This window comes from Ruegeria sp. AM1 (genome assembly GCF_056540745.1).
In genome coordinates this window covers 1-452,644 of record NZ_JBQFXH010000002.1, presented here as the reverse complement: position 1 = coordinate 452,644, position 452,644 = coordinate 1, and the positions used below count along the sequence as shown (strand labels likewise).

The following is a 452,644-nucleotide window of genomic DNA, read 5'->3' as shown; positions in this document are numbered from 1 at the left end:
CAGGGCCGACCTTCGGTGCGGCTGACCCAATCCAGAGCGTTTTTCAACACCCCCGAAGGCCCCTTGTTGTATTCCGGTGTCGAGATAATGACCGCATCCGCCTGCGCGATCTGGTCCGACAAAACTTGCACCTTTTTGGGAATACCTTCGCCCTGCTCCAGATCGCCGTCGTAAAGTGGCAGTTCCAGATCCGCCTCGATATGGGTTCCGGGTGCAAACAGCCGCGCCGCCTCACGCAAAAGTTTGCGGTTGGTCGCGTTTTGACGCAGAGAACCAGACAGGGACAGAAGGACAGGGTCAGACATAATCGCAAGCTCCGTTCATTCGGTTGTGATCAGTGTAGCCGCATCGCCGGTCGACAACAGCCCTGTCTGCGCACATTCAGCGTGCATAGAAAAAGGGCCCTTGCAGGCCCTTTTCGCTTTTTGGGGATATCAGGTTCAGGTATTGCCGCTGGGTACGACCACGATCTCGACACGGCGGTTCTGCGCCTTGCCCTGCGGTGTCAGGTTAGATGCGATCGGGTTATTTTCGCCCTGTCCTATGGTCGTGATCCGCCCATAGCTGACGCCATTTGCCTGCAGAATATCAGCCACGGCATTTGCACGGCGTTCAGACAGGCGCTGGTTATAGGCTGCGTCACCGTCGCTGTCGGTGTGACCAATGATCTGGACGTTCGAATTGGGGTAGTTGACCAAGTTCTGCCCGACTTTGACCAGATCAGAGCGCAGTGCGGGGCGCACGGTCGAGCTATCTGTATCAAACGTGATGTCATTTGGCACAGTTACAATCAGGCGGTCCCCCGCGTTAACAATCGTGATCCCGTCATTGGCCAGCTGCTGACGCAGCTCAGCGGCTTGCCGATCCAACTGATTGCCGATCAGACCACCACCGGTCGCACCAATGGCAGCACCGGCCAATGCGCCCAGACCCGGGTTAGAGTCATTTGCGATCGCGCCAACACCCGCGCCGATCAGACCACCCAACAAGGCACCCTGCTTGGCGTTTTGGTTTGGATCATTTTGCACATTCAGCGTGCCCGGATCGGTACATGCACTCAGCGCCAGCACCGAACACAGCCCAACGGACAGTACAAACTTGGAAATCGTCATGGAAAATCACCTTCTGCTCCAGTACCCGTTCACCGGGCTTCCCTCGTTAGACACTGTATAGCATGGCTGTGTTGATGAGGCTCAAGCAACAATGCGGTGAGGTCGGCGAATACCTGCCAATCATTCCGCTTTGGCGGATGGTTCGACCGCATTCTGCTCCTGCCAGATGGCGCGCAACGGCTGACCTTGGCCAAAAAAGTAGCTGTCTGTCATTTCACAGGCCCAGATACGATCCGTGCGGAAATGACGAAATGCGTTTCTCAACTCGCACCATGCCGCGAGTAAGGTACACTCGACGTGATAGATCAGGGCCACGGGCCGCACGACCCGTTCGGTGCGTTCCTCATTGGCATTCACATAGGTGATGCGCACCTTTTGCTCGGCCCGGATGGCTTCGCGGTAGTTTGCAATCGGCACACATCCTTTGGCCGGATCATCGTTCGGTGCGCCCCAAGACGAGACCTGCAGCCAGTCTGCGGGGTCACGTAGCGCCTCGATCTTGCGGCAAACCCGATCCGCCGCGCGTTGCAGAGTACTGTCACCGGTCCGGGCCAGCAAAGACAGGCCAACCCAAAGCGCTTCGACCTCTTCGGCATCGAAATTCAGGGGCGGCAGATCGTACCCGCGCCGCATCAGATAGCCGACGCCGGCCTCTCCTTCGATCGGGGTGCGCTGTGCCTGCAGAGCAGCAATATCCCGGTAGACCGTGCGCACTGACACTTCGAGCTTGTCTGCCAGCGCCTCGGCCGTCACCGGCGCATCAGTGGCGCGCAGAATCTGGATAATTTCGAACAAACGGGTCGAACGGCGCATGTCAGTCTCCTTGCGGTCTGCTGACACTCTAACATACCCCCCTGACAACACGGTGTCAGGATTGATGGGCGAGACTTGGACAAACTCGAAAAAGGAGTATCGACATGCCAAGCCGCGACCATCACGTCATGATGACCTTGAAACTTGATCGCTGGTCACAGGACCACAAACTCCGCGCCTATGAGATCGAACGTGAAATCATGGCCGCCCAGCAGCCCAAACCGATACACCGCAAAAAACGTACCAAACGGTTTTCATTGGGCAATCTGAAAATGCTGTGGAGCAGAACGGCCTGACATGCTTCAGAAATCTGCCAAAGCCCTGAATTTCATCGAAACACCATCTTCCGGATGCTTCAGGCGCAGCTCCTCGGAATGCAACATCAGCCGAGGGAAATCCCGCGCTGGACCATCTGCGTAGAACGGGTCGCCCAAAATCGGATGCCCCAGCGCCTGCATATGCACCCGAAGCTGGTGCGACCGGCCCGTTTTGGGAAACAGGCGCATGCGCGTGGTATCGCTTTCGCGCTTTACCACGCGCCACTCGGTCATGGCGGGTTTTCCTATCTCATGACAAACCTTCTGCAAGGGGCGGTTTGGCCAGTCGACAATCAGAGGCAGGTCAACCGTACCGGCTTTGGCGTCCACCTGCCCCCACACCCGGGCGATATAAGTTTTTCGGGTCTGACGTTTTTCAAACTGCTGCCCCAGATAACGTTGCGCATGTGGAGTTTGCGCAAAAACCATCACACCCGACGTGTCCCGATCTAGACGGTGCACCAGCAACGCCTGCGGAAAGGCTGCCTGCACACGGGTCAGTAGGCAATCAGCTAGATGCGCTCCTCTTCCGGGTACCGACAACAGACCAGTAGGCTTGTTCACCACGATCAACTGCGCATCCTCGTGCAATACGTCCAGCGGAGCTGTTGGGGGATCATAGGTTTCGCTCATGGCCGTCTGACTAGCGCAGCACGTCGCCTCTCGCAACGTCGTGCTTGCGCAGCGGCTACGCTCACGCAAATCTACCCTCGCACAAGCGAGAGGTTTCATGCTGCTAGCCATCGAAAGACAACGAGTCCGGACCATTATCTTAGGTGAACTGAGTTTGGTGCCAGCCAGTGTCTGCAGGTCGCTCGACTGACTATGCCCGGACCGATTGCCCATGACCAAATACTGCGCCTGCCATTGTTGCCCCTTTTGGCGATGCAAGGCCGTTCTGTTCGACGAAACACAGTGCTGCTACCTGAACCCACCGGCGCGCGCGATGGGGTCATGGGGCGCGGTCCAAAGCTACGCTTACTGATCACTGGTGACAGTTCAGCGGCTGGCGTAGGAGCTGAAACTCAACAGCAGGCGCTTTCCGGACTACTGGCTGAACACCTGAGCCACTACTACACCGTTGAGTGGCGTTTAGTGGCTCGTACGGGAAACACTACGCTGCATGTGATCAAACAGCTGCAACAGCTTGATGGCCCATATGACGTTGCCGTCACAGCCTTAGGCGTCAACGATGTTACACGCGCAACAACCCTTCGGCAGTTCGTGCAACATCAGACCCAGCTTTTGCAATTGCTTACTGAGGAACTGGGGGTTCGGCTTGTTGTAATGTCGGGCATTCCCGAAATGGGCCGGTTTCCAGCGCTACCGCAACCTCTGGCCTGGGTCTTAGGCAAGCAAGCAGCGCGGCTGGATTTGGGGCTTAAACAAGTTGCAGCAACCTTTCCCCAAGCTCACCACCAATCTCTGCACCTGCCTGCCGATCCGGCACTCGCCGCATCAGATGGTTATCATCCAAGCCCTAAGGCCTATGCTATTTGGGCTCAGCAGCTTGCGCAGGTCATCCAAATCAGGGCTGCGCCCGCATCTGCCGGACCATTGGGATCGAATAGATCACCAACGCCGCCCAGATCATCGGAAACGCAATCATCCGGCCCCGGTCAATATGCTCTCCGAACAGAAAAACGGCGGTGATGAAGATCATCGTTGGCGCAATGTATTGCAGGATACCCATGGTAGACAGGCGTACCAACTTGGCGCCGTTTGCATAGATCAAGAGGGGAACGGCCGTTACAATACCAGCACCGGCCAGCAGGAGCGTGTCCGTCATCGTCGCTCCAAGATATCCTGTCCCCTGCACCTCCAGCCACGTGACATAGGCCAACGCCGGGATCAGCAGGATAAGCACCTCCAGCAGGAAACCCTGATTTGGCCCAATGGGCAGGGACCGTTTGAAAAAGGCATAAAAACCCCACGAGACCATCAGACCAAGCGCGGGCCACGGCAGGGTTCCGGCCTCGATCACCAGAACCAGCACACCAGCCGCAGCCAGCGCAACCGCCGCCAATTGCGTTCGGTTCAATGGCTCACGCAGCAGGATCGCCCCCAGAGCGATGCTGAACAGGGGGTTGATATAATACCCCAGCGCCGCATCCAGCGCATTGCCGCTGGCAATTGCCCAGACGTAAATCGCCCAGTTCACCGAAATCAGCGCGGCCGTAAGACAGGCCATAGCCAGCATCTTCGGATTGCGCAGCGCAGCCTTCAGGTCACGTGTGCGCCCAAGGGCCACCAGCAACAGACCCGCAATCGGCACCGACCAGATGATCCGATGCGCTACAATCTCGACCGGGGGAACATGGGCCATGGCCTTCATATAAAGCGGTAGAAACCCCCAAAGCACATAGGCTGTGATGGCCAGCATCAGACCTTTGGGTGTATCGGTATTTTCCGGTTTGTTGGTCTCTGACATCTCAGCCCTCGAGAAGATCACCAGAAATCTCTAAGGCAGGATCACACGGCAAGGGAACCACAAAAACTGTGAAGAGGCGCATCAGGAAATGTGATGGCCCGTCAGGCAGGGCGGATATCACCAAACCCAAACAGAAAAACGGGGCGCGTTCATGCGCCCCGTTTTCACAAAGTCAGCTTGCCGTGATCAGGCTTTTACACGTTCCGATTTCGGATCGTACATCGGCTTGAGCGACGCTTCGGCCTTTACTTTCACACCGCACACATCGATCTCATAGGTCGAGGCCAGAACTTCGGCAGCTTTCTCACCCTCACATGGGACATAGCCCAGCCCCATGGCACCACCCAGGTGGTGCCCATAAGCGCCCGAGGCCAGATAACCAACCATCTCACCATCCCGAAGGATCGGTTCGTTGTGGTAAAGCAGCGGTTCCGGATCTGTCAGTTTGAACTGCAGCATACGGTTCTTGGGACCGGTTTCCTTGCGTTTCAAGACAGCGTCACGACCGATGAAGTCCGGCTTGTCAGTTTTCACAGCAAAGCCCAAGCCCGCATCGACCACGTGGTCTTCGCAGGTGATATCGTGACCAAAGTGGCGGAAGCCCTTTTCGATCCGGCAGGTATCCATCATGTGCATGCCGCACAGTTTCAGCCCCATGTCCTGACCCGCCTCATAGAGCGTTTCAAACACGTGACCGGCCATGTCGGACGAGATGTAGACTTCCCAGCCCAGCTCGCCCACATAGGTCACGCGGTGTACACGGGCGAGGCCCATGCCGATCTCAATCTCTTGCGCGGTGCCAAACGGGTTCACGTCGTTCGAGAAGTCGTTGGGCGATACCGCTTCCAACAGCGCGCGCGAGCGTGGCCCCATGATGGCCAGCGTCGCCTCGGCCGCGGTGATGTCGGTGATCGAGACGTTGAAATCGCCCTTGTGACGCTCCATCCAGACCTGATCGTGGTACCGCGTCGCCGCCGGGGTCACAACCAGATAGGTGTTGGTCGAGATTCGGGTGATCGTCACGTCCGCTTCGATCCCGCCATTGCGGTTCAAGAACTGGGAATAGACGATCTTGCCGTGCGGAACGTCATATTCTCCACCCGCAATGTAGTTCAGATAGCGGGTCGCATCCGGGCCCTCAACGCGCAGTTTGCCGAACGACGACATATCATACATGCCCACGTTCTGGCGGATCGCCATATGTTCTTCGCGAACGTTGTCAAAGAAGTTCTGGCGCTTCCAGGAATACTGGTATTCTGCTTCCTGATTTTCGCGCGCAAACCAGTTCGCACGTTCCCAGCCCGAGAACTCACCAAAGACCGCACCACGCTCTTTCAGGTGATAGTGGAAGGGCGACCGGCGAATGCCGCGCGCGGATTCTTTCTGTTTGAACGGGAAGTGATCCTTGTAGAGCAGACCCAGCGTTTCTGTCGCGCGTTCATAGAGGTATTTCTTGTTGCCCTGGAACGGCTGCATCCGGCTGATGTCCACGTCACCCAAGTCGAAGGGTTTGTCACCGGTGTCCATCCACTCAGCCAGCGCCATACCGGCACCACCGGCAGATTGGATGCCAATCGAGTTAAACCCGGCTGCCACCCAGAAGTTGTTCAGCTCGGGCGCCAGCCCCAGATGATAGGCATCGTCGGGCGTAAAGCTCTCAGGGCCGTTGAAGAAGGTGTGGATGCCTGCTTCGGCCAGTAAGGGCACACGTTCGACCGCCATTTCGAGGATCGGCTCGAAGTGGTCGAAGTCTTCCGGCAGCTGGTCGAATTCAAAATCTTTCGGAATGCCGTCATTCGCCCAAGGCTTGGCCACGGGTTCAAACGCGCCCAGCAGGATTTTGCCCGCGTCTTCCTTGTAATAAGCGTATTCGTCCGGGACGCGCAGAACCGGCAGCTGCGTCATACCGTCGATGTTTTCGGTCACGATATAGAAGTGCTCGCACGCCTGCAGCGGAACGCTGACATCGGCCATCTTGCCAACCTCGTGGCCCCACATGCCGCCGCAGTTCACAACCATGTCGCATTCGATATGGCCCGACTCGGCCCCATCATCGGACACCCAGTCAACGCCAGTGACGTCGCGGCCCTGCTTTGCAATACCGGTCACAGCGACACGCTCTTTGATCAGCGCACCACGCTGACGGGCACCTTTGGCCAGCGCCAGTGCGATGTTGGCCGGATCGCCCTGCCCGTCCAGCGGCAGATAGACCGCGCCGGTCACTCCTTCGAGGTTGATATGCGGATACAGTTCTTGCACGCGTTCATTGGAAATCTCTTCGACCTCAACGCCAAAGGCACGGGCCATGGCGGCCTGACGGTAGATCTCTTCCCGGCGCTCCTCGGTAAGGGCAACGGTGATCGAGCCGCAGCGTTTAAAGCCGGTGGCAACACCGGTTTCCTCTTCCAGCGAGCCGTAAAGTTCCTGACTGTATTTTGCCAGCTTGGTCATGTTCGCGGTTGCGCGCAGCTGCGCGATCAGGCCCGCCGCATGCCATGTCGTGCCCGAGGTCAGCTGCTTGCGCTCAAGCAGGACGACATCTTTCCAGCCCTTTTTCGTCAGGTGATAGGCAACAGAACATCCGATCACACCGCCACCGATGATGACCACGCGGGCTTTGGAGGGAAGATCAACCATAGTGAAGACTCCGAATCTTGGTTCAGTTCTCACTGGCATGAAATGACGGCGGGAAACTGTCTAAAAACGTCAGAGCATCCGTAATAATCACCGACGCGAGACCTGTCGCTTTTCGCGACGCAGGACAAAGGGTGTGATGCCGAAAAAACTCTTGTAGACGGACGAGAACCCGTTGGGGAAACCGCAGGCCAAACCGATCTCGCGCACGCTCATCGTGGTGTTCAGCAAAAGGTTGTTTGCCTTGGCCAAACGCATCTCGCGATAGAAGCCGTTGGGCGTTGTGCCGAAGAAGGATTTGAACTTGCGCTCAAGTGAGCGGTTGGACAGGTTCAGGACGTCAACGATCTGGTTGATCGGCAGAGGTTCTTCGATATTTGCCTGCATCAGCTTGATGCATTGATCCAGTTTGGCGTCGCCAGTCGAGGTGTTCATCGCGCCTGAAAAGGGCTGCATGGAAGAGAAATCGCGGATGTTTTCGTGCAACATAATATCGGCGACGGTCATCTTGGCGGGCCCCGAAATGTGCCACCCGATCACCGCCAAAGCGATGTCCGTTGTCGCCTCCATCCCGGCGCAGGTCACGACCGCACCTCGGGCCGTGGCGATGGACAGTTTGGCCTCAAACCTTGCACCGCGTTCGCGCAGAAAAGATGCGTTTTCCCAATGGGTTGCCATATCGGCGGTGCCTTGTTCGTCGATATAGCGGCTGGCCGCTTCGGACAGCAGGAACACCCTGGCATCGCGGTAGGTGTAATCCGATACGATACGCCCAAGCGACAGGTCCGGATTGTCCGGATCAGAATTGCCGATCACAAACAGATAGTCAGCGCGCGGCTGTGTCGATACTGGCTCGGTCGGCACGGTTGCGCCACTGCTGCTTTCGATCGGGCCGCCCTTGATGGACCGATAAGTAAAGCTAAACGGCGGGTTGGGGCAGACGCGGTTCGCAAGGCGTAGCACCTCGACCAGTGAAGCCAGCTCCAGCAGGACGTATCCCGGCGCGACAAGAATATCAAAGTGCATCGGTCGATTGGTATTCGACGATTCACCTGGCTTTTGAATAGCGGCCATCGCTCTCCCCTCGAACGATACGGTGCCCCGCCTCACGCAGGGTCCGAGCTAGAGTTTCGATATGGTCAGGGCCGACCTCGCAACATCCACCCACGATGGTTGCCCCCTGCGCCACCCATCCCATCGCGTGCGCAGCATAGGCATCCGGTCCCAGATCATGTCGCTGTTCTAACACCTCAACCGTTGGTGCATCTTTCAGAAACGCGTCAGAGATACAACTGAAACCATTTGCATATGCACCAAAGGGGCGTCCCATTGATGAAATTATGTTCAATGCGGCTGGAACCGCTTCGGGCCTGCAACAGTTGATCAGTATGGCCGCGACATCAAAACGCTGGATCAACGGTTGGATATCGGAAAGCTCTTCGCCCGAGCGCAGCCGTGTGCCGTCGTCATCCCTGACTGTGAGTGCGATCCAGACCGGCTTGCCGCAATTTTCCGTGCCGCGAAGCGCACCTTCAGCCTCTTTGAGGGATGATACGGTTTCGATCAGAAACATATCTACCCGGCTGACCATAAGCTGCACCAACTCAGAGAACCGGGCTGCTGCCTCTGCAGGATCAGGTTCCAGATCAGGGCGGTATGACGCAAGCACCGGTCCCAATGCACCCGCAATTTGGCCATCCGCACCCCTACGCGCGCGTTCGACCTGAGCAAGCGCGGTTTCCACCAGCGCAGGCAGCTTATCCTCCATCCCAACACGCTGCAGACGCGACCGATGGAGCGCATAGGTATTCGTCGTTGCCACGGTCGCGCCGCGGTCGAAATAATCAGCGTGCACATCCCCAACCGGATCGGGCATGTCCATCATAACCTGCGTCGACCACAACGGCGTTGGCCGGTCACTGCAGCGTTTGACCAGTTCCTGCCCAATCGAACCATCCAGTAGGGTAATATCAGCCACCGCAAACCTCCCCGGGGAATCAGACAGAGTATCCCCGGAAACACAAAATATTGGAATTCTTTCACCGCCTTGACGATGTTAGCACCCAAAGCAGACATAAGCATCAACATCGCAGTCTGATGAGCCGCAAAAAAATCGGGACCCTGCACGGGTCCCGATCATGTCTTAACACTGCCCGGTTTGGGCGTCTTGGGTCAGATCAGGCCCGAAGCCGCTCGTTCTCGGGGTCCCACAGCGGCTGGTCTTCCTGCACCACGGCTTTGCACTTCTCGCCGAAGATTTCCACCTCCAGTTCGGTGCCCGGCTTGGTGAACTCGGTCCGTACAACGCCCAGCGCGATCGACTTGTTCACGCGATAGCCAAAGTTGCCCGAGGTGGTTTCACCTACAACCTCACCGTCTTTCCAGACGGTCGACATGTAAGGCGCATCGGCAAACGGTGCTTCGACGACCAGCGTGACAAAGCCTTTCTTCGACCCTGCCTGCTGTTCAGCCTGCAACGCAGCCTTGCCCGGGAAGTCCTGTTCCTTGTTCAGGCGGACAAAGCGGTCCAGACCACCCTCGAACATCGAGTAATCGGTGCTGAGGTCACCCTTCCACGTGCGATAACCTTTCTCGATCCGCATCGAATCCAGCGCGAACATACCGAACGGTGTTGCTCCTGCATCGCGGATGGCGGTATAGACAGCAGCTGCGTTTTCGGTTTTCACGTGAACTTCCCAGCCCAACTCGCCGACGAAGGAGACACGCGCCATGATCGCCTCTTGGCCAGCCACGGTTGCGGTTTGCAGGCTCAGCCAACCCGCCGACAGATCGGCGTTGTCCGACAGGCCCGCGAACAGATCGCGGGATTTCGGGCCGGTGACCAGCATCGTGGTGTAATCGCGCGATACGTCGGTCAGCTCCAGCCCTTCGGGCAGGTTGCGCCACAGCAGTTCGAAATCGTGCCACTGCGCCACGGCTGCGGTCATCAGGGTAAAGCCATCCTCACCAAAGCGGATACAGGACATTTCAGTCAGGATACGGCCACGGTTATCCGAGAAATAGATCAGGTTCATCCGGCCCACTTTCGGCAGCGCACCAGCAACGCGGGTCCGCAGCCATTCCGCCGCGCCGTCGCCTTTCAGCGTATAGCGCGAGAAGCCGCACATATCGATGACGCCAACGCCATCACGCACTGCTTCGACCTCTTCCTTGACGCGTGCGGTCCACGACCCTTCGCGGGCCCATGTCTCGGTGCCTTCTTCCGAGGTGTCGTCGCCGTCCTTGGCAAACCAGTTCGCACGCTCCCAACCGTTATAGGCGCCCATCTGGCCGCCATCGGCAGCCAGACGCTCGTGGTTCGGCGACAGTTTCTTGTCGCGCGCCGCAGGCCATTCGTGATGCGGGAAGTGCATCGCGTATTCGTGGCCATAGGTTTCCAACGCCTTTTTGAGCGAGAAGTCGGCATCGGCATGGTCGGTGTAACGACGGCTATCGACGGCCCACATGTCCCACTCAGTCTCGCCATGCATGATCCATTCGGACATGCACTTGCCGGCACCACCGCCCTGCGCGATCCCGAAGGTGTAAGAATGCGCCTCGAACGCGTTTTTCACACCGGGCATCGGGCCCATCATCGGCAGGCCATCAGGCGCGTAGGGGATCGGGCCGTTGATAACCCGGCCAACACCTTGCGTACCCAGCAGCGGAACGCGGTTCATCGCGTCTTCGATATACCATTCCAGACGGTCCAGATCGTCCGGGTATAGCTGGAAGCTGAAGTCTTCCGGCATTGGGTCGTCGGCTGTGATCCAGTGCGCCTTACAGTTGCGCTCATACGGGCCGAGGTTCAAACCATAGTTATCCTGACGCAGGTAGTATGAGGTATCCACGTCGCGGATCATCGGCAGGTGGCCGCCGCCATTGGCAATGGTCCATTCCTTGATCTCGGGGATTTCCTCGGTCAGGAAATACTGGTGCGACATGACGGTCAGCGGAACGTCACGGCCGCCGAACGGCTTGAACCATTCGCCAACGCGCGCCGCATAGTAACCGGCACAGTTCACGACATACTGACACTTGATGTCGCCCTTTTCGGTGTGAACGGTCCAATCGCCATTCTCTTCTTCGCGGCTGACACCGGTTGCGGGGGTAAAACGCTGGATCGTCGCGCCCAGATCGCGCGCGCCTTTGGCCATGGCCTGCGTCAGCTGCGCCGGGTCGATGTCGCCGTCCAGCGGATCCCACAGCGCACCCTCAAGGTCATGGGTTTCCATGAACGGGTAGTAGTCTTGAATCTGGTGCGGCTCCAGCATATCCATCTGCAGGCCCTGATAGCGGCCCATTGAGGCGACGCGCTCGAACTCCTGCATCCGCTTCTTGCTGTGCGCCAGACGGATCGCGCCGGTCACGTGATAGTTCATCGGATAGTCGACGTCGTCGGCCAGAGTCCGATACATCTCAAGCGAATAACGCTGCATGTTCATGACAGCCCATGAGCCCGCAAAGTTCGGCGTGTTACCTGCCGCGTGCCATGTCGAACCCGCAGTCAGTTCGTTCTTTTCCAGCAGAACACAATCGGTCCAGCCCGCTTTGGCGAGGTGGTACAGCGTCGAGACGCCGACCACGCCACCGCCGATGATGACCACACGTGCTGTGGTGGGAAATTCAGCCATTTTCATAGGTTCCTATTCATTGGGCCCGTTGCGGCAGGCCGTCGTTGATTTCATAGTAATCCCCCTTGTCATCCACAAAGATGTGGTGCGCGAGGGTCAGTCCGGTGGGCGCATCGAACGCCCCCATGGAGATTGAGATCGTGTCCTCGTCATTGTGCTGCCAGAACAGAAACGATCCGCAATTCTTGCAAAATCCACGCCGGGCGATGCCCGAGGCGCGGAACCAGCTGAGCGTTTCGCTTGACGCAAAACTCAGATTATCCTGATGGGTCGAGGCGGACGCCCAGACATGGCCTGACTGTTTGCGGCACTGACCGCAATGACAGGCCGAGGGTGCCGACAATGCGCCGACGACGGCGAAAGAAACTGAACCACACAGGCAGGAACCGGTATGCATCGCGCTATCCTCTTACCACCGGGGCCGAGCTGCTGCCGAGCAACACGCCATAGATGATGAAACAACCCGCCATGACCCGGCGCACCCAGCTGTTGAACACAGCCCCAAGGGCTGCGCGGCCCATGAATACGCCCAACAGGGTATATCCGGTATAGCTGAGCATCGTGATCACCAGCGCTGTCGGCATGATAACCGACATCTGCTGCCAGATCGGAACGCCGGGCTGCACAAATTGCGAGAAGGCGGCAAGATACCCGGCGACGCTTTTGGGATTGATCGTCGCAACCGCCAGCGCATGCAGATAAACATGATGCGCAGGTCGCGCGGCGGCAGGCGCCGGATTTGCAGCATTCATCCAACCGCGCACGCCCAGCCAGATCAGAAAACCGGCGCCGATCAGCTTAGCGATGAAAAACCCGGTTGGCGAGGCGGCGATCAGGGCCGTTACCCCCAGCGCCGACAGGATCAGAAACACGCTAGCCTGTGTCAGGATCGCCAGCACCCCCAGCATTGCTCTGGGAAATGGCAGGCTCATTCCATTTGAGATGCAATTGACCGCATTCGGTCCGGGCGTGGTGACGAACACAACCCAAAACAAAGCGAATATGGTCCAGGCCTCAAAGCTCATCAATACACCGGCGGAGCAATAACCCAGACGGCCACCGCGGGCTCGTCATAGGGGTTAGACCATCGAAACGGTTCGTGTTTGATCCGAAAACTGTCCCCGGCCCCCAACGTAAATTCGCGTTCGCCAATTTTGAGATCCAGTTTCCCGGACACCATGTAACCAACTTCTTGGGTGGGTCGGTTGGCGATGGTTTTCATCCTGGAGTGAGGCTGGAACGTGGAATGCACCATCTCGAAATCATCGGTCAGGTCTGGCGATAGCAACTCTTCGATCAGCCCCTCTTCGCCGGGCCCCATCGGACGACGTGTACCACTGCGCACGACATAACCGCGCTCTTCGACCGGGGCAGCAGCATGGGCAAAGAGCATCGACATCGGCACGCCCAGACATTCGGCGACCTGCCGCAGGTCCGAGATCGAAAGTTCGGACAGATCACGCTCAACCTGACTGAACCACCCAACGGAACGGTCCATACGCGATGCGATCTCGGCCAGCGTCAATCCACGGGCTTTGCGCAGCGCGCGGATATCCGCGCCAAGCGTCGCGCTATGTGGGGACTGATCGTTCACCCGCCGCTCCGAATCTCATGAAAATTTTTCCTCGTTTTTCACGATGCCGCAATTCCGTGAAGAATCCAAGCAATTTTTCATTGTTGCGGAATGGCGATATCGGTATGTCGGCGCGCATGTGGATCGCAATCACATATCTCTGGGCCATCAACATTATGACGTTGTTTGCTTTTGGCTGGGACAAGCTGCGATCACGACGTCGAAAGCGGCGCATCCCCGAACGAAGACTATTGTGGCTGGCCGCCCTTGGCGGAAGCCCCGGCGCATTGACTGGGCGCTGGATCTTTAGGCACAAGACACGCAAGCGCGGCTTCTCGACCTGGTTGTTTGCAATATTCGGACTGCAATGCGCGGCCTGCGTCGCCGCAATTGTCGCCTGAGCCGATCCCTGCGCGTCAGGCGCGCGCGAAAACCTGTGTCAGGATAGTCGCCAGCTGATCGGCATCGTCCTGACAGAACGCATCGGGCTGGTCGCTATCAAGGTCGAACACAGCGATCACATCGTCCGTCGCGTTTCGCACCGGCAAAACCAGCTCTGACCGCGTTGACGAAGCGCAGGCGATGTGGCCCGGAAACGCATCGACATCGGGGACCAGCTGAACCTCAGCGGTCCGCGCTGCTGCGCCGCAAACGCCGCGTTCGAAAGGAATCATAAGACATCCATGTCCCCCCTGATAGGGGCCGATTTTCAATACGCCGGGTTCGGTGACACGATAAAACCCCGTCCAGTCGAACCGCTCATCCGAATGATGCACCTCGCAAGCGACGGTGGCCATCAATGCCACCTCGTCAGTTTCGCCCTCGGTCAGGGCAGCGATGGTTTTGGAAAGGGTCTCGTAATCGACGGTCATCGGGATGCTCTTGATATCTGAGGAGGGCGCGGTCGCGCCCTGCCCCGGGTTGCTGTCGTCGGAGTATTTGGAAACGCGCCGCCCGTCAAATCCGTTCGATGGCGATGGCCGTTCCCTCTCCACCACCGATGCAGATCGCGGCCACACCCCGTTTCAGGCCCCGTTTTTCAAGCGCATTCAGCAAGGTCACCATGATACGGGCACCAGATGCACCAATCGGATGTCCCAGCGCACAGGCGCCGCCATTGACGTTCACCTTGTCGCGCGGCAATCCCAGCTCATGCATAAACGCCATCGGGACGACGGCAAACGCTTCGTTGACCTCCCAGAGGTCCACGTCGTCCTTGGCCCAGCCAATACGGTCCAGCAGCTTTTGCGCGGCGGGAACCGGTGCCGTTGTGAACAGGCCGGGCGCCTGCGCGTGGCTGGCATGCCCGACGATTCTGGCACGGACGGTCAGACCCTGTGCCTCGGCAGCCTCAGCCGACGCAAGGACAAGCGCTGCGGCACCGTCCGAGATTGAGGATGCGTTTGCCGCCGTAACCGTGCCGTCTTTGCGGAAGGCAGGTTTCAGGGTTGGTATCTTCTCGGGACGCGCAGATTTGGGCTGTTCATCGATATCCTGCACCACCTCGCCCTTGCGCGTTTTTACCGAAACGCTGACAACCTCACCCTCAAACGCGCCACTGTCCTGGGCGGCCAGTGCATTGGACAGCGATTGCAGCGCATAGGCGTCCTGCGCTTCGCGGGTGAACTGATAGGCCTCGGCGCAGTCTTCCGCAAAGGTGCCCATCAGACGACCCTTGTCATACGCATCTTCGAGCCCGTCGAGGAACATATGATCCACCACCTGTCCGTGCCCGATGCGGGCCCCGCTGCGCATTTTGGGCAGCAGATAGGGTGCATTTGTCATACTCTCCATTCCGCCCGCAACCATGGTATCTGCGTGGCCCAGAGCAATCTGGTCGAACGCCATCATCGCGGCTTTCATCCCCGATCCACACATCTTGTTCAGAGTTGTGGCCGGCACCTCTTGGCCAAGACCCGCGGCAAATCCGGCCTGCCGCGCCGGTGCCTGGCCCATCCCGGCTGGCAAAACGCACCCCATAAGAACTTCGTCCACGGTTTGCGCCCCCGCCCCTTCCAGCGCGGCCCGGATTGCCGTTCCACCCAACTCTGCGGCAGGGACACCATCGAACATGCCCTGAAACCCACCCATCGGCGTCCGTGCTGCTCCAGCAATCACCACCTGTTTCATCACAAACCCTCCTCTTTCAGTATCCTGAATACCGAATGGTAAGAATTGGCGTCTAGCGTATTTCTACGACGCAAATTCAATTTGGAGGGCGGGCACATATGGCGCTGACAAGCAGCACCGCCGGCACAACGCAGGTCATTTCCGTTCATTCAGACCGGATTGACGCCGCCATGGCCATTCAATTCAAGGAAGACATGCGCAATCAAACCGACGGAGGCCCCGCGCGGGTGATCCTCGACCTGAGCGCTGTCGAGTTCATCGATTCAAGCGGACTAGGCGCCATCGTGGCGTCGATGAAGCAATTGGGCAGCGGGAGAACGCTTGATCTGGCGGGGCTGCACCCGGTGGTCGAAAAGGTCTTTCGGCTGACCCGAATGGATACCGTTTTTCGGCTGTATCCGACCATGGACAGTGCCTTGTCAGCCGTGACGGACTGACTGTCAGCAGGAGTTGACGGGTTTGAGCTGCAGTTACGAAAAAGACGGATGCCTGGAGTTGACGTTCCCCGCGGTCGAAACGGCGGCCAGTGCCGGGATCGCCACGCTCAGCGCATGCCTGGCGAAACAGGGCCTGTCCGCCAGCCAGGCAGAAGACGTCAAAATCGCCCTGGCAGAGGCCATCAACAATGTTGTCGAGCATGCCTACGCCAAGGTCGCCCCGGCTGATATTCAGGTCAGTTGCTGCCTGTGTGACGAATATCTTGAAATTGCGATTTCGGACACGGGCGAACCGCTTCCCGGCCTTCGGGTGCCCGACGGCATTCCGGCAAAGATTGAGACCAGCGTACAAAACCTGCCCGAAGGTGGGTTTGGCTGGTTTCTGATCCGCCAACTGACCAGCCATGTCCGCTATGAAAGACGCAACGGCGCAAACCTGCTCTGCCTGCAATTTGATCTCAAAAAGGGGCGCTGAATCGTCACAATAACGCCCCGATCACACCATTGTCGCGCCGCAAACCAATGACAGAAAGTTCTTGTAGCTCAGATAGCTTCCCTCGGCGCCATGCGTCACAGCCCCCACCCAGTGAACGGCGCCGAGGACCTTCTCCCCGAAACGACTGGACAACACGCAGCCTCGCGATACTTTCCCGTGGTTGAAGGGAGAGTTCATCCATGCGCGACTTGCACAAACCCGGCCGTTCCGAGGTCTTGGCCACCAACGGAATGTGTGCCACCTCGCATCCGCTGGCGACCAAAGCGGCGTTGGACATTCTTGGACGCGGCGGCAATGCGATGGATGCGGCAATCGCGGGTGCCGTCTTGCTGGGCATCTGCGAACCGCAGATGACCGGCCTGGGTGGCGATTGCTTTGTTCTCTATAATCGCGCGGGGGAAAACAGTGTGCGTGCCCTGAACGGCTCCGGTCGCGCGGCGGCAGCGGCAGATGCGCAGGTTTTGCGGTCAAAAGGGGTGTCCACCGTCCCCTTGAACACCCCGGATGCGGTGACGATACCCGGCGCTGTAGACGCGTTTTGTCATCTGGCGGAAACCGAAGGCCGGCTGGGCCTGGATGCGATCCTGCAACCTGCCATTGACTATGCCGAGGCAGGCGTTCCCATCGCGCCGCGCGTCGCCTTTGACTGGGCCACCAGTGCTGCAACGCTGCAGGGCGCGGCCCGGTGGCACTATCTGATTGATGGCAAGGTCCCCGTTACCGGGCAGGTTTTCCGCGCACCCGGTCAGGCCGACGTTCTGCGCCGTCTCGCAAAACACGGGCGCGACGCCTTTTATACCGGAGAGATTGCCGATGACATGATTGCGGCGCTGTCATCACTCGGCGGCGTTCAGTCGGCGGACGACTTTGCCAACACGCGGTGTGAGATGACCGAACCCGTCGGCGGCACATACAAAGAGACCGAGTTGATCGAGCACCCGCCGAACGGACAGGGCGCAACCGCGATCCTGCTGCTGAACATCCTGAAGCACTTTGATCTTGCCAGCATGGATCCCCTGGGGGCCGAGCGTGTTCATATCGAAGCTGAAGCCACCAAACTGGCTTATGATGCCCGCAATCGCTTTATCGCCGACCCGGATTATGCAACACGCATGACCCATTTTCTGGCCCCGGAAACGGCCGCCGCACTTGCCACGTTGATCGATCCCCGGCAGGCGATGAAATCCGCGGCACCGCTGACCGAAGCGGTACATAAGGACACGGTTTATATCACGGTCGTCGACAAGGACCGGATGGCCGTTTCGCTGATCTATTCGATTTTCCACAGCTTCGGGTCCGGCATTGCATCAGAGAAGTTTGGTATCCTGCTGCAAAACCGGGGGGCCGGTTTCACTCTGGAAGCTGGCCATCCGAATGAACTGGGGGGCAACAAAAGGCCGATGCACACGATCATTCCCGGCATGTTGCGACAGAATGATCAGATCATGATGCCCTTTGGTGTGATGGGGGGCGCCTATCAACCCACCGGACATGCTCGGTTCCTGTCAAACCTCGTCGATTTCAACTTTGAGCTGCAAGAGGCCATCGATGCGCCGCGCGCCTTCGTGGAGAATGGCGCCTTGAAGGTCGAGCGCGCGTTCTCAGAGCGTACCATGCAACAATTGTCAGAGTACGGGCACATTGTGGAGACAAGGGAAACCCCACTTGGCGGCGCTCAAGCCATCCTGATCCGCGAGGACGGTGTTTTGGAAGGGGCAAGCGATCCACGCAAGGACGGGTGTGCCTTGGGGTACTAGCCCGACGGCACGACTGCCCGCATCCTCAGTTCATCTGAAAGTGCAGCGGATATGAGCCGTCTTCAAAAGGCCCAAACATATCAGGGATATCCGGGTGATCTACCGGCTCGCCGGATTGATCCTCGACCAGATTTTGTTCAGAAACATAAGCCACATAGAAGGATTGATCGTTCTCGGCCAGCAGGTGGTAGAACGGCTGATCCTTTACCGGGCGGCTTTCCTCGGGAATGGCCTGATACCACTCTTCGGTGTTTGCGAATTCCGGGTCGACATCAAAAATCACCCCTCGGAAGGGATGTTTTTTATGACGAACCACCTGACCCAGACGGTACTTGGCTTGTGTCTTTAGCATTGTTTCAGCCCCCAAACCATTTACTACATCTTTCGGAAGGCAATTGCCACTCATTGATCTGAAAATATGGGAAACAGTCTGTGAACTCATTGCTGACGGTGAATATGTTCCGGCCCGACGCAGCGCAGTGCTTAAAGCCACGTTTTGATGAAATTCGGCGCGTTTTACCGAACACACCGGCGCTTTTCTGCTAGCGGCCTGTAACGATTGTGATTTCCCAAAGCGCCCAACTGCGGTACAATGCGCGAAAAAAAGGCACGAGGCACATGAGCAGAATTTTTTTCGTACTCTTTGGGGTGCTGCTTTTGGCATCCTGTGGGGGCGGTTCCAAGCAACCACCCAGCAGATTGAATGACGCGTGCAGTATTGCGCACGAACGTCCAGAATACATAAAGGCTTTCAAAAGCACTGAACGCAAATGGGGCGTGCCTGTTCACGTTCAGATGGCGACCATCTATCAGGAAAGCCGCTATCGCCATGATGCGCGCACCCCGCACCGCTATGTGCTGGGCGTGATCCCGATGGGGCGGCAAAGCAGCGCCTATGGCTACAGTCAGGCGCTGGACGGGACCTGGGACGAATACCAACGCGAAACCGGCAAACGCCGCGCCAAGCGGGATCGCATTCGCGACGCGTCGGATTTCATCGGCTGGTACATGAACAAAAGCTACGAGCGGAACGGCATTCATCCCACCGATACGCGCAACCAGTATCTGGCCTATCACGAGGGTCATACAGGGTATGCGCGCGGCAGCTACAACAGCAAGTCATGGCTGTTGCGGGTCGCCAACGATGTCGATGCGCGGGCGGAACTCTATCAGGCGCAACTGGCTGGCTGTCGCCACTAATCCCAGAGACGGGTCAGCGATCAGCTGACCCGCTTCTTTTGCGGTTGGAGAACAGGCTCTGATCCAGCGCGCCCGCCTCATTCAACGGGCCCAGCAGCACCGTCGTCTGACTGCCGGCATTGTCATGAATCACCCACTTTCGCAGCTCAACCGGATCGCTGGTAAACATCAGCTCAATGCGGCCCGTATCCGGGTTCTTGGGGTCCTGCGCCGTAACAACCGTGGCCGTCCCGTCAAAGTCATGACCAACAACCATGTTGGCCTGACCAAGGTTCACATTCCGCGCCAACACCAGTGACAGCGGCGTACGCCTGAGCGGATACTGCTCGGGGGGCTGGTTGGATTTGGGATCAAAGATCATGACGGTCCCGGCACTGGCCAGAACGACGGCACTGTTGGGCGGGTCATATTCGAACCGCATCTTGCCCGGTCTTTGCAGCCACAGCTTACCGGTGCTGAGCGAGCCATCGTCGTTCACCTGCGTAAACGTCGTTTGCACCGTTTTCATATTGTTCAAATAGTTGGAAATCTGCGACAGCGGCAGCTTCTCAGCGGCCCAGGCCGCAGGCGCAGCCAGAGTTATCGCAAGGGCAAAAGCAATCTGTTTCATACCTGACAGATATGCGTTCTGCCCTTGTTATTAAATATCCTATTGCTCGGGGACGAGGATTTCCCGCTTACCGACGTGATTTGCCGCCGAAACAACGCCTTCGTCTTCCATTTGCTCAACAAGCCGCGCAGCTTTGTTATAGCCGATGGCGAGTTTCCGCTGGATGTAAGAGGTCGAGCATTTGCGATCCTTGATCACAATGGCCACCGCCTGATCATACAAGGCGTCCTCACCGTTGGTGTTGCCACCAGTGCTCAGGCCCAGAACGGCGTCGATATTGTCGGCCTTCTCCTCGGCCGGGCCATCAACCACGCCGCTCATATAGTCCGGCGGGCCGAACTGTTTGAGGTGGTTGACGATCTCTTCGACCTCTTCGTCCGACACAAATGGACCATGGCAGCGGGTGATCTTCGCCCCACCGGCCATATAGAGCATGTCGCCCTGCCCCAGCAGCTGCTCGGCGCCCATCTCACCCAAAATCGTCCGGCTGTCGACTTTTGACGTTACCTGAAACGAAATCCGCGTCGGGAAGTTTGCCTTGATCGTACCCGTGATCACGTCGACCGAGGGGCGTTGTGTCGCCATGATCAGGTGAATACCCGAGGCCCGCGCCATCTGCGCCAGACGCTGGATGCAGGCTTCGATCTCTTTACCTGCAACCATCATCAGGTCGGCCATCTCATCGACGATGACGACGATATAGGGCATCGCTTCGGGTGCGAATTCTTCGGTTTCGAACATCGGCTCGCCGGTTTCATCGTCGAACCCGGTCTGGACCGTGCGGCTGAACATCTCACCCTTGGCCAGCGCATCCTTTACGCGGCCATTGTAGCCGGCGATGTTACGCACGCCCATTTTGGACATCTTGCGATAGCGATCTTCCATCTCGCCCACGACCCATTTCAGGGCCACAACCGCCTTTTTCGGGTCGGTCACAACCGGCGACAGTAGATGCGGGATGCCGTCATAGACCGACAGCTCCAACATCTTGGGGTCGATCATGATCAGGCGGCATTCATCCGGCGTCAGCTTATAAAGCAGCGACAGAATCATCGTGTTGATCGCCACGGATTTACCGGACCCGGTCGTCCCCGCGATCAGCAGGTGAGGCATTTTCGCAAGGTTCGCCACAACAGACTCGCCCCCGATATCCTTGCCCAGCGCCAGGGGCAGCGCGTGGTTGCCGTCGCCAAAGTCCCGGCTGGCGAGGATTTCGCGCAGCACCACCATCTCGCGGTTTTCATTCGGCAGTTCGATGCCAATCACGGAACGTCCCGGAAGGGTCGAAACACGTGCCGACAGCGCCGACATGGATCGCGCGATATCATCCGCCAGACCGATCACGCGGCTGGCTTTCAGGCCGGGCGCGGGTTCCAATTCGTACATGGTGACAACGGGTCCGGGGCGAACGCTAACGATCTCACCCTTGACGCCATAGTCATCCAGCACGTTTTCCAGCATCCGCGCATTTTCCTCCAACGCCTCATCGCTGAGGTGATGGCGCTGAATGCTGGCCGGATTGGACAACAGGCCCAACGGGGGCAGTTCGAAATCCGAATGCCGCTCTTCAAAGGACAATGTCGGCTGTGCCTCGGCCTGCGCACGGCGCGATGGCAGCACGTTGCGGCGCACGGGTTGAGCAACAACGGGCTTGCGCGGCTCTGCCACAGGGATTTTCATCGCCGGTGTCGCCTGTGGCACGGGGGCATCTGCCTCTTCGAACACGGCCTCATCTTCATAATCAGGCTCGGCGATATATTCAGAGGTCTGAGGCTCATCCCAATGCGGTTCAGCGGGAACCGTCAGGGGTGGTTCCGGCGGCAGACCCATGGACGTCAGCGGAGGCTCAGCCGGCAACTCATCAGCCCGTGCTGCATTCAGGATCAGCGGATCGGGACCACGGCCACGCCCCTTGGTCAGCGGCAAGTTGGGATCGGGCTCGGGCGCCATCTCACCGGTTGCAACCTTACGGTTGCGCACTGCTGCCGAAATCTTGGAACGAATACGATCCTCGCCCGGCATCTCATCATAGCCCTGCACCGGATCCGGATCGACAAGTTCGGACTCCATCGCGGGTTCCGGGCGGCGGATCAGAGAAGGCATGCGAGCCAGCAACCCTGTTTTTGGCGCAGGTTCGGGGGTCTCGAACTCAGGCTCTTCAAACACCGGCTCGGCATAGGCCAGATCATCCTCGAACGTCGCCAGTGCAGGTTCAGCCCGCGCTGCTTTGCGTTCATCCCACTGCGCACGCCGCGCGCGCGCGGCCTGAGCGGTGGCAACGGCGCCGCGACCCAAAAGGGTCATCAGCAGATCGTAGGACATCACCAACCCCAGCAGGAACGCCCGAAGTCCGCGCCGGACATCCGCCTTGGTAAAGCCCAGAACAAATACGCCCAGCGCCAGCAACCCAGCAGCCATCGCCAGCGACATCAACTTGACCAGAAAATGAGAGGAAATCGGCAGCAGAGTCAGTAACGCACCCATAACGGTGTCGCCAAACAGCCCCCCCAGCCCATAGCTATGCGTGGCGCGCCATAGCTCGCCGGGCACCAGCGTAGAGGCATAGACCGATACCACAGCAATCCAGATCGGAGCAAAGATCAGACGTGCAACAGCGCGATCTTCACCAAAATGACCCGCAAAGCGGATACCCCAACCGATCAGCACAAGGGCGATGCCCCAGCTGCCCCAACCGACAATCATGAACAGAGGCGCCGCGATGGATGCGCCAATCCGGCCCATCCAGTTCTGGACCGGCGCATCCGTCGACACCATCCAGTTCGGATCGTCCGGCGTATAGGACCAGATCATGGCAGAGGCTGCAAAACCCAGCAGGATCAGCGCAATGCCGATCAGCTCTTTGCTGCGCCGCTCAATTGCGGCCTGTGTCGTACTGTCCAGCAGCGGATTGCGGTTGCGCGCGTTCAATGATGCCATTTTGCCCTCGTACCTCACGAATAGATGCAGTCGCGGAGCGTAATAAGCCCGCGCTGCAACTCTGTTTTTGGGGCCACCATGGCGACCCTTATAAATTCTTCACCCGGGTTCTGCCCCGGTTCGCCTTGCGACAGATATGCGCCCGGCAAAACCCGCACACCGGTCTCTCGCCAAAGCCTCAATGCAATTTGTTCGCCGTTTTCCACCGGCAGCCACAGAAAGAACCCCGCCTCGGGCGGCATGTACCCCTGAACGCCCGCGAACACGTCATCTGCGATGGTGTATTTCTCCTGATAGAGCGCCCGGTTTTCCTGCACATGCGCCTCATCGGCCCAGACCTTTGCCGCAGCCGCCTGAAGCGGCGCAGGCAAGGGTGCGCCCGAATATGACCGCAGCTGCTTAACCCGTTTCAGTGTCTCAGGCCCGCTTGCAATCAAGCCCGAGCGCAGACCAGCAAGGTTCGACCGCTTTGACAGCGAATTGAACAACACAACCCGTCCGGGGTCCGCGCCCAGGTCCTGCGCGACGCTCAGCGCACCGGTGGGGGCCGCGTCGCGATAAATCTCGGAATAGCATTCATCGGCAAAGATGCGGAAATCATACTTTTCCGCCAGTTTGATCAGATCGACCCAATATTCTCGCGATGCAACGGCGCCCTGCGGATTGGCGGGCGAGCAGATATAGGCGATGGCCGTGCGGTTCAGAATATCCTCGGGCAGGCTGGCATAGTCCGGCAAATGCCCGGTCGCCGCTGTGGCCGACACAAAATGAGGTTCCGCCCCCACCGACAGCGTGGCAACCATGTAAACCTGATAAAACGGGTTCGGGCAAAGAATGACGGGTGTTTGCCCGTTTTTCTGCTCGGGGCACAGCGCCATCGCGGCGTTATACAGCCCCTCACGCGTGCCGTTCAGCGCCATCACGTTGGCATCCGGGTCCATCGCGACACCATAGCGGCGCGTGATCCAATCCGCGATGGCGGTCCGCAATTCAAGCGATCCTTCGTTCGGCGGATACCCCTGAAAACCCGCCGCATTTTTGACGATGACATCGGTTACCCATGCGGGAAAGTCGTGCTTGGGTTCGCCAATGGTCATATGCACCACATCACCGCCGGGTTGGTGATGATCCAACAGGGCGCGCAGACGCGGGAATGCATATGCCGGTAGGTTCGAAAACCGCTCGGGGAAATTCATAACTACTGCCTCAATACCGGGATCATTTTCGCCCCGTGTTTTTGGCAGAATACCGTCAGTGCGGACTCACGTCCAGACAAAGAGGTTCCGAATCAGGGGATTGTGGCATTCAGGCCAACGCGTTTTCAGCAGCAGACCCAAGGCGCAGCAGCGCCTCTTCGGACCCCGGATATCCCAGCATCATCAGCCCGCAGCCCGGTTTTTGGGTCGGCAACGTCAGTGCCGCAAGACCCATCAGGTTGCCGATACGGGTATTGCGCAACGACAGCAGGTTCTCGGTGACATAGTATTCGTGGTCAGACATCAGCCGTTCAAGATTCGGTGGCAGAATCGGTGCAGTCGGCGCCAGCACCGCATCAAAGCCAGCCGTCGCCGCATCCCACGCGGCCCTGCACGCCTTGAGGCTGGACCACGCGGCAACATAGTCGGGGCCGGAATACGTCTTGCCGATGCGGAACCGTTCCAGAATTTCGGGGTACATCGCCTCGGGATTGGCTTCGATCACATCGCGCCACAGGCCATAAGCTTCGGTGGTGTAAAGCACCCCAGACAACGCCATCGCATCCGTCAGTTCGGGCACCTCAAGCGGTACAATTTCGGCCCCCGCATCCTGCAGTTTCTGCACGGCATCTTCATAAGCCGCGCGCGGCACATCCCGCAGATCATCTTTTGCCACGGTCTGCAAATCCGCAAACCGGCGCCCTTTGAGCGTCGCACCACGCAGATCGGCCACGGTGCCCCCCTCAAGCAAGGCCAAAAGATGCGCTGCATCTTCGACCGATCGCGCCAGAGGGCCAACGGTATCAAACCTCAGGCAAAGCGGCACGGTGCCTTCAAGACTGACGCGACCGGATGTTGTCTTGAGCCCGACCAGATTGTTCCAGGCCGACGGAATACGCACCGACCCGCCGGTATCCGATCCGATACCCGCCGCGGCCAAACCCCACGCGACCGAGGCCGCCGCCCCCGAGGAAGACCCCCCCGGCACCGCATCAACGTCATCAACACAGGGCGGCGTTTCGGTGACAGGGTTCAGCCCAAGCCCGGAGAAGGCCAGCTCGCTCATATGGGTTTTGCCAAGGCACACGGTCCCCATCGCGGATGCGTTGCGCAACACAACTGCATCCGAATCCGGCACCCGGCCCTTCAACAGGGCCGATCCTGCCTCGGTTTCAATGCCCGCGGTATCAAACAGGTCTTTCCAGCTGATCGGCACGCCATCCAACAGCGAGCGGCGCAATCCCATACCCGCGCGTTCCTTAGCAGCCTTCGCCTCGGTCCGTGCCCGGTCATGCGTGACCCGCACGTAAATTCTGTCCCGATGGGGATGTTCGTCAATCGCTGACAGATAGGTTTCCGTCAGTTCAACCGGATCAATCTGGCCCATGCCAATTCCGCGACCCAGATCACACGCCGTCATGGTAAGCCAATCCTGCATCGCATCCCTCCGGTTTTTGCGCTTTTGCGGACGGTAGCGACAGGACCGCACATGGACAATCCCGAAAGGGCGCGCATATTGCACGATATGACAAATGCTTCGGATATACTGGTTGTTGGTGGGGGCTTGAACGGCCCGGCATTGGCTTTGGCCCTGGCGCAAACCGGGCATTCGGTCACCGTGATTGATGCGCTTGCCGAAAAGGTTCGCAAGAACGCAGCCTTTGACGGGCGCGCCTATGCGCTGGCGCTTGCTTCCCAACGCCTGCTGGATGCCATCGGCGTATGGGAGAGGGTCGCCGAGCACGCCCAGCCGATGCTGGAAATCAAAGTCACCGACGGACATGCCGGGATGGGCCCCTCCCCGTTCTTTATGCATTTCGATCACGCCGAGATCGAAGAAGGCCCGATGGGTTATATGGTCGAGGACCGCCATCTGCGGCGCGCCTTTCTGGACACCATGGCCGAGCAGGAGCGTATTACAACGCTCGATGGCAGAACCGTAACCGCGCAGGACACGGGCCCGACGGGCGCAACCGTGACACTGGATGACGAGTCCACGCTGACCGGGCAATTGCTTGTCGGATGCGACGGGCGGCGCAGCGGCACCGCCGTGCGGGCACGCATCAAACGCGCCGGATGGGAATATGGCCAGACCGCGCTGGTCTGCGCGATCAAACACGAGCTGCCACATCACGGCATCGCGCACCAGTTCTTTATGCCGCCGGGGCCGCTGGCCATCCTGCCCCTGACGGGCAACCGCAGCTCTATCGTGTGGAGCGAGCGCACCGAGACCGCCCAGCAAATCAACGCCTTGCCCGACGCTGAATATCTGCAGGTGCTGCGCCCGCGATTTGGCGATTTTCTGGGTGAGATACGCTTGCAAGGTGAACGTTTCACCTATCCCCTGAACCTCACCATCGCGAACGCGTTCATATCTGATCGGCTTGCGCTGGTTGGGGATGCGGCGCATGGGATGCACCCAATTGCCGGGCAAGGGCTGAACGCCGGGCTGCGTGATGTTGGGGCTTTGGCCGAGGTTCTGACCCTGGCCGGGCGCCGGGGTGAGGATATCGGCTCGATGCTGGTGCTGGAGCGCTATCAGGAATGGCGCCGGTTCGATACGGCATCGCTGGCGATGGCGACCGATGTGTTTAACAAGCTGTTTTCCAACGACAACCCGATCCTGCGAATGGGCCGCGACATCGGTATGGGAATCGTCGGATCACTGCCCGGATTGCGCCGTGGCTTTGTACGCGAGGCCGCAGGTTTGACCGGCGACCTGCCCAAACTGCTGCAAGGCCGCGCGATCTAGTCCAGCGCGCGCGCCTCATCCACCAGCATCACCGGGATGCCGTTGCGGATCGGAAAGGCAAGACCGGCGGCTTTGGACACAAGCTCTTGCCGTTCAGCATCATAGCGCAGCGTCGTATGGGTCTGCGGGCAGATCAGTGCCTCAAGCATATGCCGGTCAAATGCAAATTCAGGTTCGGTCATTGCAGTGTTTCCTCGTTTGATCCGCCACGCAGGGCGTATTCGATCAAAGTTACCAATGTTTCGCGCCGCGTCTGCAGGCAGGGTGCCTCAAGTAGGGCTTGTTTGTCTTCTGGGTTGAAATCCAGCAGCATCGACAGAGAGTTGACCAGCAACTCGTCATCCGCGTCCTTCAACGTCTCCCAATCCGTCGAAAGCTGCCGTGATGAGAAAAACCGCTCGAGCAGGTTCAGGAACCGCTGCCGATTGAAACTGTCATCCCGCTCGGCCTTGCCCAGATCACGTTCGAAGCCACCCCATGACACAGTACAACGGCGATACGGTGTAAAACCATCCAGCTCTGATTTGACCCGAAAGCGTGAAATGCCTGTCAGAGTGATCAGGTATCGCCCGTCCTCGGTTTCAGAAAACTGCGTCACGCGACCGGCACACCCGATCTGATGCAGCTTGTCGTCACTCCCCTGACAGCGGTTCGGCTGCACCATCGCAATGAGCCTCTCTTGCGTTTTCAGCGCATCGTCCAGCATTTGCAGGTATCTAGGCTCGAAAATATGCAAGGGCAAACGGGATCGCGGCAACAGCAGCGCACCGGGCAAAGGAAAAACGGACACCGTATCCGGCAGGTCAGCGGGATGCATCATGTACCCGAGTGTAGCCTTGATCAGGAATTAGGCAAATATCATCGAGCTGAGCTTGCGCCGCCCGTTCAGAACAATCGGGTCGTTGGGTTTGAGCGCATCGAAGATTGTAAACAGCTGCGCCTTGGCCGCCCCGTCGTTCCATTCACGGTCACGACGGAACAGGTCCAGCAACTGCGCGACCGCTTCCTCGACATCGCCATTGGCATGCAAGGCCTGCGCCAAATCAAACCGCGCCTGATGATTGTCAGGCTCTGCCTCGACCGCGGCGGTCAGTTCGGCCACCGGACCAGCATCTGCAGCCTGCTTAGCCAGTTCAAGCTGTGCATGCGCCGCCTCAAGCTCGGGGGAGTTTGAAATCTCGGCAGGGGCGCCATTCAGGATCGCCTCGGCCTGCTCCATGTCGCCCAATGCGATATGCGACCGCACCAGACCACCATAGGCACCGGCATGGTTGGGGTCTTCGCCCAGAATCGCGGCAAAGGTTTGCGCGGCATCAACAGCGGCACCTTCGGTCAGCATTTCCTTGGCGGCTTGCACCGCATCGTCCAGCTGGCCGCCCGGGCTTTCGCCGCCCGCGGCTTCGATCACACGGTCCACAAAGGCCTTGATCTCGGACCCGGACTGCGCGCCCTGGAACCCATCAACGGGCTGGCCTTTGTAAAACGCATAGACGGTTGGAATCGACTGAATGCGCATCTGCGAGGCAATCATCTGCGCCTCGTCCACATTGATCTTAACCATCTTGACCGCACCTTTGGCGGCGGTCACCGCCTCTTCCAGCATGGGGCCAAGCGTTTTGCAGGGGCCGCACCAGGGTGCCCAGAAATCCACGACAACCGGAATGTGCTGCGATGCTTCAACCACGTCGGCCATAAATGTGGCCTCGCTCCCATCTTTGATGAGGTCGGTGGCATCGGGGCTGGCTGCGCCGTTCAGAAGGTCCATAACAATCACTCTCCGGTTCGAACTTGCGCCCTATATGCAACCACACCGCGCGGAAACCAAGGGCCGAGTTCTAATTCGCGCTTTGATCAAACGTCGAAGGTTGCGAAAACAGGCGCATGATCGCTGGGCTTTTCCCAGCCGCGCGCCGAACGCAGAATGCGGCTGGAATGCCCCGCATTCGAGATATCAGGCGTTGCCCAGACGTGATCTAAACGCCGTCCTTTGTCTGCAGCATCCCAATCGCGGGCACGGTAAGACCACCAGCTATAAAGCTGCCCTTCGGGGATATCCTGCCGCGTGATGTCAACCCAGCCACCGGCATCTTGCGTTTCGGCCAATTGCTCGACCTCGATGGGCGTGTGCGAGACCACTTTCAACAACTGCTTATGGGACCAGACATCATCTTCGCGCGGGGCGATATTCAGGTCACCCACCAGAATGGCCTTTTCCGGTTTTTCTGCATGGAACCAATCACGCATGTCGGTGAGGTAATCCAGCTTTTGCCCGAATTTCTCGTTCACCTCTCGATCGGGCACATCACCACCGGCAGGGACGTAGAAATTGTGAATCGTCACACCGTTCTCAAGCCGCCCCGCGATATGACGCGCATGACCCAGCCCTGCGAAATCCTTGTCGCCGATTTCTTCCATCGAAAGGCGCGACAGGATGGCGACTCCGTTATATCCCTTTTGCCCGCGTGCAATCATGTGCGTGTACCCCAGCGCGGCAAACCCTTCGGTTGGGATCTTGTCGACCGGGGATTTACACTCTTGCAGGCACAGCACATCAGGTGCTTCTTCCTCGAGCAATTTCAGCACGATAGGTTCGCGCAGACGAACCGAATTGATGTTCCAGGTGGCAAGAGTGAAAGGCATATCTTGGGAATCCTCTATCGCGGTTGGGATAACCTAACGTGGGGCATGATGGTGCGCCATCGGAAATCAAACGGGGGCTTGTCCATGTGGACGCGCACCACCTCTACGCCGGGTACCCTGTGGACTGAGGCGCGTCATCGCAGATGTCGTACCACCCCGGCTTCTCCGAAACGAATTCATGAAACCGAACCGAGAGATTGATGTCGGTATCCAATGCATTTGCAGCAATTGGAAAGCTGTCATCTTCGGACAGAATTTCACCCAGCGATGAACCACAAGTCCCACAAAAGCATCGGTTGTATTTATAGGGCGCACCGGGGCGGTAGATCGAAACGTGCTCTTTGCCCTTCACCCAGACCAGGTCTTGTTTCTTTATAAAGACAATAGTGCTGGCCCCGGCCTTGCGGCATCGCGAACAATGACAAGTTCCCATCGTCGAGGGTTCCGTTTTCAATTGGAATCCGACAGCGCCGCAACAACAGCTTCCTTCAATCATCCCGTAGCTCCAAGTGTCAAAAATACTAAGAACATTACAAGAACACGGCGATTAACACAACAGTAACCTGATCTTAGCGAGGCCCGTCCTCTCCGCCATTTGGCAAAAAAAGGCCGGGCCAAAGGCCCGGCAGTCCAACAGGGAGGTGCATGTCATAACCCGGACATGCACGGGTTGGGAGCAACTTTAATATGAATACAGAGTATCACTTTGATCCAAGTCAATCCAGTTCCAGTTAAGAAACGAGCCTATATCCACCTGACTCTGTGACCAAAAGGCGCGCATTCGAGGGATCGGGTTCGATTTTCTGACGCAAACGATAGATATGTGTCTCAAGCGTGTGAGTGGTGACACCGGCATTATATCCCCACACCTCATGCAGCAGCACATCGCGCGCCACCACGCCGTCGGTCGAACGATACAGGAACTTGAGAATGTTGGTTTCTTTCTCGGTCAGGCGAATCTTGCGATCCTCTTCGGTGATCAGCATCTTCATGGCTGGCTTGAAGGTATAAGGCCCAAGCACAAAAACCGCATCTTCGGACTGTTCATGCTGACGCAGCTGGGCACGGATGCGGGCAAGCAGAACCGGGAATTTGAACGGTTTCGAGACATAGTCATTGGCGCCAGCATCTAGGCCCAGGATCGTATCCGCATCGCTGTCATGGCCTGTCAGCATCAGAATGGGGCTTTTGACACCCTGCTTACGCATCAGGCGGCACAGCTCGCGCCCGTCTGTATCAGGAAGGCCAACATCAAGAATAACCAGATCATAGATAGCTTCACGGGCCCGCTCCATCGCGGATTGACCGTCATGCGCCTCAAACACATCGAAGTCCTCGGTCATCACCAGTTGCTCGCTGAGCGCTTCGCGCAGGTCTTCGTCGTCATCCACCAACAGGATTTTCTTGAGCTGTGCCATATCCACGTCCTCCTAAGCCTTTTGCATCAATTGCGCGCGGACCACGCAATCAGCAAGCTTTGCTGCAATCGTCTCACGGCCTCGTGTCTATCACGGCGGAAATGTTTCACATTTCCTGCAGAACGAGTTACGAGAATGCCTGAACGTTACAGGGTAACACAGAATGAGTCTTATTCCCGATATCACGGAATTGCTGGCGCGCGCCCGCGCCGACCTACGCATGGGCGTACCAGTGGCGCTGACCGACGACAGCGGGCACAGTGTATTAGCGCTGGCGTCAGAAACGCTGACCCCGCAACGCCTGGCAGATATCCGAGGGCTTGATGGTGATCCGGTCGTTGCGATCACCGGACGGCGGGCCGAAACCCTCAAGGCGCGCGCCTATGATGGCGATCTGGCGCGCGTGGTTATCCCCTCTGACGCAGATATCGCCTGGGTGCAGGCCGTTGCTGACCCTTCCGATGATCTAAGCACCCCGATGAAGGGGCCATTGATGACGGAAAGGCAGGGCAATGCCAATTTGCATCGCGTAGCAATTGTGCTAACCAAATCCGCGCGTCTTCTGCCCTCTGCCGTGGTGATCTCGGTTGAAGATGGTCCCGTTTTTGCCGCCGCGCACGGCCTGACCCATGTTGATCATACGCGCGCGGCTCCGCATTTGACTGATCGCAGCACCCTGCACGCGGTGGTCGCCGCCCGCCTGCCGATGGAGGTGTCCGAGGCGGGGCGGCTGCACGTTTTTCGCCCCGAAGACGGTGGTGAAGAACATTATGCCGTCGAAATTGGGCAACCTGATCGCAACAAACCCGTCCTTGCACGGCTGCATTCTGCCTGCTTCACAGGTGATCTGATGGGAAGCCTGAAATGTGACTGCGGGCCACAGTTGCGCGGCGCGCTGACCCAGATGGGCACCGAGGGCGCAGGTGTTCTGCTGTATCTGAACCAGGAAGGTCGCGGCATCGGCCTGGCAAACAAAATGCGCGCTTATTTCCTGCAGGATCAGGGGTTTGACACCGTTGAGGCCAACCACCGGCTCGGGTTTGAGGATGACGAACGCGATTTCCGCGTTGGGTCGGACATTCTGAAATCGCTTGGATTTCGTTCGGTACGGCTGCTCACCAACAATCCTGCCAAAATCGCAATGATGGAACGCACCGGCATCGCAGTGACAGAACGCGTCCCCCTCAAGGTTGGTGAAACGGCTCATAATCGCGGGTATCTGGCGACCAAAGCGGCCAAGTCAGGCCATTTGCTGTGAGGCCACACGATCTGGTCCTCACACCAAATGGGGTGCGATTTCGCGGATATCGGTTCCCCTGTTCAATCGGCAAGGGCGGCCTGAGCCGCAACAAACAGGAAGGTGACGGCGCGACACCAACAGGGGTCCACCGGATCGCCGGAATGCTGTTTCGCCCAGATCGCATCCCACCGCCGGCGCGCTGGGCACGCCCCATCGGCCCCAATGACCTTTGGTCAGACGATGTCGCAGATCGCGATTACAATCATTTGGTCAGAGCGCCGCACACGTTTAGCCACGAAAAGCTGCGCCGCGCTGACCCTCTATATGATCTGGTTCTGATGACGGACTGGAACTGGCCCAATGCTGTGCCGGGGCATGGCTCTGCCATCTTTATCCACCAATGGCGCCGTCCGGGTTATCCCACCGAAGGGTGCCTGGCGTTTCGCCGGGATCATTTGCACTGGATCGCACAGCATATCGAACCCGGCACCCGCGTGATCATTCCGCCGGCTTAACCCGCTCACCAAAGATCGCGGACCCGACGCGTACATGGGTTGCCCCCAACGCGATAGCCACTTCAAAATCACCGCTCATCCCCATGGACAGCCCCTGCAAACCGTTGCGCGTTGCAATCTTGGACAGCAGCGCAAAATGAAGCGAAGCCTCCTCGTCCACCGGCGGAATACACATGAGCCCGCGAACGGGCAGGTCCAGACTGCGACATTCCGCAACAAACCCATCCGCATCAGCAGGCATAACACCAGCCTTTTGCTGTTCTTCGCCGGTGTTGATCTGGATGAACAGATCCGGGCATGCGCCAGTTTCCTGCGCTAGTCGGGCAAGCGTCTTCGCAAGTTTCGGACGGTCGACGGAGTGAATAGCGTCGCAGAGCTCCATCGCCTGTTTGGCTTTGTTAGTCTGCAACGGCCCGATAAGATGCAGATCAATATCTGCGAAGTGCGCCCTGAAATCGGGCCACTTAGCCGACGCCTCCTGCACACGGTTTTCACCAAAACAGCGGTGCCCTTGTTCCAGGACGGCCTCAACACGATCGTTGGGCTGCACTTTGGAAACCGCGACCAGCTTCACTGATCCCGCCGGGCGACCGGCTGCGTTTTCGGCTGCTGCGATACGGGTGGTGATGTCCTGCAGAGACATGACGCTCCTCAATCTGTTCCTCGCGCAGAGAAACACTAAGTTAGCGCAAAAGAAAAGGGCAGGCCCGAAGACCTGCCCTTGAACCTTGTGGTTCAGATCAACTTAGAAGTTGAACTGAGCACCGAAGTCCGCACGCAGCTGACCGTCAGCGCTGCCGACTTTGCTGTTGCCGATACCACCGCGCAGCGATGCACCGCCACCCAGGTCGTAGATGGCACCGATGCCGTACTGCTGGGTGTCGCCATCAGCCGAACCGTCACCGTAAGCGAAGGTCAGAGTAGTCGCGGCGCCCAGGTTGTAGGCTGCCGACAGACCCCAAACGGTGCCGTCGGTTGCTTCACCAGCGCTGTTTGCAGCTGTATCTTCTTCGTCACCAATGAACAGGGTGCCCGAGAAGTCACCAAATTCTGCACCCAGGGTCAGAACCAGCAGGCTCGGGTCAGCGCCAGTGTTGCTGTCGGTCTGACCATAGGCCAGAGCGGCGGTGATGTTGTCGAAGGTGTAGGTTGCGCTGATGTCCCACTGATCGGCACCGCTCAGGGCGGCGTTACCATTGTTCGTGGTGTTTTGGTCATAAGACGCACCAAACGCGAAGTCACCAACGGCGTACTGGAAGAATACAGCGTTAGCACCTGCGCCAGTCGACGAGTAGGCCAGGAAGTCATAGTCAACGCCCGAGTACTGGCCGATGAAGTTTTCCAGACCAGGCTCGTTACCGTAGTAGTTTGCCAGGTTGTCGAAAGCACCCGCAACGTTGCCGGCGTCAACACGCAGACCACCATAGATGACCGAGAAACGCGCGCCGTTCAGACCAGCTGCGTTAGCTTCGCCAGTGCTGGCGTTTTCGTCAGCTTGCAGGCGAACACGACCTTCAAAGCGAACGCCGTTGTCTGTTTCGACGATGCCGTCGATGTTCAGACGGAAGCGCGAGACCAGGATGGTGTCATCGATGTTGTCGTTGGTTGTCGAGCGATCCTCGAGATAACCAATACCAAAGCGGCCGTAACCGCCGAGCTTAACTTCGGCCGCTGCAACACTTGCGGTTGCGATCAGTGCGGTCGATGCGAAGAGAACTTTTTTCATCTTGTTTCCCTCGGTTTCAAAAAATTATCTACTCGACACATGCATGCTGCATATGTCTCAGCACGGACATCGTTTCGCTCTTTTCCCCCCCAAAGCGCAAGCATGGCATAAAAGGCGGGACGTCATTCGGGCCGAATTGGTGCAAGGATGCCACAGTGGCGTCAGGTGAAACTCGGCCCGAAAACTGACTTGATCCGCCAGCCACTGCCTGTCGCGCAGATATGTATGGGAAGATTAGGGTTGTTGCAGGACTTCTCCTTCTCTAGGAGTATCCATCAAACACGGCACAACTAGTGAAACAGGACCTGCAACGATGCGCCTGCTGACGATTTTGGGTTTGATCATAATAACGGGAACTATTGCGTCTTGTGGGCGCAACCGATCGGGACCTCCAGAATATAATCCAAAATCACTCGGTGGTGGCCCTTCGGCCGAAGCAGAGTTGGACGATCCGAATCGTTCAACCATCTGGGATTTGTTTGGCCCCAACAACAGCGAACAGACCACGCAGGTAAACAGGTACCTCTGGAGCGCCTCTCTCGATGTTCTAAATTTCCTGCCCGTGCAGGAAGTCGATCCGTTTACAGGTGTAATCGTAACGGGTTACGGGACCCCGCCCGGTGGCGGCCGGTCCTATCGCGCAACTGTCCACATCAGTGATCCCGCCCTCGCGGCGCGTTCGCTGTCAGTTTCGCTGCAGACCAGCGGTGGTGCCCCGGTCAGTGCGACTACAACCCGCGCAGTTGAAGACGCAATACTTTCGCGCGCGCGGCAGCTACGCATCGCGGACAACAAGCTCTAGAAACCCGCCGAAATTCACACTATCACCACGCCGGGTCCCTACCCGGCGTTTTTATTTACGAAGGACAGCACGATGTCGCGTTACTCGGCCACCGAAATCGAAGCTAAATGGCAAGAGGCCTGGGACAAGGCCGGGATTTTCACTGCCAACCGCACAGCGGACAAGCCGAAATACTATGTGCTTGAAATGTTCCCCTATCCGTCAGGGCGCATTCACATCGGACACACACGCAACTACACGATGGGAGACGTGATAGCCCGCTACAAGATTGCATGCGGGTTCAATGTTCTGCACCCAATGGGTTTCGACGCTTTCGGTATGCCCGCAGAAAACGCCGCTATGGCCATTGGGGGCCATCCCAAAGATTGGACCTATGCAAACATCGAAGAGATGGTCGCTCAGATGAAGCCGATGGGTTTTGCTATCGATTGGTCTCGTATGTTTGCGACCTGCGACCCTGAATACTATGGCCAACAGCAGGCGCTGTTCCTCGATATGCTTGAGGCTGGACTGGTTTACCGCAAAAACGCCGTGGTGAACTGGGATCCGGTCGACATGACCGTTCTGGCCAATGAACAAGTTGAAAACGGGCGCGGCTGGCGCTCGGGCGCTCTGGTGGAGCGGCGCGAACTGACGCAGTGGTTCTTTAAGATCTCGGACTACTCCGAAGAGCTGCTGGAAGCGCTGGATGCGCTTGAGAACTGGCCCGCCAAAGTGCGGCTGATGCAGGAAAACTGGATCGGAAAGTCACGCGGCGCGCAGTTCAGCTTTGATCTAGAGGGCGCACCCCAAGGGTTTGAAAGCGTTGAGATTTACACGACTCGCCCCGATACGATCTTTGGCGCCTCGTTTGTTGGAATTTCCCCCGATCACCCGATCGCGCGCGCGCTTGAGGCAGAGAACCCTGACATTGCGGCATTCTGCGCCGAATGCCGCAAAGGCGGCACCACCGAAGAGGCAATTGAAACGGCCGAAAAGCTGGGCTTTGACACCGGGATCAAAGCACATCTGCCGGGACGGTTTGTGGATGAGTTGCCGGTCTATATCGCCAATTTCATCCTGATGGACTACGGCACCGGCGCAATCTTTGGATGCCCCGGGCATGACCAACGCGACCATGACTTTGCCAGCAAATACGGCCTGCGCATTGTGGATGTCTTCCGCCCCGAAGGGTCTGACCGACGCGATGACATCGATTGGAACCCGATCCAGCAGGAGCCTTTTGTCCCCACCAAGGACGAAACCGTAGAATATATCCGCCCGGTCCGCGGCCCCGACCAGATGACCGGCCAGGAGGCGATCGACCACGCCATTATCTGGTTCGAAGAGCGCGGCATCGGCACCGGTGTCACCAAATACCGCCTACGCGATTGGGGCCTCAGCCGTCAACGATACTGGGGCTGTCCGATCCCGGTTGTCCATTGCGACACCTGCGGTGTGGTACCCGAGAAGAAAGAGAACCTGCCGATCCGCCTGCCCGACGATGTCACCTTTGACAAACCGGGCAACCCGCTGGATCGCCATCCAACATGGCGCGACTGCGCCTGCCCGGCCTGCGGCGCACCCGCCAAGCGCGAGACCGACACGATGGATACATTTGTCGATTCGTCCTGGTACTTCGCCCGTTTCACCGCCCCGCGCGCCGAAACGCCCACCGATCTGGCCGAGGCCGAATACTGGATGAATGTCGATCAGTATATTGGTGGCATCGAGCATGCGATTCTGCACCTGCTCTATTCCCGCTTCTTCGCACGGGCGATGAACATCACCGGGCACCTGCCGAAGAAGGCCATCGAACCCTTCGATGCGCTGTTCACCCAAGGCATGGTAACGCATGAAATCTATCAAACGCGCGACAAAAATGGCCGCCCGGTCTATCACCTGCCCGAGGATGTGACCGACGGCAAACTAGCCGACGGCACCGAGGTTGAGATCATCCCCTCAGCCAAGATGTCGAAGTCCAAGAAAAACGTGGTCGACCCGGTCAGCATCATCTCGGCCTTTGGTGCAGATACTGCGCGCTGGTTCGTGCTGTCCGATTCGCCACCCGAACGGGACGTGGAATGGACAGCAGCCGGGGCCGAGGCCGCCTATAAGCATCTTAACCGCGTCTGGAATCTGTGTGACAAGATCGGAGCCATGGACCCCGACGCAAAGGGCGAAGGGGATGAGGACCTGCTGCGCGAGATGCACAAGGCCATCCGCGATGTGACACTGGGCGTAGAGAGTTTTGGCTTCAACGCCGCCATCGCCAAGCTCTATGCGTTCACCAATACGCTTGCCAAATCCAAAGCAGGCGCAGCGGCTCAGAAACAGGCGATCAAAACTCTGGCACAGCTGATGTCGCCGATGACGCCGCATTTGGCCGAAGACATCTGGGCCCATCAGGGCGGTGAAGGTTTGATCGCCACCGCTCCATGGCCGGTGGCAGACGAGGCGATGCTGGTCGATGACACCGTCACCCTGCCGATCCAGATCAACGGCAAGCGCCGCGCGGAAATCAGTGTTGCCAAGGATATGGACAAGGCAAAGGTTGAAAAAATCGCGCTCAGCACCGAAGCTGTGCAAAAGGCGCTGGATGGCAATGCGCCCAAGAAGGTGATCGTTGTTCCGGGCCGAATCGTAAATGTCGTTGTTTGATCGCAGATCCCTGCTGTTGATGCCGTTGGCGCTGGCCGCCTGCGGCTTTGAACCGGTTTATGCGCCGGGCGGTTCCGGTTCAAACCTGTTTGGCAAAGTGGCGGTATCCGCCCCGAACACCGCCGACAGCTATCTTCTGGTCCAGAACCTCGAACAGGAACTGGGCCGCAGCGCCACGTCCGGCAACGCCTATCGTCTGGACGTCAACGTTTCGACCGTTGTTCGGGCCGCAGCGATCACAACAACAAATGAAACCAACCGCTACACGATTGATGGCCAAGCTAATTTCTCACTGAGATCGAATGAAACGGACCAGATCCTCGCCTCGGGCACGGTCACCGATTTCGTGGGTTATTCTGCCGCCGGTTCGACCGTGTCGACGCTTGCTGACGAGCGCGCCGGAAAAGAGCGGTTGATGAAGATTCTCTCGGATCAGATCGTTACCCACCTCTATGCCACGCCGGGTCTGGCCACATGAAGCTGAGCCCGCGCGAGGCAGAGGGTTATTTTGCCAAGCCGGATGCGAATAAGACCGGGCTGCTGATCTATGGCACAGATGCGATGCGTGTCGCCCTGAAACGGCAGCAGGTGCTGGCGGCGCTGCTGGGGCCCGGTGCCGAAGAAGAGATGCGCCTGACCCGAATGCCGGGATCGGATTTACGCGGCGACCCGGCTTTGCTGCTGGATGCTGTCAAGGCGGTTGGCTTTTTCCCCGGTCCGCGCGCTGTTTTTGTCGAAGATGCAACGGACACCGCAGCCCCGGCCATCCTCTCGGCGCTGGAAGACTGGGCGCCGGGCGATGCGCAGATTATTGTCGCGGCGGGTCAGCTCAAACCCAGTTCAAAGATCCGAAAGGCGTTTGAATCTCACCCGGCATCATTTGCGGTTGGCATCTATGACGATCCCCCCTCGCGGGCCGAGGTCGAACGGCTGCTGACACAGGCCGGATTGCAGAACATATCGCGCGATTCCATGTCGGCGCTCAGCGAGTTGGCCGTGAACCTCAGCCCCGGAGACTTTGCGCAAACTGTTGAAAAACTGGCGCTTTACAAGCGCGGCGACAGCGCAGAGCTGACAATCGAAGATATCGAAGCCTGCGCCCCACAATCGACCGAGGCCGCGCTGGACGATGTACTGAACGTTGTCGCCGAAGGCCGCACGGGTGAGATCGGACCGTTGATCAAGCGCTTGCAGGCACAGGGCACCAACGGCGTGACCTTGTGCATCGGTGCTACCCGGCACTTTCGCACCCTTTATGCCTGCGCCGCCGATCCGGGTGGCGCGGCGCAGGGCATCGGCAAATTACGGCCCCCGGTCTATGGCAAACGGCGCGACCGGATATTGCGGCAGGCACAGGGCTGGGGGGCTGCAAAACTGCAGACGGCGCTGACTGTTCTGACGGATACGGACCTGTCTTTGCGCTCTGCCGGGCAGACAGCACCCGCCATGGCGCTGGTCGAACGTGCGATGATCCGTCTGGCCATGCTGGCGCGGACGCGCTGACATCCCGGCCCTAGTCAGCTGCCTACTGGCTCAGCCAGCTGGCGGCGGACCGCCCTGCCCAGCGCCCCGTGGCCAGACAGGCCGTCAACAGATAGCCCCCTGTCGGTGCTTCCCAATCCAACATCTCGCCAGCGCAGAACACGCCCGGCAGGGCCTGTAACATCAGACCATCATCCAGCGCGGCCCGGGGAACACCACCTGCAGTAGAAATTGCCTCGTCCATCGGACGCAGCCCGGCATGACGAACAGGGACTGCCTTGATAAGCCTGGCCAATTCCAGCGGATCAACAGGAAGCGGACGGACGAACTCCATCAACACCGCGCTGCGCACAGCGCCCAGCCGCAGTGTTTTGCGCAAGTGGTTGGACAGGCTCGCCTTGCCGCGCGGTTTGCGCAGCCGCGCGACGATCTGGTCCTGCGACAGATCGGGCATCAAATCGATAAACAGATCGGCCCCCTCACGCACCGCCTTGCAGATCGCATAGACACCGCCGCCTTCCAGACCACGTGCAGAAACGACTGCTTCACCCCGACTTATCATCGACCCAGCCCGCAGAGCGATGCCTTTGAGCGGCTGCCCGTAGTGGCTACGCATATGTGCTGACCACGTGATCATCAGGCCCGCATTGGCTGGCGCAAAAGGGGTTAGCCCGATACCGCTCTCGGCAAGGATATCCGCCCAGGCACCGTCTGAGCCCAACCGCGCCCAACTAGCCCCGCCCAAAGCCAGCACAGTGGCATCGGCACGCTCCAACCGGGAGCCATCAGGCGTCTCAAAGGCCAAAGCACCGTCCTGCCACCCGGTCCAACGCCAGCGCGTCTCGATCCGGACATTTTTTCGGTCCAACCGGCTCAACCATGCCCGCAGCAATGGCGAGGCCTTCATTGATTTGGGAAAGACGCGCCCGGTGGAGCCCACAAACAACACCTGCCCCAGATCTGCTGCCCAGTCCTGAACGGCTTGCGCGTCGAATTCGGCAATGACGGGCACCAGCCATGCAGCCGCCTCGCCATAAGACGCTATCAGGTTTTCAAATGGCTCATCCTTGGTCAGGTTCAGACCGGATTTTCCCGCCATCAGAAACTTGCGCGCGACCGAAGGTTTTGCCTCGGCCACCGTCACCGAATGCCCGGCATCCGCCAGTTGTTCGGCCGCCATCAGCCCGGCGGGGCCTGCACCGATCACAACAGTTGGCGCCATCGTTGTCCTCTTGCCTTGTTACGCATTCAGCGCAAATTTGCTGTTGCGATGACACATAGCGACCCAATCTGCCCCCTTTGCAATCGCCCGATCCCCAGCGGGAGCGCCAGCCTGCATCATCTGATCCCAAAACTCAAAGGAGGCAAGGGCGGACCAACCGTCTTGCTGCACCAAATCTGCCACAAAGAGATCCACGCTACATTGACCGAGGCGGAATTGGCACGTGATTTCAACACTATCGGGGCTCTGCAGGCGCATCCGAGACTTGAGAAATTCCTCAACTGGGTCCGCAAACGTCCGCCCGGCTTCCGATCGAAGGTGCCGGGCAAGCGACACAGGCGCTGATCAACCGGGCCACACCTGACCTCCAAAAGCATCGCTCAGAGGGGTGGCAAGGTCTTCGATTTCGATCCCCAGATACTCTGGCACGGGTGCGAATTGCGCGCCGGCGACGTGCTGAAACTCTAGCAACGTGTATGAGCGCTTCCACAGCCATTCGCGGTTTTCAACGCTCCATAAATCTGCGTGCGGCGGGGTCTCGTCGGTATACCCATAGAAATGCAGGTCAAAGCCGTAGGGCTCGACTTCCTGGATCGATAGTAAGCTCATCCCCTGCGCGCGCCAAAACGCATCTTCGGCCGTGATATCGCCCGTGCGCAGCGTGATCTGCCCGACGCGCGCCTCGGCGAAGGGGGCTGTGGCATTCCCGGAATGCTCTGGACGGTTATCCTTGAAATCATGCTGCAGCAACTCGATGACAAAACCTTCGGTGTCGGTCAGGTGGCACATATAGCCGATATCGAGGAACTGATCCGGTTCCGTCACCGGGGCGTTTTGCTTGCGCAGATACGCTGCGGCCAGATCAACATCCGGCAAGGTGATCCCAATCTTCCAGTATCGTTGACCGCGATCGTGGCTATAGGTGCTGCCGCCGGGGATCAGCAGAATGTCCGCATCCTGCCCGTCATATCCAACCCGTCGATTGGCCCCCTCCTGCCGCACGGACATGCCCAGCACATCACGATAGAACCCGGCCAGAAGATCGGGGTCCGCGACCCGCAGATGCAAAGCCGCCAGTCTCATGCGCAGAGTTGCGCGATACCCGCGGCAATCTTGGGGTCAGCGCCCAGGCTGTCGGCAACCAGCTCGCGCGCCGTCTGCATCAGCTCGCCCGGTTCGACCACGCGATCCACCAGACCAAAGGCATAGGCCTCGTGCGTCGAAATCTTTTGCCCTGCCATCAGGATCAACCTGGTTCTGGACGGCCCGATCAAGGCCGCCATGCGTTTTGGATCAGACGGTTGCGGCAGAAAGCCCAGCTTCATCACCGGGTAGAAAAACTTTGCCGAAGGCACCGCGATCCGCAGATCACAGGCCAGAACCATCCCGTTTGCACCACCGGCCAGCGTTCCATTTAACGCCGCAACGGTCAGGCACGGCAACGCGGCAATCGCACCAGACAACCGCTCCCACACATCCGAGGTTGCCAGCCCCGCGCGCGCCTCTTCAAGATCGGCACCCGCGCTGAAAACCTTGCCCGCACCGGTCAGGATCAGCGCCCTTGCCTCGGTCGCGGCCTCGGCAATCTCGGCCAGTTCGGTCAACATCGCCCTTGTCAGAGCGTTGGCCTTGTAGGGGTTGTTGATCGTCACGATCCACAACCCGCCATCGCGATTGAGTTCGATCACGTCAAGCCAACCCTTTTCCGGATATCTTCCTGCCGCAGCGAGATTTCGGTGCCCAGAAACTCATCAGCATCCGGTGAACACATCCACAGCAGCGCATGGGCTGGCCAGTCAGCGGGGATATGGTCCTCCCAATCTAGCTGGCTAACCGGGTTGATCCCGCTGGTCTTGATGGCGCGCTGCATATCTGTCGCGACGGTACCGGGCGACAGCCCCATGGCGCGAATACCATGATGCGCTTCTTCCAGGTGCAGACACTCGGTCAGCATCTTCGCGCCGGCTTTGGACGTGCAATAGTGGCTCCATGCCTCAACAGGATTTGATGCAGCACCCGAAGACACCGTCAGAACAGTCCCGCCGCCCGCAGCTTTCATGATCGGCAATGCAGCACGCATCCCATAGAAAACACCCTTGAGGTTGATGTCGATAGCCTGACTCCAGGCATTTATATCAGCATTGGACAGGTGAAAAATCGGCTCGATCACACCTGCGTTGCCTATCAGCACATCCACCCCGCCAAACCGGTCCACACAATCGGCAACGGCTTGTTCTACCTGAACAAAATCGCTTACGTCACAAGCCAGAGCAATTGCATTTTCTCCCAGAGCCGCCGCCAGCGCATCAATCTGATCCCGGCTGCGGGCAGCAAGGGCAACATTGGCACCCGCAGCTGCAAAAATGCGCGCGGCCTCGGCACCGATGCCCCGGCTGGCGCCGGTGATAAGTACTGTTTTCCCCTGCATCTGCATTCCCTAACCCTTAAATATTGAGATTATCTAACGTCGTACCCCGCGAAGGGGGAATTGGTCCAGCCCTTGCCCCCTTGACGATGGCCGCTGCAAACACGACGATGCGCGCAAATTGATCAAGAAGGGTTCCCTTATGTCTGTTTTCCTTAGCCGTAGCTGCGGCGCAGCTTTGGCCTATGCTGTCATTACCCAAGGTGCATTTGCTGATGTCACCGCTCAGGATGTCTGGGCGGATTGGCAAGCTTATATGAGCAACATGGGCTATGTCGTGAGCGGAGACGAAACTGTCTCGGGCGACGTCACCACCATCTCGAATCTGACCATGTCGATCGAGTTTCCCGAAGAAGACGGGCAATTCGACATGATCGTGCCCGAAATGACGCTGACCGAAAACGGCGACGGCACCGTGAGCATCAGTTTCCCCGAAACCATGCCAATGAACATCTCGGGCGGTGCGGATGGCGAAGAGTTTTCGGCCGATATCCTGTACACCCACAGCCAGCTTGAGATGACGGTTTCCGGCTCGCCCGAAGACATGACCTATGACTACACGGCGGATAGCATCGGCATCACGCTGGACAAGGTCGAGGTCGATGGCGAAACCATGCCAGACGATGTCCTGGCCGTAAACGTCTCGATGAATGATCTGGCCGGCACATCCCGGATGCTGATCGGTGAGACCCGTGATATCGAGCAGAGCTTTACTGCCGCCGATCTGACCTACAACCTGATGTTTGACGAGCCCGAGGGCGATGAAACCGGAAGGATCTCAGGCAAGCTTGAGCAACTGACCTTTGAAGGTCAGAACGTTGTTCCCGCCGATTTTAACTTTGCGGATATTCAGGCCACTTATGACGCTGGCTTCTCCTTTGCGGGTGACTTTGCCTATGCGGCGGGTGAAACCAGCATCGAAGGCGTGAGCGAAGGCGAAGAATTCTCGATGAGCAGCAGCTCAGAAGGGGGGCAATTCTCGGCCAGTATCGATGCCGAGCGTCTTGCCTATGATGTGTCGCAGAACAGCACGAAACTGGCGGTAACCACAGCCGATCTGCCGTTCCCGATCGAAATCGCGATGGAGCAAGCTGGCCTGAAATTCGAATTCCCGATTCAGGCGTCTGACGAAGTGCAGCCCTTTGGCTTTGGCCTGAACCTGACCGAATTCACCATGTCCGACGTGTTGTGGAGCATGTTTGACCCGGCAGGCAATCTGCCGCGTGATCCGGCCACCATCGCGCTGGACACTTCGGGCACTGCCAAAGTTCTGGTGAACTTCCTCGATCCGGAGGTAACGGAATCGCTGGATACGTCGGATGAGGCCCCCGGTGAGTTGCATTCTTTGAAAGTGAACGAGTTGCTCGTGTCGCTTGTCGGTGCGGAACTGACCGGTGACGGCGATTTCACCTTCGACAACTCGAACTCGGAGTCGTTCGACGATCTTCCGATCCCCGCAGGCATCGCGAATCTGAAACTTGTTGGCGCAAATGCTCTGATCGATAAGCTGATCGGCATGGGCCTGCTGGCGGAAAGCGATGCCATGGGCGCACGGATGATGATGGGCATGATGGCGGTGCCGGGCGAAGAGCCGGACACGCTGAACTCGACCATCGAATTTACCGAAGACGGCCAAATTCTGGCGAACGGTCAGCGGATCAAATGATCTCACCCAAGAAAAAGACCGCCCCGGCGGTCTTTTTCCACTCTGGTGTCGCTACCCGCGAAGACGGCGGAACAGCACCGCACCACCAGAGCTGACCCGCTGGTCATATACAAAACCCAGGGCAGACAGATCATCAAAGCAGGCCTTGATGCCACGCAGACCGATCTTGCGCGTGTGGATTTCAAGATAGACCTTTTGCACATCCACCAAGTCCATCCCGTCAAACAAAACCTTTTCGCCGCCCTCGATATCGACAATCAACACATTGGCACCGGTTTGCCGCAACATGTCTGACAGGTGGATCTTGGGAACGCTGACCTCAGCGACATACTCGGGTTTCGGGTCCATGGACGAGGACCAAAAGGGATCGCGCACATAGAAACTGGCGTCGCCAAGGGGGTGCGCATCACTCAGCGCGACGGCATTATGAACCTCGACATCGTTGATCCCGTTGGCCTCGTGAACGCGGGTGATGAATTTGCACAATGTGGGGTTTGCCTCGACACATGCCGCTTTGCGCACGCCCAACTGGGTTTTCAGAAAAGAAGAGATGAAACCAATGCCCGCGCCCAATTCGACAACGCTATCCTCGGGGTCGATGAATTTCGGCAATCCGTTCACTTCGTCCTTTTCGTACCGTTCGGCCCGAATTGCCCGGCGGACCTGCGGCGTAATGATGTCAGGGTCATTTGGAATTCGAACCCCGCGCAAGTTTAGATGATCCTGCATTATGTATTTCCCTACTCACCTCTTCTCCCCGCCGGAAACAGCGAGTTGCTTACCGCGTTATACCCCATGTGCTGCGCCAGCGCTGCAGCTTTCGTCCACACCCGGAAGGTTCGATTTTCCTTGAGTTTTCCTGGTCTCACCGCCTTCAATCCGTCCGCAGGCCTTGCGGGATGTGCGGTCCAAGGCTAGGTCCAGTGCAGTCAGACGGAGGCCCCATGTCCAGAACGCCCGAAGAAATCTCTTATCAACTGCTGGATGCCGCGCGCCAGGCGGGGGCGGAATCAGCCGATGCCATCGTCATAGATGGCTCATCTGTTTCGGTAGAAGTCAGGTCCGGGGCGCTGGAACATGCGGAGCGGGCTGAAAGCACAGATCTGGGCTTGCGGGTCCTGATCGGAAAACGGCAAGCTATCGTATCCAGCTCAGACGCGCGGCCCGGGACACTGACCGCAATGGCAGAACGCGCCGTCGCAATGGCGCGCGAAGCGCCCGAGGATCCATTTGCAGGTCTCGCTGAGCCGGACCAGCTGTCTCAGAACTGGGATAGTGAGGCAATTGAGCTGTTTGACCCGTCGCCCGAACCGTCTGCAGATGCATTGATGCAGGATGCCCTTGCGGCCGAGGCCGCCGCGTTAGGCATCGACGGGGTGTCACAAGTGTCGGATGCGGCGGCGGCCTACGGCGCACATGTCGTACACCTTGCCGGAACAAACGGGTTTTCCGGTGGCTACACGCGCACCAGCCGCTCGATCTCCTGTGTTGCAATCTCGGGCGAAGGCACCGGAATGGAGCGTGATTATGACGGAGACAGCCGCAGCTTTCAGTCTGATCTGCGCGACCCTGCCGAAATCGGACGGACCGCAGGTGAGCGCGCGGTGCAACTGGTTGGGGCGCAAAAACCTGCAACCGGCAGCTTTCCGGTGGTGTTCGACGAACGCATTTCATCCTCGCTGATCGGTCATCTGCTGGCAGCCAGCAACGGCGCTGCGATTGCGCGGGGCGCGTCCTGGCTGAAGGAATCTCTGGGTCAGCAAGTTCTGCCTGCACATCTCTCGCTGGTCGAAGACCCGCACCGCCCGCGGATCGCGGGATCGCGCCCGTTTGACGCCGAAGGTCTGCCGACGCAACGCCGTGTCATCGTCGAAGATGGCGTGCTGACCGGTTGGACGCTTGATTTGTCGAGCGCTCGCAAACTGGACATGCGCCCGACAGGCAATGCCGCACGGGGCGTGTCGGGCCCGCCGTCGCCCAGCAACTGGAACCTCAGCCTGACGCAAGGCGACAAAACCCGCGCTGACCTGTTGCGCGACATGGGAACCGGCCTGCTGGTGACATCCATGATCGGTTCGACCATCAACCCCAATACGGGCGACTATTCCCGCGGGGCATCCGGTTTCTGGGTCGAGAACGGAGAGATCACGCATCCGGTGAACGAATGCACGATCGCCGGCAACCTGCGCGACATGTTGATGCGGATCATACCCGCCAATGATGCGCGACCTTATCTGTCACGTGTGGTCCCATCGTTGTTGATCGAAGGAATGACACTTGCCGGCAACTGATCTGCCCTTGCTCATCGATGCGGCGCTGGAGGCTGGAAGGATCGCCACACGCTATTCCGGCCCCGAGGCGCAACGCTGGGACAAACCCGAAGGTGCTGGCCCGGTGACCGAGGCCGATCTGGCCGTCAACGCGATGCTCGAACAGCGGCTGCCCGCGGCGCGGCCCGGCTATGGCTGGCTGAGCGAGGAAACCGAGGACAACCCAGACCGCCTTTCGCGTGATCAGGTGTTCATCATCGACCCGATTGATGGCACCCGCAGCTTTGCCGAAGGATCGCGTACATGGGCGCATTCGCTGGCGGTGGCAGAGCAGGGCAAGATCACGGCTGCGGTAATCTATCTGCCGCTGCGCGATCTGATGTTCACGGCAGCTCTGGGTCAGGGGGCTAAGCTGAACGGGGTCACCATAAACGCCTCGCAAGTCAATGCGTTTGGCGAGGCTGATGTGCTGGCAGCGAAACCGAATCTCGCCCCGCGCCACTGGCGAAACTGCCACCCGCCAGAATTCAAACGCTCTTACCGCCCGTCGCTGGCCTATCGGATGGCGCTGGTTGCGCAGGGCAGGTTCGACGCCATGCTCACGCTGCGCCCCAGCTGGGAATGGGACATTGCGGCGGGCGACCTGATCCTGCGCGAGGCGGGCGGTGTCTGCTCGGACCGGTTGGGGCAACCGCTGCGGTTCAACAATGCCCGGCCGCATCTGAATGGCGTGATCGGGGCCGGTGCGGGTCTGCATGCGTTGCTCTCGGCGCAGCTTGATATCACCGACGGTGGGACCCAAACATGAGCAAGCCCCGATCCCTCAGCCTGGCGGCGTATCGGGTGTTGTCCTGGGGTGTTTCGGGCAACAACGGCGAGCCCCTTCCGCCCCGTCCGGCAGGTGAGCTTTTGTGGATTCACATCGACAAATCGGATCGATTGCGGGTCGTTGACGATTTTTGCCGCCGCTTGCTGCCGGCGCGGCCCGGGCTGTCCCTGCTGATCACGGCGCCGCCCGATACCGATCTGCAGGAGTGGGACGAACAGGACTACCCCATTGTGAACCTCCCGCCGGAACAAACGGGGGCAGCACGCGGGTTTCTGGACCACTGGCAGCCGGATATAGGCATCTGGGTCGGCGGCGGGCTGATGCCCAACATCATTACCCGCGCCGAAGAACGGAACATCCCGCTGATTCTGCTTGAGGCCGATCTTGACGTCAGAGCCGGGCGCGGCGGGAAATGGCTGCCGGATATCAACCGCTATACCTTTGACTGCTTTCAGACCATCCTTGCATCATCGGAAAACACGGTGCGTCAGATCAGGCGGCTGGGGGTTCCCGGCTCAAAAGTGTCCATATCGCCGCCGCTGCATATCAGTCCGACACCAATGCCCTGGCCTGAAGATGAGCTGATCGAAGTCAACGATGCCTTCGCCGGACGCCCTGTGTGGCTGGCCGCATGGGTTCAAGACAAGGAATTCATCTCAGTCCTCAGCGCCCACAGGCAGGCCCTGCGGATGCTACCGCGCCTCGCACTGGTGCTGCATGTTGCCGACACCACAGAAGCCGCGCCTTTGCTGCGCAGGCTTGAGACAATGGATCTGCGTTGCATCGACTCAGCTGACGGCCAGATGATCGAAGATACCACTCAGGTGATCCTGTCATCAGACCCCGAAGATCTGGGGCTGTGGCATCGGGTTTCGCCCGTCACGTTCATGGGCAGCTCGATGGAGCGCGATGCCGGGGGATGTGATCCTCTGGTGGCGACAGCGTTGGGGTCAGCTGTCATCCACGGCCCCTATGTCGGCAAGCATCAGTCGGTTTATGATCAACTGGAACAGGTCAATGCGGCCCGCAGCATACGATCAGCAACCGAACTGGGCGATGCTGTGGTCGAGCTGCTGGCCCCGGATCGCGCTGCTGATATGGCGCTGGCGGGCTGGCAATTGGTGACCGAAGGCGCGCCGCAGGCTGATATGCTGATTGATATGGTTCAGGAAGTTCTGGACGAACGGAGTGTCAACGATGCGGGCGCCTGATTTCTGGAACACGCCAGCCGACCGGCCAGCCCTGCGTGCCCGGCTGCTGGCCCCTCTGGGTCATATCTATGCAAAAGCCACCGCGCGCCGCCTTGCCTCGGATAAAGGCATCAACCCCGGCATCCCGGTGATCTGTATCGGCAACCTGAATGCCGGCGGCACTGGCAAAACCCCCACCGCAATCTGGGTGGTCGAGCAACTGCGCGACGCGGGTCATCGGCCACATATCGTAACCCGAGGGCATGGTGGCTCTTTACCGGGTCCGGTACGGGTCGACCCCGCCAGACACACCGCTGCACAGGTTGGCGACGAGCCGCTATTGCTGGCCGCATTTTCCGAAGTCTGGGTCGCCAAAGACCGGGCGGCTGGTGCGCGTGCCGCGGCCATGGACGGCGCGACGGTCATTGTGCTGGATGATGGGTTCCAGAACCCATCCGTCGCCAAGGATTTCTCGATCGTCGTTGTCGATGCCGCACGCGGCTTTGGCAATGGGTTGTGCCTGCCAGCCGGGCCATTGCGGGAACCGGTCGATATCGGGTTGAAACGGGCCGATCTTGTGATGTCTCTCGGCGACGATGCGGCCCAGACGCTGTTCTCGGACCACTGGAGCAAGGTCGTCACTCCTCCGCGTGCTAGTGGTGAAGTGAAACCCTTGCAGACGGGCATGGACTGGCGCGACAGCACCGTTCTTGCCTTTGCCGGGATCGGCCACCCGGACAAGTTTTTTGCAACCCTTCGGCAACAAGGTGCAAACCTGCTGCGCGCCGAGGCGCTGGATGATCATCAACCGCTGACACCCGCTCTGATGACGCGGCTCGAGAGCGAAGCGGCCGCCTTGGGTGCGCAGATGGTGACAACGGAAAAAGACGCTGTGCGTCTGCCGCCAGCGTTCCGCAGCAAAGTGATCACCCTGCCCGTTCGATTGCAGGTGCATCAGGCGGAAATGGTCAGGGATATGCTGCTCAAGGCCGCACCCGCGCCATGAAGAACCCAGCTGGCTGGCACGGGTCAGACGCTGGCCGGATCAAACCGCCCAGCGCCACTGTCGTCAGTTGCCCAGCTCTTCTTCGATCAGCTTCTTGAACTCTTCGTAAGACTGGTTTTCGACCTTTTTGCCGTTCACCACGAAGGACGGGGTAGCCTGCACGCCGTCGCGCTCGGCGTTTTCCTGATACCACGCGACCAGAGTCTGTGCGCGGGTGCCGTCCTGCAGACAAGCCTCAAGCTGATCGTTCTCGATCCCGGCAAGACGGCCGATCTTGCGCAGCTCTTCCACGATTTCGGCAGGCCCACCGGCGCGGGTCCACTCACCCTGGCCCTGATAGATCAGATCGGTGATGCCAAAGAACTTTTCGGGCCCGGCGCAGCGCGCCACCATCGACGCCCACAGACCGTAGCGATCAAAATAGACCTCGCGATAGGTGAACTTTACCTTTCCGGTATCGATAAAGTCTTTCTTAAGCTGCTTGTAGGGCCCCGCATGGAAATTCGCGCAATGCGGGCAAGTGTAGGACGCATATTCCACAATCTCGACGGGCGCATCTTCGGCCCCCAGAACCATCTCAACAATGGTCGATGTATCCAGATCGGCATCCTGCGCCTCAGCAGCACCAACCAGCACATTTGCAGGTGCGGTATTCGACGTTTGTGTCAGCCAGTAGCCGCCAGCGGCGACGGCAACGGCCGCACATATTACGGTTGCAATACGGCTCATTCTCAGCCCTTTCTCAGCGTTTCTGCTTGGATAAAACGTTGCGACCCAGACGTTCAAGGGCAGCGCGCAAATCACCATCGTGAATATCGCGTGACACTTTGTCCGCCTCGGCGACAATTTCTGGTGCAATAATAGGTTTCGCCTCTTTCGGCTTGTGATCGAAACTGGCCTGCCCCTCGGCAAATCCTGTCGGAGCGGTCTGGGTGATCCGGACGCGGCTGATAGCGTTATAGCCATAGACCGCATTTACCTTATCGCGCAGCTGCTCTTTCTGCATCTCAAGCATTGGGGCCTGCGGGCCAGTGGTCAGCACGGTCAGCGTAGCACCGAACCCGCCCTTACCGTATCCCACCGTCACCGGGCGCGCGATTGCTGCGGTATCCTGCCCAACGATCTCGGCCCAATGCGTCAGCAGCCTTGAAACGGCGAACCCCCGGCTTTCCCCGGCGCGCCGTATCTGGTCATTCAGCAAAGTCGCGGTGCGTTTGAACCCGCGGGTCGAAGAACGTCTGCGCTGCATCTGGTTTCTAACTCCTGCGCCGCTATTGTAATGGGCAGAGGGCCGGACACCAGAGAAACCCGACAGGGAGATAGATAAAACTTGCGTGACACCCATGAATTCGACCTCAGCGCTGCGTTGCTGGAATGGTACGACCGCCACGCCCGCGAGATGCCCTGGCGGGTTAGCCCCGCAGATCGCGCAGCCGGGGCGCGACCCGACCCCTATCGGGTCTGGCTGTCTGAGGTCATGCTGCAGCAAACCACCGTGGCGGCTGTTCACGACTATTTCTTGCGCTTCACCGCCCGCTGGCCGCGGGTTGATCTGCTGGCAGCCGCACCAGATGATCAGGTTATGGCCGAATGGGCTGGGCTGGGCTACTACGCCCGGGCCCGAAATCTGCTGAAATGCGCGCGTGTCGTCACCGAAGAACACAACGGGCAATTTCCCCAAACTTATGACGCGTTGATCAAATTGCCCGGGATCGGCCCCTACACGGCTGCGGCAATCGCGGCCATCGCCTTTGATCAGCCCGAAACCGTTCTGGATGGCAATGTGGAACGCGTCATGGCGCGCCTCTATGACATTCATGATCCCCTGCCCGGATCAAAACCCCTGTTGAAAGAACAGGCCGCATCACTGACGCCTGATCAGCGTCCCGGAGACTATGCGCAGGCGGTCATGGATCTGGGGGCCACCATCTGCACCCCCAAGACTGCCGCCTGCGGGATTTGCCCCTTGCGCGACCCATGTCAGGCGCGCGCGGCAGGAACCTATAAAGAACTGCCGCGCAAGACGCCCAAAAAACCAAAACCCACGCGGCTGGGCCATGTCTATATCGCACAGCGCCGGGATGGCGCGTTGCTATTGGAACGCCGCCCCGACAAAGGCTTGCTGGGCGGAATGCTGGGCTGGCCCGGCTCCGAGTGGTCAGACGCGCCGGCCGAAGCGCCGCCGTTTTCTGCAGACTGGGCCGTGCTCTCTGGCGAAGTTCGACATACCTTTACCCATTTCCACCTGATCCTGCAGGTCTGGACCGCAGAACTGGCCGATGAGGCCCCCCCGCCGGGTCTGGTCATACTCGACAAACACAGCTTCCGCCCCAGCGCCCTGCCAACCGTCATGCGAAAGGCCTACGACCTTTGGCGCGGCCATTAGACCGCTGTGCAAACATTCCAACCCGGTCTAGCTTGCCGATGAAGATTGGAGCACAAGATGAGCAACCCAGACACACTCTCACGATGGCAATCGGCGCTACCCTTCTGGATGTCTTACCTGCTGATCCCCCTGTTGTGGTTCAGCGCTGTACTGGGCAGCTGGTGGATTCTTCTGGTGCCTTTGTCGACCTGGTGGGCCTTTGCCGTTCTGGACCGTCTGACGGGCCCAAATCTGGAGAATGCTGACCCCGAAACGCCCGACAGCCAGCTTCGGTGGTATATTCTGCTCACGAGAGTCTGGGCGCCGGTGCAATTCATCACACTCTTTGGCCTGATCTGGTACACCACCCATGCCGGGCATCTGTCTTCGGTCGAAAAAATCGCCTTGTTCTTTGGCATGGGCGTGATCTCGGGAACCATCGGCATCAATTACAGTCACGAGCTTATGCACCAACAGGGCCGGGTCGAGCGCTGGCTTGGCGACATCCTTCTGGCAATGGTCCTGTACTCACATTTCCGCTCTGAACACCTGCTGGTACACCACCGCTATGTCGGAACCCCCCGTGATCCGGTAACGGCCCGATATAACGAAGGGTTTCACCGCTTCTACCCCCGCGTTTTGCGCGAAAGCCTGATCTCGGCCTTCCGGGCCGAGCGGCAAAAGCTTGCCCGTAAAGACCGACCATGGACCGACGCGTCCAATCCGTTCTGGCGGTATTGGACGCTGCAATCCGCCATGTTGTTACTGGCGCTGCTGCTGGGCGGCTGGGCCGGTCTGTGTCTGTTCCTCGTTCAGGCGGGTACGGCGATCTGGCAGCTGGAGCTGGTCAACTATGTAGAACATTACGGTTTGACGCGAAAACATCTGGGCGATGGCAAATACGAACACGTGCGCCCGTGCCATTCGTGGAATTCGTCGCAAAAGGCATCGAACTGGCTGCTGATCAACCTGCAGCGTCATTCCGACCATCACTACAAACCGAACCGCCGCTTTCCTCTCTTGCAGCACCATACGCAGGATGCCGCGCCGCAACTGCCCTACGGATATCCTGTCATGACGGTGGCCGCGATGATCCCGCCGCTCTGGCGACGGGTTATGAATCCAAGAGTGCGGGCGTGGCGGCAGCAGTACTATCCCGAGATTGCCGACTGGAAACCCTATAATAGGGTCGAAAATCCCATGCCTCTCTGACCGCCCGCAGCGCGCAGAAGCGCGCTGCCACGCCCAACAGGCGACATCGCATCTATGATGCGTTGTTAGTCGGCGGGAGCGGCCCAGCTGACAATGCCCACACATGCATGTTGTCTTCGACCCCGCGCACAACCTGATCCTCGACCGGGTCGAAGCCTATCATCAGATCCTGCCCCTCGTGATCCTCGTCCAGCACCTGAGCGCGCAGTTCATCGCTGACGATCACCCTGGCCGCCAGTTCGCGGGTCAGCGCCTCAAGCTTGGCAGCCACGTTCACGGCATTGCCGATCACCGCAAACTCCAGTCGGTTGGCACCGATATCGCCTAAAACAACCGAACCATAGTGAAGACCGATGCCAACGTGAATCTCAGGGTCTCCGGCGCGGCGACGTTCGAGGTTCCAACGGTCGATCGCTTCGGTCATGGCCCGCGCACAGGCCAAGGCATTGGTTGCATCCTGTGCCGTGGGAACTGGCGTCCCAAACGTGGCCATCAACCCATCGCCCAGATATTTGTCCAGGGTGCCGTGATGGCGAAACACTTCCGTTTCCATCCGGGCATGAAATCCGCGCAACACCTCGATCACATCGTAGGGATCGCGCCCTGAGGCAAATTTGGTAAAGCCCACAATGTCGATAAAAAGAACTGCAACGTTTTCCTTGCGGACGCGCTTTAGCGGTTCGTCATTGTTACTCAGCTCCTCAACAACATTGGGCGAAAAATAGCGCGACAGATTGGCCCTCTCACGCTCAAGCCCGGCATTGGTCATCAACAATCGATTGAGGCGCCGCATCGACACACCCAGTGTTACCGCGACCATCACAAAGATAATCACTTGCTGGATGCGTAAAGCTGGCATGAAGCTGTTCGGGTCAAGCATCTCTGCAACTGCTGGATACTCCCGCAAGGCGTCGGCAACCCCTTCGCTGAGCCCCGAAATAGGGGATGAGAGCCACCATGCAATGATCCACCCCGCCGTCCACATCAGCGCAGTCCAAGATCCAATCGCGATCACGGTACGCCAGGAATAGGCCAGCGTTCCTGCTGCGAGAATGATGAAGAAATACTGGAAGTTATCGAACCGGTACTGCATCGCCAGCGGCCTCACGTCATCGCTGAACGGATTGGGGACAATCATGCCCAGCGTCATGATCAGCAAATCCACAAAGATCAGCAGGAGCTCGGTTCGGGATTGCCCCACACGCCCGGCCCGGCGGATCAGCCAGCCGTTTGCGCAGATCAGCAAAAGGATGAAATGATACCAGAGCACCTCCCATTGAGGGTTCAGGTAGATCAACAACAGGCCAGTCAGACCCATCGCAATCCATCGGGCGCGGACGGCCAGTTCCAAACCCTCGCGCTTATTCCGCTCCAGTGCAGCTTCGGTATATTTGTTATCCAGATCGAAATTGTCCGGCTGCGTGACAAACAGCCTGCTCAGACGGGATTGGCTGGCGGTAGTCTCGGTCATTGCCTTCATCTCCCAAAGGGGCAGTCAGGGACGGCCTATGCAATCATCTTGTGCACAAAAACAAAAGACCCCGCCGGGGTCGGCGGGGCAAGGCTTAGTGCCTTGTGTCAGGCCACAGGCACCGGCGGTATTTGGTAAATCAGTTGTGCATCTCAGACCGGATCTGCTGGCGCAGCACGTCGATCGGCACGGTTTTGCCGTCGCGCTTGAAACACCAGTAGGTCCAGCCGTTGCATGACGGCGCGTTCTCAAGATGCGCACCGACCTGATGGATCGAGCCTTTGACGTTGTCGCCCACCAATGTGCCATCAGCGCGCACCTTAGCCTTGTGGCGCTGGTTCATGGAATACAGCTCTTCGCCCGGGCGCAACATGCCGCGTTCGACCAATTGGCCAAAGGGCACGCGCGGTTCGGCGCGTTTGCTGGCGCTGACCTCAAGCGCCTCGCGGTCGAACTTGCGCACCTTGGCAATGCGTTTCTCAGCCACCTTGCGATAGCTTTCTTCGCGCTCGATCCCGATGAATTCACGGCCCAGCATCTTGGCGACCGCACCCGTCGTACCCGTGCCAAAGAACGGGTCCAGAACCACATCACCCGGATTGGTCGACCCAATCAGAACGCGATGCAACAACGATTCCGGTTTCTGCGTCGGATGTGCCTTGTCACCGTTTTCATCCTTCAGGCGCTCGTGTCCGGTACAGATCGGCAGCACCCAGTCGCTGCGCATCTGCACACCTTCGTTCAGGGCTTTCAGCGCCTCATAGTTGAAAGTGTATTTCGCACCTTCGCGTTTGGACGCCCAGATCATCGTTTCATGCGCGTTGGTGAACCGTTTGCCGCGAAAATTCGGCATAGGGTTCGACTTTCGCCAGACCACATCGTTCAGAATCCAGTATCCCGCGTCCTGCAGGGCCGAACCCACGCGGAAGATGTTGTGATAGGACCCGATTACCCAGATCGCACCATTGGGTTTCAGCAGACGATGCGCTGCCTTCAACCACTCACGCGTGAATTGGTCATAAGCGCCAAAGCTGGAAAACTGATCCCAGTGATCGTCGACCGCATCGACCTGCGAATTATCCGGGCGGTGCAACTGACCCTTCAGCTGCAGATTATACGGCGGATCCGCGAAAATCAGATCAACCGATGCCTCGGGCAGACTGTTCATCGTTTCGATGCAGTCCCCAGATAGAATCGTGTTTAAAGGGAGCGCGGTTGCGCCCTTTGTCTTGGTCGTAGTCATATCACTGCCTCAGTTCCACGGCGCTTTTGCGCTCATTTGGTTGAGACAAGGATGAGTCAAAGATGATTCGCCGTCAATTTCTTTTTTGAATCAGCAACTTACAATTTACTCTTGATACAAGATATTGTGGACCGGTTTGAACGAACGCCTATGATGTGGGGTCACACCAAGATTTTGCAGCGCTTGCCTGTGTTGTTTTGACGGATAGCCTGCGTTTGTCTCCCAGCCATAGCCGGGATGCTGTTGCGCTAAATCCACCATCAGCTGATCGCGCCAGTTTTTTGCAAGGATCGAAGCGGCGGCAATCGAGACGGACCGCCCGTCCCCTTTGACAACGGCCTGCGACGGGATCGTCAGGCCGCGCGGAATCATATTGCCGTCAATCAACAGGAAATCAGGCGCAGAGCTGAGCGCCGCCACGGCGCGTTCCATCGCAAGATGCGAGGCACGCAGGATATTGATTTGATCAATCTCGGCGACCGATGCCTCAGCGATAGCGTATTCAGAGCGGTCGCGAATTGCATCGTCCAATATCGCCCTGCGTTTCGCGGTCAGCTTCTTCGAGTCGTTCAGCCCATCGGGTATTTGCCCCGGGCTCAAAATGACCGCTGCGGCCACAACCGGCCCGGCCAACGGCCCGCGACCAACCTCGTCCACGCCAGCGACCCTGAGATGCCCCTGCGCAATCAGCGCCTGTTCCAATTCAAAATTCGGTGTCGTCATGACGATGCCAAATCGCGTTTCACTCTCAATCGCAAGACAAAAAAGAGAGGGCCGCTTGCGCCGCCCTCCCCTGCGCGGCGCTTCTGCGGCACCGCTCCTGCTCAGACCTGGTTACTTGTAGACGACACGGTATCCCTTCTGGCGCAGGCATGCGGGTTCATATGCCCGCTTAACCTTGTTGCCGTTCCAGAACCCGACCTTGCACTGCTGAGGCAGGCTATCTGCATAGTGATAATGCTTCTTCAGACATCTTGGCGCCAAGAGCGGACGCTGAGAGTACTCGTCAAAATGACGCAAGCACCGCTTAGGCAAATCATACTGCGCAACACGATCAGGCACCGGGCGTACGGGGTAGGTTTCTATAGTCGGCTCCTGATACACTGGTGCCGGCTGACGGGTGACGCGGTCTTTGCGTTTTTCCTTGTTATAGTGATTGACCGCTGCGCCGATGATGGCAATCGCGGCAAGCCCCCCCAGAATATCCTTGGTATCTGCGGCCCGCGCCTGAGAGGCTGAAACGCCGGTAACGGCAACGGCTGTGGCAACGATCAAAGCAATGAATTTACGGTACATGATGCGGGTCCTTTCGATAGATGGGGCGGGTCCGTAACAGACCGCGAAACTGATGACCCAACCTTGGGCACCCACCCTCAGGACAAGCAATAACCGCTGCCTGCTATCTGATATCATCCAGCCCAAACCCCTTAAGTTATTGAATATCGCGCCAAGCCATGCGCAGGATACGGCCTATGAAACAGCTCTTATCTTCTCTGCTAATCGCAGCCCTGATATCGCTTGGTTCTGCGGCTTCAGCCGCAGATTGCTATGCGGACTACAAAGCCAAGCAGGATAATCCCCTGCGTCTGCATTATGGCGTCATGCAGGTTTCGGCCTGCTCGAAAGGTCAGGCCGCAAACGAGGTTGCCCAACGCCTTCAAGCCTCAGGCTGGACCTTGCTGAATGTCATGTCCGTTTTCGGGCCTGAAGGGTTGGATCAGAGGAAGGCCAATGCCGGAAAATTCTATCTCCGTTTCTGAGGCGCGACGGTCCGGCGCAAGGCTGGTTGGCGCGGGTATTGTGGCCATCGTGGTGATCCTGGTGACCGCGGCCGTGTTTCTGCTGTGGACGCTTCCCGACGCCAATGCCTTCAACGCGCGGGTCGAGCGCCTGTTCATCGAAAGCGACCTGACATCGCAGACCGAAATCCGATTGCTTGAAATTCTGGCGCAATCGGGCACCGCCTTTGCTGATACGCTGTCCAGCTACCGAATGGTGATCTTTGTGTTGCTGGTCTTTGCCAGTGCCATGCTGATCAGCGCGCTGGTGTTTTTGGTGATGCTAGTGACGATCAACCGACGCATGGCCCAAATCGAACGGACCGGCATTCAGGTCACATCTTTGCTGATCAGCCGTGAAGAGAACACGGTTTATCTGAACAATATGGATTTCAAACTTACCCCTGCAGCAATGGAAACGCTGTCGGTGCTCGCGGAATCCCGGCTGGACGACGAAGTGCTCTCAGGCGTTGAAATCGAGGCGATGATATCCGGTAAGAACCCCGCTGATTGCGAAGAAGCGGCCGGCGCCACCCGGATCAAGCGCCTGCGGGATGCATTGGGCAATCAGATGGTCAGCGAGCTGCTGGTAAAGAATATCGCAAAGCGCGGATATATGCTGTCGATCGAGAAAGATGTCATTCAAATGATCTGACATGTGCAACGGCGGCCCAAGCCCGCGCGTCGATATGATAAATTCTGCATCGCCCCCCTTGGAAATGAGCGCCTCAACGCCCATCATAGTGACCTGTGCAAGCGGAGGTTGCCGATGAACATCCACGCCACGCCAAATATCAAAGGTTATGGAATCTCTGTCGAACCGTTGACAGGCCGGGTCGCCATCTATCGGGGCGATGTCCTTTTGGCCGAAAGCAACGATGCCAAGGTCATGTATGAAACGCGACTGGCGCCGGTAATCTATGTTCCGCAACAAGACGTCCGCGTCACTCTGAGTGGTGAGACAGACCTGCAGACATTCTGTCCTTTCAAGGGAACGGCCAGCTATCACGACATCATGCTACCCGGCGAAACCCTCACCAATTCGGTCTGGGCCTATGAAGATGCTCTGCCCGAAAGCAAGGCGATCCAGGGCCATATCGGCTTCATGCCAGGCTCATATACAGACATTGATCTTGGCGATAACACGTTGCGCGAGTCGCGGGATGGCAACATCAGCGGCCCATTGATCGACTGGCTGATGCGCGGTGCGTCAACCATCGACACGCCTGACGCTTTCACCAAAGCGCTGGCTGAAAAAATGATGGACCACGGGATCGCAATTCAGCGGCTGAGTATTCTTGTCTGGTCCTTGCATCCCCTTATCGCGGGCAAACACTATGTCTGGGAAAAAGGTGACAAAGAAATCGCCACCTACACACCAAGCTATGAAATTCATGACCATCCGGCCTTCACCAACAGCCCGCTGCGGCATGTCTCCAATGGGCTGGGTGGGGTACGACAACGTCTGAACAGCGAAAACTCGAGCAACAGTTTCCCCATTATGGAGGACTTGCGGGCCAAAGGGGCAACCGACTATGTGGCGATGCCACTACCATTCTCCGACGGTCGCACCAATGTGATCACTTTGACCTGTGACCATCCCGACGGTTTTACTACCGAAAACCTTGGGTTGGTGTTCGAGTGCTCGTCGGTCATCGCGCGATACTATGAGGTTTTCATGCAGCGCGAAAATGCACAGGCGTTGCTGGAGACCTATGTCGGAAAACGAACCGGCGCGCGCGTTTTGGGTGGTGATATTCGGCGCGGCGATGGCGACGATATTGATGCCGCGATTATGTTTTGCGATTTGCGCAACTCAACCAGCCTTGAAGAACAATTGGGACGCAGCGCCTATATCACATTGCTGAACGAGTTTTTTGAAACGGTGTCCGGCATCGTTCATGGCAATGGTGGTGAAGTGCTGAAGTTTATCGGTGACGCTGTTCTTGCCGTATTCCCGGCAGGCGATGACGCCCCCAAAGCGCGGGAAAACGCACAGCGTACGGCCATCGAAATTGTCGAAAGACTGGCTGAACTCCGCACGTCTGAAACCGACCATCATTGCGACTGCTCCATCGGGGTGGCATATGGGCGCGTTACTTATGGCAATGTGGGATCGCGCGAACGGCTGGATTTCACTGTCATCGGACAGGCGGCCAATGTCGCGGCCCGCCTTGGCGAATATGGTAAGTCCACCAACCACAGGATCGTGGTATCAGAAGATATCGAACCTGCGTGCAAGCATGCGGTCCCGCTTGGGGCGGTAAAGCTGCATAACGTGTCCCGACCCGTTACCTCGTATGCCCTGCGCACCGCGGCGGATCTCGTGTTAGACGGCTGACGTCTGAGCGCCTCGTTCCTCTCGTTTTTTGGGGGGTCACGCGCCCAACAGTATCAGGGCGGTTTGTCCGGGGGATATGGTGTTCTGAAGCTGCGCAATCTGACTGCGCGCCAGAAATGTATCTGTCAATGTCTCGATAGCGGTCTGATCCGAATACTGCGAAAGATCGCCGGACCCGTTAAGAGCAGAGAGCTTGTCACGAAACACAACCAGTTGCTTATCAATATCGAGCTGCCCAAAGGCAGGCGGCAGACCCAGCGCCGTCTCCATCATGTTGCGTAAAGGGGGCAATCCCATCAAATCAAACCATTTCCGGGTCTCGCTGCCATCTTGAACGGCCAGATCCTTTAACGCATGCTGCGCATAAAGCGCGATACGCATCGCATCGTCCGACTGCCCGACCGAGACCTCAAAACGCGCAGTCAGATTGTCTTCGGCCACCCTTTCCATGTTGGTGATCAGGCCGGTTTTGCGCACTGCGCCCGGCCCTAGGCCAAAGGCGTCCGAGAACTCGCGATAGCGCCGATCCGCCAACCGGTTTGCCAAGGCATCGTCTGCCTGGGTGCCATCGGACAAGATTTTCTGGATGAAGTATCGATTGTTGATATCCCCTTCCAAACCAAACGCGCCAAGAGCCACCTGCAATAACCTGCGATCCGAGACCAGATCTTCTGCCGATCTCACGTTACGGATATTTTCCAGAAAGTACTTGGTCTCGCGTTCCTGCACGGCAGAGGCAGAAAATGTCTGCAGTTGGGCGTCGTAGGTCCGTTGCAGAAAACGCCAACCAACCAACCCTCCTGTGGGTATGACCGGCTGGAATGTCATTGCTTATACGCCATCAGGCGTTCTTCTCGCGGCAACAAGGTGCGAAGGGACTTGAGGCACTTGTAATATTGCTCGGCAACCAGCGCCTCTGTGGCTTCAGACAGAACGCGGCGGCTATCGGCGTCAGTGAACACCTGGCTCAGCTCTTCTACCCGGCGCAAAAGCTGCTGACGCGAATCCCCACCTTGCATATCACCGGACAGCACCAGCTGTGCCGCATAGCAGACGCGCCGCACCGGAGTAGTGACCTCTTCTGGGTGGATGGCATCGCGCAGACGTAACACATTTGCCTGCGGTGTCATGATCGAAAAGCGACTGCGGCGATCGCCGTTTTCGATGACGACGCCATTGATCAGAACCCGCTCTTTCGGGGCGAGTTTCAGGACAAGACCCCCCATCAGCTTGCCCCCATCTGCCGCAGCCCGCGCAAAACCGCCATGTTGATTTCCAACAGAGGCTCGACCGGCGCCTTGTTGCCCAGAATCTGGCTGCTGTGTTGTTCGGTGAACTCTGCAAGATAAAAGATGCGCGCGCGCAAATCATTGGGCAACGCATTGTCCGCGTCGGACACGCCGGTCGCCAGCACCGTCCAGAGCCGCCGATTTTCATGCAAAGCCTGCACAAACGCTCCGAAATCCGTAGCTTTGCGCGTAGCCGCCATGCGGAGCCGCTGTGTAATCTTCGAAATCGCCTCGTATTCCGTATCCCGAGGCGTACGGGTCGGAGCTGCGGTTTGCGCGTATGCGCGCTGTGCGAGCGTCTGGGGTGTCACTTGAAATCCTTCCAATTGGCCGTCTAGGGGCGGTCAAGGTCGGGGCGCGGTGAACGCGCCCCGACCATTATCTTTGGATCAGCGGAACAGCGACAGGATCGACTGCGGCGCCTGGTTTGCAATCGACAGCGACTGTGTCGCCAGCTGCTGCTGCACCTGAAGCGCCTGCAGACGCGCCGAGGTCTCTTCCATATCGGCATCAACCAGCGAACCGATACCGGATTTGAACGAGTCGGCCAGATTCGAGATAAACTCTTTCTGGGTTTCAATCCGGCTCTGCGAGGACCCAAACGCGGCCGAAGCATCAATCGACGTATCGATCAGGGATTCAACCGCAGCCAAGGCAGCAGTCGCGCCAGCGCCAGTTGAAACATCGATTCCGGTCAGGGCGCCCAGGCCACCCGACCCTGCGTTCACATATTGAGCCGAGAACGAAAGATCGCTGCCAGTGCCGTTTGTGACCGACAGGGTCCCTGCGGTGCCTGAGTCATAGTCAACGGTGAGACCCGTGATACCCAGTTCTTCGATCTTCGCCTTCAGACCCACGGCAACAAGATCGCCCGTGGTGGTTGCTGCCGCATCAGCCGCAGAAACGGTGTAGGATACAACCTGATCGTTGATTGCCACGACCACCTTGTCCCCTGCCGCAAAGGCGCCACTGGATTCATCCGTTACCAGAGCCGTTGCCGAGGTCGCGCCATTGTCGATCGTGGCGCCGACACGGTCGTTGCCGGTGGAGGCACCGGTCGAGCCGTCAAACACCTGCGCCGTAACATAACCACCAGTTGACAGGTTCTGACCAGCAACTGAGATCGATGAAGCGGTCACGTTGCCCAGGTTATCACGATCCAGAGACGCAAGGATCGATGCGGACCCCGCCGAACCATCCACAAGATTCAGGCCATTAAACTGCGCCGCGCTTACGACAGATGCGATCTGATCTTTCAGTGCGGTCACATCGTCATTGATCTTGCCACGATCCACGTTGTCTTCCTGCGCCGCAACGATCTTACCCTTCATCTGGGTCAGAAGATCAGTCACAGTCTCAGCCGCGTTCCGCGCCACCGCAACGGTCGACTCACCCAGCGCCAGACTGTCTTTGATCGCGTTGAAGCCGTTGACGTCAGATTCCATTACTTTGGAAATCGCCCAGACAGCCGAGTTGTCCTTTGCCGTGGCAACATCTTTACCGGTCGAGATCGCGTTCTGGGTCTGCGCAAGGTTCTTGTTAACCGATTTCAGGGTTTGCAACGCAACCATTGCGCCATTGTTTGTCAGAATACTGGACATGCTTTGTCATCCTTTTCCGTTCGGGGCTTTCATCGCCCATATCCACCCACCGAAACCGGCAGGCATATCTGTCGTTCTGACCTGTGCGATGTACCATTCGGTGTTCGCGCCACCTGCCTCTCAGGTGCGAGCCCACCTTGGCCTCCTATCCCCTAACGGAGTGCTAAAACGCCCTGACCTAAAAACTTGCATTTGATTCAATCCGGGGCCTAAGCCCGCTTTTCCAGTTTGGCCTGCCCTCTTACAGCAAAGCCGCTGCGCTGTCCGGCGGCGTCATAAGTGCTGAATTCCTGACGGACACGCCGCAACTCGGACATGCGAAGGGCAACGGCCCGAATCCCGTCGGCGGCACTGGTCAACAACGCCTGATTGCGCGTGACCTTGTCATGCAAGCGACTTAAATCGTCGCTCTCGCGGACCTGCATGTCATTCAGGGCGCCAATCAGTTTTTCCTTTTCGGGCATCATTTGATCCAGACGCTCCAACTCACCGTCGACAAGTGCTGCGCGCTCAAGGTCCAGCAAGTCTTCGAGCGCCCTAATCAGGTCCGTTTCAGGATGTTTCGGCATGTGTTTTCTCCATCATTGCGGCAAACAGAATCTCAGCCAGACCAACACCACCGGATTGCGCCAGTTGCTGCGCCTGATGCTGCACAAGAAACGAGGCGAACTGATCCTCGCCAGCGCCACCGCCAAAGGTTTGCCGTGTTTTGCCCAGCCCTGCGGATTTCAGCATTTCTGCAAGAAACGTGGCCTCCATCTCTGTCGCGGCCTGCCGCAGTCTGGACTGAGGCGGCAAGGTCTGGCCGGGGGCTGTCGTGATCGGGACAGTCATTGTGATCTCCGGAATTTGCTTCGAACTTTCATGATCAAAAGGGAAAGCAGTTAAAATAAACGTAACCTCCTGAGGGCAGAGTGCCGGTGATACAAACGGAGCCGGAGCAAAATGCCCAATCCTCTGACAATAATGACGACTGGCGCGCAACCACATCCCAAGCCTGAGGCGGCCCGGCCTGAGGGTCGGGAAACCAAGGGATCAGCGTTTCAGCAGATACTGGACGAAGAGGCGGCGGCGCAGGGCGACGGGGAGCAGGCGCTTGCCCCGGGCCAGCCCGTCGCCGAAGCGGAGGCTGAAGGAATAGCCGACGCGACTCCTCTGGAGGCCGAGCTTGAAACTGCGGAAAACGCAGAAGAAACTCCGGCACCGGTCGCTGAACTTGTTGATACGAAAACAGGCAGCCAGACTGCGCCTTTGCCGCATACGGCCCCCACGGTTCCGCAAGTTGATCAGGCTCTTACGCGCCAGCCAGGCGACAGACCCTCAGAGCGGCAAACAGTGCTGTCCCCAGAGGCGGCCATGCCCAAGACCAGTCCAGAGGCATCCGTTAAGCCTGATGTGGCACCGGTCACTGCGCTATCGGCGCGCGCATCTCGGACCGCGTCGCAGCCCCAGAACCCGGTCGCCGCACAGGTTATCACCATACGGGCAGCAAGTGGTGTTGAGGCGCAAAGCGCAAAAGAAGAACGTGTCCAGCCACCTGCACCGGACGATGCCCGCGCACCCGATACCGCATCCTATGTCGGGAAACCGGTTCCGGCCGCGCAAACCGCCCGAATCGCCGCTCAGATACCTCAGCCGCCGGCTGTAGACGGGCCGCCATCGGACACGGCCACAACCGGCGAGGATGCAAAGGATATCCAGCCCCTCAGGGACGCGTCCGCGACCTCTTCGACAAGAGAGGCCGCCCCCACACTTCATTCAGGACGTGCAGCAGCGCGGGCCGATACCGCGCGCGCAATCGCGGGCCAGTTGGCGGCGGTTGTTACAACCCGCCCCGGCTCTGGGGCGGTCGAAATCGCCCTCAATCCCGAAGAGCTGGGGCGCGTCTCAATCACGCTGAACGGGCGCGAGGATGGCATGCATCTGCTGATCGCTGCAGATCGTCCGGAAACACTGGAGCTGATGCGCCGACACCTTTCTGTCTTGTCAGCAGAATTTCAAAAGCTGGGCTACGGCGATATCTCGTTTGATCTTGGTATGTCGCATGACCCCCAGCACGATCACCATCAGGACCGCGCCGCACTGATTTCCGGAGCGGATGACGTTGAACCCGAAACCCACGCGACCATCGAACGAACAGCCCCGGATCGGGGCCTGGATATGAGGTTATAAACCATGATCACGGCGACAAGCGCAGCCAATCAGGCATATCAGCAACAATCCGGGGCACAGACGCAAAGCTCTGCCCTGACCTCGGATTTTGAAACCTTCCTGAAGATGCTGACCGCGCAAGCGCAGAATCAGGATCCGCTGGAACCGCTCGATTCATCCGAATATGCCTCGCAGCTCGCGCAGTTTTCGATGGTGGAACAGCAGGTTCAGACGAATGACCTGCTGGCACAATTGACCATTGCCATGGGCAGCGTAAACCTGAATGAGCTATCCAGCTGGGTCGGCATGAATGTCAAAACCGCAGCGGCCTTTCAGTTCGGCAGCGAACCTGTTCAGATTTTTGCTCAGGCGGATCCCGGGGCAGACAAGGCGATGCTGGTCGTGAAAGATGCCGCAGGCGATGTCATCGACCGCATCCCCGTTGATGTCACCGAGAGTGAATTCACCTGGGCTGGTGTGGACGGTTCGGGAGACCCAGTCCCGCCCGGAACGTACTCGGCGTCGCTGGAGAGCTACAAGAACGAAGACCTGCTCTCCTCTAGCCCGGCATCTACCTACAGCCTTGTGGTTGAGGCTCAGGTCGGGGATGAGGGTGTCCTGCTGACGCTGAACAGCGGCGATGTTGTCACGACCGGAGACGTCATGGCGATCCGCACCGACGCTTGATCTGGCTGGGTTAACGGGCCAAACCTTGGTGGACTAAGATTCGCCGCAGACAAAGGTTAGGCCGCTGTCCAAAATGCCCTCCCCACCCGCCGGCCTTGTCAGGCAACTGTGTGATGAGGACCTTCTGGCAATAAGTGCCCGATTTGAAACGCTGTATGGTGGGCGGACCAATCGGGTCTGGAAGGTTCTGGACACTGAGGGTGACAAAGTACTCAAGCTCTACAATTCAGCGCTGTTGAACCCGCTGTTCCGCAATGATGGCGCTCTCGAAGCCAGATGTTTGCGCGCGCTTGAGGCAACGGGTTTTGTGCCGCGGCTGCGGGCTGTAGGGCACTATGAAAGTGACAGTTGGGTTCTCTATGATCACGCGCCCGGTTCGCCCTGGCGCGAGGGCACAGCAACGGTTGGCAAGCTGCTTAAAAGGTTCCACAGGCTGCCGCTTTCCATCGATGCGCCGTCGGGATGCAATGGCAGCGACGATCTTGCCCGACACGGAGCCCGCATATTGGCGGCGTGTAAATCCGAGCGCGCGCACCAACTTGCAGACCTGCACCCGCAATCGCATGTCCCGCCCCTTTCGACCAGAAGGCTGATTCATGGTGATACGGTCGCGGGAAATATTCTTGTTTCAGAAGAGGGGCTTACGCTGATCGACTGGCAATGCCCGGCATGGGGTGACCCCTGTGAGGACCTCGCACTTTTCCTCTCGCCCTCAATGCAACAGCTCTATCGTGGCGCGCCACTTTCAGACGCCGAGCAGATGTCGTTCCTATCCGCCTATGGCGACACCGACATCGTCGACCGCTACAAAGCACTGCGCCCGTGGTACGCATGGCGCATGGCCGCCTATTGCCTGTGGCGCAGCGAAAACGGCGCCCCGGATTATGAGGCAGGGTATCATTTGGAGATAAAGGCGTTTTAGCACCACAACCTGCCCCCAGAAATGCGCGCCAGCGAGATGGCGTTGTCACCGGCATTGATCCTCACTTTCTGTGCGGCCGAAGCGATAGTTCCGAGACCTGAAAAGATCCTGACCCGAAAGCGAGAAGCCATCCATCAACTGAGACCGGACCACCTGCTGGTCCCTCGCCGGGTATGGGTTTCTTAACCAGCACCTTGGCAAACGCCTGAGGTCAGGATTTAAGTTGATCATATGTGATCCACACAGGCTGCTGCCGGAGATTTTCTCATGTCCACAATCACCAATCACATGCCCACCATCGAGTTGCAGGCCCTAGATGCAGCCCATCACATGCATCCGTTCTCAGCCAACGGGGCGTTGGGACAAGAAGGCGCGCGTGTCATCACCCGCGCCAAAGGCGTTTATCTGACAGACAGCGACGGCGCGGACATTCTGGACGCGATGTCCGGACTTTGGTGTGTAAATATTGGCTATGGCCGCAATGAACTGGCCGAAGCGGCTGCGCGCCAGATGCGTGAACTGCCTTACTACAACACGTTCTTCAAAACCACGCACGTCCCTGCCATCGCGTTGTCGGCGAAACTCGCCGAACTTGCGCCAGGCGATCTGAACCACGTGTTCTTCTCCGCCGGGGGGTCCGAGGCGAACGATACCAACATCCGCCTGGTGCGCACCTACTGGGCCGAAAAAGGCCGGCCAGATAAGAACATCATCATAAGCCGCAGGAACGGCTATCATGGCTCTTCTGTCGGATCGGCATCGCTGGGCGGCATGCCCGCGATGCATGCACAGGGCGGTATTCCGATTCCAAACGTCCACCACATCAACCAGCCAAACTGGTGGGCCGAAGGCGGAGATTTATCTCCCGCAGAATTCGGACTGACCCGCGCACGGGAGCTTGAGCAAGCCATCGAGGAACTGGGCGAGGATCGGGTTGTGGCCTTCATCGCCGAACCCGTTCAGGGCGCAGGCGGGGTCATCGTCGCCCCCGAAACCTATTGGCCCGAGATCCAGCGCATATGCGATAAATACGACATCCTGCTGATCGCGGATGAGGTCATCTGCGGCTTTGGGCGTACCGGCAACTGGTTCGGATCGGAGACAGTAGGCATCAGACCGCATATCATGACGATCGCAAAGGGCCTCAGCTCCGGTTATGCCCCAATTGGCGGCTCTATCGTCTGCGACGACGTGGCCACGGTCATCGCGGGCACCGAATTCAACCACGGCTATACATATTCAGGTCATCCGGTCGCGGCCGCCGTGGCACTGGAGAATCTGCGTATCCTCGAAGAAGAAAAGATCATTGATCATGTGCGGGATGTCGCTGCCCCCTATCTGAAAGAGAAATGGGAAGGATTGGTGGCGCATCCGCTGGTTGGTGAGGCAAAAATTGTCGGCATGATGGCCTCGATTGCTTTGACCCCCGACAAGGCAAGCCGCGCCATGTTCGCATCGGCACCCGGCACCATCGGCAATATCTGCCGCGACCGCTGCTTTGCCAATAATCTGATCATGCGCCATGTCGGAGATCGTATGATCATCGCCCCCCCGCTGATTATGACACCCGCAGATATCGATGAAATGTTTGTTCGCATCTTAAAGTCGTTGGACGAAGCGCTGGCCGAAATTCGTAAACAAGGCCTGATGAAAGCGGCAGGATAGGCCTGCCGATTGGCGCAATGCTCCAGTCAGGCCCTGCGGGGGACTCTGGTGTGTATTGGTGTTGCAGCCCTCCGACTGCCCGCAAATTAGTGATAAAAGACTGCCATGAAAGCAACCGGCCAATACACATTCCGAAAGGCGACCGCGTCTGATTTGGGCGTGCTGGCGGTATGGCGGTCGCGGCCGCATGTCTGCAAATGGTGGGGTTCGGATGAGCCCATCACCGAAACCGAACTGGCAGACGGTCGCGTGGCCCGATGGATCGTATCAACCGAAGGGCGCCCGTTTGCCTATATGCAGGACTATACAGTTCATGGTTGGGACAACCACCATTTTTACCAGCTTCCAGAAGGGGCACGCGGCATTGATCAGTTCATAGGTGAGCCGGACATGATCGCGCGCGGCCATGGTCCGGCGTTTATTTCTGCAAGGTTGAGGGCGTTGTTCAGCGACGGGATTCCGGTCGTCGCTACTGATCCGCATCCCGAGAATGCGCATGCTATTTCCGCCTACCGGAAATCTGGCTTCCGAGAGTTTGGCCCGGCTCAGGAAACACCCTGGGGGTGGATTTTGCCGATGAAGATCGACGCACAGGACTTTCTTTGACGGCCCCTTGCAAATTTCGCAAGCCCCGGTTCAACCCGATCCGCGCATACGCTCAAGCAGCTGCAGCGAAGCGTAACCATCGGGCCTCAGCCCCTGAGCCACTTGATATGCTCTCAACGCATTGATCGTGTTCGGCCCGATACGGCCATCTATGCTCTGCGTATCAAAGCCGGCCTCTGTAAGCCTGCGTTGCAACTCCTTCCGTTCGGTAAAGCTTAGGACGCGGTCATTGCGCGGCCAGTCTGCTGCAAAAGCGGCGCGTCCCGCCAGCCGGTCGGACAGATGACCGATACCAATGACATAGGCGTCAGCTCCATTGTAACGCTCGATCACCTTGAAGTTGTCAAAAACCATCAGCGCGACACCCTGTCCACCAGCAGGCAGCAGGATCGCGGCCTCGCCATGATCCGGGACGGGCCTGCCATTGCGTCCGACCACCCCCCGCGCGGCCCAATCCGAGGGCATCAGAGTGTAGTCGCGCTTGGCCGTAGCATAGTCGAACCCCTCGGGCAGACGCACCTCGACACCCCATGGCTGGCCCGCCTTCCATCCATGCCGCGCCAGATAGGCCGCCGCAGAGGCCAGCGCATCCGTCGGGTCATCAGACCAGATATCGCGCCGCCCATCGTGATCAAAATCCACGGCGTGTTCAAGATATGAGGTTGGCATGAACTGGGTATGTCCCATGGCGCCGGCCCAGCTGCCGACCATAGCGTCAGCGCCAACATCGCCCGCCTGAACGATCTGCAGGGCGGCGATCAGCTGAGTCTCAAAAAACCGGGCGCGACGGGCATCAAAGGCCAGAGTGGCCAGTGCCCGGATGGTCTGGTTGCTACCCCGATACGTACCGAATGCGGTCTCAAGCCCCCAGATCGCCGTCACCACCTCTTTTTCCACACCGTATTTGGCCTCGATGCGATCGAGAACCTGTTGATGCCGATTCAGCGCGGCCCGGCCATTCGATATCCGGGGGTCTGATACAGCCGAATCCAGATATGCCCAGATTGGTTTCGAGAACTCTGCCTGGTTGCGGTCTCGGTCTATGACGTCCTTGTCATAGCGCAGCTCACCCAGCGCCTGATCCAGCGTCGCGGCAGAGATCCCCTCGGTCATTGCCCGTTCGCGAAAGGCACCCAGCCAGGCCTGAAATCTGGCATTGCCATTGGCCGAGATACGATGGACCTCGGCCGAAGGCCTTGGCATCGGGCGGATGGAAACGGTCACATCCGCTGATGCCAGTTGAAGATTTTGTGCCAACGGCCGCTCCTGTGGCCGCGGCGCACTGCTTGTGGTGTCCGCCTGTCCGATGGATGCCCACAATGCGACGGTCATAACGCCGCCTACGCATTTACGCATTCCGATTTTCCTGATTACTGCTCGCATTCAGGATAGCTCAAAACCGGCAAATCTCAAAACGTCAGGCGCGGGCGCGCATCAGTTTCCAGAGTGTTCTGCGCGGATACGCGCCAATGCCTCGCGCAACAACGGGACGCGATTGGGCCTAAAGCTTTCATCGGAAACAGACATTTCCTGCATACGATCCAGCCGAAAAACACGAAAATCCTGCCGCAAGTGGCACCAACTCAGCAACACGCTTGAGCGATCCATATAGACGATACTAAGCGGATTGACCTTTCGATGCGTGCTGTCGCCTTTGGCATCGGTATAGGCGAACTCCACCGCGCGTTCGTCCCAAGTGGCCTGACGCAGCGCAGCAACCTCAATTGTAGGCACTGCGGGTCGATCAAAGCGCGTTGCGGCAAGGACGGCATGGCTCAGCCGATGAGACTGACGCTGTGGCAAACGACCCTGCAGTTTCCGCAACGCCTCGCCAGCAGCGCGCGACAGGGCCGGATCACCAATCAATTGAACTTCGCGCAGCCCCAGAACAAGGGCCTCCAACTCGTCATCCGTGAATCCCAACGGCGGCAACGTCGCGTCTTCGATCAGCGTAAAGCCAAACCCTGCCTCGCCATCGATCACCGCGCCAAGACTGCGCAGTGCGTCGATATCCCGATGCACAGTCCGCGCAGAAACACCCAAATCCTGCGCCAACTGGACCGAGGTTTTGGGCGACGGGCCAGAGCGTAAGGCTTGCATGAGTTGAAACAGGCGGGCAGTACGGGACATATTGGACATTATCCTAAGCCTAATGACAGAATATGTCATCAGACGCGGCTATCCATTCGGCATTCCAATCACGAGGCCGACAATGCTGACCCTTCTGACATACCCCTCCGCCTTTGGCCTGTTCAGTGCAAGCCCGTTTTGCGTGAAAACCGCGTATATGCTGCAAAAATCCGGCCATCTCTGGCAGAGGTCGGATATGCTCGATCCGCGCAAGATGCCTCATCGCAAACTACCGGTACTACGCACCCCGGAACGGCTGGTTCCCGACAGCGATATGATCCGCGATTGGCTTGAAGCACAGGGCGCAGATTTTGATGTAGGTCTTAGCGATATGCAAAAAGCGCATTCCCGAGCACTGATCCGCATGGCCGAAGACCATCTTTATTTTCAGATCGTTCATGATCGTTGGGCGAACGACGAGGTATGGCCCATTCTGCAAAAAACGTTTTTTGCCGAGATACCGGCATTGATCCGAGGCCCTGTCTCAAACTCTGTCCGCAAATCTGTCCTGAAAGGGCTTGAGGCGCAGGGAATCTCACGATTCTCACCCGCAGAACGACTGGGCCGGGTCGAACGCGATTTTGAAGCGCTCACGACCTATCTTTGGCAGTCGCCTTTTCTGATGGGGGATCGCCCGACATCAGCCGACATGAGCGTCGGGCCAGTATTGGCAGCGATGCGTGCGACGCCCGCCGATACCCTGCTGACCCGGCGCATCAGAGAAGATAAGCTTCTAAACAGCTATGTCGACAGAATGGAACAGGCGATCCCACTGACATGAGACCTTTTGACGATCCCGCAGTATCGGCAGCGTTCGAGACTTTGCCCGACGATCCACGTCAGGGCACTCTAACGCTGCGTGAGTTGATTTTCGATACAGCACAGGATCTTGCCAAGGCACAGCCGCTGCAAGAGGCACTGCGTTGGGGCCAACCGTCTTATCTGGCACCGAAGGGATCAACTATACGACTGGGCGGGCACAAATCTGCCAGCTTCGCCCTGTTCGTTCATTGTCAGAGCCGGCTGATGGGGGATTTCACCTCGGCCTTCCCGGGTGAGGATCGGATCGACGGGAACCGCGCCGTACTGTTCGATGACCTCGAGCAGATTGATCCAACCCGTCATGGCTGGCTGATCGCCCGCGCGCTGACCTATCACCTTTGACGGCGCTTGCGTTCGACCTTGCGCTTGATCTTGTCTTTCTTGCGCTTGGTGCTGGCAGCTTTGCGCCGGGCACCCCGTTTGGCGGGACCACGCCCGCGCGGCAGGGCTTGGTCATCGATTGACAGCAGTTCCAGCTGCAATCCGCCGGTCACAGGTGTCGCCTCGGTCAGTCGCACGGTAACGCGCTGGCCGATGGCGATGATCAGACCGGTATCCGAGCCCATCAGCGTCCCGGCCTCGCGATCGAAATGAAAGAACTCGCGCCCCAGCGAGCGCACGGGTACCAGCCCATCCGCACCGGTTTCGTCCATCTTCACAAACGCGCCAAAGCGCGCGATGCCACTGATCCGCCCGGTGAACTCGTTGCCCACCCGTTCACTGAGATAGGCCGCGAGATAGCGATCCGTCGTGTCGCGTTCCGCCATCATCGAGCGCCGTTCAGTGTCCGAGATATGGGTCGCGGTTTCCTCAAGCCGGGCGATCTCTTCCTCGGTCAACCCGTCCTTACCCCAGTCATGCGCCGAAATCAGCGAACGATGCACAATCAGATCAGCATAGCGGCGAATGGGAGAGGTGAAATGCGCATAGTTCCGCAAAGCCAGCCCGAAATGGCCAAAGTTCTCGGGGTTGTAATACGCCTGCGCCATGGATCGCAACGTGGACAGATTGATCAGCTCTGCATCCTCGGTCCCCGCAGCCGCGTTCAGAAGCGCGTTCAGATGCCGGGTTTGCAGAACCTGCCCCTTAGCCAGATTGAGGCCCGCCGCCTGTGCGGTTTCCCGCAGGCTTTCCAGCTTTTCAGGCGCGGGTTCTTCGTGAACCCGAAACAACAGCGGGCGGCGTTTGGCGGTCAGCGTCTCGGCGGCGGCCACATTGGCGAGGATCATGAATTCCTCGATCAGCTTGTGCGCATCCAGCCGGTCGCGGAACGCCACGCTGGTCACTTCGCCGGTATCGCTGAGGATGATCTTGCGCTCTGGCAAGTCCAGATCCAAAGGCTGGCGCACAGCGCGCGCCTTTTTGAGTGCTGCATAAGCGGCATAGAGCGGTTTCAGCACCGTCTCAAGCAGTGGCCCGGTGCGGTCATTCGGATTGCCATCCACGGCCTCCTGCACCTCGGCATAGTGCAGCGACGCGGCAGAGCGCATCAGACCACGCACAAACCGATGACCGATCTTGTTGCCCTCGGCGTCGATCTGCATCCGCACGGCCAAACAGGCGCGCGGAACGCCTTCGTGCAATGAACACAGATCGCCCGACAGCCGATCCGGCAACATCGGGACGACACGGTCCGGAAAATAGCTTGAATTGCCGCGTTTGCGCGCCTCACGATCCAGCGCGGTGCCGGGCTGCACATACGCAGCGACATCCGCGATCGCGACCCAGATGACATGGCCGCCGGGATTCGTGGGATCATCATCCGCATGGGCATAGCACGCATCATCATGGTCACGCGCATCTGACGGGTCGATGGTCAGCAGTGGCATGTCCCGCAGGTCTTCGCGCCCTTTCAAGCCGACCGGTTTGGCCTTGTCGGCCTCGTCGATCACCTTGTCGGGAAAGTCATCGGGGATGCCATGCTGATGGATCGCGATAAGCGACACCGCCTTGGGCGCCGTGGGATCCCCCAAGCGTTCGACAATGCGCGCACGCGGCAGGCCCATGCGGGTCTTGGGCCCGGCCTGTTCGGCCTCAACCAGCTCGCCATCTTTCGCGCCATGGACCGCGCCCTCGGGCACCTGCCATTCCGTCGAGCCGGTCTTGTCGATGGGCACAATCCGCCCACCTTCGGCCCCTTTGCGGAAAATGCCCACGATTTTGCGCGGGTTGGTCCCGATACGGCGGATCAGGCGCGCCTCATAATTGTGGTCCTCTTCCTGCACCACGGTCAGACGCGCCAGAATACGATCCCCCTCGCCCAGCGCAGGATCGCTGGCGCGTGGTATCAGCAGAATAGCTGGCTCGACCCCCTCGCCATGCCATTCCAGCGGGCGGGCAAACAGGTCACCATCCTGATTGGGGGCCTTGACCTGCAACACACTGACAGGGGGCAGGCGGTCCGGATCGCGATAGCTGCGCTTGCGTTTTTCCAGATGCCCCTCGGCCTCAAGCTCGCGCAGGATACGTTTCAGGTCGATCCGGTCCGCGCCTTTGATCCCAAAGGCTTTAGCGATATCGCGTTTCGAGGTCAGGGTGGGGTTTGCCGAGATCCAGTCGAGGACCTCCTGCTTGGTCGGAATACGTGTCATCCTTTCGCCCTAGCACGGGTATGCGACTGCGTCATGACCAAAAAACGGCGCGTTGGCTCAGGCGTGCAAATCAGCGGCAGTATCGACGTCGCGCAACTGGTCGAGCAAGGCAATCCGCCGCCCCGGAGCCGAAGCAAGCGTATCGGCCAACGCGTGTTCGGTCGACCAGCGCACATCGCGAAACAGGCTGTGCGGCAGGGCCGCATAGCGTTGCGCTCCAACCAGCCAATAGCCCCCGTCCGGCGCAGGCCCAAAGACCATCTGCGCCCGCCCCAGCGCCTGAAACGCCCGTCCGATATGGGCCGGTGTGACCCCCGGAATATCCGCTCCAATCAGGCACACAGGGCCTTTGGGCATCGCGCGCAGCATCCGGCCCATGCGATCCCCCAGATCCCCGCGTCCCTGACCGGCGCGCGGTAAATCGACGGGCCAGGCACGGCTGCTCAGACCCTCATGATCGGGGGAAACCGCCAGCACGATCTGCCAGCGCGGATCGCGCAAGCGCCGGATCAAGGACCGGGTCTGATGCCGAAACCACCACGCGGCACCCACCATGCCGATATCGCGCCCCAGCCGCGTTTTGACCCGCCCCGGGCGCGGCTCCTTGACCATGATCACCAGAGTACGCTGCATCACTCAGGCAAAATAGTCAGTCAGGATGCGCGCGTAGATCGCCTTGAGCTGCTCGATCTGGGCCACTTCGACGCATTCATCAACCTGATGCATCGTCCTGCCAACCAAACCAAATTCGACCACCGGACAATGGTTTTTGACAAAACGCGCATCAGATGTGCCGCCCGTGGTCGACAATTCGGGGGCAACGCCGGTTTCCGCTTCAACAGCACGTGCAACCAGATCAGAGAGGGCGCCGGGTGGCGTCAGAAAGCTTTCGCCCGAAATCCTGATCTTCACGTCGACCTCGACACCATAGGTTTCGGCAACCGCATCGGCCTCGGACTGGAGCCATGTGCTCAGGTTTGCGCCCGAATGCAGGTCATTGAACCGGATGTTCACAGCCGCACTGCATTGGGCGGGAATCACATTGGTTGCGGCGTTTCCGGTATCGATAGTGACAACAGCCAGGGTTGAGGCATCAAAATGATCATTGCCCTGGTCCAGTTCGTGGCTGGCCAGCCGGTCCATTAGCCGCGCCATGGCAGGCAAAGGGTTCCTGGCCCGGTGCGGATACGCTGAATGGCCCTGAACACCTGTCACCTTGAACCAGGCGGTCATCGATCCGCGACGTCCGATCTTGATCATCTCACCCATCGTGTTGGGGCAGGTCGGCTCACCCACAAGGCACACCGACATACGCTCGCCCGTCTGGTCCATATGATCCAGCAGCGCGGTTGTTCCGTCCTGCGCGTCACCTTCTTCGTCACCGGTAATCGTCAGGATAATTGCACCATCCGGGGGCGTCTCCCGCACAAAGTCGATTGCCGCAGCGGCAAAAGCGGCAACGCCGGATTTCATATCCGTGGTGCCGCGCCCATACATTTCGCCATCGCGGATTTCTGCACCGAAGGGGGGCATTGTCCAGGCGGCCTCATCCCCCACCGGAACAACATCCGTGTGTCCGTTAAAGCCAAAACTGCGCGCGTGGCCCTTATCGCCCCAGCGGGCAAACAGGTTGCTGACACCGCCGCGATCCACCCGCGCACAACTGAACCCGCCATCTGACAGCAGACGCTCCAACAGAACGAGAGCACCGCCCTCGTTCGGTGTGACCGAAGGGCAACGGATCAGGTCCGCCGTCAATTGAACCGGGTCAGTCATATTAAGCCTCTTAACCATCTTGCCACGCATCTTCGCGCACAGATTCAACGAATTGGCCCGCTTGCCAACCCCGGCAAGGGAAAAAATCCGTGACACTCCGATAGTTGCAGGTCGACGGGCGCGCCGAAAACATCGGCACTGACCCCGCGATTATCTTGCCGCACATGGTGCAAATGCGCTAGTGGGCCCGAAACAGGTAACACACCATGATGCGCGCACTCTTTGGATTGATTTGTCTGACTTTCGCCCTTTTGGCGCAGCAAAGCCAGGCCCAGACACTGACTGTCACCACCGTGACCCGACCGCCGTTTTCCTACCTCAAGGATAACGAACAGACTGGGTTTTCGATGGACCTCCTCCAAGCGCTTTCTGAAGCTCTTGGGTGGGAATATACTGTAAAACGCGTTGACGCGTTTAGTGACATGCTCTCCGCTGTTCAGGATGGCTCTGCCGATCTGGCGATTGCAAATATTTCGATCACGGCATCCCGCGAAACCCAGATGGACTTCAGTCAGCCGATCTTTGAGGCTGGCCTGCAGATCATGGTCCCGTCTGACGCTGTTAGAAGACCAAGCCTACTGCAGGCGCTGTTGTCACGCGAATTGTTCATCGCCATCGGTCTGGCTTTTGCCATTCTGCTGGGCGGCGGCATGCTGATGTGGGGGTTCGAACGGCGGGCGCAGCCCTATTTCGATCGCAAGCTGAACGAAGCCTGGTTTCCATCCTTCTGGTGGGCGCTCAATCTGGTGGTCAATGGCGGCTTTGAAGAAAGAATGCCTAGAACGCCCTTTGGGCGCATGCTGGGCGTTGTACTGGTGGTGTCATCGCTGTTTATCGTGTCGGTCTTCACCGCGCGCATCACGTCGGTAATGACGGTCGACGCGATCACCGGCAGCGTCAATTCCGTAAATGATCTCTATGGCAAGCATGTTGGCACCATCTCAGGCTCAACAGCCGCGAGCTTTCTGGATAGGCGCGAAGTTGAATATACCAGCTATGATGGGCTAGACCCGATGCTTACCGCGTTCCAACAGGAAGAGCTGGACGCCGTGGTTTTCGATGCGCCGATCCTGTCGTACTTTGCCGCGCATGAAGGCCGCAAGTTTGCTTCAATGACCGGCGGCGTCTTCTTACGCGAGAACTATGGAATCGCTTTCCCAACCGGCTCACCGTTGGTGGAAGACGTCAACCAGGCGCTTCTGTCGCTGCGCGAAGACGGCACGTATGATGAAATCTATCGCAAGTGGTTCGGTGCGCGAAACTAGGCCTTAGCCTGATCGTCGAAAAACGGGGTCATCTGCGCCACTATTACAGCATTCTCATCCAATGCTCGCTGCATCAGCGCCCGCTCATCCGGATCAATATCGTGCCCCTGCGCTTCGCGTTCGGCCAACGTGCCATAACCCGTCACATCCAGTGGCGCGGTATCGGCCTGTTTCAGAATTGCCACCGTTTCGCGCACGGCCTCAGCCTCATCTACACCGCTTGCAAAGCACATCAATGCTGCCCCGGTCGCCCCGTTCGGCAGACCGTCGCCCTCTTTCCGGCCAATCTGAACCAGCAGGGTATAGACCTGCTGACGCGAAGGTTTCTTTTGCTTTTCCATATAGCGGGCCATAGCCCCGCGCCCGCCCGCGGTCAAGCAACGGGGAATTGCCGGATCGCCGCTGCGCGTCCATAGTAAGCGCGACAACTCGTTTCAGGCCGCAAAGGACCACTTCATGACCTATCCCGATTTCATAGTGAATTTCCCCAGCATGGATGTGCCCTTCCCCGAGGATGTTGTTCAAACCGCAGTGATCCGTTCCGATGCCGGGCTGGTGGCGTTTTTCACCTTCCTCAAGGATTTCGAACTGCCGCCGCATTCTCATAAGGCGCAATGGGGTACGGTGGTCGAGGGCGAAATAGAACTGACCATCGGAACCGAGACCAAAACCTATCGCCCCGGCGACAGCTACTCGATCCCGGCCGGTGTTGAACATGGTGCGAAGATCAAGGCCGGTACGCGGGTGATCGACGTCTTTGAAGAACCGGATCGTTACCCAATCAAGGGCTGACCGGGTCACAAAAACGGGGCTGCAGCGATCCGCGCCACAGCCCCGTTTTCAGGTCGTGCCGACCCTAGTCGCGCAACAACTCGTTGATGCCGGTTTTCGAGCGGGTCTTTTCATCAACCCGTTTCACGATCACCGCGCAATAGAGGCTGATGTTGTTCTTTGACGGCATCGAGCCTGAGACCACCACCGAATATGGCGGCACTTCACCATAGGTGACCTCGCCGGTTTCCCGGTCAACGATCTTGGTCGATTTGCCGATATAGACACCCATCCCCAGGACCGAGCCTTCGCGGACAATGCAGCCCTCAACCACTTCGGACCGGGCCCCGATAAAGCAGTTGTCTTCGATGATGGTCGGGCCTGCCTGCATCGGCTCAAGCACGCCGCCGATGCCAACGCCGCCGGACAGGTGAACGTTCTTGCCGATCTGCGCGCAAGAGCCGACAGTGGCCCAGGTATCAACCATAGTACCCTCATCCACATAAGCGCCGAGGTTCACGAAGGACGGCATCAGCACAACGCCGGGCGCGACATAGGCTGATTTGCGGACCACGCAGTTCGGCACTGCGCGGAAACCCGCTGCACGCCACTGGTTTTCACCCCAACCGGCAAATTTGCTGTCGACCTTGTCCCACCAGCCGCCGTCTTGCGGCCCGCCGGACTGAATTTCCATATCCTTGATGCGGAACCCCAGCAGGACCGCCTTTTTGGCCCATTGGTTCACATGCCAGTCACCGCTCTCCAGCTTTTCCGCAACCCGCAGCGAACCGCTGTCCAGAGCGTTCAGCGTATCTTCGATGGCTTCACGCTGTTCACCTGTGGTTGCGGGCGTGATCGTGTCCCGCGCCTCCCAGGCGGCTTCGATGGCGGTTTCCAGTTGCGCGTTGGACATGGGGTCACTCCCTGCAGAATCTGTTCACGTTGGTTTCGCCTATATGAAAGTCCGGACCAAGGCGCAATGCGACGCAGATGGGCCCCTTTGCGGCGGGGCCGGTCTGCGGGCAGGCGAAATCAGCTTGCCCGACGAATATGGCGGGTCAGGATCGCGGTTGCGGCGGCGGTATCACGCCGCTTCATCGCCTGCACAATGGCGGCGTGATCCGCATCGGCGCGCTGGGCCCAGCGCTGCCGCCAATGCGCAAACAAGTGACGGGCGCTAGCGATGTGCAGATCGTCAATCGTATGCAGCAGACGCGGGCGGGCGCAGGGGGTCAGGATGGCGCGGTGAAACCCCCTGTTTCGAGCCTCCCATGTCGGCATGTCCTGCGCGTCATCACAAGCAACACGGGCATCGTCCGCCGCCTTGAGCGCAGCAGGTGTCAGATTCTGGATTGCATGTTGTAGCGCCAGAGTTTCAAGGGCCACGCGCATCTCGATCACTTCACGCACCTCAGCCGGGTCCAGCGCAGTCACGCGCATTCCGCGCCGTGGCTCGCTGCGGGCCAGCCCGCGTGCCTCGAGCCGTAACAGCGCCTCGCGCACGGGAACATGGCTCGTCTCGAACGCGCGCGCAATATGATCCTGGCGCAGCTTCTCACCTGCGGGCAAATCGCCGGTAACAATACGTTCGCTAAGCGAGTCAAATATGGAATCGGCGATGGTCGCGGTCATGGGATTATAGATAAAATCCCATGACCAGACCCTCAAGGCGATAATTCAGGCGGCAAGCGGATTCGGAGCGATATTGCCGCCGCAAACCAGAACCGCCACCCGCTCTCCTGCTTGCGGTCGATATGCGCCCGAGGTCAAAGCCGCCAGCGCCGCTGCCCCGGCGGGTTCCACCAGAATCCGATGCGCCTGCCATAACGTCGCCTGCGCCTGTGCTATGGCATCGTCAGAAACAAGCACCGATGGGATCGCTCGCGCCAGATCAAAGCAGATATCGCCGATCCGCCGCGCGCCCAGCGCGTTTGCAGCAATCCCAGACACTGATACATCAACAGGTGCACCCGCCTGTTGTGCCGCGTGCAACGCGCATGAGGTTTCAGGCTCGACCGCAACAACCTTGCGCGCGCCCTGCAACCACGCCAATGCGCCCGCAATCAGACCACCCCCGCCAACGGCGATAAGCACCGTGTCTGCCTGCAGGCCCTGCGCCTCCCACTCGGCAAAGCAGGTGCCCTGCCCGGCGACGGTTGCGGGGGCGTCATAGGCGTGGATCTGCATTGCCCCGGTTTCCTCTTCGTGCGTGCGCGCCATCGTCAACGCATTTGCATATTCGCCGGGAACCACGGTTAGATCCGCTCCTATTCGTTCAATCAGCGCAATCTTGGAGGGCCCGGCCAGTTCCGGCACGAATATCTTCGCGGGATGGCCCAGCGCGCGTGCAGCATAAGCCGCTGCTGCACCATGATTGCCGCCCGAAGCGGCAACAATGCCCGCGTGCGGCACCTCGAGGCTCAGCAGCGTGTTGAACGCGCCGCGCGCTTTGAAACTGCCGGTATGCTGCATATGCTCGAGCTTTAGCTCGACCGGATAATCCAACCCCAGCGCCTGACTTTGCATCACCGGCGTCACCTGCGCATGTCCGGCGATGCGGTCCCTGGCTGCCAATATTTCAGTCTTCCAATTCATTCTTGTCTTTCCGTGACTGGCACTCTGCCCGCGAACCCTATAGCTGTTTGGAAAACACGCAAGCAGGGATCGACCACCCCATGAGAGAAGACCGCCTTAGCCCTTTCCGCGACGCGCAGACTGATCGCTCGACCGCAAGCGAGGTGCCGGATACGCCACAAACCCGGTCCTCGGCCTATCGTCTTGCGTTCGCGGATGACGATTTCCTGTGCCGAGACGAACTGCGCCCTGTCCGCCTGCAGCTGGAACTGTTGAAACCCGAGATGATCATGTCCGAACGCCAGATCACCTCAACCATCGTCATGTTCGGCGGCGCGCGCATTCCCGAGCCGTCGCAGAAACATATGGCCCGGACCGAAACCTTGGCCGGGTTGTCGAAATACTATGACGAGGCGCGGGAATTTGCTCGCCTCATGACCGAGAAATCAAATGAAACCGGCTGCCGTGAGAACGTGATTGTGACCGGTGGAGGCCCCGGCGTGATGGAGGCCGGCAACCGTGGCGCACAGGATGCGGGCGGGTGTTCCATCGGGTTGAATATCGTGCTGCCGCATGAGCAGGCCCCGAACCTGTATGTGACGCCGGACCTCAGCTTTAACTTCCACTATTTTGCCATCCGCAAAATGCATTTCCTGATGCGCGCCCGCGCCATTACCATTTTCCCCGGCGGCTTTGGCACCATGGATGAGCTGTTCGAAGCGCTCACCCTAATCCAGACCGGCCGCATGGAACGCGTGCCTTTCCTGCTGTTCGGGCGCGAGTTCTGGGAACGCGTCATCAACTGGGAAGCGCTGGCGGATGCGGGCACGATCTCGGATCAGGACCTCGACCTGTTCCGCTTTGTTGATACCGCGCAAGAAGCAGTCGACATCATCGAAAACTGGGAACCAGCTCCACCCCGCGACGAGATTCCGGGGCGTTAACTGATGGCACCCAAGACCGGAGAGATGTTGCATCTGCGCGGGAACGCTTTGGACAAGGGCGAGCCGGTTGCCTTGCCGCTGACCCAGAGCAGCATGTACCACCTGCCAGGCCTGCCTGACGGCAGCGCCAGCTATGGCCGGGTCGATAATCCGACATGGGTGCATCTTGAACATGTGCTGACCCATCTGGAAAACGCGCCATGCCTGAGCTTTCCGTCCGGCATGGCGGCGATTTCTGCCGCGCTGTTTTCCACAGTCAAGGCCGGGTCGCGGCTGCTGATCCCCTCGGATGGCTACTACGTCACGCGGCTGTTGGCCGACCGTTTCCTGTCGCCTCTGGGCATCACGGTCGAGGAACGCCCCACCACCGCATTTGAGGACGGCGGGTTTGACCAGTTTGACGTGGTCTATGTCGAAAGCCCCTCGAACCCCGGCTTGGACATGATCGACCTGCGATCAGTGGCCGCACAGGTCAGTGCCGCGGGCGGGGTGACCATAGCGGACAACACCACCATGACGCCCTTGGGCCAGCGCCCGCTGGATCTGGGCATCGATATTGTTGTGTCCTCCGATACCAAGGCGATGGGCGGGCATTCTGATCTGCTGATGGGTCACGTGGCCAGCCGTAACAAACAGATCATGGAACGGGTCGAGGACTGGCGGAAGGTTTCGGGATCAATCCCCGGACCTCATGAGGCGTGGCTGCTGCATCGCGGGTTGGAAACGCTGGACGTACGGTTCGACCGCATGTGTGCATCCGCACAGGTTCTGGCAGAGCGGTTGTCGGCGCATCCAGCGGTGAAACACGTGCGCTATCTCGGCCTGCCGGCTGATCCGTCACATAGGCTGGCCAAGGCTCAGACGGCACGGTTCGGTTTTCTGCTGTCGCTGACTTTGGGCAGCGAGGACAAGGCCGAAGCTTTCATCAACACCTGCCCGCTGCTAAGGCCCGCGACCTCCTTTGGAGGGGTCCATAGTTCGGCAGAACGCCGTGCGCGGTGGGGGGACAAGGTCGATCCGGCCTTTGTCCGGCTTTCGGTTGGCTGCGAACCTGTCGAAGAGCTATGGCAGGCGTTTGAGGTCAGCCTGAACGCGCTTTGATTACTTCTTGGGTGCGCGCAGTTCGGGGAACACATAGATCGGCAGCACAATGCTGGCAATCAGCGCGCCCAGCCAGACCAGCAGGGTCGCAGCCAGCAGATTGGATATGCCGCCAATGGTCAGGCCTGCCGTAATCAGATCGGTCACCAGCAGGCCCACGAAAGTCACGATCAAGGCGATCCCGCCCTTCAAAGCGGGCGCTTTTTTCTCGCCCAGCTTCAGGATCAACGGCTCGGCGACCACCTGAACCACGGTGAAGATCAGCACCACAACAATGAACGAGATCGGCTTGATCCCAAAGCCGGAAAGCAACAGCACCGCCAGCAATAACCCAATGGCATTCCCAGCCAGCAAGGCCAAAGCGGACTTGATTCTGCGCGACATGGCGACGCTCTCCGTGAATGAACAATTTGAAACATGCGGATATTAGCAGGCTTTGGAAAATTTTCGAAGCATTTCAATCGCCTCTTCCTTTTGACCGGTTGAAATCGCAGAATACCCGCATTCATTAAGACCCGACCCTGACCCGTGAGAGTGAGATGAGCGACGATCCCTATTCCGTCCTCGGCGTGTCCAAAGACGCCAGCGACGCCGAGATCAAGAAAGCCTATCGGCGCATCGCCAAAGAATGCCACCCGGACCTGAAACCCGGCGATGCCGAGGCCGAGGCCAAGTTCAAAGCCGCCGCCGCAGCCTATGACTTGCTGAAAGATGCCGAGACGCGCGCGAAATACGACAATGGCGAGATTGACGCCTCGGGTCAGGAACGCCCGCAACAGCAGTACTACCGCGACTATGCCGAGGCCGCCGGAAACCCCTATCGCGGACGCGCGGCGGATCAGGACGATATGTCCGATATCTTCGCCGAATTCATGCGCGGGCGCGGTGGCTATGGGCAGCGCAGCCATGAATTCCACGCGCCGGGTCACAACCTGAACTATTCCCTGCAGATCAGCTTTCTGGATGCCGTCTTTGGGGCCAGCCAAAAGCTGACCCTGCCGGATGGCGACCGGATCGAGGTCAAGATCCCCGTGGGCATCACCGACGGCCAGACCATACGCCTGCGCGGCAAGGGTGCTCCGGGATATGGTGAGGGGCCGCCGGGCGATGCGCTGGTTACGGTCTCCGTTGCGAAGCACCCCGTCTTTGACCGTCAGGGCGATGACATCCACATTACGCTGCCGATCACGATTGACGAGGCTATCTTGGGCGGCAAGGTCCCTGCCCCAACCATCGATGGCGGTGTCAATGTCAGCGTCCCGGCAGGCACAAGCAGCGGCAAAACCCTGCGCCTGCGGGGCAAGGGTGTGAAAAAACGCGGCTCGTCTGATCGCGGGGATCAGCTGATCGAGCTGACCGTGACCATGCCCGACAAGATCGACGACGAACTGAAGCAATTCATGGAAACGTGGCGCGCCACCCACAGCTATGATCCGCGCAAAGGAATGCCGTCATGACCCTGACCGAAGAGGAACTGATCAAAACCATCGCGCGGCTGACCTCGGACCGGCTGACCGAATATCTCGCCGCCGAGATCGTGATCCCCGAGCAATCGGATCAGGGTATGGTCTATCACAGCATCGACGTAGCCCGCCTGGAACTAGCCTGCGAGTTGCACGATCAATACGATATGGAGGCCGATGCGCTGTCGATGATGATCTCTCTGATCGACCAGATGCACGGGCTGCGGGCGGAACTGCGCGAGGTTCTGAGCGCGGTTGAAACCCAGCCGGAACCGGTACGTCAGAACCTGATCGAGGTCATCGGCACAGCGCGATTCCGTCGCAGATAACGGGGTTTTGGACTCACGGCATTTGGCGTAGAAGGCGCCCTTGATCCTTTGTCCGGTAGTCCCATGACCCAGTCCAGATCCGAATTGCTGATGCCTGCGGGCAACCTGCGCAAGCTGAAACTCGCCATCCTTTATGGTGCGGACGCGGTGTATCTGGGCACGCCCGATATGTCGCTGCGCACGAAATCCGAGTTCTCTCTGGAAGAGGTGATTGAGGGGGTAGAGTTCTGCCATCTACATGGCCGACGCGCCTATCTGACGCTGAACCTGTTTTCGCACAACAAAGACATCCCCAAGCTGGACGAATACATCGACACGGTCCGCAAAGTGCAGCCAGACGGGTTGATCATCGCCGACCCCGGCGTGTTCCAATACGTTCGTGAGCGGGCGCCGGAATTGCCGCTGCATATCTCGACCCAGGCCAATATCTGCTCGTGGTTGTCGGTGAGGTTCTGGCAGGATCAAGGGGCCGAGTTAGTGGTGCTGGCCCGCGAAGTCTCTTACCCCGAGCTAGTCGAGATTCGCGAGAAATGCAAGGACATCAAGTTGGAAGCTTTCGTCCATGGTGCCATGTGCATGACTTATTCGGGCCGCTGCCTGCTGTCGAACTTCATGGCCGAGCGTGGGGCGAACCAGGGCAATTGCGCCAATTCCTGCCGCTGGAATTACGGCCTGAAACTGCGCCTCAAGGACGGCACGCATCAGGAGTTGCGCATCACCGACGAGAACGCCGACCTGTTCGAGTTCCTGCTGGAAGAGGGCTGCCGCCCCGGCGATCTGATGCCGATTGAAGAGGATGATCGCGGCTCGTATATCCTCAATTCGCGCGATCTGTGCATTATGCCCAAGCTGGATGAGTATCTGAAGATCGGGGTCGACAGCCTCAAGGTCGAAGGGCGCGGCAAATCGGAATATTATGCCGCCATAGTTGCGCGGGCCTATCGGATGGCCATCGACGACTATAACGCTGACCCCGAGAGCTGGGACCCAAAACCTTACATGCGTGAACTCGAAACCGTCGGGAACCGCGGCTACACTCTGGCCTTCCACGAGGGGCGGCTGACCAACTATGCGCATGACTATGAACACACGGCCGCAATCGCGCAGTGGGAATATGCCGGTATCGTCACCGAGGTGACCGAGGATGCGTTTCTGGTCGAAGTGAAGAACAAGCTGGAACCGGGTGACGTGTTGGATTTCGTCTCGCCCATCTCGCGCGAGACGGTGCTGCTGCGGGTCTATGATTTTGGACGCGCCTCAGACGGCGCGCGGCTGGACGTGGTGCATGGCAGCTCAAAAACCGTGATCCGCCTGCCCTTCACCCTGTTCGATCACGAAGACATCGACGACCTGCGCGCCCGCTTCCCCGTCTACTCGGTCCTGCGCAAAGAACGCGCCCTGACCGACGAACACTGGAGCCGCATTCGTTTTGACAAGCTGGTGCAGGGGCTGGAAACCACAGGCCGCGATAATCCCAAGGCCTATGCCCGCCGCCGGGATGAGCTGGTCGAAAAGATCGGCGAAGACGGCAATGAGCGTCGGTTCAAAACCAACCGTATCGGCACCGAAGGCTGCTGCGGCAAGGGGTGCAATGGCTGCTTGATCTTCTGGCAGGACGAGAAATACGCGCTGGCACGCGAGGTTCTGTCGAAACGCAAGCTGGGCGAACAACTCAGCCGTCGCGAAGCAACCGAACTGAAACTGCCCGACCCCGCAGCCTGAACATCACTGCGCCACGCGAAAGTCCTCGGGAACGTAGAACGTATAGTCCCGATCCGCGACCGCTTCGTGGCAGTCATGGCAATAGGTCACGGCCGACGCGCGAAACCCCGTTGTGTCACCAAACAAAGAGCCATCGGGCATCACCATGGCATAACGCCAGTCTGCGGTATCCGGGCTGGTGCCTGCGGGCAGCTTTTCCATCACGAACAACGCGCCCGGATGAACGTTGCCCTCGTCGGTGACGGTCATGCTGTCTTTGGCCAGAACCGAGCCGACAGGCAAAACCTCGCCCTCTTGCAGCGTGCCGTAATTATGCGCCATCCGGTTGGCATAGCTATTCACAAAGCGCTGCCCGTGAGTGGCCGAGATATAGGGCGCGTCGTTAAACAGGGGCCAGTTCTGATAATTGCGCAGCTCCTCAAGCTGGGCCGCGGCATAGCCACGAGCCATGCGCCGGGAGAGTGATTTATAAAACGCCTGCGCCTCTTCTTTGCTCAGCTCAGCCGGGTTTTCGATGGCCAGATGGGCGTCCTGCTCATTCGCAACAGCCACGCCGCCTGACGCAACAAGAAAGAGAGATAATGAAAGCGCGAATTTTCTGGAAAAGTCTGATTTTCGAATAAACATTTGATTGGCCTATCTATTTGTAGAGCCCGCACCCACACCATTCACCGTGCCCCTTCTGAAGATAGAAGCCACGCCGTGATTTGCCATGTTCTCACCCCCAACTTCACCGCCTTGTGCGCAAAGGTGAGAACATCCATCCCCGACAATACGGTTCAAATATATCAAATTCCGAATGCAAAAGACACCGGTCAGGACATTAAGTCTGCACGATGCCCCGGGCAATCTCAGGCAGCTCAGCTGCCCAGTCCGGCCTCAGCTTCGATCTGCTTGCGGGATTTGCGGGCACGCTCGGTCGCTGATTTCAACTGACCGCAGGCTGCCATGATGTCTTCGCCCCGCGTCTTGCGGATGGGCGAGGCATAACCCGCCTGATAGATGATATTCGCAAAGGCCCGGATACGATTATTCGAGCTGCGTTTATACGGCGCGCCCGGCCATTCGTTGAACGGGATCAGGTTGATCTTGGCCGGAATGTTGTGGCGTTTGATATGATCGATCAGACGATGCGCATCCTCATCGCTGTCATTCACACCATCCAGCATCACATATTCAAACGTGATCCGTTCGGAATTCGACGCATTGGGATAGCTGGCAAGCGCTTGCAACAGCTCTTCGATATTCCAGCGCTTGTTGATCGGCACTAGCACATCACGGGTTTCATCCGTGGTCGCGTGGAAAGAAATCGCCAGCAGGCAGCCAATCTCTTGTGCCGTGCGCGCAATCTCGGGAACTACGCCAGAGGTCGAAAGGGTGATCCGGCGGCGCGACAGGGAAATCCCCTCGGGGTCCATGGCAATCTTCATGGCGTCACGGACGTTTTCGAAATTGTACAACGGCTCGCCCATGCCCATCAGAACGATGTTCGACAGCAGGCGGGTTTCGTCCTTGGGCGCGCCGGGGGTTGGCCATTCGTCAAGATCATCTCGGGCCATCATCACCTGACCCACAATCTCGGCCGCTGTCAGGTTGCGCACCAGTTTCTGCGTACCGGTGTGGCAGAAGGAACAGGTCAACGTGCAACCCACCTGAGACGAAATGCACAACGTCCCGCGATCTTCTTCAGGGATGTAGACGACTTCCACTTCATGCCCACCCGCGATACGGCACAGGTACTTGCGGGTCCCGTCCTCAGAGACTTGGCGCGTCACAACCTCGGGGATTTCGATCACAAAGCTCTCGGCCAGTTGGGCGCGATAGGCTTTGGCAAGGTTGGTCATCTCAGAGAAATCGCGCACGCCCCACTGATAGATCCACTGCCAGATCTGGCCTGTCCGCATCTTGGCCTGCTTTTCGGGCGTGCCGTGTTCGATCAGGGTTGCGCGCAGTTGGTCGCGGGTGAGACCAACAAGGTTCACCTTTCCCTCCGGCAGCTTGCGGGGGATGGTCATGACGTCTTGCGTGATCGGCGCTTTGGGCGACATTGGCGTATCTCAACGGATTCTGGCTTGGGATGCGCCTCTATATAGGACTGAGCGCAAAGATCAAAAGAATTCCGACATGCTCATCTCTACAAAACGACCGTCGCTGCCGCCGAACTGATCCGGCCGGGGTTCTGGCCGGATCATCAACTCAGTTCACGGCTGGCGGAACATAACAGTCCGCCGCATCAAGCGACTTGACCGGGTCCTCAGGGCCGCATTGCTCGCCCGTCAGAGGATACTTTTCGCCGGTATTTTCACATGCGGTCAGAAATACAGCGGATGCGATCATCAACGAGGTCAGTAGTTTGCTCAACATAGGTCGCGCCTCCTTCTTCAGCGTCTAAACTAATTAGTTCAGAATGAGGCGCCTCGCGCGTTGATACGGATCAAGTTCTTAGGTGAACGCTGCGTAAACCTGTGGCTTTTAAGTTAGACAAACAAAAAGCCCCGCTCAAACGGCGGGGCTGTCGTTGAAACAGTGGGTTTCTCAGTTCGTGCAGCGCGTCTCCGCGTCTTCGATTGCGGCCGTGAAGCCAAGCAACGAAAACGTGTCTTTGGTTTGTGTGCCACGTTCAGACCGGGCCGTCAGTACAGCCTCGCTGCCGCGTTTCATCGCGGTGACGATCTTGGCATCATCAGACGCAGATGCAGGCCACGCCCACTCGCCTTCGGTGAACAGCTCGAACTCATTGCCATCAACGGTCAGGTTGACGGTCGAGCCGTTGGCGAACGGATAACCACCTGTAAAGGTCACTTGTCCTTTGACCTCGGCATTTGGGCGATAGAACACAAACAGCAGAATATCACTGCGCCGGACCGAAACCACGCGTCCGCCCCGTGTATTCACAGTTTCTTTCGGAGCAGAGACGCTCCAGCATTCCGTTGGGTCATCTTCGACAAAGACGCTCCAATCGGTCTTTGCAGCAACCCTGTTGGTGCTTGTCGCCTGTTGAGCGATTGCGCTTGTGGCCATCCCTGCCACACACAGGCCCGCGATCACGCGGACGAGCTTTGATCCCATTGTCCAGCCTCCTAGCTCGACCATACCTCATAGTCACCGACGATGTCTGCGAACTCTGCCTGGTTCGTCTGTCAATATTGAACATCGCGATGATTGCCGACATACACACACTAACGCAGGTTTCGCCACAGGCGAAAGGGCGATTGGCAGAATTTTGCGCATAAATTCGGAGGTTCACATGACGCAACCCGTACCAATGACCGAACTGTGGCGCGGACCTCTTCTGGAAAGCCTCCATCTTGGGCACGCCGTGATCTGCGATGACGCGGGTCAGATAGTGCGCAGCTGGGGGGATCCTCAAGCGGTGATCTATCCGCGCTCCTCTGCCAAGATGATACAGGCACTGCCTCTGATCACGACGGGTGCGGCAGCAAAATACGGGCTGAGCTCGGAACATCTTGCCCTGGCCTGTGCCTCTCACAGCGGGGCTGCAATTCATACAGAACGCGTTTCGGCATGGCTGGATCATTTGGGGCTTAGCGAACCCGATCTGCGCTGCGGACCGCAGGAACCGGAAGATATGGCGGCGCGGGACGGATTGATCCTCGCCGATGACACACCTTGCCAGATTCACAACAATTGCTCGGGCAAGCATTGTGGTTTTCTGACCGTTGCACAGCATATGGGCGCCGGGCCAGAATATCTGGAGATCGATCACCCAGTGCAGCAGGCCTGCCTGACAGCTCTCGAAGACACAACGGGCGAAACCAGCCCCGGCTACGGGATCGACGGATGCTCGGCCCCAAACTTTGCGACTTCTGTGGTGGGCCTTGCACGATCGATGGCCTGGTTTGCCTCGGCAGCCGACCGGTCAGACCGGTCCAGCGACGCAGCGCAGCAACTGACCGCCGCGATGATCAAACACCCCGAGCTGGTCGCCGGTGAGACGCGGGCCTGCACCGAACTGATGCGCGCCATGAATGGCCGTGCGGCAATCAAAACCGGTGCCGAGGCTGTTTTTGTCGCCATCCTGCCGGAAAAACGGATGGGTGTGGCCCTCAAGATCACCGATGGGACAGTCCGCGCAAGCGAATGCGCCATCGCCGCGATTCTGGTCAGCCTTGGTGTGCTGGAGGCCGATCACCCGGCCACCCGCAAATTCATGAACGCCCCGCTTTACAGCCGGCGTGGTCTGCTTTGCGGAGAAATCAGGCCTGCGCCGAATTTCCCCAGCTAAGGCACCTACATTTCGATCTCATGCACCTCGGCAACCTCGACCGAGCCGGACCCGTTGACCACCATCGGGCATCCTTTGGCCATCTCGGTAGCAGCATCAATGCTATCGGCCTTGATAACCGTAAAGCCCGAGGCCGGGTTTGCGCCGCCATTATCGGCGACGCCTCCCTGGCTGACCGTGTAAGACTGGCCAACCGGATTGCCGGGAATATCCAGCGCGTCGCCCAAGTTCTGGAACCACGCGCCCCAGGCCGCCATGGTTGCTTCGATTTCCGCCGGATCAGTTGGGGTGCTTCCGCCGTGATAGACAAACAAATATTGGGGCATTTCAGTCCTCCGCGTTGAAAATCTATGTCAGATGCGCCGCAAGCTTGCGCAGCGACGATGTCCAGCCTGTCTCGTGATTGGCCGAGGCTTCATCATCCGCCAGATCACGATGATTCAAGATCAGGCGCGCGCCTGCAGGTGCCGCGTCGACGGAAAGTTCCACATGGCTCTCGGGGCCCCGCTGATCCTGATCGTCATGCCAGGCCCAGGTGAAGCCGACCGAATTTGGCGGGTCGACATGGGTTACATGCCCCGAAACCTTAAAACGCTGCCCGTCCTTGTTCTCCATGACCGAATACCACGGCCCAAGGCGTGAAAAATCCAGATCGTGCTCGGATATGTGGACACCCTCGGGCCCCCACCATTGCAGAAGCTTGGCCCCATCGCTGACCCAAGCAAACAGCGTTTCGGGGCTTACAGGAAACTCCCGCTCCAGTCTCAGGTCGGCCATGAATTCTCCTTTTCAAGAATGTCGCCCAACCGGTCGAGGCTCGCCTCCCAGAACTGGCGTTTTGAGATGGTCCATTCGGCAATCGCCCGCAATCCATCCGGTTGAATCGAATAAATCCTCTGCGTGCCCTGTACCTTTTGCCGTATTAGCCCGGCTTCGCGCAGCACCTTGAGATGGCGCGAAACAGCAGCCCCGGACATGCCCTTGCCGTTTATCAAATCACCGGCTGGCAATTCTCCCTGCTCCATCAATTGCTCAACAATCGCAAAACGGGTGGCGTCAGAAAGGGCAGAAAACGCTGCAAGCAGATCAGTCATGGCACAAATTTAACACAAACGTTAAATTAATGAAAGCCTGCTTATGAACACAGCGCAAATCGCGCGGCGAGGATCAGGTTTTTATGAGTGAACTCAGACACAGACAATAATCCAAGACGGTATTATCAAACTTATGTTACTATAATTTTGATTGTGTACTTAACGATTACTTTTGGGAGGTCTGAGATGCGTCGCGTTTCCACTTCAATGATTTTACTTTGTACTGTAGCGGTTGCCGGCTGCGCGTCCCCATGGTCGCAAACCGAAGTTGCAACAACATCTGCGAGCGAGGCCCAACCCGCAGCAGCCAGCACATCCAGCACAACATCTACTGCGACCTCCACATCGGGATCGGCCAGTGCGCGCCAGTCGGGAGAAAGCCGTAGCAGCGATGGCAATGACGGCGGCTCGAGTGGAAGCTCCGGTGGAAGCAGTGGCGGCGGCAGCAGCTCAGGTGGCAGCAGCGGCGGATCTGGCAGTGGCGGGTCCGGAGGCAGCGGCGGATCTGGCGGCAGCGGCGGCTCGGGCGGAGGCAGCGGTGGCTCCGGTGGAGGCAGCGGCGGTCCGAGCTGGGGCTGATAAGGGCGATAAAACCATGTCACTCTTCAAGCCGTTGCAAGATGTACGACACTCTATGGCGGGGCTTGCGTTTGCAGCGCTGATGACAAGTTCTGCGCTTGCTCAGTCCACCGCAATCGGCGCTGAGCAGGCAGTTAATGCCAGTCGCGTGGCAATTGTCATCGGCAATCAGGACTACGAAACCGTTGGAGACCTGACAAATGCACGAAAGGATGCCGAAGACATGGCATCCCTTCTGCGCGAGTTCAATTTTCGTGTCTATGACGGGTATGATCTTGAGAAACAGGAATTCGAAGAACTCATCAGAACGGCTGTTCTGAACATACCTGAATCGGCTGAAGTACTGTTTTACTACGCAGGACATGGCATCCAGATCGGGCGGCGGAACTATCTGCTGCCCGTGGATGCCAAATTCGAAAGCATCTATGACGTCCCTCTGGCCACAATGACGCTGGATCGCATTATTGAAACCTTGTCGGCCCGCAGCTCGGCCCATGTGGCCATTCTGGATTCGTGCCGCGACAACCCGTTTCAGGACATCCGGCTGGCGGCAGATCTGGACGCCAACCTGTTCGAAACCCGCGCCGGGTTCGACGTCCTCAAAACCCCCCTTAACTCATTGGTCGCCTATTCGACCTCTCCCGGAGCGGTCGCGAGCGATGGAGCGATTGGCAAAAACAGTCCCTATACCGCGGCCGTTCTTGAAACAGCCCGGTCATCGCCCTTCGACAATATTCAGCAATTGTTCCCGGTGATCCGCGAACGCGTCCACAGCTCGACTGCAGGCCAGCAAATCCCATGGGAAAGCTCAACGCTGGTGCGCCCGTTCTATCTGGCGCAGCAAAAGGTGGAAGTTGAGCAGGCACCGATTGAAAACACTGTTCCAACGACCATCGAACTGAGCCACCAATTCGACAAATCGATCTCACTTGCCCAAAGCCTTGAACAGGCGCTGGGCGAACAGATCGATACCGTGCGCGTGATTGAAAACCCCGAACGCGGCATCGTCAGCCTAGGCAACCAGACTCAGCCGGGCGCTTTGTCGTATTCCCCGGAGATTACGGATGCGCGCGCTGTTGAACTCGGCAGCCCCGATTTTGCGGATTCTTTCACCGTCGAGGTTCTGACGGCCGATCAGGAAAGGCAAAATGTCGACGTTTCAATCAAGCTTGGCCTGAACGCCTGTGATCTTGAGGCCGGGGATGCATTGGACCTTAATGGCGTTGGCGTGTTCCGCCTGCCCAACGAGCTGGACATCACCCGAGGCCTCGCCGCCTGTACCCAGGCGGTTTCTGACAACCCGAATAACGCGCGGTTCAAATATCAGCTGGGCCGCGTCCAGCAGGCCGCTGGCAACGTGGCCGACGCATACAAAAACATCTCGGCCGCCGCTGACGCCGGGCATATCCGGGCCAAATATGCCCTTGCGATCTTGCTGGAGACCCAGCGGATTGACCGCGCCGTCACCAAGACACCTTTCGAACCTGAACAAGCGCGGGCCTTGCTTGAAGAAGGTAGTGCCGAAAAAGACCCCTATGCTATGCACAGCCTTGGAAAAAAGCTGCTGCGGGACGGCACGACCGAGCAGGACAAAAGACGCGGGTTTGAGTTGCTGGAACGGGCGGTCGAGCTTGGGCACACCTTTTCGATGAATGAGCTGGGATGGTATTTCCTGCGCGACAACTCGGATCACTATATCCCCGAGCGCGGCATGCGTTATCTTCGTGCCTCGGAACTGCGCAAGGACATCTATGGCTATAACAATTTGGCCTATGTCTCGCTTGAGGGGCTGGGCGGCAACCCTGTCGATTTCAACAAGGCCGAAGCCTATTTTCTGGCCGCAGCCGAAGGTGGGCATCCTACCGCCCCGGCCAGTATCGGACGCATGATCTTTCGCGATCAACTGCCCGGCAGAACAACCGACGAGGCATTGACCTGGTACGATGTTGCGCTGGAACGCGGCGATGCCTGGGGCGGCGCAAATGGCGCTTATGTGATCCTGAACAATCAGGTGCCCGGTCGGGGGCCAGCAGATGCGGCGCTGCGCGCGGCCAAGGCCGCATTGCTGCCCAATGAAGAACCCGCCACGCAGGCGCGCGGGCAATTGGACAGAATTTCCGCAGCGGATTTGAATCGCGCTCTGCAGATGGCGCTGAACGAATTGGGTGAAAACATCACGGTCGACGGTCAGGTCGGTCCTGCCACGCTGACGGCGTTGGAAAATGCCAGCGCCAAACATGGTGTGCCGGTTCCTTATGCGGCGGGCACTGATCCAAAAGAGCGGCTGTTGCTGGCCGCACGGGTCTATTGGGCGCAAAACCCAATTCGGTTTGATCTGTTCTGAGGATGCTCAGGTCACAAAGTCAGAACGCGCATAACCTTGCAGGAACAACAGAGCCGTCAGATCACCGTGATTGACGCGCACATCGCATTGCGCGGCAACGGATGGCTTGGCGTGCAGGGCGACACCAGTGCCTGCGCGCCCCAGCATACCCAGATCGTTGGCCCCGTCCCCAACCGCTATAACATCCGCCTCGGCAAGGCCAAGCTGGGCCGAGATTTGCTCTAGCGCTTCGATCTTGGCCTGACGTCCCAGAATCGGGCGTTTGACGTCTCCGGTCAGAACACCATCCGCTGACAGCAGTGTATTTGCCCGGTTTTCGTCAAAGCCCAACTGATCGGCCACACGCGCGGTAAAGGCCGTGAACCCGCCCGACACCAGCGCGGCATAGCCGCCAGCCGCGCGCATTGTGGCCAACAGCTCTTTGCCGCCGGGCATCAGAGTGATCCGCTCGTTCAGAACCTTGTCGATGACGCTTTCGTCCAGGCCCTTCAGCAGACCGACCCGCTCGGTCAGTGCGCCTTCGAAATCCAGCTCGCCATTCATTGCCCGTGCGGTGATGTCTTTGACGCGTTCGCCAACACCGGCCTCATCCGCAAGCTCATCGATGCATTCCTGCTGGATCATTGTGCTGTCCATATCGGCCAGCAGCATCTGTTTGCGTCGCCCGTCGGCAGGCTGGACGATCAAGTCCACACCCAGTTTCTGCACGTCAGCCCAAACCTCCCACAAGTTGTCAGGCTTTTCTGACAGAGGGAACTCTGCAGCCTCATCCGGGCTCAACCAGCGGATATCGCCACCACCCCACGCATTGCGCAGCGACTCGACCAGACTGGCGTCCAGCGATGGTGCATCGGGGTCGGTCAACAGGGTGGCAACGTACATCTTTGGTCTCCGGCAAGCTCACCTGCGCATATCGCAGGGGCCGCAATTTCACCAGAGGCAGTATGCAATCACCACGTTACCCAAGTATGCCCGGCAGCCGCAGGCCATGTTCCCGGGCGCAGTCCCTAGCGATATCATAGCCCGCATCGGCATGACGCCACACGCCCGACGCCGGATCGTTCCACAAAACCCTCTCTAACCGCCGCGCGGCTTCTTCGGTGCCATCGGCGCAGATCACCACCCCCGCATGCTGGCTGAAGCCCATGCCAACCCCACCGCCATGATGCAGCGAGACCCAGGTTGCACCGCTGGCCGTATTGATCAGCGCGTTCAGCAGCGGCCAGTCGGACACCGCATCTGAGCCGTCCAGCATCGCCTCAGTCTCTCGGTTGGGGCTGGCGACCGAGCCCGCATCCAGATGATCGCGCCCGATGACAACCGGTGCTTTCAACTCGCCACTGGCGACCATCTCGTTGAATGCCAATCCGGCGCGATGGCGGTCGCCCAGCCCGATCCAACAGATGCGGGCGGGCAGGCCCTGAAACGCGATGCGTTCCTGCGCCATGTCCAGCCAACGATGCAGATGCTCATTTTCGGGGAAGAGCTCCTTCATCTTGGCGTCGGTCTTGCGGATATCCTCAGGGTCCCCCGACAGCGCGCACCAGCGGAAGGGGCCGATACCTTTGCAGAACAAGGGGCGGATATAGGCGGGGACGAAGCCCGGAAAGGCAAAGGCGTTCTCCAACCCTTCATCCAGCGCGACCTGCCGGATGTTGTTGCCGTAATCCAGCGTCGGAACGCCTGCATTCCAGAAGTCGACCATCGCCGCCACATGTTGCTTCATCGAAGCCCGCGCAGCTTTTTCCACCGATTTAGGGTCTGTTTCCCGTTTCTCACACCAGTCGGCCATCGACCAGCCTAAAGGCAGATACCCGTTTATCGGGTCATGCGCGCTGGTCTGGTCGGTAACGATATCCGGGCGCATGCCACCGGCCTGCATCCGGGCATAAATCTCTGGAAATATCTTTGCCGCGTTGCCCAGCAAGCCGACCGACTTCGCCTCACCCGCTTTGGTCCAGTGGTCGATCATCGCAAGCGCGTCGTCCAGCGTCTCAGCCTTTTCATCAAGATATTTGGTACGCAGGCGAAAATCGATGCTGTCCGGGTTGCATTCAACTGCAAGGCAGCAGGCCCCGGCAAACACCGCCGCAAGCGGCTGCGCGCCGCCCATGCCGCCCAGCCCCCCGGTCAGAATCCACTTACCGGTCAGGTCGCCTTCATAGTGCTGACGGCCAGCCTCGGCGAAGGTCTCATAAGTGCCCTGCACGATCCCTTGCGTGCCGATATAGATCCACGAGCCAGCGGTCATCTGGCCGTACATCATCAGACCTTTCCTATCGAGTTCGTTGAAATGATCCCACGTCGCCCAGTGCGGCACGAGATTGGAATTGGCGATCAGTACACGAGGCGCGTCCTTGTGCGTCTGAATGATCGCAACGGGTTTGCCAGACTGGACGATCAGGGTCTCATCCTCTTCCAAGTCCTTCAAACCGGCCAGGATAGTATCGAAATCCTTCCATGTCCGGGCCGCCCGGCCGATGCCACCATAGACCACCAGTTCATGCGGGTTTTCGGCCACATCCGGATGCAGGTTGTTCATCAACATGCGCAGCGGCGCTTCGGTCAGCCAGCTCTTGGCGTTCAGCTCAGGGCCCGTCGGCGGGAAAACATCGCGGGTATTCTTACGGGGATCAGTCATGGCTCAAGCTCCAATGCGGTGTCCTGAAGGGCGTCCAGAATGTCATGCAGCCAGCGGCGCAAACGGTCCGCCTTGACCGGGTCATATCGCCAGGGAGGCACCTCGGCGGTCAGATATGTGGACTGGGCAAGCTCCATCTGAACAGCATGCACACCATTATCCGGCCGCCCATAGTGGCGTGTCGTCCAGCCACCCCGAAACCGTCCGTTCAGAACCGTGTTGTAAGGTGACGACGCGGCGATTGTACCAACAATAGATTCTATTTTGGTGGCGCATGTCGTCCCGCCATCGGTTCCGATGCTCAGGTCCGGCAGGGTGCCGTCGAACAGAAAAGGAATAACGCTGCGGATCGAATGACAGTCGAACAGGATTGCATATCCATACCTGTCTTTGACGCGCTGCAACTCTGCCTCCAGCGCGTGGTGATAGGGCACATGATACTTTTCGCGGCGGTTTGCGATTTCGTCTTCCGAGGGCGCCTGCCCGTCGGCCCAGATCGCGTTGCCGTCGAAATCGGTCAGCGGCACCAAGGTGGTCGTGTTCTGCCCGGGATACAGAGACACACCCGCAGGATCGCGATTGGCGTCGATGACATAGCGATGGATATGCGATTGCACGATGGTCGCACTGTCAAAAAGCCCTGAATAGAGTCTGTTTATATCCCAATCCGTATCCGCAAGCCTGCGCCCGTTATCGTTCAGTCGGGCGGCAATTTCATCCGGCACATAGGTACCGCCATGGGGCTGGCTCAGAACAATCGGGCCTTCACCGCGCTGAACGCTAAAGACCTTCATCACAGCAACTCTGGCATCTGAACATCAACCGCGCGCAAAATTGCACCGTCGGCCACAAGGTGTTTGGCCGTTTCCAGGTCTGGCGCAAGAAAGCGGTCATCCATCAGCGACGGAACCTCATTGCGCAGATGCGCAATGGCACGCTGCAAAGGGGCGCTGGTTGTCAGCGGTGCGCGAAATTCGATACCCTGTGCCGCACAAAGCATCTCGATCCCGAGGATATAGTTGAGATTCTCGGCCATTTTGCCCAACCGCCGCGCCCCATGGGCCGCCATGGAGACATGGTCTTCCTGATTGGCCGATGTGGGCGTGCTGTCTGTGACGCAGGGGTTGGCCAGATGTTTGTTCTCACTCATCAGCGCGGCGGTCGTCACCTCGGCAATCATCAACCCCGAGTTCAACCCGGGCTCAGGCGTCAGAAACGGCGGCAAGTCAAAGCTGAGGGCCGGGTCCACCATGAGGGCGATCCGACGCTGGGCAATGGCACCGATCTCTGACAGCGCCAGCGCGATCATGTCAGCGGCAAACCCTACCGGTTCGGCATGAAAATTGCCGCCTGAGACGATGGCATCCGGATCGGTCAAAACCAGAGGGTTGTCGGTGGCGGCATTCGCCTCAACTTCAAGCGTGGCAGCCGCCTGCCGGATCACACCCATGGCCGCCCCAGTGACCTGCGGCTGGCAACGAATGCAATACGGGTCCTGCACCCGGGTATCGCCCTCGCGATGGCTTTCGCGGATTTCGGACCCCTCTAGTATCGCCCGCATGGCACTGGCGGCTTCGATCTGTCCACGATGGCCGCGCAAGGTGTGAATTTCTGGCTGCAATGGTGCCGTCGACCCCATGATAGCGTCTGTCGACATCGCAGAAATGGTCAAAGCGTTCTGGGCGGCTTGCCAAGCATCAAACAGGCCCGCCAGCGCATAAGCTGTCGAGAACTGGGTTCCATTGATAAAGGCAAGACCTTCCTTGGGGCCAAGCTGAATCGGCTCTAATTCGGCGATTTTCAACGCCTCGGCACCGGAAAGACGGGCTCCGTTCACTTCAGCCTCCCCCTCTCCGATGATCACCGCTGTCATATGGGCCAGGGGCGCAAGATCACCCGATGCGCCAACAGAACCCTGCGCCGGGACAACCGGGATCACCCCTCGCGCCAGCATGTTCTGCAGCAGCGCGATTACCTCCCAACGAAGACCTGACGCTCCGCGCCCAAAAGACAGCAGCTTGAGCGACATCATCAGACGCACCAGCCGACGCGGCACTGCCTCACCGACACCACAGCAATGGCTAAGAATGAGGTTTCGCTGCAAGGTCGAGGTATCCGCTGCGGCGATCTTGTGGCTGGCAAGCTTGCCGAAACCGGTATTCACACCATACACCGGATCATCCCCCAAGGCGGCCTGCGCAATGCGGTCGGCCGCTGCATCCACCCTGGTCCGGCAGGCATCGTCCAAATGGATCGCTGTTTCATTCCGATAGATGTCAGACAGTTGCGCCAGCGAGACCTGACCGGGAACAAGGGAAATGGACCTCATTCATCGCCTCCAAAAATCCGCTTGTGCAGAGGGTTGAACCCGATGCGGTACGACAGCTCTGCCGGATGGGTCACGTTCCAGACGGCCAGATCGGCGCGCAGACCCGGCCTGACAATGCCAGTATCACGCAGGCCCAGTGCCTTTGCCGCGTTGCATGTGACCCCGGCCAGCGCTTCTTGCGGGGTCAGCCGGAACAGGGTGCAACCCATGTTCATCGTCAACAACAATGAAGACAACGGAGACGACCCGGGGTTGCAATCCGTCGCCAGCGCCATGGGCACATTCTGCGCGCGCAGCAGATCGACCGGCGGGGCCTGCGTCTCGTGCAAGGTGTAGAACGCGCCGGGCAACAGAACCGCAGCCGTTCCAGCCTCGGCCATTGCAGCGACACCTTGTGCATCCAGATATTCAATATGATCTGCGGACAATGCCCCATAGGAGGCCGCCAGTTTCGCGCCGCCCAGATTAGACAATTGCTCTGCATGCAGCTTGACCGGTAGGCCCAGTTGGCGGGCCACATCAAAGACCCGCGCGATCTGAGCGGGGGCAAATGCGATACCTTCGCAGAAACCATCCACGGCATCGATCAGACCGGCCTTATGCGCAGCCCGCAGCGCCGGGATGCAGACCTCGTCGATATAGTCGTCCGCACGCCTCGAAAACGCGGGCGGCACGGCATGCGCGCCCAAAAAGCTGGTTCTGACCCGAACCGAGCGATGTTGTTCGATTCGGCGCGCCGCGCGCAACATGCGCAATTCTGTCTCGATATCAAGGCCATAGCCTGATTTAACCTCGATGCAGCTGACCCCTTCGGCCATCAGAGCGTCCACTCGCAGGAGCGCCGCATCCAACAGCGCGTTTTCGGTGGCCTGCCGTGTTGCGTTGACCGTCGACAGGATGCCGCCTCCGGCGCGGGCAATCTCCTCGTAAGTGGCACCGTTCAAACGCATTTCGAACTCGGTCGCGCGACTGCCGCCGAACACCAAATGGGTATGTGCATCAATCAGCGCGGGGGTCAGCAGACGATTGCCGAAATTCTCGACCTCGTACGCGTGATAGTCCGGCGGCACGTCATCCTGTCGGCCGACCCACGCAATCAAGCCGTCTTTAATCGCAACAGCCGCGTTTTCAATCAGACCGTAGGCGGCACCTTCCGCGTCCATAGTCGCGAGCTGCGCGCAGAATATGACGGTTTTTTTTGACATGACGATTCTTTTTTGGGATGCCGCAGGGTATGCTTTTTCGTATATGTGTAATATTATAAAGTCTACACAAAATGGAAACATCATGATCATTCACGCAAAAACCGCCTTACTAGGCTCTGAGTGGGTTCAGGATGTACGGGTACAAACCAAGCAGGGGCGGATCAGCCAGATTGAAACCCGCGCCTCCGCCGGTCGCGAAGACGTCAGAGTCGATGTGTTGCTTCCAGCGCTTGGAAATCTCCACAGCCACTCATTTCAGCGGGCGATGGCGGGGATGACCGAAAGGCGCACCGCAGGACAAGAAAGCTTTTGGACCTGGCGCAGGCTCATGTACCGCTTTCTGGATCGCTTAACCCCCGCCCATGTCGAGGCCATTGCCGCGCTGGTCTTTATGGAGATGCAAGAGGCGGGCTATGCCTCGGTCGGCGAGTTTCACTACGTCCATCACCAACCCGACGGTCGACCCTACGACCGCCTGTCTGAATTGAGCCAACGTATTTTTGCCGCCGCTGATCAGACCGGTATTGGTCTGACCCATCTGCCGGTGCTCTATACCTATGGCGGCGTGGGGCAAGAGCCGCTGGCTGGCGGTCAGCTGCGCTTTGGCAATGACGTGGACCGGTTTCTGACTTTGATGGATGCGTGTCGCGACGCGCTGCCATACGCCAGTTTCGATACTCATATTGGCATTGCACCACATTCTTTACGGGCAACCTCGCCCGATGATCTGCGGGCTCTGCTGCAACAAATCCCGGAAGGGCCGGTGCATATGCACATTGCCGAACAGGTGAACGAAGTTGCCGACGTCCAGGCCACCTTAGGACAAACCCCTGTTGCATGGTTGCTGGACAACATAGCGGTCGACGCGCGCTGGTGTCTGATCCATGCCACCCACATGACCGATAATGAAACGCACGCGCTGGCGCAAAGCGGCGCGGTTGCAGGGTTATGTCCGATCACCGAAGCCAATCTGGGCGACGGTATTTTCAACGGGTCAGTCTATATCGAATACGATGGCGCGTTTGGGATCGGATCAGATTCTACTATACGCATTTCGCTGCCAGAAGAGCTGCGTATGCTGGAGTATTCGCAACGCCTGCGCGACCACCAACGGACGGTGCTTGTGCGCGGTGAAGGCTCGGTAGGCCAAGCCCTTTATACCGGGGCGGCCCGTGGTGGGGCGCAGGCCCTTGGGCGCGACGCTGGCGAGATTGCAACTGGCAAACTGGCCGATCTGGTGGCGATAGACGGATCTCATCCTACGCTTTGTACCTTGCGCGACGATCAGCTGCTTGACGGGCTGTGTTTTGCGGCGCCGGACGGAACAGTGACAGACCTTTGGTCGGCAGGGCGCCACGTTGTGCAGGACGGACGACACATCAAACGCGACGCCATCCTTGCGGCCTATCGCGCGGCGGCGAACAGCCTGTTGGCTGACATATAGAGAAAACGCCAGTATCAGAGCCACAATGACCCATCCCAGTGACACCACCAGCTACAAAGATATCAAACAAACCGTGCTGAACCGCATCCGCTCGGGCGCATGGCCGCCCGATGCGCTGCTGCCGAACGAGGAAACGCTGGCGGTCGAGTTTTCCTGTACCCGCACCACGGTAAACCGGGCGCTGCGCGAACTGGCCGAAGAGGGCTATCTTGAGCGCCGCCGCAAGGCCGGGACCCGTGTTCTGCGCGCGCCGCAAAGGCAGGCACGCTTTGCGATCCCCTTGGTGCGGGACGAGGTCGAAGCCCTTGGCGGCACCTACCGATATGCCCTGGTGTCTGCCGAAACCGTTGCCGCGCCCGAATGGCTGAGCGCGCGGCTGGCACTGCGCCCGGCGCAACCCGTTATGCATGTCAGGTGCATGCATTATTCCGGGAACACGCCGTTCCAGTACGAGGATCGCTGGATCGTCATCGACAGCGTTCCGCAGGTCGCGCAGGCCGATTTCACAGAAACCGGACCCAATGACTGGCTGGTCGAGACCGTGCCGTTCACAAATGTGGAGCTGACCTTTCTGGCCAGCCGCGCAGACGCATCGGTTGCCGGGTTTCTGGACCTGCCCGAAGGCGAACCCGTTTTCACCGCCGAGCGTATTACCTGGCTGCAGGGTCAACCGGTCACCTTTGCCAAGCTCTATTTTGCGGCGGGCTATCGCATGACGACGCAGATCTGAATTCTGACTGTCGGGGCTTTACCACCAGCAATTTCCGATACAAATTCCCGCTCGGCTTTTGTGATAAGGGGACTGAGAATGGGAAACCCGCTATTTGATCGTCTGTTTGGCATTCACGCGGGCAAAACAACTCCGTTTTTGCATCTGCCGGACGGGCAGGTCCTGACCCATTCGGATTTTTTGGATATGGCGGCCCGTCTCGCAAATGCCCTGACCGGGCTGGCGCTGGAACCCGGCGACCGGGTAGCTGTGCAGGTCGAGAAATCGCCCGAAATGCTGGCGCTATATGCCGCCTGCGCGCAGGCCGGACTGATCTTTCTGCCGCTCAACATCGCCTATACCACCCGCGAACTGACTTATTTCATCGAAAACAGCGGCGCGTCTCTGGTGGTCTGCGACGACAGAAACGCAACCGAGTTGACCCCGGTCGCGCAGGCCCAAGGCGCCAGATTAGAGACGCTGAACAGCGATGGATCAGGCAGCCTGATGCGGCGTGCCCTTGGGATGTTGCCCGCATTCGAGCCGGTCAAACGGGCCGAGGATGATCTGGCCGCTTTCCTCTATACCTCTGGCACCACCGGAAGGTCGAAGGGCGCGATGCTGTCGCAGGCCAACCTGCTGTCCAACGCGGAAACTTTGGTCAGGGAATGGCAATTCACTGACGCGGACGTCTTGCTGCATGCGCTGCCGATCTTTCACACCCACGGGCTGTTTGTTGCGACGAATGTGGTGCTGGCCTCTGGTGGGTCGATGATCTTTCTGCCAAAATTCGACCTAGACGCGGTTTTGCGCCTGATGCCGCAGGCCACATCCATGATGGGTGTGCCGACATTTTACACACGCCTTTTGGGCGATGACCGGTTCACCCACGATCTGGCCCAGCATATGCGCCTGTTCATCTCGGGCTCGGCCCCGTTACTGGCCGAAACCCATGAACGATTCGAGGCCCGCACCGGCCACCGTATTCTGGAACGCTATGGCATGACCGAAACCAATATGAACACCTCGAACCCTTACGAGGGTGAGCGCCGCGCAGGCACGGTGGGCTTCCCGCTGCCCGGTGTCGAGCTGAAGGTGACCGATCCCGAAAACGGTGATCTGCTGCCGCAGGGTGAGATCGGAATGATCGAGGTTCGCGGCCCCAACGTGTTTCAGGGCTATTGGCAGATGCCCGAGAAAACCGCAGCCGAGCTGCGCGAGGACGGGTTTTTTGTCACCGGTGATCTGGGGCGCGTGGACGCGGAAGGCTATGTCCACATCGTTGGGCGCGGCAAGGATCTGATCATCTCGGGCGGGTACAACATCTATCCCAAAGAGGTCGAGCTGGTGCTGGATGACCAGCCCGGCGTTCTGGAAAGCGCGGTGATCGGCGTGCCGCACCCGGATTTCGGGGAAACGGTCGTAGGTATCCTTGTGCCTCAACCGGGGCAGGCTCCTGACCTGACCGCGATCATGTCTAACGTTCAAACTGCGCTGGCCCGGTTCAAACACCCTAGCAAGCTGATCGTTCTGGACCAACTGCCACGCAACACGATGGGCAAGGTTCAAAAGAACGTTCTGCGCAACGACTACAAAGACCTGTTCACAAAGGATTAGGCCCAAGCGGCACCCGCCCGTTTTCAGTCAGCAACCAGCAGTGCCGCCCCTCAAACACCGCCGTGGCAAGAGGGCGGCCATAGCCTGCACCGGCATCCAGGTTGATCCGATTGCCGCAATGTTCCGCCTGATCCGCAGGTGTGTGACCATGCACAACCAGCCAGGGATGCGGACCAGATTCCATCAGGAACTCGTTTCTTATCCAGATCAGATCGTCTTCGGTTTGCTGCTCCAGAGCAATACCGGGGCGGACGCCCGCATGAACGAATAACAGCTCCCCCTCTTGATGATAAAGCGGCAGGGCATTGATGAAGTCCAAATGCGCTTGATGCACTGCCTCGCGCGCGCGTTCATTTACCTGAAAGATGCGATCGTTATCAGTCACGTCGACCCCGTAAGAGGCCAGCGTCTCGCGCCCGCCCAAACGCGGGTGCAACCAGCTCAAGGTAATGGGCAGATGGCGGTCCGCAATCTCGCAATCCTGCACGAACCGCACCATCATCCGGTCGTGATTGCCCTTGACCATGATCCAGTTTCGCCCCGCGCGCTGGCCTTCGATCAGCAGGTCCAGAACACCCCGGCTGTTGGGGCCCCGATCCACATAATCCCCCAGAAAAACGACACGCGCATCCAGGCCGCCATCTGCCTCGAGCCGGGTCAGGGCGGTTTGCAGCATGTCCAGCTGTCCGTGAACGTCACCAATGGCGTAAATTGGCTTGGTCATGAAACATCCTTAGGCGATACAAATACCATGCTTGTGGCGCAGAACATGCGCCGCGAAAAGAAAATACCCGCGCCGATCACAGCGCGGGCATTATCGTGTCTCCGAAAGTCAACAACGTGCTCAGGCGACGTCGAACTCCAGCGGCTTGATCTGCGTGAATAGACCCGTTTCTGCTAGTTTCGCCCGCGCCTCAGCTGGTACCGGCTCATCAACATAGAGCAACGCAATCGCCTCCCCTCCGGCCTCGGATCGACCGAGGGTAAAGTTCGCGATGTTCACCTCATTCTCGCCCATGGTCTGCCCCAACGCGCCAATGATCCCCGGCACATCTTCGTTAGTGGTATAGAGCATATGCGCCCCAATCTCGGCGTCGATGTTGATCCCCTTGATCTGGATAAAGCGCGGCTTGCCATCGCTAAAGACAGTGCCCCCGATCGAGCGTTCACGCTTAGCAGTCACAACAGTAACCTTGATGTAGCCTTCAAAGGCACCGGATTTGTCCTGATTGGTGGTGGAAATCTGGATACCACGCTCTTTGGCGATAACCGGGGCCGAGACCATGTTCACCTCGGGGTTGAACTTTTTCATGATCCCCGCGACGGCCGCACAGTTCAGCGCGGCCAGGTTCATCTCGGCGGCGACACCGTCATAGAGGATGTTGATCGCCTTCACCGGCTCATCCGTCATCTGACCGATAAAGCTGCCCAGATGGCCAGCCAGCTTGATCCACGGGCCCATCACCTTGGCTTCTTCGGCGGTGACGCTGGGCATGTTCAGCGCGTTTTCCACCGCTCCCGTCAGCAGATAGTTCGAGATCTGCTCGGCCACCTGCAGCGCCACGTTTTCCTGCGCCTCGGTTGTGGCCGCACCCAGATGCGGCGTGCAGACCACGTTGGGCAAATTGAACAGCGCGTTATCCTTGGCAGGCTCTTCGCTGAACACGTCAAAAGCCGCGCCCGCGACATGACCCGATTTCAATGCCTCGGCCAGCGCATCTTCGTCGACCAGACCACCACGGGCGCAGTTCACGATGCGCACGCCGGGCTTGGTTTTGGCAAGATTCTCGCGGCTCAGGATGTTGCGGGTCTGATCGGTCAGCGGCACATGCAGCGTGATGAAATCCGCGCGGGTCAGCAATTCATCCAGCTCGACCTTTTCAACACCCATCTTGGCGGCTTTTTCCTCGCTCAGATAGGGATCATAAGCGACCACTTTCATCTTCAGGCCCAGCGCACGTTCACACACGATCCCGCCGATGTTGCCGGCACCGACGACACCCAGTGTCTTGTTGGTCAGCTCGATGCCCATGAACTTGGATTTTTCCCATTTGCCCGCATGGGTCGAGGTGCTGGCCTCGGGAATCTGCCGTGCCACGGCGAACATCATCGCAATCGCATGTTCGGCAGTGGTGATCATGTTGCCAAACGGCGTGTTCATCACGATCACGCCTTTTTTCGAGGCTGCATCTTTGTCGATATTGTCGGTGCCGATCCCGGCGCGGCCAATGACCTTCAACTTGTCGGCCTTCTCCAGAATTGTCGGCGTGACCTTGGTCGCCGAGCGGATGGCTAGGCCATCATACTGACCAATCACCTCGGCCAGCTTTTCTTTATCCTTGCCCAGATCGGGCATGAAATCCACGTCGATACCGCGATCGCGGAAAATCTGCACGGCGGTTTCGCTGAGCTTGTCAGATACGAGTACTTTGGGGGCCATATTCTCTGGTCCTTGAATTGTATGGAAGGTCCGGGCCTTGGACGGCCCAGTTAAAGGTCAGGCAGCCTCAGACTGCGCCGCGATCTCGGCCTCAAAAGCCCATGCCAGCCACGGGAGCATCGCCTCGATATCCGAGGTTTCAACCGTACCGCCGCACCAGATGCGCAGGCCCGCAGGCGCGTCACGATAGGCCCCGATATCCAGTGCGATATTCTCGGCCTCCAGCCGTTTCGCAACAGCTTTGGCGAATGTCGCGCCGTCCTGAATGCGCGCATCGGTGAATTTCAGGCAGACCGAGGTGTTCGACTGCGTCGCTGCATCCTCGGCCAGATTGGCAATCCAGTTGTTCTGATCGCAGAACGCATGCACCGCACCCGCATTGGCATCGGCGCGGGCGATCAGCCCCTGCAAACCACCAACCGAGCGCGCCCAGTCTAGCGCAAATAAATAGTCCTCAACCGCCAGCATCGACGGTGTGTTGATGGTCGCGCCGGTAAAGATACCGTCGATCAACTTGCCACCCTTGGTCAGGCGGAAAATCTTGGGCAGTGGCCATGCGGGCGTATAGCTCTCCAACCGCTCTACCGCGCGAGGGCTGAGGATCAGCATCCCATGCGCCGCTTCACCGCCCAGAACCTTCTGCCAGCTGAAGGTGGTTACATCCAGCTTGTCCCAGGGCAGCTCCATCGCAAAAGCGGCGGAGGTTGCATCACAGATTGTCAAACCCTGACGGTCATCCGCGATCCAGTCGCCATTGGGGACACGTACGCCCGAAGTGGTGCCGTTCCAAGTAAATACCACGTCATTGGCGAAATCGACCGAAGCCAGATCGATAATCTGACCGTACTCCGCTGTCTTTACCTCGGCATCGATTTTCAGCTGTTTGACCACGTCGGTCACCCAGCCCGCGCCGAAGCTTTCCCAGGCCAGCATCTCAACCTTGCGTTCGCCCAATAGCGACCACAGGGCCATCTCAACCGCGCCGGTATCCGACGCAGGAACGATGCCGATTTTGTAATCCGCCGGAATGCCCAGCACCTCACGCGTGCCTTCAATAGCCGCCTTCAGCTTGTCCTTACCAACGGCAGCCCGGTGCGACCGGCCCAGCGCGGCATCGGCCAGCTTGTTCAACTCAAATGTAGGGGGTTTGGCGCAGGGGCCCGAGGAAAAACGCGGATTGGCCGGCCGCGTCGCCGGTTGTTGAGTGCTCATCTGTATTACCCTTCCAGATACACGCCCCTCGTTGGGGAGGGGTGTCCCACGGGCAGGGCTATGGCGCACGCGCACCGGCAGCAAGCGAAAAAGACGCTTCGCCGGACAAAAACGACACCTGAAACGGGGCTAAATCGGAACACAGGTTTCCGATGGGCGAAAAACCCCGCCAAAGCGGGGTTTAGTCAAAGTTACTCTGCTGCTTCGGCGTAGGCGTCCATCGGAGGGCAGGTACAGACGAGGTTTCTGTCCCCATAAGCGTTGTCGACGCGGTTGACCGGCGGCCAGTATTTGTCAACACCCATGGAGCCCGGCGGGAAGCAGGCCTGTTCGCGGGTGTAGGGACGGTCCCAGCTGCCGACCAGATCGCGCACCGTGTGTGGGGCGTTTTTCAGCGGGTTGTTCTCCGCGTCGATCTTGCCGTCTATTATCTCCTGCGCTTCCGCTCGGATCGAGAGCATGGCGTCACAGAAGCGGTCAAGCTCGGCCATAGGTTCCGATTCGGTTGGTTCCACCATAAGGGTGCCCGCCACCGGCCACGACATAGTGGGCGCATGGAAACCTGAATCAACCAAACGCTTGGCCACGTCATCGACGCTCACATCGCCTTCTTCCGCCAGCGGACGCGTGTCGAGGATGCATTCATGCGCCACACGACCTGTCTCGGACGTGTATAGGATCGGATAGGCATCCTTGAGCCGCGCGGCGATGTAGTTGGCGTTCAGGATCGCCACCTTGGTTGCTTGCGTCAGGCCAGCACCGCCCATCAGCAGCACATAGGCCCAACTGACCGGCAAAATGGACGGAGATCCGAAGGGCGCAGCTGAGACCGGGCCCACGGCGGTGCCGTATTCAGGATGGCCGGGCAGATGTTCCTCCAGATGCGCCTTGACGCCAATGGGGCCCATGCCGGGGCCTCCGCCGCCATGCGGGATGCAGAAGGTTTTGTGGAGGTTCAGGTGGCTGACGTCACCGCCGATATCGCCGGGACGCGACAGACCGACCATGGCGTTCATGTTGGCGCCGTCGATATAGACCTGACCGCCGTGATCATGGGTGATCTGGCAGACCTCCTGCACCGTGGTCTCGAACACGCCATGGGTCGAGGGGTAGGTGATCATGCAGCCAGCCAGATGATCGGAATGCTTCTCGGCCTTGGCGCGGAAATCGGCCAGGTCGATATTGCCGTTCTCATCCGATTGCACCGGCACCACCTGCCAGCCCACCATCTGCGCCGAGGCCGGGTTGGTGCCATGTGCCGAGGTCGGGATCAGGCAGACATTGCGCTGCCCTTCGCCGCGGGCGAAGTGATAGTTGCGGATGGTCAAGAGGCCTGCGTATTCCCCCTGCGCGCCCGAGTTGGGCTGCTGGCTGATCGCATCATAGCCGGTGATCTGGCACAGCTTGTCGTTCAGATCGGCAATCATCTCGTGATAGCCCTGCGCCTGATCTTCGGGGCAGAACGGATGCAGATTGCCGAACTCGGGCCAGGTGACCGGGATCATCTCGATCGTGGCATTCAGCTTCATCGTGCAGGACCCCAGCGGGATCATCGCCCGGTCCAGTGCCAGATCGCGGTCGGCCAGACGGCGCATATAGCGGGTCATCTCGGCCTCAGCCCGGTTCTTATGAAAGATCGGATGAGTCAGATAAGGCGTCTCGCGCAGCGCGTAATCCGGCAAGCGGTACTGTTTGTTCGAGCTGTCATCCTTGCGGTCGATGCCAAAGGCACCCCAGACGGCCTCGATGGTCTCGGGACGGGTCTGTTCATCCAGGCTGATGCCAACCTTGGTCTCACCAACCTTGCGCAGGTTGACACCCCGGGCCACGGCGGCCTCCACCACGGTTTTCTGCAGATGGCCGACCTCAACCGTTATGGTGTCAAAGAACACCTCGGGTTCGACCGAGAAGCCTGCCTGTTCCAACCCGGCGGCCATGCGCGAGGTCTTGCGATGCACCGATTGCGCGATGGCCTTGATACCGTCGGGACCATGATAGACCGCATACATCGAGGCAATGACGGCCAACAGCGCTTGCGCGGTGCAAACGTTCGAGTTGGCTTTCTCGCGCCGGATATGTTGTTCGCGGGTCTGCAGCGACAGGCGATAAGCCTTGTTGCCTCGACTGTCGATGCTGACACCGATGATCCGGCCCGGCATCGCCCGCTTCAGCTTGTCGGTGGTCGCCATATAAGCGGCGTGCGGGCCACCATAGCCCATCGGCACACCAAAGCGCTGGGTCGAGCCGATGGCGATATCCGCGCCCATCTCACCAGGCGATTTCAGCAGCGCCAGCGACAGGATATCGGCGGCGACGATGGCAATCGCTTTATGTTCATGCAACGCCGCAATCTCGGCGGTGAAGTCGCGCACATGGCCATGGGTGCCGGGGTACTGGAAGATCGCACCAAAGACGGCGCCCGCATCCAGCGTGTCCGGATCAGCCACCTGCACCTCGATGCCTAGAGGCTCGGCGCGCGTTTTAATCACCGCGATAGTCTGCGGATGGCAGTTGCGGTCGACAAAGAAGGCCGCGTTGTTGGCTTTCGAACGCCCGCCACGCTTGGCCATCGCCATGGCTTCGGCCGCCGCTGTGGCTTCGTCCAGCAGCGAGGCGTTGGCCACGTCCAGCCCGGTCAGATCGCTGACCATAGTCTGGAAGTTCAGAAGCGCCTCAAGACGGCCCTGACTGATCTCGGGCTGATAGGGGGTGTAGGCGGTGTACCAGGCCGGGTTTTCCAGAATGTTGCGCAGGATCGGCGCCGGCGTTGTGGTGCCATAATAGCCCTGACCGATCAGCGAGGTCAGAACCTTGTTCTTGCTTGCCACCTCTTTCATGTAGAACAGCGCATCGCGCTCGGTCATCGCTGGACCCCAGTCCAGCGGCTCTTTCTGGCGGATCGCGGGCGGGACGGTGGCGTCGATCAGCTGGTCCAGCGTCTTGAAGCCGATCACCTTGAGCATATCCCGCATCTCGGTCGGGCTGGGCCCGATATGGCGGCGATTGGCAAAGTCATAGGCTTCGTAGTCGGTCAGTTTGAAGGCCATGTGGTGCGCTCCTCAAGGAATGTCTTATCGTGCCGCCGGGGTGAGAGCCTCCGGCGGGTGTATTCAGAAAAAGATGGGGGCGGACCCGTGGCAGGCCCCGCCTCTATTTGTTTTATCCAATGAAGGCTTTGTAGCCGGTCTCATCCATCAGATCTTCGAGCTGCGAGGCATCCGCGATCTTGATCTTGTAGATCCAGGCGTTGCCTTCGGGGTCTTCGTTCAGGGCACCGGGGTTGTCGGCCAGCACCTCGTTGACCTCAGTGATTTCACCATCAACCGGAGCATAAAGTTCGGACGCAGCCTTGACGGATTCGATCACGCCGATTTCGCCGTCTTTTTCAAAGGTATCGCCGACCTCTTGCTGTTCGACAAACACAACATCGCCCAGCTGTTCTGCGGCGTGCTTTGTAATGCCCAGCGTGGCGGTGTCACCGTCGACATCGATCCATTCATGCTCTTCCGAATAGTAGGTCGCCATCTTGTCTGTCTCCTGACTTCAACGCTTGTAATTCTGGGTAACGAAGGGCAGCGCTACGATCTGCGCCGGTTGCGGCTTGCCTCGGATGATCAGGTTCACCATCTCACCGAGTGCTGCGTACTGTGTTGCGACATAACCCATCGCAACGGGACCACCGACCGTGGGACCAAACCCGCCCGAGGTGATCTGGCCGATGGTGCTGCCATCGGCAATCTGAATCTCGACGCCCTGACGCGCCGGAGCGCGGCCCTCAGGCCGGATGCCGACCAGCTTGCGTGCAGGCCCTTCTGCCAGCTCTTGCTGGATGCGCGCAGCACCGGGAAAACCACCCTCTTCCTTGCGGCGCTTCTGGATCGCCCAGCCAAGGCTGGCCTCAATCGGTGAGGTCGTCTGGTCAATGTCATTGCCATAAAGGCACAGCCCCGCCTCAAGCCGCAGGCTGTCGCGCGCGCCCAGGCCGGCCGGTTCGCAGGCCTCATGCGCCAGAAACGCGCGGGTGATCTCAACCGCCTTGTCCTCGGAGATCGAGATTTCATAGCCATCTTCGCCGGTATATCCCAACCGCGAGATGCGGCATTCGGCCCCCATGATGTCGGCCACTGTTGTTTCCATGAATTTCAGGTCGCGGGCGGCGGGGCAGAGTGCGCCTACCACATCCTCGGCGCTGGGACCCTGGACCGCGACTAAGGCGCGGTCAAAAAGCTCGGTTACCTCGACGCCGTCCAGCGTGTCGCGCATGTGCGGAACATCCTGATGACGCAGCGCTGCATTCACCACGACAAAGTAGTGATCCCCCGCGTTCGAGACGATCAGATCATCCATGATCCCGCCGTCAGCATTGGTAAAGAACCCATAGCGCGCCTTGCCCTCTTTCAGGCTGGCATAGGCTTGCGGGCACAGGGCCTCGAGCTTTTGGCCCACATCATCGCCCTGCAGGATCACCTGACCCATATGGCTGACATCAAACAAGGCGGCCTTTTCCCGGCACTGCTTGTGTTCGCCCATGATCCCCAACGGATATTGAACGGGCATCTCCCAACCCGCGAAATCAACCATTTTGCCGCCAAGTTCGATGTGAAGATCATAGAGCGGTGTGCGCTTCGGTAACGTCATGGGATACCTTCTTCGTATCTAATGGTTGGAACGCATACCCGTCAGTCTGACCCAAGCGGCCCATTTTGCAACGATTGAGCGCCGCAATTTGGGACTGCAACTGAACAGCAAACGGCCCGTATACGAGGGTATGCTTCGATAATGACGCATATAGGAAACTTTTTTCTTTTAGGCAACACGCTTGATCGAAAAATATCGAATAAACGCCAGATCATCAACGCAAAACGGCGTTGCGCGCATCTTATGCGGCAAGTTTCATCCGGGAAATCAGTATTTTATCTGCGCCTTATCGCGCCATATCTCAGATCGCGCGGACGGCGCGATCCAGCACATGAAGACCCGCAATCAGGTCGGCCTCGGCGGTGTCTTCTGCGAAATCGTGGCTGATTCCGTTGATCGAGGGGACAAACAACATCGCCACCGGCATCAGGCGGGATACATTGGTTGCATCATGCAGCGCGCCTGACGGCATTCTGCGCCATCGGCCTTTTGCCACCTCATCTGCCCCCGTCTCCAACGCCCGGCGCAGATGCGCGTCCATTGTCACTGGCTCGAGCCCCAGCAATGCGCCAAAGCTAAGCGTCATGCCCATCTGGTCTGCGATCTCTTGCGCTGCGGTGCGAATGATCTGCTCCATACGCCCCAGCCGGTCAGCATCGCCATCCCGCCATTGCATGGAAAAGCGCACACGCCCCGGAACGATCGAGGATGCGTTTGGGTGCAAATCGACATGCCCGACAGTCCAGACCGTCTGCGGCGTGACGACATTCTTAAACCGCGCGTTGATCATCGCGTTGAACGACGACAGCGCCTGAAACGCATCGCGCCGCAGATGCATCGGCGTGGTGCCCGCGTGGTTCTGCTGGCCTTCAAAGGTGATCTTCATATCGCGGATGCCAACGATATCGGTCACGACACCAATCTGGACGCCGTCCGCATCCAGTGACGGTCCCTGCTCGATATGCATCTCGACAAAACCAGTGAACTGGGCCGGATCAACAAGGCCATGCGCCATGTCCGCCATCCCAGACCGGGCCGCGCCAAACGTCACTCCGGTATGATCCGTCAACAGATCCGCCTGTGCCAACTCCAGCTGCCCCGACCAGACGGCCGAACCGGTGGTCACGCCAAAGCGCCCCTCCTCATCCTGAAAACTCACAACCGAGACGGGCCGGTCGCTGGATCGGGCGACCTCAAGCGCGGTGATGACGCCCAACGCGCCATCCAACCACCCGCCTTCGGGCTGGCTGTCGGTATGCGACCCCATCAACAACGACGGCCCGTGGGCCAGCCCGAACAGGTTGCCAACAGGGTCGAAATGCGGCCTCAGACCCGCGTCTTCCATGCGGCTGGCCAGCCAGCGACGCGCTGCAATGTCAGCCTCGGAATAGGCCGGGCGCACAACCCCTTTGCCAACGCCCGAGGCCCCAAATGCGCGCAGCCTGTGCAGGTCAGCCAGAAACCGGTTTTCGTCTACCGCCATGATCACCCTCATTATTCCGCGCAGCCTTACCATAGCTGCCGGGCCCTGCCCCACAAGCCTTGGCGATGCGCGGCATGCCGTTTTTTCGAAACAGCAACCAAACCACTCTGGCCCCCACCGACAAGCTGCCCTAAAGGTTGCTCCTAAGAGGGAACGCCATGTCACACATCACGCTGGTTCGTCACGGCCAGGCCAACACCGAAGCCCGTGACGAGGTCAACTATGACAAGCTGAGCGATCTGGGCCACCAGCAGGCGCGCTGGCTGGGCACACATCTGCGCGACACCCGCGCCCATCATCCGCGGATTTACTGCGGCACGCTGATCCGGCATGAAGAAACGGCAGCCAGTATGGGTCTGGCGGAACCCATCCACGATCCCAGACTGAATGAAATCGAGTATTTCTCGATCGCGAAACTGTTCGAAGAGCAGCACGGCGTCGCAGTGCCCACCAGCCGCGAAGAGTTTGTGCATCACCTGCCCAGAACCTTCGCCGCCTGGGCCGCTGGCCAGATCGAGGGCACCCCCGAAACCTTTGCGGCCTTCGAAACGCGTGTCTCGGATGCGTTGCGTGACATCGGGACCGAAGGCGGACCGGCAATTGTTGTCACCTCGGGCGGGTTGATCGCGATGGTTGTCCGACAGGCGATGGGTCTCGACATTCCGTCGATGGCGCGGGTGACCCTTGCCATCATGAACACGTCGATGCATCGTCTGCATCCGATCGGCGCACAGCTGAGCCCGGTCCTGTTCAACGCGGTCCCGCATCTGGAAGCGCCCGAGCGTCATTACGCTCAGACACATCTGTGATCGATAGCAAACGGAGTTCACTGATGCAGCTATACTATGCCCCCCGCACAATTTCGGTTGCGGTTGCCATCGCGCTGGAAGAAGCCGCGCTGGAGTATGAAGCCATAAAGCTGGATTTTGCAGGTGGCGAGCAGGGCCAGCCTGCCTATTTGCAGATCAACCCCAAGGGGCGTGTGCCCGCATTGGTGGTTGATGGCGGCATTCTGACCGAAACCGGTGCACTGCTGGAATACATTGCTGCGCAGGCTCCGCAGGCCGGGCTTGTTCCGGATGACGCGGTCATGGCCGCACGGATGCGCGAGGTGATGTTCTATCTCGCCTCGACCATGCATGTGAACCACGCCCATAAAATGCGCGGGCATCGCTGGGCAGACAAGGCATCCAGCTGGAAGGATATGACAAGCAAAGTGGCGCAGACGATGACCGCGTCGTGCGACTATATCTGCTCAAACGGGTTGCGCGGGCCGTTTGTGCTGGGCGATGCGGTCTCATTGGCCGACGCATATCTCTATGTGGTGTGCAGCTGGCTGGAAGGTGATGGCGTCGATGTGGCGGCCTTTCCCAAGATCGTCGCCTTCCGCGAGGCGATGGAGGCCCGCCCATCGGTTCAGGCGGTGCGTGCCGCCGGGATGCTCTGACAAAAGGATTACACATGACACATGTCTGGGTCAGGGCCGAACAGCGCCCAAATGAAGAGCGGGTCGGTCTGACCCCGCAGGGTGCTGCGGCGCTGATCGCAGCAGGCATCCGTGTGACGGTCGAGGAAAGCGCAGTACGCGCCATCCCGTTTGACGGCTACAACGACGCAGGTTGTGAGATCGCGGCTGAGAATTCCTGGCCCGAGGCGCCGCTGGATGCGATCATCTTCGGCCTCAAGGAACTGCCCGAAGACGGCACGCCCCTGCCCCATCGCCACATCATGTTTGGGCATGCCTATAAGGGCCAGCATTCCGGGCGGGCGCTGCTGCAGCGGTTCAAGGCTGGGGGCGGCACGCTTTATGATCTGGAATATCTGGTGAACGAAGAAGGCCGCCGCGTTGCCGCCTTTGGCTATTGGGCTGGCTATGCAGGCGCGGCAGTGACGCTCAAGACATGGGCCGCGCAACAGCGCGGTGCGGAATGCCCCCCCGTTGGTGTCTATGCCGGCAAAGACGCGCTGAATGCTGAGTTGCAGGCCGAGCTGGATGCCACCGGCGCGGACCGTCCCAATGCCATCGTCATCGGAGCCTTGGGCCGTGTCGGCACCGGTGCTACCGACCTCTGCGAAGCGATGGGTGTCACCGTCACCAAATGGGACATGGCCGAGACCGCTAGCGGCGGGCCATTCTCTGAAATCCTTGACCACAACCTGTTCCTGAACTGCATCTTCGCACGCCCCGGCACCCCTGTGTTTGTGCCCCGTGAAGCGCTGACCGCGCCGCGCAGGCTGACTGCGATTGGCGACGTGGCCTGCGACCCCGACAGCGACTACAACCCGGTGCCGGTCTATGACCGCGCCACCACATGGGATGCGCCGGCCCTGCGTGTGGCCGCCGATCCAGTGATGGATGTTATAGCAATCGACAATCTGCCGTCGATGCTGCCGGTCGAAAGCTCTGAAGACTACGCCGCGCAACTGCTGCCGTCGCTATTGACGCTGACCGATCTGAACAGCGGCGTCTGGGGCCGCGCAGATGCGACCTTTAAAACACATATGAGAGGGATCTGAGTGATGACGATTCACTGGTGTGGCACCGGCCTGTCGGCCATCCCCGGCCTGCGCCGCCTGCTTGACGGCGGCCACAAAGTCACCGTCTGGAACCGGACCATTGAAAAGGCCAAGGCCGAGGTCGGAGACCTGACCGACGACATCCGCGCGTTTGACATCGATGCGCTGGGAGCCGTGCTGGACAAGGGCGATGTGATCGTCTCGATGCTGCCCGGCGACTGGCATGTGCCGCTGGCGGAACTTGCGATTTCAAAGCAAGCCAACTTTGTCTCGTCCTCCTACATCGCGCCCGAAATGCGCGCGCTGGATGACCAAGCGCGTGAAGCAGGTGTGGCACTGGTCAATGAGGTTGGGCTGGACCCCGGTATCGACCATCTGATGGCCCATGCGCTGGTCGATACCTACCGCGCCTCAGACGCATTTGATCCGCAAAACCAGCTGAGCTTTATCTCGTATTGCGGCGGTATTCCGAAAAACCCCAATCCGTTCCGCTACAAGTTCAGCTGGTCGCCGCTGGGCGTGCTCAAGGCACTGCGCTCGCCCTCGCGGTCGATCCGCGACTATGCTCCGCTGGACGTCGCGCGCCCGTGGGATGCAATCACCAGCTATATCGCGCCGCTGCCCACACCCGAGAGCTTTGAGGTCTATCCCAACCGCGACTCGATCCCCTTTATGGCGCAGTACGAGTTCGAGGATCACTGGCCGGTCAAAGAGTTTGTCCGCGGCACCTTGCGCCTGAACGGCTGGGCCGATGCGTGGGCGGATGTATTCACCGAAATCGAAACGCTGTCCGGCCCCGAAGGCGATGCCCGACTGAAACAGATGTCGGATCAGTTCTGGGCGGAAAACGCCTATGACGAGGGCGAGCCCGATCGCGTGGTGCTGTGCGTCGGCCTGAAGGCGGAAAAGGATGGCCTCCCGGTCTGGCACAAAACCTATGTCATGGACGCCTGGGGCGACGCGCGCGGCACCGCCATGGCACGTCTGGTGTCGATCCCGGTCTCACTGGCCGTCGAGGCCGTCCTGAACCGCGCCATCCCAGCAGGCGTTCACGCAGCCCCCAGCGATCCAAAACTGGTGCAGAGCTGGATGGGTGAGATCGACCGGCTGGCACAGCACTTACAGATCGTGGATCATATTGCCTGAGGGTAATACACCGCCCCGGCCTGTCGGGGTGGCCCCGTCAATCCACGTAAGCGTATGCCAAATCCAGCAGGTTCAATCGAAGTGCCCTGTTGAAATATGTATCCCCCTCTTGCTTAAGCTGTGCGGCTGCACCCTCATCGAAACCATCGGGAACCATAATCTCACCGCCAGAAGTGCACTCGAACATTCTGTGGTTCAAAATCAGCCTCCGGGATGTTTCCTGCGAAGGGTTTTTTTCAAAGTATGGAGCTATAAAAATATACTTGATCTGAACTTCGATAGTTGCTGCCAGGGGATCTTTTAGAACCAACTCATGCCAAGTCTGGTACCCACTGTCATTCAATATCTCTTTGACAAAATCTAGGTATTGCTGCTCGAAATCCTGCGAAACTTGTTCGCATGAGGGAGTCGGATAAGATGGCCGTAGTTCGGGTAGCAAAGGCGGACAGTTCCCGGCCAATAACCGACAGCGAAGTATAAACTTTGAGCGAAGCTTTCCGTTGTGCAAATCGCTGGCAAAATCATCCCTCAGTTCTTCAGTGTGCTTTAAAAGCGCTGCTTGGCTCTTGGGAAATTGCACCGGGTTCCAAGTTACTTCCGGGACTGAAGCTGCTGGTAACCAACTCACACTTTCGCCTTTGACCCACTGCTGACTGACAAGCTCATCAATTTCATCATACCTCTCAAGTTTGGACAGCAGCTTATACCTGCGCTCGAGGGACAGCATATTTGTCGGATCGCGTTTCAGCGCCTCTCGGATCGCCACGAGCGCCCCCTCGTAGTTGTCAACACCGTATAGAATTCTAGACTTCCACTGCCAGGGAACCTCGCTGCCCGGATCCGCAGCAATAGCCAGATCGGCTTCTGTCTCCGCCGCCTCCCAGTCTTGCTGACGCATATAGACACGCATTTTGTGGCGATGAATTAACGAGACGGTCTCGGGCAGACGCACCATTCCAGCCAATAGCGTGTCACAGGCGCTGAGGACTTCTTGCGGGTCGCCTGCATGGTGCTCGCACACGGCAACCAGCGCTCTTTGTTTCTGCTGGAACATCAAAAAACCAGCGGTCCCAAGGATAACAAGAACAGCCGCTATCCGAACCAAAGGCAGGCGGCGTTTTGGGGTTTGAGGTGGAAGATCATGCGTCATAAATACAACCAGAGATATATCTGGCCGGACCCTATTCCGCGAAAAGCCAGTTTGTCCACAGGTCCAAACCAGCGCATTTCATCAGCACCCTCACATCGGGTCCTTTTCAATGCCCTCAAACGAAAGCTCCGGTGCTGCCAGAGTGTTTGCAGACAGCCTGACCGACACAGCAATGGCCAATTTGGAATCATATAAACAGCCGCTCCAGGAAGTCTGAAGCGGCTGCGATGATCACGTGCGAGCTAAGCTCTCTCAAATGTATTGCGCAATCACTGCTTCTACATCGCAACGGTTGATACCCAGTTCGGAAAGCTCATGATCTGAAAGACGGTTCAGTTCCTGAGCGGCACAGATCACATCGTTGCGGATTGCACGCATCTTCATCGCCCGATCGAATAACAACAACGCGCTCGCAGTGGGACCATTGCCCGGGTTTGGGTTCGCATCCAACATACTCTTCACCTTTCAATAATTGTCACTGTCAGCCTTTCGGGTATCTGCCCGAAAGGCTACGGCTACGCCCGATGAGATCAGTTGCCGTAAGTGCATTGATAAGCGTGCTGTCTGATCTCGCTGCGTGGAATTCCGATATCGCGAAGTTGGCGGTCGCTAAGCCGCTCGAGCGCCCGGATCGTCCTTTTGTAGATCCTGTAACGAGACTGCCTTGGCTGCGATTCCGCATGCTCTGCAAATTGGCCGAAAAAGAGACTCTTGTGGGCATCTGCTGCGTAAGAGTAAGCCATGTCGTTTTCCTCCGTATCTGGTCATCGGTATTTCCAATGAACCTGATAAAAGTAGTCGACATTAAAGATGCCGGAGCAGAACATTAACTTTTGTTACACGTCGAAGACGGCCATATCCGCGCAGGGCATGGCCCTTAGCTAAACCCTGTTTGTTGCCAAGTTGTGTTGTCTGGCTACATAAGGTCGTTCTCGACATCCTCAGCCGATATCCCCAGCGCATCCAGACCGTTTTCAAGATGATCAGACAGATGCGGCGTGCCGATCAGGTAATCTGCGCAGGGGGTCGATGCTTCGGTCTTTGCGGTTGCAATGGCCTCGGCCAGATCTTCCGCAAAAAAGCTTTCGCGGCCGATCCACATGATTGCGACCAGCTCGGCCTGCTCATCCACGCTCATCCGGTCGACAAAGGCCCGCAATTCGCCTTCTGCCCGGTTCAGTTCGCGCCCCATCATGGCGACCTGGGCGACTTTTCTTGCCGAGATTTCCAGCATGAACTCAAACTCCTCTGTCCGCAGTCTCGGCCTATGACATACCGCTTTGCACCCGCCCGTCTTTGATCTCACGCAAACCAAGCGGACGCCTCAAAAGGCGTTACTTCCGCGCGCGGGAAACCGGATCACGCGGAACCGGTGCAGTTCTGAACGGGCGGAACATCGCCTTTTTGAGCCAAAGCTTAAGCCCCTGCCAGAGGATCAGGCCAAAGGTCCGGCGTGCCCCGAATGGGCGGCGGAGCAGCGACCAAAGAACAGATCGGTTCGTCATGGGCGCGCGGGGGCCTGTCAGCGTCGCGATCAATCCGCCTGCGGCGCGACCATAATCGATCCAAATCCCAACCCGGTCCGCGCGGTAGTCGAACCGAAAGGTATAACTTCCTTCGATCTTCTGAAACGGCGACACATGCATCAGCTTGTCAGCTACAATACGATCCGTCGGCAGGATGGGTGACAAACCCGGCTTGGCGCAGAGATAACTGTGCCGCGTACCATAGGTGTTCGTCACCTCGGCCAGAACGGCGTAGAGCTGCGCGCTGGCATCGAAACAGAACCAGAAACTGACCGGGTTGAAGACATACCCCAGGACACGCGGCTGCGTCAGCAGTTCAATGCGTTGTGGCTGCGGAAGTCCATGATCCTCAAAGCTTGCACGCAGCCAGCTTGCCCCACAACCCTGACCGGGCTGACCGCCATGATCACGCGCGCGCCAGTTCACCGCATTTGCGCGGTTTGTTGAAAACAGAAACGGCGTCTTGGGGATAACCTCGGGATCCAGCAGGATATAGTCGATCGAATAGCGAAAGGCGTTCTCAATCGCTCCCTTGCGCCCGTGATACGTATGGGCGGCAATGTGGTCGACATGCGTCAAGCGTGCGGTCCCGGATTTCTCGGGCGCATTCTGGCTCCACTCCTCGCTGGTAAACTGTTCAAACGGCATTGTTTTCTCCGCAGCACTCTAAGGTGTATTACGAGATTAGCAGCAATTCGGATTAAAATTCGCTCCGATTGTGATCCGACTTGGGCGGGGTCGCGTATTGAGGTTATGTTTACCGAAACTGATATTGCGACCCTGGACGAGACCGTAGCGGATGCTGGACGGTTCAAACCGTCCCATGGTCAGAAACGGATCAAGGGTAAACACTTGAACGGAAAACCAAAAAATTGCGCGCCCAAGGCCGAGTGGGTGAACCACGTCAGGCGCATTCGTGACGCGCAGGATCAGGCCGCCTTTGCCGAGCTGTTCCAACACTTCGCCCCACGGGTCAAAGCGTTCTTGATCCGCTCCGGCTCTGACGCCACAACGGCGGAAGAATGCGCGCAAGAGGTCATGGCGACGCTGTGGCACAAGGCGCATCTGTTCGATCCATCCCGCGCGACTGTGGCCACCTGGGTGTTCACCATCGCGCGGAACAAAAGGATCGACGTGTTGCGCAAACAGCGCCGCCCCGAGCCCGAAGATTTGGGTTGGGGGCCAGAAGCCGAGCCGGAACAAGAGGACATAATCGTGCTGCAGCAGGAAACTGAACAGCTGCGCGTGGCCATTCGTGATTTGCCCGAGGCACAGCGCGAACTGGTTGAGAAGGCATATTTTGGTGATCTGAGCCACCGCGAAATCGCGGCGCAGACCGGATTGCCCTTGGGAACAATCAAATCACGCATACGGCTGGCGCTGGACCGCTTGCGCCACGCGATGAACTGAGATGACGAAGATGAGCAAGAGTATAAAACACCACCTCACCGATGAGCTGCTGATGTCCTATTCAGCAGGCGCTCTGCCCGAGGCTTTTGACCTGATGGTTGCCACACATCTGTCGCTTTGCGACCATTGCCGGGCGCGCGCGGCGAGTTTTGACGCTGTCGGCGGTGAGATTCTTGATGACCACACACGAACTGTTGAGATGAGCGACGAGTCACTGGCGGCGACCATGGCCTTGATTTCGCAAGGCCCCCCCGTTGCAAAACCCATCGCAAAGAAATGCTCGGTTCTGCCTGCACCGTTACAGGATTACGTTGGCGGCGATGTAAGTGATATTCGCTGGCGCCCCGTTGGCATGGGTGTCAGGCAGGCCATTCTGCCCACAACCCGCGATGCGACCGCACGTCTTCTGTATATTCCCGCCGGGGCCGCCGTCCCGGATCATGGCCATAACGGAATGGAACTGACCATGGTGTTGCAGGGTGCTTTTTCCGATGAGGTTGATCAGTTTGCCCGCGGAGATGTCGAAATCGCCGATCAGGATCTTGAGCATATGCCGGTTGCAGATATTGCTGAGGATTGCATCTGCCTGGCGGTGACTGATGCGCCGCTCAAGTTCAACAAGCTGATGCCAAGACTGTTCCAGCCTTTCTTGCGCATCTGAGGCGTGTCTTATCGCTCTGCCTTGTGCGGGATACCCAGCAACTGCAGGGCGCCAGAACGCCCTCTGACTTCGATGGGCGGTATGTCGACCAGATCACCAAAGTGTTCGGTCGCATCCGCAGCCTCAAGCAGGTCGGCGGAGGTGATCAGGTCCATCTCCAGGTTGCGCGTCAGGCCCTCCAGACGCGCCGCGATGTTTACCGCATCACCAAAGACCGAGAACTCCAGCCGTTCCTGATCACCTATCACGCCAACAAAAACCTCGCCCCAATGCAACCCGATCCCTGTCCCGGCGGCGGGCAGACCCGCCTGATCTCGCTCGGCCCGCCAGCGGCGCATGTCCTCCGACAGCGCCAATCCGCAATTTATGCATCGGTTTGCGGCCTGATCGCCCTCGAACACGATCATAACCGCATCGCCGATGAATTTGTCGATGATCCCGTTTTCCCTGCGCACAATGGCTGAAACACGACGGCGGTAGTCCGAGACCAGTTCGGACACCTCGTCCGGTTGCAACTGTTGCGACAATGTCGTGAACCCGCGCAGGTCGATAAAGATCAAGCCAGCCATCTGCCGCCGCCCTTGCTTGAGTGCGGCAAGACCACTGTCGCTCAACCCCTGCACCACCTGCGAGGGCAGGTAGCGTGTCAGATTTGCATGCCGTTGCGCTTCGGTGATCGAGCGGAACAGTAAGGCGCGCACCCGCCGTGCCGCCACAATCAGAACGACGCCGCCCAGGGCAATCATGAAAATCCTGATAAGGTTGGGCGGCGGGGCCAGAAACAACCAGATCGGGTTCTGCGCCTGGTCCCGCGTTGACCCCGCATCGATGCTGATCAACACCGTCAGCCCGACAACCAGCAGCAGCACCTGCATGGCCATCACTTTCGGATGCCCGCGTAATACCCCAAAGGCCAGCACAACAGGCACCAGCCAAACGGCTGGCAAGACAAAAACGGCATCGCCGGACAGGCCGGTATTGAGCATTCCCAGCCAGACAGAGGCGATCAGAAACAGGGAATCAGCCGCTGAGACCGGCCAGGCCATCCAGCTCGAGAACCGACCGCGCCGCGCGACGCTCCATGTCAGAAGACCCAGAACGAAATAGGCAAACATGGTACCCAGCGCAAAGGCCCATTGCCGTTCCAACACCGCATGGCCGCTGTTCGCGACAGGCTGAACGGTCAAGAGAAAGAAAACACCCAGACCGAAGCCGACAAAGACCCGCAAAAGCCCGACGATACGTTCAGCATCCTGCTCGGCCTGACTGAGCAGATCGGCGACTTCCGGCGAATAAGAGCTGTCAGTCATATGCCGTAGGATACCCCGTAGCTGCCGAGAATGTCAGCTCTCGGTCTTACCCAGCGGGACCACGTTCGGATGTTCATCAGGCACCACCTCTTCAAAGTCGAAATTGTCCAGCCGCTGCGCCCGGCGACCCGCCTTTTCGGCACTGATCTTTATATCTGAAATATCCTTTGCAGCCTGACCAAAATGACGGTCGAGATTGGTCACACGATCCCCCAGACGTTCAACATCCTTGTGCAGCATTCCCAGCTCTTTACGGATCGCGCCCGCCTGCTCGCGCATACGCGCATCCTTGAGGATGGCCCGCATCGTGTTCAAGGTCGCCATGCAGGTGGTCGGAGACACGATCCAGACGCGTTTACCAAAGCTCTCCTGCACCAGTTCGGGAAATTTGGCGTGGAGTTCCGCATAAACCGCTTCGGACGGCAGGAACATCAGCGCGCCATCGGCGGTTTCGCCATCCAGAATGTACTTCTCAGCGATATCGTTGATGTGTTTACGGACCGTGCTGCGGAACATCTGCACCGCCGCCTTCAGTTCGGCATCATTAGTCGATCCGATGAGCGCCTCATAAGCCTCCAACGGGAACTTGCTGTCGATCACGATCGGCCCGGGAGGGTTCGGCAAGTTGATCAGGCAATCTGCGCGCCGCCCGTTCGACAGGGTGGCCTGCAACTGAAAACTGTCAGATGGCAGCGCTTTAGAGACGATGTCATTCAGCTGAATCTCACCAAACGCACCGCGCGTCTGCTTGTTCGACAGGATGTCCTGCAAGGACAGCACATCCCCCGACAGCTTGGTGATATTGTCCTGCGCCTTGTCGATGGCGGTCAGACGCTCCTGCAATTGGGTCAGCGAGGTTGCGGTCTGTTTCGAGGACCCATGCAGCGTCTCTTTCATACGTTCCTGCATCTCGGCCAACGCGCGCGCGGATTTCATCGCATTGTCGGCCAGCCGGTCATTCATCTGCTGTTGTACCGAGGACAGGCGCGCCTCAACCGTCTGGATCACCTGCACCTGCGCATTGGCCTGCGTGTCCGAGACATGCTGCAAACCGCCGCGTAGTTGCTCTTGCCCCTGACCCAACTGCTGCACGTGCTGGCCCAGATGCGCCATTTGGCGGGCCAGAGGTTCTGCCATCCGCGCCGATCGATTGGCCGCCCGCAGCGACAGAAACAACAGCAACAAGATCAACGCAACAATGCCACCCACGATCAGGATCACGGGGTCGTTCAGAGCGTATTGTGTTCCAGAAATCTCGACCATGTCGCCTCGGATGTTCTTGTTTTATTCTTACTAGCCTTTGCAATCAGCGGGATCAACTGCGCCCGAACAGACGTTCGATATCGCTCAGCTTCAGTTCCACATATGTGGGCCGCCCATGGTTGCATTGGCCAGAATGGGGCGTCGCCTCCATCTCGCGCAGCAGAGCGTTCATTTCTTCGGCCCGCATGCGGCGTCCCGACCGGACCGAACCATGACAGGCCACCCGGCTGAGGATCGCCTCAATCCGCGCCTGCACCATCTGGCTTTCGCCCTGATCGGCCAGTTCGTCCAGAATATCCAAGATCATCGCGCGGGCATTGACCTCACCCAGAATGGCCGGGGTTTCACGCACGGCGATGGCTCCGCCGCCAAAAGGTTCCAACGTCAGCCCGAGGCGCGACAGGTCATCCGCAACCGCCATGAGACGTGCGCAGTCACCTTCCGAAAGCTCGACAATCTCGGGGATCAGCAGCGCCTGCGCGGCGACACCGCTCTCGGCCATCTGGGTCTTGAGCTTTTCGTATACCAGCCGTTCATGCGCAGCGTGCTGGTCGACGATGATCATGCCATCAGTGGTCTGAGCGATGATGTAATTCTCGTGTACCTGCCCGCGGGCGGCCCCCAAGGGCAGATCCTGCGCCGGAGCTTCTTCAACCGGCGCAGGGGATGCGGCTGGCGTCGGTTCGACGATGCTGCCGCTATAGTCGTTCACCAGTTCCGCAAACCCCGGAGATTGCGCCCGATAAGAGGCCTGCCGCGCCGCAGGCGAAGGTCGGTCCATCTGATATACGCGTGCCGGGGCTGGCTGCGCCGGTTCAAGCCGCATTGCGCCGAGGGTTGCGTTGGCAACCGTTGACGACGCCCGGTGCCCGGCTTCGGCTAACGCATGACGCAGGCTTGAAACGATCAAGCCACGCGCAACGCCGGGATCACGGAACCGCACCTCGGATTTCGCGGGATGCACATTCACATCAACCAATGTCGGATCACAATCGATGAACAACGCCGCCGCCGGGTGACGGTCCCGGCTGAGAAAGTCGAAATAGGCTGCGCGCAATGCACCGGTCAGCATCTTGTCGCGCACCGGGCGGCCGTTCACGAAAAGGTACTGGGCCACCGCCGCACCGCGAGAATAGGTCGGCAGCGCGGCATAGCCATACAGCCTGATACCCTCTCGCGTGGCATCGATCCGCAGCGCATTCTCGGCAAACTCACGCCCGATCACGCGGGCCAGACGCGCGTGCAGCGCATCAAACAGATCACCGTTCTCGCGGTCGGCCCGAAAAGTCACCCGACCCTCGCCCCCGCCGGAGACATCGCGCAGCGTGAAGGTGACCGCAGGCTCAGCCATCGCCAGCCGCTTGACCGTGTCCGAGATCGCCTGTGCCTCGGCCCGATCGGTGCGCATGAATTTCAGCCGCGCCGGCGTGGCAAAAAACAGGTCGCGCAGCTCGACCACAGTGCCCGTACGCAGCGCGGCGGGCCTGACCGGCTCCATCTTGCCGCCCGCAACCTGTATCGACGCCGCATCAGCCCCGGGAACCCGGCTGGTGATTGTCAGCCGCCCAACGGCACCCAACGACGGCAGCGCCTCACCCCGAAACCCAAATGTGTGAATGTTCAGCAGATCTGACCCATCAATCTTCGAGGTGGCATGACGCGACAGGGCAAGCGGCAGATCATCCGCCGAAATGCCGCATCCGTCATCTGTGACCCGGATCAGCGTCTTGCCCCCATCCGCAATATCGATGGCGATTCGTGTGGCACCTGCATCAATGGCGTTCTCGACGAGTTCCTTGACCGCAGACGCGGGACGTTCGACCACCTCGCCTGCAGCGATCCGATTTATCGCGGCATCGTCGAGTTGCCGTATCACCGGTCGGCCATCGCTGATATTGGGGGTCGCCTGCTCCATACCGCTAGACCTAGCATAGGCGGGCGCGATTCTGCTACCGGGTAAGGGGCAATAATAACGATTTGGGAGGGGCATCCGGACAATTGCGACGGGCCATACAATAGTGGCACCCCATTTCGCAACTGCCCGGATGATCCAAGGTGAGTGGTGGTCATTAATTTAGTAATTAAAATATTTATAACACGAGCAGCCTTGCGAATCCCACTAAGCTTCGAAGGTTGTTCTATCTGGGCAAAGAACAGCCTATATCCGCAAGCCATCGGTGGCAGGAATACGCCGCATCAAGTTAAATTTGGCGTCCCGGACCGCTTGCGGCAGGGGCCGAACAGGGCGGCCAGCGCCAGAAGAAACCCCGACACCGTGGCGATCATACCTGCCGCGCTGACAGCGTCCGTGCCCCCCAGCCACAATGGCCCGTAACCAGCCAGAACATAGCCGGACACAGCCGAGGCGACGGCAAAGGCGACGCTCCAAGCAACTTGTGTTTCCAATCGGTTGGTCATCATGCGGGCGGCTGCGGGGGGGCATATGAACATTGCAATCACGATAATCGACCCAACCGCATCAAACGCAGCCACCGCCGCAATGGCCGCGACGATCACCAATGCCAGACCCAACGCACCGGTCCGGATGCCGATGGTCCGGGCAAACCCTTCATCAAACGTTGAGATTTTCAACGGTCGCCATAACAGCCAGATAAAGGCGATGACACCAATCAAAGTGAAGGCAATGCGCGGCAACTCTGGCGGCAAACCCGCCAGCGCCTGCAGGTCCAGCACCGAGGACCAGCCAGTGGCATCCAGCCAGATCAGGCTTTCCAGATTGCCATACAGCGCGTGCTCCACGTCCAGATGAACGGTCGATGTATCGGTCTGTTCAAGCAGCAGCACGCCCGCAGCAAACATTGTGGTAAAGACCACCCCCATCGCGGCACCGGGTTCGATCTGCCCAAGCCTGCGGACCGCCTCGATCAGGATCACGGCAACCACTGCGGCCCCCGCCGCGCCCAACATCATAGGCCAAGTTGAGATCGCCCCGGTCAGCAGGAAGGCAACGACAATACCGGGCAACACCACATGGCTGATCGCGTCACCGATCAGGGCCTGTTTGCGCAGCACAAGGAAATTGCCCGGCAATGCACAGGCAATTGCTGAAAACGTTCCGATCAGCATCGGCGTCAGAGACAGCGGAACAAACTCTTCTCCGCTCATGACCGGACCTCCTGCGGGCCGCCAATGCGGCGGTCGATCTCTGCAATCTGATCACCGGTCAACACAGTCTCGATATCCCGGAGGCCATCATAGAGTGCAGCTGCGGCCTCGTGCGCGCGATCTGCCCGCAGCTCCTGCCAGCGTTTTTCATCCCGCAGGGCCTTGGCTGCGCGGGCTTTTCCGCTGTCGGTCATCACACCGTCTGCACGCACATCCCCCGCGCGGCGCAAAAGACGCAAGGTCAAAGGCTCATAGATTGGCTGGCCCTGGGCCAGAGCGAGCAACCCCTGACGAATGTGGACGCGCCGCTGAAACCGCAGGTGACGCAGAACAGCAGCCAGCACGCCCCGCACCGGGGCGAGGAACAATGACAGCGCAAAAAGAGCAAAGCTGACCAGAACGATGATCGGACCCGTGGGCAGGTTGGGTGCCGACGCCGACAGCGCTGCACCAAGATAGCCTGACAGACCGCCTGCGAGACCTGACAGCAGCACGACGCGATCTGCGCGCTCTGACCAGAACCGGGCTGTCACCGGCGCGATGATCAGCAGCGCCACAATAAGGATAAGACCTACGATTTTCAGACCCACGACCGTGACGGCCATGACCAACCCCATCATCGCCAGATCAATCCGATGCACCGGCAGGCCGCGCGCGGCGGCATATTCCGCGTCAAAAGCCACCATCAGCATCGGACGCCGGACGATCAGCACCAGCAGTAACGTGACCGCGCCGCCCACTGCAATGATCAGCGCATCGGCCCACAGCATCCCGGCGGTTGATCCCAGCAGGAACCCTTCGAGCCCCGCCTGCCGACCGACACCCATGGTCTGGATCATCGTCAGCAATACGATACCAAACCCAAAGAAGACCGACAGGACCGCGCCAATCGCGGCGTCCTCGGCCAGACGGGTCCGACGGGTCAGCCAGTTCATCGCCAGCAAACCGATCCAGGCCGAAAGCGCGGATCCCGCCAACAAGCCCAGCAGGTTGCGCCCGTCCCCTCCCAGCGCGACCAGCACCATGAACGCGAGGCAGATGCCCGGCAGTGTTGCATGGCTGATCGCATCGCTGACCAGCGCCCTTTTGCGCAAAAACAGAAATGTGCCCGTCACCCCGGCGGAAAGACCCAGCAGGGTTGCGCCAATCGCAACCAGCGTGGCGTTATAGCCCAGCTGCAAAGTCAGCGCCTCCCAGAGCATGATCAGCCCAGCGCGCCCGAAATCTGGTCGATCTGCGCTGTTGCGAGCCGACCGCCATAGGCAGATTGCAACGTGGTTGCGGTGAACGCTTCGGCAACCGGTCCTTCGGCTACTTTGTGTGTGTTGATCAGGAAGACGTGGTCGAAATAGTCGGTGACAGTCGCCAGATCATGATGCACCGCAACCACGGTTTTTCCGGCCTCTTTCAGCGATTGCAAAACAGCGATGATGGCCTTTTCCGTTGCCGCATCGACGCCGGCGAAAGGCTCGTCCAGAAGATAGAGATCGGCGTCCTGCGCTAGAGCACGGGCCAGAAACACGCGCTGCTGCTGGCCACCTGACAGCTGACCGATCTGGCGATCCGCAAAGTCCCGCATCCCGACCCGGTGCAGGCAATCCATCACCCGCGACATATGACGGGCGCGAACGCGCCCCAGCAAACCCAACTCGCGTGTCAGGCCCATCAGAACCACGTCGACAACCCGTGTTGGGAAATCCCAATCTACGCTGGCGCGCTGTGGCACATAGGCGATACGCGCACGCTGATCCTCGAGCGATCGGCCATACACTGTCACCTGACCCGACAAAGGAGAGACAATACCCAATGCGGCCTTGAGCAGGGTCGACTTACCCGCCCCGTTTGGCCCGATGATCGCGGTCATCGCGCCGGGCTGCACCGTCATATCCACCGAGAAAACAGCGGGCTTCTGGCCGTAAGACACCGTCAGCCCCCGAATGGCCAGAGGGCTGTTCTCAACCCCCTGCCCCTCAATTGCCTTGCCTTGATCGGTTGCCAGATTGAGCACTTTTAGAAACCCGCCGAAAGCTTGCCATCCATGCCCCGCGCAGGAACATCCGCGCCCAGCGCACCGGCAATGACTGTGATGTTGTGATCCAGCATACCAACATAGGTTCCTTCATACGAGCCCGGCTCGCCCATCGCGTCCGAGAACAGCTCGCCACCGATGCTGACCTCATGACCTTTGGCTGCGGCCCCTTCAATCAGCGCACGCATCGAGCGGTCAGACACCGAGCTTTCCACAAAAACAGCGGTGATCTGACGGTCAACCAGCAGATCGACCAGCGCGCTGATCCGGCTCAAGCCTGCCTCGGACTGGGTCGAGATGCCCTGAATACCCAGCACCTCAAAACCGAAGCTCTGACCGAAATAGCCGAACGCATCATGGGCCGTCACCAGCACACGGCTGTTTTCGGGAATGCCTGACAGCGCGTCTTGTGCATAGTCGGCCAGACGGTCGATATCGGCAAGATGCGCCGCGGCGTTTGCAGCGAAGACCTCTGCCGCCTCAGGGCGCGCCTCGGTCAGAGCCGCCTGCACCGATTGCACAACGTCCCGCCACAACTCCGGAGTCATCCAGACATGAGGGTCATATTTGTCGGCATAGTCGTCATGGCCCCGCAGCTTTTCGGTGTCGATGCCTTCGGCCACGGCAATAACGGTCCGTTTGCGCGCAAGATCATGAAAGAAATCCTCCATCTGCGCCTCAAGATACAAACCATGCCACAGCACCAGATCTGCCCGCGTCATAGCCACAATGTCGCTGCGGGTCTGACGATAGGCATGCGGATCAACGCCTGGCCCCATCAGACCTTTCACCTCGACCTGATCGCCGCCAACCTGACGGGCAGCGTCCGCGATCATGCCTGTCGTGGCAACCACCTTCAGAGGCTCATCGGCCCAGGCCATAACCGGCAGCGATACGACAAGTGCCAGTGCAGTCAGAAAACGGCGGCGAATCATGAAAGACCTCAGGTTTGATTTCCGGTTGAGTCCAAATATGAGAACCATTCGCAACTAAGTCAACGCTAATGCGAATTATTCGCAAGAAAGGTGTAATATTTTTCCAAATGGTCAAAAACTGCAGCCCTGAGCGCCCGGATGACTTCCATTTAACGGCATCTCGTGCGAGTTTGGCGCAAATCTCCCAAAGGACGCGATGATGGAAACGCAGAGCACCGAAAGCCCCGTGCGCACCGCGCATCTGCCGCAAGTGACCGAGCCCCGCAATCCGGGAACGGAATTGGATTTGGACTGGGTCCGCGCGGTGCAGGCCAATACCTCGGCCATCGAACGCCGTGCCGCCACCCTGCCGGGCCGACGGTCGGTGAAAAAGGACTATCAGGCCGCGTGGCTGCTGAAGGCGGTCACGATGATCGACCTGACCACACTCTCGGGTGACGACACAGTGGGCCGCGTGCGCCGCCTGTGCGCCAAGGCGCGCCAGCCCGTTTCATCAACCGTGCTGCACGCCCTGGACATGCCTGCGATCACCACCGGAGCCGTCTGTGTCTATCACGACATGATCGAAACGGCCGTTGACGCGCTGACCGGCACGGGTATCCCGGTGGCCGCCGTCTCAACCGGCTTTCCGGCCGGGCTGTCTCCGTTCCACCTGCGTGTGGCCGAGATCGAAGAAAGCGTGAAAGCGGGTGCCGAAGAGATCGACATCGTGATCTCGCGGCGCCATGTGCTGTCGGGTGACTGGCAGGCGCTGTATGATGAGATGAAGTCCTTCCGCGTTGCCTGCGGTGATGCCCATGTCAAAGCCATCCTTGCCACCGGAGAACTGGGCAGCCTGCGCAACGTCGCGCGCGCTTCGCTGGTCTGCATGATGGCCGGAGCGGATTTCATCAAGACCTCGACCGGCAAGGAAAGCATCAACGCCACCCTGCCCGTATCGCTGGTCATGATCCGCGCGATCCGCGACTATTATGACCGTACTGGGTATCGGGTTGGCTACAAACCTGCGGGCGGAATTTCCAAGGCGAAAGACGCGCTGGTGTATCTGTCGCTGATCAAGGATGAGCTGGGCGACCGCTGGCTGCAACCCGACCTGTTCCGCTTTGGCGCGTCGTCTCTGCTGGGCGATATCGAACGGCAGCTGGAACATTATGTCACCGGGTCCTACTCGGCTGGCTACCGTCACGCCATGGGCTGAGGAAAAGAACAATGACAGTCAAAGAGATTTTTGAGACCATGGAATACGGCCCCGCCCCTGAAAGCGCTGCCGAGGCGCTGGCCTGGCTGGTCGATCAGGGTGGCAAGTTCGGGCACTACATCGACGGGACCTTCACCAAACCCGGTAAAGGCTTCGACAGCCGCAACCCGGCGACCGGAGAAGTGCTGGCCACGCTCACGCAAGCCAAACAGGGTGATGTGCACGCCGCTGTTGCCGCCGCCCGCAAGGCGCAACCGAAATGGGAAAAGCTGGGCGGTGCCGGTCGTGCACGCTACCTCTACGCGATTGCGCGGCTGCTGCAGAAACATGCGCGCCTGTTTGCGGTGCTGGAAAGCCTCGACAACGGCAAGCCGATCCGGGAATCGCGCGATATCGATATCCCGCTGGCGCAGCGGCATTTCTATTATCACGCAGGCATGGCGCAGCTGATGGAAACCGAGTTGCCCGACGCGCAGGCTTTGGGCGTCTGCGGTCAGATCATCCCGTGGAACTTCCCGCTGCTGATGCTGGCGTGGAAAATCGCGCCCGCACTGGCGATGGGCAACACGGTGGTTCTGAAACCGGCCGAGTACACCTCGCTGACGGCGCTGCTGTTTGCTGACATCTGCACGCAGGCCGGGTTGCCGAAAGGCGTGGTCAACATCGTCACCGGCGATGGCGCGGTGGGCGAGATGATCGTGAATGCAGACGTGGACAAGATCGCCTTTACCGGTTCGACCTCGGTCGGGCGGCGCATTCGCGAAGCGACCGCCGGGTCGGGCAAGGAGCTGACGTTAGAGCTGGGCGGTAAGTCGGCGTATATCGTCTTTGACGACGCCGATATGGATTCAGCCATCGAAGGTCTGGTCGACGCGATCTGGTTCAATCAGGGTCAGGTCTGCTGCGCGGGCTCGCGCCTGCTGGTGCAGGAAGGCATCGCGGATCGGTTCCATGACAAGCTGCGCGTCCGGATGGACGGCTTGCGCATCGGCGATCCGCTGGACAAATGCATCGACGTGGGCGCGGTCGTGGACCCGGTTCAGTTGCAGACCATCAAAGGCATGGTCGAAAGCAACACAGTTGGCCATGTGCATCAGGCAGCCTGTGAGTTGCCTGCGAATGGCTGCTATTACCCGCCGACGCTGATCTCGGGGCTCGAGACCTCGGACCCGCTGATGCAGGAGGAGATCTTTGGCCCGGTTCTGGTATCGTCGACCTTCCGCACCCCGGCTGAGGCGGTCGAGTTGGCCAACAACACCCGTTACGGGCTGGCCGCGACAGTCTGGACCGAGAATGTGAACCTCGCGCTGGATATCGCGCCCAAGCTGGTTGCAGGCGTAGTCTGGGTCAATGCCACCAACCTGTTCGACGCTGCCGCCGGGTTCGGCGGTGTGCGCGAAAGCGGCTTTGGCCGCGAGGGCGGCTGGGAAGGTCTGGCGGCCTATACCAAGCCCAAAGGCAAACCCAAGCCGCTGACAAAGGTCGAGGCAACCATGGGCGAAGGTGCCCCGGTCGACCCCATCGACCGCACGGCGAAAATGTATGTCGGCGGCAAGCAGGCCCGCCCCGATGGCGGCTATTCCAAACCCGTCTGGGGCAAGTCCGGCCTGCTGGGCCATGTGGGCCTTGCCAACCGCAAGGATGTTCGCAATGCGGTTGAGGCTGCTGCGGGCGCCAAAGGCTGGTCCAAAACCACCGGCCATCTGCGGGCGCAGATTCTGTACTATATCGGCGAAAACCTCTCGGCCCGTGCCAGTGAACTCGCAGCCCGTATCGATGCCATGACCGGCAAGAAAGACGGAGCGAAAGAGGTTGAGGCCTCGATCCAGCGCCTGTTCACAGCTGCCGCCTGGGCCGACAAATATGACGGTCAGGTGCATGGTGTTCCGATCCGGGGCGTGGCCATCGCGATGAAGGAATCGGTCGGCGTCATCGGTGCGCTCTGCGCGGATGACGCACCGCTTTTGGGCCTGGTCTCGGCCATGGCCCCGGCGATCGCGATGGGCAATCGGGTGGTTCTGGCGGCGTCGGAACCCTTCCCGCTGGCGGCTACTGATTTCTACCAGATCCTGGAAACCTCGGACGTGCCTGCGGGCGTGGTCAACATCCTGACCGGCAGCCATGCCGAGCTGGCCAAACCTCTGGCCGCGCACCTGAATGTAGATGCGGTCTGGTCTTTTTCGTCCACCGATCTATCGGCAGAGATCGAAGCCGCCTCGGCCGGGAATCTGAAACGCACATGGGTCAATAACGCAACGGCATTTGACTGGAGCGTGGACCATTCGCGCCGCTTCCTGCAGGCTGCAACCGAAGTGAAAAACATCTGGGTGCCCTACGGCGAGTAGGGCTCCGCTTGAGGGAGGCCCGCATGGATTTTGCAGATAAAACCGTTGTCGTTATCGGCGGTACAAGTGGTATCAACAGAGGCATTGCCGAGGCTTTTGCGGCCTCTGGCGCCAAACTAGCAGTGGCGAGCCGGTCGCAGGACAAAGTGGAGGAGACGGTTACGGCGCTAAAGGCGGCAGGGGCTGCTGACGCCATGGGGGCCGCCTTTGATGTGCGCGATCCCGAGGCCGTGGCGGCCGGGTTAAAGCAATTTCACAAAGCCTATGGCGATTTCGATGTGCTGATCTCCGGTGCGGCGGGTAACTTTCCGGCGCTAGCGGCAGAGATGTCGGTCAATGCCTTCAAGACCGTGATTGATATCGACCTGATGGGCACGATCCACGTGATGAAAGGCGCCTATCCTTACCTAAAACGCCCCGGCGCCAGCATCATCAATATCTCAGCCCCGCAATCTTATCTGCCTTATGAGGGTCAGTCCCATGTCTGTGCCGCAAAGGCGGGCGTGGATCAGATCACCCGCACCCTGTCGATGGAATGGGGGATCGAGGGTATCCGCGTGAACTCGGTCGTGCCCGGTTTTATCGAGGGCACTGAAGGGGCGAAACGACTGGCGCCGACACCCGATGCCGGCGAAGCCCTGCGCCGCGATGTGCCTTTGGGCCGTTGGGGCCAGCCGCAGGATGTGGCCAATGCCTGCCTATTTCTCAGCTCGGACATGGCCAGCTATATCAGCGGCACGGTTCTGGCCGTGGACGGCGCGCTGTATCAACGCGGATCGGGCAAGTTCGGGCAGATGATGGGGGATATGCTGCGCAGCATGAAAAAGGGGTGAGCCAGCCCACCCCCTTGTGATCAATTGGTGGTTTCCAGACCCACAGGTTTGCCCACCACGGTAAAATGTAGGCCCTCTGGGTCCAGCAGTTCAGCTGCGACACGGTTCACATCGTCCAGCGTTACCGCGTTCACCTTGTCATTGCGGGTGGCGATATAATCGATGGGCAGACCCTGCATCTGCATCCCCACCATGATCCCCGCAATCTGACCATTGCCGTCAAAGCGCAGCGGATAGGCCCCCGTCAGATAGGTCTTGGCATCATCCAGCTCTTTCTGCGTAAAGCCTTCGGTCGCGGCGCGTGCCCATTCATCGCGGATCACATCTACCGCCTCGGCAATGCGGTCATTGGCCGAGGACACCGAGCCCAGATAGACCGAGGCCAGATCCTTGGGCACCAGATAGGTTGCAACACCATAGGTCAAACCACGCTTTTCACGCACCTCATGCATCAGGCGGCTTTCGAACCCGCCACCGCCGAGGATGTGGTTCAGTATATAGGCCGCGAAGAAATCGGGATCATCCCGGTCTATGCCCGCCTGTCCGAACAGGGCCACAGATTGCGGCGTATCGAACTCGACCACGCTGACACCGGCAGGGATATCAACCTGTGCCTTGCCGGGGATCGGCTTGCCGGTTTCGGGCAAATCGGCCAGCAATTCATCCAGCAGTACGCCCAGTTGCTCGGCGGTGATATCCCCAACCGCCCCGACATAGAGCCGATCCTTGGCAAACACCCCCTCATAGGCTGCGACCACGTCATCACGGGTCAGCGCAGAAACGCTTTCGATCGTGCCCTTGCCCTCAGATGCATAAGGATGGCTGCCATAGGCCATTTCGGCAAAGCTCTTGCTTGCAATGTCATTGGGATCGGTCTGGTCTGATCTGAGCCCGGACAGGACCTGCGCCCGCACACGATCGACTGCATCCTGATCAAAGCGTGGCTCGTGCAGGGTTGTGCGCAGAAGATCGATCACCGCATCGCGGTTCTCGCTCAGAAACCTGGCAGAGATCGAGACGGTGTCATCGGTTGCATTGTACCCAAACGACGCCGCCAGCGCTTCCAACTCGCGCGCATAGGTGCGCGCATCCAGATCACCTGCGCCCTCTTCGATCAGACCGCTCATCAGGTAAACCGCCCCGCGTTTGTCAGGATCGTCCAGCGATGTACCCCCGCGAAAGCGCAGCTCAAGCGCGGTGAAGGGAATCGATTGATCTTCGACCAGCCACGCGGTGATACCGCCCGGCGAGGTCACTTCTTGGATCTCGATCTCAGCCCACGCCGGCAATGCGATGACAAAGGCGATCAGGGTTGCGAATATCCGTTTCATTGCGTCACCTCATCGTCGCGCATGAGCCAGCCCGTGACCGATGTTTCCGGCTGCAGAACTTCACGGGCTGCAGCGATGATCTCATCCCCGGTTACGGCTTGCAGAATCTCGGGCCAGGCCTGCACATCTTCGATTGTCAGCCCACTGGTCAGCGCCCGGCCATACCGGTTGCCGATCCCATCCACATTGTCGCGCGCATAGGTCTGCGCGGCGCGCAACTGCATCTTGATGCGATCAAGATCTTCTTCGTTCACACCTTCGGCGACAAATTCAGCCACGACCTGATCCATGGCATCCTCGGCCTCTTGCAACGATACGCCCTCGGCAGGCACAACAATCAAATCAAACGTCGTATCATCCAGTGAAACGCCCCGGTAGAATGCACCTGTATAAACGACCTTCTGTTGCTCGAACTGCAGCTTCTCGTTCAGATACGAGGTCGTGCTACCACCCAGCAACTCAGCAAGCAGGAACAAGGCCGCTGCCTTTTCCTGTGCCCCGGCATCGCGTTCCGGCGCAAGATAGCTGCGCTGGACATAAGGCTGCGCAACGCGGGGGTCCTTGTAGGTCAAGCGACGTTCTGCGGTTTGCGGCGGTTCCTGCGAGCGGATGCGCTCGGGCAAATCGGGATTTGCGGGGATCACGCCGTAGTACTGATCTGCCAGCGTGCGCACCTCGTCGGGGTCCACATCACCGGTCACCACCAAAATAGCGTTATTGGGCGCGTAATGAGTCTGATAGAAGGACAGCGCATCCTCCATATCCAAGGTTTCCATCTCGTGCCGCCAGCCAATGATCGGCACACCGTAGCGGTGGTTGAGATACTGCGCAGCGCTCATCTGTTCGCCGAACAAGGCACGTGGGTTGTTCTCGGTGCGCTGGTTGCGCTCTTCCAAAATCACGTCGCGCTCGGTTGCAATATCATTTTCGGTCAGACGGATGTTGCGCATCCGATCCGCCTCCATCCGCATCATCAGCTCCAGCCGGTCGGCCGCAACGCGCTGGAAATACGCGGTGTAGTCATAGGAGGTGAAGGCATTGTCATTGCCGCCGTTGGCCGCAACGGTGGCCGACAGCTCACCCGCCTCCATCGTATCCGTTGCTTTGAACAGAAGATGTTCCAGAAAATGCGCGACACCGGATGATCCAACCGGTTCGTCGGCAGAGCCCGCCCGGTACCAAACCATATGTTGCACCACCGGTGCCCGGTGATCTTCGACCACAACGACATCCATTCCGTTGTCGAGAGTGAATGTTGTTACTGCCTCATGCCCGTCTTCGGCCAGAAGCGGGGTCGCGGCCATCAGGGCGGCCGACAGCGCCAGAGCCCGAACCATGGGGCATCCTCCGTTTCGTTACAGTGTCCAACCTACGGTGGTGTCGCGCGGGTTCAAGGCCGATGACGGAAAGGTTAAGAATTATTCATTCTCTGGAGGCGCCGAGGGCGTCTCGATCCCGGCGCGACGAGCAGCTTCAAGATTGTCATTCGGGTCCAGCGCCTGACGCTTATAAACCTCGGAATACCGATCAACCGGGAACAAACGCAGGCGAGTCCAGCGCGCCTGGCGCTTGCGGAAGGCCGCATCTTCTTCGTTGAGCACCTGCCGCGTATTGGCGGCCACACCATAACGGCTTGAGGCTGTGACCAGCGCTGCATCGCTCGACGGAATCTGCGTCCCCGGTGTCAGAGCCGCCGCATTGCCGCCCAACGCAACCACCGCATCCGCCTTTGGCGTGGGATCCGTCAGGTTGGCCCCACCGGGCGTGGGGGCCGGCAGGAACGCATAATCCTTAGGTTGCGTCAGAGGTTTGACGGGCAGAACCGAAAACTCATCCGGGCCCTGGCCCGGCGGTTGCAAATCCCGCAGGCCAACGTCGGAACATCCCGCAATCGTCAGGGCGAGCGTCAGGGCAACTATGGCACGCGGCATCCGCATTCTTGTCTCCAGCCTGTTTCAGGCGCTTTTATCGCATATCTCCTTGCAGGTCACGAGGGCTTTTTGCTGTCAAACAGCACAAGCCCGATAGCGCCTGCAAAAATGAACACATCCGCAAGATTGAACACAAATGGGTTGTTGATGCCGCAGCAGGACATGTTCAGGAAATCCAGAACATAGCCGTACAAAACCCGGTCCACCACATTGCCCAACGCGCCACCGATCAGCAAACCGCCGCACAACAGCATGAACCGGGTTGGTGCATTCCGTTTGAGCCAGACGAGCACGCCGAGACTGATCGCCAGTGAAATACCGATCAGCACCCAGCGCACCGCATCGGTATTGCCTTGTAACAACCGCACCAGCAGATCGTGAAACAGACCGAAATTGATGCCGCGATTCTCGCCGTATTTGAACACCAGCAGGGGCGGAAGAACGTCAATATTACCCTCGGCCACGCGCATGACATGCACGACCAGATATTTGCTGATCTGATCGATCGCAAAGGCAACCAGCGCCGCCCAGAAAAGCAGACGATACCGCATCAGTGACGGAAATGCCGCATGCCAGTAAAGACCATGGCAAGACCGGCCTCATCCGCAGCTGCAATCACTTCATCATCGCGCATCGACCCGCCGGGTTGAATGACGCAGGTCGCACCTGCCTCGGCAGCCTCCATCAGACCGTCAGGAAAGGGGAAGAACGCGTCCGATGCGACAGCTGATCCAATGGTCAGCGGCTGCGGCAGGCCCAGTACGTCGGCCATACGCTCGGCCTTTTTGGCGGCGATCAGGGCCGAATCCACGCGGCTCATCTGCCCGGCACCGACGCCTACGGTCGCGCCGTCTTTGACATAGACGATGGCGTTGGATTTGACGTGCTTGGCAACCTTCCAGGCAAACAGAAGATCGCGCATCTGCTCGTCTGTCGGGGCCTTTTTGGTGACAACCTTCAGGTCGTCCATCCCGACAAAGCCGTTATCCTTGTCCTGCACCAGCAGGCCACCGGCCACCTGACGGACGGTTTTGCCACCCGTGGTCACGTCTGGCAGCCCTTCGGTGGTCAGCAGGCGCAGGTTTTTCTTGGCGGCAAAGATCGCCTTGGCCTCGTCCGAGGCTCCGGGTGCGATCACGACCTCGGTGAAGATCCCGGTGATCTCTTGCGCGGTCTCCGCATCCAACGACTGGTTCAGCGCAACAATGCCCCCAAAGGCCGAAGTGCGGTCGCAATCGAAAGCCGACTTATACGCCTCCAGCAGGGTCGCGCCCGTGGCCACGCCACAGGGGTTGGCGTGTTTTATGATCGCACAGGCCGCGCCCTGCGCCGGATCAAGCTCGGCCACCAGTTCAAACGCGGCATCCGTGTCGTTGATGTTGTTATAGCTGAGTTCCTTGCCCTGATGCTGCACAGCCGTCGCCACGCCCGGACGGTTCGTGCCATCCGTATAGAATGCCGCCTGCTGATGGCTGTTTTCTCCATAGCGTAGGGTCTGTTTGAGCTCACCGGCAAAGGCGCAGCGGCGCGGGGCCTCGGCGGCCAACGCATCGGCCATCCAGTTCGAGACCGCACTGTCATAGGCCGCCGTCCGGGCATAGGCCGTCTGCGCCAGTTTCTGGCGGAACGCATAGGTGGTCTGGCCGTCATGCGCCGCCAGTTCGGCCAGCAACGCATCGTAATCCTGAACATCCACCACCACGTTGACGAAAACATGGTTTTTCGAGGCCGCGCGGATCATTGCAGGGCCACCGATGTCGATATTCTCGATACAGTCGTCATAGGCCGCGCCTTTGGCCACGGTTGCCTCAAACGGATAGAGGTTCACCACCAGCAGGTCGATCGCGCCGATGCCGTGTTCGGTCATCGCAGCCACATGGGTGTCATTGTCACGCAGCGCCAACAGCGCGCCATGCACCATCGGGTGCAGGGTTTTGACGCGGCCATCCATCATTTCGGGGAATCCAGTGACCTCACTCACGTCCCGCACCTCAAGCCCCGCATCACGCAGCGTCTTGGCCGAACCGCCGGTCGACAGCAGCTCAACCCCGCGCTCGGCCAGCGCCTTGCCCAGTTCGATCAGTCCGGTCTTGTCGGAAACGGAAAGCAACGCGCGGCGCACGGGGTGAAGATCGGTCATGGGTCCAAAGGTCCTTTTGGCGTCAGTCGAATTGTGGCTCGTCCCGGTGCAGGTCGCGCACGGCATAGGCTGTATCCTGTGCCTTGCTCAGCGTCCACCGGATGTGCGTCGCATACTCCATTGCGCGCCCGGATAGAACGATCTGTTTTGTCGCGCGCGGCTTCAGACGCCCTTTTTCAAGATAAACACTTGGTTCAACAGACAATTTTCCCATCCCATCGTGGCGGAACACCCAGATCTCGCCACTTTTGAGCGCCATGGACACCGCCGCCCCGCCCAAATCGAGCGCCGCGTCGACATCGGGATGCAGATGAAACCGGATATCGAAGGGGATACCCGACAACCCCGACGCATCCATGGCCTGATCAAATTGCCGCTTGGCCTTGTCGGTCGTGGTCAGCAGAATATCCTCGCCCGTCAGTTCGCGCCCATCAAAGCGCAGCTCGAAGGTGCGCGCTTGGGTCAGACCGAACACCGCAAGATACCCGTCATGCCCGACCATAAACCGCGCGGCTTCGGTCGCGTCTTCGAATTTGTGCGGCACGTCACGAGGCGCGTCGACCAGCGCCTCTTGTATATCGTCATGCACCGGTTCGCTCAGGCGGGCGCTGGAATAGCCATTTAGGCACAGTGTTGAATGTGAAGGTGTCGCGCGTCCGGCCCGGCGCCAATCAGGACCGAAACTGTTGCCCGACCCGCAATTGACGATCAGCGGACGCCGCCCCGATGTCAGCTCGAATGCCAGCGTCGAGGCATGGGCGTTGTACGAGGCCGCCCCTGTCGGCGGTGGGCTTGCATCTACGATCACGCTGGTCCGTGCCGCCGACAGTCTTGCATAGCCCATGAACAGCCCGCTTGCGGGTTGGGGTTTCACGCCGCTTTGCGACAACGCCTGATCCAGGCGCCCTTCAACCCCGCGTCCCCCACCGTGGAACCGGGCCAGCCCGCCATCGGCATGACGCAGCCTGCGCAATGTGGGCGCAATGCGCTTAATCGCGTTCACCTGTGCAGCCGGCGTGCCCCGACCGACCTCATGCAACGCAGCAGAAGTCCAGGTCAGCAGCGTAAAGACCTCTAACAACTCCTCGGGGTTGCGGGTGGGGATGCCGCCTTGCGCGTCAATCTGCCGTTCACATTCCCGCGCCAGCGCACGCAGGGCAGGGTCCGAAAGGGACTCGAGCCCTTCAAGCGCAAGCCCGGCCTGTATCAAGCCGGCCAGCGCCTCGAAACGCGGCAGGCCGGGTGTTGCCGCGCGCCAGCGTTTCGACAAAAACCAAGTTTGCTGCGCGAGTGAGCGAAAGAACAGCTTGCTCTGTGCCTCATCGACACCGCGCAACAAGAACAACGCGTGATTGATCCAGCGGATCACCCGACGGCCGGTCAGATCAGGCACCCAGCCGGGGCCGTGACTTTGCCCATGCGTTTCGATCCAGCCCCAAACCCACCGCTGCGCCTTTTCGCGCGCACGCGCATCACCAACAGCGGCCAGATCATCCAGCCAGGCAAATCCATGCCGTTCCTCGTCAAAGGCCGCACTGGGCGAGGCGACGTCCCACAGATCGGTATCCTGCGCCTCAACCAGATAGCCGGCAAACAGCAAGTTCCCCGCAACCAGCTGTCGCCCACGCGCATACGCGCCCACGGTTCGCGGTTCGGGCTGACCCACGAATCCCTTTACCGTCTTCCGTCGCTGGCTAAGCCGCGCGTAAAGACGGTTCTGAAACCGCATCCATCGGCTGGCCATGGTGTTCGATTTCGACATGACGCTCGTTACTTCTGCCTCTAACGCTCTGCTGGCGCCTGAACCAACGATACCGAGCGTTGAAGGTCAAGTCATCGAAAAGCGACAGTTCAGGCTGATTTGCGCAGGCAGGCGATATAAAACCCGTCCATTCCGCCACGATCAGGCCAGTAATCCGGTCGCAGACGCAGGCCGCCTTCCTCGCTGATCCAGTCATTTTCGATCCCCGGGGCGTTCAGAGCCTGTTGGTCGATCTGCATATCGGGAAATTGCGCCAACGCCTCTTCGACCTGTACTTCGCCTTCGTCCGGCAGCAGGGAACAGGTGCAATAGACCAAACGCCCGCCGGGTTTCAGCAAGGTCCAGGCATGTGCCAGCATCTGGGCCTGCAGCTCGATCAGGCCCCCGAATTCCGATCCGTCCTTGGCAAATGGCAGATCAGGGTGGCGGCGGATGGTACCGGTTGCCGAACAGGGCGCATCCAGAAGGATCGCGTCATACTGGCCCTGATGCGCCAACGCATCACCTGCAACAATCTGCGCCCGCAACCCGGTGCGTTGCAGATTCTCCTGCACCCGTGCAAGCCGGGCCTCTGAGATGTCCAGAGCCGTGACATCCGCACCCGCAGCTGCCATTTGCAGCGTTTTGCCACCTGGCGCCGCGCACAAATCCAGAATCGTCTCATCCGGCTGCGGCGCAAGAATCCGAACCGGCAAAGCGGCCGCCGCATCCTGAACCCACCAGTCCCCCGCCTTGAACCCCGGCAGGGCCGAAACCTGACCTGCATCCTGCAAACGCATCGATCCCGTCGGCAAAAGCGCGCCACCCGGCGCCTGTGCATCCGGTTTCACGGTCACATCCAGAGGAGCGCCTGCAAAATGCGCCTGCTCCATGCCTTTGACAGCCTCCTGCCCCCAGGCGGCAATCAACGGATCGCGCAGCCATTCCGGCAAGCGTGGCACGCGCATTTTCGGCCATGCATCAGGGCCTTCGGCAGCGATCTTGCGCAGGACCGCATTGACCAGCCCCTTTAGCCGCCCGTGTTTGCGCGACCGACCAATGATTTCGACCATCGCGTTCACGACGCCATGGGCGGCCTCTCCGTGGCACAGCTCGACCGTGCCAAGGCGCAGGGCATTGTGAACGGTCAGCGCGGGGGTGCGTTTCAGGTGTCCGTCCAGCAATCGGTCAGCCCGTTCCAACCCGCGCAGCGTTTCGATGGTCAGCCGCTGTGCCCGCGCGCGGTCTTCAGGTGTTAGCCGATCCAGCGCGCCTGCGGTCAGGCATTCGGACAACAGCCGCCCCTCGCCCAATATCTGATCCAGCAGATATACTGCGCTGCGCCGTGCTGCCGTTGCATTATTGGACATATACCTGCCTTATCTGACCTGCGCCCGCATTGCCTTGGGCGGACGGGGGCGTATATCAAGGCCCTGCACGGAAAGGAACCCGATGTCATGAGTGACGACCGAACAGACCTACCGCCTGCCGCACAACGCGCCCTTGCCGAAGCGGAAGAGCGCCGCCGCAAGGCCGAAGCTGATGCCAAAGCGCAGCCCAAAGAGCTGGGTGGTCGCGACGGCCCCGACCCCGCCCGTTACGGAGATTGGGAGAAAAAGGGAATCGCCATCGATTTCTGACCCGGCAGAGCCGTCTTCATTTCCCTTCACTGCAAGCCGAATTCTCTGTCATACTGAGGCTGTCGCCAACAAAGAGCAGCGGAGGTGTGCCATGACACTGAACCGGCGGAGACTCGTCAAACTGGGCAGCGCAGCGACGCTTGGGGCAATGCTGCCTCAGGTCGCAAGCGGTGCAGGCGAACCGGACAATGACTATGAAACCGCGCTGAACGACACATTGCATCAGGTCGATCAGACCTTTGCGCAGCTGGGTTTTTCTCAGTCCCCGGCCCTGCCCATCGTCACCGGCGATGTGGCCTATAACGGAGGGCTGCGACATGATTTCGACCAATCTGCGCTGCCCGTTGGCAGCTATGTCGTCCAACCTCTGGCCCGCGTGGCGGATGTCGGCGAAAAGTCGCGTCACGACATCCTGCCCATTTTTCATGAGATCGGCTGCCACCCGTCCGATGCCTCTGATGGTCTGTCTACAACTCGGCTGATGCTGCGCCTGCTGGTTCAGGATTTGGGCCTTGAACCCGCGCGCATCGCCTTTGTCAGCGTGCCACAGGCCCAAGACATGCGCTCGGTTCTGGACGAAATGGGCCTGCCCTTTGCGCAGAAAGTCCTGCTCCGGGATGAGGCCGAGGCGCTGGCCGCGCGCGATGCCTCGGGCTTTTTCTTTCCCGATCCGTTTGGCGACGACTTTCTGGTGACTATGGGTGTGTATTACCGGGTCGGCGCATCCGACGCGCCAGCACCCGCCAGCTATCCCCCGACTTCCGACTGGACAGAGATCGGTGAGATCATCATTGGCGGTGATGCGGCGCCCTTGGGGATTTCACTTGGGCTGGAACGATTGACCTATGCGGCAAGCGGGCTGTTCCCGACCTGGGACCAACGCTTGCCCGCACTGTTTGCGCAGGTTGAACAGGAGGGTGCGGAACCCTCTGGTCTGGCCGCGTTCCGATAGGGGCGCCTACAGCCCTAGCACATCCACCATATCGTACTGACCGGGAGCCTTACCCTGCCCCCACAGCGCCGCCTTCAGAGCGCCGCGGGCAAAGATGGCACGGTCCGTGGCCAGATGGCGCAGGACGATGCGTTCTCCGGGCGCGGCAAACAGGACGTCATGTTCGCCCACGATGTCGCCGCCGCGAATGGCGTGAAAACCGATATTGCCCCGCTGACGCGCGCCGGTGATGCCGTCGCGGCCTCGGTCGGCCACATCTGACAACTTGACGCCGCGCCCTTCGGCGGCGGCCTCGCCCAGCATCAGCGCAGTGCCCGAGGGCGCATCGACCTTGTGGTGGTGATGGCCTTCGATGACCTCGATATCGAAATCCTCGTCCAACGCAGCGGCGACCTTTTTGGTCAGTTGCACCAGCAGGTTCACACCCAGGCTCATGTTACCGGCGCGCACGATGACCGCATGGCGCGCGGCCGGTTCCAGCGCTGCGATCTGGTCCTCGCTCATGCCGGTCGTGCCGATCACGTGCACGCAACGCGCCTGCGCAGCCAGCGCCGCAAATTCCAGAGTAGCCTCAGGTGCAGTGAAATCGATCACCGCCTGCGCCTGCGCAAACGCCTCGAGCGGGTCATCGGTGACCTGAACGCCCAGCGCCTGTCCACCTATGGCTTCGCCCACATCCTGACCGATCCAGTCATGCCCTGTGCGCTCGACCACGCCGACCAGACGCGCTTGGTCGCTCTCAGACACGGTCTTGAGCAGCATCTGCCCCATACGGCCCGAAGCCCCTGTGATGACGATCCCCGGAATATGGGTCATTGCGCTGGTCCTTTTCGCTAAGTCGGCTCAAAGCCTCCTACCCGGTTCGCGCCCGCTTGGCAAAGCCCCGCTTTGCGCTTAGATCGGGGTTTATGGCAAAGAACAAATTCCATGATGGCCCCGGCCCGTCCCAACGACAGCTGCGCGTCGGCGAACTGATCCGTCGCACCCTGTCCGAGGTTCTGGCGCGCGGAGATGTCCACGACCCCGACCTGAACCGCATGTCGATCACCGTGGGTGAGGTGCGCACCTCACCCGATCTGAAAATAGCCACCGCCTATGTGCTGCCTTTGGGCGGCAAAGGTCAGGAGGATGTGATCGAGCTGCTGGCCCGCAACAAAGGCGAGCTGCGGCGCGTGATCGGCAAAAAGCTCAACCTGAAATTCTCACCCGATCTGCGGTTCCGTCTGGATGACACGTTTGACCGTCTGGACGACACCCGCCGCATGTTCAGTCAGGACGCGGTGCGCCGCGATCTGGACGAGTGATCCGCGTATTTGCCACGCTGGGCGCGGTTCTGTGGGCCGCGCAGGCCGCTGCGGTCACCTGTGAAAAGATCACGCATGCTGAGAATCGCTATACCATTTGCGAAGTGGAGGCAGACACAGAAGACCTGCGCCTGTTCCTGAAGGGTGATGACGGCGACGTGCTGGGCCACTTTTCCACCGTGAACGAGGCACTGGCCCCCGATGGCGAACGTCTGGCTTTTGCCATGAATGCCGGCATGTATCACGACGACCGCTCACCCGTTGGGCATTATGTCGAAGACGGTCACGAACAGATGCGCGTGATCCCAAACGCCGGACCGGGCAATTTCGGGCTGCTGCCCAATGGCGTGTTCTGCATTCGCGACGGGCGCGCCGACGTGTTCGAAACGCTGGCCTTTGTCGATCAGGCGCCCGAATGCCGGTTCGCCACGCAATCCGGCCCGATGCTGGTCATCGACGGAGAGTTGCACCCCCGGTTCCTGATCGACTCGACCTCGCGGTATATCCGCAACGGGGTGGGGACAAGCGCGGACGGCACGCGCGCGGTCTTTGCCATCTCAGAGGATTCTGTCACTTTTCATGAATTCGGCAGCCTGTTTCGGGACGTTTTGCAAACCCCCAATGCGCTGTTTTTCGACGGCAATATCTCTCGCATGTATGAACGCGCGAGCAATCGGTCGGATTTGGGGTTTTCTCTGGGGCCGATTGTTGGCGTGGTCGAACAGACACCTGCAAATTGACAGCACCCAAACGATCCGCTAGGTCGCGCGCCTTAGCAAGATTCTAGGTGAAATATGGGACGCAAACGCAAGGGCCGCGACATTTCCGGTTGGCTGGTGGTGGATAAGCCTGCGGGCATGACCTCGACCGCTGTGGTCAACAAGGTGCGTTGGGCGATGGACGCGAAAAAGGCGGGCCATGCGGGCACGTTGGACCCCGAGGCCACCGGCGTTCTGGCGGTGGCTCTGGGCGAAGCGACCAAGACTGTTCCCTATATCACCGACGCGCTCAAAGCCTATACCTTTACCTTGCGTCTGGGTCAGGCAACCAACACCGACGATGCCGAAGGCGAAGTGATTGCGACCAGCGATGCGCGCCCGTCGGATGACGAGATCAAACAGGCGCTTGGCCCGTTTCTGGGCGAGATCATGCAGGTCCCGCCCAAATTCTCGGCCGTGAAGATCGACGGGCAACGCGCCTATAAGCTGGCCCGCGACGGCGAAGAGGTGGAACTGTCCGCCCGCCCTCTGTGGGTTGAGGAGCTGGTTCTGGCCGACCGCCCCGACCAGGATCACGTCGTGCTTGAAATGACATGTGGCAAGGGCGGCTATGTCCGCTCGATTGCGCGCGATCTGGGGGCCGCGCTGGGCTGTCACGGCCACGTCAAGGAACTGCGCCGCATCTGGTCCGGTCCGTTTGAGGCCCAAGATGGCCTGTCCATCGAACAGATCGACGAGATGGCCAAAACCACCGCGCTGGACGACTATCTGCAACCGCTGGAAATCGGTCTGTCGGACCTGCCTGAGCTGAAATGCACCCCCGAAGGCGCCACCCGTTTGCGCAACGGCAATCCGGGCATGGTGCTGGCCTCGAACGTGGACTATGGCGACGAGGCCTGGGCCTCACTCGACGGTCAGGCGGTTGCCGTCGGCATCTACAAATCCGGCGAATTGCACCCAAGCCGCGTCTTTGTCACGCCGTAATGTGCCCCTCAGGCTGCCTGTAGCTTGCGCCCCAGCCTGATTATCTCAGCGACCAGCAAATCCAGATCTTCGGACTGGGTCCGGTGATTGTTGATGGCAACGCGCAGACAATGCGCACCGTTGACTGTGGTATCGGACAGAATGGCGGTGCCTTCCTCCTGCAGATGCAGCATGATCTCGACATTTAGCTCGCGCAGTGTATCCGGATCGAGCCCGCCCGGATTGTAACGGAAGCAGACAATGTTGATGTTGGTCGGAAACAGCAGCTCAAGACTGTCCTGCCCTTCGATCAGCGCGGTCAAATAGCGCGCCTTTTCGATATCCTGATCAATCAGCCGTCCAAATTTCTGCACACCCTGTTCGCGCAATGACATCCAGACCTTAAGCGCCCGAAACCCGCGTGAGGTCTGCAACCCGTAGTCATGCAGAAACGCCGCCCCGGCAACGCCGCGCGTCTGCGGCTTCAGGTATTCCGGCGTCAGGGTGAATGCACCATGATGCGCGTCGTGATCCCGGACTAGCGCACAACCCACCTCAAACGGGGCATGCAGCCATTTATGCGGATCAAGCGCCACGGAATCTGCACGTTCAATCCCCGCCACGCGCCAGCGGTTGTCCGGCGCTATTGCAAGCAACGCCCCGATGCAGCCATCGACATGGAACCAGAGCCCCTCGCGTTCACAGAAATCAGCAATCGCATTCAGATCATCGATGGCCCCGGTATTCACGGTTCCCGCGGTTGCGATCACACAAGCTGGGTTCAGGCCCTCGGCACGATCCGCGGCCACCATCTGACGCAGTTGGTCGATATCCATGATCAGGTCGGCATGGGTGGGAACACGGCGCAACGCCGTATCGCCCAGACCAATCGTCTCAAGCGATTTTTGATGGCAGCTGTGTATCTGGTCGGACCCGTAATAGCGCATCGGTCGCTCCATCGCGGCAACGCCGAGCTTGCGCATGTCGATCCCCGACTTCACGTTGCGCGCCACGGTCAACCCGATCATGTTCGCCACGCTGCCGCCACTGACCAATGTGCCGCTGGCCCCTTGCGGCAGGCCGATCATCTCGCGCAGCCAGTCGACCACCTGACAGTCGATCAAAGCCGCCGCATGATTGCCGCCCCCCAGATTAGATCCCTGCACGGCTGCCAGAAAGTCGGCCATTGCGCCGGTGAAATTGCTTGCGCCCATATACCAGGCCCAGAACCGGGGATGAATGTTGCCCATCGGGTATTCCATGACCCGCGCGCCCACATCCTGCAGCAGCGCATCCAAGGGCATCCCCTGCTGCGGTGCGGGCGTTTCGAAACCGTCGCGTATATGCTGGGGCATATCCTGCCAGATCGGCCGGTCCCGTACGTCCCGTGTATGATCCAGCGCCATATCCAGCATTTCATGCGCCAGCCTGCGCGTCTTCTCCCAATCGGCCGGGTCCAAAGTCTCGTACTGCATCATTCCGCCCCCTTTAAATACAGCGATCAAATGCGGGCAGCATAACACAGCCGGGCGCATCACGCGCGACCTCTTGTAAAACGCGGCGAAATTCGCCACACCCGGCGGATGATCACCCGCTCTCATACAAAGGGCGACGCGCCCTCGACCGCTGTTTATTCCGACTGCGAAAGCTATCGCTATAGCTTGACCCGCATCTGGGAGCCGGCGGGACGCAAAGCATTGTTCGTGATGCTGAATCCATCGACGGCAACCGAGGTCCAGAACGATCCCACCGTTGAACGCTGCGAACGCCGCGCGCGCGCACTTGGGTTTGGGGCGTTTCAGGTGACCAACATCTTTGCCTGGCGCGATACCGATCCACGCAAGATGCGCGCGGCGGCCGATCCGGTTGGGCCGGAAAACGATGCTGCCATTCTGGACGGCGTCGCATGGGCGGATCAGGTCATCGCCGCCTGGGGCACCCATGGCGCACATCTGGATCGCGGACCATCGGTTGAAACCCTGTTACGGGGCACCGGTGAACCCTTGTTCCATCTGGGGCTTACAAAAGACGGGCATCCGAAACATCCGCTCTACATTTCTTATACTCAACAGCCCGAAGTCTGGTGACAGAGGGTTAACCACAAACCCAATCAGGTTTTGACCAACCCTTTGCGAATATGGGATATTTCACACTCGGAGCAGTGTGTTCAGGGAGGTTCCCATGTTTCTGGTCGGATTGCTGAGCCTGGCAGCCATAGGCGGCGCAGCCTATGCAGTGAGCGATGTGTTTACCATCGAAGACGATCCGGAAGACGACGATGCGATCAGTGATCAGCCCGAAGATCTGCCCACTGGCAACCTGCTGGATGACGATGAAAACATCGACGAGCCAAAGACCTATGACGTCGAAGAACCGGACACCGATGCCCCCTCAACAGGGACTATTCTTTCCGACGAGAACGGCAATCTGGTGATCGCTGGGACTGAGAATCCTGACAGTCTGACAGGGCAGGACGGGGACGATCAGATCAACGGGTATGAGGGGTCTGACGCCATATCCGGAGGGGACGGAGACGACAGTCTGCACGGGGGTGAGGGGTCTGATAGCCTTACGGGCGGAGAGGGCGATGACCTCTTGCATGGCGAGGACGGAGACGATCTGTTGGCGGGGGATCAGGGCGATGATGCACTCTATGGCCATGCAGGCGATGACCAGTTGGAAGGCGGAGAGGGTGACGACGCGCTCTATGGCGGTCAGGATGATGATGAGCTGTTCGGGGACGAGGGTGACGACGCGCTGCATGGCGGGTTTGGCGATGACCTTCTGCATGGCGGTGAGGGAGAGGATTTGCTGTTCGGCGGCGACGGAGATGACGTGCTGAACGGGGCCGATGGTGAGGGCGCGCCCTCGGTCGATTTCCTGAATGGCGGGGGCGGCGATGATACGATTCTGGCCCAAAGCAGGGATATCGTGACGGGCGGGAGCGGGTCTGATGATATTGTCGTGGATATCGAGGAGGGTGACGACGAAGTCACCGTCATGGATTTTGAGGCAGGACATGATAAGCTATTGATCTCATGGGAAGGTCAGGATGATCCAGAGGTCGAGATAGAGCCTGACACCGAAAACCAGAACCTGACCCGTGTCTTGATCGATGGGCAGGAAGTGGCCCATCTGTTTGGCGCTGACGGCATTACATCCGACGACATTCAGTTGATCTCGGGTTCTGATATGGCTCAGCTGGGGCAGATGGGCTGAACCCGCAGAATCCCTTTGCCATTCAGTCAAAATGCGCCTATACGCGCCCATCCGCATCGGAATCGGTGTGGTTTTCTCCATGGGCCTGTGCTGGACGACATCCCGGCCTGCGCCATCAACTCTAACCTTAAAGGAGACCCCGATGTCGATCACTGCCGCTGAAAAAGCACGCGTTATGAAAGAGTTCGCAACCAAGGACGGCGACACCGGTTCGCCTGAAGTCCAGGTTGCCATCCTGACCTCGCGCATCAACACCCTGACCGAGCACTTCAAGACCCACAAGAAAGACAACCACGGTCGTCGTGGTCTGCTGAAGATGGTTGCTCAGCGCCGCAAGCTGCTGGACTATCTGAAGGGCAAAGAAGAGGCCCGTTACCAGGACCTGATCAAAAAGCTGGGCATCCGCCGCTAAACGTATTTCTTACGTTTTGTACAGGGTTTGGACCCCGGTTTGTATGATTTGTACATCTCAAACGCTCGTCATTTTGGCGGGCGTTTTTCTTTTTAGAATCACTAAGTCGCCATTCGCTACACACGTGAAGTCGATAGCGTGAGCTAAATGCGCCTATGACTTCTCGGTCAGTCAACAACATCCAGAAGTTCCATATACTCACATTCAAGGACGCCAAAGGCTCCCTTGTGTTGTCTACACTTTGCCTTTCTACAATCTACTAATAGTTTTCTACGGAAACAAGCAGAAAGTGTAGAAAACTTGAAAACCGTAGAAAACCCAGACACAAAACCCTTTGTGATCATTGGATTCGGAACCGTTGGCCAAGAGGCCATGCTCCGCACGGCGGGGGCAGAGAGGGTGCTGCAGTACCCCCGCGACCTAATTGCGTTGATGAATATGGCTGGAATGGCTCTGCGCCCCGAGGACACTCTTCTGATGATGCAGCCGTCGCTACTGAAGGCTGCGGAGTACAAAGAGCTTTACGACGCTTGCGACGGCAAGCTGCTGTTTCAGGTGGTTGGGCATGATCCATTCCCGCTCAATTCAAAGCAGCACTTTGGCGAGTTCCGAAAGATCAAGGCACGCGGGGTAGAGACCGAGGCCGTCCAGTTGACCGGAAGGCCGCGCACAGTCGCCACCTATACCGAAGAACAGGCGGACGCGATCATTCGTCTGTGGCACGAAAAGCCTAAGCGCAAGCCCTCTGAGATTGTCGAGTTAGCCAAGAAAATTCTGGGCTTGCCCGACGATCACGAAATGAAGACGTCATGGGTACGTGATCTAGTGATAAAGTACGTTGGGACGGGTCAGCGCGATAAGCCTGACCACTGGTCCGGTATCTCAGATGTAGTTGACTAGGAGATTTGCAATGGAAATTTGGGTGATAGATGTCTTTGCGGATGGTAATGAAGAGGTGCTTGTGAAGAGGGTCGCGATTAAATCTAGGACGTTTGATGAGGCTATCCAAAAAGTCACAGAGGTCATGGGAGATGAGGGTGTGCTAGCTGTTCCCAAGATTGCAGGACAAGGGATCGATGCATTGCCAGAAAACGTCGTTCTCTACGGTGACAACTGGAAGTCTGTAGACGACAAATAGGAAGTTGAGGAATTTCACTCTTGGGAAACACCACTTACCCCGGCAGTAATGCTGGCTCGGATGAAATTATGGACTTGGCCGAAGCCTACTACGATGCGGCCAAGGTTTTGTTTGATAATGCACGCAAGAGTGGACCTGTTTCTTATGCGCCAGCGCGATTGTGCTCTATTCACGCCATAGAATTGTATTTGAATGCCTTTCTTCGGTTTGAAGGTAGCTCCCCTGAGCAAGTGCGGGGCCGCCTTCATAATCTCGCTGATGAAACATTCACCACCAAGCTCAAGCTGAGGAAAAAAACAGCCGTTCATCTGACTGCTATGACAGAAAAACGAGAGTATCTGATTTCTCGTTACGCGCCGGAACTCACGTCGCAGCACACAGAGCTGAACAGACTGACCGCGACTTTGGAAGAGGTCAGAAACAAATTGGCGACATATCTTGAGCTGCGACACAGGCCAAAACAGTAGATAACAATAGGGAGCGGATGGCGGCTATGCGGACTTAGCCGACCTTGCTGCTGTCCAGAACTTTTTCAAATCTAGATACCTCCAATGGAAACGTTCCGTTCGAGGTGTCGAGATCCACAATCCGAGGACCCGTGTTTTTCCACCCGGACTTTTCATAGAACCGGCCGGCTCGGTCGTTTCCCATTGCGCAAGCAAGCCAAGCTGTCCTGTGTCCAGCTAGGCAGATACGCTCTTCAGCGTCTGCTATCAGTGCCTGCGCTACGCCAGCTCCCCGCGCTAGCCTCGATACATACATCTGATAAAGTTCGTTTTCTTTAACCATGCAAAACCCAAGCACTTCGGCGCCGTCACTCGCTATCCGTGTGTTCGCAAGGTTTGCTACGGTGCGATCAAAAAAGCTGCTGTATGTGCGCAGCTCTCGCAGGCTGGCCGGTACGATATTGGCGTGAGCTTCGTGCCATCCGGCTTCCCAAATCGCACAAATCAGTTTGGCCTGTGCTCTATTCGGAGTATCCAGAGTGAATTCCATACTAAGGAGCTATATTCGCGCGCGCGGTTTGGCAACCAGTGCTAAGGGCTCACTGCCGATATTCGAAGTTCACAATAAGGAGCGATGGCCATGAAAAAGATTCCAGCTGTACTCAATAGGTGGCCAATTTTTTACTTGTTGCTCATATGCTTGCTGATCATTGCCATGCAGTTTGGCTTTATGGTGACTTGGCGTTTTGGACTCGATCTTTTTGCAGATGATAAGGAGCTGTTTGGGAACATCTTTAGTTGGGTGTGGTTGGCTTGGGCTGTAACTGTCGTAATCTTACTTGTGCAATTTATGAAGGATAGGTTCGACGGTCGAAAATAGGCGAAAAATGTCGAAGCTTAACCAATTGCATCAATGAACTCATGGCTATCTATCGCCAAAAAACAAACGCCCGCCAGATGGCGGGCGTTTTGATCTCAGGAAACCAGAGCTTACATCTTGGCCTTCTCCGATTTCAGCGCCAGCCACAGGCAGTAGCACATCATCAGAACCACCAAGGTAAAGGGGATGCCGGTAGAGACCGCTGCGCCTTGCAGGGCTGCAAGGCCGCCTCCGAGCAGGAGGGCGATGGCCACCAGACCTTCGAGCGTGCACCAGAATACGCGCTGCACCACGGGGGCGTCCATTTTGCCGCCTGCGGTGATCGTGTCGATCACCAGCGAGCCCGAGTCAGATGAGGTGACAAAGAACACCACGATCAGGATGAGGGCTATCGGTGCGATGAGGCCATAGAGCGGAAGCTCTTTCAGGAAGCCAAACAGCGCGCCTTCGGGGGCGTAGCTGGCGATCACGGTGGCGTGGACACCTTCGGCCCCACCCTCGTTCAGCATGTCGATGGCGGCGCCGCCAAAGGTCGACATCCACAGGGCGCAGACCGCCGTGGGGGCCAGCAGCGCGCAGATCACGAACTCGCGCACGGTGCGGCCCTTGGAGATGCGGGCGATGAACATGCCGACAAAGGGCGACCATGCGATCCACCACGCCCAGTAGAAGGTTGTCCAACCGTGGAAGTAGCTGGTGTCCTCACGTCCGAACGGGTTGGAAAGCGCTGGTAGCATGGTCACATAGTCGACCATGACGTTGAAATAGCGCGAGATTGCGGTGCCAACACCGGTGACGACGATCACAAAGATGAACAGGCCCACGGCCATGATCATGTTGATCTCGCTCAGCCGTTTGACGCCCGCATCCATGCCCATCAGGACCGAGCCCAGCGCGATCAGCGTGATGCCGATGATCAGGAGGACAACAACGGTCGAACTGGGTTCGATGCCAAAGACCTCGTTCAACCCGGCGGCCACCTGCTGCGCCCCCAGACCCAGCGAAGTGGTCAGGCCGAAGAGCGTGGCAAACACGGCCAGCGTGTCGATGATATGGCCCCACCAGCCCCAGACACGTTCGCCGAGAATCGGATAAAAGGCCGAACGCAGGGTCAGCGGCAGCCCGAGATTATAGCTAAAGATCGCAAGCGCCAGACCCACGGCCGCGTAGACCGCCCAACCTTCGAGGCCCCAATGGTGGATGGTGCCCACCACGCCGATATATTCATTGCCCGGCACTGCGATATCAATGCCCAGCGGGCGGGCCGCGCCTTCTTCGGCGAAGTTGTAATAGACCGGCTCCATCACGCCGAAAAACAGCAGACCGATACCAATGCCGGCGGCGAACATCATCGCGATCCATCCGGCATAGGAATAGTCAGGTTTGGCGTCTTTGCCACCGATCCTCACCTTGCCCACTGGCAGGATGATGAGGGCTAGGCAAAACAGGGTGATGGCATCGACCGACAGAACCAGGAACCAGTCAAAGGTACTGGTCAGCCAGGGCCGGAGCCAGCCAAAGAACGTGGCCGCTGCCTCTTGATTGGCCAATGCGATCAGCACGAACGCAAAGATCAGGATACTTGAGATCAGGAACACCGGATTGTGAATGTCCAGACCAAAGGGTCTGACATTGTCCTGTCCGAGTTCATATTCCGTTTCAAAGTCATAGATCCGTGGATCCGGATCCAGCATTTTTTTGGTCTGAGCCATTCGACTGCCCCTCTGTCCGCTAGGTGCAAACGCCAAGGTATTCGGTCGGCTGACGGCTATGAGTGACTTACCCCCTTGGCGCGTTTCCGTCGTCTCGACCGCGGGTTCAGTGGTAACAGCTTACATCGCAATCACTTTTTCGCAAAACGCATTCTTTTGCAGTCATGTCGGGCGTTTGAACCGCGCCATTGCGATGCTCGGCCAGCGGCAACATCTGTCAAAACAACAGACAAACTATCTGACACGCACCTGCTCTGGGAGGGTTGAGATTGTAAAAAGGCTCGAAAAAGTATCACGCTGCGCCAGCACGTCTCATTCAACGGAGCTCTCAGGTGGTTCATAATCCTATTCTGAATTCGGACCAGCTGTTTCAACCATTCGATCCTGAACAACGTGTTCTTGTACTTTATCAAATTGAGCCATTCGATGCGTAACTTAGTCTGTTTTGCGACGATCTTGTTAACGGCCTGCTCTGCTGACCTTATGTCACCTCAAGCGCTGTCGTCCAAAGTCGCCCAGGCATCGACATCAGAATTATGCGCTGCCTATTTCCAGCCACGAACTACTAACCGCGGCAAGCTAATGATCGAAGCAGAGCTGGCTGGTCGCGGAATGAACCAATGCGTTTTGGGTAATTATGGTCAGCTCAGCCTGTCGACCCTGGGACAACACGTATACGAACGGCCCGCTGCCGCCGGGTTGGCGGCGGGTGCGGACAACTACGATTGCAATGACTTTCCAAATGGTGCAGCGGCGCAGAAGTTCTTTCTGGCCTCGGGCGGGCCAGCCTCAGATACTCATAATCTCGATCGGGATGGCGATGGTCTGGCATGCGAGTGGAGTGTGCAGATACGAAAGATTTCGACCTATCGTCGGCCCATGCCTACCATCAGGCGGTCTTATCCCAGATGCTATACAGGTCCGCGCGGCGGAACCTATACGATCACAGCAAGCGGTAACAAAAATTACGGCGGTTGTTAGTCTGCACGCTGCCCGCCTTATCCCTTTCCTTCTATGACATTCTCATGTATGCGCGCGGTATCTGAGACGTTGTGCCCTGACCCCGGCACTCAGACGGAAGATAAAGTGGGGTCGGCGGCAATGGGGCCGCCATGCAAAACGGGAGACCCGGAGGGCCGGGAGTGCTCCCTTCTAGGATACGCATATGTTTGATGTAACGAAGAAATCAATGCAGTGGGGCGAAGAGACGCTCACACTGGAAACCGGCAAGGTTGCCCGTCAGGCTGACGGCAGCGTGATTGCCACGCTGGGTGAGACCAGCGTCATGGCAAACGTGACCTTTGCACGGGCGCAAAAACCAGGTCAGGACTTTTTCCCGCTGACCGTTCATTACCAAGAGAAATACTATGCCGCCGGTAAGGTTCCGGGTGGCTTCTTCAAGCGCGAGGCGCGCCCGACTGAGAAAGAGACGCTGACTGCGCGTCTGATCGACCGTCCGATCCGCCCGCTGTTCGTTGACGGTTTCAAAAACGAAGTGCTGGTGATGTGCACCGTGCTGTCCCACGATCTGGTCAACGACCCCGATATCGTGGCGATGATCGCCGCCTCTGCTGCGCTGACCATTTCCGGCGCGCCGTTCCGCGGCCCGATCGCCGGTGCCCGCGTTGGGTTTGAGGATGGTGAATACGTTCTGAACCCGACCGTCGATGACATGCAGGACCTGCGCCTGAACCCTGAACAGCGTCTGGACCTGGTTGTTGCGGGCACCAAAGACGCCGTGATGATGGTTGAATCGGAAGCCTACGAACTGTCCGAAGCGGAAATGCTGGGCGCGGTGAACTTTGCGCATGAGCAGATCCAGCCGGTTATCGACCTGATCATCTCGCTGGCTGAAGAAGCCGCGAAAGAGCCGTTCGACTTCCAGGCGCCGGATTATTCCGAGCTGTCCGCAGCCGTTAAGGCCGCCGGTGAAGAGCAGATGCGCGCCGCGTTCGCGATCACCGACAAGCAAGAGCGCACCGCCGCTGTTGCCGCTGCCCGTGAAGCGATCAAAGAAGCACTGACCGAAGAACAGCTGGAAGACGGCAACCTCGGTTCCGCGATGAAAAAGCTGGAAGCCGGCATTCTGCGCGGCGACGTTGTCAAAGGCGGCAAGCGGATCGACGGTCGGTCGACCACCGATATCCGCTCGATCGTTGCAGAAACCTCGATGCTGCCGCGGACCCACGGTTCTGCCCTGTTCACCCGTGGTGAAACACAGGCGCTGGCCGTGACCACGCTGGGCACCGGTGACGATGAGCAATTCATCGACGCGCTGCACGGCAACTTCAAATCGAACTTCCTGCTACACTACAACTTCCCCCCCTATTCGGTTGGTGAAGTTGGCCGCGTCGGAGGCCCCGGCCGTCGTGAGATCGGCCACGGCAAGCTGGCATGGCGCGCCCTGCAGGCGGTTCTGCCTGCGGCGACCGACTTCCCCTACACGATCCGCATCGTGTCGGAGATCACTGAATCCAACGGCTCGTCCTCGATGGCGTCGGTCTGCGGCGGTTCGCTGTCGATGATGGATGCGGGCGTTCCGCTGAAAGCACCGGTTGCCGGTGTGGCCATGGGTCTGATCCTGGAAGATGACGGCGATTATGCCATCCTGTCGGACATTCTGGGTGACGAAGACCACCTGGGCGACATGGACTTCAAAGTGGCTGGTACCGAAAACGGCATCACCTCGCTGCAGATGGACATCAAGGTTGCAGGCATCACGCCTGAGATCATGGAGAAAGCTCTGGCGCAAGCCAAGGACGGCCGGATGCACATTCTGGGTGAGATGGGCAAAGCCCTGTCCGAGACCAACGAATTCTCGGTCCACGCCCCGCGCATCGAGACCATGAACATCCCGACCGACAAGATCCGCGAAGTGATCGGCTCTGGCGGCAAGGTCATCCGCGAGATCGTTGAGGTTTCGGGTGCCAAGGTCGACATCAATGACGACGGCGTCATCAAGATCGCCTCGCCCGATGGTGAATCGATCAAGAAGGCGTATGAGATGATCCACTCGATCGTCGCCGAGCCGGAAGAGGGTCAGGTCTACACCGGTAAAGTGGTCAAGATCGTCGACTTCGGTGCCTTTGTGAACTTCTTTGGCAAGCGCGACGGTCTGGTCCACGTGTCCCAGATCGAAAACCGCCGCCTGAACCATCCGTCGGATGTTCTGAAGGAAGGTCAGGAAGTAAAGGTCAAGCTGTTGGGCTTTGACGACCGCGGCAAGGTCCGCCTGTCGATGAAAGTGGTCGATCAGGAAACCGGCGAAGAGATCGTTCCCGAGAAGAAAGAGAAGAAAGAGGAAAGCGCAGAGTAATCTGTTCCTTTTTCACGTGACCAAGGCCCCGGTGGAAACATCGGGGCCTTTTTTGTTGTCGAATTTTGGGCGCAGCGAATGTTGGCACAAAGCCCATAGTTCCGGATGCTGCATTAAGCACGAAGGTCGGCTTACGTCTCCCTAAACTTGCGGCGGTCGGCCTTTTGAAGAATGCAGACTAAACACTGCTCGTGCACGTGGGTACGACTTCCGTTTGGTGTCGGAGATGATCTGAATTGGTCTTATTGCGTCAGCAACTTGATCAGGCGTGTTCTCTACCTTTCTGTCGAACTGCTAGCACTACGGATCTAAGGTTTTGGGGCAAACGGCTCCAAGACCTGAACATCCATGGATTTGATTTTCGCAAAGCGATGGGTGGGATCGTCTACGACAACCCAAGTATGCCGTGTCTTTGCTTTCAATTCTTGATCATCCGGCAGAATTCCGGCCCAGCTGAACACCAAAGTAACCTCATAAGTGCCGTCAATTGTTTGTGTCTGGCTGAATTCTAGAATCTTGTGAGTGCTGGCTTTTACCGACGAGGCCGGCCCTGCGAGCCAGGCTCTGAATGCATCAAAATCTGCGATCGGTCCGCTCGAAAAGTTCAGAACGAACTCTTCGGCAAGGATTTCGCGAGCGGGTTCGGGATCACGTGACGGATCTTCGATCAGGGCCAGCCAATAGTAAACCAAGGATAGCATCCGGTTGTTTCCATATGCGGATACGAATTGGTCTGTGGTTCCATCGCTATTCGGGCTGATCTCGATTGACGTGAACTTAGGCAACACCGAGTCATCCGGGCGGAGGGTCGTTGTGTAAGTTAAGTCCGCTAGTCTGACGCCAACATCCGGCAAGGCACCTTTGTTGAGGTAAGTGATGTTTGCGCTCAGTGATATTGAGCCGTCAGACTCCACGTCAATTGAAACGTCTTTGACGCTATGTGCATTCTGCCACTCTTTCGGGATTCTTTGAACGCGCTCAATGTATTGATTGTGCCCCTTTGCCTCACCCAAAGACGACTTTAACGCGACATCAACATCGAGGATGTCGAGTTGATTTTCGATGCCATAGCGAGGTTCTTCGTACAGGAGAAACCAACGATGATATTGGGCAAGTGCAGCGTTCTTCTGGTAGCCTTCATAGACGTCCTGGGTTGTTATCTCCTCCGCGGAAGTAGGCAGGCTGAGCATGCATGCAGTTGCGAAGACGGCAAAGAGTTTTAGCGGATTGTGGTCTGGCATTGCGTCCTCCTGGCCCGCGTCAATTTATGAGTAACTACTCACTATTGAGTGTGGCAGCCTCGGTCAAGAAGATGAACGGGTTCAAAAATGGATTGTATCTGGCGCGAGTCAAACTTGCTCAAAACTGACATGCGAAAATCAGGCTAGACACAGTTGAAGCTGAATGCATAACCAATTGGGGTAAACTGGCTGGTTCGTAGTATGAGCCACCAAGGTGCTATAGACATACTGCTGACGACGGAGAAGTTGCTTTGGCACGGCAGACCACCGGGGACAAACCCGGAGACATTCGAAGAGCCACAATTGCCGAGGTCGCTCATGTTGGTTCCACCGCTGTATCGGTGAACAAGATCGCCAAAAGGGCAGGGCTAAGTGTTGGTACACTTTACCGGCTTCATCGAAGCAAAGAGGAATTGTTGTTCGATACCTACCTGGATGCAAAGCGGCGTATCCATCATACTATGATGACAGCTGCAAGCGAGTTCTCTAGCCCCAGTGATCGACTAAAGGCGATGTGGTTTGCTCTTGTGGACTACGGCTTTGACGCTCCAAAGGATTTCCAGCTTGTCGAGATCATGAGCGCGGAATCCAACGCATTAATTGAATCGAATGCTCAATTGAAAGTTTTCTCTCAGGAGGTGCTGAGAGAAATCCAGCTTGGGATTGACCAAGGTGTTTTGGTTCCAGCAGAGGCAACCACCATTGAAACAGTTCTTGCTTCACCTGCGATAACCCTTGTTCGACGCGCAGGTTTGAGCGGAAGGCGCGTCGATCAAGGCGAAGTAGAACGCATCTTCGCCTTGATTTGGCGAGGCTTATCGCAAACAAAGCCCGAAGAGGCTAGCTGACAGAAAAAGCTCCTGAGTGGACTGGGACCAAGAGAGTGCAAGAACTTAATTACACCCCACTCCATCCTGATCTTCAACCAATGCAGTCGTAGATCGCAGATACGAGGGCTTTTGCGCGCGGATCGCCCACAAGGTCAGGGCCCATCTGGTTACAGACATAACCAATGGCAACACGGTTTTCAGGATCAGCAGAGACAAATGAGCCACCCCAGCCGCTGTGACCAAATGCTTTCTTGTTAGGACCGTAGAGAGCAAAGTCGTTGATCGCGAACCCTTGTGCCCAATGCACGGGAACCCCGAGAATACCGTCAACACGGGTGCTGACCACCTCTGTCATTCTCTCAATGCCTTCTTGAGAAATTAGATCAACACCTTCGTGACTGCCGCCTTCGGCCAGTGCCACGAAAATCTTCGCAAGCCCTTGGGCTGAAGCAAACCCGCCGAGCGCGGGCAGTTCTGCCGCGCGCCACTCACGTCGATTAGGAGCGAGCGGGTCCAAAAAAGGATTCGTCATGGCGCGGATAACCCAATCAGGAAAGGCGTCTCCCGCTGGTTGATGGTTTTCTTTTGGTGCCACAAGGTGAGCGGTACTGGCATCCTTTTCTGCAGGTACTCCAATAAAGACCTCTGCGCCGAAGCGCCCTGCAATCTCGTTCTGGAAGAACTGCCCGATGCTCTGTCCAGAGACGCGCCGTACAATCTCCCCCGCGAGGAACCCCACAGTCCAACCATGATACGCGGTGTTGGAACCCGGCGCCCAAAACGGTTCTTGGGCTGCCAAACGTTCGCAAATCAGGCCCCAATTCATCAGATCATCGTGGGCGGTATCTTCCCGCAGTGCCGGGTTACCCGATTGGTGCGACATGATCTGGGAAACTGTTGTACTCTCTTTGCCGCCTGCAGCAAATTCGGGCCAATACTTGGTAACAGGATCATCATAGGCCAATTGACCCCGATCCACGAGCAATGCCACGCATAATGCGGTCATTGCTTTAGTGGTGGAATAGACACAGATCGTAGTGTCTTGTGCCCACAACGCGGTCTTGTCCTCATTTGTATGACCACGCCACAGATCAACAACATTCTCGCCTTCGTGGAATACGGAAATCGCGGACCCAATCTCCTGATAGATGTCATCGCGCTCGTAACCTGCGTTAAAGACTTCCAGAACCTTCTCAAATCTGGGTTTCGTGGAGCCGGATGCAGCTTCCGATATCATTGCTTGAATCCTTTACGCTAAGGTTGATTTGTGGCTTCACCATGGTCAGTTCCGCCTTTGCAACCTCAAACTCGCATTTAATGAGCAGTTACTCATTAAATGAGTTCAAGCGAAGTTACAATCGAATTAAGATGTTGTCGGTGTGGGGGCATCCTTCAAATAGACCGGTACAAATCTCATCGCTCAGTAGTGGATCAAATTTCTTGGGGCGGGAGCTTTCCAGAAGCCGTTATTCGCGCAGCCGCGGCGAAAGTTTACTTTGTCCGCATAACAACTTTAGGTCAGAAACGCTTGACGGTAGAGTCAGCACTGCCTGACGCGCTCCGCTGACAGGGTTCAGAAGTATCACTGTATCGCGTTAAAAGCCCGCGGCTTTCAGCGTGCATTCCCGGGCCGCGCTGAAATGGTAAAACCGGCATAAACCTTAGTTCAATCGGGCCCGTTTCAACCAAAATCCAATCGATGCCGCCCCACCCTATTCCCAACTCAATCGCATCAACACGCACAAAAGGAGATGCGACATGGAAAACCTGAAAATGCTGACACTGGCCGGACTGATCGCTGCTGCACCTGCTCTGGCTCTGGCCAATGTCGGGCTGGGGGACAAGCTGGGCACCGATGAGGCTAATATTCGCGCGTCGTTAGAAGCGCAGGGTTATGTGATCGAAGAGATCGAGGTCGAAGATGGCGAGATCGAGGTTGAACTCAGCAAGGATGGCGTGGAAACTGAGCTGGTCCTGACCAAAACCGATGGCACCGTGACCGCCATCGAAATCGAGAAGGACGACGACTGACGGCACATACCCGAAGGAGCCTCATGAAGATATCACAGACCTCTTTGCTGTGGCTCCTGTTGGTGGTGCAGGCCCTCTGCGCCACCTTTTTCCTGACCGATGCCGTTATGGACTGGACCGGTGGCGAAAGCCCCGGTTTTCGGCATCTGCACGGGTTCGAACTGTTCCTGTCGCTGGCCCTGCTGGGTGGGTTGGTTGCAACTATCGCACTGATCCGTGCGCAGAGCCAGCGCGTCCGTGACATGCAGCGCCAGCTGGGCATCGCCCAGGGCGCGTTTGCCGAGATCATCGACACCCAGTTCACCGAATGGAAACTCAGCGATGCTGAGCGCGACGTGGCGATGCTGTCGCTCAAGGGGCTGTCCATTGCCGAGATCGCCCAACTGCGACAGACCAAGGAGGGCACGATCAAAGCCCAAAGCGCCGCCGTCTATCGCAAAGCCGGTGTCACCGGTCGCCTGCAGTTGCTGAGTTTCTTTGTCGAGGAACTGCTGTCAGAGCCTCTGCTGGATCCGGCACAGCCCTAAACGTCAGATGCGGGGCTTTGGTGCCGGTGTGCGATCGGAATCCCCGGAATTTGGCTCTCCTTTGGGCTCGATCAGCAGCACCTTGACCTCTCTTTCTGCACGCGGGCGGTGTACGACTCCTTTGGGCACGACAAACAGCTCGCCCGCCTTGACGGTGCGGGACGGCTCGCCCTCGATATCCATCTGCATCTCGCCTTCGAGCACGAAAAAGAAATCGTCGGTGGTGTCATGTTTGTGAAAGGGATATTCACCGACAAATTTCACCACCATGACGTCATTATTGTTGTAATCCGCGATCACATGCGGATCCCAGTGGCTAGAGAACTGGCTGAGTTTCTGTGAAAGATTAACGCTTTGCATCGGGGCCTCCCTGTTTCGCACGCATCCCGGGCGCGACGCTATCCGTCGGATGCGCGCAGACCAAGGTCCTAAGTGTCGCGGTCGCCAACCATCCCATGCGCGGTTTATTCATTCACGTCCATCGAAACTGATGTGATCCAAAGTGAGGCCCCACAGACTTTTCGTTCTGCTGTGTCCGCTCCAAATCCTGTTCACGCACATTGCGCAACAAAGGACATGATCATGCTACCCCGTCTCATATTTGTCTCAGCAACCCTGACCCTCTGCGCCTCGGCGCTGGCCGCACAAAGCCTGCAGGACGGTCTTTATGTTCAGGGATTTGCTGGTTTCAGCCAACTTCAGGACAGCGATTTTTCCGGCTCAATTGGCGGCAGCAACCAGTCGGTCGATACCGATTTCGATACCGGGTTCGGCCTAGGTGTGACCATCGGTACCGAGATCCCCCAGTGGTCGAACGACCGGATCGGGACACGCGTCGAACTGGAGCTGTCTTATCGGGACAATGATGTGGACGGTGTGAATTTCACCGGCAACGGACCTGCGGCCGAGGGCAATGTCTCGGGCGATGTCAGCCAGACCTCGCTGTTTGCCAATGTACTGTTTGACTTCAAGCAGAGCGGTCCGATCACACCTTTCGCCGGTTTCGGCATCGGTGCCACCTATTCCGATCTTGATTTCGCCTACGGCCCTGGTGTGGCACTGGATGACAGCGATACCAATTTCGCGGCCCAGCTGATCGCCGGTGCGGCGTATGAAATCAACACGTCAACCGCGCTCACAGTCGACGCCCGTTATTCCCGCGCCTTTGACGTGTCCTCACAGCGGCTGGCCCCCAATGGAGCCTCTACCGGTACCGTCGAAGATGATCTGGACACGTTCAGCGTCAACTTCGGTTTGCGCTATAGCTTCTGAACCGAAATTGCGTGCAGATTCAGCGCAGTTTCACTTCCCCACCATGTCCTCGTGTTCTATGCACGGGGACATGCGATCTTTCGTTATCCATATGCCTTCGAGCACGGCGCGCCGCGCCAATGCGGACCGCCTATGTGCGAACCTGCCCAATGCCGAACTGTTCGACGCGGTAAACGGGCGCGATCCGCAGCAAATTGCTGCAGTCAGGTTGCATCCGGGGACATTGCACCGCCCGCATTACCCCTTTGCGCTGCGCGCTGCCGAAATCGGGGTGTTCGAAAGCCACCGCAAAATCTGGCGCAAAATGGTCGAGGAAGACATCGACCTTGCCCTTATCTGCGAAGATGATCTGCAGGTTGAGCCTGACAGAATGACCGCAGCGCTCAAGCTACTGCAGCCCTTCGCGACACCTGACCACTATATCCGCATCCCAGTCAAACAGCGCGAAATCGCGGTACAGACCTTGGTCCAGTGTGGTGATCTGCGCCTGATCCTGCCGCGGGTCATTGGTCTGCAATGTGTCTGTCAGGTGGTGGGCCAGCGCGCCGCCAAACGCCTGCTGGCTGCAACAGACCAGATCGATCGCCCAATCGACACATTCCTGCAAATGCACTGGATCACCGGGCAGCCGATCCACTCGCTGCAAGGCAGCCTGAATCAGGAAGTTGCCGCAAAAATCGGCGGCTCGACGATCCAGTCCAGCCCGCCGCTGTCCGACAAATTGACCCGCGCTTTCAAACGCGCGACATACCGGTCGCTGCTGCAACTGCACCCTCAGCGCGCGCCTGCTTTGGCTGGCTAGAATGTCCTTGGACAGAGCCGTGCCAGAGGCGCGAGCCGGGGAGGAGTCAGTACCCCCGGACCCACCCTTTAAGACGGGGCCTTGGTCTTGCGCAGATAGGGAAAGATTGTCTCGAACTCGCCAAACTTGGCCTTTGCGTCCTCGTTCGACACAGTGGGCGGGATGATCACATCTTCGCCCGGAACCCAGTTTGCAGGTGTCGCAACACCCTTGGCGCTCATCTGCAGTCCGTCCAGCGCGCGCAAAATCTCGGCAAAGTTGCGGCCCACAGTCATTGGGTAGGTCATCGACAGTTTCAGCTGCTTGTCCGGCCCGATGATAAAGACCGAGCGCACCGTGGCGCTGTCGGCAGGAGTGCGGCCGTCGGGCAAGTAGGCCTCAGCAGGCAGCATGTCGAAGGCTTTCGAGACAGCCAGACCATCATCAGCAATGATCGGGAAGCCGGGATTGGCGTTGCCGTAGGCTTCGATGTCTTTTTTCCATTTCTTATGGTCTTCGACCCCGTCCACCGACACGCCGATCACCTTGGTGCCGCGGGCCGCCCATTCGTCGTTCAGCTGCGCGACGGCCGAGAACTCGGTGGTGCAGACCGGGGTGAAATCCTTGGGATGCGAGAACAGAATGGCCCAGCTGTCACCAATCCAGTCATGAAATTGAATGGTGCCCTGATCCGTTTCCGCAGTGAAATTCGGAACCGTGTCGTTGATACGCAAACCCATAAGGCATCTCCTTCTTTTGCAAATAGTCCGAGTCGGCTATGGCCACCCTAACCACTTTGCCCTTGGGTGAAACCACCCAAGTTTCCGCGAGCCGGCCGCATCCCCCGGCGAGCTGATCGATTCCCGCTTGCCCTGCGACCGGTTGGGTGACAGAGTGCCATAAACCGACCAACCGGTCGATTGATCTCTGCGCCGGAGGACAGCCATGATCGAAAAACGCAATTTCTATATCAACGGCAACTGGGTTGCGCCCGCTGCCACGCATGATTTTGAGGTCATCAATCCATCGACCGAAGAGCCCTGCGCGGTGATCTCGCTGGGGGCGCAGGCGGATACAGACGCCGCGGTGGCTGCAGCCAAAGCCGCCCTGCCCGGCTGGATGGCAACCCCCGTCGAGGACCGCATTGCGCTGGTTGAAAAGCTGGTCGATGTGTACAAGACCCGTTCCGAGGATTTGGCACAGGCCATGTCGGTGGAGATGGGGGCGCCGATCGATATGTCACGCACGCAGCAATCGGGCGCGGGCACCTATCACCTCAAGAACTTCATCCGTGCCGCCAAGGCGTTCCCGTTTGAACGTCCGTTGGGCGATCACGCCCCAAATGACCGTATCATCTACGAAGCGGTTGGTGTGGCGGCCCTGATCACGCCTTGGAACTGGCCGATGAATCAGGTGACGCTCAAGGTCGGCGCAGCGGCGATTGCGGGGTGCACGATGGTTCTGAAACCGTCGGAACAGAGCCCGCTAAACGCGATGATCTTTGCCGAGATGATGGACGAGGCCGGTTTCCCGCCCGGTGTGTTCAATCTGGTGAACGGGGATGGTGTGGGTGTAGGCTCGCAGCTGTCGACGCATCCGGATGTTGATATGGTCAGCTTTACCGGATCGACCCGCGCCGGAACCGCGATTTCCAAGAATGCGGCTGACACACTGAAGAAGGTGCATCTGGAACTGGGTGGCAAGGGCGCGAATGTGGTCTTTGCCGATGCAGATGAAAAAGCCGTCAAGCGCGGCGTGCTGCATATGATGAACAACACCGGTCAAAGCTGTAACGCCCCCAGCCGGATGCTGGTGCAGCGCCCGATCTATGATCAGGCGGTGGAGACGGCAGCCGAGGTGGCGGGCAAGGTGACTGTTGGCAGCGCCGCTGATGAAGGTCGCCATATCGGCCCGGTGGTGAATGAGGTTCAATGGACCAAAATTCAGGACTTGATCCAGAAAGGGATCGACGAAGGTGCGCGGTTGGTGGCGGGTGGCACGGGCCGTCCCGAGGGGCTGAATAAAGGTTATTATGTGCGCCCGACGGTCTTTGCCGATGCCAACAACCAGATGACCATCGCACGCGAGGAAATCTTTGGCCCGGTGCTGACGATGATCCCGTTTGACACCGAAGAAGAAGCCATCGAGATCGCCAATGACACGCCTTACGGGCTGACCAATTATGTGCAGACGCAGGACGATGCCCGCGCCAACCGCATGGCACGGGCGCTGCGATCCGGCATGGTCGAGATGAACGGTCAATCACGCAGTGCCGGGTCCCCGTTTGGGGGGATGAAGCAGTCCGGCAATGGCCGCGAAGGTGGCGTGTTCGGACTGGAGGATTTTCTGGAGGTCAAAGCCGTGGGCGGTTGGGCTGCTGAATAATCTCGGATTGAATTGGCCGCCTGTAACAGGCGGCCAAGGTGATCAGTCGAAGCGAACGGAAACACCTCCATCGACCAGCATCGCGCTGCCGGTGACAAAGCTGGCACCGGGCGACAAGAGGAAGGCGGCGGCCTGAGCTATTTCCGATGGCTCGGCTAACCGGCCCAGCGCGTGTTTGCCCGAGATATAGCTGTGAGCCTGAGGATCGTCGCCTGCCATCGGCGTCAAAGTACCGCCGGGCAACAACGCGTTGACCCGGATGCCGTCTTTGCCATGGTCCGAGGCCAGCGATTTAACCAGACCGATCATACCCGCCTTGGAGGCGGCATATGCCCCCATACCAGGCAGTCCGGCGTTGGAATATCCGACAAAGGACGAGGTGAAGACCAGCGCCCCGCCGCCGGATTTCTTCAGCGCCGGTATTTGTGCCCGTGCCGCCAGAAAGGCCCCGGTCAGGTTGACGCGCAAGACGTCCTCCCATGTGGACAGGGGCATTGCCTCAACCTCGGCCATTTCTCCAACGGTGCCGGCGTTGTTAAAGGCCCCGTCAAGCGATCCGAAATGTTGCATAGCCGTCGCGACAAGCTGTTCCGCGTAGTCCGCGTTCCCAACATCCCCGGCAATCGCAATGGCCTGACCACCTGCGCGGTTGATCTGATCTGCAACGCGGTCCAGCGGCTCGGCCCGGCGGGCCCCAAGAACAAGGCGCGCGCCCTGGCTGGCCAGCAGCACCGCTGCCGCTTCGCCAATACCGCTGTTTGCGCCGGTGACGATAAATGTTTGATCTGAAAGGTTCATGCCAATTCTCCTGTGTTATTGACAGAAGAAGCGATAGGAAATCGCACAGCGTGACAGCGACCCGGAAACTGTGCGAAGCGGAGCAGTACAAGTGTTTACGCAAGAAACGGGTCAGTTTGGCAGGGCGCGAACCGCACCCTGCCCATGGGGTTCAAACCGGTCGGACCACAAGCTGCGGTTCTCCGTCCGAAGTGTGGCGGGTGGACCGACCGTCCCAGCCGATCTCTCCCGTAACGCGCTGGCGGAAGGCCGAGAAGCTGTCGAAGCGGACCACATCGACGGGCGTGTCAAACTGCAGCGTGATGCGACGGTGCGCACCGTCGCCCAGCATCGTGAGGCCGCGGATTTCCCCGCTGAAGGCCTGACCGAGATAGCGACCACGGACGCGATCCCCCACGCGCAGACGGGTGCGGTTGCCCGCCATCGCATGCAAGGTGTTCCAGTCGCGCACCCCATATTGATGGGCCAGCAATTCCAGCGCATCGCTGTGCGAGAGCTGTACGCCGGTGTCGCGCAGCTTTTGTCGCAAGCGTTTTGCCTGCTCTTTCAGCTCCGAAATCGGAGCGATGTCTTGTGACAAGTTCATATTGTGCCTCGTTTCCTAAAACGGGCGCGAAATCTGGACGGGGTTCGCATTGCCATCCGCGCGCCTGGAAAGGGCAACAGATGTGATCTTAACCGGGTTTCACCATAGCCAAATGGCCGCGAACGGCAGGGGGCCCGAACCTGGCTGCTTCCTGACATCAGCGGGACGCGCTGTCAATCTGGCGCAGGGGTTTTGCGTTCGCTGTCCGGCTCCAGGTGGATGACAAAGACCGAACCGGGATATTTGCGCAACAGCGCCTCTTCGATGTCGTCACAAATCTCATGTGCGGCAGCGACCGACATCTCACCGGCCACCACAAGGTGGAATTCAACAAAGATGATGCTGGCAGACCGGCGCCCGCGTAGATCGTGATATTCGAGTGCGGGGCCAAGATTGGCCTCGATTTCGGTGCGCACCGTGCGCAGATCGTCCTCGGACAGGGACGCGTCCATCAGGCCATCGACCGAGGATTGGATGACCTTCCACCCCTCCCAAAGGATGTTCAGCGCCACCAGAATGGCGATGATCGGGTCCAGGATCAGCCAGCCGGTTGCCAGCGCAAATACCAGCCCAACAACGACCCCGACCGAGGTCATGACATCGGTAAAGATATGCTTCGCGCTGGCCTGCAACGCCGGAGATTTCTCGCGCCGCCCGATCCTGAGCAGGATAACCGCCCATGTGCAGTTGAGGCAGGTTGCCGCCGCATTGACCATAATCCCAGCCATAGGGGCCTGATTCAGCTGCGGCGACGGCAGCGCAAATGCGGCCTCGCGGATGATCAGCAGTGCCGCCAGTACGATCAGGGCGCCTTCGGCAACGGCAGAGAGATACTCGGCCTTTTTATGTCCGAACGGATGTTTCTTGTCTGGGGGCCGCCCCGAGATCAGCACCGCGACATAGGCCAGCAGGGCCGCGGCAACATTGACGATAGATTCCAGCGCATCCGACAGCAGCGCAACTGAACCGGTCAGCCACCAGGCCAACAGCTTGAGCAGTAAGACTGCAATTGAAACCGGGATGGACCAGGCGGCAAACTTCTGAGACATCAGTCTAAATTCTTGCGTTGTCCCATACCGTGTATCACATGGCGCAGGATTGCCGACGATTTTTTCAGCACAGATCAGGCATCCGCCTGCGCCGCCTCATAGGCCAGCATGGCACGTTTGACCGGCAGACCCCAGTGATAACCCCCCAGCCCGCCGGATTTGCGCAGCGCGCGGTGGCACGGGATCAGCCAACTGACCGGGTTGCGGCCGACGGCGGTGCCCACTGCACGCACGGCCTGTGGCGCGCCAACGCGCTGTGCAATCTCAGAATAGGTGGTGACCTGACCCGAGGGGATATGCATCAGCGCCTCCCACACTTTGATCTGCAAGGGCGAGCCGATCAGGTAGAGCGGCGTGGGCTGCAACCGCTCACTGACCGAACCAAAGGCACTGAGCACCCAAGGCCGCAGATGCATTGGGTCTTCGACAAAATAGGCCTGCGGCCAGCGCGAGAGCATATCTTCCATCGCGGCCTCTTCGGTGGTTTCGGCCCCAAAGGCGATGCCGCAGATGCCTTTGTCGGTGCCCATGACCAGCGCCGGGCCAAAGGGGCTTTCGAACCAGCCCCAATAGACGGTCAAGCCCTCGCCCTTGCGGGCGTATTCGCCGGGGCTCATCGACTCCCATTTCAGAAAGAGATCGTGCAGGCGACCGCTGCCCGATAGCCCGACATTATGGGCGGTTTCCAGCGTCGTGAAGCGTTCACGCAGCAGGGCCTTTGCATGGCCCAGCGTCAGATATTGCTGATACCGTTTCGGCGACACACCGGTCCAGCGCGAGAAGAGGCGCTGGAAATGCGCCGGGCTCATATCCATCTGGCGGGCCAGTTCCTCAAGGCTGAGGGTTTCGCCGCCCTGATCGATCAGTTCAATCGCACGCCGCATGACGTTGTAGTGATATCCGGTCTCTGGGTTCTGGACGTTCATGACTCACCTCTTTGCTGACATGAACAATATCGCGATGGGGCAGAACCTGCGACCCGGAACCTGCGGTTTGTTTGTCAACTGAGTTGACGAATCAAGAATCCTATTTTTACACTGATGATATGGAACACAGATTAGATCAGCTCTATCAGGCCGTTCAGACCACGCGGCCTTTGTTGCGCAATATCACCGCTGCCGTCGAACGTGGCAGTATCCGCCAAGGTGTGACCGTCGGGCAGCGCGCAATTCTGGAGGGGTTGTCTCTGTTTCCGGGCGCAACTGCCCCGCTTCTATGCAGGGAATTGCAGCTGAAACGACAATATGTCTCGCGCATCCTGCACGAAGTGATCGCGGCGCAGCTGGTCAACAGCAGTGCGAACCCCAAACGGGCGCGATCTTGCTGCTATAAGCTGACGCCAGCGGGTCAGCGGGCTATCGAAATGATCCGGGCAGAAGAGATGTCAAACCTGTCTAGATTTGCCAAGGGGTTTTCGCCACAGGAGTTGAGCGCCTATCACAAGGTGCAACTTGCCCTGAACCAGTTCTTTGCTGATATCGCCAAGGAGGGATGAGATGACTTTCATCTGGGTCATTTCCGCCGGGCTGGGGCTGTTTCTTCTTTATATCCTTAACGAAATTCGCAAGGTCGGCACACCCACGACCGGGGCCCAAATTGATCTTGCCGCGCGTCCGGGGACAGCCTTGATCGTGATTGACATGCAGAGCGATTTCACCTCGGTCCCCGCTTGGGATCAGGACGATCTGGATAATGCGATGGCGCGGATCGGCGCGGCCAGCAAAGCGGCCCGCGACGTCGGTTTTCCGGTAGTTGCTATCCGGCAGGTGTTTCGCGGCAGATTGGCAACGCTGCTGAACGGCTGGTTCAATCAGGGGCGCGGAAACGAGGGCTCGGACGGGAGTGGGCTGGATCCACGTTTGGAACTGAACCCAAACGCGGAGTTTGTGAAATCCGTGGGTGACGCCTTTTCATCCTCTGACTTTGAGGCTTTTTTGGCACAGAACCAGATCGGAACGGTGATCCTGAGCGGCCTCGACGGCTGTCACTGCGTCCACAAAACGGCGCTGGGTGCGTTGAACCGCGGATATCGGGTGAGAATCGATACCGCCGCGATACTGGCGGCTGATCCGGCGCGGTGGACCAAAATCAAAACCGAATTGGCTGCTGGGGGCGCAGAAATTCAAGACTGACAGTGAAGCTGCGGCGCTGTGAGCGTCAGAACGCTGTATTCACAGCATTCCGATGTGCCTTTTCAATTGCGAGCAACTGTCTGGCAGGGCATTAAGGCGCGGATGGCAAAGCAACTCGATTACCACACGATCCGAGAGATCTTTACGCGTTTTCAGGCAGCCGACCCGGAACCCAAGGGCGAGCTGGATCACGTGAACGTCTACACTCTGGTTGTGGCAGTAGCGCTGTCGGCGCAGGCGACCGATGCAGGCGTCAACAAAGCCACGCGTGAGCTGTTCAAGATCGCCGATACACCGCAAAAAATGCTGGATCTGGGCGAAGAAGGTCTGATCGAACATATCAAAACCATCGGTCTGTTCCGCCAGAAGGCAAAAAACGTCATCAAGCTGAGCCGTATTCTGGTCGAAGACTATGGTGGTGAGGTACCCAATTCCCGTGCGGCGCTGCAATCGCTGCCTGGTGTCGGGCGCAAGACAGCCAATGTGGTGCTGAATATGTGGTGGCACTATCCGGCGCAGGCGGTGGATACGCATATCTTCCGTCTCGGCAACCGCACCGGTATCTGCCCCGGCAAGACTGTTGAAGCGGTCGAACGCGCCATCGAAGACAATATCCCGGCGGACTTTCAGCTGCATGCGCATCACTGGATGATCCTGCATGGCCGCTATCACTGCAAAGCGCGCAAGCCGCAATGCCCAACCTGTATTATCCGCGATCTCTGCGAATTTGAGGACAAGACTCTATGAAAACTTACCAGCTTACCGGCATCGGCAACGCCGTTGTGGACGTGATTTCCCAGGCCGATGACAGCTTTCTGGAATTGATGGGCATTGAAAAAGGCATCATGCAGCTGATCGAGCAAGAGCGCGGCGAAGTCCTGTATGCCGCGATGGAGGGCCGGGTACAGACGCCGGGCGGGTCGGTTGCCAACACAATTGCGGGCGCGGGCGCGCTGGGGCTGGAGACAGCCTTTATCGGGCGCGTGCACGACGATGCGCTGGGACGGTTCTATGCGGACGCGATGAACGAGGACGGTGTGGATTTCGTGAACCCGCCAGTGCCGGGTGGAGAGCTGCCGACCTCACGCTCGATGATCTTTGTCTCGCCCGATGGCGAACGGTCGATGAACACCTATCTGGGGATTTCCTCGGAACTGTCGTCGCAGGACGTTTCGGACGAGGTCGCTGGTAAAAGCCAGATCATGTTCCTTGAGGGGTATCTGTTCGACAAGGAAAAGGGCAAGGCAGCGTTTCTTGAGGCCGCGCGCAGCTGTCACGCGGGCGGCGGCAAGGCGGGCATCGCCATTTCCGATCCGTTCTGCGTGGAACGGCACCGGGTGGATTTCCTACTTCTGATCGAGAACGAGCTGGATTTCGTCATCGGCAATGAGGCCGAAATCAAATCGCTGTTTGAAACCGACGATCTGGAAGAGGCGCTGGCCAAGACCGGCGATATTTGCCCTCTGGTCGTCTGCACCCGGTCGGGCGATGGCGTGACGATTCTGAACAAAGGCGTCCGCATCGACATTCCGGTCGAGAAGATCGTCCCAGTGGACGCAACCGGCGCGGGCGATCAGTTTGCCGCGGGCTTCCTGTTTGGCATGGCCACGGGCCGCGACTATGAAACCTGCGCCCGCATGGGCAATGTCTGCGCCCGCGAAGTTATCAGTCATATCGGGCCGCGCCCCGAAGCAAACATGGTGGCACTGCTGCGATCCGAGGGGTTGATCTGAATCGGCGGCACGCAACGTAACGATGGCACTGCGCAGCCCGCAATAGCTATCTAGGTTTTGTGGGACCTCGAAAGACAGGGCATTCAATGTTGGGCAACGCACTCAGACTTACCGCAGGAACACTGGCGCTGGGGCTGGTCGCTGGCGTTGGATATCTGCTGATCGCGCCGCCTGACCTGTTGCGGGTCGGGACGAACTATTCGGCCAAGATGGTTTGCTCGAATGTCTTTATTGCCGGGCGTGATGCGCAGGAGGTTCTTGCCGTTGACGTGCAGGCACCGGGGCATCCCCTGCTGAAGCATGTTTCCGTGTCCGTCGACCCTGAGGCAAAGACCGTGACTGCCCGGCTGTTCCAGTTCTTTGCCCCTGCAACCAGTCAATATCGCGAAGGTCTGGGCTGTGCCAATACGCATCAGGCCGAACCCGACAACGCGAAACTGGCCGCCCTGCCCCCGCTTTCAGACGCGATATGGCCGCAAGGCAATACCGTGGCGCGCCCACAGAACACGGAACTTAATGCGGTTCTGACTGACCCGGCCCTATTGGGCGACGGCTATCGTGCCTCAGTTGTTGTTCAGAACGGGCGCATCGTCGGAGAGGCCTATGCAGAAGGGTTTGATAAAGACACCCCTCTGCTGGGCTGGTCGATGACCAAAACTGTGACGTCGGGTTTGATCGGAGCACTGATCAACACGGGACAGATGAGTCTGGCCGATACACTGGTAGACTCGTTTCCGGACTGGTCGAATGACGACAGGCAGCACATCACCGTTGAGGATATGCTGGCCATGTCCAGCGGCCTGCGCTGGAATGAGGGATATGGCGACGTCTCGGACGTGACCCGGATGCTGTATCTGACAGATGACATGGCAGGATTTGTTGCCTCGCTTAAGGCAGAGGCAGAGCCCGACACCGAATTCCTCTACTCTTCGGGTACATCGACAATCCTGTCACGCGTTTGGCAGGACAAGGTTGGGGCAGATAGCCTGTCTTACCCGCAGAAAGTGCTGTTCGAACCGTTAGGCATGACGTCGACCGTCCTTGAGGCGGATGTTTCCAACACGCTTATTGGCTCAAGCTATATGTATGCAACTGCGCGGGACTGGGCCCGGTTTGGGCAATTTCTTCTGCAGGGTGGACTTTGGGAGGACCAGCAGATTCTACCCGAAGGGTTCACCGACTGGATGTTCGAGCCGGTCGCCGTTTCTGATGGGTCTTATGCCAAAGGTCATCTGTGGCGCGACGTGCCGGGCACACAAGCCCCGTTCGAGGATGCAGTCTGGCTGGCCGGGCATGACGGGCAATCGGTCGGTATTTTTCCGTCCCGCGACCTTGTCATCGTGCGGCTGGGACTGACACCCTCGGACACAGGATATTCGCCGTTGCCGTTGGCCAAGGCTGTGATCGCAGCAGTTAACCCTTGAAGGGCGATACGTGTTGGGGCGCGTTGATTATTCCAGATAGGGCTCGAATGCGATCAGCACCTGGCTGTAGACATCCTTTTTGAACGGAACGATCTCTTCGATCAGCCTGTCTGGCTGTTGCCACTTCCATTGGTTGAATTCAGGGTGTTCCGTCTGGATATCGATCTGATTGTCACGTCCCATAAAGCGCATCAGGAACCATTTCTGTTCCTGCCCACGATAGCGGCCTTTCCAGATTTTCGGCACGATGTCATGCGGCAGATCATAAGGCAGCCACCCTTCGGTCTCGGCCACGATCTCAACCAAGTCCGAAGTCACGCCGGTTTCTTCCCACAGCTCGCGCAGGGCAGCATCGCGCGGATCTTCGCCCTTGTCCACACCGCCCTGCGGCATTTGCCAGGCGTCCATGGGACCATCGTTACGCATACCCACGAAAATCTTGCCTTCAGCGTTCATCAACATCAGCCCAACGCAGGGGCGATAGGGCAGTTTGGCGATGTCTTCCGGGGTCATGGGCGGCCTCATGGGTTGTTCGGCCCACCTCTAGCAAGCCGCGTTGCAGCAGCAAAGAGGGTGACGTTAGGTTTCGCGTGACAAAGTTTACGTGCACGTCAATTTTAAGCGCAATACCGGGAGGGAGAGTTCCGCCATGACTGCGTACCCAAACATGCTGGCCCCGCTGAATCTGGGCTTTACCAAGCTAAAAAACCGCGTGCTGATGGGATCGATGCATACGGGGCTGGAAGAGACCGGCGACTGGAACCGGGTGGCCGAGTTTTACGCGGATCGGGCCCGGGGTGGCGTGGCACTGATGGTGACGGGTGGGATTGGTCCGAACCTTGAGGGTTCGGTCCTGCCGGGGGCGGCGATGATGACCACTGACAAGGATGTGGCGAACCATTCCATAGTGACGGATCGGGTGCATCAGGCAGGCGGCAAGATCGCAATGCAGATCCTGCATGCCGGACGCTATGCCTATGGGCCAAAATGTGTAGCGCCGAGCCCGGTGAAATCCCCTATCTCTCCTTTCCCACCGCATGAGCTGGACGAGGACGGGATCGAGAAGCAGATCGGCGACATCGTGAATGCAGCCCGTTTAGCCCAGAAGGCGGGCTATGACGGGGTCGAGATTATGGGCTCCGAAGGATATTTCCTGAACCAATTCCTCGTGACCCACACCAACAAGCGCGAGGATCGTTGGGGCGGGTCTTATGAGAACCGGATGCGCCTGCCGATCGAGGTGGTGCGGCGCACGCGTGAGGCCGTGGGGCCGGAGTTCATTCTCATCTATCGCCTGTCGATGATTGACCTGGTGCCCAATGGATCGACCCACGAAGAGGTTGTGGAGCTGGCGCAGCGGATCGAAGCGGCAGGGGCGACGATCATCAACACCGGCATCGGCTGGCATGAGGCACGGATTCCCACCATTGCCACCAGCGTTCCCCGCGCGGCCTTTGCCTGGGTAACAAAGAAACTGATGGGCAAAGTGTCCATTCCGATCATCACCTCGAACCGAATCAACACGCCTGAGGTGGCCGAAGACGTTCTGGCCACAGGTTGCGCGGATATGGTGTCTATGGCGCGCCCAATGTTGGCGGATGCGGATTTTGTGAACAAAGCAGTAGCCGGGCACAGCGCAAAGATCGCGCCCTGTATCGCATGCAATCAAGCCTGTCTGGACCACACGTTCAGTGGCCAGTTGACCTCGTGTCTGGTGAACCCGCGCGCCTGTCACGAGACGGAACTGGTGATCGAAACAGCCACGACGCCCAAGACCGTTGCCATTGTCGGCGCGGGGCCTGCCGGCCTGTCCACCGCGATGACCGCCGCCCAGCGCGGCCACGACGTCACCCTGTTTGACCGCGCAAGTGAGATTGGCGGTCAGCTGAACATGGCCAAACAGGTGCCGGGCAAAGAGGAGTTCTGGGGACTGGTCGATTGGTACCGCACCATGATGGATGATCTGGGTGTGAAGGTGGAACTGGGTCGAGAGATTGCCGCTGATGATCTGGTGGGCTTTGACGAGGTGGTGATTGCCACAGGCGTCACCCCGCGCGACCCGCAGATACCGGGGCAGGATCGTGAGAATGTCCTGAACTATATCGACGTGCTGCGTGATAAGGCCGAGATCGGCAAATTCGTTGCCGTGATCGGGGCCGGAGGGATCGGCTTTGATGTGTCGGAATTCCTGCTGGAAGACGGCCATAGCACCACCACCGACCTGCCTCTGTGGATGAAGGAATGGGGCGTCACCGACCCTGCTGAACACCGCTCGGGCCTCGCGCCAGAGGGCCCGCAGCCTTCCGCACCGGCGCGTCAGGTCACGCTGCTGCAACGCAAGGCGCAGCGGCACGGCAAGGACTTGGGCAAAACCACGGGCTGGATTCACCGCGCGACGTTGAAGATGAAGAACGTCAACTTTGTCGGCGGTGTGAATTACGAGCGTATCGACGATGACGGTTTGCATGTCAGCTTTGGCGAAGACCGCGCTGACCCGACCGTGATTGCCGCAGATACGGTGGTGTTATGCGCCGGGCAACTGCCCGAGCGCAGTCTGGCCGACGATCTGACCGCGCGCGGGATATCCTGCCATGTGATCGGCGGCGCAGATGTTGCGGCCGAGCTGGATGCAAAACGTGCGATCAATCAGGGCACGCGGCTGGCCGCCGCACTGTGATACGGGCTAGTCCGACAGGGCCAGCTTGACCCCCAGCGCGCCAAAGATGGTGGCAAAGCTGCGCTTGATCCACGCCATCACCGACGGGCGACGGATCACATAGTCGCGCGCCAGCGATGCGCAGGCGCCATAGCCAACGAACACCACAAAGGTCATCGCCATGAAGGCAAGGGCAAGCGTGACCAGCGCCGTCCCGGCATGGGATGTATCAGCGGGCAGGAATTGCGGCAGGAAAGCCAGAAAGAACAGGGACAGTTTGGGGTTCAAAACATTGATCAGAGTACCGGTCAAAGCGATTTTGAAATAGCTCTTGGTGGTTTTCTCTGCGTTGAGCTCCATCGCGCCGCCATCCTTGATCATCCCCCAAGCCATGTAGAACAGATAGAGCACGCCCAGATATTTGATGATCTGAAAGGCCAGCGCGCTGGTATGCAAAACCGCCGCCAGCCCGATAATGCTGGCGAGTGCAGCAGGTACGATTCCCACCGTACAGCCCGCAGCAGCAGCCAGACTGGCGCGAAATCCGCGGCCCAGCCCGATGGCCAACGTATAGATCACACCGGTGCCCGGCAGCAGGACAACAATCAAAGATGTCAGAAAAAACTCTAAGGACATAAACAGCTCCGCTCTATGCCCGCAGAGTTTCCGACATCTCTGAAAATGTAAACAGGGTCTAACCCCGCGAATGCGGGGCTATTCCACGGTGATCGTGATCACCTCGGACATGATCGGTGTTGCGTGGGGGACATGACCGGCATCCCCCAGCACCAGTTGCAACGTATGCGGGCCCGGCGGCAGGTCCAGTGTCACCTCGGTCTGACCTCCGCCGAAATGGATGTGGTTGTCATCGGCGGGCAGACCATAGGACAGCTCGTCCGCGCCATCCTCGCCCTCACCAAAGGGCGGGCGGTCGATCAGCAGGTGGTGATGGCCGGTGTTTTCCTTTTCGACCCCCGACGGGGCAACCCCCATACCGCTGAGGCCGAACACCACGGTAAACGGGGACTGAACAGTCTCGCCGTCAGCGATGTTTACAAAATAGACCTTCGCGTCGGGATTCGCGGCTGTCTCACCTCCGGCGTAGGCAACGGACGCCGCCAAGCAAAATACGGCTGCAATAATGGCTCTCATGATCTTCTCCCTCGTCACAGAAATGCCATTCTCACGATAACATGACAGGGGAAATTCTGAAAAAACGGCCCTGAAAGGGTCTGCAGTGCGATTGGAAACCATTGTTTCGGCGTTTCCGAAGTGCAAACGATCCGATTCAAATCCCTGATATTATCCCATGTCTGCCGCGTTCTTGCCCAGATTTGACGCGAGAGTTGGTCAACACATGCAAGACCTGGGGAACGAGTAATGGATCGACTGACCGAAATGGAGGCCTTTGCCAATGTGGTGGACCAGGGTGGCTTCACCGATGCGGCCAAAAAAATGGGCATTTCCAAATCGGCGGTGTCAAAGCACGTGTCGAGCCTTGAGGCGCGACTGGGTGCGCGCCTGCTGAACCGGACCACACGTCGCGTCTCGCCCACCGAGATCGGCCTGGCTTATTATGATCGCGCGCGCCGCGTTCTGAATGACGCGGGCGAAGCGGATGCGCTGGTAACATCCATGCAATCAGCGCCCTCGGGCCTGCTGCGGATCAGCGTGGCTACGGATTTTGGTGTGAATCACCTGTCGCCGGTTCTGTCCGGGTTCCTGTCGGCCTATCCCGATATCACCGTTAATATGGTTCTGAACAACCGCTATGTCGAACTGATTTCCGAAGGTTTCGACGTGGCCGTGCGCATTGGTGAGCTGGAAGACAGCACCCTGCGCGCACGCAAGCTGACTGAAACGGTCAAACGCATGGTTGCGGCGCCCAGCTATATCGAGCGCTTTGGACGTCCGCAAAAGATTGACGAATTGAACGAGCACAAGCTGCTGCACTATTCCAGCCAATCCTCGGGCAATGTCTGGAAACTGACTGCCCCGTCCGGCGAAAAACGCCAGGTGCGGACCGCAGGATGGCTGAGCGTCAATGACGGCCAATCGCTGCTGAATGCTGCGATTTCGGGGCTGGGGATCGCGTATCTGCCCAGCTATCTATATGCCGACGCACTAAAAAGCGGTGAGGTCGTGGATGCGATGCCATCGCTGCCTGATGAGGTTCAGGGTGTCTACGCCGTTTATCCTCCCGGACGGTTCACACAGCCTAAGGTGCGGGCTTTCATTGATTTTCTCGTCGAATCTTTCGCTGAGAAGGGTCCGATGGACTGGTAATTTCTCCCGGTGAACTTATGCCCGCGCCACTTTGCGCGGGCTTTTTTTATCCTGAAAGCACCATCAACCCCATCCGGCGGGCAACCTGGCGCAACGAATTCGTCAGGATGTTCTGCCCCGGCAGCGCCGCTTCGCCGCGTCTGGCCAGCAGGGCGATGTCGCGATTGGCGTTGGGGATGGTCAGCGGGCGCAACCGCACCTCATCGCGATGGATGCCCTGACGGCGGGCAAAGAGGTCGGGCAGGATTGCGACGCCCACGCCTGAGGCCGCCATCAGGACAATCGAATCGAGCGTTGTGCCCTCGTATTCATCTGAGACGACACCGCCGCATTCAGCCGCCAGCGCATAAACGATGCGGGCTAAGCGATGGCTTTGATCCAGCGTCAGGAACAGCCGGTTTTGCAGGTCATTCGCAGTCACGCCGTGCAAGTCGCCCGCCAGCGGATCGTCAACAGCCACAGCCACCCACAGCGTTTCATTGAACAAGCGTTGCTGTATCGTGTTCGGATGATCCTCGGGGGTTGAGATAATCAGATCAAAACGGCCGGTTTTCAGACCCTGTTCAAGGTCCCGGGTATTTTCCTCGCGCACGACAAAGCGCAATCCGGGCCGTTCACGGTGCACATCTTTGATGACTTGCGGCAGCAGATAGGGCCCGATTGAGGGCAATACTCCAAGCCGCAAACGCCCGCTGACAGGGGTGTCGCTGTGCATCGCGTGGCGCAGATCCTGCACGTCGGCGAGGATTTTCTGAGCGCGGGTGATGAACTCTTCGCCCTTGGCCGTGACCTGCACGCCGCCGCGATTGCGGTCGAAAATGCGCAGGCCCAGTTCTTCTTCCACCGTGGCGATCTGAGCGGACAGGCTGGGTTGGCTGACATTCAGCACCTCAGCCGCAAGACCAAAACGACCCAGACGGCTGACGGTAACGATGTATTCAAGCTGGCGCAGGGTTGGGCGCATTTTCATAGCCTGTAACTATGTAAAAGTTAGAAAGATAATATTTCCCTGATTCAAATAAGCAAGGCATCAGTCGGGCACTGCGAAACAGGAGCCGAAAATGCCCAATGTGATCGAGACCTTGTCCAGCAATCTGTTGGTTCCAACTATTCTGTTCTTTGCACTGGGTCTGCTGGCGGCATTTGCGCGAAGCGATCTGTCGATCCCCGGCGGCGCGGCCAAGTTCATGTCATTGTATCTGCTGCTGGCCATCGGGTTCAAAGGTGGTAGCTCGCTGGCGGAACACGGCATTCATCTCGACCTGTTTCTGACCCTTCTGGGTGGGGTGGCGCTGTCTTTCGCCATCCCATTTGTGGCCTTTGGCCTGCTGCGCACGATGACCCGGCTGGACGCGCTGAACGCCGCCGCTGTGGCCGGACATTACGGGTCGATTTCAATTGTGACGTTTGTGACGGCAACCAGCCTGCTGGACCTGATGGGGCTGACGCATGACGGGTTCATGGTGGCGGTGGCTGCCGCGATGGAGGTGCCTGCGATCCTGTCCGCCCTGTGGCTGGCGCATAAGAACAACGGCGACAGCAGTCACAACCCGGGCCTGTGGCGGGATCTGCTGGCCAATGGGTCAATTGTGCTGCTGACCGGGTCTTTCCTGATCGGAGCGATCACCGGCGGCAAAGGCATGCAGATGATTGCGCCCTTTATCGTCACCCCGTTTACCGGGATTCTGTGTCTATTCCTGCTGGATATGGGTCTGTCGGCGGGGCGCAGCCTGATCAAGAACCGGGACAAGCTGTCGCTGGGCCTGTTTGCCTTTGGCGTGCTGATGCCGCTGATCGGGGCACTGATGGCTTGGTCTGTGGGCATGCTGATCGGTCTGCCTGATGGCAGCCTGTTCCTGTTGATGGTACTGGCGGCCTCGGCCTCTTACATCGCCGTCCCTGCGGCGATGCGGATCGCGCTGCCGCAGGCTGAGGCTGGTATTTACCTGACCCTGTCGCTGGGCGTGTCTTTTCCGTTCAACATCACTATCGGTCTGCCGCTGTATCTGTGGTGGGTGATGTAGGTTAGTTGGCCAGCAGAACCGCCTCGACCCGGCGGTTCAGATCACGGCCCTCGGGCGTTGCGTTCGAGGTGATCGGCGCCAGATAGCCAACGCCCTGCGCTTCGATCCGGTCTGCGGCCACACCATGGGCATCAATCAGCCGCTGACGCACGGCCTGCGCGCGCCCGGTGCTGACCGTGGTGTTGGCCTGCAGGGTTCCGGTGTCGTCCGTATGTCCCACTAGCGCCAGCCGCGTGCCGGGATTGTCCGCAAGATATCCAGCCAGCAAGGTCAGCGATACAAAAGGGCCATCGCCCAGCGCGACCTCTCCGGTGCGGAAATGCAAGTCATCCAGAATGACATGCCCATCTTGTTGGAGCGTTTCCAGCAGGTCGCCCAAGCCAGCGACGGTTTCTTCAATGACCAAAGGCGGCAGAGGGGCCGCGCCCTGCGGCGTCACCCGGATCAGTTGCACATAGCCATCGGGCGGGTTGCGGCTGATGAGCAGGGTCAGCACTTCACCGCCACGGGATGCAGCCAGAAAGCGATAGTCATTGATGGCCACATACATATCCGGTGTTGGCACAACCTCGGTCCCAAAGCGGAAATCAAAGCCGCCGCAGGTGCGGGCCTCACATTCGAACAAAATGTCATACCCCTGCGCTGCGATCTGATCGCGCAGCGGGGCCAGAATCTGCAGCGTCGTGCTGGACCCCGCCTGCAGGCGCCATGTGTATCGTTCGACCTGGCCCTCAACCGTGCGCGCGGGCACTTTTTGCCCGTCAAACACTCCTGTGGGCAGCTGATAGCTGTCCAGCGCACTGACGCGTTCGCTGATCTGACGGGCGCTGGATGGCAGCGTCAAATCCTGCGCTGCCGCAGGCACGGCCAACAGGCAGGCCCAAAAGAGAAAGAATCGGATCATCTGAACTGAGCGTGGTATTCGTCGTTGGGAACCATCGCGGTGGCACTGGCCACCCGGTTGGACATGTTAAAAAACCCGGCCACATTGGCAATGTCCCAGATATCGCGATCCGAGAAGCCCACATCGCGCAGGCGCTGGCGGTCAGGCTCTTCAATCTCGGCGCTGGCGGTGGTCATCTTGGCAGCGAAGTCCAGCATTGCGCGCTGGCGATCCTCAAGCGGGGCAACGCGGTAATTCATCACCAGCATCTCACCCAGTTGCGGATTGCCCGAGAGCTGCCGAACAGCCGCGCCATGGGCTACCAGACAGTAAAAGCACTTGTTGATCGAGGACACGACGACGGCGATCATCTCACGCTCCAGCTTGGACAGCCCGCTCTCGGCCAGCATCAGATCGTTATACATCCCGGTGAAGGCATTCAGCTTGTCGATATCAAAGGCATTGGCCCTGAGAACATTTGGCACCATGCCCAGTTTCTCGACGCAAATATCAAAGTATTTTTGCGTCTCGGGCGGCAGCGGATCGACCATTGGCAAATCCAGCGCAGTGGGTGAGTTCTGATCGGTCAAAGCTGTCCCTTTCCTCATCAGACAAGCTGGCGATAGTGATACTCTCCCACGATCTGCATCCCGAGAGCGTGGTAGAGGCCGTTCGCCCCCGCATTCGCCTTGGTACAGATCACGCTAAGGGTCTGCGCGCCATTGTCCAGCGCCCAAAAGGCCGCGGCGCGCATGGCCCATTGGCCCAGACCCTGTCGGCGGTGATCGGGCAGGATTTCAAGCGCGTGCATCATGGCGATACCGTCATGGATGGCGACAAAAGCGGTGCCTGCGGGCTGATCGCTGTGACGCATCAAGAAACCGGTCTTGGGACCGGGCGCACGGTCCATCACCGCCAGTCGCTGCGGCCCGATACCACCCTGTGCCCAGATCTCACGCATGATGGCCAGAGGCTCCCAGATTTCAAACGCGGTGACACGGGGGATCGGGATATCGGTCAGCTGCGCGGCGGGGCAGGCATAGATATTGACCGGGTCAAACAGGTTATAGCCGCGCTCGGCCAGCGCGGCATCCAGCGCCTCATCTCCGGGGCGCAGACAGAAGACACGCTTTTGCCCCATGGCCAGCATCGCCTGTTCAGCCGCGTCCAGATCGCCGGTGTTCACGTCGCCAATGCGATTGGCAGCCGACACGCGCGAGCCACCGCCCTGCCCCTGACGCAACCGAAACGGCCCAAGGGTTTCATACCGCGCCGCAGGCCAGGTGCCGTCGACAATATCGGCCCAATCCACGTTCAAAGCTCAAGCTCCCGCGCAAGGCGGGTTATGGCAGCGTCGATACGCCCGCCCTCGGTGCCGCGCACCACCACATTTGCGCCAAAGACGCCGTTGATCTGAAACGGATAGCACCCGATCGTCAGGTCGCTGAACGCGTCGGCCAGCGCGGCCAGAGTTGCGGCGATATCACCTTCGCCCCGATCCACGCGCAGGGTCTGAGACAGCAACGGCTGCCCGCCGGTCAGCGTCGGCAGAACGCTGGCCACCATCGCCTGAAAGACCGAGGGCACACCCGCCATGACATGCACGTTCCCGAGCGTAAAGCCGGGCGCTGTGGACACCGGATTGTCAATCAGCGTAGCGCCATCAGGAATGCGCGCCATGCGCAGACGGGCCTCATTCAGTTCCAGTCCAGACTTCTCATAATGCGCCTCAAGCAGCGCGCGGGCATCGGCGCGCACGTCAATATGCGCACCAAAGGCGCGGGCAATACAGTCGGCGGTGATGTCATCATGGGTCGGGCCAATACCACCGCTGGTAAAGACATGCGCAAAACGGTCCGACAAGGCCCTGACGGCGGTTTCGATGTCTTCGGCCTCGTCGCTGACAATACGGACCTCTTTCAAGTCGATCCCCTGTTTGGTCAGTTCTTGCGCCAGAAAATGCATATTGGCGTCGCGAGTGCGGCCGGACAGAATCTCATCCCCGATCACCAGCATAGCTGCGGTTGGATTGGCCATGGCGCTGTTCCTCTTGATCGACCCTTTGCGCAGGTATAGGCCCTTGGCCATGCGATTTGAAACCCCCCTTGTCCCCGCCCGCCTGATCCGCCGCTACAAACGCTTTCTGGCCGACTGCACGCTGGATGACGGGCGCGAAGTGACGGCCCATTGCGCCAATCCGGGCTCGATGATGGGGCTGGCAGAGCCGGGCGAAAAAATCTGGCTGGAGCCCAACGATGATCCGAAGAAAAAGCTGAAATTCGGCTGGCGGCTGGTGGATCATGAAAACGGGCATTTCACGGGCGTAGATACCTCGGTGCCAAACAAGGCGCTTCGCACGGCGCTTGAGGCGCGCGCAGTGCCAGAGCTAACCGCCTATGAAACCGTCCGCGCCGAAGTGAAATACGGCGAAAACAGCCGCATCGATTTCCTGCTGACGCAGCCCGGCCTGCCCGATGCTTATGTCGAGGTCAAAAGCGTGACCCTGTCGCGGCAAAAGGGCCTGGCCGAATTTCCCGACAGCGTCACCGCGCGTGGCACCAAACATCTGGGCGAATTGGCAGCCATGGCGGCGCAGGGGCATCGGGCGATCATGCTGTATCTGGTGCAACGCACCGATTGCGACCGCTTTGCGCTGGCGGCGGATATCGATCCGGCCTATGCGGCGGCGTTTAAACAGGCAAAGGGTGTCGAGCGGCTGGTTTATGGCACACGGATTTCGCCTGAGGGGGTTTGGGTAAATCCGGCACCCTTCTCATCCTAGCTGCCGAACGCCAAATGTTTGCAATCATCGCTATACCGTTGCGAAAAATCATAAAATCGCCTCATTCCCGGTGATATCGTCTCAGGCAGGCGCAACCAAAGGATGAGGCAAATTTTGAGAGTACTGGCAAGGGCTGTATTCGCTATTGGTGCCTTCCTGATGATTGGCGCCGCATTCATGGCGTTCAACACCTACATGACAGATGAACGCCGGGCGGACAGCCGCGCGGCAATAAACGCTCGGCTGGATGCGGGTGCAGAACAATATGAACGGCGGCATGAGGATGGATGTGTATTCCGCTGTCGTCGTCAGGGCGTGCTTGCGCATTTCATCGTCAATCTGCGGGACGGTATTTTCCTATCCTTGCCGTTTAAACCGTCCGAAGTCTTTCCGGCGGCGCAGCCGGGCTGGACAGTGACCGCCTTCAGCTACGACGCCCTTGAGCCGATGCTGGGCCAGCCGGTCGAAAAAGCGATCTTCCGCACGACGACCGAACAAAGCCTGCTATCCGATCTGCAACGGATCACAAAAGAGCCAAAGTCCGGCGAAGTCAGGATTTACCGCAAGGATGACAAAACCATTGCAATTGGGATCAAGATTTACCGGGACGGGCTGCATGCCGTCATGGACGGCGAAAAGTTTCGGATCAAAGAAGTCGTGGAACCCTTTGCCGAAATCGAAGGCGTGTTGATCCACAAACACCCGCAATATTCGCGGTCATCTGAAACACGGAAGTATACCCCGGTCGCGTATCAGCACCTTTCGATCTACATGGACGGACAGGTCGAGATTACGATCATGTCCGATGCCCCGAATGAGGAGCTTGCGGCGGTGTTGTCCGGGCTCGATCTGGCATCAATGGTTCAGGAGTTGCCCAAGATACCCTCCAACTATGCGTCGGGCAAAGGTGTGATGATCTATGAGACCGAGGAAGAGGGTCAGGATGAGTCCTGACCTTTTTCGTCTGACTGATGCGTGCCCGAGATGGCTTTAGGTCAAACAAACCTTGAACAAATGCGCTTGACCGCCATTTCAATACTGGAAACGCAGCGCGACCCTGCGCCCTCTGGTGCTTTCTGCACAAGCAGCGTAAAAGGGGTGCTGCGCGAAACATTTGGAGCTCCGCACCGATGAAAGACCATCGTGGCCGCCTGACCAAGGACGGTATCCGCATCTATGAACAGGGTGACTTTGCCGGCATGCACGCGGCAGGGGCACTTTCGGCGCGGATACTCGACGACATTGCCGAGCATGTTTTCCCCGGCCAGACCACCGGCGCGATTGACGGGCTCATCACGCAGATGGTCGAAGATGCGGGCGCGACATCGGCCACCATCGGTTACAAAGGCTATCAACATGCCAGCTGTATCAGCGTAAATCACGTGGTATGCCATGGCATTCCTGGCGAGAAGAAACTGAAGGATGGCGATATCCTGAATATCGACGTTACCGTCATCGTGGATGGATGGTTTGGCGATACTTCGCGCATGTATGTGGCTGGCAAACTGCCCCGAAAAGCAGAGCGTCTGATCCAGGTGACCCATGATGCGCTGTTCAAAGGCATCGAGATGGTCAAGCCCGGCAATACCTTCGGGGATATTGGCCATGCGATACAGGCCTATGTCGAGGCACACCGGATGAGCGTTGTGCGCGATTTCTGCGGCCACGGGCTGGGTCGGGTTTTCCACGCGCCGCCCAACGTGCTGCACTATGGCCGTCCGGGCACCGGTGCGGTTCTGGAAGAGGGTATGTTCTTTACCATCGAACCGATGGTCAATCTGGGCCGCCCCGAGACCAAAACGCTGGCCGATGACTGGACCGCCGTGACCCGCGACAAGTCGCTGTCGGCGCAGTTCGAGCATTCAGTGGGTGTTACGGCGGACGGGGTTGATATCTTTACGCTCTCACCGGGCGACATGTATCACCCGACCTATTCCTCCTGATCCGCAGCCTGATCGCGCCAGAGCTTTAACAACAGCGTTTCCGATCCCCATGGCGTGACCGCATCATGGATAAAGACCGGCGCGCGCATCGGTGTCGAATCTGGGTTTGTGGCAGTGTCAGTCTCCGGAACGAATGTCCAGAGCGGAGCTGTCAGCGCGCGATCCATGCCCGCATGTTAACACAGGTGGCTCAGAGTCCCAAAAGGGCAGGCACCTCAGCCATATCGCTGAAAACTTCGGCCCCTAGATCGGCCAGTTTTTCACCACTCCCATGGGGGGCATAAGCGAGACAGCGCATATTAGCCCGCATCGCTGCGGTCACGCCGCTTGCGCTGTCCTCAATAACAACGGGACGGGCGGCCCCGAACTGCTTCGCCGCGGTCTGGAACATCACCGGTTCGGGCTTGGCCGTGCCCAGCACATGGGCCGAGAACATCACGTCCTTGAACCTGTCCCACAGACCGTTCTGGCCCAGCGTGATGCTCATCTTTTCCGGGCTGCCGTTGGATGCCACGCAGAACGGGACATTGCGCGCATCCAGCACCGACAAAAGGTCGGTGACACCCGGCATCAAAGAAACGCCGCCTCGCAAGCCTTCGTACATTTCCGCATAGATCTGGTCGACCCAGTCATCCGGCAAATCCGCGCCCATCTTTCGCGCGCTGACATGAACACCGGCCATGGTGCCGCCCACAAACAGACCAAGGCTCTCTTCGATCGTCAGGGTCAGGCCATATCCGGCGAGGTTGTTGACCAGCACCTGATTGGACAGCGGTTCGCTGTCGACCAGAACTCCGTCGCAGTCGAAAATGACCAGATCGTGCATCAGAGGCTCCATTTGGTTTGGCACCGGACTATCCCATGTGGCGCAGGACGGCAAATGCGACGCTGGCGGGTTCTTGCAACGCCTGTTTCAGCCTGAAACATTTCGCCACATCAATGAGATATGGGTGTCGCCATATTTGCGGGTATCGTGCGGGTCGAAACCTTCGGGCGCCGCCATGGGTGCGTTTTCTTCCCAGACGATCAGCGCCTCATCAGCGATCCAACCGCCCTGCTCAGCCGCGCCCAGCGCCTTTTGCCCCAACGCCTTGCCATAGGGCGGGTCCAGAAAGATCAGATCATACGGCGCGCCAGGATTGTCACTCAGCCGGGTCGCATCGCGGCGGATCAGATCGGTACGATCGGCGCTGCGGGTCAGGTCGATATTCTTGCGGATCAGACCCTGCGCCACGCGCCCGTCATCGACAAAGGTGACATGGGACGCCCCACGAGACAGCGCCTCAAGCCCCAGCGCACCGGTGCCCGCAAACAGGTCCATAACGCGCAGACCGTCAAAGTCGATCAGATGGTTCAACACATTGAACAGGCTTTCGCGCACCCGGTCGGTGGTGGGGCGCAGATGCGCGCCCGCGTCGCCCTTGCCGACCGAGGTCAGGGCGCGGCCACGGAAGTCTCCAGCAATGATCCTCACGCTTTAAGCAGCGGTTTGAGGTCCGCATCCGGGTCGGCCACAATGGCGGGATCGGCAGTTTTACCCGCATCAATCAGGCGCTTGCCAACCATATAGGCGCGCGGGTCGTTCATGGCGTCGACCGCGATCAGCTGATCGCCCTTGTAATACCAGAAGGACACGGTTGCGCCCGCACCCTTGCGGGTCACGACGCGATCATAGCCGGTGTTCAGGCCTGCAATCTGCAGTTTGACGTCATATTGATCCGACCAGAACCATGGGGTTGCGGTATAGTCCTTAGCCGCGCCCAGCATGTTCTGCGCCACGATCTCGGCCTGATCGATTGCGTTGGGGACACTTTCCAAACGAATGCGCCCTTCGCCATGAGGGAACGAGGCACAATCGCCCGCCGCCCAGATCGACGGATCAGAGGTACGGCCATGCGCGTCGGTCTTGATGCCGTTGTCGAGCTCGAGCCCGGCCATCTCGGCCAGTTTAGTCGCGGGGACAATGCCAACGCCCACAACCACAAAATCCACCTCAAGCGCGGTACCGTCGGTCAGAACAGCGCCAGTGACTTTGCCGTCTTCACCGACAAGGCGGTCCAGCCCGACCCCCTCGCGAATGTCGGCGCCATATCGGGTGTGCAGAGTACGGAAATAATCACTGGTCTCGGGCGCCGCGACCCGTTGCAGGATACGGTCGGCCATCTCGACCAGCGTGACCTTGACACCGCGCTTGGCACAGACGGCGGCGGCCTCAAGCCCGATATAGCCACCTCCCACGATCAAGGCGCGCGCGCCGTCGGTCACGCGGGGCTCCATCTCATCGATATGCGCCAGATCGCGCACCACATGGACGCCATGCAGATCGCCCCCGATGGCGGCGGGCAAATGGCGCGGATCAGATCCTGTCGTCAGCGCCAGTTCATCATACGCGATATCTTCGCCCCCGACGGTTACGGTTTTGGCCTGCGGATCAATCGCGGTGACAGGCTGGCCCAGCCGCAGGGTGATGTTGTTCTCGGCATAGAAGCTTTCAGGCCGCAGGAACAAACGCTCCAGCTCCATCTCGCCCAGCAGATAGGCCTTGGACAGCGGCGGGCGCTGATAGGGCAGATGCGGCTCGGCCCCGATAAGGGTGAGTTCACCGTCGAACCCGTCTTTGCGCAGGCGGGCTACTAGCGACGCCCCCGCCTGCCCGGCCCCAATCACGACAATATGGCTCATGTTCCTCACACCCTGTCGAATTCTGGTGGTTTCATCCACCCGCCAATCTATATTGCGCTAGAGACCGACTCTGCAAATTCAATCGACAGGAGTATGAACATGATTTCAGCCGGTGACACTCTGCCCGATGCAACGCTGATGACACTGGGTGCAGACGGGCCCGAAGAGGTTCGCATCTCAAGCAAGCTCAATGGTCGCAAGGTGGTGATTTTTGCCGTCCCGGGCGCGTATACCGGCACCTGCACAACCGCACATGTTCCAAGCTTTATGCGCACCAAGGATCAGTTCGACGCCAAGGGCGTGGATGAGATCATCTGCATTTCGGTCAACGATCCGTTTGTGATGAGCGCCTGGGGCGAATCCACCGGCGCAACTGGCGCGGGGCTGACGATGCTGGCCGATCCCGCATCGGAATTCACCAAAGCCGTCGGCATGGATTTCGACGCACCCCCCGTGGGCCTGATCGCACGGTCCAAACGCTATGCCATGCTGGTCGAGGATGGCAAAGTCACGGCTCTGAACCTCGAAGAAAACCCTGGCGCCTGCGAGGTTTCGGCCGGCGAAGGTTTGCTTGGCTCCATCTAAACGAGGGCGGCCCCGGCTGTGCCGGGGCCTTCTGAACTCTAGGGTCACAGACCCCCTTAATCCTTCGGACGCGAGAACCGCTGCACAGCAGCGGCTTTGACCGCTTGGAACTGACCCCGCCAGTCCCTGCGCGATCAAATCCTCTGCTTTTTGCCGTTCACGCGCCAGCGGCGCAGGATTAAGGGGGCCTGACCCTAATTAACTTGGCCCGCAACGCCCCGGTGTGTCAGTATTCGCACATACAACCGGGAGTTCTTTGATGAAGCTACAGTTTGGTATTCTTGCCCTTGGCGCGGCGGGCGTTTTGACGGCCTGCGGTCCTGCGCCGACACCGCAGCAACAAGCTGCCCGGCAGCATGAGATCGCCTGTCTTGGCGGCACGCTGGGGGGTGCATTGATCGGCGGTGCGATTGGCAATCAGTTTGGCGGCGGATCTGGCAAAGCCATCCTGACCGCTGCCGGAGCCGCCGCGGGCGGCTTTGAAGGTCAGAGATTTTCATGCTGAGGAGAGCCGCAATGAAACCAGGCATGATCGCACTTGCAGCCGTTCTGATCGCAGGCCCCGCCTGGGCCGAGAGCGTTGCCGAGCTGAACGAAAAAGAGCTGAACGCCATTGATGCAAACAATGATGGCTTTCTTTCCAAAGACGAGTTCAACGCTTTTTCGGACTATGCCTTTCAGGCCATGGACGAAGACAAGAACGGCACATTGGGTCTGGACGAGGCCAAACCGTTTCTGGACATCAAGCAGTTTCAAAAGGTCGATCGCGACGAGGATAACGCCATATCCCGCGCAGAATACGATAGGCAGATGAACGAGGATTTCCTGTCTGCCGACAAGGACGGGAATGGCCTGCTGGACTGACCGGCGGCCGACAATTCCCTGATGAAAGTCCGGTCCCGATATCACAACGGGGCCGAACGCCACGAACAGGAGCGTGCCATGACCAAATGGGTGTATCTGGGTGTACTGGGCGCACTGGCAGCATGTGATGTGCCGCAAGCTCCGGTGGTGACCGGGGAGGATGGGCAGGCCCGGATCGAGATCAACACCAGCGGGTTGACCTGTTACGACAGACGATGTCTGGATATCAATCCGGCGGCGCGCAGCGTGCGATCTATCGGCAACAGAACGACCCGGATCCCAAGCGGCATAGATGTCAGCAGTGGCACTGTTACCCCTGAAGAATTCAAACAGATGGGCGTGGCGGCATCGCTGGCAGGCGGCATCGGGTCAGGCAACCGCTAGGACCAGGACGCGTTAGTCCTGACCTTGGCAGAGGCTATCCATCTTGCGCGCCAGCTTGGCATCCAGCGCGGACAAGCCGCCCACGTCATGGGTGGACAGCACGACCTCGACGGTGCGGTAGACATTCGACCATTCGGGGTGATGGTTCCATTTCTCGGCAAAAATGGCGACCTGCGTCATCCATCCAAAAGCATGTACAAAATCTTCGAAAATAAAGGTCTTGGTGATCGCGTCGCGGCCTTCGACCATGGTCCAGCCGTTATTGAACAGCGGGTCCAGCAGCGGGCCGCGCGTCTCGGTCGACAATAGTTCGGTCATTGCTGTTCCTCCGGGTTCGATTTTCTGAACGGGCCGTAATCCGTCAGAATCTCGATCTCTTCTCCCACTGCTTGGGCCTCGGCGTCCAGATATTTTCGAACCGCCTCTGCAAAACCTCGATCTCCGATCCAATGCAAGCTATGCGTGCGCACCGGAAGATAGCCGCGCGCCAGCTTGTGTTCGCCCTGCGCTCCAGCTTCGACCCGCACCAGACCCTGAGCAATGGCAAAGTCAATCGCCCTATAGTAGCATAGTTCGAAATGCAGACAGGGGTGATGTTCGATGCAGCCCCAATAGCGGCCAAAGAGCGTCTCGCGCCCGATGAAGTTCAGCGCCCCGGCAACCGCATATCCATCGCGTTCGGCCAGCACCAGCGCCATGTCATCTGCCATGGTTTCATGCGCAATATCAAAGAATTGGCGCGTCAGATAGGGTGACCCCCATTTGCGCGATCCGGTGTCCTGATAAAAACGCCAGAACGTATCCCAGTGCTCGGGCTGAATCTCGGACCCTGTCAGCGTGCGAATCTCTCCGCCAAAACCATTGGCCTGCAGGCGTTCCTTGCGGATGTTCTTGCGCTTGCGCGACGAGAGCGCAGACAGAAAGCCGTCGAAATCCCGGTACCCATCATTCAACCAGTGAAACTGTTGTGAGCTGCGCGCCAGCAGGCCCATTTCCGCGCCCGCCTGCGCCTCGGCTTCGGTGCAGAATGTGGCGTGCAGCGACGAGACCTGATTGTCAGCCGCCAGTTGCACCGCGCCCTGGACCAGCGCGGATAGGCCAATCGCCTCATAGCCGGGCCGCACCAGAAAGCGTCGACCCGTCGCGGGCGTAAAGGGCACGGCGATCTGCAGCTTGGGATAATACCGGCCGCCTGCGCTTTCGTAGGCATGCGCCCAGCTGTGGTCGAAGATATACTCCCCCTGGCTATGCGATTTGGCGTAGAGCGGGGCTGCGCCGATCAATATCCCGTCCAGATAGGCGGTCAGATATTGCGGCTGCCAGCCGGTTCCGGGACCGACCGAGCCGCTGTCCTCAAGCGCCAGCAGGAACCGGTGCGTGGTGAAGGGATCAAGGGGTCGACCGCCATCGGCGGCCTCGGGGCAGGCGCACCCGTCCCAATCCAACGCAGAAATCTGCGAGAGCGATCCCAGAACCTGAACTTCGATTTGTGCCTGATCCATATGCCCTCCGCGCCTGATCATTATCTGTGACAGCGCGGTGTGTGTTCAACCCGAATGCAGGGCCAAATACCCCTCGAAGGTCACATTGTCGGCAATCCTGCGGGCTTCTGCCTCTTGTTCGGGCGACCGCACGGTCCAGCAGAGGATGGGCACGCCCTGTGCCTTAAGCTCGGCCACGCGGGGTCGGTGCAGGTCATGCACCTCGTGGCTGATAAAGCTGGCGCCGACCCGGTCAAAATCGGGTATGTCGCGCAGATGCGCGCGAACCTTGGCGGGCAGTGGCCAGTTGTCCGGGTCATAGGCGCTGGTCACGATACCGCGCGGCACATGCGGTGCCAGACGGGCCAGTTCGGCCACGCTGTGGGGATTGAACGACATCAACGCCAGTGGACCGTCATAACCGTCTAGCGCGCGAATCGCATCCTGTTCAAGCGGGCCGATATCCGTGCCCATCGCCCCGTCCTGATCCTTGAATTCGATCAGCAACGGCACCTGACCCCGCACCAGATCAAGCACCTCCTGCAGGGAGGGGATGCCCTCATCCTCGGAATGCAACAGCGTCACAGCCGACGCCTCGCTCAAAGACTGCTGCTGGATCGGACCGGATTGTCCGGTCAGGCGAGCCATATCATAGTCATGAAACACCATCGCCCGGTGATCGGCGGTCAGCTGCAGATCAATTTCAATCCCGTACCCTGCATCGATGGCGGCGCGGATCGCGGACAGGCTGTTTTCCGGGCGTTTTTGCGTTTTGTCATGCAACGCCCGATGTGCGATCGGACGCTGCAAAAACGCCTGCGGCAGGCTGGGTGTCATTGAACCTCAAAAATCCCTTCGATCTCAACCGCGACCCCAAGAGGCAACGACGCCGCGCTGACCGCGGAACGCGAGTGACGGCCTGCATCGCCCAGCGCCTCGACCAGAAAATCCGACGCGCCGTTAATGACTTGTGGCTGCGCAGTGAAATCAGCGGTTGAATTCACAAAACCGGTCAGCTTGACCACACGCACCAGTTTGTCGATGTCACCACCGCAGGCGGCCTTGACCTGCGCCAACAGGTTGATGGCGCAGACCTTTGCGGCTGCGGCCCCGGCGTCGACATCCATATTGTCGCCCAGTTTACCGGTGATCAGATTGTCATCTTTGGAAATCTGCCCAGATATATAGACGATATTGCCCATGCGGACAAAAGGCACATAGTTGGCCGCCGGCGCGGGCGCGTCCGGCAGTGTGACGCCCAGGCTGTCCAGCTTTGCTGCGATGCTCATGTGTTGGTCCTCAGCTTAGTTTATGATTCCTCCGGGACGCTAACCGGGAAGCGGCCCCTCGGAAAGACGCAAACCGGCATTTTCATCCGCAGCCGCGCTGTGGGCATAACTTCTCCGATTGCGAAGTGTTGAACCTGTGTCACTTTACCTCGGCCAAGCAGACGGGTTAAACGCTAGATGTTTCAATTCGAGCCCGAACCCACTATGTGACGGCACTTGAATCCGTGACGTGCGGCCATACCAGTATTGATTGACAGCCAGTCCCCATCTGGCAGCTTGGAGTATTAAAGACCGTGTCGAGCAGAATACGTCTGAAACATCTTCTTGTTCTAGCCGTCCTGACGGCGCTGAGCGCCTGCGCCTCGCAACCGGCGGATCAGGCCGCGCGCGGCGAGATTTTTGACCCCTACGAAAACGCCAATCGCGGCGTTCACAAGTTCAATCTGGGCGTCGACCGGTTCCTGTTCCGGCCCGCCTCAAAGGGCTATGTGAAAATCGTGCCGGACCCGATGGTCACAAGCTTTAGCAATTTTGCCGAGAATATCTCGCTGCCCGGACAGGCGGTGGACTATCTGCTGCAGGGCAATCTGAAGCAATCTGGCAATGCGCTGCTGCGGTTTGTGATCAACATGACTGTTGGCGGCGCGGGGCTGTCCTCGCCCGCGGATGAGCTGAACCTGCCGCCTGTTGATACTGACTTTGGCGAAACGCTGCATGTCTGGGGTGTGGGCGAAGGGGCCTATATCGAGCTGCCGCTATATGGTCCCTCAACCACCCGTGATGCGGTTGGGGTTGTGGTCAACCTGTTCTCGAATCCTATCAACTTTACCCCGACGCGCCCGGCGGACAATCTGGGCGTCTATGCCGAGGTCGTGCGCCGGATGGGCGATAGGGGTCGGTTCTCGGACACGGTGGATTCGATCCTGTATGAAAGCGCTGACAGCTATGCGCAGGCACGGACTATATATCTGCAAAATCGTCGCTTTGAGCTGGCACGGGATGATGAGGACGCCTATCTGGGTCTGTATGATGACCCTTATGCCGAAACCGGGACCGACCCGGTCAGGGACCCTTTCCTAGACCCTTATGAGGACCCATATGCCGAGTAACATTTTGAACCGACGTTATTTTATCGCAACCGGTCTGTCGGGTCTGGCGCTGACCACTCTGCCCTTGCCCGCCCTTGCGCAGACCGAGGCAAGCGCCAAGGCGCTGGTCAACAGCGTAGTGGCCGAAATCAACCGCGTGATCGCCTCGGGCAAATCGGAAAACGCGATGCTGCGTGATTTCGAGAAGATTTTTGTGCAATACGCGGATGTGCCGATCATGGCCCGCTATGCGCTTGGCGCTGATGCGCGTACCGCAAGTTCGGCCCAGCTGCGCCAGTTCACCAAGGCGTTTCAGGGCTATATCTCGCGCAAATACGGCCGCCGCTTTCGCGAATTCATCGGCGGCGAGGTCAATGTCAGAAACGCCCGCAAGATCAAGGCAGGGTATGAGGTCAGAACCTCAGTCAAACTGCGCGGCTCGGCCCCGTTTGAGGTGACGTTCCTGGTGTCAGACAAATCTGGGCGCGAGAAGTTTTTCAACATGTTCATCGAAGGCGTGAACCTGCTGCTGACCGAACGCACCGAGATCGGAGCGATGCTGGATGCCCGCAAGGGTAACCTGAACCAGTTGATCAAGGATCTGAACCGGACGGGTTGAACTCTGGCTGCATGCGCAGTGGTGCTCGCAAGATCAAATCTGGCAGTATGGTTAGCCTGTTACCGCCGACACGCGATTCAAACCCGAGGGGATAGAATGAATCCGCGTCTTTTCATTTAGGGGAGACGGTAACAGGCTGAAGAGGAAGCGATTTGTGAGTGGTGGCCTTCTGAGCGGTGGTAAAAACCGCGGGTCAACTTTGATCGCTTCCGTGTCAGGATTATACCTGTTCACATGTCCCATGGTCTTCGAAGTTTTGCGCACCATGGACAGACAACTCGTAAGTCATCTTTTCGAGATGAAGCGCAAGCGTCCACACGTCATTTTCTGCAATATGGATAAAGGTGATTCCGTCGAGCCCGTGGACAACCGTCGCTTCGCCTTCGCTGTCAGCGAATTTAACTGTGCCCTTGTCGCTGTCGGCCGGATGTTCCGCCACAAATTCGCGACCGTCTTTTTCCGATATGCATTTAAATGCCTGCTGCCCTTCGGCCGACGCCATGCCCGCCGCTAAAGTCAGCGCTGTGATCAATGATATCTTACTCATTTGGCTTTAATTCCTAAAGTGTCTCGTTTTATTCCCATGACAGGCGGGGGTGAAAACTGTGCCTTCTACCCCGCGGTGGCGCAGGAACAGAAGGCTGATATTGGCCAAGTTAACAGCACTACAACCGGGAAAGTCGTTGATCCATGTCAGTTCTGGGAAGCGGCTTTTGAGCCTCGGAATCTAAGTCATTGTTTTTAGACAGATAAAGTTCACATGCAAAAAATATCATAAAAACAGAACGTTACGTCACTTTTGCGTAGCGCTCACCATTCTTGCTGCATTGCGGCATGATTGAGGCAGAACGGGCGGTTTTTTGACAGAAAGTCACCGCCCGTCGTGCTCATAAATAACGCCAGATCGGGCCTTAATTGAGTCGCTCTCCGGTTTCTTTAGCAAAATATGAAACCTTGCTCATATCAAACGCAAAGTTCAGCACCTTGCCCGCCTGCGCGCTGGTCTCTGCATGCAAACGGGCAGTAACCTGCTTACCGCCCAGTTCAGAGACCACATATGTATCGGCCCCGGCGGGCTCGACCATATCAACCAAGCACTCGGCCTCTTGCACCCCCGCCCCTGCGCGAAACCCGGCCTCGGCGATATCTTCGGGACGCAGGCCCAGGATGACATCCTGCGGCAGCGATAGATCGCGTGCGTCGTTCAAGACAAGCGTCTCGCCTGATGGGCGAGCAATGGCGATTTGGGTGCCGTTGCCATTTTTTGTTGCCGTAGCTGGGATCAGGTTCATCGCGGGAGAACCCATGAAATCGGCTACAAACAGATTCGCCGGGTTGTTGTAGATCTCAGCCGGGCTGCCGATCTGCTGCACGATGCCGCCTTTCAGGACCACGATTTTGGTGGCCAACGTCATCGCCTCAATCTGATCATGGGTCACATAGACGATAGAGGCATCCAGCGTCTGGTGCAGCTTCTTGATCTCGGTCCGCATCTCGACCCGTAATTTGGCGTCGAGATTCGACAGCGGCTCGTCAAACAGGAACAGCTTGGGATCGCGTACCAACGCCCGGCCCATGGCCACCCGCTGACGCTGCCCACCGGACAGCTGGCTGGGACGGCGGTTCAGCAGCGGCTCGATCTGCAAGAGCGCCGCGACCTCTTTCAGCTTGGCCTCTTGCGTGGCGGTATCAACCCCGCGCACCTTCATGCCAAAGGTGATATTCTTGGCCACCGACATGGTCGGGTACAGGGCATAAGACTGAAACACCATGGCAATATCGCGATCCTTGGGGCTGACATGGGTCATGTCCTTACCCCCGATCGACAACGTACCGCCGGTGATCGGTTCAAGCCCTGCGATGCAGTTCAGCAGCGTGGACTTGCCGCAGCCCGAGGGGCCGACGAGCACCAGAAAATCCCCCGGATCGATTGAGATGTTGATGTCTTTGAGAATTTCGACCGTGCCGTAATTCTTATAGAGCGTGTTGATATCAAGGATGGGAGCCATGGGTTATCCCTTCACGGAACCGGCGGTCAGACCGCGGATGAAATACTTACCGGCAACGACATAGACGAGCAGCGTCGGCAGCCCCGCAATAATCGCGGCGGCCATGTCGACGTTGTATTCTTTAACGCCGGTGGTGGAGTTTACGATGTTGTTGAGCGCTACGGTCACAGGCTGCGTGCCCGCCTGACTGAAAGACACGCCGAACAGGAAGTCATTCCAGATCTGCGTGAACTGCCAGATGACTGTCACCACAATGATGGGCAGCGACAGAGGCAGGAAAATCGACCAGAAGATCCGCAGGAACCCGGCCCCGTCGACGCGAGCAGCCTTGGTCAGCTCGGCCGGAATGGTGACATAGTAGTTGCGGAAAAACAGCGTGGTAAAGCCCAGCCCATAGATCACGTGGACAAAGATCAGGCCCGGAATGGTTCCGGCGATGCCCATCATGCCCAGCAGACGCGCCATCGGCAGCAGCACCACCTGAAACGGGATGAAGCAACCAAACAGCATAAGCGAGAAGATGATATTGGCCCCTTTGAATCGCCACTGTGCCACGACATAGCCGTTCAGCGCGCCCAGCAGAGTCGAGATGGTCACCGCTGGCACAGCGATCAGAACCGAGTTCCAGAAGTAGGGCCGCAGGCCTTCGCACTGGATACCAGTACAGGCCCCGGACCATGCGGTTTTCCACGCGTCAAAGCTGACCTCGCGCGGCAGGGAAATCAGGCTACCGGTGCGTATTTCCTCGAGGCTTTTTAACGATGTGGTCAACATCACGAAAAGCGGCATCAGGTAATACAGCGCGAACACGCCCAGCAGGACATAAAGCAGCCAGCGCAGGGCAATCTTGCCAGTGGCGCTTTGCCTGCGGGTTTCGGTTTGGGGCATCGACAGATCAGTCATTTTTCGCCCTCAATTCTGAGTAGAGATAGGGAACCACGATGGCAAAGACGACCAGCATCATGATCATCGCGGAAGAAGCCGCCTGACCGATATCACCGCGCGAAAACGCCATGGCATACATGTAGGTCGCGGGCAGATCGGTCGCGTATCCCGGACCGCCCCCTGTCAGGGCGATGACCAGATCAAAGCTCTTGATCGCAAGGTGCGCCAACACGATGAAGGCGGACAGGAAAATCGGGGCCATCGACGGGATGATGATCGCCGTATAGATGCGCCAAGTGGGGATGCCGTCGACTTGCGCGGCTTTGATGATTTCTCCGTCGACCGAGCGCAGGCCGGCCAGAAAGAGTGCCATCACAAAGCCCGAGCTCTGCCAGATCGCAGCGATCAGGATGGTGTAGATGGCGTAATCCGGGTTTACCAGCCAGTCGAATTCGAAATTCGGGAATCCCCAGCCCTGCACCATGGCCTCGATGCCCAGACCCGGATTCAAAATCCACTTCCACGCCGTGCCAGTCACGATCATCGACAAAGCCATCGGGTAGAGAAAGATCGTGCGAATGGCCCCTTCGACCCGGATCTTCTGATCCAGAAGGATGGCCAGCAACAATCCCAGCACCATCGCAATTGCGATGAACAGGGCACCAAACAGATAGAGGTTGTTGATCGCCGTATCCCAACGGGGCGAGTCGAACAGGCGTTCATATTGGATAAAGCCCTTGATCTCGTATTTCGGCAGCAATTTCGATCGGGTCAGTGACACCCACGCAGTCCATCCAATAAAGCCGTAGACGAAAATCAATACGGCGATGAACGACGGTGCCAGCACCACCTTGGGCAGGTGGTTTTCCAGCCATTCGGACATTTTTTCCTCCGGGGAAAGATGCTCTGCCCCTCAGTATAGGGGGCAGAGCCTGTTGGATCAGTAGCTGTTTGCCACCGCGTCCGCCAATTGCTGAACTGCATCAGCCGAGGACATATCCGAGTTGAAATGCGCGGTCACGACATCCGTAATCGCGCCAGACTGCGACCCGCGCAGCGCCATACCATGGGCATAAGACGGCAACAGCGACCCCGCAGCCGAAGTCGAACCCATGTCTTCGGCTGACAGATTGGCGCAGATGTCAAACTCATCCAGCGCCACATCGGTGCGTGCGGGGATCGAGCCCTTGTTCAGGTTGAACACCTTCTGGAAGTTAGGCGCTACGATGAGCTTGGCCAGCAGGTCCTGACCGGCTTTCTTATCGTCACCTTCCACATCGAACATGGCAAAGCTGTCTACGTTATACAGATAGCCATCACCGGGGGTCGAGGCGCACAGGAAATCCTCACCCGGTTTCTTGCCTGCCGCCAGGAATTCCCCTTTGGCCCAGTCGCCCATGATCTGAAACGCGGCCTCACCATTCATGACCATCGCCGTCGCCAGGTTCCAGTCACGGCCCGAGAAGTTCTCGTCCACATAACCACGCATCGTGCGCATCTGGTCAAAGGCCTGCACCATGGTGTCCGAGGTCAGCGCTTCGGGATCGAGATCAACCAACGCTTTCTGGTAGAATTCCGGTCCACCGACACCCAGAACAACCGCCTCAAACACGGTGGCGTCCTGCCAGGCCTGACCGCCATGCGCCAGCGGGATCACCCCGGCAGCCTGCAGCTTGTCCGCTGCGGCGTTGAATTCGTCCCAGGTAGTGGGCATTTCGATACCGTTTGCCGCCAGAACGTCCGCGTTGGCCCAAATCCAATCAACACGGTGTACATTGACCGGCGCCGCGCACCAGGCGCCTTCGCATTTCATGTGACCCGCGATTGACGCAGGCAGAACATCGGCCCAGCCTTCGGCTTCGGCAACTGACGAGATATCTGCCAGAACGCCCTCTTCATACCATTCCTGAATGGCCGGACCTTTCAGCTGAACCGCTGTCGGGGCGTTTCCGGCGAGAACCCGGGCGCGCAGCGCGGTCATCGCTGCATCGCCGCCACCGCCCGCAACCGGCATGTCGGTCCAGGTGCCACCGTTGGATGCAAACTCTTCCTGTAGAACGGCAACCGATTTGGCCTCGCCCCCCGATGTCCACCAATGCAGAACCTCGGCCTGCGGCTCGGCTAAAACGGAGTTGCCCGCCAGCAGGGCCACGGTCGAAACCGCAGAAAATGCGAAACGCTTCATATTGCTATCCTCCCAGATATTTCGGTGCCGCCGAATTGGCAGCGATGCGCTATTACGGGACGCACACCGCTGTCTGACAACGCTTATTCTACGTGAAACCGGCGGCAACACCGAAATATCCGGTCCTTTTGTTACAACGTGTTACGTTGACCTTGAATCTGTTGCCATTCGTTACAATTGACGACAACACTTGCGGAGGAACCGGGGAGGAAAAGGTGACCATTCCGCGTCTATTGGTGGTGGATGACGACCCGGATATACGGTCGATGATGACCCAGTTCTTTCAACAGAACGGTTTCATCGCGCTGCCTGCCGCGTCAGAGCAGGACGTCCTGAAACATCTGCGCGCGGGCCGGATCGATCTGATCTTGCTGGACGTCATGCTTGGCGACGAAAACGGCGTGGAAATCTGTGCAAGGCTGCGCAATGAACAGGACGTACCGATCATCTTTGTATCGGCCCTGTCTGCGGATCATCAGCGCATGGCGGGCTATGAGGTCGGGGCCGATGACTATATCGCCAAGCCCTTTAATCCGCAGTTGCTGCTGGCACGGGTGCGGGCGGTGATGCAACGGGCGCGGCGGACACCTTCGCTGGCCTATCGCAGGCGCACCCGAACCTTTCGCTTTGACGGCTGGGTCTTTGACGGCAAACGGGATGAGGTGCATTCCCCTGATGGCTATCTGGTGTCTCTGTCACAGCGCGAAACTGCGTTGCTCAAGGTATTGCTGGCCAATCCGCATATCCCGCTGAAACGGGACGAGATCGCAGCCGCGCTGGACGTGACCGGCAGCGATGACCGGCCCGAGGCGCAGGGCCGCGCCATTGACATGCTGGTGGGCCGTTTGCGGTCGAAGATTGAAGCCAACCCAAAAGAACCCAAAATGCTGCGCACCGAACGTGGTATCGGCTATGTCTTCGCTGCCGAGGTGTCGGTGGAAGAAGAGACATGAAAACGTCTCTGCGTCGCCTTGGCTGGGTTTGGACGCTGACTGCTTTTGGCGCGGGGCTGCTTTCGGCCTGGATTTGGTTCTCATCCACCCGTGCCTGGGATCGATATCTGACGCAGTCTTTTGTGGCAGGTTTTGCCCTCTACGAGGATTTGCGCACCGGGATCAAACCGGCGCAGAACATGGTGATCACCCCCTTGCCGTCCGAGGCCTCAGTGCTTGCGGATGCGGGCAAGTTCGAACAAATCCCCGGCCTGTCCGACCGCCGCTTTGTGACCAATCTGTCGATCCTGACCGACAGTTCTGTGCCATTGACAACAAGTGAGCTAACGCTTGCGGTGATGTCGGATCGGCTGGTCTATCCGGTGTCCGACATCGTTTCGGGATCAAATCAGACCGGCCCGCAGAAGATGGGCAACCTGACCCGTCTGCTGGGCACCTATTGCAGCGAGCCAATCCTGATTGCGAAATTCGGTAACGACAGCTGGCAGCGCGTGGATGGCACCGCCATCTGGGGCTGCACCGCTGCGCCTACCGACATGCGCCTACCCGCCATCCTGCTGGCGGTGGTTGCACTGGTGGCGACCCTGACTTCGGTTGGAAATGTCACTGACAGTTTTGCCCGCTTTGCTCTGGCTCTGCGTCAACGCAGGCGTCGCGGCGGGCCGGACAGCTATGACACAGACGGTCCTGACGAATTGCGCGATATCGTGTCAGCGGTGAACGATCACCTGAATGATGAGCGCGCACAGTTGGAAAAACGCGCGACCGTTTTGTCGGGGGTCAGCCATGATCTCGGGACACCTGCCGCGCGCGTGCGCCTGCGCGCGGCGCTGATCCCGGACATCGAACTGCGCGAAAAACTTGAAGCAGATGTGGATCAGATGACCGGCATGATCGAAAGCGTGCTGACCTACACGCGGTCCGAGCTGGACATCGAGCAACCGCGTCAGATTTCGCTAACCTCGCTGGTCGAGTCACTGGTGGCCGACTATCAGGATATGGACCTGCCCGTCTCGTTGCATCAGGCCGCGCCGGTGGCGGTCGACGGGGCGGCCTCGGTTTTTATGTCGCGGCGCGGGCACGGGTCCTTGCCGGAAACGCGGCGTATTCTGGTGATGGGGCGGCCTATCTCTCTGCGACGGGCGCTGTCCAATATGATCGATAACGCGCTGAAATATGGGCGCCATGCGGATGTGACGCTGGAAACCGATGCGCAGACCGCCACGATCATCGTCGAAGACAAGGGCACCGATCTGTCGGTTGCCGATGTCGAGGCCTTGATGGCCCCGTTCCGGCGCGGCGCGAACACCGGCTCATCAGACGGCTTTGGGTTGGGTCTGACGATCGTGGCAACCGTGGCAGAGCAGCACGGCGGCAGCTTGCGCTTCGAGGCCGGAGAACAAGGTCTGCGCGCACGCTTGCAAATCACGCGCCAATAGGGTCAGGGCACATAGCTGCGAACCAGCGCGCTTGCGATCAGAGTCCAGCCATCGGCAATGACAAAAAACGCCAGCTTGAAGGGCAAAGAGACGGTTGCTGGTGGCACCATCATCATACCCATCGACATCAGTACAGCAGCCACAACCAGGTCGATGATCAGAAAGGGCAGAAAAATCAGGAACCCGATCTGAAAGGCACGCGCGATCTCGGACAGCATGAAGGAGGGCATCAATACCGACAGCGGGGCGTCGGGCGACAGCTGCATATCCGCGCCATCGGGTCGCAGGTTGGCCATCGCCTGAAAAGTATCCGCATCCAGCCGGGCGGACATGAACTCACGAAACGGCACAAGCGCGCGTTCCAGCGCCGGTTCGACCTCCATGGTTTCTTCGACCATCGGGCGTATGCCGGTGGTCCAGGCTTCGGTAAAGACAGGCTCCATGATGAAATAGGTCAGAAACATTGCCAGGCTGACGATCAGCATGTTGGGCGGCGATTGCTGCAACCCAACCCCCTGTCTGAGGATGGCAAGGACCGTGATCAGAAACGGGAAACACGTGATCATGATGGCCAGACCCGGCGCCAGGCTGAGTACGGTGATCAGCAGAATCAGCTGAATGGTGCGGGCTGAGATCGAGCCACCCTCACCCAATGAGACCGACAGCTCTTGCGCCGCCGCCAGCGAGGGCGTCAGCGCGATCAGAACCGCAGCCAGCCAGATCAGGCGATGCATCAGCCGATCCCGTTTTGCAGATCGGATATCTCGGTCAGGCGGACGGCCAATTGCCCCGGCTGATCGCCCTCGACCTCTTCCAGAAGACCGCGCGCCACAAGCTGATCGCCGACATAGAGGTCGACCGGGTCTTCAATGCGCTTGTCCAGCGTCAGCACCGCGTTCTCGCCCATGTTCAGCAAGTCCCGGATCAGGGGCCGCGCACGGCCAACCGATACGGTCACTTCGATCGGAACCGCTTCAAACGGGTTGCTTTTTTCGGGTTTGGGGGGCTGTTGGTCACTCATTGGATAAAGCCTCTTTTGCTTCGAAAACATAGGCGTCGAATGCCTGCGAGATGGTCGCCAGCAACGCGTTGCAATCCACCTCAGCGCGGGCGGTACCCACCTGCAGTCGCGCGTGGCCCGGCTGCAGGGCCGGGTCTTCAATCACGCGGGGCGGAGGGGTAAGATCAGCAGGCAGGATCCCCTGCACCGCATCGGATGCGCCTGTGGGCACCACAAGCTGCAGCGGCTGGTCAATCTGATCCCGCGCCATCTCGCACAGCTGCGCGACAATGCGGGCGGCGAAGCCACGATCGAACATCTCGGGCAGAACGGTGTCGGTCAGGCTTTGGAACATCGGCTCCAGCGACAGGGTCATGCGCGTCAGGGCCTCGTGATAGGTGAACGAGACATCTTCGAGCGATCTGGACAGCCCCTCGGTCATCTCGCCGCGCTGCTGCTCTTGCGCCTTCAGCCCGTCTTCCCATCCGGCCCCATATCCCTTTTCAAAGGCAGCAAGCCGTTGTTCTTCCAACGCGTCCTCATCCAGCAGATGAAGTGCGCCGCCCTGGGACTGCGTGGTGAAGTCTTCAAGAAGGTGAGAAATCGACATCACACCTTCTCCTCGCTTTCCTCAAGCCAGCTGCGCAGGATTTCCACGGTTTCCTCCTGCTTGTCGCCGATCATCGCGCGCAGGCGGTCAACCGCATCTTCACCCTGCGCCGCAGGCAAAGCCGGCACGCCAGATGCTGACACCGCCTGCCCCGGCAGCGCGGCAAATTCCGACCTGTCATCCGCGGCAATCTCACCGGTAAGCGGCGGCGCGGTGTCCCGATCAGCAGCAGCGCCCGCCGGCAGCAATGCCGGTGCCGCAACCTGTCCAGACAGGATCGGACGAATGACAAACAGGCCAAGGACAAGCGTGACCAATGCCAGAACGGCCATCTGGATCAACGACATCAAATCCAGCGGGAAGCGTTGCAGAAACGAGGAAGATGCTGCGGTGCCCTGCGGCTCGACCGCCGGAAGATCAAGAGATTTCAGCGTGATCACATCACCCCGTTCGGGATCGAACCCTACCGCCGAGGCGACCAGCTCTTCCAGTGCATCCAGCTCTGCCTGCGGCATGGGAACAAAACTCTCGGCCCCTGCCGCATCGACGCTGCGGGTGCCATTGACCAGCACTGCCACGGTCAGCCGTCGGATCGCACCAGGCGCGCGATGAACCTCAAGCTCGGTCTCCGAGATTTCATAGTTCACGCGCTCACGGGTTTGCGTCGCTGTTGAATTCGATTCGTCGCCGCCCGCGCCATCCCCATCCGGCAGGTTTGACGCCACTGTGACGTCCGAGGACTGGTTTTGGGCGCTGTCCGACCGTTCCTCTACATCAGTGCTGATCGCGACACGACCCTTGGGGTCAATGCGTCTTTCGCGGATCGATTCGGTCTCGGTCACCGTATCCACACTCACCTCGACAACCGCATTCCCTTGGCCGACACGCGCCTCGACCAGGCGCATGACCCGCTCGCGCAGCTGGCGCGCCTTGTCATCGGCCGTATCCGCTGCAGCAACAGTTTCCTGCGCGCCTATGACGGCGCCGTTCGAATCGATCACCGCGACATTTTCAGGCGCCAGCCCGCTGACCGCTGAGGAGACCAGAAACCGGATCGCTTTGGCCTGATCACCCGTGATCTGCCCGCCGGAGGCGACAAGATAGACCGATGCCGTCGGAGAAACGCTGCGTTGAAACGGATTGGCAGAGCCATTTGCGATATGGACGCGGGCCTGGCTGACATGTGGGCTTCCCACAATCGTCCGCGCCAGCTCGCCTTCTTTGGCGCGCCAATAGGCAGCATCGAACATCTGCGACGTGGTTCCAAAGCCGCTGAGCGTATCAAGCAGCTCGTAACCGCGATTCCCGTTGGCCGGCAGGCCTTCGCTGGCCAGCGTCATGCGCAGTTCATCCCGCTGCGCACCCGGCACATAGATCGAGCCGCCCCTGATCTCATAGGCCACGCCGCGCTGATCCAGAGCCCGCACGATATCGCCAGCGGCACCACTTTCCAGCCCGGCATATAACAGGGTCATGGATGGCATCGTCACCAGACGCGACATGCCGAGAACCCCTAGAAACACCAACGCCACAGCGCCGGCAACGACGATTTGTTTGCGCCTGTCCAAACTTGCCCAGACAGTTCCGATCTGCTGCACGCTCACCTCCGACTCGCCGACATTCTGCGCGGCTCAGCCTCTGTTTGGACGATTGCCCTTAACAATCGGTTAGTCCCTGCGGGGTTATGACGGTTGCCGAACAGATTGATGAGGACATCATGGCTGACGCGACTGCAGATCAGGCGGAAGTGACGGAAAAGTCGGGAAAAAAAGGGCTGATGCTGGGGATGATTCTGGCACTGATCGGCTGTGCCGGAGGGTATTTTGCGACCACATCGGGGCTGTTGCCAATCGGTCAAAAAACCGCAGCAAAAGAAGAAAAAGAGGTGCCGGTCAAAGCTTTGCCCGCTGTGGGTTTCGTGGACCTTCCGCCCATTGTTGTCTCGGTCAACACAGGCGAATCGCGACATCTGAAGTTTCACGCGCAACTTGAGGTCAACGCGCCCTATGTGGCGGATGTCGAGAAAATGCGCCCCCGAATCATGGATGTCCTGAACGGATATCTGCGCGCGGTCGAGGTCTCGGATCTCGAGGACTCGATGGCCCTGATTCGCATCCGCGGACATCTGCTGCGGCGCATCGCGATTGTCGCAGGCGAGGGTCGGGTACGCGACGTTCTGATTATGGAATTTGTGCTGAACTAGGAGACGAAGGTGGACCTTATTGCGGATATTCTGCTGGTTGCAGGCGCGCTGGGCGCGGGTCTGTATTGTTTTGTTCTGGCCCGGCGCCTCAAACGCTTTACCGATCTCGAACAAGGGGTCGGTGGGGCGGTCAGCGTTCTGTCAACGCAGGCGGAAGAACTGAAAACATCGCTGGAATCGGCGCGGCAAGCCTCGGACCAGTCGGGCGCAACCCTGCAGGCCCTGACCGATCGCGCGGAAGCTGTCGCGCAGCGCCTCGAGCTGATGATGGCCTCGATGCATGACGTGATCCCGCAGGAGCAGGACGTCACAGATGTCTCAGGCCTGGCTGCGGATGACGCAGCGGAGGAAGAGGACGAAACCCACCCGCCCGCATCAGATGAACCCAAGGCTGAGGCAGATGCATCCGATCAGCCCATCGCGGATGAAAAGCCGCTGAAAGCCCCCGAAGGCGTGATGTTCTTTCGGCATGCCCAGCCGTCGGGCGGAGCCCGTCAATGAAACGTCGCAAGAAAACAGAGCGTCCGACCCAGCGCCGCGGCGGCGTGCTGACGCTGATCTCGGCTCTGATGATCGGATCGGCGGTCATACGTCTGGGATTCGAGGCAGGGCCTGCGCTGGCGCGCGGCGAAGCCCTGCCTACGATGAAACCCGCGCGGGCCGAGACCGGCACGCAAGACATGCAGGTGCTCTGGGACGCATTGAAACAGCGTGAGGCCGCCCTGATCAAGCGCGAGAACGCGATGCAGGATCGGGAAAAGGCGCTGGAGATTGCAGATCAGGCGATCGAAAGCCGCCTTGGCGCACTGCAGGAGGCCGAAGAATCGCTTCGGGCCACTCTGGCCGTGGCCGACAAAGCGGCTGAAGCCGACCTGACGCGCCTGACGGATGTCTACCAAACAATGAAACCCAAGGATGCCGCAGCCCTGTTCGAAACGATGGACCCGATTTTTGCTGCGGGATTCCTGTCTCGCATGCCACCCGAGGCCGCCGCAGGCGTTATGGCCGGGCTCGACCCCGAAGTCGCCTATACGATCTCTGTTGTGATGGCGGGTCGCAACGCGCTGGCCCCGCAGGAGTGAGCACCGTGTTCAGGGAACCTCTATTTCATGCCGCTGGAGAGAGCCGATGATTGGAATCGTAGGAATTGTCGTCATTTTCGTCATGGTCTTCGGCGGCTATCTGGCTGCCGGCGGCAAAATGACCATCATTATGAAATCGCTACCCTTTGAGATGATGATGATCGGTGGCGCAGCGGTCGGTGCTTTCATGATCAGCAACGATTTTGGGGGCGTCAAACACACGGCCAAAGATATTGGCAAAGTGTTCAAAGGACCAAAGTGGAAACCCGAAGATTATCGCGATCTGCTGTGTCTGCTGTTCTCGCTTATTCGTGTTTCACGCGCCAATCCGGTTGAGTTAGAGCTACATATCGAAGACCCCGACAGTTCGAGCCTGTTTTCCGAATACCCAAAGATTCAGGCCGATCGCGAAGCGGTAGATCTGATCTGCGACACCATGCGGTCTGCCTCGATGAACTATGACGACCCGCATCAGGTCGAAGAGGTGCTGGAAAAACGGATGGAGGCCAATTTTCATCATGCGATGCATTCCAGCCATGCGTTGCAGACGGTCGCCGACGGCCTGCCCGCGCTGGGGATCGTGGCCGCCGTTCTTGGGGTGATCAAAACCATGGGATCCATCGATCAGCCGCCCGAAGTTCTGGGGAAACTGATCGGCGGCGCCCTTGTCGGGACCTTTCTTGGGGTTTTCCTCGCCTATGGTCTGGTTGGCCCGTTTGCCGGCAAGGTCAAAGCCGTGGTCGAAGAGGACAACCACTTCTATCAGCTGATCAAAGAGGTTCTGGTTGCCAATCTGCACAATCACAATACCGCCATGTGCATCGAGGTCGGGCGACAAAACACCCCGACCCACAATCGCCCCGGATTCACCGAGCTTGAGGACGCGCTGAAAGAACTCAAAAAGGCAGCGGCATGATCCGGACGACGTTTTTGGCATCCGCGCTGGTGGCCGCGGCAAGCTGCCTGCACGCGCAGGAGGTCAAGGTCCGCTCGGGTGAGCACAGGGGGTTTACCCGTCTGGTCCTGCAAATTCCGCCTGAAACGCGCTGGTCTCTGACCGGCAAAAAGAACGGCGCCAGCATCGCGATCGCGCTGGACGAGGCGACGTACGATATCGGCTCGGTCTTTTCGCGTCTCTCCGAAAACCGCCTGCTGTCTGCGGTGCAGGCACAGCCCGGCGCGCCGCTTGAGCTGGAATTCGGATGCGATTGTGTCGCCTCGGCCTTTCTGTTCAGAGACAATATGGTCGTCGTGGATATCGCGCCCGGCGAATATAAACCTCCACTGGTTGAACAATTGCAGCCCTGGCCCGAGCCCCCAATCCCGCAGGCCGTTCCGAACCCACCCCCGCCCAAGGTGGTGGCTGCGCTGCCGCAGTTGAATGTCCCCGACCTCGAAAACCAGCTGATGTCGCGCGTGCTTTTGGGCGCTGATCGCCATGTTTTGGGTCTGAAACTGACCGAAATCGGCCCCCGACCGTCTGACGAGACGGTACCGGCCGACCTGTTGCTGGACCTGCCCGCCAACGTAAAGGTCTCGTCCGTGCTGGACGAATTGCGCGGACTGGAAAGCCTCACATTGCCTCAGCTTGAGACCCGCGCCCCATGTATATCGGACATCGACATCGGCTTTGACACCTGGACTGACGGACGTCCATTCGCCGAGCAGGTCGCCGATCTGCGTGCGGGCCTCTATCAGGAGTTCGACCGGATCGATGCCGAGCGGGCGACTGCGCTGGCCAGGCTATATGCGTATCACGGTTTTGGCGCCGAGACCGCGCGAACGCTGGATCTGCTCGATACCCCGCCAGCGGACAGCGCCCGGATTCGCGCGATCGCTGGTATCGCAGACGGGCAGGTCATACGCGGCCCCAATCTGTTTTCCGAGCAGCAGAGATGCGCTGGCCACGTCGCCCTTTGGGCTGCTCTGACCGAAGGCCAGCTGCACGCCGATGCAAATGTGCCCGCGATTGAAAAATCTTTCTCCGCTTTGCCCAACCATCTCCGCCTTAGCTTTGGTCCGATTCTTTCGGATATTATGGTTCAGGCCGGACAGCTGGAAGCGGCGCGGCGCATATTGCGTGCCGTAGACCGGATCGAAAGTGAGCGACGCCCCGAGGTGACGCTTGCCGAAGCCGGAATTGCCGGCGCCGCAGGGGACGAGATCAAAACCGAGGAACTGCTTTCCGAGGTCATTTCTGATTCCGACGCAGAGCTTGAAGCCCCGCTTGCACTGGCGCGGCTGATCGAAAAACGCTGGTGGGATCGGGGGGCTGTTTCCGGGCGCGAGCTTGAACTGGTGGCCGGTTATGCCGTTGAGCTTCGGAAATCCGAAATGGGCGCTGTCATGGCGCGCAGCCACGCCGTCGCGCTGAGCCTGAACCAGGAATTTGATGCCGCCTTTGTGCTGTTGCGCGCCTATATGGACGATGAGGTCTGGGATGGCACATCGAACCGGGTGCTGCATATCCTGTCAGAACGCGCCGATGATCTGACCTTTCTGCGCTATGCGTTGACCCTAGAAGAGGAAACGATCGGGCAGCTCACGACCGATGCGGCCATCGATCTGTCCGGGCGGCTGAACGATCTGGGGTTTGCCCCGCAGGCCCTTGCGCTGGCAACCCGGCCACAGGATCAGACCCGACGCCGGGACCGTGCCAAACTCCGCGCGCGCGCTGCATTGATGAGTGAACAACCCTACAAGGCGCTGCTGGAACTGTCGGACGACGACTCAGATGCGGCACAGCGATTGCGGGCGCGGGCTTTGGCGGAAACCCGTGAGTTCATCCAAACCGCTGATCTGCTGCGCGACCTTGGCGATAACGAGATGGCCGACCGATACTATTGGCTGGCCGGAGCAGAAGACACAGGTGCAGATGCCGCGATGAAATTCGGTGCTTTGTCCGAACTGACCAGAACGCTTTTGGTGCAGGCCGACACCCCGGCTGACAAACCTCTAGCCCGGGCGGCCGCGCTGTTGGAAGACAGCGTCAACGCGCGCGCACAAATCATCGAAATGCTGGATCTGGTGCAGCTTGAGTGAAGACGGAGAATGGTTCTGGTTCCCGTTCGGGGCTTTCAGGTGGGCAAAAAAGTAGGGTCTATTAAGGGTATTTTCCAAGAAAACGCCCCTGATGATGTGTTAACAGAGCGAAATGATGATCCGCTCCTTCGTCGCTATATCCGTGCCGGACACAATCGCCGCGCATTGCGCACGCCTGAACCGGCGGATCAAAGGCGCGCGCCCGATGCCAGAAGATGCTCTGCATCTGACACTTGCATTCCTAGGCGATCAACCATCTGAGACGTTGGAACACCTACATCATGACCTCAGTTGTATCCGGCAAGGCGCTTTTGATCTGAGCGTTGGGCATATCGGCCAATTCGGCACTTCCCTGCATCTGGTCGTCCGGCCTTGCGCCGCGTTGACCCGCTTGCAGCGCGCGGTTTCCGGCTGCACGCATCAGGCTGGCATTGTTATGAAACGCCGCCGGTTTCGCCCGCATATTACTTTTGCGCGCGGCTTGCAGGCGGGCAACGCCCCGCACTGTTTCATAGACCTCCAGCCTGAACTGCTTGCGGATGTCCCGATCACAACCTTTGGATTGTTTTCCTCTGAATTGCATTCGCAGCGTGCGCGCTATGAGTGTTTGGCTGAATATCCTCTGAACGCTATTGCGGGATGAGGCAGCATGCGTCGAGTTTGTCCTTACTACCAGCAAAACATGTGCCGAGCCGTGCTGCTATGCTTCAGCCGTGCTGCCGTTCAGCACAAAGTCAGCAACGGAATCGAATCTAGGGCTCACTTTGCAGCCGTCAGCGCGGCCGACTGAACGTCACGCAAACGCAGACCTTTGGGATCAAATGGAGGCTCTGCGCAGAGTCTGGCGCGGTGCGGCTGACCGAGGATAAAAATCTCGACCTCATCACCCGGTTGGGCCACATGCGGGTCGACGAAACCAAGGGCAAGAGACCGCCCGACCGAGTACCCATACGCACCCGACGTGACACGTCCCGCAGCTCGGCCATCCAGGGTAAAGACCGGCTCGCCGCCTGCCGCATCGGCGTCTCGGGTCACTTCGATATCAAAGATGGACAATACCTCACGCGGCGCTTTGTCCCTGATCCGCATATAGGCCTCTTTGTGCAGGAAATCTTTGTCCAGTTTGACCAGCCCGGCAAGACCAACCTCTTGCGGCCAGATCTCCTGCGAATACTCTCTGCCCCACGATCCATATCCTTTTTCAATCCGCAACGACCCAAGCGCCCGGCTGCCAACCGGGCCGCCTGAAAACTGTTTTGCGGCCTGTAAAAGCGATGAATAGAGTCTGAGTTGATCACTTTCGGCACAATGAAGCTCCCACCCCAGATCGCCGGTAAAACTGACGCGGAGGGCCAGACAGGTGACACCCGCGACCTCTATCACCCGCGACCGCAGAAAGCGGAACCCGTCATTCGTGAGCTCAGCGTTCGTCAGGCATTGCAACAGCGCGCGTGATTTGGGCCCAGCGATGTTGAAACCGGCGATGCGATTGGTGGCGATTTCAAACGTTGTGCCTTTGGGCAAATCGATCATGTTAAAAAACCGCTGATGATAACGTTCGGCCATGCCGGAGCCGATCATCATGTATTCATCATCCGCAAGTTTGGTGATCGTGAAATCCCCGGCCACGCCACCCCGGGCCGAGATCATCGGCGTCAGGCATGACCGCCCGCTCTCGGTTGGGACGTGATTGGCCACCAGCTGATCCAGCCAGCGATGGGCGTTGGGGCCCTTGATCACGTAGTTGGCGAAGTTCGAGATATCGATGATACCCACATGCGTGCGCAGCATCTCGACCTCTCGCCCGACGGGTTCCCACCAGTTTTGGCGGGTATAGCCGTTGGTTTCTATGGTGCCGGGCTGATCCGCGAACCACAAAGGATGCTCCCAGCCGCAATTGAGGCCAAAAACAGCGCCCATTTCGTGCTGCATGTCATAGGCGGGACGGGTGCGCGCCGGCCGTCCGGCAGCACGCTCTTCGTTCGGGAAGTGGATTGCAAAACGATGGGTATAGGCGTCCTGCACCCGGGCTTTGGTGAATTTCTTGTCGGCCCAATCGCCGAACCGAGCAAGATCCCAGGCAAACATATCGTATTGCGGCTCACCTTCAATCATCCACTGCGCAGACAGCTGACCAAGACCGCCGGATTGCGAAAAGCCAGGGATAATGCCGGTGCAGCAGAAATAGTTTTTCAGTTCGGGCACCGGCCCCCAGATCGCGTTGCTGTCGGGGGACCAGATCATTGGTCCATTGATGACCCGCTTGACCCCGGCAGCTGCTGCGACGGGCACACGTTCCGTGGCGCGGATCACATTTTCCATGATCCGGTCCAGATCGTCGGGAAACAGGTCATGGGCAAAATCCAGCGGAGTGCCGTTTTCGGCCCAGAACCGCATGTCTTTCTCATAGGCCCCGATCAGCAGGCCGTTGCCTTCCTGGCGGAAGTAGTATTCGCCATCCCGATCCGCGATAGAGGGCAGGCGGCGTCCCAAATTGGCAACCTCGTCAATCGCTTCGGTGACAAAGTACTGATGCTCGGTAGGTTGCAGGGGCAGGTTGATCCCGGCCAGCGCCGCAACCTCGCGCGCCCAAAGGCCAGCGGCGTTGACCACCCATTGTGTGTTAACGTCGCCCTTTTCCGTGCGTACAATCCAAGAGCCGTCTGGCTGATGTTCAGTCTCTAATACGGGGCAAAACCGTTCGATTGAAGCCCCCAGCGCCCGAGCACCCGCCGCATAGGCCATTGTGACCCCTGAAGGATCAACATTTCCCCCATCGGGTTCATACATGATGCAACGAATGTCATCGAATTGCGCCAGCGGATGCAGATCCAGCGCTTGGTCCCGACCGATTTCATAGAAATTCAGGCCATAGAATCTGGCCTTGGCTTCCTGCAGGCGCAGTTGATGCTCGCGTGCTTCGGTTTGCGCCAGATACAGCGAGCCCGGCTGAAACACGCCGCATCCCTGCCCGGTTTCGCGCTCCAGCTCTTTGTACAGGTTCATCGTATAATGCTGGATGCGGGTGATGTTGGTGTTGTCGTGCAGCCCGTGGATGTTGGCGGCGGCATGCCAGGTCGAACCGCTGGTCAGTTCATCGCGTTCCAGCAGGATCACATCGCGCCAACCCAGCTTGGCCAGGTGGTAGAGGATCGAGCAGCCAACCACGCCGCCTCCGATCACAACGGCCTGCGCGTGAGTTCTCATCGGGCGTCCCTCCTGATCACGGGCGCAGACGCGCCCCTGCCAAAAAGTCAGCCATATGTTGGGGAAGGCTTATGCTCTGTTCCCGACGCGAAATGTCGGGAACAGAGCGCTGCTCGCCGGATTTTCAGGGATCCGGCCTCATTCTGATCGGCTCAATAGGGCGCTTCAACGTCATTCATCGAGACGTAAACCGTTTTCATCTCGCTGAAGTGGTTGATCGCCAGTTTCGAGTTCTCGCGGCCCACGCCGGACATTTTCGAGCCGCCAAACGGGGCCTCGACCGGCGCGAGGTTGTAGGTGTTGATGTAACAGGTGCCCGCCTCGAACCCGGCGACGATGCGATGCGCTCGGGTCAAATCGTTGGTGAACACACCGGCGGCTAGGCCGAATTCGGTATCGTTGGCACGGGCCATGACCTCTTCTTCGGTGTCGAAGTCCAGCACAGACATGACCGGACCAAAGATCTCTTCGCGGGCGATGGTCATATCGTCGGTTACATCTGCAAAGACGGTTGGTTGCATGTAGAAGCCGTCGCCGTCGATCCGTTCGCCGCCATAGATCAGCCGCGCGCCTTCGGCCTTACCCTTTTTGACATAGCCCAGCGCGATGTTCATCTGGTTCTCGCTGACCATGGGGCCGAAATTCACTTCTTCATCCAGCGGATCGCCGATCTTTGCGGTCGCTAGCCGTTCCGCAAGGCGCTTGAGGAAGGTCTCTTTGATACCTTTCTGCACGAACACGCGCGTCCCGTTGGAACAGACCTGACCCGAGGAATAGAAATTGCCCAGAATGGCACCAGATACCGCGTTTTCGATATCCGCATCGTCAAAGACGATCATCGGTGATTTGCCGCCCAGTTCCATGGTGACATGTTTCATGCCGTCCGCCGCCGCGGCATAGACCTTACGACCTGTCGGCACGGATCCGGTCAGCGACACCTTGGCGACGCGCGCATCCGTCACCAGCGACGCGCCGACATCGCCATAGCCCTGCACCACGTTGTAGACGCCCTTGGGCGCGCCGGCCTCAATCAGGATTTCAGCGACCTGCAATGCCGACAAAGGCGTGGTCTCGGAGGGTTTAAAGACCATTGTATTGCCGCAGGCCAGCGCGGGTGCGCCTTTCCAGCAGGCGATCTGGGTGGGATAGTTCCACGCCCCGATACCGACGCAAACGCCCAGCGCCTCGCGGATGGTATAGACAAAGTCGCCGCCACCCAGCGGGATATGTTCCCCTGTCAGCGAGGCGGCCAGCCCACCGAAATACTCCAGCGCGTCCGCTCCCGAGGTTGCATCCGCGACCAGCGTTTCCTGCAACGGTTTGCCCGTGTCATGCGTTTCTAAAATCGACAACTCGCGATTGCGGTCGCGCATGATGTCAGCCGCCCGGCGCAGAACACGCCCGCGTTCGGTTCCAGACATGGCGGCCCAGTCGGCCCGGGCGGCTTTTGCGCTGTTTAGAGCCTGATCCACGATGTCAGGCGTCGCGGAATGCAGCCGCGCAATCACTTCGCCAGTGGCTGGGTAAACAACGTCGATCGGCGCGCCGGTGGTGTCCTCGACATACTCGCCGTTGATGAAATGGCTGGCCTTGGGCTGAAACTTCATGCCGGGTCCTTTTCTGCGCAGGGGCCCATCCGCTGGGCAAGTAGATGTAGTCAATTGGCAGGTAATCGTAATTGACTGGCCAGTCAATCAAACACTGCGATGCGCGGGAAATTGCAGGAAATAAGGGCCTGCCCTTGAAAGAAACGGTTAATGTTCTACTTATGTTCTACATGAGCGGAGGATAAACCGATGGTCCAGACACCGCGTAGGCTGGCCCAGGACGGGCCCACAAACGACTATCATCTGTTGCCGGTCACGGACCGCCAGATGCGCTATGCGCGTGCCATCGCTGAACAATCGGCGCTGGAAATCCCTGTTGAGGCGCAACGGGACCGGCGCTCTATGTCGAACTGGATTTCGGCGCATAAGCCCGAAGATCCATCGCCATTTGCGAATTATCCAACCGGAAAGCAGGTGGCTTTTGCCGAGCGGATATCGCGCGGCAAAAAACGCCCGATCCCGGCCGAGTGCTTTCGCGATAAACAGTTGATGTCGCGGTGGATCGATCAGAACAAATAGACCCTGATTAGGGTCTATTCGCAGCTCACAGCCCGTTGCGGCGATGCGTGCGCCCATAAAGACCCACCGCTGCGGCGACGAAAAGACCAAGAAGGATATATCCGGTGATCGCCTCGGCCACCGCCAAGGCCCGGCACATACCGGCGGGTGTCAGGTCACCAAACCCGACCGTGGTGAATGTCACGTACGAGAAATACAGCACATCCCCTGGGCCATTTGCCCCGATAACGCAGCGATCATCATACCCGAACGAACTATAGACCGCCGCAAACAGGAACGGCACGACCTGAATGAACGAAATCCCCATCAGCAGCAATTGCCTGCGCGGCGATTTCACCCGCGTCAGGTGATACCAAGTTTGCGAGAACAGCCAGATCAGCAATCCAACGGTCGCGAGCGTTCCAACCGTGTCTCCAGCCGCCGCTTCGCTGAGATGCGACAGCGCATAGTAGGCGAGGATACTGACAACCATCAGGCCGGACGCAGCCAGCAGGGTCGATTTCCACTCTTGCAGCGTTTTTGGGTCCTGCGACATAGATTCCCCAGCGGTTTGATCGATATGCGCAATCATCCCGTGTCGGGGCAGATGCCGCAACCCCTTAGAGATGTGGGATTATTGGCTGCCCAGATGCTCTTGTCCGCGCGCGCGGGATAGGGTGATCTGCTTTTGCCGCTCACGGAACCGCATCTTGTCGTGCTCGGACGTCTCGTTGATGCATCGATGGCACGACACACCATGCTCGTATTCCGGCCGCTTCACATCCTCGGGCAGGATCGGGCGACGGCACCCATGACACAGTTTATGCGGCCCTTCGACCAGCCCGTGTCCAACCGAGACGCGATTATCGAACACAAAGCACTCACCCTGCCAGGTGCTGTCCTCTTCTGGCATCTCTTCGAGATAGCGCAGAATGCCGCCCTTCAGGTGGTACACATCCTCGACCCCCTGCCCCAGCAGATAGTTGGTCGATTTCTCGCAGCGGATGCCGCCGGTGCAGAACATCGCGACGCGTTTGTTGTGAAAGCGGTCTTTGTTCACCTCCCACCAGGCGGGAAAATCGCGGAAACTGGCTGTTTCGGGGTCTATTGCGCCCTCAAATGTTCCGATCGAGACTTCATAATCGTTGCGGGTGTCTATCACCACCACATCATCGGACCGGATCAGATCGTTCCAGTCTTGCGGATCGACATAATTGCCGACGCTGGCACGCGGATCGACATCAGGCTGGCCCATGGTCACGATCTCTTTCTTCAGCCGTACCTTCATCTTACCGAAGGGAGGGTGATCCGAGGTCGCCTCTTTCCACTCCAGACCGTCACATCCCGGCAGCGCACGGATATGCGCCAGAACCGCATCGATCCCGGCTCGCGGACCCGCGATCGTACCGTTGATCCCCTCTTGCGCCAGCAGCAATGTCCCTTTGACCGATTGAACACGGCACAAGTCCAGCAGCGCGGGACGCTGGGCATCCGGGTCATCAAACCGGGTGAAATGATAGAGGGCGGCAATGGTGTACATGGGGGCGATCTAATGCCCTTGCCTGAAACACGCAAGACATCGCATTGACGGCTTCCCCTGCGGACCCTACCGATATGACAACCAGAGGAGAGCCTGATGACCCATGCCCTGATCGTAATCGATGTCCAGAATGACTTTTGCCCGGGCGGCGCGCTGGCCGTTGCCGGCGGGGACGAGATCGTCGCGCCGATCAATGCGATGATGGATGAGTTTGATGTGGTTGTCCTGACACAGGACTGGCATCCGGCGGGGCATTCTTCATTTGCAAGCAGCCATCCGGGCAAGGCTCCGTTCGACGTGACAGACATGCCCTATGGTCCGCAGGTATTGTGGCCCGATCATTGCGTTCAGGGCTCGGATGGGGCCGCGTTTCACGCCGATCTGCGCACGGATGCAGATCTGATCCTGCGCAAAGGGTTTCGCAGCGCCATCGACAGCTATTCAGCCTTTTTTGAGAATGATCGCGAAACCCCGACCGGGCTGAAAGGGTATCTTGAGACGCGCAGGATCAGGCAACTGACCCTGGTCGGACTGGCGACGGATTTCTGCGTCCACTATTCGGCCGTGGATGCGGCCCGGCTGGGTTTTGATGTCTCGGTAAGGCTGGACACATGCCGGGCAATTGATATGGACGGCTCGCTGAATGCGGCGCGGCAAGCCATGCAAGATGTCGGCGTGACCCTTGCCTGACCCTTAGGGCGACGCCCCCGCTGCGGCAAGATACTTCAGCAAGACAAACAGAAGCACCGCCAGACCGAGGGCGAAACCAATGCGCCCCTGAACGGTGCGTCGTTCCGGTTTACCCGGCGACGGCGCCGGTTGCGCCGTCCGGGCCGGAGTTTCCTGGCGCACAATCTCTACCTCGGGCTGGGCGGTCTTGAGATGTTCGAGAAACTTTTGAAAATCGAAATCGCCGAAATATGCCCCTTCGAGACCGATGCGCCTGATATTCGCAAACAAACGACGTAGAATTCGGGCACGGTCATCCGCATCACCGGAAGGATAATACCCACTGGGGGAGGTGCCCCCGCGTGCGCTTAGGTCAAAGCCCGCATCTATGAAAATCTCGCGGATCTCGGGCGAGGCCTCGCGCAATGCATCTGCCGTTTTGACATCCCGAAAAGCTGCGCGAACTCGGATGTCTTCCGAACGCACACCTTCCGCCTGACCGGACTCGAGATCGTCCGGCACAGTTGTAACGATGTCAAAATCGTAGTTGAGGCTCATGCACTATTTCATTCTCATCGTTCAATCCCACCCCCGACTAATCGCTGAAAAGACAGCATATTAAGCCAGCAATGTGACTTGACCTTGTCATTGTCACCAAATCAGGGACTCTTGCCATTCACCGTGCTGATTGATCTAACAACGGAAATCGCAGGAGTTCTCCATGGTCGACATTGCGACGCGCGTCTACAATCACAAATGGAAGATCGACCCTATTGTGCGGTCGTTGATCGACACGGACTTCTACAAACTGCTGATGTGCCAGTCAGTGTTTCGCAATAAGCCCCAAACCGATGTGGTTTTTTCGCTGATCAACCGGTCGAATCACGTTCCGCTGGCCCGTTTGATTGATGAGGGTGAGCTGCGTGAGCAGTTGGATCATATCCGCTCGCTCAGCCTTAGCCGGGGGGAAAGCACCTGGCTGCGCGGCAATACGTTCTACGGCAAACGGCAAATGTTCCGTCCCGATTTCATGGAATGGTTCGAGAATCTGCGCCTGTCACCTTACCATCTGGAACGCAAGGGCGATCAGTATGAGCTGACCTTTGAGGGTAAATGGCACGAGGTCATGCTGTGGGAAATCCCCGCGCTGGCGGTGCTGATGGAGCTGCGCTCGCGCGCTGTGCTGAACGACATGCGGCGGTTCGAACTGCAGGTGCTCTATGCCCGTGCGATGACCCGCGTGTGGGAGAAGATCGCTCAGCTGCGGCCCATCAAAGGGCTCGGGATAGCCGATTTCGGCACCCGACGGCGGCATTCCTTCTTGTGGCAAGATTGGTGCGTGCAGGCGATGATCGAAGGGTTGGGACAGGCCTTTACCGGCACCTCGAACTGCCTGATCGCCATGCGGCGCGAGGTTGAGGCGATCGGAACCAACGCGCATGAGTTGCCCATGGTCTATTCTGCGTTGGCTGACAATGACGGGGCGTTGGCGCGCGCGCCTTATGACGTGCTCAGCGACTGGCATGAGGAACATGACGGCAATCTGCGCATTATTCTGCCCGACACCTATGGCACCAAAGGCTTTCTGGATCGCGCCCCGGATTGGCTGGCAGGCTGGACCGGCATCCGTGTCGACAGCGGCGATCCTGCGACCGGGGCTGAGATTGCCATTAACTGGTGGCAATCACGCGGCGAGGACCCGACACAGAAACGGATCATCTTCTCAGATGGGCTGGATGTGGACAAAATCCAGGAACTGCACACACAGTTCGCCGGGCGAACCAACGTGTCCTTCGGCTGGGGGACCTTGCTGACCAATGATTTCCGGGGGCTTGTACCAGATGACGCGCTGGCGCCGTTCTCGCTGGTTTGCAAGGCGGTTTCAGCCAATGGGCGCCCCACGGTCAAACTGTCGGACAACCCGGAAAAGGCCATGGGACCCGCAGATCAGATCGAACGCTACAAGCGCGTCTTTGGCGTCGGCGCTCAGGAAGCGATCGAGGTGATCGTTTAGCCGTGATAGGCCGCAACCGTCTTGAGTTGTGAGAAACCATAGAGCGCCTCAAACCCCTTTTCACGGCCATGGCCTGATTTTCCGACGCCGCCAAAGGGCAGCTCCACCCCGCCGCCTGCGCCATAGTTATTGATGAACACCTGACCCGAGCGCAGCGCCTTTGCCAACCGCATCTGTCGCGCGCCGTCGCGTGTCCAGATGCTGGCGACCAGCCCGTACTCGGTACTGTTGGCTATGGTTAGAGCCTGTTCTTCGGTCTCAAACGGTATCAAAACCTGCACCGGCCCAAAGATTTCGTCGCGGGCCAGCGGGTGATTGGCGGGAACGTCTGAGAACAGCGTGGGGCGCACATACGCGCCGGTTTCCGGGGCGTGGCCAACGATCTCGCCCTCAGCAGCGACGTTCAGATCAGCTCCTTTCTCGAGAAATCCAGTTACTATCTCTTGCTGACGCGCCGAGATCAGCGGACCGAGCCGCAGATCCTCTTGCGCAGGACCAACCGTTAGCTGCTCATAAGCGTCGGCCATTCGGGATTTCACTTGCTCGTAAACGCCCCGTTGCACCAGAATGCGGGACGAGGCCGAGCAGGTTTGACCTGCGTTTTGAATACCAGCATTGACCAGAAACGGCAGCGCCGCGTCCAGATCGGCATCGTCAAACACCAGCTGTGGGGATTTTCCGCCCAATTCCAGCGTCACGGGCACCACGTTGCGGCCTGCGGCCTGCTGCACCAGCGCGCCAGTGGCGACAGAGCCGGTGAAAGAGATGTGGTCGACATCCGGATGACCTGACAGTGCCGCTCCGGCCTCGGCCCCTAGACCGGGGACCACGTTGAGCGCGCCGGCGGGCAGCCCAGCGTCGACGGCAAGATGGGCAAAGGCCAGCGCGGTCAGACAGGCCTCTTCCGCTGGTTTCAACACGCAGGCATTGCCCATCGCCAGCGCCGCCCCAACCGAACGTCCGATGATCTGCATCGGATAGTTCCACGGCACGATATGGCCGGTCACGCCATGCGGTTCGCGCAGGGTATAGACCGTATAGCCATCGAGATAGGGAATGGTCTCACCCATCACCTTATCGGCAGCGCCGCCATAGAATTCGCAATACCGCGCAAGGGCCACGGCATCGGCGCGCGCCTGTGTCAGCGGTTTGCCCACATCCATCGCCTCAAGCAGGGCAAGATCGTCGACACGGTCCAGTACAAGCTGGCCAAGCCGCGTCAGAATGCGCCCTCTCTCCAGCGCGGTCATGCGGCCCCAATCACCCTGAACCGCTGCGCGGGCGGCCCGAACTGCGGCGTCGATATCTGACGCACCCCCTTTGGCAATCTGACAGATTTCGGTGCCGTCAGACGGATTGATCAGAGGCAGGGTGCCACCTGTGGTGGGGTGCCAAGCACCGCCAATCAGGCAACGGCTGGGATCAAACCAAAGCGGGTTTTGCATGATTCTGGCCTCCATTTAGGCTCTAACAAGGCGTTTTCATATCGCGTGCTGCCTCAGGTCCGGCAGGCGGGGGGCAGCTGCGATCAAATCCTGCGTGTAAGGGTGCTGTGGGTTTGCAAACACCGCCTCCGTCTCGCCCTGTTCGACGATCTTGCCCGCCCGCATCACCATGACCCGATCCGTAATAGTTCGCACCACGCTGAGATCGTGGCTGATGAACAGATAGGTCAGGTTATAGGCCGCGCACAGCTCGGCCAGCAAATCCAGAATCTGCGCCCGGACAGACACATCGAGGGCCGAGACAGCCTCGTCAAACAGGATCAGTTCGGGCCGGATGATCAGCGCGCGCGCGATGGCGATGCGCTGGCGCTGACCGCCCGAGAACTCGTGTATATATTTGCCCGCGTCGTCGGGGCGCAGGCCAACGGCCATTAGCATTTCGGCGATGCGATCCCGGCGTTCTGCCCCGGTGGGCGGCGCGTCCAGCACATGCAGCGGCTCGGCAATCAGGCGCGAGACACGATGACGGGGATTGAAGCTGCCATAGGGGTCCTGAAACACCACCTGCATCTTTCGCCGCACGTCTGGATTGGGTCTATGCCCGGTGAAAACCGGCTGGCCCTCCAGCAGAATTTCACCGCCCTGCACCTGCTCAAGCCCCAAAATTGCCCGTGTTAGGGTCGATTTTCCGCACCCGGATTCGCCGACCAGCCCCAGACGTTCCCCCCGGTGCAGGGTGAAACTGACATCGTCAACGGCGCGGTGGTGACCGGGCGGATCAAACAGGCGCTTGCGTGGCAAACGATAATCGCGGACCACGCCTGTCACGTGCAACAGAGGGCGCGGCGCGGGGGCTGCGGGCAGATCGACCTGATGGCCCGAGGCCTCGAACAGCATCCGCGTATAGGGATGTTGCATGTTACCCAGCAGCTGCGCGGTCGGGCCGGTCTCAACCACCTCACCGTGGCGCATCACCACGATCTGGTCAGCCATCTGGGAAACAACCGCCAGGTCATGGGTTATCATCAGCAGACCCATCCCGTATTCGGCCACCAGCCCCTGTAGCAACTTCAGAATCTGCGCCTGAGTGGTGACGTCCAGCGCTGTGGTCGGCTCATCCGCGATCAGCAGCTTCGGGCGCAGCGCGATGGCCATGGCGATGACCACACGCTGACGTTGGCCGCCGGACAGCTCATGCGGATAGCGAGTCATGGGAAAGCGATCGGGCGGCAGGCCGACGCGGATCAGAACCTCTTGCGCACGGGCTTTGGCCTGCGCGGGGGGCATGGCTTTGTGGATCAGAATGGTCTCGGCCACCTGATCGCCGATGGTTTTCACCGGGTTCAGCGCGGTCATCGGTTCCTGAAACACCATCCCGATGGAGGCTCCGCGCCGGGCGCACATCTCGGGCTCGGGCCGGTCCAGCAGATCCTGACCGCTCAAGGTGATCGCACCTTGGGTACTGGCCCCGTTTGGCAGCAATTGCATGACGGCCAGCGCCGTCATGGATTTGCCCGATCCGCTTTCGCCGGTCACCGCGACGATCTGGCCGGACGCGACCGACAGGCTGACCTGTTTCAGGACCGGTGTCCCGTGGATCGCTAGCGAGAGGTTTTGGATGTCCAGCAAGCTCATGCGCGGGCCACCCTGATCCGCGGGTCCAGCCAGTCACGCAACCCATCCCCCAGCAGGTTCAGGCCCAGCACCGTCACGATGATCGCCAGCCCCGGAATCAGAGCCAAATGCGGGGCAAAGCTGACCATTGTCTGCGCATCAGCCAGCATCCGTCCCCAGCTGGGCGTGGGCGGTTGAGCCCCAAGACCGACGTAAGACAGGCCCGCCTCGGCCAGAATACCAAGCGAGAATTGGATGGTGCCCTGCACAATCAGCAAGTTGGCGACATTGGGCAGGATATGTTCGACCGAGATGCGCGCAGCACCCTTTCCCGACACACGAGCGGCAAGGATGAACTCGCGTTCCCACAGGGACAGGGCCGCGCCTCGGGTGATGCGGGCGAAGACGGGGATGTTGAAAATCCCGATGGCGATGATCGCGTTGACCGCACCGGCACCAAAGACGGCGGTGATCAGAATGGCAATGACCAGCGACGGAAAGGCAAAGACCAGATCGTTACCGCGCATGATCAGCTCATCCAGCCACGACCCTTTGCGGGCGGCGGCAGCAAGACCAAGCGGCACGCCCAACGCCATTCCGATACCAACCGCGACCAGCGCCACCGCAATCGAGGTGCGCGCACCCACCATGATCATCGAAAAGATGTCGCGGCCAAAGTGATCGGTCCCGAACCAATGCTGCGCGTTGGGCGGTTGCAGCTTGTTCGGGATATCCAGCGCCGAATAGTCATAGGGCGTCCAGACAAATGAGATCAGCGCCGCCAGCAATACCAGCGAAGACAGGAGCGACCCGAGGATCAGATTGCGGCTCATGTCCGGCTCCTGAGACGGGGATCAACGGCGGCATAGGCCAGATCGACCAGAAAGTTCACGGTGATCACTGCAAAGACCAACAACATGACCACGGATTCCACCACGATCAGATCGCGCGCGGAAATGGCCTGAAACACCAGCCGCCCAAGGCCGGGCAGGTAAAATACCTGCTCGATGATGATCGACCCGGCCAGCAGGAAAGAGAATTGAAGCCCGATGATAGTCAGCACCGGGATCAGCGCATTCCGCACCCCGTGCCGCCACAGAGCCTGACGGCGGCTCAGGCCCTTGGCGCGGGCGGTGCGCATGAAATCCTCACCCAGAATATCCAAGAGGGCCGAGCGCATGACCCGCGCCAGGATGGCCGCCTGCGGCAGCGCAAGTGCGATCGCGGGCAAGGTCAGAGAATGCAGGCCGGTCCACAGCCCGCTATCCCAACCGGCGAACCCTCCGGCGTTGAACCAGCGCAGATTGATGGCGAAGATCAGCACCAGCATCATGGCGAACCAGAAATTGGGCACCGCGATCCCCAGCTGCGTGGCCCCCATCACCGTCAGGTCCCCCGGCCTGCCCCGGCGCGCAGCGGCATAGATGCCGGCGGGAAAGGCAATCAGGGTCGACAGCGCCAGCGCATAAAGGGCCAGAGGCAGTGACACCCACAAGCGATCCGCGATCATCTCAGAAACCGGCGTGCGATAGGTATAAGAGGTTCCAAAATCGCCGGTCAGCATCCCCCCAACCCAGTTCAGGTATCGCTGCGGTTTGGTCATATCCAGGCCAAGCTCGGCCCGAAGCGCCGCCAGCGTGTCCGGCTGGGCATTCACCCCAAGCATGAACGACGCCGGATCGCCCGGCGCGACCTCGATCACGGCAAAAATCACCACCGAGGCAACAGCAAGGCTGAGGATCAGCGAGATCAGACGTTTGATGGCATAGCGCAGCATTGCCAACACGTTAGGTAGGAGTGGCGCGCGGGTCCAGAGGCGTGAACTGTCTGGTCAGGGATATTTCTGCCGCTCCTGTCGCACCAGATCGATGGCGCAGGCCGACAGTTTGGCGGCCTCCTTGGTTTCCGACAGCCAGCTCAGGTTGGTTTCGGTCCGCGCCAGAACCGCACGACGCAGCACCATCAGCCGTGCGCGCGGGCTGTTCAGAAACGTCTCTTGCGGGATCGCGGCCTCCAGCGGGCTGTCGATGCGGATGATTTCGTAATAGCCCCCTGACAGGGCCAGAAATGCAAAAGAACAGGCCGCAACATCCCCGGCACAGCTGGTTTCGCACAGGTTGGCAATCGGGGCAGCCGATGGCGCGGAACCAAGCCAGCGCTCGACCGCCGGGCGCCAGGGATTCGACGGGGAACTGTCACCGAAGCCCAGCCCGAGGGCCAGAAACTCTGCCATCTCCAGCGCGTCCGCAGCCTCGGCGCTTACCTCTGCCGGCTGAATATGCCGCAGCGCGGCCAACCCGTCTCCGCGCGGTTCCGCAGGGCCCGACAGATAGCGGAGGTAAGGTTTCAGATCCTGCATCACCTGCGCGTCAGACAGCAAAGCCCGGCGCATATCCGAGCCTCCGTACAGGGCTGCGATACGGGTCGGATAGTCGGTTGCCTGATGTTCGCCAAGCTGATTCAGCCGGGCAATCAGGTCCAGATCGGGCTCGGGACGTCTGGAGCGTTGCAGCGCCAGCGCAAGCTCATTTCCGGCCCGCGCCTCAACCGCCAGCCAGGACCGGCCAACCGCATTAATGTCCGGTTGCCGGAACAACGCCCGCGCCTCTTTCGCCGTCAGAGACAACCGGAAAGGCGACGGTCCAAGATCGGACGTTTCGATCCGGCCAAGCAGCAAACGCGCCTGTGCATTCCCCTCGGCGGCCAGCTCCGCCAGCATTGGCAGGCTTTGCGCATCATCGCCCTCAAGCCACAGTTCCACTGCAGTATCCAAACGCTCATCCGCAGCAACCGCAGGGGCAAAGAAAGAAAATGCCAGAAAGAAAATACCAACCCCGAGCATCAGCGCGCCGATGCTCGGGGTGTTTTTGTTATGGGTCTTTTTATTCATCCCAACTGATAGCCGTCAGATCGATGGCGGCTGTTGGGGCGTTTTCCCACAGCCCCTGTACGCCCGCCTTGGCCACGCCCAGCTTGGCCAGCTGGAACAGGTAGCCGTTGACATAGTCGTTGGCGATCAGACGCTGCGCCTCACCCAGCAAACGCGCGCGTTCATCCGGGTCGGTGGTCGAATTCAGCGTGTCCATCAGGGTCTGGAAATCAACGCTGTCATATTGAAAGTAATATTCGGGGCGCGCGTAGATTCCGATATCCATCGGTTCGGTATGGCTGACGATGGTCAGACCAAAATCCTTGCCTTTGAACACGGATTCCAACCACTGCGCCCATTCGACATTGATGATTTCTGCCTTGATGCCAACTTCGGCCAGCTGTGCGGCGATGATCTCGCCCCCCCGGCGCGCATAGGAGGGCGGCGGCAGGTGCAACGTGGTCTCGAACCCTTCGGCATATCCGGCATCCGCAAGCAGCTTGGCAGCTTTTTCCGGGTCATAGGCCGAGTTTCCGGTCAGATCGACATAGGCCGGGCTGTGTGGCGCAAAATGGGTACCGATGGGGGTGCCATAGCCAAACATCGCCCCGTCGATGATGGCCTGCCGGTCGATGGCATGGGCCAGCGCCTGTCGCACGCGAATATCGTCAAATGGCGGTTGCTTGTTGTTGGTCGACAGAATGGTTTCCCCCTCGGTCGAGCCAACCAGAACCTGAAAGCGCGGGTCCGCTTCGAATTGCGGCAGGTTTTCGGGCGCAGGGAAGTTGTCAAAGGCGTCGATATCCTCGGCCATCATGGCGGCAAAAGCGGCCGTCGGGTCCGAGATGAATTTGAAAGTGGCTGTTTCTAACGCGGGTGTATCTCCCCAATAGTCGGGGTTGCGATTCAGCGTGATGCTGTCGCCCTGAACCCATTCGCCAAAGGTAAAGGCGCCTGTGCCAACCGGGTTGGTCTTGATGGTCTCAATGCTTTCCGGTGCAACGATAACCGCGTCACCCCAGGCCAGGTTGAACAGCAGATTGCCATTTGGCTCGGACAAGGTGACCTGAACCGTCAGCGGGTCGATGACCTCAACGCTTGCGATCCCGGCAAACAGGGCTTTTTGCGCATTGGCGCTGTCCTCAGCCAGTGCACGGTCGAGGCTGAACTTGACGTCCTCGGCATCCATCGCGGTGCCATCGTGAAAGGTGACCCCCTCGCGCAGCTTGAACGTATAGACCTTGCCATCATCCGAGATTTCCCAGCTTTCGGCCAGCCCGGGCACAACCGATCCGTCCCCCATGAAACGGGTCAGACCTTCGAAGATATTGGTGTAGACAACCGAATCGATGGCTTGCGCGGCGGCACTGGTCGGGTCCAGATGCGGCGGCTCCAGCTGCATCGCGATGGTAATGTCCGATTTCGCATAGACCTGCGTTGCAAGCAGGCCAGCACCAAGCGCCAGCGCTGATGCAAATGGTCGAAGCATCTGCTGTATCATGAAAATCTCTCCCCACAAGTTATGACCCGCCCATGTGTGAACAGGGCTCTGCGGGCTATAATGTCCCCGTAAACCTCAGGTCAATCAAGGGAATGTTCGCGCAACCGGGGTTTCTCTGACCGTTATCGATCTGCTATGCCGCACTGCAACATGAACATCGCGAGGAGCGAGCATGAGCGCCACCGCCCGCAAAACAGCCCCGAATGCCGAGGATATTCGCACCCGCAAAGGAGGCGCGCCCCTGGTCAGCCTGACGGCCTATACAACGCCGATGGCCCGGCTGATGGATGCCCATTGCGATTTCGTGCTGGTCGGCGACAGCGTTGGCATGGTGCTGCATGGGCTCGATTCCACGCTGGGTGTGACAATGGACATGATGGTGATGCACGGACAGGCCGTCGCGCGCGGTCTGGACAAGGCGATGATGGTCATCGACATGCCCTTTGCCAGCTATGAACATGACCCGGCACAGGCTTTTGCCAACGCGGCCCGCCTGATGTCAGAAACCGGCGCAGGTGCGATTAAGCTGGAAGGTGGCGTTGAGATGGCCGAAACCATCCACTTTCTGGTCAAGCGCGGCATCCCGGTCATGGCGCATATCGGCCTGACTCCGCAATCGATCAACACGTTGGGCGGCTACAAAGTGCAGGGGCGCGATGCTCAGGCCCAGACTGTCCTGGCTGATGCCCAAGCCGTGGCCGAGGCTGGCGCGTTTTCCGTGGTGTTAGAGAAGGTTCCGCAAGGATTGGCCAACCGGATCACGGCCGAGATTTCGATCCCCACCATCGGCATCGGGGCGTCAGCGGGCTGTGACGGGCAAATTCTGGTGGTCGATGATATGCTGGGCTTTTTCACCGCGTTCAAACCCAAATTCGTCAAACGCTATGCCGATCTGGGGCCGCAGGCCGAAGCTGCGATTGCAGAATATGCCGCCGAGGTGCGCGCGCGCGCATTCCCGGCTGATGAACACGTCTTTGCCGATCAGGCCCCGACCAAAGGACACAAGACATGACCGCGCCAATTCTGCGCCACCTGCCCGATCTGCGCACCAAAACCAATCACTGGCAGAACAGCCGCGAGGTTATCGGCATTGTGCCCACCATGGGCGCGCTGCATCAGGGGCATCTGTCGCTGGTCGAGGCCGCCAAGGCCGATTGCGACCGGGTGATCGTGACGATCTTTGTGAACCCCAAACAGTTCAACAACCCCGAAGATCTGGCCAAATACCCGCGCACCGAGCATGAGGATGCCGAAAAACTGGCCCCATACGAGGTCGATGCGATCTATGTGCCCGAGCCCGACCAGATTTATCCCGATGGCTTTGCCACCAATGTATCGGTCGCAGGTCTAACCGACGTAATGGAAGGCCCGTTCCGGCCCGGCCATTTCGACGGGGTCGCGACCGTTGTGGCGAAATTGTTTCTCCAGACACGAGCAGATCGGGCTTATTTTGGTGAAAAGGACTATCAGCAATTGATGATTGTCCGCCGCATGGCCCGTGATCTGGACCTGCCTACTGATGTTATCGGCTGCCCGACCGTGCGCGAGCCGTCGGGTCTGGCGATGTCATCGCGAAACCTGCGCCTGTCACCTGAGGGTTTGGTTGTCGCAGCCCGGAAGAATGTGATCATGCGCGAGTTGGCAAGCCAATTGGCAGCAGGTGATCAATTCGAGGCATTGGCCGAGCAATCCAAGACGGCGCTGCTGGAGGCTGGCTTTACTGAGGTCGAATACATCGACCTGCGCTGTGCCGACACACTTGAGGCGCTGCCACAAGCCAACCGCCCGGCGCGGCTGTTTGTTGCAGCCTGGGCGGATGGGGTGCGTCTGATCGACAACATTCCTGTCTGAACACTCTGGCAAGTGCGCCAATGTTTGCGCTAAAGTCCCGCAAAACCAAACGGGAGGGGGGCGCAGGCGTGACCTATATTCTGGCCATTGATCAGGGCACGACATCCACACGAGCAATTCTGTTTGACGCGCAAATGCAGCGCGTTGCAACGGCGCAGCGCGAATTCACCCAGCACTTCCCGCAAGAGAGCTGGGTTGAGCACGACGTTGAGGAGATCTGGGACAGCGTCCTGACCGTCTGCCGCGACGTGATGAAAAACCACGATGTCACGGCCCAACAGATTGCCGGGATCGGCATCACCAACCAGCGTGAAACCACGGTCATCTGGGATCGGACCACGGGCAAAGCCATCCACAACGCCATCGTCTGGCAAGACCGGCGCACCGCCGATATCTGCGACCGCTTCCGGCAGGCCGGATGCGAAGATGACGTCACCACGCAGACCGGGTTGCTGCTGGATCCTTACTTCTCGGGCACCAAAGTCAAATGGTTGCTGGATACAGTCCCGGGTACGCGCGAACGCGCGGCGGCGGGCGAGTTGCTCTTTGGCACGATCGACAGCTTCCTGATCTGGCGTCTGACCGAAGGCCGCAGCCATGTCACCGATGCCACAAATGCCGCGCGTACGCTGTTGTTCGATATCCATAAGGGCGAATGGAGCACTGAGATTTGTGATCTGCTGGACGTGCCCATGGCCATGCTGCCTGAGGTGCGGGATTGCGCCGCGGACTTCGGCGTAACAACGCTATTTGGTGGCGAGATTCCGGTTCTGGGCGTTGCGGGCGATCAACAGGCTGCAACCATCGGTCAGGCCTGTTTTGAACCGGGAATGTTGAAATCGACCTATGGCACCGGATGTTTTGCCTTGCTGAATACGGGCACCCAACCGGTAGAATCCAAAAACCGCCTGCTGACAACAATCGGATATCAGCTGGATGGCCAACGCACCTATGCGATTGAGGGTTCGATCTTTGTCGCAGGCGCGGCCGTGCAATGGCTGCGTGATGCGTTGCAGATCATCGATTCGGCCCCGCAAAGTGGCGAGCTGGCCGCCCAGGCCGACCCGACCCAGCATGTGGTTCTGGTCCCTGCCTTTACCGGCCTTGGAGCGCCCTATTGGAAGCCTGATTGCCGCGGCGCGGTGTTCGGACTAACCCGCAATTCGGGCCGGGCCGAGTTTGCGCGCGCCACGCTGGAGAGCATCGCCTTTCAGACCCGCGACCTCTGGCATGCGATGCAGGGCGATTGGGGCGCTGACGCCAATGTCACCCTGCGCGTCGACGGAGGCGCAAGCGCATCTGACTGGGCCATGCAAGGGCTTTCAGACATTCTTGGCGCGCCGGTCGACCGCCCCGTGATGCAGGAAACAACGGCACTTGGGGCCGCTTGGCTGGCCGGGATGCGCGCGGGCGTCTACCCCGATCAGGCTGGATTCGCGCAGACATGGGCGCTGGACCAGCGTTTTGAGCCCAAGCTGCCCGAGGCCGACAGAGAAGCCGGCTATGCCCGCTGGAAACGGGCCGTGGATGCCGCGATGAGCTTTTGACGCGGTCAGCGGTTAGCTGTGATCCTTCATCAGCCGCTGTTTCTGACGTGACCAGTCGCGCTTGGCCTGGGTTTCGCGTTTGTCGTGGGTTTTCTTACCCTTAGCGATCCCGATCTTAATCTTGGCCAGACCTTTGTGGTTGAAATACAGAACCAGCGGCACCAGCGTCATGCCCTTACGCTGTGTCGCGTTCCAGAGATTGGACATCTCTTTCCGCGAGACCAGCAGTTTGCGGCGGCGGCGCTCTTCATGTTTGAAGACCTTGGCCTGTTCGTAGGGCGCGATATAGCTGTTGACCAGCCACAGCTCTCCGTCATCGACCGTCGCATAGCTGTCGGCGATGTTCGAACCGCCCGCGCGCAGCGATTTGACCTCGGACCCCTGCAGAACAACACCGCATTCGATATCGTCTTCGATTGCATAATCGAAGCGCGCGCGCCGGTTTTCGGCGATCACCTTGTAATTCGGGTCTGTCTTTTGCTTGGCCATGACGCGTTGATTTAGGCGGCTTACGCGCGCCTTGCAAGCGGCGGTTTCAATTCAGGGTTCAGGAATGCGCCGACATGATCAGGTCGGGGCCAAAAATCGTGTCCGCATGATTGTGCAGATAAATCTTTAGCCATGGGGTGAACCGTTCCGGGTGGCGGCGCACTTCGGCCAGCAGATCGTGGTAGTCGATCCAGCGCGTCTTGGCGACCTCATCCGGGTTGGGTTCGATTTTCAACGACCCGCGCACATGCGCCAGAAACACGTCGACCACCTCGTTCTCAACCAGACCATTGCCGACATCCGCGTGATATTCCAGTCGATGACGGTATTCCGGGTAAAGCCCGGTAATGCCCAGCTCTTCGCGCAGGCGCCGCACGGCACAAACGGGCGCGCTTTCGTTCCAGTCCGGGTGGGTGCAGCATGTATTAGCCCAAAGACCCGGCGTATGGTATTTGCACAGCGCCCGACGCTGCATCAGAATCTCGGTGCCCCGCACCGCAAATACCGACACCGCCTTATGCTTGAGGCCCTTTTCATGCGCCTCCAGCTTGTCGACGGGCGTCAGCTTACCCTCAACCCAGGCTGGGATCATAATCCCCATTTTATATCTCCTGTTGCCCGCCGACATGTCATCGGCATCGGCGGTATGGGCTGTGGCCAGGTCGGCTTGGCGTTGCGATTGGCTCGAGCGGTCACCTGGGATGGCTGAGCCTGGAATAGTCTCCAAGGTGGCCCCGATCCATCTCTGGATCAAGCGCACGAAAGGCCGCAGGGGCTGCGGCCTTTCGAGAATGGTCAATTTAGATCGGGTGTCAGGCTTTATTCGCCCGAAACGCTAACGATATAAGCATAGACGTCTTCGCCGCCCTTCTTCAGCTTAAAGGTCATTTTGGACTTGGCAGCTGTTTCGTCCAGATAGTCTTTCAGGAAACCCTTGGGGTCCTGCGTATAAGCAACAAAGGTCTCTTCGTCCCAGACCAGCCCGTTTTCACCCGCCGCTACAAGGCTGTCGCCATACTTGAACCCTTCGACAGTCCCCGCGGTGCGACCAGCGATCGCATAGAGGTTGGGCCCGGTTTTGCCGCCCTTGACGATCGCTTCGCCCGAGGCGTCGACAATCCCGTGGCAGGCTTTGCATTTTCCAAAGGCTTTCTTCCCGGCTTCGGCATCACCTTCGGCATAAGCGGGAACGGCCAGAAGGCCGACAATTGCTGTGGCAAGGATGCGTTTCATTGTTCTCTGCTCCGATAGAAATAGCTGATCAGAAAGGAGCGCTGCGGGGATAGAGAGTCAACGCGCAGATTGCCGCGCGATGGCATTGTGTCGCGGCAATAAGCGTGCGTGACTTAACCTATGTCATGGAAGTCCGACCAGCATGGCAAAAGATCGCCTGCTGCCGGTCTTGCCAGATAGACGGCGCGGGCAATCGCACGGGCCAGACACAGCGATGCGGCATGGCCCAGCAGCGCCAGATCCACCTCAGGCGCCGAAGGCCCGGTGCCTGTGCTGACACCAAAGACCAGATCGCCATCACCAGGCGTATGCGCCGGCACGATCGCCCGAGCGATCCCGTCATGGGCCGCAACCGCCATACGCTGGCATTGCGCCTTGGACAGCGCGGCATCGGTGGCCACCACAGCGATGGTCGTGTTGGTCTGATCGACAGAGGCAGGCCGCATCGCCGCCGCTTTGCGGCTGTCGGCGCTGAACCCCAGCCCCGACGCCCTATCCGCGCCCAAACCGCCAAATTCGCCGCGTTGCTCAAACGGGGCCGCCCAAAAGTGATGATCCCCCGGCGTTGTCACACTGCCCAGCGCATTCACCACAACCAGCGCACCCACCAGGGCCCCGTTGTCCAGTTGAAACGAGGTCGAGCCCAGCCCGCCTTTGTGCATGGCCGTCAGGGCCCCTGTACCCGCGCCTGCGGTGCCCAGCGCAAATGTACCTGACGCGGCCTCAAAAGCGGCGCGACCCAAAGCGCGATAGGGGTTTTCGACCCACGCCTTGTCGCCACCGTTCAGCAAATCAAAGACGATTGCCCCTGGAACAATGGGCACCCGGGCGCTGCCGACCGCGACACCGCGACCCTGCCCGTGCAATGCATCCGAAACCCCCGAACAGGCATCCAGCCCAAAGGCTGATCCGCCCGACAGGGCAATCGCATCCACGCGGTCGACTGTTTTGTCGGGGGCCAGCAGGTCCGTCTCGCGGCTGCCGGGGGCCCCGCCCATAACATGCACCGATGCCGTAAAAGGGGCGTCCCCCGTCAGCACGGTCGCGCCTGATTTCAGCGCTTCGTCCTGTGCATTGCCAACCTTCAGGCCGGGGATATCGGTGATCAGGTTCTGTGGTCCGGGCGTCATTGCAAGCTCAGATGCTGTGGGGTCAGAGCGCGCTTACGCGGTACCTCCCGCTGGGATTTTTTGGGCCAGAGATTGAGCGGATCAGATACAGCGGCCACCGTCCACCTCCATCGCGACGCCGGTGATCATGCTGGCCTCATCCGAACACAGAAAGAGGGCCGCGTTGGCCATATCCTCGGGGGTTGAGAAGCGGCCCAGCGGGATGGTGGACAGAAACTTGGCCCGCATTTCGGGCGTATCCTCACCCATGAAGGATTTCAGCATGGGCGTTTCGCCCGCGACAGGACAAATCGCGTTCACGCGCACGCCCATCGGGGCCAATTCCACCGCCATCGCCTTGGTGGCGGTGATCATCCAGCCCTTAGAGGCATTGTACCAGTTGAGGTTCGGACGCGGAGACAACCCCGCCGTTGAGGCGACATTCAGGATCGCACCTGTGCCGCGCGTTTTCATATCGGGAACAAAGGCGCGCGCAGTCAGATAGACGGACTTCATGTTCACGGCACACACCCGGTCAAAATCGTCTTCGCTGACCTCGTCCAACGGCGTGGGCATATGGGTCGTACCCGCATTATTCACAAGAATGTCGAGCGATCCGAACGCCTCAGTAACAGCCGCTGCCATGGCCTGAACGGAGCTTGCATTTGAGACGTCGACCTGTTGGGGAATGGCATTCGGGCCAAGTGCAGCGGCCATCTTGCGGGCGGCATCATCGTTGATATCGGCAATCATAACGCGCGCGCCCTGCGTCAGGAATTTCTGCGCGATCCCTGCGCCGAACCCGGACGCTCCGCCGGTCACAAGTGCCGTTTTTCCCGCCAACCGCATGGCTATACCCCCTGCCGCCTATAGAGCGCAGAGTAGCAACGCCTTGGAAAGATACCAGATTAATCTTCCGAGACCTTTCCGCGCAGCGTTTTGACATCCGACCGCGCCTTTTTGGCAGCCAGCCGCCGTTTGACGGACCCGCGGGTGGGCTTTGTCGGAATGCGCCGCTTGGGCTTGACCAGCGCCCGCGCGATAAGCTCGGCCAGCCGGGTGCGGGCGATCTCGCGGTTGCGCGCCTGGCTGCGGGTTTCCTCGCACTGAATGATGATCGCACCCTCTTTGGTCCAACGCCGCCCGGCCAAACGGCGCAGCCGGGTCTTTACCGGATCGGGCAACGAGGGCGAGCGCGCAGCTTCGAACCGCAGTTCAACCGCAGTCGAGACCTTGTTGACATTCTGCCCGCCGGGACCGGACGAGCGCACAAAGCTCTCGGTCAGTTCCCAGTCCTGCAGGGTGATATCGTCGGTGATGCGCAACATGGGCGCGACCTTACAAGGCACGGGCGGAAACAGAAAGGGCCGCCCCGGTGGGACGGCCCTTCGAAAGTTCAGGAGGTCGGGTCGGTTAGATCAATCGACCAGCCGGAGCGAGCGCTCCGCCAAGGGCTGCCCTAACAGGCGATCCCCCCGGTTGTTCCGACACCTCTCTCCAATCTCTTTCTCGACACTGGATCACCTCCTTTTCTAACTGTTGCGGTTAACAAGGAGCGTGACACAAGTTGTGCCAATCTCAAAGCATTTTTTTACGCAGGCTGCGCAGGGGTCAGGCGGGCGACGATCACTTTGAACGGGATCAGGGCGATCAGCGCCAGCGACAGTTTCACCAGCCAGTCAGCAAAGGCCAGCGTCACCCATAGTGGGGCCATCGGACCGGACAGCATAAAGGGCACGGGCTCCCACGCCCAGCTGATTGCCGCATCAGCGTTTGCTCCGAAGAACGCAACCGAGGCTGAGAAGGCAATCGTGAAGAACAGCGCCGTGTCCAGTGCAGAGCCAACCAGAGTGGACACCAGCGGCGCACGCCACCAGCGCCCGCCACGTAGCGAGTTAAACACTGTAACGTCTGTCAGCTGGGCGATCAGGAAGGCGGTGCCCGACGCAACGGCAATGCGCAGCGGAACGGCGGCATAGGTGAAACCGTCACCTTGCAGCATGATCTGGCTGCCGATCAGCGAGCAGATGATGCCGGTGATGAACCCTGCAAACACAACCTTGCGGGCGGTGGCCACGCCGTAGACGCGGTTCATGATGTCAGTGACCAGAAAGGCCAGCGGATAGGTGAAAGCACCCCAGGTCAACAGCCCGTCAAAGATCAGGAACTGGACCAGAATGTTTGAAGCCACAACAATGGCGGCCATGGCAATAATGCCGGGAATGTAAGCGCGTTGCATGTTTTGATGCCCGTTTTGACAAGGTAGCGGCGACTTGGCCCCAGGCTCATCCCAAGGCAAGCCGCGCTTCTAGACGCTTGTTTTATGTTTGGCAAGTCATTCCGGCAGCAGATACTCAACCAGCTCGGTGCGCAAAATCGCCAGAAAGTTGTCATCCGAGATCATCGTGGCGCGCAAACGCCCCTGTGGATCGCGCCAGACGGACAGACCTTCGAGGTTGTCATGGGTCCCGGTGCCGGTTTCAAACAGGATCTCTTCGGCATGGGGCATGTCATCCGTGATCTGCCAGCGACGCAGGCGCGAGCGGAACCCCAACAGCGATACAGATCGTTCGAGCACATAGAACCGGCCATCCGGCCCGAAATCCGCGGCAACCGGAAGAAACCCGTCCTGTGGAGGCAGTACAAAGGGGGTCGACCAGCGCTGGCCGTCCCATCGATAAACCGGAATATCACCCTGCGCGGTCCGGCTTTTTTCGGTCAGGGTATAAAGACGGCCCTGATCATCTATCGCCAGCCCTTCGAATGAGCCGTTGATGTCCAGCGCCTCAAACGCACTGGGGCGCGGCAAGACGCGCGCCTTGGCCCCTGGCGCCGTATACTGCGCCACACGGTGCACGCCTTCGAATGAGATATAAAGCGACCCGTCAGGGGCCACGGCGATGCCTTCGGAATCCCCCGCGCGCCCTGTCAGAGTACGCCCTTTGCTGGACAGAACCGGCCAATGGCCGGTGATGTCTGTCCCTGTGATCTCACCCCCGTCGCGGTGGATACGCGCTGTCACAAGCATCGACCGATCGCTCAGCGCAATCACCTGTTGGCCGTCTTCCAACATATGAAGCGCCGAAAACCCGCCGAACCAGTCATCATCCCCACGCCAGGCATAGCTGCCGAGATGCGTCGCGGTGCGAACTTCGACCGCCCAGACAGATGTGGCCAGCAGCGCGGCGATCAGTTGGACTGCAAAACCGAGGTGCATTGCTGAGGCAAATCTGACAGGCGGTATTCGCGGCGTTTCTTGGGCGGCGGCGCGTTTGGATCAGGTGGCGGCGGGTTCAGAATGTTGCGCACCCATTGTTGCGCCTCGGCGCAGCCATCCCCTTTGGGCGGCGCATCCTGATTGACGCAACCTTTCGAGCCCTTGGGGCATTTCAGACGAACATGAAAATGATAATGATGCCCCCACCAGGGCCTGATCTTGCGCAGATAGGCGCGGTTGCCTTTTTCGTCATTGCACATCTGCACCTTGGCCCCCGGAAACACAAAAATCCGCGCGACGCGTTTGTCCTTGGCGGCTTCGCGCAACACGGCGTGGTGCTGCTTGGTCCAGTTTCCATTCACATAGGCCCCATTCGCACGGCGCAGTGATATGGACGAAATATTCTCGCGCGCCTTACGGCTGAGACGCATATTGTCGCCCGGCAGCATCCAGATATCGATATCCAGCCCCAGCTGATGACTGCGATGCCCTGACGTCATCGGACCGCCCCGCGGTTGGCTGATATCCCCAATATAGAGGCCATTCCATCCCGGCTGCCGCGCCGCGAATTTGCTCAGATCCTGCACATAATCGATCGCCTCGGGATGCCCCCAGTTGCGATTACGCGACAGGCGCATGGCCTGCCATGTCGCCCCTGTTTCCGGCAGTTGCACCGAACCGGCCGCGCATCCGCGCGAATAGCTGCCGAAGGCCGCAGGTTTCTGCTGCGAACTCTGCTTTTGCGCCCCGAACAGCTGCTTTGCCAGCGGCTCTGCCCCGGCAGTGCCGGTCAGCGTCAAGGCGGCAAGAATTGCGATAAAACGTATCAAATTCATTTGCTCTGATCTCCTTCCGGCTTCACCCAGCGCATCAGGATCAGCCCCAGAATAAACAACAGAATGATCGGAGACACCCCCAACCGCGCATTTCCGGTGGCGGTCGTGACAATCCCGATCAACAGCGGTGCAACAAATGCCGTCGCCCGACCCGATAGGCCATAGAGGCCAAAGCTCTCGACCGGGGCCGCCGAATCGGTATGGCGCACCATCATCGACCGGCTGGCCGACTGCAGAACGCCCCCCATGCCGCCAATCAGGATGCCGCAGCCAAAGAAAACCATATCCGGCAGGCCCGACCCTTCGGGCAGGCTGATCCCGTAAATCTGCGTCCGATCCATCGAGACCACGGTGACGCAGACAAAGATCAACACCCAGATTGCGACCAAAATAACCGGTTTAGGGCCGTATTTGCGATCCAGCTTGCCCCCGATCCAGGCGAAGATGGCCGAGGCCAGAACGCTGACAATTCCAAACACGCCGATCTTGATCAGGTCCCATTCCAGCACCAGCCGCGCATAGACACCACCAAAACTGTAAAGCCCGTTCAGCGCGTCGCGATAAAACATGGATGACCCAAGATAGGTCGCTAGGCTGACCCGATGGCGCAGATCGGAAACGGATTTCCCCAGCAGGCGCAGCGCCTCGCCCAGGCCGCCATGTTTGCTACTGTCGGGGTCGTCACGCACCCAAAGGAAATAGGGCACCATGAACAGAATGAACCATCCAGCAGTGAACGGTCCGACAAAGCGGGTCCCCTCTTGCGCAGCAGCGTCCAGACCAAATATCGGGTCCATCCCGATCAGAGTCTTGCCGTTGGGTTGTTCAACAAACAACAGCAGCATAATCGCCAGAGAGATCAGCCCCCCGAAATAGCCGAAGGCAAAGCCCGACCCCGAAATCTCACCCACTTCTTCGTCGTCGCCCAGATCGGGCAACTGAGAGTTAATAAAGATCAGCGCGTATTCCGCCCCCACAAAGCCAAGGCCAAAGGCTGACAGCATCAGCCACATGTTCGAGCCATCCGGCATCGTGTACCAAAGCGCGGCTGACCCCACCGCGTACATTACCGAGAACGCAAAAATCCATGGAATGCGCCGACCCGACACATCCGCCAGCGCGCCCAGCAGAGGCGCACCAAACGCGATGATCAGCCCGGTGATGGTCAGGCAGTTGGCCCAAACCGTTTGCGCGCGCGCCGCTGCGGCCTGCGCATCCAGCCCGGTCCCCGAGAAGTAACCTGCCGCGACGCCCGCGAAATAAGGGCCAAAGACAAAGGTCACCAGCAGCGAATGATAAGGCTGGCTGGCCCAGTCAAAAAACCACCATCCCCAAATGCGCTTGCGCTTGGATATTTCAGCCATTTCTGCCCCTGTTTTTCTTTTTCGTCATAAGACGTGGCTTTGGGGCAATTCGCAAGCTTTCAGTTGGTGTAGCCTTGCTCTTTGGCACAGGGGCGCTTAGGTCTCGTGTGATGTGAATACGGAGGCCCCATGCTGTCGCTGATCCAAATCCTGTTGCTGATCCTGGACATTGTCTGGTTCATCATTCTGGCCCATGTGATCATGAGCTGGTTGATCAACTTTCAGGTTCTGAACCTGCATCAACAGCTGGTCGCGCAAATCTGGTATGGTCTGAATCGCATTCTGGAACCTATTTATGGTCCCATTCGACGCATCCTGCCCAATATGGGTGGTCTCGATCTCACACCTCTGGTGGTGCTGATCGGGGTCTATGCGCTGCGGATTATCCTGATCAACAACGCGGTCTATTTCGTCTGACCTCTTGTTCACCGAATCTTAGTATGTGATGGTCCTGCCTTAAGAGCAGTTAAACCATAAAACAGGGCCACCCCGCAGATGTTCGACTCCGCGCCTTTGCTGCGAGATGTCTTTGGATTCGACGCCTTCCGCCCCGGGCAGGAGGAGATTGTCGACGCTGTAACCGCGGGTGAAAACGTGCTGGCCATCATGCCGACGGGCGGTGGTAAATCCCTTTGTTTTCAGATCCCTGCACTGCTACGCGACGGGGTGACGGTGGTGATCTCGCCGCTGATCGCCCTGATGCGTGATCAGGTGCGTGGGCTACAAGAGGCTGGGGTTGAAGCCGGTGCGCTGACCTCGGGCAACACGCCCGAAGAAACCGATGCGGTTTGGGACGCGCTCGAGGCCGGGCGGCTGAAACTGCTCTATATGGCGCCCGAACGTCTGGCTGCCGGGTCGGCGCTGGGCATGCTGCGCAGGATCAATGTCAACCTGATTGCCGTGGATGAGGCGCATTGCGTCAGCCAGTGGGGCCATGATTTCCGCCCCGATTATCTGCGCATCGGAGAGCTGCGGCGCGCCCTGAACGTCCCCCTGGCGGCCTTTACGGCTACCGCAGACGCTGAAACCCAGGATGAGATCGTCGAAAAGCTGTTCGATGGCATCCAACCGCGCAAGTTCCTGCGCGGGTTCGACCGTCCCAACATTCATCTGGCCTTTGGTGCCAAGGATGGGCCGCGCAAGCAAATCCTCGATTTTGCCGCAGCCCGCAAAACCCAATCCGGCATCGTCTATTGCGGCACCCGCAACAAGACCGAGGTGCTGGCCCAGGCCCTGCGCGCCGAGGGGCATTCGGCCTGCCATTACCACGGCGGGATGGAGGCCGAGGATCGTCGCATCGTCGAGACCCGCTTTGCCCGCGAAGACGGGCTGATCGTCGTCGCCACGGTCGCCTTTGGCATGGGGATCGACAAACCTGACATCCGCTGGGTCGCCCATGCGGATTTGCCCAAGTCTATCGAAGCTTACTATCAGGAAATCGGGCGTGCCGGGCGCGATGGTGGCCCCGCAGAAACGCTGACCCTGTTTGGCCCTGACGACATCCGCCTGCGCCGGTCGCAGATCGACGAAGGGCTGGCCCCGCCCGAGCGGCGCATGGCTGATCACACGCGGCTGAATGCGTTGCTGGGGCTGGCCGAAGCTCTGAAATGCCGTCGCCAGACCCTGCTGGGTTACTTCGGTGAGCAGGCCGAGCCCTGCGGCAAATGCGATCTGTGCGACACCCCGCCCGAGGTTTTTGACGGCACGACACCGGTGCGCATGGCCCTGTCGGCCATTCTGCGCACCGAAGAATGGTTCGGCGCGGGTCATTTGATCGACATTCTGCTTGGCAATGAGACCGACAAAATCCGCGCACGCCGCCATGATGCGCTATCCACTTATGGGATCGGCAAAGAGTGGTCGCGCCCGCAATGGCAGGCCATATTCCGCCAGATGATGGGCCATGATCTGGTGCGCCCCGATCCTGAACGCCACGGCGCGCTGCGCATGACCGAAGCCGCCAAACCCATCCTTAAGGGTGAGGCTCAGATCGACCTGCGCAAGGATACGATCCGCAAGGCCACAAGGCGACCAGCGGTCAAGGCGATGGTTGCCGAAGAAGACGCGCCCTTGCTGTCCGCGCTCAAGGCCAAACGCCGGGCGCTGGCGGAATCTGCCCGCGTTCCCGCCTATGTCATCTTTCCTGATCGCACCCTGATCGAGATGGCCGAAAAACGCCCCGCGACACTGGACGATATGGCGCGGATCGGCGGCGTTGGGGCCAAGAAACTAGAACGCTACGGCGATACCTTCCTTGAGGTGATCGCCGGAGAGGCCGCGGCCCTCCACCCGGCCCGGCGCAAGCTGGCCGGGCGGGATCAGGGCGAAATTTATGACCGGCTGCTTGAGGTGCAATCGCAACTGTCCCGCGGCCCGGATGGGATCGACAAGCCGCTGACCTGCTCTGCCTCGCAACTGGCCAAGGTGGCGCAGATGCGCAGAGGCGATGCGCGCGCGCTGGAACAGCTGCTGGGCGAACGCCGCGCCGAACGATTTGGGGCCGCGTTTCTGGACGTCCTGCAGATGGCGGGCTAGATACGCCGGAGCGGGCGAGAGTGAGGGCAGATATGCTGGTAGTGATTTCCCCGGCCAAACGGCTGGATTGGGCAGAACGGGAGGTTGCAACAACCGAACCTGCCTTTCTCGAAGACGCCAACCGGCTGTCGAAAACCGCCCGCAACCTGACCCTGCGTGATTTGAAAAAACTGATGAGCCTGAGCGATGATCTGGCCCGGCTGAACCGCGACCGCTATCGCGATTTTTCAGATGCACCCACAGCGGACCTGACCCGGCCGGCTGCGCTTGCCTTTGCGGGCGATACCTATCTGGGCCTTGAGGCGGCATCTTTGGACGCTGAGGAAATGGGCTGGGCGCAGGATCATCTGCGTATCCTGTCTGGTCTCTATGGCGTTTTGCGCCCGATGGATGCCATTCAGGCCTATCGCCTTGAGATGGGCAGCAAATTGAAAACCCGGCGCGGAAAGAACCTGTATGAATACTGGCGCGATCAGCTGAGCAAGGCATTGAACGCGCAGGCGGATGAGACCAGCACAGATGTTCTGGTGAACTGCGCCAGTCAGGAATATTTCGGTGCGGTGGATCTGGATGCTCTAAAGCTGCGCGTGATCACGCCGGTGTTTATGGAAGACAAAGCCGGCACACCGAAGATTGTCAGCTTTTTTGCCAAACGGGCGCGCGGTGCCATGGCGCGCTATGTCATTCAGCACAGGCTAACCGATCCGGACGGGTTGCGAGATTTCGACACCGGCGGTTACGCCTATCGGCCCGACCTGTCCGAACCCGACAAGCCGGTCTTTGTCCGCCCCTATCAGGCCTGATCCAGCAGCGAGTCGTCATAAGCGACCAGCTCAACGGTGTTCCCTTCGGGGTCCTGAGTGAAGACACCGCGCCAGCCAATCCAGCCGAATTCCTCGACACGATAGGGTTGATCGATTTCATCGTACCAGCGCATCACGGCATCCTGCTCAGAAAACGGCAATGACAGAGCAATATGGTGCAGCGTGGACCCGTCGCCACCTAAGGGTGCAGGTCGCGCGGTGGCGTCGTGCTGAAACAGGGCCAGAACCTGCGTATGGCCGCCAAACCCTTCGGCGATACGAAAAAAGGTGATGGTGCTGCGATGGTCTCCGCGCAGACGCTCCAGCCCGATAACCGTTTCGTAGAAGTCGACCATAGCCGCCATATCAGAGCAGCGGATGGCGATCTCACCCAATGCGCGGGGCCGGAAACCTTTGTCTGCGGTCATAAGGCAATATTAGCCATCCCCCTCGGGCTCAGCAAGCACGGGGCGCGCATCCGTGGGGCAATGGTCCACGATCACCTCACAAATTAGCTTTTTATGCAGTGGCTTGGTCAGATAGTGATCCAACCCGGCGGCCAGAATACCTTCGTCATCACCGCTGAGCGCATGGGCTGTGAGCGCAACAATCGGGACATGCCGACCGGTCCCGATCTCAAGCCTGCGGATTTCGCCGGTGGCCTGTTTGCCATCCAGCTTGGGCATTGAGATGTCCATCAGGATCAGATCGGGATCAAAGCTCTGATAGGTTTCGACGGCCTCCAGCCCATTGCCCACAAAACGCAGATCAATGTGCAGGGCCCTGGTCATCTTGCTTAGGATCAGCTGATTGGTGCGGTTATCCTCAGCCGCTAAAACGCGCATGATGCGCTTTTCCTGATCTTTGAGCGGCGGCGCAGGCGCACTGGCCTTATCCTTAGTCTCATCGGGTGCCGAAAATCCCGGGGCGCCAAGGGCCAGAAGGCGCGAATATAGCTCGGCCCGCGGAATGGGCTTTTGCAGCACACCTTCGATCAGACGATGCGCCGGATCGGCATGGATCACTCCCGGATTAGCCGACATCACGACGATGGGAACGTCGCCCCAGCCCCGGTCGCAAAGGGTCGCGGCCAGTTCCAGCCCGTCCATATCCGGCAGATCGTGATCGCACAGGATCAGATCAACCGATCCCTCCATTGCAGAGACCGCCTCGGACCCGGAGGCGCAGACCGTCACCCTGGATCCCAGCCGCCGCAATTGTTTGGTCAGGATTGCACGATTGACGGCCATGTCTTCGACCACCAGAACATGCTGCAACCGGCCCGCCAGATCAGGCGGCGCAGGTTGCGGGCCCTCTGCTGTGGGCAATGTCATCCGAAATCCGAAACACGCCCCGGCACCCGGATCACTTTCGACCCAGACAGTGCCGCCCATCATGGTAATCAGCCTTTTGGTGATGGCCAGACCCAGACCGGTGCCTTCGAACTCGCGGTTTTGCGCGTCTTCGACCTGATTAAACTCACCAAAAATATGCGCAATCTTGTCCGGCGCGATCCCGATGCCTGTATCCTCGATCGCGATATGAATATCGCAGCTTTGCGCATCGATGTTCGGCACCCCCGTCACGCGGACCAGGACGTGACCCTGCGATGTGAACTTCACAGCGTTGCCCACAAGATTTGTAAGGATTTGCCGAACCCGCCCCGGATCGCCTACAAAAAGCGTCGGCAGGAACAGGTCATAATCGACCAGCAGGGTCAGCCCCTTGTCGCGCACACTGGGTTGCAACAGCATGGCCACCTCAAGGATGCAACGCTCAAGATCGAACTGTTCGGGGTGCAGCGTCAGCTTGTCCGCCTCGATCTTGGAATAGTCGAGCACGTCGTTGATGATGACCAGCAACGCCTCACCCGAGTTGCGGATCGTGTTGACATACAGCCTTTGTTCTTCGGTAAGCGGAGTTTCGGTCAGCAATTCGGTCATGCCGACAATTCCGTTCATCGGCGTGCGGATCTCGTGGCTCATATTCGCCAGAAAGGCCGATTTCGCGCGGCTGGCGGCCTCAGCCCGTTCGCGCGCCGCGCGCAGTTCGGTTTCGTGCCGAACAGATGACGTAATATTCAGTGCAAGGCTGACAACATCCCCGCCCTGCCCACGCTGGTCGATCAGCTTGATATAGTGGCCATTCCACAGCTGGATCACCACGGGCTGAGGCTGCGTTCGTGCCCAGCGCGCCTGCATGCGTTGCAGCCAGTCCTCGGCCGGTTCAGGGTCGATATCGACGATACCCTCACTGGTCATAATCTCCAGCAGACGGTCATAGGGGATACCGGGCGCGACCTCATCCAACCCTTCAAAGACACTCAGATAGGCCGTGTTCGCCCCGATCAGACGGCTGTCCCCGTCAAAAAACGCAAAACCGTCCTGAATAGTCTGGATCGAGTGCCATAGGCGGCGTTCCGCCACCTCGATCTTGGCATTTGCGACGGTCAGGTCAGATTTCACCTTTTCGTTCTCGTCGCGAACTGTCGCCACCTCGGCCTGGGTCTCGTCAATCTGACGCGTCAGAGCGATTGCATGGCGTCCCAGCTTGCGATTGGCCGCCGACAGCTCGGCCTGTTTGAGGTCCAGCATCCGCTCCGCAGCCAGTCGGGCGCGCCGTTCCATTGCAAGTTTTTCAGCAAGACTCATCATTGTCATCCCGGGTCAGTGCGCTGACAGCATTCCGGCAGAGCGTGAAGAAGTGTTTAAGCGTTGCAATCCCAATGTGCTCCATGCAACGCTCCGCGCAAATAGGAGGTTGCTATGCACCGCTTTGTTTTGACTTTAACTGCTTCTTTTATTTCAATTTTTCTTCAGATTTCCGGGGCTCTTGCCCAATCGGCGGCACCGGAGTTTCGCTATATCACGACGCGCGATTCCGATTTTTATGGCGCAGACCTTGATGCGTTGTTCGACACTGATTTGAAATCGTGCATTCAGGCCTGTTCGGCTAATCAAAGCTGCACGGCCTTTACCTATAACACCCGCTCCAACGCCTGCTTTCCCAAAAGCGGTGTGAACCGGCAGGAGCCCTATGCCGGGGCGTTGTCGGCGCAAAAAATCACGACCCCGCAACAGGTGCTGAGCCTGTCGGGAACACGGGCCCAGGCGCTTGCGTTTTTGGGCAATGCCGATCTTGAGCGCGCCCAAATCCAAGCGCGCGAGCTTGGCTTTACCCACAGCGCGGGTGGACAGGACCTTGACGCCGTGCTGAGCGCCGCGCGGGCGACCAACAACATCACACAGGCCATGCAGTGGACGGGCATCGCCGTCTCGCTCAGCGATGCGCCCGATCTATGGGTTGAATATGCCCGGTTACTGCTCGAGGTCTCGCCCTCGGGCTGGAACGAAAAAAGAGAGATGCGAAATCGCGCGCTGAGTGCGGCGATCAACGGGTATCTGCGGGCGGAAAACCCCGGTATGCAGGTGGCCGCCCTGATGGTTCTGGCCGATGCGCTGGAAGAGGTCGAACGCGGGCGGGATATGGTGCCCACATTGCGGTTGGCCCAGCAGGTGCAACCGCGCGAGGATGTGCAAACCGCGCTGGATCAGGCCATCGCGAAATACGGGTTCCGCGTTGTCGACAGCAGCGTCGAAAGCAACGCCGCCGCGCCGCGTATCTGCATCGAGTTTTCTGAAAAGCTGGTCAAGGCTGGGATCGACTATGACCCGTTTGTGCAGCGCGACGACACAGGGCTGGTGGTGCAGGCGGATGGATCGCAACTGTGCGTGGATGGGGTTGAACATGGCAAACGCTATCGCATGACCGTGCGGCAGGGCCTGCCTTCGACCTCTGGCGAGCTGTTGCACAGGGATGTCGAACTGACCCATTACGTGCGCGACCGCGTGCCTTCGGTCCGTTTTCCGGGCCGCAGCTATGTGCTGCCCAAATCTGCGGATGCGGCGCTGCCGGTGGAAACCGTCAATGTCACCGCGCTGGACCTGACCTTGCGCCGGATCAGCGACCGCAACCTGCTGCGCGCGGTACAGCAGGATTTCTTTGGCCGCCCCCTCAGCCAGTGGCAGGAACAGGAGTTCTCGGACGAGATCGCCGAAGATATCTGGACCGGAACGGCCGAGGTCGCGTCGGAACTGAACCAGGATATGACCGCCCGCCTGCCGATGGCTGAGGCCATCGCAGACCAGCCTGCGGGCATCTATGCGCTGACCGCGCGCGTGCCGGGGGCAGACCCCTATGACGATCCGGGAGCGACGCAGTGGTTTGTCCTGTCCGATCTGGGGATCAGCACCGCGCAGGGCACTGATGGTTTGCATGTAACCGTTCAGGGCCTGCACGATGCCGAGCCGCGCGCCGGGGTCGAGGTCTCGCTGATCTCGCAGGCCAACGCGGTTGTTGCCACCGCACAGACCGACGCAACCGGATATGCCCGGTTCGATCCCGGTCTGACCCGTGGCAAGGGGGCCAGCGCGCCTGCGTTAGTGATGGCCACGGACGGAGAGGCTGATCTAAGCTTTCTGTCGCTCACCGATCCTGCCTTTGACCTGTCTGACCGGGGTGTCGAAGGCCGGGCCCCTGCCGGACCGGTCGACGTATTCCTAACCAGTGACCGTGGTGCATATCGCGCGGGTGAAACGATCCACCTGACCGCCCTGTCGCGCGATGGAACTGCCGACGCAATTGAGGGTCTGCCGCTGATCGCAATCCTGTACCGCCCCGACGGGGTGGAATATCGCCGCATCACCTCTGATGGCGGCGTGGCAGGTGGGCATGTTTTTGCCCTGCCGGTTGCCGCCGATGTACCACGCGGCGCGTGGCGGGTTGAGGTCAAGTCCGACCCCAAAGGCGATGCACTGGCCCGGACAACCGTTCTGGTCGAAGATTTTCTGCCCGAACGCATCGATTTTGATCTGACGCTACCCAACGCTCGGCTGCGACCGGGCGACAGCCCTCCGCTGACGATTGAGGCGCGGTATCTGTTTGGCGCACCGGGGTCGGACCTGAGCATTGACGGGCAGGTCATCGCGCGCCCGGCTGAGAATGTGCCGGGATATGACGGATACCGCTTTGGCCGCTATGACGCCGAAGTGTCGACCAAAACCACCTATTTCGGCAATGCCCGCACGGATGCATCAGGTCTTGCGACCCTTCCCATCGAAATCCCGGTGCTGGAGACCGAAGGCAAACCCATCGAGGCCACGGTAATTGCCCGTCTGGCCGATGGATCAGGCCGCCCGGTCGAGCGCCGCGTGACCGCACCCGTCCTGCCGCCGCAGCCCGTCATCGGGATCAAGCCGCTGTTTGATGATGTCATCCCCGAAGGCAGCGAAGCCGGATTTCAGATTGTTGGTCTGTCCCCCGATCTTCAGCCCGAACCGATGCAGTTGCGTTGGACCTTGAACCGGGTCGAGACGCGGTATCAGTGGTACCAGCTTTATGGTAACTGGAATTGGGAACCCACAACACGCCGCACCCGTATTGCAACGGGTGAGGTCAGTTTCACCTCAGAACCTCTGACGCTGGAGCAGCCCGTCGACTGGGGCCGGTATGAGCTGGTCGTGCAGAGCATAGACGGGACCTATACCGAAACTGCCATCGACTTTTACGCCGGTTGGTATCAGACTTCTGACGCCTCAAGCTCGCCCGACCGGTTGGAGATGTCGCTGGATCGCGACAGCTATCGCGCGGGTGACACGGCGCAGCTGCGGATCGTTCCGCGCATGGCGGGCGTTGCCCAGATCGATGTGCTGTCAAATCGGCTGATCGAACGGAAGATGGTCGAGGTTCCCGAAGGTGAAAGCCTCATCTCGCTCGACGTGACCGAAGAATGGGGGGCGGGCGCTTATGTGACTGCAACCGTGATCCGGCCGATGGATGTCGCAGCAGGGCAGAACCCGGCGCGCGCGATGGGTGTTGCCCATGCCACAGTTGACCCGGCAGACCGCAAGCTGGCCGTTGCTATCGACGTGCCCGAGGTTACCGCGCCCAGACAAACGCAAAAAGCCCGTATTAGGGTCGAGAATACTGGCGCAGGCGATCCGGTCTGGCTGACGCTGGCAGCGGTGGATGTGGGCATTCTGAACCTCACCGGTTTCCAGAGCCCCGACCCGCAGGGCTACTATTTCGGGCAACGCCGGCTGGGTGTGGAACTGCGCGATGTCTATGGCCGCCTGATTGACGGCATGAACGGCGCGATGGGCACTGTGCGGTCCGGCGGCGACGCTGATTCCGGGATGCGGCGGCAGTCTCCGCCGCCCACGCAGGATCTGATGGCTGTGTTCAGCGGCCCGGTTCAAGTCGATGCCAACGGCGAGGCCGAGATCGATATCCCGCTGCCTGCATTCAACGGCACGGTGCGCCTGATGGCGGTTGCGTGGTCCAAACAGGCCGTTGGCCAGGCCGAAGCCGAGATGATCGTGCGTGATCCGGTTGTTGTCACGGCCAGCCTGCCGCGTTTCCTGGCGCCAGGGGATCAAAGCAGGATGTTGCTTGAGATCGTCCATGCCGATGGCCCCGCAGGTGATATGGCTCTGGGCGTGACCGCCTCAGCCGATCTTGAGCTTGGCGCGGTTCCGGGCAGGTTCACACTGCAACCCGGCGGCAAGACCGTCTTTGAGGTGCCGATCAAGGCCAATGTGGCTGGCGACCCCGAAATCAGCGTCTCCATCACCACCCCGGACGGGCGCGACCTGTCACAGACCTTGCGCATGCCGGTCCGCTCCAACGATCCTATTGTGGCTCTGACACGGAGGTTTTCGCTGGGTTCGGGTGACAGTTTCCTGTTCTCGCAGGATGTGTTCGACGGGTTCCGGCCGGGCTCGGTCAAGGCGATCTTGACCGCCGGAGCGCTGGCCAAGTTCAATACGCCGGGCCTGCTGGATCAGCTTGACCGCTATCCCTACGGCTGCACGGAACAGATCACCAGCCGGGCGCTGCCTTTGCTGTATTTGTCCTCGGTTGCACAGGCCTCGGGGCTGGGCAACGGCCCGGCTGTCGATCAACGCATTGCGGACTCGATCCGGGGTGTGCTGACGCGTCAGGCCTCGAACGGTGCCTTTGGTCTGTGGCGCGCCGAAAGTGGTGATTTCTGGCTGGATGCCTATGTCACCGACTTCCTTTCACGCGCAAAGGCGCAGGGGCATGGGGTTCCAAACCGGGCCTTTGCACAGGCCATGGACAACCTGCGCAACCGCATCAACTATGCCCCCGATTTCGACAGGGGGGGTGAAGATATCGCCTATGCCCTGATGGTTCTGGCCCGTGAAGGGGCCGCATCGATGGGTGATTTGCGGTATTATGCCGATGTCAAAGGCGATGCCTTTGATACGCCGATGGCAGCCGCCCAGTTGGGTGCCGCGCTTGCGGCTTATGGCGATCAGACCCGCGCAGATGCGATGTTCAACCGTGCCGCCCAGCTGCTGGCGCGCAATACGTCGCAGGATCAAAGCATCTGGCGCGCCGATTATGGCACATCCTTACGCGATGCAGCCGGATTGCTGACCCTCGCGGTCAACGCTGGCAGCGAGGTGATTGATCAACCCTCTCTGATCCAGCGGGTCAGCGCCGGGCGCACCAACCTGTCCACGCAAGAGGCCACGTGGTCCCTGCTGGCCGCCCATGCGTTGACTTCGACCCCGGAACAATCGGGGCTGCGGGTCAATGGCGCACCGGTCGACGGCCCGTTTGTACAGGTGCTGGAGACCGGCACAGATGACGCACTGAACATCACCGCATCCGATGGTCAAAGCACCGATATCACCCTCACCGTTTCGGGCATTCCAGAGGTTGCGCCCGAGGCGGGTGGTACGGGCTATGCGATCACCCGCCAGTACTTCTCGATGGAAGGCGAGGAACTGGATGCCTCAAGCTTTGGGGTCGGGGACCGCTTTGTCACCGTCCTGACGGTTACACCCTTCGAAGATGGCGGCGCGCGCCTGATGATCGATGATCCGTTGGCCGCAGGTATCGAGATCGACAATCCGAACCTGCTGCGCTCGGGCGATGTGCGGGCCATGGACTGGCTGACCCTGTCTGAGGCCACCCATACCGAATTTCGCTCGGACCGGTTTTTGGCGGCGGTTGACGCCTTTGGCCGCCAACCTGTCACGCTGGCCTATGTGGCCCGCGCCGTGACGCCGGGTGTGTTCCATCACCCCGCCGCCTCGGTCGAGGATATGTATCGCCCGCAAAACCGCGCCCGAACCGAGACCGGGCGGGTCGCGGTAGAATGACAGGGCGCACCGCCGTCGCCACCGCCCATTGGCGACGGCTGGATATGCAGGGCACCGACCGCTGCACACTGTCGAAACTGGAACAGGGCTGGATACTGGTGGGTCAGGCGATCTGGCACGACGCGGGATCAGACAACGCGCTGACCTATGACATCCGGTGCGACACCGAGTGGCGCAGCCTATCGGCAAATGTCGGAGGAGAGGTAGGCGGCCGCGACATCGCCCTGCGCCTGAACCGCGCTGACGATGGCTGGCATCTGAACGACAGGGTGCAACCGGGCACGGCTGCATGCATCGACCTGGACCTGAGTTTTACCCCTGCAACCAACCTGATCCCGCTGCGCCGTGTCCGGCTGAACACTGGCGGGACCGCTGAGATTCACGCGGCTTGGCTGACACCGGATCTGGCCACGCTCAAAAGGCTGGATCAGACATATTCCAGCCCAACGCCCGATCGGGTTCACTATCGCTCGTCCAATTGTGCAGTCATGCTGGAGGTTCACCCGTCAGACTTTGTTACCCACTATCCTGACCTTTGGGAGGGCTGGGTAGATGCCTAGGGCCACCCGTCTGCTTCTGTGCCTTGCGGCACTTCTGTATCTGACAGCGGTCACCCGCGATCAGTTGCAGCGATGGGTTGACAGAACCGAGCTGCCGCCGATCCTTGCCGAAAGCTCGGTTGAGATGCGGGACAGAAACGGCGTGCTGTTGCGCGCCTTTCCGGTCGAGGACGGCATCTGGCGGTTGCGGCCCGGTCCGGTGGACCGAGATTTTGTCGATATGCTGGTGCGCTATGAAGATAAACGCTTTTGGTCGCATTCCGGCATTGACCCGATGGCACTGGTGCGGGCAACAGGGCAGGCGATCTGGAACGGGGGCGCTGTTTCGGGCGGCTCGACGCTGACCATGCAGGTCGCGCGGCTGCTGGAAAACGGCTCAACCGGGCGCTGGAATGGTAAAATTCGCCAGATTAGAGTCGCTTTGGCACTGGAACAACGTCTGAGCAAGACCGAGATTCTGACGCTCTATCTGACCCACGCGCCCTATGGCGGAAATCTGGAGGGTATTCGCGCAGGCACCCGCGCCTGGTTCGGGAAAGACCCCATTCGCCTGACCCCGGCACAGGCGGCGCTGCTGGTGGCACTGCCTCAGTCGCCCGAGGTGCGGCGACCGGATCGCAACCCGCAAGCTGCGCGGCGTGCCCGCGACCGTGTTCTGCGGCGCATGCAGTCTCAGGGTATCCTCAGCGGGGCCCAGGCGGATGCCGCGCTGACCGAAGCCATACCCGCCGATATGCGCCCCTTTCCCCGTCTGGCCGCCCATCTGACCGACAGAACCCGCTACCAGCACCCACAGCTAGAGACCCATGATCTGACCTTGAATGCGATGTTGCAGGCCCAGCTTGAGCCTCTGGTCGCACAGGCCGCAGCGGCGGCAGGTCCGCGGGTCTCGGGCGCGCTGATCGTCGCGGACCATCGCAGCGGGGAAATCCTCGCCTCGGTCGGATCGGCGGGCTATGCCGATCAGCGTCAGGGATTTGTGGATATGACCACGGCGATCCGCTCGCCGGGATCGACCTTGAAACCGCTCATCTATGGCTTGGCGTTTGATCAGGGGCTGGCCCATCCTGAGACGCAGATCAGCGACAGCCCGGTCATGTTTGGCCGCTATGCACCGCGCAATTTCGACGGTGTGTTTCGCGGCGACATCCGGGTGCGCGAGGCGCTGCAACTTTCGCTGAATATCCCGGTTGTCCGCCTGACCCATGAACTAGGCCCAGCGCGGGTGATGAGCGCCCTCAGGGCAGCGGGTGGTGAGCCCACCCTGCCCGGCGGCGCACCCGGGCTCGCAATTTCGCTTGGGGGCGTCGGGCTCAGCCTGCATGATCTGGTTCAGCTTTACACAACGCTTGCGGCAGGGGGTCAGGGCCCCGAGCTGTACCATCTGGAACTTGCGGATCAGGCTCTAGCACGGCGCGTTTTGTCGAAACCTGCTGCGTGGCAGATCAGCAGTATCCTGTCCGGGCTGACGCCACCGCCGGGGGCCCCATCCGGCGTGCTGGCGTATAAAACCGGCACGTCTTATGGGCATCGCGATGCCTGGGCCATCGGTTATGACGGCGCGCATGTGATTGGCGTTTGGCTGGGTCGAGCGGATGGAACGCCCGTCCCGGGGGCCTTCGGCGGCGATTTGGCTGCGCCGGTTCTGTTTGACGCCTTTGGCCGCCTGAAACCCGGTTTTACACCGCTGCGCCCGCCGCCACCTGAAACACTTATCGTCAGCGGCGCAGAACTGCCGCCTCCGCTGCAACGGTTCCGCCCCCGATCGGCGGCCTTTGCCGATGATCCGGCGGCCCCGCAACTGCTGTTTCCGCCGGATGGCGCCGTGTTAGTGACCGAAGGCGATCCGCTGACGGTTAAACTGCGCGGCGGGGCTTATCCGTTCTCGATCCTCGCCGACGGGGTTCCGGTTGCAACGGATCAACGCAAGCGAGAGTTTGAGATACCCAACCCGGGTCGGGGCTTTGCTTCGCTGGTGGTGGTGGATGCACAAGGACAATCCGACCGGGTCTCAATCCAGATCAAATAGCCCTTGGATCAGGCGCTAGCGTCGCCCCTCTCGCAGCCAACCCGCCAACAGGAAGCCGCCAGCCAACAGCAATACCAGCCATGGCGGCAACAGTCCTGCCTGTGTGACATCGCGGGTTTCATAGGCGTTGCGGGGTGTCAGACCGATCCAGCCGCGCCCAACCGCCGGACGGCCCGCACGAACATTGCGGATCGACGGCATCCCATCCTCGGCCCGGATCACACCGCCGCGCATCTGATCAAGGGCCGGTTCCAGAATGTCGGCGGTTGCAATCGTGCGCTCGAACTCTTTGGGTGCCGCAGGACCAAGGCCAATGACCGCGCTGTGATCCCCCTCCTGCAGGCGATAAAGACCAATCTCGGGCCCGAAATACTGTGCCTCAAAACGGCCCGGAGACAGCTCTTCCAGCGTCACGTCCAGCGTTTCGCCATTGGGCCGTGTTATGGTCACGGGCCCAACCTCTTCCTCAAGCGTCTGGCGGATGATGCGCATGGACTGGCCGTTGGCCTCGGCCCACAGCGCCTCTTCCTCAAGCTCGGGCTCTTTCATCATCCAATGCGCCAGACGGCGCAGCAATTCCAGCTGCGGCCCGCCGCCTTCAAAGCCCCGGCTCCACAACCACGCATGATCCGACGCCAGCAAAGCCACGCGACCCTCGCCCACGCGATCCAGAACCAGAAGCGGGCGGTCGTCCAACCCTGTCATCAACAACTCGCCCGAGCGGTGTTTGACATCAACCTGCCGCAGCCATGCCCCCCATTCCCCTGAGTCGCCGAGATCGGTGGTCACAGGATGCCGCTCACCCAGATCGGTGACCATGGGGACATAACGTTCCTCGATCACCCGTGCGGTGGGCTGGGCAGGCAGAACCGGCGCAAGGGGTGAGCGGAAGATACTGTCGGCTGTCGCAAAGTCGGGACCTGCCGCGACCAAAACAGCACCACCTTCGTTGATATAGCTGGTGACGTTGTCTAGATAGATCGCCGGCAGGATGCCGCGCCGTTTGTAGCGATCAAAGATGATCAGATCGAAATCGTTGATCTTTTCCAGAAACAGCTCTCGGGTCGGGAAGGCGATCAGCGAAAGCTCATCCACCGGAACACCATCCTGCTTCTCAGGCGGGCGCAGAATGGTGAAATGCACCAAATCAACCGAGCTGTCGGATTTCAACAGGTTCCGCCAGGTCCTGCCCCCGGGATGCGGTTCTCCCGATACCAACAACACGCGCAGCCGGTCACGCACGCCGTTCATCTGGATCAGGGCGGTGTTGTTGCGGTCGGTCAGCTCACCCTCGGCCTGCGGCACCGAGAACTGAATGACATTGCGGCCCCCATGGGGCAGTGTGATCGGCAGCTCGACATCCGCGCCGATGGGGATGCTGAATTGTTCCGGGTCGCCCCCATCCACTGAAATCTCAAGCGGCGCGGTTGATGCACCTGCCGGGGCTGCTCCACTATCTTCGACCCGCAGGGTCAGGGTTACGGGTTCCCCGATAATCGCAAAAGCGGGGGCGTTTTGCACAATCAGGCGGCGATCCCAATCCTCGGCGCGGCCGGTCTGGATAAGGTGCATGGGAGCGGGCAAATCAGGGGCCTGATCCACGTCGTGGACGATCCCGTCTGACACGGCGATGATCCCGGCAATGCGCGCCCGAGGCTCTTCGGCAAGCGCTGCATTCAGGGCCGCCATGATCTGAGTACCTTCGTCACCATCCCCATCGCCAACCTTGATACGGCGCAGCTCTGTGTTTTCGCGGGATTCGATCTCCGTCGCCAGTTCTTCGGCGGCGCGCGCGGTCTGATCGGCCCGATCTGACAGGGTTTGGCTCGCGCTCTCATCCTCAAGCATCAGCACGATATCTGTCAGGGGCGCGCGATCCTCGACTTGATAAACGGGGCCGGCCAGTGCTGCCAGAACAACAACGGCTGCCAGCCCGCGCAGAGCCCAGCCCGACAAGCCGCGCCAAAGAGCCAAGCCGATCCCGACCACAGCAATGGCTGCAACCACCATCAAGACGGGCCACGGGATCAGCGGATCAAATATGACGGTTCCGGTCATTGTCCCAGCCTGTCCAGAAGGGCGGGCACGTGGACCTGATCGGATTTGTAGTTCCCGGTCAGCACATGCATCACCAGATTGACACCAAAACGGTTTGCCAGCTCGCGCTGACGCTCACCGGCATATCCCCGCCCTACCGGCAGCAAAGCCTGCCCATTTCGGTCAACAGCCCAGGCCCCGGCCCAGTCATTGCCACCGATCACCACCGGGGTGACGTTGTCATTGAGATTGCGAAAGGGCATCCCCTCGATCTGTTCCGCATCCGGTGGCGCGGCCTCGACCCAGACCTCGGTGCCTGAATATCGGCCTGGAAAGTCCTGCAACAGATAGAACGCACGGGTCAGCACGTGATCGCCAGGAACAGGCTCTAATGCGGGGATGTTCAGGGGTTCGGCCAGCAGCTGCAGCTTGCGCCCATTGGGGCTGGAGACACCAAAACCCGCCACATCCGCATCACGCGTGTCGAACAGGATCATACCGCCAGACCGCAGATAGGCATTCAGCTTGCCATAGGCTTCGACCGAGGGCTGCGGTTGATCCGGCGAGATGGGCCAGTAGAGCAAAGGAAAGAATGCAAGCTCATCACGCTCCAGGTCAACACCAACAGGATCTGCGGGTTCGACGGAGGTACGGAAAAACAGCGTCTGCGCCAGCCCACGCATCCCGGCCTGTGCAATATCATCCACCTCGCGGTTTCCGGTCAGCACATGCGCCAGGACCAGCTCTTGCGTCGAAGCGAGTGCAAAATCGGTCTCATCCGCACTCTGCGCCTGCGCATCGGGCACCAGCAGAACCGCGCCCAGCGCCATGGCTGCAGCCCGCGCCAGCCCCAGCCGGCCCGACAGCGCGAGCGAGGCAATCACATCCACCGTCAGCAAGATCAGCGCAAGGCTCAGCAACAGCCCGCCAATCGGCGTTTCGCTGCTGACCTCCTGTCCTCGGATCGGGATATCCGCAGGCCAAAACACAGGGGTCAGAACATCATCTTCGGACAGGACATTCAGCGCCAGCTTCTGCTTGCCGCTTTCATAAAGGCCGGGCCGCAGATCCGGCCCGATTGTGCCCGAGATCAGCTGGGTCCCCTCTACACCCGCCAGATTGCCCGCGTCAGACAGGCTGCCAAAGCCATCCAGAACCTGAATCGGCTCCCATGTGGTGCCCTGCAGCTGAGCCTCTTGCCGCGATTTCGCGGCTGAGGCCACGGCCAGACGATCCAGCATTTCGACGAACAAGCCCGACAGCGGCAGACTGGACCATTCTGCATCAGCCGTCACATGAAACAGAACCACCTGACCCAGACCAAGCGCCTTTCGCGTCACCAAAGGCGTGCCGTCCGACAACGAGGCGATGACGCGGTCAGCAAGATTAGGGTCTGGTTGCGCCATGACCTGTGTGCCAACCGTCACATCATCCGGAATCTGCAAGCCGTAAAAGGGGGACGCTTCGGTGAACGGTGCCAGACCTTTGGCCTCGCCCCAACTCATGGCGCCACCCACTGAACGGCCTCCGCTGCGCAGGCGGACCGGCAGCAGCGCGTCTTCCTGATCACGGCCAAGATCGCTGGCGGCCATACGCGGACCGGCAAAGCGCAGCAAAAGACCGCCCTGTTCAACCCACTCGATCAGACCCGCCTGTTCTGCTTCCGACAGTTTAGCCACATCAGCCAGAACGATTACATCCGGGTTCGCGGGCAGCACCTCATGCAACCCGCCCTCGACAAAGTCGGCTGTTGGGATCAACACCTGCGTCAGATAATGCAGCGGCGACAGCAGCTCGAGCCCCTCGCGGTTCAGCGCACCAGCAATCAGGGCCACTTCGCGCCGGCGCAGGCTGTCATCGGTCAGGGTGACGGCACCGGCAGAGCGCTGGCCCTGTATCTCAAACCGGGTGATCCGCGCGCGCAGCTCGGAAGGCAGGGCCAGATCGACCTGTGCCTGCGTTGCGCCTCCGTCAAACTGAACGTCAACCGATTGCAGAACCCGCATGACACCCGCCGGGTCCGGGCCCTGCGCCAGCAGCGTTGCGCTGGTTGGCGGACCGGGCTCGGCCCTTTGGACAGTCAGTTGGATAGCCCCATCCTGATAGGCCGCAGGCAGAATGGCCATCACCGGGGCCGATGACCGATAAACCGTGACATCCCCCCGCGCCCGAAGCGCTGTTAGCGCCAGATCATGCCCCTCATAGGCCAGCCCGTCGGTAAACCAATGCGTGTCGAACGCGCCGTCAACCTGCTCCAGCAGGGCGATGATCTGCCCGATCTGCGCCTCGGTCGGCTGCCACGGCATGGGGATCAGTCCGGGCAAACGTCCACGCCACGCCTCGGCCGCCTGAAACACCGGGGCCTCGGGTTCGGTCAAACGCAGGATCGAGACGGGACGGCCCGCGCGCCCTGCCTCGGTCAATTGCGCATCGATCTGATCCACGGTGGCGGACCAGCGCGACGCTCCGGCCCAGCTGCCATCCAGAACCAAAAGCAATGGCCCCGATCCCGTGTCATCCCGCGATGGGTTCAGCACCGGGCCCGCAAGACCGATGATAATGGCCGCAGCCGCAAGCATCCGCAGCAACAGCAACCACCATGGGGTGCGATCTGATACGGCCTCATCATCCTTGAGGCCAAGCAAAAGGGTCACCGCCGGGAAAAGACGCCGGATCGGCGCAGGTGGAACCGCGCGCAGGATAAGCCACAGGATCGGCAGGGTCAGCAGGCCCAGCAAAACCCATGGTGCGGTAAATCCGATACCCCCAAGAACCGTCATCGGGCACCCCCGTCCAGTGCGCGATAGAGCCACAACAGGGCTGCTTGCGCACTGTCACCCGTATGGTGCTGGCCCAGTTGCCAGCCGGTTGCGCGGCACAGCTGCGTCAGCGCATCCTTGCGTTCGGCAAGACGATCCAGATAGCGGTCGCGTAGGTCGCCTGCCTTCAGGGTCTCATGATTGACGGTTCCGCCGACGCTTTCAAAGATGGTCCGCCCGCGATAGGGAAACGTCTCTTCGCCCGGGTCCAGCACTTGCAGCAGCGCACCACGCACACCACGATCCGCAGCTTTGGTGAGTGCCAGTTCGACCTCATCCAGCGGCCCGAGAAAATCTGAAATGAAAACCGCCCGCGCATGTGGGATCATCGCGCGGTGTTCCGGGGGTTGATAATCGCGCTCGGCCTCTTCCGACCAGGCTTGCGCCAATCGGATAATTTGCGCATTGCCGCGCCGGGGCGGCAGCGTTGTGCCGGTCAGGCCCACCCGCTCACCCCCGCGCACCAACAGGATCGCGGTCGACAGACCCAGCAGACGCGCGCGATCCATCTTGGTTGGCAGGGTCTTGCCCGAGGCAAAGCGCATCGAAGCCCCCTGATCGACCCACAGCATGATGGATTGAGCAATCTGCCATTCCCGTTCCCGCACGAATTGCTGATCCCCGCGCGCCGACCGACGATGATCAATCAGACGGCGGCTGTCGCCAATCTGCGCAGGGCGGTATTGCCAGAAATCATCGCCCAGACCCGCACGCCGCCGACCGTGATCACCCAACAGAACGGTTCCAGCCAGATGCTCGGCCCGCGCCAGAAGGGGCGGCAGCCGGGACGCTTCGGCCTCGGATCGTTCACGAAGGGTGAGCGCGGCGTTCACGCTGCGGCCTCGGTGCGGATCAACCCGGTTGCTGTGGTTTCGATCAGCTCTGCCAGACTGTCACCGCGCGCGCGCGCCGCAAAGTTCAGCGCCATCCGGTGGCTGAGAACCGGGCGCGCCATGTCCAGCACATCCTGGGTGTTCGGGGCCAGACGGCCCTGCAGCATCGCCCGCGCCCGGACAGTCATCATCAACGCCTGTGCCGCACGTGGACCGGGACCCCAGGCCACGGTTTCGGCGACACGTTCGGACACGCCTGCCTCATCCGGGCGGAAGGCGCGCACCAGATCAAGGATCAGTTCGACCACCGATTCCCCGACCGGCATCCGGCGCAGCAGAACCTGCGCAGCCAGCAGTTCCTCTTTGCTGAAAATCTGATTCGCTTCGTCTTCTTCGATACCGGTTGTGGCCAGCAAAATGTCCCGCTCGGTCTGGCGATCAGGGTATTCGACGTCGATCTGCACCAGAAAGCGGTCAAGCTGCGCCTCGGGCAGAGGATAGGTTCCCTCTTGCTCGATCGGGTTCTGCGTCGCGAGCACATGGAAGGGTACGCCCAGCGCGCGATCTTCGCCCGCAACGGTTACAGTGCGTTCCTGCATCGCCTGCAACAGCGCCGATTGGGTCCGCGGGCTGGCGCGGTTGATCTCATCCGCCATCAGCAGTTCGCAAAAAATCGGCCCCGAGATAAAGCGGAAATGGCGGCTGCCATCGTCGGCGGTATCCAGAACCTCGGACCCAAGGATATCCGCAGGCATCAGGTCGGGCGTGAACTGAATGCGATTGCCATGCAGGCCCATCACGGTCGACAGCGTCTCAACCAGACGCGTCTTGCCCAGCCCCGGCAAACCAATCAACAGCGCATGTCCGCCGCACAAAAGCGCGGTCAGGGTCAGGTCCACGACCTGTTCCTGCCCGATAAAGCGTCGGGTGATCGAGGACTTGGCCTCTTGTAGCTTGTTTTCCAGCGCTTCGATCTCGGCTACGAGGTCGGCAGGTTCGGACATGGTTTTCCCTTCCGTGGACGAATATGTTTGAAGTGTATCGCGCGAATAGGAAATGGCAAAAGCAATGAGCGGACAAAAACCTGTGAAACCGTCGCCGGATGGTCTGGCGGCATCGGTCAAAGCGGCCAAAACCAAGGGTTTACCCCCTATTCACCTGTGGAATCCTCCGTTTTGTGGCGATCTGGACATAAAGATCAAAAAAGATGGCAGTTGGACTTACATGGGGTCGCCGATCAATCGGTTCGAGCTGGTTAAGCTATTTTCTTCAATTCTTAAGAAAGAAGACGGGAAGTTTTATCTGGTTACGCCGGTCGAGAAGGTGGGAATCACTGTCGAGGACGCCCCCTTTGTGGCCGTGGACTTCGACGTCGCAGGCAGCGGCGAGACGCAGGTTCTGACATTTGAAACCCATGTCGGCGATCAGGCTGTGGCTGGGTCCGAACATCCCATCCGCATTGTTATCGACCCAGAAACAGACGAGCCGTCGCCTTATATACTGGTTCGCTCTCACCTTGAGGCGCGCATAGATCGCAAAAGCTTTTACCGGCTGGTCGAGATCGGAACCCAGCATGATGGCTGGTTTGGGGTCTGGTCCGGGGGAAGGTTCTTTCCGCTGATCGCCGCTGAGGCGCTGGACGAGAATTAGCGTCAGGATATCTTGCGATCCTGCGCCAAGACCACCGCCAGCGCCACCACTCCGGCCCCAATCGCACGGGTCCAGTTCCAATCCTCGCCCAGCATCAGCATGATGACCATCACGTAAAACGGTGCGACGTTGATGTGAAAGGACGCAAGCGCGACGCCTAGCTTTGCCACCGAACTGACAAAGAGAATCTGGCTGATCCCCAATGAAATCAGCGCGTAGATGACCAGCATTTCGACCTGTTCGGTATTCACCGGGCTGGCTGGCATGACATCCAGACCCAGATGGTGACAAGCGAAGATCAGCAGCGTTGCCATGACCAACCCGCCAACCAGTGTGATCGCCGTGCGACCGGTATGGCTCAGTTCAGGGAAGTCCCGCGCCATGGCCTGACTGGCCCAGCAAAACAACCCGGTCGAAAGAACGGCACAAACAGCCCCCAATCCCAATTGAGCAGGGGCCAGAGCGCTGGTTGCGATCAAACCACCAACAATAGACACCAGAACACCAACCGCGAAACGCCACGATAAGCGCCGGGTTCCGGCCGCGAGCTCCAGCAGGGTCGCCACCAGCGGCGCGCAGGAAGCAATGATGGCGACGGTAACTGGATCCGTCAGCTTCTGTGCCAGAATGATCAGGAACATGCCCGGCCCCAGACCGCACCCGCCCAAAATCATCGCGCGGCGCCAACGGGCGCGCACAACGCGGGCAGGGCCATCAACCAGCACCCAGACCGGGATCAGACAGATGGCCGCCAAAGCAATGCGTGCAGTCAGCAACGCGACCGGCGGCCAGCTTTGCAGCAGTATTTCAGCCGCCGGGAAACCCGCAGCCCAAGCCAGCATGGACATAACGGCCAGCATATTGCCCGGCATCGCGGAATGCGGAGCATCAGATACAGCAAGAGTGTTCCCGCGAACGGGTTCTGGGCTCATGGCCATTGTTCCAGACCTTTCACTGATACGGCACGATCAAATGATTCGCGGCGATATCCCGAATATCGTTGATGTGACTTTCAGGTTCTGGCCGGTTTTCGACACTGTGTCGTTTTCAAGCCGTGGCAAACCCTGCCCTCAACCCGCAGGCAATACGCCCGGTACTCTGCAGTAGCTGCAGCGCTGCTGTGCGTCAGCGCACTGGCTTTTTTGGATTTCGAAGGGCAGTTTCCAGCGCGCTGAAAAGCAAGGGACCTACAAATGATTTCTCCGCGTTTTGCCCATGCTGTTTATGGTCTGATCATGTCGGGCATAATGTCTTGCATCGTCACCGGCATCGCAACACTCAAGGCTATTGGCTTGGGTCCAACGACGTTGGGCGACTGGATGGCGTCATGGCTGTTTTGCTGGCCCATCGCCTTCACCGTGATTCTGGTCCTTGGGCCGTCCATCAAACGCATGGTCGACCACATGGTCAGGCCCAAGGCCTGACCCGACGCAAAGAGGGCCCATTGGGCCTGATGCGCGGCGCACCCCTAGTGCGCTTCGGCCCAGTTCGCGCCCTGCCCCGCGTCCACAACCAGCTTGACGTCCAGATCAACGGCCGGGTCTGCCGCCCCCTCCATCACCTGTTTGGCGATAGCGATGGTCTGATCCACCGCCTCTTCCGAAACCTCAAACAGCAATTCATCGTGGACCTGCAGCAGCATCTTAGCAGGCAGCCCGTCGATGGCGTCGGGCATCCGCACCATGGCGCGCCGGATGACATCCGCGGCTGTCCCCTGAATCGGTGCGTTGATCGCCGCCCGGCGCGAGAACCCGGCATGCGGCCCCTTGGCGTTGATCTCGGGCGTGTGAATCTTGCGCCCGAACAGCGTCTGGACATACCCGTTTTCTTTGGCGAATGAGATCGTATCGTCCATATAACGGCGAATACCGGGGAACCGTTCGAAATAACGGTCGATAAACCCCTGCGCCTCGGCCCGCGGAATGCGCAGGTTGCGCGCCAGACCAAAACCCGAAATCCCATAGATCACACCAAAGTTAATCGCCTTGGCCTGACGCCGGATATCCGGCGTCATCTCGTCCAGCGGCACATCAAACATTTCCGACGCGGTCATCGCGTGAATATCCAGCCCGTCCGCAAAGGCCTGTTTCAGAGCGGGAATGTCCGCAATATGCGCCAAAATGCGCAGCTCGATCTGGCTGTAATCGAGGCTCAGCAAGACGTTTCCGGGTTCAGCAATGAAAGCCTCGCGGATGCGGCGGCCCTCTTCGGTGCGCACGGGAATATTCTGCAGGTTCGGATCGGTCGAAGCCAGGCGACCCGTGTTGGCCCCGGTGATCGAATAAGACGTATGCACCCGACCGCTATCAGGGTTGATATGGGTCTGCAGCGCGTCCGTATAGGTCGATTTCAGCTTGCTCAGCTGCCGCCAGTCCAGCACCCGGCGGGGCAGTTCATGTTCGGTCGCAAGATCCTCAAGAATATCGGCGCCAGTCGAATACTTGCCGGTCTTGCCCTTCTTGCCACCTTCCAGACCCATCTTGTCGAACAGGATCTCACCCAGCTGCGCAGGTGAGCCGACGTTGAAATTCTCTCCGGCCAGTTCGTGGATATCAGCCTCTAAACCGGCCATTTTCTGGGCAAACGCATTGGACATGCGACTCAGCACATCGCGGTCGACCTTGATGCCATACCGCTCCATCTGGGCCAGAACCGGGATCAGCGGGCGTTCCAGCGTTTCGTAAACGGTTGTCACCTGAACCTGATGCAATTGCGGTTTGAACAGTTTCCACAAGCGCAGCGTGATATCCGCATCCTCGGCAGCATAAGCCGTGGCTTCGTCAATCGGTACCTTATCGAAGGTGATTGCCGATTTGCCGCTGCCCAACAGCGGCTTGATCGGGATCGGCGTATGGGTCAGATATCGCTCGGACAGCATGTCCATACCGTGCCCATGCTTGCCACCATGCATCGCATAAGACATCAGCATCGTGTCATCCACCGGCGCGATATTTACGCCATAACGGGCAAAGATCTTGGCGTCATACTTCATGTTCTGCCCGATCTTCAGGATCGACGGGTCCTCGAACATCGGCTTCAGCAACGCCAGCGCCTCGTCCAGAGGCATCTGCCCTTCGGCCAGCGCATCTGACCCGAACAAATCATCGCTGGCGCCTTCGCGATGGATCAGCGGGACATAGCAGGCCTCTCCGGGCTCAACGCTGAGCGATATGCCGACCAGATCGGCGATCATCTCGTTCAGGCCGGTGGTTTCGGTGTCCACCGCAACCCAGCCGCGCTCATAGGCCTGATCAATCCATGTCTGGAGGGCTGCAGCATCCCGAACGCATTCATATTTGGCTGCGTCAAACGGGATGGCCTCGGCCTCAGGCTCTTCTGTCGTAGCGGGCGCATCCGCAATGACCGGAGCCTCGACTCCCAGCTTGTCAGCGATCCGCTTTGTTAGAGTGCGAAACTCCATCTCGGCCAGAAAACCCATCAACGTGTCCGGCTCGGGGTCTTTCACCTCAAGATCGTCCAGAGTGAAATCCAGCGGCGTGTTCTCATCCAACTGCACCAACCTCTTCGACAGCTCAATCTGGTCGCGCTTTTCGATCAGCGTCTGACGGCGCTTGGGCTGCTTGATCTCTTCCGCACGGTCCAGCAGGGTTTCCAGATCGCCATATTCGTTGATCAACAGAGCCGCCGTCTTGACGCCAATTCCCGGAGCCCCCGGCACGTTATCAACGCTATCCCCAGCCAGAGCCTGCACATCGACCACGCGATCTGGCCCAACGCCGAACTTCTCAAACACACCATCCGTGTCGATGCGTTTGTTCTTCATCGCATCCAGCATCTCAACGCCGCCGCCGACCAACTGCATCAGGTCCTTGTCCGAGCTGACGATGGTCACGCGTCCACCAGCCTCGCGCGCCTGCACGGCCAGCGTGGCGATGATGTCGTCAGCCTCATAGCCCTCAAGCTCCTTGCAGGCGATGTTGAAGGCCTTTGTCGCCTCACGGGTCAAAGGCATCTGCGGGCGCAAATCCTCGGGCATGGCCTCGCGATTGGCTTTGTAGAGATCATAGAGGTCGTTGCGGAACGTGTGCGACCCCTTGTCGAAAATCACCGCTACATGGGTCGGCGCATCCGGGCCATTGTTGTCCTCGACATATTTCTGAAGCATGTTGCAGAAGCCTGACACAGCCCCAATCGGTAGACCATCCGACTTGCGCGTCAGCGGAGGCAGCGCGTGATAGGCTCGAAAAATAAAGGCCGATCCGTCGATCAGATGCAGGTGACATCCTTTTCCGAAATTGCTCATGCGCGCGCTCCCTGTGGGTCAGGGACGGTTCTGCCACAGGGCCGCGCGACTGACCAGTGAGGAACGTCAGTTAACCGCCAAAGAGGCCGCCGAACACATCCGAGAAACTGTGAAGCAGCGCCATGATCACCAGCGCGCCGAGGAGGGCGAAGAACGCCATCGCGAAAAACTGAAACAGGATTGCACCGATGCCAATGGCTACCCCGGCGATGGCAGGCCGCATCCGTTCATGGCGCAATAAGCCAATAACCGAAACGACAATGGCCAAACCTCCCAGCATGGCGACGCCGATTTGTAGGAAATCGTCCAGATCGCGGGTTTGGGCGACAGGTTCGGGCTGCTCTAGCCCTGCAGCGGCGCGCAGGGTGGATTTCCCAAGCTCGGCCGCCAGTTCACCCAATGACACGCCGGTAGATTGCTGGGGCGCAAAAGGCCCGGCCCAGAACACGAACAGCGCGGCGAACAAGGCCATCTCTGCAAGGCAAAACCCGATCCAACCGAATACAGGGTTGGCATTCTCTGTTGCAGTCATGTCGGTCATTACACTCACCTGCATTGGTTTCAGCAAAGAGTTACCATGAAAAACGCGGCGAGATTGGGGCTGCCCCCGTTTGGGTGGGCAATCAGCCTTGCTCTGTGCCTTTCAGGACATATTTGCAATCGCAATAGGGGCACTCGACCCAACCCGTGTCTTCAGGGATTTGCAGCCACACGCGCGGATGACCCAAAGCCCCTTCGCCACCATCACAGGCGACGCGACTGTTCTGGACAATTTTGGTTTCCGGCGCTTCGATTGTCATCGCTGGCGATCCTTCTAGAGTTGTCGGCCTCGCGGGCATGCATTAGGTGCGTTTATGAGCGATGAGCAAACCGGGGGCAAGAGCCACAGATGACCGACGCGGCGATCAAGATCAATGGGTTGCGCAAAACCTATCGCGCGGGCCGGGGGCAACCCGAAAAACACGCGCTGAAAGGAATCGACCTGACCGTGCCACGGGGCTCTGTCTTTGGCTTGCTGGGCCCGAATGGCGCGGGGAAATCGACGCTTATCAACATATTGGCCGGTCTGGTCGTCAAATCAGCGGGTCAGGTGTCGATTTGGGGCTTTGATCAGGATCGCAACCCGCGTCAATCGCGCGCGGCCATCGGTGTGATGCCACAAGAGCTGAACCTTGATCCCTTTTTCACGCCCCGTGGCGCGCTGGAGGTTCAGGCGGGCCTGTATGGTGTTCCCAAATCAGAGCGACGCAGCGACGAGATTCTGGAACTTGTCGGGCTCAGCGACAAGGCCGAGGCCTATGCCCGCACCCTGTCGGGCGGGATGCGGCGGCGGCTGTTGCTGGCCAAGGCGTTGGTGCATCATCCCAAAGTGCTTGTGCTGGACGAACCCACAGCCGGTGTCGACATCGAACTGCGGCAGATGCTCTGGGCCAATGTCCGCAAGCTGAATGAGCAGGGTATGACCATCATCCTGACCACGCATTATCTGGAAGAAGCGCAGGAGATGTGTGACGAGATCGCGATCATTAACCACGGCGAGAAGGTTGCGCAGGATAGTACTGCCAACCTGCTGGGCCGCATGGATCGCCGCACAATCGTGATCATGCCCGATACCCCGCCTGCGCACCTCCCCACCGCCGACGGTGTCGAGGCGGCGCTGCGGGACGATGGCAGCCTCGCCCTGCACTATCAGGGCTGCCAGACCAGCGCCGAACAGGTGCTGGAAGCCGTCCGTCAGGCCGATATCCGCATCCGCGACGTCCGCACCGAAGAGGCTGACCTTGAGGACGTGTTCCTCGCGCTTACCTCTGATCGAGCGGATGACGCCCCGGCGCAGGATCAGCCACGCCGGGGGATGCACCGGGTCAAGCTCTGACTCATGCCCGGTCGATACGCGCCTGATAGCAATTGTTCCGCGCAGACCGTATATGGATATAGGCGATGTCCGGACGGGCGAAAATCTGACTGATCGCGCGTTCCATCTGATCGGTCGGCGTGACAACGCCGGTTCCATAGACGATCCGGTCGTCCTGCCCGTACCCTTTGATCAGATAATCTGGGGCGGCGGTCAGGATTTCGGGCCATTCCGCATCCCCTTCGTGACGCTGACAGGGCGCCGCGCACAGAAAAATCGGCCCGGTTTCCGCATAGGGCTGTGCATCCGCAAAAGGCCTGTGGGCCAGAATCAGCATCTCTTCCCCCTCGGGAATGTTTTTCAGGCAATGACGGCAGGGATTGCCCTTGCCTGTCGAAACAGCCCGTTCGGGTGGCGTGCCATACGCATCAGGCGCGCCGGCCTGCAGGGCGCGGACATCTTCGGTGGATAGTGCGGTGACCTTGAACATCTGGAACTCCTTGTTGTTGTCCCAGAGGATCACACGCCGCCAGGGTCCGGCGACCCGCTTCCTGCGCAATCGCAGGCAGGCGCGACAATCCTGCCAATAGGAACAGATGTCGGTGCCGGATATCGGAGATACACCGCCGATATTCAGGTCACGATACCCGATGAACACCCCAGTCCAACCGCCCCGCTTTCCCGCAACGCCCGAACAGATCGCGTTACAGGTCAGATCCTTTTATGCCGAAATCCGCAGGGATGAGGTGCTTGGGCCGATTTTCAACACCCATGTCGGCAACTGGCCCGAGCACGAGGACAAGATCGCCGCGTTCTGGCGCAACGCCATCCTGTTCGAGCGCGGCTATAGCGGCAATCCACAGCGTGTTCACGTCGAACGGCCCGATGTGATGCCCGATCTGTTTGAACGCTGGCTCGACCTGTTCGAAGATGTTGCCAAACGCACCCTGCCGCCGGAAACTGCAATCCCCTGGACGGCTTTGGCCCGCCGTATCGGTGCGGGCATGAAAGCCGGGGTTATGGCGGCCCGGCAACCCGCCGATGCGCCGCCTATCTTGCGCTAGGGTCAGGACCCATACGTTAGATGTTAGCGGTAAATGCGGGGCTATCAACCTGCAGAAATTGGCGTTATGCAGCGTTGCAAGAACATGTGTCAGCCTGAGACCGGCACGTGGCAACTGATACCCGAGGACAGTAATATGAGCCACCAAAACCTTACCATCCGAGGGCTTGGATACGCGTTTTTGGGCTTTGCTGTATTTGCCACCCATGACGTGCTGATCAAGTATCTTGGCGGAACCTATTCGGTGCTGCAGATCATCTTTTTCGCCACCCTGTTCTCGTTTGTGCCGATGGCGGTGACGATTATGGCTGATCGCACGACGGGCAATTTCAGGCCCCACCACCCCGGGCTGGTTTTGCTGCGATCCCTCTCGATGGTCACGGCCATGTCCTGTGCCTTTTATGCCTTTTCGGTCCTGCCTCTGGCCGAGGTTTATTCCCTGTTGTTTTCGTTCCCCCTGATCGTGACGGTTCTGTCGATTCCAATCCTGGGTGAGGTCGTGCGCGCACAGCGGTGGGCTGCCGTCGGTGCGGGTTTGATCGGCGTTCTAGTGGTTCTGCGGCCCGGTGCAACGGACATAACACTGGGCCATCTTGCCGCCTTGATGGCCGCATTCTGCAGCGCCTTCGGGTCGGTTCTGGTGCGCAAGATCGGCAATGACGAACGCTCAGCCGTTTTGATCCTTTATCCGATGCTGCTGGCCATCGCCGTCATGAGCGCTGCGCAACCTTATGTCTATCGGCCACCCTCTCTGCCCGATCTTGGAATGATGGCGCTGATTGGGGTGTTGTCGGTGATCGCCCAGCAACTGATCATCCGCGCTTATCGCGCAGCGCCCGCCGCCGTAATCGCGCCCAGCCAATACAGCCAGATCATCTGGGCGACGATCTTTGGCGTCGCCTTCTTTGGCGAACGCCCGGACATCTGGGTCGCGCTGGGCGCAGGCATTATCATTGCATCAGGCGTATTTGTGGTCTGGCGGGAAACGCGGGCGGATGTGTCCCCCAACACCCCGGTCCTGCGGGTTCGTTCACCCCGAACCGATACAGGCGCATCCCGCCCCGGCGCCTAGACGCTCTTGCCATCTTCGCGGCAACCTGCAACCTTTTCGGGAATTCAGAACAGCATTTAAGTGAGACATTATGAGAGCTCTGATCGCCTATCTCGCCCTGGCGCCGGCCGTTTTATACGCAGAGACCTATTCCATCGATACCAAGGTCAGCGAAGTGACCGTCTATCCCGAAGGGGCCGAGATTATCCGCGCCGGCCGTTTCGATCTTCCGGCGGGGCATCATCGGCTGGTATTGCAGGGCATTCCCGCGACGGATTTTGACACGCAGCTTGCCACCATGCGGGTGGACGCCCAAGGCCTGAGCCAGACCGCCGTTATAATGCGTGCCGAAGATGTGCCCTGGCATGATTATCAAAGCGATGAGGTTCGGGCCGCAGAAGACCGTATCGCGGATATCGAACAACGCATCCTTGCGGTTCAGGACCAGGCGCAATCCGCGCGCCTGAGGGCGCTGGCGGCTGACCACAAAATCAGTTTTCTCGCCAATTTAGGCAAGAATGAAGGGCTTGCCGCATCAGATGCCGAAAACCTGCGCGCGATCGCGCAGATGGTCGGGGCTGAGACTCTTGAGGCGGAAGAGACCGCCCAACAGGCCGAGATTGCAGGGCGTCAGATAGAAGAACAGCTTGAGACGCTGGAGAATGAGCTGGAGGCGGCAAACGCTGATCTGCGCGCCCTGACGCCCGAAACCGACGAACGTATGTTTGTCGCGGTCGAGGTTGTTGCAGACGCAGATATCAAGGGGGATGTCACCGTCTCGTACCTGGACTTTGACAGCGCTGAATGGATGCCGGGATACGCGTTCAACCTGACCACCGGCGAATCCCCCGAAGTGACAATTGACCGGCATATCATGGTCGGGCAGGACACCGGCGAAAACTGGCAGAACATCACATTGAATGTCTCGACGCTTCAGCCAATTGGCGAGAATGCCGCCACCGAAGTCAGGCCAAAGCGGCAGTCAATCAGTGTCCCGGACCCCAAAGATCTTGAAAAACCCGTTGCCGAGGCGCCCGTGGTCTTTGAAATGACAGAGCGGTGGGCACCCGACGCCTCGGCCGTCGAGGGCACCGGCCTGACATTTACCCTGTCGGAACCGGTTTCCATCTCGTCAGGATATGAAATCGCCGAATTCGATCTGGACAGCGCAACCGGCCCGGCCGATATCTTTGCCGCTGCTGCGCCGCTCCATGACGATGTCGCCTATCGCACCGCGCGGTTTAAAAATCCCTTTGACCAAAACCTGATGTCATCGGTCAGCGCACAATGGCTGGTTGACGGGGTGCTGGTCGCGGCGGGGGCTTCGCCTGAAATGGGCCCCAGGGCAGATGTAGAAATGGGGTTTGGCCCGCTCTACGGATTGACCGCAGAGCGAATAATACGCAAGCGCAGCACCGGAGATACGGGGTTGATTTCCCGGTCGAACCAAAGTCAGGAGCAGGTGCAGATCGTTGTCAGCAATCTGACGCGTAAGACATGGCCGCTGCGGATCGTGGACCGTGTTCCCTATTCCGAACAGGACGATCTTGAGGTCGACTGGTCAGCCGACCCCCGGCCCGACGTTGAAGATGCAGACAATCGACGCGGCGTTCTGGCCTGGGACATAGAGCTGGAGCCGGGCGAAAGCGAAACCATCGAAATCAGAACAACGCTCAATTGGCCCGAAGAGATGGTTCTGGACTGATCCGGGGTATCAAAGGTTTGGACCCGTTGGTTCCTGCGCCTTCGACCCGATCGCAAAGAGCGTGTTCGGCCGTCCAACAAGCTGTAGCGCGCAAAACCCGATCTCTGGCACAAGGAAACACCAGATCAGCGGCGACGCTCCGTTTGCGAGGGCATGAATCATCGCGGCGGAAAAGAGCAACCGCCCAAAACCGTCGAAAAGCCCCAGAACCGGATCGTTCAGATAAAGCCGGGCAACAGCCCACACCACAACAACACTGCCAAAGAAATTGGCAAAAAGCACCGCATGCGGGCCAAGGGGGTGCAGCGGAGGAAAGCCGAAATAGGCGTTGAGCGGTGCCAAAACCGAATGCCACATGAAAGAGAACGTAAAAGCCAGTGCAAAAGGCCATGTCACGATCAAATCATACCAGGCTGAGATGCGAAAAATCTTCGCGTAGCGCGCAGGTGAAAGCATCAGAATTCCCTTATCTTATGATGTCGGGGCAGGTATAAACCTTTGAGTATACTCCAGGGTCAAGAGGTGTTTACGCGATGAAGATCGGAGAGCTTGCGCACCGCACCGGGGTGAGTACGGATACGTTGCGCTACTATGAAAAAGTCGGCCTGATCCGGTCCGACCGCAGAGGCAACGGCTATCGCGATTTTGACCCCGGAATGGTGCGGCTGGTGGGCCTGTTGCGCCGGGGCAAGGACCTTGGGTTCAGCCTGCGCGAAATGCAGAAGATAGTCGAAATGCTGTCATCGCGCGAGGTAAGTGCCGCCGAAACGGCAGCGTTGTTGCAGGCTAAAATCGCCGAGCTTGATGCAAAAATTGCCGCGATCACAGAGATGAAAGCCGCCTTGTCAGAGGCGCTGGAAACGGTTTGCCCGCTGCGCCGCTAGGGCCAGTTTCACCGCTGCGTCAGGTTTCGGTGAGAGGCCGGAACCCCGGCCCCTCACCTGATGTATCAGGCCTCTTTTTCTGTCTCTTCGACCGGCATGTACAATTCGCCGCCTTCGCGGAATTTGGCGGCCATGGCCTCCATGCCCTCTTTCTGGGCCTCGGCGCGGATGTCGTGGCTGATCCGCATCGAGCAGAATTTGGGCCCGCACATGGAACAGAAATGCGCCACCTTATGGGCCTGTTTCGGCAGTGTCTGGTCGTGGAATTCGCGGGCCGTGTCGGGGTCGAGAGACAGGTTGAACTGATCCTCCCAGCGGAACTCGAACCGGGCGCGGGACAGGGCGTCGTCGCGGCGCTGGGCACCGGGCAGACCCTTGGCCAGATCGGCGGCGTGGGCGGCGATCTTATAGGTAATCACGCCAGTTTTCACGTCATCGCGATCCGGCAGGCCCAGATGCTCCTTCGGTGTCACATAACACAGCATCGCGCAGCCGAACCAACCGATCATCGCAGCCCCGATGCCACTGGTGATGTGGTCGTAGCCGGGGGCAATATCGGTGGTAAGGGGGCCAAGCGTGTAGAACGGCGCCTCGTGGCAGCATTCCAGCTGTTTGTCCATATTCTCTTTGATCTTGTGCATGGCGACATGGCCCGGCCCTTCGATCATCACCTGACAGTCTTTGGCCCATGCGATCTTGGTCAGCTCGCCCAGTGTTTCCAGCTCGGCAAATTGTGCGTCATCATTGGCATCCGCGATGGAACCGGGGCGCAGACCGTCGCCAAGGCTGAACGACACGTCATAGGCGCGGCAGATGTCGCAGATTTCATCGAAATGCTCGTAGAGGAAGCTTTCCTTGTGGTGATGCAGGCACCATTTGGCCATGATCGAGCCGCCGCGTGAGACAATGCCGGTGACGCGGTTTACTGTCATCGGGACCATGTGCAGACGCACGCCCGCATGGATGGTGAAATAATCCACGCCCTGTTCGGCCTGTTCGATCAGCGTGTCGCGGAACACCTCCCATGTCAGATCTTCGGCGATGCCGTTGACCTTTTCCAGCGCCTGATAGAGCGGCACAGTCCCGATGGGTACCGGCGAGTTCCGAATGATCCATTCGCGGGTGTTGTGGATGTTGCGACCGGTCGACAGGTCCATCACCGTGTCCGCACCCCAGCGGATTGCCCAGACCAGCTTGTCCACCTCTTCCTCCATCGACGAGGTGACGGCTGAGGTGCCCATATTGGCGTTGATCTTGACCAGGAAATTGCGCCCGATGATCATCGGCTCGCTTTCCGGGTGGTTGATATTGGCGGGGATGATGGCGCGGCCTGCGGCAACCTCATCGCGGACAAATTCGGGCGTCACATAGTCGGGGATGTTTGCGCCAAAATCATTGCCGTCGCGCGCCTCGGCCACGGCCTCGCGCAGTTGGTTCTCGCGGATGGCAATGAACTCCATCTCGGGCGTGACGATTCCCGCGCGGGCATAGGCCAACTGGGTGACCGCCTTACCATCCTTGGCGCGCAGGGGGCGTGGACGCACCGGGAACTCGGGGGTAAGACGGTCACCTTCGACGAAACCATTATCCTCTGGCTTTACTTCGCGACCTTCATAGTCTTCGACATCTCCGCGGGCCTCGATCCATTTGCGGCGCAGCGGGGCCAGACCTTGGCGAATGTCGGTGATCACTTCGGGGTCGGTATAGGGACCGGAACTATCATAAACCGGCAGCGGAGCCTCACCCGCAGTCGGATGGACCGAGATTTCGCGCATGGGTACGCGGATATCGGGATGCATCGTGCCATTGACGTAAATCTTGCGCGATGCAGGCAGTTCGCCCGTTGTGATCTTGGGATTGGGGACGTTCATTTTGGTGCTCCTCAAGCGGTTCAACTCAAAAAGACACCAGATGAGTTTTGGCTTGGGGAAACGAAAGGGTTTGAGCCCTTTGTTCAGACGGTGCCTGCCGGGATCAGCAGCCAATGCGCCCTAGCTTCCTACGCCAGTATCAACTGGGTCAGGTTCTAAGGGTCGCATCACCGGGCAATGCCCTGTCAGCCTCTCAGTCCCCTAAGCGGGACTCCCCTGCGTGAGGTTTTGCTAACCGAGGCCGCGATTTGGATCAAGGTAATTCTTGAAATCGCAGCCTCGGGTGCCGTTTCAACAGCAGTGGTGTCAGAACAGAAGCCCCCAGATCGCGAGACCCGCGAGACCGATATTGGCCAGCAACCCACCCACAAAGGCCAGCGTGCGCGGCCCGCCGGCAGGTCTGCCAATGCCTGCGTAGTAGATCATCCAGAACAGCATCCGAAAGGCAAAGTGGAGGCCGGCCAGCATATTCACCCAGAACGGCGCAGCCCCGGCAACGACGGCGGCCAGTAACGCCCAGCCAAACGCTGGCAGGCATTCGGCGGAATTGGCGTATGTTCTGAGCACCCGAAAGCTGAGGTTCGAATGGTCGAAGCGCAATGGTAGGCCAGGCACTTGCTGTTCAGTAACAAAGGCCAGCGGGGCGGTGGCAAAGTTCTGGATCAGAACGGTCAGCGACAACGCGGCCAAGACCAGAAACGAAGGCTGATAAGCCGACAAATAAGGCACCGCATCAAACAGAGAAGACATGGGATTCTCCTTCCTCCGGGCCTACATTTCCATATCCATCGCCTCGGCGATTTCAATCGTGCCAGTGCCGTTGAGATGCGGGCAACCCTGCGCCATTGCGATGGCGGCTTCCATCGTTTCAGCCTGAATGACGGTCATGCCGGAAACCGGGTTCGGGCCGCCGTCATCGCGCACACCAGTGGGTGTGATGGTTTTCGACATGCCGACGGGCAAGCCGGGATCAACGACCGCGTCGCCAAGACCGGTGCTCCAAGCCTTCCATGCGGCCATGTGTTTTGCGCCGTCCTCGGGGCCCTGAATGTCGGGTTTACCATGATAGATGAGAAGGAATTTGGGCATCGGATCTCTCCTGTATCAATACGTGCAGAGCCATCGATACGCGGTATCTATTTATGTTAAAGAACATATTTAGAGGTCTGCTATGACTGGCGACAGAAGGAGTCGATATGCCCTATAGTGCCGCGCATCGCGAACGGACCCGCGCCAAAATCGTTGAAACCGCTCGTATCCTGTTCAACCAGTATGGGTTTCAGAACGTCACCATTGATATGGTGATGCATGAAGCCGGACTGACCCGTGGCGGATTCTATAACCACTTCAAGAACAAGAACGCGCTGTTCAGCGAGGCGGTGTCGAGCTTTCTCATGGGACGCGGGGCTGAATGGCGCACCAATGCCGGGATCGACCCCAGCAAGCTGAAGCCCGAGATGGCCCGGCAGATGGTCGATGCCTATCTGTCGCCCGAGCATCTGGGCGATATCGACGGGCAATGCCCGATGATTGCCCTGCCCTCGGACATTGCGCGCGCAGATACGGACACGCAGGAGGCGTTTCAAAGCCTGCTGACGGCGATGGTCTGGCTGCTGGAAACGGCAGACGAGAGCACAAGCAGGCAGGATGCGCTAGCTGCCGCCGCCCTATGTGTGGGCGGCATGGTTTTGGCGCGAACGCTGCCGAATTCCGAGCTTGCCGAAGAGGTGCGGGCCGCTGCCCACCATGCGGCGACCGAGGCCGTTGGGCCTCGGCACCAGTCAGGGGTCAGTGGCGGGGGTTAGCCCTGCCCTTCGACCACATTTTTGAGGTTGGACAGACCCGTCTCGTAATCGGTCCCCACCCAGCTATCCATCATCAGACCCATCCACCGCATCATCGGGTTCATGCCCAGATCGGATTCGAACCCCCAGGTCACCTTGGTCTGGTCCCCTTCGGGCTGCAGCGTAAACGAGGCCGAGGCGGTGCCCATATCGCCGAAATCCAGCGCGGTTTTCACCGCCTGATCCGCAACGCTGTCAATGATTTCCTGCGTACCACTGCCGACCTGCGGATGGTCCGAGCTCCAGCTCATGCTGTTGCCGACGCCAGCCTCTGGCCCGGTATAGGTCAGCTTGGTTTTCGGGTCATGCGCCAGCCACGGAGACCATTTTTCGGTCTCCTGCATCGAATTCACATAAGGAAACACCGCCGCCGCAGGTGCGTTGATGGTGATGCTGCGGGAAACTTCAGCCTTTTCCGGCAGCAGGAAGGCTACGCCGATCAAGACCACAACGATAAGGATCAGCCCCAGAATAAGTCGTTTAATCAATTTCATGTCGCGCTCCGAATCCAAAGTAAGAATGAGGGCAGCATACCGAAAAAAGACGCAAAATCAGAGAGCTGATCTGCGCCTTTTTGGAACCTTATGATGTCGCGGATCAGACCACCGCGAACTCGTTCTTTTCTGGGTCATAGCATTGCAGCCCGCCCTCACCGATATCAGTCCAAAGCCCATGCAGGCTGAGCGAGCCATCCTGAACCGCCGAGGATACAAACGGGAAGGTCATCAGGTTTTCAAGCGATGCAACAACCGCCTGTCGTTCGAACTGACGCGCCTGATCGTTGCTGTCTTCGACATCGGCCACCAGATCGTATTTCGGCTTGAGGATGTCCATCCAACGGCCAACAAAGCTTTCTTTGGCTTCCAGTTGCGGCGCCTTGCCCTTGCACATGTCAATGCAACCCTGAACACCGCCGCATTGGGAGTGGCCCAGCACGATCAGATGCGCGACCTTTAGCGCAGTCACGGCATATTCGATTGCGGCGCTGGTGCCATGATGATCGCCATCGGGCGCATAGGGCGGCACGAGATTGGCGATGTTGCGGTGAATGAAGAATTCGCCCTGATCAGCCCCAAAGATCGAGGTGACGTGAACCCGGCTGTCGCAGCACGAAATGACCATTGCACGAGGCCGCTGTCCTTCGGTCGCCAACCGGCGATACCAGACCTGATTTTCGGCATAGGTCGTGGCCTTCCAGCCATGATACCGTTTAACCAGATAGTTCGGCAGAGGTTTGGCCAGGTTCATTCGCGCGCTCCGTAAATTCGTCCTGCCGAGCTCTGTAACCCGGATTCTCAAAAAATTCGAGACATTATCCAATACCCCCGCAAGGATTTGCAAAGGTATTTTGGGGCAGTGTCATTCCACGCCGTGGGGGCGTAGAAATTAGGGTGAATGTGGTGGATAAGATTATCACGCTTGAACAAAAGGAATCAGTGCGCCTGGACCCGGACCTTCTGGCAGGGTTGTACGGTCAGCTGGGCGATACCAACGCAGTCGATGTGCTGTGCCGCACGGTCGAGGAACTTGCCGTACGCCTGTCAAATTGCGAACGCTTCTGGCGGCAGCGGGACTGGGACGGTTTGCGCAAATGCGCCAGATCGCTGATCGCGATTGCTGAACAGGTGGGTATGACGGCACTGGCCCGCGTGGCCGGGGATGTGGCAACCGCAGTGGATGCGGGCGACGCGGTCGCAACCGGCGCGACGCTCAGCCGTCTGATCCGGGTGGGGGAGCGGTCTCTGACCGCCGTATGGGATCAGCAGGACCTTTCCGTCTGACGGGGGTTGCGGGCATATCGCAGGCCGCTAATCTGGGCCCCAGATCAAACGGTTGAGATGTCCATGACCCTATCTTTCGCCCCGCCCTCAGACCCTGCCTTGCCCCTGTATGTCATCGCAAAAGATGATCTGGAGGCATGGCTGCAGGATCAGCCCGTTCCTGTTCAATCCTGGGCGGCCGCCAGCGGGTTTTCCGCCGGGTTGGGTCAGACCCTGCTGGTGCCCGGACCGGATGGCGCACCCGAATGCGCTGTTGCGGGATACGGCACCGCAGCCAAACGCGCCCGCAAACGGTTTCCGCTTGCGGCGGCGGCCGAGGCGCTGCCCAAAGGCACTTATCAGATCGTTTCAGGGGTGCCCGCAGATGTGATCGAAACCGAATGTCTGGGTTGGCTGATGACCGGTTATGCGTTTGACCGCTATACCGCGCAATCTCCGGCGCGGGCGGCGCTGGTTGCGCCCGATGGCGTGGACGCTGCGCGGATCGAGGCCATCGCAAACGCCGAGGCGCTGACCCGAGATCTGGTCAACACGCCCGCAGCCGACATGGGCCCAGATCAACTCCAGGCTGCAGCAGAAGCACTAGCGCAGGAATTCGGCGCGCGCTGCGAGGTGACCCGCGGTGACGCGTTGCTGGACCAGAATTTGCCCATGATTCACGCGGTTGGCCGGGCTGCGGATCGGGACCCCCGGCTGATTGAGATGATCTGGGGCACATCCGGACCAAAGCTGACGCTGGTTGGCAAAGGCGTGTGTTTCGACACCGGCGGGCTGGACTTGAAACCGGCCGCCGCCATGGGCCTGATGAAAAAGGATATGGGCGGGGCCGCAAACGTTTTGGGCCTCGCGCGAATGATCATGGCGTTGGAACTGCCCCTGCAACTGCGGGTGCTGATCCCAGCGGTGGAAAACGCTGTGTCCGGCAATGCGTTTCGCCCCGGCGACATCCTCACCTCGCGCAAGGGGCTAACGGTCGAGATCAACAACACCGATGCCGAAGGGCGGCTTGTTCTGGCCGACGCGCTGACCTTGGCCGATGAAGGCGCGCCGGATCTGGTGATCTCGATGGCGACGCTGACCGGCGCGGCGCGGGTGGCGGTTGGGGCTGATCTTGCGCCCTTTTACACCGATGACGATCAGGTCGCCGACGTGTTGGCGCGGGCCGCGCTACAGGCGGCGGACCCGGTCTGGCGGATGCCGTTTCACGAACCTTACGAGGCGCTGATCGAACCCGGTATTGCCGATCTGGACAATGCGCCATCAGGCGGGTTCGCCGGGTCGATCACGGCTGCGTTGTTTTTGCGCCGGTTTGTCGGTGACAGCCGCTATGTGCATTTCGACATCTATTCCTGGCAACGCAGCAAGGAACCGGGCCGCAGCAAAGGCGGACTGGCACAAGGCCCGCGCGCCCTGCTGGCGGCGTTGCCCGAGATGCTGGGCCTATGACGAAACGGCGCGTCATCGGGCCGGTCGTCGACCTGTTGCGCAGCCCAGACGGGCCGAGAGACCGGCAATTGCTGTATGGTAATACAGCAGTGGTCTTCGAACAGTCCGAGGGTTGGAGCCGGATCACCGCTGACAAGGATGGATACGCAGGCTGGGTTGCAACCGATCAGCTTGGACCCGTCACGGAGCCGACGCATATCGTTACCGCCCCCGCCACGCATGCCTATTTGCAAGCGGATATGAAAAGCCCGGACCAGACCTCGCTGAGCTTTGGCAGCCAGATACAGGTCCTATCCACGGCTGACAGATTTGCGGAAACGGAACTTGGATATATCCCCGAACAACATCTGAGCCCGGTCGGAACCGCAATGGATGACCCGGTGGCGGTGGCCGAGCTGTTTCTGGGCACACCCTATCTGTGGGGCGGCAACAGCCGCTTTGGGTTGGATTGTTCGGGTCTGGTGCAGGCTGCTCTGCTGGCCTGCAGCATAGCCTGCCCCGGCGACAGCGGCGATCAGGAACAGGCACTGGGCGCGCCCTTGCCCGATGGCGCGGCGGCACAACGCGGTGATCTGCTGTTCTGGAAGGGCCATGTCGCCTGGGTCGCTGGAGATAATCTGCTGCTGCACGCCAACGCCCATGATATGGCAGTAGCATTTGAGCCGATGGACAAGGCAATCGCTCGGATTATAGCACAGGGCGACGGGCCGGTGACCTCTCACAAAAGGCTCTAGTCCAGATCAACCGCGCGGATCAGCTTGCGTTCCAGCACCCGTAGCACCGCGCGCAGATCATGACCACGCTTGAGAATGCGCCCATCCATCCCGACGACCGAATACATTCCCTGCCGCAACCGCAGGTGCGGGTGTTTCTCGACCCGGTAGATCGGGTGCTCTGCTGTCCGGCGAAAAATGGAAAACACGGCCATGTCGCGCAGGTTGGAAATGCCATAGTCGCGCCATTCGCCAGCGGCGACCATTCGGCCATAGACAGACAGGATTTGGGACATCTCGCGTCGATCAAACGCGACGGGCATCTGTGCCGGGCTTGCAGAAAACCGGCTGGGAGGCTGCATATTCATACCTTCAGCCTTGCCGGAAAACCCCGGCAAATCAAGCCTGCCGCGATCACGAGCGCTAAAATCCGCTCCGATGTTTGATTTTTGTCCGTCGTCAGATAAGGTTTAACTGGCGGTCGATGATGCCTATATAAACTCTGACATAACAGGCATTTAAACAGAGGCTTCGACTATGAAACTCTCAGCGATATTAACGGCCTGTGCCATAGCTATTGCCGCCCCGGCCTTTTCTGGCCCCCAATATATCGACGGCACCGGATATGCGCTTTCAGGCTATGATGTGGTTGCCTATCGCGATCTCGAGCAATCGCCAGTTGGCACGCCACAGCCCGAGGGTGTTGAGAGCAAAGCCTCGATCACCGCTGAATACAATAACGCAACCTGGGCGTTCTCCACGACCGAAAACCGCGACAAGTTCGTAGAAAACCCGACCTATTACGCGCCGCAGTTCGACGGGCATTGCGCTTATGGCGTGTCAAAAGGCGGCAAGGTACCCGGAAATCCGAACCTGTGGCGGATCGTGGATGATAAGTTGCATCTGAACATCACCAAAGTCGTTGTGGGGTTCTGGGAAGAAGATATTCCGGGCAATATCAAGTTGGCAGACAAGAACTGGCCCGGAATTGAAAACGACCCGGCCTCGACCAATGTCATTCCCAATTTCACATCTCAAACACCAATCAAAGGTTGAGAAGGGTCAGCGGCGGCCCACTTGACGGCAGATCAGGATCACCGGCAATAGCCCGACGGCCAGAATGACCAGCGACGGAACCGCTGCACCTTCAAGCCGTTCGTCTGACGCAAGCCGATAGGCCTGCACCGCCAGCGTATCAAAGTTGAACGGGCGCATGATCAGCGTCGCGGGCAGCTCTTTCATCACGTCGACAAAAACGATCAGCAACGCGGTCAGCAGCGAAGGCGTCAGGATCGGCAGGTGAATCCGGCGCAGCGTACCAAGCGGGGTCTGACCCAAAGAGCGCGCCGCCGCATCCATATTGGCATGTACCGTGCTTTGACCGCCCTCATAAGCGCTGAGCGCGGCGGCAAGAAAGCGTACCATATACGCCGCCACCAGCAGCCAGATTGAACCCGTCACCAGCAGGCCGGTTGAAATTCCAAAAGTCGCCCGCATCCAGCCGTCCAGCGCGTTGTCGAAACTGGCGAACGGCACGATCAGACCCACCGCGATGACACCTCCGGGCACCGCATAGCCCAGACGGGCAATATACGCAGCCGTCGCTGACCTCCGCCCCGGTCTGAGGCGCTGAAAGAACCCGACACAAATCGCGGCCAGCACTGTGATCACGGCGGCGGTTCCCGCCAGCGTCAACGAATTCTTGATGAACCCGACATACCGTTTCGACAGCAGGTTTTGCTCGGACTCCAGTCCCATCTCGACCAGAATAACAACGGGCAAAAGGAACCCAAGCAGCACCGGAATGGCGCAGAGGGTGACGGCCCCGGCCGCTTTCCACCCGGTCAGGTTTGCGGCAGGTTGCGCCACGTGCTGTTTACCTGCCTGATAGTATTTTGCCCGGCCGCGCTGTATGCGTTCGGCCATCGCCATCAGCAGCGCAAAGCCCAGCAGACACAGGGCCAGCTGCGCCGCGGCGGCGCGGTCGCTCATCGAAAACCAACTGGTGTAGATACCGGTGGCAAAGGTCTGGACGCCAAAATAAGACACGGTGCCAAAGTCAGCGATGGTTTCCATCACCGCCAGCAGGACCCCACCGGCAATGGCCGGGCGCGCCATCGGCAGGGAAACGCGGCGAAAGGCTTGCCACGGATTGTTGCCCAGCGCGCGGGCGGCCAGAAAGGCGGTGGCACTTTGCTGCAGAAACGCGGCGCGGGCCAGCAGATAGACGTAAGGATACAGCACAAGGATCAGCATCACCGCCGCACCTTCGGTCGAGCGAATCTCGGGAAACCAGTAGTCGCGCGGACCCCAGCCCGTGACCTGCCGCAGCGTGGTTTGAACAATACCGGGATGGTCCAGAATAAACGTATAAGCATAGGCCAGCACATAGGCAGGAAAAGCCAGCGGCAGCACCAGTGCGATCTCAAGAAACCGCACACCGGGAAAACGGGTCATGGTGACCAGCCACGCAGCCCCCACGCCAATCGCAAATGTCCCCGCTGCCACCAGCACCACCAGAATAACCGTGGTCAGGGCATAACGCGGCATAACCGTCGCGATCAGATGTGAAACCGTCTCGGTGCCGCCCGTCACTGCCGCCAGAACCACCGCCAGCATCGGCAAGAGGCACGCCGCAGCCACCAGATAGGCAAGCATCCCCACCAACCGGGTCCCCCGGGCGCCGCGATTGTGCGAGCCATGTTCTGAATAGTCGATCTGGGCCATTGGTCCGGTTTATTAAGGCACGGATGCCTTATTCGACTAAATTCATCGGAATTGCCAGCGCCAATACGTCTCAGGACCTGCCCGAACCGTTGCAAAACATCAGTCGTAAACGCGCTGATCCTCGATCACCAGACCATCCTTGGGCAACGAACCGGGGGCCACAACCTCGATCGCGCCTTTCAGTTTCAGCACTTCGATCACGGATTTCGCATAGGCCATGTCATCACCTGCAGAGCTTTCGATTTTCACCGTCATGGTGTCCATCTCACCCTGCCGCGCAGCGATCACCCGCGCCTTGACGATCTCATCATGTTTGTTGACCAGCGCGGCCACCTGTTCGGGCCTGACAAACATGCCCTTGATCTTAGTGGTCTGATCGGCGCGACCCATCCAACCCTTGATCCGCATATTGGTGCGGCCACAGGGAGAGTCGCCGGGCAAAAGCGCCGACAGATCGCCGGTGGCAAACCGGATCAGCGGATAGTCGGGGTTGAGGGTGGTCACGACGACCTCACCCACCTCACCCGGCGCAACAGGCGTGCCGGTGCCGGGGGTCACGATTTCGACGATCACGTGTTCGTCGATGATCATGCCTTCCATCGCGGGGCTTTCATAGGCGATGTTGCCGAGATCGGCGGTGGCATAACACTGCAGACAGGAAATCCCGCGATCCGCATAGTCCTGACGCAGCGAGGGGAACAGCGCGCCGCCGCCCACAACAGCCTTTGAGAAGTTCAGCGCCACGCCCATCTCATCGCCCTTGTCGAGGATGATCTTCAGGTAATCCGGCGTCCCTGCATAAGTGGTGCAGCCCACATCGCGCGCAGCAGTCACCTGCAATTCAGTCTGCCCTGTACCGGCGGGCAGGACCGAGGCACCAACGGCCTGCGCTCCGCTTTCAAAGATCATGCCCGCAGGGGTCAGGTGATAGCCAAAGCAGTTCTGCACGATGTCACCCGGACCAACCCCGGCGGCATGCAGGAACCGGCCCATCCGCCACCAGTCATGATCGGTACTGCCGGGTTCATAGATCGGGCCCGGAGATTGAAACACATGCTGGAAGTTCCGCGCTGGTTTGACGGTAAAGCCGCCAAATGGAGGGCGCGTGCCTTGCGCTTTGGTCAGGTCGGATTTACGCAAAACCGGCAGTTGCGCCAGCGCCTGCATATCCGTCACTGCACTGGCCTGCACATCGGACAGAATGTCGGCATATCCCGGAGCAGATTGCGCACGGGCAATCTGCTCGGGCAGGGCGCGTGCGTGGTCGGCTGCGCGTTCATCGGCGGATCGGGTTTCAAGTTTATCAAAATAGCTCATCGAAATATCCTCTGTCCGCTTACAGCCATCTCTTGCGGCGGCGGTATGAGCGCACGTCGCGAAAGCTTTTGCGGCCTTCGTCAGACATGCCGAGGTAGAATTCCTTAACGTCGGGATTTTCGCGCAGTTCGGCGGCGGGCCCGTCCATCACCACGCGGCCCGATTCAAGGATATATCCATAATGCGCGAATCTAAGCGCCACATTGGTGTTCTGTTCCGCCAGCAGGAAGGACACGCCTTCCTTTTCGTTCAGGTCTTTCACAATGCCGAAAATCTCTTCGACCAGTTGCGGGGCTAAACCCATCGACGGCTCATCGAGCAGGATCGTTTCAGGCCGCGACATCAGCGCCCGGCCCATCGCAACCATCTGCTGTTCCCCACCCGAGGTATAACCCGCCTGGCTTTTGCGGCGTTCCTTCAGGCGTGGGAAATAGTTGTAAACCAGTTCCAGATCCTTCTGGATCGCCGCCGACCCATCCTTGCGGGTATAGGCACCGGTCAGCAGGTTTTCTTCAACGGTCAGGTGTTCGAAACAATGGCGGCCTTCCATCACCTGAATGACGCCTTTCTCTACCAGATCAGCAGGGTCGCTTTCATGCACGCTGGTCCCACGATATTTGATCGAGCCCTTGGTGACCTCGCCCCGTTCCGAATGCAGCAGGTTCGACACGGCCTTGAGCGTTGTCGTCTTGCCCGCGCCATTACCGCCGAGCAGAGCGGTAATGCCGCCTTTGGGCACAGTCAGGCTGACACCTTTCAGCACAAGGATCACGTGGTTATAGATCACCTCGATATTGTTGACCTCAAGCAGGGTTTCCGCCTGCACGTCAGTGGTTTGTGCCGCATCCAGCATCAGCGCGTGTCCTCATGCCTGCCCCTGTGGGGCTGTTGGAGAGGAGCGGCAGCAACCCGCCGCTCCGGTTTTCTTGCTTATTCGCAGCGTTGCGAGATGTTGTTCTCAGCCGCATAAGCTGCGGAATCTTCCGCGATCAGCTGGCCAATCACTTCGGCATCCGTCGGCTTGAACTCCTGAATCTGGTTCCAGGTTCCGGCCGACGCATCCCACTGGACAACACCCACAAGACCCGGACCGCCGTGGTTTTCACAGCTGACCGAGAATTCCGGTCCGAACCCGGCCATGCCGAGCCCTTCCATCTTGGCGTTGGTGATTTCCAGCGCCTCCATGCCGTCGCGCATCATCGCTGGGGTGATCTCGGCCACGCCGTGCATCTCTTGCGCAGTTTTGATCGCTTCAGAAGCCAGCATCGCCGCATAGAGACCCCGGTTATACTGAACCGCACCCATCTGATCGCCAGCGCCGGCAGCTTTGCCCGCATCTGCGACGTATTTCTTCAGATCGTCATAGACCGGATAGTCGTCGCCCAGACCGGTAAAGGTCAGCGCCTTATACCCCGTGGCTTTGTCGCCTGCGGGTTCGACATCAAATTCAGCGCCCGACCACCAAACGCCAATGAAGTTCTCCATAGGAAAGCGAATATTGGCGGCCTCTTGCACGGCGACTTGGTTCATCACGCCCCAGCCCCACATGACCACATAGTCGGGCTTTTCCCGGCGGATTTGCAGCCATTGCGATTTCTGCTCCTGACCAGGGTGGTCAACAGGCAGCAAAGTCAGCTCATACCCATGCTTTTCAGCCAGCATTTCCAGCGTGCGGATCGGTTCCTTGCCATAGGCCGAGTTGTGATAGACCAGCGCGATTTTCTTACCACTCAGGTCTCCGCCATTCTCGCCCAGCAGATAGTTGATCGCGCCAGACGCACCGTTCCAGTAGTTGGCCGGATAGTTGAACACGTTGCTGAACACTTTGCCATTCGCCGCCGAGGTGCGGCCATAACCCATCGTGTGCAGCGGGATTCCATCTGCGGTCACTTTGGGGATCAGCTGATAGGTGATCCCGGTCGACAGCGGCTGATAGACCAGAGCGCCTTCGCCTTTGGTGGATTCATAGCATTCCACACCTTTTTCGGTGTTATAGCCGGTCTCGCACTCGATCACCCGGACCGGTACGCCGCCGATGCCGCCATCGCGTTCGTTCAGCAGGGTGAAATAGTCGTTATAGCCGTCCGAGAACGGAATGCCGCCCGCTGCGTATGGACCGGTGCGATAGCTCAGGTCAGGGATGACCAGATCCGCCGCCGCGGGCCCTGCGGCCATCAGGGCGCCCAGCGCCATGGTTGCCAGTGTCTTGTTCATCGGGTGTCTCCTCCCTTGGTTGATCCGATGTTGGTTTCGGGCTTGCCACCCGTCTTTCTTGGGCCCCTCCCTTAGTGCGGGAAGGGCCAGAGTCTGAGTTTCTCTTTCGCCACGCGCCAAAGCTGCGCCAGCCCGTGCGGTTCCAGGATCAGGAACATCACGATCAGCGCGCCGACGATAACCAGCTGCAGATGCGCCACAATATCCGTGGGCCAGCCCAGCACATCAACGCCGACAACTTTCAGCACAACCGGCAGCAGCACCAGAAACGCTGCCCCCGCGAAAGAGCCAAAAATCGATCCTAAACCGCCGATAATTACCATGAACAGCACCAGGAATGACTTCTGAATGCCGAACACTTCGCCCACCTCAACCGCGCCCAAATAGACCGCAAAGAACAATGCGCCTGCGATGCCAACAAAGAACGAGCTGACAGCAAAAGCCGTGAGCTTGGCCTTGAGCGGGTTCACCCCGATGATTTCGGCCGCGATGTCCATATCGCGGATCGCCATCCATGTGCGTCCAGTTGTTCCGCGCGTCAAATTGCGGGCAATGATGGCGCAGACGGTCAGGAAGATCAGACAGAACAGATAGGTCGCCCAGGCCGGTGCATTTGGCCCGGTAATGATGATGCCAAACACATCGCGCTCGGGCGCATTGATCTGACCCGAAGCCGAATAGTTATAAAACCACGGCACCCGGTTAAACAGCCAGACCAGAAAGAACTGAGCCGCAAGCGTGGCCACCGCCAGATAGAACCCTTTGATCCTCAGCGATGGCAGCCCAAACAGCACGCCAACAATGGCCGTGACCCCCCCAGCTAGCAGCACGTGGATGAACATGCTGACATCCGGAAAGGCCGTCATCAGCTTGTAACAGGCATAGGCCCCCACAGCCATGAACCCGCCGGTCCCCAACGAGACCTGCCCGCAATAGCCCACCAGAATGTTCAACCCAATGGCCGCAATCGCATAGATCAGGAAGGGCAGCAGCAGCGCATTGGCCCAGTAATCGTTGATGATGAACGGAATGATCCCAAACGCCACCGCCAGCACCACATAGTACCGATACCGGTCAAACTTGATCGGGAAAGTCTGGCTGTCATCCACGTAGGAGGTTTTGAAATCTCCGGCCTCACGATAGAACATCTGTTACTTTCCCCATTCTTCCTGCGCCCGGTCCCGGGCTGCGGCGTCCAGTTGATTGGACCCTTTGGCATATCCGCTCGCCTCCGAGGCGCGGACCAGTTTCAGATAGGCCAGAACCCCCATGATCAGCCCGGCAAAGGCCAGGATCGCCGCGATGGTCAATTGACTGTCGGTCAGATCATCCGAGGTGATCGCGATATAGCCAAAGGCCCAGAACCCCGCCCATGCGATCACGTTGATGATGGCAATCAGCTTGGTCATGCCTACACCCTCTCGATGATCTTCTCGCCAAACAGGCCCTGCGGTCGGAACACGAGGAAAATCAGCGCCAAAACATAAGCAAACCAGTTCTCGGTCGCACCCCCCAGCGCGGGGCCAAGGGCAAATTCGAACAGCTTCTCGCCCACGCCGATGATCAATCCGCCCACGATAGCTCCGGGGATCGAGGTAAAGCCGCCCAGCATCAGCACCGGCAGCGCCTTGAGCGCGATTAGCGACAGCGAGAACTGAACGCCCGACTTGGTGCCCCACATGATCCCAGCAACCAAAGCCACGAACCCCGCGACCGACCAGACCATGATCCAGATGAAGTTAAGCGAAATCCCCACCGACAGCGCCGCCTGGTGGTCGTCCGCCACCGCACGCATGGCCCGGCCCTGCTTGGTATACTGGCTGAACGCGACCAGAGCCGCCACCAGCAGCGCCGCGATGATCGTCGCCACGATATCCAGATTGTCGATGAAGAACCCGTAGTCAAAAATCTGGAACGTTGTCTCATCGATCCACAGATTGATGCCCTGCGGCAGACCCACATCCAGTGTCTTGATCTCGGACCCCCACATCAGATCGGCCACGCCTTCCAGGAAATAGGCCAGGCCAATGGTGGCCATGAACAGGATAATCGGCTCCTGCCCCACCAGATGGCGCATGACAAAACGCTGAACGGCCCAAGCCAGCAATACCATCACCGCCATGGTCAGAATGATCGCCAGCAGCGCCGGAACGTTCCAGCCGAAATAATGCACATGAGTGCCAAAGATCGCGTTGATCAGGTGCGAAAACGGCACCTGCCCGTTCATGATCCCTACCAGCGTCATCGCCGCAAACAGGGCCATAACCCCTTGCGCATAATTGAAAATCCCCGATGCCTTGTATATCAGCACAAAGCCCAGCGCGACCAAAGCATACAGCACCCCGGCCATCAGACCGTTGAGGATGACTTCCATCGCAAAAACGAGTTGTTCAGGCATGCTCGCCTCCCCAATTATCTGCCCGGATGTCAGTCATGACTCACCCCCAGATAGGCGTCGATGACCTCCTGATTGCTGCGCACCTCGTCCGGCGTGCCGTCACCGATCTTCTTGCCGTAATCCATCACAACCACCCGGTCGCTCAGGTCCATCACCACGCCCATATCGTGTTCGATCAGCGCAATGGTGGTGCCGAACTCATCATTCACATCGAGGATAAAGCGGCTCATGTCCTCTTTTTCTTCGACATTCATACCGGCCATAGGTTCATCCAGCAGCAGCAGTTTGGGCTCTGCCGCCAGCGCACGGGCAAGTTCGACACGTTTCTTCAGGCCATAGGGCAAACGCGATACCGGCGTCTTGCGGATATGCTGGATTTCAAGAAAATCGATAATTTTCTCAACAGCTTCACGGTTCTCGGTCTCTTCCGCCTCAGCCTTCCCCTTCCAGATCGCCTGCTGCAGAATGTTGGTCTTCATAAAGCTCAACCGCCCGGTCATGACATTATCCAGAACACTCATCCCCTCGAACAGAGCGATATTCTGGAAGGTCCGCGCAATGCCCTGCTGCGCCACCTCAAAGGGTCGCATCGGCGGGCGTTTGGACCCGTGAAACCAGACCTCACCCTCTTGCGGGACATAAAAGCCTGAGATCACGTTGAGCATCGAGGATTTGCCCGCCCCGTTCGGCCCGATAATAGCCCGGATCTCTCCCTCGCGAATATCAAACGAGATATCCTTGATCGCCACCACACCGCCGAACCGCAGGGTGATGTTCTTCATCTCCATCACCACACCGCCAATCTTGCGACCGTCTTCGGTGACATATCCTTCGGAATTATCCAGCATCAGCCTCTCCCAGACTTACGCAAAAACGGGATGGCGGGCGGGGCGATGACCGCAGGTCGAGCGGCGCGCGACAGGCTCCTCATTCCGCCGCCACCTTATGCAGTACGACCGGCACAACCGGCGCATCGACAATCTCCAGCGTCGCAGAGATCGAGCCCTTGCGACCATCCTCATAAGTCACCTCGGTGGTCGTAGACACACTCGACGACCCGTCATAAAGCGCTGAAATGATGTCGTGGAACTTCTCCTCAACAAACCCGCGCCGCACCTTTCGGGTCCGGGTCATCTCGCCATCATCGGCATCCAGTTCCTTGTGCAGAACCACAAAACGATGCACCTGACAGCCCGACAGCATCTCATCCGCCGCAACCGACTTGTTCACCTCTTCGACATGGCCTCGAATGGTCTCTAACACGCGTGGATTTGCTGTTAATTCCTGATAGGACGCATAGGCCACATTGTTGCGCTCCGCCCAGTTTCCCACTGCCGTTAGGTCAATATTGATGAAGGCCACACAGCGATCCTTGCCATTGCCGAACAGCACGACCTCAAGAATATCGGGATAGAACTTCAGCTTGTTCTCGACATATTTCGGCGCAAACATCGACCCATTGGCCATTTTGCCCACGTCCTTGGCCCGGTCGATAATCCGTAAATGGCCCGAGCTTTCCTCGATGAACCCTGCATCCCCGGTCGCCACCCAGCCCTCGGCATCTTTGGTCGAGGCCGTAGAGTCCGGGTTGTTGTAATACTCCACGAACACGCCGGGCGAGCGGTAGTGAATCTCGCCACTGTCATCAATTTTCAGCTCAACCGCAGGTGCGGGTACGCCCACGGTATCGGCCCGCACTTCGCCATCAGGCTGCTGAGTGATGAACACAGTCGCTTCGGTCTGGCCATAAAGCTGCTTCAGGTTGATCCCCAAAGAGCGATAGAAATCAAATATTTCCGGCCCGATCGCCTCGCCCGCCGTATAGCCGACGCGAAACCGGCCATACCCCAAAGTATCCTTGAGCGGCCCATAAACCAGCAGATTGCCCAGCGCGTATTTCAGCTTGTCACCAAGGCCTACGGGTTTGCCGTCGAGCAACTGACCGCCGACTTTCTTGGCATGCGCCATGAAGTGGTGGAACATGCGCTGCTTAAACTTGCCAGCATCCTCCATCCGGATCATCACATTGGTCAGCTGCGTCTCGAACACGCGCGGCGGGGCAAAGAAATAGGTCGGCCCGATCTCGCGTAGGTCCGTCATCATCGTATCAGCACTTTCGGGGCAGTTCACACAGAACCCGCACCAATAGGCCTGACCGATGGAAAAGATGAAATCGCCCACCCACGCCATCGGCAAATAAGACAAGATATCTTCGTTCTGCTTCAGGTCGTCGAACTCAGCAGAATTCTTGGCCGTTTCAATGACATTACGATTCGAGAGCACTACGCCCTTGGGCTTGCCGGTGGTGCCCGAGGTGTACAGCATCACGCAGGTATCGTCATAGGTGATCGCCGCAATGCGCTTGTCCAGTTCCGCATCAAACCGCGCGTGACCTGCGCTACCCTCGGCCATGATATCCTCAAGCGCATTCATCTGGGAGTGGTCGTATTTCCGCATCCCGCGCTTGTCAGTGTAGAGGATGTGTTTGACCTGATGCAGGTTTTCCTGAATCTCGACAACCTTGTCGACCTGCTCCTGATCGCCGCAGACAACGTATTTTGCGCCGCAATGCTCCAGCACATAGGCCATCTCTTCGGCGACCGAATCCTGATACAAAGGCACCGGAACAGCGCCCACCATCTGAGCGGCAACCATCGACCAGTAATGCGCTGGACGGTTGCGGCCTATGACGGCGATGTGGTCGCCTTTCTCAACGCCCAGCTCCAGAAACCCCAGCGCAATGGCGCGGATTTCCGTGGCCGCTTCTGCCCAGGTCCAGCATTGCCAGATCCCGAATTCCTTTTCCCGATAGGCCGGGGCATCCCCGAACTGGGTCGCATTGCGGTGTAACAGCGCCGGAAGGGACTGCATCCCTTCGGCGTCCGACTGCGTCTGAGCCAAATCTTTTTCTCCTCCCCACCCGACCCCTCCCCGGGCCGGAAATGGCGGGTCCGAGTCATTGCCCGAACGCCAACGCCCCGATTAGGGACGGGCAAAGGATCAGCGTCAAGTTTTGCCTGATGTTTTCTCAATTCTTACGAATTGTAACAGGGGTGAAGGGGGGATGTTTCCATTTGTACAAAATGTACAAATCGCCAATTAGTGCGCGCAAGAAAGAGCCGCATTGTTTTGTATTCCACTTCTTCGCCAATACGCTGCTGAGGATTTGACAACGGCCATGGGTAAGTAGCGCATAAAAAGCAGCTTGGAGCCCATAGCGCCCGATACCGAGCTGCACACAGATATCAGCTTTCGGCTTAACCGGCGGATCGGGTCATACAAGTTTGAACCAAACATCAATCATTCTCGACCAACGGGAGCAGGGTGCTTGGCGGCACAGGTTTTTAGCGTTACTGCGACGTGTAGATCACAGCGACTAGGCAAGGGTTTTAGATGACAATTCCGACAGTTCCGCGCCTTAAGGATAGACCGAACTGGCTCTACCTTCTGAGGGAGTTCGATACGTTATATCGACATGGTTCCGCAGGAGGCAGCAGTGCCATTCGGGCGCATCGCAAAGCTGTACGCGATCGACTATCAGCTACGATGGCGCGCAACCCGGAAATCCTTCAGAGGACCAGTGAAGCAAAACCAGTAACGGCACATCTGCCTCGTGCGCTGGATTTAGGAGAGAGAGCGGCCATGCAGGGTATGGCCAGAGCCCTTCGTGAGGTCCGGGATGAGCTTACTTGGGAGTATGGCTACGAGCGCATTCCAAAAGCCCTCAGCCAGAAATACGCCTATTGCGAATTCCTCGGACCTAAGGGGCCTGTTCAATGTGAAAACCTGATATTAGGATTTGTTTTGTTTGCGCCGAGCACAACCTATCCTCAGCACAGTCATCAAGATATCGAAGAAAGCTATATTTCTGTTGCTGGTGCGTGGTCAGAAAACCATACAGCCGTGTTTGCGCCGGGATCTCTGATACTCAACCGATCAGGTGATGAGCACAGAATTACGACTGGAGATCTCGATCCATGCTTGTTGGCCTACGCTTGGACCGGCCCAGAGGCTCGTCTAAAATCTCCCAACATGCGGCTAACCGGAACACGCATAACTAAGGCGAAGACGGAGTGACACCCCTCCTTTCTGGTCCGAACGTCAAGCTATTCGGACCTAAAGATTCGCACAAGTCTGAGAGATTCATCGGTGGCAAAAAGACCAGAGTTCTAACCTCGGCGACACATGGTCTCGGTCTGCTATAGGCGTTGAAGTCTTACGGCAGTTTTGTCCGCATACACGACTTCTAGACTTATCAACTCGAATGACTTTTGTGTTTCGCGCTACAGCCAATCCCGCAAAATCGGGATCAGCGGTACATCCGCCGCGGGCATTGGGTAGTTCCGCAGGTCATTCGCGCGCACCCATTTCAGGGCCTGACCTTCTTTCGACTGCGGGATGCCGTCCCATTTGCGGCAGGCAAAGAGCGGCATGAGCAGGTGGAAATCGTCGTAGCTGTGGCTGGCGAAGGTCAAAGGCGCGAGGCAGGAGGTCCAGGTGTTGATACCCAGCTCCTCCTGCAATTCGCGGACTAGGGCGGCTTCGGGGGTTTCTCCGGGTTCAATTTTACCGCCGGGGAATTCCCAAAGGCCCGCCATGGATTTGCCCTTGGGGCGTTGGGCCAGCAGGACGCGGCCCTCGATGTCGATCAGGGCGACGGCAGATACCAGAACTGTTTTCATGAACGATAATCCGCGTTGATCTCGATATAGCCGTGGGTCAGATCGCAGGTCCAGACGGTGGATGCGCCCTCGCCCAGCCCCAGATCGACAGCGATCACGAGGTTCTGGCCTTTCATATAAACGGCGGCGTCTTCTTCGCGATAATCGGGACTAACCCAGCCTTTTTCGGCCACGAGGATGTCACCGAAAGAGATGCTCAGGCGGTCGCGGTCGGCCGCAGCGCCGGATTTACCAATCGCCATGACAATACGGCCCCAATTCGGATCTTCGCCCGCGATGGCGGTTTTGACCAGAGGTGAGTTGGCGATGGCAAGTCCATGGGTCTTGGCGTCGGCGTCCGTGGCTGCTCCGGTCACTCGGATTTCGACGAACTTTGTGGCCCCTTCGCCATCGCGGACCACCTGATGGGCAAGGTCACGCATCACGGCTTCCAACGCCTCGCCAAAGGCGGCATTGCCGGTGGCATCAACGCCTGATGCGCCGGTTGCGCAGAGCAGCAGGCTGTCCGAGGTCGAGGTGTCACTGTCCACGGTGATGCAATTGAAGGTCCGGTCTGTCTGCGCGCCCAGCATGGCTTGCAGCGCGGATTGGTCGACCTGCGCGTCGGTGAAGATGTAGACCAACATCGTCGCCATATCAGGCGCGATCATGCCAGACCCCTTTGCAATCCCTGCAATAGAGACTGTTTTCCCGTCAATCTCGACCTGCGCCGAAGCCCCTTTGGGGAAGGTATCCGTGGTCATGATGGCGCGCGCGGCGTCTTCGATGGCGTGGCGGCTGAGAGTAGATTTCAGGTCTTCCAGCCTGGCCACGATGCGGTCATGCGCCAGAGGCTCACCGATCACGCCGGTTGACGACGTAAAGACCCGCTCCTCGGCCACGCCGGTGGCTTTGGCGACGGCCTGCGTCACCTCGGCCACCGAGGTTTGGCCATAGTGGCCGGTGAAAGCATTGGCGTTGCCCGAATTCACCAGGATCGCCGCAGGGCCGTCATTGGGGCCGCCGATCTTGTCCTGACAATCCAGCACCGGCGCGGCGCGGGTGGCCGAGCGGGTGAAAACCCCAGCCACGGACGTGCCGGGATCCAGCACGGCCAGCATCACATCGGTGCGGCCCTGATAACGCACGCACGCCTCAACCGTGGCGAAACGGACGCCATCGATGGCGGGCAATTGCGGAAAACCCGCCGGGGCAAGCGGCGAAACCTTGGTGATCGTGGCCACGGGGCTTACTCCTGAATCAGGTCCAGCTGACGGATGATTTCAGGTCCAGAGCCCTCTAGCGCAGGGCGTTCGATCTGAGCCTGCTCGGTCAGTTCTTCAATCCGGGCCTGAATCGCCTCTTGCCTGATTGTCTGGGCAAGTTGATCGCGCACGGCGGCCAGTTCAGGGGCCTCGGATTTGCGCTTGTCATTCAGCTTGACCACATGCCAGCCAAACTGGGTCTGAACCGGATCAGAGACTTGCTCTTTTTCCAGCGCAAGAACGGCGTTTTCGAACTCGGGCACCATCTGCCCTTTGCCGAACCAACCCAGCGCACCGCCATTGGGGCCGGATGGGCCGGTGGATTTCTCTTTCGCAAGCTCGGCAAAATCGGCGCCGTCATCCAGCTGGGTTTTCAGGTCATTGGCCTCTTCTTCAGTTTCGACCAGAATGTGGCTGGCGTTGAACTCATCCTCGCCTTCGAACTCGGCATATTCGGCATCATAGGCGGTTTGGATGGCTTCATCTGTCACCTCAGCCTCGGTCAGGGTGCTGACGGTCTGCACCGCCTGCAACGACCGGGTTTCGTTTTCTAATGTCAGCTGGTTCAGCGTAGACAGGCCATCCTGCTGCTGCCCCAGCAATTGCTGCTGAACCAGCTGTTCGAGAATGAAGTCATAGAGGACATCATCTTCCAGCTGCTGGTACTGTGGCGGCAGGTTTGCGGCGGTGGCAATGACGTGACCCAATGTTATCTCATCGCCGTTAACGCGCGCCACCACGGTGTCCGCATCGGGCTTGGTTTCGGCAGCCAACGGCAGCGCCATCAGGGCAGCAATTGCCAGCGATGGCAAAAAAGTGAGGCCTTTGGGCATTGAATCATCCTATTTTCTTGCCGCGACGGGGCACGGCGTTGACACTCTGGTACCTGCCGCTTACATCGCCTTGAAGCCTTGGACAGGGCCGCCTTTCTCCCCCCGTATCTATGGGTTGCGCGCAAGGTGGGCAAGCCTGTCGCAACCACGATAAGAACAGATCCGCTGGAGTGAACATGCTGGGACTCGGAACGCTCGCCAAAAAGGTGTTCGGAACACCGAACGACCGCAAGATCAAGGCGACCCGCCCGCTGATCGAAAAGATCAACGCGCTGGAGCCCGAGTTCGAAAAACTGTCGGATGACGGTCTGGTTGAGAAGACCGAAGAGCTGCGCAAACGCGCGCTGGATGGCGAGAACCTGGACGATCTGCTGCCCGAAGCCTTTGCCAATGTCCGCGAAGGGGCCAAACGCGCGCTGGGCCTGCGCGCCTTTGACGTGCAGCTGATGGGCGGTGCCTTCCTGCATCAGGGCAATATTTCCGAGATGAAAACCGGCGAGGGTAAAACCCTTGTCGCGACCTTCCCGGCCTACCTGAACGCACTGACCGGCAAAGGCGTGCATGTGGTCACGGTGAACGAATATTTGGCCAAGCGCGATGCGGAATGGATGGGCAAGGTGTTTGGCGCGCTGGGTATGACCACCGGTGTGATCTGGTCAGGCCAGCCGGATGCCGAGAAAAAGGCCGCCTATGCCTGCGATATCACCTATGCCACCAATAACGAGCTGGGCTTTGATTATCTGCGCGACAACATGAAGGCCGATCTGAACGAGGTCTATCAAAAGTACCATAACTTCGCGATTGTGGACGAAGTGGATTCGATCCTGATCGACGAAGCAAGAACGCCGCTGATCATCTCGGGTCCGTCGCAAGACCGTTCGGACCTGTATACAGCAATCGATGCGCTGATTCCGTCGCTGCAGGACGATCACTTTACCCTGGATGAAAAGTCGCGCAACGTGACCTTCACCGATGAAGGCAACGAGTTCCTGGAAGAGCAGCTGCTGGCCGCGGGTCTGATCCCCGAAGGCCATTCGCTGTATGATCCCGAAAGCACCACGGTTGTACACCATGTCAATCAGGGCCTGCGCGCGCATAAACTGTTCACCCGCGACAAGGATTACATCGTCCGCGACGGCAACGTGGTTCTGATCGACGAATTCACCGGTCGCATGATGCCGGGTCGCCGCCTGTCCGAGGGTCTGCACCAGGCCATCGAGGCCAAAGAAGGCGCGCCGATCCAGCCGGAAAACGTCACTTTGGCCAGCGTGACGTTCCAGAACTACTTCCGCCTCTATGACAAGCTGGGCGGCATGACCGGTACCGCGCTGACCGAAGCCGAAGAATTCATGGAAATTTACGGCCTCGGTGTGGTTGAGGTCCCAACCAACCGCCCCATTGCGCGCGAAGATAAGGACGATCAAGTCTATCGCACCGCGCCCGAGAAATACAACGCGATGATCCAGCAGGCGAAGGAAGCCGCTGAGAAGGGTCAGCCGGTTCTGCTGGGCACAACCTCCATTGAAAAATCGGAATTGCTGAGCCAGTTGCTGACCAAAGAAGGCATCGAGCACAACGTTCTGAACGCCCGCCAGCATGAACAAGAGGCGCAGATTGTTGCCGATGCGGGCCGTCTGGGCGCGGTGACCATCGCCACCAACATGGCCGGTCGCGGCACCGACATTCAGTTGGGCGGCAATGTCGAGATGAAGGTGCTGCAGGCGCTGGCCGAACATCCCGACGCAGATCCCGCCGACCTGCGAGCTGCTGAAGAAGCCAAACACGCGGAAGAAAAGCAAAAGGTGCTTGAGGCGGGCGGTCTCTATGTGATGGCCTCGGAACGTCACGAAAGCCGCCGCATCGACAACCAGCTGCGCGGTCGTTCTGGCCGTCAGGGGGACCCGGGCCGGACCGTATTTTACCTGAGTCTCGAAGATGACCTGATGCGCATCTTCGGCTCGGAACGCCTGGACAAGGTTCTGACCACATTGGGCATGAAAGAAGGCGAAGCGATTATCCACCCCTGGGTGAACAAATCGCTGGAACGCGCGCAATCCAAGGTCGAGGGCCGCAACTTTGACATGCGCAAGAACGTTCTGAAATTCGACGATGTGATGAACGATCAGCGCAAGGTCATCTTTAACCAGCGGCGCGAGATTATGTCGGCAGATGATCTGTCGGATATCGCATCGGATATGCGCGAACAGGTAATCGACGATCTGGTCGATGAATATATGCCGCCCAAATCTTATGCGGATCAATGGGATACAGATGGTCTGCATGAGGCGATCAAAGACAAGCTGAACATGGAGGTTCCGGTTCAGGACTGGGCCGGCGAAGAAGGCGTGGATGACGAAGACATTCGCGAGCGGCTGGTCAAGGCTATGGATGACATGATGGCGCAAAAGGCCGTGGCCTTCGGCCCCGAGAACATGCGCAACATCGAAAAACAGGTGCTGTTGCAGACCATTGACGGCAAGTGGCGCGAGCATCTGCTGACGCTGGAGCACCTGCGCTCGGTGGTTAGCTTCCGTGGCTATGCCCAGCGCGATCCGCTGAACGAATACAAAACCGAAAGCTTCCAGCTGTTCGAGACCATGCTGGAAAGCCTGCGCGAGACCGTGACGCAGCAACTGGCCCGCGTACGCCCGCTAACCGAAGAAGAGCAGAAAGAGATGCTGGCGCAGATGGCGGCACAACAGGCTGCCACGCAAAAGACCGTTGAGGCCGCCACCGAGCAGGCCGAAGCAGTGGCCGAAGCCGATGCATCGGGCGACCCGCGCCCCGGTTTCGTCGAGGATGATCCCTCAACCTGGGGCAACCCATCACGCAACGACAAATGCCCCTGTGGATCTGGCAAAAAGTTCAAACACTGCCACGGCCGGTTGACCTGACGTCACCCACCCCTGAACACAATGACACCGCGTCGCGGCCACATATTGGCCGCGATTGTTAACGAGAGTGCGACTCGCTCCTTCAACTGGGGAGGGTGTCTTGTTTGTTATTAAGAACTACGTGACCACGTGTGGCACAGTGGCCTGTGCCCTTGCGATTGGTTACTTGATGCAGAGCGGTTCCAAAGCGCAGTCGGATGATGCGCCGATCCAGCACGCCTCGATGGCGGGCGAAAGTTCGGTCATTGCCGGTCTGGAAGGTATTGTTCTGACATCCTCTTCGCCGGCGGATATTCAAAATCCAACTGCGACCACTACTCACAGCACACAAACAGCCAAGCGCACCCTCCCCGCGAAGCAGACAGATTGCAGCCTGAGCGCCCGCGCTCGGGCCATCCCCCAAGCAAATGCCCGGCTGAGTATCAAGGCCCCCTGCAAAGCCGGTCAACATGTCGAAATTCACCACAGCGGCATGCGCTTTACCGCGCTGACGGATCGCAACGGACGGGTCGATCTGGCGATCCCGGCCCTGACCGAATATGCGATCTTTCTGATCTCTTTCGATGGCGATGAAGGGACGGTTGCCACCACGCATATCCCCGATCTTGCACAGTATGAGCGCGTGGCGCTGCAATGGCGCGGCGCCACCGACCTGCAGCTGCATGCGCTGGAATTTGGCGCCAGCTATGGCGGCACCGGTCATGTCTGGGCCGACGCGCAGGCACAGGGCACCGGCAGCGTTGTCCATCTGGGCGTCGCGGGTTCGGACGCGGTTCAGAACGTCGAAATCTATACCTTTCCGGCGCAGACCGCAGAGCAAAGCGGATCAATTGCACTGACCGTCGAAGCCGAAGTGACCGAGGCCAATTGCGGCCACGACATAAGCGTTCAGTCGCTGGAATTGCGCGCGGATAGGCGCCTGCGGTCGCGTGATCTGACGCTGGCACTGCCCGCCTGTGGAGCCGGGAATGATTTTCTAGTGTTGAATAATCTGTTCGAAGACCTGACAATCGCAGCAAAGTAACCGCAGGCAGTCAAACGGTCCCCTATGAATTTTTTTCGCGCGGCATTTGCCGTGGTGTCGCTTTTGGCAGGTGTTACAGGCGCTGCGGCGCAGGACATCACACTGACCTCTCATGATGGCAAGGTCGAAGTCACCGGCAATTTGCTGAGCTTCGATGGCGAGTTCTACCGCGTCGACACCCAGTTTGGAGAGCTGACTGTGGATGGCTCCGGCGTGACCTGCGATGGTCCGGCCTGCCCCAACCTGATCGATTTTGTGGCGGAAGTCAGCCTGTCGGGCGCGTCGGTGATGGCGGAAACCCTGCTGCCTGCGCTGATCGATGGCTTTGCCCAACAAGAAGGGCTGGAGGTCAAACGGAGCGATCTTGACGGGGACCGCTTTGTCTATGCCCTGCATCAGCCGGGCCGTCAGGCGCCGTTGGGCCGGTTGACCCTTCATGCGGGCAATACCGCGCAGGGTTTTGCCGATTTCATCAGCGATCAGGCGGATATGGCCCTGGCCCTGCGCGAGATCCGCCCGGCCGAAGCCGCAGCCGCGCAAGAGGCGGGTCTGGGCGATCTGACACGACCAAGGCGTTCGCGCGTGCTGGCGCTGGATGCGGTCGTGCCGGTGGTGTCGCAGGACAATCCGATCCGGCAGATTCTGCCCAGCGATCTGGCGCGGGTTTTCTCGGGCGAGGTCACCAACTGGTCCGACTTAGGCGGCGCAGACGCGCCAATTGCGCTGTATCTGCCGCAGGCCGGGGGCGGGCTGGCACAGGCGGCTGAGGATTTGCTGCTGATCCCTGCCGACACGCCTGCTGATGCGACCGTAGAGAGCTTTGCCCGCAACAGCGATCTGGTTACCGCAGTCGCCCGGGATCCATTTGGTATCGGAATCGCCAGTCATGCGGAACGCGGCACAGCACAAGCGCTGCCGCTGGCCGGGGGCTGCGGATATGCGCTGACGGCCACGCGCCAGTCGATCAAGACCGAGGATTATCCGCTGACCTCGCCCATGTTCCTGTACCTGCCGCAAAGGCGGCTGCCCCGGATCATCCGCCAGTTTCTGGCCTATACCCAAAGTGCCGAAGCGCAGATGGTGATCCGGCAGGCCGGGTTCGTCGACCAGGCGCCCGAAACAATCCGGATCGGACTGCAGGGGGACCGGCTGGCCAATGCTATCACCGCCGGTGGGGTCGAGGTCGGCCTGGACGAATTGCAACGGATGCTCGAAACGCTGCGCCCACTGTCGCGCCTGTCGCTGTCTGTTCGGTTCGAGGCCGGCTCTTCCCGCCCGGACGCACAGTCGCGCTCCAACATCCTGCAGCTTGCCCAAGCGTTGGAAAGCGGTGCCTTTGATGCCCGCAAGCTAATCTTCGTTGGCTTCAGCGATGGGGACGGCGCAGCCTCGGCCAATGCAAACATCGCCCTGCGCCGCGCGCAGACCGTGCGCAATGCGGTGCTGAGTGCAGTGGAAACCACCGTGCCAGACAATGTCGAGATCAGTGTCGAAGGGTTTGGCGAGGCGATGCCTATGGCCTGTGACGACACCAAGTGGGGACGCAAGGTCAATCGCCGCGTCGAGATTTGGGTGCAATAGCGGCTAGAGATAGCCTTCGGACCGAAAACTCAGCTCGGTCGATTTGCCGATAATGAGATGATCATGCAGTGTCAGGCCCAGCGCGGTACAGGCATCCTGAATGCGATTGGTCATGTCGATATCGGATTGTGACGGCGTGGGATCGCCTGACGGGTGATTATGCACCAGAATCAACGCTGAGGCATTCAATTCCAGTGCGCGCTTGGCCACCTCGCGCGGATAGACGGGGACGTGATCCACCGTGCCCTTGGCCTGTTCCTCGTCAGCAATCAGCACGTTTTTGCGATCCAGATAAAACACCCGGAATTGTTCGATCTCACGATGGGCCATGGTGGTGTGGCAATAATCCAGCAGTGCGTCCCAACCTGATATGACCTGCCGCTGCATCACCCGCGCGCGGGCCATGCGGTGGGCGCAGGCCTCAAGGATTTTCAGATCGGTGATCACTGTATCGCCCACGCCCTTGATCTGACGCAGCCGCTCTTCAGGCGCGGTCAGGACACGGTTGAAATCGCCAAACGTATCCATCAGCCGTCGCGCGAGCGGTTTCACATCCTGACGGGGGATCGAGCGGAAGAGAACCAGTTCCAGCAATTCATAATCCGGCATCGCAGCCGATCCGCCCGACATGAACCTTTCGCGCAGCCGCCGCCGGTGGTCTTTGATGTAGGAGGGTAACCGACCCGACGGCAGCGGCTGCGGCGGCGCTTCGTCCGTATCAAACAGCATGGGGGCTTCGGCAAAGGCATCCTGTGTCATGCGCTCAGAGTGGCGCAGATTCGGTTTCTGAATGGTTAACCGCTCAGGAGGCGGAGGCGGCAACCAGCACAATTTCCCCGCGCCAATCCGGGGCAAGACGCTCCGCCACGCGCCACGCACGCAATCCGCTGGCGCAGCAGAGGGCCAGCGTTTGCCCACCCTTTGTGGCCAGATCATCCGGCACGCTGCGCAGGGCCGAAGGATGAAGCGGGGTTGGTGCCTCATCCAAACCGCGCAACTCGACGATTAGTTCGTCGCCAGAAAGTTGCGCGGCCGATACAAACCTAAAGGGATGTGCCGGTTCGGGCGCTCCATCGAATCTGAAGCTGGTGCTGCGAAAACCCAAGGCGTCAAACTGAACCATCTGACCCAGCGGCGAGGGGGTCAGGCCCAGAATCACGCTGATCGCCATTTGCGCCTGCATCGCCCCGATCATGGCAACAACCGGCCCAAGCACTCCCGCCGTGGCGCAGCTTGCCCCGCTATCCGGGGCATCGGGAAACACCGCCCGCAGCGAGGGCGCGCCACCACAAAAGCCACCGACATATCCCGCTAAACCCAGAACCGACGCGCTGATCAGCGGTTTTCCCAGCGCAAGACAGGTATCGGACAAGATATAGCTGGCCGCGTAACTGTCCGCGCAATCCAGAACCACATCCGCTTGCGAGACAAAACGCTGCGCATTCGTACTTGTTAGAGCTTGTTTTTTTTCCTCAACCGTGATCTCACTGTTCAGCGCACGGCATCGCTCGGCCGCAACTTCGGCCTTGGGCCGGCCACAGTCGTTTTCCCCAAACAAGGTCTGGCGATGCAGGTTCGACAGGGCCACCGTATCGCGATCCATAAGGGTCAGATGACCGATCCCCGCCCCCGCCAACAAAGGCAGCACCGGCGCAGCCAGACCACCCGCGCCCACCACCAGAACACGCGCACCGGACAGGCGTTTCTGCCCGTCTGCCCCGACCTCGGGCAAGGTCATCTGACGGGCATATCGGCTCATCGTGTGGCCTCGATCCATTCACGCACACGGGTTTCAGGGGCCGCGTTCAGGGTGATGTCGGTGACGACAGAGACGATGTCTGCCCCGGCCTGCAAAACGCCCTGTGCGCGCTCGACGCTCATCCCGCCGATCCCGACCAGAGGGATATCGCCAACGCGCGCCTTCCATTCGGTCACGCGGGGCAGGCCCTGCTGCTCCCATTTCATCTTTTTCAGGATCGTTGGATAAACCGGACCCAGCGCGACATAGTCGGGGGCCATGCTGAGGACCCGCTCCAATTCGTCATCGTCATGGGTGGAAACACCTAGCTTTAGACCCGCTTTTCGGATGGCTTTCAGGTCGGCCTCGTCCAGATCCTCTTGCCCCAGATGAACCCAGTCGCATCCGGCATCGATGGCGGCCTGCCAATAGTCGTTCACCACCAGAACCGTCCCATATTGGCGGCAGAGGTCACGGGATTGGGCGATCTGGTCACGCACAACCACATCAGACTGATCCTTGACCCGCAGCTGTACCAGCCGAATGCCAAGCGGCAGCATCCGGTGCAGCCAGTCGGAATGGTCGAAAATCGGGTAAAACCGGTCGAGCGTCATGACAGAAAGGCCTTTCCGATAACCGGGGTTGAAGGTTCCGCCATATCGCGCGCCTCAATCGGGTCGGCGAGATACGCCAATCGCCCGGCTTGCACCGCCAGCGCCATGGCCTGCGCCATCTGTGCCGGGTCCCCGGCGCGGGCCACAGCGGTGTTCAGCAGCACCGCATCAAACCCCAGCTCCATCGCGCGGGCCGCGTGGCTGGGCAGGCCGATACCGGCATCGATCACCAAGGGGACATCGGGAAATTCCGCCCGCATCGCGCGCAGAGCATATTCATTATTCAGCCCCCGGCCCGACCCAATCGGCGCACCCCAGGGCATCAGAACCTCGCATCCGGCCGCCAGCAGGCGTTCACCCACGATCAGATCGTCGGTTGTATAGGGAAACACCTGAAACCCTTCGTCGGTCAGGATGCGCGCCGCCTCGACCAGTTGAAACACATCTGGCTGCAAACTGTCAGTGTGCCCGATCAGCTCCAGCTTGATCCAGCGCGTATCAAACACCTCCCGCGCCATATGAGCGGTGGTTACGGCCTCTTTCACCGTGTGGCATCCGGCGGTGTTGGGCAGGACATGCACGCCCAGCTCTCGGATCATGGTCCAGAATGTCTGGCCTGCCCCTCCGGCCCCTTCGCGGCGCAGAGAGACAGTGGCCACGCCTGCACCGCTGTCCCGAAACGCCTGTTCAAGGATTGCCGGGCTGGGATACTGCGCAGTACCCAGCATCAGCGGGTTCGAGAGTTCGGTTCCATAGAAGGTGTTCATCTTCAGCCCCCTTGCATCGGTGCAACAACTTCGATCCGGTCGCCATCGGTCAATTGGCGGGCGATGCGCAGGCTGGAGGGCACGAAATCCTCGTTCACTGCGGTGGCAACCCGGCCTGAGAATCCGCATTCCGCCAGCAGGTCCGACAGGGTTTGCGCGTGGACATCACGCGGCTCGCCATTAAGCACGATCTTCATCAACCATCTCCGAATGTTTGTTCTCAAGCGCCAGATCGGCCACCCCCTGCGCCAGTGCGGGGGCCAGCAGATAGCCGTGGCGATACAGCCCGTTTGCATAAATCGTCCGCCCCAGCCGCCGGATGCGTGGAAGATTGTCGGGAAAGGCGGGGCGCAGATCGACCCCGATCTCTAGAACTTCGGCCTCGCCAAAGGCGGGGTTCAAGGCATAAGCGGCGCTGAGCAGTTCCAGCATCGAGCGCGCTGTGATCCGACCGCTATCCTCAGATTCGATCATCGTTGCGCCCAGCATATAGATGCCGTCGCCACGCGGCACGATATAGAGCGGCATCCGTGGGTGCAGCAGGCGCACCGGGCGCGTCAGCGTCACATCGGGGCAGCGGATCACCAGCATCTCACCCTTTACGCCGCGCAGATCATGCAGATATTCGCGCGCGTGCAGGCCCCGGCAATCAATGGCGTTGTCAAGACGCGCAGGCGCCAGCGTTTTGTGAAACACCACCCCGTCCTGCCACAGGTGTCGATAGAGATCGCGCAGCGCGGTGCGAGGATCCAGATGTGCCTCGGCGGCGAAAAGCAATCCCTTGCTGAACCCGTGCAGATCAGGCTCTAATGCGGAGATTTCTGTCTGATCGACATCCTCAAACCCTTCGGTCCGGCGCGCGAAGCGGCGCAGGTCCGGCAAGTCTCGGGCATTGGCCACCACCAGCGTTCCCCGGTGATGCACCTGCGTCCGCGCGGCCCACCAGTCGATAGAGGTCTGGCCGAGGCGCAAAACCGGTTCTTCGGCGTTTTCATATTCGCACCAAGGCGCGAGCATACCGCCGGCCCACCAGGAACATCCATGCGGTCCCGGCGGCCCTGCGGGGTCAAAAACCTGCACCCGCGCGCCACGGGCCGACAGCTCGCTGGCGACCGCCAGACCGGCGACGCCTGCCCCTATGACAGACCAGACCGTCATGCGGACCAGACCTGATGAAAATGGTGCACCGGTCCGTGCCCCCGGCCGACATTCAACTCATCCGCCCGCGCAATCGCGCCCTGAACATATCCATGGGCGCGATGGGTGGCGTCTGCCAAACCCTGCCCCTGTGCCAGACCGGCAGCAATGGCAGACGACAAGGTGCATCCTGTGCCATGGGTATTCCGGGTGGCTTTGCGGGGCGCTGTGAACTCGGCCAATACGCCCGATGCGTCGATCAGAAGATCATGGCAAATATTACCGTCGCCATGCCCGCCTTTCATCAACACGGCCCGGGCGCCCATCTCGCACAGCGCGCGGCCCTGCGAAATCATCTGGTTCGGTGTCCGCGCCGCATCCTGATCCAGCAGGCAGGCCGCTTCGGGCAGATTAGGGGTCAGCAGCGTTGCGCGCGGCAGCAGAACGTCGCACAGGGTCTGCACCGCCTCTGCGGCCAAAAGCGCGTCGCCCGATTTGGCGACCATCACGGGATCGAGCACAACCGGCCCGTCAAAGCCCGACAATCCCCCGGCCACCGTCCGAATGATCTGGGGCGTGGCCAGCATCCCGATCTTGATCGCGCCAACGTTCAGATCGCTGAGGACCGCATCGATCTGTGCCGCGATGATCTCGGGGGGAACACTGTGAACTGCGGTGACGGCCTGCGTGTTCTGCGCCGTCACTGCCGTCAGCACGCTGGCCCCATACACGCCCAGCGCTGACATCGCTTTGAGGTCGGCCTGAATCCCGGCGCCGCCTCCGCTGTCCGATCCTGCAATTGTCAGCGCAATATCTGCCACGTCGTTGCTCCATCTTCAAAGGGCAACGGGGCATGGAAAACGTCTGTGCATCGTAAGACCGTTCCCTACGCCGGTATTGCCCGGATCAGGTTCGATGGGTTAGCGCAGCCGCGCCTCTCAGCCCCAAACGAGGCACCCCAACGGTTGATGCGGAACATCTCAGGAGCGCGGCCAATAATCAAGGGAATTTTGCGACGCCCTGCTTTAAGCCCGAACGTAGCCCTTTATGAACAGAAAAAAGGCCGCGCAAACTGAGCGGCCCTTAATAAGAGCATGCGTTCCAATCAGCTCTTCATGCCATCCCAAAAGGATTTCACGGATGAGAAAAAGCTTTTTGATTCCGGGTGGTTATCTTCGCCCAACTCTTCAAACTCGCGCAGCAGCTCGTTTTGGCGGCTGGTCAGATTGACGGGTGTTTCCACGGCCAGCTCGATGAACATATCGCCAACGCCGCTGCCGCGCAGGGCAGGCATACCCTTGCTGCGCAGGCGCATCTGGCGACCGGATTGACTGCCTGCGGGAATCTGAACGCGACCGCGCCCGCCATCAATGGTCGGAACCTCGATCGATCCACCCAGCGCAGCTTTGGCCATGCTGACAGGAACACGGCAATAAAGGTTCACGCTGTCGCGTTCGAACAGCTTGTGCTGAGACACCTCGACAAAGATATAAAGATCCCCCGGAGGGCCACCGCGCATTCCGGCCTCACCCTCGCCAGCCAAACGGATTCGGGTGCCGGTTTCGACGCCTGCCGGGATATTCACCGACAGGGCGCGGTCTTTTTCAACCCGGCCCGCGCCACCACAGGCTTTACAGGGGTTCTTGATGATCTGACCCAGACCCGAACAGGTCGGGCAAGTGCGTTCAACGGTAAAGAAACCCTGCTGCGCGCGGACCTTGCCCATGCCAGAGCAGGTTGGGCAGGTTGTGGGTTCGACACCACCTTCGGCACCGGTACCCTCGCACGACGAACAGGCCACTGCAGTAGGCACATTGATCGTCTTTTGTAGGCCTGCATAGGCTTCTTCCAGAGTCACCCGCAGGTTATAACGCAGGTCCGACCCGCGCGCAGCGCGTCGTCCGCCGCCGCCACCCCGCTGGCCACCCATGAAATCGCCAAACAGGTCGTCGAACACATCCGAAAATGCGCTGGAGAAATCGCCCTGACCAAAACCGCCACCGGGGCGGCCACCGCCCCCCATGCCGTTTTCAAACGCGGCATGGCCAAAGCGGTCATATGCTGCTTTGCGTTCTGCATCTTTCAGAACATCGTAGGCCTCGTTGGCCTCTTTGAACTGAGCCTCAGAGTCCGGGTTGTCCTTGTTGCGATCCGGATGCAGTTCTTTGGCTTTCTTGCGAAAACCCTTTTTTATCTCATCCGCCGAAGCGCCCTTGGACACGCCGAGCACTTCGTAATAGTCGCGTTTGGACATCAGTGTTTCCTTCTGCCTCAACGTATTTGGGCCGGCCCGGCAACCGGACCGGCCCGCATTGGCCCGGTTACCCGTTAGTTACGCTTGTCGTCGTCCAGATCTTCGAACTCGGCGTCGACAATGTCATCATCACCCGGTGCGGCATCTGCTGCTGCAGGCTCTTCTTCGCCTTCTTCCGCTTGCGCCTTATAGATGGCTTCACCCAGCTTCATGGCCGCTTCGGTGACGTTCTGAATGCCCGACTTGATCTTGTCGGCATTTTCAGTTTCCAGCTCGTCCTTGAGCGCGGCAATCGCCAGCTCGATGGCTTCGATGGTGGTCGGGTCGACCTTGTCGGCATGCTCTTCCATCGACTTTTCGGTCGAGTGGATGAGGCTTTCCGCCTGGTTCTTGGCGTCGACCAGCTCACGGCGTTCCTTGTCGGCTTCCGCGTTCTCTTCGGCGTCCTTAACCATCTTGTCGATGTCCTCATCGGACAGACCGCCCGAGGCCTGGATAGTGATCTTCTGCTCTTTGCCGGTGCCTTTGTCCTTGGCCGAAACCGAGACAATGCCGTTGGCGTCGATGTCAAAAGTCACCTCGATCTGAGGCATGCCACGCGGTGCCGGCGGGATATCTTCGAGGTTGAATTGACCCAGGATCTTGTTGTCCGCAGCCATTTCACGCTCACCCTGGAACACGCGGATGGTCACGGCGTTCTGGTTGTCTTCAGCGGTCGAGAAAACCTGAGACTTTTTGGTCGGGATTGTAGTGTTGCGGTCGATCAGACGGGTGAACACGCCACCCAGCGTCTCAATGCCCAGCGACAGCGGGGTCACGTCCAGCAGAACCACGTCTTTGACGTCACCTTGCAGAACACCGGCCTGAATGGCGGCACCCATTGCAACCACTTCGTCTGGGTTCACACCCTTGTGCGGCTCTTTACCGAAGAACTTGGTGACCTCTTCGATGACTTTCGGCATCCGGGTCATACCACCGACCAGTACGACCTCGTCTACGTCGCTTGCCGACAGACCGGCGTCTTTCAGAGCAGCGGCACAAGGCTTCATCGACTTCTTGATCAGGTCCGAGACCAGCGATTCCAACTTGGCACGGGTCAGTTTCATGACCATGTGCAGCGGCTGGCCGTTCGAGCCCATCGAGATGAACGGCTGGTTGATTTCGGTCTGCGAGGTCGAGGACAGTTCGATCTTGGCTTTCTCAGCGGCTTCTTTCAGACGCTGCAGCGCCATCTTGTCCTGGCTCAGGTCGACACCGTGTTCTTTTTTGAACTCATCCGCCAGGTAGTTGACGATGCGCATGTCAAAGTCTTCACCACCCAGGAAGGTGTCACCGTTGGTCGATTTAACCTCGAACAGGCCGTCGTCGATTTCCAGGATGGTCACGTCGAAGGTACCACCACCAAGGTCATAAACCGCGATGGTTTGGGTTTCTTCCTTGTCCAGACCATAGGCCAGAGCGGCGGCCGTCGGTTCGTTGATGATCCGCAGCACTTCCAGACCGGCGATTTTACCGGCGTCTTTGGTGGCCTGACGCTGTGCGTCGTTGAAATATGCCGGAACGGTGATAACCGCCTGCGTGACTTCCTCACCCAGATAGCTCTCGGCGGTTTCCTTCATCTTACCCAGAGTGAAGGCCGAGATTTGGCTTGGGGAGTACTTTTCACCGCGCGCTTCAACCCACGCGTCACCGTTGCCGCCATCGACGATGGCGTACGGCACCATTTTCTTGTCTTTTTCGACTTCCGCATCATCCACACGACGACCGATCAGACGCTTGACGCCAAAGATCGTGTTGTCGGGGTTGGTGACCGCCTGACGTTTAGCAGGCTGACCGACCAGACGCTCATCTTCGGTGAAGGCGACGATCGAGGGCGTGGTCCGCGCCCCTTCGGCATTTTCGATGACCTTCGGCTGCGAGCCGTCCATGATGGCCACACAAGAGTTTGTGGTACCGAGGTCAATCCCGATTACTTTTCCCATTTTTCAATCCCTTTCTCTTCAAGGCGATGTCCCGAGGGCTGGACCCGTTATGGCATCCCATCCCCGATCTGATGTGCGCGACAGCACTACACCATCGCGCGTCGAGGCGTATATAAGGGCGGGATAAGGGGCCTGCAAGCGTTCAGAAAGGCAGGTTTTCGGGATTTTGTGGCCTTTTTTGGCAAGGTTTCGGCAAGGATTGGGGATTCTTGGATGGCACAGCTGCTTTTGCGCGGGTTTGACATCAGAAAAGGCTATCTGGATGGCGCGGCACAAGCTGAGATTGTCGAAGCGCTGCGGCCGATTCTAAAAACCGCACCGCTGTTTCGCCCCACGACGCCTTCGGGAAAACAAATGTCGGTGCGCATGACCTCAGCCGGGGCGCTGGGATGGGTTTCGGACAAAGCCGGATACCGGTATCAGGACAGCCACCCAAAGGGCGCGGTCTGGCCTGCCATTCCCGACAGCATCCTGCAAATCTGGCACACGGTTTGCACAACAGACCGCGATCCGGATTGTTGTCTGATCAACTACTACGGCGAAGACGCGCGTATGGGGATGCATCAGGACAAGGATGAGGCGGATTTCTCATGGCCGGTCCTGTCGGTCTCGCTGGGGGATGATGCGCTGTTTCGCATCGGTAATACCACGCGCGGCGGCAAGACCGAGTCGCTGTGGCTGAACTCGGGCGATGTTGTCATCATGGGCGGCCCGGCCCGGCTGGCCTATCACGGGATAGACAGGATACGCTTTGGTTCATCCCGCCTGCTGCCCAAGGGCGGACGTATCAACCTGACCTTGCGGGTTGCAACCTAGCGACGGGCATTCCAGCTCTGCGAGACGTGTTTGCGGGTGTAGAAGATGCCCAAAAGACCAATCGTCATAAGTGCAACCCCGACCCAAAGGGCGTATTCCCAGCTGGTGTTGCGCGGAAAATAATTGCGGAACACAAACCCCCGGCACTGGTCAATCGCGTGAAACAGCGGGTTCCAGGTGAACATCAGCAGCAACCCGCCGCCCAGCGCATTGGCCACGAACATTTTTCCTGAAAAGATCATGTTCATACGGCGATAGATATTGGTCATAATCTCCACAGTCTTGGGAAACCACGGCTTGAGCGCCATAAAAATCATGCCAACCGTACATCCGACATACCAGGCAAGGATCAGCATCGCAAAAGCGCCGCCCGGGTGCTGAATCTCAAGCGGAGCAACCAGAACGCTGTAGAGAAACAGGATTACCATCAACGAGACCAACTGCGTATAGAGCGTACCAAAAGCCGTCGCCAACAGCACAACCATCAGATTCATCGGCGAATGCAGCATCATCGGGTTGTTACCGGCACCAACACCAGCGATGGCCCCGACCGATTTGATATGCGTCATGAACAGGAAAACACCTGAAAGCAGGTACAGTATGAATTCACCCCTGACCTTGGCAACGCGCGTGCCCATGAATGACATGATCGTATAGAACACCGCGACCAGCACCAGAACCTGCAGAATATTGACCAGAATGGCGATGACAGCATTCGAATGCTGAGAACGCACATTGCGCACGACAGCATGGTAGATGATCTCCGCCATCGTGAATGCGCCGCCCAGCAGCGATTGATTTCGCTTATAATAAAACACGCGCGCGCTCTTTTCCGCTTTATTACCTGCAATCTGGCACGAAATTCTTGCCGTTCCGTATCCGGCACAGCATAAGTCCGTCAGGTTTTTTATCAACAAATCACAGGAACGGAGCTTTTTTGTGACCTACGACGCCCTCATTCCCGTCATCCGACGTCTGGCCCTGGAAGCGGGCGACAAGATCATGGAGATTTATCAGGCCGATGATTTTGAGGTAAAAGTCAAATCAGATGCCAGCCCTGTGACCGAAGCGGATGAGGCCGCAGATGCACTGATCTCAGCCGGATTGCGGGCGGCCTTCCCCGATATTTTGCTGGTGACCGAAGAGCAGGCTGCCTCTCATTCGGAAAAGGGTGATACGTTCCTGATTGTCGATCCGCTGGACGGGACCAAGGAATTCATCAATCGCCGAGGTGATTTCACCGTCAATATCGCGCTGGTCGAAAACGGCGTGCCAACACGTGGCGTCGTCTATGCCCCGGCGCGGGAACGCATATTCTATACGCTGGCCGATGGTCAAACGGTCGAAGAAACTGGAGCGCTGGACAAGGAGCAGCCCGGCGATCTGTCACCTATATCAGTCTCTAAGCCGGACAATTCGGCGCTTTTAGTTGTAGCCTCCAAATCGCATCGGGATCAGGCCACGGATGATTACATCAACAAATATCAGGTCAAAGACAGCAAGAGTGCCGGCTCATCCCTGAAATTCTGTCTGGTGGCCACCGGCGAGGCAGATATCTACCCTCGCGTAGGCCGCACGATGGAATGGGACACTGCCGCCGGGCATGCAGTTCTGGCGGGCGCAGGCGGCAAAGTGGTGCGCTTTGACGACCATTCACCGCTGAGCTACGGCAAGGACGGCTATGCCAACCCGTTTTTCATCGCCTACGCTCCAGGTGTTGACCTGAAGGAGGCCTGATGTCTGTTCTGATCGCAATCCCGGCCCGCTATGCCTCGTCCCGGTATCCGGGCAAGCCGCTGGTGCCGCTGACGGGTGCAACCGGCAACGCAATGACCCTGATCGAACGATCCTGGCGCGCTGCGAAATCCGTGGCGGGTGTCGACCGTGTGGTTGTGGCCACCGATGATGACCGCATTCGCGAGGTGTCCGAGGCATTTGGGGCCGACGTTGTCATGACGTCCGAGACCTGCGCCAATGGAACCGAGCGCTGCGCAGAGGCGCATGAGGCTCTGGGCGATGGCTATGAGATCGTTGTGAACCTACAGGGTGACGCCCCGCTAACGCCGCATTGGTTCGTCGAAGACCTGATCGCCGGTCTGCGCGGCGCGCCTGAGGCTGGTGTGGCCACCCCTGTTCTGCGCTGCGATGGCGATGCGCTGAACGGGTTGCTGAACGATCGCAAGCACGACCGGGTCGGCGGCACCACAGCCGTGTTTGGCGCAGATCACAGCGCGTTGTATTTCTCGAAAGAGGTAATCCCTTTTACCTCAGAAACCTATGACGGAGCGCAGCCGACGCCGGTGTTTCACCATGTGGGCGTCTATGCCTATCGCCCGGATGCGCTGGCGGCTTACCCCGGCTGGCCGACAGGGCCACTGGAAACCCTTGAGGGGCTTGAGCAGCTGCGTTTCATGGAAAACGGGCGCAAGGTTCTGTGCGTTGAGGTCGAAGCCAAAGGCCGTCAGTTCTGGGAGCTGAACAACCCGCAGGATGTCGCAAAGATCGAAGAGATGATGGCCGCGATGGGTTTGGAATAACCCTCCGTCGCTGCACAGAAATAGCAAAACCACCCTTTTACACATGGGCATATGGCAGGACCATAGATGACAAATATACTTGTGACCGGCGGCGCCGGATATATCGGATCGCATGCGTGCAAGGCGCTGAAACAGGCGGGCTATGTGCCCGTGACCTTCGACAATCTGATCACCGGCTGGCAGGACGCTGTGAAATTTGGCCCGTTTGAACAGGGCGATTTGCTGGACCGCGCCCGACTGGATGAGGTGTTTGCCAAATACCAGCCCGCCGCCGTGATGCATTTCGCGGCCCTCAGCCAGGTGGGTGAGGCAATGTCGGAACCAGGGAAATACTGGTCCAACAACGTCACTGGATCGCTGAACCTGATCGAGGCGGCGGTTGCGGCCGTGTGCAAGAATTTCGTCTTTTCCTCGACCTGCGCCACCTATGGCGAACATGACAATGTGGTGCTGGACGAACAAACACCCCAGCATCCGCTGAACGCCTACGGCGCGTCGAAACGGGCGATCGAGGACATTCTGCGCGATTTTCAGGCCTCTGACGGGCTGAACCACGTGATCTTTCGCTATTTTAACGTCGCGGGCGCGGACCCCGACGGCGAGGTGGGCGAATTCCACCGCCCCGAGACGCATCTGGTGCCGCTGATGCTGGATGCCATCGACGGCAAGCGTGATGCGCTGACCGTGTTTGGCACCGATTATGATACGCCCGACGGGACCTGTATCCGCGACTATGTGCATGTCTGCGATCTGGTCGATGCGCATGTGCTGGGGCTGAACTGGCTGGAGCAGGGCAAGGACAGTCAGGTGTTCAATCTGGGTACCGGCTCGGGCTTTTCGGTGATGCAAGTGATTGACCATTCCAAAGCTGTCACAAACCGCGCGGTGCCGTATGACATCGGGCCACGCCGGGCCGGGGATTGCACAAAACTGGTTTCCGGATCCGTCCGGGCTGAAAACGATCTGGGCTGGACCCCAAAAAGATCAACGTTAGAAACGATGATCGCGGATGCGTGGCGCTGGCATCAGAACGGAAACTACCAGAAATGAACCGCTCTGAGGGGCAGTCACAGCCTGTCCCTAGCTGGGTGCAGCAATACCGCCTGCGCCTGAAACGGCGGCGGCTTTTGTGGCGCTCCTTTCGCAGCCGCCATCAGCTGTCTTGTCTGACAGACCGGACCGGGCGGATTGCCAAGGGCGATATTCTTGCCTTCACCACCTTGCGGAACGAGATGATCCGCCTGCCGTGGTTCTTTCAGCACTATCGCAACCTCGGGGTCGATCACTTTCTGATGGTCGACAATGGCAGCGATGACGGCACGGTCGAATACCTACGCGATCAACCAGATGTGTCGCTGTGGCAGACCGAGGCCAGCTATCGCACGTCGCGGTTTGGCCTTGACTGGCTGACCTGGCTGCAGATGCGATACGGGCATAGTCATTGGACACTGATGGCAGATGCGGACGAGTTGCTGGTCTATGCCCATCACGACACAAGATCACTGCATGATCTGACCAACTGGCTGCAGGGCCAGGGCCGGTCGGTGTTTGGTGCGCTGATGCTGGACCTTTACCCCAAAGGCCCGCTGGGGCAGCAGAGCTATGATCCGAACAGCGACCCAACCAAAGTGCTGAGCTGGTTTGACATCGCCCCATATCGTGCACGCCGTCAACAGCCCTTGGGCAATCTATGGGTTCAGGGCGGCGTGCGTGAGCGTGTGTTCTTTGCGGATCGCCCAGATCGTTCGCCTACGCTGAACAAGATACCACTGATGCACTGGTCGCGGCGCTATGCCTATGTAAACTCTTGCCATTCCGCGCTGCCGCGCGTCCTAAACTTTGCCTATGACGGCCCCGGTAGCAATGCGCCATCCGGCGTTCTGCTGCATACGAAATTCCTGCCACAGATCGTCGCCTGCGCAAAAATCGAAAAGGAACGGCGACAGCATTTCCATGATCCTGACCAATTCGAGCCATACTATGATAGCATTATCGCCGAGCCCGATCTGTGGCAGCCACATTCCGTGCGCTATTCAGGCTGGGCGCAGTTGCAGGAGCTTAGGCTGATGAATGCCGCTGGCTGGGCCTGAGGTCCAGCTACATGAATCAAGAAACCCGGCACAAGCTAACGCCTTTTAAATACATTGCTTCTCAGGCTGCTAAAATGTCATAACACGGTAGTTGCCCGGCACGCTGCACCACACCGGGCATGCTCGCGTATAACAAAGGTTGGGCAGTCGCGTGAGCCTATTGGATTCATATCGGATGAGATTGCGGCGCAAGCGTCGTCTATTGCGGTGCCTGCGCAGACGACGGGAATTGAAGCCTGTCAGCGACAATACGGCAGATATTCGGCCCGACAGCATTTTGTTGCTGAGCGTTGTACGTAACGAAAAGATTCGTCTGCCCTATTTCTTGTCCTATTACCGAAAATTGGGCATCGAGCACTTTCTGTTTATCGACAACAACAGCGACGACGGCACGGGCGCCTATCTTAAGGAACAGCCTGATGTCTCGCTCTGGTGCGCTGAGGCCAGCTACAAAAGGGCCTCTTACGGATTGGACTGGTCGAACCACCTGTTGCGCAAATACGCGCATGGACATTGGGTTCTGACGGTTGATCCAGATGAGTTCTTTATCTACCCTTTTTGCGATACACGCCCGATCCGGGCCCTGACCGACTGGCTTGAAGGTACCGGGGTGCGCAGCTTTGGCACGATGCTGATCGACATGTATCCCGATGGGCCGGTTCAGGACGCCGTTTATCACGAAGGTCAGGATCCGTTCGAACTCGCTCCTTGGTTCGATTCCGGCAACTACATGATCACTAAGAATCCAACCTATGGAAATCTTTGGATTCAAGGCGGACCGCGCAGCCGAGTGTTTTTTCAGGACAAGCCCGAGAAAGCACCCGCATTGAACAAAATTCCACTAGTGAAATGGGATCGGCGCTATGTCTATGTCAGCTCGACCCATTCATTGCTGCCGCGCGGGCTGAATCAAGTCTATGATGCTGGCGGTGGAGAGAAGGTCAGTGGCGCGCTACTGCATGCCAAGCTCATCGACACACTGGGCCAGAAAGCGCGCGAGGAACTGGTCCGTGGCCAGCATTATGGTGGATCGAGCGAGTATCAGGCCTATGTCGAGCAGCTAGAAGATAAGCCCGTGTTCTGGTGCGAATGGTCCGAGAAATACATAAACTGGCGGCAGCTTGAGATCCTCGGTTTGATGTCAAAAGGAAACTGGGCATGAGCACCCTGGGTGTGGTCATGCTGGTACATACGGCGCTGGACCGAGCCGAACAGGTGGCCCGGCACTGGACCGCATCCGGCTGTCCGGTGGTCGTTCACATAGATCGCAAGGTGCGGGGCAAAGCTTGCGATGACTTTATCACATCCTGCGCTGACAATCCGCTGATCCTGTTTAGCGACCGGCACACTTGCGAATGGGGCGGATGGGGTATCGTTGCGGCCTCGCAATCCGCCGCAACCCTGATGCTTGAGCGGTTTCCTGATGTCCGCCATGTCTATCTGTCCTCAGGGGCCTGCCTTCCACTGAGGCCGGTTGAGCAGCTGATCGATTACTTGGCCGACCGGCCACGGGTTGATTTCATCGAAAGCGCTACGACGGCAGATGTGAGCTGGACCATAGGGGGCCTGGATTCCGAACGATTCACGCTGCATTTCCCATTTTCCTGGCGCAAACACCGCAAGCTGTTTGATTCCTACGTGAAACTGCAACGCAAATTGGGCTTTCGCCGCCGGATGCCCGAGGACCTGGTGCCGCATATGGGCAGCCAGTGGTGGTGCCTGACACGACAAACGCTCTCGGCTATTCTTCAGGATCCGAAACGCAAAACCTATGATCGCTATTTCAGTCGTGTTTGGATACCGGATGAAAGCTATTTCCAAACCCTGGCCCGACTGTATTCGACCCATATCGAAAGCCGCTCGCTGACACTGTCGAAATTCGACTATCAAGGTCGTCCACATATTTTCTATGACGACCATCTGCAGTTGCTGCGCCGGTCGGACTGCTTTGTCGCACGCAAGATCTGGCCACAGGCGGATCGGCTTTATCAAGCCCTATTGACCGACCGAGCCGGCGCGATGAAGCCAGCAGAACCAAATCCTGGCAAAATCGATCGCGTCTTTTCCAAAGCGGTTGAACGGCGCACCCGCGGGCGTCCAGGCCTGTATATGCAAAGCCGCTTTCCCCGTCAGGGCAGCGAAAACGGTTTGACAGCATTTCCCTATTCTGTGTTCCAGGGCTTTGCCGAGCTGTTTGAGGAGTTCGAACCCTGGTTGGCCCATGCAACCGGCGCGCGGGTACACGGCCATCTTTTTGCGCCTGAACGGGCCGAATTTTCCGATGATGCAGATATCATCAATGGCGGGCTGAGCGATTGCGCCACACTGCGCGACTATAACCCAACAGCCTTTATGTCGAACCTTGTCTGGAACACCCGCGGAGAACGGCAGTGTTTTCAATTCGGCCCGACTGATACGCAACAGATCAACACATTCCTTGCGCGAGACGAGAATGCGCAGATATCGATCATTACCGGTGCCTGGGCGGTGCCGCTGTTCCGGTCAAATATGAATTTTGCCGATATCCGGAACAAGGCTGCATGCCTGCAGCGCATCGAGGCCGCTCAGCTAGATGAGCTTGATGCGGTATGGACAAAGGCTAAGGTTCGCATCTGGTCGTTTGCAGATTTTGTCGAGGCCCCTATGGATGCCCTGCATACCGTGATTGATGAGATCGGAACCCAGCAGCCCGGTCATCTGATCGAAGCACCCAAAATGGTTGATCTGACAGGGTTTGGGAAATTCCTGCAAAACCTCAAGAATCAGGGGATGCACCCCTATCTGGTTGGCGATTTTCCTGCAGACGATGTGTTTGGCACCCAGACCAAACCATTTCGCAAACCATATCTGGTACAGTGATCCAGCATGGACCGTAAGTTCGACTATTTCATCGTTCTTGCTGCGATGCGGACCGGCTCCAATCTGCTTGAGGCCAATCTAAACGCGCTGGAGGGCGTGGCCTGCCATGGTGAGGCGTTTAACCCGCACTTCATCGGCGGTCCAAAACACGAGGTGTTGTTGGGCCTGACGCTTGAGGAACGCGACAAAAACCCCGATCAGCTGATCGACGCTATCCGCAGCGCCTCCGGAGAGCTGAACGGATTCCGTTACTTTCAGGGCCACGATCCGCGGGTGCTGGAACCAGCGCTGGACGACCCGCGCTGTGCCAAGATCATCCTGACCCGCAATCCGCTGGACAGTTATGTGTCCCTGCAAATTGCCCGCGAAACCAACCAGTGGCAGCTGACCAATGTGAAACGGCGCAAAGCGGCGCACGTGGCCTTTGATCCGGATGGTTTTGCCGAATATTTGGATCGCCAGCAGGGGTTTCAGCTGACTCTGTTGAATCACTTGCAAAAAACCGGTCAGACGGCATTTTATATCAACTATGATGATTTGAACCAGCTTGAGGTGCTGAACGGCCTGGCCGCATGGCTGGGTGTGACCGCACGGCTGGATGGTCTTGATGACCGGCTGAAACCGCAGAACCCGGCGCCAGCACTGCAAAAAGTCACCAATCCGGATGAGATGGAACAGGCACTGTCCCGGATTGACAGTTTCAACCTGCACAGCACCCCAAGTTTTGAGCCGCGTCGGGGGCCAACCGTCTCGCGCTATGTCCTCGCGCCGAAATCGCCGCTGATGTATCTACCGGTGCGCGGTGGACCTGAGGATGTGGTTGCGCAATGGATGGTTGATTTGGACGGGGCGCAGCCTGACGATCTGGCCACCAATCGAAATCAAAGGCAAATGCGTCGTTGGATGCAATCGAACCTCGATCATCGCAAGTTCACCGTGCTAAGGCACCCTTTAGCGCGGGCGCACAGCGTGTTCTGCAGCCATATCCTGAGCACCGGACCCGACGCGTATATCAATATCCGCAACCAGTTGCGCAAACGGTTCAAGCTGCCGATCCCGGGGCAGGTGCGGAAACAGAACTATTCGAAAGACCAGCATTACGAGGCCTTTGCCGCCTATCTGGGCTTTCTGCGGCAAAACCTGTCAGGCCAGACCCCAATCCGCGTGGACGGGCTGTGGTGCAGTCAGTGCAGCGCGCTGGAGGGCATGTCGGTCTTTGCCATGCCTGACTTGATCCTGCGCGAGGACGAAATCGGGGTGGCGCTGCCCGATCTAGCGCGCAAGCTTGGACACGAAAATCCGCCCAAACCACAAGCGGCAGCGCCGGATGCTCCGTTTGCACTGGCCGAGATTTACGACACGCGCCTAGAAGAGCTGGCGGCGGACGCCTACCAGCGGGACTATCTGCTCTATGGGTTTGGGAACTGGAAACCGCTGTGAACCGGTTCAGGGCCGCAGCGTGATCAAGGTGCCTTCGTTCACCATGGCATAGATCTCTTCCATCTCTTCATTCTTGACCGCGATGCAACCCGCCGTCCAATCCGGGGTCTTTTTCGCGCGCTTGAACTCGGACCGCAGATTGGGCTGTCCGTGGATGAAGATATCACCGCCGGGATCGACGCCCGCGGCCTTGGCCTGCGCGATGTCCTTGGAATCAGGATAAGAAATCCCCAGCGACAGATGATAGCGGCTGCGCGGGTTGCGGCGATCGATCAGATACGACCCCTCGGGCGTCCGGCCATCGCCGCGCTGCGTCTTGGTGCCGTTCGGCGCAAAGCCCAGATCCACGTCATATTCCCGCAAGATCTGTTCATTGTGCAAAAGGTACATTTTGCGCGCACCCTTGTTAACGACCAGAGAGGTCACTTCGGGTCCATTATAAGAAAGAAATTTGGGTCCTGCTGAGGCACATGCCGAAAGACTCAGCGTTGCCATTGCCCCCAAACCAAATGCTCGACGATCCATGTGTTCACTGCCTGCTGCTTTTTTTCGGCTATTATGCCAAAAAAGCTGAAAACTGAAATCACTTTTTGCTGTTCGACTGCGCCAACAGGTGTTTTTCGATGGCTTCGAGGCGTTCCAGCACCTCATCGCGATAGGCGTCGGTTTTTTCGCCATCTTCCGCGTGATGCGCGTCCTGCATTGAGTTGACGATGAGGCCGACCAGCAAGTTCACCACCGCAAAGGTGGTCACCATAATGAAGGGAACAAAGAACATCCAGGCGTATGGATAAACCTCCATCACCGGACGGACGATACCCATGGACCAGCTTTCCAGCGTCATGATCTGGAACAACGTATAGGCCGACAGGCCCAGATCGCCGAACCAATCGGGGAAGGATTGCGAGAATAGCTTCGTCGAGATCACAGCGCCGATGTAGAACAGGATCGCCATCAACATGAACACGCTGGCCATGCCCGGCAGCGCCGAGATAAAGCCTTCGACCACGCGGCGCAGGCTGGGCGCCACCGAAATGACACGCAGCACCCGCAAAATCCGCAACGCCCGCAAGACCGACAGGCCGCCCGCGCCTGGCACCAGGGCGATACCAACAATCGTGAAATCAAAGATGTTCCAGCCATTGGTGAAATAACGCCGCCCGGTTACGGTCAGCTTCATCGCGATTTCAGCCACAAAGATGGCAAGGCAAACGCTGTCCAGAAACTCGATCAGATGTCCGGCTTTGCCCATGATTGTGGGCGATGTCTCCATCCCCAGCAGAACCGCATTGATCAGGATGATAATTGTGATGAATCGCGAAAACTTTGTGCTTTCCACAAAGGTCTGCAACCGCTGCCTGATCCCCATTTCGGCGCTCTCCTGTTGAGTCATGATTTTGCTGACCTTCTGAAACTGCCTACAAGTTCGGTGTGAGATGACCATCGAAATTGGTCAACAACCTGCACCCATTCAAGGGTGTATCCCGCTTGGGTGAGCGTTTTTGCATCCCGCGCAAAGCTGACCGGGTTGCACGAGACATAGGCGATCACCGGAATATGTGCCTGCGCCAGTTCGGCCACCTGCGCCTCCGCCCCGGCGCGGGGCGGGTCCAGCACAACGGCTTCGAAGCGTTTCAGCTCATCCGGCATCAGCGGGCGGCGGAACAGGTCGCGCGCCTCGGTTGTGACCTTTTTCAAACCTTCCGCCTTGCGCCATCCTTGATCCAGTGCGCGCGTCATCTCGCGCTCACCTTCAGTGGCATGCACCTCGGCCTGTTCGGCCAGCGGCAGGGAAAATGTCCCGCTGCCGGCGAAGAGGTCTGCAACCTGCTTGGCAGGGCCGACAATATCCAGAACTGCCTGTGTTAGAGCCTGTTCTCCATCCGTGGTGGCCTGCAGGAATGCGCCGGGGGGCGGGACCACCGCGGCTTTGCCAAAACGCTGAACCGGAGCGTGCCGCATCGCGATCACCTCACCCTCCCAGCTGAGCCGGGCAAGCCCGTGCTGTTCGGTCGCCTGCGCCAGCGCCAGTTCCAGCGGACCATCCAGCGGCTTGCCCCCTTTGACCGAGACATCCAGACCGGCATCAGACAGCGTCAGCGTCACCGCCAGAACCGCCTTGCGGCTGCCGCCCAGAAGCGCCAGCGCCTCGGCAACGGGGATCGCGGCGATCAGGGCCGGGTCCAGCAGGTGGCAATCGGGGATTTCAGTGATCGTGTCCGAGGCCCGCCCATGAAACCCGGCCAGCGTTCCCTTTTTGGTGCGCCGGACTGCAATAGTGGCGCGGCGACGGGATCGTTCGGGCGAGGTGTGGATCGGACGCATCGGCGCCTCAAGCCCCTGCGCGGCCAATGCAGTGCGGACGACTTCAACCTTCCAATCCGCCACAAAGGCGTCGGATGCATGTTGCAGCTGGCAGCCACCGCAGGATCTATAGTGGCGGCACGGCGCTTTGACCCGATCCTCTGACGGGGTGTTGACGCGGATATCGGTCAACACCGATCCATCCAGCGTACCGCTGACGACCTCGCCCGGAAGGGTGCGGGGCGCATAAACGGGACCATCAGCGATGCCGTCGCCCTGGTGGCCAAGGCGGAGAATGGTGTAATCCTGCGTCATGGCTGGCCTGATAACCGGGCTGCGGCGTTAAAAGAACCCCTATTCCGCAGCTTCGGTCTGAATGAAGCCACCCGACTGGCGGTGCCAGAACCGCGCATACAGACCGCCCTGAGACAACAACACCTCATGGGGGCCATCCTCGACGATGCGCCCCTGATCCAGAACGATGATCCGATCCATTTCGCTAAGCGTCGACAGCCGATGCGCGATGGCCAGAACGGTTTTGCCCTCCATCACCCGGTGCAGAGCTGCCTGGATCGACGCCTCAACCTCGGAATCCAGTGCCGAGGTCGCCTCGTCCAGCACCAGAATGGGCGCGTCCTTGAGGATGGCGCGGGCCAGCGCAATCCGTTGGCGCTGACCGCCGCTCAACTTGACGCCGCGTTCGCCCAGATGGGCATCATAACCAATGCGCCCCTGCCCGTCTTGCAGACCCAGAATGAACTCATGCGCCTCAGCCTTATGGGCGGCGGCGATCATATCGTCTTCGGTGGCATCGGGGCGGCCATACAGGATATTGTCGCGGGCCGAGCGATTGAACATCGCGGTTTCCTGCGTGACCATGCCGATATGGCGGCGCAGGCTGTCCTGCGTGACCTGTGCGATGTCCTGATCATCGATCAAAATAGCGCCATTTTCCCTGTCATAGAGCCGCAATAGCAGCGAAACCAAGGTCGATTTGCCCGCACCCGAGGCACCAACAATGCCCAGCTTCTCGCCGGGCTGAATGGTCAGATCGAGGTCAGCAACACCGCCGATATTGCGTCCATAGGCAAAGCTGACATTGTCGAAGGCGATCCGCCCTTTTGAAACGGTCAGATCAGTCGCTGCAGCCGCATCTTCGACCCGGTCACGTTTGGCTAGAGTGTTCATGCCGTTTTCGATCTCACCGACATTGGCATAAAGACCCATCAGCGTGAAACTGACCCATCCAGTCATCTGCGAGATACGAATGGACACCGCCCCTGCGGCCACAACATCGCCGGTTGTTGCGCTGCCACCCTGCCACAGCCAGAGCGTGGCGCCCAACAGCAATACCGGCAGAATGCCCGCCAGAACCATCAGGATAAACCGAAAGCTGGCCGACAGTTTACCAAAGGCCAGCGACTTGTCGCGCAGGTCCACCATCGAGTTGCACGCAGCCTGATCCTCGAATTCGGAATGCGCGAACAGCTTGACGGTTTTGATATTGGTGATCGTATCCACGACCTGCCCCGATACCATGGCCCGCGCCCCCGCCCGCGCGGCCGAGCGTTGACGGATGCGTGGCAGATACCAGCGGATCAACCAGAAATAGACCGCCAACCAGGCAACAAACGGAATCATCACCAGTGGATGAATAGACCCTAACAAAAGCAAAGAGCCCACCAAAGACGCCATCGCAAAGACAATCGCACTGATGGTTTCGGACACCACCGACGTCATCGCGTTTGAGGTCTGCATCTGCTTTTGAGCGATCCGGCCCGCAAAATCATCGTCGAAATAGGTCACCGACTGGCCCAGCGTCCAACGGTTGAGCTTGGCCAGAACCAGCGGCGCGATATTGGGCATCACGATATAGTTGTTCGAGACGGACGACAGCCCGAACAGGATCGGGCGCAGCAACATAAAGAAGGCAATGGCGCCAAGGATCATCCAGAGGTTTTGCGCCGTCAGAAACTGATCCGGACCGTTGGCAGTGGCCACATCAATCACGCGCCCAAGAATCCAGGCGGTTCCGGCCTCCATCGTGCCCGCCAACGCGGAAAAGAACGCGGCCACAAACAGCATCGGCCACGCCCCGGACAGGCACCAGCGAATAAACGCCCCCAGCGTTTGTGGTGGGGGCGTTTCGGTGTCCGTGAACGGATAGATCAGGTCGGCAAGTCTCATTCAGCGGCCTCGGGGTTCATGAATCCGCCAGATTGCCGCGCCCAGAACTGCGCGTAAAGACCACCCTGCGACAACAGTTCGGCATGGGCGCCTTCTTCGACGATCCGGCCGCCATCCATCACCAGAATGCGGTCCATCTGGGCGATGGTGCTCAGCCGGTGGGCAATGGCGATCACGGTTTTACCTTGCATCATGCCGTAGAGGGTTTCCTGAATCGACGCTTCGACCTCGGAATCTAGGGCGGATGTCGCCTCGTCCAACAGCAAAATCGGCGCGTCTTTCAGGATCACCCGCGCAAGCGTCACGCGTTGCCGCTGACCACCGCTAAGTTTCACGCCCCGTTCGCCCACATGCGCGTCATAACCGGTGCGTCCCTGCGGGTCTTGCAGATCGAGGATGAACTCATGCGCCTCGGCCTGCTTGGCGGCAGCAATCATCTGATCCTCGGTCGCGTCGGGACGGCCATAGAGGATATTGTCGCGTACCGAACGGTGCAGCAGCGCGCTGTCCTGCTGGACCATGCCGATATTGCTGCGCAAGCTGTCCTGCGTGACGATGCTGATGTCCTGATCGTCGATCAGGATCGCACCGCTTTCGACGTCATAGAACCGCAAAAGCAGCTTTACCAGGGTCGATTTACCAGCCCCCGACCGTCCGATCAGGCCCACTTTCTCACCCGGCTGGATGGTCAGGCTGACATGATCCAGACCACCGGTTTTGCGGCCATAGTGATGCGAGAGATCGCGAATTTCGATCTCACCCTTGCTCAGTAGCAGCGGTTCGGCACGTTGCGCGTCCAGCAGGTCAATAGGCTGCGCGATGGTTTCCATCCCTTCGGCCACAACGCCCAATTGGCGGAAGAAACTGGTCAGCGCCCACATGATCCATCCGGTCATTGCATTCAGCCGCAGGGTCAGAGCGGTAGCCGCCGCGACCACACCAACCGAGGCGCTGCCTTGCATCCACAGGGCAATCGCCCAACCAACCACGCCGATGATCAGCAACCCGTTCAGTGTGACCAGAACCGCATCCATGATGGTGAAAATGCGCATCTCAATCTGGAAGGTACGGCGCGTTTCCTGAATTGCTTCGCGCGCATAGTCCAGTTCCTGTTCAGCATGGGCGAACATCTTGACCGAATGGATGTTGGTATAGCTGTCCACTACCCGGCCCGTCACGGTCGAGCGCGCGTCCGAGGCTGCCTGTGACGCCGGGCCAACCCGCCGGACTGTCCAGCGCACAAGGCAGGCATAGAGGGCAAACCAGATCAGCAGCGGTAACAACAGACGCACATCTGCCGCCATCAACAGAATGGCCGCACCGATCAGATAGGCCAGCGAGAACGAAATCGCGTCAAAGACCTGAAACACCACCTCACCCGCGGCAGGCGGGGTCTGCATGATGCGGTTGGCGATCCGTCCAGCGAAATCATTTTCAAACCAGCCAACCGACTGACGCAGAACATGCTTATGCGCCCGCCAGCGAATCAGCGTGCCAAAGTTCGGCAGGATCGTATTGTTCAGAAGCAAAACGTCGAACACATGCAATAAGGGCCGCAGCACCAGAATAAACGCAGCCATCAGCATCAGTTCGGTGCCGTGCGCCTGCCACATCTCGGCCGGAGAGCTGCCCAACAGGTCGACGACCCGACCCATATAATAAATCAACCCGACCTCGACCGCGGCTACGATGATCGAGATCAGCCCGGCCCAGACAAACACACCATAAAACGGGCGCGAATAGTCCAGCATGAACGGCCACAGCCGCGTCGGCGGTGTGTCGTTTTCTTTATAAGCAGCAAAAGGGTCTACAAGGTTTTCGAAATAGCGAAACATGGAGAGTGCTCCAATCGAGCGAGTCAAAAAAGGTCATGCGAAGTCAGATGGCGCCAGAACACCACCCCAACGGGTCACGTGTTCCGGGCTTTAGCCGAACCAGATCCCGTAATACATTCGCATTCCTCCCTCCATGTAAGTCAGGCGCACCCTGCCAAAACTTGTGGGGTTTGTCATCCCCTTTTGAGACTTCAATTTAATCGGTCAGCAAATCTTCGCGGCTCAACGCGAAATCTGAGGCGATCCAGCGCGCCTCAAGCTCAGCCAATTTCTGGCCCAGTGCGGGGCCGGAATAGCGCGGAATAAGGTCCTTGGCATGGATAGGGAAACAGGCGGCGGCCCCGCTTTCAAGGGCTTTCACCAGATCATCCGACCAGGGCTGTTCCAGTAAGGCGCAGCGCAGCAGCGTTTCGTGGACCCCTTCCTCGACACCATAGCGAAAACCCAGCTCGGCGATGCCTCCGGTTCCCATCGCCTCGTCCCGCATCCGGGTCAGGCGCTGCAATTGCGCCCGGCTGAGGCGCAGCGTCTGCGCCACATCTCGCGGCATGATGGCAGAGAGACGGCGAATCGGATCGGGCGGGATATGGGCATCCTGTTCCAGCTTCACCAGAACCGGCAGCGCGGTGTCATCCGCTCCCGGCAGCAATCGCGGCAACACCCCCGTGCTCCGCATCGCGGCGACCGACGGGGCCGGATCTGGCGCGCCAAGCAGCTTGAGCATCTCGGCCCCAACCCGTTCGCGCGACAGTGTTTCAAGCCCGTCCAGATGAGAGGCTATTGCAGCCAGAGCATCCGGATCAAACCCGGCCTCGGCGTCGCCATACCAGGCATGAAAGCGAAAATAGCGCAGCGATCTGAGGTAATCCTCTTTGATCCGGTCGGCGGCCTCTCCGATGAAACGCACCCGGCGTGCCTGCAGATCGGGCAGACCGCCAAGCGGGTCCAGAATCGTACCGTCCGGGCGCGCATAAAGCGCGTTCATCGTGAAATCGCGCCGGGCGGCATCTTCTTCGACCTGGTCAGAATAGGCCACAACCGCGCGGCGCCCATCGGTTTCCACATCGCGGCGAAAGGTGGTGACTTCATGCGGAATGCCCGTACTGACGATCGTGACGGTTCCGTGATCGATCCCGGTGGGTATCACCTTCAGGCCCGCCGCGGTTGCAAGCTCGATCACCTGATCGGGGCGCGCATCTGTTGCGATGTCGATGTCGGACACCGGGGCCTGCAGCAGCGCATTGCGCACACACCCCCCCACAAACAACGCCTGCATCCCGGCGTTGGTGAAAGCCGCGCAGACTTTTTGTGTGGCCTCAGCCTTGATCCAGTCTTCGCTAATCCGCGTCATTCACTCACTCGCGCCGCCAAACCCCGAAGCATACGTGCCGTTGCGCCCCAGATATAATAAGGGCCATAGGGCACAGCGAAATAATACCGCCTCTGACCGCGCCAACGGCGCGACTCAATGACATAATTCGCCGGGTTCAGCACATGCGCAAGTGGAACTGAGAAAACTTCGTCCACTTCTCCGGGTTCGGGCGCGGGTTTGAAATCGCGGTCCAAAACCGCAACCACCGGTGTCACGGAAAAGGACGTCACGGTTTCGTGGATGGGCAGATGGCCCAGAATGCGGGGGATATCAGGGGACAGGCCGATTTCCTCCTGCGCCTCGCGCAAGGCGGTTGCTGTGACATCCGCATCCCCTTCGTCCTGCTTACCTCCGGGAAAGGCGATCTGACCGGGGTGGTGTTTCAGGGCCGAGGACCGTTTTGTCAGGATAAGTCGCGGTGCGTCGCCGTTCAGTACCACCGGCACCAGAACACCGGCAGGGCGCAGCTTGCGCCCCGCTGGCAGAACGGTTTCAGGATTGAGGTCAAAGTCGCTCGACCCGGCACCGGGGCGGTTCAGCGCCATAGTCAGCTGTGAGACAGGATCATTCACGATCCGCATCTTGGGCGTCAAAGCCAACAGTGCGCGGATCCAACACATAATGCGCACCGCAGAACTGACAATCGGCCGTTACAGTACCCTCATCCGTGGTCATCTTGGCAATGTCCTGTGCTGAATAGATCGACAGGCTTTGCCGCACGCGATCCTCTGAGCAGGTGCAGCCAAATTTGACCATCTGTGCGTCATAGACGCGGGGCTGTTCCTCGTGGAACAGGCGGATCAACAGGTCAGTTGGCGCGACGGATGGGCCGATCAGTTCCAGATCGTCCACCGTATCCAGCAGGATGTTTACCCGGCCCCAGTTCTCGCTTTCATCCCCATCCACCAGATCGGAGGCGTTAAGGATATCTCCGTTCCCTTCACCCGAGGCCACAAACGGCGAGGCCTTGGGCATGTGCTGCAACATCACGCCGCCAGCACGCCAATGTTCGCCCACACCCGGTTCGGTGGATTTACCGAAGCTCAGCGAGAAGCGCGTTGGCAATTGCTCGGATTGCGCAAAATAGGCCTCGGCGCAGGCGCGTAGCGAACCTCCGGACAGCGGTGTGATGCCCTGATAGGGCTGCGTGCCCTCACCCTGATCGATCATGATGGCAAAATAGCCCTCGCCCACCTGATCAAACGGCGCGCTGTCGTTCAGCCGTTCCCGGTCGAAACTGGCATAGGCGCGGATTTGGGCCGGTTCACCCTCTTCCTGCGGCGCATAGTAATCGGTCGCGATCATGCGCACCGGCCCTTTCGACTGCACTTGCAGCGACAGCTTCCAGCGCAGCGCAACGGTCTGGCCGATCAACGCGGTCAGCAGCGCCATTTCAGCAACCAAGGCCTCAACCTGTTCGGGGTAATCATGCTGTTTCAGGATGCCATCCAACACACCATCCAGCCGCGCCACACGGCCGCGCATATCCGATACATCAAGTTGAAAGGGCAGGACGGTGTCGTCCCACGCGATTTTCGTTCCAAGAGACATGGGGTTTCCTTAAGCGCCACAGGTTGGCATACCGCCACCATATAGGTCGAAGAGACTTGGTTGAAAGGGGCCATACATGATCCGAAGGTTTGGCGAAACCCCCGAACCGGGGCGCAAATATACGCGGCGCGTGGGTGTATACGCGCTCTTGCCCCGCAACAGCCACCTGCTGCTGACTTGCCAGACCGAGCCGGGCCCCGATCTGCAACTGCCCGGTGGTGGCATTGATCCCGGAGAATCGCCCATCACCGCCCTGCATCGCGAAGTGTTCGAGGAAACCGGTTGGCGGATCGCGGCCCCGCGCCGCGTCGGGGCGTTTCGCCGTTTTACCTATATGCCGGAATATGACCTTTGGGCCGAGAAGGTCTGCCTGATCTATTCCGCCCAACCGGTGCGCCAGATGGGTCCCCCCACCGAGGCCTGTCACGAAGCCCTCTGGATGGATGCCTGGGAGGCCGCCGAGATGTTGGGCAATGCAGGTGACCGTTATTTTGCCAACCGCCACCTGCGGCGGCTTTAAGACCCGTCATATTCAAAATAGACCGCTGACACATCATCCTCCATCCCGTCCCCCGGAGTCATCTGCTGTGTCAGCCGCCAGAACATATCATCCAGAAACTCGGCCCCGCTGGGATCGGACAGGCAATCCCGCGTGAGCTTCTGCAACCCGTCTTCATCCAACAGTTCGCCTGTCGAAAGGCGACATTCTGTGAACCCGTCTGAACAAAGCAGCAACTTGTCGCCAGGTTTCAGATAGACGTCGATCTCTTCGAATCGTGCGTCGTCCAACAACCCGATGGGCAGACCTCCGCTGCCTAGAAACGCGACATCACCGTCCGCGCGCATCAACAGTGGGTGAGGATGGCCTGCCTGAACCATTTTCAGATGCCCGTTGCGCAGATCAATGATCGCGTAGACCATCGTAAAATACTCTTCGACGCCCGCATCTGCCATAAGGCGCGAATTCAGCCGCGCCGCCACTTCGGCCGGGGGCAACAGCGCATAGAACTTGTCAAATCGCTGCTCCATCGCAACATTCTGGTCGAAATGCTTGCTGGATAGGTAACTGCCAAGCCGTGCCGTCATCATGGCCGACGTTATGCCATGGCCGGATACATCTATACTGTAGAATCCCAGCCGGTTAGGGCCCGGCGAAAACATCCCCACCAGATCACCACCGATATGGCCACTGGGTTTCAGCAGCAAACTGACCCGCGACTGCCCAAACTCGCGCATCATTTCAGGGACAAGTGACTCCTGAATTTTGCGGGCCTGCATCAGATCTTTGTCGATCGCGTCATGCGCCAATCTAAGCTCTTCGAATGCATTTTCGATCAGGCGGTTTTTGTCGGACAATTCGCGCTGCATATCCAATATGCGGGCGCCTGCGGATATGCGCGCGCGCAGTTCATCCGCTTCGAGCGGTTTGATGAGGAAATCATCCGCACCAGCATCCAGCCCGCGCGCAACCTCCTGCTTTTCACTTTTGGAGGTGAGAAGGATGAAATAGGTATATTGATCGGTTTCCAGCGCTCTGAAGGCACGGCAGAACTCCAGCCCGCCCATACCCGGCATCACCCAATCGCTGAGCACAAGGTCGGGCGAGTCTGTCCGGCACCAGTCCAGCGCGTCCTCACCGCAATCCACCTCGATCACGTCGAAACCCCACTTCTTGAGGGATGCGACAAGAATCCGACGCTGCAACCGGCTGTCATCGACAACCAGCACCTTTTGGATTCCTCCAAAATTCAGCTTGGCCTTAGCCTCTGTCTGCTTGGTTGCTGGCACCGCTTACCCCGCACCTTCTCATTGACCGAGATGCGGCCAAGCTATGATCCCCGACTTAAAATTGAATGAAAAGAAACCGGGGTCACAGCCAGCGCGGCTTAACCCGGTCTTTACGGGCAGAGCGTTACCATTGGCAGACGCAAAAGCCGGACGGAGGGCGCGATGATACACTGGCCCCGGGTCAATCAGCTTCGGGATGAGGTTGGCGCCGATGAGTTTGAAGAAGTTGTCGAGATATTCATGGACGAAGTGCAGGAAGTGATCGAAAAGTTGCGCCGGGACACGGCCCGGACCAACCTCGAACAGAACCTGCATTTTCTGAAAGGCAGCGCACTGAGCCTGGGGTTCGACAGCTTCTCAAAGCTCTGCCAGGATGGTGAGCGGCAGGCCGCGGCAGGGGCGGGCAATGAGGTGGACTTGCAGCAGATCTTTCGAGATTTCGACCAGTCCCGAACGCTGTTTGTAGAGGGCCTTGCCGACAATCTGACCTGACCTCAGATCACGAACTGCGCCAGCGTCTCATCCTCGGTAATGTCGGTATAGGTAAACCCGGCCTCGTCCAGATGCGCAAACAGACGCATGAAGTTTTCGGGCTTACGCGTTTCGATGCCAATAAGGACCGAGCCAAAATTGCGCGCCGATTTCTTCATATATTCGAACCGGGCGATATCATCCTCGGGGCCCAGCATGCCCAGAAACTCCTTCAATGCGCCGGGACGCTGAGGCAGGCGCAGGATAAAGTACTTCTTAACCCCAGAATAGCGCTGCGCGCGCTCCTTGACCTCGGGCAGACGTTCAAAATCGAAATTGCCGCCCGATGTGACGCAGACAACGGTTTTTCCACGCACAAAGCTCTGGACGTCACCCACTGCCTCAACCGCAAGTGCTCCGGCCGGTTCCAGAACGATGCCCTCGACATTCAGCATTTCGATCATCGTGGCGCAAATTCGATCCTCGGACAGAACCAGCACATCCGACAGATGACGGCTGCGCAGCAGTTCAAAAGGTTTCGCGCCAATGCGGCCAACGGCGGCGCCATCGACAAAGGTATCGACGTGATCCAGCGCCACCGGATGCCCCGCCGCCAGTGCAGCCCGCAAGCAAGCACCGCCCGCCGGTTCGACAAACAGGCAATGCGTGCGATCCCCGAACCAGGTGGCCACACCCGCCGACATTCCGCCGCCGCCCACCGGCAGCACAACGTGATCTGGCACGCGACCCAGCTGTTCCTCGATCTCAACCGCCAGTGACGCTTGCCCTTCGATCACATCCGCATCGTCAAAAGGTGAGAGGAAATGCCCGCCTTGCTGTGCGCACCAGTCCTGTGCCGACGCCAACGTGTCGTCGAAATAATCGCCCGTCAGATGCACTTCGACAGTGTCACCGCCAAACATCCGGGTTTTCTGGATTTTCTGTTGGGGGGTCGTTACCGGCATAAAGATCACACCCCGAACGCCCAGATGCTTGCACATATAGGCAACCCCCTGCGCGTGATTCCCGGCGCTGGCGCAGACGAACAGCTTCTGACCCTGCTGTTTACGCATCGCGTTGAACGCACCGCGGATCTTGTAGGATCGCACCGGGCTGAGGTCTTCGCGTTTCAACCAGATATCCGCGCCATACCGGTCGGACAAATGGGCATTCCGCTGCAACGGCGTGGCCGGGAACACAGAGCGCATCGCCTGTTCGGCAGCGCGGGCGCGGGTCATGAAATCAGTCATGCCCGCTTCACTGGCCGATCCCAATTAAAAGAGCAAGGAATACATATGTGTACGCGGGTTAGGAGAGTTCGCGTTTTTCGATAAACACGCCATACATGGTCGTCAGAATGCTGACATTGATGAGCGGCAGTATCAATACGCCGAAGAATAGCGACAGCAGCACACCAAAGATGGGAATTATTGCTATGGCCGCAAATACAAGTTGAACCAAAATCTGAAAAATCATGGCGACGATAAGTAGAATGACGATATGACCTGTCGTCCCGGTTGTGCTGTTCCATGCTTGCGCTAAGCCAATCGGTTCTCCAATCGCTGCTGAGGGCAAAATGATGGAAAGCCGATAGAAACAGATCATAAGAAAAATTGCATACACGATCACGATCGGCAGAAAGCCAGGTGCATAACTTTTCCCGAGCAGCCCAAGAACCAAAACTAGTGGAAGATAGCCGGCTATCATAACCAAGCCCAGCAAGAGAACCCGGCCAAAATATGCAAGTATGCGGTCAAATCGAAATGTCGGAAAAATACCGCTAGGATATTCCTCTAACAGTATGAAGCGATGCCACGACACGGCGATCCAAAAGGCAACGGCCAGCATCACAATCGCCACAAGCAGAATAAAAATCATGAACGCGCCAACTGAGAAGCCTTCAGGCAAAGTGCTTGATGAATCATCAAGCACCTCGAGCGGCACGCCCAATGCGAGAACCAATCCGACAATGATCAAAGTTGCGACGAGCGCCGGACCAAAAGTAATTTGCAAAACCTGTTTCAGATTCCCAAAAACCATACGCACCGAATGTGCAAAAATCTTCCAACCCAGCATTTGAAACCGCCCTTTCAACCAATTCTTGTTCTCTATTTCACCTCTTTCACCCCAATTCGTGGCCCGCGTCAATCCGGCGAACTTGCCCCCGCGTTCAAAACCCGCTAGGGGCCAATCGTTCTACGTATAAAGGGAAGTCAGATGTCCGCGCCCAAGAAAGTTGTTCTGGCCTATTCCGGTGGCCTCGATACCTCGATCATCCTGAAATGGCTGCAGACCGAGTATGGCTGTGAGGTCGTGACCTTCACCGCCGATCTGGGTCAGGGCGAAGAGCTGGAGCCCGCCCGCCAAAAGGCCGAGCTGCTGGGGATTAAACCCGAGAACATCTATATCGAGGATATCCGCGAAGAGTTCGTCCGCGACTTCGTCTTCCCCATGTTCCGCGCCAATGCACAGTATGAAGGGCTGTACCTGCTGGGCACCTCGATTGCGCGGCCGCTGATCTCGAAACGTCTGGTAGAGATTGCCGAGGCAACCGGTGCTGATGCCGTCGCCCATGGTGCGACCGGCAAGGGCAACGATCAGGTGCGGTTCGAACTGGCGGCCTATGCGCTGAACCCCGATATCAAGGTGATCGCACCCTGGCGCGAATGGAACCTCACCAGCCGCACCAAGCTGCTGGAATTTGCCGAAGCGAACCAGATCCCGATTGCCAAGGACAAACGTGGCGAGGCCCCGTTCTCGGTTGATGCCAACCTGCTGCACACCTCGTCCGAGGGCAAGGTTCTGGAAGACCCGGCAGATATGGCGCCCGACTATGTCTATCAACGCACCGTTCACCCCGAAGACGCGCCCGACCAGCCCGAATTCATCGAGATCGGTTTTGAAAAAGGCGACGCGGTCAGCATCAATGGCGAGGCGATGAGCCCCGCGACCATCCTGACCAAACTAAACGAATATGGCGGCAAGCACGGCATCGGCCGTCTCGACCTGGTCGAAGGCCGGTTCGTGGGCATGAAATCGCGCGGCATCTATGAGACGCCCGGCGGCACCATCCTGCTGGAAGCGCATCGTGGGATCGAGTCCATCACCATGGACCGCGGCGCGATGCACCTGAAAGACCAGCTGATGCCGCAATATGCCGAGCTGATCTATAACGGCTTCTGGTACTCACCCGAACGCGAAATGCTGCAAGCTGCGATCGACAAGAGCCAAGAACATGTCACCGGCACCGTCCGCGTGAAACTTTACAAGGGTCTGGCCTCGACCGTGGGTCGCTGGTCGGATCACTCGCTCTATTCAGAGGCGCATGTGACCTTCGAGGAAGACGCCGGTGCTTATGACCAGACCGATGCGGCGGGCTTTATCCAATTGAACGCGCTACGCCTGAAACTGCTGGCGGCACGCGACAAGCGTTTGTCCAAGTGATCGACGAAGACGATACCGACGACGAACTCGATATGTTCATCGAGGCGCAGGACACGGTTTGGCCCGATGTCCTGCGTGAGTTGGAACAGGGGCAGAAAACCAGCCACTGGATGTGGTTCGTCTTTCCGCAACTAGCAGAGCTTGGCCAATCACATATGGCGCAGCTCTATGGAATCGAGGATCTGGATGAAGCTGCAGCCTATCTGACCAATCCGGTGCTACGCAGCCGTCTGGTGCAGGTGTCGCAATTGATCTTGTCCCACACAGGCACCGACCCGATCACCATTCTGGGAAAGGTTGACGCCAAAAAGCTGCGCTCGTCCATGACCTTGTTTGCGGCTGTTGCGGATGCTCCAACGGAATTCAGGGACGTACTAGCCGCCTTTTATGACAACCAGCCCTGCGAGCGGACGCTAGAGGCGCTAAGCGGTCTCTAACAGGTTCCAGTTGCGTCATGCTTGCCTGATGTTGGGGCTTCTCTTTACGCAGAATGAAACTGCGAAAAGGGAATCTCATGCTTCAGGACATTGCAGACCGTATCCAGACCGGTCTGGACGATAGAACCTTCAACGGATCGCTGAAATTCGATTGCGGCGAAGATGGGGTCATCGTACTTGCCGACAATTCAGCCACGACTCAGGATCGTGACACCGACTGCACCATCCGTATTTCACGTGAAAATCTGGGAAAACTGCTGTCCGGAAAGCTGAACCCAATGACCGGGGTGATGATGGGCAAGCTCAAGGTTTCCGGTGATATGGGGGTTGCGATGAAGCTGGGGCAGTTGCTTGGCTGACTGATAAACTCGTCTCACCAGCACGTGACATATGATGTCATCGGATTGCCAAGCCCCGGGTCTCAGGGCAGCCTGACTTCATCAAAGGAGACCCGCCATGACCCGGACCTACTGTTTCGACCAAATCAAAACCACGCTTCTGTTTGTTCTGATCGCCCTCGTTGCACTGTTCCGTGCCCTGCCGGCCCCGGCCGCAGGCACAGAGACCCTGACAGTTGCGGGTGGCTGTTTCTGGTGCGTTGAATCCGATTTTGAATCGGTGCCCGGTGTGATTGGCGCCGTGTCGGGTTTTACTGGCGGTAAAGCGGCCAACCCAACCTATGATCAGGTCTCAAAAGGCGGAACCGGCCATTATGAGGCGGTTCAGATCACCTTTGACCCCGCCCGCGTTTCCCGTGAAACGTTGCTGAACATGTTCTTCCGCTCGGTTGATCCAACCGATGCCGGCGGCCAGTTCTGCGACCGGGGCGACAGCTATCGCACGGCCATCTTCGTCTCTAACGCTGGGGAAAAAGCGTTGGCGCAAAAGGCCAAAGCGGACGCCCAGAGTGCATTGGGCCAGACTGTAGTTACACCCATCCTACAGCAATCGGCCTTCTATCCGGCAGACGCTTATCATCAGGATTATTATAAGGGCGAGAAACTGGTCTTTACCCGCTTTGGCCCCAAACGGCAGAAAAATGCGTACAAAGCCTATCGCAATGCGTGCGGCCGGGATGCCCGCGTCAAGCAGCTGTGGGGTGGTGATGCACCCTTTGCCGGATCTTAGTCAAAACGCGCTGCGCGCACCTCTTTCAGATCGGGAATGACATCTGCTGTGCCGTGCCGCGTCACCATCAGGGCTGCGGCACGGTTCGCCTGTGTAATGGCCTGAGCCAGAGGCATTCCCCGGTCCATACCGGCAAGAACATAACCGGTGAACGTGTCACCCGCGCCGGTGGTATCGACGGCCTGTACCTTGTGCGCCGCAAACTCTACCGCATCGTGGCCGCGCTGATGATAGCGCGCGCCGTCAGAACCCAGTGTGACAATCACATGCTCCACCGGCAAATCTGAGGCTTTGAGCCCCGTCGCCTGCTGCAACTGCTCGGCCTCGATTTGGTTGAGGATCAGGAAATCCAGATAGGGCAACAGCGCCTCGACCGCGTCCGCGGCAAAGGGGGCGGCGGCGTAACACACGGTCAGGCCGCGATCTCGTCCCAGTCGAGCGGCTTCAACCTGAGCGTTGGTTTCGTTCTGCATCACCAGCAGATCAACGGCCTCGGACGTCGCCAGCGCCTGTTCCAGCTGCGACACCTCAAGCGTGTGATTGGCACCCGGATAGAGGATAATAAGGTTTTCACCTTCAGCATCCACCGCAATGATTGCGTGGCCTGTGGGCACGTCAGCCTCGGTGATATGACGCGTGTCCACGCCATATTCGGTCAAACGATCCCGCGCCCAGCGCCCATCTGACCCCACCGCGCCGATATGGCTGACACGCGAACCCGCCCGCGCAGCAGCAACCGACATATTTGCGCCTTTGCCGCCCAGAAACCGTTCCAACCCGCTGGCCGCAAGGGTTTCACCGGGGGCCGGCAGATGCGGCAGGCCATAGACCATATCCGCATTGATCGAGCCAAGGTTCCAGATCGTCATAGGTCAGCCAACGTCGCAAGAGGCCAGAATAGCCATGTTCAGAATGTCATTGGCGGTCGAGACGGTCGAACAGATCTGGATCGGTTTGTCGACGCCGGATAAGATCGGGCCAATCACTGTCGCCCCACCCATTTCCTGCATCAGCTTGGTTGAGATACTCGCCGAGTGCCGCGCCGGAACGATCAGGATGTTGGCAGGACCGGTCAGGCGCGAGAACGGATAGGCCTCTTGCTGATCAAGGTTCAGGGCCACGTCGACGGTCATCTCGCCTTCGTATTCAAAGTCAACGCCCCGACCATCCAAGACCTCGGGCGCGACATGCATTTTCTCGGCCCGTTCCGAGACGGGATAGCCAAAGGTCGAAAAGCTGACAAAGGCCACGCGCGGCTCAAGTCCCATATGCCGGGCCACGGCGGCAGAGCGTTCAGCGATATTGGCCAGATCGTTTTCGTCCGGCCATTCATGCACCAGCGTATCGCCAATCAGCACGATCCGCCCCTTATGCAGCAGCGCAGTCACCCCCGCCGCCCCATGGGCCGCATCCGCATCAAAGACGTGATTGATCCGGTCCAGAACATGCGCCGATTTGCGTGTCGCGCCGGTCACCAGACCATCGCCGTGCCCATGCGCCAGCATCAGGGATGAGAACACATGCCGGTCTCGCGCGGCCAACCGGTGGATATCCTTGGTATCAAAGCCTTTGCGTTGCAGGCGCTGGTATAGGAAATTCTTATACGTATCGAGATGCGTCGTATTGGCCGCATTCACGACCTCAAGCTCGCGCACGGCGTCACCCAAACCAGCCGCTTCCAGCTTTTCTTTGACGTCATCAGGGCGGCCAACAACCAGCGCTTTGCCAAAGCCCGAGCGTTGATACATGACCGCAGCACGCAAGACGCGGGGATCGTCGCCCTCGGCAAAGATCATTCGGCTTTGCGCCTGACGCGCGCGGGCGTTGAGGCCACGCAGGATGCTGGCCGTTGGATCCATGCGGGATTTCAAGCTCAGTTCATAAGCGTCCATATCGATGATCGGACGCCGCGCCGCGCCTGTATCCATCCCGGCCTTGGCCACAGCAGGCGGAATGCGGTGGATCAATCGCGGATCAAACGGGGTTGGAATGATGTAGTCGCGGCCAAAGGTCAGCGATTTGCCATAGGCCATGGCGACCTCATCCGGCACATCCTCGCGCGCCAGACGAGCCAGCGCATGGGCGCAGGCAATCTTCATCTCGTCATTGATTGCACGGGCGTGGATGTCCAACGCTCCGCGGAACAGGTAGGGGAAGCCCAGCACGTTGTTGACCTGATTGGGATAATCACTGCGACCGGTGGCAACGATGGCATCCACGCGGACCTCATGCGCCTCTTCGGGCGTGATCTCGGGATCGGGGTTCGCCATCGCGAAAATCACCGGATTGTCGGCCATGCTGGCGACCATATCCTGCGTCACCGCGCCCTTGACCGACACGCCAAGGAACACATCCGCGCCGTTCATGGCCTCTTCCAGAGTACGCAGGTCGGTGGTGATGGCGTGGGCCGATTTCCACTGGTTCATCCCCTCGGTCCGGCCCTGATAGATCACGCCCTTGGTGTCGCAAACGATGCAGTTTTCATGCCGCGCGCCCATCGCCTTGAGCAGTTCGATGCATGCAATCCCCGCCGCCCCCGCGCCGTTCAGGACGATTTTCACATCTTCGATCTTCTTGCCCGAAATATGCAGCGCATTGATCAAACCCGCCGCGCAAATCACCGCCGTACCGTGCTGGTCATCGTGGAAGACAGGGATGTCCATCTCTTCCTTCAGGCGCTGTTCGATGATGAAACATTCCGGCGCCTTGATGTCTTCGAGGTTGATGCCCCCAAAGGTTGGTCCCATCAGGCGCACCGCGCGGCAGAACTCATCCGGGTCTTCGGTGTCCAGTTCGATATCGATCGAATTCACATCGGCAAAGCGTTTGAAAAGGACGGATTTCCCCTCCATCACCGGTTTGGAGCCCAACGCGCCCAGATTTCCAAGACCCAGCACGGCGGTACCGTTCGAGATCACGGCCACCAGATTGCCCTTGTTGGTATAGTCATACGCGGTCTCGGGCGCCTCAGCGATGGCTTCACATGGAACAGCCACACCGGGGCTGTAAGCCAGCGACAGATCGCGCTGCGTGGTCATGGGAACGGTGGCCTGCACCTCCCATTTGCCGGGGGTGGGTTCCAGGTGAAAGGCCAGCGCCTCTTCTTTGGTGATCTTGGATTTGCGCATTGTCGGGGTCGTTTCCATGACTTCGGGGCTGATGCGTCATAGCGCAGGCAGGCGCGCGCCTCAACGACAATGCGTTTTCACCTTTCGTCGCACGTTGGGGATTTGTAAGGTCGCGCCCGGAAGACGCCAGAAGGGGGCCGCTTTTGTCCACAGTCACGCCGATGATGGCGCAATATCTTGAGATCAAAGAGGCCCATTCAGACGCCCTGCTGTTTTATCGCATGGGTGATTTCTATGAGATGTTTTTCGAAGACGCGGTGAGCGCCGCCGAAGCGCTGGATATCGCGCTGACAAAGCGCGGCAAGCATAATGGGACGGATATCCCGATGTGCGGCGTACCGGTGCATTCCGCCGAAGGTTATCTGCTGACCCTGATCCGCAAAGGGTTTCGCGTTGCAGTTTGCGAGCAGATGGAAAGCCCGGCTGAGGCCAAAAAAAGAGGCTCAAAATCGGTGGTAAAGCGCGATGTTGTGCGTCTGGTGACGCCCGGCACGCTGACCGAAGATGCCCTGCTTGAGGCGCGTCGCCACAACTTTCTGGCCACCTATGCCGAGGTGCGGGACGAGGCCGCCCTGGCCTGGGCCGATATCTCGACCGGCGCGTTTCACGTGATGCCTTTGACCTCAGTGCGGCTGAGCCCGGAACTGGCACGCCTTGCCCCATCCGAGCTGATTGTGGCCGATGGAACGCAAGACAAGCTGCAGGAACCGGTGCTTGATCTGGGTATCTCGCTGACGCCGATAGGCCGCGCCAGTTTCGACAGCACAGCGGCGGAAAAGCGTATCTGCGGCCTGTTCAATGTGGGGGCGCTGGACGCGTTTGGGAATTTCGGACGTGCCGAGGTCGCGGCCATGGGCGCGCTGATCGACTATCTTGAGATCACCCAAAAAGGCAAACTGCCCCTTCTGCAAACGCCCTTGAAGGAGTCCGAGGACCGCGTCGTGCAGATCGACGCCGCCACGCGCCGCAATCTGGAACTGACCCGGTCGCTGTCCGGAGGCCGTGCCGGATCGCTTCTGTCGGTGGTCGACCGTACGGTGACACCGGGCGGGGCGCGCCTGTTGGAACAACGCTTGTCCAGCCCGTCCCGCAATCTGGATATCATCCATGCGCGGCTGGACGCGGTAAGCTTTGCTGCTGAGGACAGCCTGACCGCCTCGGACCTGCGCGAGGCGCTGCGCAAAACCCCTGATCTGGACCGCGCCCTGTCTCGCCTATCGCTGGACCGGGGCGGCCCTCGCGATCTGGCCGCGATCCGCAACGGGCTGACACAGGCCGTCGCCATCGCGGAAATCTGCAACGGGCAGGATCTGCCTGTCTTGCTGAACGCCGCGGTGCAAAACCTTATCGGGTTCGATGGTCTGCTGACCTTGCTGGATGAGGCTTTGGTTGCCGAACCCCCGCTTCTGGCGCGCGACGGCGGGTTTATCGCGCCGGGGTTCGACACCGAACTGGACGAGGCGCGTACTCTGCGGGACGAGGGCCGGTCTGTTATCGCCGGGCTCCAGCAGAAATACGCAGAACATACCGGCATCACCTCACTGAAGATCAAGCACAACAACGTTCTAGGCTATTTCATCGAAACTACGGCTACTCATGCCGAGAAAATGCTGAACCCGCCATTTTCGGAAACCTATATTCACCGCCAGACAACCGCCAATCAGGTGCGGTTCACCACCGTGGAGCTGTCCGAGATCGAAACCCGCATCCTGAACGCTGGTAATCTGGCGCTTGAGATTGAGAAGCGGCTCTATCAAAGGCTTTCTGATGAAATTTTGACCCTCGCCGCCCGCCTCAACCAAGCCGCCCGCGGACTGGCCGAACTTGACCTGACCACCGCACTCGCTGATCTCGCACGCGGAGAAAACTGGTGCCGTCCAAAGGTCGATGCCTCGCGCGCGTTCGACATTCAAGGCGGCCGCCACCCGGTCGTAGAACACGCACTGCGCCAGCAAAGCGGCGATACCTTTATCGCCAATGATTGCGACCTGACCGCCAGCGACGGAGCCGCAATCTGGTTACTGACCGGTCCTAACATGGCCGGTAAATCGACCTTCTTGCGCCAGAATGCGCTGATCGCGCTGCTGGCGCAGATGGGAAGCTATGTCCCTGCGGAGCAAGCGCATATCGGTGTCGTCAGCCAGCTGTTCAGCCGCGTCGGAGCCTCAGACGATCTGGCCCGGGGGCGCTCGACCTTTATGGTTGAAATGGTCGAAACCGCTGCAATCCTCAACCAAGCGGACGATCATGCGCTGGTTATTCTGGATGAAATCGGGCGCGGCACCGCCACCTATGATGGTTTGTCGATTGCCTGGGCGACGCTCGAACATCTGCACGCGGCCAATAGCTGCCGCGCCCTGTTTGCCACCCACTACCACGAACTGACCGCGTTAGCCGGAACGCTGGACGGCGTGGAAAACGCCACCGTTGCCGTCAAGGAATGGGAAGGCGAGGTCATCTTCTTACATGAGGTACACAAGGGCGCGGCGGACCGATCTTATGGTGTGCAGGTGGCGCAGCTTGCTGGCCTGCCCGCATCTGTGGTGGAACGTGCCCGTGTTGTTCTGGACCAGCTGGAGAAGACCGAACGTGAAGGGGGCAAACAGAAGGCTCTGATTGATGATCTGCCCCTGTTTTCCGCAGCGCCGCCCCCGCCGCCGCCAACACCCAAAACCTCTCCTGTGGCGGAGATGCTGGCTGATGTGTTGCCGGATGAGCTGACCCCGCGCGATGCGCTCGACCTGATCTATAAACTGAAAGAGGCGGCCAGAACCTGACCGCCTCAGCAACTGTTGTGTTCGTGGCCGCTCAGCTGGCTGGTGTCGACGACACGCCAACCTGCGCCGGTCGCAGTAAACGATCATGGAGCATGAAGCCTTCGGCTGACACCTGAATGATGTCGCCCGCCTTGGTGCCGGGCACGGGGGCCTCAAACATTGCCTCATGCACATTGGGGTCGAACCGGTCGCCAACCTCAGGCGTTATCACCTCGATGCCGTGCTTTTGGAATACATCCTTCAGGGCGCGCATGGTCAGCTCGACGCCTTCGATCAGACCAGCAGCCATTTCTTTCTGCTCATCTGTCGCGGCCTCAAGCGCGCGTTTCATGTTGTCGTAGACCGGCAACATGTCGCGGGCCAGCTTTGACCCGCCATATTGCTCAGCATCCCGACGGGCCTTGTCACCACGCTTGCGCGCGTTTTCGGCATCCGCCAGCGCGCGCATGAATTTGTCTTTGTAATCATCCCGCTCTGCGCGCAGCTCATCCAGCTCCAGCGCTTCATCGCTGATCTCAGCAAATTCTTCGGCCAGCTCTTCAGCTTCTGCGGACATGATATCGTCCAGAAATTCTTCGTTCTTGGGCTCTGCCATCTCTTACCCTCTAGCTCCGGTCGGATATCAGCTTGCCGACCAGTTGCGCTGTATAATCTACGATCGGCACGATCCGTCCATAATTCAGACGTGTGGGCCCAATAACCCCGACCGCACCGATTATCTTACGATCAGCGTTCATATATGGAGACACCACCAAAGAGGAACCCGAAAGTGAGAAAAGTTTGTTCTCAGAGCCGATAAAAATGCGCACACCTTCGCCATCTTCGGTCAATTCAAGGAATTCGGCGATATCACGTTTGCGTTCCAGATCGTCAAACAGCGTTCGGATGCGATCCAGTTCCTCCACCTGACCTGGTTCATTCAACAGATTCGCCCGACCGCGCACGATCAGACGAGCTGAGTCGGTTCCGTCACCGTCCCAGGCCGCAATGCCGCTTTCCACCATTGCGCGGGCCAAAACATCGATCTCTTGCTTGCGCGCGTCGATCTGGTTTTGCATCTGGCGACGCACTTCGCTGAGCGTGCGCCCTTCGATCAATGCGTTCAGGAAATTCGCCGCCTCACGCATCGAACTGGGCGTCTGACCGGGCGGAGGCGTGAACAGACGGTTTTCGACATGGCCGTCCGAGAAGACCAACACGACCAAGGCCCGGTCATGGCCCAATGAGACAAACTCAATATGCTTGATCTCGGATTCTTGCTTGGGCGTCAGGACCAGTGACGCGCCTTGTGTCACGTGTGACAAGGCCGAGCCAACACGATCCAGCATTCCACCCACATCGCCGGCGTTAGAACCTAATGTCTCATCCAGCTTCTGTCGATCATCCGCGCCCAGATCACCCATCTCCAACAGACCATCCACAAACATACGCAGCCCTTGCTGCGTCGGAATCCGACCTGCGCTGACATGGGGGCTGTCGAGCAGGCCGAGAAACTCGAGATCCTGCATCACATTGCGCACGGTTGCGGCGCTGACTTTTTCCGACAACGTACGGGTCAATGTGCGGCTGCCGACGGGCTCGCCGCTGTCTAGATAACTTTCGACAATCAACCGGAAGACCTCACGTGACCGGTCGTTCATCTCATCCAGAATTTTGCTCGCTTCGCTCATCGGCAATCCCTTGCTGGACTGTCATTAAATAGCAGGCACAAGAAAGGTCAATCGGGGTTGCATCGTAAGCCGATGGAGAGTTATCCCCAACCCAGCAAACAAAGGATTTTCCATGCGACCCTCAGGACGTGATCTAAACGAAATGCGCGCCGTTTCAATCGAAACCGGCTTTACCAAACATGCCGAAGGTTCCTGCCTGATCAAGATGGGCGATACCCATGTGCTGTGTACCGCCACGATTGAAGATCGCGTGCCGCCGTTCATTAAAGGCTCGGGTCTGGGCTGGGTCACGGCCGAATACGGCATGCTGCCCCGCGCCACCAACACGCGGATGCGGCGTGAGGCGGCCTCGGGCAAACAAGGCGGTCGCACCGTGGAAATCCAGCGCCTGATCGGTCGCGCGCTGCGCGCCGGCGTCGACCGGGTTGCGCTGGGTGAACGCCAGATCACCGTGGACTGTGATGTGATCCAGGCCGATGGCGGCACCCGCTGCGCGTCGATCACTGGGGGCTGGGTGGCGCTGCGGCTGGCGGTGAACAAGCTGATGAAAGCAGGCGATGTGATCTCGGACCCGTTGGTTGATCCGGTTGCCGCCGTCTCTTGCGGGATTTACGCAGGTCAGCCGGTTCTGGATCTGGACTATCCTGAAGACAGCGAGGCGGGCGTGGACGGTAACTTCATCATGACCGGCTCGGGCAAACTGATCGAAGTACAGATGAGCGCCGAAGGCTCAGTCTTCAGCCGCGCGCAAATGGATCAGCTAATGGATTTGGCCGAAAAAGGCGTGGCAGAGCTGGCCGCAGCCCAAAAGGCCGCCACCGCATGACCCGCAGGTTTCAGGGCGACCGGCTGCTGGTGGCCACCCATAACAAAGGCAAGCTTGAGGAGATGATCCATCTCCTCGAACCGTTTGGCGTGACTGTGGTGGGCGCGGCAGAGATGAACCTGCCCGAGCCCGAAGAAACCGAAGATACATTTGTCGGCAACGCCCGGATCAAGGCGCATGCAGCCGCCAAGGCCACCGGCTTGCCCGCGTTGTCGGACGATTCCGGCATCACCATCGACGCGCTGGACGGCGCGCCCGGCGTCTACACCGCCGATTGGGCAGAAACCGGCAATGGCCGCGATTTCCTGATGGCAATGACCCGCGCGCATACTGAGCTAGAGGCGAAAGATACCCCGCACCCCCGGACCGCTCAGTTCCGCAGCACGCTGGTTCTGGCTTGGCCCGACGGGCATGACGAGGTGTTCGAAGGCGTCGCCCCCGGTCATTTGGTCTGGCCTATTCGTGGCACGGATGGGTTCGGCTATGACCCGATGTTTGTCCCCGACGGCCACGACATTACCTTTGCCGAGATGGATCGGTGGGAAAAGAACAAGATCAGCCATCGCGGCCGCGCGGTGGAGATGTTCGTGAAGGGCTGCTTTGGCGGATGATTGGCGCAACGGGGGCTTTGGCCTGTATGTGCATTGGCCCTTTTGCGAGGCCAAGTGCCCCTATTGCGATTTCAACAGCCATGTTTCACGTAATATTGATCAAAAACAATGGCTTAACGCGTATCTGATCGAGCTTCAACGCGCGGCGACGGAAACACCAGATCGTATATTGAACACCATTTTCTTTGGCGGCGGCACGCCGTCCCTGATGGCCCCCGAAACCGTTGCAGCCGTAGTCGATGCCGCTCGCAGCCTGTGGCGTCCCGCCAACGATATGGAAATCACGCTTGAGGCCAATCCCAGTTCCGTCGAGGCGGGCCGGTTCAACGGCTATCGTGACGCCGGGGTCAACCGTATTTCGATGGGCGTGCAGGCGCTGAACGATGATGACCTGCGGCGGCTGGGACGCATCCACACCGTCGCCGAGGCCCGCGCTGCCTTTGACATTGCGCGCAATTGTTTTGACCGCGTCAGCTTTGACTTGATCTACGCGCGCCAGCATCAGACGCTGGATGACTGGCGGGCGGAATTGACCGACGCCCTGTCCATGGCAGTGGACCACCTGTCGCTCTATCAGCTGACAATCGAAGACGGCACCGCGTTCGGGGATCGCTATGCTGTTGGCAAGCTGCGCGGACTACCTGAAGACGATCATGCAGCCGACATGTATCTGGCCACGCAAGACATCTGCGAGGCCCATGGCATGCCCGCCTATGAGGTGTCAAACCACGCCCGCGCTGAGGCAGAGTCGCGCCATAACCTGATCTACTGGCGCTATGGCGACTATGTCGGCATCGGCCCCGGGGCGCATGGTCGTATCACCTTGGACGGTCAAAAATATGCCACCGAAACCCATTTATCCCCGGGCAAATGGCTGAATGCGGTCGCCAAGGGCCGTGGTGAAGCAGAACGCGCTGTGCTGACGCCGCAAGAACAATCCGTTGAATACCTTATGATGGGAATGCGGGTGGCAGAAGGTCTAGATATTGATAGATATCGTGCGCTTTCCGGCGCAAACCTTGCGCAAGACAGGCTGGATAATTTGATTGAGATCGGCATGGTAGAACAGCAAGAAAGCCGGATCAGAGCAACCAAGGATGGGCGCGCCGTTCTCAACGCCGTGATCCGCGAGATATTAGGGTAAGCATGCAATTTGTCTGGGCAACACTTGGATTGATTTGCGTCGCACTGGCGATGATTGGGGTTGCCCTACCCCTGCTGCCCACCGTTCCCTTCCTGCTGCTGGCCGCGTTTTTCTTTGCACGCTCGTCATCGCGGTTGCACAACTGGCTTTTGTCTCACCGCACCTTTGGGCCGATGATCCTGGACTGGCAGCAATCCGGCGCTATCCGACCAGCTGCAAAAAAGGCGGCCACCGTATCGGTCGCCGCCGTGTTTGGCCTGTCGCTCATCCTGGCGCTGCCCAGCCATGTCCTAATCATTCAAGCCGTTGTTCTAAGCTGTGTGATGATCTTTATCTGGACCCGGCCTAGCGGCTGAGCTTGGCACAAAGATCATCCAATTGGTCAAGGTTTTCATAGGTCAGAACCACCTGCCCCGTCTCTGTCCCGGCCTTATGATTGATCGCAACTTTCATGGCCAAAATCGCCGACAGATCTTTTTCCAGCGCCCGTGTGTCCGCATCCTTTCCGGCATTCAGGTTCCGTGATCGCGGTGCAGGCCGGTCATTATCGCCTTGCTGCTGCTTTTTGACCAAAGCCTCAGTGGCGCGTACGGACAAGCCCTCGCGCACAACGGTTTTTGCCAGCTCCGAAGGGTTCTCGGCCATGATCAACGCCCGCGCATGACCTGCCGACAGTTTTCCCTCAATCACCAGTGTCTGCACCTCAATCGGCAGTGATAACAGACGCAGTAGATTGGCGATGTGGCTGCGGCTTTTGCCCAAAGCCTCCGCCATCTTTTCCTGGGTGTGGCCAAAACGGTCCATCAGCTGCTTGTAGCCGGCTGCTTCTTCCACCGCATTCAGATCAGCCCGCTGAATGTTCTCGATGATCGCAACTTCGAGAACCTCGGTATCATCGAATTCGCGCACGATCACGGGAATTTCGTGCAATTGCGCCATCTGTGCCGCGCGCCAGCGGCGTTCACCGGCGACAATCTCATACTCCCCTGCATTCAGGGGGCGCACGATCAGGGGCTGAATGATGCCCTTTTCCTTAATCGATGCCGACAGCTCATCCAATTGATCCGCCGAGAACGTCCGGCGCGGCTGGTTGGGATTGGCGTGAATCTTTTCAATCGGAACTTTCATATCTGGGCGGCGAGGTTCAGCCGTGATGCGACCCTCTACATCTTGTGTCACATCCGCCATCAAAGCGGACAAACCGCGCCCCAATCCTCGGGGTTTTCCTTTTTTGGCGCTCAACTAGCCCTCCTGACAGCTGCTCAGGCAGCTACTTTCTTGTTTTTATACATAATTTCACGCGCAAGATGCCGATAGGCCATCGCACCAAGCGACCCGGAATCATATTGCAGGACTGGCAGCGCGTATGATGGCGCTTCGCTTACCCGCACATTTCTGGGTATCTTGGTTTTAAATACCATCTCACCCAGGTTGTCACGCGCGTCTTTTTCAACTTGCCGGGACAAGTTGTTGCGGTTGTCGAACATCGTCAACACAACACCTTCGATTCGAAGGTCCGGGTTCGCGGTTTGGCGCACCTCGCGAATGGTCAGCATCAGTTGCGACAAACCCTCCAGAGCAAAAAATTCGCTTTGCAACGGAACCAGTACAGAATGCGCGGCAACCATCGCATTGACTGTCAGCAAATTCAGGGACGGCGGGCAATCGATCAGTACAAAATCGAACGCAAACTCATCTATCGCGGTCTGACGAAGCGCATCATGCAACAAATAGCTGCGTTTTTCGTTTGAAATCAGCTCGATATCAGCAGAGCTCAGATCCACGGTCGCGGGGATCACGTGCAGATTGCCGATCTCGGTCTCCTGCACGACGGCACGCAAGGGGGCTTCGTCCAGAATCAGATCATAGGTCGTCCAATCGCGGTCTTCTACGCCCAATCCGGTCGACGCATTGCCCTGTGGATCAAGGTCGACCACAAGAACGTTGCACCCGACCTCAGCCAGACCCGCCGCCAGGTTGATCGTTGTTGTTGTTTTCCCCACCCCACCCTTCTGATTGGCTACCGCGATAATCCGGGGGCCCTCAGGGCGAGACAGATCAACCACGTGAGACTCCTTTAACCTTCAGGATAACTGCTTGGGGCTCTGTTATACTTCTAATTGGCTCAGCGTTGAATTTCCATTGTTCTGAGGCATCAGACAGTTCTTTTTTCCATGTGGCACCTTTCGGAAACAGCGCAGTTCCATTTTTTGATAAATGCCTGTCACAAAAGGATAATAGCTGCGTCAAATCAGAAAGGGCGCGTGCCGATAGGATATCCGCGTTCAAAGGGTCGACCGACTCGATTCGCCTGGAAATAATCGAACAATTGGCACCACATTCCCGCGACGCGGTTCGCAGGAATGCTGACTTTCTCTGATCACTTTCAACAAAAGTGAACCCGGCGTCAGGTGCGGCCTCAATCGCCATGATGGCACAAACCATACCGGGGAACCCTCCACCGCTGCCCAAATCGGCCCAATGCTCGAACGTCTCAGCACAGTTGAACACCTGAACGGAATCCAGAATATGCCGCGTCCAGATCTCTCCAAGGCTTTTGCGCGAAACGAGATTGATCTTTGGGTTCCAGCGTCTGACCAGATCAACAAACAACGACAGCCGGTCGAATGTTTCACGTGAAACACCTATGGTTTCGAAGTCTGGGCCGTACAGCGCCGTCATACCCGGTATACTTTCTTATCTCGTCGCAGTTTTGCCAGAACAAGGGTCAAAGCGGCAGGGGTCACCCCTTCGATCCGCGCCGCTTGGGCAATGTTTTCTGGCTTGGCGCGTGACAGCTTTTGCTTCATTTCATTCGAGAGACCATCAAGCGCAAAAAAGTCGAAATCTCGCGGGATTTCATATGATTCATCGCGCTTCATCGCCTCAACATCCCGTTGCTGCCGCGCGATATAGCTCGCATAGAGCGCGTCGCGCTCAATTTGGCGCCTGATATTGTCCTGCACATCATCGATGCCATCAATCAAGGGCAGCAAGTCGTCAAATTGCACATCAGGAAATGCTAGGATCGCCATGCCGGTGCGGCGATTGCCATCCTGGTTCACCTCAATCCCCGCGGCCCGAATTTCTTTTGGAGTATAGGTCTGATCGCTCAACCTGGCTTTTACTTGCTCTAACTGCTCTTGCTTAGCGTTGAACGCAGCTTGCCGCTGGGCACCCACACACCCCAGATCAAGACCAACCAGGGTCAGGCGCTGATCTGCGTTGTCCGCTCTGAGTGACAGACGAAACTCAGCGCGAGACGTAAACATGCGATAGGGTTCAGCCACGCCGCGCGTTGTGAGATCATCGATCATCACACCGATATAGCTATCTGCGCGGGTAAAATGCACAGGATCCCGTCCCTGCACCGCCAGCGCGGCATTCAGGCCAGCAACAAGGCCCTGCGCAGCGGCTTCCTCATATCCTGTGGTTCCGTTGATTTGCCCCGCAAGATATAGACCGGGGACATCTGGTAAGGCCAATGACGATGTCAGCACCCGAGGGTCGATATAGTCATATTCAATCGCATACCCCGGTTGCAGAATTTCAGCCTTTTCCAACCCTTTGATGGATTGAACATAGTCGACCTGCACATCCCGCGGCAAAGATGTTGAAATCCCGTTGGGGTAGATCGTGTTATCGTTCACGCCCTCGGGCTCAAGAAAAATCTGATGCGAGTCCTTTTCGGCAAACCGCACAATCTTATCTTCGATAGACGGGCAGTATCTGGGGCCGATTCCATCAATATGCCCCCCATACATGGCCGACCGGGATAGATTACGCTCAATAATCTCATGTGTCCGGGCATTAGTATGCGTGATTCCACAAGAGATCTGCGGTGCGGTCACCTCGGATGACAGGAATGAAAACAATGTCGGCGCATCATCGCCATTCTGTATTTCAAGATCGGACCAGTCGATTGTCCGCCCGTCCAGGCGCGGCGGCGTGCCTGTCTTGAGCCGCGCCATAGGAAGGGAATAGCTGTCCAGACGCTCTGCCAATTTAATCGAAGGACGATCCCCCATCCGCCCGCCCGGGCGCGAAACGTCGCCGATATGAATAACACCCCGCAAAAAGGTGCCAGAGGTCAGTATAACGGCTTTCCCCGGAATTTCCGATCCATCGGCCAGGATCACCCCTGCAACCCGATTCGCATCCATACGAAAGTCGACAACTTCTCCGGTAATCACTGACAAGTGTTCGCGTTCCGAGGTCTCTTTCTGCATCGCCGCGCGATACAAGGCGCGGTCTGCCTGCGCGCGGGGGCCCTGAACTGCGGGCCCCTTTCTGCGATTCAGTAGACGAAACTGGATGCCCGCCTGATCAGCCACACGCCCCATAACGCCATCAAGCGCGTCGATTTCCCGGACAAGGTGACCTTTACCCAAACCCCCAATAGCAGGATTGCAAGACATCACGCCAATGTCCTGAGCCGACAGCGTTACCAGCGCCGTTTCCGCGCCCAACCGTGCCGCAGCGTGGGCTGCTTCGGTTCCGGCGTGCCCAGCGCCAATTACGATGACATCAAATTGTGAATGTTTCACGTGAAACACTCCTTACTTACCAAGGCAAAAGCTCGAGAAAATTTCATCCAAAAGCTTCTCGACATCTATTCTTCCGACCAGAGATTCAAGGGCTCGGATCGCAAAACGCAACTCCTCCGCTGCTATATCATACAGATCGGGACCTGACTCCAGAAACCTCAACGCATCAGCGAGAGACGTAATGGCTTTAGTCATCGCAACCCGATGGCGTTCGCGCGTTGCAATACCATAGCTAGTAGTCCTACTACTCAAGACCAACGAAATCTGGGATATTAACTGGTCGATTCCCTGCCCTGTCTTCCCGGATATTCCATTTTCCGAGTTGGCGCGCAGATCCGATTTTGGCAGGACCTGAATATCGTCTGCTTGTTTTGCAATGCCCAGCCCATCTGCATTGTCGGTCAGAAACACGCGCAGGTCGGCGCTTTCTGCGCGTTTTCGGGCAAGAGCGATTCCCAGGCCTTCGACATGATCATCTGTCTCGCGCAGACCGGCTGTATCCAGAAGGGTCACCGGGAGCCCGGCGAGATCCATACGCACTTCGATGACATCTCGGGTTGTACCCGCATATTCTGAAGTGATCGCAGCCTTTCGCCCGGCCAAAGCGTTGAGCAGCGTCGACTTTCCCGCATTCGGCAAGCCAACAATAGCCACTTCAAATCCGGTACGAATACGTTCAGCGATCTGCACACCGCAGGCTTCTCGCTCGAGATCACCCATCACGCCTGTGATCAACTCACGAACTTCGGGCGATACATCGGTTGGAACCTCTTCATCGGCAAAGTCGATAACGGCCTCAAGCAGCGACGCAGCACGGATCAGATCACGCCGCCAGCGTTCTGCCAGCGTGCCCAGGTCTCCGGCAAGTATAATCTGCGCCTGCTTGCGCTGTGCTTCGGTTTCAGCGTCGATGAGGTCAGCCAGACCTTCGACCTGCGTCAAATCCATTTTACCGTTTTCCAGGGCGCGGCGCGTGAACTCACCCGGCTCAGCCAGACGCAGTTCGGGCATGTCGGACAGGCAGCGCAGCACAGCATTGACCGATGCTGTACTGCCATGAATCTGCAGTTCGGCCACATCTTCACCGGTAAAACTGGCCGGAGCCTGGAAAGTCAGAACGAGCCCGTCATCCAGCCGCGCACCGGTGCTGTCGCGCAACGTGCGCAGCCGCATTCCACGCGCTGGAAGATCCCCATCGGTCAGACCAGCGGCTGCCTCATGCGCCTGCGGACCAGAGAGGCGGATCACCGCCACCCCTGCTTTCCCCTGTGCGCTGGCCAAGGCGAATATCGTATCCATTCGAAGGCCTCGCGTGCGTTAAGACCTGTGTCAGGTGTTCATCGAATCGAAGAACTCGCCATTTGTCTTCGTCTGTTTCAACTTGGACAGCAGGAACTCGATTGCGTCGGTGGTCCCCATCGGGTTGAGGATGCGGCGCAGTACGAAGGTCTTGGCGAGATCACCCTTGTCGACCAGAAGATCCTCTTTCCGGGTGCCGGATTTTAGGATGTCAATCGCCGGGAACACACGCTTGTCTGCAATCTTGCGATCCAGAACAATTTCAGAGTTACCGGTGCCTTTGAATTCTTCAAAGATGACCTCATCCATACGGCTACCGGTGTCGATCAGAGCGGTGGCGATGATGGTCAGCGAACCGCCCTCTTCGATATTCCGCGCAGCCCCGAAGAACCGCTTGGGCCGCTGCAACGCGTTTGCGTCCACACCACCGGTCAGAACTTTACCCGAAGATGGCACCACGGTGTTAAAAGCCCTACCAAGTCTTGTGATCGAATCGAGGAGAATAACAACATCTCGTTTATGCTCGACCAGACGCTTGGCTTTTTCGATCACCATCTCGGACACAGCCACGTGGCGGGTGGCGGGTTCGTCAAAAGTCGAAGACACAACTTCGCCCTTCACCGAGCGTTGCATGTCGGTCACCTCTTCCGGACGTTCGTCAATCAGAAGGACAATCAGATAACACTCTGGATGGTTCTGTTCGATCGAGTGCGCGATGTTCTGCAAAATGACCGTCTTACCGGTCCGTGGCGGAGCTACGATAAGTGAACGCTGTCCCTTACCGATGGGGGCTACCAGATCGATCACACGAGCCGATTTATCCTTGATAGTCGGATCCTCGATCTCCATTTTCAGGCGCTCATCCGGATAAAGCGGCGTCAGGTTGTCAAAAAGGATCTTGTGCTTGGCCTTATCCGGATCCTCAAAGTTGATTTTGGTGACATTTGTCAGAGCAAAATAGCGCTCGTTTTCGTCAGGTGCTTTGATCTCACCCTCAACCGTGTCCCCAGTGCGCAGCGAATGTTTGCGGATCATGTCGGGCGAGACATAGATGTCATCCGGACCCGGCAAATAGTTCGCCTCGGGCGAGCGCAGGAAGCCGAACCCGTCCTGCAGCACCTCCAGCACGCCATCACCACCGATAGTCCAACCCTCATCCGCGCGTTCGCGCAGGATTTGGAACATCATTTCGCCCTTGCGCATGGTCGAGGCGTTTTCGATCTCCAGCTCTTCGGCCATCGCCAGAAGGTCTTTGGGGCTTTTGGCCTTCAGATCGGCCAGATTCAGGGATTCAGTTGTCATGATGATACAAACCTTGTCCGCATAGCGTGCGGCACGGGTGAAATTTCAATACGGAAGATACGTCGCCCGGACGGGCGTGTTGAGGGACAAATATGCGCTTACTGATGAAGAGTCAAACAGGCTGTCAAAGCACCTCGTAAGTGTTCAGAAAACACAAAGTACCTAGAACTTCAGAACGACCGCCAGAACGATGAAAACCATCAAAACGGTGGGGACCTCATTCATCATGCGAAACTGGCGCCCAGTGAGCTTATTTCGCCCCGCTGCGAAGTCTTTACGCCGAGCGAGCAGCCAGTGATGAAACCATGTCATACCCAATACGGCCGCGCCCTTGACCCAGGGCCAGGCCCAGTCCCATCCGACAACGCCGGGAATAAAGACCATGATCAGCCCACAAACCCATGTTACAATCATTGCAGGACGCATGATGACACGCAGCAGTTTGTCTTCCATTTCTAAGAAAATTCCGGGCGCTCCCTCGACAGACTGCGCTTGTTCAACATGATAGACAAACAGTCTGGGCAGATAGAACAGCCCCGCCATCCACGAGATGACGGCCATGATGTGCAGAGACTTCACCCACGGGTACAGCGTGAAAAGAAGATCGGTCATCTCGGCTCCGAAGGTTGTTCGGAACTCTCCCTAATAAAAAAATAAGAAAAGAAAAAGGAAGATGGTTTTGTAGGGTTAGCAAAATCCGTGGATTACTTTTTTACTCATCGGTTTTCCCCAGGTGGACAGAACAAGATGTCCGATCTGTCACCTGTGTTGATATCGGGAAATATTATTATTTTACAGATAGATAATAACCTTAGGAATTTTAGGAACTGTGGATATCCCGCTGAATAAATCGGGAATTCATGGTTATCCAGTGCAGCAAAGTTATCCTTCTACCGATTGGACAGTCCTCGAACGACTCGCGGATGTTTCACGCAAAAATACCGGGGTTGCGTGTCAACCGGAAAACCATACAAACCGTCCGAGAACGCTCAAACAGTTTCCCACGGGGTTTTCCACATGTCTGTCCCCTTTATTCTTGCCTCTGGTTCATCGATCCGCGCCGAAATGCTGGAACGGGCCGGCGTGCCTTTTACGGTTCAGGTGGCGCGCGTTGACGAGGACACAGCCAAGCGCGCGTTGTTGGCGGACGGGGCCTCCCCCCGCGATATTGCCGATACCCTGGCCGAGCTTAAGGCGCGCAAGGTCAGTGACAAGATGCCGGGCGCGATGGTTTTGGGATGTGATCAGGTGCTGGATTTTGACGGTCAGCCCTTGTCAAAGCCCGAGACGCCCGAGCAGGCGTTTGCTCAGCTCAAAGCCATGCGGGGCAAGCGGCATATGTTGCTGTCAGCTGCGGTGATTTATCAGGATGGCGAGCCGCTCTGGCGTCATGTTGGTCAGGTGCGCTTGCGGATGCGCGTCAGTTCGGATGCGTATCTGGAATCCTACGTTGCGCGAAACTGGGACGGTATTCGTCATGCCGTGGGTGCGTATAAGCTTGAGGAAGAAGGCGTCCGCCTGTTCAGCGCCATTGACGGCGACTATTTTAACGTTTTGGGTATGCCCTTGTTGGAATTGCTCAATTTTCTGGCGTTGCAAAGGGTGATCGAACAATGACAGACAAGCGCATTCCATTGGCGGGCGTCATCGGCCACCCGATCGCGCATTCGAAATCTCCCAAACTGCACGGTCACTGGCTTAAGACCTATGGCATTGCCGGGCACTATGTCCCTATGGATGTGACCTCGGCGAATTTGGAAACCGTTCTGCGCACCCTGCCCAAGGCGGGGTTTGTGGGCGCGAATGTGACCGTGCCGCACAAAGAGGCTGCGTTGCGGCTGGCTGATCATGTGTCAGATCGTGCATCGGTTATTGGCGCGGCGAATACATTAGTGTTTCGCGACGATGGATCGATTCACGCGGACAACACTGATGGGTACGGGTTCACGGAAAACCTGCACAACGGGGCACCCGACTGGAACCCAAAAGATGGGCCTGCGGTTGTTCTTGGCGCAGGTGGGGCTGCGCGGGCCGTATTATGTGCGCTGGCCGATGCCGGTGTGCCCGAGATTTTGCTGACCAATCGCACCCGGACCCGTGCTGACCATCTGAAAGAGGAGTTTGGTCAGAGAATTAAGGTGGTCGATTGGGTTCAGGCCGGCAATGTTATCGAAAGTGCCGAACTGGTGGTGAACACGACCTCATTGGGGATGCAGGGCCAGCCCGAATTGCGGGTTCCGATGGACGGTCTGCAGCCCGGAACGGTAGTAACGGATCTGGTCTATGCACCGCTGAAAACCCAACTACTGAATACCGCGGAACAAGTCGGATGCACTATCGTCGATGGGTTGGGTATGCTGTTGTATCAGGCGGTTCCCGGTTTTGAACGCTGGTTTGGCATCCGGCCTGAGGTTGACGCTGAAACGCGCGCGGCAGTTTTGGCATGAGCTTTGCGCTGGGCCTGACCGGTTCGATCGGGATGGGTAAAAGCACAACGGCACAGATGTTCGTGGATGAAGGCTGTGCGCTTTGGGATGCGGATGCCGCAGTGCATCGGCTTTATGCCACAGGCGGAGCAGCGGTCGGACCGATGAAAGACACCTTTCCGGATGCGATCATAGATGGCGCGGTCAGCCGGGATGCCCTGAAACAGGTAATCTCGAACGAACCTAGTACTTTGAAAGTAATAGAGAATATTGTACATCCGCTGGTCGCGGAAGATCGCGCTGCGTTCCGTCGATCAGCGGTGGCAGACATTGTTGTCTTCGATATCCCGCTGCTTTTTGAGACCGGCGCCGAAGTCACGATGGATGCGGTCGCTTGCGTATCGATCCCTGCTGCAGATCAACAACAGCGCGTTATGGCACGTGGCACCATGACCGAGGCACAGTTCAAGCAGATCCGCGCCAAACAAATGCCGAACGAAGAGAAATGCGCGCGCTCGGATTTTGTGATTGTCACCGACACGCTGGACCATGCGCGCGCGCAGGTGCAGGATGTGGTGAGGCAAATCAGATCAGGGCTTAACGATGCGTGAAATTGTACTCGATACCGAGACGACAGGCTTTGACCCGGAAAGCGGTGACAGGATTGTTGAAATCGGCGCGGTCGAGCTGTGGAACCACGTGGCCACGGGCGAGACCTATCACGTCTATATCAACCCCGAACGCTCGATGCCCGAAGAGGCTTTTGGCGTGCATGGTATTGGCCCTGACCTGTTGGACACCCCGCGTCCCGCCGAAAACGGAGAGGTCACGCTGAAGGACAAACCGGTCTTTGCCAAGGTCGGTCAGGGATTTCGTGACTTTGTTGGTGACGCGAAACTGGTCATCCACAATGCCTCGTTCGATATGAAGTTTCTTAATGCGGAACTGGGCTGGATGGGGGTTCCGCTGATCCCGATGGATCAGGCCATCGATACGCTTGCCATTGCGCGCAAGCGGTTCCCGGGCTCTCCGGCCTCGTTGGATGCGCTGTGTCGCCGGTTTGGCATAGATAACTCGAACCGCGTGCTGCACGGGGCCTTGCTCGATTCCGAGATTCTGGCCGAGGTGTATCTGGAGCTGATCGGAGGCAGACAGCCGGATTTTGGTCTGTCCACAAATGCATCTGGCACATCCGGTGCTGCGGATGACTGGCGTCCGTCACCGCGTGCCACGGCCTTGCCCAGCCGGATCACTGAACAGGAACAGGCTGCCCATCAGGAATTTGTGGAAAAGCTGGGCGGCAACGCCCTGTGGACCCGCGCCTGAGACCTGCCCGGCGCGGGTCGAATACTCAGGCTTCGGTCTTTTGCGCCTGTTCGGCCTGACGACGCATCAGTTCGTTCCGGTACAGCGCAACAAAGTCGATATTGTCCAGATTGACTGGCGGATAGCCGCCATCGCGGGTGACATCGCTGACGATACGGCGCAGGAACGGGAACAGCATCCGAGGGCATTCGATCATTAGGAAGGGATGCATCTGATCTTCGGGCACGCCTTCGACATGGAACAGGCCGCAATAGTCGATTTCGAACAGGAAGAGGATGTCTTCCATGCCCTTGGCCTTGGATTTCAGGTTCAGTTTGATCGAAATTTCAAATTGGTGATCTGTCGGGCGCTTCTTGGCATCCAGGTTCACCTGAACCGAAATCTCGGGCTGCACATCGCCGGACACACCTTTTTGTGCCATCACATTTTCAAAGGACATGTCCCGGACGAACTGTCCCAGCACACGCATCTGAATTTGAGGGGCGGCTTGCGGGGCGGCTTCTGCCGCTGTGTTTTCTGTGGCGTTTTCTTCAGCCATGGATCTACTCCGAAAATAAAATTCGCCACTGCTTAGCAACTTGGGCGCGGCACCTCAATGCTGGTACGGGCCTTCCACCCATTTCGATGGCTTTGACGGGTCGCGCCGGGGCTGAACTTCCGAGTATTCGCCGTCGATCACATCATCCTGATCAAAGGATGCGGGGCCGTTTCGGAACTGCGCGCCCGGCCCCATTTGGAAATGCGACACGGTCACCTTGGATTTCAGATACCGAAACACGACGACCCGGACGGCGGGAATTAACAGCGCGAAACCAACGGCATCGGTAAAAAAACCAGGTGTCAGCAGTAAGGCACCTGACAGCAGGATCATCGCACCATGGGCCAGCGGTTCAGTTGGGTCGTCCAGTTGAGCAAAGGATTTCTGCAGCTGTCCCAAAGCCATGCGACCTTGTGTCCGCACCAAAACAGTGCCCAGAAAGGCCGTCAGGACCACAATCGCAAGCGTCGGCCACAGCCCGATCAGACCGCCAACCTGAATGAACAGGGCGATCTCGATGATCGGTACCAACAAAAATGCCAAGAACAGATACATTTGCGTTATCCTTTACGGTGTGCCGGACGGTGGACTTGCCCCCCGGTGTCACCTACATAGTGGCATGAGGCCGTATAGACAAAGTCTCGGTTCTGAAAAGAGGACGAAATGAATTCACCCCTGATCCAGCTTCTTGTGCTGGCTGGCATTGCCATTTTTCTGATCCTGCGCCTGAAAAGCGTGCTGGGAACGCGTGAGGGTTTTGAAAAACCGCCGGTTCCGCAACAGCCCGAGGCCAACAAGTCGCGCCGCGATTTCGAGGTGATCGAAGGTGGCCCGGATCACGATATCACCGATCATGTTGCTGAGGATAGCGAGCAGGCACAAACCCTTGCGGCGATGAAACGGATCGAGCCTAGCTTTTCGGTCAGCGAATTCGTTCAGGGCGCACGCGGTGCGTATGAGATGATCGTGATGGGGTTCGAAAAGGGCAATCTGGATGAGATTCAGCCGTTTCTGTCCGAAGAGGTGTTTGAAACCTTTGTGTCTGTCGTTGCTGCCCGCGAAGATCAGGGCCTGACCATCGAGGCCGAATTCATCGGTGTGCGAGAGACGGCGCTGGCGGATGCGAAATTTGACAAGGACACGAACGAAGCCGAGATTACCATGCGCTTTGTGGGTGAACTGACATCGGTCGTGCGGGATCGTGGCGGTGACATCATTGAAGGCAATCCAAATACCGTCAAACGCCAAAAGGACAGCTGGACCTTTGCCCGCGTTATGGGCACGGATGATCCGAACTGGCTGCTTGTTGCCACGGACGCATGATTGCCGCGCTCCGGTCGCTGTTTCTGGTGGTCTTTGTGACCACCGCAGGTGCTGCCGGAGCCGAGGCAACGCGCTCTATCCTGTCATTTGACGATCTGGATGGCTGGGCTGAGGACGACCACGGCGCAGCCTTGACCGTGTTTCTGAACACCTGCGGCGATCTGAAAGATCCCGATTGGCAGGCGTTGTGTGCGGTGGCCCAAACCTATGAGGCTGAGGCCGCGCGCGCTTTTTTTGAACTGTTTTTTCGCCCAATCCTTGTCGAAGACGGCAAAGATGCCCTGTTCACCGGCTATTTCGAGCCCGAGCTGGATGGCTCGCGTACGCAGACCGGTCCTTATCGCTATCCAGTGTATAAAATGCCACCCGAGGCGCGCGAGGCAGGGCAATGGCTCAGCCGGCGTGAGTTGCTGACCGGAGAGGCCATGCAGGGGCGCGGGCTTGAGATCGCATGGGTTGATGATCCGGTCGAGCTGTTTTTTCTGCAGATACAGGGCTCGGGCCGCATTCGCCTGCCGGATGGATCGGCGCTGCGGGTTGGATATGGCGGCGCCAACGGTCATCCCTATCGTTCAGTCGGGTCGGAACTGGTGCGACGCGGTGCGCTGGGCGCGCATGAGGTCAGCGCCCAGATGATCCGGGCCTGGGTGCGCAAGAACCCTGAGGCCGGTGTTGAGCTGCTGTTTCACAACCCGTCCTACGTGTTCTTTCGCGAAGTCTCGCGGGTGGCCCCGGAACGTGGCCCACTGGGGGCAATGAACCGGTCGGTTACGACGATGCGCAGCATTGCGGCTGATCCAGCCTATACGCCGCTGGGTTCTCCGGTCTGGGTTGAGAAGGACGGGAAAGATCCAATACGGCGTCTGATGATTGCGCAGGATACCGGATCGGCCATCAAGGGTGCGCAGCGGGCTGATATTTTCTTCGGCACTGGTGATGCGGCAGGTCAGGCGGCCGGACGGTTGAAGGACCCCGGACGCATGGTTGTCTTGCTGCCGATTCAGCGGGCCTATGCCCTGCTGCCGGATGAGTTCTGATGACCCGGCGCAAGCTGACGGCGGAAGAAGTCGACCTGTGGCGCAAGGTTGCGCGGCAGGCAGAGCGGTTGCACCCTGAAATTCCGCAATCCGTTCACCCGGTCACTTTGCCCAAACCCAAGCCGAACAAGACCCCGAAAGCGCGGATTGATACGTTCGAGCTGGGTCAGAAGGTGCCAACCAAATCCTCGCGAAACCTGTTGAAGCCATCGGTTGCTGAACAGCTGCGCGGCACTCCCGTTCAGATGGATACCAAGGCGTTCGGGCGAATGAAACGCGGCAAACTTAAGCCCGAAGGTCGTATCGATCTGCATGGTATGCGTGTCGAGACTGCGCATTCGGCGCTGGTTCGGTTCATCCTGACGGCGCAGGCCTCGGGGAAGCGGCTGGTTCTTGTCATCACCGGCAAGGGCAAGGATCGTGACGAGCCAGGGCCAATTCCAACCCCGCGTGGTGTATTGCGCAATCAGGTGCCGCACTGGCTGTCGATCCCGCCACTGGCGCAGGCTGTAATGCAGGTAGCGCCCGCCCACATCAGTCATGGCGGCGACGGCGCCTATTACGTCTATCTGCGCCGATCCCGTTAGGCCCTGTCCAGAGCATCGCGGATACCGGCCCATGCCATGGCGCTCGCCACCAAAAAGAAAGCGGCAATCCATAAGAACTGGGTGCTGAGCGGCATGCCGTAGTCAATCAGGATACCCGTAAGGCCCGGTCCAATCGCCGATCCCAGAACCATGACTGCTGCTGCCATCGCCTTGATGGCTCCGATGTGCCGGGTGCCATAGAATTCGGCCCAAAAGGCGCTGGGCAATGTGTTGTTTGCGCCCACGGTCAGTGCCAGAAACGCCATCCCGGCCAATGCGCCGCCGATGGACGTTGTGGCCGCAATCACTGCGAAACCCACGGCCATTGGCAGTTGATAAAACGGCATCATTTTTGCTGTGCCCCATCTATCGAGCGCCCAGCCAGATGCAAACATCGACAGCATGGATATTGCGGTAAAGACCGGGAACAAGGCTACAAGTTCGATATGTTGCCAGCCTTTTACCTGTGCCAGGTGAACCTGGTGAAAGAAAAACGCAGTGATAAAGGCGGATGGGCCCAACAAAGCAGGCGTCATCAGCCAGAAAAGGGGATGAAACACCGCGTCGCGCCGCGTCCAGTGGCGTTCTTGCATGCCCGTAGCAGAATAGGCATCCGACAGGCTTTGCGGCGTCCGTTCGTGGCGCAACATACGGATTAGAACCGGAATACCCAGTGCGGCAATCCCTGCCGCTATCACCCAGAGCAAACGCCAGTCAACAAAAGCCATCGCAGCGACAAAGACCAGCGGCAGAATCGCCTCGCCCAGCGCGTATCCAACCGTTGCAATGGACAGCGCCCTGCCCCGTGTGGTGGTAAACCACCGGGCCATGGCCACCAATGCGATGTGACTGCACATACCCTGACCAAACAGGCGCAACAGAAAGATCACAACCGGCAGCAGGATCAGCCATGTATTGAATGTCATCGCAAGCGCGGCAAGCGCCAGTCCAACCAGCACAACCGGCCCCAAAACGCGGACGCGGAAAATATCGGTCATACCGCCCGCCCAGATCATCACGGCGGCCGCAACGGTTGTTCCCAGTGAATACAGGCCACCCCAGCCTCCGTGGCTAAGTCCGAATTCTGCGCGAATCTCTCCGGCGAAGATCGAGATGAAGAAGGTCTGGCCAAAGCTGGACAGAAAGGTCAGTAGAATCCCGGCGCCAAGCCATGTTGCGTTTTCGTGCAGATAGCGCCGCAGATTGAACTGCGTCACGGAGTGACCACTTCGGTTTCGCCGGTCTCGGACAGGACAATCTCGGTTGCGCCTGCATCGTTGCGCTCATTGGGGGGTACCAGCACATCAATGCCAGGTCGGTCCGGCCCGAATGTGTTGCTGACGCGCCGAACCGAGCTGAGAATGGACAACAGCGCGGGCGATGTGGCAGCCACGAAATGAGATGAACCGGCATCGCTGTTGAAGGCCGTGGTATCAATGACATTGATCGGGTATTCGGCAAGCGCGTCGATTGAACTGATATTGCCCAGCCTTTCACCCTCGGCTGTTCCGCGCAGGCGGGCAGAGATGTTGAGGACTTTGTCCTTTTGCGACACCATAACCACAAATGGATCGGGCGGGGTCTTGATGCTGTTCATCTGCGAACGGAACAGATCCACATCCAGATCTGGTGAAATCAGAATAACCCCTTCAAGATTGCGTTTTGCCCAGCCCGGTTCCCGCAACTCTGCCTGGCGCATCATCTCCATGGACAGTGCGCTGCCCATGGAATGGGCGATCAGATTGACATGTTTCACGCCCATGGATTTGAGTTCCGTGACGGTTCTTTCCAGGCCGTCGCGGGCAAACAACATGCTGTCCAGATCATAGGCATAGCCAAATCCGGTGGCGCGGCTGGGCCAGGAATAGATCAGGATGGATCCGGGAATTCCAATATCGTGCGACAGCTGCGCGGCACGGAAAGCCGTCTCTGTATGGGTCGAGTTGTACCCATGCACAAAGATCGAGACCTCCTTTGCACCCTGCAACCTTGTTTTCAGATCCTTTGGCCCAGACAGCTCTGAAACGCCGGCCAGTACAAATTGCTTGTCGGGGTCGGGGTCCGCATAAGAAAAGTCCAGCGTGCCGGGTGTGTGGCTGGGCGGAATCGATACGGTCATTTCCAGAAAGCTCAACCCGTCCGCGCGCCTATACCCATAGGTTCCGTTTGCCTCGCGGGCGCGTGTTGTTGTGGCAAAGACCGTCTCGGGTGTTCCAACCTCAAGCGCAGAGGGCAAGGTGACAGAAACAGACCTGTCGACACAGGCGCTGAGTGTGAGTGCGGCCAGAAATATTACTAAATAGCGCGGCACAGCGGACCCTCGAAATGCTTTGCGACCACGCTATCGAATTCTGGCCCCGCGTCCAGAGATACCGGGCGGGCCAGATTCATCTTTGCAGCAATAACCAGCCGGTGTTGTTACAAAACGTAACGGCTCAGGTCGGCGGATTTTGTCAGCTCACCCAGATTGTCGCTGACAAACTGCGCATCCACCGTGATCTCGGTTCCTGCCTTGTCGGGGGCGGCAAAGGAAAGCTCCTCAAAGACGCGTTCCATCACCGTGTAGAGCCGCCGCGCCCCGATATTCTCGACGCTCTGATTCACGTCGGCTGCAATGCGCGCCAGTGCTGCAATGCCATCTTCGCTAAAGCTGACCGTGACGTCTTCGGTGCCCATCAGCGCGGTATATTGCAGCGTCAGCGCATTGTCAGTTTCGGTCAGGATGCGGACGAAATCCTCTTCGGTCAAGGCACGCAGTTCCACTCGGATCGGCAACCGACCTTGCAGTTCCGGCAGCAGGTCCGACGGCTTGGCGATGTGGAATGCACCGCTGGCGATGAACAGGATATGGTCGGTTTTGACCGGCCCGTGCTTGGTCGACACGGTGGTGCCTTCGATCAGGGGCAGCAGGTCACGTTGCACGCCCTCGCGGCTGACATCGCCGCCGCGCGCATCAGAACGGGCGCAGACCTTGTCGATCTCATCCAGAAACACGATGCCGTTCTGTTCGACCGATTCCAGCGCGGCGCGTGTCACGGTTTCATCATCCAGCAGCTTGTCAGCCTCTTCCCCGATCAGCGCGTCATAGCTTTCGGCGACGGTCATTTTGCGTTTGACGGTGCGCCCGCCCAAGGCTTTGCCAAAGATATCGCCCAGATTCATCATGCCCATCTGGCTGCCGGGTTGGCCGGGAATGTCGAACATCGGCATCGGGTTGGAGCTATCGGACAATTCCAGTTCGATGACGGTGTCATCTAGTTCTCCGGCTTTCAGCTTTTTGCGGAACATCTCACGGGTGCCTTCGCGGGCATCCTCGCCGGCGATGGCGGCGATCACGCGATCTTCGGCGGCCTGATGGGCCTTGGTCTTCACGTCTTCGCGCATGTATTCGCGGGTCTGCAGGATCGCCGCATCCGCCAGATCGCGCACGATCTGCTCAACGTCACGACCAACATAGCCAACTTCGGTGAACTTGGTGGCCTCGACCTTGATAAAAGGTGCGCGGGCCAGTTTTGCCAGACGGCGGCTGATCTCGGTTTTGCCGACGCCGGTGGGGCCGATCATCAGGATGTTTTTGGGATAAACCTCATCCCGGATGTCGTCGGGCAATTGCTTTCGCCGCCAACGGTTGCGCAGGGCCACGGCGACCGCGCGCTTGGCATCTTTCTGACCGATGATAAAACGGTCCAGTTCCGAGACAATCTCGCGCGGGGTCAGATCGGTCAAAGGGCAATCCTTTCGGTCGGCAGTTCCGTCATCCGGGTTACGTAGTCACCGGTCTGGCGAAAACAACCAAGCCGATCTCCTTGGGCGCGTTGGTTAGCAACGCCCCACCCGGTTTGCAATTGCTTTCCATAGGTGAAACGCGCCCTCTCTGATACAGTGATTTCAAGGTGTTGAGGGTCAGGAGCGCGCGCGATGACAAAAATTGCCAAGATCACCCTGCTGTTTGTGGTGTTTGTGGACCTGATCGGGCAAGGGCTGGTCTTTCCGATCATCAACTCTTTGATCATGGAAACGAAATCTGGGTTCTTGCCCGAAAGCACACCGGATGGGCGGCGGCATTTCTACTATGGGCTGGTAATCGGATGCTTTTTCCTGTCGTGGTTTCTTGGCGTTGTCTACGTGTCCAAGGTATCGGATTCGATTGGACGCAAGAATGCTTTGCTGGTCTGCCTCAGCGGCGCGCTCGCGGGGTATGCGATTACAATCGCGGCGCTGTACATGAACAGCTTGTTGTTGCTGATCATTGGCCGCTCGATCACCGGGTTTACTGCGGGTAATCAGCCTATTGCGCAGGCCGCGATGATTGATGGCAGCACCGATGCCGCCGACCGGGATCGGAACATGGGGTATATCGTGACTGGTGTCAGCTTTGGTCTTGTGGGCGGGCCGATCATTGGTGCCGTTCTATCGGATGCCGCGCTGCTGGGCAGTTTCGCGACGCTGAAGACCCCATTTTACGGAGCCTTCGTGCTGGTTCTGATCGCTATATTCCTGGTGCTCACCTATTTCAAAGACACACGGACCGAGCGTGCACCATTTGTCTTTCGTCCCCGCGATATCACTGACAGCCTGATCGCGGTGCGCGAGCATCCGATGGTTCTGAAAATCATGCCCGTCTATGCGCTGTTCATGGTCGCCAACGTGACCTTTTATGTGTTCGTTGACAATTTCCTGACCAGCGCCTGGGGCTATGGCGTGATTGGTGGCAGTATGGCGATGGTGGTCATCGGTTTCGCGTTGGCTTTTTCCAGCACGTTCCTTGTGAAGCCCGCGCAGGAACGGTTCAGCAAGCACAAGATCATCTATACCTCGCTGGTGGTCATGGTGATCTGCGGCTTTGGCTTTGCCTTCAGCCCCAGTGGGGTGCTGAGCTATATCCCGGTCTTCTTCTTTTACTTCTTCTTTGGGGTCTCTTATCCAACGCTGCTGGGTCTGTTTTCCTCAGCGGTTAGTGAGGCGGATCAGGGCTGGGTCATGGGGGTGACAACGGCAGTATTCTGTCTGGCCGGAGGGATCATGTCCCTGATCGGCGGCGGCCTGATGAGCATCGATATCCGCGTGCCTTACTACATTGTCATCCTGACGGCGGTGCTGGGCCTGATCGGGATGCACCGCCGCTGGAAAGGCAAAGAGATCTCGGCCCTGCTGGCCTGAGACAGCTTTGCGTTCGATTTGAATCGCAACACGTTGCCTCTCCCTTCGGTCGAACACGTGTTGCGATAGATTTTTTCAGATGAAACGCAGTGCGTCCTAGATCGTCTCGACCGTCAGCTTGCCGTTGGTATAGACGCAGATATCGGCGGCAATCGCCATTGCCTCGCGGGCGACGTCTTCGGCGGATTTGTCGCTGTCCATCATGGCACGGGCTGCAGCAAGGGCGAAATTCCCGCCCGAGCCGATGGCCGCCACGTTATGTTCAGGCTCCAATACATCGCCGGCGCCGGTGATCACCAACAGGTCTTTGCCGTCGGTGACGATCAACATCGCCTCGAGCTTTTGCAGATACTTGTCGGTGCGCCAGTCCTTGGCCAGCTCGACCGAGGCGCGAGCCAGCTGGCCGGGCGTTGCCTCAAGCTTGGCCTCAAGCCGTTCCAGCAGGGTGAACGCATCTGCGGTTGATCCGGCAAATCCTGCGACCACTTCGAACCCGCCTGGCGACAGGCGACGGACCTTACGAGCGGTTCCCTTGATCACCGTCTGGCCAAGGCTGACCTGCCCGTCACCGGCAATGACCACCTGCCCGCCCTTTTTGACGCCAATGATCGTCGTTCCGTGCCATCCGGGAAAATCGCTGTCTGCCATCAAAGCCTCCGTTATCACCGGCGATATATATGGGCCGGGTCTGCGGTGGGTGCAACCATTCACAAACCGCCCAAAAGATATGCACAAGGCGCAATTCGGGGTTACCAAACGATCAATTGTTGCAGTGCAGCATTAGGTCTATGTGAAGAGTACAACCGACAACGGGTCGGCTGTTTCAGTTAAAAGGACTGCGCACATGGCTATCACCGCAACAAACCATGCGCCGCACGGAGCAGCTAGCAACCTGCACGTAGTGGGCGCGTTCACCAATGTTTTCAACATCGCTGCCGATTGGTATGCGGCGCGCAAAACCCGCGCTCTGTTGAATGAGCTGACCGATGCTCAGTTGGATGATATCGGCCTGACACGGGCTGAAATCTCAAAGATCTGATCCGGTCGACAGGATCACCCGGCGATGAGGCCGTCCGATTTCGGACGGCTTTTTCATTTGTCAGCTTTGAACAAATTTACCTGCCAGATCGGGTAGAAACGCCTCGATAGCGGCGGTTGCCACAACGTGACGGGTCCCCGTTTCGGTATCTTCGACATCCAGGCCGCCGGATACGGCACGCACTTCTATGCGGCCTCGCGGCAAATCGGCGGCGACCAGATCACAGTCCACCTCTTCGGGCATTTGAACGCCGATTGTGACTGAAACCCGCATTTCGGAATGATCAATACCCAGTTTGCTGAACAAGGTGATCGAAGAATGGTGCAAGGCATCCTGAACCGCGCGGCGCGCCGCCTTGGTATAGTCCTGACCATAGAGGTCATTGCCGGTTCCCATCTCCAGAATGATGCGTTTTTTAGTCATTGGGCGGGCTCCATGTCAAAGGACACAACAATGGCGGCATTGGCGATGACAGTGCGGCCCTCGGCGTGCGGCTTGTCGATGTCCAGCCCGCCCTGTTTCACGATGATATTGGGCTGGCCATATGGGAAGACGGATTTGAGCGTCTCAACATCCACCTGATCGGGGTTCTGCACCGCGATTTCCGCATCGATGATCATCGCCTCTTTGGGAAAGTCGAACAGCTCGGCCATATTCACCGAATTGTGCCACAACGCGTCTTTGATCGCCCTCAGCGCAGCTTCGGTATAGTCTTCGCGCCGCAGCGACGTGCCCATCCCGAATTCAACAAGAACCCGTGTCTTTGCCATTGTGTTGTGACCTCTTCTGCCGATCCCGCGCGACCGTAGTGACAAGCGGTCGCCCGCGCAAGCTTTCGGCCTGAACGGATTGGGTGACACCATCTGCAACCGCGACGGATCGTACCGCAGGAGGGTGTTCACCAAATAAAGAAGCGCCCCGAAGTGGTCCGGAGCGCTTGAAACTGTCACGGATGTGCCGTGGCTCAGATCGATTCGTCGATCCAGCTTTGCAGCGCGGCCTTGGGGGCTGCGCCTGCGCGGTTCGAAACAACCTGACCGTCCTTAAAGATAAACAGGGCCGGGATGCCGCGAACGCCCATCGCGGCGGCGGCGTTGGGGTTGTTGTCGACATCGACCTTGGCGATTTTGACTTTACCACCATACTCGGCGGCCAGTTCTTCCAGTGCGGGACCAATCTGCTTGCAGGGTCCGCACCATTCGGCCCAGAAATCCACCACAACGGGGATGTCCGAGTTTTTGACTTCGGCGTCAAAGGTGTCGTCAGTTACGGCTACGGTCGACATATTCTGTCTCCTGAATGGGATGCGCTTGGGAGTCGAACGTAGGTGCGGTCTAGTGGGAGGTCAAGATATCCGGTAGCGCGCCACCGCATCGGTCACAAGATCGTGTGGCAGCCACATCAGAGCGGCGGAACGGGTCCAGAGGATACCGGTTCGGATTTGCCGCCCCGGATAGATCTGCGCCAGAGCGTTGGAATAGGCGCCCATCTGCCGCAACACCCCCTCGGGGCAGGCCTCAGCCGCTGCGGGCACCGTTGCGTTTGATTTGAAATCAATCGCTTGCACTTCGGTCTCGCTGACGATCAGGCGGTCAATCACGCCATGCAATCGACGGTCGCCCATCTGCGCCGAGACCGGAACCTCGGCCAGTGCATCGCCAGCAAAGATGGATTGCAGATGCGGCGCGGTCAGAACACGTGTTGCTTCGTCCAGAATATCTCGCCGCTCAGTTTCCTGAGCATCAGATAAGAGTCGATCGGTCAGTTCGGCCCAACGGTCCCGGGGGAGGTCCGGCAAATGTTCGAGCAGGCGATGCAACCGCGTTCCGCGCAGTTTGGCGGCTTCTTCATCCAATCCCGCGTCACCAGGCAGGGCCTTGGCACCGCCCAGATCGGACGGGCTGAGCGTTTCCGCTAGCGCCGCCGGTTTGGCTGACGGATGATGGAAAAACGGGAGCAGGCTTTGCGTTGATACCGGTTTGTCCGCTTGCGCGATCAAAGGCGGAGCCTCCCAATCGCCGTGCGATAACCTGCGGATATCGAGGTCTGCCAGCTGCGTGGCCCCTGCCCGCTCCATCGCGGCATCGACCATTTGATACCAGCTGGAACCACCTTTGCCGACATCCCCCGCAGCGGCGACAATCAACCACTTTTCTGCTCGTGTTAGAGCCACATACAGCAGCCTGAGGCGTTCGTTTTCCTCACGCGCACGGGTCGTCTCGCGCGCTTGCGAAATCAGCGACGGAGAGACGTCTGCCGCCACTTTCCACAGCGGCACCCCATCCGCGACCATTATCTCAGCATCGCGCGGCGGTTGTCGCTTGCCGGTGTCGGGTAGAATTACGATCGGGGCCTCCAGACCCTTTGAGCCATGGACCGTCATCACCCGGATCATGTTGCCCACACCGCTCATCTGTCGTTTGATTTCCAGATCATCGGTTTGCATCCAGACCAGAAAGCCGGTCAGGCTGGGAATATCCGTGCGCTCATAGGCCAACGCCTGAGACAGCAGCGCATTGATGCCGTCCTCGGCCTCGGCCCCAAGACGGCCCAGCAGCTTTCGGCGGCCATCATGACGCGTCAAAATGCGTTCGATCAGGTCATATGGGCGCAGAAAGTCGATTTGGCCCCGCAAATCGTTCAACACAGCAAGGGTTTCGGGAAACTCATCCGCGCGGGCGCGCAATGCGGCCCATAGGTAAGTTTCCTGACGGCGATGGGCCAGATCGAAGAGCTGCTGTTCTGACCAGCCAAACAGCGGCGATTTTAGGGTCGTCGCAAGTGACAAGCTGTCTTCGGGCGTTGCCAGAAAGCTCAGCAAAGCCGCCAGGTCCTTTACCGCCAACTCTGCCCCGACCTTCAGCCGGTCTGCGCCCGCAATTGGCAGCCCGTGGGCCTTGCAGGCGCGGATGATTTCGGCAAACAGATCCGAGCGGCGCTGAACCAGGATCAGAAAGTCGCCGGGCTGCACCTTGCGCCGCACGAATGTTCCGGGCGCAGCACCATCTTCGGGGATCGTCTCGCCGTTCTCGATCATGTGCTTGATCGACGCGGCCACTTTTTCGGCCAGAATGACGGTGTGATGGCGCGCGCCGGGTCGGTCGACCGGATCGGTCCAATCGCCATCCTCATCATCCGCAACCTTTTCGATCACCGGCCACAGATCAACGCGGCCCGGCAGATCGCCCTTGAACGCACGGTGTTGGGCGTCTTTGTGAAACCCTGCCTCAGTTCGGTTTTCGAACAGGATATCCACCAGCGACAGGATCGCACTGGATGAGCGGAACGAATATTCGAGCGTCGAATTCCACAGTTTAGAGCCTGATTCCTGCAGCTTTCGGCCAAATTCCTCTTGCATCTGGTCAAAGGCCTGCGGGTCTGCGCCTTGAAAGGAATAGATCGACTGTTTCTTGTCGCCGACCACAAAGATCGTCCGCTCGATCCCGGATCGGGCCCCTTCCCCGCTGGTGAATTCCTGCGCCAGTTTTTCGACCACGTCCCATTGATCGGGGCTGGTGTCCTGTGCCTCGTCAACAAGGATATGATCGATGCCGCCATCCAGACGGTAAAGCACCCATTCGGCCACCGAAGGATCGTTCAGCACTTGCCGCGCGCGCAAAATCAGGTCGTCGAAATCCAACCACCCGCGCAGCTGTTTGCGCCGTTCGTATTCTGGCAGGAAGGCCGCGGCAAAGCGGTGCAGCGCCGCCGTTTTCTGCGCCGCCGACAGCGCAAGACGCTGCGCGCGCGCGGCCTCGACCCGCAGCATCAGCGCCTCAAGCTGAGGCATCTGACCGACCAAGGCCCCTTCGCGCAGCGCCTTGGTCGGAAAGCTGTTTATCTTTGCGGTAAAGGGCTCTTTGGCAGATTTCCCCGTCAGAAAGACGCTTTCCAGCAGGGGAAGGCTGCTGAGCTGCGGTTGGGTGAACCCAGCCAGTTTGGCGGCGGCCTTTGCGTTATTGCCGCCACTTTCGACAAGCGCTGGCAGAACGGATTGGACAAGCGCGACTTCGCCACCCAGAAACACCTGTGACAGCAGGCTCTGATCATCGAACCCCTGCGGTAACCCAAAATGTTGCAGCAGATCGGTCCAGCTCTGCTCCTGCGCAAACAGGTTATGCTTGTGCGTGACCGCGGCGGTCAAAGCGTCAAACCCGGTATCGGTGACATAGCGGGCAATGTCGTCGATCAGACCCGCTTGCGGCCCTTCGGCAAAATCCTCGACGATCTCTTCGCGCAACAGGGCGGCGGCGCGGTCCTCCATCTCGGTGAATTGGGGGCTTACGCCGGCCTCTAACGGGAAACGACGCAGCAGCGACGCGCAGAATGAATGGATTGTCTGGATTTTCAGGCCGCCGGGCGTCTCAATCGCGCGGGCAAACAACGTGCGGGCTTGCGCCAGACGCTCTGTCCCCAGCGCGCCATCGACCCCCAGATCGGTCAATTGCCCCGACAGGGGTGCATCATCCAGCATCGCCCATTCGCCCAGACGTTTGAACAGGCGGTTCTGCATCTCACTGGCCGCCGCCTTGGTATAGGTCAGGCACAGGATGTGTTGCGGCTGCACCCCGTCCAGCAGCAATCTGGCCACGCGATCGGTCAAAACGCGTGTCTTGCCGGACCCGGCATTGGCCGCCAGCCAGGTCGAGGCATCAGGCCGTGCCGCCTGAACCTGACGCTCAGTCGCATCATTGCGCGCGGTCATGTCAAATCCTCGGGCTGGGTTTCGGTGGTGCGATCCCATTCGCCAAAGCGCGCAAGGTGATCATACTCGCCAATATCAGTATCTTTGTGCAGCATTCGGCGGGACGAAAATCCCTGATCAGGCTCTAAATAGGCGGAAATAAGCTGTTTCAGCTCGGCGAGAACCTTGTCGGTCGGTTCTTTGATCAAGGGCGCGGGCACTTCTTTGTAGGTGCCGCCCATGCCGATGAACACGGCCTCGGCAACTGAGATGGGATCGAACCCGTCTATGCCGCCCTGCTCGGCAATGGCTGCTTCGATCAGCAATTGCTTGTCGAACTTGGCCTGCTGGCTTTCGGATGGGGGTGCCCCGGTTTTATAGTCGATGATGCGCAACGTGCCCCGGCTGTTTCGATCAATCCGGTCGGCGCGTCCGGCAATGGTGAAATCCAGCGGCGTCAGATCGAAATTCATCCGGGCTTCAAAAGCCACCGGCCCGCCATCCGCCCGGCGTTTGGCTTCAGCCCGCATGAAATCATCTGCGATACGATCCAGACGCGCGCGCCAGAGCTTGCGTGCGGTGGGCCAAGCCACATGCTCGGCCAGCAGGCCCTCGGCGCGTTTGAGGAAGTTTTCGCGGGTCAGCAAGGCGCCGTCGACAACGCTGTCTTTGATGAAATGTTCGAGAATCTCGTGAATGACAATCCCGCGCAGCAAGGCGTCGGGCGCTTGCACAAGCGGGTCGAGCGGCCTTAGGCGCAGGACATGTTTGGCGTAGATCGCATAAGGATCGCGGATTAGCCGCTTGATTTCGGTCACCGTCAGGCGGCGCGGGCGTGCCGAGACCGGTGGACGCGGTGACGGGCGTTGTGCCGATGGAATCGCGGGCGCCTCTTCAAGTGTTTCAGACCAGTTGATCCATTGCTGTCCCCGGCGGCGCATATCCCCAAGCGCCTCAGGGCCACGCTGCCCCGGCAGGCCCTGCAGCAGATTGGTCATCCGGTTCAGCCAGCGCGAGGGCACGGTTTCTGCATCGTCCGACCGAGTCGCGCGGGTCAGCCAGACTTCGGGGGCTGCCACTGCTTGCTGGAAATCATGTGCTGACAGACCAATCCGGCGTTCAGGCAGCAACAGACCAGCCTTGTCGCGCATCTGGCGGTTCAGCCAAGGGTCCGGCGATGGTGCCTCGGGCCAGCTGCCTTCGTTCAGCCCGCCAAGGATCACCAGATCGGCCCCTTGCACGCGCGCTTCAAGCGTTCCCCAGATCATGATGTCAGGATGCGGCGCGTCCCGATCGCGCACCTCTTCTCCGGCCAGCAAAGCCCCTAGCAGATCGGCGAAATCATGGGCCATCATGGGGCCGCCATGCTGGGCCTCTGACGCAAGTTGAGCTAGGATCGACAGCGCTTTTTGCCCGGAATTCTTGTCCCAAACAGTGCCCTGCGACTCGGTCGCGCCTGCCGAAATTGCCTCGGCCAGTGTGCGCAGGCGGTCGACCCAGGCGGCCAGAGGTTGCTCATCCATGACCTGCTGATTGCAGAAGTGCTGCTCAACCCAGTTTATCCAGCGTTCAGGCAGGTCCTTGCGTAGCGCTGCCGCGCGTAGTGAAGACGCATCCGGGAACGGCGGGCCGTGACGGCGCAGATCAAGCTCAAGATCGCGGGTATGCAGCAGGTGCGATCCCCGTTCGTCGCCATCGTGGCACAGGGGATGTTTGAGCAGCGTCAGCAATGCCTCACCGTCCAGACGGCGGGTCATCAGATTGGCCACATGGCGCAGGAACCGACCGGGCGGGGACAGTTGCAGCGGCAGACCCGCGCTGTCATCCGGCAGGATGTTCCAGCGGTCCAGCGCGGCGCTGACCTGACGGGTCAGCATCCGGTCAGGCGTGATCAGCGCCGCGGTTTGGGCCGTTTCTGCCGCTTGGCGCAGCCGCAGCGCAATCGCCAGCGCTTCGGCCCGTGGAGAGGATGCCTCGACCAGACTCACATCTTTGGTCGCCTCATGAAGGTCGGCCAGATGTGGGCCTTCGGTCATCCAGGCATCGGTGATCGGTGCGGGGCGTAAAGCAAGTGAAATCAGTTTGTTACGGGCAGGTGAGGGGGCCGGATCATCCGTCCACGGTTCAACTTGTCCGGGCTGCAGACCCAATCCCGTCATCATTTTGCAAAACCGGTATTGCGGGTGATCCTCGGATGTCAGCGCATCATCCAGCCGCTGCCACACATGATCGGGTTGGTCAAAGTCATACCCCGGCAGCACCAGCGCCCCTTGCGGCAGTTGCGCGACCGCCTGCATCAGCATCAACGTTGTTCCACGCGATCCGGTGGACCCTGCCAGAATGACCGGGTGTTCGGGCGGTTCAGCCTGCCAGCGCGCGATCAAATGTTCCACCACCAATCGCTGACGGGCCTGCGCATCCAGCGCCCCTGCGCCTGCGCCGACAAAATGGTCGGCGATCCCGATAAAGGCTTGTGCCCGCGCCCAATGCCCCGACATATCACTGACATCCAACTGGCGGATCGCGTCGGTCGATACCCCTTCGCCCTGCATTTCATCAATCAGCGCAGCAAGGCTGTCGGACAGATCAAACAAGGACGACCGCGCCGCCAGATCGGGTTGCTGGTCCAGCAGTTTGGCGATCAGCTGTGTCAGCTCCAATCGCCGTCTGAGCGGTGGGATGGCCGGCGGGATATCGGCCAAACCAGCCGTTTCCCCCAGATCGGTGATCAACGAGATGCGCGGCAGCAGACAAGGCGGGCCCTGATCAAACAGATCGCGCACCCGGCGCGCCATCCGGCGTGTGTTTACCACCAACTGCGCCTGCGCCAGTGCCTCGGGGGGCAGATGTGCTGTGCGGTCGTGCAGGCCACGTACCAGCGCCTTGGGAAAATCAGTGCCCGGAGGTACCGCAAAAACACGGGGCAGGGTGCCGGGCTCAAACATCTGCCAGCAGCTCTTCGGCCAGCGCGATTCCTTCGGGGTGACCGACATCGCACCAACGGCCGGGATAGCTGAGCGCAAAGAGGCGGTCCTGGGTGTGCACTTGATCCCACAGCAGGTTAAGCGAGAATGCCTTTTGCGGGAATGCGCCCAGGGCTTCGGTTTTGAGTATCTGTGCGCCGCCATAGATCAGACCGGGACCGCGTGTGATCCGACCGGATTGATCCAGCGTGAAATCGCCCGGTCTTGAATGCCCAACGGCCTGATCGACCGGAATGCACATCAACAGCGCATCCATGTGCTGCGGATCCCAGGCCTCTTGCAGCAGTTTCAGGGGGTTCGGGCCCCTCCAGATGGCATCGGTGTTCAATGTAAAAACCGGCGCAGACCCCAACAGAGGCAAAGCGGCGCGCAGGCCGCCGCCTGTTTCCAGAATATCAGGCATTTCCTGCGAGACTCGCACGTCCCGCGGCGCAAGATGCGCGATGATCTGATCGGCGTGATAATGGGCATTGGCCACCATCCTGATCGGTTGCAGGTCATCTGCAAGGTCCAGCGCGTGATCAATCAGGGGCTGGCCCGCAACCTCGATCAGCGGTTTGGGACGGTCCTTGGTCAATGCGCCCATACGGGTGCCGAACCCGGCCGCAAACAGCATGATGGCGTGCGGGGCCGCCACTAGGCCGCCCTCAGCTGTGCCAAATTTTCCGGGGTCGGCTTGGGCAGCGCCTCGCGCAGCAGCTCTGCCACAGAAATCAGCGCCGGGTGTTCCAAATCCCGCATGAGATGTGACCATGTGATGGGGATCAGATCGACATAATGCGGCTTGCCATAATCCATTGCCAGACGCGCGAACACGCCCAGAATGCGCAGGTTACGCTGCGCGCCCAATACGCTGTAAGCTGTTCGGAAATCATGCTGATCGACGCCGGTCGCAGCGATATAGCGGTCGATCATGCGCATTTCGATGCCTGCAGGCACGGTGCGGCGGACATCCTGTAACAACGACACCAGATCATAGGCCGGGTGGCATAGCATGGCAGCTTGAAAGTCCAGCAGGCCGACACGCTGAACGCCCTCGCGATCGGGCAGCCAGATCAAGTTCTCGGCATGATAGTCGCGCTGGACCACAACCCGCGTGCCCGCGGTCTCCTGATGCAGAATATCGGCAAAGCGATCCTCGAAACGACTGCAGGCACCGGTGTCATAGCAGCCCTGAATTCCTTGCGCATATTTGGTGAAGGCCAACGCGGCATATTCGGTCATCAGCGCCGGGTCGTAGCTGTCCAGTGACAGCACCGGTTTGGCATGAAGATGCACCAGAACATCCGTTGCGGCCTCATAAAGCGGGCGCTCAAGTTGAGGTTCGCGCTCCAGAACGCGAGCGAACAGGTCGTCGCCCAGATCTTCCAGCAACAAAAAACCGTATTGCGCATCTTCCGCATAGATTTCCGGCGCGCTGAGACCAATGGAGCGCAGGTATTCCGCAACGCGGACAAAGGGTTGCACATCTTCACCCTTGTCGGGCGGGGCGTCCATCAAAACGGCGGTTTGCCCCGTGTCCGGCAAGGTCAAACGCTCGTATCGCCGATTTGATGCGTCGCCGGCCAGCGGTGCGCGCGTGGCTTTTGCCCAAGGCGATTGTGCAATCAGTGCTTCTGCCAGGATTGCCCGGTTGGTCATTCAATACTCTCCAGTTTTGCAGCCCATTTCGGGTCTGACCACGTGAGGGTCATGGTGCGCGTGTTCTCGCTGCTGCCATCCACCTGAAACTGTATCCGAAGGGCGGAATCCGGGCTGAGAGAGCCAAGTTTCTCAGGCCATTCGATGAGGCATATTGCCGAACCGAAAGCTTCGGTCAGGCCCAGCTCTTCGATCTCGTCGACGGCGGTCAGACGATACAGGTCGGAATGCCAGATTTCGCCAATATTCGCGTCATAGACCTGAACCAGCGTAAAGGTGGGCGAGGGGACGTCTTCTGGCTCGGCCATTGCAGACTGGATCAGGCTGCGCGCGAAATGAGTCTTGCCGCTGCCAATCGGACCGTCCAGCAACAGGATATCGCCGGGCACAAGATGTACACCCAGCCGGACGGCCAGGTCTGTTGTTTCTTCGGGCGATTTCAGGGCGATCGTGAGCGGCGCATTCATGGCGCCACAATGGACTCGCGCCCTGCCCGCTGCAACCCGGTTCAGGCCGGGATTTTCTGCAATCCTGAGGTCTTGATTGTTTGCTGGTCCACCGCAAAGCGGACAATGGTTGCGCCGTTTTGCATGGGGCTGACGGTGCAGGTAATGCCGGTGCCGTTTCGCATCGACAGGTCTGCCGACCATTCAGCCCGGTTTTCCCGCATTTTGATGAAGTCTCTGATTTCACCCAGGACCGGCGTAGCCGTGCATTGATCCTGCCAGTGCCGGGTAACATCCAGCGCCGAGGGCGGTTCGAACCCGGTTTCATGGGTGTCGCCCCAAAGCAGCTCATAGGCATAGTTTGTACAGGCGAGCGTACCGTCATCCGAAAAGACGGCAATGGCATCTGCAAGCTTGTCCAGAATAGACTGCATCAAATCCATCTCGGATCTGAAACGGCGCGTCAGCGTGATTTCCGCCGTGATATCTTCGAACAGGAACGCAACGGCCCCGTCGGGATGCGGACGCCCGCTTACCGAATAGACCGAGCCCGAGGGCAGTGACCAGGTTTCCTGATAATTCCCGTCTTCTGCCGCCTCCAGCAAGTCGTTCATCTGTCGCCGCCAGCTGCGATAATTCTTGGGTTCCGGCATCATATGCTGATCGCGCAACCGGTCAAAAAAGCTGGAGAGGCTGGGCCGACAGCTTAGAAAATCAGGCGGCAGAGTGGTCAGGTCGATCAGTGCTGGATTGAACAGGGCAAGCTGACGATTCCGGTCGAAAATAGCCAGACCGATTGACAGCTGCGCAAAGGTCTTGGTCATGGTCTGTACGAATTTGCGCTGCGCGGTTTCAGCTTCGACAATTGCGTTGATATCCACGGCGTAGCACAGCGTGCCCTCATCCCGGTCGGCATAGGTCAGGTCATACCACAGTTTACTGTCGCTCCCGTCGACTGTGATCGACATCCGGTTCCGTTTCGTCAGCGTGCCTTCCTCGCTGCGCAGCGGGAACAAAGGATCGGTCAGATCAGCGTCGGGTCCGCGGACCTTGCGGACAAGTGATACATAGGCGGCGTTGCACCACCTGACTTTGTTCTCGTGATCCAGCAGCCAGACGGGGTAAGGAGCCTCGTCCATTGCCAGGCGCACAGGGTCATTCAGATCGCGCCTGGTCGGGTTTGGCGCGCCGACATAGCTGTGCAGCTGAACCCGGATGATCCCGTCGATCCATTCGCACAGAACCTCTCGTTCCACCGTGCAGTCAATTGCCGTGACAACCAGATTGCCCTGGTCGCGGACAAAGTCCGGCGTTTCGGGAAAGGCGGGAAAGTCGCGTTGCAGCAGACGCCGCAGATCGTCCCAGTTGTTGACAGTTTCATACCCTGCCAGAGCGATGTCAGAGTGGCTGATCAACCGATTGCCATCGAACAGGAACACAGCGTCATACAGAGATTGTGGCGATGAAAGGCCAAAGTTGTCGCCGCGCTTGGGTCGCCCTGGCAGAAGCCATTGAACCGCAAGAGCAGAAGAGGCCAGACTTATGGCAGCCAGAATGATCCAGTCGATCATATGTTTTCCTGCCCTTGCAAAAATCGGGTTTGACTATCGGCTGAAATGGTTAATGGGGTCTTAACTCATATCTGGAATTGCTGATTTGCTCCTGAAGGAACCGGTGTATCACCGGTCTGAGCATCAATCAGTTTCCGCGGCCAGATCACCTTCACGATAGCGCCGCGCCGATCGGCCTGATCGGTCAGCGTCTGATAGGGGTCCGAGCCGTTGGCGAATTTGAGCTCGGCACCGCTCCGTTCGAGCAGCGTTTTGGCGATGAACAGGCCCAGCCCCATGCCTTCGTATTCGGGGCGCGCGCGCTGATCCTTTTCGGTGCGGCGTCGACGCATGAAGGGATCGCCAATACGACCGATCATCTGAGACGGGTATCCGCGCCCGTCATCCATGATGTTGACGGTGATCCAGCCATCGGTCCATTCGGCCTCGACCCAGACATTGGCGCGGGCAAAATCGACGCCGTTCTGGATCAGGTTGCGCAGCCCGTGAATGATCTCGGGTTTGCGCAGGATAGAGGGCTGCTGCACATCCCCCCCGTCACCCGGCCCCTCGTCGAAATGGACATGTTTGCCACGATCAAGATGCGGCTCGGCGGCTTCGTGGATCACGGCCGTTAGCGGTGCCTGTCGCAGATGCAGGTCATCTTTCCCCGCGCGCCCCATATCCCGCAGAATGTCGCGGCAGCGATTGGCCTGTTCGCGGATCAATGCAGCATCCTCTTTAAGGTCAGGCCGATCATCAAGCTCTTCTATCAGTTCCGCGCTGGTCAGCTTGATTGTAGCAAGAGGCGTGCCCAGCTCATGTGCGGCGGCGGCAACAACGCCGCCCAGATCCGTCAGCTTCTGCTCACGCGCCAAGGCCATATGCGTGGCGGCCAGCGCTTCGGACATAGATTGCACCTCGGAACTGATGCGGTGCGAATAAGCGCCGATAAAGACGATTGCGATGACAATGGCTGCCCAGTTTCCGAACAGCAATGTGTCGGGAATGTCCAGAACCAGACCGACCTCAGTGTGGAGCGGTTGGTGAAACTGCGCCAGCAATGTGGTCAGAACCACCGCGACGCTTCCGACGATCACTGTGGACCGCGTGCTCATGACATTGGCTGAGATCGTCACCGGGCCCACCAGAAGTAGCGCAAACGGATTGTTCAGCCCACCTGTCAGATACAGCAGAAACGCCAGTTGCAACAGATCGAACAGCACCATGAGAAAGTTCTCGAATTCGGAAAGTCGCTTGTTTCGCGGAAACAGTACTATTGCCGTGAGGTTGCCCAGAACCGAGACGCCAATGGCCAGATAGCATAGGCTAAGTTCGAGCTGAATGTGATAGGTCTGCTGCGCCACGGTGATTGCTGTGAACTGGCCGATGATAGCGACCCAGCGCAACAGGATCAGAGTGCGCAGACGGATAGAACTGCTGCGTTCCTGCCCTCGCCAAAGGCTGATCTTGGAATCCGTCATCGGTCAATTATGTCCTATTGCGTCGGCTGACCAACTTGATAGGTGTCCGCGCCGAAACGATCAACAACCCTGTATCAGGATATCCGACATGATCCGCCTCTATGCCATTCTCGCAACCTTGGTTCTGGCCGTCGGGATCGGCGCCATCTGGCTGTTGGCAAGCGGCACGGGTTCAGACGATAAGTTTGCGCAATGCCGGTCCAGCCAGATTGCAGGTGGTACGGCGGCGATCGGCGGGCCGTTTGAGCTGGTGAATGCCAAAGGCGAGATGGTGACAGACAAGGATGTGATCACCGAGCCGACATTGGTCTATTTCGGCTATACATTCTGCCCGGATGTCTGCCCCTTTGATATGTCGCGCAATGCCGAAGCAATTGATATCATGGCAGATCGCGGACAGTCGGTTACGCCGCTCTTTATCTCGATCGACCCTGACCGGGATACGCCCGAAGTTGTTGGTGATTACGCGTTCAACCTTCATGAACGGATGATCGCCCTGACAGGGTCGCCCGAGCAGGTCAAAGCGGCCAGCCGCGCCTATAAAACCTATTACAAGGCGCAGGACAAAAGCGATGAGTACTATCTGGTGGATCACTCGACCTTCACCTATCTGGTGACACCTCAGGATGGATTCATCGAGTTCTTTGATCGCAACGCCACCGCCGAACAGATGGCGGACAAGGTTGGATGTTTTCTGGAAAAGATGTAGCTGAAACTGGTCGTTTGACCTTTGTCGCGGCGCTGCTAATACTCACTAGCAGGCCAATGGCATGAATGAATAGAAAGATCCTCATATGGCAGACACCCCTCAGCTTGAAATCGGTCCAGATAAATCATTGCTTTTGGTCGATGATGATGAGCCGTTTCTGAGACGTCTGGCCAAGGCCATGGAAAAACGCGGGTTCGAGGTTGAGACCGCCGGTTCTGTTGCCGCAGGTCGCGCCATTTCCACTGCCCGTCCACCTGCGTATGCGGTCGTTGATCTGCGGCTTGAGGATGGCAACGGATTGGATGTAGTCGAAGTGCTACGCGAGAAACGCCCGGACAGCCGGGTTGTGGTTCTGACGGGGTACGGTGCGATTGCGACTGCTGTGGCTGCGGTCAAGATCGGCGCGACGGATTACCTGTCCAAACCCGCCGACGCCACCGACATTACAAATGCGCTGCTGGCCAAGGGCGATGAACTGCCCCCCCCGCCGGAAAACCCCATGAGCGCGGACCGTGTCCGTTGGGAGCATATTCAGCGGGTCTATGAGCTGTGCGATCGGAATGTGTCTGAGACGGCACGTCGCCTGAACATGCATCGCCGGACGTTGCAGCGGATTTTGGCAAAGCGCAGCCCGCGGTAGGGAACAGCAATCCGGGTTCGTTCGGAGCTTGGTTTCAGAGACAGATCTTTTAAGATCTATTCGCCGGAATTCGGATAGATAAACCCGTTCACCGGGTACAAGCTGCCATACTGGCCCGGACGGCTTTCGACCCGAACCAGCGTCCAGTCATTGTTTTTCGATACGTCCATGACGCCCATTTTCAGGGATACCTTGTTGCGGTGCCAATTGGCGTGGTTCACGATGACCTGCCGGTCGGTGACAACCTCGGACACAACAGCCACATGGCCCAGCGGCATGCCGCGGGTTGCTCGAAACGACATGACCGAACCCACAACCGGCTCATCACCCCGCTTGAAAGCACTGCGCGCCTTACCCCACCAGTCCTTGGCGTTGCCGCGAATTTGAATGCCGCTGAGGTTACGTGCGTAAGGCACACACCACACCCTTTGCCCCCGAGTCTGCTTTTGGGAGACCTCGCGCAGCGCCATTGACTGACGTTCCGGGTCGAGCGTCGTCTTGGTTGGGCCATGAGAGCAGGCAGAGATCAAACTAAAGAGCCCCACCGCAATTGCGGTTCGGGCTGTGCGGGACAAGCGCGGTCCATTCGTGTTGGTTTTGCGTATGCCGTTGTTCAAGAAGCTGTACTGCCCGTTCGAAGTCATGTGAGTTTTAGGGTGATCTGATGAGGTGTGAAAAGAGGGCTGCCGACACGCGGCAAGATTTCGCCTGTCTGTTTGAGATGGAATTCTCAACAATTGTCTCTATCCGGCAATTTTGACGGAAGTTTGGCGCCCAACAGGATTTGAGTTTGAACTATGTTTCTCTTAACAACGCCTCATGCCGCGCCAAATATGCCTCCCGCACATCAACCGGGGGTCTTAGTGTAATCGTCAAGCTTTCCATCATCGCCCGATCCGGGCGGCCAAAAAACTTGGTGGCCTCCGTCTCGGAAAACCCGGCAATCTGTGTCGCCTCCATCCAAGCGCTGATCTTGTCGGCTTTCTTGATCTGCCGCTTCACGGTTTTTGGCACCGCAGCGGGCAGACCAAAGCGGATATGTATCGCTGCAGCCAGACGGTCATCCAACGCGCCATAGTCGGGGCCGACAGCGGATTTAACCGGCGAGATCATGTCGCCGATCACATATTCGGGGGCATCATGTAACAAAGCCGCCAGACGCCATTTCACAGGCGCTTTGGGGGCAATCCGGCCAAACAGCTCTTCGACCAGCAGCGAATGCTCGGCTACGGAATAGGCGAAATCACCCTTGGTCTGGCCGTTCCAACGCGCCACAAAGGCCAGCCCGTGGGCGATATCCTCAATCTCGATATCGACAGGTGTCGGATCCAGCAGATCAAGTCTGCGGCCCGACAGCATCCTCTGCCATGCGCGGGGTTGTGTTGCCATTTTGCAATGCCTTGTGAAGTTGGACACATTATAATCTTATTTTTCTGCTATGATGTATCTGTCAGGATCACCAGCTGCCAACGTTTTCTTGAGCACTCGTGCTTTGAACCGCGGCGATACGATCCCGACATACAGGACTGAGGGGGGTGCTGACTCCTCCCAGTTGCGCCCTCTCGAAACGAAACTCGTATCGAAAGGAACTTGCTATGTTCAAGCGTTTGTTTGCCCTTACTCTGACCTTTGGAATGGCTGCTACGGCTCCGCCTGCCTTTGCCCAAAGTTGCGCGATGCGTGATGATGTCATTGCTAAACTGCAGGACAGCTATTCCGAAGAGCTGACTTTTGGTGGTCTGCAAAAGACTCGCGGCGCGCAGTCGGTCATGGAGGTATGGTCCTCGAAAGAGACCGGGACCTATACCGTTTTGATGACCCACGCCAACGGCACGAGCTGTATTGTTGCCGCCGGCACCGATTTTTTTGAAGCCGTGCCCAAGATCAAGGTTGAAGGCACGCCAAGCTGAATTTTGCAGCGCTGATCCCGTTTCCGGCCATCTCCGTTGCCACTGGTTCAAAGGGATGCTAGTGGCTGCCCGGACTATGATTTACCGGAATGGAGCTTTTGATGGCCGGGGACTATATCGTTAAGGACATTTCGCTGGCCGGGTTCGGCCGCAAGGAATTGGATATCGCCGAGACCGAAATGCCGGGCCTGATGGCCCTGCGTGCCGAATATGGCGACAGCAAACCGCTGAGCGGCGCCCGCATCGTCGGTTCGCTGCATATGACAATCCAAACAGCCGTTCTGATCGAAACGCTGGTGGCGCTGGGCGCAGATGTGCGTTGGGCTTCGTGCAACATCTTCTCGACCCAGGACCATGCGGCGGCGGCGATTGCCGAAGCGGGCATCCCTGTTTTTGCGATCAAAGGGCAATCTCTGGAGGAGCATTGGGATTATCTCGACAAATCCTTCCTGTTCGATGACGGTCCCAACATGATTCTGGACGATGGTGGTGACGCAACGCTGTATATCTTGCTGGGTGCGCGCGCTGAAGCGGGTGAGGACATCATCCCCGTTCCTGGTTCGGAAGAGGAAGAGGTGATCAAAAAACAGATCGCCAAGCGTATGGCGGCCTCCCCCGGCTGGTTCACCAAGATGCGCGACCAGATCAAGGGTGTGTCCGAGGAAACCACCACCGGTGTGAACCGTCTGTATCAGCTGGTGAAAGAGGGCCATCTGCCCTTCCCGGCGATCAACGTGAATGACTCTGTCACCAAATCGAAATTCGACAACAAATATGGCTGTAAGGAATCGCTGGTTGACGGCATCCGTCGCGCCACTGACACGATGCTGGCCGGTAAGGTTGCTGTGGTCTGCGGCTATGGTGATGTGGGCAAAGGCTCGGCTGCTTCGCTGGCGGGCGCGGGTGCCCGTGTGAAAGTAACGGAAGTTGACCCGATCTGCGCCCTGCAGGCCGCGATGGACGGGTTCGAGGTTACTTTGCTGGAAGACGAAGTTGCCAAGGCTGATGTGTTCATCACCACCACGGGCAACAAGGACGTGATCCGCATCGAGCATATGCGCGAGATGAAGGACATGGCCATCGTCGGCAACATAGGTCACTTCGACAACGAAATTCAGGTGGCCAGCCTGAAGAACCACAAATGGACCAACATCAAGGAACAGGTGGACATGATCGAGATGCCCTCGGGCAACCGCATCATCCTGCTGTCCGAAGGCCGTCTGCTGAACCTTGGCAACGCCACCGGCCACCCCTCGTTTGTGATGTCGGCATCCTTCACCAATCAGGTTCTGGCGCAGATCGAGCTTTTCACCAAAGGTGATCAATACAAAAACGAAGTTTACATTCTGCCCAAGCATCTGGACGAGAAAGTGGCCCGCCTTCATCTGGACCGCATCGGCGTGAAGCTGACCCAGATGGACAGCGAGCAGGCTGCCTATATCGGCGTTAAGCCGGAAGGCCCGTACAAGCCGGAACATTACCGCTACTAAGTGCGACTTACGCATGAGTGACGAACCCAAACGCCGCCGATTTTTGCTATCGGCGGCGTTTTTCATTTTCAGAATAGCGGTTGTGACCATTCTGTTGGGCGGCGGCGGTTGGTGGATATTGGCGCATCCTGACACGCCGGTGCCGTCGCATTGGAATCCGCTGCGCGCGCTCAAGGTGACCGCACCGGTCACCCCGGTCACGCGATATCAGCTCAACCGCGCGCTGGCGGATGAAGCGCAGTGCCGATCAGCCCTGGTTCAGGCGGGCGCGGATTTTGAGACGATGGACGATCTGATCGTGGATGAAAACTGTGGCATCCGTGACCGGGGCCTTTTGTCGGGGCTCGTGTCGTCGGATGTGGCGGGTGTCGAAACCAGCTGCGCCACGGCTCTGCGACTGGCCATGTGGGACCATCACGTGGTTCAGCCCGCCGCCCAGGACCTTTTGGGAACGTCGGTGCGCCGTCTGAGGCATGTGGGCAGCTATAATTGCCGCCGAATGCGCAACGCGCAAGGCCCGACCAGCCGTTGGAGCAGCCATGCGACGGCTGATGCCATCGATATCATTGGCGTACAGCTTGCCGATGGGCGCAGTTTGACGTTGCTGTCTGACTGGGATTCAGGTGGGCCCGAAGGGGTCTTCCTGCGTCAGATCGGGCAGGGGGCCTGTGACTGGTTTCGCGTCGTTTTGGGACCGAACTTCAACCGGCTTCATGCAGATCACTTCCATCTGCAAGGTCCCGGTTGGGGGTATTGCCGATAGCGCTGCGCCGGGGGACTCTAGCGCAGGGAAGGAAAGAAATCTCCGCGCCCCTGGGGCGTGAAATCCAGAATGTTCCACAGCGGCCATGCCGTATCCACATGGCGCGGGTGCCAGTCGCTGGGTTCAAAGAACAACTCGGAACTCCAGAAGTGATGGATGCAATCCTGATCGCGTTTGAACACGTTGAGGATCGGCAATTGGCTTCCGTCGTCAGCCTCGGCCAGATAACTGCTCTGATAATCCGTCCCAAGTGCGGAGTAGAGAGGAAGATCATCCCATCTCATCCGCGTCTTGAGGTCAGACAGTTTCTCAGGGGTGTTCTGCGCAACTACGGCAAATGCAGAGCTGTGAGAGATATGACTGATCTGTCCGTTGATGCCATCCAGAAAGGCCGAACACATCGGGCAAGGCTGTTCGGCATTGGGGCCATACATCAGTGAATATACGCTAAGGCTGTCGTGTGTTCCGAACAACGAAGACAGCGGGGCGGGCTGATCGTCAAGCGATCGGAACGCATAGTCCTGCGGCACTTTCCCCCCTTTGGGCAGGGTGCGCCGCAAGCGGGCGACCTCTTCGGTTTGTTCTCTCAGTGCGGCTTCGGCAGACAGCAACTTGTTGCGGGCCGTTCTGTATTCGGGGCTTTCATTGGGTAGGGAAACGGTCATCATAGCCTCCTGATCTATAATTTAACTTACATGTTAAATAAAGAAATGAGACAAATCAAGCCTGGGGACTAGCCGGGTTTTGCTTACGGGGAATGCCGTTGATTTTTCCCTTTGTGTAAATTTTCTCGTACTTTACGTTACTATTGCGCTGGAAAGGCCAAACTAAAATCAACCGGGAGACGACAATGGGAAAACGCGACGAGCTGATCGCCAAATATGCTGAAGACCTGAAGGGCAAATGCGGCATGGATCCTGATATGGACCTGCTGACCAAAGTGACAATCGGCTGCGGTCCGGCCATCTATGACGCAGACGCAGCCACCGTGGCCGCCAGCCAAGAGGGTGAGCTGGAGACAGTCAAAAACAACTTCCTCATCAAAAAGCTGGGTCTGTCCGATGGCCCAGAGTTGATGGAAGCGATCAACAAGGCCATGGAAACCTATGGCATGTCCGAGCGCAACAAATACCGCGCGGTTGTCTATTACATGCTGACCAAGCAGTTTGGCAAAGAAGCAGTCTATAGCTGACCCAATTCAGAATGTCTTGCAGCGCCCGCAGCGATCCCTGCGGGCGTTTTGTATTTGAATTGTAATTTAAGGACTTGGTGTTTGATCTGACCGGTGGAAACCGGATAGCGTCAGGATGTGACCAGGACGGTCAGAGCCAAAGATTCTATACGTGTGTGGTGAGTAGGGAGCACGCGGGGTAGGGAAGGTTCTGCATCGTCAGGGCCTTCCCTTTTTCCTCAATCGGCCTATGTTTCACCCATCGCACAGATCACTTGCCACTCGGCTTCGGACACCGGTTGGACGGACAAGCGTGAGTTTCTGACCAGAACCATCTCGGCCAAACGCTCGTCCGCTTTGATCTGATCCAGAGTCACGGCGGTGGTAAAGGGGCGAATGGCCTTGATGTCCACGCATTCCCAACGTTCATCGTCGGTTGTGCTGTCGGGATGCGCCTCTGCGCAGACCTCGACAATGCCGACAATCGCCTTGTCTTTTTGGGAATGGTAGAAGAACCCTCTGTCGCCCAGTTTCATCTGACGCATGAAGTTTCGGGCCTGATAGTTCCGCACACCGTCCCATTCCTCGCCAGCATTACCCTTGGCGACCTGTTGATCCCAGCTCCAGGTCGAAGGTTCGGATTTGAACAGCCAATACGCCATCAGCCCACCACCCGTTTCCAGGGGATCAATTCAACCGATGCGAACAGACCGGCCAGCGCATAAGGATCGCTTGCGGCCCATTCCTGTGCGACGGTCATATCCTCGACTTCCAGAATGATCAGCGATCCGATCATGTCTTCGCCGTTCAGCAGCGGCCCGGCCTGCGCCACAACGCCGGTTTCTTCGATATAGGCCAGATGGGCGGCGCGGTTGTCCAGTCGGGTTTGCAGGGCACCGTCCTTGTCACGGGCGATCAGGGCGATCAGCATGTTATTCCTCCTTAAGTGGGCGATTTAGCAGGGATTGAATCGCCTCGACCACACTGTAGGCGCCGTGGCTCAGTTCTGCCACCGTTGTACTGATGGGCATCTCTAATCCTTCGGATTGGGCGATATCTGCCACCGCGCGCGCGGTGGCCACGCCTTCGACGGTGGTTGCGGTATCAAAGCGTTCCTGGCGGCCCAGCGACAGGCCAAACCGATAGTTTCGCGACAGCTTGGACGAGCAGGTCAGCACCAGATCGCCAAGGCCCGACAGCCCCATCAACGTGTCAGGGCGCGCGCCGCGATGGGCGGCAAAGCGCTGCATCTCGGCAAAGCCCCGGGTCATCAGCGCCGCGCGGGCGCTGTCGCCCATGCCTTCGCCAATGCAGGCACCGCAGCCGATGGCCATCACATTCTTAAGGGCTCCGCCCAGTTCGGCCCCGACCGTGTCCGTGGTGCGATAGAGCCGCAGGTTGGCGGTTGTCAGCTCAGCCTGCAGAACCTGCCCCAGATGCGCGTCTGCGCATGCAAGTGTCAGCGCCGTGGGCAATCCCCGCGCGATGTCATCGGCAAAGCTGGGCCCGGTCAGCAGGGCAGCGCGCGCATCTGGGAATGTTTGCGCGATCACCGAAAGCGGACCCAGCCCGGTGGACAGCTCTATCCCCTTGCAGCAAGCAATCAGCGTTTTGCCCTTGAGAGCGACGGCGTGTTCGGTCAGCGCTGCGCGAAGTTTCTGCATCGGAACAGCCATCAACAGCGCATCGGCCTGTATCGCGGTTTCAATATCGGCGGTGACGTTCAGCCCCGTGGGTAGTGTAACGCCCGGCAAGCGGGCCTTGTTCTCACGCTGATCCTGCATGCGCCGCGCCTGCTCGGCATCCCGCGCCCACAGCGTTACCGGACCGTTCCCCGCCAGCGAAATCGCCAGAGCAGTACCAAATGCGCCGGACCCCAGAACCGAAACGCTCATGCCTTGGCGCCTTTCTTGCCACTGCCCAGCATTGCTGGGCTTGTCTTATCCAGCGGCCATCGGGGTCGCGCCGTCAGATCGAGCCCGTCGCGCGCCCCTGCGCGAAACCGCTCGATCCCCGCATAGGCGATCATGGCGGCGTTATCCGTACAAAGGCTTAGGGGTGGGGCGGAAAAGCGGGCGTCAAAATCGGCGCAAACAGTCTCTAACACTGATCTAATGGCCGTATTTGCAGCTACGCCACCTGCTACAGCCACCACGGGTTTAGAGGGGTTTTCTTCAAGGTACAGTGCGATTGCACGTCGGGTTTTCTCTGCCAGCGTGTCGACCACGGCCTGCTGAAACCCTGCGCAGAGGTCGGCGCGGTCCTGCCGCGTCAGGCCGCCTTTTTCTGCGACAATCTGGTCCCGCATGCGCATTAAGGCCGTCTTCAGACCCGAGAATGACAGATCGCACCCGGGGCGATCCAGCAAGGGGCGTGGAAACCGGAACCGGTTCGGATCACCAGAGCGCGCCTCAGCCTCGACCGAGGGGCCGCCCGGTTGCGGCAGGCCCAAAAGACGCGCGGTTTTGTCAAAGGCCTCGCCCGGGGCGTCATCGATGGTGCCTCCCAGTCGGGTGAAGTGTTCGGGGCCATGGGCGATCAGGTACTGACAATGTCCGCCCGACACCAGAAGCATCAGATAGGGAAAACCGATCCCATCCGTCAGTCTTGGTGTCAGTGCGTGACCCGCCAGATGGTTTACGCCGATCAGGGGCAGGCCAGTTGCGGCGCTCAGGCCCTTGGCGCACATGACACCGGACATCACCCCGCCGATCAATCCCGGCCCCGCAGTGACGGCAATGGCGTCCATGTCTCTGAGGGCCAGACCGGCGGCGTCTAACGCCTGACGCACGCAGATATCCAGCTTTTCGGCATGCGCGCGCGCTGCAATTTCCGGGACAACACCGCCAAAGGCGCTGTGCAGTTCGGTCTGGCCATGCACGATGGATGACAGGATCTCGGCCTGTGCCCCGTGGCTGTGTCGTATAACGGCGGCGGCTGTGTCGTCACAGCTGCTTTCCAATCCAAGGACGGTAAGTGTTTGCACCATTGGCGTGATCCGTTGCATCATGACTGCCACGCGGGGTATCACCCTGCGCGGATGCAAACAATCCTCAAGGCCGAGGCGCTGCCCGTTGTATTTGTTGATGACCCGTCCTCGCGCCGCCTCTGAAAGGTTTGTCGCGCAACTGCCGACCCGCATCAGGTTGCACGTGAAGGTCATCCATTCCCCATTGCTGGATATTCGGCCAATGGCCGCTCAGATTGATGTGGCGGATGCGAAGGGGCTGATTTTCACGTCCGCAAATGCGGTGAATGCCGCCGCATCGCTGAATGTGCGCACCGATTTGCCTGCCTATTGCGTGGGGCCGGCGACAACCGGGACCGCCGAGGGCGCGGGCTGGGATGCGCGGATGGTAGGTGGCACTGCCGAAGAGTTGGTGGCTGCGCTGTTGCATATCCGGCCCGCCAGCCCGCTGCTGCACCTGCGCGGCGAACACAGTCGCGGCAATGTCGCTGAACGCTTGACTGAGGCAGGTCTGACGACACGGGAACAGCCGGTCTATCAGCAGCGTTTGCTGCCCTTGACGGCTGAGGCGCGCGCCGCAGCCGATACCGCAGTGCCGGTGATTGCACCCGTGTTCTCACCGCGCACCGCGCGACAATTTGCCGATATCTGGACCGGTTCCGCCCCTTTATGGATTGCAGCAATAAGCGAAGCGACCGCTGAGCCCCTTAAATCCTTGACCTACGAGCGCCTCAGGATCGCCCGAGAGCCGACGCCCGAGAAAATGAGGAAAGCCGTTAAAAAGCTTGTGAAACATGCGATGCGGGTTGAGGGTGAGCCGGGCGCGGATTAACTTGGACCAGTCTGTTGTTCAGGTGATTTTAGATTCGATAGGGGGAATACGCCGGTGGCTGGTAAGAAGAAAACCGATCAGGAACCCGTAGAAGACCCCAAATCGGAACAGAAGATCGAAGACATTGCCGCAGAAGCCAGCACTGAAACTCAGGACACGCGGCTTGACGAAGTAGAGTCCAGCGAAGAGGTCGTTTCCGAAGCCGAAGCCGAAGCCGAAGCCGAAGCCGAAGCCGAAGCCGAAGCCGAAGCCGAAGCCGAAGCCGAAGCCGAAGCCGAAGCCGAAGCCGAAGCCGAAGCCGAAGCCGAAGCCATTCCAACGCCTGTCAATCAAGAGATCACCGACCCGGTTGTGCAAAAACGCGGCGGTTTTGTTCCGGCCCTGATCGGGGGCGCAATTGCTGCGGCGATCGGATTTGCCGCCGGCAGCGCGGGGATGTTCAGTTCGGGCGACGCAAATGCCATTGCTGACCTGCAGACTCAGATCAGCGATCAATCCAAGCAGATTGACGCTCTGACCAAATCTCTGTCTGACGCGGCGGAGTTGGACAAAAAGATCACTGCGCTGACCGATCAGGTCACGCCGATCACATCGGATCTGGATGCGGTGAAGGCCGACCTTGATGGGCTGACCGGCAAGATTGATCCGCTGGCCAGCCGCCTGAGCGATCTGGAAAGCGGCGGGCTGACGCAAGGTGCTTCGCCGGAAGCATCGGCTGCTTTTGAGGCCGAGTTGAAAAAGCTGCAAGACTCGCTTGCGGCGCAGCGTGCGGAAGTTGAGAAAATGGTTTCTGATGCGCAGGCGCTTGAAGCCAAAGCTGCGGCTGAGGCCCGCGCAGCGACGAATACGGCCATTCTGACGCGGTTGCACGGCCAGCTGGATGCGGGTCTGCCCTATGAGGACCTCGTGACAGAGCTGCAGGCGGGCGGTTTGACGGTGCCGGATACGCTGTCTGCCCCTGCAAGCAAGGGGGTGGCAACATTGGCGGCGCTGAGCGCCTCGTTCGCCCCTGCCGCCCGTACCGCACTGGCGGATGCCCGGAGCGCCGACAAAGGCACAGGTCTGGTGGCGTTTTTGCAACGTCAGACCGGGGCACGCTCGGTAACGCCGCAGGACGGCGACGACCCGGATGCGGTCCTGTCGCGGGCTCAGGCCGCTCTGGCAGACGGGGATTTGTCCAAGGCGCTGACCGAGCTTAAATCGCTGCCCGACGCGGCACAATCGGCGATGGCAGGTTGGGAACAGACCGCACAAACACGGTTGTCTGCTGTCGAAGCCGCACAAGCGCTTGCTGCAAGCGTAAACTCGAACTGAAGGACCTGCCATGCTGTGGTCATTGTTTAAGATCCTCGTTTTTGTAGCGATTATCGGCCTGCTGGCGATGGGCGCCGGATATCTTATGGAGACAAGTGGCGGTGTGCAGATCACGGTTGCAGGCACCGAATATACGCTCAGCCCGCTTCAATCCGTCATCGCGCTGGGCGTTCTGGTTTTTGCCGTCTGGCTGTTTTTCAAACTGCTCAGCCTGTTGGTCGCGACACTGAAATTCCTCAATGGCGATGAAACCGCCCTGTCGCGTTACTTTGATCGCAGCCGCGAGCAGCGCGGCTATCAGGCACTGGCCGATGGGCTGATGGCGCTGGCATCGGGCGAAGGGCGGGTCGCGCTGATGAAGGCCAACAAGGCTGAAAAGCTGCTGAACAAGCCCGAATTGACCAGTCTTCTGGTCGCGCAAGCCGCTGAGATGACCGGCGACACCAAGAAAGCATCGGATACTTACAAGAAGCTGGTGACGAACAACGCCACGCGGTTTGTGGGTGTGCGTGGCATTATGAAACAAAAGCTGGCCGAGGGGGATGACGAAACAGCGCGTAAGCTGGCGGAAAAAGCGCTGGCGCTGAAACCGCGCCATCAGGAAACGCAGGATGTGCTGCTGAACCTGCAGACCAAGGCGCAGGATTGGGCCGGAGCGCGGTCCACGCTCAGTGCCAAGCTGAAATCCGGCCATTTGCCGCGCGATGTGTTCAAACGCCGCGATGCGGTGCTGGCTTTGTCCGAGGCTAAGGAGATTCTGGACGATACCGCCAGCCTCGCTCAACAGGAGCATGCAATCGAGGCGAACCGTCTGTCTCCTGATCTGGTTCCGGCTGCGGCAATGGCCGCACGCGCCTATATTTCCAAGGGCAAGGCCCGGGCTGCGACCAAGATCATCAAGAAGGCGTGGGAAGTTCAGCCGCATCCCGATCTGGCGCATGTCTTTGCTGAGATCGCACCGGATGAAACCCCTGCCGAGCGGATCAAGCGTTTTGCCATGCTGACCCGTGTGCATCCTGAGAATATGGAAACCCGGCTTATTCTGGCTGAACTGAACATCGTTGCCGAAGACTTCCCCGAGGCACGGCGCGCGCTGGGCGATGTGGTCGAACAGCAGGCCGATGCGCGCGGTTATACCCTTATGGCTGCGATTGAACGGGGCGAGGGGGCATCAGATGCCGTTGTCCAAGGCTGGCTCGCCAAAGCGTTGAACGCGCCGCGCGGTCCGCAATGGGTTTGCGACAATTGTCACGACATCCAGCCCGAATGGGGACCGGTTTGTCAGAATTGCAACAGCTTCGACACGCTCAGCTGGCAAACCCCGCAGACGCCCGAAATGGCCAGCGTGATCGGGGTGCATATGCTGCCGCTGATCGTCGGCGCGCTTGAGGACAAGGCCGATGACATTCATGATGCCGATGAGGGCGAAGAACCGGACCAAGACGACGTGATCGAAATGGATGCCGAACCGGCACCGGCTGAGGAGGCGAAATCGGCCTAGCGCGCGGTCTCTACCTGAAAGGCATCGTTCCAGAGTTTGAACAGCTCGGCGCGCCGGTTCTGATCCCGTGCCACCAGTAAGGCCGGCGAGAGCGGGATGAAGCGGCGCGCGCTGGGGGCAAGCCCGGTTTCTGTTGCGTCCATACGGGCGACCAGCCCTGAGTCCGCCAACAGGTCCTGAGCCTCGCGAGACAGCAGAAAATCGAGCAGCCGGGTCGCTCCGCTGCTGTTCTGAGACTGGCGCGAGATCATGAATGCACGCGACAGGACCAGTGTGTAGTCTTCGGGCAAGATGATACCCACACCGGGTGCGTTGGCATTGGCGACGTAAGAGCCCAGCACGTTATACGCAATCAGAAACCTGCCGTCGGCCACGTCTTGAATGATTTCGGCCGAGCAACAGGTCGCAACAGCATCGATGCGCGCAAACCCTTCGATCAACGAGCCGAATGTCGTGGCCTCGAGGCTGTCTCCATAGGCGAACAGATAACCCAGACCCGAAGCAGCAATGTCATAGGTCGCTACACGTCCGCGCAGCAATTCCGGCTGCGTCCGCATCGCATCCAGCAGGGCAAACCGATCGCGCGGCACATCCGCATCCTGCAAGCGGTCTTTGTTATAGGCGATAACGGCGGGTTCGGTGGTGACACCCCAGAGCTCGTCGCGCCAGCGGCGGGCCGGGGGCAGCGCCTCGGTCAGCGGTGAGGTATAGCTGTAGGCGCAGGCCGAGTTGACCAGCCAGACCATCTGCTGAATTGCCGAAGAAAAGACCACATCCGCATTGTTTTCGCCCGATTTGCAGGCCTCTTTGCTCAGTTGAAACAGGGCGTTCGATCCCCATTGCTCGTAGGTGATCGTCAGGTTGGGATTGAGCTCGGTGAACCGGTCCAGAACGGGCTCGATGATGGCGATATCCGTGGTCGAACGGACCAGCAGGGCGTCGGGGCCCGTGCCAAATTCCGTCGTTGCCTCCTGTGCGTGTGCCGGGTGCGTCGCCAGCATGGCCAGGCATATCACGCATGAAATCAGAAGACGGCTCATGCAGGTCCTCCATCCGTTGAGGCCGGAAAGTTCAGCGCGACGCGAAATCCGGTTTCACTGCGCGCCATTTCCACCTGCCCGTCAAACGCCTCGGCCGTCGATTTTACAATCGACAGGCCCAGACCGGTGCTGTCTTCGCCGGATCCGGTGTTGCGGTTGAACCGGTCGCCCAACTGACTGGAAATGGCGGTGTCCGGCCCGCATCCCTGATCGTGAACCCAAAGGATGGCGCGGTCGCCATCCCGTTCGGCGCCGATACTGACCGGAGGTTTACCGTGCCGCAACGCATTACCCAGAAGGTTCTTTGCCGCTTCGCCGATTGAAAAGGCATCCGCATTCACCAATACTGGCTGCTCACCGATCCTTAGCTGCACTTCGATGCCTGGCGCAATCACCTCGTGATCGCGTTGTTCGACGATCTCAAGCGCCACTTCGCGCAGGTCGACCGGCAGGCGTGGGGCGCTGTCGATGCGATGAATGACCATGGCCCGGGACAACAGCTGATCCAGCAAGGTCCCGAGAGAGCGTGTGCGGCCCAGCAGCCGGTCCAGTGCCCGTTTGCTGGCCGGTGCGCGTGATCCTTCCTGCGCAATTTCGGCCTGCACCCGAATAGCCGCAACCGGTGTCCGCAACTGATGCGCCGTATCTGCGATCAGGTTGCGCATTGTGGCGACCTGCCGTTCCAACCGACCCATAAAACGATTCATCGCCAACAGCATGACCTGCAATTCCTGCGGCAGCCCATCGCTTTTCATTGGCGTCAGATCATAGGGGTCGCGCAGGGCCAGATCGGCCGACAGCGCCTCGAGCGGGCGCAGCGCCGACCGTGTTACGAACCATGACATGATCAGCAAAAGCCCCCCCGCCAGCGCCATGGGCAACAGCGCGTCGCGCATCAGACCGGCGGTCATCGCCCGACGCGCATGCAGGGTTTGCCCGACAAGGATTTCGACCTCTCCGGAAAAGTCCCGCTCGGCGAACCGGCGCGCCACCAGAACGAACCGTGCCGGTTCGCCGTTAAGATCAGATGTGAAATAGTGCGGAGTGCTTTCGGGACTCGCAGGACGGTCTATGACCGTGTCCCGGTCCAGCCCAGTGATGAATGGTCCGTCCGGGATCTGAACCGCATAATAGATGCGATCTTCGGGTGCCTGCGCGAGCAGCTCGAATGCCGATACCGGCAGATCGACAACCGGAGCGCCGTCCTGAATACGGACCGATTCGGCGATATCGCTCGCTGCCCCCAGCAACAACCTGTCATAGGCCTGCCGTGCAGCCAGACGCCCGTTGCTCCAGATCGACAGGCCAACCAGAAACCCGCCAATCAACAGGATTAAAATCACCGCGCTGAGAACACGCGCCGTCAGGCTGTGGGGCAAATGAATTTTAGCCATTCAATCCGATCCGATAACCTACGCCGCGCTGGGTCGTGATCTCGACAGGGCTGCCGGTAAACTTCTTGCGCAGGCGGGCTATGTAAAGCTCGATCGCGTTTTCGCCGACATCGGTATCCTCAAAACCGTAAAGCGAGTCGTAGAGGCGTGTTTTCGACAGGAATTGCCCTTCGTGGCGGATCAGCGCGTCCAGAACCGCAGCTTCGCGCGCTGTCAGGTTGAGCCGCTTGCCATCAAGCGTCGCACTGCGGTCCTTGGGGGCATAGATCAGCGGACCAAGGGCGATCTGTTCGCTTTTGCGATCCGCGTCGCGCCGCACAAGCGCGCGCAGACGGGCCTCAAGCTCGCGCTGATCAAAGGGTTTTCCCAGATAGTCGTCGGCACCTTTGTCCAGCGCGTCAACCCGATCCTCGACCGACGTCAGTGCGGTCAGCATCAGCACCGGTGTCCGGTCGCCGGTCGATCTTATGTCGGCGAGAAAATGAAGACCGGACCCGTCTGGCAGGTTGATATCCAGAAGAATGGCGTCATAGCTTTGAACTGCGCAAAAATCGCGGGCGGAATCGACGGTGGTCGCCAGATCGCAGACCACGCCCGAGCGCGCCAGATGTGCGACCACACCTTCCGCCAGGTCTTCGGCGTCTTCGATCATCAGTACGCGCATCCATCCCCCCGGAAACCGCCAACCCTCGCGTGACAGGTTCGTGACAGCATTATCCGCTAAAGGAAATCAACCTGCAAGAAAGGGTCAACCGGCCCATTTGCTGCGGGGATCGGTTTCGGCTGTTCACAAACAGCCCAAAAAAAGACCTTTTGGAGGAGAAACGAATGAAAATTTTTGGAACCAGTGGTGCCATTGCGGCGGCTGTCTTTGCCCTGTCCGGCTTTGCGGCCAGCGCGCAGGAGAACCCGGAATGTATCGCACCGGCCAACCCGGGCGGTGGCTGGGACTTCACGTGCCGTCAGGTCGGTAAGTCGCTGCAGGACCTGAGCCTGATTGACCAGACCATGCAGGTTGTGAACCTGGCTGGCGGCGGTGGCGGTGTTGCCTTTGCCGAGGTCGTCAACAAACGTAACGACGACGACAGCCTGATTGTTGCGGCTAGTGCCGCGACCGCGACCCGTCTGGCGCAGGGTGCATACCCGGGCAACACCATGGATCAGGTCCGCTGGCTGGCCTCGATCGGTGCCGACTATGGCGTGATTGCCGTCGCAGCCGACAGCAAAGTTGAAACGCTGCCGCAGCTGCTGGATAGCATCAAGGCTGATCCGACTGCTGTTTCCGTTGCTGGCGGTTCGGCTGTGGGTGGCTGGGACCACCTGAAGGTTCTGATCGCTGCAAACGCCTATGGTATCGAAGATGTACGGTCCGTTAAGTACATCGCCTTTGATGGTGGTGGCGAGGCGGTTACCCAACTGCTGGCTGGTTCGGTTCAGGCCTTCACCGGGGATATCTCGGAAGCCAAAGGTTTTGTGGATTCGGGTGATATCCGCGTGATCGCGGTACTGGCGCCTGAACGCCTGCCCGGCGAGTTCGCCGATTTCCCGACTGCCAAAGAACAGGGCGTTGATGCAATCGGTGCAAACTGGCGCGGTTTCTATGCCCCCGGGGGCATGACCGACGAGGCATATGACGCATGGGTCGGTAAGATTGGTGATCTGTATGCATCGGACGAGTGGAAAGAGGTTATGGCCGCAAACGGTCTGGCCCCGCTGAGCCTGCAAGGTGCAGACTTCCAGAACTTCGTCGCGGAGTCTGTTGGTCAAATCCAGACCATCTCGAAAGAGATCGGCATCATCAAGTAAGTCGGTCTCAACCGATCTCAGGGTGCTGCGCGTGGCTGCAGCACCCGCTTTGAATTTCTACCCGAACAACAGGAGACACCGATGAGTGACCGTATCTTCGGGGTCGTCGGCATCCTTCTCGCCATCGGATTCGCTTTTTCCGCGCTTGCGATCGAAGAGAGCTTTCTTTCCGATGCCGTTGGACCCAAAGCCTTCCCGCTGATAATTGCCGCTATTCTTGGCCTGTCGAGTGCCGTGATTGCATTGCGCCCCGACGCTGAACCGGAATGGCCTGCCTTGGGCCGTTTTGTCGAGGTCGCCGCCTCTGTGGTGGTTATGATCCTTTATGCCGAAATGCTGCCGGTCATCGGCTTTGTCATCGCAACCGCGTTTGCTGCGACTTATCTCGCCTGGCGGTTGGGTTCGGGCCCGATCGAGGCCGTCTTTGTCGGCATCGGCACATCCGTCGGCATCTATGTCATCTTCCATCTGGTTCTGGGCCTGTCACTGGCTCGCGGACCGCTGGGTTTCTAAGGGGAACGTCATGGAAATTTTTACATCCCTTGGCGACGGTTTCGCCATTGCTCTGACATGGCAGAACCTGATGTTGGCCCTGCTGGGCTGCTTTCTGGGCACCATCATGGGCGCACTGCCTGGGTTGGGCCCGTCAAATGGCGTGGCCATTCTGATTCCGCTTGCCTTTACACTAGGCCTGGGCGCGACGCCTTCGCTGATCCTTCTGACAAGCGTTTACTACGGGGCCATGTATGGCGGCCGTATCTCATCTATTCTGTTGAACATCCCGGGCGATGAACCGGCGATGATGACCTGTCTGGATGGGCACCCGATGGCCAAGAAGGGTTTTGCGGGCGAAGCGCTGTCGCTGTCCGGTATCGCGTCGTTTGTCGGTGCGTTTCTTGCGACATGGGGTCTTATCCTGCTGGCCCCGCAGCTGGTCAAGATCGCGCTTCTGTTTGGTCCCGCGGAATATTTTGCTCTGTTTGCACTGGCCTTCATGACACTGGGCGGCGTGTCGTCGACCAATCAGGCCAAATCTGCTTTTGCGGCGGCGCTGGGCCTTGGCCTTGCGACGATTGGGGTCGATACCCAGACCGGTGTTCCGCGTTTCACTTTTGGCGAAGTTCACCTGTATGACGGGCTGGATTTCCTTGTCGCGATTGTGGGTCTGTTTGCTCTGTCCGAGGTGTTCATTTTCCTTGAACATCGCCACGGTGGATCGGATGCCGAGGGCCGCAAGCTGAACATCGGGCGGCTTTATCCACCGATGTCGATGATCAAGAAATGTACACCCACCATGCTGCGGACGTCTTTCCTTGGCTTCATCGCGGGCGTACTGCCCGGCGCTGGTGCTTCGCTGGGCTCGTTCATCTCTTATTCGATGGAGAAACGGCTGGTCGACAAAGAAAACACCTTTGGCACCGGTGATCCACGTGGGGTGGCCGCGCCTGAGGCAGGCAACAATGCGGCCGCTGGCGGTGCGCTGGTACCGATGCTGGCGCTGGGGGTTCCGGGGTCCGGAACCACGGCCGTGCTGCTGGCAGTTCTGCTGGCGCTGAACATCACACCGGGTCCGCTGCTGTTCACGCAGAATCCGGATGTGGTCTGGGGCCTGATCGCGGCGCTGTTCATTGCGAACTTTATGCTTCTGGCCATGAACATCCCGATGGTGGGCCTGTTTACCCGTGTTCTGATGATCCCCTCGCGCATTCTTATGCCAATCGTGGCCATGGTCAGCTTTGTAGGTATCTACGGCATTTCGGGCTCCAGCTTTGACCTGCTGGTGATGATCGGGTTCGGTGTGATGGGCTGGGTCCTGCGCAAGCTGGACGTGCCGCTGGTACCGATTATCCTGGGTACGTTGCTGGGCAACTCGATGGAGAATAACCTGCGCCGGGCCGTCACCATCGATAACGGGAACTGGTGGACCCTGGTCGACAGCCCACTGTCCATCGCTTTGTGGTCCATTGCGATCATCGGCTTTGTACTGCCCCTGATCGTTGGTGCCCGCGTCAAAGCCAAGATGCACCAGCGCAAAGACGAAGAAGGCGCGATCAGCGACTGATCCCTGATCCGGGCCGCCGCCCTGCGCCGCGGCCCGGATTGCACCATGCCCACGACGGGCGCTGGGCAGACACTGTTTCCCCTCGCAAACACATCAAGTTCCGGTTCGTCCTGCTATGATGCAGGCCTAATTGAGCCTGAACCGAAAGCATTGGCGATTGCATCCGCAAACGTGGCTGTCAGAGACTCGGGCAGCAACGCTCAGGTTGCAAATTTTTGGAATACCAAATACAGAATGCCATTGACTGAGGCCTTACAAATCTCTTAGGTGAACACCAAGCTTGTACGAACCCTCATCTGACATATCCGAGGGTCGTTTGCTGGGGCGCATTTGCGCAAAAGATTGCTTAGGGTGCGCGGCTTGGACCGTGCATACGAATTGACTGAGGACAAAGATGACGAAGATTAAGTCCATTCGAACCCGAGTTTGGAACTGGACCGGTCCGACGGTACCTCCGCAGGGTCATTTCTGCACCAACGCCTCGGACACGCTGTGGGAAAAAGGGGACGCAATGTCGTCGTTCCGGTTTCATCAGTGGATGACGTGCGAGGTGGAAACAACTGATGGTACGATAGGGATCGGCAACGCCGCCCTGGCGCCGACTTTGGTCAAGAAGGCCATCGACGGGTATTATGCGCCGCTGGTCATCGGCGAAGACCCGTTCGACTATGCATATATCTGGGAAAAGATGTACCGCAAAACCCACGCTTGGGGCCGCAAAGGTATCGGGATGACGGCAATTTCGGCCATCGATATCGCGATCTGGGACCTGATGGGCAAGCTTGCGGGCAAACCGGTGTTCAAACTGCTGGGCGGTCGTACCAAAGAGAAGATCCCGGTTTATTACTCCAAGCTGTATGCCGATGATGTCGATGCCATGCAGGCCGAAGCGGCCGAGGCGCAAAAGAACGGCTATGGCGGATACAAGATGCGTTTTGGCTTTGGCCCCAAGGATGGCATGGCAGGGATGCGCGAGAATCTGAAGCGCGTCGAAGCGGTGCGCGAGGTGATCGGCTATGACGTGGACCTGATGCTGGAATGCTATATGGGCTGGAACCTGGACTACACCAAGCGCATGTTGCCCAAGCTGGCGAAATACGAGCCGCGCTGGCTGGAAGAGCCGGTGATTGCTGACGATGTAGAAAGCTATTGCGAACTGAACGCGATGAACATCGTGCCCATTTCGGGTGGCGAGCATGAATTCTCGGTAATTGGCTGCAAGGATCTGATCGAAAAGAAGGCCGTCAGCGTTCTACAATACGACACCAACCGGGTCGGCGGCATTACGGCGGCGCAGAAGATCAATGCCATTGCAGAAGCGTTTCAGGTGCCGGTTATCCCGCATGCCGGGCAGATGCACAACTATCACCTCACGATGGCCAACGCGAATTGCATGATCGCCGAATATTTCCCCGTCTTTGACGTCGAGATCGGCAATGAGCTGTTCTATTATGTGTTTGAAGGCGACCCCGTGGCGACGGATGGTCATCTGCAACTGGACGATGATCTGCCTGGGCTGGGCATCACGATCTCGGACAAGCATTTGAACCATTTCGAGATTCAGGAGTAGCCGCGCGCAACAACTGAGAGACAGCATTATGGCCGCATATGTTTCCAAAAAATCAGCTTTGCTTCCCGAAGGAGCCCGGGTTGCACCGCGACGCAGTCTGGCGGATGAGGCCGCCGATACGCTGCGCGAGCTGATCCTGTTGGAAAAGCTTGCCCCGGGCACCGCATTTTCTGAACGCGACCTTGCAGAAGGGCTTGGGATCAGCCGGACGCCCCTGAAGGAGGCCGTACGCACGCTCGAGGCCGAAGGTCTGATTGAATATGGCCCGACCCGCCGCCCGCGGGTCGCGGACCCCTCGATCGAAGAGCTGCAGCAAAATCTGAAAGTTCTCGGGGCGCTGGAAGGGCTGGCGGGTGAGCTGGCCTGTGCAGAGGCCACAAATCGAGAGATCGCCGAGATTGCCAAGCTATGCGATCAGATGACATCGGCCAGTGCGACCATAGATCAGTTGAAATACTTCCGCTGGGACATGGAGTTTCACCGCAAAATCATCCTGTCCTCGCGCAATGATCCCCTTATCGCGACCCACGCCCAATATAATGCGCGCCTGTGGCGGGCGCGGTTCATCTCGTCCAAGCGGCGTGGCGAACGCAACAGTACACTGGGGCAACATGTCGACATCGTTGCAGCGCTGCAGAAGCGTGACGGACCGGAAACTGCCCGACAGATGAGACGGCATCTTGAAACAACGGTTGTCAATATCACGGCGGCCTTAACGGACTCTGAGTGAAAGCAAAGATATGACGGACCCCATTCCTTTCGACGCGCGCAAGACGCTGGTTCTGATTCAGGGCGATCCAGCCGGTATCGGACCGGAACTGCTGATTAAACTGCTGAGCCAGGAAGGTGTCCGCGATGCGGCCAAACTGGTTGTGATTGGAGATCCGGGTATTTTCGCGCGCGGGGAAGAGCAGGTTGGTGTGGTCATTGGAGGTGTACGCCACGCCCCGCTGGATGCCCCGGTCGACATTGCAGAAGGGGAAATCCTACATCTCGATATGCCGGTGGACGGCATCAACGATGTCGCGGTGTCTGCCGTCTCTGCCGCAGGTGGTGCGTCGTCGATTTCAGGCCTACACCGGGCTTTGGAACTGTCCCGCGATGGCGTGGCGGATGGTATCGTTTTCATGCCGTTCAACAAGGAATGCATGCATCTGGGCGGCAATGATTTTACCGATGAGCTGGGCTATGCCCGCCAGTTCTTTCAGCTTGAGGCCCGCCCAAGCGAATTCAACGTGGCCAACGGGATGTGGAACGGTCGTGTGACCAGCCACGTCGCCATGAAGGATGTTCCCGATCTGTTGTCCGTCGCACGGATCGAGGAGAGCATTCACCTTGCCGACCGCACGTTGAAATCGGCGGGTTATGACCGGCCCCGCATCGTTGTTGCGGCCTATAATCCCCACGCCGGGGATGGCGGTCTGATGGGCGATGAAGAAATCCGTGTCATCCGTCCGGCGGTTGAGAAAGCACAACAGAAACAGGTGAACTGTGTCGGGCCGCTGCCGGCGGATACGCTTTGGCTGAAAGTGCGCGACGGCGAATATGACGCGGTGGTGACCATGTATCACGATCAGGGCCAGATCGCGATCAAGTTGCTTGGCTTTGATCGTGGCGTTTCGGTCTTGGCGGGGCTGCCGGTGCCGATCACAACCCCTGCGCATGGCACGGCGTTTGATATCGCGGGCCAGAACAAGGCCAATGTGGTGCCCACGCAAAACGCGTTCACCATGTGCCTCAACATGGCCAGCAATCGCAAGGCCACGGATGGCGTGACCAGCGAACGAGAAACTGTCTGAATTTGAACAATAGGAGAGGCGGATGCCTTTGACTTTGAATGGCAAGCACCTGATTGCAGGTGAATGGGTTGGCGGTGACGCTGTCTTCAAATCCAGCCCCGCCCACGGCCCCGCCCGTGATTTCGCGGTGGGCACAACCGAGGATGTCGATGCAGCGGTAGAAGCGGTCGAAGAGGCGTTCCTGTCCTACGGCTGGAGCAGTCGCGCCGATCGCGCGGTCTTTCTGCGCGCCATCGCGGATGAGATCGATGCGCGGGGCGACGCGATCACCGAGATCGGGACCCAGGAAACCGGCCTGCCCAAGGCGCGCCTGCAGGGTGAGCGCGGGCGCACAGTCGGTCAGCTGCGTTTGTTCGCGGATCATATCGAAAAGGGCGCGTATCTGGACCTGCGCCATGATCCGGCGATGCCGGATCGCGCGCCGCTGCCGCGTCCTGACTTGCGCATGATCCAGCGCCCGATTGGCCCGGTTGCGGTCTTTGGCGCCTCGAACTTTCCGCTGGCGTTTTCGGTCGCGGGGGGCGATACGGCCGCCGCTCTGGCTGCAGGGTGTCCCGTTGTGGTCAAAGGCCATTCTGCGCATCCCGGCACCGGCGAAGTTGTGGCGCAGGCCATTCAGGCGGCGATTCAGTCCACCGGTGTTCATCCAGGCGTCTTTTCGATGGTGCAAGGCGGCAAGCGCGACGTTGGCACGCGCCTTGTGCAGCATCCGCTGATCAATGCCGTTGGGTTCACCGGGTCGCTGCGCGGGGGCCGGGCTTTGTTCGACCTGTGCGCACAACGCCCCAAACCGATCCCTTTCTTTGGTGAGCTGGGCTCGGTCAACCCCATGTTCCTGTTGCCCGAAGCCATGAAGGCGCGCGGTGCGGCCATCGGCGCAGGCTGGGCTGGGTCATTGACCATGGGGGCAGGGCAGTTCTGCACCAATCCGGGAATTGCGGTTGTGGTGGATGGCCCGGACGCCGACGCCTTCACAGATGCCGCTCACGCAGCGCTCAGCGAGGTGGCAGAGCAGACCATGCTGACCGACGGGATTGCCCAGGCTTATCGCGATGGCACGGCCACCATTTCTGCCGGGACCGGCGTTACCGAGATCATGGGCATGTCCTGCGACACGCGCGGCGCATCGCCCTATCTGTTTGCGGTGTCTGGCGATGACTGGCTGGCGAATGAAACGTTGCAGGAAGAGGTCTTTGGCCCGCTGGGCATCGTTGTGCGCGCGCGTGACGCCGCGCAAATGAACGAGATTGCCAAAGGTATCGAAGGTCAGCTGACCTGCACCATTCACCTGGACGAGGGTGACGCCGCCGCGGCCCGGCAACTGATCCCGTTGATCGAACGCAAGGCGGGTCGTCTGCTGGCCAACGGCTTCCCGACCGGCGTCGAGGTGTGCGACTCGATGGTGCATGGCGGACCCTATCCGGCCTCGACCAACTTTGGGGCGACATCGGTGGGCACCTTGTCAATCCGGCGATTCCTGCGCCCGGTCTGTTACCAGGACATTCCCGTATCGCTTCTTCCCGAAGCCGTTTGAGAGAAGGAGCGAACCGTGCGTCTTGTTCAATTCAAAATCGAAACCGGGGATCGTGCTGTTGCGCGAGTGAGTGGCGACCTGCTTGAGGTTCTCAACGGCGTGACCCATGTCGCCGCGCTGGCGCAGTCCGCCATCGACACGGGGCAGTCGCTGGCCGAAGCGGTCGATGCCGCCGGTGTTGCGACCACCGTCGCGTATGATCAGGTCGTCTCTGACGGGCGCCTGTTGCCGCCCATCGACCTGCCAGACCCTGCCCATGTCTTTGTAACCGGCACCGGGCTGACCCACACAGGCAGTATCGAAACACGTGACGCGATGCATGCGAAGGTCGCCGGAGATGAGACCGAGCTGTCGGATTCCATGAAGATTTTCAAAATGGGTCTGGAGGGCGGCAAACCCGCCGACGGACAGGTCGGTGTTCAGCCCGAGTGGTTCTGGAAAGGCGACGGCTCGATCCTGCGCGCCTCGGGTCAGCCGATGGAAAGCCCTCATTGGGCGGATGATATGGGTGAAGAGCCCGAGATCGCAGGCATCTATCTGATCGACGCTCAGGGACAGCCGCGCCGGCTGGGATTTGCGCTGGCCAATGAGATGTCGGATCACGTGATGGAACGGGTGAACTACCTCTTTCTGGCGCATTCCAAACTGCGCGTTTGCGGACTGGGCCCAGAGCTTCTGGTCGATGACTTGCCATCGGATGTGCAGGGAACCAGCCGTATCTACCGCGACGGTAAAGTGCTGTGGGAAAAACCGTTTGTCTCGGGCGAAGACAACATGACCCACACGATTACGAATCTCGAGCATCACCACTTCAAATATCCACTGTTCCGCCGTCCGGGGCAGGTGCATGTGCATGTGATGGGCACCGCGACGCTCAGCTTTGCTGACGGGGTTGTGCTGCAGGTCAATGATGTCATGGAAATCGACTGCCCGCAGTTGGGCCGTCCACTCAGGAACCCTGTGGTGTCCACCCAAATGCCCGACCCCAAAGTATCCAAATTGTGAGACCCTGCCAAATGCGTGAAGTCCTGCTGCTGATTGAAAAATCATCGCATTGCCTGTCCTATTACGACACCAATACCGGAGAGCGCCTGCACACGGTTTCCCTGCCGGAATTTCCGCATGAGTTTGTGCTGAACGCCGACAAGTCGACGGCCTTCATCGGTCATTACGGCGTTGTCAATTCTGGCAGCCCCGATCGCGGCGGGCATACGGTTCTTGCGATGGATGTGGCGCGGGGCGAGGTCACGCATATGCTTGATCTTGGAGAGGAAAACAACCGCCCTCATGGTGTCGGAATGGATGCTGAGGATCGATTGTATGTGCTGGCCGAAGGTTCGGCAAGGCTGCTGGTTTGGGACAATCCAATGGCTATCGGGCCGCATGATCACGAGGCACCGACCGGTGGGGTGAAATCGCATTTGTTCGCGGTGACCAAGGATGGGCAGAAGGCCTATTCGATGAACCTCGACAGCAATGACGTCACGCTGTTTCACCCGTTCGATCCGTCGATTACACCGATCAGGATCGAAACAGGAGAGAAGCCTGAAGGTCGTCTGTTGCGCGCAGATGAAAGAGTTCTGTTCATCACAACCCGCACAAGCGAGACGCTGGCGGCGATCGATACCGACACACTGGGTGTGATTGCCGAGGTTTCCTGTCCGGGCGATCCTGTGCGTGTGTTCCACGACACTCGGCGCAACCGTTTGATGACCATCAATTACGGCGGCAGCTATGTGGGTGTCTATGACGCCACGACGCTCGCCTATATCGGGCGCGTTGATGTCAGCGCCCCGCCGATTGCCATCAGCTTTGATGAGCCGATGAACCGGGCCTTCCTGTCTATCGATGACAACAAACTGCATTTTGTCGATCTGGACAATCTCGAGATCACCCGCACGCTGGAGACTTTCGAGGAGCCGGATGTCTCAGCAGTGGTATCCCTGCCGGACGACGCGCCGGTGCTGCGGCGCGGATAGACCGGAGGCAGAACCCGGTCGCGCCGGGGGCCCTGGTCATTCCGGTGTAGGAAATGGCGCAAGAGCGCATTCAGGCGGTGTCAGGCCGCCTGAACGCGCGCGCCAAATGCCAAAGCTCACCGCCCCGAACAGGTTATCCGCATCCGATGGTTTCATGATTTCTGGGTTAGAATTTGGAATGCCAAATACAGTATTCCATTGACGGATGATGCATATCGTCCTAGCGTCACTCCCGTAGTCAAAGTCTCATTCTTAAACTGAGCGAAGCGGCTACAATATCGAACGGGAGGAACAAATGAAGCGATTTTCAATCCGGACAGCAATGTGTGCCGCAGGCGTTATGGGTGCGCTTTTGAGCGGAACCGCGCAGGCTGATGAATATCCGTCAAAAGCTATCGAAGTCGTGACACATGCCGGAAACGGCGGGGGAACCGATGTAACAACCCGGATGATGATGCTGAGGGCGCGTCGCGAACTGGGCCAGGACATGGTGGTCGTGAACAAGAAAGGCGGCGGCGGCGCTGCGGCCCTTGAATACTTCAGCACCGTTCCTGCGGATGGATACACGATTCTAACCTTCACCGTCGGCCACGCGGCTGTGATGGCCAAGGGGCAGGGCGGCATGACGCTTGAGGATATCCGCCCAATTGCGCGCGGAACCGATGATCCGCAGATTCTGATGACCAAATGCGGCAACTACGAAAACGCCGAGGATTTTGTCGCCAAGCAGAAAGAGGCCCCGATCACCTATGGTGTGACCCACCTTGGCAATATCGATGACGTTTCCGCCTTTATGTTTGCCAAAAAGGGTGGAATGCAGACTCCGAACATGTTGCCCTTTGATGGCGGTGCCGAACTGGCGACGCAACTGGTTGCTGGTGCGGTGGATGCCGGTGTTCTGAATCTGGCCGAAGCGTCGGCGCAGGTGGAAGCCGGTGAGATTTGCCCGACAGTTGTGCTTGCGGATGACCGTATGGCCGCCTTGCCAGATGTTCCCACCGCTAAAGAGCTTGGCGTCCCTGTCAGCTTCTCTACCGTTCGCGGATTTGCGGTTCACGCAGATACGCCCCCGGAAGTGGCCGAAAAGATCGAAGCCGCGCTTCTTGCTGCGATGAACCACTCAGTCTACCAGGCTTTCCTGGACTCAGCAGGTCTGGACAGCACATCCGTTGCCGGGTCTGACGTTTGGGGGCCACAGATCGAAGTTACCGTGAACGAGATGAATGCCGCTCTGACCGAGCTTGGTTTCATCGAGTAACAAAAACCCTCGGCAGCGGGGTCTGACCGCTGCCGAGCCTGCCGGAAAACATCATGTCTGAAACCCCTCCCTCACACAAAAGCCGGTTTGAATCCTGGCTGGTCCCCGGCCTGATCATCGCTTTTTGCGTTGCGGCCATTGTCGTCAGCTTTTCGTTCAAGAAAATGCCGCCGATCCTCAAAAGAGGGATCCAACCCTCTGACTTTCCGCAACTGCTGCTGTCCGCACTGATCCTGCTGACCATCGCCATGGTCTGGTTCGACCCGGTACGCGTCACCGAAAAGCTGAAGGGAACGGTCTGGGGGACGATCCTTTTGATGGGCGGCTTCGCGGCGTTGGCGGGTCTCGACCTGTTTCTTGCGCTGGGTGCTTTTGCCGCCGCTCTTTCCGCATTGTGGGGGGAACGGCGCGCCTGGGTTCTTCTGCTGGTCGGAGTTGTTGTTCCGGCCGTGATCTTCTTCCTTTTTGATCTGGTCTTCGAAATCCGCTTCCCTCGCGGGATTTTGACCAACCTCTGGTACGGATAAGAGAAATGACAGATTTGTTGGGCGGCCTGACCGCTCTTGCCGATCCAACGCTTTTGATGCTGCTGGTCGCCGCTACCCTTGGCGGCGTTATCATCGGCGCGCTGCCGGGTCTCAACGCCACCACGGGGGCGGCCCTGCTGCTGCCCTTTACGCTGACGATGGAACCGGTGCCCGCGATTGCCATTCTGACCGCGATTTATTGTGCTGCGACCTTTGCGGGTGCCATCACCGCCATCCTCATCAACACCCCCGGCACGGCGGCCAGTGCAACAACCTGCCTTGACGGGTATCCACTCGCGCAACGCGGCGAGGCCGGGCGCGCCCTGGGCATGGCGGTCATCTCATCGACGACCGGCGGTATCCTGAGCGTCATCTGTCTGATGCTGGCCGCTCCATTGCTGGCGCGAGCGGCCTATCACTTCTCACCTCCGGAGTATTTTGCCCTGACCCTGTTCGGCCTGTCGATGCTGGCCGGTATCGGGGATGGTTCTGCTTTGAAGAACCTTATCGCTGGCGGTCTTGGTATCTTTCTGGCACTGGTCGGGGTGGACAATCTGACCACGGTTGAGCGGTTCACCTTCGGCAGCTACGAGCTGTATGAAGGGATCGGCTTTGTTCCCGTCATGATCGGGGTGTTCGGCATTTCGGAACTGCTGGTGCAGGCGTCAAACCTGGACACTGTGCGCGAGCAAATCCGAATGAAGGCGGTAAAGCTGCCGTCGCGCGAAGATCTTCGTGAAACGTGGAGGGCAATTCTGCGGTCCTCCGGCATTGGCACGTTCATTGGCATTCTGCCGGCTGAAGGTGCAACCGTCGCATCGATGATTGGCTACAACGAGGCGAAACGCTGGTCGCGCAAGCCAGAAGAATTCGGCAGAGGCGCGCTCGAGGGGGTGGCCGGATCTGAAGCGGCCAACAACGCGGCCACGGGTGGGGCGATGGTGCCGACCCTGGCGCTGGGTATCCCTGGCAGCGCAACAGCTGCCGTTATCCTGGCCGGCCTGATGGTCCACGGACTGCGCCCCGGCCCCACCATGTTCACAGAGCAGGCGCATTTTGCCTACGCGATCTTCTGGTCGATGATGTTTGTGAACGTGCTGTTCCTGTTCATCGGCTTGGGGGGCGCGAGAATTTTTGCCCGGGTCACTATGATTCCGACACAGATTCTGTGGCCTTCGGTTTTTGTCTTTTCGATTGTCGGCGCTTACGCGCTGGACCAGTCGATGTTCGACGTATGGGTCGCATTGATCTCGGGTGTGATCGGGTTTTTCATGCGCCGCTACGGATTTTCCGTTGTGCCGCTGGCCATTGGCCTGATCCTGGGTGGTATGCTGGAGCAGCGTCTGGGCCAATCCATGGTGATGCTGGATGAAAAGTGGTGGCTGATGTTCACCCGACCGCTGACCCTTTTGTTCTTTGTCCTGACCGCGCTGGCGTTGATCGGTCCCGCCATCTGGGGACGTTTATTCAAGCAGAGAGAGCCAATGGAATCCACCGGAGAATAGGTAGAGGTACCGCAGGCGCATATCGGGCCGCCGCTGTCACAGACGACGGCCCGTTTTGACGATACGCTACCTAGCTGGAAAGCAGATGAATGTGCAGACAGTCCCCCTGAAAAGCCTGCAGTCAATCAGCGGTATCTGCTCCGATGGCGGCCAGCGCAGCTGTGGCGACTTCGACATCCTGTTGCGGGGTGCCGGACCCAACACCAATGCCGCCAACCAGTACGCCGTTCAGCCGGATGGGCAAGCCGCCGCTCAGGCCGGTGACGCAGCCTTGCGTGGCAAGACCAATCAGAGGGCGCACGTGATCGGGGATATTATCGGACCCGGCATTGATCGAGGCAGCAGTCAATGCCTTGCTAAGTGCGCTTTTCCGGCTGAGGAACTTGGCGTCAGTCATCCGAATTTCACCCAGTGTTTCGCCGCTGGTATCGACGATGACGATGCACTGCGGTTGGCCGATGGTTTCGGCGCAATCGATTGCGGCGGACAACATGGCCATGACGCCTGTATGGGTCAGTTGAGTGGTTGGTCTGGAAAAGTTCACAAGAGGTCTCCTCTGGAAAGAGTGGTGTCAGGTTGTGTTGCCGAGGACGAGTACGGGATCGATACTTTGATGCGCGGAAACCGAGCTCGCCTGCAGAAATTCTGTCAGCGCGCGACCGGCCGCTTCACCGATCGCTCTTCTTGGAACATCCAGAGTGGACACTTTTGTCCGAATAGTATGCGCCAACGAAGTGCCGTTAAAACCGGCGACCGCCAGTTGTTCCGGCACCGCAACACCACATTCGTGAAGCCAGGACAGGGCACCAACAGCCATCGCGTCATTCAGATAAAAGATCGCATCCGTTTTCGGTGCCCTGGCCAGAAGACGTTGAGTCAGTGTTGGCCCGCTTGCAGCCTGACGCGGCAGGTCGGTTGCGATTTCACACGTTACAGTGAGTCCGGCTTCCCTGATGGTTTCGGCAAACCCTTCAAAGCGTTTATGGGCACAGATATCCTTATCCAGTTCGGTGCCAATATACCCGACATTGCGGTATCCCCTTTTCAGGAAGTGTCTTGCCATCTGTCGGCCTGCATCGCGATGCGATGGACCGATATTGACGTCGCCACTCGCGTCGTCTGCATCCCAAAGTTGCACCAACGGGCAATTCCGCCGTTCAAGCAGCATCTTACCTTTGTCCGACCGGTTGATCCCGCCACTAATGATCAGACCCGCAGGCTGCAGCGACAGGACGGTGCGCAACAACTGTTCTTCGATGTCGCCATCAAAAAGGGTTTCACCAATCAGCGTATTCAGCCCCTGCGGGCGCAGTTGATCATTGATACCGCTCAGGATTTCGGCAAAAACCACGTCACTGGCCGAGGGGATGATCACCCCGACAAAGTTGCTTTTCATCGAACTCAGCGAACCCGCCAGAGAATTCGGAACATAGCCCAGCTCGTCGACGACTTTCTTGACCCGCGCGATTGTCTTCTCCGAGATGCTGCCGGTCCCGCGCAGGACTTTCGACACTGTCATCGAGCTGACGCCGGCCTTTTTTGCGACTTCGGCCAACCTGACTTTCTTGGGTTGATTTTCTGCGGTCATTCAAGCGGCTTTACTTTTGAATTCTATGACGTCCGGTGTGCATTGAGCGGTACCCCAGAATACGGGCTCTAGCAAACTTCCGGCGAAACGAATGTGTGAAAACTCAGGCGGAATCATCTTGCCAACTGCCGATACCATCAATAAGGTTATCGATAACCTTATTTGCCTCACAGGTAAACGTCAAACATGAAAACTCTTCTGGATAGGCTTTGGAATGCTGTGGATGTAATCATGGCCGCCCTGATGGCGATGATGATCCTTCTTGTCTTCACCAATGTGGTGTTACGCTACGGGTTTTCGTCTGGGTTGCGCCCTTCGGTCGAGCTGTCCCGCCTCGGATTCGTATGGATCGTCATGATCGGGGCCGTTACCGTCTTGCGCCGGGGCGAGCATCTGGCAATCTCTGAATTTTCCGAAGCGCTGTTCCCGCGTCTGGTGCCGTATCTCAAACGCCTGTCCAGCGTTGTGATCATGATTAGTGTCGCGATGCTGTTCTGGGGGGCCACCAAACAAACGCTGGCCAACTGGAACAACATTTCTCAGCTGACAGGTCTGCCTAAAGGGCTGCTGTATCTGCCCGGTGCAATTTCGGGCGTGTTGATGTTCTTCGTCGCCTTCTACCAGTTTTTCTACCCCGTGCAGGACAACGACGTACAATGACACTGGCAATTTTCCTTGGCGTTCTTCTGGTCGGTATTCTGCTGGGTATTCCGGTTGCCTTTTCCCTGCTGCTCAGCGCCATGGCGCTGATGCTGCATCTGGATCTGTTCAGCGCAGATATTCTTGCGCAATCCCTGATCAATGGTGTCGACAGCTTTCCGCTGCTGGCCATTCCCTTTTTCCTCGTTGCGGGTGAGGTGATGTCTGCCGGCGGCCTTGCCAAACGCATCGTCCGCCTTGCGATGGCGTTGTTGGGGCATCGCCGGGGTGGCCTCGGCTTTGTTGCGATTTTCACCTCGGTTCTGCTGGCAGGTCTTTCGGGCTCGGCCGTTGCTGATGCGGCGGCGCTGTCGAGCATGCTCTATCCGATGATGGCAAAAGCCAGCTACCCGAAGGGCCGATCCGCAGGGCTTTTGGCGGCGGGAGGGATCATTGCTCCGGTCATTCCACCCTCCCTTCCACTCATTCTGATCGGTGTGGCCGGCAATATTTCCATCGCAAAACTGTTTGTCGGCGGGATTGTTCCTGGGCTGATGATGGGGGCCACTCTGTTCGTTGTCTGGAGCCTGCTTGTGCGCGGCGAAGATCTGGAAGTTCTTCCCAAAGCTTCGGGTCGGGAACGCCTGATGGCGCTGCGCGACGGTTTCTGGGCGCTTTTGCTGCCAATCATCATCATCGGCGGTATCCGTTTTGGCATCTTTACACCGACCGAAGCGGCCGTTGTTGCGGCCGTCTATGCCATTGTCATCTCGATGGTTGTCTATCGCGAGTTGACTTTCAAAGGCCTCTATCACGTTTTCGTCGCCGCGGCCCGGTCGACCGCCATGGTCATGTTTCTTGTCGGCTGCGCCATCGTCGCAGCTTGGCTGATCACAATCGCACAGCTGCCGCAGCAACTCGCAGCCATGCTGGCGCCGCTCATCGAGTCGCCCCGACTGCTGATGGCGGCCATCATGATCATCGTGTTTCTGGTTGGCATGGTGATGGATCTCGGGCCATCGGTCCTGATCCTCGCACCGCTGTTCATGCCCGTCATCAAAATGGCCGGAATCGATCCGGTTTACTTTGGTCTGATGTTCATCATCAACGCTTCGATCGGCCTGATAACGCCACCGGTTGGCAATGTCCTGAACGTTGTCTGCGGCGTGTCCCGCGTACCGATGTCAAATGCAGTGAAAGGCGTCGCACCCTTTGTCCTGGCCTACATCGTATTGCTCGCGCTGTTTGTAGCGTTTCCGAGCATCATCATCGTCCCGATGCAAATTCTCATTGGTTAAACAGGGGAGGAGACCCATGAACCATATTCTCAAAACCATTGCCGCCGCCGCGGCTTTTGCGGTGACAGCCACAACGCTCAGCGCTGAAACCCGGCTGAAATTCGGCCATCCGGCACCCGAAACGGACCTGTCTCATGAGATGGCGCTGATGTTTGCCGAGAAGGTCAAGGAAGGCACCAATGGGTCGGTCGTGATTGATGTCTTTCCCAACGGCCAGTTGGGGACCGACAGCCAGCTGATTGATGGCGTGCGGTCGGGCATTATCGACTTTGAGCTGTCCGGCTTGAACAACTTCACCGGAATGGTGCCGGAGGCCGGCGCATTCACCCTGCCCTTCATGTTCCCGAACCGTGAAGTTGCATACAAGGTTCTGGATGGAGAGGTTGGCCAAAGCGTTTTCACCGATCTCGAGGGATTTGGTCTTAAAGGCCTCGGTTATCCCGAAAACGGTTATCGCAATATCACGACCAACAAGGGTCCGGTGCGCGTTCCCGAGGATATCGCCGGGGTACAGATGCGCGTGAACAACTCGCGCGCCCTGAATGACCTGTTCGCGGAGCTTGATGCAAACCCACAGCAGATTCCCGTGGCCGAACTGTATACAGCGCTTGAAACCGGTGTTGTGAATGCGCAGGATCACCCCATCTGGGTTGTTCGTGCGTTCAAGTTCTACGAAGTGCAGGAGTATCTCAGCCTCTCGCAGCACGCCTATTCGGCGCTTACTCTGGTTATGAACCTGGATCGGTTCAACAGCCTGACTGAAGAAGAACAGAACGCTATTGTAACCGCGGCAGAAGAAGCTGTTGTGTTCCAGCGTACAGCCATTCAGGCAGCCGAAGAAGAGAACATCGCCTGGTTGCAAGAGCAGGGCGTCAAGGTCAACCGGGATGTGGATTCAGCCGCCTTTCAGGAAGCCGCCAAGCCGGTCTGGAACAACTTCATTGAGGCTAATGGCGACACCATGATCAACGCCATTCTGGAAGCTTCAAAGTAAACAGAACGTGGGGCGCACCCGGCAGTTGCGCCCCGCATTGTCCAAACGACCGTGCTTCCAAGTACGGTCAACAACGTGAAAAAACAGCTGTTTTTAACGCATGAGCATTTGGCATATGCCTGAACATGAAATCACCCTTTGATCTCCCTTAGAAGTGCTAGAATCCGATCTCTCTCGCGATAGACGCGAGCGAATAGGCGGCGCAATCCAACCATTACCAGAACCCCGTAAGCTGCAAGGTGCAGCTTGGAGGCATATGTGTAGCCCGTATAGGCTGAACTACCTCCATGCGCTGTGCCTGCGAGTATGATGTTTGCGAGCAGAAACAAAAAAGCCGCCCAAACTGCGAGCTTCTCAATGTATTTCACAACTGCAGTGGGACGAGATGGCAGGTCATCCAATTCGTTTTGCAGGCGCCCTTTTTCTGCAACCAGCCTATCGACAGTCAGTGCCAGTTCGTCGTCAATAATAGTATTGGGAGCATGCTGTCTCTTCAACTCTATGCTCTTGATCTCCTCCGATATTTCGGAGATTTGGCGCTTGAGGTCCATTGCGTGTCTCCAAGTGATTTTTTCCTAAGTACACTTTAGTGAGTCAACGCATTTGGAGGGGGCGGTTTTTCTGTCAAAGTCTGAGCAGTAACGCAAAATTTTGTACAATTTTTTGTATTGGGGGCTTAACCTCATCCTGCAGTTGTCGAGAAGGCGGTGAGGGAGGAACGCATGCTGTTTGCACATACATTGTCAGACCTACAGATTGAGGCGCTTCATGAAGTTGTAACAGAAATGATCAATTTGGATAAGCTGCATTTCCAAGGGCATAGCAAAAAGGGCGGCGGTGCGCTGCGATCCGAAGCCCGAAAAGGTGCAATCAGATACCGGCATTCGCGAGGCATTCATGACGTGGAAGACCGAGAAATCTCAGTTCTGTTAACTGAGAAGTATTGGGCCAACGAAGCAAAACGCCGTCATACTCTGGCCATGGCGCTCTTGGTCGATTATCTGATGTTACGCTTTGAGCGTGATGTCTACGTAAGGCTCAAACACGAGATTGACGAGAGCGATCAATCTAACCTTCCTGATCTACTTCTGAAACTTAAGAGCTCAGTTTACGGAAGGCTAACCGCACTACGGAACCCTTTTAGTCTGTTGGCGGCTGACCTACCATTTCGGGACGCGGTAGATCCGGTTCCGTCTGCATTCATCCGCAAGTTTTGTGGGTATCGACGCAGCGCGCGCAGAAATGACGTAATCCGCTTTACTTATGACATTGAGCGCAATGGTGGTGAGGACAGCGCGTATGTCACGTTTGTCAACAGATATATCCGCTCAGGGGAAGAGCACGTGGTCAGAGGCGGCGGTGTCTACGCTGACCGGACGTTGTTTCTCTTTGGTCACGCAAAACTACCTAACGGGCAAAGCGCGGGCTATCGCATGCAAGCCCTGCAAGAGCTCAAACCTGGAACGAATGTTTTGGTAGGTCCAGTCATCTCGAAATTTTCTGACATGCCGCTCGCCGCGCGAATTCTCTTGATCCCTACCGAAAAACACGAGTTTCCAGCTCGCCTACGTCATGCACATCCAGAGCGAGTCGAAAAGCACATTTTGGCTCCGCCCAAAAAAAACAAGTATACTCAGTATGTGGATGATCTTTACAAAGAAACGTCGCCATACATGAAGGAGTGTAAACTGCGGAGCGTGTTCTACTACGTCTCAAACCTTACCGATACAGTGATCTGGGGAAAACCTGAACCTGACCACCCTTTAATGGAAAAAGACATAAAGATCAGAGCATTACTCTATTCAATCCTTAAGGATGAGGAAGCTGAAGGACTTGAGCGTTCTGGACGCATCCCATATCGCGAAACGTTGGACAGACTGTTTCAGAGCTACCTTAATTCGCAGCAGCTCAAGCATGGTTAACCGCCTAGTTGTGATTATGGGAAAATGGGCGCGCCATTGAAGCGCGCCCTAGTCATGGGGAGACAGATAAAAAACCTCGCGCTCGAAACTCAACATGAGCGCTAACTCTTAAACTATCTTCAGTATGCCTCATTGTGAGCGGTGCTTCAGTGATGCGGGTTACACACTGAGGATTTTTTGGGATTGCAGATTTGCAGAGCTGAGGCCCATCAAAAACCGGGCTCGGAACTGCTCATTGCGCGGATTGACCAAGCTCTGAAATGTGAGAGGTATCAGTATCGGTTTTGAGTTTTCTTTCTGCGCGAGCCTACTGATAGTGCGATAGTCCAATCGAAAACAAGAATAAGGCAATCGACCATGACAAAAACTGTTTTAGCTATGACATCTTTGACGGTTGATGGCAGCGAGGCGCTTGACAAATACGTGTCTGTGGTGACACCCCTTATGGAGGCCGCAGGTGCGAAGTTGGTCAATCGCTATGAAGTCATAGAAAACTTGTCCGGCTCAGAAGTTCCACACTACGTCACTATTATTGAATACCCCAATGACGAAGCAATACGGATGGTCTTCGATCATCCCAAGTATCGCTCGCTGAATCAGGTCAAGAATTCGGCTTTCAGCCGATATGACGTTTACGTTCTCGCTTAGTCGATCGAGTGGCATTATCGCCTTAAGCAACCTACGGGATGCGCCGCAGCGGCTCTTTGTTGCGAATTTCGGCGACCGGTTTGAGCCCATTCAGGACATCGAAACTTGGTTACAATCGAACCTGCGTGAGCTGCCTTTAGTTGTCTGGAGCCAAGCGTTCACCTATTAGGAGGGCACAACCAGTTTAGTTGGAAATTCAATTGAAACACGAGATTACCTTCACCAGGCTACCCGAAACCGATCCAACCGAAATTATAGCTCACATGTCTGATCCTCGCGTTGCAGAGCATATGCCTCTTCTGACTTTCGAATGGGATGAAGCTGCCGTGGCCAAGTTTGTTGCCGCCAAAGAGGAATGCTGGAGTCGTGATGGGCTTGGCCATTGGGCCATATTGTTGAACAGTAAATATGTTGGGTGGGGTGGTTTCCAAAAGGAGGGGGACGAGTGGGATTACGGTCTAGTTCTCAAGCCAAACTATTTTGGGCTAGGCACCCGCATTTCAAGAAAAGCAATCAAGTTCGCCATTGCCGATGAACGGATTCCCTTCGTTACTTTTCTACTGCCCCCGTCACGTAAACACTTGGGTGCTCTTAGCAGACTTGGGGCGACGTTTGTTGATGAGTTAGATTATGACGGATCAACGTTTCTCAAATACCGACTGGAAACCGAATGACCGCAAAGTTCGCACTTCCGACATCCGCGAACCGATGGCACCGGAGCACGGCAAGTCATAGAAGCGCGACACAGACCGGTTTGCATCTATTTCGCTAGAACCACCCCAACCCCATTGGCCGTAAGGCATATGTCGCACTACGGTGCCGGGGCCGCTGCGATCATTTTTTGGTAGAAATTGGGCGTGATCAGCTTGGCTTAGTCCAGATAGGAGGCGCAACATGACCGGAGAAACCAAGATTTGCGGAGCCAAAACCAAAGACGGCGTTTGCATGAATACGCCCGTATCCGGCAAGAACCGCTGCCGTCTGCATGGTGGGCTATCAACCGGTGCAAAAGCGCGCACCGAGCATCAAGAACGCGAAACGAATGAAAATTGGGAAAGCCCCTATACCGGCGCACTACAACGCAGACGCAAAAGAATATCTCACGGCCCTAAACTCTTCGCGGCGTGGCACGGATCGCGGCAGTGTTGGCAAACGTGCCAATCCGATCCCTCACCTGAGACGCGTGCAAGAGCGGATTCAGTCCGACGGCAAACGCACTATACTACCACCGGCTCTGGTCAGTGTACGTAGCGAGGGAGACATACCTTTCGTTCAGTGCCGGAAAGCATATCAGACGGCCCAATAGGCACTCTAGTTCCAACGTCGTACCGAACGGCGTTTGCAGTTTAGGGGGACGAGGCTCATGAGAGGTGGAAGAGTTGGCCTAAAGATGTATGCGCGAAGCTCTGCCATTTTTCATGGTTCGCTTCGGGTGTTAACCGCCTAGCCATAGCAGGGAATTTCGCTCAGCGGGCGTTTGCAGACAAGACTCAATCAAACACGCAGAGATTGGCTCAATCTGAACCATCACACCTAATACGGGTGACGCTCAGCATGTCAGGGTGTTTCTGGTGCACGTCCGGACCAAAACATTCAAACTTTGCTTAGGAGCCAATGCAATGAAACTTAAATATGTCGCCGCTATTTCGGCCATCGTTCTAGGACTACCCACTCTGGCCGCCGCGCAGTCTATGGATGCCAACGGAGACGGCGTTTTGACGCTTGAAGAGGTGCAGGCTGTTGTTCCAACCGTCGATGCCGATACCTTTGCTGCAATGGATGCTAACGGCGACGGCGTACTGGATCAGGGCGAGGTCCAAGTTGCACAAGAAGCGGGTGTCTTGCCGCCTAGCGACGGCTAGACCACCGGCAGAAGAGGACGGCCCGATCCTCCCCGGGTCGTCCTTTTTGCAGTCCAACCAGTATTCTCAACAGGATTGTAGAAAGGTATCTGAACTTTGATGCCTGCTGTTCATAGTTCCCCAGCTTTCCTATCGGACACGGCAATAGCCTGCCCGCTTAAACCGTGATTTAGCCGCCACTCGCCTGGAGTCGTCGGCGTTAATGGATACTAATTTTCAAATGTCGAGAACTCATTCTGCAACTGCCTATCTGTTATTGTTGTTTGCACCGTTACAGTCGCTTCTTGCACACCAAATATGCCTGAAACATATGCCGCAAACACGGTCCCGATAGCAGCAGCGAATACTGCCAAATTTCCAAAGGCAGACTGTACAAAAGTGCTGTTGTACCACTTCTGAGAAGCCGCCTTTTGTGACTCGTTCACAAAAGATGTGCGTGTTTTACGTCAGCCCTCAAGCATCTCAAGAACGCGAATTTCTTGCTCAGGAGTTAGGTCATCTCTTTGAAGAACCTCGGACAAATGATCTATTTCGTTCGACGGCAAAGATTTGTATCCCTGTATCCCAATGTATCTCAGTAAAAATTATCAAAGTCTTAACTATAGTGTAGGGCTAAAGACATGGATTTGCGACGCAGGCATGCGCGCTTGTCTCCCAACTGTCCCCTAGGTCCGCAATAACACACTAGTTTCATCCGACTATATCACTTGAAGAAATAGCTAATCATTTGCTTCCGAACTGAAAAAGTGATGAGCCGTGCAGGATTCGAACCTGCGACTTCCATAGGCACGGTTGACTCAATTAACGCAAAATCAATATGAGCATCACCGCCTAATTAAGTGGTTCACAGGGTGGAAACAGAGATTGTAAATCATGCTAAGTCTCTGAATATATTAATCTTTATCAGAGGAAATGGTGCCCAGGAGAGGACTCGAACCTCCACGTCCATACGGACACTAGCACCTGAAGCTAGCGCGTCTACCAATTCCGCCACCTGGGCAGGTGTCGTGAGGGGGCGTTTAAGCCTACTGCGGGGGGGCGTCAACCAGATTCGAATAGTTTTGTGAAAGATTTTTTGCGGTGTCGTCCGCGCTCTTTCCGGGACATCGATTAAGTCTCGGATTTTACGTTCAGCGCGGCGTTATTGCGCCTTGTTTGCTGGCCGTGCGAGCGGTAGATCGGTTGAGGAGCCACACTATAGGAGCCAGCTCATGTCGAAAATGGTCACGATTTACGGTGGGTCAGGATTTGTCGGTCGCTATATTGCGCGGCGGCTGGCCAGCGCAGGCTGGCGTGTGCGTGTGGCGGTGCGGCGTCCGAATGAGGCGATGTTCGTCAAAACCTACGGCGTTGTTGGCCAAGTCGAGCCTATTCTGTGTAATATCCGCGATGACGCTTCGGTTGCTGCCGCCCTGCACGGGTCTGATGCGGTGGTCAACTGCGTTGGCGTGTTGAATGAACTTGGCAAGAATGACTTCGATGCGGTTCAGGCTGATGGGGCCGAACGGATTGCGCGACTGGCTGCTGAACAGGGTATTGCACGCATGGTGCATCTGTCCGCGATTGGAGCGGATGCTGAAGCGGACAGTGCGTATGCACGCACCAAGGCCCATGGAGAAGCGGGTGTTCTGAAGCATATGCCCGATGCGGTCATTCTGCGCCCCTCCGTGATTTTTGGAACCGAAGATCAGTTCTTTAACCGGTTTGCGAGCATGGCGCGCATGTCTTGGTTCCTGCCGCTTGTCGGGTCTGAGACACGGTTTCAGCCCGTTTATGTCGATGACGTCGCCAACGCAGCGGCGCTGGGCGTAAGCGGAGCGGCAGCACCTGGCGTTTACGAACTGGGTGGGCCCGAAGTGAAGACCTTTCATGCCCTGATGCAGCAGATGTGCGAGGTCATCCACCGCCGTCGGATCATTGTGGGCATGCCCTTCTGGGCTGCGCGGATCATGGCGGGTGTGCTGGATATGGCGAAATTTATCAGTTTTCAGCTGTTCCCGAACCATATCCTGACGCGGGATCAGGTAAAGAACCTGCGCCGAGACAATGTTATGGCCGATCAGGCAAATGGTTTCGCCGATTTGGGGATCGAGCCCGCGACCATGGAATCGATTCTGCCCGAATACCTGTGGAAGTTCCGCCCCTCAGGTCAATATGACGACATTCAGAACTCGGCCAAGAACCTGCGGATCTGATCAACTGTAGGCGATGATAAGCAGAACCACGCCCAGTATGACCCGGTAAATCACATAGGGCGTAAAGCTGATGCTGCGCAGTAGGCGCATCATCAGGCTAAGCGCCAACAGCGCCGAGACAAAGGCGAACGCAGCGGCAATCGCGCCGTCCTTTGCCAGTTGGGCATCTGCCTGTTGGATCACATCCACAGACAGCAGGATGCCCGAGGCGATGATTGTCGGGATCGACATCAACATCGCGATCTTTGCGCCATCCTCGCGGTTATATCCCAGTTGACGCGCACCGGTGATGGTGATCCCCGAGCGCGAGGTGCCGGGGATCAGCGCAAGCACCTGCCACAGCCCCATTATCAACGCGTCGCGCAGGCCCCAATCGGATGCACGTTTGGTCTGGGCGCCCTTTTGATCCATCCAATACAAGAGAATCCCAAAGCCCAGCATCGTCCATCCGATAACAGCGACCGAGCGCATGGCGCTGCTCAGGCCGGTGAGATGCAGGGTCGCTCCGGCGATCACCGTTGGGACGGTGGCGACGATCAGGCCCAGCGCCAGACGTGATTGCGGCGTGTCCGTTCGCCCCATGAGGGCATGCGGCAGCCCAGCCAGCGCCTGTTTCACATCGGACCAGAAATACAGAATGACCGCTCCCAGCGTGCCGACATGAACAGCGACATCGATGGCAAGCCCCTGGTCGTCCATGCCTGTCAGGCTGGGCAGCAGGATCAGGTGACCCGACGATGAAATTGGCAGAAATTCAGTTATACCTTGGATAACTGCCACCAGAATCAATTGAAAAAGACCCATCTGCCCGCCCGTGCTGCTGCCCCGCGTTGTTTGTGTTCAATGGGTATTCTCGCGGTTTCGGAAAGAAAAGAGCGCATATAAGTCCGTATCGGACCTAAATTTACTATGTGAATCTATCGAATTCGTCTGCTGCGCGCGAAAATTTCCAAAATAGGTCAGCATAATTTACTTTTCATCTGCCGTGTCATCCCGTAAAGAGTTCCGACCAAGCCAATTCATGGAGTCTGACCCGTGGCCAAGCAACCGATGCTGAAATTTGTGCAGATCGACCGTGTCATGCCCAACAAGCGTGCCGCGGATGACCGCAAAGAAGACTTTGACGAAATCTATGCCGAATTCGCATCTGCCAAGGCAGAAGAGCAGGCCAGTCGCTGCAGCCAATGCGGTGTGCCATACTGTCAGTCGCATTGCCCCTTGCACAACAACATTCCCGATTGGCTGCGCCTGACCGCGACCGGACGGTTGGAAGAGGCTTATCAGACAAGCCAGGCGACCAACACGTTTCCTGAAATCTGTGGTCGCATCTGCCCACAGGACCGCCTGTGCGAGGGCAATTGCGTGATCGAACAGTCCGGCCACGGCACTGTGACCATCGGCACGATCGAGAAATACATCACCGATACAGCATGGGACAAAGGTTGGGTGCAGCCGGTTGCGCCCGCAGCTGAGCGTAGCGAAAGCGTGGGCATCATCGGGGGTGGCCCCGGTGGTCTGGCCGCTGCAGACATGCTGCGTCGCGCGGGCATTCAGGTGACCGTCTATGATCGCTACGACCGCGCTGGCGGGTTGCTGATGTATGGCATTCCGGGCTTTAAGCTGGAAAAAGACATCGTACAGCGGCGCAATGATCTGCTGGCCGATGGCGGGGTGAAGTTCGAACTGAACTGCAACGTGGATGCGGCCAAGTTTCAGGAGATTCGCGCCAGCTATGACGCCGTTATCATCGCAACCGGCGTCTACAAGTCCCGTGATCTGTCCATGCCGGGCAGTGGTCTGAACGGCATCGAAAAAGCGATCGATTTCCTTACCGCTTCAAACCGCAAAAGCTTTGGCGACGCGGTTGACGACTTCGACAACGGTCGCCTGAATGCCGCAGGCAAAAAGGTTGTGGTGATCGGCGGAGGTGATACGGCGATGGACTGCGTCCGCACCTCGATCCGTCAGGGTGCAACCTCGGTCAAATGCCTGTACCGCCGGGACCGGGCCAATATGCCCGGCTCGCAGCGCGAAACGCAGAATGCCGAAGAAGAAGGCGTGATTTTCGAATGGCTCAGCGCACCCAAAGGGTTCACTGGCGATGACAAGGTCTCGGGCGTGATGGTGCAGAAGATGCGCTTGGGTCAGCCCGACGCCACCGGACGTCAGGCCCCCGAGGTGATTGAGGGTGCCGATTACGTGGAAGATGCCGATCTGGTCATCAAGGCGCTGGGCTTTGAGCCCGAAGACCTGCCCACACTGTTTGGCCAGCCCGATTTGCCGGTCACGCGTTGGGGCACCGTCAAGGCGGCCTTTGAAACCGGCGAGACCGAAATGGATGGCGTTTATGCCATTGGTGACATTGTGCGCGGGGCGTCTCTGGTCGTTTGGGCGATCCGGGATGGGCGCGACTGTGCTGATGCGATTGTCAACCGGTTCAACGCCAAAGCTGCAATCGCAGCAGAATAAGCCCAGCGATCAGGAGGGTCAGAGATGACCGAATTGCAAGGCCAATGCATGTGCGGTGCCGTCACGGTAACAGCCACCCCGGCGCGGGATGCGCTGGGTGCCTGCCATTGTGACCAATGCCGCCGCTGGACCAGCTCGATGCTGGTCACGTTTCAGGCCGAACCCGGCTATGCCGCTTTGGGGCCGGTGAAAACCTTCACCTCGTCCGACTGGGCCGAGCGTGCGTTTTGCTCTGACTGCGGTTCGGCGCTTTGGTACCGGATTACCCTGCCGGGTGAGATGCACGGACAGACACAAATGGCAGCGGGCCTGTTTGATGACACAGGCAATGCGCTGAAACTTGAACTCTATATCGACAAAAAGCCCGAGGGCTATGCGTTCGCTGGTGAACGCCGGCAGATGACCAAAGCTGAGGTCGAAGCCATGTATGCCCTGCCCGCAGAAGGAGACAACCAATGACCAAATATGATGCCGATTGGGTACGGGCCGAAGAAACCAAACGCCAGTGGATGGCGGAAAACGGTCTTTATTCCGAAGCAGAAGAGCATTCCTCTTGCGGGGTGGGTCTGGTCGTTTCCGTGGATGGCAAAGCCTCGCGCAAGGTGGTCGATGCCGGGATCGATGCGCTCAAGGCGATCTGGCACCGTGGGGCGGTGGATGCGGATGGCAAAACCGGTGATGGTGCTGGCATACACGTCCAGATTCCTGCGCCCTTCTTCTATGACCAGATCCGCCGTACCGGGCACGAGCCCAATATGGATGAGCTGATCGCTGTTGGTCAGGTTTTTCTGCCGCGCACCGATTTTGGCGCGCAGGAACAGTGCCGGACCATCGTGGAAACCGAAGTTCTGCGTATGGGATACTACATCTATGGCTGGCGCCATGTGCCGGTCGATGTGACCTGTCTGGGTGACAAGGCCAACGCAACCCGGCCCGAGATTGAACAGATCCTGATCTCGAACTCCAAGGGTGTCGACGAAGAAACCTTTGAGCGCGAGCTTTATGTGATCCGCCGTCGTATTGAGAAGGCCGCCGCCGCGTCGGGGATTTCGGACCTGTATCTGGCGTCGTTGTCCTGCCGGTCGATCATCTACAAAGGCATGATGCTGGCCGAACAGGTTGCGGTTTTCTATCCCGACTTGATGGATGAACGCTTTGAATCCGCCTTTGCGATCTATCACCAGCGCTATTCGACGAATACCTTCCCGCAATGGTGGCTGGCGCAGCCGTTCCGCATGTTGGCGCATAACGGTGAGATCAATACGCTGAAGGGCAACATCAACTGGATGAAAAGCCATGAGATCCGTATGGCGTCCGCGACCTTTGGCGACTATGCCGAGGATATCAAACCGATCATCGCAGGCGGATCGTCGGATTCGGCCGCATTGGACTCGGTTTTTGAGGTTCTGGTGCGTGCGGGTCGTTCGGCACCCATGGCAAAAACCATGCTGGTGCCGGAAAGCTGGTCCAAGCAGGCGGTCGAGCTGCCGCAGGCCTGGCGTGATATGTATTCCTACTGCAATTCCGTGATGGAGCCGTGGGATGGCCCCGCCGCGCTGGCCATGACCGATGGTCGCTGGGTGTGTGCGGGCCTTGACCGGAACGGCCTACGCCCCATGCGCTATGTGGTGACAGGCGACGGTCTGGTCATCGCGGGGTCTGAGGCGGGTATGGTCCCGATTGATGAGGCCACCGTGACCGAGAAAGGCGCGCTGGGTCCGGGTCAGATGCTGGCCGTGGATATGAAAAAGGGCAAGCTGTTCCGCGATAAGCAGATCAAGGACAAGCTGGCGCGTGCGCTGCCATTTGGTGAGTGGGTCGGCAAGATCAACGATCTGGACGAAGCGCTGGCCGGTGTCACCGAAGCCCCCATTTTTGCGGGCGAAGAGCTGCGCAAGCGTCAGATCGCTGCGGGCTATACCGTTGAAGAGCTTGAGCAAATCCTTGCGCCGATGGCCGAGGACGGGAAAGAGTCGCTTGCATCGATGGGCGACGATACCCCGTCGGCGGTTCTGTCCAAGCAATATCGGCCGCTCAGCCATTTCTTCCGTCAGAACTTTAGCCAGGTCACCAATCCGCCGATCGACAGTTTGCGCGAATATCGCGTGATGTCGCTGAAGACGCGGTTCGGGAACCTCAAGAACGTGCTGGATGAAGATAGCAGCCAGACCGAGATCATCGTTTTGGAAAGCCCCTTTGTCGGTAATGCGCAATGGGACGAACTGGTCGCGGATTTCAACGCGCCGCTGGCCGAAATCGACTGTAGTTTTGAACCCGGTCGAGGCGCGCTGAGCGCCGCTTTGGCCCGTGTCAGAGCCGAAGCAGAAGAGGCCGTGCGCTCGGGTGCGGGGCATCTGGTGCTGTCCGACATGAACTCGGGTCAGGGCCGCGTGGCGATGCCGATGATTCTGGCTACCAGCGCCGTGCATTCGCATCTGACCCGTCAAGGCCTGCGGACCTTCTGTTCGCTGAATGTGCGGTCGGCGGAATGTGTTGATCCGCATTACTTTGCGGTGCTGATTGGCTGCGGTGCGACTGTAGTGAACGCTTATCTGGCCGAGGATTCGCTGGCAGACCGGATCGACCGTGGCCTGCTGGACGGCACACTGACTGAGAATGTCGCTCGCTATCGCGAAGCCATCGATCAGGGCCTGCTGAAGATCATGGCCAAGATGGGGATTTCGGTGATTTCCTCTTATCGCGGTGGTCTAAACTTTGAGGCGGTCGGCCTCAGCCGTGCAATGGTCGCCGAATACTTCCCCGGCATGACCAGCCGCATTTCCGGTATCGGTGTGACCGGTATTCAGGCCAAGGCCGAAGAAATCCATGCCAAGGGCTGGGACAGCGGTCTGGACGTGCTGCCGATCGGTGGCTTCTACAAGGCGCGTAAATCGGGTGAGACCCACGCGTGGGAAGCAACCTCGATGCATATGATGCAGATGGCTTGTAACCGCGCCTCATATGAGCTGTGGAAGCAATATTCCGCCAAGATGCAGTCAAACCCACCGATCCACCTGCGTGATCTGATGGACTTCAAACCATTGGGCAAGCCAGTGCCGATTGAAGAGGTTGAATCGATCACCTCAATCCGCAAACGCTTTGTCACGCCGGGTATGTCGTTGGGGGCGTTGAGCCCTGAGGCGCATAAGACGCTGAACGTGGCGATGAACCGGATCGGTGCGAAATCTGACAGTGGCGAAGGTGGCGAAGACCCCGCACATTTCGTGCCGGAACCGAATGGCGACAACCCGTCGGCCAAGATCAAGCAGGTGGCCTCAGGCCGGTTTGGTGTGACCGCCGAATACCTGAACCAGTGCGAAGAGCTTGAGATCAAGGTTGCCCAAGGCGCGAAACCCGGTGAGGGTGGTCAGCTGCCCGGCATGAAGGTCACCGACCTGATTGCACGTCTGCGGCATTCGACCAAAGGCGTCACGCTGATCTCGCCGCCGCCACACCACGATATCTATTCGATCGAGGATCTGGCGCAGCTGATCTATGACCTGAAACAGATCAACCCGCGCTGCAAGGTGACGGTCAAACTGGTGGCGTCCTCGGGAGTGGGTACGATTGCTGCCGGTGTGGCTAAAGCGAAAGCGGACATCATCCTGATATCGGGCCACAATGGCGGCACGGGCGCATCGCCTGCGACCAGTATCAAATATGCTGGCCTGCCATGGGAAATGGGCCTGACCGAAGCGCATCAGGTTCTGGCGATGAACAACCTGCGTGACCGTGTGACCTTGCGGACCGATGGTGGCCTGCGGACCGGTCGTGACATTGTCATGGCCGCGATGATGGGGGCCGAGGAGTATGGTATCGGAACCGCCGCCCTGATCGCGATGGGCTGTATCATGGTACGCCAGTGCCAGTCGAACACCTGCCCGGTTGGTGTCTGTACGCAGGATGAATCCCTGCGCGCCAAGTTCACTGGTAATGCGGACAAGGTCGTCAACCTGATCACCTTCTACGCGCAGGAGGTACGCGAGCTGCTGGCCAGCCTCGGCGCGCGCTCGCTGGATGAGATCATCGGTCGGGCCGATCTGCTGGCTCAGGTCAGCCGTGGCTCGGCGCATCTGGACGATCTGGACCTGAATCCTCTGCTGATCACTGTCGATGGCGCGCATGACATTGTCTATAACCGGGACAAAGATCGCAACGCGGTGCCCGACACGCTGGACGCTGAGATCGTGCGCGACGCGGCGCGGTTCCTGAAAGACGGTGAGAAGATGCAGCTGTCTTACGCGATCCAGAACACCCACCGGACCGTGGGTACGCGGGTGTCCAGCCATATCGTGCAGAACTTTGGCATGCGCAACACGTTCCAGCCCGACCATCTGCACGTCAAGCTGCAGGGCTCGGCCGGTCAGTCCTTGGGAGCGTTTGCAGCGCCGGGTCTGAAGCTGGAGGTTTCGGGTGACGCCAACGACTATGTTGGCAAGGGGCTTTCAGGTGGCACCATTGTGGTGCGCCCACCACAGGTCAGCCCGCTGAAAGCTGATGATAACACAATCATTGGCAACACGGTTCTGTATGGTGCCACAGATGGTCACCTGTTCGCGGCCGGCCGCGCGGGTGAGCGGTTTGCGGTCCGCAACTCGGGCGCCAAAGTGGTGGTTGAGGGATGTGGTTCGAACGGGTGTGAATACATGACCGGCGGCGTGGCTGTTATTCTGGGTGATATCGGTGCCAACTTTGGGGCGGGTATGACCGGCGGCATGGCGTATCTGTACGATCCCGAAGGCAAGGCCGAGCTGCTGATGAATAAGGAAACGCTGGTGACCTGCGCGGTGACGGTTGATCATTGGGAAGATCAGCTGAAATTTCTGATCGAACGCCATGTTGCGGAAACCAACAGTCGCAAGGCGGTGGATATTCTGCAGCATTGGGACGTTGAAAAGGGCAATTTCCTGCAGATTTGCCCGAAAGAGATGCTGAATAAACTCAGCCATCCTCTGACGGTGGAAGCCACTGCGGTTCCCGCTGAATAAGCGGCCCTCATGACGTAAATCTTGCCCCCGCATGTTTCTGTAACGTGCGGGGGCACTTCTTATGCGATCCCGCTTTGCTCACCAATTTGCGCGCCTTCGCGCCGCTTGCCATAAGATAGACCGTTTCAAATATCCCGGGCGCATCGTATAGCGGGGTATGGCAAAGAAAGCAGCGCGTAAGCCACGCGGTAAAAACAAAAAGGCGTCCAAGTCTGGCAAACAGCTTTCATTCATCGCCCGAATTCGGCGATGGGTGCTTCGTGCTGCGTTGGGCGCTGCTGTCTTATTCGTTGCGCTTGTGCTGCTTTATTCGGTTGTGAACCCACCGGTGACACACACAATCTGGTCGGAATGGCGCCGCCTGGGTCGTGTTGAGCGGGAGTGGGTCCCGATCGAGGAGATCTCGCCCATCATGGCACGCTCGGTCGTGGCCGCAGAAGATGCGAATTTCTGCCTGCACTGGGGTTTCGATGTCGAGGCGATCCGCGATGCGCTGGAAGATGGCGGATCGCGCGGGGCGTCGACGATCACGCAGCAGATGGTCAAGAATGTCTTCCTCTGGCAGGGTCGCAGCTGGGTACGCAAGGCGCTGGAAACGTCGATGACGCCGGTGGTCGAGATTGTCTGGAGCAAACAGCGCATTCTTGAGGTCTATCTCAACGTCGCCGAAACCGGGCAGGGTGTCTTTGGTGTCGAAGCAGCGGCGCAGCGTTACTATGGCGTCAGTGCGGCCAAACTGTCGCCGGTGCAGGCGGCGCGTATGGCTGCGATCCTTCCGTCGCCGCGCAACAGGTCGGTCACGGACCCCTCGGTCCGGACCCGCAGGCGGGCCGCGTCGATCCTGGACGGGGCGGCCACCATCCGCGCAGATGGTCGCGCCGACTGTTTCGAGGATTGAAACCACAGCCCTGCCAAGGCTAAAGCTAGCTGTGTACTTATTGGTTCGATTGGAAGCCCATGGCGCGTCTGTTTCACGTTCCCCTGTCCCCCTACTGCCGCAAGGTCCGTCTGTCTCTGGCAGAAAAGAAGATCGAGGTTGAACTGGTCGAAGAACGATACTGGGAACAGGACCCGGATTTCCTGCGCCGCAATCCTGCGGGTAAGGTTCCGGTGCTGCGACTGGATGGTCAGGTGATGGCCGAAAGCGCGGCAATTTGCGAATACATCGAAGAAACGCGCCCCGAACCACCCCTGATGCCTAAGAAACCCGAGGCCCGCTACGAAGTGCGCCGGCTTGTGGGCTGGTTTGACGACAAATTCCATCACGAGGTCACCTCAAAGCTGCTCTATGAGCGGGTGAATAAAAAGATGATGGGGCAGGGCTATCCTGACAGTAAGAACGTCAAGGAAGGCGCGCGGGCGATCAAATATCATCTGGATTACATGACCTGGCTGCTGGATCATCGGCGCTGGCTGGCGGGGGATCACATGACGCTGGCTGATTTTGCGGCTGCTGCGCATTTGTCGGCGCTGGATTACATCTCGGATGTGGACTGGAACCGCAGTCAGGTTGTCAAAGACTGGTACGCCAAGATCAAGTCGCGGCCCGCGTTCCGGTCGATTCTAGCGGATCAGGTGCCGGGTTTCCGCCCTCCTGCGCATTACGCCGATCTGGATTTCTGATATTCAGCGGAGGATTGGGGGCGGTTTGCCCTCGAGACCCCTGAGGATGTTTTTGACCGGATGAACAGCGGATCAGAGTTGAAAGAGCGATTGGTCACCCAAGCCCTGTCCGAGGGGTTTGTGGCCTGTCGCGTATGCCGCCCCTGGGACATCCCCGAAGTTCCCGCGCGTCTGGATGCGTTTTTACAGGCGGGCTATCACGGTCAGATGGGATGGATGGCCGAACGGACGCATTGGCGCGGTGATCCATCCGTTTTGTGGCCCGAGGCGCGTTCGGTCATCATGCTGGCCGAAAGCTATACGCCCGAGCATGATCCTACCGAGGTTTTGAATCACCCCGACCTTGGGGCGATTTCGGTCTATGCGCAGAACAAGGACTACCATGATCTGGTCAAGAAACGCCTCAAGCGGCTGGCCCGCTGGCTGATTGCTGAAGCGGGTGGCGAGGTAAAGGTGTTCGTCGATACCGCGCCGGTCCCGGAAAAGGCGCTGGGGCATGCGGCGGGACTGGGTTGGCAGGGCAAACACACCAATCTGGTTAGTCGGGATTGGGGAAGTTGGGCCTTTATAGGGTCTGTTTTTACCACTTTGGACGTGCCAGCAGATAAGGCTGAGGTTGACCATTGCGGGTCTTGCCGCGCGTGTCTTGACAGTTGCCCGACAGATGCGTTTCCAGCGCCCTACAGGCTGGATGCGCGGCGCTGTATCTCTTATCTGACGATTGAACACAAAGGCCCGGTTGATGAGGACCTGCGCGCCAAGCTGGGTAATCGTATCTATGGCTGCGATGATTGTCTGGCCGCCTGTCCATGGAACAAATTTGCCGTGGCCGCCAGCGATCTGCGATACGCGGCGCGTGATGATCTGAAAGCGCCTGCGCTGGTTGAACTTGTCCGGCTAGACGATGCCGCATTCCGACAGAAATTTTCGGGTTCTCCGATCAAACGGATCGGGCGCGACCGGTTTGTTCGCAATGTGCTCTATGCGATCGGGAATTCGGCGAATGCTGGCTTGCGGGAGACCGCACAGGCCCTGACCGATGATCCCGATCCGGCAGTTGCCGACGCGGCGCGCTGGGCCGTGGAACGATTGTCATAACTGCCGCAAACAGGCTGGACGCGTCGTTTCAAACCGCTACACCCATCTGAGCGAACACAAGGAGGACCCGATGGCGCTGGCTTTGGGGGTGGATACGGGCGGAACCTATACCGATGCGGTGCTGATCCGCGATGAGAGCGAGGTTGTCGCCTCGGCCAAATCGCTGACCACGCGCGCCGATTTGGCGATCGGGGTGGGTAAGGCGATTTCAGCCGTTCTGGATCAGGCGCAGGTGTCGCCGGATCAGATCTCGCTGGCCTCACTGTCAACAACGCTGGCCACAAATGCGCTGGTCGAGGGGCAGGGTGGGCGCGTGGCGCTGATCTATATCGGGTTTCGCGAAAGTGATCTGGAAAAGCATGGGCTGAACGATGCCCTGAAAGGCGACCCGGCGCTGGTGATGTCCGGGGGGCACAGCCATGCAGGCGCCGAAGCAAGACCCTTGGATATCGCGGCACTTGAGGCGTTTTTAGACTCTCATAAAGGCATCTCGGGCTTTGCGGTTGCTGCGCAGTTCGCAACCCGAAACCCCGCGCACGAGCTGGAAGCGGCCCGGATCATAGCCGCGCGAACCGGTGCGCCTGTCACCTGTTCGCACCAGTTGTCGGCCAAGCTGAACGGTCCGAAACGGGCGGTGACGGCGGTGCTGAATGCGCGTCTGATCGGGATGATCGACCGGCTTATTGGCCGGGCGCAGGATCAGTTGCAGGCGCTGGGCATCCATGCGCCGATGATGGTCGTGCGGGGTGATGGGGCGCTGATGAGTGCCGAACAGGCGCGCGAGCGACCTATTGAAACCATACTCAGCGGCCCTGCGGCGTCGATCGTTGGAGCCCGCTGGCTAACCGGGGCTGAGAATGCGCTGGTTTCCGATATTGGCGGAACAACAACGGACGTTGCCCTGATCCGTGATGGCAAGCCCGCCATTGATCCGGCAGGTGCGCAGGTGGGCGGATTCCGTACGATGGTCGAGGCGGTCGCCATGCGTACCCATGGGCTGGGCGGCGACAGCCAGGTGCATGTCGTGACCGAAGGCTTGTACGGCGGCGTGTTTCTGGGGCCGCGCCGCGTGTTGCCGGTTTCTCTGATCGCTGCTGAGGCCCCAGAAGTGGTCCACGCGGTATTGGACGAGCAATTGTGCGCAACAACGGTGGGCGAGCATGACGCCCGATTTGCCCGCCGCGTCCCCGGCATGCGTACGGATGAAATCGGAAATCGCGAAGAGACCCTGCTGAGCCGTCTTGGCGATACGGTTCTGCCCCTGTCCGCCCTGCTGCGGACGCGAATGGAAAACGGGGCGCTGAGCCGACTAGTGGATCGCGGAATCGTTCAGGTTTCGGGCGTGACGCCATCAGATGCCAGTCATGTGCTTGGCAAACTTGCGGATTGGGATACTGAGGCTGCGCGTAAAGCGCTAGAGCTGTTTGCGCGTAAGCGAGTTGGGTCTGGTGAGCTGCTTGCAAACTCTCCTCAAACGCTTGCAGCTATGATCGTCAATCAATTGACTGAACAGACGGCATTGATCTTATTAGAGACTGCTTTTGCCGAAGAAAGTGAAGGCTTCGCCCTGCCTCCGCAGAAACTTGCACGCCATGTTTTGACGCAAAGGGGATTGTCCGGCCACCGAGGATTGATGGCGCTGGATGCCGCACTGAACGTCGATGTTGTCGGGCTGGGGGCCTCAGCGCCCAGCTACTATCCCGCGGTCGGTGAGCGTTTGCGCTGTGGGATGGTTTTGCCGGACCATGCAGGGGTGGCCAATGCAATTGGCGCGGTGGTTGGGCGCCTGACGGTGCGTCGGTTTGGGACGGTGACATCTCCGGCAGAAGATCGGTATCGCGTGCATTTGGAGGATGGTCCACGTGACTTCTCGGACTCAGATGAGGCGTTGCGTGTGCTGGAAACGATCTTGCGAACCGATGCCGAGCAATCCGCGCGCGACGCTGGCGCTCAGGACATACGGATTTTCACAGATCGGGACATTCGCACGGCCCATGTCGAACGCAGGGAGGTTTTTGTGGAAGCGCTGGTCACCGTCGAGGCCAGTGGGCGACCGAGAGTGGCAGTAGGCTAGCCCCGCAATGGGGCCAGCACGTTATTCAGCAGCGTTTGTACGTTTTGGCAGAACCCAGTCCTGACGCGGGAAGTGGCAGGTATAGCCGTTGGGGATACGCTCCAGATAGTCCTGATGCTCGGGCTCGGCCTTCCAGAAATCGCCAACAGGTTCCACTTCGGTGACAACCTTGCCGGGCCATATTCCACTGGCGTCGACATCAGCAATTGTATCTAGCGCGATCTGTTTTTGCGCCTCGTCGGCATAGTAGATGGCCGAACGATAGCTCATCCCGGTGTCATTGCCTTGCCGGTTGACCGTGGTGGGATCGTGGATCTGAAAAAAGAACTCCAGCAGGTCGCGATAGGTGGTCTGCGCGGGGTCAAACCAAATCTCGATCCCTTCGGCATGGGTGCCGTGGTTGCGATAGGTCGCGTTTGGCACATCGCCGCCGGTATAGCCAACGACGGTGCGGGTGACGCCGGGCAGTTTGCGGATCAGGTCCTGCATGCCCCAGAAACAGCCTCCGGCCAGAACGGCGCGTTGTTCAGTCATTGGATGTCCTCCACATGGATCAGGAATTCAGCGTAGCCTTCGGCCTCCATGTCATCGCGATGGATAAACCGCAAGGCGGCTGAGTTGATGCAATAGCGCAGCCCGCCATGCTCGTGCGGGCCGTCGGGGAAAACATGCCCCAGATGGCTGTCTGCGTGTTTCGACCGGACCTCGGTTCGGATCATGCCCAGGGTGCGGTCTTCCAGCTCTTCGACATGCTCATGCACGATGGGCTTGGTAAAGCTGGGCCAGCCGCACCCGGATTCATATTTGTGGGTCGAGGCAAACAAGGGTTCGCCCGAGACGATGTCCACATAGATGCCCGGCTCTTTGTTGTTCAGCAACTTGCCGGTGCCCGGCCGTTCCGTCCCGCTGCGCTGCGTGACGTGAAACTCTTCAGGAGAGAGCGCAGCGATGGCGTCGGGGTCTTTGGTATAGCGAGTCATGGCTCCTCCGGTTGTCGTGATCCAGTATTTGGGCGCATCGCGGGAGAAATCAAATCCCTATTTCATCTCGCTCGCGGGCTTGTGCGGTTCCGCGTCATGTGCGTCCGTTGGCTGGGTCGGGGTGCTTTTGCCCCCGGTCGGCTGGCGTGAAAGCTGTACGGCGAGAATGCCCAGTGTCGTGACAAGCACGCCCACGGCGTCCATCGGCCCGAGGCGTTCGCCAAGCAAAATCGCGGCGATTGTGACGCCAAAGACAGGGTTCAGAAAGTGGAAGGTTGCAGCCCGAACAGCTCCGATACGATCAAGCAGCAGGAACCAGATCAGCGTTGCCAGCAGGCCGGGGAACAGCGTCGTGTAGATGAAGGCCAGCACCAGGGGCGTTGTGAAATGCACATGGATGGTTTCAAATAGGGGGGCTGCGACGAACAAAACAGCCGACCCCACCAGCATCTGCAAACCGACGACCATCATAAAGTTGCCACCTGATGTTGCGCCCCGCACGGCCAGAGTGGCAAATGTCAGCGCCAATGCACCGATCCCGCAGAGCATGACACCAAACAGATCTATGCCTGCGCTGATCCTGCTGCTCATGATGAGCGCGACACCGGCAAAACCGGCGAGCAGGCCGATTACACCAAGTGGGCGCAGCTTTTCGCCAAACAGCAGCCAGCCGGCCAGCGCCACCAAAAGCGGCATGGTCGATGCGATAATCGCGGCGACCGAGGCCTCGACGGTTTGCATGGCATAGAAATTCAGACCCAAATAAAGGGCATTTTGACAGAGCCCGAACAGGATGGTCGCATACCACTGGGATGGGGTCAGTCTCCAGCTTTGCCCCATGGCCCGCGCTATTGCGACACCAAGCATGCCCGAAATCAAAAACCGGATTGCCAGCGAAAACAGCGGAGAGGCATCCGCCACGATGATCCGGGCCGAGGTAAAGGCCGACGACCAGATCAGAGCAAATGTCAGCCCCATGCCTATGGCGCGCAGATCCATCCTTGCCTCCGCAAAATCGCCAGGACTGTTTCCGATTTTCTACAGAGCCGCAAGCGCACAGGGCGGCCAGCGCCAAAAAAGACACATTTTCTGCACAACAAAGCCGTTATGCGTGCTTTTCGTTGATTGACTGGCCAGTTAATAATATTGTGGAGCGATCTGACATATCAAGGGAGGTTTGTCGGTGATGCTGGAATATATCCTGTCTTTTGGTGTTTTGCTGGCCTTGTGCCTGGTGGTTTTCTTCGTCGTCAAATGGTGGAATCTGCGCTGTGTCGGCGTCACGCCCGTCCATTTGTTCACCTTCATCGCGATCCTGTTTACGTCCGGGCTGGATGTGGGCCTGATCATGTTTCCGCTGACCGAGTTTGGGGGCTACGCAGAAGAGCCCGCCTATGGTTTTGCCAACCCGCTGGCGATTGAATTCGGCTTTTGGGGGTTTCTGATCTGGGCGTTCTACTTCCTGACGGCCTTCTATTTCTGTGTGATCGAGCCGCGTGTGAAGTTCTTTGAAATCCCGCTGGTCAAACTGATCAACAACGTGGTGATCATCGGCACCTGCGCCTTCACCGCCAGCCTGTTCCTGATCTATCTGCCGGGCTATATCCCGGAAATCGGAGATGGCGAATCCGTGGTTACGACCTTCTATGTCATCGTTTTTGTGGTCATTCTGGCTGCGGCCTATTCGTCGACCGATCTGAAATATGTGCGCATCCTGTCGGTGGGCTCGACCTTCCTGTTCCTGTCTCTCATCCTGGGGATGTGGGTCGCAGCAGGCATGGGGCTGACCGGCTTTGCCGAAACCGGCAGCAATATCGGCGCCTATTTTGCGAATATCCACAAATTCGTGTTGCCGCTGACGGATTACCACGCCTTCTACCTGTTCTGGTGGTTCGCATGGTCGATCATGATCGGACAGTTCACGTCACGTTTTGTCGGAGGCCTGACCACATGGCAGCTGCTGGCTGCGCTGCTGATCTTTCCATCGATCCCGCTGGCGATCTGGTTCACCGTTCTCTACTACTACCACCTGAACGGCATCAGCACCGCAGGCATCACCAACATCGCGATGGTGGTTGTCGGCGTGACCTTCGTGATCAACTCGCTGGATTCGCTGATCCGCCTGTATACCGATAACCTGAACATGACGGTCGCGCGGTTTGGCAAGGCACCTTATGTGGCGGGCAACGTTGTGCTGCTGTTCGTTCTGACCCTGCTGTTCCAGAGCCAATGGCTGCAGATTCAATGGATCGGCGCGGTTGTGGTTGGCCTTTATCTCGCTTGCGTGGTCTATATCCTGATCACTAAGCGCAAAGAGGTGATGAGCATCGACTCAATGCCGGAAGACCGCAATCTGGACTTCCACAAGGTTGAGACAGTTCACTGATCAGCTTCGATGACAGACGAAAACGGGCGCTTGAAGCGCCCGTTTTTCATTGCAGATATGTCTGATATGCGGGCAAGACCGCTATGCGTCGCCGAATGAGATTCGGATAAACTGTTCCGCTCAATTCCGACTTAGAAATGCCAATCGTCGCCCGATGTGACCGTATAGTAGGTCCAGAAGCCTGTGTCGGGAATTTCGCTGTCTTGCGATGACATGCGAGAGCCTTCCTGTTCCATCAAGCTGGACAACCGGAGATCCAGAGCACTGGTCAATCCACCACTTTCGGCTGCGGGGCCCCGAGCATTGAATACAAAGGCATCGTCGCCGGTCCAGGCATTGCCAGTCAGTGCCCCTTCCGCCGACCGGAATGAAATGCCTGCAGCCTCTAATTGCCAACCTCCATTCGCATTGGCCCCATCCGGATTTACCAAAGCGATGTTTCCCGGATTGCCCGCGTCGTCAGAGGTTACATCAGTCTCGGGGAGGTCAGTTCTCAATCCTTCGATAAGTCCGGGGCTTAATGGCTTTCCGCAATATCCACACATAATAATCTCCAAGTACGTCCATCGGCAGGCCAACGGTCCTGTCGGGTTGGACTAGCATTTGTAGCGGTCGTATCCAAGAAATACGGCGGTTTTTTGGCCATCGCCTCTGCACCCAAACCCAAAGGTCGTGTCTGGGTCATGTCGCACAGGAACTAAGCGCGTGGCGGTTCGGACAACCGGTGCCGAACCGCCCCTCACTGATCCATCCCCTGACGCCCGCAATGGGCTCAAGCCCAACAAACATAAGATATGGAATTCCGAGAGTTGATATGAAAAAGGGCCCCCCGGAGGTGGCCCTCAAGATCTGTCGGGAAAGGCAAAATCAGCCGTTCACGCTGTCCTTCAGGGCCTTCGCGATGGTCATCTTAACCACCTTGTCGGCTTCTTTCTTGAACTGTTCGCCGGTGGCGGGGTTGCGCACCATGCGCTCAGGGCGTTCGCGGCAGTAGATTTTGCCAACGCCTGGCAGGGTCACCGCACCGCCAGCCGACACTTCGCGGGTGATCAGGCCGGTTACAGCTTCCAGAGCCGCATTCGCGGATTTCTTGTCGGTTCCCATTTCCTCAGCGAGAGCAGCAACCAGCTGAGTCTTTGTCATAGGCTTTGCCATTTCTTGGTCTCCTTAACGTGCCCGATAAATAGGGCCTCACCGCGTAACTCTAACGGTATATTGTAGTCAAACACAACGAATAGTAGCGTCAAAACCCCCAAAAATAGGGGGATTTCGTTGCTTTTTTGCTTCAGAGGAAGGCCGTTTCGTCAAAAGAACGCAATTTCCTGCTGTGCAGGCGTTCGAGAGGCATGCCGCGCAAGTGTTCCATCGCCCGAATGCCGATCGCCAGATGGCGACTGACCTGTGTTGTATAGAACGAGGATGCCATGCCCGGAAGCTTTAGCTCCCCGTGCAGGGGTTTGTCGGAAACGCAGAGCAAAGTGCCATAAGGCACCCGAAACCGATATCCGTTTGCCGCGATTGTGGCGCTTTCCATATCCAGCGCAATCGCACGTGATTGGCTGAGCCGTTGTACGGGCCCGGACTGGTCGCGCAGTTCCCAGTTCCGGTTGTCGACCGACGCAACGGTACCTGTGCGCATAATGCGTTTCAGCTCGTATCCTTCAAGCTCGGTTACCTCGGCCACGGCCCTTTCCAATGCCACCTGAATCTCGGCCAATGGGGGGATCGGGACCCAAACCGGCAGGTCATCATCCAGCACCTTGTCTTCGCGCAAATAGGCATGTGCCAGGACAAAGTCGCCCAGGGCCTGCGTGTTGCGCAACCCGGCGCAATGCCCGACCATCAGCCAGGCATGCGGACGCAGAACAGCGATATGATCCGTTGCCGTTTTCGCGTTGGACGGCCCGACACCGATATTCACCAGCGTGATCCCCGACCCGTCTTCGCGCTTGAGATGATAGGTCGGCATTTGCGGCAGCTTCAGGGGCTGCTCGATGGTGGCCTTGGGGTCGCTGATTTCCACATTCCCCGTCGATACAAAGCTGGTGTAGCCGCTGTTGGGATCAGACAGTTGTTCACGCGCATAGTTTTCGAATTCCGAGACGTAGAACTGGTAGTTGGTGAACAGGATGTGATTCTGGAAATGGGCCGCGTCCGTTGCGGTATAGTGCGCCAGCCGCGCCAGCGAATAGTCGATGCGCTGGGCGGTAAACAGCGCCAGCGGGCCGTCACCATTCTCGGTCTCATGTATGCCATTGACGATATCATCATTGGTCGTCGTCAAATCCGGGACATCAAAAAAGTCGCGCAGAGTGAAACTGGCAGCCCCCTGATGTGGTACAATCAGGTTGGGGTTGTTGGCGACCGCAAAGTGCACCGGAATAGGCGTTTCCGACGGGCCGATTGTCACGGGCTGGCCATGATTTTTAATCAGCAGCGCGATTTGCTGGGTCAGGTAAGCGCGGAACAGGTCAGGCCGTGTCACCGTCGTCTGATGGAGCCCGGGTTCGGCAACATGACCAAAGCTCAGGCGACTGTCGACCTGCGCGTACGAAGAGGTTTTGATGCGAATTTCCGGATAATAGGCTCTGAACCTGTCTCTGGGCGCCCCATCTGCAACAGCCTCTGAGAACTTTTCGCACAGGAACTCGGTCGCCTGTTCATAGAGTTCTTCAAGGCGCGCCACAGCCGCGGCCGCATCTTTGAACTGCTCGGGTTTGGGGGCTTGGGGGCTTATTATTGTTGTTGTCATGCAAGAGGTTCCAGAAGATCTATCTTTTTAAACGTACGCACATCCACAAGACCAAGGTCCGAGATCCGCAATTCCGGGATCACAACCAGCGCCAGTAGCGAATGCTGCATATACGCGTTGTTGAGTTCGCAGCCGCAGGTTTCCATCGCTTCAACCATCTTTTGTGCGTTTGCCGCGACGTCTGCGACGGGGCTGTCGGACATGAGGCCCGCAATGGGCAGCTCGACCCGCGCCAGTTCTTCACCATCGCGGAAAATGGTGATGCCGCCGCCGACCTCCGACAGCCGATTGGCGGCCAGTGCCATCTGCGTACGGTCGGTGCCGACAACGATCATATGATGGCTGTCATGCGCGACCGTTGATGCCATCGCCATGCGCCCCTGATATCCAAACCCCGAGACAAACGCGTTTGTCACGCCGCCGGTGGCCTGATGCCGTTCGACCAGCGCGATCTGACACACATTGCCTTCACCTTCGACCAGACCGCCGATTATGGGCAGCTCAGCTTTCAGCGCCTTTGTCGGGGCCTGATTTTCGACCACTCCGATCACGTTGGCCTGCACCCGATTGGCGCCCGCGGGTGGGGTTATTTCAAAATCTCCAGCGGTCAGAACATGCCCTAGATGAACGGTCTTTCGCGCGCGTTCCGGCCAATCATAGTGCGGGCAGTCCACTGAAATAACACCGTTTTCCGCCACAACCCGTCCGCGGGCAATAACGGTTTCAATCGGCAGCTCAGTCAGGTCCGAGCTGATCACGATATCGGCCCGACGACCCGGCGTGATCGATCCAATCTCGCGTTCCAGCCCGAAATGCGTGGCGGTGTTGATTGTGGCCATCTGCAGCGCAATCAACGGATCGCAGCCACAGGCAATCGCATGGCGCACGACCCGATTCATGTGGCCTTCGTTGACCAAAGTACCGGAATGGCAATCATCGGTGCACAGGATGAAATTGCGCGGGTCCAGGCCTTTCTCTGTCACGGCAGTTATCTGGCTTTCGATGTCATACCAAGCTGATCCCAGCCGCATCATCGAGCGCATGCCCTGTCGCACTCGCGCGATCGCGTCGGCCTCGCAGGTGCCTTCATGATCGTCTGCGGGTCCACCGGCGACATAAGCGGCAAAATCCGGTCCCAGATCCGGGGACGCATAGTGGCCGCCAACGGTTTTTCCGGCGTGCTGTGTGGCGGCAATTTCCGCCAGCATCTTGGGATCGCCTTGAATCACGCCGGGGAAGTTCATCATTTCACCCAGCCCCACAATGCCGGGCCACGCCATCGCTTCGGCAACGTCTTCGGGTGAGATTTCATAGCCGGTTGTTTCAAGACCTGGCGCCGACGGGGCGCAGGACGGCATCTGGGTAAAGATGTTGACCGGCTGCATCATCGCCTCGTCATGCATCATCCGCACCCCGTCTAGACCCAGAACATTCGCAATCTCATGCGGGTCCGTAAACATCGATGTGGTGCCATGGGGGATCACCGCGCGGGCGAACTCGGCGGGCGTCAACATTCCCGATTCGATATGCATATGCGCATCGCACAGGCCAGGGATCAGATATCTGCCTTGCGCCTCGATAACTTCAGTTTCGGGGCCAACACAATGAGAGGCATCCTGGCCCACAAAGGCGACGCGCCCGTCGGCAATGGCAACGGAATGACCCGGCAGAGTCTCGCGGCTGTGAACATTGACCCAGATGCCGTCACGAATGACCATATCCGCAGGTGCACGTCCTGCGGCAACGGCGATCAATCGGGGGGCGACATCGGGCCAGCTTGGGAAAGGTGTGTATTCCATGGCCCAACTTTCCCTAACCCGGCAAAAGGTTCAACCCCCGTCCGACAGGTATCATGAAACCGTCACGGTGCCCGCTTGGCAGAGCCGCTCGCACATCGTTTTTTCCGCACTCCTGCGTGCAGGTATGCGAAGAAAATGGCCCGATACTGGCGGGGCCGCAGCGCGTCAGCGCTGCCACGCCCAACCAGAGGAGATGCCCGTAGGGAATTGACGACGGGCGGGAGCATCTGCGGCATAAACTGCCAGATATAACTGGGCCAAATGATGCGCCGTGCTGTCCTGTCCGGCTCTCATGTCCATCGCCATCTTATCCCCGGCGCGTGCTGCGCAGCAGGCGTGGCGGCATGCCGAACTCCTGCCGAAATGCTCGGGTGAGCGCACTTGGGTCTTCATATCCGGAACGCAACGCGATTTCAGCTACGGTCAGGTCAGTCTCGGACACCAGTTTGCGTGCAAGATTCAAGCGTAGACGGCGATAGATTCGAGCGGGCCCCGCCCCCAACTCGGCCTGCATTCGCGACTCCAGAGCTTTCTGCGATCGGCCGACACGACGGGCGATTTCGGGTATTGTCAGCGGGTTTTCAAGGTTTTCCTGCATCAGGGCCAGCGCCTTGTTGACATAGAGGGTAGCCGCGCCTGCTCCGCCGGAGTGCGAACGGGCGGAATCGCGGGTCATGAACAATTGCGCGATTTCCAATGTCAGAGCCTGCCCATGATCCTGCCCGATCAGATGCAGGATCAGATCAAATGCCGCCATCGCGCCCGAACAAGTGATGCGATCGCGGTCGATCACATACCGTTCGCGCTGCGCGTGGACTTCGGGGAAGCGCTCGGTAAACCCGATCAGTTCCTCCCAATGGATAGTGGCGCGATACCCGTCCAGCAACCCGGCCTGCGCCAGTAGCCAGCTGCCTGTGTCCAAGCCAACGATTTTACGAAACCTCTTCGAGGCGGCCCGCAGGCCAGCCTGAGTGCGCCACCCGCCATAATCTCGGTAGCCATAAGATGGCATGACCATCAGCATATCACCGCCCACATTCTGCAACACGTCATGCGGTGTAACCTGCAACCCCGAAGAAGAGGTGACCGGCGTCGGATCAAGCGAGAGAAACTGCCAGCTGTACAGGGCTTGCCCGGACAATGTGTTGGCGGCCCGCAAAGGTTCGATGGTGTTGGCAAGGCAATGGTTTGAAAAGCCGTCAAACAGGACAACACTAATCTGCTGCGTCGAACGGGCGAGTTTGTTCCATTTGTGCATGATTTAGTTCTATTTCTGCATGTTCATTTTTACAAGCTTTGCCAAGGTTGGCGCAACATCGTGTTTGGAGCCCTGAAAAATGCAATATGGCCTGTCCGACGAACAAGAGATGATCGTCTCGACCGTTCGCAGCTTTGTTGAGAATGAAATCTACCCTCATGAAGAGTTGGTCGAACGCACAGGAGAAGTACCTCAAGAGATCGCAGATGAGATCAAGCGTAAGACCATCGAGCTTGGGTTTTATGCCTGCAACTTTCCCGAAAGCGTCGGGTGTGCTGGTCTGAACCATCTGGAGTTTGCACTGGTCGAGCGTGAATTGGGTCGAGGTTCAATGGCGCTGAACCACTTCTTTGGTCGTCCGCAGAATATCCTGATGGCCTGTGAGGGAGATCAGATCGAACGCTATCTCATGCCCGCCGTGCGTGGCGAAAAGATGGATGCACTGGCGATGACCGAACCCGGCGCCGGGTCCGATGTGCGTGGTATGAAATGTTCCGCGGTCCGGGATGGCGGGGATTGGGTGGTTAATGGCACCAAGCATTTCATCTCGGGCGCAGAGCATGCCGATTTCATCATCGTTTTCATCGCTACGGGTGAAGATCAGACGCCGAAAGGCCCCAAGAAACGGATCACCGCCTTTCTGGTGGATCGCGGAACGCCCGGCTTCACCATTCGCGACGGCTACAAATCGGTCAGCCACCGGGGTTACAAAAACTTGGTGCTCGAGTTCGACGATTGCCGCTTGCCCGATGCGCAGGTGTTGGGCGAAGTCGATGGCGGATTTGATGTGATGAACACCTGGCTTTACGCCACCCGCATCACCGTGGCGGCCATGTCGGTTGGTCGCGCGCGCCGGGCGTTTGATTATGCACTGGACTACGCGGCCACTCGCGAACAGTTTGGCCAGAAGATCGGGAAATTTCAGGGCGTCAGCTTTCAGATCGCCGATATGATCACCGAAATTGATGCGGCCGACCTACTGACCCTCGCTGCTGCCGAACGGCTGGACAAAAGCCTGCCCGCCAACCGCGAGATCGCGTCAGCCAAGCTCTATGCTTCAGAGATGTTGGGGCGGGTTACGGATGCAGCGATTCAGGTCCATGGGGGTATGGGGCTGATGGATGACTACCCGCTTGAAAGGTTCTGGCGGGACGCACGGGTCGAACGCATCTGGGATGGCACCAGCGAAATTCAGCGCCACATCATCAGCCGCGATCTGTTGCGCGCCTTGGGGGCATGATGACGGCCCTAAGCCGTGTATTGAGCCCCGCTTCGCTCGCGGTCATCGGTGGCGGTGCGTGGGGTGCAGAGGTTATCCGCCAGGCCAGAAAGCTCGGGTTTTCCGGTGACATCTGGCCCGTTCACCCCAAGGCAGATGAGGTGGCGGGGGAGGTTGCGTTCAGATCTCTGAACGATCTGCCCGGCGCCCCGGATGTTGCCTTCATAGGCATCAACCGACACGCAACCATCGAAATCGTTCAGGCGCTTGCGGCGCTGGGCACCGGAGGCGCGGTTTGTTTTGCATCCGGGTTCACCGAAGCATTGGCCGAAGATGATCAGGGTGCGGATTTGCAGGCGCAGCTGGTCGCGGCAGCGGGCGAAATGCCCATCCTTGGTCCGAACTGCTATGGTTTTGTGAACGCGTTGGACAACGTCGCGGTCTGGCCCGATCAGCATGGTATGCGACCGGTGGACCGGGGCGTTGCGATTCTGACCCAAAGCTCGAACATTGCGATCAACATGACGATGCAGCGTCGGGCTCTGCCGCTTGCTGTAGTGCTGGCATGCGGAAATCAGGCGCAGACCCATCAGGCGGATATCGCTTCGGCCCTGTTAGATGATGACCGAATCACCGCAATTGGTGTGCATATCGAAGGTTTTGGCGATCTGCGAAAATGGGAGGCGCTTGCCGCCAAGGCACAAGATCGCGGCGTACGGATTGTTGCGTTGAAAATGGGTCGTTCAACGCATGCACAGGCGGCGACGATTTCACATACTGCATCGCTCGCCGGTGGCGACGCCGGCGCGCAGGCCTTTCTGGATCGTTTGGGGATTGCGCGCTTGAATGACATCCCCAGCTTTCTAGAAACGCTCAAGCTGCTGCACATTACGGGCGGGCTGGATGGCAACGGACTTGGCATGATCAGTTGTTCGGGGGGTGAGGCTAGCCTTGCCGCTGATATGGCTGAGGACAGAGATCTGCATTTCCCGCCGCTCTCTGATACGCAGCGTTCTGATCTGCGCGCAGCACTGGGGCCTATGGTCGCTCTGGCAAATCCACTAGACTATCACACCTATATCTGGCGCGACACGGCTGCGATGACGCGCGCGTGGAGTGGGCTGATCGGGGATGATATCGCCATGACTATCGCGGTTGTCGACTATCCACACACAGATGCAAGTGACTGGGACTGCGCCACGCAAGCCGCGCTGAATTGTGCTGCGGAAACCGGTTGCCCTTTTGCCGTAGCCGCGACCTTGCCCGAGCTGATGCCGGAAGAGGTTGCACATCGTCTGAGTAACGGTGGCGTCGTCCCTTTTGCCGGGCTGCATGAAGCGCTGGCCGCAGCCGAGGCCGCCGCGCCCCGGAGACAAGAGAGAGCAGACCCGGTTCTGTTACCATCAGACGTCGAGGCCGATCAGGTCCTGACCGAGGCCGAGGCAAAAGAGGCGCTGGCCGCCTTTGACCTGTCGGTGCCGCGCAACGTTCTGGCGGATGCTTGTGATGTGGCTCAAGTGGCTGGCGCGTTGACAGGCCCGTTTGCGGTCAAAGGCGTTGGACTTGCACATAAGTCAGAACATGGAGCAGTGTATCTTGGTGTTGCGGCCGAAGACCTCGTCGCTACGGCGCAGGATATTGGCACATCTCAGGTGCTGGTCGAAGAAATGATCCCGGATAGCGTGGCCGAACTGCTGGTTGGCGTCACACGTGATCCAGCCCATGGGTATGTTCTGACGGTTGGAGCTGGTGGCGTTCTGACTGAAATTCTACGCGATACGGTGTCGCTGCTAATCCCGTCGCCCCGTACGGCTGTGCGCGAGGCGTTGGGCCGATTGGCCTGTGCGCCCTTACTGACAGGATATCGGGGGAAACCTGCCGTCGATATGGACGCAGTGTTGGACGCCATAGAGGCGGTGCAAAGCTATGTCATTGCCAATGCAGAAACTCTCGACGAAGTTGAACTAAACCCGCTGATCTGCACTGCCGAAAGGGCGGTGGCGGTTGATGCCCTGATCCGAAAGGCAAGCTCATGAATCCGATCAAGACCCGTCGCGATGGCGCCGTTCTCGAAGTCACGCTGGACCGGCCCAAGGCCAATGCGATCGACCTGGCGACAAGCCGGATCATGGGCGAGGTATTTCGCGATTTCCGGGATGATCCTGAACTGCGGGTGGCCATCCTGACCGGTGGCGGAGAGAAGTTCTTTTGCCCCGGCTGGGATCTGAAGGCGGCGGCCGAGGGCGACGCGGTTGACGGAGATTACGGTGTTGGCGGCTTTGGCGGTTTGCAGGAACTGCGCGACATGAACAAACCGGTTATTGCGGCCGTGAATGGTATCGCCTGCGGTGGTGGCCTGGAACTGGCGCTGAGCGCAGACATGATCATCGCTGCGGATCGTGCCAGCTTTGCGTTGCCCGAAATCCGCTCCGGCACGGTGGCGGATGCAGCCAGCGTCAAATTGCCTAAACGCATCCCCTATCACATCGCCATGGAGCTGCTGCTGACCGGGCGTTGGTTCGATGCTGAAGAGGCGCATCGCTGGGGTCTGGTCAACGAAATCGTTGCCCCTGACCAGTTGATGGACCGGGCACGGGAACTGGGGCGCCTTCTGGCAAGCGGTCCACCGCTGGTCTATGCCGCCATCAAGGAAATCGTGCGTGATGCCGAGGATTCCAAGTTTCAGGATGCGATGAACCGGATCACCAAGCGACAACTGCAAACCGTCGATATCCTCTATGGATCAGAAGACAACCTTGAAGGCGCCCGCGCCTTTGCGGAAAAGCGCGATCCGGTCTGGAAGGGGCGGTAACTTTGGGTTCGACCCGACCGCGGGCTTCAGGATTTTTCGAACAGGGCGATCTGTGCCAGATCGTCTTTGTTCGGCCCGGCTGCCAGATCACCGTAGATGCGCACCTTTGACACAGTCAGGTTGCCGATCTGATCCTGCCGGAGGTCACGCAAGGTCTCGCCAAACCCCAATGCCTCGAAGTGCTGGGCATTGATTGAGATTGCGAACTGCGCGCCTGTTCGTGCGACCCGCAATAATGCATACAGCGCTTCGGGCCCCAGATGCCCATGGGTAAACGTGCCGGACGAGACAATGCCTGCGTAGCTGTCGCGGGGCACTGGGACACCCTGGTTCAAATCCGCCTCAACCGCATCACGATAGATATCTTTGCGCATGGCCTGATCCAGCATCTCAGCACTGATATCGGTGGCATCAATCGGGCCGACGCCCAAGCCGGCAAGCACGGCACCGCACAGGCCGGTTCCGGCCCCCACATCCAATACCGGCCCTTGACCGCCGGCGCCGACAAAGGCGCGGGCGGTGTGGATATGCAGCTGATAATCCTCAAGCGCGGCAAAACTCTCATCATAGTCTCCGGCCCATTATAGTCTCCGGCCCATTCGGCATAGAGACGTTTGTTGTCCTCGGGTGTCTTCAGCGCATAGGCCGAATGAATGCCGGGTGTCTTTTTGCTCATGAACCAATCAAGGCGCAATGCGGGATTCGAATCAAGTGCGTCCATCCGGCGCTTGCATCCCCTGGCCTGCCGGACCATCAAGAGAGCCATGACAAATACACTTCTTTCGTTTGGTCATGGATATTCTGCCCGGACCCTGTCGCGCCGACTGCCCTCGCAGGGCTGGCGCATCATCGGAACCACACGTAACGCAGATCAGGTCTCGGTCATTCGCGACTCAGGGGCCGAGCCGGTGGTCTGGCCGGGGGATACGCCGTCCTTTGACGGGGTAACGCATCTGTTGATTTCGCCTGCGCCGACGGCAGCGGGCGATCCGGTATTGGCCGCGCTACGGGACGAAATAGCCGCCCGTGCATCGCAATTCACATGGGTCGGGTATTTGTCGACAACGGCCGTCTATGGTGACCATCAAGGCGCATGGGTGGACGAAACGACGCCGCCGGCCCCGACAGCTGAACGCGGGCGTTGGCGGATGCGGGCCGAAGAGCAATGGGCAGAGATTCCCGGGCTGCCCCTGCATATATTTCGCCTTGCCGGCATCTATGGTCCCGGGCGCGGCCCGTTCTCCAAGCTCAAACGCGGCGGGTTGCGGCGGATCATCAAAGAGGGGCAGGTCTTCTCTCGTATTCATGTTGAGGATATCGCGCAGGTTCTTGAGGCGTCGATGGCGCAGCCCAATCCCGGCGCAATCTATAATGTCTGCGACGATGAACCGGTGCCACCGCAGGACGTGATCGGGTATGCTGCCGAGTTGCAGGGCGTCCCGCTGCCCCCCGCAGTGGCGTTCGAAGACGCGGACATGACCCCGATGGCGCGCAGTTTTTACAATGAGAACAAGCGCGTGAAGAACAACAGGATCAAAGACGACCTTGGTGTGTCGCTGCTTTACCCGAACTATCGTGTCGGGTTGCGGGCCTTGCAGCGCACTCTGGGCGAGCGCTCTTAGACATAGCGATAGCGATGGAGTTCGGGCTGCATTCCCGGCGGTGCTATCATGGTGCCGTAAGGCGGCGCGTGCTCGGGCATATTATTTGACGCCCTCCGCATAAGCAATAGTTTTAAGTTATCATTACTATCAGTAAAGAAAACTTATATGTATGACTTCTCCATGCTATCTATTACCTAAGCAAACTGGGGATTTCGCTCGCTCGGTATGTGCGTTGGATAACTGGCAAGCGTGATTTGTTTAGCAAACGTTTCAGTCCAGCGTGACCTGCGAGAGCGATGGAATCGTCCTGCTTTGCTTCGTGCCTTTAACTTGATGTGCCTAGCATATGGCCCCCAGCCAGGATCGGAGAAATAGAATGGACGGAAGCGACACCCCAAACAACGGCGGTTGCCCGGTGATGCACGGAGCCGGAGCCCGGACAAACCGGGACTGGTGGCCAAACCGGCTGAATCTTTCGATCCTGCATCAGCACGCACCTGCATCGAATCCGATGGATGCGGATTTTAGCTATGCCGAAGCCTTCAAGAAGCTGGATATGAAGGCGCTGAAAGAGGATTTGTATGCGCTGATGACCGACTCGCAGGACTGGTGGCCTGCGGATTATGGTCACTATGGCGGGTTCTTCATTCGTATGGCCTGGCACAGTGCGGGCACGTATCGGACGGCGGATGGACGCGGCGGCGCCTCGACCGGTAACCAGCGATTTGCCCCGCTGAACAGCTGGCCGGACAATGGCAATCTGGACAAGGCGCGCCGCCTGTTGTGGCCGATCAAGCAGAAGTACGGCAACCAGGTTTCGTGGGCAGATCTGATAATCCTCGCTGGTAACTGCGCCATCGAGTCGATGGGTGGCAAGACCTTCGGCTTTGCCGGTGGCCGCGAGGATATCTGGGCCCCCGAAGAAGACATCTACTGGGGTGCCGAAACCGACTGGCTGGCACCGACCGACAACCCGCACAGTCGCTATTCCGGTGCACGTGATCTGGAAAACCCGCTGGCCGCCGTACAGATGGGGCTGATCTATGTGAACCCCGAAGGCCCCGATGGTCAGCCTGACATTCTGGCGTCTGGCCGCGATATTCGCGACACATTTGGCCGGATGGCGATGAATGACGAGGAAACCGTTGCGCTGGTCGCCGGGGGTCACACCTTTGGCAAAGCGCACGGTGCCGGTGATCCCGATCTGGTTGGCCCGGAACCAGAGGCCGCCGCGATCGAAGAGATGGGCCTTGGCTGGATCAATAAGTTTGGTTCGGGCAAAGGCGACGACACCACCACCTCTGGCATCGAGGGTGCATGGACAGCCAACCCGATCAAATGGGACAATGGCTATTTCGATTTGCTGTTCGGCTATGACTGGAACCTGACCAAAAGCCCCTCGGGCGCGTGGATATGGGAGCCGATTGGCGTGACCGAAGACGACATGGCCCCCGCCGCACATGATCCGTCCAAGAAGGTCAAGACCATGATGACCACCGCCGATATGGCGATGCGCATGGATCCGATCTATGGCCCGATCTCGAAACGGTTCCACGAAAACCCCGAGGAGTTCGCAGATGCCTTTGCCCGTGCTTGGTTCAAGCTGACCCACCGCGATATGGGGCCGCGCTCGAACTATATCGGTGAAGACGCGCCGACCGAGGAACTCATCTGGCAGGACAACGTGCCCGCCGTGGATCATGATCTGATCGACGATTCAGATGCGGCTGATCTGAAAGCCAGGATACTGGCGACGGGCCTGTCTGTTTCCGAACTTGTTTCGACGGCATGGGCCTCGGCCTCGACTTTCCGCGGTTCGGACAAGCGCGGCGGCGCCAATGGGGCCCGTGTTCGTCTGGCTCCGCAAAAGGACTGGGAAGTGAATGAGCCGCTGAAGCTGTCCAAAGTGCTGGACGTGTTAGAAGGCGTTCAGGCCGCGTTCAACGCCGGGCAGTCGGGCAACAAGCGCGTCTCGCTGGCGGATGTGATCGTTCTGGGTGGTGCGGCTGCGATTGAGCAGGCCGCCAAAGCAGGCGGTCATGATGTCGAGGTGCCATTTGCTGCTGGTCGTACCGATGCGTCGCAGGACCAGACGGATGTCGAATCTGTGGCCGTGCTTGAACCCGAGGCGGATGGCTTCCGCAATTACCAAAAGACCGATTACAATATCTCCCCCGAAGAGATGTTGGTCGATAAGGCGCAGTTGCTGACGCTGTCTGCGCCCGAAATGACCGTTCTGATCGGCGGGTTGCGGGTTCTGGGTGCCAATTTCGGCGGATCGCAACATGGTGTCCTCACCCAGAATGTCGGAACGCTCAGCACAGACTTCTTCACCAATATTCTCGACATGGGGACAGAATGGAAACCGTCCGGCAAAGGCGTCTATGAGGGCCACGACCGCACGAGCGGTGCGATCAAATGGACAGGCACACGCGTGGATCTGGTTTTCGGATCAAACTCGCAGTTGCGCGCGCTGGCTGAAGTTTATGCGCAGGCAGATACTGCGGGTAAATTCGTGGACGACTTTGTATCGGCCTGGAACAAGGTGATGAACGCGGATCGCTTTGATCTGAATTAGTCCTCTGACGACCACTCACGACCTGGCGCCGCTCTGGGAAACCTTGGCGGCGCTATTTTGTGCTGCGCCGGGTGTTGTGGACCGTCCTTTTCGAGGCGATTCCAGTTGCAGCTGAGGTTTTTCGCAGGGGCTGTGGTTGATCGCGGGTTATTTTGGTGGCGGGGATGGAGCAATTGTTAAAGTAACCCGTTGTTTTCATTAAGATGGGTGAGATTTTGCCGAGAAATGTGAAGTTTTTTGAAAATGGGGGTTGCAGGTCCCAGACCTAATCCGTAAATACCCCTTCACCGGCGCTACTGAGGTTGTTGTTGGGACGCTGGAGACGGCGGAGACGCACTGGAGAGACGGTGGGCATCTGAGGATTGAGATTGGGCGGTGGCGCTGAGGGATT

448 protein-coding genes, 1 tRNA gene, 1 pseudogene and 2 riboswitches (1 of these 452 cut by a window edge) are annotated in these 452,644 nt (G+C 58.7%); of the genes and pseudogenes, 197 read left to right on the top strand and 253 right to left on the bottom strand.

The window, feature by feature from the left end; all coding sequences use genetic code 11:
• The 3 genes from ACR0I7_RS10095 to ACR0I7_RS10085 form a co-directional block, all read right to left on the bottom strand.
• Positions 1-305, bottom strand: partial view of an NADPH-dependent FMN reductase gene (locus ACR0I7_RS10095; protein ID WP_480510567.1) — the 5' portion only. It extends 238 nt beyond the left edge of the window; 305 of the gene's 543 nt are visible here — the first part of the coding sequence; it begins with the start codon at positions 303-305; its stop codon lies off the left edge, out of view.
• Positions 306-440: 135 nt separating this feature from the next.
• On the bottom strand, positions 441-1,112 hold the full coding sequence (locus ACR0I7_RS10090; RefSeq protein WP_480510565.1) for a YiaD family glycine zipper/OmpA-like lipoprotein: 672 nt from the start codon (positions 1,110-1,112) through the stop codon (positions 441-443).
• 120 nt (positions 1,113-1,232) lie between these two features.
• Positions 1,233-1,925 carry a helix-turn-helix transcriptional regulator gene (locus tag ACR0I7_RS10085; protein ID WP_480510563.1) on the bottom strand — a complete coding sequence of 231 codons (693 nt, stop codon included), beginning with the start codon at positions 1,923-1,925 and terminating at the stop codon, positions 1,233-1,235.
• Between the two features lie 104 nt (positions 1,926-2,029).
• On the opposite strand from ACR0I7_RS10085, the gene ACR0I7_RS10080 reads away from it, so the two are divergent.
• A complete protein-coding gene (locus tag ACR0I7_RS10080; protein ID WP_480510561.1) occupies positions 2,030-2,221 on the top strand; it encodes a hypothetical protein in 192 nt (63 codons plus the stop codon).
• A 6-nt stretch (positions 2,222-2,227) separates the two neighbouring features.
• Here the strand turns inward: ACR0I7_RS10080 and ACR0I7_RS10075 are convergent, their stop codons facing one another.
• Positions 2,228-2,875, bottom strand: coding sequence for an RluA family pseudouridine synthase (locus ACR0I7_RS10075; RefSeq protein WP_480510559.1), 648 nt, complete (start codon positions 2,873-2,875; stop codon positions 2,228-2,230).
• Positions 2,876-3,067: 192 nt separating this feature from the next.
• Here ACR0I7_RS10075 and ACR0I7_RS10070 point away from each other — a divergent pair.
• Positions 3,068-3,739 (top strand): annotated as a pseudogene (locus ACR0I7_RS10070) (SGNH/GDSL hydrolase family protein); the annotation flags it as partial.
• 31 nt (positions 3,740-3,770) lie between these two features.
• Here the strand turns inward: ACR0I7_RS10070 and rarD are convergent.
• The 8 genes from rarD to ACR0I7_RS10030 all read right to left on the bottom strand — a co-directional run bounded on the left by rarD (position 3,771) and on the right by ACR0I7_RS10030 (position 13,535).
• Positions 3,771-4,673, bottom strand: coding sequence for an EamA family transporter RarD (rarD, locus tag ACR0I7_RS10065; RefSeq protein ID WP_480510557.1), 903 nt, complete (start codon positions 4,671-4,673; stop codon positions 3,771-3,773).
• 186 nt (positions 4,674-4,859) lie between these two features.
• Positions 4,860-7,310 carry a GcvT family protein gene (locus ACR0I7_RS10060; protein WP_480510555.1) on the bottom strand — a complete coding sequence of 817 codons (2,451 nt, stop codon included), beginning with the start codon at positions 7,308-7,310 and terminating at the stop codon, positions 4,860-4,862.
• Between the two features lie 87 nt (positions 7,311-7,397).
• On the bottom strand, positions 7,398-8,381 hold the full coding sequence (locus tag ACR0I7_RS10055; RefSeq protein ID WP_480510553.1) for a GlxA family transcriptional regulator: 984 nt from the start codon (positions 8,379-8,381) through the stop codon (positions 7,398-7,400).
• Positions 8,356-9,285: a homocysteine S-methyltransferase family protein gene (locus ACR0I7_RS10050; protein ID WP_480510551.1), complete on the bottom strand. Its 930-nt coding sequence runs from the start codon at positions 9,283-9,285 to the stop codon at positions 8,356-8,358. Before ACR0I7_RS10050 ends, ACR0I7_RS10055 begins: the two co-directional genes overlap by 26 nt.
• Positions 9,286-9,484: 199 nt before the next feature.
• Entirely contained in the window at positions 9,485-11,941 is a 2,457-nt protein-coding gene (locus ACR0I7_RS10045) for a GcvT family protein (RefSeq protein WP_480510549.1), read from the bottom strand.
• A gap of 16 nt (positions 11,942-11,957) precedes the next feature.
• Complete coding sequence (locus tag ACR0I7_RS10040; protein WP_480510548.1) at positions 11,958-12,338, bottom strand: GFA family protein; 381 nt, start codon at positions 12,336-12,338, stop codon at positions 11,958-11,960.
• Positions 12,339-12,342: 4 nt separating this feature from the next.
• Entirely contained in the window at positions 12,343-12,966 is a 624-nt protein-coding gene (locus ACR0I7_RS10035; RefSeq protein ID WP_480510546.1) for a LysE family translocator, read from the bottom strand.
• Positions 12,966-13,535 carry a helix-turn-helix domain-containing protein gene (locus tag ACR0I7_RS10030; RefSeq protein WP_480510544.1) on the bottom strand — a complete coding sequence of 190 codons (570 nt, stop codon included), beginning with the start codon at positions 13,533-13,535 and terminating at the stop codon, positions 12,966-12,968. Before ACR0I7_RS10030 ends, ACR0I7_RS10035 begins: the two co-directional genes overlap by 1 nt.
• Before the next feature lie 116 nt (positions 13,536-13,651).
• On the opposite strand from ACR0I7_RS10030, the gene ACR0I7_RS10025 reads away from it, so the two are divergent.
• Positions 13,652-13,915: a DUF1294 domain-containing protein gene (locus tag ACR0I7_RS10025; protein WP_480510542.1), complete on the top strand. Its 264-nt coding sequence runs from the start codon at positions 13,652-13,654 to the stop codon at positions 13,913-13,915.
• 15 nt (positions 13,916-13,930) lie between these two features.
• On the opposite strand, the gene ACR0I7_RS10020 is transcribed toward ACR0I7_RS10025, so the two are convergent.
• Both ACR0I7_RS10020 and ACR0I7_RS10015 read right to left on the bottom strand, forming a co-directional pair.
• Positions 13,931-14,386 (bottom strand): GAF domain-containing protein, encoded by a 456-nt coding sequence (locus ACR0I7_RS10020; RefSeq protein WP_480510540.1) that lies wholly within the window; start codon positions 14,384-14,386, stop codon positions 13,931-13,933.
• Between the two features lie 85 nt (positions 14,387-14,471).
• Positions 14,472-15,644 carry a thiolase family protein gene (locus ACR0I7_RS10015; protein WP_480510538.1) on the bottom strand — a complete coding sequence of 391 codons (1,173 nt, stop codon included), beginning with the start codon at positions 15,642-15,644 and terminating at the stop codon, positions 14,472-14,474.
• 98 nt (positions 15,645-15,742) lie between these two features.
• Between ACR0I7_RS10015 and ACR0I7_RS10010 the strand changes: the two genes are divergently transcribed.
• The 3 genes from ACR0I7_RS10010 (at position 15,743) to ACR0I7_RS10000 (ending at position 18,334) form a co-directional block, all read left to right on the top strand.
• Complete coding sequence (locus ACR0I7_RS10010; RefSeq protein ID WP_480510536.1) at positions 15,743-16,081, top strand: STAS domain-containing protein; 339 nt, start codon at positions 15,743-15,745, stop codon at positions 16,079-16,081.
• Positions 16,082-16,139: 58 nt separating this feature from the next.
• Positions 16,140-16,556 (top strand): ATP-binding protein, encoded by a 417-nt coding sequence (locus tag ACR0I7_RS10005; RefSeq protein WP_480510534.1) that lies wholly within the window; start codon positions 16,140-16,142, stop codon positions 16,554-16,556.
• A 200-nt stretch (positions 16,557-16,756) separates the two neighbouring features.
• Positions 16,757-18,334, top strand: coding sequence for a gamma-glutamyltransferase family protein (locus ACR0I7_RS10000; RefSeq protein WP_480510532.1), 1,578 nt, complete (start codon positions 16,757-16,759; stop codon positions 18,332-18,334).
• A gap of 25 nt (positions 18,335-18,359) precedes the next feature.
• Here the strand turns inward: ACR0I7_RS10000 and hspQ are convergent, their stop codons facing one another.
• Positions 18,360-18,686, bottom strand: coding sequence for a heat shock protein HspQ (hspQ, locus tag ACR0I7_RS09995; RefSeq protein ID WP_480510530.1), 327 nt, complete (start codon positions 18,684-18,686; stop codon positions 18,360-18,362).
• A 266-nt stretch (positions 18,687-18,952) separates the two neighbouring features.
• Between hspQ and ACR0I7_RS09990 the strand changes: the two genes are divergently transcribed.
• Positions 18,953-19,534, top strand: a complete 582-nt coding sequence (locus ACR0I7_RS09990; RefSeq protein ID WP_480510528.1) for a transglycosylase SLT domain-containing protein — start codon at positions 18,953-18,955, stop codon at positions 19,532-19,534.
• 13 nt (positions 19,535-19,547) lie between these two features.
• Here the strand turns inward: ACR0I7_RS09990 and ACR0I7_RS09985 are convergent, their stop codons facing one another.
• The 4 genes from ACR0I7_RS09985 to ACR0I7_RS09970 form a co-directional block, all read right to left on the bottom strand.
• A complete protein-coding gene (locus ACR0I7_RS09985) occupies positions 19,548-20,144 on the bottom strand; it encodes a LolA family protein (protein WP_480510526.1) in 597 nt (198 codons plus the stop codon).
• Between the two features lie 39 nt (positions 20,145-20,183).
• Positions 20,184-23,081, bottom strand: coding sequence for a DNA translocase FtsK (locus tag ACR0I7_RS09980; protein ID WP_480510524.1), 2,898 nt, complete (start codon positions 23,079-23,081; stop codon positions 20,184-20,186).
• Positions 23,082-23,095: 14 nt separating this feature from the next.
• The gene (locus tag ACR0I7_RS09975; RefSeq protein WP_480510522.1) at positions 23,096-24,277 is read right to left on the bottom strand and encodes an aminotransferase class I/II-fold pyridoxal phosphate-dependent enzyme; all 1,182 of its coding nucleotides are present in this window, start codon (positions 24,275-24,277) and stop codon (positions 23,096-23,098) included.
• Between the two features lie 109 nt (positions 24,278-24,386).
• Complete coding sequence (locus ACR0I7_RS09970) at positions 24,387-25,715, bottom strand: amidase (protein ID WP_480510520.1); 1,329 nt, start codon at positions 25,713-25,715, stop codon at positions 24,387-24,389.
• Between the two features lie 51 nt (positions 25,716-25,766).
• Here ACR0I7_RS09970 and ACR0I7_RS09965 point away from each other — a divergent pair, with 51 nt between their 5' ends.
• A complete protein-coding gene (locus ACR0I7_RS09965) occupies positions 25,767-27,029 on the top strand; it encodes an FAD-dependent monooxygenase (protein WP_480510518.1) in 1,263 nt (420 codons plus the stop codon).
• Here the strand turns inward: ACR0I7_RS09965 and ACR0I7_RS09960 are convergent.
• From ACR0I7_RS09960 to ACR0I7_RS09935, 6 genes are all read right to left on the bottom strand, one after another.
• Positions 27,026-27,211, bottom strand: a complete 186-nt coding sequence (locus ACR0I7_RS09960) for a Trm112 family protein (protein ID WP_480510516.1) — start codon at positions 27,209-27,211, stop codon at positions 27,026-27,028. The two genes, ACR0I7_RS09965 and ACR0I7_RS09960, sit on opposite strands and share 4 nt — an antisense overlap.
• Positions 27,208-27,849 carry an LON peptidase substrate-binding domain-containing protein gene (locus ACR0I7_RS09955; RefSeq protein ID WP_480510515.1) on the bottom strand — a complete coding sequence of 214 codons (642 nt, stop codon included), beginning with the start codon at positions 27,847-27,849 and terminating at the stop codon, positions 27,208-27,210. Before ACR0I7_RS09955 ends, ACR0I7_RS09960 begins: the two co-directional genes overlap by 4 nt.
• A gap of 27 nt (positions 27,850-27,876) precedes the next feature.
• Entirely contained in the window at positions 27,877-28,794 is a 918-nt protein-coding gene (gene trxA / locus ACR0I7_RS09950; protein WP_480510513.1) for a thioredoxin, read from the bottom strand.
• An 86-nt stretch (positions 28,795-28,880) separates the two neighbouring features.
• Positions 28,881-29,669: an exodeoxyribonuclease III gene (locus tag ACR0I7_RS09945; RefSeq protein ID WP_480510511.1), complete on the bottom strand. Its 789-nt coding sequence runs from the start codon at positions 29,667-29,669 to the stop codon at positions 28,881-28,883.
• A 103-nt stretch (positions 29,670-29,772) separates the two neighbouring features.
• On the bottom strand, positions 29,773-30,165 hold the full coding sequence (locus ACR0I7_RS09940; RefSeq protein ID WP_480510509.1) for a GFA family protein: 393 nt from the start codon (positions 30,163-30,165) through the stop codon (positions 29,773-29,775).
• Between the two features lie 235 nt (positions 30,166-30,400).
• Positions 30,401-31,087, bottom strand: coding sequence for a response regulator transcription factor (locus tag ACR0I7_RS09935; protein ID WP_058283107.1), 687 nt, complete (start codon positions 31,085-31,087; stop codon positions 30,401-30,403).
• Between the two features lie 163 nt (positions 31,088-31,250).
• Between ACR0I7_RS09935 and ribA the strand changes: the two genes are divergently transcribed.
• Positions 31,251-32,345, top strand: coding sequence for a GTP cyclohydrolase II (gene ribA / locus ACR0I7_RS09930; RefSeq protein ID WP_480510507.1), 1,095 nt, complete (start codon positions 31,251-31,253; stop codon positions 32,343-32,345).
• A complete protein-coding gene (locus ACR0I7_RS09925; protein ID WP_480510505.1) occupies positions 32,342-32,842 on the top strand; it encodes a L,D-transpeptidase family protein in 501 nt (166 codons plus the stop codon). The genes ribA and ACR0I7_RS09925 overlap by 4 nt, the downstream gene beginning before the upstream one ends.
• On the opposite strand, the gene ACR0I7_RS09920 is transcribed toward ACR0I7_RS09925, so the two are convergent.
• Complete coding sequence (locus ACR0I7_RS09920; protein WP_480510503.1) at positions 32,826-33,485, bottom strand: YggS family pyridoxal phosphate-dependent enzyme; 660 nt, start codon at positions 33,483-33,485, stop codon at positions 32,826-32,828. The genes ACR0I7_RS09925 and ACR0I7_RS09920 overlap by 17 nt on opposite strands.
• Positions 33,486-33,587: 102 nt before the next feature.
• Positions 33,588-34,568 carry a porin gene (locus ACR0I7_RS09915; RefSeq protein ID WP_480510502.1) on the bottom strand — a complete coding sequence of 327 codons (981 nt, stop codon included), beginning with the start codon at positions 34,566-34,568 and terminating at the stop codon, positions 33,588-33,590.
• Positions 34,569-34,881: 313 nt separating this feature from the next.
• Here ACR0I7_RS09915 and ACR0I7_RS09910 point away from each other — a divergent pair, with 313 nt between their 5' ends.
• The 4 genes from ACR0I7_RS09910 to holA all read left to right on the top strand — a co-directional run bounded on the left by ACR0I7_RS09910 (position 34,882) and on the right by holA (position 39,513).
• The gene (locus ACR0I7_RS09910) at positions 34,882-35,370 is read left to right on the top strand and encodes a DUF3576 domain-containing protein (protein WP_480510500.1); all 489 of its coding nucleotides are present in this window, start codon (positions 34,882-34,884) and stop codon (positions 35,368-35,370) included.
• Between the two features lie 72 nt (positions 35,371-35,442).
• Positions 35,443-38,010, top strand: coding sequence for a leucine--tRNA ligase (leuS, locus tag ACR0I7_RS09905; protein ID WP_480510498.1), 2,568 nt, complete (start codon positions 35,443-35,445; stop codon positions 38,008-38,010).
• Positions 37,997-38,488: an LPS assembly lipoprotein LptE gene (gene lptE, locus ACR0I7_RS09900; RefSeq protein ID WP_480510496.1), complete on the top strand. Its 492-nt coding sequence runs from the start codon at positions 37,997-37,999 to the stop codon at positions 38,486-38,488. The genes leuS and lptE overlap by 14 nt, the downstream gene beginning before the upstream one ends.
• Positions 38,485-39,513: a DNA polymerase III subunit delta gene (holA, locus tag ACR0I7_RS09895; protein ID WP_480510494.1), complete on the top strand. Its 1,029-nt coding sequence runs from the start codon at positions 38,485-38,487 to the stop codon at positions 39,511-39,513. The genes lptE and holA overlap by 4 nt, the downstream gene beginning before the upstream one ends.
• Before the next feature lie 22 nt (positions 39,514-39,535).
• Here the strand turns inward: holA and ACR0I7_RS09890 are convergent, their stop codons facing one another.
• Positions 39,536-40,714, bottom strand: a complete 1,179-nt coding sequence (locus ACR0I7_RS09890) for a TIGR03862 family flavoprotein (protein WP_480510492.1) — start codon at positions 40,712-40,714, stop codon at positions 39,536-39,538.
• A 48-nt stretch (positions 40,715-40,762) separates the two neighbouring features.
• On the opposite strand from ACR0I7_RS09890, the gene ACR0I7_RS09885 reads away from it, so the two are divergent.
• The gene (locus tag ACR0I7_RS09885; RefSeq protein ID WP_480510490.1) at positions 40,763-41,059 is read left to right on the top strand and encodes an HNH endonuclease; all 297 of its coding nucleotides are present in this window, start codon (positions 40,763-40,765) and stop codon (positions 41,057-41,059) included.
• Here ACR0I7_RS09885 and ACR0I7_RS09880 read toward each other — a convergent pair whose 3' ends face one another.
• Genes ACR0I7_RS09880 through ACR0I7_RS09870 form a run of 3 tightly spaced genes read right to left on the bottom strand, consistent with a single transcriptional unit; the run spans position 41,060 to position 43,148 of the window.
• Complete coding sequence (locus ACR0I7_RS09880) at positions 41,060-41,797, bottom strand: VOC family protein (protein ID WP_480510488.1); 738 nt, start codon at positions 41,795-41,797, stop codon at positions 41,060-41,062.
• Positions 41,794-42,402: an enoyl-CoA hydratase/isomerase family protein gene (locus ACR0I7_RS09875; RefSeq protein WP_480510486.1), complete on the bottom strand. Its 609-nt coding sequence runs from the start codon at positions 42,400-42,402 to the stop codon at positions 41,794-41,796. Before ACR0I7_RS09875 ends, ACR0I7_RS09880 begins: the two co-directional genes overlap by 4 nt.
• The gene (locus ACR0I7_RS09870; protein ID WP_480510484.1) at positions 42,399-43,148 is read right to left on the bottom strand and encodes an SDR family oxidoreductase; all 750 of its coding nucleotides are present in this window, start codon (positions 43,146-43,148) and stop codon (positions 42,399-42,401) included. The genes ACR0I7_RS09875 and ACR0I7_RS09870 overlap by 4 nt, the downstream gene beginning before the upstream one ends.
• Before the next feature lie 133 nt (positions 43,149-43,281).
• Here ACR0I7_RS09870 and ACR0I7_RS09865 point away from each other — a divergent pair, with 133 nt between their 5' ends.
• Positions 43,282-44,805 (top strand): DUF2125 domain-containing protein, encoded by a 1,524-nt coding sequence (locus ACR0I7_RS09865; protein ID WP_480510482.1) that lies wholly within the window; start codon positions 43,282-43,284, stop codon positions 44,803-44,805.
• 51 nt (positions 44,806-44,856) lie between these two features.
• On the opposite strand, the gene ACR0I7_RS09860 is transcribed toward ACR0I7_RS09865, so the two are convergent.
• Positions 44,857-45,534 carry an FkbM family methyltransferase gene (locus tag ACR0I7_RS09860; RefSeq protein WP_480510480.1) on the bottom strand — a complete coding sequence of 226 codons (678 nt, stop codon included), beginning with the start codon at positions 45,532-45,534 and terminating at the stop codon, positions 44,857-44,859.
• Between the two features lie 215 nt (positions 45,535-45,749).
• Here ACR0I7_RS09860 and ACR0I7_RS09855 point away from each other — a divergent pair, with 215 nt between their 5' ends.
• From ACR0I7_RS09855 to lpxK, 4 genes are read left to right on the top strand one after another with little or no spacing between them, the layout of a single operon-like run.
• A complete protein-coding gene (locus ACR0I7_RS09855) occupies positions 45,750-47,096 on the top strand; it encodes a TldD/PmbA family protein (protein ID WP_480510478.1) in 1,347 nt (448 codons plus the stop codon).
• Positions 47,083-47,883, top strand: coding sequence for a 3'(2'),5'-bisphosphate nucleotidase CysQ (locus ACR0I7_RS09850; RefSeq protein WP_480510476.1), 801 nt, complete (start codon positions 47,083-47,085; stop codon positions 47,881-47,883). The genes ACR0I7_RS09855 and ACR0I7_RS09850 overlap by 14 nt, the downstream gene beginning before the upstream one ends.
• On the top strand, positions 47,880-49,115 hold the full coding sequence (locus ACR0I7_RS09845; RefSeq protein WP_480510474.1) for a 3-deoxy-D-manno-octulosonic acid transferase: 1,236 nt from the start codon (positions 47,880-47,882) through the stop codon (positions 49,113-49,115). The genes ACR0I7_RS09850 and ACR0I7_RS09845 overlap by 4 nt, the downstream gene beginning before the upstream one ends.
• Positions 49,102-50,100 carry a tetraacyldisaccharide 4'-kinase gene (lpxK, locus tag ACR0I7_RS09840; protein ID WP_480510472.1) on the top strand — a complete coding sequence of 333 codons (999 nt, stop codon included), beginning with the start codon at positions 49,102-49,104 and terminating at the stop codon, positions 50,098-50,100. Before ACR0I7_RS09845 ends, lpxK begins: the two co-directional genes overlap by 14 nt.
• A gap of 63 nt (positions 50,101-50,163) precedes the next feature.
• On the opposite strand, the gene ACR0I7_RS09835 is transcribed toward lpxK, so the two are convergent.
• Together ACR0I7_RS09835 and ACR0I7_RS09830 are read right to left on the bottom strand one after the other, a co-directional pair.
• On the bottom strand, positions 50,164-50,829 hold the full coding sequence (locus ACR0I7_RS09835; RefSeq protein ID WP_480510471.1) for a DsbA family protein: 666 nt from the start codon (positions 50,827-50,829) through the stop codon (positions 50,164-50,166).
• 13 nt (positions 50,830-50,842) lie between these two features.
• The gene (locus tag ACR0I7_RS09830; protein WP_480510469.1) at positions 50,843-51,349 is read right to left on the bottom strand and encodes a DUF721 domain-containing protein; all 507 of its coding nucleotides are present in this window, start codon (positions 51,347-51,349) and stop codon (positions 50,843-50,845) included.
• An 81-nt stretch (positions 51,350-51,430) separates the two neighbouring features.
• Here ACR0I7_RS09830 and mutY point away from each other — a divergent pair, with 81 nt between their 5' ends.
• Both mutY and ACR0I7_RS09820 read left to right on the top strand, forming a co-directional pair.
• Positions 51,431-52,486, top strand: coding sequence for an A/G-specific adenine glycosylase (gene mutY / locus ACR0I7_RS09825; RefSeq protein WP_480510467.1), 1,056 nt, complete (start codon positions 51,431-51,433; stop codon positions 52,484-52,486).
• A gap of 57 nt (positions 52,487-52,543) precedes the next feature.
• Entirely contained in the window at positions 52,544-53,677 is a 1,134-nt protein-coding gene (locus ACR0I7_RS09820) for an alkane 1-monooxygenase (RefSeq protein ID WP_480510465.1), read from the top strand.
• A gap of 52 nt (positions 53,678-53,729) precedes the next feature.
• On the opposite strand, the gene ACR0I7_RS09815 is transcribed toward ACR0I7_RS09820, so the two are convergent.
• The 4 genes from ACR0I7_RS09815 to ACR0I7_RS09800 all read right to left on the bottom strand — a co-directional run bounded on the left by ACR0I7_RS09815 (position 53,730) and on the right by ACR0I7_RS09800 (position 57,687).
• A complete protein-coding gene (locus ACR0I7_RS09815) occupies positions 53,730-55,148 on the bottom strand; it encodes an adenylate/guanylate cyclase domain-containing protein (protein WP_480510463.1) in 1,419 nt (472 codons plus the stop codon).
• 139 nt (positions 55,149-55,287) lie between these two features.
• Positions 55,288-56,391 (bottom strand): DNA methyltransferase, encoded by a 1,104-nt coding sequence (locus ACR0I7_RS09810; protein WP_480510461.1) that lies wholly within the window; start codon positions 56,389-56,391, stop codon positions 55,288-55,290.
• Between the two features lie 105 nt (positions 56,392-56,496).
• Positions 56,497-57,114, bottom strand: a complete 618-nt coding sequence (locus ACR0I7_RS09805) for a ribonuclease HII (RefSeq protein ID WP_480510459.1) — start codon at positions 57,112-57,114, stop codon at positions 56,497-56,499.
• Between the two features lie 111 nt (positions 57,115-57,225).
• The gene (locus tag ACR0I7_RS09800; RefSeq protein ID WP_480510457.1) at positions 57,226-57,687 is read right to left on the bottom strand and encodes a hypothetical protein; all 462 of its coding nucleotides are present in this window, start codon (positions 57,685-57,687) and stop codon (positions 57,226-57,228) included.
• Between the two features lie 176 nt (positions 57,688-57,863).
• Between ACR0I7_RS09800 and ACR0I7_RS09795 the strand changes: the two genes are divergently transcribed.
• The 3 genes from ACR0I7_RS09795 to ACR0I7_RS09785 all read left to right on the top strand — a co-directional run bounded on the left by ACR0I7_RS09795 (position 57,864) and on the right by ACR0I7_RS09785 (position 60,510).
• Positions 57,864-58,151, top strand: a complete 288-nt coding sequence (locus tag ACR0I7_RS09795; RefSeq protein ID WP_480510455.1) for a hypothetical protein — start codon at positions 57,864-57,866, stop codon at positions 58,149-58,151.
• Positions 58,123-58,824, top strand: coding sequence for a winged helix-turn-helix domain-containing protein (locus tag ACR0I7_RS09790; RefSeq protein ID WP_480510453.1), 702 nt, complete (start codon positions 58,123-58,125; stop codon positions 58,822-58,824). The genes ACR0I7_RS09795 and ACR0I7_RS09790 overlap by 29 nt, the downstream gene beginning before the upstream one ends.
• 114 nt (positions 58,825-58,938) lie before the next feature.
• Positions 58,939-60,510, top strand: a complete 1,572-nt coding sequence (locus tag ACR0I7_RS09785; RefSeq protein ID WP_480510451.1) for a DUF427 domain-containing protein — start codon at positions 58,939-58,941, stop codon at positions 60,508-60,510.
• A 36-nt stretch (positions 60,511-60,546) separates the two neighbouring features.
• On the opposite strand, the gene ACR0I7_RS09780 is transcribed toward ACR0I7_RS09785, so the two are convergent.
• The 6 genes from ACR0I7_RS09780 to ACR0I7_RS09755 all read right to left on the bottom strand — a co-directional run bounded on the left by ACR0I7_RS09780 (position 60,547) and on the right by ACR0I7_RS09755 (position 64,234).
• Positions 60,547-61,338, bottom strand: coding sequence for a DUF1217 domain-containing protein (locus tag ACR0I7_RS09780; protein WP_480510449.1), 792 nt, complete (start codon positions 61,336-61,338; stop codon positions 60,547-60,549).
• Positions 61,335-61,736, bottom strand: a complete 402-nt coding sequence (flbT, locus tag ACR0I7_RS09775; protein ID WP_480510447.1) for a flagellar biosynthesis repressor FlbT — start codon at positions 61,734-61,736, stop codon at positions 61,335-61,337. Before flbT ends, ACR0I7_RS09780 begins: the two co-directional genes overlap by 4 nt.
• Entirely contained in the window at positions 61,736-62,110 is a 375-nt protein-coding gene (gene flaF, locus ACR0I7_RS09770; RefSeq protein WP_480510445.1) for a flagellar biosynthesis regulator FlaF, read from the bottom strand. Before flaF ends, flbT begins: the two co-directional genes overlap by 1 nt.
• 78 nt (positions 62,111-62,188) lie before the next feature.
• The gene (locus ACR0I7_RS09765; RefSeq protein WP_480510443.1) at positions 62,189-63,400 is read right to left on the bottom strand and encodes a flagellin N-terminal helical domain-containing protein; all 1,212 of its coding nucleotides are present in this window, start codon (positions 63,398-63,400) and stop codon (positions 62,189-62,191) included.
• A gap of 209 nt (positions 63,401-63,609) precedes the next feature.
• A complete protein-coding gene (locus tag ACR0I7_RS09760) occupies positions 63,610-63,969 on the bottom strand; it encodes a flagellar biosynthesis protein FlgN (RefSeq protein ID WP_480510441.1) in 360 nt (119 codons plus the stop codon).
• A complete protein-coding gene (locus ACR0I7_RS09755) occupies positions 63,953-64,234 on the bottom strand; it encodes a rod-binding protein (RefSeq protein WP_480510439.1) in 282 nt (93 codons plus the stop codon). Before ACR0I7_RS09755 ends, ACR0I7_RS09760 begins: the two co-directional genes overlap by 17 nt.
• 111 nt (positions 64,235-64,345) lie before the next feature.
• On the opposite strand from ACR0I7_RS09755, the gene fliK reads away from it, so the two are divergent.
• The 5 genes from fliK (at position 64,346) to ACR0I7_RS09730 (ending at position 69,431) form a co-directional block, all read left to right on the top strand.
• Complete coding sequence (gene fliK, locus ACR0I7_RS09750) at positions 64,346-65,572, top strand: flagellar hook-length control protein FliK (protein WP_480510437.1); 1,227 nt, start codon at positions 64,346-64,348, stop codon at positions 65,570-65,572.
• Between the two features lie 3 nt (positions 65,573-65,575).
• The gene (locus tag ACR0I7_RS09745; RefSeq protein ID WP_480510435.1) at positions 65,576-66,238 is read left to right on the top strand and encodes a flagellar hook capping FlgD N-terminal domain-containing protein; all 663 of its coding nucleotides are present in this window, start codon (positions 65,576-65,578) and stop codon (positions 66,236-66,238) included.
• Between the two features lie 73 nt (positions 66,239-66,311).
• The gene (locus tag ACR0I7_RS09740; RefSeq protein ID WP_480510433.1) at positions 66,312-67,160 is read left to right on the top strand and encodes an aminoglycoside phosphotransferase family protein; all 849 of its coding nucleotides are present in this window, start codon (positions 66,312-66,314) and stop codon (positions 67,158-67,160) included.
• 267 nt (positions 67,161-67,427) lie between these two features.
• Positions 67,428-68,825, top strand: coding sequence for an aspartate aminotransferase family protein (locus tag ACR0I7_RS09735; RefSeq protein ID WP_480510431.1), 1,398 nt, complete (start codon positions 67,428-67,430; stop codon positions 68,823-68,825).
• Between the two features lie 105 nt (positions 68,826-68,930).
• Positions 68,931-69,431 (top strand): GNAT family N-acetyltransferase, encoded by a 501-nt coding sequence (locus ACR0I7_RS09730; RefSeq protein WP_480510429.1) that lies wholly within the window; start codon positions 68,931-68,933, stop codon positions 69,429-69,431.
• Positions 69,432-69,461: 30 nt separating this feature from the next.
• Here the strand turns inward: ACR0I7_RS09730 and ACR0I7_RS09725 are convergent, their stop codons facing one another.
• Positions 69,462-70,787, bottom strand: a complete 1,326-nt coding sequence (locus ACR0I7_RS09725) for a lytic murein transglycosylase (protein ID WP_480510427.1) — start codon at positions 70,785-70,787, stop codon at positions 69,462-69,464.
• 78 nt (positions 70,788-70,865) lie between these two features.
• Positions 70,866-71,561 (bottom strand): helix-turn-helix transcriptional regulator, encoded by a 696-nt coding sequence (locus tag ACR0I7_RS09720; RefSeq protein ID WP_480510425.1) that lies wholly within the window; start codon positions 71,559-71,561, stop codon positions 70,866-70,868.
• An 82-nt stretch (positions 71,562-71,643) separates the two neighbouring features.
• On the opposite strand from ACR0I7_RS09720, the gene ACR0I7_RS09715 reads away from it, so the two are divergent.
• Entirely contained in the window at positions 71,644-72,342 is a 699-nt protein-coding gene (locus tag ACR0I7_RS09715) for a glutathione S-transferase family protein (RefSeq protein WP_480510423.1), read from the top strand.
• A complete protein-coding gene (locus tag ACR0I7_RS09710) occupies positions 72,339-72,725 on the top strand; it encodes a DUF1801 domain-containing protein (protein WP_480510421.1) in 387 nt (128 codons plus the stop codon). The genes ACR0I7_RS09715 and ACR0I7_RS09710 overlap by 4 nt, the downstream gene beginning before the upstream one ends.
• Here ACR0I7_RS09710 and rnr read toward each other — a convergent pair.
• Genes rnr through dapE form a run of 3 tightly spaced genes read right to left on the bottom strand, consistent with a single transcriptional unit; the run spans position 72,716 to position 76,750 of the window.
• Complete coding sequence (rnr, locus tag ACR0I7_RS09705; RefSeq protein ID WP_480510420.1) at positions 72,716-74,974, bottom strand: ribonuclease R; 2,259 nt, start codon at positions 74,972-74,974, stop codon at positions 72,716-72,718. The genes ACR0I7_RS09710 and rnr overlap by 10 nt on opposite strands.
• 57 nt (positions 74,975-75,031) lie before the next feature.
• The gene (locus tag ACR0I7_RS09700) at positions 75,032-75,607 is read right to left on the bottom strand and encodes a TIGR04282 family arsenosugar biosynthesis glycosyltransferase (protein WP_480510418.1); all 576 of its coding nucleotides are present in this window, start codon (positions 75,605-75,607) and stop codon (positions 75,032-75,034) included.
• A gap of 3 nt (positions 75,608-75,610) precedes the next feature.
• A complete protein-coding gene (dapE, locus tag ACR0I7_RS09695; protein ID WP_480510416.1) occupies positions 75,611-76,750 on the bottom strand; it encodes a succinyl-diaminopimelate desuccinylase in 1,140 nt (379 codons plus the stop codon).
• Positions 76,751-76,956: 206 nt separating this feature from the next.
• On the opposite strand from dapE, the gene ACR0I7_RS09690 reads away from it, so the two are divergent.
• Positions 76,957-78,015, top strand: coding sequence for a transporter substrate-binding domain-containing protein (locus tag ACR0I7_RS09690; RefSeq protein ID WP_480510414.1), 1,059 nt, complete (start codon positions 76,957-76,959; stop codon positions 78,013-78,015).
• Here the strand turns inward: ACR0I7_RS09690 and ACR0I7_RS09685 are convergent.
• The gene (locus tag ACR0I7_RS09685; protein WP_480510713.1) at positions 78,012-78,356 is read right to left on the bottom strand and encodes a hypothetical protein; all 345 of its coding nucleotides are present in this window, start codon (positions 78,354-78,356) and stop codon (positions 78,012-78,014) included. The genes ACR0I7_RS09690 and ACR0I7_RS09685 overlap by 4 nt on opposite strands.
• A 115-nt stretch (positions 78,357-78,471) precedes the next feature.
• Here ACR0I7_RS09685 and ACR0I7_RS09680 point away from each other — a divergent pair, with 115 nt between their 5' ends.
• Positions 78,472-78,807, top strand: coding sequence for a cupin domain-containing protein (locus ACR0I7_RS09680; protein WP_480510413.1), 336 nt, complete (start codon positions 78,472-78,474; stop codon positions 78,805-78,807).
• Between the two features lie 64 nt (positions 78,808-78,871).
• Here ACR0I7_RS09680 and dapD read toward each other — a convergent pair whose 3' ends face one another.
• The 3 genes from dapD to ACR0I7_RS09665 all read right to left on the bottom strand — a co-directional run bounded on the left by dapD (position 78,872) and on the right by ACR0I7_RS09665 (position 81,381).
• A complete protein-coding gene (dapD, locus tag ACR0I7_RS09675) occupies positions 78,872-79,699 on the bottom strand; it encodes a 2,3,4,5-tetrahydropyridine-2,6-dicarboxylate N-succinyltransferase (RefSeq protein ID WP_480510411.1) in 828 nt (275 codons plus the stop codon).
• A 119-nt stretch (positions 79,700-79,818) separates the two neighbouring features.
• Positions 79,819-80,418 (bottom strand): GntR family transcriptional regulator, encoded by a 600-nt coding sequence (locus tag ACR0I7_RS09670; protein WP_480510409.1) that lies wholly within the window; start codon positions 80,416-80,418, stop codon positions 79,819-79,821.
• A 45-nt stretch (positions 80,419-80,463) separates the two neighbouring features.
• Positions 80,464-81,381, bottom strand: a complete 918-nt coding sequence (locus tag ACR0I7_RS09665) for a serine/threonine dehydratase (protein WP_480510407.1) — start codon at positions 81,379-81,381, stop codon at positions 80,464-80,466.
• Positions 81,382-81,461: 80 nt separating this feature from the next.
• On the opposite strand from ACR0I7_RS09665, the gene ACR0I7_RS09660 reads away from it, so the two are divergent.
• Positions 81,462-82,304 carry an LOG family protein gene (locus ACR0I7_RS09660; RefSeq protein WP_480510405.1) on the top strand — a complete coding sequence of 281 codons (843 nt, stop codon included), beginning with the start codon at positions 81,462-81,464 and terminating at the stop codon, positions 82,302-82,304.
• A gap of 3 nt (positions 82,305-82,307) precedes the next feature.
• The gene (locus ACR0I7_RS09655) at positions 82,308-83,405 is read left to right on the top strand and encodes a cystathionine gamma-lyase (RefSeq protein WP_480510403.1); all 1,098 of its coding nucleotides are present in this window, start codon (positions 82,308-82,310) and stop codon (positions 83,403-83,405) included.
• On the opposite strand, the gene ACR0I7_RS09650 is transcribed toward ACR0I7_RS09655, so the two are convergent.
• Positions 83,406-83,789: a hypothetical protein gene (locus ACR0I7_RS09650; protein WP_480510401.1), complete on the bottom strand. Its 384-nt coding sequence runs from the start codon at positions 83,787-83,789 to the stop codon at positions 83,406-83,408. It abuts the gene before it with no gap.
• A gap of 155 nt (positions 83,790-83,944) precedes the next feature.
• Here ACR0I7_RS09650 and ACR0I7_RS09645 point away from each other — a divergent pair, with 155 nt between their 5' ends.
• The 3 genes from ACR0I7_RS09645 (at position 83,945) to ACR0I7_RS09635 (ending at position 86,919) form a co-directional block, all read left to right on the top strand.
• Positions 83,945-84,862: a DnaJ C-terminal domain-containing protein gene (locus ACR0I7_RS09645; protein WP_480510399.1), complete on the top strand. Its 918-nt coding sequence runs from the start codon at positions 83,945-83,947 to the stop codon at positions 84,860-84,862.
• A complete protein-coding gene (locus ACR0I7_RS09640) occupies positions 84,859-85,197 on the top strand; it encodes a hypothetical protein (RefSeq protein WP_480510397.1) in 339 nt (112 codons plus the stop codon). Before ACR0I7_RS09645 ends, ACR0I7_RS09640 begins: the two co-directional genes overlap by 4 nt.
• 63 nt (positions 85,198-85,260) lie before the next feature.
• Positions 85,261-86,919, top strand: a complete 1,659-nt coding sequence (locus ACR0I7_RS09635; protein ID WP_480510396.1) for a U32 family peptidase — start codon at positions 85,261-85,263, stop codon at positions 86,917-86,919.
• Positions 86,920-86,922: 3 nt separating this feature from the next.
• Here ACR0I7_RS09635 and ACR0I7_RS09630 read toward each other — a convergent pair whose 3' ends face one another.
• The 4 genes from ACR0I7_RS09630 to ACR0I7_RS09615 form a co-directional block, all read right to left on the bottom strand.
• Entirely contained in the window at positions 86,923-87,471 is a 549-nt protein-coding gene (locus ACR0I7_RS09630) for a cytochrome P460 family protein (RefSeq protein WP_480510394.1), read from the bottom strand.
• Between the two features lie 308 nt (positions 87,472-87,779).
• A complete protein-coding gene (rlmN, locus tag ACR0I7_RS09625) occupies positions 87,780-88,967 on the bottom strand; it encodes a dual-specificity RNA methyltransferase RlmN (RefSeq protein WP_480510392.1) in 1,188 nt (395 codons plus the stop codon).
• A 148-nt stretch (positions 88,968-89,115) separates the two neighbouring features.
• Complete coding sequence (locus ACR0I7_RS09620; protein ID WP_480510390.1) at positions 89,116-89,283, bottom strand: hypothetical protein; 168 nt, start codon at positions 89,281-89,283, stop codon at positions 89,116-89,118.
• A 171-nt stretch (positions 89,284-89,454) separates the two neighbouring features.
• Positions 89,455-89,988, bottom strand: a complete 534-nt coding sequence (locus ACR0I7_RS09615; RefSeq protein WP_480510389.1) for an invasion associated locus B family protein — start codon at positions 89,986-89,988, stop codon at positions 89,455-89,457.
• A 178-nt stretch (positions 89,989-90,166) separates the two neighbouring features.
• Between ACR0I7_RS09615 and ACR0I7_RS09610 the strand changes: the two genes are divergently transcribed.
• Complete coding sequence (locus tag ACR0I7_RS09610) at positions 90,167-91,165, top strand: asparaginase (RefSeq protein WP_480510387.1); 999 nt, start codon at positions 90,167-90,169, stop codon at positions 91,163-91,165.
• A gap of 5 nt (positions 91,166-91,170) precedes the next feature.
• On the opposite strand, the gene ACR0I7_RS09605 is transcribed toward ACR0I7_RS09610, so the two are convergent.
• The 3 genes from ACR0I7_RS09605 to ACR0I7_RS09595 are packed head-to-tail and all read right to left on the bottom strand — an operon-like array spanning position 91,171 to position 92,259.
• Positions 91,171-91,491 (bottom strand): YciI family protein, encoded by a 321-nt coding sequence (locus ACR0I7_RS09605; RefSeq protein WP_480510385.1) that lies wholly within the window; start codon positions 91,489-91,491, stop codon positions 91,171-91,173.
• A 22-nt stretch (positions 91,492-91,513) separates the two neighbouring features.
• Positions 91,514-91,942, bottom strand: a complete 429-nt coding sequence (locus ACR0I7_RS09600; RefSeq protein ID WP_480510383.1) for an SRPBCC family protein — start codon at positions 91,940-91,942, stop codon at positions 91,514-91,516.
• Positions 91,930-92,259 carry an ArsR/SmtB family transcription factor gene (locus ACR0I7_RS09595; RefSeq protein WP_480510381.1) on the bottom strand — a complete coding sequence of 110 codons (330 nt, stop codon included), beginning with the start codon at positions 92,257-92,259 and terminating at the stop codon, positions 91,930-91,932. The genes ACR0I7_RS09600 and ACR0I7_RS09595 overlap by 13 nt, the downstream gene beginning before the upstream one ends.
• Positions 92,260-92,656: 397 nt before the next feature.
• Here ACR0I7_RS09595 and ACR0I7_RS09590 point away from each other — a divergent pair, with 397 nt between their 5' ends.
• Positions 92,657-95,182 (top strand): caspase family protein, encoded by a 2,526-nt coding sequence (locus ACR0I7_RS09590; protein ID WP_480510379.1) that lies wholly within the window; start codon positions 92,657-92,659, stop codon positions 95,180-95,182.
• A gap of 6 nt (positions 95,183-95,188) precedes the next feature.
• Here the strand turns inward: ACR0I7_RS09590 and serB are convergent, their stop codons facing one another.
• The 5 genes from serB to hutI all read right to left on the bottom strand — a co-directional run bounded on the left by serB (position 95,189) and on the right by hutI (position 101,357).
• Positions 95,189-96,064, bottom strand: a complete 876-nt coding sequence (gene serB / locus ACR0I7_RS09585) for a phosphoserine phosphatase SerB (RefSeq protein ID WP_480510377.1) — start codon at positions 96,062-96,064, stop codon at positions 95,189-95,191.
• Between the two features lie 76 nt (positions 96,065-96,140).
• Positions 96,141-97,823 carry a urocanate hydratase gene (gene hutU, locus ACR0I7_RS09580; RefSeq protein WP_480510376.1) on the bottom strand — a complete coding sequence of 561 codons (1,683 nt, stop codon included), beginning with the start codon at positions 97,821-97,823 and terminating at the stop codon, positions 96,141-96,143.
• Entirely contained in the window at positions 97,820-98,617 is a 798-nt protein-coding gene (gene hutG, locus ACR0I7_RS09575; protein ID WP_480510711.1) for an N-formylglutamate deformylase, read from the bottom strand. The genes hutU and hutG overlap by 4 nt, the downstream gene beginning before the upstream one ends.
• Positions 98,617-100,152 carry a histidine ammonia-lyase gene (gene hutH, locus ACR0I7_RS09570; protein WP_480510374.1) on the bottom strand — a complete coding sequence of 512 codons (1,536 nt, stop codon included), beginning with the start codon at positions 100,150-100,152 and terminating at the stop codon, positions 98,617-98,619. Before hutH ends, hutG begins: the two co-directional genes overlap by 1 nt.
• Positions 100,149-101,357 (bottom strand): imidazolonepropionase, encoded by a 1,209-nt coding sequence (hutI, locus tag ACR0I7_RS09565; RefSeq protein WP_480510372.1) that lies wholly within the window; start codon positions 101,355-101,357, stop codon positions 100,149-100,151. The genes hutH and hutI overlap by 4 nt, the downstream gene beginning before the upstream one ends.
• An 82-nt stretch (positions 101,358-101,439) precedes the next feature.
• Between hutI and ACR0I7_RS09560 the strand changes: the two genes are divergently transcribed.
• From ACR0I7_RS09560 to ACR0I7_RS09550, 3 genes are all read left to right on the top strand, one after another.
• Complete coding sequence (locus ACR0I7_RS09560) at positions 101,440-102,801, top strand: formimidoylglutamate deiminase (protein WP_480510370.1); 1,362 nt, start codon at positions 101,440-101,442, stop codon at positions 102,799-102,801.
• Positions 102,802-102,826: 25 nt separating this feature from the next.
• Positions 102,827-103,531, top strand: coding sequence for a UTRA domain-containing protein (locus ACR0I7_RS09555; RefSeq protein ID WP_480510368.1), 705 nt, complete (start codon positions 102,827-102,829; stop codon positions 103,529-103,531).
• A 78-nt stretch (positions 103,532-103,609) separates the two neighbouring features.
• Positions 103,610-105,127: a malonate--CoA ligase gene (locus ACR0I7_RS09550; RefSeq protein WP_480510366.1), complete on the top strand. Its 1,518-nt coding sequence runs from the start codon at positions 103,610-103,612 to the stop codon at positions 105,125-105,127.
• Here ACR0I7_RS09550 and ACR0I7_RS09545 read toward each other — a convergent pair.
• The 7 genes from ACR0I7_RS09545 to ACR0I7_RS09515 form a co-directional block, all read right to left on the bottom strand.
• Entirely contained in the window at positions 105,114-105,851 is a 738-nt protein-coding gene (locus tag ACR0I7_RS09545; protein ID WP_480510364.1) for a metallophosphoesterase family protein, read from the bottom strand. The genes ACR0I7_RS09550 and ACR0I7_RS09545 overlap by 14 nt on opposite strands.
• Before the next feature lie 120 nt (positions 105,852-105,971).
• Positions 105,972-107,567: a phosphoglycerate dehydrogenase gene (gene serA / locus ACR0I7_RS09540; protein WP_480510362.1), complete on the bottom strand. Its 1,596-nt coding sequence runs from the start codon at positions 107,565-107,567 to the stop codon at positions 105,972-105,974.
• 57 nt (positions 107,568-107,624) lie between these two features.
• Complete coding sequence (locus tag ACR0I7_RS09535) at positions 107,625-108,779, bottom strand: phosphoserine transaminase (protein ID WP_480510360.1); 1,155 nt, start codon at positions 108,777-108,779, stop codon at positions 107,625-107,627.
• Between the two features lie 191 nt (positions 108,780-108,970).
• Complete coding sequence (gene gcvP, locus ACR0I7_RS09530) at positions 108,971-111,826, bottom strand: aminomethyl-transferring glycine dehydrogenase (protein WP_480510359.1); 2,856 nt, start codon at positions 111,824-111,826, stop codon at positions 108,971-108,973.
• A gap of 112 nt (positions 111,827-111,938) precedes the next feature.
• Entirely contained in the window at positions 111,939-112,304 is a 366-nt protein-coding gene (gcvH, locus tag ACR0I7_RS09525) for a glycine cleavage system protein GcvH (protein ID WP_480510357.1), read from the bottom strand.
• A gap of 18 nt (positions 112,305-112,322) precedes the next feature.
• A complete protein-coding gene (gcvT, locus tag ACR0I7_RS09520) occupies positions 112,323-113,417 on the bottom strand; it encodes a glycine cleavage system aminomethyltransferase GcvT (protein ID WP_480510355.1) in 1,095 nt (364 codons plus the stop codon).
• Positions 113,418-113,718: 301 nt separating this feature from the next.
• Positions 113,719-114,900: a Zn-dependent hydrolase gene (locus tag ACR0I7_RS09515; RefSeq protein WP_480510353.1), complete on the bottom strand. Its 1,182-nt coding sequence runs from the start codon at positions 114,898-114,900 to the stop codon at positions 113,719-113,721.
• Between the two features lie 158 nt (positions 114,901-115,058).
• On the opposite strand from ACR0I7_RS09515, the gene ACR0I7_RS09510 reads away from it, so the two are divergent.
• Genes ACR0I7_RS09510 through ACR0I7_RS09495 form a run of 4 tightly spaced genes read left to right on the top strand, consistent with a single transcriptional unit; the run spans position 115,059 to position 118,563 of the window.
• Entirely contained in the window at positions 115,059-115,709 is a 651-nt protein-coding gene (locus ACR0I7_RS09510) for a histidine phosphatase family protein (protein ID WP_480510351.1), read from the top strand.
• A 23-nt stretch (positions 115,710-115,732) separates the two neighbouring features.
• A complete protein-coding gene (locus ACR0I7_RS09505; protein ID WP_480510350.1) occupies positions 115,733-116,347 on the top strand; it encodes a glutathione S-transferase family protein in 615 nt (204 codons plus the stop codon).
• A gap of 14 nt (positions 116,348-116,361) precedes the next feature.
• Positions 116,362-117,417 (top strand): saccharopine dehydrogenase, encoded by a 1,056-nt coding sequence (locus ACR0I7_RS09500; protein ID WP_480510348.1) that lies wholly within the window; start codon positions 116,362-116,364, stop codon positions 117,415-117,417.
• A gap of 3 nt (positions 117,418-117,420) precedes the next feature.
• Complete coding sequence (locus tag ACR0I7_RS09495) at positions 117,421-118,563, top strand: saccharopine dehydrogenase family protein (protein WP_480510346.1); 1,143 nt, start codon at positions 117,421-117,423, stop codon at positions 118,561-118,563.
• A gap of 37 nt (positions 118,564-118,600) precedes the next feature.
• Here ACR0I7_RS09495 and ACR0I7_RS09490 read toward each other — a convergent pair whose 3' ends face one another.
• The 5 genes from ACR0I7_RS09490 to ACR0I7_RS09470 all read right to left on the bottom strand — a co-directional run bounded on the left by ACR0I7_RS09490 (position 118,601) and on the right by ACR0I7_RS09470 (position 121,818).
• On the bottom strand, positions 118,601-119,713 hold the full coding sequence (locus tag ACR0I7_RS09490) for a tetratricopeptide repeat protein (protein ID WP_480510344.1): 1,113 nt from the start codon (positions 119,711-119,713) through the stop codon (positions 118,601-118,603).
• Between the two features lie 252 nt (positions 119,714-119,965).
• Positions 119,966-120,166, bottom strand: coding sequence for a DUF1127 domain-containing protein (locus ACR0I7_RS09485; protein ID WP_480510342.1), 201 nt, complete (start codon positions 120,164-120,166; stop codon positions 119,966-119,968).
• Positions 120,167-120,243: 77 nt separating this feature from the next.
• Entirely contained in the window at positions 120,244-120,456 is a 213-nt protein-coding gene (locus ACR0I7_RS09480; protein WP_480510340.1) for a DUF1127 domain-containing protein, read from the bottom strand.
• 173 nt (positions 120,457-120,629) lie between these two features.
• A complete protein-coding gene (locus ACR0I7_RS09475) occupies positions 120,630-120,947 on the bottom strand; it encodes a DUF3775 domain-containing protein (protein WP_480510338.1) in 318 nt (105 codons plus the stop codon).
• 100 nt (positions 120,948-121,047) lie between these two features.
• Positions 121,048-121,818 carry a DUF1365 domain-containing protein gene (locus ACR0I7_RS09470; protein ID WP_480510709.1) on the bottom strand — a complete coding sequence of 257 codons (771 nt, stop codon included), beginning with the start codon at positions 121,816-121,818 and terminating at the stop codon, positions 121,048-121,050.
• A 174-nt stretch (positions 121,819-121,992) separates the two neighbouring features.
• Between ACR0I7_RS09470 and ACR0I7_RS09465 the strand changes: the two genes are divergently transcribed.
• Both ACR0I7_RS09465 and ACR0I7_RS09460 read left to right on the top strand, forming a co-directional pair.
• The gene (locus ACR0I7_RS09465; protein ID WP_480510336.1) at positions 121,993-122,649 is read left to right on the top strand and encodes a sigma-70 family RNA polymerase sigma factor; all 657 of its coding nucleotides are present in this window, start codon (positions 121,993-121,995) and stop codon (positions 122,647-122,649) included.
• 10 nt (positions 122,650-122,659) lie between these two features.
• Positions 122,660-123,310 carry a ChrR family anti-sigma-E factor gene (locus ACR0I7_RS09460; RefSeq protein ID WP_480510334.1) on the top strand — a complete coding sequence of 217 codons (651 nt, stop codon included), beginning with the start codon at positions 122,660-122,662 and terminating at the stop codon, positions 123,308-123,310.
• Positions 123,311-123,318: 8 nt separating this feature from the next.
• Here the strand turns inward: ACR0I7_RS09460 and ACR0I7_RS09455 are convergent, their stop codons facing one another.
• The 7 genes from ACR0I7_RS09455 to ACR0I7_RS09425 form a co-directional block, all read right to left on the bottom strand.
• Positions 123,319-124,620, bottom strand: coding sequence for an adenylate/guanylate cyclase domain-containing protein (locus ACR0I7_RS09455; protein ID WP_480510333.1), 1,302 nt, complete (start codon positions 124,618-124,620; stop codon positions 123,319-123,321).
• 33 nt (positions 124,621-124,653) lie between these two features.
• Positions 124,654-125,883 (bottom strand): DNA recombination protein RmuC, encoded by a 1,230-nt coding sequence (locus ACR0I7_RS09450; RefSeq protein ID WP_480510331.1) that lies wholly within the window; start codon positions 125,881-125,883, stop codon positions 124,654-124,656.
• Between the two features lie 52 nt (positions 125,884-125,935).
• A complete protein-coding gene (gene mutL, locus ACR0I7_RS09445) occupies positions 125,936-127,798 on the bottom strand; it encodes a DNA mismatch repair endonuclease MutL (protein ID WP_480510329.1) in 1,863 nt (620 codons plus the stop codon).
• Positions 127,799-128,079: 281 nt separating this feature from the next.
• Entirely contained in the window at positions 128,080-129,009 is a 930-nt protein-coding gene (locus tag ACR0I7_RS09440; protein ID WP_480510327.1) for a metal ABC transporter permease, read from the bottom strand.
• Complete coding sequence (locus tag ACR0I7_RS09435) at positions 129,006-130,211, bottom strand: metal ABC transporter permease (RefSeq protein ID WP_480510325.1); 1,206 nt, start codon at positions 130,209-130,211, stop codon at positions 129,006-129,008. The genes ACR0I7_RS09440 and ACR0I7_RS09435 overlap by 4 nt, the downstream gene beginning before the upstream one ends.
• A 2-nt stretch (positions 130,212-130,213) precedes the next feature.
• Positions 130,214-131,017 carry a metal ABC transporter ATP-binding protein gene (locus ACR0I7_RS09430; protein ID WP_480510324.1) on the bottom strand — a complete coding sequence of 268 codons (804 nt, stop codon included), beginning with the start codon at positions 131,015-131,017 and terminating at the stop codon, positions 130,214-130,216.
• A 2-nt stretch (positions 131,018-131,019) separates the two neighbouring features.
• Positions 131,020-131,973 (bottom strand): metal ABC transporter solute-binding protein, Zn/Mn family, encoded by a 954-nt coding sequence (locus ACR0I7_RS09425; protein ID WP_480510322.1) that lies wholly within the window; start codon positions 131,971-131,973, stop codon positions 131,020-131,022.
• Positions 131,974-132,172: 199 nt separating this feature from the next.
• Between ACR0I7_RS09425 and deoC the strand changes: the two genes are divergently transcribed.
• From deoC to ACR0I7_RS09410, 3 genes are read left to right on the top strand one after another with little or no spacing between them, the layout of a single operon-like run.
• A complete protein-coding gene (gene deoC, locus ACR0I7_RS09420; RefSeq protein WP_480510320.1) occupies positions 132,173-133,171 on the top strand; it encodes a deoxyribose-phosphate aldolase in 999 nt (332 codons plus the stop codon).
• 11 nt (positions 133,172-133,182) lie between these two features.
• Positions 133,183-135,516 carry an aldehyde dehydrogenase family protein gene (locus ACR0I7_RS09415; protein WP_480510318.1) on the top strand — a complete coding sequence of 778 codons (2,334 nt, stop codon included), beginning with the start codon at positions 133,183-133,185 and terminating at the stop codon, positions 135,514-135,516.
• Positions 135,517-135,539: 23 nt separating this feature from the next.
• Entirely contained in the window at positions 135,540-136,349 is an 810-nt protein-coding gene (locus ACR0I7_RS09410) for an SDR family oxidoreductase (RefSeq protein ID WP_480510316.1), read from the top strand.
• A 20-nt stretch (positions 136,350-136,369) separates the two neighbouring features.
• Here ACR0I7_RS09410 and ACR0I7_RS09405 read toward each other — a convergent pair whose 3' ends face one another.
• The 7 genes from ACR0I7_RS09405 to ACR0I7_RS09375 form a co-directional block, all read right to left on the bottom strand.
• Positions 136,370-137,680, bottom strand: coding sequence for a M16 family metallopeptidase (locus ACR0I7_RS09405; RefSeq protein ID WP_480510314.1), 1,311 nt, complete (start codon positions 137,678-137,680; stop codon positions 136,370-136,372).
• Complete coding sequence (locus ACR0I7_RS09400; protein ID WP_480510312.1) at positions 137,677-139,017, bottom strand: M16 family metallopeptidase; 1,341 nt, start codon at positions 139,015-139,017, stop codon at positions 137,677-137,679. Before ACR0I7_RS09400 ends, ACR0I7_RS09405 begins: the two co-directional genes overlap by 4 nt.
• A gap of 81 nt (positions 139,018-139,098) precedes the next feature.
• Positions 139,099-139,617 (bottom strand): DUF3035 domain-containing protein, encoded by a 519-nt coding sequence (locus ACR0I7_RS09395; RefSeq protein ID WP_480510310.1) that lies wholly within the window; start codon positions 139,615-139,617, stop codon positions 139,099-139,101.
• A gap of 50 nt (positions 139,618-139,667) precedes the next feature.
• On the bottom strand, positions 139,668-140,162 hold the full coding sequence (lspA, locus tag ACR0I7_RS09390; protein ID WP_480510308.1) for a signal peptidase II: 495 nt from the start codon (positions 140,160-140,162) through the stop codon (positions 139,668-139,670).
• Positions 140,162-141,751 carry a bifunctional phosphoribosylaminoimidazolecarboxamide formyltransferase/IMP cyclohydrolase gene (gene purH, locus ACR0I7_RS09385; RefSeq protein ID WP_480510306.1) on the bottom strand — a complete coding sequence of 530 codons (1,590 nt, stop codon included), beginning with the start codon at positions 141,749-141,751 and terminating at the stop codon, positions 140,162-140,164. The genes lspA and purH overlap by 1 nt, the downstream gene beginning before the upstream one ends.
• Before the next feature lie 22 nt (positions 141,752-141,773).
• The gene (locus ACR0I7_RS09380; RefSeq protein ID WP_480510304.1) at positions 141,774-143,513 is read right to left on the bottom strand and encodes a heparinase II/III family protein; all 1,740 of its coding nucleotides are present in this window, start codon (positions 143,511-143,513) and stop codon (positions 141,774-141,776) included.
• A gap of 89 nt (positions 143,514-143,602) precedes the next feature.
• A complete protein-coding gene (locus ACR0I7_RS09375; RefSeq protein WP_480510302.1) occupies positions 143,603-144,862 on the bottom strand; it encodes an RsmB/NOP family class I SAM-dependent RNA methyltransferase in 1,260 nt (419 codons plus the stop codon).
• A gap of 87 nt (positions 144,863-144,949) precedes the next feature.
• Between ACR0I7_RS09375 and ACR0I7_RS09370 the strand changes: the two genes are divergently transcribed.
• A complete protein-coding gene (locus ACR0I7_RS09370) occupies positions 144,950-145,132 on the top strand; it encodes a DUF1674 domain-containing protein (RefSeq protein WP_480510300.1) in 183 nt (60 codons plus the stop codon).
• A gap of 91 nt (positions 145,133-145,223) precedes the next feature.
• Complete coding sequence (locus tag ACR0I7_RS09365) at positions 145,224-146,084, top strand: hypothetical protein (RefSeq protein WP_480510299.1); 861 nt, start codon at positions 145,224-145,226, stop codon at positions 146,082-146,084.
• Positions 146,085-146,090: 6 nt separating this feature from the next.
• On the opposite strand, the gene dapB is transcribed toward ACR0I7_RS09365, so the two are convergent.
• Complete coding sequence (gene dapB, locus ACR0I7_RS09360; RefSeq protein ID WP_480510297.1) at positions 146,091-146,900, bottom strand: 4-hydroxy-tetrahydrodipicolinate reductase; 810 nt, start codon at positions 146,898-146,900, stop codon at positions 146,091-146,093.
• Between the two features lie 92 nt (positions 146,901-146,992).
• Between dapB and rbfA the strand changes: the two genes are divergently transcribed.
• The 3 genes from rbfA to truB are packed head-to-tail and all read left to right on the top strand — an operon-like array spanning position 146,993 to position 149,091.
• Positions 146,993-147,388 (top strand): 30S ribosome-binding factor RbfA, encoded by a 396-nt coding sequence (gene rbfA, locus ACR0I7_RS09355; protein WP_480510295.1) that lies wholly within the window; start codon positions 146,993-146,995, stop codon positions 147,386-147,388.
• Positions 147,385-148,128, top strand: a complete 744-nt coding sequence (locus ACR0I7_RS09350) for a phosphodiester glycosidase family protein (protein WP_480510294.1) — start codon at positions 147,385-147,387, stop codon at positions 148,126-148,128. Before rbfA ends, ACR0I7_RS09350 begins: the two co-directional genes overlap by 4 nt.
• A gap of 54 nt (positions 148,129-148,182) precedes the next feature.
• Positions 148,183-149,091 (top strand): tRNA pseudouridine(55) synthase TruB, encoded by a 909-nt coding sequence (gene truB, locus ACR0I7_RS09345; RefSeq protein WP_480510292.1) that lies wholly within the window; start codon positions 148,183-148,185, stop codon positions 149,089-149,091.
• 8 nt (positions 149,092-149,099) lie between these two features.
• Here truB and ACR0I7_RS09340 read toward each other — a convergent pair whose 3' ends face one another.
• Entirely contained in the window at positions 149,100-150,548 is a 1,449-nt protein-coding gene (locus tag ACR0I7_RS09340) for a pyridoxal phosphate-dependent decarboxylase family protein (RefSeq protein WP_480510290.1), read from the bottom strand.
• 105 nt (positions 150,549-150,653) lie between these two features.
• Between ACR0I7_RS09340 and ACR0I7_RS09335 the strand changes: the two genes are divergently transcribed.
• From ACR0I7_RS09335 to ACR0I7_RS09310, 6 genes are all read left to right on the top strand, one after another.
• Complete coding sequence (locus tag ACR0I7_RS09335) at positions 150,654-151,157, top strand: DUF1643 domain-containing protein (protein ID WP_480510288.1); 504 nt, start codon at positions 150,654-150,656, stop codon at positions 151,155-151,157.
• Positions 151,158-151,251: 94 nt separating this feature from the next.
• Complete coding sequence (locus ACR0I7_RS09330; RefSeq protein WP_480510286.1) at positions 151,252-152,289, top strand: calcium-binding protein; 1,038 nt, start codon at positions 151,252-151,254, stop codon at positions 152,287-152,289.
• A gap of 142 nt (positions 152,290-152,431) precedes the next feature.
• Entirely contained in the window at positions 152,432-152,701 is a 270-nt protein-coding gene (rpsO, locus tag ACR0I7_RS09325; RefSeq protein ID WP_068336567.1) for a 30S ribosomal protein S15, read from the top strand.
• Between the two features lie 336 nt (positions 152,702-153,037).
• The gene (locus ACR0I7_RS09320) at positions 153,038-153,601 is read left to right on the top strand and encodes a hypothetical protein (protein ID WP_480510285.1); all 564 of its coding nucleotides are present in this window, start codon (positions 153,038-153,040) and stop codon (positions 153,599-153,601) included.
• 10 nt (positions 153,602-153,611) lie between these two features.
• Positions 153,612-153,839, top strand: a complete 228-nt coding sequence (locus tag ACR0I7_RS09315; protein ID WP_480510283.1) for a hypothetical protein — start codon at positions 153,612-153,614, stop codon at positions 153,837-153,839.
• 20 nt (positions 153,840-153,859) lie between these two features.
• Positions 153,860-154,306 carry a hypothetical protein gene (locus ACR0I7_RS09310; RefSeq protein WP_480510281.1) on the top strand — a complete coding sequence of 149 codons (447 nt, stop codon included), beginning with the start codon at positions 153,860-153,862 and terminating at the stop codon, positions 154,304-154,306.
• A gap of 34 nt (positions 154,307-154,340) precedes the next feature.
• Here ACR0I7_RS09310 and ACR0I7_RS09305 read toward each other — a convergent pair whose 3' ends face one another.
• Complete coding sequence (locus ACR0I7_RS09305; RefSeq protein ID WP_480510279.1) at positions 154,341-154,835, bottom strand: GNAT family N-acetyltransferase; 495 nt, start codon at positions 154,833-154,835, stop codon at positions 154,341-154,343.
• Positions 154,836-154,925: 90 nt separating this feature from the next.
• Between ACR0I7_RS09305 and ACR0I7_RS09300 the strand changes: the two genes are divergently transcribed.
• Positions 154,926-155,165: a hypothetical protein gene (locus ACR0I7_RS09300; RefSeq protein WP_480510277.1), complete on the top strand. Its 240-nt coding sequence runs from the start codon at positions 154,926-154,928 to the stop codon at positions 155,163-155,165.
• Between the two features lie 110 nt (positions 155,166-155,275).
• Here the strand turns inward: ACR0I7_RS09300 and ACR0I7_RS09295 are convergent, their stop codons facing one another.
• Positions 155,276-156,877: a BCCT family transporter gene (locus tag ACR0I7_RS09295; RefSeq protein ID WP_480510275.1), complete on the bottom strand. Its 1,602-nt coding sequence runs from the start codon at positions 156,875-156,877 to the stop codon at positions 155,276-155,278.
• Between the two features lie 582 nt (positions 156,878-157,459).
• Between ACR0I7_RS09295 and ACR0I7_RS09290 the strand changes: the two genes are divergently transcribed.
• Positions 157,460-157,858 (top strand): excalibur calcium-binding domain-containing protein, encoded by a 399-nt coding sequence (locus tag ACR0I7_RS09290; protein WP_480510273.1) that lies wholly within the window; start codon positions 157,460-157,462, stop codon positions 157,856-157,858.
• Positions 157,859-158,042: 184 nt separating this feature from the next.
• The gene (gene pnp, locus ACR0I7_RS09285) at positions 158,043-160,193 is read left to right on the top strand and encodes a polyribonucleotide nucleotidyltransferase (protein WP_366553055.1); all 2,151 of its coding nucleotides are present in this window, start codon (positions 158,043-158,045) and stop codon (positions 160,191-160,193) included.
• A 308-nt stretch (positions 160,194-160,501) separates the two neighbouring features.
• Here pnp and ACR0I7_RS09280 read toward each other — a convergent pair whose 3' ends face one another.
• Positions 160,502-161,434 (bottom strand): nuclear transport factor 2 family protein, encoded by a 933-nt coding sequence (locus ACR0I7_RS09280; protein WP_480510271.1) that lies wholly within the window; start codon positions 161,432-161,434, stop codon positions 160,502-160,504.
• 251 nt (positions 161,435-161,685) lie between these two features.
• Between ACR0I7_RS09280 and ACR0I7_RS09275 the strand changes: the two genes are divergently transcribed.
• Positions 161,686-162,282 (top strand): TetR/AcrR family transcriptional regulator, encoded by a 597-nt coding sequence (locus ACR0I7_RS09275; protein WP_480510269.1) that lies wholly within the window; start codon positions 161,686-161,688, stop codon positions 162,280-162,282.
• A gap of 73 nt (positions 162,283-162,355) precedes the next feature.
• Here ACR0I7_RS09275 and ACR0I7_RS09270 read toward each other — a convergent pair whose 3' ends face one another.
• The gene (locus ACR0I7_RS09270) at positions 162,356-163,501 is read right to left on the bottom strand and encodes a serine hydrolase domain-containing protein (RefSeq protein ID WP_480510267.1); all 1,146 of its coding nucleotides are present in this window, start codon (positions 163,499-163,501) and stop codon (positions 162,356-162,358) included.
• A 521-nt stretch (positions 163,502-164,022) separates the two neighbouring features.
• On the opposite strand from ACR0I7_RS09270, the gene ACR0I7_RS09265 reads away from it, so the two are divergent.
• Both ACR0I7_RS09265 and ACR0I7_RS09260 read left to right on the top strand, forming a co-directional pair.
• Positions 164,023-164,295, top strand: coding sequence for a PepSY domain-containing protein (locus tag ACR0I7_RS09265; RefSeq protein WP_480510265.1), 273 nt, complete (start codon positions 164,023-164,025; stop codon positions 164,293-164,295).
• Positions 164,296-164,318: 23 nt separating this feature from the next.
• Positions 164,319-164,822, top strand: coding sequence for a helix-turn-helix transcriptional regulator (locus ACR0I7_RS09260; RefSeq protein WP_480510263.1), 504 nt, complete (start codon positions 164,319-164,321; stop codon positions 164,820-164,822).
• A gap of 3 nt (positions 164,823-164,825) precedes the next feature.
• Here ACR0I7_RS09260 and ACR0I7_RS09255 read toward each other — a convergent pair whose 3' ends face one another.
• A complete protein-coding gene (locus ACR0I7_RS09255) occupies positions 164,826-165,182 on the bottom strand; it encodes a cupin domain-containing protein (protein WP_480510261.1) in 357 nt (118 codons plus the stop codon).
• 222 nt (positions 165,183-165,404) lie between these two features.
• Here ACR0I7_RS09255 and ACR0I7_RS09250 point away from each other — a divergent pair, with 222 nt between their 5' ends.
• Positions 165,405-166,094 (top strand): outer membrane protein, encoded by a 690-nt coding sequence (locus ACR0I7_RS09250; RefSeq protein WP_480510259.1) that lies wholly within the window; start codon positions 165,405-165,407, stop codon positions 166,092-166,094.
• A 70-nt stretch (positions 166,095-166,164) separates the two neighbouring features.
• Positions 166,165-166,896 carry a glycosyltransferase family 25 protein gene (locus ACR0I7_RS09245; protein WP_480510257.1) on the top strand — a complete coding sequence of 244 codons (732 nt, stop codon included), beginning with the start codon at positions 166,165-166,167 and terminating at the stop codon, positions 166,894-166,896.
• A 68-nt stretch (positions 166,897-166,964) separates the two neighbouring features.
• Here ACR0I7_RS09245 and ACR0I7_RS09240 read toward each other — a convergent pair whose 3' ends face one another.
• Complete coding sequence (locus ACR0I7_RS09240) at positions 166,965-167,615, bottom strand: peroxiredoxin (protein ID WP_480510255.1); 651 nt, start codon at positions 167,613-167,615, stop codon at positions 166,965-166,967.
• Positions 167,616-167,820: 205 nt separating this feature from the next.
• On the opposite strand from ACR0I7_RS09240, the gene ACR0I7_RS09235 reads away from it, so the two are divergent.
• On the top strand, positions 167,821-169,260 hold the full coding sequence (locus ACR0I7_RS09235) for an aldehyde dehydrogenase family protein (protein ID WP_480510254.1): 1,440 nt from the start codon (positions 167,821-167,823) through the stop codon (positions 169,258-169,260).
• A 42-nt stretch (positions 169,261-169,302) separates the two neighbouring features.
• On the opposite strand, the gene ACR0I7_RS09230 is transcribed toward ACR0I7_RS09235, so the two are convergent.
• The 4 genes from ACR0I7_RS09230 to ACR0I7_RS09215 all read right to left on the bottom strand — a co-directional run bounded on the left by ACR0I7_RS09230 (position 169,303) and on the right by ACR0I7_RS09215 (position 172,619).
• On the bottom strand, positions 169,303-170,058 hold the full coding sequence (locus ACR0I7_RS09230; protein WP_480510252.1) for an SDR family oxidoreductase: 756 nt from the start codon (positions 170,056-170,058) through the stop codon (positions 169,303-169,305).
• A gap of 151 nt (positions 170,059-170,209) precedes the next feature.
• Complete coding sequence (locus tag ACR0I7_RS09225) at positions 170,210-170,644, bottom strand: glyoxalase superfamily protein (protein ID WP_480510250.1); 435 nt, start codon at positions 170,642-170,644, stop codon at positions 170,210-170,212.
• Between the two features lie 173 nt (positions 170,645-170,817).
• A complete protein-coding gene (locus tag ACR0I7_RS09220) occupies positions 170,818-171,693 on the bottom strand; it encodes a cation diffusion facilitator family transporter (RefSeq protein ID WP_480510248.1) in 876 nt (291 codons plus the stop codon).
• Positions 171,694-171,767: 74 nt separating this feature from the next.
• Positions 171,768-172,619 carry a methylated-DNA--[protein]-cysteine S-methyltransferase gene (locus tag ACR0I7_RS09215; protein ID WP_480510246.1) on the bottom strand — a complete coding sequence of 284 codons (852 nt, stop codon included), beginning with the start codon at positions 172,617-172,619 and terminating at the stop codon, positions 171,768-171,770.
• Positions 172,620-172,738: 119 nt separating this feature from the next.
• On the opposite strand from ACR0I7_RS09215, the gene ACR0I7_RS09210 reads away from it, so the two are divergent.
• From ACR0I7_RS09210 to ACR0I7_RS09190, 5 genes are all read left to right on the top strand, one after another.
• Entirely contained in the window at positions 172,739-173,188 is a 450-nt protein-coding gene (locus tag ACR0I7_RS09210; RefSeq protein ID WP_480510244.1) for a MarR family winged helix-turn-helix transcriptional regulator, read from the top strand.
• Position 173,189: 1 nt separating this feature from the next.
• Positions 173,190-173,825: a cysteine hydrolase family protein gene (locus ACR0I7_RS09205; RefSeq protein ID WP_480510242.1), complete on the top strand. Its 636-nt coding sequence runs from the start codon at positions 173,190-173,192 to the stop codon at positions 173,823-173,825.
• 102 nt (positions 173,826-173,927) lie between these two features.
• Complete coding sequence (gene nth / locus ACR0I7_RS09200) at positions 173,928-174,572, top strand: endonuclease III (RefSeq protein WP_480510241.1); 645 nt, start codon at positions 173,928-173,930, stop codon at positions 174,570-174,572.
• The gene (locus ACR0I7_RS09195; protein WP_480510239.1) at positions 174,569-175,558 is read left to right on the top strand and encodes an adenosine kinase; all 990 of its coding nucleotides are present in this window, start codon (positions 174,569-174,571) and stop codon (positions 175,556-175,558) included. Before nth ends, ACR0I7_RS09195 begins: the two co-directional genes overlap by 4 nt.
• Before the next feature lie 86 nt (positions 175,559-175,644).
• Complete coding sequence (locus ACR0I7_RS09190) at positions 175,645-176,982, top strand: serine hydrolase domain-containing protein (RefSeq protein WP_480510237.1); 1,338 nt, start codon at positions 175,645-175,647, stop codon at positions 176,980-176,982.
• Between the two features lie 27 nt (positions 176,983-177,009).
• On the opposite strand, the gene ACR0I7_RS09185 is transcribed toward ACR0I7_RS09190, so the two are convergent.
• Positions 177,010-177,495 carry an RNA pyrophosphohydrolase gene (locus tag ACR0I7_RS09185; RefSeq protein WP_480510235.1) on the bottom strand — a complete coding sequence of 162 codons (486 nt, stop codon included), beginning with the start codon at positions 177,493-177,495 and terminating at the stop codon, positions 177,010-177,012.
• A 136-nt stretch (positions 177,496-177,631) separates the two neighbouring features.
• Here ACR0I7_RS09185 and ACR0I7_RS09180 point away from each other — a divergent pair, with 136 nt between their 5' ends.
• Complete coding sequence (locus ACR0I7_RS09180; RefSeq protein ID WP_480510233.1) at positions 177,632-179,659, top strand: 2,4-dienoyl-CoA reductase FMN-binding domain-containing protein; 2,028 nt, start codon at positions 177,632-177,634, stop codon at positions 179,657-179,659.
• Positions 179,660-179,665: 6 nt separating this feature from the next.
• Here ACR0I7_RS09180 and ACR0I7_RS09175 read toward each other — a convergent pair whose 3' ends face one another.
• Positions 179,666-180,274, bottom strand: a complete 609-nt coding sequence (locus ACR0I7_RS09175; protein WP_480510231.1) for a LysE family translocator — start codon at positions 180,272-180,274, stop codon at positions 179,666-179,668.
• 78 nt (positions 180,275-180,352) lie between these two features.
• Positions 180,353-180,790, bottom strand: coding sequence for a DUF4399 domain-containing protein (locus tag ACR0I7_RS09170; RefSeq protein WP_480510229.1), 438 nt, complete (start codon positions 180,788-180,790; stop codon positions 180,353-180,355).
• Between the two features lie 228 nt (positions 180,791-181,018).
• Here ACR0I7_RS09170 and ACR0I7_RS09165 point away from each other — a divergent pair, with 228 nt between their 5' ends.
• Positions 181,019-181,924 carry a LysR family transcriptional regulator gene (locus ACR0I7_RS09165; protein WP_480510227.1) on the top strand — a complete coding sequence of 302 codons (906 nt, stop codon included), beginning with the start codon at positions 181,019-181,021 and terminating at the stop codon, positions 181,922-181,924.
• 46 nt (positions 181,925-181,970) lie between these two features.
• On the opposite strand, the gene ACR0I7_RS09160 is transcribed toward ACR0I7_RS09165, so the two are convergent.
• The gene (locus tag ACR0I7_RS09160; protein ID WP_480510225.1) at positions 181,971-182,894 is read right to left on the bottom strand and encodes a hydrogen peroxide-inducible genes activator; all 924 of its coding nucleotides are present in this window, start codon (positions 182,892-182,894) and stop codon (positions 181,971-181,973) included.
• A gap of 91 nt (positions 182,895-182,985) precedes the next feature.
• Between ACR0I7_RS09160 and ACR0I7_RS09155 the strand changes: the two genes are divergently transcribed.
• Positions 182,986-183,948 (top strand): sodium-dependent bicarbonate transport family permease, encoded by a 963-nt coding sequence (locus ACR0I7_RS09155; RefSeq protein ID WP_480510223.1) that lies wholly within the window; start codon positions 182,986-182,988, stop codon positions 183,946-183,948.
• Between the two features lies 1 nt (position 183,949).
• On the opposite strand, the gene ACR0I7_RS09150 is transcribed toward ACR0I7_RS09155, so the two are convergent.
• Genes ACR0I7_RS09150 through ACR0I7_RS09135 form a run of 4 tightly spaced genes read right to left on the bottom strand, consistent with a single transcriptional unit; the run spans position 183,950 to position 186,868 of the window.
• Entirely contained in the window at positions 183,950-184,852 is a 903-nt protein-coding gene (locus ACR0I7_RS09150; protein WP_480510222.1) for an OmpA family protein, read from the bottom strand.
• Complete coding sequence (locus ACR0I7_RS09145) at positions 184,849-185,439, bottom strand: peroxidase-related enzyme (protein ID WP_480510220.1); 591 nt, start codon at positions 185,437-185,439, stop codon at positions 184,849-184,851. The genes ACR0I7_RS09150 and ACR0I7_RS09145 overlap by 4 nt, the downstream gene beginning before the upstream one ends.
• Positions 185,439-186,149, bottom strand: coding sequence for a GNAT family N-acetyltransferase (locus ACR0I7_RS09140; RefSeq protein WP_480510218.1), 711 nt, complete (start codon positions 186,147-186,149; stop codon positions 185,439-185,441). Before ACR0I7_RS09140 ends, ACR0I7_RS09145 begins: the two co-directional genes overlap by 1 nt.
• Positions 186,146-186,868 carry a competence/damage-inducible protein A gene (locus ACR0I7_RS09135; RefSeq protein ID WP_480510707.1) on the bottom strand — a complete coding sequence of 241 codons (723 nt, stop codon included), beginning with the start codon at positions 186,866-186,868 and terminating at the stop codon, positions 186,146-186,148. The genes ACR0I7_RS09140 and ACR0I7_RS09135 overlap by 4 nt, the downstream gene beginning before the upstream one ends.
• Before the next feature lie 49 nt (positions 186,869-186,917).
• Here ACR0I7_RS09135 and sfsA point away from each other — a divergent pair, with 49 nt between their 5' ends.
• The 3 genes from sfsA (at position 186,918) to map (ending at position 189,556) form a co-directional block, all read left to right on the top strand.
• Positions 186,918-187,613: a DNA/RNA nuclease SfsA gene (gene sfsA / locus ACR0I7_RS09130; protein WP_480510216.1), complete on the top strand. Its 696-nt coding sequence runs from the start codon at positions 186,918-186,920 to the stop codon at positions 187,611-187,613.
• Positions 187,614-187,772: 159 nt separating this feature from the next.
• Positions 187,773-188,567 carry a hypothetical protein gene (locus ACR0I7_RS09125; protein WP_480510214.1) on the top strand — a complete coding sequence of 265 codons (795 nt, stop codon included), beginning with the start codon at positions 187,773-187,775 and terminating at the stop codon, positions 188,565-188,567.
• Positions 188,568-188,743: 176 nt separating this feature from the next.
• Positions 188,744-189,556, top strand: coding sequence for a type I methionyl aminopeptidase (gene map / locus ACR0I7_RS09120; RefSeq protein WP_480510212.1), 813 nt, complete (start codon positions 188,744-188,746; stop codon positions 189,554-189,556).
• Here the strand turns inward: map and ACR0I7_RS09115 are convergent.
• The 4 genes from ACR0I7_RS09115 to ACR0I7_RS09100 all read right to left on the bottom strand — a co-directional run bounded on the left by ACR0I7_RS09115 (position 189,544) and on the right by ACR0I7_RS09100 (position 192,238).
• Complete coding sequence (locus tag ACR0I7_RS09115; protein ID WP_480510211.1) at positions 189,544-189,723, bottom strand: hypothetical protein; 180 nt, start codon at positions 189,721-189,723, stop codon at positions 189,544-189,546. The two genes, map and ACR0I7_RS09115, sit on opposite strands and share 13 nt — an antisense overlap.
• A 23-nt stretch (positions 189,724-189,746) precedes the next feature.
• Positions 189,747-190,382: an HAD family hydrolase gene (locus tag ACR0I7_RS09110; protein WP_480510209.1), complete on the bottom strand. Its 636-nt coding sequence runs from the start codon at positions 190,380-190,382 to the stop codon at positions 189,747-189,749.
• An 87-nt stretch (positions 190,383-190,469) separates the two neighbouring features.
• Positions 190,470-191,030: a 16S rRNA (guanine(966)-N(2))-methyltransferase RsmD gene (gene rsmD / locus ACR0I7_RS09105; RefSeq protein WP_480510207.1), complete on the bottom strand. Its 561-nt coding sequence runs from the start codon at positions 191,028-191,030 to the stop codon at positions 190,470-190,472.
• Positions 191,027-192,238, bottom strand: a complete 1,212-nt coding sequence (locus ACR0I7_RS09100; protein ID WP_480510205.1) for an NAD(P)/FAD-dependent oxidoreductase — start codon at positions 192,236-192,238, stop codon at positions 191,027-191,029. Before ACR0I7_RS09100 ends, rsmD begins: the two co-directional genes overlap by 4 nt.
• 99 nt (positions 192,239-192,337) lie before the next feature.
• On the opposite strand from ACR0I7_RS09100, the gene ACR0I7_RS09095 reads away from it, so the two are divergent.
• The 4 genes from ACR0I7_RS09095 to ACR0I7_RS09080 all read left to right on the top strand — a co-directional run bounded on the left by ACR0I7_RS09095 (position 192,338) and on the right by ACR0I7_RS09080 (position 194,071).
• Entirely contained in the window at positions 192,338-192,823 is a 486-nt protein-coding gene (locus ACR0I7_RS09095; protein ID WP_480510203.1) for a redoxin family protein, read from the top strand.
• A gap of 259 nt (positions 192,824-193,082) precedes the next feature.
• Entirely contained in the window at positions 193,083-193,328 is a 246-nt protein-coding gene (locus ACR0I7_RS09090) for a glycine zipper 2TM domain-containing protein (RefSeq protein ID WP_480510201.1), read from the top strand.
• An 11-nt stretch (positions 193,329-193,339) separates the two neighbouring features.
• Positions 193,340-193,687, top strand: coding sequence for an EF-hand domain-containing protein (locus ACR0I7_RS09085; RefSeq protein WP_480510199.1), 348 nt, complete (start codon positions 193,340-193,342; stop codon positions 193,685-193,687).
• Positions 193,688-193,765: 78 nt separating this feature from the next.
• Positions 193,766-194,071: a hypothetical protein gene (locus tag ACR0I7_RS09080; RefSeq protein ID WP_480510197.1), complete on the top strand. Its 306-nt coding sequence runs from the start codon at positions 193,766-193,768 to the stop codon at positions 194,069-194,071.
• 12 nt (positions 194,072-194,083) lie between these two features.
• Here the strand turns inward: ACR0I7_RS09080 and ACR0I7_RS09075 are convergent, their stop codons facing one another.
• From ACR0I7_RS09075 to ACR0I7_RS09060, 4 genes are read right to left on the bottom strand one after another with little or no spacing between them, the layout of a single operon-like run.
• On the bottom strand, positions 194,084-194,389 hold the full coding sequence (locus ACR0I7_RS09075; RefSeq protein WP_480510195.1) for a 4a-hydroxytetrahydrobiopterin dehydratase: 306 nt from the start codon (positions 194,387-194,389) through the stop codon (positions 194,084-194,086).
• Positions 194,386-195,573, bottom strand: a complete 1,188-nt coding sequence (locus ACR0I7_RS09070; protein ID WP_480510193.1) for a GNAT family N-acetyltransferase — start codon at positions 195,571-195,573, stop codon at positions 194,386-194,388. The genes ACR0I7_RS09075 and ACR0I7_RS09070 overlap by 4 nt, the downstream gene beginning before the upstream one ends.
• 45 nt (positions 195,574-195,618) lie before the next feature.
• On the bottom strand, positions 195,619-196,389 hold the full coding sequence (locus tag ACR0I7_RS09065) for a glycerophosphodiester phosphodiesterase family protein (protein WP_480510191.1): 771 nt from the start codon (positions 196,387-196,389) through the stop codon (positions 195,619-195,621).
• Positions 196,386-196,841, bottom strand: coding sequence for a RidA family protein (locus ACR0I7_RS09060; protein WP_480510189.1), 456 nt, complete (start codon positions 196,839-196,841; stop codon positions 196,386-196,388). The genes ACR0I7_RS09065 and ACR0I7_RS09060 overlap by 4 nt, the downstream gene beginning before the upstream one ends.
• 293 nt (positions 196,842-197,134) lie before the next feature.
• On the opposite strand from ACR0I7_RS09060, the gene ACR0I7_RS09055 reads away from it, so the two are divergent.
• Both ACR0I7_RS09055 and ACR0I7_RS09050 read left to right on the top strand, forming a co-directional pair.
• Positions 197,135-197,950, top strand: a complete 816-nt coding sequence (locus ACR0I7_RS09055; RefSeq protein ID WP_480510187.1) for an MlaA family lipoprotein — start codon at positions 197,135-197,137, stop codon at positions 197,948-197,950.
• A complete protein-coding gene (locus ACR0I7_RS09050; RefSeq protein WP_480510185.1) occupies positions 197,940-198,548 on the top strand; it encodes an MlaC/ttg2D family ABC transporter substrate-binding protein in 609 nt (202 codons plus the stop codon). Before ACR0I7_RS09055 ends, ACR0I7_RS09050 begins: the two co-directional genes overlap by 11 nt.
• 220 nt (positions 198,549-198,768) lie before the next feature.
• Here the strand turns inward: ACR0I7_RS09050 and ACR0I7_RS09045 are convergent, their stop codons facing one another.
• From ACR0I7_RS09045 to ACR0I7_RS09025, 5 genes are all read right to left on the bottom strand, one after another.
• Positions 198,769-199,095: a hypothetical protein gene (locus tag ACR0I7_RS09045; RefSeq protein ID WP_480510184.1), complete on the bottom strand. Its 327-nt coding sequence runs from the start codon at positions 199,093-199,095 to the stop codon at positions 198,769-198,771.
• A 364-nt stretch (positions 199,096-199,459) separates the two neighbouring features.
• Positions 199,460-200,557 (bottom strand): ABC transporter ATP-binding protein, encoded by a 1,098-nt coding sequence (locus ACR0I7_RS09040; protein ID WP_480510182.1) that lies wholly within the window; start codon positions 200,555-200,557, stop codon positions 199,460-199,462.
• Positions 200,558-200,560: 3 nt separating this feature from the next.
• Entirely contained in the window at positions 200,561-201,460 is a 900-nt protein-coding gene (locus ACR0I7_RS09035; RefSeq protein ID WP_480510180.1) for a carbohydrate ABC transporter permease, read from the bottom strand.
• Positions 201,453-202,325: a carbohydrate ABC transporter permease gene (locus ACR0I7_RS09030; protein WP_480510178.1), complete on the bottom strand. Its 873-nt coding sequence runs from the start codon at positions 202,323-202,325 to the stop codon at positions 201,453-201,455. Before ACR0I7_RS09030 ends, ACR0I7_RS09035 begins: the two co-directional genes overlap by 8 nt.
• Before the next feature lie 57 nt (positions 202,326-202,382).
• Entirely contained in the window at positions 202,383-203,627 is a 1,245-nt protein-coding gene (locus ACR0I7_RS09025; RefSeq protein ID WP_480510177.1) for an ABC transporter substrate-binding protein, read from the bottom strand.
• 215 nt (positions 203,628-203,842) lie between these two features.
• Here ACR0I7_RS09025 and ACR0I7_RS09020 point away from each other — a divergent pair, with 215 nt between their 5' ends.
• A complete protein-coding gene (locus ACR0I7_RS09020; RefSeq protein WP_480510175.1) occupies positions 203,843-204,580 on the top strand; it encodes a response regulator transcription factor in 738 nt (245 codons plus the stop codon).
• On the top strand, positions 204,577-206,019 hold the full coding sequence (locus ACR0I7_RS09015) for a sensor histidine kinase (protein ID WP_480510173.1): 1,443 nt from the start codon (positions 204,577-204,579) through the stop codon (positions 206,017-206,019). The genes ACR0I7_RS09020 and ACR0I7_RS09015 overlap by 4 nt, the downstream gene beginning before the upstream one ends.
• Positions 206,020-206,021: 2 nt before the next feature.
• Here ACR0I7_RS09015 and fliP read toward each other — a convergent pair whose 3' ends face one another.
• The 4 genes from fliP to fliF are packed head-to-tail and all read right to left on the bottom strand — an operon-like array spanning position 206,022 to position 209,227.
• Positions 206,022-206,753 carry a flagellar type III secretion system pore protein FliP gene (fliP, locus tag ACR0I7_RS09010; protein ID WP_480510171.1) on the bottom strand — a complete coding sequence of 244 codons (732 nt, stop codon included), beginning with the start codon at positions 206,751-206,753 and terminating at the stop codon, positions 206,022-206,024.
• Positions 206,753-207,040: a FliM/FliN family flagellar motor switch protein gene (locus ACR0I7_RS09005; RefSeq protein ID WP_480510169.1), complete on the bottom strand. Its 288-nt coding sequence runs from the start codon at positions 207,038-207,040 to the stop codon at positions 206,753-206,755. Before ACR0I7_RS09005 ends, fliP begins: the two co-directional genes overlap by 1 nt.
• On the bottom strand, positions 207,033-207,629 hold the full coding sequence (locus ACR0I7_RS09000; protein ID WP_480510167.1) for a FliH/SctL family protein: 597 nt from the start codon (positions 207,627-207,629) through the stop codon (positions 207,033-207,035). The genes ACR0I7_RS09005 and ACR0I7_RS09000 overlap by 8 nt, the downstream gene beginning before the upstream one ends.
• Entirely contained in the window at positions 207,629-209,227 is a 1,599-nt protein-coding gene (gene fliF / locus ACR0I7_RS08995; RefSeq protein WP_480510164.1) for a flagellar basal-body MS-ring/collar protein FliF, read from the bottom strand. Before fliF ends, ACR0I7_RS09000 begins: the two co-directional genes overlap by 1 nt.
• An 86-nt stretch (positions 209,228-209,313) precedes the next feature.
• On the opposite strand from fliF, the gene ACR0I7_RS08990 reads away from it, so the two are divergent.
• The 6 genes from ACR0I7_RS08990 to thpR all read left to right on the top strand — a co-directional run bounded on the left by ACR0I7_RS08990 (position 209,314) and on the right by thpR (position 214,599).
• A complete protein-coding gene (locus tag ACR0I7_RS08990; protein WP_480510162.1) occupies positions 209,314-209,832 on the top strand; it encodes a flagellar basal body-associated FliL family protein in 519 nt (172 codons plus the stop codon).
• A 9-nt stretch (positions 209,833-209,841) separates the two neighbouring features.
• A complete protein-coding gene (locus tag ACR0I7_RS08985; RefSeq protein ID WP_480510160.1) occupies positions 209,842-210,333 on the top strand; it encodes a DUF6468 domain-containing protein in 492 nt (163 codons plus the stop codon).
• On the top strand, positions 210,330-210,914 hold the full coding sequence (locus ACR0I7_RS08980) for a MotE family protein (protein WP_480510158.1): 585 nt from the start codon (positions 210,330-210,332) through the stop codon (positions 210,912-210,914). Before ACR0I7_RS08985 ends, ACR0I7_RS08980 begins: the two co-directional genes overlap by 4 nt.
• 46 nt (positions 210,915-210,960) lie before the next feature.
• Entirely contained in the window at positions 210,961-211,830 is an 870-nt protein-coding gene (gene motA / locus ACR0I7_RS08975) for a flagellar motor stator protein MotA (RefSeq protein WP_480510156.1), read from the top strand.
• Complete coding sequence (locus ACR0I7_RS08970; protein WP_480510154.1) at positions 211,827-213,956, top strand: hypothetical protein; 2,130 nt, start codon at positions 211,827-211,829, stop codon at positions 213,954-213,956. The genes motA and ACR0I7_RS08970 overlap by 4 nt, the downstream gene beginning before the upstream one ends.
• A gap of 115 nt (positions 213,957-214,071) precedes the next feature.
• Entirely contained in the window at positions 214,072-214,599 is a 528-nt protein-coding gene (gene thpR, locus ACR0I7_RS08965; protein WP_480510153.1) for an RNA 2',3'-cyclic phosphodiesterase, read from the top strand.
• Between the two features lie 116 nt (positions 214,600-214,715).
• Here the strand turns inward: thpR and ACR0I7_RS08960 are convergent, their stop codons facing one another.
• Both ACR0I7_RS08960 and betB read right to left on the bottom strand, forming a co-directional pair.
• The gene (locus tag ACR0I7_RS08960; RefSeq protein ID WP_480510151.1) at positions 214,716-217,163 is read right to left on the bottom strand and encodes a GcvT family protein; all 2,448 of its coding nucleotides are present in this window, start codon (positions 217,161-217,163) and stop codon (positions 214,716-214,718) included.
• A gap of 152 nt (positions 217,164-217,315) precedes the next feature.
• Positions 217,316-218,770, bottom strand: coding sequence for a betaine-aldehyde dehydrogenase (gene betB, locus ACR0I7_RS08955; RefSeq protein ID WP_480510149.1), 1,455 nt, complete (start codon positions 218,768-218,770; stop codon positions 217,316-217,318).
• Positions 218,771-218,959: 189 nt separating this feature from the next.
• Here betB and ACR0I7_RS08950 point away from each other — a divergent pair, with 189 nt between their 5' ends.
• A complete protein-coding gene (locus tag ACR0I7_RS08950) occupies positions 218,960-219,289 on the top strand; it encodes a hypothetical protein (protein WP_480510147.1) in 330 nt (109 codons plus the stop codon).
• Positions 219,290-219,314: 25 nt separating this feature from the next.
• On the opposite strand, the gene ACR0I7_RS08945 is transcribed toward ACR0I7_RS08950, so the two are convergent.
• Positions 219,315-219,824, bottom strand: coding sequence for a potassium channel family protein (locus tag ACR0I7_RS08945; RefSeq protein ID WP_480510145.1), 510 nt, complete (start codon positions 219,822-219,824; stop codon positions 219,315-219,317).
• 78 nt (positions 219,825-219,902) lie between these two features.
• The gene (gene trhO / locus ACR0I7_RS08940) at positions 219,903-220,808 is read right to left on the bottom strand and encodes an oxygen-dependent tRNA uridine(34) hydroxylase TrhO (protein ID WP_480510143.1); all 906 of its coding nucleotides are present in this window, start codon (positions 220,806-220,808) and stop codon (positions 219,903-219,905) included.
• A 96-nt stretch (positions 220,809-220,904) separates the two neighbouring features.
• Here trhO and pncA point away from each other — a divergent pair, with 96 nt between their 5' ends.
• Entirely contained in the window at positions 220,905-221,498 is a 594-nt protein-coding gene (gene pncA / locus ACR0I7_RS08935) for a bifunctional nicotinamidase/pyrazinamidase (RefSeq protein ID WP_480510141.1), read from the top strand.
• Positions 221,499-221,501: 3 nt separating this feature from the next.
• Here the strand turns inward: pncA and ACR0I7_RS08930 are convergent, their stop codons facing one another.
• On the bottom strand, positions 221,502-222,035 hold the full coding sequence (locus ACR0I7_RS08930; protein ID WP_480510139.1) for a hypothetical protein: 534 nt from the start codon (positions 222,033-222,035) through the stop codon (positions 221,502-221,504).
• A gap of 163 nt (positions 222,036-222,198) precedes the next feature.
• Here ACR0I7_RS08930 and pncB point away from each other — a divergent pair, with 163 nt between their 5' ends.
• Positions 222,199-223,491 (top strand): nicotinate phosphoribosyltransferase, encoded by a 1,293-nt coding sequence (gene pncB / locus ACR0I7_RS08925; protein ID WP_480510137.1) that lies wholly within the window; start codon positions 222,199-222,201, stop codon positions 223,489-223,491.
• On the opposite strand, the gene ACR0I7_RS08920 is transcribed toward pncB, so the two are convergent.
• Genes ACR0I7_RS08920 through ACR0I7_RS08895 form a run of 6 tightly spaced genes read right to left on the bottom strand, consistent with a single transcriptional unit; the run spans position 223,488 to position 230,908 of the window.
• Positions 223,488-224,936, bottom strand: coding sequence for an aldehyde dehydrogenase family protein (locus ACR0I7_RS08920; protein ID WP_480510135.1), 1,449 nt, complete (start codon positions 224,934-224,936; stop codon positions 223,488-223,490). The two genes, pncB and ACR0I7_RS08920, sit on opposite strands and share 4 nt — an antisense overlap.
• Positions 224,937-224,972: 36 nt before the next feature.
• Positions 224,973-226,571, bottom strand: coding sequence for an ABC transporter ATP-binding protein (locus ACR0I7_RS08915; protein WP_480510133.1), 1,599 nt, complete (start codon positions 226,569-226,571; stop codon positions 224,973-224,975).
• Positions 226,568-227,383, bottom strand: a complete 816-nt coding sequence (locus ACR0I7_RS08910; RefSeq protein WP_480510131.1) for an ABC transporter permease — start codon at positions 227,381-227,383, stop codon at positions 226,568-226,570. Before ACR0I7_RS08910 ends, ACR0I7_RS08915 begins: the two co-directional genes overlap by 4 nt.
• Positions 227,380-228,327, bottom strand: coding sequence for an ABC transporter permease (locus ACR0I7_RS08905; protein ID WP_480510129.1), 948 nt, complete (start codon positions 228,325-228,327; stop codon positions 227,380-227,382). The genes ACR0I7_RS08910 and ACR0I7_RS08905 overlap by 4 nt, the downstream gene beginning before the upstream one ends.
• Before the next feature lie 54 nt (positions 228,328-228,381).
• Positions 228,382-229,440: a hypothetical protein gene (locus tag ACR0I7_RS08900; RefSeq protein WP_480510127.1), complete on the bottom strand. Its 1,059-nt coding sequence runs from the start codon at positions 229,438-229,440 to the stop codon at positions 228,382-228,384.
• Positions 229,433-230,908: an ABC transporter substrate-binding protein gene (locus ACR0I7_RS08895; protein WP_480510705.1), complete on the bottom strand. Its 1,476-nt coding sequence runs from the start codon at positions 230,906-230,908 to the stop codon at positions 229,433-229,435. Before ACR0I7_RS08895 ends, ACR0I7_RS08900 begins: the two co-directional genes overlap by 8 nt.
• A 184-nt stretch (positions 230,909-231,092) precedes the next feature.
• Here ACR0I7_RS08895 and panB point away from each other — a divergent pair, with 184 nt between their 5' ends.
• The 3 genes from panB to glpK all read left to right on the top strand — a co-directional run bounded on the left by panB (position 231,093) and on the right by glpK (position 234,318).
• Entirely contained in the window at positions 231,093-231,932 is an 840-nt protein-coding gene (gene panB / locus ACR0I7_RS08890; protein WP_480510125.1) for a 3-methyl-2-oxobutanoate hydroxymethyltransferase, read from the top strand.
• The gene (panC, locus tag ACR0I7_RS08885) at positions 231,929-232,771 is read left to right on the top strand and encodes a pantoate--beta-alanine ligase (RefSeq protein ID WP_480510124.1); all 843 of its coding nucleotides are present in this window, start codon (positions 231,929-231,931) and stop codon (positions 232,769-232,771) included. The genes panB and panC overlap by 4 nt, the downstream gene beginning before the upstream one ends.
• 68 nt (positions 232,772-232,839) lie before the next feature.
• Positions 232,840-234,318, top strand: a complete 1,479-nt coding sequence (gene glpK / locus ACR0I7_RS08880) for a glycerol kinase GlpK (RefSeq protein ID WP_480510703.1) — start codon at positions 232,840-232,842, stop codon at positions 234,316-234,318.
• A gap of 12 nt (positions 234,319-234,330) precedes the next feature.
• On the opposite strand, the gene smpB is transcribed toward glpK, so the two are convergent.
• The 10 genes from smpB to ACR0I7_RS08830 form a co-directional block, all read right to left on the bottom strand.
• Positions 234,331-234,807 (bottom strand): SsrA-binding protein SmpB, encoded by a 477-nt coding sequence (gene smpB, locus ACR0I7_RS08875; protein ID WP_480510122.1) that lies wholly within the window; start codon positions 234,805-234,807, stop codon positions 234,331-234,333.
• Between the two features lie 58 nt (positions 234,808-234,865).
• Positions 234,866-235,408 (bottom strand): isopentenyl-diphosphate Delta-isomerase, encoded by a 543-nt coding sequence (locus ACR0I7_RS08870; RefSeq protein ID WP_480510121.1) that lies wholly within the window; start codon positions 235,406-235,408, stop codon positions 234,866-234,868.
• Positions 235,409-235,626: 218 nt separating this feature from the next.
• Positions 235,627-236,040 (bottom strand): c-type cytochrome, encoded by a 414-nt coding sequence (locus ACR0I7_RS08865; RefSeq protein ID WP_480510119.1) that lies wholly within the window; start codon positions 236,038-236,040, stop codon positions 235,627-235,629.
• A 113-nt stretch (positions 236,041-236,153) separates the two neighbouring features.
• Positions 236,154-237,170 carry a P1 family peptidase gene (locus ACR0I7_RS08860; RefSeq protein WP_480510117.1) on the bottom strand — a complete coding sequence of 339 codons (1,017 nt, stop codon included), beginning with the start codon at positions 237,168-237,170 and terminating at the stop codon, positions 236,154-236,156.
• Between the two features lie 81 nt (positions 237,171-237,251).
• Positions 237,252-237,998, bottom strand: coding sequence for an SDR family oxidoreductase (locus ACR0I7_RS08855; RefSeq protein ID WP_480510115.1), 747 nt, complete (start codon positions 237,996-237,998; stop codon positions 237,252-237,254).
• 59 nt (positions 237,999-238,057) lie between these two features.
• Positions 238,058-238,477 (bottom strand): alternative ribosome rescue aminoacyl-tRNA hydrolase ArfB, encoded by a 420-nt coding sequence (gene arfB, locus ACR0I7_RS08850; protein ID WP_480510113.1) that lies wholly within the window; start codon positions 238,475-238,477, stop codon positions 238,058-238,060.
• 263 nt (positions 238,478-238,740) lie between these two features.
• Complete coding sequence (locus ACR0I7_RS08845) at positions 238,741-239,388, bottom strand: queuosine precursor transporter (RefSeq protein WP_480510111.1); 648 nt, start codon at positions 239,386-239,388, stop codon at positions 238,741-238,743.
• Between the two features lie 96 nt (positions 239,389-239,484).
• Complete coding sequence (locus tag ACR0I7_RS08840; protein ID WP_480510109.1) at positions 239,485-240,366, bottom strand: esterase-like activity of phytase family protein; 882 nt, start codon at positions 240,364-240,366, stop codon at positions 239,485-239,487.
• A complete protein-coding gene (gene mepA, locus ACR0I7_RS08835) occupies positions 240,339-241,202 on the bottom strand; it encodes a penicillin-insensitive murein endopeptidase (RefSeq protein WP_480510107.1) in 864 nt (287 codons plus the stop codon). The genes ACR0I7_RS08840 and mepA overlap by 28 nt, the downstream gene beginning before the upstream one ends.
• The gene (locus tag ACR0I7_RS08830; protein WP_480510105.1) at positions 241,199-242,566 is read right to left on the bottom strand and encodes an MFS transporter; all 1,368 of its coding nucleotides are present in this window, start codon (positions 242,564-242,566) and stop codon (positions 241,199-241,201) included. Before ACR0I7_RS08830 ends, mepA begins: the two co-directional genes overlap by 4 nt.
• 129 nt (positions 242,567-242,695) lie before the next feature.
• On the opposite strand from ACR0I7_RS08830, the gene ACR0I7_RS08825 reads away from it, so the two are divergent.
• From ACR0I7_RS08825 to yaaA, 3 genes are all read left to right on the top strand, one after another.
• The gene (locus ACR0I7_RS08825) at positions 242,696-242,983 is read left to right on the top strand and encodes a YggT family protein (RefSeq protein WP_480510104.1); all 288 of its coding nucleotides are present in this window, start codon (positions 242,696-242,698) and stop codon (positions 242,981-242,983) included.
• A gap of 78 nt (positions 242,984-243,061) precedes the next feature.
• Positions 243,062-245,101 (top strand): DNA helicase RecQ, encoded by a 2,040-nt coding sequence (gene recQ / locus ACR0I7_RS08820; protein WP_480510102.1) that lies wholly within the window; start codon positions 243,062-243,064, stop codon positions 245,099-245,101.
• A 32-nt stretch (positions 245,102-245,133) separates the two neighbouring features.
• Positions 245,134-245,904: a peroxide stress protein YaaA gene (gene yaaA / locus ACR0I7_RS08815; protein WP_480510100.1), complete on the top strand. Its 771-nt coding sequence runs from the start codon at positions 245,134-245,136 to the stop codon at positions 245,902-245,904.
• On the opposite strand, the gene ACR0I7_RS08810 is transcribed toward yaaA, so the two are convergent.
• Both ACR0I7_RS08810 and ACR0I7_RS08805 read right to left on the bottom strand, forming a co-directional pair.
• Complete coding sequence (locus tag ACR0I7_RS08810) at positions 245,895-246,332, bottom strand: VOC family protein (protein WP_480510098.1); 438 nt, start codon at positions 246,330-246,332, stop codon at positions 245,895-245,897. The two genes, yaaA and ACR0I7_RS08810, sit on opposite strands and share 10 nt — an antisense overlap.
• A 9-nt stretch (positions 246,333-246,341) precedes the next feature.
• A complete protein-coding gene (locus tag ACR0I7_RS08805) occupies positions 246,342-248,555 on the bottom strand; it encodes a response regulator (protein WP_480510096.1) in 2,214 nt (737 codons plus the stop codon).
• 114 nt (positions 248,556-248,669) lie between these two features.
• Here ACR0I7_RS08805 and ACR0I7_RS08800 point away from each other — a divergent pair, with 114 nt between their 5' ends.
• The 3 genes from ACR0I7_RS08800 to pbpC are packed head-to-tail and all read left to right on the top strand — an operon-like array spanning position 248,670 to position 256,685.
• Positions 248,670-254,096, top strand: coding sequence for an alpha-2-macroglobulin family protein (locus ACR0I7_RS08800; protein ID WP_480510094.1), 5,427 nt, complete (start codon positions 248,670-248,672; stop codon positions 254,094-254,096).
• Positions 254,093-254,656: a putative glycolipid-binding domain-containing protein gene (locus tag ACR0I7_RS08795; RefSeq protein WP_480510092.1), complete on the top strand. Its 564-nt coding sequence runs from the start codon at positions 254,093-254,095 to the stop codon at positions 254,654-254,656. The genes ACR0I7_RS08800 and ACR0I7_RS08795 overlap by 4 nt, the downstream gene beginning before the upstream one ends.
• Positions 254,649-256,685 (top strand): penicillin-binding protein 1C, encoded by a 2,037-nt coding sequence (gene pbpC, locus ACR0I7_RS08790; RefSeq protein ID WP_480510090.1) that lies wholly within the window; start codon positions 254,649-254,651, stop codon positions 256,683-256,685. The genes ACR0I7_RS08795 and pbpC overlap by 8 nt, the downstream gene beginning before the upstream one ends.
• 15 nt (positions 256,686-256,700) lie before the next feature.
• Here the strand turns inward: pbpC and ACR0I7_RS08785 are convergent, their stop codons facing one another.
• The 4 genes from ACR0I7_RS08785 to ACR0I7_RS08770 are packed head-to-tail and all read right to left on the bottom strand — an operon-like array spanning position 256,701 to position 263,378.
• Entirely contained in the window at positions 256,701-258,743 is a 2,043-nt protein-coding gene (locus ACR0I7_RS08785) for a hypothetical protein (RefSeq protein WP_480510088.1), read from the bottom strand.
• Entirely contained in the window at positions 258,740-261,502 is a 2,763-nt protein-coding gene (locus ACR0I7_RS08780; RefSeq protein ID WP_480510086.1) for a DUF4159 domain-containing protein, read from the bottom strand. The genes ACR0I7_RS08785 and ACR0I7_RS08780 overlap by 4 nt, the downstream gene beginning before the upstream one ends.
• Positions 261,499-262,374: a DUF58 domain-containing protein gene (locus ACR0I7_RS08775; RefSeq protein ID WP_480510084.1), complete on the bottom strand. Its 876-nt coding sequence runs from the start codon at positions 262,372-262,374 to the stop codon at positions 261,499-261,501. Before ACR0I7_RS08775 ends, ACR0I7_RS08780 begins: the two co-directional genes overlap by 4 nt.
• The gene (locus ACR0I7_RS08770) at positions 262,371-263,378 is read right to left on the bottom strand and encodes an AAA family ATPase (RefSeq protein WP_480510082.1); all 1,008 of its coding nucleotides are present in this window, start codon (positions 263,376-263,378) and stop codon (positions 262,371-262,373) included. Before ACR0I7_RS08770 ends, ACR0I7_RS08775 begins: the two co-directional genes overlap by 4 nt.
• 64 nt (positions 263,379-263,442) lie before the next feature.
• On the opposite strand from ACR0I7_RS08770, the gene ACR0I7_RS08765 reads away from it, so the two are divergent.
• Positions 263,443-264,024 carry a DUF1285 domain-containing protein gene (locus tag ACR0I7_RS08765; protein WP_480510080.1) on the top strand — a complete coding sequence of 194 codons (582 nt, stop codon included), beginning with the start codon at positions 263,443-263,445 and terminating at the stop codon, positions 264,022-264,024.
• A gap of 2 nt (positions 264,025-264,026) precedes the next feature.
• Here the strand turns inward: ACR0I7_RS08765 and ACR0I7_RS08760 are convergent, their stop codons facing one another.
• Positions 264,027-264,956 carry a DMT family transporter gene (locus ACR0I7_RS08760; protein ID WP_480510078.1) on the bottom strand — a complete coding sequence of 310 codons (930 nt, stop codon included), beginning with the start codon at positions 264,954-264,956 and terminating at the stop codon, positions 264,027-264,029.
• Between the two features lie 261 nt (positions 264,957-265,217).
• Between ACR0I7_RS08760 and ACR0I7_RS08755 the strand changes: the two genes are divergently transcribed.
• On the top strand, positions 265,218-265,448 hold the full coding sequence (locus ACR0I7_RS08755) for a DUF2798 domain-containing protein (protein WP_480510076.1): 231 nt from the start codon (positions 265,218-265,220) through the stop codon (positions 265,446-265,448).
• A 44-nt stretch (positions 265,449-265,492) separates the two neighbouring features.
• On the opposite strand, the gene polA is transcribed toward ACR0I7_RS08755, so the two are convergent.
• From polA to ACR0I7_RS08740, 3 genes are all read right to left on the bottom strand, one after another.
• The gene (gene polA / locus ACR0I7_RS08750) at positions 265,493-268,288 is read right to left on the bottom strand and encodes a DNA polymerase I (protein ID WP_480510075.1); all 2,796 of its coding nucleotides are present in this window, start codon (positions 268,286-268,288) and stop codon (positions 265,493-265,495) included.
• A gap of 70 nt (positions 268,289-268,358) precedes the next feature.
• Positions 268,359-268,829, bottom strand: a complete 471-nt coding sequence (locus ACR0I7_RS08745) for a hypothetical protein (RefSeq protein WP_480510073.1) — start codon at positions 268,827-268,829, stop codon at positions 268,359-268,361.
• 82 nt (positions 268,830-268,911) lie between these two features.
• Positions 268,912-269,088 carry a zinc-finger domain-containing protein gene (locus ACR0I7_RS08740; RefSeq protein WP_480510071.1) on the bottom strand — a complete coding sequence of 59 codons (177 nt, stop codon included), beginning with the start codon at positions 269,086-269,088 and terminating at the stop codon, positions 268,912-268,914.
• An 89-nt stretch (positions 269,089-269,177) separates the two neighbouring features.
• Between ACR0I7_RS08740 and ACR0I7_RS08735 the strand changes: the two genes are divergently transcribed.
• On the top strand, positions 269,178-270,164 hold the full coding sequence (locus ACR0I7_RS08735) for an ABC transporter ATP-binding protein (protein WP_480510069.1): 987 nt from the start codon (positions 269,178-269,180) through the stop codon (positions 270,162-270,164).
• 1 nt (position 270,165) lies between these two features.
• Here ACR0I7_RS08735 and ACR0I7_RS08730 read toward each other — a convergent pair whose 3' ends face one another.
• Positions 270,166-270,633, bottom strand: coding sequence for a DUF1203 domain-containing protein (locus ACR0I7_RS08730; RefSeq protein ID WP_480510701.1), 468 nt, complete (start codon positions 270,631-270,633; stop codon positions 270,166-270,168).
• 160 nt (positions 270,634-270,793) lie between these two features.
• On the opposite strand from ACR0I7_RS08730, the gene ACR0I7_RS08725 reads away from it, so the two are divergent.
• The 3 genes from ACR0I7_RS08725 to ACR0I7_RS08715 all read left to right on the top strand — a co-directional run bounded on the left by ACR0I7_RS08725 (position 270,794) and on the right by ACR0I7_RS08715 (position 273,962).
• A complete protein-coding gene (locus tag ACR0I7_RS08725) occupies positions 270,794-271,207 on the top strand; it encodes a group III truncated hemoglobin (protein WP_480510067.1) in 414 nt (137 codons plus the stop codon).
• Between the two features lie 135 nt (positions 271,208-271,342).
• Positions 271,343-272,278 (top strand): DMT family transporter, encoded by a 936-nt coding sequence (locus tag ACR0I7_RS08720; RefSeq protein WP_480510065.1) that lies wholly within the window; start codon positions 271,343-271,345, stop codon positions 272,276-272,278.
• Between the two features lie 70 nt (positions 272,279-272,348).
• Positions 272,349-273,962, top strand: a complete 1,614-nt coding sequence (locus ACR0I7_RS08715) for a DUF4139 domain-containing protein (protein ID WP_480510063.1) — start codon at positions 272,349-272,351, stop codon at positions 273,960-273,962.
• A gap of 9 nt (positions 273,963-273,971) precedes the next feature.
• Here ACR0I7_RS08715 and ACR0I7_RS08710 read toward each other — a convergent pair whose 3' ends face one another.
• Positions 273,972-274,418, bottom strand: coding sequence for a hypothetical protein (locus ACR0I7_RS08710; protein ID WP_480510061.1), 447 nt, complete (start codon positions 274,416-274,418; stop codon positions 273,972-273,974).
• 77 nt (positions 274,419-274,495) lie between these two features.
• Here ACR0I7_RS08710 and ACR0I7_RS08705 point away from each other — a divergent pair, with 77 nt between their 5' ends.
• Positions 274,496-274,846 (top strand): MerR family DNA-binding transcriptional regulator, encoded by a 351-nt coding sequence (locus tag ACR0I7_RS08705; RefSeq protein WP_480510059.1) that lies wholly within the window; start codon positions 274,496-274,498, stop codon positions 274,844-274,846.
• Positions 274,847-274,911: 65 nt separating this feature from the next.
• Here ACR0I7_RS08705 and thiC read toward each other — a convergent pair whose 3' ends face one another.
• The 3 genes from thiC to ACR0I7_RS08690 form a co-directional block, all read right to left on the bottom strand.
• The gene (gene thiC, locus ACR0I7_RS08700; protein ID WP_480510057.1) at positions 274,912-276,717 is read right to left on the bottom strand and encodes a phosphomethylpyrimidine synthase ThiC; all 1,806 of its coding nucleotides are present in this window, start codon (positions 276,715-276,717) and stop codon (positions 274,912-274,914) included.
• Between the two features lie 108 nt (positions 276,718-276,825).
• Positions 276,826-276,945, bottom strand: a riboswitch (TPP riboswitch).
• Between the two features lie 78 nt (positions 276,946-277,023).
• Positions 277,024-277,467 (bottom strand): MAPEG family protein, encoded by a 444-nt coding sequence (locus ACR0I7_RS08695; protein ID WP_480510055.1) that lies wholly within the window; start codon positions 277,465-277,467, stop codon positions 277,024-277,026.
• 21 nt (positions 277,468-277,488) lie between these two features.
• Entirely contained in the window at positions 277,489-277,806 is a 318-nt protein-coding gene (locus ACR0I7_RS08690) for a YciI family protein (protein WP_480510053.1), read from the bottom strand.
• 107 nt (positions 277,807-277,913) lie between these two features.
• Between ACR0I7_RS08690 and ACR0I7_RS08685 the strand changes: the two genes are divergently transcribed.
• Positions 277,914-278,522 (top strand): TetR/AcrR family transcriptional regulator, encoded by a 609-nt coding sequence (locus tag ACR0I7_RS08685; RefSeq protein WP_480510051.1) that lies wholly within the window; start codon positions 277,914-277,916, stop codon positions 278,520-278,522.
• Here ACR0I7_RS08685 and ACR0I7_RS08680 read toward each other — a convergent pair.
• Together ACR0I7_RS08680 and ACR0I7_RS08675 are read right to left on the bottom strand one after the other, a co-directional pair.
• On the bottom strand, positions 278,519-279,055 hold the full coding sequence (locus ACR0I7_RS08680; RefSeq protein ID WP_480510049.1) for an SRPBCC family protein: 537 nt from the start codon (positions 279,053-279,055) through the stop codon (positions 278,519-278,521). The two genes, ACR0I7_RS08685 and ACR0I7_RS08680, sit on opposite strands and share 4 nt — an antisense overlap.
• Before the next feature lie 103 nt (positions 279,056-279,158).
• Complete coding sequence (locus tag ACR0I7_RS08675; protein WP_480510047.1) at positions 279,159-279,809, bottom strand: carbonic anhydrase; 651 nt, start codon at positions 279,807-279,809, stop codon at positions 279,159-279,161.
• 143 nt (positions 279,810-279,952) lie between these two features.
• Between ACR0I7_RS08675 and ACR0I7_RS08670 the strand changes: the two genes are divergently transcribed.
• From ACR0I7_RS08670 to ACR0I7_RS08660, 3 genes are all read left to right on the top strand, one after another.
• Positions 279,953-280,342, top strand: coding sequence for a hypothetical protein (locus tag ACR0I7_RS08670; protein ID WP_480510046.1), 390 nt, complete (start codon positions 279,953-279,955; stop codon positions 280,340-280,342).
• A gap of 63 nt (positions 280,343-280,405) precedes the next feature.
• Complete coding sequence (locus tag ACR0I7_RS08665) at positions 280,406-281,788, top strand: leucyl aminopeptidase family protein (RefSeq protein ID WP_480510044.1); 1,383 nt, start codon at positions 280,406-280,408, stop codon at positions 281,786-281,788.
• Positions 281,785-282,522, top strand: a complete 738-nt coding sequence (locus ACR0I7_RS08660; protein ID WP_480510042.1) for a C40 family peptidase — start codon at positions 281,785-281,787, stop codon at positions 282,520-282,522. Before ACR0I7_RS08665 ends, ACR0I7_RS08660 begins: the two co-directional genes overlap by 4 nt.
• Here ACR0I7_RS08660 and ACR0I7_RS08655 read toward each other — a convergent pair.
• The gene (locus ACR0I7_RS08655) at positions 282,519-282,869 is read right to left on the bottom strand and encodes a DUF2794 domain-containing protein (RefSeq protein ID WP_480510041.1); all 351 of its coding nucleotides are present in this window, start codon (positions 282,867-282,869) and stop codon (positions 282,519-282,521) included. The genes ACR0I7_RS08660 and ACR0I7_RS08655 overlap by 4 nt on opposite strands.
• Positions 282,870-283,038: 169 nt before the next feature.
• On the opposite strand from ACR0I7_RS08655, the gene ACR0I7_RS08650 reads away from it, so the two are divergent.
• A complete protein-coding gene (locus ACR0I7_RS08650) occupies positions 283,039-283,557 on the top strand; it encodes a YHS domain-containing (seleno)protein (protein WP_480510039.1) in 519 nt (172 codons plus the stop codon).
• A 6-nt stretch (positions 283,558-283,563) separates the two neighbouring features.
• Here the strand turns inward: ACR0I7_RS08650 and ACR0I7_RS08645 are convergent, their stop codons facing one another.
• The 9 genes from ACR0I7_RS08645 to ACR0I7_RS08605 all read right to left on the bottom strand — a co-directional run bounded on the left by ACR0I7_RS08645 (position 283,564) and on the right by ACR0I7_RS08605 (position 294,028).
• Positions 283,564-285,228 (bottom strand): ABC transporter permease, encoded by a 1,665-nt coding sequence (locus tag ACR0I7_RS08645; protein ID WP_480510037.1) that lies wholly within the window; start codon positions 285,226-285,228, stop codon positions 283,564-283,566.
• A 99-nt stretch (positions 285,229-285,327) separates the two neighbouring features.
• Positions 285,328-286,545, bottom strand: coding sequence for a phenylacetate--CoA ligase family protein (locus tag ACR0I7_RS08640; protein ID WP_480510036.1), 1,218 nt, complete (start codon positions 286,543-286,545; stop codon positions 285,328-285,330).
• A 19-nt stretch (positions 286,546-286,564) separates the two neighbouring features.
• Positions 286,565-287,398, bottom strand: a complete 834-nt coding sequence (locus ACR0I7_RS08635) for an ABC transporter ATP-binding protein (RefSeq protein WP_480510034.1) — start codon at positions 287,396-287,398, stop codon at positions 286,565-286,567.
• A gap of 77 nt (positions 287,399-287,475) precedes the next feature.
• The gene (locus ACR0I7_RS08630; RefSeq protein WP_480510032.1) at positions 287,476-288,759 is read right to left on the bottom strand and encodes an ABC transporter substrate-binding protein; all 1,284 of its coding nucleotides are present in this window, start codon (positions 288,757-288,759) and stop codon (positions 287,476-287,478) included.
• Positions 288,760-288,830: 71 nt separating this feature from the next.
• A complete protein-coding gene (locus ACR0I7_RS08625) occupies positions 288,831-289,907 on the bottom strand; it encodes a branched-chain amino acid ABC transporter permease (protein ID WP_480510030.1) in 1,077 nt (358 codons plus the stop codon).
• A 3-nt stretch (positions 289,908-289,910) separates the two neighbouring features.
• Positions 289,911-290,168 carry a hypothetical protein gene (locus ACR0I7_RS08620; RefSeq protein ID WP_480510028.1) on the bottom strand — a complete coding sequence of 86 codons (258 nt, stop codon included), beginning with the start codon at positions 290,166-290,168 and terminating at the stop codon, positions 289,911-289,913.
• Between the two features lie 2 nt (positions 290,169-290,170).
• Positions 290,171-291,157, bottom strand: coding sequence for a branched-chain amino acid ABC transporter permease (locus tag ACR0I7_RS08615; protein ID WP_480510026.1), 987 nt, complete (start codon positions 291,155-291,157; stop codon positions 290,171-290,173).
• 29 nt (positions 291,158-291,186) lie between these two features.
• Entirely contained in the window at positions 291,187-292,005 is an 819-nt protein-coding gene (locus ACR0I7_RS08610; RefSeq protein ID WP_480510024.1) for an ABC transporter ATP-binding protein, read from the bottom strand.
• A gap of 79 nt (positions 292,006-292,084) precedes the next feature.
• On the bottom strand, positions 292,085-294,028 hold the full coding sequence (locus ACR0I7_RS08605) for an AMP-binding protein (protein WP_480510699.1): 1,944 nt from the start codon (positions 294,026-294,028) through the stop codon (positions 292,085-292,087).
• Positions 294,029-294,550: 522 nt separating this feature from the next.
• On the opposite strand from ACR0I7_RS08605, the gene ACR0I7_RS08600 reads away from it, so the two are divergent.
• Positions 294,551-295,234 (top strand): dimethylsulfonioproprionate lyase family protein, encoded by a 684-nt coding sequence (locus tag ACR0I7_RS08600; protein ID WP_480510022.1) that lies wholly within the window; start codon positions 294,551-294,553, stop codon positions 295,232-295,234.
• Positions 295,235-295,440: 206 nt separating this feature from the next.
• On the opposite strand, the gene mutT is transcribed toward ACR0I7_RS08600, so the two are convergent.
• The 3 genes from mutT to ACR0I7_RS08585 are packed head-to-tail and all read right to left on the bottom strand — an operon-like array spanning position 295,441 to position 297,916.
• The gene (mutT, locus tag ACR0I7_RS08595; RefSeq protein WP_480510020.1) at positions 295,441-295,839 is read right to left on the bottom strand and encodes an 8-oxo-dGTP diphosphatase MutT; all 399 of its coding nucleotides are present in this window, start codon (positions 295,837-295,839) and stop codon (positions 295,441-295,443) included.
• Positions 295,836-297,062, bottom strand: coding sequence for a bifunctional glutamate N-acetyltransferase/amino-acid acetyltransferase ArgJ (argJ, locus tag ACR0I7_RS08590; RefSeq protein ID WP_480510018.1), 1,227 nt, complete (start codon positions 297,060-297,062; stop codon positions 295,836-295,838). The genes mutT and argJ overlap by 4 nt, the downstream gene beginning before the upstream one ends.
• 5 nt (positions 297,063-297,067) lie before the next feature.
• Positions 297,068-297,916 (bottom strand): peptidylprolyl isomerase, encoded by an 849-nt coding sequence (locus tag ACR0I7_RS08585; protein WP_480510016.1) that lies wholly within the window; start codon positions 297,914-297,916, stop codon positions 297,068-297,070.
• A gap of 176 nt (positions 297,917-298,092) precedes the next feature.
• On the opposite strand from ACR0I7_RS08585, the gene secA reads away from it, so the two are divergent.
• From secA to ACR0I7_RS08570, 3 genes are all read left to right on the top strand, one after another.
• Entirely contained in the window at positions 298,093-300,810 is a 2,718-nt protein-coding gene (secA, locus tag ACR0I7_RS08580) for a preprotein translocase subunit SecA (RefSeq protein WP_480510014.1), read from the top strand.
• A gap of 100 nt (positions 300,811-300,910) precedes the next feature.
• Positions 300,911-301,834: a hypothetical protein gene (locus ACR0I7_RS08575; RefSeq protein ID WP_480510012.1), complete on the top strand. Its 924-nt coding sequence runs from the start codon at positions 300,911-300,913 to the stop codon at positions 301,832-301,834.
• 24 nt (positions 301,835-301,858) lie between these two features.
• The gene (locus tag ACR0I7_RS08570) at positions 301,859-303,415 is read left to right on the top strand and encodes a substrate-binding domain-containing protein (protein WP_480510010.1); all 1,557 of its coding nucleotides are present in this window, start codon (positions 301,859-301,861) and stop codon (positions 303,413-303,415) included.
• Positions 303,416-303,418: 3 nt separating this feature from the next.
• Here the strand turns inward: ACR0I7_RS08570 and radC are convergent, their stop codons facing one another.
• The 9 genes from radC to dnaK form a co-directional block, all read right to left on the bottom strand.
• A complete protein-coding gene (radC, locus tag ACR0I7_RS08565) occupies positions 303,419-304,174 on the bottom strand; it encodes a RadC family protein (RefSeq protein ID WP_480510008.1) in 756 nt (251 codons plus the stop codon).
• Positions 304,175-304,217: 43 nt separating this feature from the next.
• Entirely contained in the window at positions 304,218-305,174 is a 957-nt protein-coding gene (locus tag ACR0I7_RS08560) for a HesA/MoeB/ThiF family protein (protein ID WP_480510006.1), read from the bottom strand.
• Positions 305,171-305,767: a thiamine phosphate synthase gene (locus tag ACR0I7_RS08555; protein WP_480510004.1), complete on the bottom strand. Its 597-nt coding sequence runs from the start codon at positions 305,765-305,767 to the stop codon at positions 305,171-305,173. The genes ACR0I7_RS08560 and ACR0I7_RS08555 overlap by 4 nt, the downstream gene beginning before the upstream one ends.
• Entirely contained in the window at positions 305,764-306,534 is a 771-nt protein-coding gene (locus tag ACR0I7_RS08550; RefSeq protein WP_480510003.1) for a thiazole synthase, read from the bottom strand. The genes ACR0I7_RS08555 and ACR0I7_RS08550 overlap by 4 nt, the downstream gene beginning before the upstream one ends.
• 2 nt (positions 306,535-306,536) lie before the next feature.
• Entirely contained in the window at positions 306,537-306,731 is a 195-nt protein-coding gene (thiS, locus tag ACR0I7_RS08545; RefSeq protein WP_480510001.1) for a sulfur carrier protein ThiS, read from the bottom strand.
• The gene (locus ACR0I7_RS08540; protein ID WP_480509999.1) at positions 306,715-307,692 is read right to left on the bottom strand and encodes an FAD-dependent oxidoreductase; all 978 of its coding nucleotides are present in this window, start codon (positions 307,690-307,692) and stop codon (positions 306,715-306,717) included. The genes thiS and ACR0I7_RS08540 overlap by 17 nt, the downstream gene beginning before the upstream one ends.
• Positions 307,689-308,492, bottom strand: coding sequence for a bifunctional hydroxymethylpyrimidine kinase/phosphomethylpyrimidine kinase (thiD, locus tag ACR0I7_RS08535; protein WP_480509997.1), 804 nt, complete (start codon positions 308,490-308,492; stop codon positions 307,689-307,691). The genes ACR0I7_RS08540 and thiD overlap by 4 nt, the downstream gene beginning before the upstream one ends.
• A gap of 45 nt (positions 308,493-308,537) precedes the next feature.
• Positions 308,538-308,642: riboswitch (TPP riboswitch) on the bottom strand.
• A 134-nt stretch (positions 308,643-308,776) separates the two neighbouring features.
• On the bottom strand, positions 308,777-309,925 hold the full coding sequence (gene dnaJ, locus ACR0I7_RS08530; protein WP_480509995.1) for a molecular chaperone DnaJ: 1,149 nt from the start codon (positions 309,923-309,925) through the stop codon (positions 308,777-308,779).
• A 74-nt stretch (positions 309,926-309,999) separates the two neighbouring features.
• Positions 310,000-311,907: a molecular chaperone DnaK gene (dnaK, locus tag ACR0I7_RS08525; protein ID WP_480509993.1), complete on the bottom strand. Its 1,908-nt coding sequence runs from the start codon at positions 311,905-311,907 to the stop codon at positions 310,000-310,002.
• A 213-nt stretch (positions 311,908-312,120) separates the two neighbouring features.
• On the opposite strand from dnaK, the gene ACR0I7_RS08520 reads away from it, so the two are divergent.
• Positions 312,121-312,723: an alpha-ketoglutarate-dependent dioxygenase AlkB family protein gene (locus tag ACR0I7_RS08520; RefSeq protein ID WP_480509991.1), complete on the top strand. Its 603-nt coding sequence runs from the start codon at positions 312,121-312,123 to the stop codon at positions 312,721-312,723.
• Here the strand turns inward: ACR0I7_RS08520 and ACR0I7_RS08515 are convergent.
• Entirely contained in the window at positions 312,720-313,541 is an 822-nt protein-coding gene (locus ACR0I7_RS08515) for an ABC transporter permease (protein WP_480509989.1), read from the bottom strand. The genes ACR0I7_RS08520 and ACR0I7_RS08515 overlap by 4 nt on opposite strands.
• A 121-nt stretch (positions 313,542-313,662) precedes the next feature.
• Between ACR0I7_RS08515 and cysQ the strand changes: the two genes are divergently transcribed.
• The 7 genes from cysQ (at position 313,663) to ACR0I7_RS08480 (ending at position 321,649) form a co-directional block, all read left to right on the top strand.
• Positions 313,663-314,460: a 3'(2'),5'-bisphosphate nucleotidase CysQ gene (cysQ, locus tag ACR0I7_RS08510; RefSeq protein ID WP_480509987.1), complete on the top strand. Its 798-nt coding sequence runs from the start codon at positions 313,663-313,665 to the stop codon at positions 314,458-314,460.
• A complete protein-coding gene (locus ACR0I7_RS08505) occupies positions 314,460-315,260 on the top strand; it encodes a 3-deoxy-manno-octulosonate cytidylyltransferase family protein (protein ID WP_480509985.1) in 801 nt (266 codons plus the stop codon). Before cysQ ends, ACR0I7_RS08505 begins: the two co-directional genes overlap by 1 nt.
• Positions 315,261-315,326: 66 nt before the next feature.
• A complete protein-coding gene (galE, locus tag ACR0I7_RS08500; protein ID WP_480509983.1) occupies positions 315,327-316,310 on the top strand; it encodes a UDP-glucose 4-epimerase GalE in 984 nt (327 codons plus the stop codon).
• A complete protein-coding gene (locus ACR0I7_RS08495) occupies positions 316,307-317,350 on the top strand; it encodes a glycosyltransferase family 2 protein (protein WP_480509982.1) in 1,044 nt (347 codons plus the stop codon). Before galE ends, ACR0I7_RS08495 begins: the two co-directional genes overlap by 4 nt.
• Positions 317,351-317,525: 175 nt before the next feature.
• A complete protein-coding gene (locus tag ACR0I7_RS08490) occupies positions 317,526-318,512 on the top strand; it encodes a glycosyltransferase family 2 protein (RefSeq protein WP_480509981.1) in 987 nt (328 codons plus the stop codon).
• The gene (locus ACR0I7_RS08485) at positions 318,509-320,209 is read left to right on the top strand and encodes a DUF5927 domain-containing protein (protein WP_480509979.1); all 1,701 of its coding nucleotides are present in this window, start codon (positions 318,509-318,511) and stop codon (positions 320,207-320,209) included. The genes ACR0I7_RS08490 and ACR0I7_RS08485 overlap by 4 nt, the downstream gene beginning before the upstream one ends.
• A 6-nt stretch (positions 320,210-320,215) precedes the next feature.
• A complete protein-coding gene (locus tag ACR0I7_RS08480; protein ID WP_480509978.1) occupies positions 320,216-321,649 on the top strand; it encodes a nodulation protein NodH in 1,434 nt (477 codons plus the stop codon).
• A gap of 6 nt (positions 321,650-321,655) precedes the next feature.
• Here ACR0I7_RS08480 and ACR0I7_RS08475 read toward each other — a convergent pair whose 3' ends face one another.
• The 8 genes from ACR0I7_RS08475 to hslO all read right to left on the bottom strand — a co-directional run bounded on the left by ACR0I7_RS08475 (position 321,656) and on the right by hslO (position 330,898).
• Positions 321,656-322,174, bottom strand: coding sequence for a L,D-transpeptidase family protein (locus tag ACR0I7_RS08475; protein WP_480509976.1), 519 nt, complete (start codon positions 322,172-322,174; stop codon positions 321,656-321,658).
• Positions 322,175-322,232: 58 nt separating this feature from the next.
• The gene (locus ACR0I7_RS08470) at positions 322,233-323,018 is read right to left on the bottom strand and encodes an ion transporter (RefSeq protein ID WP_480510697.1); all 786 of its coding nucleotides are present in this window, start codon (positions 323,016-323,018) and stop codon (positions 322,233-322,235) included.
• Between the two features lie 20 nt (positions 323,019-323,038).
• On the bottom strand, positions 323,039-324,268 hold the full coding sequence (locus ACR0I7_RS08465) for a class I SAM-dependent RNA methyltransferase (RefSeq protein ID WP_480509974.1): 1,230 nt from the start codon (positions 324,266-324,268) through the stop codon (positions 323,039-323,041).
• 39 nt (positions 324,269-324,307) lie between these two features.
• Positions 324,308-326,140 (bottom strand): ABC transporter ATP-binding protein, encoded by a 1,833-nt coding sequence (locus ACR0I7_RS08460; protein WP_480509972.1) that lies wholly within the window; start codon positions 326,138-326,140, stop codon positions 324,308-324,310.
• Positions 326,137-327,975, bottom strand: a complete 1,839-nt coding sequence (locus ACR0I7_RS08455) for an ABC transporter ATP-binding protein (protein WP_480509970.1) — start codon at positions 327,973-327,975, stop codon at positions 326,137-326,139. The genes ACR0I7_RS08460 and ACR0I7_RS08455 overlap by 4 nt, the downstream gene beginning before the upstream one ends.
• Positions 327,976-328,171: 196 nt before the next feature.
• On the bottom strand, positions 328,172-329,326 hold the full coding sequence (locus tag ACR0I7_RS08450; RefSeq protein ID WP_480509968.1) for a CCA tRNA nucleotidyltransferase: 1,155 nt from the start codon (positions 329,324-329,326) through the stop codon (positions 328,172-328,174).
• Positions 329,323-329,928: a CoA pyrophosphatase gene (locus tag ACR0I7_RS08445; protein ID WP_480510695.1), complete on the bottom strand. Its 606-nt coding sequence runs from the start codon at positions 329,926-329,928 to the stop codon at positions 329,323-329,325. Before ACR0I7_RS08445 ends, ACR0I7_RS08450 begins: the two co-directional genes overlap by 4 nt.
• Positions 329,912-330,898, bottom strand: a complete 987-nt coding sequence (gene hslO, locus ACR0I7_RS08440) for an Hsp33 family molecular chaperone HslO (protein ID WP_480509966.1) — start codon at positions 330,896-330,898, stop codon at positions 329,912-329,914. Before hslO ends, ACR0I7_RS08445 begins: the two co-directional genes overlap by 17 nt.
• Positions 330,899-330,974: 76 nt before the next feature.
• Between hslO and ACR0I7_RS08435 the strand changes: the two genes are divergently transcribed.
• Positions 330,975-331,418 (top strand): NUDIX hydrolase, encoded by a 444-nt coding sequence (locus tag ACR0I7_RS08435; protein ID WP_480509964.1) that lies wholly within the window; start codon positions 330,975-330,977, stop codon positions 331,416-331,418.
• Here ACR0I7_RS08435 and ACR0I7_RS08430 read toward each other — a convergent pair.
• A complete protein-coding gene (locus ACR0I7_RS08430) occupies positions 331,415-332,686 on the bottom strand; it encodes a PP2C family protein-serine/threonine phosphatase (RefSeq protein ID WP_480509962.1) in 1,272 nt (423 codons plus the stop codon). The two genes, ACR0I7_RS08435 and ACR0I7_RS08430, sit on opposite strands and share 4 nt — an antisense overlap.
• 162 nt (positions 332,687-332,848) lie before the next feature.
• On the opposite strand from ACR0I7_RS08430, the gene ACR0I7_RS08425 reads away from it, so the two are divergent.
• Positions 332,849-333,178 (top strand): Hpt domain-containing protein, encoded by a 330-nt coding sequence (locus ACR0I7_RS08425; protein ID WP_480509960.1) that lies wholly within the window; start codon positions 332,849-332,851, stop codon positions 333,176-333,178.
• A 2-nt stretch (positions 333,179-333,180) separates the two neighbouring features.
• Here ACR0I7_RS08425 and ilvA read toward each other — a convergent pair whose 3' ends face one another.
• Together ilvA and ACR0I7_RS08415 are read right to left on the bottom strand one after the other, a co-directional pair.
• Positions 333,181-334,407, bottom strand: a complete 1,227-nt coding sequence (gene ilvA, locus ACR0I7_RS08420) for a threonine ammonia-lyase IlvA (protein ID WP_480509958.1) — start codon at positions 334,405-334,407, stop codon at positions 333,181-333,183.
• Positions 334,408-334,465: 58 nt separating this feature from the next.
• Entirely contained in the window at positions 334,466-335,305 is an 840-nt protein-coding gene (locus tag ACR0I7_RS08415) for a hypothetical protein (RefSeq protein ID WP_480509956.1), read from the bottom strand.
• A 69-nt stretch (positions 335,306-335,374) separates the two neighbouring features.
• On the opposite strand from ACR0I7_RS08415, the gene ACR0I7_RS08410 reads away from it, so the two are divergent.
• From ACR0I7_RS08410 to msrA (ACR0I7_RS08395), 4 genes are all read left to right on the top strand, one after another.
• The gene (locus ACR0I7_RS08410) at positions 335,375-336,601 is read left to right on the top strand and encodes an argininosuccinate synthase (protein WP_480509954.1); all 1,227 of its coding nucleotides are present in this window, start codon (positions 335,375-335,377) and stop codon (positions 336,599-336,601) included.
• Positions 336,602-336,633: 32 nt separating this feature from the next.
• Entirely contained in the window at positions 336,634-337,038 is a 405-nt protein-coding gene (locus tag ACR0I7_RS08405; protein WP_480510693.1) for a DUF1810 domain-containing protein, read from the top strand.
• A gap of 77 nt (positions 337,039-337,115) precedes the next feature.
• Positions 337,116-337,397, top strand: a complete 282-nt coding sequence (locus ACR0I7_RS08400; protein ID WP_480509952.1) for an SCP2 sterol-binding domain-containing protein — start codon at positions 337,116-337,118, stop codon at positions 337,395-337,397.
• A gap of 97 nt (positions 337,398-337,494) precedes the next feature.
• Entirely contained in the window at positions 337,495-338,166 is a 672-nt protein-coding gene (msrA, locus tag ACR0I7_RS08395) for a peptide-methionine (S)-S-oxide reductase MsrA (RefSeq protein WP_480509950.1), read from the top strand.
• Here the strand turns inward: msrA (ACR0I7_RS08395) and ACR0I7_RS08390 are convergent.
• Together ACR0I7_RS08390 and ACR0I7_RS08385 are read right to left on the bottom strand one after the other, a co-directional pair.
• Positions 338,163-339,035 carry a ribokinase gene (locus tag ACR0I7_RS08390; protein ID WP_480509948.1) on the bottom strand — a complete coding sequence of 291 codons (873 nt, stop codon included), beginning with the start codon at positions 339,033-339,035 and terminating at the stop codon, positions 338,163-338,165. The two genes, msrA (ACR0I7_RS08395) and ACR0I7_RS08390, sit on opposite strands and share 4 nt — an antisense overlap.
• A gap of 3 nt (positions 339,036-339,038) precedes the next feature.
• A complete protein-coding gene (locus ACR0I7_RS08385) occupies positions 339,039-341,294 on the bottom strand; it encodes an NADP-dependent malic enzyme (RefSeq protein WP_480510691.1) in 2,256 nt (751 codons plus the stop codon).
• Positions 341,295-341,455: 161 nt separating this feature from the next.
• On the opposite strand from ACR0I7_RS08385, the gene mutS reads away from it, so the two are divergent.
• Entirely contained in the window at positions 341,456-344,071 is a 2,616-nt protein-coding gene (gene mutS, locus ACR0I7_RS08380) for a DNA mismatch repair protein MutS (RefSeq protein ID WP_480510689.1), read from the top strand.
• A 31-nt stretch (positions 344,072-344,102) separates the two neighbouring features.
• Here the strand turns inward: mutS and ACR0I7_RS08375 are convergent, their stop codons facing one another.
• On the bottom strand, positions 344,103-344,666 hold the full coding sequence (locus ACR0I7_RS08375) for a nucleotide exchange factor GrpE (RefSeq protein ID WP_480509947.1): 564 nt from the start codon (positions 344,664-344,666) through the stop codon (positions 344,103-344,105).
• A 10-nt stretch (positions 344,667-344,676) separates the two neighbouring features.
• Complete coding sequence (hrcA, locus tag ACR0I7_RS08370; protein ID WP_480509945.1) at positions 344,677-345,741, bottom strand: heat-inducible transcriptional repressor HrcA; 1,065 nt, start codon at positions 345,739-345,741, stop codon at positions 344,677-344,679.
• Between the two features lie 112 nt (positions 345,742-345,853).
• On the opposite strand from hrcA, the gene rph reads away from it, so the two are divergent.
• The 4 genes from rph to ACR0I7_RS08350 are packed head-to-tail and all read left to right on the top strand — an operon-like array spanning position 345,854 to position 348,678.
• Positions 345,854-346,567 (top strand): ribonuclease PH, encoded by a 714-nt coding sequence (gene rph / locus ACR0I7_RS08365; RefSeq protein ID WP_170735534.1) that lies wholly within the window; start codon positions 345,854-345,856, stop codon positions 346,565-346,567.
• Entirely contained in the window at positions 346,564-347,178 is a 615-nt protein-coding gene (gene rdgB, locus ACR0I7_RS08360) for an RdgB/HAM1 family non-canonical purine NTP pyrophosphatase (protein ID WP_480509943.1), read from the top strand. The genes rph and rdgB overlap by 4 nt, the downstream gene beginning before the upstream one ends.
• Entirely contained in the window at positions 347,168-348,322 is a 1,155-nt protein-coding gene (hemW, locus tag ACR0I7_RS08355) for a radical SAM family heme chaperone HemW (protein ID WP_480509941.1), read from the top strand. The genes rdgB and hemW overlap by 11 nt, the downstream gene beginning before the upstream one ends.
• 2 nt (positions 348,323-348,324) lie before the next feature.
• Complete coding sequence (locus tag ACR0I7_RS08350; protein ID WP_480509939.1) at positions 348,325-348,678, top strand: YbaN family protein; 354 nt, start codon at positions 348,325-348,327, stop codon at positions 348,676-348,678.
• Here the strand turns inward: ACR0I7_RS08350 and ACR0I7_RS08345 are convergent.
• From ACR0I7_RS08345 to ACR0I7_RS08315, 7 genes are all read right to left on the bottom strand, one after another.
• Positions 348,668-349,564, bottom strand: coding sequence for a ParB/RepB/Spo0J family partition protein (locus tag ACR0I7_RS08345; RefSeq protein WP_480509937.1), 897 nt, complete (start codon positions 349,562-349,564; stop codon positions 348,668-348,670). The genes ACR0I7_RS08350 and ACR0I7_RS08345 overlap by 11 nt on opposite strands.
• A gap of 20 nt (positions 349,565-349,584) precedes the next feature.
• Positions 349,585-350,388, bottom strand: a complete 804-nt coding sequence (locus tag ACR0I7_RS08340; RefSeq protein ID WP_480509935.1) for a ParA family protein — start codon at positions 350,386-350,388, stop codon at positions 349,585-349,587.
• Positions 350,381-351,004 (bottom strand): 16S rRNA (guanine(527)-N(7))-methyltransferase RsmG, encoded by a 624-nt coding sequence (gene rsmG, locus ACR0I7_RS08335; RefSeq protein WP_480509933.1) that lies wholly within the window; start codon positions 351,002-351,004, stop codon positions 350,381-350,383. The genes ACR0I7_RS08340 and rsmG overlap by 8 nt, the downstream gene beginning before the upstream one ends.
• Positions 351,001-352,869, bottom strand: coding sequence for a tRNA uridine-5-carboxymethylaminomethyl(34) synthesis enzyme MnmG (gene mnmG / locus ACR0I7_RS08330; protein ID WP_480509931.1), 1,869 nt, complete (start codon positions 352,867-352,869; stop codon positions 351,001-351,003). Before mnmG ends, rsmG begins: the two co-directional genes overlap by 4 nt.
• Before the next feature lie 12 nt (positions 352,870-352,881).
• Complete coding sequence (mnmE, locus tag ACR0I7_RS08325; RefSeq protein ID WP_480509929.1) at positions 352,882-354,168, bottom strand: tRNA uridine-5-carboxymethylaminomethyl(34) synthesis GTPase MnmE; 1,287 nt, start codon at positions 354,166-354,168, stop codon at positions 352,882-352,884.
• A gap of 30 nt (positions 354,169-354,198) precedes the next feature.
• A complete protein-coding gene (gene rho / locus ACR0I7_RS08320) occupies positions 354,199-355,470 on the bottom strand; it encodes a transcription termination factor Rho (protein ID WP_480509927.1) in 1,272 nt (423 codons plus the stop codon).
• A gap of 162 nt (positions 355,471-355,632) precedes the next feature.
• Positions 355,633-356,082 (bottom strand): CopD family protein, encoded by a 450-nt coding sequence (locus ACR0I7_RS08315; RefSeq protein ID WP_480509925.1) that lies wholly within the window; start codon positions 356,080-356,082, stop codon positions 355,633-355,635.
• Between the two features lie 405 nt (positions 356,083-356,487).
• Here ACR0I7_RS08315 and ACR0I7_RS08310 point away from each other — a divergent pair, with 405 nt between their 5' ends.
• From ACR0I7_RS08310 to dnaQ, 4 genes are read left to right on the top strand one after another with little or no spacing between them, the layout of a single operon-like run.
• Positions 356,488-357,087, top strand: coding sequence for a Maf family protein (locus ACR0I7_RS08310; protein ID WP_480509923.1), 600 nt, complete (start codon positions 356,488-356,490; stop codon positions 357,085-357,087).
• Entirely contained in the window at positions 357,084-357,917 is an 834-nt protein-coding gene (locus tag ACR0I7_RS08305; protein WP_480509921.1) for a shikimate dehydrogenase, read from the top strand. The genes ACR0I7_RS08310 and ACR0I7_RS08305 overlap by 4 nt, the downstream gene beginning before the upstream one ends.
• The gene (gene coaE, locus ACR0I7_RS08300) at positions 357,914-358,507 is read left to right on the top strand and encodes a dephospho-CoA kinase (RefSeq protein WP_480509919.1); all 594 of its coding nucleotides are present in this window, start codon (positions 357,914-357,916) and stop codon (positions 358,505-358,507) included. The genes ACR0I7_RS08305 and coaE overlap by 4 nt, the downstream gene beginning before the upstream one ends.
• Positions 358,500-359,222 (top strand): DNA polymerase III subunit epsilon, encoded by a 723-nt coding sequence (dnaQ, locus tag ACR0I7_RS08295; protein WP_480509917.1) that lies wholly within the window; start codon positions 358,500-358,502, stop codon positions 359,220-359,222. Before coaE ends, dnaQ begins: the two co-directional genes overlap by 8 nt.
• 25 nt (positions 359,223-359,247) lie before the next feature.
• Here the strand turns inward: dnaQ and secB are convergent, their stop codons facing one another.
• The gene (gene secB / locus ACR0I7_RS08290) at positions 359,248-359,760 is read right to left on the bottom strand and encodes a protein-export chaperone SecB (RefSeq protein WP_480509915.1); all 513 of its coding nucleotides are present in this window, start codon (positions 359,758-359,760) and stop codon (positions 359,248-359,250) included.
• Positions 359,761-359,814: 54 nt separating this feature from the next.
• Positions 359,815-360,315 (bottom strand): FxsA family protein, encoded by a 501-nt coding sequence (locus ACR0I7_RS08285; RefSeq protein ID WP_480509913.1) that lies wholly within the window; start codon positions 360,313-360,315, stop codon positions 359,815-359,817.
• Between the two features lie 108 nt (positions 360,316-360,423).
• Here ACR0I7_RS08285 and ACR0I7_RS08280 point away from each other — a divergent pair, with 108 nt between their 5' ends.
• Genes ACR0I7_RS08280 through ACR0I7_RS08270 form a run of 3 tightly spaced genes read left to right on the top strand, consistent with a single transcriptional unit; the run spans position 360,424 to position 362,707 of the window.
• Positions 360,424-361,083: a Tim44/TimA family putative adaptor protein gene (locus tag ACR0I7_RS08280; RefSeq protein ID WP_480509912.1), complete on the top strand. Its 660-nt coding sequence runs from the start codon at positions 360,424-360,426 to the stop codon at positions 361,081-361,083.
• Positions 361,080-362,120, top strand: a complete 1,041-nt coding sequence (mltA, locus tag ACR0I7_RS08275) for a murein transglycosylase A (protein ID WP_480509910.1) — start codon at positions 361,080-361,082, stop codon at positions 362,118-362,120. Before ACR0I7_RS08280 ends, mltA begins: the two co-directional genes overlap by 4 nt.
• Positions 362,120-362,707: a Smr/MutS family protein gene (locus ACR0I7_RS08270; RefSeq protein ID WP_480509908.1), complete on the top strand. Its 588-nt coding sequence runs from the start codon at positions 362,120-362,122 to the stop codon at positions 362,705-362,707. The genes mltA and ACR0I7_RS08270 overlap by 1 nt, the downstream gene beginning before the upstream one ends.
• On the opposite strand, the gene ACR0I7_RS08265 is transcribed toward ACR0I7_RS08270, so the two are convergent.
• From ACR0I7_RS08265 to hslU, 3 genes are all read right to left on the bottom strand, one after another.
• Positions 362,704-363,924, bottom strand: coding sequence for an MFS transporter (locus tag ACR0I7_RS08265; RefSeq protein WP_480509906.1), 1,221 nt, complete (start codon positions 363,922-363,924; stop codon positions 362,704-362,706). The two genes, ACR0I7_RS08270 and ACR0I7_RS08265, sit on opposite strands and share 4 nt — an antisense overlap.
• Complete coding sequence (locus ACR0I7_RS08260; protein ID WP_480509904.1) at positions 363,921-365,018, bottom strand: alpha/beta hydrolase; 1,098 nt, start codon at positions 365,016-365,018, stop codon at positions 363,921-363,923. Before ACR0I7_RS08260 ends, ACR0I7_RS08265 begins: the two co-directional genes overlap by 4 nt.
• A gap of 107 nt (positions 365,019-365,125) precedes the next feature.
• Positions 365,126-366,433, bottom strand: a complete 1,308-nt coding sequence (gene hslU / locus ACR0I7_RS08255) for an ATP-dependent protease ATPase subunit HslU (RefSeq protein WP_480509902.1) — start codon at positions 366,431-366,433, stop codon at positions 365,126-365,128.
• 192 nt (positions 366,434-366,625) lie between these two features.
• Between hslU and ACR0I7_RS08250 the strand changes: the two genes are divergently transcribed.
• Positions 366,626-367,867, top strand: coding sequence for an MFS transporter (locus tag ACR0I7_RS08250; RefSeq protein ID WP_480509900.1), 1,242 nt, complete (start codon positions 366,626-366,628; stop codon positions 367,865-367,867).
• A 96-nt stretch (positions 367,868-367,963) separates the two neighbouring features.
• Here ACR0I7_RS08250 and hslV read toward each other — a convergent pair whose 3' ends face one another.
• The gene (gene hslV / locus ACR0I7_RS08245) at positions 367,964-368,515 is read right to left on the bottom strand and encodes an ATP-dependent protease subunit HslV (protein WP_480509899.1); all 552 of its coding nucleotides are present in this window, start codon (positions 368,513-368,515) and stop codon (positions 367,964-367,966) included.
• Positions 368,516-368,711: 196 nt separating this feature from the next.
• On the opposite strand from hslV, the gene ACR0I7_RS08240 reads away from it, so the two are divergent.
• Positions 368,712-368,906 carry a DUF1127 domain-containing protein gene (locus ACR0I7_RS08240; RefSeq protein ID WP_480509897.1) on the top strand — a complete coding sequence of 65 codons (195 nt, stop codon included), beginning with the start codon at positions 368,712-368,714 and terminating at the stop codon, positions 368,904-368,906.
• A 60-nt stretch (positions 368,907-368,966) separates the two neighbouring features.
• Here the strand turns inward: ACR0I7_RS08240 and ACR0I7_RS08235 are convergent, their stop codons facing one another.
• The 10 genes from ACR0I7_RS08235 to regB all read right to left on the bottom strand — a co-directional run bounded on the left by ACR0I7_RS08235 (position 368,967) and on the right by regB (position 381,695).
• Positions 368,967-369,329, bottom strand: a complete 363-nt coding sequence (locus ACR0I7_RS08235; RefSeq protein WP_480509895.1) for a Lin0512 family protein — start codon at positions 369,327-369,329, stop codon at positions 368,967-368,969.
• Positions 369,326-369,676 (bottom strand): Lin0512 family protein, encoded by a 351-nt coding sequence (locus ACR0I7_RS08230; protein WP_480509893.1) that lies wholly within the window; start codon positions 369,674-369,676, stop codon positions 369,326-369,328. The genes ACR0I7_RS08235 and ACR0I7_RS08230 overlap by 4 nt, the downstream gene beginning before the upstream one ends.
• A gap of 194 nt (positions 369,677-369,870) precedes the next feature.
• Complete coding sequence (gene trxA / locus ACR0I7_RS08225) at positions 369,871-370,191, bottom strand: thioredoxin (RefSeq protein ID WP_480509892.1); 321 nt, start codon at positions 370,189-370,191, stop codon at positions 369,871-369,873.
• A gap of 60 nt (positions 370,192-370,251) precedes the next feature.
• On the bottom strand, positions 370,252-373,611 hold the full coding sequence (gene addA, locus ACR0I7_RS08220; RefSeq protein ID WP_480509890.1) for a double-strand break repair helicase AddA: 3,360 nt from the start codon (positions 373,609-373,611) through the stop codon (positions 370,252-370,254).
• On the bottom strand, positions 373,608-376,535 hold the full coding sequence (gene addB / locus ACR0I7_RS08215) for a double-strand break repair protein AddB (RefSeq protein WP_480509888.1): 2,928 nt from the start codon (positions 376,533-376,535) through the stop codon (positions 373,608-373,610). Before addB ends, addA begins: the two co-directional genes overlap by 4 nt.
• Positions 376,528-377,190 (bottom strand): nucleotidyltransferase family protein, encoded by a 663-nt coding sequence (locus ACR0I7_RS08210; RefSeq protein WP_480509886.1) that lies wholly within the window; start codon positions 377,188-377,190, stop codon positions 376,528-376,530. The genes addB and ACR0I7_RS08210 overlap by 8 nt, the downstream gene beginning before the upstream one ends.
• A 20-nt stretch (positions 377,191-377,210) precedes the next feature.
• On the bottom strand, positions 377,211-378,215 hold the full coding sequence (locus tag ACR0I7_RS08205) for an aminoglycoside phosphotransferase family protein (protein WP_480509884.1): 1,005 nt from the start codon (positions 378,213-378,215) through the stop codon (positions 377,211-377,213).
• The gene (tsaE, locus tag ACR0I7_RS08200; RefSeq protein ID WP_480509882.1) at positions 378,212-378,682 is read right to left on the bottom strand and encodes a tRNA (adenosine(37)-N6)-threonylcarbamoyltransferase complex ATPase subunit type 1 TsaE; all 471 of its coding nucleotides are present in this window, start codon (positions 378,680-378,682) and stop codon (positions 378,212-378,214) included. Before tsaE ends, ACR0I7_RS08205 begins: the two co-directional genes overlap by 4 nt.
• 41 nt (positions 378,683-378,723) lie before the next feature.
• Entirely contained in the window at positions 378,724-380,232 is a 1,509-nt protein-coding gene (locus ACR0I7_RS08195; protein WP_480509880.1) for a PAS-domain containing protein, read from the bottom strand.
• Between the two features lie 65 nt (positions 380,233-380,297).
• A complete protein-coding gene (gene regB, locus ACR0I7_RS08190) occupies positions 380,298-381,695 on the bottom strand; it encodes a sensor histidine kinase RegB (RefSeq protein ID WP_480509878.1) in 1,398 nt (465 codons plus the stop codon).
• A gap of 88 nt (positions 381,696-381,783) precedes the next feature.
• Between regB and ACR0I7_RS08185 the strand changes: the two genes are divergently transcribed.
• Together ACR0I7_RS08185 and ACR0I7_RS08180 are read left to right on the top strand one after the other, a co-directional pair.
• Positions 381,784-382,404 (top strand): SCO family protein, encoded by a 621-nt coding sequence (locus ACR0I7_RS08185; RefSeq protein ID WP_480509876.1) that lies wholly within the window; start codon positions 381,784-381,786, stop codon positions 382,402-382,404.
• Positions 382,405-382,489: 85 nt separating this feature from the next.
• Positions 382,490-383,044 carry an ActR/PrrA/RegA family redox response regulator transcription factor gene (locus ACR0I7_RS08180; protein ID WP_480509874.1) on the top strand — a complete coding sequence of 185 codons (555 nt, stop codon included), beginning with the start codon at positions 382,490-382,492 and terminating at the stop codon, positions 383,042-383,044.
• Positions 383,045-383,100: 56 nt separating this feature from the next.
• Here the strand turns inward: ACR0I7_RS08180 and ACR0I7_RS08175 are convergent, their stop codons facing one another.
• Complete coding sequence (locus ACR0I7_RS08175) at positions 383,101-383,460, bottom strand: CHAP domain-containing protein (protein ID WP_480509872.1); 360 nt, start codon at positions 383,458-383,460, stop codon at positions 383,101-383,103.
• A gap of 379 nt (positions 383,461-383,839) precedes the next feature.
• On the bottom strand, positions 383,840-384,433 hold the full coding sequence (locus ACR0I7_RS08170) for an HD domain-containing protein (protein ID WP_480509870.1): 594 nt from the start codon (positions 384,431-384,433) through the stop codon (positions 383,840-383,842).
• Between the two features lie 206 nt (positions 384,434-384,639).
• Between ACR0I7_RS08170 and ACR0I7_RS08165 the strand changes: the two genes are divergently transcribed.
• The 3 genes from ACR0I7_RS08165 to ACR0I7_RS08155 all read left to right on the top strand — a co-directional run bounded on the left by ACR0I7_RS08165 (position 384,640) and on the right by ACR0I7_RS08155 (position 387,207).
• Entirely contained in the window at positions 384,640-384,954 is a 315-nt protein-coding gene (locus ACR0I7_RS08165) for a hypothetical protein (RefSeq protein ID WP_480509868.1), read from the top strand.
• Positions 384,955-385,055: 101 nt separating this feature from the next.
• Positions 385,056-386,444, top strand: a complete 1,389-nt coding sequence (gene ahcY / locus ACR0I7_RS08160) for an adenosylhomocysteinase (RefSeq protein ID WP_480509866.1) — start codon at positions 385,056-385,058, stop codon at positions 386,442-386,444.
• A gap of 13 nt (positions 386,445-386,457) precedes the next feature.
• Positions 386,458-387,207, top strand: coding sequence for an extensin-like domain-containing protein (locus tag ACR0I7_RS08155; protein ID WP_480509864.1), 750 nt, complete (start codon positions 386,458-386,460; stop codon positions 387,205-387,207).
• A gap of 17 nt (positions 387,208-387,224) precedes the next feature.
• Here ACR0I7_RS08155 and ACR0I7_RS08150 read toward each other — a convergent pair whose 3' ends face one another.
• Positions 387,225-387,872: a DUF899 family protein gene (locus ACR0I7_RS08150; protein WP_480509862.1), complete on the bottom strand. Its 648-nt coding sequence runs from the start codon at positions 387,870-387,872 to the stop codon at positions 387,225-387,227.
• Positions 387,873-388,057: 185 nt separating this feature from the next.
• On the opposite strand from ACR0I7_RS08150, the gene ACR0I7_RS08145 reads away from it, so the two are divergent.
• A complete protein-coding gene (locus ACR0I7_RS08145) occupies positions 388,058-388,399 on the top strand; it encodes a DUF2853 family protein (RefSeq protein WP_480509860.1) in 342 nt (113 codons plus the stop codon).
• 227 nt (positions 388,400-388,626) lie between these two features.
• On the opposite strand, the gene ACR0I7_RS08140 is transcribed toward ACR0I7_RS08145, so the two are convergent.
• Genes ACR0I7_RS08140 through tsaD form a run of 4 tightly spaced genes read right to left on the bottom strand, consistent with a single transcriptional unit; the run spans position 388,627 to position 391,367 of the window.
• Positions 388,627-389,040, bottom strand: coding sequence for an EVE domain-containing protein (locus ACR0I7_RS08140; RefSeq protein WP_480509858.1), 414 nt, complete (start codon positions 389,038-389,040; stop codon positions 388,627-388,629).
• Complete coding sequence (locus tag ACR0I7_RS08135; RefSeq protein ID WP_480509856.1) at positions 389,040-389,309, bottom strand: YciI family protein; 270 nt, start codon at positions 389,307-389,309, stop codon at positions 389,040-389,042. The genes ACR0I7_RS08140 and ACR0I7_RS08135 overlap by 1 nt, the downstream gene beginning before the upstream one ends.
• 1 nt (position 389,310) lies before the next feature.
• Positions 389,311-390,273: an NAD(P)H-dependent glycerol-3-phosphate dehydrogenase gene (locus ACR0I7_RS08130; protein WP_480509854.1), complete on the bottom strand. Its 963-nt coding sequence runs from the start codon at positions 390,271-390,273 to the stop codon at positions 389,311-389,313.
• Positions 390,270-391,367, bottom strand: a complete 1,098-nt coding sequence (gene tsaD, locus ACR0I7_RS08125; RefSeq protein WP_480510687.1) for a tRNA (adenosine(37)-N6)-threonylcarbamoyltransferase complex transferase subunit TsaD — start codon at positions 391,365-391,367, stop codon at positions 390,270-390,272. Before tsaD ends, ACR0I7_RS08130 begins: the two co-directional genes overlap by 4 nt.
• 97 nt (positions 391,368-391,464) lie before the next feature.
• Between tsaD and ACR0I7_RS08120 the strand changes: the two genes are divergently transcribed.
• From ACR0I7_RS08120 to ACR0I7_RS08110, 3 genes are read left to right on the top strand one after another with little or no spacing between them, the layout of a single operon-like run.
• On the top strand, positions 391,465-392,178 hold the full coding sequence (locus ACR0I7_RS08120) for a uroporphyrinogen-III synthase (protein ID WP_480509852.1): 714 nt from the start codon (positions 391,465-391,467) through the stop codon (positions 392,176-392,178).
• A 54-nt stretch (positions 392,179-392,232) separates the two neighbouring features.
• Positions 392,233-393,492, top strand: coding sequence for a COG4223 family protein (locus ACR0I7_RS08115; protein ID WP_480509850.1), 1,260 nt, complete (start codon positions 392,233-392,235; stop codon positions 393,490-393,492).
• A gap of 10 nt (positions 393,493-393,502) precedes the next feature.
• The gene (locus tag ACR0I7_RS08110) at positions 393,503-394,993 is read left to right on the top strand and encodes a heme biosynthesis HemY N-terminal domain-containing protein (RefSeq protein ID WP_480509848.1); all 1,491 of its coding nucleotides are present in this window, start codon (positions 393,503-393,505) and stop codon (positions 394,991-394,993) included.
• On the opposite strand, the gene ACR0I7_RS08105 is transcribed toward ACR0I7_RS08110, so the two are convergent.
• Genes ACR0I7_RS08105 through ACR0I7_RS08095 form a run of 3 tightly spaced genes read right to left on the bottom strand, consistent with a single transcriptional unit; the run spans position 394,990 to position 398,091 of the window.
• On the bottom strand, positions 394,990-396,033 hold the full coding sequence (locus ACR0I7_RS08105) for an ABC transporter substrate-binding protein (RefSeq protein WP_480509846.1): 1,044 nt from the start codon (positions 396,031-396,033) through the stop codon (positions 394,990-394,992). The two genes, ACR0I7_RS08110 and ACR0I7_RS08105, sit on opposite strands and share 4 nt — an antisense overlap.
• Positions 396,030-397,427 carry a sensor histidine kinase gene (locus tag ACR0I7_RS08100; protein ID WP_480509844.1) on the bottom strand — a complete coding sequence of 466 codons (1,398 nt, stop codon included), beginning with the start codon at positions 397,425-397,427 and terminating at the stop codon, positions 396,030-396,032. The genes ACR0I7_RS08105 and ACR0I7_RS08100 overlap by 4 nt, the downstream gene beginning before the upstream one ends.
• Positions 397,420-398,091, bottom strand: a complete 672-nt coding sequence (locus ACR0I7_RS08095) for a response regulator transcription factor (protein WP_480509842.1) — start codon at positions 398,089-398,091, stop codon at positions 397,420-397,422. The genes ACR0I7_RS08100 and ACR0I7_RS08095 overlap by 8 nt, the downstream gene beginning before the upstream one ends.
• Positions 398,092-398,255: 164 nt before the next feature.
• Between ACR0I7_RS08095 and ACR0I7_RS08090 the strand changes: the two genes are divergently transcribed.
• The 12 genes from ACR0I7_RS08090 to ACR0I7_RS08035 all read left to right on the top strand — a co-directional run bounded on the left by ACR0I7_RS08090 (position 398,256) and on the right by ACR0I7_RS08035 (position 411,467).
• A complete protein-coding gene (locus ACR0I7_RS08090; RefSeq protein ID WP_480509840.1) occupies positions 398,256-399,233 on the top strand; it encodes a Bug family tripartite tricarboxylate transporter substrate binding protein in 978 nt (325 codons plus the stop codon).
• A gap of 81 nt (positions 399,234-399,314) precedes the next feature.
• On the top strand, positions 399,315-399,746 hold the full coding sequence (locus ACR0I7_RS08085) for a tripartite tricarboxylate transporter TctB family protein (RefSeq protein WP_480509838.1): 432 nt from the start codon (positions 399,315-399,317) through the stop codon (positions 399,744-399,746).
• A gap of 10 nt (positions 399,747-399,756) precedes the next feature.
• Complete coding sequence (locus ACR0I7_RS08080) at positions 399,757-401,295, top strand: tripartite tricarboxylate transporter permease (RefSeq protein ID WP_480509837.1); 1,539 nt, start codon at positions 399,757-399,759, stop codon at positions 401,293-401,295.
• A gap of 394 nt (positions 401,296-401,689) precedes the next feature.
• The gene (locus ACR0I7_RS08075; protein WP_480509835.1) at positions 401,690-402,865 is read left to right on the top strand and encodes an L-rhamnonate dehydratase; all 1,176 of its coding nucleotides are present in this window, start codon (positions 401,690-401,692) and stop codon (positions 402,863-402,865) included.
• A 58-nt stretch (positions 402,866-402,923) separates the two neighbouring features.
• Positions 402,924-403,595 carry a GntR family transcriptional regulator gene (locus ACR0I7_RS08070; RefSeq protein WP_480509833.1) on the top strand — a complete coding sequence of 224 codons (672 nt, stop codon included), beginning with the start codon at positions 402,924-402,926 and terminating at the stop codon, positions 403,593-403,595.
• Between the two features lie 10 nt (positions 403,596-403,605).
• Positions 403,606-404,664, top strand: a complete 1,059-nt coding sequence (locus tag ACR0I7_RS08065; RefSeq protein ID WP_480509831.1) for a 4-hydroxythreonine-4-phosphate dehydrogenase PdxA — start codon at positions 403,606-403,608, stop codon at positions 404,662-404,664.
• A gap of 22 nt (positions 404,665-404,686) precedes the next feature.
• Positions 404,687-406,198, top strand: a complete 1,512-nt coding sequence (locus ACR0I7_RS08060) for an aldehyde dehydrogenase (NADP(+)) (RefSeq protein ID WP_480509829.1) — start codon at positions 404,687-404,689, stop codon at positions 406,196-406,198.
• A gap of 15 nt (positions 406,199-406,213) precedes the next feature.
• On the top strand, positions 406,214-407,203 hold the full coding sequence (gene araD1 / locus ACR0I7_RS08055) for an AraD1 family protein (RefSeq protein ID WP_480509828.1): 990 nt from the start codon (positions 406,214-406,216) through the stop codon (positions 407,201-407,203).
• An 11-nt stretch (positions 407,204-407,214) separates the two neighbouring features.
• Positions 407,215-408,177 (top strand): YncE family protein, encoded by a 963-nt coding sequence (locus tag ACR0I7_RS08050; protein ID WP_480509826.1) that lies wholly within the window; start codon positions 407,215-407,217, stop codon positions 408,175-408,177.
• Between the two features lie 295 nt (positions 408,178-408,472).
• Positions 408,473-409,435 carry a Bug family tripartite tricarboxylate transporter substrate binding protein gene (locus tag ACR0I7_RS08045; protein ID WP_480509824.1) on the top strand — a complete coding sequence of 321 codons (963 nt, stop codon included), beginning with the start codon at positions 408,473-408,475 and terminating at the stop codon, positions 409,433-409,435.
• A 53-nt stretch (positions 409,436-409,488) separates the two neighbouring features.
• The gene (locus tag ACR0I7_RS08040; RefSeq protein WP_480509822.1) at positions 409,489-409,962 is read left to right on the top strand and encodes a tripartite tricarboxylate transporter TctB family protein; all 474 of its coding nucleotides are present in this window, start codon (positions 409,489-409,491) and stop codon (positions 409,960-409,962) included.
• 5 nt (positions 409,963-409,967) lie between these two features.
• Positions 409,968-411,467: a tripartite tricarboxylate transporter permease gene (locus ACR0I7_RS08035; protein WP_480509820.1), complete on the top strand. Its 1,500-nt coding sequence runs from the start codon at positions 409,968-409,970 to the stop codon at positions 411,465-411,467.
• Positions 411,468-411,588: 121 nt separating this feature from the next.
• On the opposite strand, the gene ACR0I7_RS08030 is transcribed toward ACR0I7_RS08035, so the two are convergent.
• Together ACR0I7_RS08030 and ACR0I7_RS08025 are read right to left on the bottom strand one after the other, a co-directional pair.
• Positions 411,589-412,011 carry a GlcG/HbpS family heme-binding protein gene (locus tag ACR0I7_RS08030; protein ID WP_480509819.1) on the bottom strand — a complete coding sequence of 141 codons (423 nt, stop codon included), beginning with the start codon at positions 412,009-412,011 and terminating at the stop codon, positions 411,589-411,591.
• A gap of 27 nt (positions 412,012-412,038) precedes the next feature.
• On the bottom strand, positions 412,039-413,055 hold the full coding sequence (locus ACR0I7_RS08025; RefSeq protein ID WP_480509817.1) for a LacI family DNA-binding transcriptional regulator: 1,017 nt from the start codon (positions 413,053-413,055) through the stop codon (positions 412,039-412,041).
• A gap of 186 nt (positions 413,056-413,241) precedes the next feature.
• Between ACR0I7_RS08025 and ACR0I7_RS08020 the strand changes: the two genes are divergently transcribed.
• The 3 genes from ACR0I7_RS08020 to ACR0I7_RS08010 are packed head-to-tail and all read left to right on the top strand — an operon-like array spanning position 413,242 to position 415,986.
• A complete protein-coding gene (locus ACR0I7_RS08020; RefSeq protein WP_480509815.1) occupies positions 413,242-413,715 on the top strand; it encodes a TRAP transporter small permease in 474 nt (157 codons plus the stop codon).
• Positions 413,712-414,992: a TRAP transporter large permease subunit gene (locus ACR0I7_RS08015; RefSeq protein WP_480509813.1), complete on the top strand. Its 1,281-nt coding sequence runs from the start codon at positions 413,712-413,714 to the stop codon at positions 414,990-414,992. Before ACR0I7_RS08020 ends, ACR0I7_RS08015 begins: the two co-directional genes overlap by 4 nt.
• 16 nt (positions 414,993-415,008) lie before the next feature.
• The gene (locus ACR0I7_RS08010) at positions 415,009-415,986 is read left to right on the top strand and encodes a DctP family TRAP transporter solute-binding subunit (RefSeq protein WP_480509811.1); all 978 of its coding nucleotides are present in this window, start codon (positions 415,009-415,011) and stop codon (positions 415,984-415,986) included.
• A gap of 131 nt (positions 415,987-416,117) precedes the next feature.
• Here ACR0I7_RS08010 and ACR0I7_RS08005 read toward each other — a convergent pair whose 3' ends face one another.
• Positions 416,118-416,537 (bottom strand): hypothetical protein, encoded by a 420-nt coding sequence (locus tag ACR0I7_RS08005; RefSeq protein ID WP_480509809.1) that lies wholly within the window; start codon positions 416,535-416,537, stop codon positions 416,118-416,120.
• Positions 416,538-416,708: 171 nt separating this feature from the next.
• On the opposite strand from ACR0I7_RS08005, the gene ACR0I7_RS08000 reads away from it, so the two are divergent.
• The 5 genes from ACR0I7_RS08000 to ACR0I7_RS07980 all read left to right on the top strand — a co-directional run bounded on the left by ACR0I7_RS08000 (position 416,709) and on the right by ACR0I7_RS07980 (position 420,418).
• Positions 416,709-417,908, top strand: a complete 1,200-nt coding sequence (locus ACR0I7_RS08000) for a hypothetical protein (RefSeq protein WP_480509808.1) — start codon at positions 416,709-416,711, stop codon at positions 417,906-417,908.
• Positions 417,909-418,265: 357 nt separating this feature from the next.
• Positions 418,266-418,556, top strand: coding sequence for a DUF1330 domain-containing protein (locus ACR0I7_RS07995; protein ID WP_480509806.1), 291 nt, complete (start codon positions 418,266-418,268; stop codon positions 418,554-418,556).
• Between the two features lie 200 nt (positions 418,557-418,756).
• Positions 418,757-419,230 carry a GNAT family N-acetyltransferase gene (locus tag ACR0I7_RS07990; RefSeq protein ID WP_480509804.1) on the top strand — a complete coding sequence of 158 codons (474 nt, stop codon included), beginning with the start codon at positions 418,757-418,759 and terminating at the stop codon, positions 419,228-419,230.
• 220 nt (positions 419,231-419,450) lie between these two features.
• Positions 419,451-419,807: an HGGxSTG domain-containing protein gene (locus ACR0I7_RS07985; protein ID WP_480509802.1), complete on the top strand. Its 357-nt coding sequence runs from the start codon at positions 419,451-419,453 to the stop codon at positions 419,805-419,807.
• A gap of 368 nt (positions 419,808-420,175) precedes the next feature.
• Positions 420,176-420,418: an EF-hand domain-containing protein gene (locus ACR0I7_RS07980; protein WP_480509800.1), complete on the top strand. Its 243-nt coding sequence runs from the start codon at positions 420,176-420,178 to the stop codon at positions 420,416-420,418.
• Between the two features lie 209 nt (positions 420,419-420,627).
• Here the strand turns inward: ACR0I7_RS07980 and ACR0I7_RS07975 are convergent, their stop codons facing one another.
• A complete protein-coding gene (locus ACR0I7_RS07975) occupies positions 420,628-420,843 on the bottom strand; it encodes a hypothetical protein (RefSeq protein WP_480509798.1) in 216 nt (71 codons plus the stop codon).
• A 488-nt stretch (positions 420,844-421,331) separates the two neighbouring features.
• Positions 421,332-421,418, bottom strand: a tRNA-Leu gene (locus tag ACR0I7_RS07970).
• Positions 421,419-421,629: 211 nt separating this feature from the next.
• Between ACR0I7_RS07970 and ACR0I7_RS07965 the strand changes: the two genes are divergently transcribed.
• Positions 421,630-422,613 carry a complex I NDUFA9 subunit family protein gene (locus ACR0I7_RS07965; RefSeq protein WP_480509796.1) on the top strand — a complete coding sequence of 328 codons (984 nt, stop codon included), beginning with the start codon at positions 421,630-421,632 and terminating at the stop codon, positions 422,611-422,613.
• Here the strand turns inward: ACR0I7_RS07965 and ACR0I7_RS07960 are convergent, their stop codons facing one another.
• Complete coding sequence (locus ACR0I7_RS07960; RefSeq protein ID WP_480509794.1) at positions 422,614-423,417, bottom strand: undecaprenyl-diphosphate phosphatase; 804 nt, start codon at positions 423,415-423,417, stop codon at positions 422,614-422,616. It abuts the gene before it with no gap.
• Between the two features lie 231 nt (positions 423,418-423,648).
• Here ACR0I7_RS07960 and ACR0I7_RS07955 point away from each other — a divergent pair, with 231 nt between their 5' ends.
• From ACR0I7_RS07955 to ACR0I7_RS07925, 7 genes are all read left to right on the top strand, one after another.
• Complete coding sequence (locus tag ACR0I7_RS07955) at positions 423,649-425,082, top strand: NAD(P)-dependent oxidoreductase (RefSeq protein ID WP_480509792.1); 1,434 nt, start codon at positions 423,649-423,651, stop codon at positions 425,080-425,082.
• Between the two features lie 24 nt (positions 425,083-425,106).
• Positions 425,107-425,541, top strand: coding sequence for a GFA family protein (locus tag ACR0I7_RS07950; RefSeq protein ID WP_480509790.1), 435 nt, complete (start codon positions 425,107-425,109; stop codon positions 425,539-425,541).
• Positions 425,538-430,070, top strand: a complete 4,533-nt coding sequence (gene gltB / locus ACR0I7_RS07945) for a glutamate synthase large subunit (RefSeq protein ID WP_480509788.1) — start codon at positions 425,538-425,540, stop codon at positions 430,068-430,070. The genes ACR0I7_RS07950 and gltB overlap by 4 nt, the downstream gene beginning before the upstream one ends.
• 157 nt (positions 430,071-430,227) lie before the next feature.
• Positions 430,228-430,968, top strand: coding sequence for a monofunctional biosynthetic peptidoglycan transglycosylase (mtgA, locus tag ACR0I7_RS07940; RefSeq protein WP_480509786.1), 741 nt, complete (start codon positions 430,228-430,230; stop codon positions 430,966-430,968).
• A 59-nt stretch (positions 430,969-431,027) separates the two neighbouring features.
• Positions 431,028-431,693, top strand: coding sequence for an FtsZ-binding protein FzlA (gene fzlA / locus ACR0I7_RS07935; RefSeq protein ID WP_480509784.1), 666 nt, complete (start codon positions 431,028-431,030; stop codon positions 431,691-431,693).
• A gap of 60 nt (positions 431,694-431,753) precedes the next feature.
• Positions 431,754-432,791, top strand: a complete 1,038-nt coding sequence (gene queG, locus ACR0I7_RS07930) for a tRNA epoxyqueuosine(34) reductase QueG (RefSeq protein ID WP_480509782.1) — start codon at positions 431,754-431,756, stop codon at positions 432,789-432,791.
• A gap of 70 nt (positions 432,792-432,861) precedes the next feature.
• Positions 432,862-434,865: a hydantoinase/oxoprolinase family protein gene (locus ACR0I7_RS07925; RefSeq protein WP_480509780.1), complete on the top strand. Its 2,004-nt coding sequence runs from the start codon at positions 432,862-432,864 to the stop codon at positions 434,863-434,865.
• A gap of 21 nt (positions 434,866-434,886) precedes the next feature.
• Here the strand turns inward: ACR0I7_RS07925 and msrA (ACR0I7_RS07920) are convergent, their stop codons facing one another.
• The 3 genes from msrA (ACR0I7_RS07920) to ACR0I7_RS07910 are packed head-to-tail and all read right to left on the bottom strand — an operon-like array spanning position 434,887 to position 436,844.
• Positions 434,887-435,399, bottom strand: a complete 513-nt coding sequence (msrA, locus tag ACR0I7_RS07920; protein WP_480509778.1) for a peptide-methionine (S)-S-oxide reductase MsrA — start codon at positions 435,397-435,399, stop codon at positions 434,887-434,889.
• A complete protein-coding gene (gene msrB / locus ACR0I7_RS07915; RefSeq protein WP_480509776.1) occupies positions 435,396-435,845 on the bottom strand; it encodes a peptide-methionine (R)-S-oxide reductase MsrB in 450 nt (149 codons plus the stop codon). The genes msrA (ACR0I7_RS07920) and msrB overlap by 4 nt, the downstream gene beginning before the upstream one ends.
• Positions 435,846-435,902: 57 nt before the next feature.
• Complete coding sequence (locus tag ACR0I7_RS07910) at positions 435,903-436,844, bottom strand: DMT family transporter (RefSeq protein ID WP_480509774.1); 942 nt, start codon at positions 436,842-436,844, stop codon at positions 435,903-435,905.
• 187 nt (positions 436,845-437,031) lie between these two features.
• Here ACR0I7_RS07910 and ACR0I7_RS07905 point away from each other — a divergent pair, with 187 nt between their 5' ends.
• Positions 437,032-438,231, top strand: a complete 1,200-nt coding sequence (locus ACR0I7_RS07905) for a BCCT family transporter (protein ID WP_480509772.1) — start codon at positions 437,032-437,034, stop codon at positions 438,229-438,231.
• A gap of 131 nt (positions 438,232-438,362) precedes the next feature.
• On the opposite strand, the gene ACR0I7_RS07900 is transcribed toward ACR0I7_RS07905, so the two are convergent.
• The 5 genes from ACR0I7_RS07900 to ACR0I7_RS07880 form a co-directional block, all read right to left on the bottom strand.
• On the bottom strand, positions 438,363-438,728 hold the full coding sequence (locus tag ACR0I7_RS07900) for a hypothetical protein (RefSeq protein ID WP_480509771.1): 366 nt from the start codon (positions 438,726-438,728) through the stop codon (positions 438,363-438,365).
• Positions 438,729-439,098: 370 nt separating this feature from the next.
• Positions 439,099-439,386, bottom strand: a complete 288-nt coding sequence (locus ACR0I7_RS07895; protein ID WP_480509769.1) for an HU family DNA-binding protein — start codon at positions 439,384-439,386, stop codon at positions 439,099-439,101.
• Positions 439,387-439,516: 130 nt separating this feature from the next.
• Positions 439,517-440,983, bottom strand: a complete 1,467-nt coding sequence (locus ACR0I7_RS07890; protein ID WP_480509767.1) for an AMP nucleosidase — start codon at positions 440,981-440,983, stop codon at positions 439,517-439,519.
• On the bottom strand, positions 440,980-442,782 hold the full coding sequence (gene ade, locus ACR0I7_RS07885; RefSeq protein ID WP_480509765.1) for an adenine deaminase: 1,803 nt from the start codon (positions 442,780-442,782) through the stop codon (positions 440,980-440,982). The genes ACR0I7_RS07890 and ade overlap by 4 nt, the downstream gene beginning before the upstream one ends.
• Before the next feature lie 307 nt (positions 442,783-443,089).
• Entirely contained in the window at positions 443,090-444,040 is a 951-nt protein-coding gene (locus tag ACR0I7_RS07880) for a GlxA family transcriptional regulator (protein ID WP_480509763.1), read from the bottom strand.
• A 79-nt stretch (positions 444,041-444,119) separates the two neighbouring features.
• Between ACR0I7_RS07880 and ACR0I7_RS07875 the strand changes: the two genes are divergently transcribed.
• From ACR0I7_RS07875 to ACR0I7_RS07865, 3 genes are read left to right on the top strand one after another with little or no spacing between them, the layout of a single operon-like run.
• A complete protein-coding gene (locus ACR0I7_RS07875; protein ID WP_480509761.1) occupies positions 444,120-445,280 on the top strand; it encodes an acyl-CoA dehydrogenase family protein in 1,161 nt (386 codons plus the stop codon).
• Positions 445,277-447,295: an acetate--CoA ligase family protein gene (locus ACR0I7_RS07870; protein WP_480509760.1), complete on the top strand. Its 2,019-nt coding sequence runs from the start codon at positions 445,277-445,279 to the stop codon at positions 447,293-447,295. The genes ACR0I7_RS07875 and ACR0I7_RS07870 overlap by 4 nt, the downstream gene beginning before the upstream one ends.
• Positions 447,292-448,071, top strand: a complete 780-nt coding sequence (locus tag ACR0I7_RS07865) for a carnitinyl-CoA dehydratase (protein WP_480509758.1) — start codon at positions 447,292-447,294, stop codon at positions 448,069-448,071. Before ACR0I7_RS07870 ends, ACR0I7_RS07865 begins: the two co-directional genes overlap by 4 nt.
• 26 nt (positions 448,072-448,097) lie before the next feature.
• On the opposite strand, the gene ACR0I7_RS07860 is transcribed toward ACR0I7_RS07865, so the two are convergent.
• Entirely contained in the window at positions 448,098-448,544 is a 447-nt protein-coding gene (locus ACR0I7_RS07860; protein ID WP_480509757.1) for a class I SAM-dependent DNA methyltransferase, read from the bottom strand.
• Positions 448,545-448,835: 291 nt separating this feature from the next.
• Between ACR0I7_RS07860 and ACR0I7_RS07855 the strand changes: the two genes are divergently transcribed.
• Both ACR0I7_RS07855 and katG read left to right on the top strand, forming a co-directional pair.
• On the top strand, positions 448,836-449,693 hold the full coding sequence (locus ACR0I7_RS07855; RefSeq protein ID WP_480509755.1) for an SDR family oxidoreductase: 858 nt from the start codon (positions 448,836-448,838) through the stop codon (positions 449,691-449,693).
• Positions 449,694-450,051: 358 nt separating this feature from the next.
• A complete protein-coding gene (gene katG, locus ACR0I7_RS07850; protein ID WP_480509753.1) occupies positions 450,052-452,253 on the top strand; it encodes a catalase/peroxidase HPI in 2,202 nt (733 codons plus the stop codon).
• Positions 452,254-452,644 lie beyond the last annotated feature (391 nt).

Coding starts and splice junctions, on each gene's coding strand:
- truB (WP_480510292.1), top strand. CDS start 148,183: ATGGGACGCAAACGCAAGGGCCGCGACATTTCCGGTTGGCTGGTGGTG.
- ACR0I7_RS08040 (WP_480509822.1), top strand. CDS start 409,489: ATGTCTGAAACCCCTCCCTCACACAAAAGCCGGTTTGAATCCTGGCTG.
- rph (WP_170735534.1), top strand. CDS start 345,854: ATGCGACCCTCAGGACGTGATCTAAACGAAATGCGCGCCGTTTCAATC.
- ACR0I7_RS09260 (WP_480510263.1), top strand. CDS start 164,319: ATGAAGATATCACAGACCTCTTTGCTGTGGCTCCTGTTGGTGGTGCAG.
- rarD (WP_480510557.1), bottom strand. CDS start 4,673: ATGTCAGAGACCAACAAACCGGAAAATACCGATACACCCAAAGGTCTG.
- thiC (WP_480510057.1), bottom strand. CDS start 276,717: ATGAACGTCCCCAATCCCAAGATCACAACGGGCGAACTGCCTGCATCG.
- ACR0I7_RS09165 (WP_480510227.1), top strand. CDS start 181,019: ATGGATCGACTGACCGAAATGGAGGCCTTTGCCAATGTGGTGGACCAG.
- ACR0I7_RS07960 (WP_480509794.1), bottom strand. CDS start 423,417: ATGGGTCTTTTTCAATTGATTCTGGTGGCAGTTATCCAAGGTATAACT.
- ACR0I7_RS08385 (WP_480510691.1), bottom strand. CDS start 341,294: ATGCGCAAATCCAAGATCACCAAAGAAGAGGCGCTGGCCTTTCACCTG.
- ACR0I7_RS08560 (WP_480510006.1), bottom strand. CDS start 305,174: ATGAGCCGATATGCCCGTCAGATGACCTTGCCCGAGGTCGGGGCAGAC.
- ACR0I7_RS09650 (WP_480510401.1), bottom strand. CDS start 83,789: ATGTCGCGCAGAATCAAGTCCGCTTTGGCCTTGCTGGCTGGGAATGCC.
- polA (WP_480510075.1), bottom strand. CDS start 268,288: ATGAGCAATTTCGGAAAAGGATGTCACCTGCATCTGATCGACGGATCG.
- recQ (WP_480510102.1), top strand. CDS start 243,062: ATGTTCGACTCCGCGCCTTTGCTGCGAGATGTCTTTGGATTCGACGCC.
- ACR0I7_RS08100 (WP_480509844.1), bottom strand. CDS start 397,427: ATGGCTAAAATTCATTTGCCCCACAGCCTGACGGCGCGTGTTCTCAGC.
- ACR0I7_RS08755 (WP_480510076.1), top strand. CDS start 265,218: ATGATTTCTCCGCGTTTTGCCCATGCTGTTTATGGTCTGATCATGTCG.
- dnaQ (WP_480509917.1), top strand. CDS start 358,500: ATGCGTGAAATTGTACTCGATACCGAGACGACAGGCTTTGACCCGGAA.
- ACR0I7_RS08280 (WP_480509912.1), top strand. CDS start 360,424: ATGAATTCACCCCTGATCCAGCTTCTTGTGCTGGCTGGCATTGCCATT.
- ACR0I7_RS07870 (WP_480509760.1), top strand. CDS start 445,277: ATGATGACGGCCCTAAGCCGTGTATTGAGCCCCGCTTCGCTCGCGGTC.
- ACR0I7_RS08135 (WP_480509856.1), bottom strand. CDS start 389,309: ATGCTGATCGCCCTGATCGCCCGTGACAAGGACGGTGCCCTGCAAACC.
- ACR0I7_RS09555 (WP_480510368.1), top strand. CDS start 102,827: ATGACCCATCCCAGTGACACCACCAGCTACAAAGATATCAAACAAACC.
- ACR0I7_RS08490 (WP_480509981.1), top strand. CDS start 317,526: ATGAGATTGCGGCGCAAGCGTCGTCTATTGCGGTGCCTGCGCAGACGA.
- katG (WP_480509753.1), top strand. CDS start 450,052: ATGGACGGAAGCGACACCCCAAACAACGGCGGTTGCCCGGTGATGCAC.
- ACR0I7_RS08465 (WP_480509974.1), bottom strand. CDS start 324,268: ATGACGCAGGATTACACCATTCTCCGCCTTGGCCACCAGGGCGACGGC.
- ACR0I7_RS08250 (WP_480509900.1), top strand. CDS start 366,626: ATGACAAAAATTGCCAAGATCACCCTGCTGTTTGTGGTGTTTGTGGAC.
- ACR0I7_RS09415 (WP_480510318.1), top strand. CDS start 133,183: ATGACAGTCAAAGAGATTTTTGAGACCATGGAATACGGCCCCGCCCCT.
- ACR0I7_RS09510 (WP_480510351.1), top strand. CDS start 115,059: ATGTCACACATCACGCTGGTTCGTCACGGCCAGGCCAACACCGAAGCC.
- ribA (WP_480510507.1), top strand. CDS start 31,251: ATGAGTCTTATTCCCGATATCACGGAATTGCTGGCGCGCGCCCGCGCC.
- ACR0I7_RS08915 (WP_480510133.1), bottom strand. CDS start 226,571: ATGAGCTTGCTGGACATCCAAAACCTCTCGCTAGCGATCCACGGGACA.
- ACR0I7_RS08645 (WP_480510037.1), bottom strand. CDS start 285,228: ATGGCCCAGATCGACTATTCAGAACATGGCTCGCACAATCGCGGCGCC.
- ACR0I7_RS09270 (WP_480510267.1), bottom strand. CDS start 163,501: ATGATATCGGAAGCTGCATCCGGCTCCACGAAACCCAGATTTGAGAAG.
- motA (WP_480510156.1), top strand. CDS start 210,961: ATGATTGGAATCGTAGGAATTGTCGTCATTTTCGTCATGGTCTTCGGC.
- ACR0I7_RS08350 (WP_480509939.1), top strand. CDS start 348,325: ATGCAATTTGTCTGGGCAACACTTGGATTGATTTGCGTCGCACTGGCG.
- ACR0I7_RS07855 (WP_480509755.1), top strand. CDS start 448,836: ATGACAAATACACTTCTTTCGTTTGGTCATGGATATTCTGCCCGGACC.
- gcvH (WP_480510357.1), bottom strand. CDS start 112,304: ATGGCGACCTACTATTCGGAAGAGCATGAATGGATCGATGTCGACGGT.
- ACR0I7_RS09990 (WP_480510528.1), top strand. CDS start 18,953: ATGAGCAGAATTTTTTTCGTACTCTTTGGGGTGCTGCTTTTGGCATCC.
- ACR0I7_RS08720 (WP_480510065.1), top strand. CDS start 271,343: ATGAGCCACCAAAACCTTACCATCCGAGGGCTTGGATACGCGTTTTTG.
- coaE (WP_480509919.1), top strand. CDS start 357,914: ATGAGCTTTGCGCTGGGCCTGACCGGTTCGATCGGGATGGGTAAAAGC.
- ACR0I7_RS08155 (WP_480509864.1), top strand. CDS start 386,458: ATGAGTGACGAACCCAAACGCCGCCGATTTTTGCTATCGGCGGCGTTT.
- ACR0I7_RS09690 (WP_480510414.1), top strand. CDS start 76,957: ATGATGCGCGCACTCTTTGGATTGATTTGTCTGACTTTCGCCCTTTTG.
- ACR0I7_RS08635 (WP_480510034.1), bottom strand. CDS start 287,398: ATGCTGGATGCGGCACAAACCACTGACGTGCAGGCGGAAACCCTGCTT.
- smpB (WP_480510122.1), bottom strand. CDS start 234,807: ATGGCCAAGCAAAAGACAGACCCGAATTACAAGGTGATCGCCGAAAAC.
- ACR0I7_RS09915 (WP_480510502.1), bottom strand. CDS start 34,568: ATGAAAAAAGTTCTCTTCGCATCGACCGCACTGATCGCAACCGCAAGT.
- ACR0I7_RS08605 (WP_480510699.1), bottom strand. CDS start 294,028: ATGCAGTCCCTTCCGGCGCTGTTACACCGCAATGCGACCCAGTTCGGG.
- ACR0I7_RS09760 (WP_480510441.1), bottom strand. CDS start 63,969: ATGCCGAAACATCCTGAAACGGACCTGATTAGGGCGCTCGAAGACTTG.
- ACR0I7_RS08825 (WP_480510104.1), top strand. CDS start 242,696: ATGCTGTCGCTGATCCAAATCCTGTTGCTGATCCTGGACATTGTCTGG.
- ACR0I7_RS08900 (WP_480510127.1), bottom strand. CDS start 229,440: ATGAATAAAAAGACCCATAACAAAAACACCCCGAGCATCGGCGCGCTG.
- regB (WP_480509878.1), bottom strand. CDS start 381,695: ATGACGGATTCCAAGATCAGCCTTTGGCGAGGGCAGGAACGCAGCAGT.
- ACR0I7_RS09215 (WP_480510246.1), bottom strand. CDS start 172,619: ATGAACGTCCAGAACCCAGAGACCGGATATCACTACAACGTCATGCGG.
- ACR0I7_RS08240 (WP_480509897.1), top strand. CDS start 368,712: ATGGCTATCACCGCAACAAACCATGCGCCGCACGGAGCAGCTAGCAAC.
- ACR0I7_RS08210 (WP_480509886.1), bottom strand. CDS start 377,190: ATGCTGTTTGCGGCCGGGTTCGGCACCCGTATGGGCGCATTGACCAAG.
- ACR0I7_RS08180 (WP_480509874.1), top strand. CDS start 382,490: ATGGCAGACACCCCTCAGCTTGAAATCGGTCCAGATAAATCATTGCTT.
- ACR0I7_RS09745 (WP_480510435.1), top strand. CDS start 65,576: ATGATCACGGCGACAAGCGCAGCCAATCAGGCATATCAGCAACAATCC.
- queG (WP_480509782.1), top strand. CDS start 431,754: ATGAACAGCGGATCAGAGTTGAAAGAGCGATTGGTCACCCAAGCCCTG.
- ACR0I7_RS08480 (WP_480509978.1), top strand. CDS start 320,216: ATGGACCGTAAGTTCGACTATTTCATCGTTCTTGCTGCGATGCGGACC.
- ACR0I7_RS10040 (WP_480510548.1), bottom strand. CDS start 12,338: ATGCATACCGGTTCCTGCCTGTGTGGTTCAGTTTCTTTCGCCGTCGTC.
- dnaJ (WP_480509995.1), bottom strand. CDS start 309,925: ATGTCCAAACGCGACTATTACGAAGTGCTCGGCGTGTCCAAGGGCGCT.
- dapB (WP_480510297.1), bottom strand. CDS start 146,900: ATGACCCATATTCCGGGGATCGTCATCACAGGGGCTTCGGGCCGTATG.
- ACR0I7_RS08715 (WP_480510063.1), top strand. CDS start 272,349: ATGAGAGCTCTGATCGCCTATCTCGCCCTGGCGCCGGCCGTTTTATAC.
- ACR0I7_RS08390 (WP_480509948.1), bottom strand. CDS start 339,035: ATGACGATCTGGAACCTTGGCTCGATCAATGCGGATATGGTCTATGGC.
- ACR0I7_RS08065 (WP_480509831.1), top strand. CDS start 403,606: ATGACGGACCCCATTCCTTTCGACGCGCGCAAGACGCTGGTTCTGATT.
- ACR0I7_RS09330 (WP_480510286.1), top strand. CDS start 151,252: ATGTTTCTGGTCGGATTGCTGAGCCTGGCAGCCATAGGCGGCGCAGCC.
- dnaK (WP_480509993.1), bottom strand. CDS start 311,907: ATGGGAAAAGTAATCGGGATTGACCTCGGTACCACAAACTCTTGTGTG.
- ACR0I7_RS08045 (WP_480509824.1), top strand. CDS start 408,473: ATGAAGCGATTTTCAATCCGGACAGCAATGTGTGCCGCAGGCGTTATG.
- ACR0I7_RS09450 (WP_480510331.1), bottom strand. CDS start 125,883: ATGGTCGAGATTTCTGGAACACAATACGCTCTGAACGACCCCGTGATC.
- ade (WP_480509765.1), bottom strand. CDS start 442,782: ATGGAATACACACCTTTCCCAAGCTGGCCCGATGTCGCCCCCCGATTG.
- ACR0I7_RS08650 (WP_480510039.1), top strand. CDS start 283,039: ATGAAACTCTCAGCGATATTAACGGCCTGTGCCATAGCTATTGCCGCC.
- ACR0I7_RS08110 (WP_480509848.1), top strand. CDS start 393,503: ATGCTGTGGTCATTGTTTAAGATCCTCGTTTTTGTAGCGATTATCGGC.
- ACR0I7_RS09810 (WP_480510461.1), bottom strand. CDS start 56,391: ATGACTACGACCAAGACAAAGGGCGCAACCGCGCTCCCTTTAAACACG.
- pbpC (WP_480510090.1), top strand. CDS start 254,649: ATGCCTAGGGCCACCCGTCTGCTTCTGTGCCTTGCGGCACTTCTGTAT.
- ACR0I7_RS08150 (WP_480509862.1), bottom strand. CDS start 387,872: ATGACCGTTTCCCTACCCAATGAAAGCCCCGAATACAGAACGGCCCGC.
- mltA (WP_480509910.1), top strand. CDS start 361,080: ATGATTGCCGCGCTCCGGTCGCTGTTTCTGGTGGTCTTTGTGACCACC.
- ACR0I7_RS09860 (WP_480510480.1), bottom strand. CDS start 45,534: ATGCAGGATCATCTAAACTTGCGCGGGGTTCGAATTCCAAATGACCCT.
- ACR0I7_RS08860 (WP_480510117.1), bottom strand. CDS start 237,170: ATGACGCCCGGACCACAGAACCTGATCACCGATATCCCCGGCCTGAAG.
- ACR0I7_RS09725 (WP_480510427.1), bottom strand. CDS start 70,787: ATGCGTAAATGCGTAGGCGGCGTTATGACCGTCGCATTGTGGGCATCC.
- ACR0I7_RS08970 (WP_480510154.1), top strand. CDS start 211,827: ATGATCCGGACGACGTTTTTGGCATCCGCGCTGGTGGCCGCGGCAAGC.
- ACR0I7_RS09240 (WP_480510255.1), bottom strand. CDS start 167,615: ATGGGTTTGCGTATCAACGACACGGTTCCGAATTTCACTGCGGAAACG.
- lspA (WP_480510308.1), bottom strand. CDS start 140,162: ATGCGGTATCGTCTGCTTTTCTGGGCGGCGCTGGTTGCCTTTGCGATC.
- ACR0I7_RS07985 (WP_480509802.1), top strand. CDS start 419,451: ATGACCGGAGAAACCAAGATTTGCGGAGCCAAAACCAAAGACGGCGTT.
- panC (WP_480510124.1), top strand. CDS start 231,929: ATGACCGCGCCAATTCTGCGCCACCTGCCCGATCTGCGCACCAAAACC.
- ACR0I7_RS08550 (WP_480510003.1), bottom strand. CDS start 306,534: ATGAACACCTTCTATGGAACCGAACTCTCGAACCCGCTGATGCTGGGT.
- ACR0I7_RS09395 (WP_480510310.1), bottom strand. CDS start 139,617: ATGCGGATGCCGCGTGCCATAGTTGCCCTGACGCTCGCCCTGACGATT.
- ACR0I7_RS09410 (WP_480510316.1), top strand. CDS start 135,540: ATGGATTTTGCAGATAAAACCGTTGTCGTTATCGGCGGTACAAGTGGT.
- msrA (WP_480509950.1), top strand. CDS start 337,495: ATGACCCGGACCTACTGTTTCGACCAAATCAAAACCACGCTTCTGTTT.
- ACR0I7_RS08660 (WP_480510042.1), top strand. CDS start 281,785: ATGACGAAACGGCGCGTCATCGGGCCGGTCGTCGACCTGTTGCGCAGC.
- ACR0I7_RS08795 (WP_480510092.1), top strand. CDS start 254,093: ATGACAGGGCGCACCGCCGTCGCCACCGCCCATTGGCGACGGCTGGAT.
- ACR0I7_RS08640 (WP_480510036.1), bottom strand. CDS start 286,545: ATGAGCTATTTTGATAAACTTGAAACCCGATCCGCCGATGAACGCGCA.
- ACR0I7_RS09060 (WP_480510189.1), bottom strand. CDS start 196,841: ATGAGCATCGCAGCAAAGCTGGACAGCCTGGGCGTCACACTGCCGGAC.
- leuS (WP_480510498.1), top strand. CDS start 35,443: ATGTCGCGTTACTCGGCCACCGAAATCGAAGCTAAATGGCAAGAGGCC.
- ACR0I7_RS09035 (WP_480510180.1), bottom strand. CDS start 201,460: ATGACTGATCTGTCGATGCCCCAAACCGAAACCCGCAGGCAAAGCGCC.
- purH (WP_480510306.1), bottom strand. CDS start 141,751: ATGACCGATCTTCACCCCGTGCGCCGCGCGTTGCTTTCCGTTTCCGAC.
- ACR0I7_RS09780 (WP_480510449.1), bottom strand. CDS start 61,338: ATGACATTCCAGCCGGTCATACCCACAGGAGGGTTGGTTGGTTGGCGT.
- ACR0I7_RS09670 (WP_480510409.1), bottom strand. CDS start 80,418: ATGACCGCGACCATCGCCGATTCCATATTTGACTCGCTTAGCGAACGT.
- ACR0I7_RS07995 (WP_480509806.1), top strand. CDS start 418,266: ATGACAAAAACTGTTTTAGCTATGACATCTTTGACGGTTGATGGCAGC.
- ACR0I7_RS09335 (WP_480510288.1), top strand. CDS start 150,654: ATGATCACCCGCTCTCATACAAAGGGCGACGCGCCCTCGACCGCTGTT.
- ACR0I7_RS08555 (WP_480510004.1), bottom strand. CDS start 305,767: ATGACGCTCGACCGGTTTTACCCGATTTTCGACCATTCCGACTGGCTG.
- ACR0I7_RS09535 (WP_480510360.1), bottom strand. CDS start 108,779: ATGAGCACTCAACAACCGGCGACGCGGCCGGCCAATCCGCGTTTTTCC.
- pncB (WP_480510137.1), top strand. CDS start 222,199: ATGGTCGACATTGCGACGCGCGTCTACAATCACAAATGGAAGATCGAC.
- ACR0I7_RS08015 (WP_480509813.1), top strand. CDS start 413,712: ATGACACTGGCAATTTTCCTTGGCGTTCTTCTGGTCGGTATTCTGCTG.
- tsaD (WP_480510687.1), bottom strand. CDS start 391,367: ATGGTGCAAACACTTACCGTCCTTGGATTGGAAAGCAGCTGTGACGAC.
- ACR0I7_RS09405 (WP_480510314.1), bottom strand. CDS start 137,680: ATGAAACGGATATTCGCAACCCTGATCGCCTTTGTCATCGCATTGCCG.
- ACR0I7_RS07890 (WP_480509767.1), bottom strand. CDS start 440,983: ATGACAACAACAATAATAAGCCCCCAAGCCCCCAAACCCGAGCAGTTC.
- hrcA (WP_480509945.1), bottom strand. CDS start 345,741: ATGAGCGAAGCGAGCAAAATTCTGGATGAGATGAACGACCGGTCACGT.
- trhO (WP_480510143.1), bottom strand. CDS start 220,808: ATGTACACCATTGCCGCCCTCTATCATTTCACCCGGTTTGATGACCCG.
- ACR0I7_RS10015 (WP_480510538.1), bottom strand. CDS start 15,644: ATGAAACAGGTGGTGATTGCTGGAGCAGCACGGACGCCGATGGGTGGG.
- ACR0I7_RS08980 (WP_480510158.1), top strand. CDS start 210,330: ATGAAACGTCGCAAGAAAACAGAGCGTCCGACCCAGCGCCGCGGCGGC.
- serA (WP_480510362.1), bottom strand. CDS start 107,567: ATGGCCCCCAAAGTACTCGTATCTGACAAGCTCAGCGAAACCGCCGTG.
- ACR0I7_RS08460 (WP_480509972.1), bottom strand. CDS start 326,140: ATGAGACTTGCCGACCTGATCTATCCGTTCACGGACACCGAAACGCCC.
- ACR0I7_RS09030 (WP_480510178.1), bottom strand. CDS start 202,325: ATGTCCGAATGGCTGGAAAACCACCTGCCCAAGGTGGTGCTGGCACCG.
- ACR0I7_RS08400 (WP_480509952.1), top strand. CDS start 337,116: ATGCTTCAGGACATTGCAGACCGTATCCAGACCGGTCTGGACGATAGA.
- ACR0I7_RS08870 (WP_480510121.1), bottom strand. CDS start 235,408: ATGGGGATTATGATCCCAGCCTGGGTTGAGGGTAAGCTGACGCCCGTC.
- ACR0I7_RS08140 (WP_480509858.1), bottom strand. CDS start 389,040: ATGGCGTATTGGCTGTTCAAATCCGAACCTTCGACCTGGAGCTGGGAT.
- ACR0I7_RS07875 (WP_480509761.1), top strand. CDS start 444,120: ATGCAATATGGCCTGTCCGACGAACAAGAGATGATCGTCTCGACCGTT.
- ACR0I7_RS09665 (WP_480510407.1), bottom strand. CDS start 81,381: ATGAATTGGAAGACTGAAATATTGGCAGCCAGGGACCGCATCGCCGGA.
- ACR0I7_RS09590 (WP_480510379.1), top strand. CDS start 92,657: ATGACGGCGGCTCGAGTGGAAGCTCCGGTGGAAGCAGTGGCGGCGGCA.
- ACR0I7_RS09815 (WP_480510463.1), bottom strand. CDS start 55,148: ATGACCGAGACTACCGCCAGCCAATCCCGTCTGAGCAGGCTGTTTGTC.
- ACR0I7_RS09195 (WP_480510239.1), top strand. CDS start 174,569: ATGAAAACTTACCAGCTTACCGGCATCGGCAACGCCGTTGTGGACGTG.
- ACR0I7_RS08485 (WP_480509979.1), top strand. CDS start 318,509: ATGAGCACCCTGGGTGTGGTCATGCTGGTACATACGGCGCTGGACCGA.
- ACR0I7_RS08600 (WP_480510022.1), top strand. CDS start 294,551: ATGACAATTCCGACAGTTCCGCGCCTTAAGGATAGACCGAACTGGCTC.
- ahcY (WP_480509866.1), top strand. CDS start 385,056: ATGGCCGGGGACTATATCGTTAAGGACATTTCGCTGGCCGGGTTCGGC.
- fzlA (WP_480509784.1), top strand. CDS start 431,028: ATGGCGCGTCTGTTTCACGTTCCCCTGTCCCCCTACTGCCGCAAGGTC.
- ACR0I7_RS08685 (WP_480510051.1), top strand. CDS start 277,914: ATGCCCTATAGTGCCGCGCATCGCGAACGGACCCGCGCCAAAATCGTT.
- ACR0I7_RS08540 (WP_480509999.1), bottom strand. CDS start 307,692: ATGACGGTCTGGTCTGTCATAGGGGCAGGCGTCGCCGGTCTGGCGGTC.
- trxA (WP_480510513.1), bottom strand. CDS start 28,794: ATGGACCTTCTGAACGGCGCAGCCAGCCCCGATGCCACCGACCTCATC.
- thiS (WP_480510001.1), bottom strand. CDS start 306,731: ATGAAGATCGTGCTTAATGGCGAGCCGCGTGATGTCCACGCGCAAACC.
- ACR0I7_RS08080 (WP_480509837.1), top strand. CDS start 399,757: ATGGAAATTTTTACATCCCTTGGCGACGGTTTCGCCATTGCTCTGACA.
- ACR0I7_RS08665 (WP_480510044.1), top strand. CDS start 280,406: ATGACCCTATCTTTCGCCCCGCCCTCAGACCCTGCCTTGCCCCTGTAT.
- ACR0I7_RS08710 (WP_480510061.1), bottom strand. CDS start 274,418: ATGCTTTCACCTGCGCGCTACGCGAAGATTTTTCGCATCTCAGCCTGG.
- ACR0I7_RS07980 (WP_480509800.1), top strand. CDS start 420,176: ATGAAACTTAAATATGTCGCCGCTATTTCGGCCATCGTTCTAGGACTA.
- ACR0I7_RS08475 (WP_480509976.1), bottom strand. CDS start 322,174: ATGGATCGTCGAGCATTTGGTTTGGGGGCAATGGCAACGCTGAGTCTT.
- ACR0I7_RS08315 (WP_480509925.1), bottom strand. CDS start 356,082: ATGACCGATCTTCTTTTCACGCTGTACCCGTGGGTGAAGTCTCTGCAC.
- ACR0I7_RS07865 (WP_480509758.1), top strand. CDS start 447,292: ATGAATCCGATCAAGACCCGTCGCGATGGCGCCGTTCTCGAAGTCACG.
- ACR0I7_RS09560 (WP_480510370.1), top strand. CDS start 101,440: ATGATCATTCACGCAAAAACCGCCTTACTAGGCTCTGAGTGGGTTCAG.
- ACR0I7_RS09150 (WP_480510222.1), bottom strand. CDS start 184,852: ATGATCCGATTCTTTCTCTTTTGGGCCTGCCTGTTGGCCGTGCCTGCG.
- ACR0I7_RS09100 (WP_480510205.1), bottom strand. CDS start 192,238: ATGAGCCATATTGTCGTGATTGGGGCCGGGCAGGCGGGGGCGTCGCTA.
- ACR0I7_RS07925 (WP_480509780.1), top strand. CDS start 432,862: ATGGCGCTGGCTTTGGGGGTGGATACGGGCGGAACCTATACCGATGCG.
- ACR0I7_RS08520 (WP_480509991.1), top strand. CDS start 312,121: ATGGCACAGCTGCTTTTGCGCGGGTTTGACATCAGAAAAGGCTATCTG.
- ACR0I7_RS08780 (WP_480510086.1), bottom strand. CDS start 261,502: ATGACGGTTCTTGGGGGTATCGGATTTACCGCACCATGGGTTTTGCTG.
- ACR0I7_RS08090 (WP_480509840.1), top strand. CDS start 398,256: ATGAAAATTTTTGGAACCAGTGGTGCCATTGCGGCGGCTGTCTTTGCC.
- map (WP_480510212.1), top strand. CDS start 188,744: ATGAAAGACCATCGTGGCCGCCTGACCAAGGACGGTATCCGCATCTAT.
- ACR0I7_RS08025 (WP_480509817.1), bottom strand. CDS start 413,055: ATGACCGCAGAAAATCAACCCAAGAAAGTCAGGTTGGCCGAAGTCGCA.
- ACR0I7_RS09400 (WP_480510312.1), bottom strand. CDS start 139,017: ATGGTTCGGGCTCTGGCGCTGTCGGCCGCCCTGATGGCCGCGACCCCG.
- ACR0I7_RS09755 (WP_480510439.1), bottom strand. CDS start 64,234: ATGACTGTCCCGATCACGACAGCCCCCGGCCAGACCTTGCCGCCTCAG.
- ACR0I7_RS09210 (WP_480510244.1), top strand. CDS start 172,739: ATGGAACACAGATTAGATCAGCTCTATCAGGCCGTTCAGACCACGCGG.
- ACR0I7_RS10020 (WP_480510540.1), bottom strand. CDS start 14,386: ATGACCGTCGATTACGAGACCCTTTCCAAAACCATCGCTGCCCTGACC.
- ACR0I7_RS09765 (WP_480510443.1), bottom strand. CDS start 63,400: ATGTCCAGTATTCTGACAAACAATGGCGCAATGGTTGCGTTGCAAACC.
- ACR0I7_RS08760 (WP_480510078.1), bottom strand. CDS start 264,956: ATGAGCCCAGAACCCGTTCGCGGGAACACTCTTGCTGTATCTGATGCT.
- ACR0I7_RS09175 (WP_480510231.1), bottom strand. CDS start 180,274: ATGTCCTTAGAGTTTTTTCTGACATCTTTGATTGTTGTCCTGCTGCCG.
- dapD (WP_480510411.1), bottom strand. CDS start 79,699: ATGTCCAACGCGCAACTGGAAACCGCCATCGAAGCCGCCTGGGAGGCG.
- ACR0I7_RS08745 (WP_480510073.1), bottom strand. CDS start 268,829: ATGACCGACATGACTGCAACAGAGAATGCCAACCCTGTATTCGGTTGG.
- addA (WP_480509890.1), bottom strand. CDS start 373,611: ATGACCGCGCGCAATGATGCGACTGAGCGTCAGGTTCAGGCGGCACGG.
- ACR0I7_RS09160 (WP_480510225.1), bottom strand. CDS start 182,894: ATGAAAATGCGCCCAACCCTGCGCCAGCTTGAATACATCGTTACCGTC.
- ACR0I7_RS09730 (WP_480510429.1), top strand. CDS start 68,931: ATGAAAGCAACCGGCCAATACACATTCCGAAAGGCGACCGCGTCTGAT.
- ACR0I7_RS09115 (WP_480510211.1), bottom strand. CDS start 189,723: ATGGATCGCGCGCTGACAGCTCCGCTCTGGACATTCGTTCCGGAGACT.
- ACR0I7_RS09710 (WP_480510421.1), top strand. CDS start 72,339: ATGAGACCTTTTGACGATCCCGCAGTATCGGCAGCGTTCGAGACTTTG.
- ACR0I7_RS09145 (WP_480510220.1), bottom strand. CDS start 185,439: ATGAGGAAAGGGACAGCTTTGACCGATCAGAACTCACCCACTGCGCTG.
- ACR0I7_RS09315 (WP_480510283.1), top strand. CDS start 153,612: ATGGAAATTTGGGTGATAGATGTCTTTGCGGATGGTAATGAAGAGGTG.
- secB (WP_480509915.1), bottom strand. CDS start 359,760: ATGGCTGAAGAAAACGCCACAGAAAACACAGCGGCAGAAGCCGCCCCG.
- hutI (WP_480510372.1), bottom strand. CDS start 101,357: ATGTCAAAAAAAACCGTCATATTCTGCGCGCAGCTCGCGACTATGGAC.
- msrA (WP_480509778.1), bottom strand. CDS start 435,399: ATGACTGAACAACGCGCCGTTCTGGCCGGAGGCTGTTTCTGGGGCATG.
- ACR0I7_RS08855 (WP_480510115.1), bottom strand. CDS start 237,998: ATGCGGTTGGCGGGAAAAACGGCACTTGTGACCGGCGGAGCGTCCGGG.
- ACR0I7_RS09500 (WP_480510348.1), top strand. CDS start 116,362: ATGACACATGTCTGGGTCAGGGCCGAACAGCGCCCAAATGAAGAGCGG.
- ACR0I7_RS09505 (WP_480510350.1), top strand. CDS start 115,733: ATGCAGCTATACTATGCCCCCCGCACAATTTCGGTTGCGGTTGCCATC.
- ACR0I7_RS09245 (WP_480510257.1), top strand. CDS start 166,165: ATGCGATCTTTCGTTATCCATATGCCTTCGAGCACGGCGCGCCGCGCC.
- ACR0I7_RS08435 (WP_480509964.1), top strand. CDS start 330,975: ATGATCCGAAGGTTTGGCGAAACCCCCGAACCGGGGCGCAAATATACG.
- ACR0I7_RS09790 (WP_480510453.1), top strand. CDS start 58,123: ATGCCGGAAAATTCTATCTCCGTTTCTGAGGCGCGACGGTCCGGCGCA.
- ACR0I7_RS08610 (WP_480510024.1), bottom strand. CDS start 292,005: ATGCTGGATAATTCCGAAGGATATGTCACCGAAGACGGTCGCAAGATT.
- ACR0I7_RS08690 (WP_480510053.1), bottom strand. CDS start 277,806: ATGCCCAAATTCCTTCTCATCTATCATGGTAAACCCGACATTCAGGGC.
- ACR0I7_RS09550 (WP_480510366.1), top strand. CDS start 103,610: ATGGGAAACCCGCTATTTGATCGTCTGTTTGGCATTCACGCGGGCAAA.
- ACR0I7_RS08405 (WP_480510693.1), top strand. CDS start 336,634: ATGTTCATCGAGGCGCAGGACACGGTTTGGCCCGATGTCCTGCGTGAG.
- ACR0I7_RS08680 (WP_480510049.1), bottom strand. CDS start 279,055: ATGAAATTGATTAAACGACTTATTCTGGGGCTGATCCTTATCGTTGTG.
- ACR0I7_RS08910 (WP_480510131.1), bottom strand. CDS start 227,383: ATGAGCCGCAATCTGATCCTCGGGTCGCTCCTGTCTTCGCTGGTATTG.
- ACR0I7_RS09660 (WP_480510405.1), top strand. CDS start 81,462: ATGAGAGAAGACCGCCTTAGCCCTTTCCGCGACGCGCAGACTGATCGC.
- ACR0I7_RS07905 (WP_480509772.1), top strand. CDS start 437,032: ATGCTGGAATATATCCTGTCTTTTGGTGTTTTGCTGGCCTTGTGCCTG.
- ACR0I7_RS09845 (WP_480510474.1), top strand. CDS start 47,880: ATGAGCAAGCCCCGATCCCTCAGCCTGGCGGCGTATCGGGTGTTGTCC.
- pnp (WP_366553055.1), top strand. CDS start 158,043: ATGTTTGATGTAACGAAGAAATCAATGCAGTGGGGCGAAGAGACGCTC.
- ACR0I7_RS09735 (WP_480510431.1), top strand. CDS start 67,428: ATGTCCACAATCACCAATCACATGCCCACCATCGAGTTGCAGGCCCTA.
- ACR0I7_RS08195 (WP_480509880.1), bottom strand. CDS start 380,232: ATGATCGACTGGATCATTCTGGCTGCCATAAGTCTGGCCTCTTCTGCT.
- ACR0I7_RS08425 (WP_480509960.1), top strand. CDS start 332,849: ATGATACACTGGCCCCGGGTCAATCAGCTTCGGGATGAGGTTGGCGCC.
- ACR0I7_RS09935 (WP_058283107.1), bottom strand. CDS start 31,087: ATGGCACAGCTCAAGAAAATCCTGTTGGTGGATGACGACGAAGACCTG.
- ACR0I7_RS09980 (WP_480510524.1), bottom strand. CDS start 23,081: ATGGCATCATTGAACGCGCGCAACCGCAATCCGCTGCTGGACAGTACG.
- ACR0I7_RS08765 (WP_480510080.1), top strand. CDS start 263,443: ATGAGCGGACAAAAACCTGTGAAACCGTCGCCGGATGGTCTGGCGGCA.
- hslO (WP_480509966.1), bottom strand. CDS start 330,898: ATGTCTCTTGGAACGAAAATCGCGTGGGACGACACCGTCCTGCCCTTT.
- ACR0I7_RS09425 (WP_480510322.1), bottom strand. CDS start 131,973: ATGATTCGCCGCCGTTTTCTGACTGCACTGGCACTTGTCGTATCGCTG.
- ACR0I7_RS09295 (WP_480510275.1), bottom strand. CDS start 156,877: ATGGCTCAGACCAAAAAAATGCTGGATCCGGATCCACGGATCTATGAC.
- ACR0I7_RS08170 (WP_480509870.1), bottom strand. CDS start 384,433: ATGGCAACACAACCCCGCGCATGGCAGAGGATGCTGTCGGGCCGCAGA.
- ACR0I7_RS08235 (WP_480509895.1), bottom strand. CDS start 369,329: ATGACTAAAAAACGCATCATTCTGGAGATGGGAACCGGCAATGACCTC.
- radC (WP_480510008.1), bottom strand. CDS start 304,174: ATGACACAGGATGCCTTTGCCGAAGCCCCCATGCTGTTTGATACGGAC.
- ACR0I7_RS09475 (WP_480510338.1), bottom strand. CDS start 120,947: ATGCTGGAAATCTCGGCAAGAAAAGTCGCCCAGGTCGCCATGATGGGG.
- ACR0I7_RS09720 (WP_480510425.1), bottom strand. CDS start 71,561: ATGTCCCGTACTGCCCGCCTGTTTCAACTCATGCAAGCCTTACGCTCT.
- galE (WP_480509983.1), top strand. CDS start 315,327: ATGACAAATATACTTGTGACCGGCGGCGCCGGATATATCGGATCGCAT.
- ACR0I7_RS09250 (WP_480510259.1), top strand. CDS start 165,405: ATGCTACCCCGTCTCATATTTGTCTCAGCAACCCTGACCCTCTGCGCC.
- ACR0I7_RS09820 (WP_480510465.1), top strand. CDS start 52,544: ATGAGCAACCCAGACACACTCTCACGATGGCAATCGGCGCTACCCTTC.
- ACR0I7_RS09205 (WP_480510242.1), top strand. CDS start 173,190: ATGACTTTCATCTGGGTCATTTCCGCCGGGCTGGGGCTGTTTCTTCTT.
- ACR0I7_RS09135 (WP_480510707.1), bottom strand. CDS start 186,868: ATGGCCAATCCAACCGCAGCTATGCTGGTGATCGGGGATGAGATTCTG.
- ACR0I7_RS09290 (WP_480510273.1), top strand. CDS start 157,460: ATGATCGAAGCAGAGCTGGCTGGTCGCGGAATGAACCAATGCGTTTTG.
- ACR0I7_RS10075 (WP_480510559.1), bottom strand. CDS start 2,875: ATGAGCGAAACCTATGATCCCCCAACAGCTCCGCTGGACGTATTGCAC.
- ACR0I7_RS09835 (WP_480510471.1), bottom strand. CDS start 50,829: ATGAGCCGTATTGCAACCGTAATATGTGCGGCCGTTGCCGTCGCCGCT.
- ACR0I7_RS09460 (WP_480510334.1), top strand. CDS start 122,660: ATGAGCAAGAGTATAAAACACCACCTCACCGATGAGCTGCTGATGTCC.
- hutH (WP_480510374.1), bottom strand. CDS start 100,152: ATGAGGTCCATTTCCCTTGTTCCCGGTCAGGTCTCGCTGGCGCAACTG.
- ACR0I7_RS09880 (WP_480510488.1), bottom strand. CDS start 41,797: ATGAGACTGGCGGCTTTGCATCTGCGGGTCGCGGACCCCGATCTTCTG.
- ACR0I7_RS09095 (WP_480510203.1), top strand. CDS start 192,338: ATGATTTCAGCCGGTGACACTCTGCCCGATGCAACGCTGATGACACTG.
- ACR0I7_RS09155 (WP_480510223.1), top strand. CDS start 182,986: ATGCCCAATGTGATCGAGACCTTGTCCAGCAATCTGTTGGTTCCAACT.
- ACR0I7_RS08735 (WP_480510069.1), top strand. CDS start 269,178: ATGACCGACGCGGCGATCAAGATCAATGGGTTGCGCAAAACCTATCGC.
- ACR0I7_RS09920 (WP_480510503.1), bottom strand. CDS start 33,485: ATGTCTCTGCAGGACATCACCACCCGTATCGCAGCAGCCGAAAACGCA.
- ACR0I7_RS08845 (WP_480510111.1), bottom strand. CDS start 239,388: ATGCAACGCGCTTACATTCCCGGCATTATTGCCATGGCCGCCATTGTT.
- ACR0I7_RS09380 (WP_480510304.1), bottom strand. CDS start 143,513: ATGTCGAAATCGAACACCATGGCCAGCCGATGGATGCGGTTTCAGAAC.
- ACR0I7_RS10090 (WP_480510565.1), bottom strand. CDS start 1,112: ATGACGATTTCCAAGTTTGTACTGTCCGTTGGGCTGTGTTCGGTGCTG.
- ACR0I7_RS08145 (WP_480509860.1), top strand. CDS start 388,058: ATGGGAAAACGCGACGAGCTGATCGCCAAATATGCTGAAGACCTGAAG.
- ACR0I7_RS09495 (WP_480510346.1), top strand. CDS start 117,421: ATGACGATTCACTGGTGTGGCACCGGCCTGTCGGCCATCCCCGGCCTG.
- ACR0I7_RS08035 (WP_480509820.1), top strand. CDS start 409,968: ATGACAGATTTGTTGGGCGGCCTGACCGCTCTTGCCGATCCAACGCTT.
- ACR0I7_RS08585 (WP_480510016.1), bottom strand. CDS start 297,916: ATGCCCAAAGGCCTCACTTTTTTGCCATCGCTGGCAATTGCTGCCCTG.
- ACR0I7_RS08505 (WP_480509985.1), top strand. CDS start 314,460: ATGTCTGTTCTGATCGCAATCCCGGCCCGCTATGCCTCGTCCCGGTAT.
- ACR0I7_RS09490 (WP_480510344.1), bottom strand. CDS start 119,713: ATGACGCATGATCTTCCACCTCAAACCCCAAAACGCCGCCTGCCTTTG.
- ACR0I7_RS08410 (WP_480509954.1), top strand. CDS start 335,375: ATGTCCGCGCCCAAGAAAGTTGTTCTGGCCTATTCCGGTGGCCTCGAT.
- ACR0I7_RS08495 (WP_480509982.1), top strand. CDS start 316,307: ATGAACCGCTCTGAGGGGCAGTCACAGCCTGTCCCTAGCTGGGTGCAG.
- ACR0I7_RS08695 (WP_480510055.1), bottom strand. CDS start 277,467: ATGTCTTCTCTGTTTGATGCGGTGCCTTATTTGTCGGCTTATCAGCCT.
- ACR0I7_RS08905 (WP_480510129.1), bottom strand. CDS start 228,327: ATGCTGCGCTATGCCATCAAACGTCTGATCTCGCTGATCCTCAGCCTT.
- ACR0I7_RS08920 (WP_480510135.1), bottom strand. CDS start 224,936: ATGCAAAACCCGCTTTGGTTTGATCCCAGCCGTTGCCTGATTGGCGGT.
- ACR0I7_RS09225 (WP_480510250.1), bottom strand. CDS start 170,644: ATGAACTTGTCACAAGACATCGCTCCGATTTCGGAGCTGAAAGAGCAG.
- ACR0I7_RS10000 (WP_480510532.1), top strand. CDS start 16,757: ATGCGCGACTTGCACAAACCCGGCCGTTCCGAGGTCTTGGCCACCAAC.
- ACR0I7_RS09300 (WP_480510277.1), top strand. CDS start 154,926: ATGAAAAAGATTCCAGCTGTACTCAATAGGTGGCCAATTTTTTACTTG.
- ACR0I7_RS09370 (WP_480510300.1), top strand. CDS start 144,950: ATGAGTGACGACCGAACAGACCTACCGCCTGCCGCACAACGCGCCCTT.
- ACR0I7_RS08060 (WP_480509829.1), top strand. CDS start 404,687: ATGCCTTTGACTTTGAATGGCAAGCACCTGATTGCAGGTGAATGGGTT.
- ACR0I7_RS08785 (WP_480510088.1), bottom strand. CDS start 258,743: ATGACCGGAACCGTCATATTTGATCCGCTGATCCCGTGGCCCGTCTTG.
- ACR0I7_RS09230 (WP_480510252.1), bottom strand. CDS start 170,058: ATGAACCTTTCAGATCAAACATTTATCGTCACCGGCGCAAACAGCGGT.
- mutL (WP_480510329.1), bottom strand. CDS start 127,798: ATGGAGCAGGCGACCCCCAATATCAGCGATGGCCGACCGGTGATACGG.
- ACR0I7_RS09865 (WP_480510482.1), top strand. CDS start 43,282: ATGTCTGTTTTCCTTAGCCGTAGCTGCGGCGCAGCTTTGGCCTATGCT.
- ACR0I7_RS09795 (WP_480510455.1), top strand. CDS start 57,864: ATGAAACAGCTCTTATCTTCTCTGCTAATCGCAGCCCTGATATCGCTT.
- ACR0I7_RS08095 (WP_480509842.1), bottom strand. CDS start 398,091: ATGCGCGTACTGATGATCGAAGACGCCGAAGACCTGGCGGAAGGTGTG.
- ACR0I7_RS07880 (WP_480509763.1), bottom strand. CDS start 444,040: ATGCACAAATGGAACAAACTCGCCCGTTCGACGCAGCAGATTAGTGTT.
- ACR0I7_RS08620 (WP_480510028.1), bottom strand. CDS start 290,168: ATGACCAAGCTGATTGCCATCATCAACGTGATCGCATGGGCGGGGTTC.
- fliK (WP_480510437.1), top strand. CDS start 64,346: ATGCCCAATCCTCTGACAATAATGACGACTGGCGCGCAACCACATCCC.
- ACR0I7_RS09025 (WP_480510177.1), bottom strand. CDS start 203,627: ATGAAGCGTTTCGCATTTTCTGCGGTTTCGACCGTGGCCCTGCTGGCG.
- ACR0I7_RS08270 (WP_480509908.1), top strand. CDS start 362,120: ATGACCCGGCGCAAGCTGACGGCGGAAGAAGTCGACCTGTGGCGCAAG.
- ACR0I7_RS08230 (WP_480509893.1), bottom strand. CDS start 369,676: ATGGCAAAGACACGGGTTCTTGTTGAATTCGGGATGGGCACGTCGCTG.
- ACR0I7_RS08990 (WP_480510162.1), top strand. CDS start 209,314: ATGACGGTTGCCGAACAGATTGATGAGGACATCATGGCTGACGCGACT.
- mnmE (WP_480509929.1), bottom strand. CDS start 354,168: ATGGATACGATATTCGCCTTGGCCAGCGCACAGGGGAAAGCAGGGGTG.
- ACR0I7_RS09305 (WP_480510279.1), bottom strand. CDS start 154,835: ATGGAATTCACTCTGGATACTCCGAATAGAGCACAGGCCAAACTGATT.
- mtgA (WP_480509786.1), top strand. CDS start 430,228: ATGGCAAAGAAAGCAGCGCGTAAGCCACGCGGTAAAAACAAAAAGGCG.
- fliP (WP_480510171.1), bottom strand. CDS start 206,753: ATGCATCGCCTGATCTGGCTGGCTGCGGTTCTGATCGCGCTGACGCCC.
- ACR0I7_RS09595 (WP_480510381.1), bottom strand. CDS start 92,259: ATGACTGATCTGCTTGCAGCGTTTTCTGCCCTTTCTGACGCCACCCGT.
- ACR0I7_RS10045 (WP_480510549.1), bottom strand. CDS start 11,941: ATGGCTGAATTTCCCACCACAGCACGTGTGGTCATCATCGGCGGTGGC.
- ACR0I7_RS08375 (WP_480509947.1), bottom strand. CDS start 344,666: ATGGCAGAGCCCAAGAACGAAGAATTTCTGGACGATATCATGTCCGCA.
- ACR0I7_RS07965 (WP_480509796.1), top strand. CDS start 421,630: ATGTCGAAAATGGTCACGATTTACGGTGGGTCAGGATTTGTCGGTCGC.
- rlmN (WP_480510392.1), bottom strand. CDS start 88,967: ATGTCGCCCAAAGCGCCGATCACGCAAGACGTCATGACCATCCCCCGC.
- ACR0I7_RS08930 (WP_480510139.1), bottom strand. CDS start 222,035: ATGAGCCTCAACTACGATTTTGACATCGTTACAACTGTGCCGGACGAT.
- ACR0I7_RS08570 (WP_480510010.1), top strand. CDS start 301,859: ATGAATTTTTTTCGCGCGGCATTTGCCGTGGTGTCGCTTTTGGCAGGT.
- ACR0I7_RS09235 (WP_480510254.1), top strand. CDS start 167,821: ATGATCGAAAAACGCAATTTCTATATCAACGGCAACTGGGTTGCGCCC.
- ACR0I7_RS08810 (WP_480510098.1), bottom strand. CDS start 246,332: ATGACCGCAGACAAAGGTTTCCGGCCCCGCGCATTGGGTGAGATCGCC.
- ACR0I7_RS09480 (WP_480510340.1), bottom strand. CDS start 120,456: ATGGCTTACTCTTACGCAGCAGATGCCCACAAGAGTCTCTTTTTCGGC.
- ACR0I7_RS09600 (WP_480510383.1), bottom strand. CDS start 91,942: ATGGCCGACCTGAGACTGGAGCGGGAGTTTCCTGTAAGCCCCGAAACG.
- ACR0I7_RS08865 (WP_480510119.1), bottom strand. CDS start 236,040: ATGAAACGCATCCTTGCCACAGCAATTGTCGGCCTTCTGGCCGTTCCC.
- ACR0I7_RS09545 (WP_480510364.1), bottom strand. CDS start 105,851: ATGACCAAGCCAATTTACGCCATTGGTGACGTTCACGGACAGCTGGAC.
- ACR0I7_RS09620 (WP_480510390.1), bottom strand. CDS start 89,283: ATGTTGAGCAAACTACTGACCTCGTTGATGATCGCATCCGCTGTATTT.
- ACR0I7_RS08840 (WP_480510109.1), bottom strand. CDS start 240,366: ATGCACCTCGGTTTTGCAGTCCAACTGATCGCCGCGCTGCTGGCCACA.
- ACR0I7_RS08010 (WP_480509811.1), top strand. CDS start 415,009: ATGAACCATATTCTCAAAACCATTGCCGCCGCCGCGGCTTTTGCGGTG.
- ACR0I7_RS09655 (WP_480510403.1), top strand. CDS start 82,308: ATGGCACCCAAGACCGGAGAGATGTTGCATCTGCGCGGGAACGCTTTG.
- ACR0I7_RS09640 (WP_480510397.1), top strand. CDS start 84,859: ATGACCCTGACCGAAGAGGAACTGATCAAAACCATCGCGCGGCTGACC.
- ACR0I7_RS08005 (WP_480509809.1), bottom strand. CDS start 416,537: ATGGACCTCAAGCGCCAAATCTCCGAAATATCGGAGGAGATCAAGAGC.
- holA (WP_480510494.1), top strand. CDS start 38,485: ATGAAGCTGAGCCCGCGCGAGGCAGAGGGTTATTTTGCCAAGCCGGAT.
- ilvA (WP_480509958.1), bottom strand. CDS start 334,407: ATGACTGATTTCATGACCCGCGCCCGCGCTGCCGAACAGGCGATGCGC.
- ACR0I7_RS08730 (WP_480510701.1), bottom strand. CDS start 270,633: ATGTTCAAGGTCACCGCACTATCCACCGAAGATGTCCGCGCCCTGCAG.
- ACR0I7_RS08130 (WP_480509854.1), bottom strand. CDS start 390,273: ATGAGCGTTTCGGTTCTGGGGTCCGGCGCATTTGGTACTGCTCTGGCG.
- ACR0I7_RS09615 (WP_480510389.1), bottom strand. CDS start 89,988: ATGGGATCAAAGCTCGTCCGCGTGATCGCGGGCCTGTGTGTGGCAGGG.
- ACR0I7_RS09040 (WP_480510182.1), bottom strand. CDS start 200,557: ATGGCTCCCATCCTTGATATCAACACGCTCTATAAGAATTACGGCACG.
- panB (WP_480510125.1), top strand. CDS start 231,093: ATGAGCGCCACCGCCCGCAAAACAGCCCCGAATGCCGAGGATATTCGC.
- hutU (WP_480510376.1), bottom strand. CDS start 97,823: ATGACTGATCCCCGTAAGAATACCCGCGATGTTTTCCCGCCGACGGGC.
- ACR0I7_RS09785 (WP_480510451.1), top strand. CDS start 58,939: ATGAACATCCACGCCACGCCAAATATCAAAGGTTATGGAATCTCTGTC.
- ACR0I7_RS09830 (WP_480510469.1), bottom strand. CDS start 51,349: ATGCAGCGCAGACGTTCTTCGACCCGCGGGTTCAAACGCACCGCGACT.
- ACR0I7_RS10035 (WP_480510546.1), bottom strand. CDS start 12,966: ATGAGCTTTGAGGCCTGGACCATATTCGCTTTGTTTTGGGTTGTGTTC.
- ACR0I7_RS10055 (WP_480510553.1), bottom strand. CDS start 8,381: ATGGCCGCTATTCAAAAGCCAGGTGAATCGTCGAATACCAATCGACCG.
- lptE (WP_480510496.1), top strand. CDS start 37,997: ATGTCGTTGTTTGATCGCAGATCCCTGCTGTTGATGCCGTTGGCGCTG.
- ACR0I7_RS09940 (WP_480510509.1), bottom strand. CDS start 30,165: ATGATTGAAGGAAGCTGTTGTTGCGGCGCTGTCGGATTCCAATTGAAA.
- yaaA (WP_480510100.1), top strand. CDS start 245,134: ATGCTGGTAGTGATTTCCCCGGCCAAACGGCTGGATTGGGCAGAACGG.
- nth (WP_480510241.1), top strand. CDS start 173,928: ATGGCAAAGCAACTCGATTACCACACGATCCGAGAGATCTTTACGCGT.
- ACR0I7_RS09800 (WP_480510457.1), bottom strand. CDS start 57,687: ATGTACCGTAAATTCATTGCTTTGATCGTTGCCACAGCCGTTGCCGTT.
- ACR0I7_RS09610 (WP_480510387.1), top strand. CDS start 90,167: ATGACGCAACCCGTACCAATGACCGAACTGTGGCGCGGACCTCTTCTG.
- ACR0I7_RS08050 (WP_480509826.1), top strand. CDS start 407,215: ATGCGTGAAGTCCTGCTGCTGATTGAAAAATCATCGCATTGCCTGTCC.
- ACR0I7_RS09080 (WP_480510197.1), top strand. CDS start 193,766: ATGACCAAATGGGTGTATCTGGGTGTACTGGGCGCACTGGCAGCATGT.
- rho (WP_480509927.1), bottom strand. CDS start 355,470: ATGACAACTGAATCCCTGAATCTGGCCGATCTGAAGGCCAAAAGCCCC.
- hspQ (WP_480510530.1), bottom strand. CDS start 18,686: ATGCTAAAGACACAAGCCAAGTACCGTCTGGGTCAGGTGGTTCGTCAT.
- ACR0I7_RS08740 (WP_480510071.1), bottom strand. CDS start 269,088: ATGACAATCGAAGCGCCGGAAACCAAAATTGTCCAGAACAGTCGCGTC.
- ACR0I7_RS07950 (WP_480509790.1), top strand. CDS start 425,107: ATGACCGAATTGCAAGGCCAATGCATGTGCGGTGCCGTCACGGTAACA.
- ACR0I7_RS09485 (WP_480510342.1), bottom strand. CDS start 120,166: ATGTTGGATGCGAACCCAAACCCGGGCAATGGTCCCACTGCGAGCGCG.
- ACR0I7_RS09190 (WP_480510237.1), top strand. CDS start 175,645: ATGTTGGGCAACGCACTCAGACTTACCGCAGGAACACTGGCGCTGGGG.
- ACR0I7_RS09455 (WP_480510333.1), bottom strand. CDS start 124,620: ATGACTGACAGCTCTTATTCGCCGGAAGTCGCCGATCTGCTCAGTCAG.
- rpsO (WP_068336567.1), top strand. CDS start 152,432: ATGTCGATCACTGCCGCTGAAAAAGCACGCGTTATGAAAGAGTTCGCA.
- pncA (WP_480510141.1), top strand. CDS start 220,905: ATGACCCATGCCCTGATCGTAATCGATGTCCAGAATGACTTTTGCCCG.
- ACR0I7_RS09065 (WP_480510191.1), bottom strand. CDS start 196,389: ATGACACCCAGCCTGCCGCAGGCGTTTTTGCAGCGTCCGATCGCACAT.
- secA (WP_480510014.1), top strand. CDS start 298,093: ATGCTGGGACTCGGAACGCTCGCCAAAAAGGTGTTCGGAACACCGAAC.
- ACR0I7_RS08950 (WP_480510147.1), top strand. CDS start 218,960: ATGGTCCAGACACCGCGTAGGCTGGCCCAGGACGGGCCCACAAACGAC.
- ACR0I7_RS09050 (WP_480510185.1), top strand. CDS start 197,940: ATGCCGAGTAACATTTTGAACCGACGTTATTTTATCGCAACCGGTCTG.
- ACR0I7_RS08805 (WP_480510096.1), bottom strand. CDS start 248,555: ATGAGTCTTGCTGAAAAACTTGCAATGGAACGGCGCGCCCGACTGGCT.
- hutG (WP_480510711.1), bottom strand. CDS start 98,617: ATGAAGGTCTTTAGCGTTCAGCGCGGTGAAGGCCCGATTGTTCTGAGC.
- ACR0I7_RS09700 (WP_480510418.1), bottom strand. CDS start 75,607: ATGCAGCGTACTCTGGTGATCATGGTCAAGGAGCCGCGCCCGGGGCGG.
- ACR0I7_RS08455 (WP_480509970.1), bottom strand. CDS start 327,975: ATGTTTCGCTATTTCGAAAACCTTGTAGACCCTTTTGCTGCTTATAAA.
- deoC (WP_480510320.1), top strand. CDS start 132,173: ATGGAAACGCAGAGCACCGAAAGCCCCGTGCGCACCGCGCATCTGCCG.
- msrB (WP_480509776.1), bottom strand. CDS start 435,845: ATGACTCGCTATACCAAAGACCCCGACGCCATCGCTGCGCTCTCTCCT.
- ACR0I7_RS09180 (WP_480510233.1), top strand. CDS start 177,632: ATGACTGCGTACCCAAACATGCTGGCCCCGCTGAATCTGGGCTTTACC.
- ACR0I7_RS09680 (WP_480510413.1), top strand. CDS start 78,472: ATGACCTATCCCGATTTCATAGTGAATTTCCCCAGCATGGATGTGCCC.
- ACR0I7_RS09960 (WP_480510516.1), bottom strand. CDS start 27,211: ATGACCGAACCTGAATTTGCATTTGACCGGCATATGCTTGAGGCACTG.
- ACR0I7_RS09970 (WP_480510520.1), bottom strand. CDS start 25,715: ATGCAGGATTGGCTTACCATGACGGCGTGTGATCTGGGTCGCGGAATT.
- mutS (WP_480510689.1), top strand. CDS start 341,456: ATGATGGCGCAATATCTTGAGATCAAAGAGGCCCATTCAGACGCCCTG.
- ACR0I7_RS08165 (WP_480509868.1), top strand. CDS start 384,640: ATGTTCAAGCGTTTGTTTGCCCTTACTCTGACCTTTGGAATGGCTGCT.
- ACR0I7_RS09605 (WP_480510385.1), bottom strand. CDS start 91,491: ATGCCCCAATATTTGTTTGTCTATCACGGCGGAAGCACCCCAACTGAT.
- ACR0I7_RS10085 (WP_480510563.1), bottom strand. CDS start 1,925: ATGCGCCGTTCGACCCGTTTGTTCGAAATTATCCAGATTCTGCGCGCC.
- gltB (WP_480509788.1), top strand. CDS start 425,538: ATGACCAAATATGATGCCGATTGGGTACGGGCCGAAGAAACCAAACGC.
- ACR0I7_RS10060 (WP_480510555.1), bottom strand. CDS start 7,310: ATGGTTGATCTTCCCTCCAAAGCCCGCGTGGTCATCATCGGTGGCGGT.
- ACR0I7_RS09085 (WP_480510199.1), top strand. CDS start 193,340: ATGAAACCAGGCATGATCGCACTTGCAGCCGTTCTGATCGCAGGCCCC.
- ACR0I7_RS08120 (WP_480509852.1), top strand. CDS start 391,465: ATGACCCGTCCTCGCGCCGCCTCTGAAAGGTTTGTCGCGCAACTGCCG.
- ACR0I7_RS09855 (WP_480510478.1), top strand. CDS start 45,750: ATGTCCAGAACGCCCGAAGAAATCTCTTATCAACTGCTGGATGCCGCG.
- ACR0I7_RS09910 (WP_480510500.1), top strand. CDS start 34,882: ATGCGCCTGCTGACGATTTTGGGTTTGATCATAATAACGGGAACTATT.
- ACR0I7_RS08800 (WP_480510094.1), top strand. CDS start 248,670: ATGCACCGCTTTGTTTTGACTTTAACTGCTTCTTTTATTTCAATTTTT.
- ACR0I7_RS09365 (WP_480510299.1), top strand. CDS start 145,224: ATGACACTGAACCGGCGGAGACTCGTCAAACTGGGCAGCGCAGCGACG.
- ACR0I7_RS09340 (WP_480510290.1), bottom strand. CDS start 150,548: ATGATGCAGTACGAGACTTTGGACCCGGCCGATTGGGAGAAGACGCGC.
- addB (WP_480509888.1), bottom strand. CDS start 376,535: ATGTTTGAGCCCGGCACCCTGCCCCGTGTTTTTGCGGTACCTCCGGGC.
- ACR0I7_RS09975 (WP_480510522.1), bottom strand. CDS start 24,277: ATGAATTTCCCCGAGCGGTTTTCGAACCTACCGGCATATGCATTCCCG.
- betB (WP_480510149.1), bottom strand. CDS start 218,770: ATGAAGTTTCAGCCCAAGGCCAGCCATTTCATCAACGGCGAGTATGTC.
- ACR0I7_RS09515 (WP_480510353.1), bottom strand. CDS start 114,900: ATGGCGGTAGACGAAAACCGGTTTCTGGCTGACCTGCACAGGCTGCGC.
- dapE (WP_480510416.1), bottom strand. CDS start 76,750: ATGACTGACCCGGTTCAATTGACGGCGGACCTGATCCGTTGCCCTTCG.
- ACR0I7_RS10025 (WP_480510542.1), top strand. CDS start 13,652: ATGTGGATCGCAATCACATATCTCTGGGCCATCAACATTATGACGTTG.
- ACR0I7_RS09645 (WP_480510399.1), top strand. CDS start 83,945: ATGAGCGACGATCCCTATTCCGTCCTCGGCGTGTCCAAAGACGCCAGC.
- ACR0I7_RS08450 (WP_480509968.1), bottom strand. CDS start 329,326: ATGACGCGGATTAGCGAAGACTGGATCAAGGCTGAGGCCACACAAAAA.
- flbT (WP_480510447.1), bottom strand. CDS start 61,736: ATGGGGGGTCTTGTCCTGAAACTCGCCCCGAAAGAGCGGGTTCTGATC.
- ACR0I7_RS09075 (WP_480510195.1), bottom strand. CDS start 194,389: ATGACCGAACTATTGTCGACCGAGACGCGCGGCCCGCTGCTGGACCCG.
- ACR0I7_RS09170 (WP_480510229.1), bottom strand. CDS start 180,790: ATGAGAGCCATTATTGCAGCCGTATTTTGCTTGGCGGCGTCCGTTGCC.
- ACR0I7_RS07895 (WP_480509769.1), bottom strand. CDS start 439,386: ATGGCAAAGCCTATGACAAAGACTCAGCTGGTTGCTGCTCTCGCTGAG.
- ACR0I7_RS09635 (WP_480510396.1), top strand. CDS start 85,261: ATGACCCAGTCCAGATCCGAATTGCTGATGCCTGCGGGCAACCTGCGC.
- ACR0I7_RS09280 (WP_480510271.1), bottom strand. CDS start 161,434: ATGCCAGACCACAATCCGCTAAAACTCTTTGCCGTCTTCGCAACTGCA.
- mutT (WP_480510020.1), bottom strand. CDS start 295,839: ATGAAAACAGTTCTGGTATCTGCCGTCGCCCTGATCGACATCGAGGGC.
- rbfA (WP_480510295.1), top strand. CDS start 146,993: ATGGCAAAGAACAAATTCCATGATGGCCCCGGCCCGTCCCAACGACAG.
- ACR0I7_RS09945 (WP_480510511.1), bottom strand. CDS start 29,669: ATGCCTTTCACTCTTGCCACCTGGAACATCAATTCGGTTCGTCTGCGC.
- ACR0I7_RS07910 (WP_480509774.1), bottom strand. CDS start 436,844: ATGGATCTGCGCGCCATAGGCATGGGGCTGACATTTGCTCTGATCTGG.
- ACR0I7_RS08615 (WP_480510026.1), bottom strand. CDS start 291,157: ATGCCTGAACAACTCGTTTTTGCGATGGAAGTCATCCTCAACGGTCTG.
- ACR0I7_RS08895 (WP_480510705.1), bottom strand. CDS start 230,908: ATGCTTCGACCATTTGCATCAGCGCTGGCGCTTGGTGCTGGCCTGCTT.
- ACR0I7_RS09005 (WP_480510169.1), bottom strand. CDS start 207,040: ATGAGTGACCAACAGCCCCCCAAACCCGAAAAAAGCAACCCGTTTGAA.
- ACR0I7_RS09255 (WP_480510261.1), bottom strand. CDS start 165,182: ATGCAAAGCGTTAATCTTTCACAGAAACTCAGCCAGTTCTCTAGCCAC.
- ACR0I7_RS08470 (WP_480510697.1), bottom strand. CDS start 323,018: ATGGGGATCAGGCAGCGGTTGCAGACCTTTGTGGAAAGCACAAAGTTT.
- ACR0I7_RS09045 (WP_480510184.1), bottom strand. CDS start 199,095: ATGAGTAAGATATCATTGATCACAGCGCTGACTTTAGCGGCGGGCATG.
- ACR0I7_RS09125 (WP_480510214.1), top strand. CDS start 187,773: ATGATTGGCGCCGCATTCATGGCGTTCAACACCTACATGACAGATGAA.
- lpxK (WP_480510472.1), top strand. CDS start 49,102: ATGCGGGCGCCTGATTTCTGGAACACGCCAGCCGACCGGCCAGCCCTG.
- ACR0I7_RS09805 (WP_480510459.1), bottom strand. CDS start 57,114: ATGACGACACCGAATTTTGAATTGGAACAGGCGCTGATTGCGCAGGGG.
- ACR0I7_RS09685 (WP_480510713.1), bottom strand. CDS start 78,356: ATGGAAAAGCAAAAGAAACCTTCGCGTCAGCAGGTCTATACCCTGCTG.
- ACR0I7_RS09740 (WP_480510433.1), top strand. CDS start 66,312: ATGCCCTCCCCACCCGCCGGCCTTGTCAGGCAACTGTGTGATGAGGAC.
- ACR0I7_RS10080 (WP_480510561.1), top strand. CDS start 2,030: ATGCCAAGCCGCGACCATCACGTCATGATGACCTTGAAACTTGATCGC.
- ACR0I7_RS08000 (WP_480509808.1), top strand. CDS start 416,709: ATGCTGTTTGCACATACATTGTCAGACCTACAGATTGAGGCGCTTCAT.
- ACR0I7_RS09265 (WP_480510265.1), top strand. CDS start 164,023: ATGGAAAACCTGAAAATGCTGACACTGGCCGGACTGATCGCTGCTGCA.
- ACR0I7_RS08945 (WP_480510145.1), bottom strand. CDS start 219,824: ATGTCGCAGGACCCAAAAACGCTGCAAGAGTGGAAATCGACCCTGCTG.
- ACR0I7_RS08725 (WP_480510067.1), top strand. CDS start 270,794: ATGAACACCCCAGTCCAACCGCCCCGCTTTCCCGCAACGCCCGAACAG.
- sfsA (WP_480510216.1), top strand. CDS start 186,918: ATGCGATTTGAAACCCCCCTTGTCCCCGCCCGCCTGATCCGCCGCTAC.
- tsaE (WP_480509882.1), bottom strand. CDS start 378,682: ATGAATGCGCCGCTCACGATCGCCCTGAAATCGCCCGAAGAAACAACA.
- ACR0I7_RS08675 (WP_480510047.1), bottom strand. CDS start 279,809: ATGAACCTGGCCAAACCTCTGCCGAACTATCTGGTTAAACGGTATCAT.
- trxA (WP_480509892.1), bottom strand. CDS start 370,191: ATGTCGACCGTAGCCGTAACTGACGACACCTTTGACGCCGAAGTCAAA.
- ACR0I7_RS08020 (WP_480509815.1), top strand. CDS start 413,242: ATGAAAACTCTTCTGGATAGGCTTTGGAATGCTGTGGATGTAATCATG.
- ACR0I7_RS09015 (WP_480510173.1), top strand. CDS start 204,577: ATGAAAACGTCTCTGCGTCGCCTTGGCTGGGTTTGGACGCTGACTGCT.
- ACR0I7_RS09955 (WP_480510515.1), bottom strand. CDS start 27,849: ATGATGCATCCCGCTGACCTGCCGGATACGGTGTCCGTTTTTCCTTTG.
- ACR0I7_RS09885 (WP_480510490.1), top strand. CDS start 40,763: ATGACACATAGCGACCCAATCTGCCCCCTTTGCAATCGCCCGATCCCC.
- ACR0I7_RS08310 (WP_480509923.1), top strand. CDS start 356,488: ATGTCTGTCCCCTTTATTCTTGCCTCTGGTTCATCGATCCGCGCCGAA.
- ACR0I7_RS09220 (WP_480510248.1), bottom strand. CDS start 171,693: ATGTCTCAGAAGTTTGCCGCCTGGTCCATCCCGGTTTCAATTGCAGTC.
- ACR0I7_RS08705 (WP_480510059.1), top strand. CDS start 274,496: ATGAAGATCGGAGAGCTTGCGCACCGCACCGGGGTGAGTACGGATACG.
- ACR0I7_RS09890 (WP_480510492.1), bottom strand. CDS start 40,714: ATGGCGCCAACTGTTGTGATCGGTGCAGGCCCCGCCGGGCTGATGGCG.
- hslV (WP_480509899.1), bottom strand. CDS start 368,515: ATGGCAGACAGCGATTTTCCCGGATGGCACGGAACGACGATCATTGGC.
- rsmG (WP_480509933.1), bottom strand. CDS start 351,004: ATGACGGCGCTGTACGGCCCAGACTTCGAAACCATAGGTGTTTCACGT.
- ACR0I7_RS09000 (WP_480510167.1), bottom strand. CDS start 207,629: ATGTCGATTTCTCACCTTCTTGAAGACTTCACCACGCAGTCCCAGGGC.
- ACR0I7_RS09090 (WP_480510201.1), top strand. CDS start 193,083: ATGAAGCTACAGTTTGGTATTCTTGCCCTTGGCGCGGCGGGCGTTTTG.
- ACR0I7_RS09070 (WP_480510193.1), bottom strand. CDS start 195,573: ATGGATCAGGCACAAATCGAAGTTCAGGTTCTGGGATCGCTCTCGCAG.
- gcvT (WP_480510355.1), bottom strand. CDS start 113,417: ATGACGTTACCGAAGCGCACACCGCTCTATGATCTTCACATCGAACTT.
- ACR0I7_RS09870 (WP_480510484.1), bottom strand. CDS start 43,148: ATGCAGATGCAGGGGAAAACAGTACTTATCACCGGCGCCAGCCGGGGC.
- ACR0I7_RS08185 (WP_480509876.1), top strand. CDS start 381,784: ATGATCCGCCTCTATGCCATTCTCGCAACCTTGGTTCTGGCCGTCGGG.
- ACR0I7_RS09715 (WP_480510423.1), top strand. CDS start 71,644: ATGCTGACCCTTCTGACATACCCCTCCGCCTTTGGCCTGTTCAGTGCA.
- ACR0I7_RS08960 (WP_480510151.1), bottom strand. CDS start 217,163: ATGAGAACTCACGCGCAGGCCGTTGTGATCGGAGGCGGCGTGGTTGGC.
- ACR0I7_RS09985 (WP_480510526.1), bottom strand. CDS start 20,144: ATGAAACAGATTGCTTTTGCCCTTGCGATAACTCTGGCTGCGCCTGCG.
- ACR0I7_RS09440 (WP_480510327.1), bottom strand. CDS start 129,009: ATGAGCGGAGAAGAGTTTGTTCCGCTGTCTCTGACGCCGATGCTGATC.
- ACR0I7_RS09185 (WP_480510235.1), bottom strand. CDS start 177,495: ATGACCCCGGAAGACATCGCCAAACTGCCCTATCGCCCCTGCGTTGGG.
- ACR0I7_RS08445 (WP_480510695.1), bottom strand. CDS start 329,928: ATGCGGATCGTGAATGATCCTGTCTCACAGCTGACTATGGCGCTGAAC.
- ACR0I7_RS09465 (WP_480510336.1), top strand. CDS start 121,993: ATGTTTACCGAAACTGATATTGCGACCCTGGACGAGACCGTAGCGGAT.
- ACR0I7_RS08770 (WP_480510082.1), bottom strand. CDS start 263,378: ATGTCCGAACCTGCCGACCTCGTAGCCGAGATCGAAGCGCTGGAAAAC.
- ACR0I7_RS08205 (WP_480509884.1), bottom strand. CDS start 378,215: ATGACCAACCGGGCAATCCTGGCAGAAGCACTGATTGCACAATCGCCT.
- mepA (WP_480510107.1), bottom strand. CDS start 241,202: ATGAATTTGATACGTTTTATCGCAATTCTTGCCGCCTTGACGCTGACC.
- ACR0I7_RS09375 (WP_480510302.1), bottom strand. CDS start 144,862: ATGTCCAATAATGCAACGGCAGCACGGCGCAGCGCAGTATATCTGCTG.
- ACR0I7_RS08105 (WP_480509846.1), bottom strand. CDS start 396,033: ATGAGCCGTCTTCTGATTTCATGCGTGATATGCCTGGCCATGCTGGCG.
- ACR0I7_RS09110 (WP_480510209.1), bottom strand. CDS start 190,382: ATGCACGATCTGGTCATTTTCGACTGCGACGGAGTTCTGGTCGACAGC.
- ACR0I7_RS09435 (WP_480510325.1), bottom strand. CDS start 130,211: ATGCTCTGGGAGGCGCTGACTTTGCAGCTGGGCTATAACGCCACGCTG.
- ACR0I7_RS08655 (WP_480510041.1), bottom strand. CDS start 282,869: ATGAATATGCAGCCTCCCAGCCGGTTTTCTGCAAGCCCGGCACAGATG.
- ACR0I7_RS09965 (WP_480510518.1), top strand. CDS start 25,767: ATGGACAATCCCGAAAGGGCGCGCATATTGCACGATATGACAAATGCT.
- arfB (WP_480510113.1), bottom strand. CDS start 238,477: ATGTTGCGCATCACCGACGATATCACCCTGCAGGACTGGGAACTGACC.
- ACR0I7_RS08630 (WP_480510032.1), bottom strand. CDS start 288,759: ATGAACAAGACACTGGCAACCATGGCGCTGGGCGCCCTGATGGCCGCA.
- rdgB (WP_480509943.1), top strand. CDS start 346,564: ATGACCCGCAGGTTTCAGGGCGACCGGCTGCTGGTGGCCACCCATAAC.
- ACR0I7_RS08085 (WP_480509838.1), top strand. CDS start 399,315: ATGAGTGACCGTATCTTCGGGGTCGTCGGCATCCTTCTCGCCATCGGA.
- ACR0I7_RS08305 (WP_480509921.1), top strand. CDS start 357,084: ATGACAGACAAGCGCATTCCATTGGCGGGCGTCATCGGCCACCCGATC.
- ACR0I7_RS08625 (WP_480510030.1), bottom strand. CDS start 289,907: ATGTTCTATCGTGAGGCCGGAGATTTCAAAACCTCCTACGTGGATGAC.
- ACR0I7_RS10010 (WP_480510536.1), top strand. CDS start 15,743: ATGGCGCTGACAAGCAGCACCGCCGGCACAACGCAGGTCATTTCCGTT.
- serB (WP_480510377.1), bottom strand. CDS start 96,064: ATGTACGTTGCCACCCTGTTGACCGACCCCGATGCACCATCGCTGGAC.
- rnr (WP_480510420.1), bottom strand. CDS start 74,974: ATGACACGTATTCCGACCAAGCAGGAGGTCCTCGACTGGATCTCGGCA.
- ACR0I7_RS08285 (WP_480509913.1), bottom strand. CDS start 360,315: ATGTATCTGTTCTTGGCATTTTTGTTGGTACCGATCATCGAGATCGCC.
- ACR0I7_RS08830 (WP_480510105.1), bottom strand. CDS start 242,566: ATGGCTGAAATATCCAAGCGCAAGCGCATTTGGGGATGGTGGTTTTTT.
- gcvP (WP_480510359.1), bottom strand. CDS start 111,826: ATGGCCTTCAAACTGACCGACTACGAAGCCTATGACTTTGCCAATCGC.
- ACR0I7_RS08075 (WP_480509835.1), top strand. CDS start 401,690: ATGACGAAGATTAAGTCCATTCGAACCCGAGTTTGGAACTGGACCGGT.
- thpR (WP_480510153.1), top strand. CDS start 214,072: ATGATCCGCTCCTTCGTCGCTATATCCGTGCCGGACACAATCGCCGCG.